General features: G+C 66.0%; 424 protein-coding genes, 8 tRNA genes, 4 pseudogenes and 1 riboswitch (1 of these 437 cut by a window edge). Of the genes and pseudogenes, 231 read left to right on the top strand and 205 right to left on the bottom strand.

Annotation, left to right across the window (positions count from 1 at the left end; all coding sequences use genetic code 11):
• From RCH21_RS09370 to RCH21_RS09345, 6 genes are all read left to right on the top strand, one after another.
• Positions 1-736, top strand: partial view of a flavin monoamine oxidase family protein gene (locus RCH21_RS09370; protein ID WP_326964129.1) — the 3' portion only. 659 nt of this gene lie to the left of the window's left edge; 736 of the gene's 1,395 nt are visible here — the last part of the coding sequence; its start codon lies beyond the left edge, outside the window; the stop codon is at positions 734-736.
• A 114-nt stretch (positions 737-850) separates the two neighbouring features.
• Positions 851-2,401 (top strand): APC family permease, encoded by a 1,551-nt coding sequence (locus RCH21_RS09365; RefSeq protein ID WP_326964128.1) that lies wholly within the window; start codon positions 851-853, stop codon positions 2,399-2,401.
• Positions 2,402-2,657: 256 nt separating this feature from the next.
• Positions 2,658-3,767 carry an agmatine deiminase family protein gene (locus RCH21_RS09360; RefSeq protein ID WP_442784688.1) on the top strand — a complete coding sequence of 370 codons (1,110 nt, stop codon included), beginning with the start codon at positions 2,658-2,660 and terminating at the stop codon, positions 3,765-3,767.
• Positions 3,767-5,521 (top strand): amidase, encoded by a 1,755-nt coding sequence (locus RCH21_RS09355; RefSeq protein WP_326964127.1) that lies wholly within the window; start codon positions 3,767-3,769, stop codon positions 5,519-5,521. The genes RCH21_RS09360 and RCH21_RS09355 overlap by 1 nt, the downstream gene beginning before the upstream one ends.
• 455 nt (positions 5,522-5,976) lie before the next feature.
• Complete coding sequence (locus tag RCH21_RS09350; protein ID WP_326964126.1) at positions 5,977-6,390, top strand: VOC family protein; 414 nt, start codon at positions 5,977-5,979, stop codon at positions 6,388-6,390.
• A gap of 161 nt (positions 6,391-6,551) precedes the next feature.
• Positions 6,552-7,241 carry a Type 1 glutamine amidotransferase-like domain-containing protein gene (locus RCH21_RS09345; RefSeq protein WP_326964125.1) on the top strand — a complete coding sequence of 230 codons (690 nt, stop codon included), beginning with the start codon at positions 6,552-6,554 and terminating at the stop codon, positions 7,239-7,241.
• 95 nt (positions 7,242-7,336) lie between these two features.
• Here RCH21_RS09345 and RCH21_RS09340 read toward each other — a convergent pair whose 3' ends face one another.
• The 3 genes from RCH21_RS09340 to RCH21_RS09330 form a co-directional block, all read right to left on the bottom strand.
• Positions 7,337-7,756, bottom strand: a complete 420-nt coding sequence (locus RCH21_RS09340; protein WP_326964124.1) for a toxin-antitoxin system YwqK family antitoxin — start codon at positions 7,754-7,756, stop codon at positions 7,337-7,339.
• Positions 7,757-8,206: 450 nt separating this feature from the next.
• On the bottom strand, positions 8,207-8,767 hold the full coding sequence (locus RCH21_RS09335) for a dihydrofolate reductase family protein (protein ID WP_326964123.1): 561 nt from the start codon (positions 8,765-8,767) through the stop codon (positions 8,207-8,209).
• A 141-nt stretch (positions 8,768-8,908) separates the two neighbouring features.
• Positions 8,909-9,205 (bottom strand): DUF1349 domain-containing protein, encoded by a 297-nt coding sequence (locus tag RCH21_RS09330; protein ID WP_326964122.1) that lies wholly within the window; start codon positions 9,203-9,205, stop codon positions 8,909-8,911.
• A 459-nt stretch (positions 9,206-9,664) separates the two neighbouring features.
• Here RCH21_RS09330 and RCH21_RS09325 point away from each other — a divergent pair, with 459 nt between their 5' ends.
• The 3 genes from RCH21_RS09325 (at position 9,665) to RCH21_RS09315 (ending at position 12,016) form a co-directional block, all read left to right on the top strand.
• Positions 9,665-9,979 (top strand): hypothetical protein, encoded by a 315-nt coding sequence (locus RCH21_RS09325; RefSeq protein ID WP_326964121.1) that lies wholly within the window; start codon positions 9,665-9,667, stop codon positions 9,977-9,979.
• A gap of 105 nt (positions 9,980-10,084) precedes the next feature.
• Positions 10,085-10,795, top strand: a complete 711-nt coding sequence (gene sigK, locus RCH21_RS09320) for an ECF RNA polymerase sigma factor SigK (protein WP_326964120.1) — start codon at positions 10,085-10,087, stop codon at positions 10,793-10,795.
• Positions 10,796-11,107: 312 nt separating this feature from the next.
• Complete coding sequence (locus RCH21_RS09315) at positions 11,108-12,016, top strand: DNA/RNA non-specific endonuclease (protein ID WP_326964119.1); 909 nt, start codon at positions 11,108-11,110, stop codon at positions 12,014-12,016.
• Positions 12,017-12,173: 157 nt separating this feature from the next.
• Here the strand turns inward: RCH21_RS09315 and RCH21_RS09310 are convergent, their stop codons facing one another.
• The 3 genes from RCH21_RS09310 to RCH21_RS09300 all read right to left on the bottom strand — a co-directional run bounded on the left by RCH21_RS09310 (position 12,174) and on the right by RCH21_RS09300 (position 14,367).
• On the bottom strand, positions 12,174-12,461 hold the full coding sequence (locus RCH21_RS09310; protein ID WP_326964118.1) for a winged helix-turn-helix transcriptional regulator: 288 nt from the start codon (positions 12,459-12,461) through the stop codon (positions 12,174-12,176).
• A complete protein-coding gene (locus tag RCH21_RS09305; protein WP_326964117.1) occupies positions 12,458-12,862 on the bottom strand; it encodes a VOC family protein in 405 nt (134 codons plus the stop codon). Before RCH21_RS09305 ends, RCH21_RS09310 begins: the two co-directional genes overlap by 4 nt.
• A gap of 542 nt (positions 12,863-13,404) precedes the next feature.
• Positions 13,405-14,367: a 1-phosphofructokinase family hexose kinase gene (locus RCH21_RS09300; RefSeq protein WP_326964116.1), complete on the bottom strand. Its 963-nt coding sequence runs from the start codon at positions 14,365-14,367 to the stop codon at positions 13,405-13,407.
• A gap of 191 nt (positions 14,368-14,558) precedes the next feature.
• Here RCH21_RS09300 and RCH21_RS09295 point away from each other — a divergent pair, with 191 nt between their 5' ends.
• The 5 genes from RCH21_RS09295 to RCH21_RS09275 all read left to right on the top strand — a co-directional run bounded on the left by RCH21_RS09295 (position 14,559) and on the right by RCH21_RS09275 (position 23,348).
• Entirely contained in the window at positions 14,559-17,279 is a 2,721-nt protein-coding gene (locus RCH21_RS09295) for a cation-translocating P-type ATPase (protein WP_326964115.1), read from the top strand.
• 451 nt (positions 17,280-17,730) lie between these two features.
• Positions 17,731-18,786: a zinc-dependent alcohol dehydrogenase family protein gene (locus RCH21_RS09290; protein ID WP_326964114.1), complete on the top strand. Its 1,056-nt coding sequence runs from the start codon at positions 17,731-17,733 to the stop codon at positions 18,784-18,786.
• Positions 18,787-19,292: 506 nt separating this feature from the next.
• On the top strand, positions 19,293-20,234 hold the full coding sequence (locus tag RCH21_RS09285; RefSeq protein ID WP_326964113.1) for an ABC transporter ATP-binding protein: 942 nt from the start codon (positions 19,293-19,295) through the stop codon (positions 20,232-20,234).
• A gap of 7 nt (positions 20,235-20,241) precedes the next feature.
• On the top strand, positions 20,242-21,483 hold the full coding sequence (locus RCH21_RS09280) for an ABC transporter permease (protein WP_326964112.1): 1,242 nt from the start codon (positions 20,242-20,244) through the stop codon (positions 21,481-21,483).
• Between the two features lie 350 nt (positions 21,484-21,833).
• A complete protein-coding gene (locus RCH21_RS09275; RefSeq protein WP_326964111.1) occupies positions 21,834-23,348 on the top strand; it encodes an alpha/beta fold hydrolase in 1,515 nt (504 codons plus the stop codon).
• A 452-nt stretch (positions 23,349-23,800) separates the two neighbouring features.
• Here RCH21_RS09275 and RCH21_RS09270 read toward each other — a convergent pair whose 3' ends face one another.
• From RCH21_RS09270 to RCH21_RS09255, 4 genes are all read right to left on the bottom strand, one after another.
• Complete coding sequence (locus tag RCH21_RS09270) at positions 23,801-24,979, bottom strand: hypothetical protein (RefSeq protein ID WP_326964110.1); 1,179 nt, start codon at positions 24,977-24,979, stop codon at positions 23,801-23,803.
• Positions 24,980-25,350: 371 nt separating this feature from the next.
• A complete protein-coding gene (locus RCH21_RS09265; RefSeq protein ID WP_326964109.1) occupies positions 25,351-26,487 on the bottom strand; it encodes a lycopene cyclase family protein in 1,137 nt (378 codons plus the stop codon).
• 374 nt (positions 26,488-26,861) lie between these two features.
• The gene (locus RCH21_RS09260) at positions 26,862-27,653 is read right to left on the bottom strand and encodes a GAF domain-containing protein (protein ID WP_326964108.1); all 792 of its coding nucleotides are present in this window, start codon (positions 27,651-27,653) and stop codon (positions 26,862-26,864) included.
• Between the two features lie 176 nt (positions 27,654-27,829).
• The gene (locus RCH21_RS09255; RefSeq protein WP_326964107.1) at positions 27,830-28,228 is read right to left on the bottom strand and encodes a DUF7793 family protein; all 399 of its coding nucleotides are present in this window, start codon (positions 28,226-28,228) and stop codon (positions 27,830-27,832) included.
• A 311-nt stretch (positions 28,229-28,539) separates the two neighbouring features.
• Between RCH21_RS09255 and RCH21_RS09250 the strand changes: the two genes are divergently transcribed.
• From RCH21_RS09250 to RCH21_RS09180, 14 genes and pseudogenes are all read left to right on the top strand, one after another.
• Entirely contained in the window at positions 28,540-29,070 is a 531-nt protein-coding gene (locus RCH21_RS09250) for a TetR/AcrR family transcriptional regulator (protein WP_326964162.1), read from the top strand.
• Positions 29,071-29,311: 241 nt separating this feature from the next.
• A complete protein-coding gene (locus tag RCH21_RS09245; protein ID WP_326964106.1) occupies positions 29,312-29,539 on the top strand; it encodes an ANTAR domain-containing protein in 228 nt (75 codons plus the stop codon).
• Between the two features lie 36 nt (positions 29,540-29,575).
• Positions 29,576-29,932, top strand: coding sequence for a hypothetical protein (locus tag RCH21_RS09240; RefSeq protein ID WP_326964105.1), 357 nt, complete (start codon positions 29,576-29,578; stop codon positions 29,930-29,932).
• Between the two features lie 578 nt (positions 29,933-30,510).
• Positions 30,511-30,882, top strand: a complete 372-nt coding sequence (locus RCH21_RS09235) for a VOC family protein (protein ID WP_326964104.1) — start codon at positions 30,511-30,513, stop codon at positions 30,880-30,882.
• Positions 30,883-31,014: 132 nt separating this feature from the next.
• Positions 31,015-31,200 (top strand): annotated as a pseudogene (locus RCH21_RS09230) (VOC family protein); the annotation flags it as partial.
• A gap of 556 nt (positions 31,201-31,756) precedes the next feature.
• Complete coding sequence (locus tag RCH21_RS09225) at positions 31,757-32,167, top strand: SRPBCC domain-containing protein (RefSeq protein ID WP_326964103.1); 411 nt, start codon at positions 31,757-31,759, stop codon at positions 32,165-32,167.
• 262 nt (positions 32,168-32,429) lie between these two features.
• A complete protein-coding gene (locus RCH21_RS09220) occupies positions 32,430-32,588 on the top strand; it encodes a hypothetical protein (RefSeq protein ID WP_326964102.1) in 159 nt (52 codons plus the stop codon).
• A gap of 156 nt (positions 32,589-32,744) precedes the next feature.
• Positions 32,745-33,305, top strand: coding sequence for a mycothiol transferase (locus tag RCH21_RS09215; protein ID WP_326964101.1), 561 nt, complete (start codon positions 32,745-32,747; stop codon positions 33,303-33,305).
• A 484-nt stretch (positions 33,306-33,789) separates the two neighbouring features.
• A complete protein-coding gene (locus tag RCH21_RS09205; RefSeq protein WP_326964100.1) occupies positions 33,790-33,969 on the top strand; it encodes a hypothetical protein in 180 nt (59 codons plus the stop codon).
• A gap of 344 nt (positions 33,970-34,313) precedes the next feature.
• On the top strand, positions 34,314-35,573 hold the full coding sequence (locus tag RCH21_RS09200) for a LamG domain-containing protein (protein WP_326964099.1): 1,260 nt from the start codon (positions 34,314-34,316) through the stop codon (positions 35,571-35,573).
• A gap of 218 nt (positions 35,574-35,791) precedes the next feature.
• Positions 35,792-36,253 (top strand): MerR family transcriptional regulator, encoded by a 462-nt coding sequence (locus tag RCH21_RS09195; RefSeq protein ID WP_326964098.1) that lies wholly within the window; start codon positions 35,792-35,794, stop codon positions 36,251-36,253.
• 70 nt (positions 36,254-36,323) lie between these two features.
• Entirely contained in the window at positions 36,324-36,737 is a 414-nt protein-coding gene (locus RCH21_RS09190; RefSeq protein WP_326964097.1) for a (R)-mandelonitrile lyase, read from the top strand.
• A 22-nt stretch (positions 36,738-36,759) separates the two neighbouring features.
• Positions 36,760-37,806, top strand: coding sequence for an NAD(P)-dependent alcohol dehydrogenase (locus tag RCH21_RS09185; protein WP_326964096.1), 1,047 nt, complete (start codon positions 36,760-36,762; stop codon positions 37,804-37,806).
• Between the two features lie 304 nt (positions 37,807-38,110).
• Positions 38,111-38,713 carry a sugar O-acetyltransferase gene (locus RCH21_RS09180; protein ID WP_326964095.1) on the top strand — a complete coding sequence of 201 codons (603 nt, stop codon included), beginning with the start codon at positions 38,111-38,113 and terminating at the stop codon, positions 38,711-38,713.
• Between the two features lie 194 nt (positions 38,714-38,907).
• On the opposite strand, the gene RCH21_RS09175 is transcribed toward RCH21_RS09180, so the two are convergent.
• Complete coding sequence (locus RCH21_RS09175; RefSeq protein ID WP_326964094.1) at positions 38,908-39,249, bottom strand: hypothetical protein; 342 nt, start codon at positions 39,247-39,249, stop codon at positions 38,908-38,910.
• A 336-nt stretch (positions 39,250-39,585) separates the two neighbouring features.
• Positions 39,586-39,960: pseudogene (locus tag RCH21_RS09170) on the bottom strand (SOS response-associated peptidase family protein); the annotation flags it as partial.
• Between the two features lie 75 nt (positions 39,961-40,035).
• Here RCH21_RS09170 and RCH21_RS09165 point away from each other — a divergent pair.
• Both RCH21_RS09165 and RCH21_RS09160 read left to right on the top strand, forming a co-directional pair.
• Positions 40,036-40,713, top strand: coding sequence for a hypothetical protein (locus RCH21_RS09165; RefSeq protein ID WP_326964093.1), 678 nt, complete (start codon positions 40,036-40,038; stop codon positions 40,711-40,713).
• The gene (locus RCH21_RS09160; RefSeq protein ID WP_326964092.1) at positions 40,710-43,058 is read left to right on the top strand and encodes a multicopper oxidase domain-containing protein; all 2,349 of its coding nucleotides are present in this window, start codon (positions 40,710-40,712) and stop codon (positions 43,056-43,058) included. Before RCH21_RS09165 ends, RCH21_RS09160 begins: the two co-directional genes overlap by 4 nt.
• Before the next feature lie 73 nt (positions 43,059-43,131).
• Here RCH21_RS09160 and RCH21_RS17160 read toward each other — a convergent pair.
• The 3 genes and pseudogenes from RCH21_RS17160 to RCH21_RS09150 all read right to left on the bottom strand — a co-directional run.
• A pseudogene (locus RCH21_RS17160) lies at positions 43,132-43,280 on the bottom strand (ISL3 family transposase); the annotation flags it as partial.
• Positions 43,281-43,388: 108 nt separating this feature from the next.
• A complete protein-coding gene (locus RCH21_RS09155; protein ID WP_326964091.1) occupies positions 43,389-43,760 on the bottom strand; it encodes a VOC family protein in 372 nt (123 codons plus the stop codon).
• Positions 43,761-44,901: 1,141 nt separating this feature from the next.
• The gene (locus tag RCH21_RS09150) at positions 44,902-45,768 is read right to left on the bottom strand and encodes an AraC family transcriptional regulator (RefSeq protein WP_326964090.1); all 867 of its coding nucleotides are present in this window, start codon (positions 45,766-45,768) and stop codon (positions 44,902-44,904) included.
• Positions 45,769-46,275: 507 nt separating this feature from the next.
• On the opposite strand from RCH21_RS09150, the gene RCH21_RS09145 reads away from it, so the two are divergent.
• Entirely contained in the window at positions 46,276-47,556 is a 1,281-nt protein-coding gene (locus RCH21_RS09145; protein WP_326964089.1) for a glycosyltransferase, read from the top strand.
• Between the two features lie 295 nt (positions 47,557-47,851).
• On the opposite strand, the gene RCH21_RS09140 is transcribed toward RCH21_RS09145, so the two are convergent.
• Positions 47,852-48,469: a DinB family protein gene (locus RCH21_RS09140; RefSeq protein ID WP_326964088.1), complete on the bottom strand. Its 618-nt coding sequence runs from the start codon at positions 48,467-48,469 to the stop codon at positions 47,852-47,854.
• 1,105 nt (positions 48,470-49,574) lie between these two features.
• On the opposite strand from RCH21_RS09140, the gene RCH21_RS09135 reads away from it, so the two are divergent.
• The 6 genes from RCH21_RS09135 to RCH21_RS09110 all read left to right on the top strand — a co-directional run bounded on the left by RCH21_RS09135 (position 49,575) and on the right by RCH21_RS09110 (position 55,557).
• Positions 49,575-50,609, top strand: a complete 1,035-nt coding sequence (locus RCH21_RS09135) for a hypothetical protein (RefSeq protein ID WP_326964087.1) — start codon at positions 49,575-49,577, stop codon at positions 50,607-50,609.
• 521 nt (positions 50,610-51,130) lie between these two features.
• Positions 51,131-52,003, top strand: a complete 873-nt coding sequence (locus RCH21_RS09130) for a pentapeptide repeat-containing protein (RefSeq protein WP_326964086.1) — start codon at positions 51,131-51,133, stop codon at positions 52,001-52,003.
• 496 nt (positions 52,004-52,499) lie between these two features.
• Positions 52,500-54,026: a DUF2254 family protein gene (locus RCH21_RS09125; protein WP_326964085.1), complete on the top strand. Its 1,527-nt coding sequence runs from the start codon at positions 52,500-52,502 to the stop codon at positions 54,024-54,026.
• A gap of 518 nt (positions 54,027-54,544) precedes the next feature.
• Positions 54,545-54,883, top strand: coding sequence for a hypothetical protein (locus tag RCH21_RS09120; protein WP_326964084.1), 339 nt, complete (start codon positions 54,545-54,547; stop codon positions 54,881-54,883).
• A complete protein-coding gene (locus RCH21_RS09115) occupies positions 54,880-55,050 on the top strand; it encodes a hypothetical protein (protein ID WP_326964083.1) in 171 nt (56 codons plus the stop codon). Before RCH21_RS09120 ends, RCH21_RS09115 begins: the two co-directional genes overlap by 4 nt.
• A 45-nt stretch (positions 55,051-55,095) precedes the next feature.
• Positions 55,096-55,557, top strand: coding sequence for a hypothetical protein (locus RCH21_RS09110; protein ID WP_326964082.1), 462 nt, complete (start codon positions 55,096-55,098; stop codon positions 55,555-55,557).
• 370 nt (positions 55,558-55,927) lie between these two features.
• Here RCH21_RS09110 and RCH21_RS09105 read toward each other — a convergent pair whose 3' ends face one another.
• The gene (locus RCH21_RS09105) at positions 55,928-57,112 is read right to left on the bottom strand and encodes a M14 family zinc carboxypeptidase (RefSeq protein ID WP_326964161.1); all 1,185 of its coding nucleotides are present in this window, start codon (positions 57,110-57,112) and stop codon (positions 55,928-55,930) included.
• 556 nt (positions 57,113-57,668) lie between these two features.
• Here RCH21_RS09105 and RCH21_RS09100 point away from each other — a divergent pair.
• Positions 57,669-57,911, top strand: coding sequence for a hypothetical protein (locus tag RCH21_RS09100; protein ID WP_326964081.1), 243 nt, complete (start codon positions 57,669-57,671; stop codon positions 57,909-57,911).
• Between the two features lie 175 nt (positions 57,912-58,086).
• Here RCH21_RS09100 and map read toward each other — a convergent pair whose 3' ends face one another.
• The gene (map, locus tag RCH21_RS09095) at positions 58,087-58,869 is read right to left on the bottom strand and encodes a type I methionyl aminopeptidase (protein WP_326964080.1); all 783 of its coding nucleotides are present in this window, start codon (positions 58,867-58,869) and stop codon (positions 58,087-58,089) included.
• A 67-nt stretch (positions 58,870-58,936) separates the two neighbouring features.
• On the opposite strand from map, the gene RCH21_RS09090 reads away from it, so the two are divergent.
• Positions 58,937-59,239 carry a helix-turn-helix domain-containing protein gene (locus tag RCH21_RS09090; RefSeq protein WP_326964079.1) on the top strand — a complete coding sequence of 101 codons (303 nt, stop codon included), beginning with the start codon at positions 58,937-58,939 and terminating at the stop codon, positions 59,237-59,239.
• Between the two features lie 51 nt (positions 59,240-59,290).
• Here the strand turns inward: RCH21_RS09090 and RCH21_RS09085 are convergent, their stop codons facing one another.
• Positions 59,291-60,643 carry an MATE family efflux transporter gene (locus RCH21_RS09085; protein WP_326964078.1) on the bottom strand — a complete coding sequence of 451 codons (1,353 nt, stop codon included), beginning with the start codon at positions 60,641-60,643 and terminating at the stop codon, positions 59,291-59,293.
• 80 nt (positions 60,644-60,723) lie between these two features.
• On the opposite strand from RCH21_RS09085, the gene RCH21_RS09080 reads away from it, so the two are divergent.
• Both RCH21_RS09080 and RCH21_RS09075 read left to right on the top strand, forming a co-directional pair.
• Positions 60,724-61,080 (top strand): hypothetical protein, encoded by a 357-nt coding sequence (locus RCH21_RS09080; protein ID WP_326964077.1) that lies wholly within the window; start codon positions 60,724-60,726, stop codon positions 61,078-61,080.
• 184 nt (positions 61,081-61,264) lie between these two features.
• Positions 61,265-62,365, top strand: a complete 1,101-nt coding sequence (locus tag RCH21_RS09075; RefSeq protein WP_326964076.1) for a S1C family serine protease — start codon at positions 61,265-61,267, stop codon at positions 62,363-62,365.
• 18 nt (positions 62,366-62,383) lie between these two features.
• On the opposite strand, the gene RCH21_RS09070 is transcribed toward RCH21_RS09075, so the two are convergent.
• From RCH21_RS09070 to RCH21_RS09055, 4 genes are all read right to left on the bottom strand, one after another.
• Positions 62,384-63,040 (bottom strand): peroxiredoxin-like family protein, encoded by a 657-nt coding sequence (locus RCH21_RS09070; RefSeq protein ID WP_326964075.1) that lies wholly within the window; start codon positions 63,038-63,040, stop codon positions 62,384-62,386.
• Positions 63,041-63,165: 125 nt separating this feature from the next.
• Positions 63,166-63,918, bottom strand: coding sequence for a GAF and ANTAR domain-containing protein (locus RCH21_RS09065; protein ID WP_235830778.1), 753 nt, complete (start codon positions 63,916-63,918; stop codon positions 63,166-63,168).
• A 391-nt stretch (positions 63,919-64,309) separates the two neighbouring features.
• Entirely contained in the window at positions 64,310-65,107 is a 798-nt protein-coding gene (locus RCH21_RS09060) for a metallophosphoesterase family protein (protein WP_326964074.1), read from the bottom strand.
• An 82-nt stretch (positions 65,108-65,189) separates the two neighbouring features.
• On the bottom strand, positions 65,190-67,295 hold the full coding sequence (locus tag RCH21_RS09055; RefSeq protein WP_326964073.1) for a putative bifunctional diguanylate cyclase/phosphodiesterase: 2,106 nt from the start codon (positions 67,293-67,295) through the stop codon (positions 65,190-65,192).
• A gap of 285 nt (positions 67,296-67,580) precedes the next feature.
• Here RCH21_RS09055 and RCH21_RS09050 point away from each other — a divergent pair, with 285 nt between their 5' ends.
• The 5 genes from RCH21_RS09050 (at position 67,581) to RCH21_RS09030 (ending at position 70,878) form a co-directional block, all read left to right on the top strand.
• Complete coding sequence (locus tag RCH21_RS09050; protein ID WP_326964072.1) at positions 67,581-68,252, top strand: GAF and ANTAR domain-containing protein; 672 nt, start codon at positions 67,581-67,583, stop codon at positions 68,250-68,252.
• A 59-nt stretch (positions 68,253-68,311) separates the two neighbouring features.
• On the top strand, positions 68,312-69,043 hold the full coding sequence (locus RCH21_RS09045; RefSeq protein WP_326964071.1) for a GAF and ANTAR domain-containing protein: 732 nt from the start codon (positions 68,312-68,314) through the stop codon (positions 69,041-69,043).
• The gene (locus RCH21_RS09040; RefSeq protein WP_120149806.1) at positions 69,040-69,315 is read left to right on the top strand and encodes a hypothetical protein; all 276 of its coding nucleotides are present in this window, start codon (positions 69,040-69,042) and stop codon (positions 69,313-69,315) included. The genes RCH21_RS09045 and RCH21_RS09040 overlap by 4 nt, the downstream gene beginning before the upstream one ends.
• A gap of 182 nt (positions 69,316-69,497) precedes the next feature.
• Positions 69,498-70,157 carry an ANTAR domain-containing protein gene (locus RCH21_RS09035; RefSeq protein ID WP_326964070.1) on the top strand — a complete coding sequence of 220 codons (660 nt, stop codon included), beginning with the start codon at positions 69,498-69,500 and terminating at the stop codon, positions 70,155-70,157.
• A 127-nt stretch (positions 70,158-70,284) separates the two neighbouring features.
• The gene (locus RCH21_RS09030; RefSeq protein ID WP_326964069.1) at positions 70,285-70,878 is read left to right on the top strand and encodes a hypothetical protein; all 594 of its coding nucleotides are present in this window, start codon (positions 70,285-70,287) and stop codon (positions 70,876-70,878) included.
• A gap of 85 nt (positions 70,879-70,963) precedes the next feature.
• Here the strand turns inward: RCH21_RS09030 and RCH21_RS09025 are convergent, their stop codons facing one another.
• From RCH21_RS09025 to RCH21_RS09005, 5 genes are all read right to left on the bottom strand, one after another.
• On the bottom strand, positions 70,964-71,620 hold the full coding sequence (locus tag RCH21_RS09025; RefSeq protein ID WP_326964068.1) for a hypothetical protein: 657 nt from the start codon (positions 71,618-71,620) through the stop codon (positions 70,964-70,966).
• A 196-nt stretch (positions 71,621-71,816) separates the two neighbouring features.
• Positions 71,817-72,848 carry an NAD(P)-dependent oxidoreductase gene (locus RCH21_RS09020; RefSeq protein WP_326964067.1) on the bottom strand — a complete coding sequence of 344 codons (1,032 nt, stop codon included), beginning with the start codon at positions 72,846-72,848 and terminating at the stop codon, positions 71,817-71,819.
• A gap of 29 nt (positions 72,849-72,877) precedes the next feature.
• Positions 72,878-73,519 carry a hypothetical protein gene (locus RCH21_RS09015; RefSeq protein WP_326964066.1) on the bottom strand — a complete coding sequence of 214 codons (642 nt, stop codon included), beginning with the start codon at positions 73,517-73,519 and terminating at the stop codon, positions 72,878-72,880.
• Positions 73,520-73,714: 195 nt separating this feature from the next.
• Positions 73,715-74,596: a DUF4031 domain-containing protein gene (locus tag RCH21_RS09010; RefSeq protein WP_326964065.1), complete on the bottom strand. Its 882-nt coding sequence runs from the start codon at positions 74,594-74,596 to the stop codon at positions 73,715-73,717.
• A gap of 10 nt (positions 74,597-74,606) precedes the next feature.
• Positions 74,607-75,161 (bottom strand): dihydrofolate reductase family protein, encoded by a 555-nt coding sequence (locus RCH21_RS09005; protein WP_326964064.1) that lies wholly within the window; start codon positions 75,159-75,161, stop codon positions 74,607-74,609.
• A 132-nt stretch (positions 75,162-75,293) separates the two neighbouring features.
• On the opposite strand from RCH21_RS09005, the gene RCH21_RS09000 reads away from it, so the two are divergent.
• Both RCH21_RS09000 and RCH21_RS08995 read left to right on the top strand, forming a co-directional pair.
• A complete protein-coding gene (locus RCH21_RS09000) occupies positions 75,294-76,343 on the top strand; it encodes a sigma-70 family RNA polymerase sigma factor (protein WP_326964063.1) in 1,050 nt (349 codons plus the stop codon).
• A gap of 50 nt (positions 76,344-76,393) precedes the next feature.
• On the top strand, positions 76,394-76,726 hold the full coding sequence (locus RCH21_RS08995) for a histone-like nucleoid-structuring protein Lsr2 (protein WP_326964062.1): 333 nt from the start codon (positions 76,394-76,396) through the stop codon (positions 76,724-76,726).
• 17 nt (positions 76,727-76,743) lie between these two features.
• On the opposite strand, the gene RCH21_RS08990 is transcribed toward RCH21_RS08995, so the two are convergent.
• Complete coding sequence (locus RCH21_RS08990; RefSeq protein ID WP_326964061.1) at positions 76,744-77,094, bottom strand: hypothetical protein; 351 nt, start codon at positions 77,092-77,094, stop codon at positions 76,744-76,746.
• Between the two features lie 327 nt (positions 77,095-77,421).
• On the opposite strand from RCH21_RS08990, the gene RCH21_RS08985 reads away from it, so the two are divergent.
• The 3 genes from RCH21_RS08985 (at position 77,422) to RCH21_RS08975 (ending at position 80,290) form a co-directional block, all read left to right on the top strand.
• On the top strand, positions 77,422-78,516 hold the full coding sequence (locus RCH21_RS08985; protein WP_326964060.1) for a WD40/YVTN/BNR-like repeat-containing protein: 1,095 nt from the start codon (positions 77,422-77,424) through the stop codon (positions 78,514-78,516).
• Positions 78,517-78,544: 28 nt separating this feature from the next.
• On the top strand, positions 78,545-78,832 hold the full coding sequence (locus tag RCH21_RS08980; protein WP_326964059.1) for a MoaD/ThiS family protein: 288 nt from the start codon (positions 78,545-78,547) through the stop codon (positions 78,830-78,832).
• 171 nt (positions 78,833-79,003) lie between these two features.
• Entirely contained in the window at positions 79,004-80,290 is a 1,287-nt protein-coding gene (locus RCH21_RS08975) for an ammonium transporter (protein WP_120149819.1), read from the top strand.
• Between the two features lie 213 nt (positions 80,291-80,503).
• Here RCH21_RS08975 and RCH21_RS08970 read toward each other — a convergent pair whose 3' ends face one another.
• The 7 genes from RCH21_RS08970 to RCH21_RS08940 all read right to left on the bottom strand — a co-directional run bounded on the left by RCH21_RS08970 (position 80,504) and on the right by RCH21_RS08940 (position 86,382).
• Positions 80,504-80,878 carry a GNAT family N-acetyltransferase gene (locus RCH21_RS08970; protein ID WP_326964058.1) on the bottom strand — a complete coding sequence of 125 codons (375 nt, stop codon included), beginning with the start codon at positions 80,876-80,878 and terminating at the stop codon, positions 80,504-80,506.
• A gap of 129 nt (positions 80,879-81,007) precedes the next feature.
• Positions 81,008-82,609 carry a 5-oxoprolinase/urea amidolyase family protein gene (locus RCH21_RS08965; protein ID WP_326964057.1) on the bottom strand — a complete coding sequence of 534 codons (1,602 nt, stop codon included), beginning with the start codon at positions 82,607-82,609 and terminating at the stop codon, positions 81,008-81,010.
• Positions 82,610-82,637: 28 nt separating this feature from the next.
• A complete protein-coding gene (locus RCH21_RS08960) occupies positions 82,638-83,393 on the bottom strand; it encodes a LamB/YcsF family protein (RefSeq protein WP_442784687.1) in 756 nt (251 codons plus the stop codon).
• A gap of 101 nt (positions 83,394-83,494) precedes the next feature.
• On the bottom strand, positions 83,495-83,740 hold the full coding sequence (locus RCH21_RS08955; protein WP_326964056.1) for a CDGSH iron-sulfur domain-containing protein: 246 nt from the start codon (positions 83,738-83,740) through the stop codon (positions 83,495-83,497).
• Positions 83,741-83,748: 8 nt separating this feature from the next.
• Positions 83,749-84,783 (bottom strand): iron-containing redox enzyme family protein, encoded by a 1,035-nt coding sequence (locus RCH21_RS08950; RefSeq protein ID WP_326964055.1) that lies wholly within the window; start codon positions 84,781-84,783, stop codon positions 83,749-83,751.
• 228 nt (positions 84,784-85,011) lie between these two features.
• Complete coding sequence (locus tag RCH21_RS08945) at positions 85,012-85,467, bottom strand: DUF4383 domain-containing protein (RefSeq protein ID WP_326964054.1); 456 nt, start codon at positions 85,465-85,467, stop codon at positions 85,012-85,014.
• 33 nt (positions 85,468-85,500) lie between these two features.
• A complete protein-coding gene (locus RCH21_RS08940; RefSeq protein ID WP_120149825.1) occupies positions 85,501-86,382 on the bottom strand; it encodes a manganese catalase family protein in 882 nt (293 codons plus the stop codon).
• 284 nt (positions 86,383-86,666) lie between these two features.
• Between RCH21_RS08940 and RCH21_RS08935 the strand changes: the two genes are divergently transcribed.
• The 3 genes from RCH21_RS08935 to RCH21_RS08925 are packed head-to-tail and all read left to right on the top strand — an operon-like array spanning position 86,667 to position 88,719.
• On the top strand, positions 86,667-87,554 hold the full coding sequence (locus RCH21_RS08935; RefSeq protein ID WP_326964053.1) for a hypothetical protein: 888 nt from the start codon (positions 86,667-86,669) through the stop codon (positions 87,552-87,554).
• A complete protein-coding gene (locus RCH21_RS08930) occupies positions 87,554-88,006 on the top strand; it encodes a phage holin family protein (protein ID WP_120149827.1) in 453 nt (150 codons plus the stop codon). Before RCH21_RS08935 ends, RCH21_RS08930 begins: the two co-directional genes overlap by 1 nt.
• Positions 88,003-88,719, top strand: a complete 717-nt coding sequence (locus RCH21_RS08925) for a DUF3618 domain-containing protein (protein ID WP_120149828.1) — start codon at positions 88,003-88,005, stop codon at positions 88,717-88,719. Before RCH21_RS08930 ends, RCH21_RS08925 begins: the two co-directional genes overlap by 4 nt.
• Before the next feature lie 155 nt (positions 88,720-88,874).
• Here the strand turns inward: RCH21_RS08925 and RCH21_RS08920 are convergent, their stop codons facing one another.
• Positions 88,875-89,465 carry a cysteine hydrolase family protein gene (locus tag RCH21_RS08920; RefSeq protein WP_326964052.1) on the bottom strand — a complete coding sequence of 197 codons (591 nt, stop codon included), beginning with the start codon at positions 89,463-89,465 and terminating at the stop codon, positions 88,875-88,877.
• Between the two features lie 486 nt (positions 89,466-89,951).
• On the opposite strand from RCH21_RS08920, the gene RCH21_RS08915 reads away from it, so the two are divergent.
• Both RCH21_RS08915 and RCH21_RS08910 read left to right on the top strand, forming a co-directional pair.
• Entirely contained in the window at positions 89,952-90,875 is a 924-nt protein-coding gene (locus tag RCH21_RS08915; RefSeq protein ID WP_326964051.1) for a PRC and DUF2382 domain-containing protein, read from the top strand.
• Between the two features lie 228 nt (positions 90,876-91,103).
• Entirely contained in the window at positions 91,104-91,526 is a 423-nt protein-coding gene (locus RCH21_RS08910) for a MarR family winged helix-turn-helix transcriptional regulator (RefSeq protein ID WP_182977029.1), read from the top strand.
• Here RCH21_RS08910 and dnaB read toward each other — a convergent pair.
• The 6 genes from dnaB to RCH21_RS08880 form a co-directional block, all read right to left on the bottom strand.
• Positions 91,523-92,899 carry a replicative DNA helicase gene (gene dnaB / locus RCH21_RS08905; RefSeq protein WP_120149833.1) on the bottom strand — a complete coding sequence of 459 codons (1,377 nt, stop codon included), beginning with the start codon at positions 92,897-92,899 and terminating at the stop codon, positions 91,523-91,525. The two genes, RCH21_RS08910 and dnaB, sit on opposite strands and share 4 nt — an antisense overlap.
• A gap of 685 nt (positions 92,900-93,584) precedes the next feature.
• Entirely contained in the window at positions 93,585-94,034 is a 450-nt protein-coding gene (rplI, locus tag RCH21_RS08900; RefSeq protein ID WP_120149834.1) for a 50S ribosomal protein L9, read from the bottom strand.
• A gap of 15 nt (positions 94,035-94,049) precedes the next feature.
• Entirely contained in the window at positions 94,050-94,289 is a 240-nt protein-coding gene (gene rpsR / locus RCH21_RS08895; protein WP_005273147.1) for a 30S ribosomal protein S18, read from the bottom strand.
• 113 nt (positions 94,290-94,402) lie between these two features.
• Positions 94,403-94,969 (bottom strand): single-stranded DNA-binding protein, encoded by a 567-nt coding sequence (locus tag RCH21_RS08890; RefSeq protein ID WP_120149835.1) that lies wholly within the window; start codon positions 94,967-94,969, stop codon positions 94,403-94,405.
• Positions 94,970-95,029: 60 nt separating this feature from the next.
• A complete protein-coding gene (gene rpsF / locus RCH21_RS08885; protein ID WP_043442549.1) occupies positions 95,030-95,335 on the bottom strand; it encodes a 30S ribosomal protein S6 in 306 nt (101 codons plus the stop codon).
• Between the two features lie 167 nt (positions 95,336-95,502).
• A complete protein-coding gene (locus tag RCH21_RS08880; RefSeq protein ID WP_326964050.1) occupies positions 95,503-96,783 on the bottom strand; it encodes a M18 family aminopeptidase in 1,281 nt (426 codons plus the stop codon).
• Positions 96,784-97,039: 256 nt separating this feature from the next.
• Here RCH21_RS08880 and RCH21_RS08875 point away from each other — a divergent pair, with 256 nt between their 5' ends.
• Positions 97,040-99,031: a chromosome segregation ATPase gene (locus RCH21_RS08875; protein WP_326964049.1), complete on the top strand. Its 1,992-nt coding sequence runs from the start codon at positions 97,040-97,042 to the stop codon at positions 99,029-99,031.
• A 276-nt stretch (positions 99,032-99,307) separates the two neighbouring features.
• Here the strand turns inward: RCH21_RS08875 and RCH21_RS08870 are convergent, their stop codons facing one another.
• The 10 genes from RCH21_RS08870 to RCH21_RS08825 all read right to left on the bottom strand — a co-directional run bounded on the left by RCH21_RS08870 (position 99,308) and on the right by RCH21_RS08825 (position 110,260).
• Positions 99,308-100,009 carry a response regulator gene (locus RCH21_RS08870; protein ID WP_120149838.1) on the bottom strand — a complete coding sequence of 234 codons (702 nt, stop codon included), beginning with the start codon at positions 100,007-100,009 and terminating at the stop codon, positions 99,308-99,310.
• A complete protein-coding gene (locus tag RCH21_RS08865) occupies positions 99,957-101,279 on the bottom strand; it encodes a sensor histidine kinase (protein ID WP_326964048.1) in 1,323 nt (440 codons plus the stop codon). The genes RCH21_RS08870 and RCH21_RS08865 overlap by 53 nt, the downstream gene beginning before the upstream one ends.
• Before the next feature lie 36 nt (positions 101,280-101,315).
• A complete protein-coding gene (locus RCH21_RS08860; protein WP_326964047.1) occupies positions 101,316-102,203 on the bottom strand; it encodes an ABC transporter permease in 888 nt (295 codons plus the stop codon).
• Positions 102,204-102,205: 2 nt separating this feature from the next.
• Entirely contained in the window at positions 102,206-103,153 is a 948-nt protein-coding gene (locus RCH21_RS08855; protein ID WP_120149841.1) for an ABC transporter ATP-binding protein, read from the bottom strand.
• Positions 103,154-103,303: 150 nt separating this feature from the next.
• Entirely contained in the window at positions 103,304-104,089 is a 786-nt protein-coding gene (locus tag RCH21_RS08850) for an ABC transporter permease (protein ID WP_326964159.1), read from the bottom strand.
• Between the two features lie 89 nt (positions 104,090-104,178).
• Positions 104,179-105,168, bottom strand: coding sequence for an ATP-binding cassette domain-containing protein (locus tag RCH21_RS08845; protein WP_326964046.1), 990 nt, complete (start codon positions 105,166-105,168; stop codon positions 104,179-104,181).
• 32 nt (positions 105,169-105,200) lie between these two features.
• Entirely contained in the window at positions 105,201-106,391 is a 1,191-nt protein-coding gene (locus tag RCH21_RS08840) for an MFS transporter (protein WP_326964158.1), read from the bottom strand.
• Between the two features lie 20 nt (positions 106,392-106,411).
• Positions 106,412-107,536 (bottom strand): hypothetical protein, encoded by a 1,125-nt coding sequence (locus RCH21_RS08835; RefSeq protein WP_326964045.1) that lies wholly within the window; start codon positions 107,534-107,536, stop codon positions 106,412-106,414.
• Positions 107,537-107,733: 197 nt separating this feature from the next.
• The gene (locus tag RCH21_RS08830) at positions 107,734-109,416 is read right to left on the bottom strand and encodes an ABC-F family ATP-binding cassette domain-containing protein (protein ID WP_326964044.1); all 1,683 of its coding nucleotides are present in this window, start codon (positions 109,414-109,416) and stop codon (positions 107,734-107,736) included.
• A 49-nt stretch (positions 109,417-109,465) separates the two neighbouring features.
• Positions 109,466-110,260, bottom strand: a complete 795-nt coding sequence (locus RCH21_RS08825) for a response regulator transcription factor (RefSeq protein ID WP_326964043.1) — start codon at positions 110,258-110,260, stop codon at positions 109,466-109,468.
• Positions 110,261-110,354: 94 nt separating this feature from the next.
• Between RCH21_RS08825 and RCH21_RS08820 the strand changes: the two genes are divergently transcribed.
• The 5 genes from RCH21_RS08820 to RCH21_RS08800 all read left to right on the top strand — a co-directional run bounded on the left by RCH21_RS08820 (position 110,355) and on the right by RCH21_RS08800 (position 113,910).
• Positions 110,355-111,188, top strand: coding sequence for an alpha/beta fold hydrolase (locus tag RCH21_RS08820; protein WP_326964042.1), 834 nt, complete (start codon positions 110,355-110,357; stop codon positions 111,186-111,188).
• Between the two features lie 119 nt (positions 111,189-111,307).
• The gene (locus tag RCH21_RS08815; protein ID WP_120149849.1) at positions 111,308-111,751 is read left to right on the top strand and encodes a MarR family winged helix-turn-helix transcriptional regulator; all 444 of its coding nucleotides are present in this window, start codon (positions 111,308-111,310) and stop codon (positions 111,749-111,751) included.
• 157 nt (positions 111,752-111,908) lie between these two features.
• On the top strand, positions 111,909-112,865 hold the full coding sequence (locus tag RCH21_RS08810; RefSeq protein WP_326964041.1) for an aminotransferase class I/II-fold pyridoxal phosphate-dependent enzyme: 957 nt from the start codon (positions 111,909-111,911) through the stop codon (positions 112,863-112,865).
• Positions 112,866-112,890: 25 nt separating this feature from the next.
• Positions 112,891-113,127, top strand: coding sequence for a hypothetical protein (locus RCH21_RS08805; protein ID WP_326964040.1), 237 nt, complete (start codon positions 112,891-112,893; stop codon positions 113,125-113,127).
• Between the two features lie 51 nt (positions 113,128-113,178).
• On the top strand, positions 113,179-113,910 hold the full coding sequence (locus tag RCH21_RS08800) for a GAF and ANTAR domain-containing protein (RefSeq protein WP_120149850.1): 732 nt from the start codon (positions 113,179-113,181) through the stop codon (positions 113,908-113,910).
• 153 nt (positions 113,911-114,063) lie between these two features.
• On the opposite strand, the gene RCH21_RS08795 is transcribed toward RCH21_RS08800, so the two are convergent.
• Positions 114,064-116,289 (bottom strand): M1 family aminopeptidase, encoded by a 2,226-nt coding sequence (locus RCH21_RS08795; RefSeq protein WP_326964039.1) that lies wholly within the window; start codon positions 116,287-116,289, stop codon positions 114,064-114,066.
• A gap of 384 nt (positions 116,290-116,673) precedes the next feature.
• Between RCH21_RS08795 and RCH21_RS08790 the strand changes: the two genes are divergently transcribed.
• Positions 116,674-117,465: an AfsR/SARP family transcriptional regulator gene (locus tag RCH21_RS08790; protein WP_326964038.1), complete on the top strand. Its 792-nt coding sequence runs from the start codon at positions 116,674-116,676 to the stop codon at positions 117,463-117,465.
• Positions 117,466-117,524: 59 nt separating this feature from the next.
• Here the strand turns inward: RCH21_RS08790 and RCH21_RS08785 are convergent, their stop codons facing one another.
• From RCH21_RS08785 to gcvP, 4 genes are read right to left on the bottom strand one after another with little or no spacing between them, the layout of a single operon-like run.
• Positions 117,525-118,331 carry a methylenetetrahydrofolate reductase gene (locus RCH21_RS08785; protein ID WP_120149852.1) on the bottom strand — a complete coding sequence of 269 codons (807 nt, stop codon included), beginning with the start codon at positions 118,329-118,331 and terminating at the stop codon, positions 117,525-117,527.
• Between the two features lie 6 nt (positions 118,332-118,337).
• Positions 118,338-119,711: an L-serine ammonia-lyase gene (locus tag RCH21_RS08780; RefSeq protein ID WP_326964037.1), complete on the bottom strand. Its 1,374-nt coding sequence runs from the start codon at positions 119,709-119,711 to the stop codon at positions 118,338-118,340.
• Positions 119,708-120,841, bottom strand: a complete 1,134-nt coding sequence (gcvT, locus tag RCH21_RS08775; RefSeq protein WP_326964036.1) for a glycine cleavage system aminomethyltransferase GcvT — start codon at positions 120,839-120,841, stop codon at positions 119,708-119,710. The genes RCH21_RS08780 and gcvT overlap by 4 nt, the downstream gene beginning before the upstream one ends.
• 13 nt (positions 120,842-120,854) lie before the next feature.
• Positions 120,855-123,737: an aminomethyl-transferring glycine dehydrogenase gene (gene gcvP / locus RCH21_RS08770; RefSeq protein ID WP_326964035.1), complete on the bottom strand. Its 2,883-nt coding sequence runs from the start codon at positions 123,735-123,737 to the stop codon at positions 120,855-120,857.
• A 156-nt stretch (positions 123,738-123,893) separates the two neighbouring features.
• Positions 123,894-123,995: riboswitch (glycine riboswitch) on the bottom strand.
• 186 nt (positions 123,996-124,181) lie between these two features.
• On the opposite strand from gcvP, the gene RCH21_RS08765 reads away from it, so the two are divergent.
• The 7 genes from RCH21_RS08765 (at position 124,182) to RCH21_RS08735 (ending at position 131,490) form a co-directional block, all read left to right on the top strand.
• Complete coding sequence (locus RCH21_RS08765) at positions 124,182-125,225, top strand: SGNH/GDSL hydrolase family protein (protein ID WP_326964034.1); 1,044 nt, start codon at positions 124,182-124,184, stop codon at positions 125,223-125,225.
• 77 nt (positions 125,226-125,302) lie between these two features.
• Positions 125,303-125,533: a DUF2798 domain-containing protein gene (locus RCH21_RS08760; protein ID WP_326964033.1), complete on the top strand. Its 231-nt coding sequence runs from the start codon at positions 125,303-125,305 to the stop codon at positions 125,531-125,533.
• A gap of 67 nt (positions 125,534-125,600) precedes the next feature.
• Entirely contained in the window at positions 125,601-126,026 is a 426-nt protein-coding gene (locus RCH21_RS08755; protein ID WP_326964032.1) for a YybH family protein, read from the top strand.
• Between the two features lie 163 nt (positions 126,027-126,189).
• Positions 126,190-127,080: a diacylglycerol/lipid kinase family protein gene (locus RCH21_RS08750; protein WP_326964031.1), complete on the top strand. Its 891-nt coding sequence runs from the start codon at positions 126,190-126,192 to the stop codon at positions 127,078-127,080.
• 146 nt (positions 127,081-127,226) lie between these two features.
• Entirely contained in the window at positions 127,227-128,348 is a 1,122-nt protein-coding gene (locus RCH21_RS08745; protein WP_326964030.1) for a fatty acid desaturase family protein, read from the top strand.
• Between the two features lie 51 nt (positions 128,349-128,399).
• Positions 128,400-130,253 carry an alpha/beta fold hydrolase gene (locus tag RCH21_RS08740; RefSeq protein WP_326964029.1) on the top strand — a complete coding sequence of 618 codons (1,854 nt, stop codon included), beginning with the start codon at positions 128,400-128,402 and terminating at the stop codon, positions 130,251-130,253.
• Positions 130,254-130,458: 205 nt separating this feature from the next.
• The gene (locus tag RCH21_RS08735; protein ID WP_326964028.1) at positions 130,459-131,490 is read left to right on the top strand and encodes an LLM class flavin-dependent oxidoreductase; all 1,032 of its coding nucleotides are present in this window, start codon (positions 130,459-130,461) and stop codon (positions 131,488-131,490) included.
• Positions 131,491-131,663: 173 nt separating this feature from the next.
• Here RCH21_RS08735 and RCH21_RS08730 read toward each other — a convergent pair whose 3' ends face one another.
• Both RCH21_RS08730 and RCH21_RS08725 read right to left on the bottom strand, forming a co-directional pair.
• Positions 131,664-132,464, bottom strand: a complete 801-nt coding sequence (locus RCH21_RS08730; RefSeq protein WP_326964027.1) for a response regulator transcription factor — start codon at positions 132,462-132,464, stop codon at positions 131,664-131,666.
• A gap of 108 nt (positions 132,465-132,572) precedes the next feature.
• Positions 132,573-134,057, bottom strand: coding sequence for an MFS transporter (locus RCH21_RS08725; RefSeq protein ID WP_326964026.1), 1,485 nt, complete (start codon positions 134,055-134,057; stop codon positions 132,573-132,575).
• Between the two features lie 89 nt (positions 134,058-134,146).
• On the opposite strand from RCH21_RS08725, the gene RCH21_RS08720 reads away from it, so the two are divergent.
• Positions 134,147-134,707: a TetR family transcriptional regulator gene (locus RCH21_RS08720; RefSeq protein ID WP_326964025.1), complete on the top strand. Its 561-nt coding sequence runs from the start codon at positions 134,147-134,149 to the stop codon at positions 134,705-134,707.
• A 79-nt stretch (positions 134,708-134,786) separates the two neighbouring features.
• Here RCH21_RS08720 and efeB read toward each other — a convergent pair whose 3' ends face one another.
• The 6 genes from efeB to RCH21_RS08690 form a co-directional block, all read right to left on the bottom strand.
• Positions 134,787-136,061, bottom strand: a complete 1,275-nt coding sequence (gene efeB / locus RCH21_RS08715; protein ID WP_326964024.1) for an iron uptake transporter deferrochelatase/peroxidase subunit — start codon at positions 136,059-136,061, stop codon at positions 134,787-134,789.
• Between the two features lie 5 nt (positions 136,062-136,066).
• Positions 136,067-137,263, bottom strand: a complete 1,197-nt coding sequence (gene efeO / locus RCH21_RS08710) for an iron uptake system protein EfeO (protein WP_442784693.1) — start codon at positions 137,261-137,263, stop codon at positions 136,067-136,069.
• 2 nt (positions 137,264-137,265) lie between these two features.
• The gene (efeU, locus tag RCH21_RS08705; RefSeq protein ID WP_326964022.1) at positions 137,266-138,117 is read right to left on the bottom strand and encodes an iron uptake transporter permease EfeU; all 852 of its coding nucleotides are present in this window, start codon (positions 138,115-138,117) and stop codon (positions 137,266-137,268) included.
• A gap of 209 nt (positions 138,118-138,326) precedes the next feature.
• On the bottom strand, positions 138,327-139,766 hold the full coding sequence (locus RCH21_RS08700; RefSeq protein WP_326964021.1) for a phytoene desaturase family protein: 1,440 nt from the start codon (positions 139,764-139,766) through the stop codon (positions 138,327-138,329).
• Positions 139,767-139,809: 43 nt separating this feature from the next.
• On the bottom strand, positions 139,810-140,913 hold the full coding sequence (locus RCH21_RS08695) for a lipid II:glycine glycyltransferase FemX (RefSeq protein WP_326964020.1): 1,104 nt from the start codon (positions 140,911-140,913) through the stop codon (positions 139,810-139,812).
• 140 nt (positions 140,914-141,053) lie between these two features.
• The gene (locus tag RCH21_RS08690) at positions 141,054-142,523 is read right to left on the bottom strand and encodes a glycosyltransferase family 87 protein (RefSeq protein WP_326964019.1); all 1,470 of its coding nucleotides are present in this window, start codon (positions 142,521-142,523) and stop codon (positions 141,054-141,056) included.
• 190 nt (positions 142,524-142,713) lie between these two features.
• Between RCH21_RS08690 and RCH21_RS08685 the strand changes: the two genes are divergently transcribed.
• Positions 142,714-143,799 (top strand): inositol-3-phosphate synthase, encoded by a 1,086-nt coding sequence (locus RCH21_RS08685; RefSeq protein WP_120148904.1) that lies wholly within the window; start codon positions 142,714-142,716, stop codon positions 143,797-143,799.
• 135 nt (positions 143,800-143,934) lie between these two features.
• Here RCH21_RS08685 and RCH21_RS08680 read toward each other — a convergent pair whose 3' ends face one another.
• The 6 genes from RCH21_RS08680 to RCH21_RS08655 all read right to left on the bottom strand — a co-directional run bounded on the left by RCH21_RS08680 (position 143,935) and on the right by RCH21_RS08655 (position 150,746).
• Positions 143,935-145,602 (bottom strand): formate--tetrahydrofolate ligase, encoded by a 1,668-nt coding sequence (locus RCH21_RS08680; RefSeq protein WP_326964018.1) that lies wholly within the window; start codon positions 145,600-145,602, stop codon positions 143,935-143,937.
• A gap of 26 nt (positions 145,603-145,628) precedes the next feature.
• On the bottom strand, positions 145,629-146,408 hold the full coding sequence (locus RCH21_RS08675) for a phosphatase (RefSeq protein ID WP_442784686.1): 780 nt from the start codon (positions 146,406-146,408) through the stop codon (positions 145,629-145,631).
• A 24-nt stretch (positions 146,409-146,432) separates the two neighbouring features.
• Positions 146,433-147,680 (bottom strand): D-inositol-3-phosphate glycosyltransferase, encoded by a 1,248-nt coding sequence (mshA, locus tag RCH21_RS08670; protein ID WP_326964016.1) that lies wholly within the window; start codon positions 147,678-147,680, stop codon positions 146,433-146,435.
• A 185-nt stretch (positions 147,681-147,865) separates the two neighbouring features.
• Positions 147,866-147,988 carry a hypothetical protein gene (locus tag RCH21_RS08665; RefSeq protein WP_326964015.1) on the bottom strand — a complete coding sequence of 41 codons (123 nt, stop codon included), beginning with the start codon at positions 147,986-147,988 and terminating at the stop codon, positions 147,866-147,868.
• Positions 147,989-148,653: 665 nt separating this feature from the next.
• A complete protein-coding gene (locus tag RCH21_RS08660; protein ID WP_326964014.1) occupies positions 148,654-149,304 on the bottom strand; it encodes a histidine phosphatase family protein in 651 nt (216 codons plus the stop codon).
• On the bottom strand, positions 149,301-150,746 hold the full coding sequence (locus tag RCH21_RS08655; RefSeq protein ID WP_326964013.1) for a CCA tRNA nucleotidyltransferase: 1,446 nt from the start codon (positions 150,744-150,746) through the stop codon (positions 149,301-149,303). The genes RCH21_RS08660 and RCH21_RS08655 overlap by 4 nt, the downstream gene beginning before the upstream one ends.
• Before the next feature lie 192 nt (positions 150,747-150,938).
• Between RCH21_RS08655 and RCH21_RS08650 the strand changes: the two genes are divergently transcribed.
• From RCH21_RS08650 to trxA, 5 genes are all read left to right on the top strand, one after another.
• Positions 150,939-151,418 carry an NUDIX hydrolase gene (locus tag RCH21_RS08650; protein WP_235830673.1) on the top strand — a complete coding sequence of 160 codons (480 nt, stop codon included), beginning with the start codon at positions 150,939-150,941 and terminating at the stop codon, positions 151,416-151,418.
• A 70-nt stretch (positions 151,419-151,488) separates the two neighbouring features.
• The gene (gene murJ / locus RCH21_RS08645; protein WP_326964012.1) at positions 151,489-153,216 is read left to right on the top strand and encodes a murein biosynthesis integral membrane protein MurJ; all 1,728 of its coding nucleotides are present in this window, start codon (positions 151,489-151,491) and stop codon (positions 153,214-153,216) included.
• 73 nt (positions 153,217-153,289) lie between these two features.
• The gene (locus RCH21_RS08640) at positions 153,290-154,855 is read left to right on the top strand and encodes an ABC transporter substrate-binding protein (protein ID WP_326964011.1); all 1,566 of its coding nucleotides are present in this window, start codon (positions 153,290-153,292) and stop codon (positions 154,853-154,855) included.
• Positions 154,856-155,044: 189 nt separating this feature from the next.
• Complete coding sequence (trxB, locus tag RCH21_RS08635) at positions 155,045-156,082, top strand: thioredoxin-disulfide reductase (RefSeq protein ID WP_326964157.1); 1,038 nt, start codon at positions 155,045-155,047, stop codon at positions 156,080-156,082.
• A 22-nt stretch (positions 156,083-156,104) separates the two neighbouring features.
• Entirely contained in the window at positions 156,105-156,431 is a 327-nt protein-coding gene (trxA, locus tag RCH21_RS08630) for a thioredoxin (RefSeq protein ID WP_120148894.1), read from the top strand.
• 2,623 nt (positions 156,432-159,054) lie between these two features.
• Here trxA and RCH21_RS08625 read toward each other — a convergent pair.
• The 8 genes from RCH21_RS08625 to rpmH form a co-directional block, all read right to left on the bottom strand.
• The gene (locus RCH21_RS08625; RefSeq protein ID WP_326964010.1) at positions 159,055-160,473 is read right to left on the bottom strand and encodes a ParB/RepB/Spo0J family partition protein; all 1,419 of its coding nucleotides are present in this window, start codon (positions 160,471-160,473) and stop codon (positions 159,055-159,057) included.
• 77 nt (positions 160,474-160,550) lie between these two features.
• The gene (locus tag RCH21_RS08620; protein ID WP_147394331.1) at positions 160,551-161,429 is read right to left on the bottom strand and encodes a ParA family protein; all 879 of its coding nucleotides are present in this window, start codon (positions 161,427-161,429) and stop codon (positions 160,551-160,553) included.
• 332 nt (positions 161,430-161,761) lie between these two features.
• Positions 161,762-162,433, bottom strand: a complete 672-nt coding sequence (gene rsmG, locus RCH21_RS08615) for a 16S rRNA (guanine(527)-N(7))-methyltransferase RsmG (protein WP_326964008.1) — start codon at positions 162,431-162,433, stop codon at positions 161,762-161,764.
• Positions 162,426-162,986, bottom strand: a complete 561-nt coding sequence (locus RCH21_RS08610; RefSeq protein WP_326964007.1) for a Jag family protein — start codon at positions 162,984-162,986, stop codon at positions 162,426-162,428. Before RCH21_RS08610 ends, rsmG begins: the two co-directional genes overlap by 8 nt.
• Positions 162,983-163,945, bottom strand: coding sequence for a membrane protein insertase YidC (yidC, locus tag RCH21_RS08605; protein WP_120148890.1), 963 nt, complete (start codon positions 163,943-163,945; stop codon positions 162,983-162,985). Before yidC ends, RCH21_RS08610 begins: the two co-directional genes overlap by 4 nt.
• 14 nt (positions 163,946-163,959) lie before the next feature.
• On the bottom strand, positions 163,960-164,310 hold the full coding sequence (yidD, locus tag RCH21_RS08600) for a membrane protein insertion efficiency factor YidD (protein WP_407923730.1): 351 nt from the start codon (positions 164,308-164,310) through the stop codon (positions 163,960-163,962).
• Complete coding sequence (gene rnpA / locus RCH21_RS08595) at positions 164,307-164,666, bottom strand: ribonuclease P protein component (RefSeq protein WP_326964156.1); 360 nt, start codon at positions 164,664-164,666, stop codon at positions 164,307-164,309. The genes yidD and rnpA overlap by 4 nt, the downstream gene beginning before the upstream one ends.
• Before the next feature lie 103 nt (positions 164,667-164,769).
• Complete coding sequence (rpmH, locus tag RCH21_RS08590; RefSeq protein ID WP_022892375.1) at positions 164,770-164,907, bottom strand: 50S ribosomal protein L34; 138 nt, start codon at positions 164,905-164,907, stop codon at positions 164,770-164,772.
• Positions 164,908-165,372: 465 nt separating this feature from the next.
• Between rpmH and dnaA the strand changes: the two genes are divergently transcribed.
• The 12 genes from dnaA (at position 165,373) to RCH21_RS08530 (ending at position 178,337) form a co-directional block, all read left to right on the top strand.
• Entirely contained in the window at positions 165,373-166,788 is a 1,416-nt protein-coding gene (dnaA, locus tag RCH21_RS08585; RefSeq protein WP_120148960.1) for a chromosomal replication initiator protein DnaA, read from the top strand.
• A gap of 484 nt (positions 166,789-167,272) precedes the next feature.
• Positions 167,273-168,397 (top strand): DNA polymerase III subunit beta, encoded by a 1,125-nt coding sequence (gene dnaN, locus RCH21_RS08580; RefSeq protein WP_120148887.1) that lies wholly within the window; start codon positions 167,273-167,275, stop codon positions 168,395-168,397.
• A gap of 64 nt (positions 168,398-168,461) precedes the next feature.
• Positions 168,462-169,358 carry a phosphogluconate dehydrogenase (NAD(+)-dependent, decarboxylating) gene (gene gnd / locus RCH21_RS08575; RefSeq protein WP_326964006.1) on the top strand — a complete coding sequence of 299 codons (897 nt, stop codon included), beginning with the start codon at positions 168,462-168,464 and terminating at the stop codon, positions 169,356-169,358.
• 10 nt (positions 169,359-169,368) lie between these two features.
• Complete coding sequence (recF, locus tag RCH21_RS08570; protein ID WP_326964005.1) at positions 169,369-170,649, top strand: DNA replication/repair protein RecF; 1,281 nt, start codon at positions 169,369-169,371, stop codon at positions 170,647-170,649.
• Positions 170,642-171,268, top strand: coding sequence for a DUF721 domain-containing protein (locus tag RCH21_RS08565; protein ID WP_326964004.1), 627 nt, complete (start codon positions 170,642-170,644; stop codon positions 171,266-171,268). The genes recF and RCH21_RS08565 overlap by 8 nt, the downstream gene beginning before the upstream one ends.
• A 273-nt stretch (positions 171,269-171,541) precedes the next feature.
• Entirely contained in the window at positions 171,542-173,554 is a 2,013-nt protein-coding gene (gene gyrB / locus RCH21_RS08560) for a DNA topoisomerase (ATP-hydrolyzing) subunit B (RefSeq protein WP_326964155.1), read from the top strand.
• Positions 173,555-173,686: 132 nt separating this feature from the next.
• On the top strand, positions 173,687-176,362 hold the full coding sequence (gyrA, locus tag RCH21_RS08555) for a DNA gyrase subunit A (protein WP_326964003.1): 2,676 nt from the start codon (positions 173,687-173,689) through the stop codon (positions 176,360-176,362).
• Positions 176,359-176,895: a DUF3566 domain-containing protein gene (locus RCH21_RS08550; RefSeq protein WP_326964002.1), complete on the top strand. Its 537-nt coding sequence runs from the start codon at positions 176,359-176,361 to the stop codon at positions 176,893-176,895. The genes gyrA and RCH21_RS08550 overlap by 4 nt, the downstream gene beginning before the upstream one ends.
• 87 nt (positions 176,896-176,982) lie before the next feature.
• Positions 176,983-177,056: transfer RNA gene (locus RCH21_RS08545), tRNA-Ile, on the top strand.
• Positions 177,057-177,094: 38 nt separating this feature from the next.
• Positions 177,095-177,211 (top strand): DLW-39 family protein, encoded by a 117-nt coding sequence (locus RCH21_RS08540; RefSeq protein WP_220725914.1) that lies wholly within the window; start codon positions 177,095-177,097, stop codon positions 177,209-177,211.
• A 44-nt stretch (positions 177,212-177,255) separates the two neighbouring features.
• Positions 177,256-177,328, top strand: a tRNA-Ala gene (locus RCH21_RS08535).
• Positions 177,329-177,416: 88 nt separating this feature from the next.
• A complete protein-coding gene (locus tag RCH21_RS08530) occupies positions 177,417-178,337 on the top strand; it encodes a DMT family transporter (protein WP_326964001.1) in 921 nt (306 codons plus the stop codon).
• Positions 178,338-178,437: 100 nt separating this feature from the next.
• On the opposite strand, the gene RCH21_RS08525 is transcribed toward RCH21_RS08530, so the two are convergent.
• Positions 178,438-179,403: a hypothetical protein gene (locus RCH21_RS08525; protein WP_326964000.1), complete on the bottom strand. Its 966-nt coding sequence runs from the start codon at positions 179,401-179,403 to the stop codon at positions 178,438-178,440.
• A 130-nt stretch (positions 179,404-179,533) separates the two neighbouring features.
• Between RCH21_RS08525 and RCH21_RS08520 the strand changes: the two genes are divergently transcribed.
• Positions 179,534-180,076, top strand: coding sequence for a peptidylprolyl isomerase (locus RCH21_RS08520; RefSeq protein ID WP_326963999.1), 543 nt, complete (start codon positions 179,534-179,536; stop codon positions 180,074-180,076).
• 4 nt (positions 180,077-180,080) lie between these two features.
• On the top strand, positions 180,081-180,953 hold the full coding sequence (locus RCH21_RS08515) for a rhomboid family intramembrane serine protease (RefSeq protein WP_326963998.1): 873 nt from the start codon (positions 180,081-180,083) through the stop codon (positions 180,951-180,953).
• 210 nt (positions 180,954-181,163) lie between these two features.
• On the opposite strand, the gene RCH21_RS08510 is transcribed toward RCH21_RS08515, so the two are convergent.
• From RCH21_RS08510 to RCH21_RS08500, 3 genes are all read right to left on the bottom strand, one after another.
• Positions 181,164-181,850 (bottom strand): SGNH hydrolase domain-containing protein, encoded by a 687-nt coding sequence (locus RCH21_RS08510; protein WP_326963997.1) that lies wholly within the window; start codon positions 181,848-181,850, stop codon positions 181,164-181,166.
• 837 nt (positions 181,851-182,687) lie between these two features.
• Entirely contained in the window at positions 182,688-183,209 is a 522-nt protein-coding gene (locus RCH21_RS08505) for an acyltransferase family protein (protein ID WP_326963996.1), read from the bottom strand.
• Positions 183,210-183,605: 396 nt separating this feature from the next.
• Positions 183,606-183,854 carry a cell division protein CrgA gene (locus RCH21_RS08500; RefSeq protein ID WP_120148877.1) on the bottom strand — a complete coding sequence of 83 codons (249 nt, stop codon included), beginning with the start codon at positions 183,852-183,854 and terminating at the stop codon, positions 183,606-183,608.
• Positions 183,855-184,033: 179 nt separating this feature from the next.
• Between RCH21_RS08500 and RCH21_RS08495 the strand changes: the two genes are divergently transcribed.
• Together RCH21_RS08495 and RCH21_RS08490 are read left to right on the top strand one after the other, a co-directional pair.
• The gene (locus tag RCH21_RS08495; RefSeq protein WP_442784685.1) at positions 184,034-184,852 is read left to right on the top strand and encodes a class E sortase; all 819 of its coding nucleotides are present in this window, start codon (positions 184,034-184,036) and stop codon (positions 184,850-184,852) included.
• 170 nt (positions 184,853-185,022) lie between these two features.
• A complete protein-coding gene (locus RCH21_RS08490) occupies positions 185,023-185,667 on the top strand; it encodes an aminodeoxychorismate/anthranilate synthase component II (RefSeq protein ID WP_326963995.1) in 645 nt (214 codons plus the stop codon).
• A gap of 57 nt (positions 185,668-185,724) precedes the next feature.
• On the opposite strand, the gene pknB is transcribed toward RCH21_RS08490, so the two are convergent.
• Genes pknB through RCH21_RS08455 form a run of 7 tightly spaced genes read right to left on the bottom strand, consistent with a single transcriptional unit; the run spans position 185,725 to position 195,220 of the window.
• Complete coding sequence (gene pknB / locus RCH21_RS08485) at positions 185,725-187,701, bottom strand: Stk1 family PASTA domain-containing Ser/Thr kinase (RefSeq protein ID WP_326963994.1); 1,977 nt, start codon at positions 187,699-187,701, stop codon at positions 185,725-185,727.
• Positions 187,702-187,738: 37 nt separating this feature from the next.
• Positions 187,739-189,538: a protein kinase domain-containing protein gene (locus tag RCH21_RS08480; RefSeq protein ID WP_326963993.1), complete on the bottom strand. Its 1,800-nt coding sequence runs from the start codon at positions 189,536-189,538 to the stop codon at positions 187,739-187,741.
• Positions 189,535-190,977, bottom strand: coding sequence for a peptidoglycan D,D-transpeptidase FtsI family protein (locus tag RCH21_RS08475; protein ID WP_326963992.1), 1,443 nt, complete (start codon positions 190,975-190,977; stop codon positions 189,535-189,537). Before RCH21_RS08475 ends, RCH21_RS08480 begins: the two co-directional genes overlap by 4 nt.
• Complete coding sequence (locus tag RCH21_RS08470) at positions 190,974-192,398, bottom strand: FtsW/RodA/SpoVE family cell cycle protein (RefSeq protein ID WP_326963991.1); 1,425 nt, start codon at positions 192,396-192,398, stop codon at positions 190,974-190,976. The genes RCH21_RS08475 and RCH21_RS08470 overlap by 4 nt, the downstream gene beginning before the upstream one ends.
• Complete coding sequence (locus tag RCH21_RS08465; protein ID WP_442784692.1) at positions 192,391-193,953, bottom strand: PP2C family protein-serine/threonine phosphatase; 1,563 nt, start codon at positions 193,951-193,953, stop codon at positions 192,391-192,393. Before RCH21_RS08465 ends, RCH21_RS08470 begins: the two co-directional genes overlap by 8 nt.
• Before the next feature lie 44 nt (positions 193,954-193,997).
• Positions 193,998-194,486, bottom strand: a complete 489-nt coding sequence (locus RCH21_RS08460; protein WP_120148871.1) for an FHA domain-containing protein FhaB/FipA — start codon at positions 194,484-194,486, stop codon at positions 193,998-194,000.
• Positions 194,483-195,220 (bottom strand): FhaA domain-containing protein, encoded by a 738-nt coding sequence (locus tag RCH21_RS08455; RefSeq protein WP_120148870.1) that lies wholly within the window; start codon positions 195,218-195,220, stop codon positions 194,483-194,485. The genes RCH21_RS08460 and RCH21_RS08455 overlap by 4 nt, the downstream gene beginning before the upstream one ends.
• A 321-nt stretch (positions 195,221-195,541) precedes the next feature.
• Between RCH21_RS08455 and RCH21_RS08450 the strand changes: the two genes are divergently transcribed.
• Together RCH21_RS08450 and RCH21_RS08445 are read left to right on the top strand one after the other, a co-directional pair.
• Positions 195,542-195,624, top strand: a tRNA-Leu gene (locus RCH21_RS08450).
• A gap of 153 nt (positions 195,625-195,777) precedes the next feature.
• Complete coding sequence (locus RCH21_RS08445) at positions 195,778-196,815, top strand: M14 family zinc carboxypeptidase (protein WP_326963989.1); 1,038 nt, start codon at positions 195,778-195,780, stop codon at positions 196,813-196,815.
• A 39-nt stretch (positions 196,816-196,854) separates the two neighbouring features.
• Here the strand turns inward: RCH21_RS08445 and RCH21_RS08440 are convergent, their stop codons facing one another.
• The 4 genes from RCH21_RS08440 to RCH21_RS08425 all read right to left on the bottom strand — a co-directional run bounded on the left by RCH21_RS08440 (position 196,855) and on the right by RCH21_RS08425 (position 203,292).
• A complete protein-coding gene (locus tag RCH21_RS08440; protein WP_326963988.1) occupies positions 196,855-200,277 on the bottom strand; it encodes an error-prone DNA polymerase in 3,423 nt (1,140 codons plus the stop codon).
• Between the two features lie 65 nt (positions 200,278-200,342).
• On the bottom strand, positions 200,343-201,959 hold the full coding sequence (locus tag RCH21_RS08435; protein WP_326963987.1) for a DNA polymerase Y family protein: 1,617 nt from the start codon (positions 201,957-201,959) through the stop codon (positions 200,343-200,345).
• Positions 201,956-202,759 (bottom strand): hypothetical protein, encoded by an 804-nt coding sequence (locus RCH21_RS08430; RefSeq protein WP_326963986.1) that lies wholly within the window; start codon positions 202,757-202,759, stop codon positions 201,956-201,958. Before RCH21_RS08430 ends, RCH21_RS08435 begins: the two co-directional genes overlap by 4 nt.
• A gap of 146 nt (positions 202,760-202,905) precedes the next feature.
• Positions 202,906-203,292, bottom strand: coding sequence for a DUF5997 family protein (locus tag RCH21_RS08425; RefSeq protein WP_326963985.1), 387 nt, complete (start codon positions 203,290-203,292; stop codon positions 202,906-202,908).
• 41 nt (positions 203,293-203,333) lie between these two features.
• Between RCH21_RS08425 and RCH21_RS08420 the strand changes: the two genes are divergently transcribed.
• Entirely contained in the window at positions 203,334-204,068 is a 735-nt protein-coding gene (locus tag RCH21_RS08420) for a LysR family transcriptional regulator substrate-binding protein (RefSeq protein WP_326963984.1), read from the top strand.
• Between the two features lie 81 nt (positions 204,069-204,149).
• On the opposite strand, the gene RCH21_RS08415 is transcribed toward RCH21_RS08420, so the two are convergent.
• The 8 genes from RCH21_RS08415 to RCH21_RS08380 all read right to left on the bottom strand — a co-directional run bounded on the left by RCH21_RS08415 (position 204,150) and on the right by RCH21_RS08380 (position 213,242).
• Entirely contained in the window at positions 204,150-205,247 is a 1,098-nt protein-coding gene (locus tag RCH21_RS08415; RefSeq protein ID WP_326963983.1) for a phosphatase PAP2 family protein, read from the bottom strand.
• Between the two features lie 158 nt (positions 205,248-205,405).
• Positions 205,406-206,101 carry a FadR/GntR family transcriptional regulator gene (locus RCH21_RS08410; protein ID WP_326963982.1) on the bottom strand — a complete coding sequence of 232 codons (696 nt, stop codon included), beginning with the start codon at positions 206,099-206,101 and terminating at the stop codon, positions 205,406-205,408.
• On the bottom strand, positions 206,098-207,279 hold the full coding sequence (locus RCH21_RS08405) for an L-talarate/galactarate dehydratase (protein ID WP_326963981.1): 1,182 nt from the start codon (positions 207,277-207,279) through the stop codon (positions 206,098-206,100). The genes RCH21_RS08410 and RCH21_RS08405 overlap by 4 nt, the downstream gene beginning before the upstream one ends.
• A gap of 71 nt (positions 207,280-207,350) precedes the next feature.
• Entirely contained in the window at positions 207,351-208,271 is a 921-nt protein-coding gene (locus RCH21_RS08400) for an AEC family transporter (RefSeq protein ID WP_326963980.1), read from the bottom strand.
• Positions 208,272-208,362: 91 nt separating this feature from the next.
• Positions 208,363-209,631, bottom strand: coding sequence for an enolase C-terminal domain-like protein (locus RCH21_RS08395; RefSeq protein WP_326964153.1), 1,269 nt, complete (start codon positions 209,629-209,631; stop codon positions 208,363-208,365).
• A gap of 59 nt (positions 209,632-209,690) precedes the next feature.
• Complete coding sequence (locus RCH21_RS08390; RefSeq protein ID WP_326963979.1) at positions 209,691-211,301, bottom strand: aldehyde dehydrogenase (NADP(+)); 1,611 nt, start codon at positions 211,299-211,301, stop codon at positions 209,691-209,693.
• Positions 211,302-211,311: 10 nt separating this feature from the next.
• Positions 211,312-212,226 carry a 5-dehydro-4-deoxyglucarate dehydratase gene (kdgD, locus tag RCH21_RS08385; protein ID WP_120148858.1) on the bottom strand — a complete coding sequence of 305 codons (915 nt, stop codon included), beginning with the start codon at positions 212,224-212,226 and terminating at the stop codon, positions 211,312-211,314.
• 131 nt (positions 212,227-212,357) lie between these two features.
• Positions 212,358-213,242, bottom strand: coding sequence for a LysR family transcriptional regulator (locus RCH21_RS08380; protein WP_326963978.1), 885 nt, complete (start codon positions 213,240-213,242; stop codon positions 212,358-212,360).
• 136 nt (positions 213,243-213,378) lie between these two features.
• Here RCH21_RS08380 and RCH21_RS08375 point away from each other — a divergent pair, with 136 nt between their 5' ends.
• The 4 genes from RCH21_RS08375 to RCH21_RS08360 are packed head-to-tail and all read left to right on the top strand — an operon-like array spanning position 213,379 to position 216,928.
• Positions 213,379-214,392 carry a Bug family tripartite tricarboxylate transporter substrate binding protein gene (locus RCH21_RS08375; RefSeq protein WP_326963977.1) on the top strand — a complete coding sequence of 338 codons (1,014 nt, stop codon included), beginning with the start codon at positions 213,379-213,381 and terminating at the stop codon, positions 214,390-214,392.
• Complete coding sequence (locus tag RCH21_RS08370) at positions 214,392-214,985, top strand: tripartite tricarboxylate transporter TctB family protein (protein WP_326963976.1); 594 nt, start codon at positions 214,392-214,394, stop codon at positions 214,983-214,985. The genes RCH21_RS08375 and RCH21_RS08370 overlap by 1 nt, the downstream gene beginning before the upstream one ends.
• 9 nt (positions 214,986-214,994) lie before the next feature.
• Positions 214,995-216,521, top strand: coding sequence for a tripartite tricarboxylate transporter permease (locus RCH21_RS08365; RefSeq protein WP_120148854.1), 1,527 nt, complete (start codon positions 214,995-214,997; stop codon positions 216,519-216,521).
• Positions 216,518-216,928: a universal stress protein gene (locus RCH21_RS08360; protein ID WP_120148853.1), complete on the top strand. Its 411-nt coding sequence runs from the start codon at positions 216,518-216,520 to the stop codon at positions 216,926-216,928. The genes RCH21_RS08365 and RCH21_RS08360 overlap by 4 nt, the downstream gene beginning before the upstream one ends.
• Positions 216,929-217,190: 262 nt before the next feature.
• On the opposite strand, the gene RCH21_RS08355 is transcribed toward RCH21_RS08360, so the two are convergent.
• Complete coding sequence (locus RCH21_RS08355) at positions 217,191-217,685, bottom strand: Dps family protein (protein WP_120148852.1); 495 nt, start codon at positions 217,683-217,685, stop codon at positions 217,191-217,193.
• A gap of 216 nt (positions 217,686-217,901) precedes the next feature.
• Here RCH21_RS08355 and RCH21_RS08350 point away from each other — a divergent pair, with 216 nt between their 5' ends.
• Complete coding sequence (locus RCH21_RS08350; protein ID WP_326964152.1) at positions 217,902-218,438, top strand: SRPBCC family protein; 537 nt, start codon at positions 217,902-217,904, stop codon at positions 218,436-218,438.
• 54 nt (positions 218,439-218,492) lie between these two features.
• On the opposite strand, the gene pstS is transcribed toward RCH21_RS08350, so the two are convergent.
• The 5 genes from pstS to RCH21_RS08325 all read right to left on the bottom strand — a co-directional run bounded on the left by pstS (position 218,493) and on the right by RCH21_RS08325 (position 221,678).
• Complete coding sequence (pstS, locus tag RCH21_RS08345; RefSeq protein WP_326963975.1) at positions 218,493-219,599, bottom strand: phosphate ABC transporter substrate-binding protein PstS; 1,107 nt, start codon at positions 219,597-219,599, stop codon at positions 218,493-218,495.
• A gap of 78 nt (positions 219,600-219,677) precedes the next feature.
• Positions 219,678-219,893, bottom strand: coding sequence for a hypothetical protein (locus tag RCH21_RS08340; RefSeq protein ID WP_326963974.1), 216 nt, complete (start codon positions 219,891-219,893; stop codon positions 219,678-219,680).
• A 103-nt stretch (positions 219,894-219,996) separates the two neighbouring features.
• Complete coding sequence (locus RCH21_RS08335; protein ID WP_326963973.1) at positions 219,997-220,794, bottom strand: SDR family oxidoreductase; 798 nt, start codon at positions 220,792-220,794, stop codon at positions 219,997-219,999.
• 134 nt (positions 220,795-220,928) lie between these two features.
• Positions 220,929-221,390 (bottom strand): Hsp20/alpha crystallin family protein, encoded by a 462-nt coding sequence (locus RCH21_RS08330; protein ID WP_326964151.1) that lies wholly within the window; start codon positions 221,388-221,390, stop codon positions 220,929-220,931.
• Between the two features lie 214 nt (positions 221,391-221,604).
• Positions 221,605-221,678: transfer RNA gene (locus tag RCH21_RS08325), tRNA-Val, on the bottom strand.
• Positions 221,679-221,855: 177 nt separating this feature from the next.
• Between RCH21_RS08325 and RCH21_RS08320 the strand changes: the two genes are divergently transcribed.
• From RCH21_RS08320 to nhaA, 3 genes are all read left to right on the top strand, one after another.
• Entirely contained in the window at positions 221,856-222,107 is a 252-nt protein-coding gene (locus RCH21_RS08320; protein ID WP_120148847.1) for a DUF2630 family protein, read from the top strand.
• Positions 222,107-222,838 (top strand): haloacid dehalogenase type II, encoded by a 732-nt coding sequence (locus RCH21_RS08315; protein WP_326963972.1) that lies wholly within the window; start codon positions 222,107-222,109, stop codon positions 222,836-222,838. Before RCH21_RS08320 ends, RCH21_RS08315 begins: the two co-directional genes overlap by 1 nt.
• Before the next feature lie 69 nt (positions 222,839-222,907).
• Complete coding sequence (gene nhaA / locus RCH21_RS08310; protein ID WP_326963971.1) at positions 222,908-224,323, top strand: Na+/H+ antiporter NhaA; 1,416 nt, start codon at positions 222,908-222,910, stop codon at positions 224,321-224,323.
• A gap of 16 nt (positions 224,324-224,339) precedes the next feature.
• Here nhaA and RCH21_RS08305 read toward each other — a convergent pair whose 3' ends face one another.
• Both RCH21_RS08305 and ku read right to left on the bottom strand, forming a co-directional pair.
• Positions 224,340-224,591, bottom strand: a complete 252-nt coding sequence (locus RCH21_RS08305; protein WP_147394329.1) for a hypothetical protein — start codon at positions 224,589-224,591, stop codon at positions 224,340-224,342.
• The gene (gene ku, locus RCH21_RS08300; RefSeq protein WP_326963970.1) at positions 224,588-225,427 is read right to left on the bottom strand and encodes a non-homologous end joining protein Ku; all 840 of its coding nucleotides are present in this window, start codon (positions 225,425-225,427) and stop codon (positions 224,588-224,590) included. The genes RCH21_RS08305 and ku overlap by 4 nt, the downstream gene beginning before the upstream one ends.
• Before the next feature lie 69 nt (positions 225,428-225,496).
• On the opposite strand from ku, the gene RCH21_RS08295 reads away from it, so the two are divergent.
• The 3 genes from RCH21_RS08295 to RCH21_RS08285 all read left to right on the top strand — a co-directional run bounded on the left by RCH21_RS08295 (position 225,497) and on the right by RCH21_RS08285 (position 229,268).
• Positions 225,497-225,991, top strand: coding sequence for an SRPBCC domain-containing protein (locus tag RCH21_RS08295; protein ID WP_120148842.1), 495 nt, complete (start codon positions 225,497-225,499; stop codon positions 225,989-225,991).
• A 77-nt stretch (positions 225,992-226,068) separates the two neighbouring features.
• A complete protein-coding gene (locus RCH21_RS08290; RefSeq protein WP_326963969.1) occupies positions 226,069-228,663 on the top strand; it encodes an ATP-dependent DNA ligase in 2,595 nt (864 codons plus the stop codon).
• A gap of 140 nt (positions 228,664-228,803) precedes the next feature.
• Positions 228,804-229,268 carry an SRPBCC family protein gene (locus tag RCH21_RS08285; protein WP_120148840.1) on the top strand — a complete coding sequence of 155 codons (465 nt, stop codon included), beginning with the start codon at positions 228,804-228,806 and terminating at the stop codon, positions 229,266-229,268.
• Positions 229,269-229,379: 111 nt separating this feature from the next.
• Here RCH21_RS08285 and RCH21_RS08280 read toward each other — a convergent pair whose 3' ends face one another.
• Positions 229,380-230,081, bottom strand: coding sequence for a FadR/GntR family transcriptional regulator (locus tag RCH21_RS08280; protein ID WP_326963968.1), 702 nt, complete (start codon positions 230,079-230,081; stop codon positions 229,380-229,382).
• A 136-nt stretch (positions 230,082-230,217) separates the two neighbouring features.
• Here RCH21_RS08280 and RCH21_RS08275 point away from each other — a divergent pair, with 136 nt between their 5' ends.
• From RCH21_RS08275 to RCH21_RS08265, 3 genes are read left to right on the top strand one after another with little or no spacing between them, the layout of a single operon-like run.
• Positions 230,218-231,585 carry an SLC13 family permease gene (locus tag RCH21_RS08275; RefSeq protein ID WP_326963967.1) on the top strand — a complete coding sequence of 456 codons (1,368 nt, stop codon included), beginning with the start codon at positions 230,218-230,220 and terminating at the stop codon, positions 231,583-231,585.
• Between the two features lie 44 nt (positions 231,586-231,629).
• Positions 231,630-232,862 (top strand): CaiB/BaiF CoA transferase family protein, encoded by a 1,233-nt coding sequence (locus RCH21_RS08270; protein ID WP_326963966.1) that lies wholly within the window; start codon positions 231,630-231,632, stop codon positions 232,860-232,862.
• Complete coding sequence (locus RCH21_RS08265) at positions 232,859-234,370, top strand: carboxyl transferase domain-containing protein (RefSeq protein WP_326963965.1); 1,512 nt, start codon at positions 232,859-232,861, stop codon at positions 234,368-234,370. Before RCH21_RS08270 ends, RCH21_RS08265 begins: the two co-directional genes overlap by 4 nt.
• A gap of 101 nt (positions 234,371-234,471) precedes the next feature.
• Here RCH21_RS08265 and RCH21_RS08260 read toward each other — a convergent pair whose 3' ends face one another.
• Both RCH21_RS08260 and RCH21_RS08255 read right to left on the bottom strand, forming a co-directional pair.
• On the bottom strand, positions 234,472-235,704 hold the full coding sequence (locus RCH21_RS08260; RefSeq protein WP_326963964.1) for a saccharopine dehydrogenase family protein: 1,233 nt from the start codon (positions 235,702-235,704) through the stop codon (positions 234,472-234,474).
• A 55-nt stretch (positions 235,705-235,759) separates the two neighbouring features.
• Positions 235,760-236,872: a GTP pyrophosphokinase gene (locus RCH21_RS08255; RefSeq protein ID WP_326963963.1), complete on the bottom strand. Its 1,113-nt coding sequence runs from the start codon at positions 236,870-236,872 to the stop codon at positions 235,760-235,762.
• A gap of 64 nt (positions 236,873-236,936) precedes the next feature.
• On the opposite strand from RCH21_RS08255, the gene RCH21_RS08250 reads away from it, so the two are divergent.
• Entirely contained in the window at positions 236,937-237,833 is an 897-nt protein-coding gene (locus RCH21_RS08250) for an alpha/beta hydrolase family protein (RefSeq protein ID WP_442784684.1), read from the top strand.
• Positions 237,834-237,857: 24 nt separating this feature from the next.
• Here RCH21_RS08250 and RCH21_RS08245 read toward each other — a convergent pair whose 3' ends face one another.
• Genes RCH21_RS08245 through RCH21_RS08235 form a run of 3 tightly spaced genes read right to left on the bottom strand, consistent with a single transcriptional unit; the run spans position 237,858 to position 240,278 of the window.
• Entirely contained in the window at positions 237,858-238,655 is a 798-nt protein-coding gene (locus tag RCH21_RS08245) for an isocitrate lyase/PEP mutase family protein (protein WP_326963962.1), read from the bottom strand.
• The gene (locus RCH21_RS08240) at positions 238,652-239,290 is read right to left on the bottom strand and encodes an alpha/beta hydrolase (protein ID WP_326963961.1); all 639 of its coding nucleotides are present in this window, start codon (positions 239,288-239,290) and stop codon (positions 238,652-238,654) included. Before RCH21_RS08240 ends, RCH21_RS08245 begins: the two co-directional genes overlap by 4 nt.
• A 10-nt stretch (positions 239,291-239,300) precedes the next feature.
• Positions 239,301-240,278: a ring-cleaving dioxygenase gene (locus RCH21_RS08235; protein ID WP_326963960.1), complete on the bottom strand. Its 978-nt coding sequence runs from the start codon at positions 240,276-240,278 to the stop codon at positions 239,301-239,303.
• Between the two features lie 161 nt (positions 240,279-240,439).
• Here RCH21_RS08235 and RCH21_RS08230 point away from each other — a divergent pair, with 161 nt between their 5' ends.
• The 5 genes from RCH21_RS08230 (at position 240,440) to RCH21_RS08210 (ending at position 244,274) form a co-directional block, all read left to right on the top strand.
• The gene (locus tag RCH21_RS08230; RefSeq protein ID WP_326963959.1) at positions 240,440-240,922 is read left to right on the top strand and encodes a PGPGW domain-containing protein; all 483 of its coding nucleotides are present in this window, start codon (positions 240,440-240,442) and stop codon (positions 240,920-240,922) included.
• A 145-nt stretch (positions 240,923-241,067) separates the two neighbouring features.
• On the top strand, positions 241,068-241,988 hold the full coding sequence (locus tag RCH21_RS08225; RefSeq protein ID WP_326963958.1) for a carbohydrate kinase family protein: 921 nt from the start codon (positions 241,068-241,070) through the stop codon (positions 241,986-241,988).
• A 70-nt stretch (positions 241,989-242,058) separates the two neighbouring features.
• A complete protein-coding gene (locus RCH21_RS08220; RefSeq protein WP_326963957.1) occupies positions 242,059-242,586 on the top strand; it encodes a YbhB/YbcL family Raf kinase inhibitor-like protein in 528 nt (175 codons plus the stop codon).
• Positions 242,587-242,653: 67 nt separating this feature from the next.
• Positions 242,654-243,463, top strand: coding sequence for an HAD family hydrolase (locus tag RCH21_RS08215; RefSeq protein ID WP_120148828.1), 810 nt, complete (start codon positions 242,654-242,656; stop codon positions 243,461-243,463).
• A complete protein-coding gene (locus RCH21_RS08210) occupies positions 243,441-244,274 on the top strand; it encodes a glycerophosphodiester phosphodiesterase family protein (protein ID WP_326963956.1) in 834 nt (277 codons plus the stop codon). Before RCH21_RS08215 ends, RCH21_RS08210 begins: the two co-directional genes overlap by 23 nt.
• Before the next feature lie 175 nt (positions 244,275-244,449).
• On the opposite strand, the gene RCH21_RS08205 is transcribed toward RCH21_RS08210, so the two are convergent.
• The 3 genes from RCH21_RS08205 to RCH21_RS08195 all read right to left on the bottom strand — a co-directional run bounded on the left by RCH21_RS08205 (position 244,450) and on the right by RCH21_RS08195 (position 248,419).
• The gene (locus tag RCH21_RS08205; protein WP_326963955.1) at positions 244,450-245,913 is read right to left on the bottom strand and encodes a glycoside hydrolase family 43 protein; all 1,464 of its coding nucleotides are present in this window, start codon (positions 245,911-245,913) and stop codon (positions 244,450-244,452) included.
• Positions 245,914-246,032: 119 nt separating this feature from the next.
• Positions 246,033-247,034: a hypothetical protein gene (locus RCH21_RS08200; protein WP_326963954.1), complete on the bottom strand. Its 1,002-nt coding sequence runs from the start codon at positions 247,032-247,034 to the stop codon at positions 246,033-246,035.
• Between the two features lie 56 nt (positions 247,035-247,090).
• Positions 247,091-248,419 (bottom strand): uracil-xanthine permease family protein, encoded by a 1,329-nt coding sequence (locus tag RCH21_RS08195; RefSeq protein ID WP_326963953.1) that lies wholly within the window; start codon positions 248,417-248,419, stop codon positions 247,091-247,093.
• A gap of 100 nt (positions 248,420-248,519) precedes the next feature.
• Here RCH21_RS08195 and RCH21_RS08190 point away from each other — a divergent pair, with 100 nt between their 5' ends.
• Both RCH21_RS08190 and RCH21_RS08185 read left to right on the top strand, forming a co-directional pair.
• Positions 248,520-249,368, top strand: a complete 849-nt coding sequence (locus RCH21_RS08190) for an SDR family NAD(P)-dependent oxidoreductase (RefSeq protein ID WP_326963952.1) — start codon at positions 248,520-248,522, stop codon at positions 249,366-249,368.
• Positions 249,368-250,735, top strand: coding sequence for an aldehyde dehydrogenase family protein (locus RCH21_RS08185; RefSeq protein ID WP_326963951.1), 1,368 nt, complete (start codon positions 249,368-249,370; stop codon positions 250,733-250,735). Before RCH21_RS08190 ends, RCH21_RS08185 begins: the two co-directional genes overlap by 1 nt.
• A 6-nt stretch (positions 250,736-250,741) precedes the next feature.
• Here the strand turns inward: RCH21_RS08185 and pgm are convergent, their stop codons facing one another.
• The gene (gene pgm / locus RCH21_RS08180; protein WP_120148821.1) at positions 250,742-252,373 is read right to left on the bottom strand and encodes a phosphoglucomutase (alpha-D-glucose-1,6-bisphosphate-dependent); all 1,632 of its coding nucleotides are present in this window, start codon (positions 252,371-252,373) and stop codon (positions 250,742-250,744) included.
• A gap of 131 nt (positions 252,374-252,504) precedes the next feature.
• On the opposite strand from pgm, the gene RCH21_RS08175 reads away from it, so the two are divergent.
• On the top strand, positions 252,505-252,672 hold the full coding sequence (locus RCH21_RS08175) for a hypothetical protein (protein ID WP_326963950.1): 168 nt from the start codon (positions 252,505-252,507) through the stop codon (positions 252,670-252,672).
• 52 nt (positions 252,673-252,724) lie between these two features.
• Positions 252,725-253,921, top strand: coding sequence for a glycerate kinase (locus RCH21_RS08170; RefSeq protein ID WP_326963949.1), 1,197 nt, complete (start codon positions 252,725-252,727; stop codon positions 253,919-253,921).
• Here the strand turns inward: RCH21_RS08170 and RCH21_RS08165 are convergent.
• Positions 253,918-255,441, bottom strand: coding sequence for a long-chain-fatty-acid--CoA ligase (locus tag RCH21_RS08165; RefSeq protein ID WP_326963948.1), 1,524 nt, complete (start codon positions 255,439-255,441; stop codon positions 253,918-253,920). The genes RCH21_RS08170 and RCH21_RS08165 overlap by 4 nt on opposite strands.
• Positions 255,442-255,560: 119 nt before the next feature.
• A complete protein-coding gene (locus RCH21_RS08160) occupies positions 255,561-256,952 on the bottom strand; it encodes an amidase (RefSeq protein WP_326963947.1) in 1,392 nt (463 codons plus the stop codon).
• A 166-nt stretch (positions 256,953-257,118) separates the two neighbouring features.
• On the opposite strand from RCH21_RS08160, the gene RCH21_RS08155 reads away from it, so the two are divergent.
• The 4 genes from RCH21_RS08155 (at position 257,119) to RCH21_RS08140 (ending at position 259,891) form a co-directional block, all read left to right on the top strand.
• Entirely contained in the window at positions 257,119-257,445 is a 327-nt protein-coding gene (locus tag RCH21_RS08155; RefSeq protein WP_120148817.1) for a rhodanese-like domain-containing protein, read from the top strand.
• Positions 257,442-258,380 carry a prephenate dehydratase gene (gene pheA, locus RCH21_RS08150; RefSeq protein WP_326963946.1) on the top strand — a complete coding sequence of 313 codons (939 nt, stop codon included), beginning with the start codon at positions 257,442-257,444 and terminating at the stop codon, positions 258,378-258,380. The genes RCH21_RS08155 and pheA overlap by 4 nt, the downstream gene beginning before the upstream one ends.
• Before the next feature lie 79 nt (positions 258,381-258,459).
• The gene (locus tag RCH21_RS08145; RefSeq protein ID WP_326963945.1) at positions 258,460-259,434 is read left to right on the top strand and encodes a DNA topoisomerase IB; all 975 of its coding nucleotides are present in this window, start codon (positions 258,460-258,462) and stop codon (positions 259,432-259,434) included.
• Between the two features lie 109 nt (positions 259,435-259,543).
• Positions 259,544-259,891: a hypothetical protein gene (locus RCH21_RS08140; protein WP_326963944.1), complete on the top strand. Its 348-nt coding sequence runs from the start codon at positions 259,544-259,546 to the stop codon at positions 259,889-259,891.
• On the opposite strand, the gene RCH21_RS08135 is transcribed toward RCH21_RS08140, so the two are convergent.
• Positions 259,888-261,021 (bottom strand): diacylglycerol/lipid kinase family protein, encoded by a 1,134-nt coding sequence (locus RCH21_RS08135; RefSeq protein WP_326963943.1) that lies wholly within the window; start codon positions 261,019-261,021, stop codon positions 259,888-259,890. The genes RCH21_RS08140 and RCH21_RS08135 overlap by 4 nt on opposite strands.
• A 92-nt stretch (positions 261,022-261,113) precedes the next feature.
• Between RCH21_RS08135 and serS the strand changes: the two genes are divergently transcribed.
• Positions 261,114-262,394, top strand: coding sequence for a serine--tRNA ligase (serS, locus tag RCH21_RS08130; RefSeq protein WP_326963942.1), 1,281 nt, complete (start codon positions 261,114-261,116; stop codon positions 262,392-262,394).
• A gap of 44 nt (positions 262,395-262,438) precedes the next feature.
• Entirely contained in the window at positions 262,439-263,275 is an 837-nt protein-coding gene (locus tag RCH21_RS08125; protein ID WP_326963941.1) for an HAD family hydrolase, read from the top strand.
• 12 nt (positions 263,276-263,287) lie between these two features.
• On the opposite strand, the gene RCH21_RS08120 is transcribed toward RCH21_RS08125, so the two are convergent.
• Together RCH21_RS08120 and RCH21_RS08115 are read right to left on the bottom strand one after the other, a co-directional pair.
• On the bottom strand, positions 263,288-263,917 hold the full coding sequence (locus tag RCH21_RS08120; protein WP_326963940.1) for a hypothetical protein: 630 nt from the start codon (positions 263,915-263,917) through the stop codon (positions 263,288-263,290).
• A 121-nt stretch (positions 263,918-264,038) separates the two neighbouring features.
• Positions 264,039-264,605, bottom strand: coding sequence for an inorganic diphosphatase (locus RCH21_RS08115; RefSeq protein ID WP_120148809.1), 567 nt, complete (start codon positions 264,603-264,605; stop codon positions 264,039-264,041).
• Between the two features lie 137 nt (positions 264,606-264,742).
• On the opposite strand from RCH21_RS08115, the gene dacB reads away from it, so the two are divergent.
• The 24 genes from dacB (at position 264,743) to dhaM (ending at position 289,323) form a co-directional block, all read left to right on the top strand.
• Positions 264,743-266,236 (top strand): D-alanyl-D-alanine carboxypeptidase/D-alanyl-D-alanine endopeptidase, encoded by a 1,494-nt coding sequence (gene dacB / locus RCH21_RS08110; protein WP_326963939.1) that lies wholly within the window; start codon positions 264,743-264,745, stop codon positions 266,234-266,236.
• Positions 266,237-266,315: 79 nt separating this feature from the next.
• Positions 266,316-267,455 (top strand): zinc-dependent metalloprotease, encoded by a 1,140-nt coding sequence (locus tag RCH21_RS08105; RefSeq protein WP_326963938.1) that lies wholly within the window; start codon positions 266,316-266,318, stop codon positions 267,453-267,455.
• Positions 267,448-268,632, top strand: a complete 1,185-nt coding sequence (gene tilS / locus RCH21_RS08100; RefSeq protein WP_326963937.1) for a tRNA lysidine(34) synthetase TilS — start codon at positions 267,448-267,450, stop codon at positions 268,630-268,632. The genes RCH21_RS08105 and tilS overlap by 8 nt, the downstream gene beginning before the upstream one ends.
• A gap of 3 nt (positions 268,633-268,635) precedes the next feature.
• Positions 268,636-269,187, top strand: coding sequence for a hypoxanthine phosphoribosyltransferase (gene hpt / locus RCH21_RS08095; RefSeq protein WP_120148805.1), 552 nt, complete (start codon positions 268,636-268,638; stop codon positions 269,185-269,187).
• Between the two features lie 178 nt (positions 269,188-269,365).
• Complete coding sequence (gene ftsH, locus RCH21_RS08090; protein WP_326963936.1) at positions 269,366-271,423, top strand: ATP-dependent zinc metalloprotease FtsH; 2,058 nt, start codon at positions 269,366-269,368, stop codon at positions 271,421-271,423.
• A gap of 66 nt (positions 271,424-271,489) precedes the next feature.
• On the top strand, positions 271,490-272,107 hold the full coding sequence (folE, locus tag RCH21_RS08085; RefSeq protein ID WP_120148952.1) for a GTP cyclohydrolase I FolE: 618 nt from the start codon (positions 271,490-271,492) through the stop codon (positions 272,105-272,107).
• Between the two features lie 12 nt (positions 272,108-272,119).
• Positions 272,120-273,031, top strand: coding sequence for a dihydropteroate synthase (folP, locus tag RCH21_RS08080; RefSeq protein ID WP_326963935.1), 912 nt, complete (start codon positions 272,120-272,122; stop codon positions 273,029-273,031).
• Positions 273,028-273,495, top strand: a complete 468-nt coding sequence (folB, locus tag RCH21_RS08075; protein WP_326963934.1) for a dihydroneopterin aldolase — start codon at positions 273,028-273,030, stop codon at positions 273,493-273,495. The genes folP and folB overlap by 4 nt, the downstream gene beginning before the upstream one ends.
• Positions 273,492-273,986, top strand: coding sequence for a 2-amino-4-hydroxy-6-hydroxymethyldihydropteridine diphosphokinase (folK, locus tag RCH21_RS08070; protein WP_326963933.1), 495 nt, complete (start codon positions 273,492-273,494; stop codon positions 273,984-273,986). Before folB ends, folK begins: the two co-directional genes overlap by 4 nt.
• A 6-nt stretch (positions 273,987-273,992) precedes the next feature.
• Positions 273,993-274,478 carry a DUF3180 domain-containing protein gene (locus tag RCH21_RS08065; protein ID WP_326963932.1) on the top strand — a complete coding sequence of 162 codons (486 nt, stop codon included), beginning with the start codon at positions 273,993-273,995 and terminating at the stop codon, positions 274,476-274,478.
• Positions 274,471-274,986, top strand: coding sequence for a PH domain-containing protein (locus RCH21_RS08060; protein WP_326963931.1), 516 nt, complete (start codon positions 274,471-274,473; stop codon positions 274,984-274,986). Before RCH21_RS08065 ends, RCH21_RS08060 begins: the two co-directional genes overlap by 8 nt.
• Positions 274,983-276,956, top strand: coding sequence for a PH domain-containing protein (locus tag RCH21_RS08055; protein WP_326963930.1), 1,974 nt, complete (start codon positions 274,983-274,985; stop codon positions 276,954-276,956). The genes RCH21_RS08060 and RCH21_RS08055 overlap by 4 nt, the downstream gene beginning before the upstream one ends.
• Complete coding sequence (locus RCH21_RS08050) at positions 276,943-277,872, top strand: Rossmann-like and DUF2520 domain-containing protein (RefSeq protein ID WP_326963929.1); 930 nt, start codon at positions 276,943-276,945, stop codon at positions 277,870-277,872. Before RCH21_RS08055 ends, RCH21_RS08050 begins: the two co-directional genes overlap by 14 nt.
• 93 nt (positions 277,873-277,965) lie before the next feature.
• The gene (gene panC / locus RCH21_RS08045) at positions 277,966-278,892 is read left to right on the top strand and encodes a pantoate--beta-alanine ligase (protein ID WP_326963928.1); all 927 of its coding nucleotides are present in this window, start codon (positions 277,966-277,968) and stop codon (positions 278,890-278,892) included.
• 83 nt (positions 278,893-278,975) lie between these two features.
• Positions 278,976-280,433: a lysine--tRNA ligase gene (lysS, locus tag RCH21_RS08040; protein ID WP_442784691.1), complete on the top strand. Its 1,458-nt coding sequence runs from the start codon at positions 278,976-278,978 to the stop codon at positions 280,431-280,433.
• Between the two features lie 38 nt (positions 280,434-280,471).
• Positions 280,472-280,633 (top strand): hypothetical protein, encoded by a 162-nt coding sequence (locus tag RCH21_RS08035; RefSeq protein WP_326963926.1) that lies wholly within the window; start codon positions 280,472-280,474, stop codon positions 280,631-280,633.
• 83 nt (positions 280,634-280,716) lie between these two features.
• The gene (locus RCH21_RS08030) at positions 280,717-281,046 is read left to right on the top strand and encodes a histone-like nucleoid-structuring protein Lsr2 (RefSeq protein ID WP_120148781.1); all 330 of its coding nucleotides are present in this window, start codon (positions 280,717-280,719) and stop codon (positions 281,044-281,046) included.
• A gap of 123 nt (positions 281,047-281,169) precedes the next feature.
• The gene (locus RCH21_RS08025; protein WP_326963925.1) at positions 281,170-283,677 is read left to right on the top strand and encodes an ATP-dependent Clp protease ATP-binding subunit; all 2,508 of its coding nucleotides are present in this window, start codon (positions 281,170-281,172) and stop codon (positions 283,675-283,677) included.
• 157 nt (positions 283,678-283,834) lie between these two features.
• Entirely contained in the window at positions 283,835-285,859 is a 2,025-nt protein-coding gene (locus RCH21_RS08020; protein ID WP_326963924.1) for a S9 family peptidase, read from the top strand.
• A gap of 37 nt (positions 285,860-285,896) precedes the next feature.
• On the top strand, positions 285,897-286,406 hold the full coding sequence (locus tag RCH21_RS08015; protein WP_120148775.1) for an amino-acid N-acetyltransferase: 510 nt from the start codon (positions 285,897-285,899) through the stop codon (positions 286,404-286,406).
• Between the two features lie 130 nt (positions 286,407-286,536).
• Positions 286,537-286,713 carry a CsbD family protein gene (locus RCH21_RS08010; protein ID WP_120148773.1) on the top strand — a complete coding sequence of 59 codons (177 nt, stop codon included), beginning with the start codon at positions 286,537-286,539 and terminating at the stop codon, positions 286,711-286,713.
• A gap of 218 nt (positions 286,714-286,931) precedes the next feature.
• Complete coding sequence (gene dhaK / locus RCH21_RS08005) at positions 286,932-287,933, top strand: dihydroxyacetone kinase subunit DhaK (protein WP_326963923.1); 1,002 nt, start codon at positions 286,932-286,934, stop codon at positions 287,931-287,933.
• 2 nt (positions 287,934-287,935) lie between these two features.
• Complete coding sequence (gene dhaL / locus RCH21_RS08000) at positions 287,936-288,586, top strand: dihydroxyacetone kinase subunit DhaL (protein WP_326964149.1); 651 nt, start codon at positions 287,936-287,938, stop codon at positions 288,584-288,586.
• Positions 288,583-289,323, top strand: coding sequence for a dihydroxyacetone kinase phosphoryl donor subunit DhaM (gene dhaM, locus RCH21_RS07995; RefSeq protein ID WP_326963922.1), 741 nt, complete (start codon positions 288,583-288,585; stop codon positions 289,321-289,323). Before dhaL ends, dhaM begins: the two co-directional genes overlap by 4 nt.
• Positions 289,324-289,330: 7 nt before the next feature.
• Here the strand turns inward: dhaM and RCH21_RS07990 are convergent, their stop codons facing one another.
• Positions 289,331-290,362 (bottom strand): A/G-specific adenine glycosylase, encoded by a 1,032-nt coding sequence (locus tag RCH21_RS07990; RefSeq protein WP_326963921.1) that lies wholly within the window; start codon positions 290,360-290,362, stop codon positions 289,331-289,333.
• A gap of 86 nt (positions 290,363-290,448) precedes the next feature.
• On the opposite strand from RCH21_RS07990, the gene RCH21_RS07985 reads away from it, so the two are divergent.
• Positions 290,449-291,162, top strand: coding sequence for a hypothetical protein (locus RCH21_RS07985; RefSeq protein ID WP_326963920.1), 714 nt, complete (start codon positions 290,449-290,451; stop codon positions 291,160-291,162).
• Between the two features lie 105 nt (positions 291,163-291,267).
• Here the strand turns inward: RCH21_RS07985 and disA are convergent, their stop codons facing one another.
• The 3 genes from disA to RCH21_RS07970 form a co-directional block, all read right to left on the bottom strand.
• Complete coding sequence (gene disA / locus RCH21_RS07980) at positions 291,268-292,344, bottom strand: DNA integrity scanning diadenylate cyclase DisA (RefSeq protein WP_120148761.1); 1,077 nt, start codon at positions 292,342-292,344, stop codon at positions 291,268-291,270.
• Positions 292,345-292,527: 183 nt separating this feature from the next.
• Positions 292,528-293,913 carry a DNA repair protein RadA gene (gene radA / locus RCH21_RS07975; protein WP_326963919.1) on the bottom strand — a complete coding sequence of 462 codons (1,386 nt, stop codon included), beginning with the start codon at positions 293,911-293,913 and terminating at the stop codon, positions 292,528-292,530.
• Between the two features lie 58 nt (positions 293,914-293,971).
• Positions 293,972-295,099 carry an FUSC family protein gene (locus RCH21_RS07970; protein WP_120148756.1) on the bottom strand — a complete coding sequence of 376 codons (1,128 nt, stop codon included), beginning with the start codon at positions 295,097-295,099 and terminating at the stop codon, positions 293,972-293,974.
• A 224-nt stretch (positions 295,100-295,323) separates the two neighbouring features.
• Between RCH21_RS07970 and RCH21_RS07965 the strand changes: the two genes are divergently transcribed.
• The 4 genes from RCH21_RS07965 to pstB all read left to right on the top strand — a co-directional run bounded on the left by RCH21_RS07965 (position 295,324) and on the right by pstB (position 299,430).
• A complete protein-coding gene (locus tag RCH21_RS07965) occupies positions 295,324-296,442 on the top strand; it encodes a phosphate ABC transporter substrate-binding protein PstS (protein WP_326963918.1) in 1,119 nt (372 codons plus the stop codon).
• 138 nt (positions 296,443-296,580) lie between these two features.
• The gene (gene pstC, locus RCH21_RS07960) at positions 296,581-297,513 is read left to right on the top strand and encodes a phosphate ABC transporter permease subunit PstC (protein WP_120148950.1); all 933 of its coding nucleotides are present in this window, start codon (positions 296,581-296,583) and stop codon (positions 297,511-297,513) included.
• Positions 297,514-298,620 (top strand): phosphate ABC transporter permease PstA, encoded by a 1,107-nt coding sequence (gene pstA / locus RCH21_RS07955; RefSeq protein ID WP_120148753.1) that lies wholly within the window; start codon positions 297,514-297,516, stop codon positions 298,618-298,620. It begins immediately after the preceding gene.
• A 30-nt stretch (positions 298,621-298,650) separates the two neighbouring features.
• The gene (gene pstB, locus RCH21_RS07950; protein ID WP_120148751.1) at positions 298,651-299,430 is read left to right on the top strand and encodes a phosphate ABC transporter ATP-binding protein PstB; all 780 of its coding nucleotides are present in this window, start codon (positions 298,651-298,653) and stop codon (positions 299,428-299,430) included.
• Positions 299,431-299,550: 120 nt separating this feature from the next.
• Here the strand turns inward: pstB and RCH21_RS07945 are convergent, their stop codons facing one another.
• From RCH21_RS07945 to RCH21_RS07935, 3 genes are all read right to left on the bottom strand, one after another.
• Positions 299,551-300,561, bottom strand: coding sequence for an inorganic phosphate transporter (locus RCH21_RS07945; protein ID WP_120148749.1), 1,011 nt, complete (start codon positions 300,559-300,561; stop codon positions 299,551-299,553).
• The gene (locus RCH21_RS07940; protein WP_326963917.1) at positions 300,562-301,179 is read right to left on the bottom strand and encodes a DUF47 domain-containing protein; all 618 of its coding nucleotides are present in this window, start codon (positions 301,177-301,179) and stop codon (positions 300,562-300,564) included. It lies immediately after the preceding gene.
• 215 nt (positions 301,180-301,394) lie between these two features.
• Positions 301,395-302,042 (bottom strand): hypothetical protein, encoded by a 648-nt coding sequence (locus tag RCH21_RS07935; protein ID WP_120148747.1) that lies wholly within the window; start codon positions 302,040-302,042, stop codon positions 301,395-301,397.
• Between the two features lie 139 nt (positions 302,043-302,181).
• Here RCH21_RS07935 and RCH21_RS07930 point away from each other — a divergent pair.
• Positions 302,182-302,255: transfer RNA gene (locus tag RCH21_RS07930), tRNA-Lys, on the top strand.
• Positions 302,256-302,317: 62 nt separating this feature from the next.
• Here the strand turns inward: RCH21_RS07930 and RCH21_RS07925 are convergent.
• Positions 302,318-303,073, bottom strand: coding sequence for a ZIP family metal transporter (locus RCH21_RS07925; protein ID WP_326963916.1), 756 nt, complete (start codon positions 303,071-303,073; stop codon positions 302,318-302,320).
• Positions 303,074-303,335: 262 nt separating this feature from the next.
• Between RCH21_RS07925 and RCH21_RS07920 the strand changes: the two genes are divergently transcribed.
• The 4 genes from RCH21_RS07920 to RCH21_RS07905 all read left to right on the top strand — a co-directional run bounded on the left by RCH21_RS07920 (position 303,336) and on the right by RCH21_RS07905 (position 306,676).
• Positions 303,336-304,604, top strand: coding sequence for an endonuclease/exonuclease/phosphatase family protein (locus tag RCH21_RS07920; protein ID WP_326963915.1), 1,269 nt, complete (start codon positions 303,336-303,338; stop codon positions 304,602-304,604).
• Positions 304,605-304,831: 227 nt separating this feature from the next.
• The gene (locus RCH21_RS07915; protein WP_326963914.1) at positions 304,832-305,074 is read left to right on the top strand and encodes a hypothetical protein; all 243 of its coding nucleotides are present in this window, start codon (positions 304,832-304,834) and stop codon (positions 305,072-305,074) included.
• 145 nt (positions 305,075-305,219) lie between these two features.
• Positions 305,220-305,957 (top strand): hypothetical protein, encoded by a 738-nt coding sequence (locus RCH21_RS07910; RefSeq protein ID WP_326963913.1) that lies wholly within the window; start codon positions 305,220-305,222, stop codon positions 305,955-305,957.
• Positions 305,954-306,676 (top strand): hypothetical protein, encoded by a 723-nt coding sequence (locus RCH21_RS07905; protein WP_326963912.1) that lies wholly within the window; start codon positions 305,954-305,956, stop codon positions 306,674-306,676. The genes RCH21_RS07910 and RCH21_RS07905 overlap by 4 nt, the downstream gene beginning before the upstream one ends.
• A 273-nt stretch (positions 306,677-306,949) precedes the next feature.
• On the opposite strand, the gene RCH21_RS07900 is transcribed toward RCH21_RS07905, so the two are convergent.
• The 5 genes from RCH21_RS07900 to RCH21_RS07880 form a co-directional block, all read right to left on the bottom strand.
• Positions 306,950-307,228 carry an HPr family phosphocarrier protein gene (locus RCH21_RS07900; protein ID WP_120148737.1) on the bottom strand — a complete coding sequence of 93 codons (279 nt, stop codon included), beginning with the start codon at positions 307,226-307,228 and terminating at the stop codon, positions 306,950-306,952.
• A 51-nt stretch (positions 307,229-307,279) separates the two neighbouring features.
• Entirely contained in the window at positions 307,280-309,415 is a 2,136-nt protein-coding gene (locus RCH21_RS07895) for a PTS fructose transporter subunit IIABC (protein ID WP_326963911.1), read from the bottom strand.
• Positions 309,415-310,437 (bottom strand): 1-phosphofructokinase family hexose kinase, encoded by a 1,023-nt coding sequence (locus RCH21_RS07890; RefSeq protein ID WP_326963910.1) that lies wholly within the window; start codon positions 310,435-310,437, stop codon positions 309,415-309,417. The genes RCH21_RS07895 and RCH21_RS07890 overlap by 1 nt, the downstream gene beginning before the upstream one ends.
• Positions 310,434-311,201 (bottom strand): DeoR/GlpR family DNA-binding transcription regulator, encoded by a 768-nt coding sequence (locus tag RCH21_RS07885; protein WP_120148733.1) that lies wholly within the window; start codon positions 311,199-311,201, stop codon positions 310,434-310,436. Before RCH21_RS07885 ends, RCH21_RS07890 begins: the two co-directional genes overlap by 4 nt.
• Before the next feature lie 176 nt (positions 311,202-311,377).
• A complete protein-coding gene (locus tag RCH21_RS07880) occupies positions 311,378-311,632 on the bottom strand; it encodes a DUF6458 family protein (RefSeq protein WP_326963909.1) in 255 nt (84 codons plus the stop codon).
• Between the two features lie 347 nt (positions 311,633-311,979).
• Between RCH21_RS07880 and RCH21_RS07875 the strand changes: the two genes are divergently transcribed.
• Together RCH21_RS07875 and RCH21_RS07870 are read left to right on the top strand one after the other, a co-directional pair.
• Positions 311,980-312,249 (top strand): GlsB/YeaQ/YmgE family stress response membrane protein, encoded by a 270-nt coding sequence (locus RCH21_RS07875; protein ID WP_120148729.1) that lies wholly within the window; start codon positions 311,980-311,982, stop codon positions 312,247-312,249.
• Between the two features lie 215 nt (positions 312,250-312,464).
• The gene (locus tag RCH21_RS07870) at positions 312,465-313,220 is read left to right on the top strand and encodes a hypothetical protein (protein WP_235830655.1); all 756 of its coding nucleotides are present in this window, start codon (positions 312,465-312,467) and stop codon (positions 313,218-313,220) included.
• On the opposite strand, the gene RCH21_RS07865 is transcribed toward RCH21_RS07870, so the two are convergent.
• A complete protein-coding gene (locus tag RCH21_RS07865; RefSeq protein ID WP_120148726.1) occupies positions 313,217-314,464 on the bottom strand; it encodes a DUF445 domain-containing protein in 1,248 nt (415 codons plus the stop codon). The two genes, RCH21_RS07870 and RCH21_RS07865, sit on opposite strands and share 4 nt — an antisense overlap.
• A 131-nt stretch (positions 314,465-314,595) precedes the next feature.
• Here RCH21_RS07865 and RCH21_RS07860 point away from each other — a divergent pair, with 131 nt between their 5' ends.
• Together RCH21_RS07860 and RCH21_RS07855 are read left to right on the top strand one after the other, a co-directional pair.
• A complete protein-coding gene (locus RCH21_RS07860) occupies positions 314,596-315,462 on the top strand; it encodes a glycerophosphodiester phosphodiesterase (RefSeq protein WP_326963908.1) in 867 nt (288 codons plus the stop codon).
• 38 nt (positions 315,463-315,500) lie between these two features.
• Positions 315,501-317,315 carry a glycoside hydrolase family 15 protein gene (locus RCH21_RS07855; RefSeq protein WP_326963907.1) on the top strand — a complete coding sequence of 605 codons (1,815 nt, stop codon included), beginning with the start codon at positions 315,501-315,503 and terminating at the stop codon, positions 317,313-317,315.
• A gap of 120 nt (positions 317,316-317,435) precedes the next feature.
• Here the strand turns inward: RCH21_RS07855 and RCH21_RS07850 are convergent, their stop codons facing one another.
• Positions 317,436-318,626, bottom strand: a complete 1,191-nt coding sequence (locus RCH21_RS07850) for a zinc-dependent alcohol dehydrogenase (protein ID WP_120148722.1) — start codon at positions 318,624-318,626, stop codon at positions 317,436-317,438.
• A 99-nt stretch (positions 318,627-318,725) separates the two neighbouring features.
• Between RCH21_RS07850 and RCH21_RS07845 the strand changes: the two genes are divergently transcribed.
• Both RCH21_RS07845 and RCH21_RS07840 read left to right on the top strand, forming a co-directional pair.
• A complete protein-coding gene (locus RCH21_RS07845) occupies positions 318,726-319,466 on the top strand; it encodes an AzlC family ABC transporter permease (RefSeq protein WP_326963906.1) in 741 nt (246 codons plus the stop codon).
• Positions 319,463-319,774, top strand: a complete 312-nt coding sequence (locus RCH21_RS07840; RefSeq protein WP_326963905.1) for an AzlD domain-containing protein — start codon at positions 319,463-319,465, stop codon at positions 319,772-319,774. Before RCH21_RS07845 ends, RCH21_RS07840 begins: the two co-directional genes overlap by 4 nt.
• Positions 319,775-319,796: 22 nt before the next feature.
• On the opposite strand, the pseudogene RCH21_RS07835 reads toward RCH21_RS07840, so the two are convergent.
• From RCH21_RS07835 to pta, 3 genes and pseudogenes are all read right to left on the bottom strand, one after another.
• Positions 319,797-320,134, bottom strand: a pseudogene (locus RCH21_RS07835) (YnfA family protein).
• Between the two features lie 36 nt (positions 320,135-320,170).
• Positions 320,171-321,286 (bottom strand): acetate kinase, encoded by a 1,116-nt coding sequence (locus tag RCH21_RS07830; protein ID WP_326963904.1) that lies wholly within the window; start codon positions 321,284-321,286, stop codon positions 320,171-320,173.
• A 37-nt stretch (positions 321,287-321,323) separates the two neighbouring features.
• A complete protein-coding gene (gene pta, locus RCH21_RS07825) occupies positions 321,324-323,405 on the bottom strand; it encodes a phosphate acetyltransferase (RefSeq protein ID WP_326963903.1) in 2,082 nt (693 codons plus the stop codon).
• Positions 323,406-323,598: 193 nt separating this feature from the next.
• Here pta and RCH21_RS07820 point away from each other — a divergent pair, with 193 nt between their 5' ends.
• Both RCH21_RS07820 and RCH21_RS07815 read left to right on the top strand, forming a co-directional pair.
• Positions 323,599-323,946: an ArsR/SmtB family transcription factor gene (locus tag RCH21_RS07820; RefSeq protein ID WP_326963902.1), complete on the top strand. Its 348-nt coding sequence runs from the start codon at positions 323,599-323,601 to the stop codon at positions 323,944-323,946.
• Positions 323,947-323,958: 12 nt separating this feature from the next.
• The gene (locus RCH21_RS07815; RefSeq protein WP_326963901.1) at positions 323,959-324,456 is read left to right on the top strand and encodes an SRPBCC family protein; all 498 of its coding nucleotides are present in this window, start codon (positions 323,959-323,961) and stop codon (positions 324,454-324,456) included.
• Positions 324,457-324,516: 60 nt separating this feature from the next.
• Here RCH21_RS07815 and RCH21_RS07810 read toward each other — a convergent pair whose 3' ends face one another.
• Together RCH21_RS07810 and RCH21_RS07805 are read right to left on the bottom strand one after the other, a co-directional pair.
• The gene (locus RCH21_RS07810) at positions 324,517-325,662 is read right to left on the bottom strand and encodes a fatty acid desaturase family protein (protein WP_326963900.1); all 1,146 of its coding nucleotides are present in this window, start codon (positions 325,660-325,662) and stop codon (positions 324,517-324,519) included.
• Between the two features lie 21 nt (positions 325,663-325,683).
• Positions 325,684-326,796 carry a ferredoxin reductase gene (locus RCH21_RS07805; protein WP_326963899.1) on the bottom strand — a complete coding sequence of 371 codons (1,113 nt, stop codon included), beginning with the start codon at positions 326,794-326,796 and terminating at the stop codon, positions 325,684-325,686.
• A gap of 97 nt (positions 326,797-326,893) precedes the next feature.
• Here RCH21_RS07805 and RCH21_RS07800 point away from each other — a divergent pair, with 97 nt between their 5' ends.
• A complete protein-coding gene (locus RCH21_RS07800; RefSeq protein WP_326963898.1) occupies positions 326,894-328,093 on the top strand; it encodes a PucR family transcriptional regulator in 1,200 nt (399 codons plus the stop codon).
• Here RCH21_RS07800 and RCH21_RS07795 read toward each other — a convergent pair.
• Both RCH21_RS07795 and RCH21_RS07790 read right to left on the bottom strand, forming a co-directional pair.
• Complete coding sequence (locus RCH21_RS07795) at positions 328,090-328,953, bottom strand: DNA-3-methyladenine glycosylase family protein (protein WP_326963897.1); 864 nt, start codon at positions 328,951-328,953, stop codon at positions 328,090-328,092. The genes RCH21_RS07800 and RCH21_RS07795 overlap by 4 nt on opposite strands.
• On the bottom strand, positions 328,950-329,744 hold the full coding sequence (locus RCH21_RS07790) for an SDR family NAD(P)-dependent oxidoreductase (RefSeq protein WP_120148946.1): 795 nt from the start codon (positions 329,742-329,744) through the stop codon (positions 328,950-328,952). The genes RCH21_RS07795 and RCH21_RS07790 overlap by 4 nt, the downstream gene beginning before the upstream one ends.
• A 253-nt stretch (positions 329,745-329,997) precedes the next feature.
• On the opposite strand from RCH21_RS07790, the gene RCH21_RS07785 reads away from it, so the two are divergent.
• The 4 genes from RCH21_RS07785 (at position 329,998) to RCH21_RS07770 (ending at position 333,012) form a co-directional block, all read left to right on the top strand.
• The gene (locus RCH21_RS07785) at positions 329,998-330,303 is read left to right on the top strand and encodes a DUF4193 domain-containing protein (protein WP_120148709.1); all 306 of its coding nucleotides are present in this window, start codon (positions 329,998-330,000) and stop codon (positions 330,301-330,303) included.
• A 121-nt stretch (positions 330,304-330,424) separates the two neighbouring features.
• A complete protein-coding gene (locus tag RCH21_RS07780) occupies positions 330,425-331,066 on the top strand; it encodes an alpha/beta hydrolase (RefSeq protein ID WP_326963896.1) in 642 nt (213 codons plus the stop codon).
• 76 nt (positions 331,067-331,142) lie between these two features.
• The gene (locus RCH21_RS07775; protein WP_326963895.1) at positions 331,143-332,069 is read left to right on the top strand and encodes an AEC family transporter; all 927 of its coding nucleotides are present in this window, start codon (positions 331,143-331,145) and stop codon (positions 332,067-332,069) included.
• A gap of 130 nt (positions 332,070-332,199) precedes the next feature.
• Positions 332,200-333,012 (top strand): YsnF/AvaK domain-containing protein, encoded by an 813-nt coding sequence (locus RCH21_RS07770; RefSeq protein WP_326963894.1) that lies wholly within the window; start codon positions 332,200-332,202, stop codon positions 333,010-333,012.
• Positions 333,013-333,037: 25 nt separating this feature from the next.
• Here RCH21_RS07770 and RCH21_RS07765 read toward each other — a convergent pair whose 3' ends face one another.
• Entirely contained in the window at positions 333,038-333,436 is a 399-nt protein-coding gene (locus RCH21_RS07765) for a VOC family protein (protein ID WP_326963893.1), read from the bottom strand.
• Between the two features lie 212 nt (positions 333,437-333,648).
• Between RCH21_RS07765 and RCH21_RS07760 the strand changes: the two genes are divergently transcribed.
• A complete protein-coding gene (locus tag RCH21_RS07760; protein ID WP_326963892.1) occupies positions 333,649-334,290 on the top strand; it encodes an HAD family phosphatase in 642 nt (213 codons plus the stop codon).
• 65 nt (positions 334,291-334,355) lie between these two features.
• On the opposite strand, the gene RCH21_RS07755 is transcribed toward RCH21_RS07760, so the two are convergent.
• From RCH21_RS07755 to RCH21_RS07730, 6 genes are all read right to left on the bottom strand, one after another.
• The gene (locus RCH21_RS07755) at positions 334,356-335,348 is read right to left on the bottom strand and encodes a Gfo/Idh/MocA family protein (protein WP_326963891.1); all 993 of its coding nucleotides are present in this window, start codon (positions 335,346-335,348) and stop codon (positions 334,356-334,358) included.
• A 668-nt stretch (positions 335,349-336,016) separates the two neighbouring features.
• Positions 336,017-337,897, bottom strand: coding sequence for an allophanate hydrolase (atzF, locus tag RCH21_RS07750; RefSeq protein ID WP_326963890.1), 1,881 nt, complete (start codon positions 337,895-337,897; stop codon positions 336,017-336,019).
• Positions 337,894-341,643 (bottom strand): urea carboxylase, encoded by a 3,750-nt coding sequence (gene uca, locus RCH21_RS07745; protein WP_326963889.1) that lies wholly within the window; start codon positions 341,641-341,643, stop codon positions 337,894-337,896. The genes atzF and uca overlap by 4 nt, the downstream gene beginning before the upstream one ends.
• The gene (locus RCH21_RS07740) at positions 341,640-342,305 is read right to left on the bottom strand and encodes an urea amidolyase associated protein UAAP2 (RefSeq protein WP_326963888.1); all 666 of its coding nucleotides are present in this window, start codon (positions 342,303-342,305) and stop codon (positions 341,640-341,642) included. Before RCH21_RS07740 ends, uca begins: the two co-directional genes overlap by 4 nt.
• A complete protein-coding gene (locus tag RCH21_RS07735; protein WP_326963887.1) occupies positions 342,302-343,177 on the bottom strand; it encodes an urea amidolyase associated protein UAAP1 in 876 nt (291 codons plus the stop codon). The genes RCH21_RS07740 and RCH21_RS07735 overlap by 4 nt, the downstream gene beginning before the upstream one ends.
• A 46-nt stretch (positions 343,178-343,223) precedes the next feature.
• Positions 343,224-344,723 (bottom strand): amino acid permease, encoded by a 1,500-nt coding sequence (locus RCH21_RS07730; RefSeq protein ID WP_326963886.1) that lies wholly within the window; start codon positions 344,721-344,723, stop codon positions 343,224-343,226.
• A 216-nt stretch (positions 344,724-344,939) separates the two neighbouring features.
• Here RCH21_RS07730 and RCH21_RS07725 point away from each other — a divergent pair, with 216 nt between their 5' ends.
• Positions 344,940-345,656: a TetR/AcrR family transcriptional regulator gene (locus tag RCH21_RS07725; protein WP_326963885.1), complete on the top strand. Its 717-nt coding sequence runs from the start codon at positions 344,940-344,942 to the stop codon at positions 345,654-345,656.
• 31 nt (positions 345,657-345,687) lie between these two features.
• Here the strand turns inward: RCH21_RS07725 and RCH21_RS07720 are convergent, their stop codons facing one another.
• From RCH21_RS07720 to RCH21_RS07705, 4 genes are all read right to left on the bottom strand, one after another.
• A complete protein-coding gene (locus RCH21_RS07720; RefSeq protein WP_326963884.1) occupies positions 345,688-346,035 on the bottom strand; it encodes a hypothetical protein in 348 nt (115 codons plus the stop codon).
• Positions 346,036-346,182: 147 nt separating this feature from the next.
• A complete protein-coding gene (locus RCH21_RS07715; protein ID WP_326963883.1) occupies positions 346,183-347,112 on the bottom strand; it encodes an NmrA family NAD(P)-binding protein in 930 nt (309 codons plus the stop codon).
• A gap of 214 nt (positions 347,113-347,326) precedes the next feature.
• Complete coding sequence (locus tag RCH21_RS07710) at positions 347,327-349,717, bottom strand: Ig-like domain-containing protein (RefSeq protein ID WP_326963882.1); 2,391 nt, start codon at positions 349,715-349,717, stop codon at positions 347,327-347,329.
• A 99-nt stretch (positions 349,718-349,816) separates the two neighbouring features.
• Positions 349,817-350,425: a hypothetical protein gene (locus tag RCH21_RS07705; RefSeq protein WP_326963881.1), complete on the bottom strand. Its 609-nt coding sequence runs from the start codon at positions 350,423-350,425 to the stop codon at positions 349,817-349,819.
• Between the two features lie 228 nt (positions 350,426-350,653).
• On the opposite strand from RCH21_RS07705, the gene RCH21_RS07700 reads away from it, so the two are divergent.
• The gene (locus tag RCH21_RS07700; protein ID WP_326963880.1) at positions 350,654-351,721 is read left to right on the top strand and encodes a hypothetical protein; all 1,068 of its coding nucleotides are present in this window, start codon (positions 350,654-350,656) and stop codon (positions 351,719-351,721) included.
• Positions 351,722-351,833: 112 nt separating this feature from the next.
• Here RCH21_RS07700 and RCH21_RS07695 read toward each other — a convergent pair whose 3' ends face one another.
• Positions 351,834-352,742, bottom strand: a complete 909-nt coding sequence (locus RCH21_RS07695; RefSeq protein ID WP_326963879.1) for a LysR family transcriptional regulator — start codon at positions 352,740-352,742, stop codon at positions 351,834-351,836.
• A 74-nt stretch (positions 352,743-352,816) separates the two neighbouring features.
• On the opposite strand from RCH21_RS07695, the gene RCH21_RS07690 reads away from it, so the two are divergent.
• Entirely contained in the window at positions 352,817-353,749 is a 933-nt protein-coding gene (locus RCH21_RS07690) for an EamA family transporter (protein WP_326963878.1), read from the top strand.
• A gap of 337 nt (positions 353,750-354,086) precedes the next feature.
• Here RCH21_RS07690 and RCH21_RS07685 read toward each other — a convergent pair whose 3' ends face one another.
• Positions 354,087-354,851, bottom strand: a complete 765-nt coding sequence (locus RCH21_RS07685; protein ID WP_326963877.1) for a metallophosphoesterase family protein — start codon at positions 354,849-354,851, stop codon at positions 354,087-354,089.
• Between the two features lie 119 nt (positions 354,852-354,970).
• Between RCH21_RS07685 and RCH21_RS07680 the strand changes: the two genes are divergently transcribed.
• Positions 354,971-355,432: a BLUF domain-containing protein gene (locus RCH21_RS07680; RefSeq protein ID WP_235830651.1), complete on the top strand. Its 462-nt coding sequence runs from the start codon at positions 354,971-354,973 to the stop codon at positions 355,430-355,432.
• 229 nt (positions 355,433-355,661) lie between these two features.
• Positions 355,662-355,928 (top strand): hypothetical protein, encoded by a 267-nt coding sequence (locus RCH21_RS07675; protein ID WP_147394326.1) that lies wholly within the window; start codon positions 355,662-355,664, stop codon positions 355,926-355,928.
• A gap of 369 nt (positions 355,929-356,297) precedes the next feature.
• On the opposite strand, the gene RCH21_RS07670 is transcribed toward RCH21_RS07675, so the two are convergent.
• The 4 genes from RCH21_RS07670 to RCH21_RS07655 all read right to left on the bottom strand — a co-directional run bounded on the left by RCH21_RS07670 (position 356,298) and on the right by RCH21_RS07655 (position 359,636).
• Positions 356,298-356,411 (bottom strand): hypothetical protein, encoded by a 114-nt coding sequence (locus RCH21_RS07670; RefSeq protein ID WP_326964148.1) that lies wholly within the window; start codon positions 356,409-356,411, stop codon positions 356,298-356,300.
• Positions 356,412-356,709: 298 nt separating this feature from the next.
• Positions 356,710-357,594 (bottom strand): SDR family oxidoreductase, encoded by an 885-nt coding sequence (locus RCH21_RS07665; RefSeq protein WP_326963876.1) that lies wholly within the window; start codon positions 357,592-357,594, stop codon positions 356,710-356,712.
• Between the two features lie 187 nt (positions 357,595-357,781).
• Positions 357,782-358,621: a helix-turn-helix transcriptional regulator gene (locus RCH21_RS07660; protein WP_326963875.1), complete on the bottom strand. Its 840-nt coding sequence runs from the start codon at positions 358,619-358,621 to the stop codon at positions 357,782-357,784.
• 391 nt (positions 358,622-359,012) lie between these two features.
• Positions 359,013-359,636 (bottom strand): maleylpyruvate isomerase family mycothiol-dependent enzyme, encoded by a 624-nt coding sequence (locus tag RCH21_RS07655; RefSeq protein ID WP_326963874.1) that lies wholly within the window; start codon positions 359,634-359,636, stop codon positions 359,013-359,015.
• A 632-nt stretch (positions 359,637-360,268) separates the two neighbouring features.
• Between RCH21_RS07655 and RCH21_RS07650 the strand changes: the two genes are divergently transcribed.
• Positions 360,269-361,348, top strand: a complete 1,080-nt coding sequence (locus tag RCH21_RS07650; protein WP_326964147.1) for a TerC family protein — start codon at positions 360,269-360,271, stop codon at positions 361,346-361,348.
• 60 nt (positions 361,349-361,408) lie between these two features.
• Here the strand turns inward: RCH21_RS07650 and RCH21_RS07645 are convergent, their stop codons facing one another.
• The 4 genes from RCH21_RS07645 to RCH21_RS07630 all read right to left on the bottom strand — a co-directional run bounded on the left by RCH21_RS07645 (position 361,409) and on the right by RCH21_RS07630 (position 364,740).
• Positions 361,409-362,176 (bottom strand): SCO1664 family protein, encoded by a 768-nt coding sequence (locus tag RCH21_RS07645; RefSeq protein ID WP_326963873.1) that lies wholly within the window; start codon positions 362,174-362,176, stop codon positions 361,409-361,411.
• Positions 362,176-362,742, bottom strand: a complete 567-nt coding sequence (locus tag RCH21_RS07640; RefSeq protein ID WP_326963872.1) for a DUF3090 domain-containing protein — start codon at positions 362,740-362,742, stop codon at positions 362,176-362,178. Before RCH21_RS07640 ends, RCH21_RS07645 begins: the two co-directional genes overlap by 1 nt.
• Before the next feature lie 15 nt (positions 362,743-362,757).
• Entirely contained in the window at positions 362,758-363,459 is a 702-nt protein-coding gene (locus tag RCH21_RS07635; protein ID WP_120148686.1) for a histidine phosphatase family protein, read from the bottom strand.
• 141 nt (positions 363,460-363,600) lie between these two features.
• Positions 363,601-364,740, bottom strand: a complete 1,140-nt coding sequence (locus tag RCH21_RS07630; protein WP_326963871.1) for an ROK family transcriptional regulator — start codon at positions 364,738-364,740, stop codon at positions 363,601-363,603.
• 227 nt (positions 364,741-364,967) lie between these two features.
• Between RCH21_RS07630 and RCH21_RS07625 the strand changes: the two genes are divergently transcribed.
• Genes RCH21_RS07625 through RCH21_RS07605 form a run of 5 tightly spaced genes read left to right on the top strand, consistent with a single transcriptional unit; the run spans position 364,968 to position 369,345 of the window.
• Complete coding sequence (locus RCH21_RS07625) at positions 364,968-365,975, top strand: substrate-binding domain-containing protein (protein WP_120148684.1); 1,008 nt, start codon at positions 364,968-364,970, stop codon at positions 365,973-365,975.
• 31 nt (positions 365,976-366,006) lie between these two features.
• Complete coding sequence (locus tag RCH21_RS07620; RefSeq protein WP_326963870.1) at positions 366,007-367,044, top strand: ABC transporter permease; 1,038 nt, start codon at positions 366,007-366,009, stop codon at positions 367,042-367,044.
• Positions 367,041-367,799 (top strand): ATP-binding cassette domain-containing protein, encoded by a 759-nt coding sequence (locus RCH21_RS07615; RefSeq protein ID WP_120148682.1) that lies wholly within the window; start codon positions 367,041-367,043, stop codon positions 367,797-367,799. Before RCH21_RS07620 ends, RCH21_RS07615 begins: the two co-directional genes overlap by 4 nt.
• 20 nt (positions 367,800-367,819) lie before the next feature.
• The gene (locus RCH21_RS07610; RefSeq protein ID WP_326963869.1) at positions 367,820-368,695 is read left to right on the top strand and encodes a sugar phosphate isomerase/epimerase family protein; all 876 of its coding nucleotides are present in this window, start codon (positions 367,820-367,822) and stop codon (positions 368,693-368,695) included.
• Positions 368,692-369,345, top strand: a complete 654-nt coding sequence (locus RCH21_RS07605) for a nucleoside/nucleotide kinase family protein (RefSeq protein ID WP_326963868.1) — start codon at positions 368,692-368,694, stop codon at positions 369,343-369,345. The genes RCH21_RS07610 and RCH21_RS07605 overlap by 4 nt, the downstream gene beginning before the upstream one ends.
• Positions 369,346-369,427: 82 nt before the next feature.
• Here RCH21_RS07605 and RCH21_RS07600 read toward each other — a convergent pair whose 3' ends face one another.
• Positions 369,428-370,891, bottom strand: coding sequence for a protein adenylyltransferase SelO (locus RCH21_RS07600; protein ID WP_326963867.1), 1,464 nt, complete (start codon positions 370,889-370,891; stop codon positions 369,428-369,430).
• A gap of 70 nt (positions 370,892-370,961) precedes the next feature.
• Positions 370,962-371,876 (bottom strand): LysR family transcriptional regulator, encoded by a 915-nt coding sequence (locus tag RCH21_RS07595; RefSeq protein ID WP_326963866.1) that lies wholly within the window; start codon positions 371,874-371,876, stop codon positions 370,962-370,964.
• Between the two features lie 71 nt (positions 371,877-371,947).
• Between RCH21_RS07595 and hisD the strand changes: the two genes are divergently transcribed.
• The 6 genes from hisD to RCH21_RS07565 all read left to right on the top strand — a co-directional run bounded on the left by hisD (position 371,948) and on the right by RCH21_RS07565 (position 376,677).
• Entirely contained in the window at positions 371,948-373,294 is a 1,347-nt protein-coding gene (hisD, locus tag RCH21_RS07590) for a histidinol dehydrogenase (RefSeq protein WP_326963865.1), read from the top strand.
• Positions 373,291-374,100: an ABC transporter substrate-binding protein gene (locus RCH21_RS07585; protein ID WP_326963864.1), complete on the top strand. Its 810-nt coding sequence runs from the start codon at positions 373,291-373,293 to the stop codon at positions 374,098-374,100. Before hisD ends, RCH21_RS07585 begins: the two co-directional genes overlap by 4 nt.
• 40 nt (positions 374,101-374,140) lie before the next feature.
• Entirely contained in the window at positions 374,141-374,794 is a 654-nt protein-coding gene (locus tag RCH21_RS07580; RefSeq protein WP_326964146.1) for an amino acid ABC transporter permease, read from the top strand.
• Positions 374,787-375,638, top strand: a complete 852-nt coding sequence (locus RCH21_RS07575; RefSeq protein ID WP_326963863.1) for an amino acid ABC transporter ATP-binding protein — start codon at positions 374,787-374,789, stop codon at positions 375,636-375,638. The genes RCH21_RS07580 and RCH21_RS07575 overlap by 8 nt, the downstream gene beginning before the upstream one ends.
• An 85-nt stretch (positions 375,639-375,723) precedes the next feature.
• A complete protein-coding gene (locus RCH21_RS07570) occupies positions 375,724-375,918 on the top strand; it encodes a hypothetical protein (RefSeq protein ID WP_326963862.1) in 195 nt (64 codons plus the stop codon).
• 63 nt (positions 375,919-375,981) lie between these two features.
• Positions 375,982-376,677: a DsbA family oxidoreductase gene (locus RCH21_RS07565; RefSeq protein ID WP_326963861.1), complete on the top strand. Its 696-nt coding sequence runs from the start codon at positions 375,982-375,984 to the stop codon at positions 376,675-376,677.
• On the opposite strand, the gene RCH21_RS07560 is transcribed toward RCH21_RS07565, so the two are convergent.
• Positions 376,674-376,937: a hypothetical protein gene (locus RCH21_RS07560; protein WP_326963860.1), complete on the bottom strand. Its 264-nt coding sequence runs from the start codon at positions 376,935-376,937 to the stop codon at positions 376,674-376,676. The two genes, RCH21_RS07565 and RCH21_RS07560, sit on opposite strands and share 4 nt — an antisense overlap.
• A gap of 73 nt (positions 376,938-377,010) precedes the next feature.
• Entirely contained in the window at positions 377,011-377,856 is an 846-nt protein-coding gene (locus tag RCH21_RS07555) for a metal-dependent hydrolase (RefSeq protein WP_326963859.1), read from the bottom strand.
• 216 nt (positions 377,857-378,072) lie between these two features.
• Here RCH21_RS07555 and RCH21_RS07550 point away from each other — a divergent pair, with 216 nt between their 5' ends.
• Positions 378,073-379,041 (top strand): MsnO8 family LLM class oxidoreductase, encoded by a 969-nt coding sequence (locus tag RCH21_RS07550; protein WP_326963858.1) that lies wholly within the window; start codon positions 378,073-378,075, stop codon positions 379,039-379,041.
• 55 nt (positions 379,042-379,096) lie between these two features.
• Here the strand turns inward: RCH21_RS07550 and RCH21_RS07545 are convergent, their stop codons facing one another.
• Both RCH21_RS07545 and RCH21_RS07540 read right to left on the bottom strand, forming a co-directional pair.
• The gene (locus RCH21_RS07545) at positions 379,097-379,339 is read right to left on the bottom strand and encodes a hypothetical protein (RefSeq protein WP_326963857.1); all 243 of its coding nucleotides are present in this window, start codon (positions 379,337-379,339) and stop codon (positions 379,097-379,099) included.
• A 103-nt stretch (positions 379,340-379,442) separates the two neighbouring features.
• The gene (locus tag RCH21_RS07540; RefSeq protein WP_326963856.1) at positions 379,443-379,907 is read right to left on the bottom strand and encodes a Fur family transcriptional regulator; all 465 of its coding nucleotides are present in this window, start codon (positions 379,905-379,907) and stop codon (positions 379,443-379,445) included.
• Between the two features lie 282 nt (positions 379,908-380,189).
• Between RCH21_RS07540 and RCH21_RS07535 the strand changes: the two genes are divergently transcribed.
• The 3 genes from RCH21_RS07535 (at position 380,190) to RCH21_RS07525 (ending at position 384,477) form a co-directional block, all read left to right on the top strand.
• A complete protein-coding gene (locus RCH21_RS07535; RefSeq protein ID WP_326963855.1) occupies positions 380,190-381,260 on the top strand; it encodes a PRC and DUF2382 domain-containing protein in 1,071 nt (356 codons plus the stop codon).
• 38 nt (positions 381,261-381,298) lie between these two features.
• Positions 381,299-382,435, top strand: a complete 1,137-nt coding sequence (locus RCH21_RS07530) for an aminotransferase class V-fold PLP-dependent enzyme (protein ID WP_326963854.1) — start codon at positions 381,299-381,301, stop codon at positions 382,433-382,435.
• Between the two features lie 206 nt (positions 382,436-382,641).
• Positions 382,642-384,477 (top strand): immune inhibitor A domain-containing protein, encoded by a 1,836-nt coding sequence (locus tag RCH21_RS07525; protein WP_326963853.1) that lies wholly within the window; start codon positions 382,642-382,644, stop codon positions 384,475-384,477.
• Between the two features lie 62 nt (positions 384,478-384,539).
• Here RCH21_RS07525 and RCH21_RS07520 read toward each other — a convergent pair whose 3' ends face one another.
• Entirely contained in the window at positions 384,540-384,887 is a 348-nt protein-coding gene (locus RCH21_RS07520; RefSeq protein ID WP_326963852.1) for a hypothetical protein, read from the bottom strand.
• Positions 384,888-385,708: 821 nt separating this feature from the next.
• On the opposite strand from RCH21_RS07520, the gene RCH21_RS07515 reads away from it, so the two are divergent.
• Complete coding sequence (locus tag RCH21_RS07515; protein WP_326963851.1) at positions 385,709-386,560, top strand: alpha/beta fold hydrolase; 852 nt, start codon at positions 385,709-385,711, stop codon at positions 386,558-386,560.
• A gap of 127 nt (positions 386,561-386,687) precedes the next feature.
• On the opposite strand, the gene RCH21_RS07510 is transcribed toward RCH21_RS07515, so the two are convergent.
• Genes RCH21_RS07510 through RCH21_RS07500 form a run of 3 tightly spaced genes read right to left on the bottom strand, consistent with a single transcriptional unit; the run spans position 386,688 to position 388,563 of the window.
• Positions 386,688-387,209, bottom strand: a complete 522-nt coding sequence (locus RCH21_RS07510; protein ID WP_326963850.1) for a flavin reductase family protein — start codon at positions 387,207-387,209, stop codon at positions 386,688-386,690.
• Positions 387,210-387,255: 46 nt separating this feature from the next.
• Entirely contained in the window at positions 387,256-387,696 is a 441-nt protein-coding gene (gene soxR, locus RCH21_RS07505) for a redox-sensitive transcriptional activator SoxR (RefSeq protein ID WP_326963849.1), read from the bottom strand.
• 9 nt (positions 387,697-387,705) lie between these two features.
• Positions 387,706-388,563, bottom strand: coding sequence for an SDR family oxidoreductase (locus RCH21_RS07500; protein ID WP_326963848.1), 858 nt, complete (start codon positions 388,561-388,563; stop codon positions 387,706-387,708).
• A gap of 209 nt (positions 388,564-388,772) precedes the next feature.
• Between RCH21_RS07500 and RCH21_RS07495 the strand changes: the two genes are divergently transcribed.
• From RCH21_RS07495 to RCH21_RS07470, 6 genes are all read left to right on the top strand, one after another.
• Entirely contained in the window at positions 388,773-389,861 is a 1,089-nt protein-coding gene (locus tag RCH21_RS07495; protein WP_326963847.1) for a Gfo/Idh/MocA family protein, read from the top strand.
• Complete coding sequence (locus RCH21_RS07490) at positions 389,861-390,622, top strand: ThuA domain-containing protein (RefSeq protein ID WP_326963846.1); 762 nt, start codon at positions 389,861-389,863, stop codon at positions 390,620-390,622. Before RCH21_RS07495 ends, RCH21_RS07490 begins: the two co-directional genes overlap by 1 nt.
• 171 nt (positions 390,623-390,793) lie before the next feature.
• On the top strand, positions 390,794-391,423 hold the full coding sequence (locus RCH21_RS07485) for an SGNH/GDSL hydrolase family protein (RefSeq protein WP_326963845.1): 630 nt from the start codon (positions 390,794-390,796) through the stop codon (positions 391,421-391,423).
• 102 nt (positions 391,424-391,525) lie between these two features.
• The gene (locus tag RCH21_RS07480; RefSeq protein WP_326963844.1) at positions 391,526-394,009 is read left to right on the top strand and encodes a sensor domain-containing protein; all 2,484 of its coding nucleotides are present in this window, start codon (positions 391,526-391,528) and stop codon (positions 394,007-394,009) included.
• Positions 394,010-394,050: 41 nt separating this feature from the next.
• A complete protein-coding gene (locus RCH21_RS07475; RefSeq protein ID WP_326963843.1) occupies positions 394,051-395,304 on the top strand; it encodes an amidohydrolase in 1,254 nt (417 codons plus the stop codon).
• A gap of 45 nt (positions 395,305-395,349) precedes the next feature.
• Complete coding sequence (locus tag RCH21_RS07470) at positions 395,350-395,664, top strand: MmcQ/YjbR family DNA-binding protein (RefSeq protein WP_326963842.1); 315 nt, start codon at positions 395,350-395,352, stop codon at positions 395,662-395,664.
• Between the two features lie 35 nt (positions 395,665-395,699).
• Here RCH21_RS07470 and RCH21_RS07465 read toward each other — a convergent pair whose 3' ends face one another.
• The 7 genes from RCH21_RS07465 to RCH21_RS07435 all read right to left on the bottom strand — a co-directional run bounded on the left by RCH21_RS07465 (position 395,700) and on the right by RCH21_RS07435 (position 403,889).
• The gene (locus RCH21_RS07465; RefSeq protein WP_326963841.1) at positions 395,700-396,701 is read right to left on the bottom strand and encodes an acyl-CoA thioesterase; all 1,002 of its coding nucleotides are present in this window, start codon (positions 396,699-396,701) and stop codon (positions 395,700-395,702) included.
• 44 nt (positions 396,702-396,745) lie between these two features.
• On the bottom strand, positions 396,746-397,789 hold the full coding sequence (locus RCH21_RS07460) for an alcohol dehydrogenase catalytic domain-containing protein (RefSeq protein WP_326963840.1): 1,044 nt from the start codon (positions 397,787-397,789) through the stop codon (positions 396,746-396,748).
• Positions 397,790-397,841: 52 nt separating this feature from the next.
• Positions 397,842-399,467: a BCCT family transporter gene (locus RCH21_RS07455; protein ID WP_326963839.1), complete on the bottom strand. Its 1,626-nt coding sequence runs from the start codon at positions 399,465-399,467 to the stop codon at positions 397,842-397,844.
• Between the two features lie 326 nt (positions 399,468-399,793).
• Positions 399,794-401,017 (bottom strand): MFS transporter, encoded by a 1,224-nt coding sequence (locus tag RCH21_RS07450; protein ID WP_326963838.1) that lies wholly within the window; start codon positions 401,015-401,017, stop codon positions 399,794-399,796.
• A 150-nt stretch (positions 401,018-401,167) separates the two neighbouring features.
• On the bottom strand, positions 401,168-402,454 hold the full coding sequence (locus RCH21_RS07445) for an ATP-binding protein (protein WP_326963837.1): 1,287 nt from the start codon (positions 402,452-402,454) through the stop codon (positions 401,168-401,170).
• A 24-nt stretch (positions 402,455-402,478) separates the two neighbouring features.
• A complete protein-coding gene (locus tag RCH21_RS07440) occupies positions 402,479-402,823 on the bottom strand; it encodes a hypothetical protein (protein ID WP_326963836.1) in 345 nt (114 codons plus the stop codon).
• A 145-nt stretch (positions 402,824-402,968) separates the two neighbouring features.
• Positions 402,969-403,889 carry an AEC family transporter gene (locus RCH21_RS07435; RefSeq protein WP_326963835.1) on the bottom strand — a complete coding sequence of 307 codons (921 nt, stop codon included), beginning with the start codon at positions 403,887-403,889 and terminating at the stop codon, positions 402,969-402,971.
• A 398-nt stretch (positions 403,890-404,287) separates the two neighbouring features.
• Here RCH21_RS07435 and RCH21_RS07430 point away from each other — a divergent pair, with 398 nt between their 5' ends.
• The 5 genes from RCH21_RS07430 to RCH21_RS07410 all read left to right on the top strand — a co-directional run bounded on the left by RCH21_RS07430 (position 404,288) and on the right by RCH21_RS07410 (position 413,180).
• A complete protein-coding gene (locus tag RCH21_RS07430; RefSeq protein ID WP_326963834.1) occupies positions 404,288-409,318 on the top strand; it encodes a rhamnogalacturonan lyase family protein in 5,031 nt (1,676 codons plus the stop codon).
• A gap of 160 nt (positions 409,319-409,478) precedes the next feature.
• Positions 409,479-409,820 carry a thiamine-binding protein gene (locus tag RCH21_RS07425; protein ID WP_120148646.1) on the top strand — a complete coding sequence of 114 codons (342 nt, stop codon included), beginning with the start codon at positions 409,479-409,481 and terminating at the stop codon, positions 409,818-409,820.
• A 46-nt stretch (positions 409,821-409,866) separates the two neighbouring features.
• Positions 409,867-410,427, top strand: coding sequence for a GNAT family N-acetyltransferase (locus RCH21_RS07420; RefSeq protein ID WP_326963833.1), 561 nt, complete (start codon positions 409,867-409,869; stop codon positions 410,425-410,427).
• Positions 410,428-410,484: 57 nt separating this feature from the next.
• A complete protein-coding gene (locus RCH21_RS07415) occupies positions 410,485-411,297 on the top strand; it encodes a spermidine synthase (protein WP_326963832.1) in 813 nt (270 codons plus the stop codon).
• A 152-nt stretch (positions 411,298-411,449) separates the two neighbouring features.
• Complete coding sequence (locus RCH21_RS07410; RefSeq protein WP_120148644.1) at positions 411,450-413,180, top strand: cation:proton antiporter; 1,731 nt, start codon at positions 411,450-411,452, stop codon at positions 413,178-413,180.
• A gap of 111 nt (positions 413,181-413,291) precedes the next feature.
• Here RCH21_RS07410 and RCH21_RS07405 read toward each other — a convergent pair whose 3' ends face one another.
• Entirely contained in the window at positions 413,292-414,206 is a 915-nt protein-coding gene (locus RCH21_RS07405) for a LysR family transcriptional regulator (RefSeq protein WP_326963831.1), read from the bottom strand.
• 115 nt (positions 414,207-414,321) lie between these two features.
• Here RCH21_RS07405 and RCH21_RS07400 point away from each other — a divergent pair, with 115 nt between their 5' ends.
• The gene (locus RCH21_RS07400; RefSeq protein WP_326963830.1) at positions 414,322-415,131 is read left to right on the top strand and encodes a 3-hydroxybutyrate dehydrogenase; all 810 of its coding nucleotides are present in this window, start codon (positions 414,322-414,324) and stop codon (positions 415,129-415,131) included.
• A 68-nt stretch (positions 415,132-415,199) separates the two neighbouring features.
• Here the strand turns inward: RCH21_RS07400 and RCH21_RS07395 are convergent, their stop codons facing one another.
• Positions 415,200-416,651 (bottom strand): NCS2 family permease, encoded by a 1,452-nt coding sequence (locus RCH21_RS07395; protein WP_326963829.1) that lies wholly within the window; start codon positions 416,649-416,651, stop codon positions 415,200-415,202.
• Between the two features lie 154 nt (positions 416,652-416,805).
• Between RCH21_RS07395 and RCH21_RS07390 the strand changes: the two genes are divergently transcribed.
• Positions 416,806-417,432 (top strand): copper resistance CopC family protein, encoded by a 627-nt coding sequence (locus tag RCH21_RS07390; RefSeq protein WP_326963828.1) that lies wholly within the window; start codon positions 416,806-416,808, stop codon positions 417,430-417,432.
• A gap of 23 nt (positions 417,433-417,455) precedes the next feature.
• Here RCH21_RS07390 and RCH21_RS07385 read toward each other — a convergent pair whose 3' ends face one another.
• Entirely contained in the window at positions 417,456-418,109 is a 654-nt protein-coding gene (locus RCH21_RS07385; protein ID WP_326963827.1) for an FAD-dependent monooxygenase, read from the bottom strand.
• A gap of 251 nt (positions 418,110-418,360) precedes the next feature.
• Here RCH21_RS07385 and RCH21_RS07380 point away from each other — a divergent pair, with 251 nt between their 5' ends.
• Positions 418,361-419,392 (top strand): universal stress protein, encoded by a 1,032-nt coding sequence (locus tag RCH21_RS07380; RefSeq protein ID WP_326963826.1) that lies wholly within the window; start codon positions 418,361-418,363, stop codon positions 419,390-419,392.
• A 19-nt stretch (positions 419,393-419,411) separates the two neighbouring features.
• On the opposite strand, the gene RCH21_RS07375 is transcribed toward RCH21_RS07380, so the two are convergent.
• Together RCH21_RS07375 and RCH21_RS07370 are read right to left on the bottom strand one after the other, a co-directional pair.
• On the bottom strand, positions 419,412-420,953 hold the full coding sequence (locus tag RCH21_RS07375; RefSeq protein ID WP_326963825.1) for a C40 family peptidase: 1,542 nt from the start codon (positions 420,951-420,953) through the stop codon (positions 419,412-419,414).
• A 179-nt stretch (positions 420,954-421,132) separates the two neighbouring features.
• The gene (locus RCH21_RS07370; protein WP_326963824.1) at positions 421,133-421,504 is read right to left on the bottom strand and encodes a metallopeptidase family protein; all 372 of its coding nucleotides are present in this window, start codon (positions 421,502-421,504) and stop codon (positions 421,133-421,135) included.
• A 195-nt stretch (positions 421,505-421,699) separates the two neighbouring features.
• Between RCH21_RS07370 and RCH21_RS07365 the strand changes: the two genes are divergently transcribed.
• From RCH21_RS07365 to RCH21_RS07305, 13 genes are all read left to right on the top strand, one after another.
• Positions 421,700-421,772, top strand: a tRNA-Glu gene (locus RCH21_RS07365).
• 88 nt (positions 421,773-421,860) lie between these two features.
• Positions 421,861-421,934: transfer RNA gene (locus RCH21_RS07360), tRNA-Asp, on the top strand.
• Between the two features lie 70 nt (positions 421,935-422,004).
• Positions 422,005-422,077, top strand: a tRNA-Phe gene (locus RCH21_RS07355).
• A gap of 525 nt (positions 422,078-422,602) precedes the next feature.
• Complete coding sequence (locus RCH21_RS07350; RefSeq protein WP_326963823.1) at positions 422,603-422,851, top strand: hypothetical protein; 249 nt, start codon at positions 422,603-422,605, stop codon at positions 422,849-422,851.
• Positions 422,852-422,969: 118 nt separating this feature from the next.
• Entirely contained in the window at positions 422,970-423,428 is a 459-nt protein-coding gene (locus RCH21_RS07345; RefSeq protein WP_326963822.1) for an Asp23/Gls24 family envelope stress response protein, read from the top strand.
• 8 nt (positions 423,429-423,436) lie between these two features.
• Positions 423,437-423,628 (top strand): DUF2273 domain-containing protein, encoded by a 192-nt coding sequence (locus tag RCH21_RS07340; protein WP_326963821.1) that lies wholly within the window; start codon positions 423,437-423,439, stop codon positions 423,626-423,628.
• A gap of 89 nt (positions 423,629-423,717) precedes the next feature.
• A complete protein-coding gene (locus RCH21_RS07335; RefSeq protein ID WP_326964145.1) occupies positions 423,718-424,077 on the top strand; it encodes a hypothetical protein in 360 nt (119 codons plus the stop codon).
• A complete protein-coding gene (locus RCH21_RS07330) occupies positions 424,074-424,676 on the top strand; it encodes a DUF6286 domain-containing protein (protein WP_326963820.1) in 603 nt (200 codons plus the stop codon). The genes RCH21_RS07335 and RCH21_RS07330 overlap by 4 nt, the downstream gene beginning before the upstream one ends.
• Positions 424,673-425,383, top strand: coding sequence for a hypothetical protein (locus RCH21_RS07325; protein ID WP_326963819.1), 711 nt, complete (start codon positions 424,673-424,675; stop codon positions 425,381-425,383). The genes RCH21_RS07330 and RCH21_RS07325 overlap by 4 nt, the downstream gene beginning before the upstream one ends.
• A gap of 181 nt (positions 425,384-425,564) precedes the next feature.
• Positions 425,565-426,914, top strand: a complete 1,350-nt coding sequence (locus RCH21_RS07320) for an ABC transporter substrate-binding protein (RefSeq protein WP_326963818.1) — start codon at positions 425,565-425,567, stop codon at positions 426,912-426,914.
• A gap of 142 nt (positions 426,915-427,056) precedes the next feature.
• On the top strand, positions 427,057-428,022 hold the full coding sequence (locus tag RCH21_RS07315; RefSeq protein WP_120148630.1) for a carbohydrate ABC transporter permease: 966 nt from the start codon (positions 427,057-427,059) through the stop codon (positions 428,020-428,022).
• Positions 428,019-428,981 carry a carbohydrate ABC transporter permease gene (locus tag RCH21_RS07310; protein ID WP_120148629.1) on the top strand — a complete coding sequence of 321 codons (963 nt, stop codon included), beginning with the start codon at positions 428,019-428,021 and terminating at the stop codon, positions 428,979-428,981. The genes RCH21_RS07315 and RCH21_RS07310 overlap by 4 nt, the downstream gene beginning before the upstream one ends.
• Positions 428,982-428,984: 3 nt before the next feature.
• Positions 428,985-429,995, top strand: coding sequence for a LacI family DNA-binding transcriptional regulator (locus tag RCH21_RS07305; protein WP_120148628.1), 1,011 nt, complete (start codon positions 428,985-428,987; stop codon positions 429,993-429,995).
• A gap of 127 nt (positions 429,996-430,122) precedes the next feature.
• Here RCH21_RS07305 and RCH21_RS07300 read toward each other — a convergent pair whose 3' ends face one another.
• The 6 genes from RCH21_RS07300 to RCH21_RS07275 form a co-directional block, all read right to left on the bottom strand.
• Positions 430,123-430,962 carry a hypothetical protein gene (locus RCH21_RS07300; RefSeq protein ID WP_120148627.1) on the bottom strand — a complete coding sequence of 280 codons (840 nt, stop codon included), beginning with the start codon at positions 430,960-430,962 and terminating at the stop codon, positions 430,123-430,125.
• A gap of 5 nt (positions 430,963-430,967) precedes the next feature.
• Positions 430,968-431,777, bottom strand: a complete 810-nt coding sequence (locus RCH21_RS07295; protein WP_120148935.1) for an exodeoxyribonuclease III — start codon at positions 431,775-431,777, stop codon at positions 430,968-430,970.
• A 26-nt stretch (positions 431,778-431,803) separates the two neighbouring features.
• Entirely contained in the window at positions 431,804-432,628 is an 825-nt protein-coding gene (gene nadE / locus RCH21_RS07290) for an ammonia-dependent NAD(+) synthetase (protein ID WP_326963817.1), read from the bottom strand.
• A 122-nt stretch (positions 432,629-432,750) separates the two neighbouring features.
• Positions 432,751-433,749, bottom strand: a complete 999-nt coding sequence (locus tag RCH21_RS07285; RefSeq protein WP_120148626.1) for a sugar phosphate isomerase/epimerase family protein — start codon at positions 433,747-433,749, stop codon at positions 432,751-432,753.
• Positions 433,750-433,845: 96 nt separating this feature from the next.
• Positions 433,846-435,018 (bottom strand): Gfo/Idh/MocA family protein, encoded by a 1,173-nt coding sequence (locus tag RCH21_RS07280; protein WP_326963816.1) that lies wholly within the window; start codon positions 435,016-435,018, stop codon positions 433,846-433,848.
• A gap of 89 nt (positions 435,019-435,107) precedes the next feature.
• On the bottom strand, positions 435,108-436,151 hold the full coding sequence (locus tag RCH21_RS07275) for a substrate-binding domain-containing protein (RefSeq protein WP_120148625.1): 1,044 nt from the start codon (positions 436,149-436,151) through the stop codon (positions 435,108-435,110).
• A 154-nt stretch (positions 436,152-436,305) separates the two neighbouring features.
• On the opposite strand from RCH21_RS07275, the gene RCH21_RS07270 reads away from it, so the two are divergent.
• From RCH21_RS07270 to RCH21_RS07260, 3 genes are all read left to right on the top strand, one after another.
• Entirely contained in the window at positions 436,306-437,826 is a 1,521-nt protein-coding gene (locus RCH21_RS07270; RefSeq protein WP_326963815.1) for a sugar ABC transporter ATP-binding protein, read from the top strand.
• Positions 437,823-438,875, top strand: a complete 1,053-nt coding sequence (locus RCH21_RS07265) for an ABC transporter permease (RefSeq protein WP_120148624.1) — start codon at positions 437,823-437,825, stop codon at positions 438,873-438,875. Before RCH21_RS07270 ends, RCH21_RS07265 begins: the two co-directional genes overlap by 4 nt.
• A 615-nt stretch (positions 438,876-439,490) precedes the next feature.
• Entirely contained in the window at positions 439,491-440,780 is a 1,290-nt protein-coding gene (locus tag RCH21_RS07260) for an ROK family transcriptional regulator (protein ID WP_326963814.1), read from the top strand.
• 104 nt (positions 440,781-440,884) lie between these two features.
• On the opposite strand, the gene RCH21_RS07255 is transcribed toward RCH21_RS07260, so the two are convergent.
• The 7 genes from RCH21_RS07255 to RCH21_RS07225 form a co-directional block, all read right to left on the bottom strand.
• Positions 440,885-442,969 (bottom strand): PQQ-dependent sugar dehydrogenase, encoded by a 2,085-nt coding sequence (locus tag RCH21_RS07255; protein WP_326963813.1) that lies wholly within the window; start codon positions 442,967-442,969, stop codon positions 440,885-440,887.
• Between the two features lie 387 nt (positions 442,970-443,356).
• Complete coding sequence (locus tag RCH21_RS07250; RefSeq protein WP_326963812.1) at positions 443,357-444,757, bottom strand: alkaline phosphatase family protein; 1,401 nt, start codon at positions 444,755-444,757, stop codon at positions 443,357-443,359.
• A gap of 37 nt (positions 444,758-444,794) precedes the next feature.
• Positions 444,795-445,928 carry a metabolite traffic protein EboE gene (gene eboE / locus RCH21_RS07245; protein ID WP_326963811.1) on the bottom strand — a complete coding sequence of 378 codons (1,134 nt, stop codon included), beginning with the start codon at positions 445,926-445,928 and terminating at the stop codon, positions 444,795-444,797.
• Positions 445,928-446,806 (bottom strand): TatD family hydrolase, encoded by an 879-nt coding sequence (locus RCH21_RS07240; protein ID WP_326963810.1) that lies wholly within the window; start codon positions 446,804-446,806, stop codon positions 445,928-445,930. The genes eboE and RCH21_RS07240 overlap by 1 nt, the downstream gene beginning before the upstream one ends.
• Before the next feature lie 12 nt (positions 446,807-446,818).
• Positions 446,819-448,327: an EboA domain-containing protein gene (locus RCH21_RS07235; protein WP_326963809.1), complete on the bottom strand. Its 1,509-nt coding sequence runs from the start codon at positions 448,325-448,327 to the stop codon at positions 446,819-446,821.
• Entirely contained in the window at positions 448,324-449,205 is an 882-nt protein-coding gene (locus RCH21_RS07230; protein WP_326963808.1) for an SCO3242 family prenyltransferase, read from the bottom strand. Before RCH21_RS07230 ends, RCH21_RS07235 begins: the two co-directional genes overlap by 4 nt.
• Positions 449,202-450,452: an inositol-3-phosphate synthase gene (locus tag RCH21_RS07225; RefSeq protein WP_326963807.1), complete on the bottom strand. Its 1,251-nt coding sequence runs from the start codon at positions 450,450-450,452 to the stop codon at positions 449,202-449,204. Before RCH21_RS07225 ends, RCH21_RS07230 begins: the two co-directional genes overlap by 4 nt.
• 731 nt (positions 450,453-451,183) lie before the next feature.
• Between RCH21_RS07225 and RCH21_RS07220 the strand changes: the two genes are divergently transcribed.
• From RCH21_RS07220 to RCH21_RS07205, 4 genes are all read left to right on the top strand, one after another.
• Positions 451,184-452,368, top strand: a complete 1,185-nt coding sequence (locus RCH21_RS07220; RefSeq protein WP_442784690.1) for an ROK family protein — start codon at positions 451,184-451,186, stop codon at positions 452,366-452,368.
• A gap of 369 nt (positions 452,369-452,737) precedes the next feature.
• Positions 452,738-453,760, top strand: coding sequence for a sugar phosphate isomerase/epimerase family protein (locus RCH21_RS07215; protein WP_326963805.1), 1,023 nt, complete (start codon positions 452,738-452,740; stop codon positions 453,758-453,760).
• 133 nt (positions 453,761-453,893) lie between these two features.
• Entirely contained in the window at positions 453,894-454,469 is a 576-nt protein-coding gene (gene pyrE, locus RCH21_RS07210) for an orotate phosphoribosyltransferase (protein WP_120148616.1), read from the top strand.
• A gap of 38 nt (positions 454,470-454,507) precedes the next feature.
• On the top strand, positions 454,508-455,509 hold the full coding sequence (locus RCH21_RS07205; RefSeq protein ID WP_326963804.1) for a thioesterase domain-containing protein: 1,002 nt from the start codon (positions 454,508-454,510) through the stop codon (positions 455,507-455,509).
• Positions 455,510-455,525: 16 nt separating this feature from the next.
• On the opposite strand, the gene RCH21_RS07200 is transcribed toward RCH21_RS07205, so the two are convergent.
• Positions 455,526-456,305, bottom strand: a complete 780-nt coding sequence (locus tag RCH21_RS07200) for an HAD-IIA family hydrolase (protein ID WP_326963803.1) — start codon at positions 456,303-456,305, stop codon at positions 455,526-455,528.
• A 74-nt stretch (positions 456,306-456,379) separates the two neighbouring features.
• On the opposite strand from RCH21_RS07200, the gene RCH21_RS07195 reads away from it, so the two are divergent.
• On the top strand, positions 456,380-457,048 hold the full coding sequence (locus RCH21_RS07195) for a TrmH family RNA methyltransferase (RefSeq protein ID WP_442784683.1): 669 nt from the start codon (positions 456,380-456,382) through the stop codon (positions 457,046-457,048).
• Positions 457,049-457,273: the final 225 nt, after the last annotated feature.

The raw sequence follows: 457,273 nt of genomic DNA, 5'->3' as shown, positions 1-457,273 counted from the left end.
CATGGCCGCAGACCTCGGCGACTCCGTCGTCCTGAACAGTCCCGTCCGCACGCTGCGCCACTCCTTGAACGACAACGGCATCACCAGGGTCGAAGCGATCACCGACGACGTCACCGTCAACGCCCGCTACGCCGTCGTCGCCGTCCCGCCGAACCTCTACTCGCGCATCAGCTACGAGCCGGCCCTTCCCCGCAGGCAACACCAGATGCACCAGCACCAGTCCCTGGGCCTGGTCATCAAGGTCCATGCCGTCTACGCCACCCCGTTCTGGCGCGACCACGGGCTCAACGGCACGGGCTTCAGTGCCGGCTCCATCGTCCAGGAGGTGTACGACAACACCAACCACGACGACCCACGCGGAACACTCGTCGGTTTCATATCCGACGAGAAAGCCGACGCCATGTTAGACCTCGAACCGGCGACACGACGCCGGCGCATCCTAGAATCCATTGCGGAGTTCTTCGGCCCCGCAGCGCTCGACCCTGAGGTGTACTACGAGTCCGACTGGGCCTCCGAGGAATGGACCCGAGGCGCTTACGCCGCCAGCTACGACCTCGGCGGACTGCACCGCTACGCCCGCCACCAGCTCACCCCCGTCGGTCCGATCTACTGGGCCAGCTCCGACCTCGCCGCAGAGGGCTACCAGCACGTCGACGGCGCCATTCGCATGGGCCAGCTCACTGCTGGACGGATCGCCGAAGCACTCTCCTCCCAAACAGTCGGCACACACGCCTGACTGAACGATCCTGCTGATGGCGGAGCACAACCGTGCCCGTCATCGAGACACCAGGTCATCACAATCCATGCACGGGTCAACGACGACCCCCAGCCCAGTCAGAAAAGGCGCACCATGAACAGATCAGTCAGCGGAGCGACCAGCACCATACGCACACCCCAGGACACGCCATCCCTGTCACCGAAGGGGCTGGCACGGGGACAGCTCGGTCTGCTCGCCATCGTCGTCATCGGTATCAGCACGATCGCCCCCGCCTACGTCCTCACCAGTACCCTGGGCCTCACAGTGGCAGAGATCGGCGTCTACCTCCCCGCGATCTTCATCGTCGGGTTCATCCCCATGTTCCTGGTCGCGCTCGCCTACAAAGAGCTCAACGCCGACTCCCCGGACAGCGGCACCACCTTCACCTGGGTTACCAAGGCTTTCGGACCGTTCATCGGCTGGATGGGGGGCTGGGGCCTGCTCGCAGCCAACATCATCGTGCTCTCCAACCTCGCCGGCGTCGCCGTCGATTTCTTCTACCTGTTCCTGGCACAACTCACCGGCAACGACTCCCTCGCCGACCTGACGACGAACAAGGCCATCAACATCGTCACGTGCCTAACCTTCATGGCCCTCGCCGTCTGGGTGTCCTGCCGTGGCATCCGCACCACCAAGTCCGTGCAGTACGTCCTCGTCGGATTTCAGCTCCTCGTCCTGGCCTGGTACACCATCCAGGCCTTCAGCCGCATCGCGGCCGGCAACGCCTCCGGCCTGGCCTTCAGCTGGGAATGGTTCAACCCGCTCGGCATCGAGAGCTTCTCGGCCTTCGCCGCCGGACTGTCCCTGTCGATCTTCGCGTTCTGGGGGTGGGACGTCTGCCTGACCGTGAGCGAGGAAGCCAAGAACGGCCGCCGCACCTCAGGTCTCGCAGCGACGATAGCCGCGGCAGTCATCCTCGCGATCTACCTGATCGGCTCCATCGCCACGATCATGTTCGCCGGCACCGGGGACACAGGCATCGGCCTGAACAACCCGGACAACTCGGAGAACATCTTCACTTCCCTCGCAACACCCGTCATGGGTCCGTTCGCGATCCTCCTGTCGCTGGCCGTTCTCTCGAGCTGCGGCGCGTCCCTGCAGTCAACCTTCGTCTCCCCCGCGCGCACCCTGCTCGCCATGGGCTACTACAAGGCCCTACCGGCCAGGTTCGGATCCGTGAACCCGAACACCAACTCCCCCGTCTACGCCACAATTTTCGCCGGCGTCCTGTCGGGCGGCTTCTACGTCCTGATGCGCATCATCAGCGAGAATGTCCTCAATGACACGATCCAGGCCCTCGGACTGATGATCTGCTTCTACTACGGACTGACCGCGCTGGCCTGCGTCTGGTACTTCAGAGCATCCCTGTTCAGCAGCGTCCGCAACATCCTCTTCCGGTTCGTGGCACCCCTCCTCGGCGGCCTGGGCCTGATCGTCGTCTTCCTGCAGACCGCCATCGACAGTTGGGACCCCGCCTTCGGCAGCGGCTCGGAACTCTTCGGCGTAGGCCTCGTTTTCGTCATCGGGATCGGGATTCTCGTAGCCGGCGCCGTCATCATGCTGATCATCCGGGCCCGCAACCCCGAGTTCTTCAAGGGACAGACGCTCACCGAAGAGTCCTCCGCACTCGTCATCCCCGAGTGACCGCGCTCCGAAGTCACGACCGATAACCGCTGACCGCTGACCGCTCGTGCCCGTATGAAAGGGGAACGCCCCGATGATCTCGACCCGCCACCAGACACTCCCACCACTCACTCCCGCCACGACCAGGGATCACAATGCTCACGTAGATCCTTTATGCACACCCCGGTGCGAATACTGCTCAGGACCGGAAACGGACTAAGGGCCTGCAGGGAATCCTCCCCGCCTCGAGCGCACACCACGACGAAAAGAAGATCCCATGAACCCTTCAGAAACCGCTGTGCCCGGCACAGCGACGGACCCGGCAACAGACCGGCCTGGTGCACTGGGCGTGACGACGATGCCCGCCGAGTGGGCACCTCACGAACGCACCTGGATGGCCTTCCCGCCCTCCAATGACACCTTCGGGCTCCCTGGAAGTGACACGCTCGCCCGCGCCCGCACAGCCTGGGTCCGCGTCGCCAACACCATCGCACGCTACGAACCCGTCACGGTCATAGCCGACCCGGCAGACCTCGATACCGCCCGAACCATGCTCGGACCGGGCATCACGGTTCACCCCGTGCTGCTCGATGACGCCTGGCTCCGCGACTCAGGACCGTCCTTCATACACAGTGAGGACGGGTCGGTCGAGGCTGTCGACTGGATCTTCAACGGATGGGGCGCCCAGTCCTGGGCCGCGTGGGGCAAGGACGAACAGGTCGGCCGGAAAGTCACCGACCTGGCCGGCGTCTCGGCGACCAGCAGCCCTCTCGTCAACGAAGGCGGCGGCTTCCACATCGACGGCTGCGGTTCCGTCCTGCTCACCGAGACAGTGCAGCTCGACCCCGGACGAAATCCCACCGCCACCAAAGCATCCGTGGAAGCCGAAATACACGCTCGACTCGGAACACATCACGCGATCTGGCTTCCGCGAGGCCTCAGTCGTGACTACGAGGAATTCGGGACGCGCGGACACGTCGACATCGTCGCCAGCTTCACAGCGCTCGGCACTGTTCTCCTGCACCGCCAGGACAACCCTGACCACCCCGACCACACCGTCACCCGGCTCCTGCGCTCGACCCTCGAGGCAGCTGTCAACGCGGAGGGACAACCACTGACGATCGTCGACGTGCCGGCCCCCACCGTCATCAGGGAAGAGGGCGAATTCGTCGACTGGTCCTACATCAACCACTACATCGCCAACGGCGTCGTCGTCCTCTGTGCCTTCGACGACCCCAATGATGCCGTGGCCCAACGGATCCTGCAGGAGGCCTACCCCGACCGCATGGTTGAACTGGTCGACGCCCGCGACATCTTCGCCTTCGGTGGGGGTATTCACTGCATCACCCAGCAGCAGCCCGCTCCACGCGCGAGTACGGTGTCCTGATGTTCGACGTCGTCGAAGCGACCATCGTCGATCTCCGGAACGCGCTCAACACCGGCAGGACGACGAGTGAGGAACTTGTCACCGCCTACCTCCGCCGGATCGAGGCATACGACCACAGTGGCATCGGGCTGAACTCCCTTGTCGTCATGAACCCCCAGGCCCTGAACGACGCACGTGCTTCCGATAAGCGCAGGACACGCAACGAAACCCTCTGCCCGCTCGACGGTATTCCCTACACCGCGAAGGACAGCTACAAGGTCACAGGACTCACCGTCGCCGCCGGCTCCCCCGCGTTCAAGGACCTGGTGGCACAGCAGGACGCCTTCACCATCGAACGGCTCCGCGCCGGCGGAGCCGTACTCATCGGACTGACGAACATGCCACCCATGGCCAACGGCGGCATGCAACGCGGCGTCTACGGACGCGCCGAAAGCCCCTACAACGCCGACTACCTCACTGCCGCGTTCGCCTCCGGATCCTCCAACGGATCCGGAACTGCCACCGCCGCAAGCTTCGCCGCTTTCGGACTGGCCGAAGAGACCTGGTCCTCCGGGCGCGCCCCCGCGTCGAACAACGGGCTGTGCGCCTACACCCCGTCCCGTGGCGTCATCTCCGTGCGCGGCAACTGGCCCCTGGTGCCGACCATGGACGTCGTCGTCCCCCACACCCGCACCATGGCGGACATGCTCGAAGTCCTCGACATCATCGTCGCCGACGACCCCCAAACGCGTGGCGACTTCTGGCGTGCGCAGCCCTGGATTCCCATACCTCCCTCATCCGAGCTACGCCCCGACAGCTACACCGAGCTCAGCACAGGAACACCGGACCAGGCACGGCAGGTCCTCGCCGGCAAACGACTCGGCGTCCCTCGCATGTACATCAACGCCGACCCCGAAGCCGGCACCGGGCCCTCCCCCGGCCTCGGAGGACCGACGGGCCGACGTATCGAGACACGGGAGTCGATCATCCAGCTGTGGAAGCAGGCCCGAGCCGACCTCGAGCAAGCAGGCGCCGACGTCGTCGAGGTCGACTTCCCCGTCGTGTCCGACTACGAAGGCGACCGGCCCGGCGCTTCGACGATCAGCACGAGAGGGCTCGTCAGCCCCGATTACCTGCACAGCGAAATCGTCGACCTCTCGGCGTGGGCCTGGCACGACTTCCTGCAGGCCAACGGTGACCCGCACCTCTCATCACTGGCCGACGTCGACGGAAGCCAGATCTTCCCCGTGCCCGACGGCATTCTTCATGACCGCTACACAGGCTTCGACGACGATATAGCTGAGTACCCCGACTTCATTCGCCGGAACGCAACGGTTGTCCTGACCGACATCCCTTACCTCGAGGAAGGACTGCACGGTCTCGAGCAGACGAGGCGCACCGACCTCGAACAATGGATGCACCGGCTTGGCCTCGACGCCGTCGTCTTCCCGGCAGCTGCCGACATCGGACCCTCGGACAGCGACTCAAATCCCGCGTCTGCAGACATCGCCTGGCGTAACGGCGTATGGGTCTCCAACGGGAACCTCGTACCCCGACACCTCGGCATACCAACCGTCACCGTGCCCATGGGCATCGCTGCGGACCTGCAGATGCCGGTAGGACTCACCTTCGCCGGTCCGGCCTATAGCGACACCGAACTGCTGCGCATCAGCGCAGCCTTCGAAGCTACGAGCGAGCCGCGACGTACCGCCCCTCCCCGCACCCCGCGCTTGGCCACCCGACCAGTCAGCGAGAAGCAGGACACCATCCGATAGTTGATTTCTGTCAGCCTATGTTGATGAACGCTGCATGTACGACCCGCTGGCCATGCCCTCATCACTTCGAGCATGATGGCGGATCACACTGGCGGTTCGACTCTCGGCTTTCGGCCCTTTGGTGGAGTCACCTGATCGCGCTTGAGAGTTCGATAGATGGTGGTCCTGCTGACTCCGAGGACGTGGCCGATCTGTCCAACGGTCATGTCCTGCTGCTCCTCCATGCGCCGTGGGGCAGTGACCTCGTGAGGACCGAGCCGTGGGCGCCCTCCCGTGCGACCTCGAGCACGGGCTGCTGCAGGCAACGATGGTGTTCGAGAGCCTTGCATAGAGCGCTCTAGCTCATCCCTTAGCGGGAGACCCGCTGAGGGATCATTTCTCGACGACTCCAGCTAGCCTCCTGGCGGTGCGGCAGACGCTAGCCAGGGAATCTTGATCATCGTTAGTCTCGGCCCATGAATGGATACCCTCAAATACTTCACACGGTTCTCGACACTACTGATGTGCGAGGACTGGCGGAGTTCTACCGCCAACTGCTCGGACTCCAGTACCGGCCAGGAGACGAGCCTGCGAGTGAGGGCATGCCCGACGACGTCGATTGGCTCGTTCTCACTGATGCACAGAGCAACCGCAGACTCGCTTTTCAGCGGGTTGATCACCTGAAACGGACCACATGGCCCTTGCCTGATGTGCCGATGCAAATGCACCTCGATCTGACCGTTCCCGACCGGGAAACACTCGAGCATCACCATTCCCGGGCGCTGGCATTAGGGGCAGAGCTCCGATCCGATCGTACGGACGACCTGAACGAGCCGTTGTACGTCTACGCCGATCCGGCCGGTCACCCGTTCTGCATCTTCGTCGCCTGAAGCGCGTGACGTCCGCTATCCGTTGAGGGATCCCCTCATGATGTTTCATTCCATGGGAGCGGACTCGCGGACGAGGGATGAAAATGGCACTGTCGCTGCGTCTGCCACGTGGACCAATTAGGCGAGGGGAACAACGCGCTCGGACAGGAAAGGATTCGACAATGAGGCTGCTGCTGACATCTGGAGGCGTCACCAACGCGACGATCCGCGGGATGTTGGTGGAAATGCTCGGAAAGCCCGTTGAAGAGTGCGATGCCCTTTTCATCCCGACCGCACAATGGGGACAGCCCATGTGTTCCCCGCAGACGGTATGGACCTCGACAGCTGGCCGGGGGCCGAACCAGCAAGGTCTCGTCGACCTGGGCTGGAAGTCGATCGGCGTTCTGGAGCTGACGGTACTGCCGAGCATTGCGCCGAACCGCTGGCTGCCCTGGGTGCGAGAGGCCGACGTTCTCCTCGTAGATGGTGGGGAGGCGATGTACCTCGCGCATTGGATGCGACAGTCGGGCCTGGCAGATCTACTGCCATCGCTCACGGACATCGTCTGGGTCGGCGTGAGCGCCGGCAGCATGGTGATGACCCCTCGAATAGGCCGGCAATTCCTGGAATGGAACCCCCATGGGAGCGACGACGCGATGGGTGTGGTTAATTTTTCCATTTTCCCTCACTTGGACTATCCGGGCTGGTCCTCCAACACGTCCGAGAGCGCGCGTCGGTGGGCCACGGATATTGGTGGACCCGCCTATGCGATCGACGATCAGACGGCGATTACCGTAGTAGACGGCACCGTGAGAATTGTCTCGGAAGGGAACTGGCACCGGTTCAATCACGAGACCGAGCGAAAGCCGTGAGGACTGCGCTGCAGTTCTGACACCCTTCCACAGGCCCCGGTTGCTGCCTCAGGTCGGAGGCCATGTGCCCGTAGCTCGATGCTCTTCCGAGCTTCCTAAGTTGCTGGACCGCGGTGCACCGTCGTGCGCTTTACTGTTCCGTCCGGGTTGAAGTAGGTCCACTGGCCGGTCTTGCTGCCATGGTCGAAGTCACCCTCGTCCATGGTCGCTCCTGCTGCGTTCCACCGCTGCCAGAACCCGTGCTTTTCTCCGTCGATGAAGCCACCTCTTTGCAACAGCCCACCGGTCGCGCGATACCAGGTCGCTGGTCCGGTGAGGCTTCCCGCGGCGTAGTTGCTCACTGGCCGCAGTCGCCCGTCTCCGAAGTAATGCATCCATTCGCCGGTTCGCTTGCCTTCGAGGTAGGTGCCGACGACTGTACCGCCGTGAGGATCCCTCTCCGCCCAGCGACCGGCGCGGCGCCCCGAGGCATCCTTTTCATTCGGTACCTCTTCGTTTGGCGCTTCGTTGCTCACATCATGCTCCCAAGCTGAATGAGATCACTACACGCGGTATCGAAGGTTTGCTGGCGTACTGATATCACTCGGTACTCAGTGGGTCCCATTGACCGAGGGTAAGGCCCCTCTCTGCCTGGACCAGGCTGTCCCGGTGTTGGAGCGGCTTGCGCACGGGGTGGTGGCCTTGGGGTGGATTGCTTGGCTGATCCGGCGCAATGACCAAATCACCGTGATGTGGCACATCGATGCTGCAATCGTCGGCGCCGACCCAAACCCTTCCTTGCCTAAATCGACAACACGAATCTGCACAACTTCCTGTGGGGGCTGGGGGTACCCAGCTACTACGGAGGCTCCACCCAGATGCACCTGGGAGCGGGACGCACCTCTACGAAGTGCACCAACTCCCGCTCCGCGCCGCACTCCTCGACGGCGGGACTGTTGAGGCGACAGGACAATCACCTCTCCTCGTTACTGAGTGGGCCGGTATCGCAGGGCTACTGCCCCCGACCGGAACTCGTGGCGGTTCACGAGCTCGAGCTGGACGCGTTCGCGCAGACCGGCCAGCAACGTCGGCCCGTGTCCAGCAAGAACCGGCTGCACAAGAAACTCGTACTCGTCGACCAGCCCCAGATCTACCAACGCCAGAGGGAGCGTCACGCCACCCACCCACAGGTTCTCACCTGGCGCCTGCTTGAGCCGCTCTACCTCCGGCCCCAAGTCGCCTCGCACCAGCTCGGCATTCCAATCGACCCCGCTCAGCGTGCTCGACACGACGTGCTTCCTCGCCCCATCGATGGCCTCGGCGAACGGAATCTCCCACTCATCCATCCACTCAGGCCACGTGCCCGTGGCCGGCCGCCGCCACGCCGCCTCCATCATCTCGTAGGTCACCCGACCGAATAACAGAGCGTCGGCTCGCTCCATCTCAGCGGTCCAGTAACGCATCGACTCCACATCAGGAGGGAGCCCTGCCTCATGATGACAGCAGCCATCCAGCGTGACGTTGATCGAGTACCGAAGCTGCATCATCTCGTTGCCCTCCCTGGAAGCGCGCAGCGCGTTTCACCGGACAGTACTCAAACCACAGTCAGCGATCAATCCTCACCCTGAGGAATAGCCTTTGCGGGCAGATGCCCACCTGATCTCTATGGGTTGGGTCTCGGGTGCGGGCTAGCGTCGGGCGGGGTGGTCGCCAAGAGGTGAAGTGGACTGTGAGGTCAGCGCTGGTGGAGGGTGACAGCAGAAGGATCCTGCTGTGACTGTTGCATCCGCGTCGAGGAGGGCGACGCGGACGAGCCGCCAGGGTTCGTCGTCGACGTGGGCGTGCTCGGTGAGTGCGTTGCCGGACCGGCTGCCGCGGATGGTCATGAGTCGTCCTCTCCAGCCAGACACCGGGGATAGGGACCAGTCCGAGGTGCCACGTGTCACGACAGCTCCGAGGCTTTCTTCGCCGTCGATGAGCTCCATGCCTGCGCCGATCTATGTTTGATCACCGTGCACGTACTTCACAGACGACGAGGATGCACTGTGATGGCTGCGCATGATGCACGATTGGCTCTGCCAGGATCCCGTCGACCACGCACTGAGCCTGACCATGGACCTCGATCGGTTTAGGCCCCGTCTTCGCTAGCGACAGGTTGCTACCACGCACCTGACAACCCTCTCGACTACACGGGCGGGTGCTGCCTTTCGCATGCAATGACGTAGGCCAGGTCGAGGAGTGCAGAGATGGATCGAGACGACGAATGCCGGTGCGTATACGGGTCTTGGCGGGCACGTACACACCGCCTTCCTCAACGTTTTGAGCTACTTTCCTGCTGATTACACTTAGCTAAGCTCCCTAGCTTTACAGCTCTCTACCTTTCGCTTATGGTTCGACGAGCGGCCCTTCAGCGGGCCTCAGGACTTCTTTCGAAGGGACCCGTCATGTCAGTTCTCCCGCTCTCCGTTCTCGCCGTCCAAGCCCCTGTATCTGCCTCTGCAACTACCGGGACCACTGCGGCCGTTCTCGTTGATCTTGATGTCTTCACCGGCGGGACTGAGCATGACTCGCTCATCCCTTCGGACCTGTCCTCGGTGTCGACGCGCGAGCTCAGGGTGTTGTGCACCGAGTTGTACCGTGCGCTGGATGAGGACTTTCCGCCCTATGGTGCGCGGGAGCATTACGCCGCCGTGGTGAGCCGGCTCGAAGAGCGGGAACTGTGGGCACACCGCCAGCCTGAACCCCACCACGACCGATAATCCGCACGTATCCAACTCTTCACAATCAGATGGTTACGGCGAACCGCGTCGGGAGCATGTGATTGAACGCAGTAACAATCCGCCGGTCTCAAAGGTCTCAACCACATGCGCACAGCTCAGCTACCCATCCCCTCCCCTACTACACGGCCGTGCTCGGCGGATACGGGCGCAGCGCCTGCCAACCCCCACACCAAACCCAGTACCGGTGTCGATGCCGGAACGCATGCCGGCCCTGGCACCGGCATTGGACTTCACCCGGTCCGGCAGGTGTGTGAGGTAGGGACATTGCTGATGCGTGTGGCTGAGGGCGATGCGCCGGCGTTCGAGGATCTGTACGAGCGCACCGCGCACCGCGTGTTCGGGCTTGTGCGCAAGGTCCTCGTGGACGCGGAGATGAGTGCCGAAACGACGCAGGACGTGTTCCTTGCCCTCTGGGTTGATGGTGCGGCCCGCTTCGATCCCGCCCAGGGCACGGGGATGTCGTGGATGATGACAATTGCGCACCGTCGGGCCGTGGACAAGGTCCGCGCCGAACAATCCCACCGCGTCAGGGACCTGCGGTGGGGAATCAAGAACCATGACATCGACTACGACCAAACAGCGGACACCGTCATCCAGCGAGCCGAAACTGAAGCGATCAGAATCTCCCTGGGATCACTCTCGAATGTGCAGCGTGAGGCCATTGAGCTCGCCTACTACGCCGGCATGACCTACACCCAGGTCGCCGACCACCTTGGCATCCCCGTGCCGACCGCGAAAACTCGCATCCGTGACGGCATCAAACGCCTCAGCTCCTCCTTACAGGGCCACCAGTGACCGGGTCAGGTCGGCAAGGGCGATAGTTGGGTGAGCACCGAGGGGTGATTCCGTCGCTGGGCGCCCTACTCGCGGTGGTGATGTTCTGGGTCGTAGGGCGACCTCAAGCAGAAACGGGCGCAGATACGGCAGTCTGCCCTCAACATCGGCGGGGACCGACAGCCCGGGCTCGTGGCCAGCTTAGCCACAGCCAGGGCCGCCATGTCGGTCCTGTTGCTGGCCAACGGCCCAGTGATTATCGCAGCCGGCCTGATCACGCTCTAGGCCGGAACCGTTCATCCCCATGTCGCCTGCCGCTGGTAGCTTCGCCGAATGGACGTCACACTGCCTGCACCTCAGACCGCGCACACTGCCACGGCTGCCAGCTTCGCTAACCGTGAGGGCTTCGACGAGGACTTCCTCGGCGTCATGGTGCCCATCCCAACTCTTGACGGCATCGAGACGATCCTGCTCCCGTACATGCACTTCTCGGTGTTGCTGCGCCCGGACAAGCGTTTGGCGGCCGTCACGGCCCTTGAGATCGATGGCGCGAAGCTCATGGACCTTGACCGGTCCGGGATCCAGTGGCGGCTGGATCCGCGGATCGGTGAGGACCTGCAGACCGGAGAACGGGTCTACGCCCGCAATGACATCGACCGCGGGCACCTGGTCCGCCGCGCCTCCGCCGTTTGGGGTGACACCCGGACCGAAGCAGCCACCGCGAACGAGGACACATTCCACTACACGAACGCCGCCCCACAGGCGGCCAAGTTCAACCAAGGCCTCGAGCTCTGGCTGGGACTGGAGTCCTACCTCCTGGAGAACGCCGCCGACAACGGCCGGCGCCTGATCGTGTTCACCGGCCCGATTTTCAGCGACCTGGACCCCGTGTACCGGGGCGTGGAAATCCCGCTGCGCTACTTCAAGATCGCCGTGTTCCTGCAAGAGGGATCACTTGCAGCCACCGGGTACGTCGTCGACCAAACCCCGCAACTCGCCGACCTCGACGACGTCCCAAAGCCAGGCACTGTCGGCGACGACGCACCCCCGCTGGGCCCGTTCCGCACCTTTCAGGTACCGATCCGCGACCTCGCCGCACTGACCGGGTTGAACCTGGCACAGCTGATCGCCGTCGACCGGATGCCGATCGCAGCAGCACTGCCAAGCGCACGGATCACCTCGACCTGGCGTGAGCTCTCCAGCCCCGAGTGCCTCGATCTGGACTTCGACCTCCCGTGCTGATCCTGAGCCCGGAGCGCATCCCGCACTCGGAAAGGCCTCGGAACAACGCTCGTTCCTCAAGCGCCGGCTGGGGCGGCGCGTGCTTGAATCGACAGTGCACTGAGCCAGCCCATGCCGAGGGTGACTGTAAGTCGTTGGGGGAGTCCGCCGTATCGCACTACACCTCTGCCTTCTTGGCGCCCCAACGTCCGAGGGCGACGATTGCCTCGCGCAGGGCAAGCCCGCGATCGGTCAGCGCGTAAGCCCGGGTGTTGTGTCGGAGGGGCAGGCGGGACAGTACGCCGGCCGCTTCGAGTTCGCGCAGCCGGGTCGCGAGGATGTTCGTCGGCACTCCGAGGTTGCGCTGTAGATCGCCGTAACGCTGCGGCCCGTCGAGCAACCGCTCCACGATGAGCAGGGCCCACCGTGCGCCGACGACGTCGAGGGCAGCGGCGAGGTCGCTCACGCGGTCGGATCGGCGTCCGGCTTCATCCAGAACGGCGAGTAGTGGTAGCCGTCGGGGTCGTCGAACTGGCGCTGGTACATGAAGGGGTAGTCGTCGGTGTCACCGATCCGCCCGCCGGCGGCGCCAGCTCGGTCAACGAGCTCATCGACCGCCTCGCGGCTGCCGAGGTCGAACGAGACCGTGACCTTCGAGGGCGTGTGGGGTCCACCGACCACCTCCTCGACGCCGCCGACGCTCGCGTACATCTCCCGGCTGCCGAGCATGACGTACTGCTCGGGCGCGATCGCGAAGCACGACACGTTGTGATCCGACATCTCGGTGTTGAGGGTCCAGCCGAGGGCTGTATAGAAGGCGGTTGCCCGCTCGACGCTTTCGACCGGGCAAGTGATGAAGAGGCTCATGCGTCAACACTTGCAAAATGCAAGTAGACTGTCAAGGCCTAACTGCGCGCTCCGGCTCGGCGTGTTCATCGAGAGCTCTTGTTTCCGGCTAGATCGGTGTGAACGGTGGTTTCGGTCATCCCGTCGCACGTCCGACCCGCCCGAGGTCGGCCAGTAGGGTGCGCACGGCAGGGGCGATATCTCGTCGATGAGCTCATTGGCGGCTTGGGCGATGAGGTCGCACTCGAGTGGGGGTAGGAGGATCAGCCCGTTGAGGTATGCGTCGATCTTGGATCTTCGGAACCACAAGCAACAGGAAAAACCACCAACACGACGCTCAGGCGCTGCGTAGCGTCGCCCTGAGGCCCAACAAACTTTTCCAGGGCGGGCCAGCTCCAGCCAGAACACGACCAACCTCGTCCCCCACGTGGACCCCCGACGGACGACGCGGCTGGCCGTCATTGCGTGACATCCAGACCTCACGGGCTTATGTTGCGGAAGCCGTGCTGGGACCCACATACCGCTCATCGGACCGTCCGGGCTGATGTTGCTCGCCATCGTCTTCAGAGCACTGTGGCCGAAAGTTCGGCTTCCAAACGTTCGACGTCGCCCCGGTGGCATAGTTCGGTTGCCGGGGTCATCGCGGTCGCGCTGCCGGCGGCGACTGCGGCCCGGAATGCACCTTTGATCGGGTGGCCCTGTGCGAGCCGTAGTACGAAGGCGCCAAGGAAACTGTCTCCGGCTCCGACGGTACTGAGTACCTGCACCGATGGCACCGACAGACGCATGATGCCTGACTTCGCGGCGAGGATCGCTCCCGCTTCGCCAAGGGTGAGGGCTACGTATTCAGTGGACCCGTCCGCGATCAGTGAAGAGGCCGCTTCCATCAGGCTCTGCTCACTATCGAGCGACGCGTTGAAATGCGCACCGAGTTCACGACGACTGGGTTTGACCAGGAAGACGCCCTCCGCCAGCGCTTGGGCGAGGGCAGGCCCGGAGGCATCCACAATGCAGTGTGCGCCACCCTCGCGCGCCAGGCGGGCTACCCGCGCATAGAAATCATCCGGAACCCCTGGAGGCAGACTGCCACTGGCAACGACATAGCCGCCCGTCGGAATCGCTCCGGCGACAGCGGACAGGCATGCGCGCCATTCCGTCTCACTGAACTCCGGGCCTTCGAGTACAAAGCGAAATTGCTCACCCGTCGTCGTCTCATCGACGGTGAAGTTCTGGCGGGTACTCCCAGAGATCGGTACCACCAATGTAGGGACCTGCTCAGCTTCAATGAGTTGTCGATAGGCCTCCCCGGTAGGACCTCCTGCTGTGTGCACCGCCAGAGTCTGCCCCCCGAGCCGCTGAACGACCCTCGACACGTTCACGCCTCCCCCACCTGGGTCGAGGCGGCTCGTGCCGCACCGCATCTTATGGAGGCTGACAACCTTCTCGGTCGAGGTGCTCACGTCCAGAGCCGGGTTTACCGTCAGGGTAAGAATCGGGCTCATGCTCGTCAGCTGGGGGGCTTTCATACGCCCCAGCATAGGAGAACCGATCGGCGCTGATGCGGGCATGGGTGGGGTCACTGCCCGCTTCACCGCCTGATGAATGCACGTGAGGATCTTCCTTTTCATTACGCGGCGGGAAGCGGGTGGTCGGTGGACCGATAGCCTGAGGTCAGGGCAATCATTCCGGTATTGCTAAGTGCAAAGGAGGATGTCCGATGGTTTCCGGCGTCACCCAAAAGGCATGGCATACCAGGTCAGCTGCTGAATCCGCAGCTGTTTTGGGCGTGGATCCCTCAGCGGGACTTACGACCGCCGAGGTGAACGCGCGGCGTGCCCGACACGGTTCGAATGTGCTCGAGGACGAGGCAGCAGTACCCGTCTGGAGAAAAATCCTGCGCTTGCTCGCCGACAGGATGACTCTGGTGCTCGTCGTCGCCGCAGTCGTGAGCGCCATCGTGTCCCGGGAATGGGAAACCCCCATTGTCATCCTCGCCGTGATCGTGCTCAATACGGTCCTGAACTATGTCCAGGAAAGCCGCGCGGAGAACAGTCTTGCGGCGCTGCGGACCATGTCGGTGGATACTTCGCGGGTGCGCAGGGACGGCCGCGCAGAGGAGGTGTCCAATGAGGAACTGGTGCCCGGGGATATCGTGCTGCTTGAAGCAGGCGAAACGATTCCCGCCGACGGACGGCTCCTTGAGTCCGCGCGGCTGCAGGTTGCGGAAGCGGCACTGACCGGCGAATCCCAGCCGACGGAAAAGGCGGCCGCCATCCTCGAGGATCCCGCACTGCCCCTCGCAGACCGCACGAACATGCTTTTCATGAACACGGACGTCACCCGTGGGCGGGCCGTTATGGTGGTCACCGGCACCGGCATGGACACCCAGATTGGCGGCATTGCCACCCTGCTCAAAGGCGCCGGTCAGGGAAAGACTCCCTTGCAACGAAGAATCGACCAGCTCGCCCAACTGTTGACCGTCGTCGCACTATCCGTCGTCACCGTCGTTTTTGTCCTCGGAATTCTCCGCGGACAATCCTGGTCAGATCTCCTCATCACCGCTGTATCCCTCGCTGTGGCTACGATCCCGGAAGGACTCACCGCGGTAGTCGCCTTCACCCTCGCCATGGGGGCCTCCCGCATGGCGTCGCGCGGAGCGATCATCAAGCAACTCTCCGCCGTGGAGACGTTGGGCAGCACCACCCACATCGCCACTGACAAGACCGGCACCCTTACCCTCAATGAGATGACGGCAAGGCGCCTGCATACAATGGGGCGCTCCTTCCGTGTCACGGGTGAGGGGTACTCCTCGGACGGAAGGATCCTCACCGGTGACGCCGAGCCGCTGCCGCCCATGTCCGATGCTCTTATGGCAATGGCGCTCTGCAATGATGCGGGAATCCAAGCCGGCAAACTCGTGGGTGATCCCACGGAAGGCGCCCTGGTGGCGCTGGCCGCGAAGGGCGGGATCGACGTCGAAGCCGTCCGCGGTAACCACCCCCGGGTGGCAGAAGTGCCGTTCGATTCGGACTACAAGTTCATGGCCACCTTCCATGAACAGAATTTCACTGAAGGAGACCATACCGCCGCCAGGTTCCGGTGCTTCGTCAAGGGAGCACCAGGTGCCCTCCTGGAGCGGGCCGATTCCGTCCTCACCACGGAAGGCATTGTCCCGCTGACGGACATGGACCGGCAGAAAGTCGAAAAAGATGTTCAGGCGATGGCGGCCGAGGGCCTACGCACACTGATGATCGCTGGCCGTCGGCTGGACGGCCAGCTGCCAATCGACGACGACGAACTGCGTGCCGCCGCGAAACACCTGACCGTGTACGCCGTCGTCGGTATCGTTGATCCGCCCCGGGCGGAGGCTGCAGGCGCCATCGCCACTGCCCGCGCCGCCGGAATCGCTGTGCACATGATCACCGGAGATCACCTGACCACGGCCTCCTCCATTGCAGAACAATTAGGCATACCCGGCGAAGCCGCCTCCGGCACGGAGCTCGATGGCCTGAACGACGACGAACTGAACCGGCGAGCCTCCGGATTCGGAGTGCTTGCCCGTGTGGCGCCCGAGCACAAAATCCGCATGATCAAAGCCCTGCAGCAGGACGGAAACGTTGTAGCCATGACCGGCGACGGCGTGAACGACGCACCGGCGCTGAAGCAGGCGGATATCGGCATCGCCATGGGCATTACCGGCACAGACGTCTCCAAGAGCGCAGCGAAGATGATCCTGACCGACGACAACTTCGCCACCATCATCTCCGCCATCGAGGAAGGCCGCGGAATCTATGCAAACATCATCAAGTTCGTGAAGTTCCAGCTGACCACCGCGTGGGGATTCGTGCTGATCTTTCTCACCGCCGGAGTCCTCGGCCTGGCCGGCGGAGCACCGTTCACCGCTTTGCAGATCCTGTGGGTCAACATCATCATGGATGGTCCGCCCGCCCTTGCCCTGGGCGTGGATCCGGCTGAACCGGACATCATGAAACAGAAACCCCGCCCAGCCGACGAGCCGTTGTTGACCCGCGACCGGCTGCTGCGGATCCTGGGACTCGGCCTCGTCATGGCGGCAGGCACCATCGCCGTTCTCGCCCTGGCGCCGACCCTGTTCCCGGAAGCTTCCAGCAATCCACTGCTCGGGACCACCCTTGCGTTCACCACGTTCGTCTTCTTCCAGGTATTCAACCTGCTCAACGTACGCTCGGAATCCGGTTCCGTGTTCTCGCTGCAGACGTTCACCAACCGCAGCATCTGGGTGTCCCTGCTGGCCGTCGTTACACTGCAGGTCCTGGTAGTCAATCTCGACATGCTGCAGGCATTCTTCGAAACCACCGCCCTCAGCCCCGGACAATGGGGCCTGACCGTGCTCGTCGGGTCATCCGTACTCTGGGTCGAGGAAATCCGCAAAGCGATCGTACGGTTCCGGCATCACTAGCCGGACGTCACCGGACTCGTTCACCAGCGCTACTCGGACCCGATAGAGACCCGACCGGTCCTCATAAGCACCGCCATCGAAGGGCCGTGAAAGCCCACCCGGTCCCCCTGTCCTTCGAACGACGGCGGGACTCGACTACGAGCTGTTCCTGTTCACGCGGTCTCCCGAGAGTTGCGTGGAAAAAGCCCTACTGGTGCCCATCCTCGCAGCCATGTAGACCCAACACATTCACGCCCTGCAGCGGGGTCGTTGCGGTGGGAAAGCAACAGGACCTGTGCGATGAAGAAGGGCGACGGAATAGAGCCACTAATTCTTGCCGCCCCTGAACTGCGGCTGCGCACTGGAATAGCCCAAGTTACTGGGGTATACGCTGAGCGCTACTCCTGGAAACAGGAACGCCGCCGAACGCAGCTCTCAAGCGAAAGCGCCTCGGCCAGTCGAAGGAATATCGATGAAAGCGCTTGTTTACCACGGTCCTGGACAGAAGGCATGGGAAGACGTCGCGAATCCCACCATTCAGAAGCCGACCGACGTCATCGTAAGAATCGAAACCACCACCATCTGCGGTACCGACCTGCACATCCTCAAAGGTGACGTCCCGGCAGTCGAAGACGGGCGCATCCTCGGGCACGAGGGCGTCGGAACAATCACTGAGATCGGATCCGCCGTCACCAGCCTCACCATCGGCGACCGCGTGATCATCTCGTGTATCTCCGCGTGCGGACATTGCGAGTACTGCAAACAGGGAATCTTCTCCCATTGCCTCGGCGAAGAGGGCACCTCCGGAATCGGCTGGATCCTGGGGCACCTCATCGACGGGACGCAGGCCGAATTCGTCCGAGTCCCCTACGCAGAAACGTCCGTCTACAAAATTCCGGACAGCGTCAGCCCTCAGGAAGGGACATTGCTCTCCGACATCCTGCCAACAGGCCATGAGATCGGCATCCGATACGGCGCAGTCAAGCCCGGTGATGTCGTCGCCGTTATCGGTGCCGGTCCCGTCGGGCTCGCCGCTATCACCACCGCACAGCTATACGGCCCCGCACGAATCATCGCGATCGACATCGACCGGAACCGGGTGGAACAGGCAAAATTGTTCGGTGCCACCGACAGCATCGTATCGACGGATGACAACTGGAAAGACCAGGTAATGGCTCTCACAGACGGTCTCGGCGTTGACGTCGCCATCGAAGCAGTGGGGATACCGGAGACGTTCGCCATGGTTCTGGATATCGTCAGGCCCGCCGGTCACGTTGCCAACGCGGGGGTACACGGCAAAGGCGTGAACCTGCCGCTGGACAAGCTCTGGATCTCGAACATCACCATCACCACAGGCCTGGTGAACACCAACACCACCGGCACACTTCTCAAGCTCGTTGCGCAAGGAACACTGCCCGTCGACCAGTTCGTCAGTCACTCCTTCAACCTCCAGGACATCGAAAAGGCCTACGACACGTTCTCGCGGGCCGCAGAAACCAACGCGCTCAAGGTGATGCTCAACGCTTGAGCATCATCCGATCCGTGCGAACACAAAGCACGGCGAATCCGTAGCGCTCGATACCTGGGTAGATGGCCCGAGACTGCTGCCGGAACATACATTCAAAAAGGCCATCGGCCTAAGAACGCCAAAACCGTCGAAGTCCCTCACCTCGCGGCCACTGGTCGAGGCGCGGTCGCCGGCGTCGGTGTCGGCGTCGGCGTCGGAGCGGCCTAAGCCAGTACCGCAGTTCGCGCTCGGTACTGGGGTTCCCAATCGCCATCCATGTTCCGCTCATGGTTTTCGCCGCAGTGGCGTCATCGGCAACCCAAGACGGGAGCTGGGGACCAGTCAGACCAGCTAGCATCGGGACTTTTGACCCTAGGTCGGTGGGCGGCGGGCGACGAGGCTTGGGCTCATGGTCACTCTTCGCACACTCGGCAGTGTCGCCCTAAGACAGGCTGGCAGTAACTGGTTCCGCAGGTCTGCAGGGGTGCAGGGTGGATGAGGCGTTAGTTCGTGTCGAGCATTTTCGGATGGATTTCGGGCAGGCGACGGTCGTGGAGGATCTCTCGTTCGAGGTCCGAGCCGGGGAGACGTTCGGATTCTTGGGCAGCAACGGATCCGGAAAGACCACGACCATCCGTGCGCTGCTGGGAATCTATCAGCCGACCTCGGGGATCCTGCACATCAAGGGTCGGCCTTTCCGTCCCGAGGACGGCGGCCGGCTCGGCTACCTGCCCGAGGAGCGGGGCCTGTATAAGAAGGAAAAGGTTATTGACACGATGACCTACTTCGGCCGGCTGAAGGGCCTTAGTCGGGATCAGGCCCGCACCTGGTCGATGGGTTACCTGGAGCGGGTCGCCCTGGCCGACAAGGCATCATCCCGGTTGGACAAACTCTCCGGCGGCCAGCAGCAGAAAGTCCAGTTGGGGGTGACAATCATGAATTCCCCCGAACTGCTGATCCTGGATGAGCCCACGAAGGGTTTTGATCCAGTGAACCGGCGCCTGCTCATGGACATCATCGAGGAACAGAGACTTCAGGGGGCGACCGTGGTCATGGTCACCCACCAGATGGAGGAAGTCGAGCGGCTCTGTGACCGGGTGATCCTGCTCAAGAACGGGCGCGCCGAGGCATACGGCACCATCGACGCAGTGCAGAACCAGTACGGGGGCCGGACTGTCCGCCTGACATATACGGGCACCATCCCGGCCTCGGACCTGTATGAGCCGATACGGGTGGGCCACAACGACGCCGAACTGTCCCTGGCCGATGACCAGGACGAAGCCGACGTCCTGCGCCAGCTCGTCCAGGCCGGAGTCAGGGTCCGCAGTTTCACCACCGCGAAAACCTCCCTGGAGGATATCTTCCTGCAGGTCTACGGGGACCAGAACGAGCATGCCGGCACTGGTTCCGCACATGAGTCCAGTACTTCCGCTGGCGCGTCCGCGGCCCTGCAACCGACAGGAGCGTGACCCTCTGATGGCCCGCCACAACCTCTCCACCGTCGTCTCGTTCGAGTTCTTCCGTACCATCACCAAGTCCCGGTTCTGGATCGGAACCCTGTCCGTGCCGGTCGTCATGGGCATCGTCATAGCCCTGATCTATCTGTCCAATTCCTCCACCAGCGCCGCCACCGATGCCCAGGGCGACGCGCAGTTCAGCATCTCCTACTCGGACGCCTCCGGGCTGATCACCCCCGAGCAGGCCGCCGCATTCGGCGCCGAACCAGCACCCGCCCAAGAGCAGGCGATCACCGCAGTGAGGAACGAGTCCCTGGACGCGTACTTCGTCTTTCCCGTTAACCCGGTCACCCAACCGATCCGGGTGTATGGGGTGGATGAGGGAATTTTCGAGAACGGGAAGTACTCCGCCGTCGCCCAAGCGATGCTCGACACCGCGGTCCAGGCCCGCATCGAGGACCCGGCCGTGGTGGCCCTGACCCAGGCCGAGCCCGCGGTGGAGGTCATCACCTACGCCGACGGTGCCGAAGCCGGTGGTATCAACGCGATCATCCCGCCGATGTTCTACATCGTGATCTTCTACGCCCTGATCGTCCTCCTCGCCGGGCAGATGCTCGCCTCCACCCTCGAGGAGAAGGAGAACAGGGTCACCGAGATGATCCTGACCACCCTGAACCCCACCACCCTCATCAGCGGCAAAGTCATTTCCCTGTTTCTGCTCGGAGCCCTGCAGATCATCCTGTTCTCCGCACCGATGATCATCGGGTACCTGTTCTTCCGCGAACAGATCAACATTCCCGACGTCGATCTCTCGACCCTGATCTTCGACCCGCAGACCATAACCGTCGGATTCCTCCTCATGGTCGGAGGTTTCAGTCTTTTCACCACCACTCTCGTGGCCCTGGGGACGATCATGCCCACAGCCAAGGAAGCCGGGAACTTCATGGGCATCATGATCGCCCTGCTCTTCGTGCCCGCCTACGCGGTGCCCCTGATCGTCTCCAACCCCCAGGCCCTCATCGTGCAGCTCTTCACCTACTTCCCCTACTCCGCACCGGTGACCGCGATGCTGCGCAACGGATTCGGGTCCCTGGACCTCCTTCAAGCCGGAATCGTCATCTCGATCCTGTTCATCGGATCCGCGATCATGCTCCGCCTGGCCGTGAAACTCTTCCAATACGGCTCCATTTCCTACACCGCCAGAATCAGCCTCACGAAAGCCCTCTCCCCCAAACGCCGTCGGGCGCCAGCGCACACCTGATCTGGAACACACGCCACTTGGCGCTTCAACCACCGCGTATTTGCCCGGTCGCGGCACCTGCAGCCGGGTGCCCGTCATGCGAGGGTTCCCTCCCCGCCGGACTCCGGGTCTTTCGGCCCTGACTTCCGCGTTCGTCGCTGGCTACCGTGGAGAGCAAGGCTTTCCAGAGCCGCACGAACCACTCAACTGTGTAACAGCGAATCAGCACCGAGGCAGGCGCACCACAACCGCATCATCCGTTCAGGATGAATCTTGGGACGCACCTGTCGCGTGTATCCAAGCCTTTCAGGAACGACGAAGACGGGCGTGGCGGGGCGGTCGCCTCGCCATCGTCCAGGACGCGAGTCGACATGCAATTGGTTCAAGAACACACCGTCCCCTCTCCCCTATCGAAGAATCTTCCCCCTCGCCTGCTGGTTGGCGTGCTGGTGGTCCTGCTCGCGGGGCTCATGGCGGGATGGCTCCTGCCGCGCGGGCCGGTGACAACTGCGGCCGCGGTCCTTACCCTGGCAGTGGCCCTGATGGCGGGACTGGGGGCGGGCTGGCTCGCCCGGACCGCGTGGATCCTGCTGATCGCCCCGGTCACGTTCATGGGTGTCTTCGAGCTGGCGCGCATCCGCGTCGACGGTCCGACGGTGGACGGCATCGACCTCAGCGGGACCTACGGCATCATCGCGCTGGTCGGCGGCCGGGGAATCGACGCGCTCCTGATGCTCCTGCCATTGATCGTCGGCTGTGGCTGGGGTCTCGTTCTGGCGCGGCGGTACGGCCGTCCCGTGCGATCCGGCGTCCGCGGGCGCCCTCTGGTCCGCTCCGGTGTGCTGGCCATCGCGACGGCCGCTGTGATCGTGCTCGCCGCGGGTCTCATCCGCCCTGCGTCCACCCCGGCGATCATCGGAGCTGATGGGCCAGTGGCGGGGAGCATCGCCGAGATCGTCGACGTGCCGGTCGGCGGCCATGACCAAGCCATTCTGCTCCGCGGTGCCTCTACCGAAGCCCCCGTCCTGCTGTATTTGGAGGGAGGACCCGGAGGCACCGGTATCGGTCGGATCCGCAACTCCGGCCAGGACCTGGAGCAGGACTTCGTCGTCGCCACCTGGGACCAGAGAGGCACGGGAAAGTCCTATGACGCGCTGGAGCCGACGTCCACCCTGACCGTCGAGCAGATGGTGAAGGACACGCTCGAAGTCACTGAGTACCTCCGGAGCCGATTCGGTGAGCAGAAGATCTATCTGGTCGGCAGCTCCTGGGGAACAATACTGGGGACCCTGGCGGTCCAACGCTCCCCCGGGTTGTTCCACGCTTATGTCGGCACCGGCCAGATGGTCGATCCGTTCGAGACCGACCAGTTGATGTATGCCGAAAGCCTGAAAGACGCCCAGGCCCGTGGCGACGACGACACGGTGACGGCATTGCAGGACCTCGGCGAGCCACCCTACGAGAACACCCTGGACTACCCCGTGGCCATCGCCTCGAACCCGAAGCTGATGAACTTCCAGCATGGATCCGACTTCAGTGCGTCATCGGGATACCCCTTCAGTTTCTTCGTCGGCGAATACACTCTCCTGGAGCAGCTGCGCGGAATGGCTGCGATCGCGGAGACCTTCGACGTCCTGTACCCGCAGCTGAGCCGCACGGACTTCCGCACCGACGTCCCCACGCTCGACGTCCCCGTCTATATCGTCGAGGGCCGATACGAAGCAGCCGGACGGGAAACACTGGCGCGGGAGTGGTATGACCTCCTTGCCGCCCCCACCAAGGACTACATCCGGTTCCCCGACTCGGGGCACACACCACCGTTCGACGAACCCGGACAATTCGCGAAACTCATGTCCGACATCCTCACAGCAACGAAGGCCCCGTGACCGGACTTCCAAGGGAGCGACCCTTCCCGCGCACGGATGATCTTGGTGCGGAAGTGCCATTGTGCGCGGCTCGAGGATGCCGCAGCCGCTTTTCCTGACGTGCTCCGGGTTCCGCCGCGAGTGCGCGATGCAGCGTCAGTTGGCCCGGGACCTGGAACATCACGTGGAGTACGCCCGCCGCAAGACAGGGCGAACGAGGCGATGAAGAAGGTGATCAGCGAACGGACCGGCATCCCGATCGGTCTCGACGCTGCGGTGCTGTGCTGGTCTCCCGGTTGTGCTGGCCATGACTACACCGTCTTCTGAATGCGGCCACCTCCCGAAGCTGGTGGGGCCGTCCTACACGTCGAGCTTCGTTGGGCTTCGGGCCTTCAGCCGCGGCAATGGGATGTCTGGAACATCTGAATTGCGCAGGACGGTGTCGCACGCGCTGCGACGGGCTGCCGGTCCGATCAGGCCTGTGTTTGGGCGAGGTCCTTGACCGTGGTCGACGTCACCGCGGGCGAGGGTGGTGTGGTGACTCCTTCGCTCCGGGTGCGGTGCCATGGCCGCTGGCTGTGAATCGCCAGAAGCTGTGCTCCAAGGCCGATCAACACCATGGCGGCCCATACCGCGACGTTCAGCCACGGAATGTGCAGCGCGACAATGAGGATGGCACCACCGACGAGAGCCTTCACGACGGGAGGTTGGTTGCCCCGGAACAGGAGCCGCCCGATGTAGTACGCGCCGTAGACGAATGTTGCGAGTGTGAGGGTGAGCCACACCAATAGGCCCGCAAGCGCGAGGGGTGCCCCGATGATCGTCACCAGGATGACCAGCAACGCAATGGGGACGGTGATGGAGGCCACGAGCCCGACGAGTAGCGCTTTCCAAGGCGCCGGAACGAGGTGATCGGTCACCCGGTGCAACAAGCGCGGAAGGAGCAGTCCCGTAAGGGCCGTAATGACGCTCAACGCGACCAGCGCATAAAGCAACCCGAGGAACCAGCTGCCGAACAGGGCCCAGGGCGAGACTTCGACGGTGGGTGATTGCGACGACTCGACTCGCTCCACAGTGCCACTGACTGCGCCTTCGGCGATGCGCGCGTCGATGTCGCTGTTGTAGGTGACGTTGCCCCCGACTGATCCGTCGATGGTGAGGTTTTCGGTACTGACCAGCACATCCCGCCCCACCGGCCCGGCGATTGTTATCTCTTGTGCGGCACCCACTACATCGTCACCGAACGAGCCTGTATCGCTGACATTCACGGTCGCCGCGAAAATGGTTCCGCTGCGCGAGATGTCACCGTTGATCGTCACGTTGTCCCCGGCAAGACGGACGTTGCCGTCAACGTTCCCAGTGATGGTGATGCTCTGGGCTGCCGCGATCACGTCACCCGTAATGTCGCCGGTGATGGTAACGCTCTGGCCGGCCGCATACACGTCCCCATCAACATCGTTCGTGATGTTCACGGCCGAGGCACTGAAAAGCTGTGGGCCTTCACCGTCATTCACCACGAAAGGCGCGGTCGGCGCGGAAAGCGAGCTCGACGTCGAGGAAGCGGCGGCTGAGCCCGGCCCCATAGTGAGAACCAGAATCCCCGTCGCGAGAATCGTGGCGACGGCCCTCCTGGTATGTGACAGAAGTTCCATTTCAATGCCTCTCTCGTGCCTGGGCAGCCCGTACTCGAATTCGCCCTATCGGATGCCGCGGGCGGTTGTGTCCGGTGAATTGCAAGTCTCGTGGGCTGCACACGCCGCCACGGCGATTAGGACCAGTTTTCCAGCGAGATTTCCTCTGCGGCAGGGTCGAAGGTCCCGACACTGCGATCACCTGATTCACTGCACAAGAGGCGTAGCACATGGGCCATGAATGCCTGGTCGTACGTCGGGCGGCGGAAGCACACAGCACCAGGAACGAGAACGGCGGTGCTCACCGCGATACCGAAGGGTGGGGATTTCACTACTCACATCGGGGTGATCCTCCTGACCTCTGTAGCAATCTCTTGTTCTGGTTACCCGATTCAGATCCACAGGCGTGGCTGCAGGAGCATCGTGACCGGCATGGACCCAAGCAGCCGCTGCTCCTCTGCGAAAGTGGTGCGCTCATCAAGGAAATCAAGGACGAGATCAGCGTCTCCAGAGGTGAACGCGGCCTTCATGAACTGCACCGCCTGTTCGGGATCGTGCTTCCACATCCTGAGGACAGGCTTGTCGTACCAACGGAAACGTGGGGACGGCCGGGGAACATCAGCTGATCCCGTGGTCGCAAGGGAGGAGGCGATGTGTTGGGTTTGACGCAGGATCCGGGTGAAGCCGTATCCCGTGGTGGCCTTGACAGCTCCGGAGGGCGTTCCGATACGCACATGGCGGCCGCGGGAAGGACTCGAGCGAATACCCAAGGGGATGCACCCCCGCTCCACGGACAAGGTGGAAAACTCGCTCACGCCCCAGACCTCGCGGAGGTAGGCCGACGTCGCCTGTTCGAACGGAAATTCCGGGCCCGGTCTCCTACCTGGCATGATCCGGGTGACCTCGATGAAGGCTTCTCGGTCTGATACCGGCAGGACACAGTGGAAATGCACGGGGTTGTGGTTCCCGGATCGGAAGTCGATAAACGTGGCAATGGATGGGTCGAAGGACTCGTGCGGAGTCCTTATTCGTCGGACCTCCCCCGACATGAGCAGTGGTGCCTTGATCCCGGGCGGGGGCACGGTGCTGTCGAAGCAGTAGGACGCCTTGAGAAGCCGACCATCGGAGAGGGCCACCTCCACAGAGCCCCTATGGGCTCGTACTCGTGAAATCTGAGCGTCAAGACGCGTGACGTGAGGGTTGGCATCGATGACGTCGTCGAGGCATCGGAAAACGGTCCGCGAGGAGGTGAGGCACAGGCGGTGGCGCGTGAGCGGCAGAACCCGCTGAGCAGATCCTGCATCGACTGCGAGGCTCGTGAACGTGGCTACGGGTACCAGGGGCAACGGGAGTGCCTTGTCGTGCCAGTAGATCAGGGAACGGTGCGCGTAGTGATCTCCGGCGTCGTCGATGATGAGGATCCGGGTCCCGGTCAGCGCTGGTTCCCGGCTCAGGAAACAAGCGAGGCTACGCCCGGCAAGTCCACCCCCGGCGATAATGACGTCGTACTCCTGCGCTCGGTGGGTCATCAGTAGGAGGTTCCCTTTCAGATGTGGGCATCTCTGCGGCCGCTTCCAGAGACCATCAGCGAGTCCTGGGGTCGATTGTCCTGACCGGACGAGCGACGGTAGCTGGAGCATGCCGTGCACCAACAGGGTACAAAGTACCGACCCGGCCGGCGGATCCTTGCGAGGGGTGCCGTTGGGCCCATTTCTCACAGGCTGCCGATCGGTGACAAAGCGGCCAAGAGCATCGGGACCCGCGGAACCGGTACCGACGGCGCGGTCGCCAGCTACACCGCGACTCGCTCGTGCGCCAGAGGATTGCCTCTCGCCCTAGTTTCACAAACAACCAGATCCTGAACGGCGACACCCGATGAGATTTGAACCAGTCGCGGTTGAACCTACATCTGCATCTGTACCTGCGCGGCCAGATACCGGAGTGCTTGCGCGTCATTCTCGGTGAAGGTTCGTGATCGGTCATCCATGAGGCAGAGGGCGCCGATGCGCCAGCCGGCCGCGGTGCAGACAGGGTGCCCGGCGTAGAAGCGGACCCCGGGGCTGCCAGCGACGAGGGGATGATCTCGCCACTCCGGGTCGGTGCTGGCATCAGCGATGACAAGGGTACGGTCCTGCTCGATGGTCCTCGCGCGCAGGGAGAGGTTCCGGGGAAGGTCCTGACCCAGAGGCCCGACGACCAATTTGATGACCTGCAGATCCTCCGTGATCAGGGTGAACGACGCCGAACTAACCCCGAAATGATCCCGGGCCTGCCGGGTGATCCGGTCGAAGCGTTCCTCCGCCCCGGACTCGAGCAACCGTGATTCGTACAACGCGTGCAGGCGCCGGAACTCGACATCGTCCAGATGAAGATCACACCCAGACGGATCCGTGGCGGCGGCACTAAAGGCAACGGTTCCGTAGCTGGCGCTGTGATCCCCAACGGGTGAGGCACTGAAGTTGTACCGGTCAGGGGAAAGAGTCAGGGGGCGAAGGTAATCGCTGTACCCGGAAAGGGACGGCGCGTACTGGTCACTGTAATGTGCACCATCGGCAGTGGATCCGGTGCTGTCGAGCAGCTCATTCATCGCCTGAGCCAGTAGGTCTCGCTGCGGTGCCGGGAGCATCATGATGCCGGAAAAGTACCCTTCGACCTCCAACTCATCAGCATCCCCAGCAAGAGCCAAGAACGTCATGAAGATATCCTCAAGGCCCAGGCCGGCTGCACATACTCATCCAGCACTTCTCGTCCTCCGCCGACTTCGTCCGTACGTTCCTGGGCGTCCCTTTGTCTCCCGGGGACGCCCCTCTGCTTCCGGGTGCCGGTCAGAAGTAGGATCTCCTGTTCTTGGTGCGTTCGGCAGCAGCGTCTTCATGCTCGCAGTGCCAGGTGCGCTATTGGTTGTTGGTGCAACCAGGCAAGGGCCTCGTCCCGGTCCTCGAAATACTCGATGAGGTAGGAGGGTCTATGAACTGCCTGGAAGTGCGTGATGAGCACCTTCTCCACAGGGGAACGGCCAACTGCTGCGACTATCGGTACGTCCCTCAGCCCGGCGAGCAGGTTAAAAGCCTGCCGGGTCAGGGTGACCATGCTGTTGAGATCGACCAGCATCAGGGAGCAATCACGAGCGCTCAGTGGTTGCATGGAGTCCACAAGCGCCCAGACGTCCTCGACGGTTACGTGGGAGGATTCCGCCCATCGCAGCGTCAGCACACCCTCCTCGGCGCGCTCGAGCCGAAACTTCCCAGCGGTGATCGGTGATGCCGCCATTGACCGCTCCTCACTTACCAGTTCGGAATCGAGCTCTTGCATCCCGTTCAGGAAGGCGCCGGTGCCGGCGCCGCATCTCTGCACCACCGGCACCGCGCGGATCGGGTGTTATGCCTCTCCAACCCCGACTGTTTGGGGGGAACAGCGGGATGCCCCAGCATATCGGAAGGACAGACCAGTCTGTCTACTTGGCCGTCTACTCTACTATTGAGGAACCGGCCAAGTATCGAAGGACGCTCCTGATGACAGCGGTAACACAAGCATCGACGACTGCCAGGGAGCGGATCCTGGCGACGTCCTAAGACCTCTTCCTGCAGCAGGGCGTCCGCGCCGTCGGCGTGAACGAGATCATCGCTACGGCCGGCGTCGCCAAAGCAACCTTCTATCACCACTTCCCGTCCAAGGACGATCTCGTCATGGCGTTCTTCGAACGCCGCCAGCAGCTCTTCACCGTCGGCTACCTCGCCGCTGAGTGCGAGCGCCGCTCCGACACTCCCCGGGGACAATTGCTGGCGATCTTCGACATCTTCGACGAGTGGTTCCACGCGCCGGACTTCGCAGGCTGCCCCTACACCCGCGCCCTGTTGGAGACCGGACCGCGCCATGCCATCGGAGCTGCCGCTCTCCTCTACCTGGACGACATCCGCTCCAGCGTGGAAAAAGCCGCCGCGGCAATGGGACTGACGAACCCGGAGGACTTCTCCTACTGTTGGCTGGTACTCATGCAGGGCGCCGTCGTTTCCGGTGTCGGCATCGACCCGGGCAGCAGTTCAAGAATCAAAAGACTGGGCGAGCACCTCATTGGCCTTCACACACCTGCTGATGACCAAACGATTAGCTGAACCGCGCTGAACCCGGGTGTAGCTGCCGAACATCAGCCCAGTGTGTTGCTAGGAGCCCTCGAGTCGATTCCGCACCGGAATACCTCCTGCGGCGCGCGGCGCGTGTTGGCCTAGTGTCCTCGGCTCTGGGCAGCAGAGGTCCAGCACAACCACCCCGACAACCGGTCTTTCCCAGTCCTTCCCGGGCCTTGCCTCATGACCGTGACATGTGTAATGCGAGCAGCCGTGTATCCAAGGGCCGTTGGACCGTACGGCGGTCGGCGTCATCATGACCCAGAACCAGTTCAGCCAGGAACAAGCTTTCGCGATCCTCGCCCGGGCTGCCAGCACCCGCACCATCAAACTCCGGGACCCCGCCGCCAGCATCATCGAATCGGTAGGCCAGACCCTGCGCCAAGGGATCACCGGAAGCTGCGAAGGACTACCACCCAAACCCTTACCTGACCTCACTTATCTCCCTGCACCATAGAATCAGTACTCAAAAACAGGTGAAGGAGTTTATGTCGTGCCTTACCGCAGCAAGAAGCTCCTCCAGCAGTGGGTCCGCGAGTTCATCGCGACCAGAGATGACTCACCCAGTGGTATTGAAGTCCTCCGTCACGACGGCGGAGCAGGAGCTGACACCGGGCTGGTGGTGATGCGGATGACCGATTTGCCTTCGGACGTCTACCTTTACCCGGCCGGACCGGGTGACCCGAACTGGGAAGTTAACTTCGGGCCGCGTGAACGGGACCTCACCATGAGCGCAGCCAAACTCCGGAACCTCGCGAAGGAACTCACCCGGGCGGCGGCGTTGTGCGAGTTCCTCGAAGCCAAATCAGCACATCACACCCCGGGGTCAGGACACATGACGGCTCCGTAAGTGTGGGCGTAGGCAACGCTTCTTACGATCCCGTCCTACCGGTGGGCTTTCACCTCCTGGAGAAGGAGGCAAGTGAAACGGATTACCTGCCGGGATGCAACCTCTTACTGGTGGTTGCACCCGGTTGGCAGCAGCAATTAGCCTTTTTCCCATCGAATTGTCGAGGGGCGACCGGGCCCTGGGAGGAGGAGCGCATCACCACCGACCAATACCGAGAACAAATTGTCCCAATCCCTGGAAAGCCCCTCACGAGGGGCTTTCCTTTCGCGTCGGACACCGCAAGCCTTCGCTGGTAACAAAGCACGGTGACAACTGGTGCCTTGTTGCTCGGCGAAGAAGTAGGCCGTGAAGAGTTCGACCCTCGTAGTAACCCACCACCGACCCCTTACCCTGCACCTCCGAAGGTCCAGTAGCGCGTGGACAACCCGCTGCCAATCACCCTTCGCCGGGCGGTTCGAGACAACCACTGTGGATGGAATGCATCGGCCCGCGTACACCGTGCACCGGGCACCCCACTTAAGGTGAGCGATCTGCCTGTGGGGCTGGCAGCGGTTGAATTGCAGTGGAACACTGGGCGCATGATTGATGCAGCGAAGGCATTCAGCGGTTTCTCCGTGCGGCAGATCCCGGAAGCGAAGGCGTTCTACGAGGGCGTACTGGGGCTGCCTGTCACGGAAGAGCACGGAATGCTATGGATCAATGTGGGCGCCGATCACCGCGTCCTCCTCTATGCCAAGGGCGCCACACATGAACCGGCATCGTTCACGGTCTTGAACTTCCCGGTGGCCGATGTTGACACCGCGGTCGATGAACTCAAAGCGAAGGGCGTGGAGTTCCTCCACTACGACGGAATGACAGACAGTAAGGGCGTGAACCGGCACGGTGGGCCGCTCATTGCCTGGTTCACCGACCCATCAGGCAATGTCCTAAGCGTCCTGGCCACGCCCTGATACCAAGGACACGGTTCAGCGGGGACTTGTACCCGCTGAACCGTGTCGACAGCCGGTCGGTGAACTGATTCAACGCGCCTGGCGGACGGACGCATTCGCTGCGCATCCCCTTCGATGGCGCGGCTAGATGTAGAAGGCCTCAAGCTCTCGCTGCTGGGAACCGCTGAACCCGCGGTCCCCCATGAGTGGTTCGACAAGCTCTCAGCCGGCGGAGCGGTGATCGATCCTCTCGCTCCCAAACCATGGGGCGCTTCCGACGGTCAGGTCATCGATCGTCACGGTCTTCACTGGCTCATCGGATACGAAGCTCACGCGTGAAAGACGTACACGCTCGGCCGCACAACGTCCTAGGAGCAATTCCGTAGGGACTCTGCGATGCAGAGCACCGGGATGAGACACCGCGGATGCATGTCGAGGTCTGGAGCCGACCACACCGATATTCAGGGAGCGGTACACCGTCGCCCGACTGGCACCATTGATCTTCCCAAAATCTGCTGGTGCGAGTCCTTGTGCTTTCAGGTCCCGAGCACGTCAGACCTTCGCATCATCGGCGGTGACTTCCCGCCGGCCGGCTTTCCGCCCATGTTCCTTGGCCGCTGCCACCTCCGTGTTCCCCACACTCTTCAAAGGCCTGTTTCTCCTATCCTGGCCGCCGAATTCCCCGCTGATGCTGAACTTCGCTGGTCCATCCCTCGACCACCTCGTGCGTCCAGTCAAAGGATCCTTCGCTGAGAAGAAACGCACGACGTTTGGCAGGGGGTAAGGGGTTAAGCCTGGGGGCGGTTTTTGGGCGGCGTAGCCTCATGGTGAGTGGTGCGATCGCCAGTTGACCACCAGAGGAGAGGGAAGACAGATGCGTGCAGGATATGTCGCCATGTCGACGATCTCGATCGAGGCACCGACAAGCCGCGTGTGGACGGTACTGACCGATCGTGATGCGATCAAGGAATTCATGTTCGGCACGGACGTCGCTACCGAGTGGGAAATCGGCGGCCCGATCTCCTGGCACGGCGTGTGGAAAGGCGCAGCGTATGAGGACAGGGGCATCGTTCTCGAGTGTGACCCCGGACGGCGGCTGGTAGAAACCCATTTCAGTCCGCTGAGCGGCCGGAAGGATGAGCCTGAGAACTACCACACGCTCGCATGGACTCTGGAAAGCGCAACCGGCACGACGCAGCTGACCCTTTCGCAGGACAACAATGCAAGCGTCGAGGAAGCCCAACACGCGGAGGGCATGTGGGACGCCCTCGTGATGAGCGTGAAGACAATCGCCGAACGAGAATGAATGATGATCACGGGCCGAGATCCCGACCTGAGTGAGAGATTGACGCACGGGCCCGGGGCGTGATCACTGGGTGGGCTGACAGCAGCCGACAGCATCACGCACCCTGAGGGCTTCGTTGGTGAACAAGCTCTTCAAGCCGGCGCTGGGGGTGCAGCAGTACAGTACGCGGTAGATGCTGCGCGAGCGAGGTCTACCGCGGTTGAGCCGACAGTCTCCTACCAGCAGGGGTGACACCCCTGCGCTGGATAGCTGAAGGCTTACCGTGAACACCACTCCCTCCGATCCATCGCCCGATTCCTCACCTCCTCGCGAACTCCTGGCGATCTTCGGCCGCAGCAACGGGTACCTCCTCCCCGAGCAGACCGCCGACGACGCTATCGACGGGCTCGAGAAATCGCCCGGACATCATCACCACCGTTGAGGGCGCCGACGTAAGCATCATCGACACGGACGGCCCCCGCACCACCGCGGTCGAGAGGCTGCTGCAAGAATCAACGTGATCATAGAAGTAGTGAGGATCAGCTGCCGGACAAATTGCGATCTCCCTACACAGGCGCCGAGGAAAGAATGCCAGATTATGGGCGACAGACCCGCACGGTGGACCGAGGCCACCGTCTATCCCGACATGTGGGCTGACCCTGACCGCGACCCCCGCAACAGCGAGGGGGTGAGCCCGGACGGGGAACTACCCACGCTGAAGCAGTACCTCACCGATCACCGTCTGACGATCCTCATGAAGTGCGAGACCCTCACGCCGGATCAGTTGGCGCGCCGCTCGGTACCGCCATCTACGATGTCGTTACTCGGCTTGATACGACATCTGGCCGAGGTGGAACGAGACTGGCGAAACTGGCTCAGTACGGATGCCCCGTTTCCAACGCTTTACGGCAGACGTGACGCGGACTTCGACGGCGCGACGGCGGATGAAGCGGTGGTCGATGAGGCGCGCACTGATCTCGCTCGTGAACAGGAACTGACTGACGCCGCTCTAGCCCTCCATTCAGACCTAGGGCAACGCGTCGGGCGAGACGGTATCGCGATTCGCGAGCTCATGGTGCACAGGGTCGAAGAGTACGCCCGCCACTGCGGGCACGCCGACCTACTACGAGAATGCATCGACGGCAGAGTCGGGCAGTAAGAAAACCAACTGCGGTTCTTCACGAGTCCGAGCCCCTCGCCGGACTTCTGCGCAAGTGCCTGTTGCTCGAGGCGGAAACTGGCTCTGAATCCCAACAGTGGGCCCGATCCGAGCTCAACGGTGTTCGAGGCTTTCTCAGCGGGAACTTCGCCGGGTAGTGTTCGGCGTATCCGGCCGGTGTCGCGAAGTGGTCAGCAGGGTCCCTGCCGGCTGAAGTCGACGTCTCAGGCACCGCCCGTCAGGCTGACCGACCACAATAGGCTTCAATGCCCCTACCTCGTCACCCAGTCCCTTGACCTCACCGGCGGCGGCAGAGCCGGCTGGGTGATCAGGTGGAAGCCGGCCCTGAACGCGCTCGTTTTCCTCTTCACAGGCCGGTTCGGAAGAACCACTCACTGATGAAAATTGCCACACCTACACACCGTTTATCGGACGGTCCCGCCGAGAATCGACACCACGGGCGATGCAGAGGAAATCCGAAGTCATGAAAGATTGGAAGATGAAGACATTAGTACCAGCACTTATTGTCGTGCTCGGCTTTGCGCTCATGATCGCGCAGATCCGTGCAGAGAGTGAACCCGGCGCGATCCCGCTTTCGCTGATCGTCATTGGTGCCAGTTGGTTCTTCATTTCGCGGGCTCGAAAGCGGCGGCACCGCGCGTAGCTGCAGTCGGCGCTGTCCGACCACCTAAACCGTCCGTTGCGATGGAGGACAGAGAACCTGCGTTGAACTTTCTTTGGCTTTGCCTCAGGCGTATCCTCTGAGCCAGCGACCAGTCCTTCACGATGGCACTGGTAGTGGTCCCCCCGGAATCCTAATCTTCACGATGACAAGAGACCATCATGGGCAGCAGGGAAATCACCGCCGACCCGGGGATCAGCCCGGCCTCGCGAGCGTCTGGTAGCCGCCGATCGCAAACCATCGCGGTAATCCTCACCGGCATCCTGACAGCAACGCTCAGCGCTTGCACCCCTGATGAGGATCTAGGTGCTGCGAATGTCTGGTCCTTGACAGGTCCCGACGCCTCGGCCGGTGATGTAGCACTGTCTGCCGAGGACGGAGCCCGATGGACGGACGAGGGCTTGCAGCTCAGCGGCACAAACTATGCCAGCACCTCCGCACCGGGCCCCATCGTGACGGATTCTAGTTTCACCGTCAGCGCCTGGGCCCGTCCAACGGGGCAGCCAGCGGAATACACCAGTGTCCTCACTCAGGCAGGGGACGTAGCCGGAGCGTTCTTTCTGGGTGTCGCCGAAGGGTTCTGGTCGTTCTCGGTCAAGCCCGAAGACGGCAATGGTGGCGACTTCGTGACCAACAGGGATCGAGCAACACAGGTGGAGGTGGAACCGGACGCATGGGTTCACCTCGCAGGGGTCTACGACGCCGATGGCGGTCGGGCCCGATTCTTCCTCAACGGTTACCCGGTGAGCGACCAGGGCACCGCCACGGACAGTGTGTACGCGGCGGACGGTTCACTCCTGATCGGTCGCGGCCAGACACGGCGACAACCGTCCAACTTTTTCGGCGGCACCATCACGGACGTGCGTACCTGGCCACGGGCCCTTAGCGAGAACGAGGTGGCCGCTGCCGCTCAGGCCGCGACCCCCGAGGGCGCGTCCCTGGATGAGCCGGAAAAGTCCGCCCCATTCGTCTGTCCTGAGCCGGGCGGGGGTATCTGCCTGGGCACCCTTGCTGCGGGTACCTACGAGACGACGTCCTTCGAGCCAGCCCTCACGTACACGGTGCCCGAGGGCTGGACCAATCGCGAGGACCTGCCGGGCAATATGCTGCTGAGCAGGATCGACGATCCGGAGGAGGGCACCTGGGGCGGCAGCTACATCGGCGTGTACCAAAATGTCCGTGCACCGGCGCCCTGCGGTGAGAAACCCCAACCCGGAATCGGTACGAGCGCCGCAGAACTCGCAACCTGGTACCGCACGGTACCGGGCCTCCAGGTTATGCGGGACGTCCCCGTGACGGTGGGCGGCTTACCCGGTGTAGTGCTCGACCTGACACTCGATAGTGAGTGGAGGACCCCCTGTCCGCCCGGTGCTCTCAATGCTGTTCCCATCCTTATCGGCGGCGGGGTCTCTGATCTCCATCACGTCATCGGAGCGCCCCTGGAGATGCGTCTGTTCCTCCTTGACTGGGATGGAGGAAATGTCGCGATCGAGGTGACCGCCCTGCTCGAGCAGCACAGCCTCACCAACTACCTCGAGGAAGCCGGCGCTGACGCAGTCGTGAACTCTTTCGACTTTGCGTCCTGACTCTTCCCTCAGCCCTCCACCCCTTTCTGCCCCGCGCCGTCCTACCGGGGACACCTACCCCTGTCACGTCAATTCTCCGCCGATGCGTGCAGTCCGTCCGATCAAGGGATCCTTCGGCGAGACCGGCAGTGCTGGGCGCGGACTGTCACGTCGTGCAAGTTTCCTCGCTGCCGAGGGCGGCTTGTCTTCAAGTACTTGAAGTTCCTATCGTTGATGGTGTGAGCGCACCGACCGTCCGAAAGACCTACACCATCAAGGAAGCGGCGGCCCTGACGGGATTGCCGGCGAGCACGTTGCGCTATTACGAGTCGATCGGTGTGATCACTCCGATCTCCCGCGGTGCGAGCAGCAAGCACCGGGTCTACACGCCAGAGGATCTGGATCTGTTGACCTGGGTCTCCTGCCTGAGCGCAACGGGAATGTCCGTGAGTGACATGCGCCGCTACATCGGGAACGGAGCGCTTGGGGCGGCTGCTGCCCCGGAGCAGATCGAGCTTTTGAAGGCCCAGCAGGAACAGCTGGCCGTCGAAGCGAAATCCATCGCCCTGCGCAAACGCTACGTCGCACTGAAGATCGACTACTGGCAGGCCATCCAGGACGGGGACGAGTCCAGGGCCGCACAGCTGTCGGACGAAGCACGCTCCCTAGCCGACGACCTCAAGAAGACCAAGAAGCAATAGGCACAATGCGCCCCGGGCGGAGCCAACGGTCCGCCCGTCGGGCGCGCCCTCAGGAAGGAAGGCACCGCCAATGAAGTACACCCCGAACGGCGGCCAGAGTGCGGTGGGACCGGAGGCCTGGTTCTCGGGCACCGTCCACATCGATGGCGTACGCAACCCCGACGAGCAGTCGGCGGTCGGCTGCGCCCACGTGCGGTTCAGCCCGGGCGCCCGCACCGCCTGGCACACACACCCCAAGGGCCAGACCCTCTATGTCACCGACGGCATCGGCTACGTCGCCCGCCGCGGCGGAGCCGTGCAGGAAATCCGCCCGGGCGACGTGGTCTACATCGAACCTTACGAAGAGCACTGGCACGGTGCCACCACCGACCGCTTCATGGCCCACATGGCCATCCAGGAAGCGGACGGCCAGGGCCAGGTCGTGACGTGGGGCGAGCACGTCACCGACCAGGACTATGGCCGGCTGGCCGCAACCAGCAACTGACCACCCCTAGAAGGAGAAACCCATGACCACCACCATTCACGCCTACGCCTCACCCTCCGCCGACAGGGACCTCGCCCCCACGACCATCGAACGCCGCGACGTCGGTCCCCATGACGTCCTGATCGAGATCAAGTACGCCGGAATCTGCCACTCCGACATCCACACCGTGCGCGGGGACTGGGGGCCGCAGCCCTACCCCCTGGTACCCGGACATGAGATCGCGGGCATCGTCGCGGAGGTCGGTTCCGAGGTGACCCGGCACGCCGTCGGTGATCGGGTCGGCGTCGGCTGCATGGTGAACTCCTGCGGGGAGTGCAAGAACTGCAGGGTGGGCGACGAGCAGTACTGCGTCAACGGGATGGTGGGCACCTACGGCGCCACCGACCGGGACGGTACCGTCACGCAGGGCGGCTACTCCACCCACGTCGTCGTCACCGAGGACTTCGTGCTGGGGATCCCCGAGGGCGTCGAGCTCGACGTCGCCGCCCCCCTGCTCTGCGCCGGCATCACCACCTACTCACCCCTGCACCGCTGGGGCGCCGGCCCCGGCAAGAAGATCGCCGTGATCGGCCTCGGCGGCCTCGGTCACATGGCCGTCAAGATCGCGCACGCCATGGGCGCCGAAGTCACCGTCCTCTCACAATCCCTCAAGAAGCAGGAAGACGGCCTCCGCCTGGGCGCGGACCACTACTACGCCACCAGCGACGAAACCACGTTCACCGACCTGGCCAGTTCATTCGACCTCATCATCAACACCGTCAGCGCCCGGATCGACATCAGCGCCTTCCTTGGACTCCTGACGGTCGACGGCGCCCTGGTCAACGTCGGCGCGCCCGCCGAGCCACTGCCGGTGAACGCGATGGCGCTCATCGGCGGTCGCCGCTCATTCGCCGGCTCCATGATCGGCGGCATCGCCGAAACACAGGAAATGCTCGACTTCTGCGCCCAGAATGGCATCGGTGCCGAGATCGAGGTCATCCCTGCCGAGAAGATCAACGACGCCTACGAGCGGGTCCTCGCCTCGGACGTCCGATACCGCTTCGTCATCGACGCCTCCACCTTCGCCTAGCCAATACCCGGACCGGAACATGGCGTAACCCCTACCACCGCGCCGAATTTTGACTGGAGCGTGGTGGTAGGGACGCTCCGGCCCGGCTCCCCAGGGTCCGCTGCTTGTCCCGCCCCAGGTGCACAGCAGGAACCAAGAGTCCCGCTGCACACACCCACGGTTTCGCCGCACAAGACTAACGAGCACAAGATAGCGACGAAGAACCTGCCACGACCACCACCTGGGGTGGGCACATCACCGAGGACGAGTACAACGGCTACTGAAACCGGTTCGTCGGCTCCCTCTTTCACCTAAGGACAACACGATGGACAACCACGAACGGATGCTCACCGGCCGGGTCTACGACCCCAATGAGGCTCGCATTCTGGCGGAGCAGGCCCAAGCGCTGGAGCTCTTGTACGACTACAACTCCACCCGCCCGTCACAGCAGGACGAACGAGCACGCTTGCTGCCCCTGATGTTCGGGGCCCTTGGCAAGACCTGCTATTTCGAGCCTCCGCTGCACGCGAACTGGGGTGGCCGTCACGTGTTCGTCGGCGACAGTGTGTACGCGAACTTCAACCTCACCCTCGTCGATGACGGAGACATCTACATAGGCAGCAATACGATGTTCGGGCCCAACGTCGTTGTCGCGACAGCCGGCCATCCAATCTTGCCTGAGTTGCGCGCCCGAGGTTTGCAGTACAACCTGCCCGTGCACATTGGATCCAACGTATGGATCGGAGGAGGCGCACAGATCATGCCCGGCCTCACCATCGGCGATGACACGGTCATCGGTGCCGGAAGCGTCGTAACCCGTGACCTCCCCTCAGGGGTAGTCGCCGTCGGCGTTCCCTGCCGAGTCCTTCGACAAATCAGCGACCACGACAGCGAGTTCTACTGGCAGAACCGCCGCCTCGACGACTGAGTTGCGATCGTACAACTCCTGCCCGGTCCCGGTACTTCAGCGCCGACCAAAGGGAAGTGCACTGGAAGCTACTGGTGCTGTGGCTTCATCGGTGGGCAAAAGAGTCGACGACGAGTGCCCAGCGCACCATTCTCTTGCATGCGTCCGCCGTTGAGCAGGGCGTACCCATACGTAACGCTCCCTGTCGTCACAAGTTATTTCCGCTTCATGGGGCCATCACTGATGGCCACGCTCTCCTCGGATGACAACACTTCATACCAATCCGGTTGCTCGATCGGTGACAGCTCGACTTTGCCGTCTAGCTCCTCGGTAAGGAAGCGCAGGGCTGCAAACAAGGGTTTCCAAACACCACGCTCGGCAATGTGCGCTTCATAGGCGTCCTTCCGATCTTCGTGTTTGTGTCTCCCTGTTGGCTCGGGTAGCGATGTTGTCCGTGCCCAGACTGGGTACGAAGACGCGATGTGAGCAACTCCCCCAGGGCCCGGGTCAAAGAAGCTTCGATTGTCCTCCGCAGCTGTGACGATCACCTGATGCATCACGCGATCCCTCGCATACCTGAGGCCGGGCAAGGAACACCCGTCGCTATGAGAGTCGCGGCGATCCCTATACGCAGGATCTTCTGCATTCAGCTGTTCATCTAGCGAACAGGCCCAGTTGATAGCCTCAGTCGCGGCAATCGCACAGGACAGCAGACGCTTCCTGCGGGCAGCGTCAAGCGCCCTCCATGCTGCGCCAGTCATGCCTTGGTGAGCGAGCGACATGGCTTCTGGGCGGTCTGTCAACCCCATCAAACGACCTCTCGTACAAGCTGCGGCCCGTTGTTCCGCACTGATCCGGCCTCTTTCCCGACCACGCGTGGAACAAGGTTGGGTTCAGGGATGGTGTCGATGAAATGCTGCACCTGGTCCCGCTCCATCATGGTCGGATCCAGCCACTGATCCTGCAACTCCCCCGGGATTCATGACCGGCACCCGGTCATGAATGTGCCCGAGCGCGTCGTGTGCGGCCCGGGTGAGGATCGTCGCTGCGACCAACCACGTGTCGTCGGCGTCCTCTGCCTTGGTGGGATCGGGCCAGAACTCGTACAGGCCGGCGAAGCCCAGCAGCTGGTCCTCGTCCTCTGCGTGGAGGTAGTGCGGGGTCCTCGTCCCGTCCTCGTTCTTCTGCCACTCGTAGTAGCCCTTGGCCGGCACCAGGGCCCACCGCTTGGCGGCCGCGGTACGAAACGACGGCTTCTCCGTCACGGTCTCGCTGCGGGCGCAAGGTTTTCATAGGCTGCGTCGCCCACGATAGCTGCACCCCGACACGCCATTGGAGTCGCCATGCCTCGTCCTGCCCCTACGTTCTTCAGCAAGCAATTGAACCGCCGCCAATTCGGCATGGCGGCCAGTGGAGGAGTTGTCCTCCTCATAGCCGGCGGCACCTACGGCGTCGTCGCGCACAGTGGCAGCGCCACCAGAACCAGCGTGCGTACCACCTTCGGAGAAGTCTCGATCATTCGCGGCAGCCGCTTCGCCCGCCTCGACGCGCAGGGCCATACTGCGACGAACAACCTTTTGACAGCTCGCGCGCACTTCGCAGGCCGGGGCACGCCGGACTCGCGTCGGGCCGTGGCCGCCTTCGCGGGGGCGATCACCAGCGGCCTCCACCAGGGCCACGACGGCCCCACCCAGGACCACTCGTGGCCACAACCCGTGAATCTGACGTGGGGGGACGTGCTGGTGCTTGAAGCGGAGGTCCACAACGCAGGGCGGACTCCGGTGTTGTTCAGTCCCGCTCAGCTGCGCCTCAAACTCGCGCAGGCCGGAACGACGATCACCCACCAGGACACGGACCGGCCGCCAGGTCCCCTGGGTGCTGCAGCCCGGGAGCGTATCCTCATCAGCTACCTCGCACCCCACTCGCTCGCGGACCTCGAACTCGAGTTCTCGGACCTGGTACTGGACATACCCCTGCGGCTCGCCCTGCCGCCCCTGACCATGAGCGGAGCATTCTCATGAGCCCGCTGAACATCTACATCAATGAGGGGTACCTGCCCATGGTGGACGGGTCACTCGTCTACCACCGGGGATTCGGCGACAGGGCAACACGGATCGACGATGCGAATCCGGCGCTGAAGCTCAGCCCGCAGGTGTTCACTGCCGCGGGTCCGGTGGTCCCGAGCCGCACCTATCCCCTAAACTCACCCGTACCGCCCTCCGGTAGGCCCGCTCCTTCGGGTCCGGACCCGGCCTACCAGCGGAACTTTCTCCCGAGGCGCTCGTATTGGGCAAGCTCCTTTCCTGAGCGCACGCTGATCGCGGAGACGGGAAGCACTATCAGCATCCTGCTGCAGAACACCCTGTCCCAGCCCCACCAGTTGCGCTTCCACGGCGCGGGTCCGGCAGGCGCGGACGTCACCAGCGGCCTGGTGGAGCCGGGGCAGACCCGACTCGTGGAACTCCCCGCGCCAGCGCCCGGAACCTACCTGTTCTCCGATCCAGGCAACGAGCCCGTGGAGAGGACCTTGGGTCTGTACGGAGGCCTCGTGGTCATCGACCCTGCCGATGCCTGGCGGCTCAACACCGGCGGGCCCGAGTTCGAACGCCAGTGGCTGTGGATATGCCATGACGTGGAGCCGACCTGGGCTCGTATCGCGTCACAGGGGCAGACGGTCAACCCTCTGACCACCCCGGCCGTGCCACGGTATTTCACGCTGAACGGGTACTCCGGCTTCCAGGCCCTGGCCTTGACCACGGATGAGGAGTTCAACAAGCGCCGGGAAGAGGACACGTTGCCGTCGGGATATCCGCGGGAGACCGACGTGCGCAATTTCAGCGCGTCACCTGCCTCGGGTGCAGTCCGCACCGGTCAGCTCATGCGGATGCTCAACGCCGGCATCGTCACCCACCAGCTGCATTACCACGGGAATCACGTGTGGACGGTGCGGGCCAACGGCAACGACTTCCCTCGATCGAACGGCAGGGTGAGTCCGGCCGGCGATGTGGTCCTTCAGCAGTGGGAAGACACGGTCCAACTTCAGCCGAGAGAACGCAAAGAGGCGATGCTTCCGGTCCGACGTCCGCCGGAGTCGATCGACGCAGTGTGGAACGCGAGGGACGAGGACTGGAAATATCCCATGCACTGCCATGCCGAGCCGTCGCAGACCGCAGCGGGAGGGCTTTACCCAGGGGGCTTGATGGCCGACTGGGTACTCGCCGTCGGTCCTGTACGCGAACCGGGTCTGCCGGGCACCGTCGAGGACGACGCGCACCACACGTTCCGGAGCCAGGTGGACTTCGCCTCGAACCAGCCGCACGAGGGCAGCCCCGAGACAGAATTCCCTCTCCGTCCGAACGTGTCGGTGGAACTGGACTTCTTCGGCAAGGATCTGAGATTTCCGGACGGATCCGAACACGAGGTGTGGAGCTTCGAGAACGACAAGTCAGGTCGGCAGTTGCCCGGCCCGATCGTCAGGATGGCCGAGGGGGACATCTTCCAGGCGACAGTCAAACCGAAGAAGAACGTCCACACGATCCACTGGCACGGAATCGAACCGGATCCACGGAACGACGGCGTGGGCCACACTTCCTTCGAAGTGAACGGTGACTACACCTACCAATGGCGGCCGGAACACCCAGAGGCCGGCAACCCGAACAGGGGCTCCGCAGGGACCTACTTCTACCATTGCCATGTGAACACGCCCCTGCACGTTCAGATGGGCATGTTCGGAGCACTCGTGGTGGACCCCAGGACCGATCCCGCTCGCCCAACGCCGGCGGGATCCCGCCGCCACTCCTCCGAGGGCCCCCTATACGACATCGCGACGGAGACATTCCTCGCTCCCTACTCGATCGATCCCCGGTGGCACGAACTGAACCACGCGGCGGGTCTGTCGGGTGACGACGCAGGCCTCAACCGCTTCGAGGCAAAGCACTTCTTCATCCTGGGCGGGACGATTCCCGCGCGGCCCAAGGGCGACCGGGTGTGGGCGATGTCCGCCATGAAGGCCAATGTGACGGGCGGCAGCAAGCAACCGACGCTGGTGCGCATGGTGAACGTAGACTACTTCCCCACGCGCACACGATTCCTGGACGCAGCCGGGAGACCAGTGCAGATGGCCGAACTCATCGGGCACGACGGGCGCCCGTTCTGGACGACTCCCAGTCCGACGGGGCCGGCTGTGCACCCGTCGACGGCAGGACAGCCGCTTCTCACCAGCATCATCAGGTCAGGCGCAGCCGAGAAGTTCGACTTCCTGCTGCGGCCGCCGGCGCCAGGGCAGTACACGATCGCGGTCGACTTCATCCACTGGCTCACGGGCCGGGTCCAGGCGACGCGGACCGTGGCGGTGACCGCTGCCTGAGTCTCTTGGTGGTGGTGTGGGTGGTTGACGGGCTCTCCGTGGTTGGTGGTCGATTCCACTGCTGAGGAGATGATCAGCGTGCCTTTCTGACGATGCTTCTCAAGAGGATGCGGGTTCTGCAGTCAGCGCTGTTCACGAAGCCGCGTCCGGTACGTCTGATGTTCTTGATGGCGTGTTATTTGCCTCGACTTTCGCCGTGGTGGCTCCGGTGACGATGAGGACCGTTCGCCGGCAAGGAGGTCCTCGCGGAGTTCGAGCGGGAACTGGTCTCCGGGCGCACCGTCGCCGGTCACCGACAAACGGGACGGGACTCTTCAAGGGTCCGTCCGCTCACCGCCGAGAGTCAGCTTCTCCCGTAGTTGGAGCACCAAGGATTACCAGGTTCCCGTTTGGGTCTCGAGTTCGAGCCACTCGCTCGCCCCAGGGCTGGTCTTCGGGCCCGGCGATCACTGGCGCACCCAAGGTTTGTAAATCTACGAGGGTTGAATCGACGTCCTCGACATAGACCCATAGGCCGAACGGGTCCTCATCGCTACTGCCAGTCCCCAGACCAATACTCGAGCCCTCACGCTCCATCGTCACAAATCCCGGCTCGCCGTCCGGCGGAAATTGGTATGTCTGAGAGAATCCAAGTCGTTCATAGAAAACCCGTGAGGCGCGAAGATCCTGAACGCTGATGATGGGAAATGCTCCGGTGCTCATGCTGGGAGTATCCCAAAGCATTAGTGACCACACCAGGTCCTCCAGCGATGATACTGAACACCGCAGGCACAATCGGTTGCGCGACCCGTAGCCCGCGCCCGGCCAGGCGCAACATCACTCGCACAGTGGCGCGAGCGGGCGTGGCCTGGCCCCCTTGAGGCTGCGCCAAAGGGAGCATCTTGCATCAGCTACACGTCCCTCTCACATGACAACCTTCTGCGGGGCAGTATGCCGGCTTAGCCAGTTGCCCGATTCTTGCCCACGGTGAGCAACTCCTGGTCGCCCCACCACTCTCCCTCAGAGGGTAGGACCCAATGCGCCGATTTGAGCGATCAGCGATCGATCTAGGGGCCAATCCCGGACACATGCCCAACCACCGGTTGCGCAGGGTGCGTGGTGGGGTGACGTGGCCACTGCGGCCAACTGCTGCCGCTTCGCCACAGTTCCTCTATGACCCACTCTCGGATCTGGTCCGCTAGATCAGCAAGTCTTCCCGCCGAGTTATGGTCCCGGAACACCGCCACTCCTTTATCGGACTCGTCGGACGACCATGATCTGGCCGATGCGCGTCTCGTACTTTCGTCCCATGTGCCTCATCTTCGACGCGGGGCATCGGCGCACCAGTAGCAGCGACGTCGACGAGGATAGGCGCGAGAGTATCGCGGAGAACCGGATCCATCGATTTATCGTTCTCCCAACCCAACGGAGGTTAGCCTCCGTCGTGTGAATCAACCGCACCAAGCCCGGGGAATTGGACCTTCCTGACGCTGCCTCGACCATCGAGCCGCCTATAGCTGCTCAGGGACAACGTCCTTGAAGTGTCTGGATCGCAGCCGTGAACAACGTTGTTGTGCCAGTTCTAACCGGCACCCCGACAGGCTGTACACCGATGGTCCTGCGGGGCTGCGCAATCGGCGATTGAACGTTGCGAACAACGCGCCCTTTACCCACTACGGCTCACAGCATCATCGTCCCTGCTCCAATCAAGGACCACAGCGTGCGTGCATTTTCCGCCTTGGTCCTATGCCTACCTCGGAAATCACCGCCCGGCCAGCACGACAACGGGTGTCGTGCTGGCGCTTCCAAGACAAATCCTAGAGATGGCAGCAGTGGTCCGGCTCAAGGACTGCTGGCGACCTGATCAGCCGTGTTCGACAGGGAGCCACAGCTCGCAGGTGGCCGTGCTGAAATCATCGGCACGGTCGAGGATCGCGACGATCGACGGGCCCGGGCGCAGACGCCACGGATTGGAGGGAAACCACTCCGTGGCAGTCGCCGCCCAGAAGGATTGCAGAGTAGACGGGTACTCGCCCTCGGTACGGAACACCGCCCAGGTACCGGCGGGAACCTCGATCGCGTGGAGATCCTCCGGTAGCCCGGCTGTCGCGTTGATCGCGACACCGTGCAGGTAGGTCAGCTCACTGCCTTCGGCGTAGTCGGGATCGACGTCGGCACTCACCTGCAGCAGACCGGCCGGCTCGGTGTTGCCCAGCCCTTTGAGTCGGTCGTGCTCCTCGGCCGGCAAGGACGCGATGTGCGCCTGGATATGTGGATTGATGCCCTGGTGAATGAGTGGTACTCGGGCTGCGTGGCCGACGAGACGGAACGCCGGGCGTTCTGAGATGCGGGTGTCCATGGTGGTATTCCCTTCTACGGTCAGGCGGAACCTGAGCTGTGGTTGTGTGCGAAGGGGTCCGCCGTCCCGGCGTACATCCCCAGGCGTGACGCCGTGCACGGAGCGAAACGCCCTACTGAAGGCTTCAGTCGACCCGTAGCCGTAGCGCACCGGGATGCTCAGCAGGTCACCATCGCCCAGCACGTCCGCCGCGGCCAGTGTCATTCGGCGGCGCCGGATGTACTCCGACAGCGGCATACCGGCCAGCGACGAGAACATCCGCCGGAGGTTATACTCCGTCGTCCCGAGTTCCGTCGCCACGACGGGCACGTGCAGATTCTCGGTCAGACTGTCCTCGACCAGTTCAATGAGTCTGTTCAGCTCTGCTATCACGGCTCTCCCTTCACCATGCAGCCTCCCGGGTTCCTATGAGCGGCACCCGATAATCGCCGTCCGATGCGATCACCTCACCGGCCAGGTACCGGCGAGGAGTTCACGTGACAATTCGCGAGTGCTTTCTGGTGCTGTCAACGCGCTGTCATCCCCGAGGTGTCCCTTGTGCGGGGCCGACCTGATCCTCAGCGTGACCCTGTTGACGTTCGATCCCTATCGCTGTTCTTGGCCGAAGGAGTACGCATCATGAAAGCCTTCATTCGGCACGGCGAAGGCTGCATGTCGAGCCAGGCCAGGAAAGCCGCCCACCCGGGTCCGGCGGAAGGTGTCGCAGGACATGGACCGAGTCATACAGCCTGTGACGGCCGGGCCGTATGCCCCTGCAACAAGTCCGGGTTCATCACAGTGGAAAGGTGTAGCATCCCCAATGGGTGTGCTGGGAGGCCTGGTCGGCGGCGTGCCGCCCGCCTTCGGGCGGCCATGGATTCCCGTCTGGAGGAGCCCGCCATGCATGTGCTGGTCATATCGATTGGGACACGCGGCGATATTCAGCCCTTTGCCGCACTTGCAGGTGCGCTTGCCCGCGCGGGACACGACGTCACCCTCGCTGTCCCTGGTGGGTTTGCTGATCTGGTGCCACAAGCCGGTCCCGGAACTATCACGCACCATCCCACGGGCTCCACGATGCTGCGCCTTCTTCAGGAGCTGATGCCCGAGCTGAGCGGTCCCTCGGATGCGCTGCGAAAACTGGGGATGATGACCGCCGCGATGCGAGAGCTGAACGCGGAGTGCTGGGATGCGGCGCAGGCGGCGCACCCGGACGTCGTCGTGTACCACCCCAAGTGTCTTGCCGGGCCGCACATCGCAGAGGCGCTGAGGGTTCCTGGTGTGCTTTCCCTCCCGTTGCCGTTCTATACCCCGACGCGCGCGTACGCCATGCCCATCTTCGGCGGCGCCTCCTTCGGGGCGTGGGGAAATCGTGCGTCCTACGAAGTCCGCCGGATGAGTGGGGCCATCTATGGCGGCATGATCAACGACTTCCGACGCGAGGTGGGCCTGGGTCATACCCGCCGTCTCGCCGATCCGCTCAAGAATCCGGACGGTAGTCCGGTCCACGTCCTCTATCCGTACAGCAGGCACGTCGTACCCGTCCCCGAGGACTACCCGCCTTCGGCCCACGTCACCGGATACTGGTTTCTGGATCACAGCGACGACGGCGATTGGGATCCGCCCGCGCAACTGGTGGACTTCCTCGCGGTGGGCGAGCCTCCGGTCTACGTCGGGTTCGGCTCCATGGGCTTCGGTAAGGAAGCGAACCAGCGCCGGGACGCCGTCCTGGCCGCGCTGCGGGTTCATGGCTTACGCGGAGTCGTGGCAACCGGGTGGGGCGGCATCGCTCCTGGTGAGGCCCGGACCGACGACGTCCTGGTCCTGGAGGGTGCGCCCCACGAATGGCTCTTCCCGCGTGTCGCGGCGGTCGTGCACCACGGCGGTGCGGGTTCGACTGCGGCCGGTATACGGGCGGGTCGGCCGACACTGGTCGTGCCGTTCCTTGGCGATCAGCCATTCTGGGGCGCGCGGGTCCATGCGCTCGGCGTCGGACCTGCGCCGCTACCGGCCAAGCGTCTGGGCGCAACCCTGACCGACCGTCTCGGCGACCTCGTGCACACCGGCTCTTACGCCTCTCGTGCCGAAGAGCTGGGCGCCGCAGTCCGCGCCGATAACGGTCTCGCCGCCGGCGTGTATGCCCTGGAGCACATCATGGGGGTTCCTGCCGTGGACGAATAGATCAGCCGATAACAGTCACCTGTCTGGTGGGCGATCACGGCCGGTCCACCATCACTAGACGAGCTGGTGACGGCAACGGCTTCAGCAGGACACCACTGGGCACCGCGGGCGAATCCACCACACCGTCCACCGTCATGAACTCTGTCCACACCAGTTCCCGGGACATTAGATGCCTCCATTGCTCCATCCAGTGGCTTACTCGTACAAAGGAGACGCCGAACGCAGCAGAAAGTCAGCGACGCGTGGGTGAGCTGTTCCGCCATCGAACAAGCAAGCACCAAGAATCCGCCACCTTTTATTGAGCGTGGTGAACGTAGAGATCACGGAGCAGTGCGATCTCGGCTCCGTGGTGCAGGATCTCCTGGTTCACCCACCACACGATCGACGGAAACGTCTCCTCGGCATCGCTGCCATACGGGTAGCTGCTGAGCCCGGTCCGGTCATAGTCGGACTCGTCGACATCGAGTAGTGCCCGGCGCCAGTCGGCTGCGGCCTGACGGAACCTCTCGATGGCGCCGGCTGCATCGGGTCGGGATTCGTAGGTCGCTCGACTGAACGTGCGGTCGCCCCCGAGGTGGTTGGATCGGCCTATCAGTGTCTCGGAGATGTGATCGAGCCGCCAGGCGATCGTCGTGAATGGCGGAGGCCACGGACTTTCGGGGGCACCGTCCCGCCCCCACTCACCCGCGCCGATCAGTTTCATGGCGCCCGGTCCTGGCCCGTCGGCGCGCCTTCGTACCGACCAGCACGCGTCGACCGGTTCCCAGAGGTACTCGGCGTCTGTCAGCACCGGTACGGCGACGTCGTTGTCATCACCTGAGTTGGTGGTAGGCCCGGTGAGGCGAGTGAGGAGTCGCTCCGTCGCCCAGTCGTACTGCTCGAGCAGCGGCTCGAGGCGCTGGTTGGTCATCATGGCCTAGAGCCTAGACTCCACGAGACGCCGTGAGATGCCTACGTGTAGTTAATGCGCAACGACCTCCTTGCCTCGAGATACCGAAGCTGGCTCAGGAATCAGGTACCGGCGACGGGTTGAACTTCAAAGGGTGTTCAAAGCGGCGGCAGAAGGACCGTTCCCCCACCGCTGTACTCAAGGGTGACTTCCTGTGAGCTGTCGATCTCTGCAGGTGTCCTGAACATGTGCGTGCGCGGTGCCATGTCAGCTGAGCAAACCTCCGCTTCCCGCCTGGCAATACCAATCTTCAGGCGATGAGCATCGACGACCTCAATCGAGGACGGGAACGCTGGACAGCTTGAGCTGCCGGCGAGCACGATCGCGAACTTCGCTCCGCCCTCAAGCCACCCGGCTTCAGGGAAGGGATAGGCCTGCTCTTGCGGCGGCGAAGTCTGCTCCGCGGTGATGGCCTCCGCCGGAAGCCCGCCCTGAGCTTCTGAGTCGGCTACCGATCCCGGCATGACGGACTGGGGCCCAGCAGTCGGCTCAGAAGGGGCAGGGTCTGAACTGTTCGAACATCCGGCTAACCAGAAGGCTATTCCGATCAATCCAACCAAAGCAGCTCTCCCCATTGCATGAGAATCCCAGCTGACAGACGAGCTGTCCACGGCTGGAGGTGACTCCGGTGATCCACGGCTCGGAATGAAAGCCGTCAGACCGCTCCCAAGCAGCGGTAGCAGTGGGTGACCCAGAAGAACTGTCCCCGGTAGCGGGCAGCGGCACGGATACATGCAGCCTCAAGAATTGACAGCTATAGGAGCGTCCTGCGGGCGGGTAGAGCCCGAAAGGTGAAGCTCAAAGCCGTACATCTGTGGGCGAACCGTAGGCGCAGGCCCTTTAAAAGCAACTGTGACAGCCCCGGCTGCCCGACACCGCACCTGCCTGGAGGCCCTCTACTACTCGAACCCCTTCATAATTATCGAGCGCCGTTGACAACCGGGCCTGGCATGAGAAATATCAAAGGTACCGGTGCGCATGGCTGTCCTTCGGGGGCTACCTGCGGTCCGGGCTCTCGAAGGGTTACCGGATGCAGTCAGCACCTTTTCGTCGCAGATCCTTCCGGATTGTGGCCACTTCTGCCGCAGCCCTTCTGGTGCTCTCCCTCGCGGGTTGCACCCCCACTCCGGTGCCGCCTGACCAGCCGTCGCCGACTACCCAAGCCCCCTCAGCGACCGCTCCGGCGAGTTCGCCGCCGTCCGCTACCGATTCCGAGCCCGCTGCGGGTGCTGTTCAGATCGCCGCTGTCGGTGACATGAACGGTCCCAAGACCTCCAAGCGCAGTAGCCCATCCGGTCGCAACGGTGCCGCAATCACCCAGCTCGTGCAGGACGACGAGATCGACGCGTTCCTCGGACTCGGCGACTTCCAATACGACACCGCGTACTGCGCCGACTACGTCAAATACTGGACAAAACTCTGGGGCGGCACCATGCCCAAGCTGTACTGGGTGTCCGCTCCCAACCACGACTGGGAACCTGACCGCAACGAAGACCTCGACAACTTCATGAACGGCCAATGCCCGGGATCCACGGCGAAGGCTGCGATCAACGACCAGCGCGGATTCCTCGCCAACGGCAAGCCCTACTCGAAGGACTTCGGAAACTGGCACTTCGCGTTCCTCTCATCCGCGCACTGGCGATACGACCCCCAGGCAGCCCAGGCCTCGACGAAGTGGCTGGACAAGGACCTCGCCGCCGCCCAGGCGGCAGGTAAGCACCTGGCTGTCGTCTACCACAAGCCCTACTTCACCTCGAACACGGACAGCCACGAACGGGCCGCGGACCACAAGCCGTGGATCGACGTCATGTGGAAACACCGCGTCCGCCTGACCCTGTCAGCATCACAACACAACTACGAACGCTCATGCCCGATCAGCAACACCGACAAATGCGTCAAAGACGGCATGACAGCGTTCCAGGTGTCCACCGGAGGCATCGGTCTCCGCTCCTTCACCAGCAAACCCTCCTACATCAAGAAGCGATTCAGTGACACCCACGGGTTCCTCCGGATGACACTGCACGACGACGGCTCATTCGACTGGAAATTCATTCCGACATCCGGGACGAGCACGGACGCAGGCACGCGGTCCGCACCCCTATGAGGTGGTGTCCTAACCGGCAAGCCCCGGGCTCAGCTATGAGCCACCACGCGGCAACCTCGCCTAACTAGGATGTGCAAGTAGTGGTGGACTCACTGGCTGAGACCACCAGAACTTTCCAAGACACCCAAGCAGGTCGAGCACCGCGCAACCACTCCCCCGGAATCACGGGCCTTCTTCTGTCTCGGAAACTTGTTCCACCGTGTTTCGTCTGAAAACTATTCACCGTGGGCTTTTATGAGTCAGAACGACGAGATGAGGCATCTCGGGTATGTCGGTTCTCACGGTCGCCTGCGCAAATGCTCAAGGTCGCCTGCAGGAGCTTGAATCGACTCTTGGACGGGTCGGGCGCCATGCTATTTTGGCCGCAGTGACATTCTTACTTTCTCTGTGACCCAGAGTCGATCCAGCGGTTCCCGCTCGCTTCCCTTGGAAGCGATGATTCCGTGTGCCCTCGAAGGGAACTCCTTCACGAGTTCCCCTGGCACCCGGTCCTTCACCGAACTCATCCAGAGAAGATTCCCATGCCCTTCACCTCGAACGACTCCACCGCGTCCTCCTCACCATCCCTCGACCGGGGATCCTTGCGCCCTGATTGCGGTAACTGCTTTGCGCTCTGCTGCACCGCCCTGGGATTCTCCCGCAGCACGGACTTCGCCGTCGACAAACCAGCAGGGACTCCCTGCCAGAACCTCGACTCCGACTTCTTCTGCACCATCCACGACAGCCTTCGACCACGAGGCTTCCGTGGTTGCACCGTCTTCGACTGCTTTGGGGCCGGCCAGCACGTCTCCCAGAACCTCTTTCAAGGCATCAGCTGGAGATCGGATCCGGGAGCAGCGAAGAACATGTTCCCGGCGTTCAAGGTAGTCCGCCAACTCCACGAGATGCTCTGGTACCTGGCAGAAGCCACCAAAAGGACCTTCGACCCGGATACCTCGCACCAAGTCAAGGAATTCAGAAAGGCTATCGAGAATGCGATGAGCGACACGCAGCAGGTGCTGGCCCTTGACCTAGACGATCTGCATTCCAGAGTTCGGTCCGTCCTGATGAACGTCAGCGAAGAAGTCCGATCCTCATACCTCGCTACCGGTGATGATCACCTCGATGCTGCACTTATCCCGGGAGCGGACCTCATGGGCAAGAAGATGAGGTCCAGATCGCTGTGTGGTGCGGATCTTCGAGGCGCGTATTTCATCGCCGCGGACCTGCGAGGCTGCGACCTATCCGGCGCTGACCTGCTCGGCGCTGACCTCCGAGACGCCCGACTCGAAGGGGCCGACCTTTCCAAAGCTTTCTATCTGACACAGGCCCAACTCAACGCCGCTCAAGGCGACGCGCGCACACTCTTACCCGCCGATCTAGACCGTCCTAGGCAATGGCTCAACAACGGCTAAGGACAGCGCCATGGGTCCCGCTCACAGGCCGATGCAAACGAGTTCGAGCAAGTAGATGCCTACACTCGTCTGCGCAAACGCCAGAGCGGCGCAGCGTGTGAAAACCTCGAGAAACGACAGGATTTTTACCGCGGGCCGGGAGGTCAGAAGGTGCCCCGATGAAGGACCGGCTTGCCGAAACGAACTGATCCTGGTCGTGCGAGGGCATGATCAGCAGGGACTACTACAAGGTCTGCCCATACCCACCCACCACCTGACCAGTACTGGGCAGCTCACCGCAAGACAGGCGGTGTACATGGCAGGGTCACCCTGACGCTGTACCGCCGGATTCGGGCCTGAGTGAAAAGCACCGATAGTGGCAAGAGACACGGGCGCTCGTCGACACCCGGACGCTACCAGCAGCACCTTGGCTCCGAGCCTTCGGCGCCACCCGACCGGGCCGGGCAACCGCAATATTTCCGCCCGCCTCCGGTAGCCCTGGTGGTAGACCGTATGGATGGCCTTCAAATCTTCGGGCGCACGCCATGACCCGCTCCGCAGTTCGGGCGGCCTCCATGAAGCTAACCGGTTCCAGCGCGGGGTAGTGGAATTCCTTCGCCTACCGCTGATCCTGACCGCCGTCTTCTGCCTGGTCGCTGTGGGGGTTTCACTCTTGGACCGCCTCACCCCTGACGATGCCGGTTTCCGTACCCTCGTGAGCTCGGTCGTCTCCGAGGAGGGCGCCGTCGACTTCCTCTCCGCCGTGGCCACGAGCCTGCTGACGGTCACCTCGATCACCTTCTCGGTCCTGCTGCTCGCGGTACAGCAGACAGCGAGCTCGCTCACCCCCGTGGTCTTCGACCAGTTCCTCCGCAGGACCGCGAACCAGGTGTACTTCGGGTTCTTCATCGGGGCCACCACCTTCTCCTTTCTCGTCCTCGGCCTGGCTCACAAACAGCCCGCCCCGCTCTATAGCGCGGCCCTCACACTCGTCCTGGTGGTGGCGTCCCTCGTGGTCCTGCTCATGCTCATACACTCGACGATCGACCAGATGCGCCCCGAGTCGGTAGTGCGGTCCATCCATGAACTCGCGCTGCAAGCCCGCGAGGTGGAGCTGAAGATGCTGGGCCGGACCCGCATGGCACGGCACTCCGACCCGGATCGGCCAGAGCGCGAGATCCACGTTATGGATACAGGATTCGTCGTCACGGTCGACACGGAGAAGCTCGGAGCGATTGCCTCCTCGGCCGGGGACGACGTCGAAGTGATCGTCGAGGGCAGACTGGGCGAGTACATGGTGTTCGACGATCTCCTCGTGCGGCTCGTCAATATCGATCCGGAGGATTCCAGCTACGACGACGTTATTGATGCTTTCGGCATCGACGACATCCGCGACGTGAATGTCGAATCCGGCTACGCACTGGACCAGCTGGAGAACATCGCATGGGAAACGGGCACCAGTGCGTCCCAAAGCCCACAGACAGCGTCGACCGCGATCCGCACCCTCAGCGACCTCCTAGGCCGGTGGCTGATGGCTGGTGAGCGCGACCGCTCCGAGCGCAGCACCAGGCAGGACGAGCTTCCCGTTGTCTACACCGACGGAGCTGTCGAGCGGGGACTGACTGCCCTGTCCACCCTCCTGGTCGGTTCCTCGGAATCCCGACAGGCCCAGACGACAGCCAAGATCCTGCACTCCTTCGCCCGACTCATACCACGTCTGCAGGACAAGGACCGCGCCGCCTTCGACGACGCCTTGGACTCGGCCCTTCCCGCGGTCATCCAGCAGGCAGAGATCCCACCGCTGCGGGACGCACTCGCGGAACTCGAGAAGGTCATGAACGAGCACGGGCACGACGCCGAGCGCGTCCGGCTCGTGAGAAACCTGCTGACCGAGGCCACAAGCCAAATGATGCCTAAACCATCCGATGAACCCGAGGCCGCTCACCCGCGTAGGGAGGGCGACCGCGAAGAAGGCGTTAGGAGTTCCGCAAACGAAACCGGGACATCACGGAGAAGTGAGACAAGAGTTGGTGATTTCAATTGACGGACGCATTGGACGCACCGGACCTGGAGTTTCGCGAATGATCGATGACAACGGCCGGTCGCGATGGTCGCTGTGTAGACGCTCTAGATCCTCAACGAGACACTGCCGTGCCGTAGATATTGAGAGCCTATTCATCACCTGCGGGCTTGTTCACACCGCACTGGGAGCGACATGGAGTTCAGCGCCCTGCAACTGCAGCGACCGGCCGCCCGGCCGCACGCCGATCATCCGCCCCTCTATCGTCGTCCTGTCATCGTCGCCCTGCCATTGTCGTCCTCGCCCTTCAGATCGCGGGCCTTCGCATGCTCGTCACCTTCCGTGGACCCGCTCGCTGATGATGGCCGCGCGTCTTTCTCCTTGAGGATCGCTTTAGGGTCGATGTTGAAGCCCTGGTAGGGGAACGTGACATCTGGTGCTTCGGGTGAATAAACCTCGAAATGTAGATGTGTAGGAATACGCCGAGGCCGGCCTTGTCGCCCCGCTGCGGAGGCTCCTACATCCTCGAATGAGGAGTCTTCGTGAGCGACATCCAGCTACTATCCGTACTGGCAACGGAGCCTGCCGGCGACATGTTGATGTGGCTTCACGAGAACAGTGACAAGCAACGCGCTACGCATGTTTTTGACGACGAGGATGTGTTCGAGGCGACTAGTTTTTCCTCACACATGAACTGCTCGATGAAGAACGACCCGTGTCGATCCGTGGTTGTTGACGGCTCGGGGACGTCGACTCGCACAGCGGCCCCTCGAACACCTAGCGATTTCATGCGGAACGGAGGCACGACCATCTTTGATAACAGCAAGAACCTGACAAAAAGAACGGGTGCTAGTCAATCCAAGCTGGGAAATGATGTTTGAGCGACGTTCTCCCATATTCACCTCGCAACCTATGGGTTGCAGCACGGGCGCAGGAGGACGCGAAGAAGGTGTACGGGTACATGACGCAGGACGCGCAGCGGAAGCTCGATGAGGCTAAGCTCAAGTTCGAGCGCGCCCTTCCCGGTCACTTCGACGCGTCCGACTAGACCGAGAACGGCGAGCTTGAGGGGCAGGCTGACGCCCTCACCGAGTTGACCGAGATCGAGACCGACAAACTGGAGGCACCGAAGATGGACCCCGAGACTGACACCGAGTTCGACAACGCCCTCGCGCCGGAGACTGATGCCGAGTTCAAGGATGCCGACGGACCGGACGTGCCGAACCTGGCAAAAGCCGATGAAGCCCCCAAGGCCAATGCCCCGGCAGATGACAAGGCCGACACGGCCGAGTTCAAGGATGCCGACGGACCGGACGTGCCGAACCTGGCAAAAGCCGATGAAGCCCCCAAGGCCAATGCCCCGGCAGATGACAAGGCCGACACGGCCGAGTTCAAGGATGCCGACGGACCGGACGTGCCGAACCTGGCAAAAGCCGATGAAGCCCCCAAGGCCAATGCCACAGCTGACGACAAGGCCGACACTGCCGAGTTCAAGGATGCCGACGGACCGGACGTGCCGAACCTGGCAAAAGCCGATGAAGCCCCCAAGGCTTGACATCGGGGCCAGGGTTACCGACACCCGGGCCAAGGCACCTGCCGCTAACCGTGCGCGCGGTGGAGCAGTGACGCCTCGCAAGTAGTTTCACCAAGTTCACCAAGTTTCACCCCGCCCCGCTTGCCGTGATGTAGACGGCGTGAGTTCATGACTCAGGCGGGGCAACTTCATGACACTAACCGACCGAGCAAGGGGGTTCACCATGGCAAAGCCGGAAGAGTACAGACATTCCAGGCTCTACCGCACCCCCGGTGAACGCTTGAAAGCGTTCTGACGGGCTAATAACCTCAGTCCTCGGGGGCCATCTGAACTACCGAGGCCCCCGATGCCGTCACCTTCAGGTGCGATTCACGGGCAGATGCTGTATCGCTCAGTCCTGCGGTGAGTCCCACCCATAGTCGGGATAGTCGAAGAAGGCGTCTCCGTCGAGGGCATCCACTTCGCCGGTGGCCATGGAGTCGATGAGGGATTCGAGGCCGGTCTGGACGCTCTGCACGAGCATGCCCTTCATCTTCTGGCCGAAATCATCCGATTGTCCTCTGACTTCGAACAGGACAGTGGCCGAACCGTTAAGAGCGAAGGCTGAACGTCCCTGTCCTGCATATTCGCGCTCGTCAGGATGGAAGTAGCGGCCGGCGGCGGCCAGCGGCGACTGGGTACCATAGCTGTCCTTGATGCCGTCAGCGACCGCTAGTGCATAGCGCCGGGACTTGTCCTGGTCCAGGAGCGGCCAGTCCTCTTTGTATGCAGCACCGTCGTTGATGCCCAGGGGCGGGTAGTCGAGCGCCACCGAGATGTGCCTGCCGTCCTGTTCGCCTCCGGTCTGCTGATCACACGGGCCCATGTGGTGCAGGTCCACGACGGCGTCGACGTTGCCGAATTCATCCTGGAGGCTCACATAGACATCCCTGATGGTTTGTGATTCCGGTGAGAGGTAGAAACCTGCGTCTTTTGGATCTCCGGGCAGGTCACCTGGCTGCGGGACGTAGTCGAGGTCGGCGTTGAAATCGCGATTCAGATCGAAGCCCGGTAGATCGATGCCGTCCCCGGTCAATTGGTGGTACCACGCGCGGTTCGAGCCTTCCAGCTGGGGGTGTCGGCGTTCTACCTCGTCCCAGGAAATGACGTTCATACGGCGGTTGAGCTCCCCACCATCGGGATTGGCCATGGGCATAGCGACAAGTGTGACGTTCTCCAGCACACGCTGGGTCACCGGGTCATCACTGGAACCAAGCTTCTTCAGTATGCCCAGCAGCGCCTCGGTCCCGGTCCGCTCGTTGCCATGGATGGCGCTCTGGACGAGCAGTACACGCTCCCCCGTGCCGACCCGGGCGGTGTAGAGATCGCGGCCCAACTCGGATTGACCGACGACGTCAACCTGCACCCGGCCCTTACTGTTGTTCTCGATATTCTCCAGCTCTGAACCGAGCTGTTCGTAGCTGGTCCAGCCGCTGAATTGCGGTTCGTCGGAGGTCTTGCAGGTTCCCTGCCCAGGGGCAGTTGCATCACCGGGAGCGGCGCTGGCCGGTGTCGCGACAATCAATGCACCAAGCATCACCCCTGCTCCGACAGCGCCAAATATTCTACGTGAATTACGGCGGACATGGTTCACAGTTAACTCCAATATCGAGTGATTGGGACAAGCGCATCGTTCCAATCCGATGGCCTGTCTGCAAGAGAATCACCAAAAACCAAAGCATAAAACACTGCCCCTCTGGCTATTTTCCATCATCGAGGCTAAGTTACTGGCAGCTAGGGATAAAGGCGTCAACATTTAATATCATATCCGTGGATATGGCTCTTGAATGTAGACGTTATTCTGGGCGGATATATCGAACCGCGGCGAGTGTATGCGTGGATTTCGACCCCCTCAGGAGCCATCCGTATCTAGTCGTACGACCTCGAGGATCATCATGAAAGCTGCTGCAGCCGCCGCCCTTCTTGCCTCGGCCCTCGTCCTGAGCGCCTGCGACTCCGATCCCGGACCTGATGCTGGCGGGCCGGAAATGACAGCCGCTTCAGGCGGATCGGCCTCACTCTCGCCGAAAGCAAGCGCGACCTGCAAGAGCCTCTACAAAGGCGGCGATGTAAGTCCCCTGAACGGAGCCAGAATGCTGATCGACGAGGCCGCGGCTGATGATGGTCAGGTCTCCGGCGGCCAGGCCAAGAGAGCGTCCGTGATCTCGGCAGCCCTGGTCACCATCGCTGAAGACGCAGACGATGACCTCACCTCGTTGATCGATGGGATCCGGATTCCCATCCAGGCTGTTGCGGATGGACGGGCAAGCGACTTTACGGACGCCTCGTCACTTGCGGACAAGCTGGAGGCAGCCTGCGCCCGGTTCGAGCCCTAGGCTGCTCGCCCCGCTTCGCCCTCCCTATCGCCTACGCCTACTGGTCGCGTTCATGGCGAAGGCGTTGAGGATCATCCCCGATGGCCTGATCCCCTGCATCGGGGCAACGCTCCACGAACGTTTGACCTCGTGCTGAAACGTCTGGCGCTGAAGCACCCCGGGCGGCGATTGTTCCCTACTGGGTCGCGGACGTCGGCAGGGTAAGGATCTCCGCGCCCGAGTCGGTGATGGCGATCGTGTGTTCGCTGTGCGCTGTCCGGCTACCCGTCACGCTGCGGAGTGTCCAGCCGTCGGGATCCGTCACGAGCTCGGCGGTATCCGCCATGACCCACGGCTCCAGGGCGAGCAGCAGCCCGGGGCGCAGCGCGTAACCGCGACCCGGGCGCCCGTTATTGGTGATGTGGGGTTCCTGGTGCATCGTCGACCCGATCCCGTGTCCGCCGAATTCGGTGTTGATCGGATAGCCGGCCGCGCTGAGTACCGCTCCGATGGCGTAGGAGATGTCGCCGGTGCGGGCCCCGGGACGTGCCACGGCGATCCCCGCGGCGAGGGCACGCTCCGTCGTGGCGATCATGGCGGCGTCCTCCGCGCGCCCCGATGGACCGACGACAAAACTGATCGCTGCATCGGCGGCGATTCCTCCCTTCAGGACGGCGAGGTCGAGCGTCAGGAGGTCGCCGTCAGCGAGCGCGTAATCGTGCGGCAGTCCGTGCAGGACCGCATCGTTGACGGCGGTGCAGATGTAGTGGCCGAAAGGCCCGCGGCCGAAGGAGGGCGCGTAGTCGACGTAGCAGGACTGGGCGCCGGCCCCGATGATCATCTCCCAGGCCCAGCGGTCGATCTCCAGCAGGTTTGTTCCGACGATGCTGCGCTTCCTCAGGGCCTGCAGGATATCCGCGACCAGGGCTCCCGTTACCCGTGCGCGGGCCAGTTCGGAGGTACTCAGGATCTCGATCATGCGGGTGCCTTTCAGACTCCACCAATAACTATCCCGGTAATACTATCCCGGTACTATCATCGGAACCATGGTCAGACTGCCGCTCACTCCCGCCGACGTCGAACGTGGACAGCGCCTCGGCGCCCTGCTGCGACACGCCAGGGGTGAGCGTTCGATGCTCGAGACGGCCCTGGACGCCGGCGTCTCCCCGGAGACCCTACGGAAGATCGAGTCGGGGCGCGTCGCAACCCCCGCCTTCCCGACCATCGCAGCCATCGCCGTCGTCGTCGGGCTCTCCCTCGATGCCGTATGGGCCGAGATCAACCGGTCGGACCGGGAGGCCGGGCCGTCAACGGCACAGCTGGCGACGCGCGAGCAGCTGGCCTCGTAGCGACGAGGCGGGACGAGGCACGACGAGCGGTGGGTCATGACGAACAGTGGGTCATGAGGCCCGGCCCCGGGTAGCGCCCGTCACCATCCACCGGTCATCGCGGACCCGCCACCCGAGGGTTGCGGCCCGAGCCACCATGTAGCCGACGCCGAAGGCGAGCCACAACCAGGCGATTCCCTCCCCGCCCGTCAGGTCCGCGCGGCCCACGAGGACCAGCAGCGGGAGGTACACCACCAGATTCACGACGCCGGCGATCGCGAGGTAGCGGGCGTCCCCCGCGCCGATGAGGACGCCGTCGAGCACGAAGACGAATCCGCACACCGGCTGCGATGCGGCGAGGACCCACAGCCCGGCGGCGAAGGCGGCCTGCACGGCAGGATCCGTGGTGAAGATCCAGCCGACGAACGGCGCGGCGGCAGCGAGGAGGCCGCCGGTGAGAACGCCGAAGCCGACGCCCCAGACGATCATCCTCCGGGTCAGGGCCCGGGCCAGCGGCCTGTTCCCGGACCCCAACTCCTTGCCGATCAATGCCTGCGCCGCGATGGCCAGGGCGTCGAGTGCGAAGGCGAGGAAGGTGAAGACCGTCATGACCAGCTGATGGGACGCGAGGCTCAGCGGGCCCTGCGACGTCGCGACGAACACCGTGGCGAGGATCGCCACGCGCAGGGAGAGGGTCCGTAGCATGAGCCATGATCCGACGCTCGCCGTGCCCCTGATGCCGCGCAGGGTCGGCCGGAGAGACACCTGCTCCCGCCTGGATGCGCGGACGATCATCACCAGGTACACGGCCGCCATGCCCCACTGCGCGAGGCTCGTGCCGAGCGCCGACCCGGCCACCGACATCCCCGCGCCGTAGACGAGCAGGTAGTTGAGGACGATGTTGACGCCGAATCCGGCACCGGCCACCAGCAGCGGCGTGCGCGTGTCCTGCAGGCCGCGTAGCACACCCGTGGCAGCAAGCACCACGAGCATCGCGGTCAGCCCGGGCATGGACCAACGAAGGTAGTCGACGGCGAACGCGTGGACGGCTCCCTCCGCACCGAGGACCGAGGCCAGGTGCGGCGCCGAGGCCCATCCGGCGACGGACAGGACCACCCCGAGGACGACGGCGAGGCCCACGCCGTCGCGCCCCGCCGCGAGCGCATCCGGCAGGCGGCCGGCACCGAGGAGGCGGGCAACGGCGGGGGTGGTCGAGTACGCGAGGAAAACCATGAGTCCGACGGCCGTCTGCATCACCGTGGAGGCGAGGCCCACTCCCGCGAGCTCGTCGACACCGAGGTGCCCGACGATCGCCGAGTCGGCCAGGAGGAACAGCGGCTCGGCGATGAGGGCACCCAGTGCCGGCACGGCGAGCCGGAGGATGCTGCGGCTGAGCCGGCGGTTGCTGGGCAGGGTGTCATGCACGTGACCAGCGTAGGGTGTCCGGGGCAGCGCCTAAGCTGGACCAAGGACCTGCACCACACGCGACGACGCCCAGGGGAGTCATGAAGCTCGGCATCCGGCAGTACCTGGCAGGACTCGTCCTGCTGTTCGTCAGCACCCTCTTCGTTCCTCAGGCCGTGTCCGACTTCGCGCGGGCGGACTCCACGGGCACGCCGGCGCCGGCCGAGGCCCCTCTGCTCCTGGCCATCGGACTCGTCATCATCCTCGCGGCCGCCGCCTGCATCGCCCGGGGGTACTGGCTCACCCACCGCACGAACGCACCACGGAAGGTGAATCCGGAGGACGACCCGGACGAGCCGCTGCTGCGGCCCGGGTACGGACCCGGCACGCCCGACAACGAATCGTGGCGTGAACATCCCCTCCGCCGGCCGGACCCGGGAGCAGACGGACGCCCCTAGCGCGGTGCTCGTCGCGGGCACGGAATCCTGATCGTGCTACCTGTCCAGCCCTGGTCACTCCCCTTTTCCCGCTTGTCGCTCGGCGGGCACCCTTCGTACGGTCATAGGTAGCGGCCGGCGGCGCCTTCGGGCAGCGCCGGCGCCGGTGTCGACCGGCACACGACCATCGGAGGAGGAACACCCCATGACGTCCAGGACCCGCCGCCCCAGGTGCGCGGTGACTGTGGGCCTCGCGCTCCTCTTCGCCGTTTCCGGATGCACCCTCACGGACAGCGCGGACTCCGCCCCGAGCGCACCCGCGCAGGTGCAGGGGGAGTCCGGCAGCCCGTCGGCTCCTGCGCCATCCTCCGGATCCACCGGTTCCGCCGACGCAGAACAGGGCGATATGAGCATCCCCGACATCGTGGAGGCCGTGGAGCCGTCCGTGGTCACCATCTTCACCGAGAACGGCCTCGGCAGCGGCGTCATCTATACGGAGGACGGGCTCATCCTCACGAACGAGCACGTCATCCGGGGCAACGACGAGGTCGAGGTCGCCTTCGCCGACGGACAACGCGTGTCCGGCACGGTCGAGTCCGCCGATGCGGTCTCCGACCTCGCGCTGGTACGCGCCGATCGCACGGATCTCCCCGCAGCCACGTTCCAGTCCAACCTTCCGCGCATCGGCGAACTCGCCGTCGTCATCGGATCTCCCCTCGGTTTCGAGAACACCGCGACCTCGGGCATCATCTCGGGCCTGCACCGTGAGATCCCGGGGTCGGCCTCCACCAGCCAGTCTCTCGTGGACCTCATCCAGACCGATGCCGCCATCAGCCCGGGCAATTCAGGCGGCGCCGTGGTGAACGGCCGCGGCGAGATCATCGGTATCAGCGAGGCGTACATCCCTCCGGCCCAGGGGGCCGTCGCCCTCGGCTTCGCCATCCCCGCTCCCACCGCCACCGAGGTGGCCGAGGAACTGCGCGAGGACGGCACGGCCGAGCACGCCTACATGGGGCTGGCGCCGGGCGCCATCACACCTCAGATCGCAGAGCGGCTGAACCTGCAGGACGCCTCAGGCGTAGTGGTGCTGTCCGTCTCCGAGGGAGGGCCAGCCGACGACGCCGGGATCCGCCCGGGCGACATCATCACGAAGATCGGCGATGATGAGTTATCGGCACCCGAGGGCCTGCTGTCGGCGCTGCGCCAGCGTGAGCCGGGAGACTCGGTCACCGTCGAGACCCGCCGGGGGTCCGAGACGCAGACCGTCGAGGTTCGACTCTCCGACCGGCCCGCCGCCGAAGGTTGAGTCACGGAAGCTTCATACTCAGATGTTGCGGAGGGCCGCGATGATCTGGGCGACCTCCGTGCGCTTCGTGTAGTCGGTGTGGACATCGACGAACCGCACGGTCCCCGCGGCGTCGACGATGAGGACAGCCGGGTAGGGAATGGCAGCCGTCCCGTCAGCATTGCTGTCCGATACCTCGAACCCCAATCGGGTGTGGGCGAGCCGTGCATCCGCACTCGGCTCCGTGACGATCCCCAGCGCGCGTGCGAGCACGTTTGCCGGGTCCGAGAGCACATCGAACCCAAGTTCTGCGCCCTGCGCCGTCGCCTCACTACCCTCGGAATGCTGGGGGCTGACCGCCAGAAGCTTGATCCCCTGCTCCAGGAGTGTTGGCAGGAGTTCCCGCTGGTACGCCCTCAGGGTGATGTTGCAGTAGGGGCACCAGCCGCCACGGTAGAAGACGATGACGGCCGGACCGCCCGCCCGGACCGCCGACAGCTGGATAGCGTCACCCGCTGCAGTCAACAGCTTCGCATCGGGGAGGACATCACCCACGGAGACCACCGCTGCGGGAGCGCCCGCAGAGCGCAGGTCCGCCTGCTCGCGGGCGAAGGTGCCAGCGAGGTCGGGGCCTATCTGCGCCTCGAAACCCTCGTTGAATCGCGCTACCTCTGATGCAATGCTGGCATGGGTCATGGCAATCTCCTCGACGTGTCACTGGTTGGTATTGAGACCCGGGGGCCGTCGCTCAGACACTAGGGGTGTTACCTGTCGGCGATTCACAAGGACGTCATATGCGGACATAGAACCCGCCCTGGGCCCTAGTCGAAGTGCGTCGTCGCGGGACCCTGACCCAGTGACTGCAGGACGGACGCGGCCACGTCCCTCAACTTGATGTTCCGGGAGCTGGAGGCCGTCTTGAGGATGGTCATGGCAGCATCCTGGGAGCAGCGGTTCTGCCCCATGATCACGCCGACGGCGAGGTCGATGGTGGTGCGGCTCTCCATAGCGGCCCGCATGTTGGCACCGGACTCGGTCAGCTTGGCGATGCGCACGGCGAGTCGGAGCGACGCGGAGACCTCCGCGGCAAAACGCTCGGCCGCCTCTATGGCGTCCCCGCTGAAGGCATCGACCAGGGGTGAGTAGAAGTTCAGGGCAGCCGTCGCCTCGCCCTCGAGCCGGATGGGCACTCCCAGGGCGGACCTGATCCCGTGGCCGGCAATCGCCCGGCTGTATTCGGGGAAGCGCTCCTCGGACTCGAAGTCACTGACATAGTGGACGAAGCCTTCGCGTGCGGCCCGCAGGCACGGGCCGTCGTCGTACTCGTACTGGACTTCGTCCATCTTCTGGGCGTCCGGGCCGTTGCTCGCGACCGTCGTCCTCGTCCGTTCCCTGAGGAGCGTGACGCCGCAGAGAACTTCGTCGTCCTTGGCGGACAGGGTGTGACCGGCGATGGTGACCAGTTTCGTCAGGAATTCCCCGACGTCGCCGCTGTCGAGGACCAGGTCCTGGGCCAGGACCGAGACCGCCGGGGCCCTGTCATCGTGGCCGTCGGCGCTGTGGTGATCAGACAAGAAGTGAACCTTCGGAACTACCCCCCTGCCGTTCGCGCGTGATGCTGGGCAAGGAGAAGGTGAGGGGGCCGCCTGCTGCTAAGCGACCCTGAGAATTCTACCCATCGAAGACGGTGCCGGCGCTCACTCCGTGCCTGGCACGAAACGCCAGGACGCGCCCGTCCACCTGGTGCGGAATACCAGCCCGCGCCCTTCTGGCCCCGACTCCGGGTAGCCACGGCCCGGCCGGTAACAGCCCCGACTGTCAAGCAGGTGGTGGTGGCGCAGGCCACTGCACATGTCGGGGAGCACGGCGCACACTGGGCATACGCAGCAAATGGCCCGGACCTGTCCGTGGACTGACGTTGAATACATCGATGTGCTTGCACGGACATGGGGCGCCAGCCGGAGGTCAAGCAGCCGGCCCTTGGCTGGCTGCTCGCCCGACCCCCCTGCCGAGCAGTCCGAGTTGCTCATGCTGGCCGCGATAGATGGCCGTCCTCAGTTCGATGGCGTACGCCTCGAGGGCCGGCATGGCGAGTTCCGCGGCGACAGCAATTTCCGCCTCGACATCGTAGGACACCCGCACGAACTGGACACCGAAAGGGTCCGTGCGGTCGCCGTCGCGCTCCCCTTCGAGGATCACGTAGGAGGCCTGTGGTTCGTCCAGGGGATTGCCGACGCTGCCGACGTTGATGAGCGACCTGCTCCGATAGGTCGAGATGAAGGCGTCATGGATGTCGCCGTAGCAGACCACGTCCGGCAGGGGTCCGCCACCCGTCAGTTCCGTCACCCGGAACATACCTTCGAAGTCCTCATCGGTGTGGCGGGCGTGCACACGGTGGTAGACGCTCTTCGCGGACGCATGGAACATCCGGATGCGACGCCCGCTGAGCATGATGTCGTGGGACAGGGGAAGCGCCTGCAGCCACTGCCTGTCCTCCGGCGTCAACTCGTTGTGCCACCACCAACCGGCGTCGTCACGCCACTCGGGCGTCTCGCTCGGCAGGAAGTCGTCCCAGTTGCCCCGCACCGTCACGGCGCAGTGCAGGCGGCTCAGCCGGACACATTCGGAGCCCCGAGGTCCCTTTCCTGCGACATCGCCCAGGTTGTAGACGGTGGTAATTCCCCGGCGTCCGAGATCGTCGAGGACCGCGGCGAAGGCGGTGGCATTCCCGTGCAGGTCGGAGATCACCGCTACGCGTTCCATCACGTCAGGCTATCCCAGTCCCCCGGTCCGTTCCCCGCAACGGCCGTCCCTTGTCCGTCGTCGTCCGGTGCGGGCAGTTCTCCTACCGGGACTCGAGGTGGGCTTCCTGCTGGGAGTTCTGCGGCCCAGGTGCGTGGATCTGTTCTGTGAGCCATTGGATGAGGTACTGGCTGGAGGCGGGGTGCATCTGTTGTGCTGAGTGTTGCAGTGTATGCCATGGCTCGGCCTCGCTTGTCGTACCGATCGACCTCACGAATCGTGTGAGCGGGCAGTGCTCGAGCTCCAGGGGGTGCGGGGCGGCCAACCGCGCGAACTGCCAGTGGTAGGCGAGGGCACCTAACGGTGTTCGTATCGAAGACCGATGCAGATTCGGGTCGAACGAGTCCGCCCACCGTCCACAGTCTTCCAGGTCCATCGGCTTTGCGAAGTAGTAGCCCTGGCCCAGTGGGGCGCCGAGGATGGTCGCGGCCTCGGTCAGACTTTCATCCTCGAGCCCCTCGATCACGACGGTCATCTCCAGGTCCCTGCCCATCTGGATAAGGGTCGCCATGACGCTCAGCGTCTCCAGAGGCCTGTCGTACACATGCATGAACAGGCCACGATCGAGTTTGATGGCGCTGAAGGGGAACGACGACAGTCGTTGCAGGCTGCTGTATCCGGACCCGAGGTCGTCCATGGCGAGACGGACGCCGAGGCCGGCGAGCTCCTGCAGCGCTGCCCGCTGTGTCTCAAGGACCATTGTCTGAGATTCCAGGAGTTCCAGCCCGAGCCTGCCCGGCTCGATGCCATGGGTATGGAGCATGCGCCCGACCAGTGCGGGTAGTGTGCGGTCGTGCAGGATTTCAGGGGGCAGATTCACTGCCGCATTGGGACGCACGCCTGCCCGGTCCCAACCGGCTATGAGGCCCAATGCCCGATCGAGAACATGATCGAAGAGGACGCGCAGGTTCTCGGTGCTGAGATGGGACAGGAACTCGTCCGGGAAGGCGATGCGCCCCCCGGGTAGCTCCAGACGCGCCAGGGCCTCGAACAGTGCGATCGACCCGTCGCGTAGATCCACGATGGGCTGGAAGTGGACCAGGATATTCCCGCTCCTCAGGGCGCTCCGGTACATCCCCGCATCACGACTTCCAACGGCGTCTGCCGTGGTGCTGTCCAGGAGGGATTGGGATTGGGCGTAGGCGGCGGTCTCCCACCAGGACACGCCGTCGTTCCGCCGTCCCTTCGCCAGGTACAGCGCTTCGTCAGTGCTGCGAAGGATCGATCGGCTGTCCGTGCCGTCCTCGGGCACGAGGGCGATCCCCATGCTCATACCGATGCGAACCTGTCGACCGTCCACCGTGAAGGGCTCCTCCACGGTCTCATGCAGACGGTTCAGGATTCCCGGGAGATCCTCATTTGACGTAGCCCGGGCGATGTTGCCCAGGATCAGGAGGAACTCGTCCCCTCCCATCCGGGCCAGCACATCCCCTTCCCGCAGGCGCGCCAGGACACGGGTTGCCCACTGCTGCAGCACCACATCACCCGCTGCATGACCCAGCGTGTTGTTCACGATGCGGAAGTCATCGAGATCGATCAGACCGACCGCGACCGTCAGATCCGTCTCCGGCGAGCGTTGCACGGCTTCCTCCACCGCACGCTCGGCCGCGATCCGGTTCGGAAGCCCGGTTACATGGTCGTGGACGGCCTGGGCCTCCAACTGCTTCAGCAACGCAACCCTGTTGCTGATGTCACGTTGGACGCTCACATAATGGGTGACCTCGAGGCTGTCCCCGACCCGCATCGGAACGATCTTCAGCGCGGCCCAGAAGGCGGAGCCGTCCTTGCGATAATTGAGGATCTCCCCCTCGAACACCTCACCTGCGGCCAGGACCTCCCTCATCTGATGTGGCGTGCCGGCATTGGTACCAGGCCCCTGCAGGAGACGACAATTGCGGCCCACCATGTCCGCCGGCTCATACCCCGTCATCGCCGTGAAGGACGACGATACGAACGTCACCGCCTGATCAGCATCGGTGATCAACGCGATATCAGCGATTGCCGTCCGGGCCTCCGCAAGCACCGCAGGCCATTCCCCTCGACCATCGATCTCGCCACGCCGGCCGTCGCGGTCTTCCACCAGCATGCTGGTCGCGCCCCCTCCTGCATGACCGACAGGAGGGTGTTGCAGCGGGTCCGGACCAGTCATGTGCTCGTTCCTTCGGTGCCGTCAGTGTTGTTCGGGAGTTCGAGTCGAGTTCGTCACGACCACCCACGAATATTCTTCCCGACGAAAACCAAGGAACCGTTAGCATTCGGCGAGGAGAAACCAAGGATTGGGGTAGTCCCTTCAACCATGCAGAACAGGTGGTCCGGGTGCGGCTGGATCGGTGTCCTGCTGATTTTGGAGGGTCTGTGGCGGTTTGTTATCCTCATGTCTTGGATTTCCGGTCAAGTAGCTGGCCTGGGTCGAGTTCGTCGGACGGTTACTGGCATGTCTCTGCCTTCTGCATCATCAACGCCCTCGGTGGACACCACTGGCGTTCACGCGAGTATCGAATCCTTCATCGACTGCCCCACGGGCACCGTCGAGCACTACTTCGACTCCCCGGTGTTCCACTGGTCCGATGAGCTGTACCGCATCCACGGGTACGCGCGGGGCGACGTCGTTCCGACCCTCGACCTGGGTTTCTCCCATATCGAACCCGAGGACCGGGATGCCGCGAAGGCTTTCTGGGAGGCCCTGACATCGACAGGCGGCCCCCTCTCGATCTATCTATCCCTGCGCGACGCTGATGGTGGCACGCGCAAGGTCCTGATCTCCGGGGATTTCATTCGACCGAATGAGGACCCGGTCGGCGTGTGGGCGCTGGTCGTGGACCTCACTCGCTCCATCCATGTGGACACCCGTGCGATCGCCAACCAGGCCGTCGCCGCGTCAGCGTTGAGCCGCGCCGTGATCGAGCAGGCAAAAGGCATTCTCATGGGTCGCGCCGGCCTCGACGCGACGGAAGCCTTCGAACGGATCAGCCAGCGCAGCCAGACCACCAACCGGAAGGTCGTCGTCGTCTCCCAGGAAATCATCGACCGCGCCCGCCAGCTCACCGAGGACAGCGACCGTTCGCACCGCACCCGCGCCCTGCTGGAACTCTTCGACAATTCCTGACCGGCACGAACATCCAGCCCCCTTCAACTACTCACCGACGAACCTCACGAAAGATCCTCATGGACGACTCTTCCCCCCTGAATGAACTAGCGCCCCTCATCGGGCGTGCCAAAGGACTCTTCCTCACGGAACAAACCGCCCAGCAGGCTGTATCTGCCCTGGCGGCTGCAGCCAAGGAAGCAATCCCCCATGCCCTCGGTGCCGGCGTGAGCCTCATCAAGGGCAACCAACCGACCAGCGTCGGTGCGACGGACAACTTCGTCCTTCGCGCCGATGACCTTCAGTACGAGCTGGGCAATGGGCCGTGCCTGTCCGCGTGGTCCGAAGGCAGGGCCACCTATGTCGAGGACACCGAATCCGACCAGCATTGGCCGCGCTGGAGCTCGGAAGCAGCAAGAACCGGAGTGCGCTCCTGCTTCAGCGTTCCGCTCGAGAACGGGGCGCACGGAATCGGCGCAATGAAGATCTACGCTGCAGCCCCTCACGCCTTCACCGCCCAGGATCAGAAGGTGCTGGCTCACCTCGCCCTGTCGGCTGCGGTCCTGCTAGGACATATCCAGGCCAGCGACACCCCCCAGCGCATCAGCGAAACGGCGAAGGAAACCCTGCGAATACGAGACGTGGTTGCTGCCGCCCGCGGCATCATCATGGAACGGCACGACCTTCCCCAGGAAGAAGCCCTGAGCCATCTCCTCAACGAAGCCGGCAACAAGGGCGTGACCCTTCACGAGCACGCACAATCCGTGCTCCGACGCGACACCCGCCCGGACACCCTCACCGCAGCACCGTGAATCACCGGGACTCAACCGCATCGATCGAGGACGCCCAGCGCCGCCAGATCGGGCGTGCGATGACACGAGCGGGCTTGAGCCTGCCGGACGTGTGGCTGCGGTACTTCTCCATCACCGGCATCGGCGACGAATACGACATCGACGCCTACCTCCACCAGATGTTCGACCTACCTGCCATCGAATGCGACAAGCTTGCTCACGCCATCAACGAACTGATCGACGAGATCCCGCCGGCAACTCGGGCACCCTACCGCCGCGACCTCCACACCTGAACCGAACGCGCACGAACACCAGGACGACGGCCGCAAGGAGGGTTGCATGCGAGCATCGATCCATGCGCGCAGGCAACCTCTCGGGAATTTTCGGTGCACACGCATGCGGGTCGTTGCTAGTGTCTGAGTGGGACGACGTTATGACGCCAGCGCAGTCCGACATGTCCCGATCGGAATTTACCGTGCATCATCCTGACGACACTTCAGCAGTAGCCGGCCTTGACACCGTCCCCGGCACCGACGGATTCGGGAACTGCCCGACCGGGAGCTTCCGCTTCTACCTGTCCACCTGTGAGCTGCACTGGTCCGACGACATCTACCAGATCCATAGCTACCGGCGTGGTGGCAGCGACCCGACCTCCGAACCCCTCCGAGGCTCCGTCCTTCCCGGACGACGCAACGAAGGACATGCATTTCGGGAAGACGTCATGACCCTCGGCGGACCACTGTCCGTCCACCTCACCCTCCGCAGCACCGACGGCTCCCTCCGCCAGGTTCTCATCACCGGTGACACCATCGAGGAGAACGACACCGTGGTCGGGGTCTCCGGAGTCCTCTTCGATCTGACCGCCTTCCTCGACGGGGATTTCCACAGGCTCACGCGCGAGGCCGTTGCCGGGCCCGCGAAGGAGCGCGGCGTCATTGAACAGGCCAAGGGCATTCTCATGGGACAGACCGGCATCAACGCTGATGACGCCTTCCGCCTCATCAGCCAGCGCAGTCAGAAAACGCACCGCAAAGTGAATGAGGTAGCCCAGGCGATCGTCGACCAGGCTTCCCACACGAACGTGCAGGACACGCATTCCCTCTTTGCCGCACGCACCATTCTCGATTCCTTCTAGGAGCGACCCGACGGTTCGGCACCTGCCCGCACCGCGATCGACGCGCTGCGAGGTTCCCACCGGCCGGGTTCGGGAGGAGAGTTGCCCCGGACGGCGGAGCGCCGTGTCGAACGAAGACAGGATGGCTATGGAACTGGCATACGGCGTCGAACGCTTCACGGTGGCGCAGAAGATCACGATGATGGTGAACCGCTACGAGATCAGGGCAGTGAACGACGACGGCACTCCCGGTGAGCTGCTGGCTTTCGCGCAGCAGAAGCGCGCCGCCTTCCGGGAGCAGGTCACGTTCTACCGTGACGAGTCGCGGGGGACGGCGCTGTTCTCCTTCAAGGCCCGGCAAAGGCTCGACGTCGGTGCTACCTACGATGTGATGGACGCGACGGGGCAGCCCATCGGCAGCTTCCGCAAGGATTTCAGAGCCTCGATCCTACGATCGACGTGGCACCTCGAGGCTGCAGGGATCCAGGCGAGAGGAAGCGAAAGAAGTGCCGGAGTAGCCGTCGCACGGCGGATCTGGGAGATGCTGCCCGTCCTGGAAGCCATTCCTTCACCGTTCCTTTTCCACTTCGACTTCACTGACCAGGCCGGACAGACGGTGATGACGTCTGAACGCGGACGATCGCTCCGGGACAGGTACGTGGTCACTGTCCCCGGCGCACGACTCGACGGACGGGTTGCAGCGGCGATGGCCGTTGCGCTCGACGCCCTGCAGTCCCGGTAGGGCTGTCAGGCGTGACTCGCCCGGCTACGTTCGCCGGCGCGGGCTGAAAGCGCACCGAGGACCTCGGCGTGCCATGGCCTGCCGCTCAGGCTGACCTCAGGGCGGACAGCACGACGACGACGTCGGGGCCGTACTCGGCGTCCATGCGGGCCTGGAAGGAACCGTCGTCGTACACGACCGTGACCGTGACGAACCCTCTTCGCACACCCGAAGCGACCAGGTGTTCGCCGACACCGATCTGCTGCAGGATCCGGTCGAGGTCCTGCCGGCCTGTGCTCCCCTGCCGGCCGGCGAGCGGATCCTCGAGGGGCACGGTGTCGTAGAGGGCTAAGGGAATCGGCACCCCGGTCCGTGTGAACTCCGTGCCGTTCCAGGTACCGGTGACCGCGTACGCACCCCAGGTCACATCCGAGGCTGTCTCCGACTGCTGCGCCTGCGCCCAGTCCCAGTCCGCGATCTCGGGTCCCGTGCACTGCGGTGGATATGATTCCGCGATGCCGCCGAGGCAGAACTGGGGTGCCGCCTTGCCTACTTGAAGGACGGTGCCCTGACCGATCACCACACCGTCGGCAGCGGGAGCAGAGGACCCCCCGGCAGGAGCTTCGGGTGGCTGGGTAGGGCTGGCGGCGGGTAGCACACCCGGTGTCGCGTCCGGTTCGCCGCCGGGATTGCCCGGAGTCGCGCAGGCGGTCAGGAGTACTGCGGTAAGGGCCACGATGCCTACGCGTGTCAACCATGTCATGCCTCCATGATCGGCTGCCTGCGGTCGGGTAGCCATGGCACGACCCGGAACAACCCTCAACCGTGATCACGGGCGCGTCGCCCGCCTCGTCCAACCGCCTGCCATGGGACGCCGGAAGGGCTCCGACGTCGCCCGCCAACTCCTGGAACCTCCGCAGCTGGGAACCTTAAGCTGACTGTTCTTCCTGCTGACGGCGTCAGGTCACCGGCTTGTTCCGGTAGCGACCAACCAGTTCAGGTGCTGCTGCCTGCAGGCGCACCGGTGCAAGCCCCCGAGCCATAAGGGTCAGGTCATCGACCACCATGTCGCCGATCGACTCAAAGGCCTGGGTGATACCTCCCGCACGGTGCGGGGAGAGGACCGTGTTCTCAAGAGTCCTAAAGGGGCTGTCTTCGGGCACTGGTTCTACCGGCCAGACATCGATCGCTGCCAGGAACCGGCCTGCGGTGAGCCGCTCGAGGAGCGCGTCGTAATCAACGACCGCAGCCCGGCTCACCAGGATCAGCCGTGCACCCTGAGGCAGCAGGTCCAGGGCAGGGCCGTCGAGGAGATGCGTGCTGTCCGCGGTAGCGGTTGCGAAAACGTAGACGAACTGGCTGGAGGACAGGGTCTCCTCCAGGCTGGAGGCGATTCCTCCGGTGTCTTCGATCACTGCGGCCGGCAACCAGGGATCGTAGATGCGGACGGTGTTGTGGAAGGGCTGCAGCAGGCGGTGCAGACTTCGTCCCAGGTTCCCGTACCCGAGGATCCCGACACTCGCCCGATGCAGGAGTACCGCATCAGTATTCGACTCGCTGACGTACTTCTCGGACCCGGCGCGCATCGCCCCATCCTGATGACTGATGCCCCGGGCGAGGTCGATGGCGAGTCCCAAAGAGTACTCGGCCACTGCCTGGGAGTAGGCCGATCCGCACCCGAGCACCCGAACGCCTTGGGCGAAAGCAGCTGCGTAGTCGACATTCGGGAAGAAGTTCCCTTCCACGTTGATCAGCGCCTTCAATCGATTTGCCCGGGACAACCGCTCCGCGTCGAGATCCGGCTGGCCGATGATGGCGAAAGCATCCGGCAGGTATTTGTCGAAGACCTCATCATTGGAGGCGTCGTCCAGATCGATGACGGTGAAGACGTCGTTCAGTGCGCTCAACGCGGCGGGAGTGAAGATGCGATCGCGCTTTTGGGGTGCGGGCCGAAGCAGCACCACGGGCTTCGTCGAAGGGGTGGTCATCATGGTCCTTGATCTGGTTCGGTCGGTGAATTCTAGAGGTGGGTTCTGAGGTCTGCCTCGAGTGTGGCCCGCGGGTTGTGGGAGTGCCGCACGCTGACGGTGAAAGCTCCCAGTTCCCTGCCGAGGGACAGGTAGGCGTCGCTGTCTTCCAGAACAACACACGGAGGGACGCACAAACCACGGAAGAGTGCTTCCTTGTCGCGGCCCGGTGTTCTTCGTGCGACCTCCACAAATGATCCAAGGTTCCAGGTGTCGAGCAGGGCTGCTATCAGGTCCGGATCACCGTTGGATACGACGACCTGCTCGGATGCGACCGACGCAAGCGCAGGCATCAGGGTGGCGGCCAGCCAGGACGGTTGGAGGGTACCCAGAGCCAGTTGCGCGACGACCTCACCTCGTTCCCGGTGCAGCGCCGGTATGTCATCCAGTGCGGCCGGGAACCCTTCGGCGATGAGTCGTTCCCAGATCCACTGCTCCGTATGCCCGACCAAAGCATCGAAGAAGTTGACCTCGAAAGGGTATTCCCGCCGCTGGCCCAGTTCCCTGTAGCTGGCTTCGTGCAATGGCTCCGTGTGACCGACCACTCCATCGAAGTCCCAGATGACCTGCGCCCCCGCTGCTTCGCGAACCAATCGTCGGGTCAGGCCTGCCGCGTCTTCCTCGTCATCGAGCATGGTCAGCCTTTCGTGGTGTCAGAACCACACCGCCCTCATGGTCGGTTCCAGGCCATCCTAGGGCGCATCGAGCCGTCATCGGCACCAGATCGGGTGGCTTCGCTGCCGGCATCGGGCCATGGAGCACGACATCGACACGTGGAGGAGCGGGAGCGGGCCTGCCCGCTCTTGGGGTCGGTCCCTTGTGCACCGGCCTCAGCCGAGCGCTTCGAGCTCGCGTGCGAGGTTGTCGAGTGCCCGTCCGGTCCAGCGGTCCTGCGCTGCCGCGGTACGGAAGAGGGGATCGAGCGTCAGGAGGTGATGCAGCACTGCGCGTCGGCCCGCGATGAATGCAACATCAGGAATATGGGCGTATTCCTCGCGGATGGCAGCGGTGTAGCGCCCGTACTCGGCCTCGCTGCCGGCGAGCACGGAGAGATCCGCGTCGCACAGGAGCTGCCCGGCACGGTCGTCCCCAGCAGGATCATGTCCCGCCGTGAGTAGCACCAGCCGCTCGACCTCGCGCACCGCCGACCCGGACAACCGGCCGTTCAGCCGATCGGCGGCGAGGGCGGCAGATGCGCTTTCATCCTCTCCCGCCGTACCTTCGTAGACGGCGTCGTGGAACCACGCGGCGAGGATCACAGCCTGCCGCAGTGGCGCGTCCGCCGGTACCAGCAGGAGGTCGAGGGCCTCCAGGACCGCGAGGAGGTGCGTCTGCGCGTGATAGCGCCGGTGCGGCTCGCTCCACCGGTCCAGGAGCTCCGCGCCGAGCTGCGGATGCTCCGGGAGGACGGAGTCCCAGCGCGATGCCAGTACCGCGCGCAGCTTCGGACCCCGCCGTCGTGCCGGGACCCGCAGTCCGCTCGCGATCAGGGACCGGACGAGCTCGCTACCACTGACCTCCTCGGCCCCCCGCTCCACCAGTTCCCGGTAGCGCCGCGCCGGCACGTCATAGTGGTCCTCGTCGAAGGCACGGCGCGGGATGCCTGCGGCCTCGGCGAACATGTGCAACTCCGCGAGTGACGACGTCGACACCAGATGCGAGAAGACCGTTCCGTGCGCGGGCCAGGACGGGGGATCGATCAGGACTGCCATGACCAGAAGTCTAGGCGCGGCTCCGGAGACCGTAGGAAGCAAGGACATTCCCCTTGCTCGTGGTGGTGACCTCCTGCAAGTGCAGCTTGGTGACGGGATCGGCGGGTTCGAAGAGGTGACGTCCCGCGCCGGCGACCACCGGGTGGATCATGAGCATCAGCGAGTCGAGCAGGTCCGCGAACAGGAGCTGGCGGACCAGGGAGATGCTGGCGCAGATCGCGATATCCCCGCCCTCCGTCTGCTTGAGCGTCCGTACGAACTCCTCGAGGGGTGCGTCCATGAGGGATGCATTGGTCCAGCCGAGCTCACCGCTCAGGGTGCGCGATGCAACGAACTTCCGGACGGGGTTGATGAAGCCACCGAACGGGTCGGAGGCGTCGGCGGCAGGCCAGGACTCTGCCCAATCCTCATATCCGCGCCGACCCAGGAGAACCGTATCCACCCGGCTGATCATGGCGCCCATGCCCGCGCCGAGTTCGGCGTCGAAGCTGTCGAACTGCCACAGATGGGGTGACTCGACCACTCCATCCACGGAAGAGAAGAGGCCTGCTGTGAGTCTGCGCATAGAGTTCTCCAGGTGTTCATCGATCGCTGTTGTCCCCAGTAGACGGCACGGACGCCCTGAAATCATCGATCCTCGGCAAAGTTTCTGGGCGGACTCCTCCCGCACTGCTTCCGGCCTCGCTACGCTCGAGGCATGCAGCCCGCCAGCGCCACGACTCGCGAGAAGACACCGCCTGGATCCGATCATGACCAGATGCCGGACACGGCACCGTTCGAGCAGCTCCTGGAAGCCTCCCGACGCGAACTGACCGGCTACTGCTACAGGATGCTCGGGGCGGCGTCGGAGGCCGAGGACGCCGTCCAGGAAACCATGATCAAGGCGTGGTCGGCACGGGAGACTTTTGCCGGGCAGTCCTCACTCCGCACCTGGCTGTTCCGCATAGCGCACAACGTGTGCGTGGATATGCTCCGCAGCCCGCAGCGTCGTGCCCGGCCCATGGACCTCGGGCCCTCGACCCGGACGGCGGACGCCGTGTTGGGCGCCCCGCTCACGGAGGCCGCCTTCGTGCAGCCCATCCCCGATGACCGGGTCATCGACACCTCGGGCGATCCCGCCGTCGTCGCCGAGGCCCGTGACACTATTCGCCTGGCCTTCATCGCTGCCCTGCAGTACCTGCCGCCGTTGCAGCGAAGCGCCCTGATCCTCTGCGAAGTGCTGCGCTGGTCCGCGGCGGAGGTCGCCACCCTGCTCGAGGTGACGACGGCTTCGATCAACAGCGCCCTGCAGCGGGCACGCAGGACGATGGCAGGCCACCAGCCCAGTGCCCACATGCCCCTCGAGGATCCTGCCCACAAGGACCTGCTGGCCCGGTACCTGCGGGCTTTCGAGGCCTATGACATGGAGGTCCTCGTTTCGCTGCTGCGCGACGACGTCGTCCTCTCCATGCCGCCCTTCGACCTCTGGCTCAGCGGCCCGGCCGATGTGCGCGCCTGGTTCGTCGGCGAGGGCAGCGTGTGCGAGGGTGGGCGGCTCATACCCATCGACGTCAACGGTTCCGGCGGCTTCGCGAACTACCATCTCGTCGAGCCCGGCTTGTGGAAGCCCTTCGCCCTCCAGGTCATCGAGACCGACGGCGAGCATATCGTCGGCCACCACAACTTCCTGTACCCCGACATATTCGAGGCGTTCGGGCTGCCAATCGTCATCGACGAGCGAGGGACCATCGACGCCTCCGCGGGTTAGGTTCTGTTCGCGGTAATGATTGCCCCATCCGAACACCACAGGAGAACGTGATGGCCCAGCGTGTACAGGTACAACTGGTGGACGACCTCGACGGCGAAGAAGCCACGGAGACCGTGAGGTTCTCGCTCGACGGCACGGACTACGAGATCGACCTCACGCAGAAGAATGCGGACTCGTTGCGGCGCGCCCTGGCCGAATACGTGGACAAGAGTCGAAAGGGCGGGTCCGGGCAACCGTCCGCGAACCCGAAGGCCCCGTCGTCCCGCTCCAAGCGCGAGGACACCCAGCAGATCCGCCAGTGGGCCCAGGACAACGGCCGCAACCCGAGCTCCCGCGGCCGGATCACCCAGTCCATCATCGATGCCTACAACGAAAGCCGCTGAGACCTCCCGCGGTTCGCTCAGTAGGTGGGCAACCGAGGTACTGCCGGGCGATGATCGTCGACGGCCTTGTCCCGCGCCCATGCCTCAGCGGCCACGGGGCTCTCGAAATAGCGTGTCTCGGACAGCGCCTGGTCCAGGAAGGCGGCAATCACCTGGTCGACAGGGCCCTTGCCGACGAACGCGACGCGGGATGACAGGAAAGAGTCGAGGATGACGGACCGCGCGTCCGCTGCGATGCCCACCATGCCCTGCAGGTGGGTCACGAGCGGAAGCAGGTATCCCTCCGAGACATCCCGGATCACGGCGTAGGCAGCCATCACGTCGGCCAGATCGAGGAGCGAGCCCGGTGCCCACCAGAGCACGAGCAAGCCGGGACGGGTCTGGATACAGTACTTCCCGGCGCAGTGCGAACACGCAGAGGGTGCGGCGAATGGTGGACGTAGTGACGTGGGACAGAGCCGCGGCGGCGCCGCGTTTCCAAGGACGATCTGACTCACACGGTGCCTCCAGGTGTGGTGGATCCGCGCTCCAGCAACCGGATGATTCAACTCTCACACAGCGAAACCGCCGGCTGGGCGAATACGGACAGAAGCGGGTAGTCGGGCCTGTACAAAACGAGTGGCGAGTGGCATCGTCCCAAGTGACCGCATCGTAGTAACGGCTCGCCGGCCGCTCCGGCACCAACGGGGGCAGTCATGTCAGCAGCAGGTACAACACTTCTCGCCATCGGGACCAAGAAGGGACTGTGGCTCGCCTCGAGCACGGACCGTGAGACCTGGACGGTGTCCGAACCGATGTTCCTAATGGAGGAGATCCCGAGTGTCGGCATCGACACCCGGGGCGGGCGCACGCGTCTCTTCGCGGGACGCATGTCGTGGCACTTCGGGCCCTGCATAGCCCACTCGGACGATCTCGGCGAGACCTGGACGGAGCCTCAGGAGGGCAGCATCCGTTTCGGTGCAGATGACGGCGCCACCCTCGAGCGCATCTGGCAGATCCACCCCGACTCCGAGAACCGTCCAGGCGTCGTCTGGGCCGGGTGCCAGCCCATCTCGGTCTGGAAGTCCACGGACCACGGGGAGACGTTCGAACTCAACCGCGGCCTCTGGGACCACCCCCACCGGAGCGAATGGGGCGCAGGCTTCGGCGGCGCAGCCGCGCACACCGTCCTTCCCAGTCCGGCGGACGACACCCTCCATGTCGCCATGAGCACAGGTGGGGTGTACCGGTCCGACGACGGGGGCACCTCCTGGCAGCCCCGTAACAGTGGCATCAGCGCTTACTTTATGCCCGACCCGAACCCGGAGTTCGGCCAGTGTGTGCACAAGGTGGCCCGGGACGCCGTCGACCCCGACCGCCTCTTCGCCCAGAACCACCACGGTGTCTACGCGACCACGGACAGGGGTGACTCCTGGCAGTCCATCGCAGAGGGCCTTCCGGCGGACTTCGGCTTCGTGATGCTTTCCCACCCGCACCGCAGTGGCACAGCTTGGGTCATCCCGCTCAAGGCCGACGGCGAGCGCATTCCACCGGATGGTCACCTGATGGTGCATCGCACGGACGACGGCGGAGCCACCTGGCAGGCAAGCAACGCCGGCCTGCCGCAGGCCGACTACAACGCGGTGCTGCGCGACGCAGCGTGCGTGGATTCCGCCGAGACCCCGGGCGTCTACTTCGGGACCCGAGGCGGTAGCGTCTACGCCAGTGCGGACGAGGGCCGCACGTTCCGGGAGGTCGCGAGCCACCTGCCCGACGTCCTGTCGGTCCGTGCCGCGGTCGTCCCCGCCTGAATGGCCGTCCGCGATGATCGAAGCAACCATGAGGACCGTGACCGTTCTGATCCCTACGCTCCTTCGCCCGTACGTCGACGGTCGTAGCGAGGTCAGCATGACCGTGCCTGATCATGGCGACGTGGCAGCGCTGCTGGACGGCCTCGGTGCCGGACGGCCCCTCCTGGATCAGCGGATCCGCGAGGAGACCGGAGCCCTGCGCCGGTACGTGAATATTTACGTGGACGGCGAGGACGTGCGCCGCCTCGAGGGGCTTGCAACAGCGGTGCCTGCGGGAGCCACCGTCATGATCATCCAGTCTGTTGCCGGCGGCTAGGGTCCGAACAAGGCGTAACACAAAGTTAACGACACCCGCCGGATGCGGAAACGTGCCGCTGTCTACCATTGCTCAGCGCTGCGTGCCCTCCCGGTTCCTTACACATCCCCGTTCGAGTCCGGGCCCAGCCCCCTCCGGCACGCGGAAGCGCCATCACGGAAATGGACTCCCATGGATTCTGGAAACGTCGCTTGGATTCTTGCCAGCGCCGCGCTCGTCTGTCTGATGATCCCGGCTCTGGCCCTGTTCTACGGAGGAATGGTCGGCTCGCGCCGCATCCTCAACATGATGATGATGTGCTTCGGCGGCGCCAGCCTCGTCGCGGTGCTGTGGGCCCTGTTCGGATACTCGATGGCCTTCGGCAACTCGGTGGGCGGTCTCGGGCTGGTGGGTAACGTCGCCGAGTACGCGGGCCTGGGACAGTTGCTCGCCGAGGACCCTACCGCCTCTATCCCTCCCATCCTGTTCGCCGCCTTCCAGCTGTTCTTCGCCTGCGTCACGACGGCGCTGGTGGCAGGCGCCGCCGCCGGGCGCATGAAGTTCGGTGCCTGGATGATCTTCGCCGGTGTCTGGGCCACCCTGGTGTACTTCCCGATCGCCCACTGGGTCTTCGCGTTCAGCTCTGAAGATGGGAGCGTGGTGGGTGGCTGGATTGCCAATAACCTCGGTGCGATCGACTACGCCGGCGGGCTCGCCGTCCACATGAACGCAGGCATCGCAGCGCTTGCTCTGTCCCTCGTCCTCGGCCGCAGCCACGGTTGGCCGAAGGTCGATCATGCCAAGCCGCACAGCAGGCCCCTCGTCCTCGTCGGTGCCGGGCTCCTGTGGGTCGGCTGGTTCGGCTTCAACGCAGGGTCCGCCCTCTCCGCAGGACAGTCCGCGTCGGTGGTCTTCCTCAACACTGCCATCGCAGCTTCGGCGGGCCTGCTCGCTTGGGCCCTGGTGGAGCGGGTCCGCAACGGGGCCGCGACGAGCATGGGTGCTGCCTCCGGCCTGATCTCCGCTCTCGTCGCGATCACTCCTGCGTGTGGAGCCGTCAGTCCGATGGGCGCCCTCGCTATCGGCGCGATCGCCGGAGCCGTCTGCTCCCTCGCTATCGAGCTCAAGTTCAGGTTGGGATTCGACGACTCGCTCGACGTCGTCGGCGTCCACCTGATCGGCGGCATCCTGGGCACGCTGCTCATCGGCTTCTTCGCCACCGAGGACGCCCCCAACGGCGTCTCGGGCCTGTTCTACGGCGGGGGCTTCGAGCTGCTGGGCATCCAGGCACTGGCAACCATCGCGGTGCTGGTTTACTCCTTCGTGGTCACCTGGGTGATTGCTCAGGCCATCCAGCGCACCGTCGGCCTCAGGATCGAGCAGGAGGACGAGCTGCGCGGCATAGACATCGCCACCCACTCCGAGTTCGCGTACCTGACGGACGAAGATCCTGTGGACCTCGGCGCGCCGCGCAAGTAGGAAGCGCGCACGTAGGACCGCGAAGATACAAGGGAACGGGCGTCACCAATCGTGGTGGCGCCCGTTCCCTTGTACGTGCTCACCTGTTGGTGGTCGGGAGGTACCCGTGGATGGGACAGGGCGCGTTGTCGGCGTGTGCCGGGAGCGCACTATCGGCGGGTGGGGCGGAGAAAAACCGTCCGCCTACGCGCTGCAGGGCCGTCGAGGGGCCGGTCAGAGCCGCAGGGCATCGAGTTCGGCGAGGGCGCCGTCGGGGCCGACCGTCGCGATGCCGTGCACACGCGCCCATGAGGTCAGCTCCTCGGTGATGGCCGTGGAAACGCCTGACCACCTCGCGTAGGGCAGCACGTAGATGTAGTCGAGGTCTGCCCGTCCGGGATCCAGCAGTCGGAGGCCTCCGCACCCCACCGGCTGTCCCGTCGCCAACTCATAGGCGATAAGGAAGACGGCTATGCCGGATCCATCATCGTCCGTCATGGTGAGGGCGGCCGGTGCCCGGCCCCGGTCGGTCTCGGCGCGCAGCGCTTCCCGCAGCCCCATGGCTACGGGATTGGTCCAGGGGACCTGTCTGACTCTCAATGTCTGCACGGCAGCCTCCTGTGGACAGGGTGTGCTTCCCTACGCTACGGAGCTGCGGTTTCGGCAGCATTTCCGTGCGCGAAAATCCGTGTACACGAGTTCCCACCGTGGCGTCGGCCTCGACTACTACCCGACTACTCAGGCGCCGGCGACCGGCCGCCGGGAGATAATCTGGAACCGCACTGATGACCCCGGGGCGAGCTGCGCCGCCCGGTCGAGATCCGCCGAGACGACGACCGCGATGACCGGGTACCCGCCCGTCACCGGGTGGTCGGCGAGGAACAGCAGGGGAAGGCCCGATGGCGGAACCTGCAGGGCTCCCCGCACGGTGCCTTCGCTCGGGAGCTCTCCCTTCCTCGTCCGCACCAGCGCCGGCCCCTCGAGCCGCAGACCGATCCTGTTCGACTGTGGTGTCACCCACCATGGTGTGGCGCATAGGCGGTCGAGTGCCTCGTCGTCGAACCAGTCGTCCCGTGGCCCCGGAACCACGCGGAGCACTTCCGGGGCCAGCACCGGTCGCGGCACCTCGGGATAACCGACCGTCGAGCCCGGCACCGGATCCCCGACGGCGAGCTGCAAACCCCTGGCGAGTGCGGGTGGCCCGAGCCCGGACATCGAATCGGTGGAGCGGCTCCCCAGCACTTCCTCGACCACGATGCCTCCCCGGACCGACGTATAGGTTCGGAGGCCTGATGCCGGCGGCGACTGCAACAGCACTTCTCCATTCCGCAGCAGGAAGGGTGAACACAGGGCGGGCTCGCGCTCACGCCCGTCGGGCATGACGATGGTCAGGCCGACGTCGGCACCGGTCACGGCCAGCACCTGGTCCTCCCTGGCCTCGACTGCCAATCCCCCATTGAGGCTCTCGATGGCCGCCGAATCCGGTCCATTGCCTACCAGCCTGTTCGCCTGTCGCAGCGCGGCCCGGTCCAGTCCGCCCGCCCCGGCGACCCCGAGGGCCATCAGACCGGTCCTGCCGAGGTCCTGGGTCGTGCTGTAGAGGCCGGGGTCGACGACGGTGAGACCCGCTGCGCCGGGACCGGCCGACACACCGGATCCATCGGTGACGACGGCTTCGCCCGGAAGCGCTGCCGGGCCCTCGGTTCCTGGCGACGGATGAAGCTCGACGAGCTCGCGTACGGCCGTGAACTGCACGCGATTGCCGGGCTTGATGAGGGCGGGCTCCTTCCGGTGCGTGTCCCACAGGACGGCATTCGTCCTGCCGATCAGCTGCCAGCCTCCAGGTGAATCTCTCGGATACACCGCAGAGAACGTCCCGGCGAGCGCTACCGATCCGGCAGGCACGACGGTCCGTGGTGAATCGCGTCGAGATACCTGAAGCCGCGGATCACCCCCGGTGAGGTAGGCGAAGCCGGGCGCGAAGCCTCCGAAGGCAGCAACCCAGGGGGTCGAGGTATGGGCCGCGACGACGGCCGCCTCGCTCAGGCCGGTCCGGGCAGCGACATCGGTGAGATCGGCGCCGTCGTACTGAACCCCGATGGTGACCAGGGTGTCGTCCCGGTCGGCCGGGACGGACGGGTCGATCAGCCGGAGCCGTGCCGCGAGGGCGCCGACCTGGTGTGCTCCCTCCAGCAGGACGAGGAGGGTGCACGCGGCGGCGACCACGTCCACCTGGCCCTCGACGGGGTGCGCGAGCAGGTGCGCCTGGACACTGAGCACCTCGGGCAGGCCGGGCAACTCGATGAGCAGCCCGCGATCGCCTGCAGGCCGAAGGGTCATGCCTGCGTGGTCTGTGCGGCCAAAGCCGTCAGGCGAAGGCATCGATGTCCACGCCCGCGGCGGTCAGGGCCTTGCGCACTGCTGCGGCCATTGCAACTGCACCGGGAGTGTCACCATGCACGCAGATGCTCTCGGCGTTGATTCCGATGCGTGACCCGTCGATCGCGAGGACCTCACCGTCGGTCGCTATTCGCAGGACATGATCGACGACGTCGGACTCGCTGTGCAGTACAGACCCCGCTTCGCGCCGGGAGACGAGGGCGCCGTCGGGCCGGTACGCGCGATCCGCGAAGGCCTCGACGACCGTGCGCAACCCGGCCGAACGCGCCTCGGCTTCGATCACGGTGTTCGGCAGCACCAGCAGCGGAAGTGCGTCATCGATTTCACGGACAGCCTGAACCACCGCACGGGCCTGGAGTTCGTGGACGGCGATGGTGTTGTAGAGGGCGCCGTGGGGCTTGACGTACCTGACCGTTGTCCCGGCCGCGCGGGCGAGCGCCTGCAGGGCCCCGATCTGGTAGACGACGTCATTGGTCAGTTCTGCAGGCTCGACGTCGATGAACCGCCGCCCGAACCCGGCGAGGTCCCGGTATCCGGGGTGCGCGCCGACGCTGACACCGGCGGCTGCGGCCGCTGCACAGGTGGCACGGATGCCGGTAGCATCGCCGGCGTGGAAGCCGCAGGCCACGTTCGCACTCGACACGGACTCGATGATGCACGCGTCATCACCGAACGTCCAGTTGCCGAAGGATTCCCCGACGTCGCTGTTCAGGTCGATTGCCACTGGCAGCCTTCGTCTCGGGTTCCAGTCATGGTCAAGTCAAGCATGCCCTCGTGCAGCGCCAGGAGAAGGCTCCCACCCGGACCCTCGTGGAAACACGGGCTTCAGGGCTCGGACCGGAAACCGGTCAGCTTGTGCGAGCCGTCGCAGTAGGGCTTCAGCACGGACGCTCCGCACCGGCAGAGTGCTACGGTCCGGCGGGTCCGGGGCAGTTCCTTGCCGTCTGCGCCGACCAGTTCGAAATCGCCGCGGATGAGCAGTGGCCCATCGGGACAGGCGACGATGGACACCGGGGCGTTGCCGGAATTCAGTGACCGCTCGGGCACGGGAACCGGTGCCTTCGGCGTCATGTCCGCAGTCACGACGCCATCGCAGCCGAGGGGCGCAAGGACGAGCGTCCGCTCTCCCAGGCCTCCATGATGTGGATCGTCATCCGGGTGTCGATGGCGAGTCCGGCGGCAGCGCCGAACAGCACGTCCTGCAGGAGGCCCGGATCCGACTCGACCAGGCCGCCCGCCATGTCCCGGCCGGCGATCTGCTCATGCACGGCATCCGCTTCGACGTGCTCGTCGAAGTACTCCGTCGCGCCCTCCCCGTACCCGTGGCGCTTGAATCCGCGCGAGTACAGGCGATTGGGCTGGGAAGAGGTCATCTCATAGGCAGCGAGATGCCCGACCGCCGCTCCCCGCAGCCTCCGGTTGAGCCCGAAGAGTGACATCACATTGTTCGTGGCCAGCGTGATCGCCGGCGCGGCGTCCAGATAGGCGCCGTACGCGTCATCCATACCGAGCTCTCGCATGGTGCGGGCAAAAAGGGCGGAGTGCATGCGGGCCGGAAGACCGTTGCCGTACTCGTCCGCCTGGATCTCCACCAACGCCGCCTTCGCACGGCCGGACAACCTCGGGATGGCGAACGTGTGCGGGTCCGCCTCCTTGAGCTGGAAGATGGACTTGTGCACGGCGAACTCGTGCAACTGGTCATCCGTGGCGGACTTCGCCACGAAGCGGGACATGCTGGGCCCCGAATCCGCGCCCGTCATGCGGAAGAGCTCCGCACACACGGCCTCACTCGTGGTGCCGGGCAGGTCTCCGAGGATCACCTCGTCGCGGACCCTGCGCTCGAATGCCTTCTCGATCTGCTGTCGCACGCGCAGTAGATCCGGATTCCATTCCCAGTCGTCGCCGGCTTCATCGATGCCGCTGTAGTGCAGCTCGTACAGACAGAAGAGCGCGAGCTGCAGGTCGTCGTCATACAAAATGTCCGGTACAGCGGCCACGGCTTCCTCGACGAGCGTGGCCAACCGGGCGAGGGCGTCCTGTCCGGCGACGACCGTTCCGGTGATGGTGTTCAGGACAAGGGCGCTGATCTCTCCGCGCGGGGAGGGCTGCTTCATTAAAGGCCTCTTCTGTCGACGTGCGTACGCGCTGGGTGCGGCAGTAATGCTAAGCGTACTTTGCTTCTCTCGGTGGGAAGTGCTCCTCGCTCGTGCACCCGGCACCTCGGGGCCAGGTTGCACCACGGCCCGGCTGGACACGACGACGCCGGACCGTCCGGCTCCCGGGGGAACCTGCCGATCCGGCGTCGTTTCCAGTGTTCTTCGCTGGGCCGGGAACGCTTTGTACTAGGCCCGGCGCGCGGTGTCCCGCTTGCGGCTCAGGGCCAGCGCTAGAGCGATCATGGCCACAGCAAGGAAGAGGTGAAGCCAGTTGTCCGCACTGTTCACAGGCACGAAGTTGGCCGCGGAGTCCTGGCCGATGACGAGCCCGTAGATCCACAGGATGGCATAGATGATGCCGCCACCGAGGAGGTAGTTGCGGGCCCCCGATACCGTCTTCGCCATCGCGAGACCCGCGACACCGAAGAGGAGGTGCACGATGTTGTGGAGGATCGAGACCTGGAAGATGCCGAGCAGCATCGCCTGCGACTCGTGGCCGGCGAACATCATCGTGTTGTAGTTGGAGGTGATCCCCGGGATGAATCCGAGGATTCCGACCAGCAGGAAGACGGCGCCCATTGCCTGCGCAGCCCGCTGCAGGGTGGTCCGGCCGTTATCCGTGCGGTTATTCGTACTTGTCATGACGATCTCCTTCTCTTCGGATAGTGCGAACAGTTATTCGCGGTTGAGTTTGTCCTGGACGGTGCCGGCCATCTTCTCCACGGTGTTCGGGATCTCGGTGGTGCCGTAGAAGCGCGCATCGGGGTGGGTGGGCGGAGGCATGGGGGCCGACGTCGTCGGACCCTCGTGGTAGGTGAACTCACCCTTGCCGTCCGGCGTCGGACCCGAGGCCCAGCTGCCCTCGGACGCCGTCTTGCCATCCGAGAAGTTCAGGTATTGGTAGGACACCTCACGGGCTTCCTTCTTGATCGGGAAGTTGCTGGGCACCGGAAGCTCCTCCATCTTGGATTCCTGCAGCTCCCTGGCAGCGGCGATCCACTGGTTCTGGTGCATGGTGTCGCGCGCCAGGAGGAAGGAGAGCATATCCCTCACGCCATGATCGTCCGTCATGTGGTACAGGCGAGCTACCTGGAGCCGCCCCTGCATCTCCGCGTTGGCATTTGCGGTGAAGTCCGCGAGCAGGTTTCCGCTCGCCGTGATGTAGCTTCCCTGCCAGGGGTTGCCATTGCTGTCCGCGGCACGTGCCCCCGCTCCAGCCACGATGGCCTGCTGCATATCGGTTCCCCCGATGACCGCTGCGACCGCTGGATCGGCCTGGATGGAGTCCTCCGTTATACCCAGGGGTGCCTTCTCGAGGAGCTGCGCGATCATCGTCGCAAGCATCTCGACGTGGCCCATCTCCTCCGCACCGATGCCGAAAAGCAGGTCACGGTACTTGCCGGGGATGTGGGCGTTCCAGGCTTGGAAGCTGTACTGCAGCGCCACGGTGATCTCGCCGTACTGGCCGCCGAGCACCTCCTGGAGCTTACGAGCGTAGACGGCGTCGGGCTTGTCCGGGTTGGCCTTGTACTGGAGTTCCTGTTTGTGGAAAAACACGGGGTGGTTTCCTCCCAACGTCAGGTCCCCTAGGGGTTGGTCCGCCCCTTCTGGAAGCGGCCGCGGAGGGGTCCTCTTGATTCCACGCTAGCCATGCAACTAGGATTTTCGGTAGATAGTAAGCGTACTTATTTAGAAGTTGCGGTTTCTCGACAAAGAGCTTGCATGGTTGATGGTAAGCATGCTTAGCTTCAGTGACACGTCCAGCACGAGATGCCGGACCATCGCATCGAGAACACGATGGAGCGTCCGCTTTAACGGCAATATCAACGTAAGGAATCACCATGACTACGCAGAATTGGCCGCAGGATCCCCTGGTTCCCTCCACGACCGGCAACGAGGCATCCACCTCTGACCTCGGAGCCCACCAGCTCGGCACCTCGGATCTCACCCGCGGCACTACCGGCTCGGGCACTACCGGCTCGAACGACTCGAAGACCTCCGTCGCGAAGGACCAGGCCAAGCAGGTAGGCCAGGACGGCAAGGAAGCAGCGAAGAACGTGGCCGGCACCGCCGCGTCCGAGGCGAAGAACGTGGCCGGCACAGCCGCATCCGAGGCGAAGAACGTCGCCGCCGAGGCGGGTTCGCAGGCCAAGAATCTCCTGGGCACGGTCACCTCCGAGGTCAAGAACCAGGCAGGCACGCAGCAGCAGAAGATCACCGAAGGTATTCGCGGCATCTCCGACGAACTCAAGTCGATGGCCGAGAAGTCGGACAATCACATGGTGTCCAACATCGTTCAGCAGGCATCGCAGCGCACCGGCTCCGCGGCCAGCTGGCTCGAAGGCCGCGACGCCGCCGACATCCTTGAGGACGTCAAGGCTTTCGCCCGGCGCAAGCCCGGCGCGTTCCTCGCAATCGCAGCCGGTTCCGGGCTCGTCGTCGGACGTCTGACCCGTGGAATGACGGGCAACCGCGACTCGAACACGACGTCGAGCGGCCAGAACGCCGCGTCTACCGGCACCAGCACTGCAGGCACGTATGGCGGCTACACCGAGGTCGGCTCCGACAGCTACAGCGGAGTTCCCGCCACGGGCGGTTTCGGTGAGACCCGCGGTCAGCACGTGGCCGGCTCGAATCCGGCCTTCGTCGACCCCACGGATGACTACCCGACCATCCCGCCGGGCACCCCTCCCGTAGGGACCCTTCCGAATGACGGGAGCCTGCGCTGATGAGTGAGGCATACACCAGCGGCGCGCATCAGGCCGCAGCCCCCCTGCCGACCGAGGCCGAGCAGCGCTCCGCCGACGCCACGGTCGGCGAACTGCTCGGGGAGGTGACGAAGAACCTCTCGAAGCTGATGCGGCAGGAAGTCGCGTTGGCGAAAGCCGAAGCCACGGAGTCCGCGAAGGTAGCCGGAAAGGGTGCCGGCATGTTCGCCGGAGCTGCGATCGGTGGTCACTTCGTCCTCCTGTTCCTCTCCCTCGCCCTCATGTGGGGACTCGACGCACTCATGCCGATCGGCTGGGCCGCCGTCATCGTCGCCGTCATCTGGGGCATCATCGCCGCAGTGCTGGCAGCCAAGGGCAAGAAGGAAATGCAGCAGGTCAAGGGCCTCCCCCAAACCGCGGAGACCGTCAAAGAGATCCCACCGACACTGAAACCAGGTGAGCAGACACGATGAGCCAGACGCCAGAAGAAATCCGCGCAGATATCGAACGTACCCGCATGGAGTTGGGCACCGACGTCGACGCAGTGGCAGACAAGGTCAACCCTGCCAACATCGCGCACCGACAGACCGAGAAGGTCAAGAACAGCTTCAGTAACGTCAGGGAGACCGTCATGGGCAAGGCCGAGGACGTCAAGGATTCCGTACTCGGCAAGGCCGAGGATGTGAAGGACACGGTTGCGGACAAGGCTGGGCATGCCAAGGGCAAGGCCGGAAGCGGCCTGGGCAATGCCCACTCAGCCACCGGAACCGCGAAGGACAAGCTGCACAGCGCCGGCCAGGCCGCCCAGGGCGCGCCTCATCAGCTCAGCAGCAAGGCCGCGGGCAACCCTCTCGCTGCCGGCCTGATCGCCTTCGGCGCCGGCCTTCTCGTCGCCAGCATCATCCCGGCGACTCAGAAGGAGCAACAGGCCGCTTCGCAGCTCAAGGAGCAGGTCGCTCCCTTGAAGGAAAAGGTCACCGAGGCAGCCAAGCAGGTCGTCGCGGAGGTCAAGGAGCCTGCCCAGGAGGCCGTGCAGTCCGTCAAGGAGTCGGCCACCGATTCTGTCCAGACGGTGAAGGGCGAGGGGCAGCACGCCGCTGGTCAGGTCAAGGACCAGGGCCAGCAGGCTGCAAGTGATGTCAAGGGCAGCGCCCAGGGCGCGAAGTCCAGCGTCCAGCAGAGCTGATATACGTTCCAAAGCTCACGAGGGAGGCCGTCGGATTCGTCCGGCGACCTCCCTCGGCTTTTTGTCCTGAATCCCACCGAACATTCCACCGAGAATCCCACCGAGGCGTCCGTAGACGCTGACGCTGTCTCCGGTGCGCCTGCATCAAGGCACCCTCAGCTGAGCATCGCCCCTGCCTCCGCCAGACCGACAATGGCTTGCCGATACTCAACGGAGAGAATCTCGAGCATTGCCTCGGCGTACTGCTCATTGGTGCTGCCGATGGCGTCCCGCACGTAGGTCACCCGGAAGTTACCTGCGAACGCGTCCGCACCGGTATGCGCCACACAGTTGTGCGTCGAGACACCGGCGAGTACGAGATGTTCGACCCCAAGGCTTCGCAGCCGCTCTGCCAGGTCGGTACCGAAGAAGGCGCTGTCCCGGGTCTTCGTCACCGTCTCCAGCCCGTCCACGCGAAGCCCCGGCACGGGGTCGGCCTGCTGGGATCCGCGGAAGATGAAGCCCTGGTCGTCGTCGAGCATCGACAGCGTCCACGAGGAACGATTCCTCAGGTGCTCCGTGCGTGCCACGAGAACCGGGGCACCGCTCCGGACCGCCGCGTCGATGAGTGAGTTGCAGGCCGTCACCAGGGCGGACCGGGACCGTGCAAGCAACTCGTCCTCGAAGAAAGCGTTCTGCATGTCGATGACCAGCAGGGCCGTCCTGTTACGGGTGGTGGCTGCCGAGGACGCGTCAGATGGCGGCATGCTATTCACAGCGGCGACGGAGCGGGTGCTGGACGAGCGCCTGCCGCCTTTCAACCCGCCCCACTGTCGCGGAAGCCGGCGCGAAGTACGTTGATCCATCGGCCAGAGCCTGACGGATGATCCGCACCAAGGCCCCACCGGGTCCGTCGCGCTCGAACTCGACCTCCTCGACGGAAGGAAGACGTACTGCTGACACCATGGCCTTTCCGCAGTTCCACGTTCCGCCGCATCCGACCCAAGGAGTGGGTCGATCCGGTGGTTGGACCTTTCGGCCATTCTACGAAACAGGATGAGCGGCGGGAAGCGCCGCCTATACGTGGTGAGGGGCCTGGACACTACTGGAGCCGAGGGGAAGCTAAGCAGGCTTTTCATCGAGTACTAAGTGTGCTTACTCTAGAGGTCGGTGGTTCGTCAGGGACTTCGGTCCCTGCGGAACCTCAACCGAGAATTCCAAACCCCCGTGAGATCACTCAGAAGGAGAAGGAAATGATTACCCAGAACCACATCGATACCCTGCTCGGCAACGGCGGCAACGTGGTTGGATCCGACGGAGAGAAGATCGGCTCGATCGGCCAGGTCTACCTCGATGATCAGACGGGCGAGCCCAGCTGGGTCACGGCGAAGACTGGCCTGTTCGGTACATCGGAATCTTTCGTTCCGCTTCAGGGCGCCGACGTCGAAGGACACGACGTCCGCGTGCCCTACAGCAAGCACCAGGTGAAGGACGCACCCCGCGTCGAGTCCGACGGCAACCTGAGCCCGGAGGAAGAGGATCGCCTCTACCGCCACTACGAGATCGGCGGCGGCACCAGCGGCTACTCCGACACGACGACGACCAGCGGTACCAGCGGCTACTCCGACACGACGACGACCAGCGGCACCGTCGGCCAGGGTGATCGCGATGTCGACATCGACACGACGTCGGGCCGTCACTCCGGCCGCACCGACACGGACGCGAGCACCCGCTCGAACACGACCGACACGCGTGGCGCGGTCGGTCACGACACCTCCGGTCCCACCACCGATGAGGCAATGACACGCTCGGAAGAGCAGCTCCGCGTCGGCACGGAACGCCGCGAAGTCGGCAGCGCCCGCCTGCGCAAGTACGTCGTCACCGAGAACGTCACCCAGACCGTCCCCGTGAGCCGCGAGGAGGTCCGCGTAGAGCGCGAGCCCATCACGGACGCCAACCGCGACAATGCCTACGACGGTCCCGCCATCAGCGAGGAGGAGCACGAGGTGACCCTCCACGCGGAGCGACCGGTCGTCGACAAGGAAGCCGTTCCGGTCGAGCGCGTGCGTCTCGACAAGGAGACCGTGACGAGCAACGAAACGGTCAGCGGCGAAGTCCGCAAGGAAGAGATTGAAGTCGAAGGCGCGGATGACACTCGCCGGGGCAACAACCTCTAGCAGATACATGTGACACAGGAGGGCCCGGGGCCGTGCCCCGGGCCCTCCTGTCGTCGCTCCGCGCTGCCGGCATCACCGCAATTACGCTGCGTCCAGATCCGACCAGCCATAGTGCCTGCTGTGCAGAAGGATAATAAGCCTGCTGTCTATTTCGGGTGAAGTTGTCTAGAGTAAGTAGCAGGAACAAGCGAATTCACTGCGTAGGACCGAGGGGAAGGACACGCCATCGTGCCGGAGTTGAACGATTGGTCGACCAGCCGCCTGCTTACGACCGCAGCCCGTATCGTCGAGCACTCATGGAACGAGAAGCTCCTCGGAATCGGCATCACCCATGCTGGTCTCACCACGCTCGGCGTCCTGGAACGCGAGGGGACCCTCACGGGTGTGCGCCTCGCCCAGCTCGTCCACGTACAGGCCCAGACCGTGGGACGCACCCTGGACCGCCTTGAGAAGCGGGGGCTCGTGACCAGGCTTCGCAACACGGCCGACCGCCGCAGCCAGCGCATCACCATCACCTCAGCCGGACTCAAGGCCCTGGAGCGTGCCAAGAACATAGAGCACGAGTTGATGGCGGAGGACGGTCTCGCCTCGCAGGATCTGCGCGACCGCCTGAAGACTGTCATCAACGAGCTAGGGCCCAAGAAGGACTAGTAGCCCCCGCCGTCCGCAGCCATGTTGTTGAAGCGCGAGTAATGTCCCTGGAAGCCCACGACGATCGTTTTCGTGGGGCCGTTGCGGTGCTTGGCGACGATGACGTCAGCCTCACCGGCTCGCGCTGACTCCTTGTCGTAGACATCGTCGCGATGCAGGAGGATCACCATATCGGCATCCTGCTCGATGGAGCCGGACTCACGGAGGTCCGACACCTGGGGTCGCTTGTCCGTTCGCTGCTCGGACCCACGGTTGAGCTGGGACAGCGCGACGACGGGGACGTTCAATTCCTTCGCCAGCAACTTGAGCGCTCGCGAGAACTCCGAAACCTCCTGCTGGCGGGATTCGACGCGCTTGCCCGAGGACATGAGCTGGAGGTAGTCGAGCACCACAAGCTTTAGGTCATGACGCTGCTTCAGCCGCCTGCACTTGGCGCGGATCTCCATCAACGACATGTTCGGGCTGTCATCGATGAAAAGGGGGGCATCGTTCATACGGCCCATGGTCGTCGCGATCTTCCCCCACTGCTCGTCCTTGATGGTGCCCTTCCGGAGATCCTGCAAGCCGATCGTCGCCTCGGCGGACAGCAGGCGCATCGCAATCTCGTTCCGGCCCATCTCGAGCGAGAAGAAGACAGTGGTCATGTTGTGCTTGATGGCCGCTGATCTCGCCCAGTCCAGCGCGAAGGTCGACTTACCCATGGCAGGGCGGGCCGCCACGACGATCATCTGGCCGCCATGGAGGCCCTGCGTCAGCTCATCCAGTTCGTAGAAGCCCGTTGGCACTCCGGTCATGCCTTCGCCCTTGTGCCCGGCAGACTCGATCTCGTCGACCGTGCCCTCGATGATGTCCTTCAGGGCCACGTAGTCCTCGGCCGTCCGGCGTTCGGCCACCGCGTAGACCTCCGCCTGGGCAGCGTTCACGAGGTCGTCGACCTCGCCGTCGTTGGAGTACCCGAGCTGCACGATCTTCGTGCCGGCATCGACGAGCCGTCGCAGCACAGCCCGCTCGCGGACGATCTCCGCGTAGAAGCCGGCATTGGCGGCCGTCGGGACGGACTGGATCAGGGTGTGGAGATACGCGGGGCCGCCGATGCGCGAGATCTCGCCACGTTTCGTGAGCTCATCGGATACCGTGACGGCGTCGGCGGGCTCACCGCGCCCGTAGAGGTCGATGATGGCCTCGTAGATGCTCTCGTGAGCGGGCCGGTAGAAGTCGATTCCGCGGAGAACCTCCACGCAGTCGGCGATGGCGTCCTTCGAGAGCATCATGCCGCCCAGCACGGACTGCTCCGCGACGAGGTCCTGAGGGGGTGTACGGGCGAATTCCGGAGAACGAGTGTCCGTTGTTGAGTCTGCATGTGCCAGGGACACTGAGGGGCCTTTCTCCTACTGTCGAAGCGGCTGCCGTAGGAACGGCTACCGGATACCCGGGCCGGGTCCGACAGGACAGGCCTATCACCCGACACCCTCACTATTGGGAATCTTCCGCAACGGTAGCCCCCTCTCCAGGAGCCGCAAAGCGCCCAACCAACAGGGGGTGTGGGTAAGTGTGAATAAGCTGTGGATTACGCGGCATATCTTGTGCACAGGATGGGGAGAACCCTGTGGATAGAAAAATACTTCCGGGGCTGAGAGGCCTGTGACCTGCGGAAACGTTGTCCCTAGCCTGTGTACGAAAGAAATATTTCCTGCTGCTCCATCCACAGGTGCGCTGTTGACAACATCGGCCGAACCACTTCGGGAGTGTCTTCCGTGGCCTATATCACCACGGGCCACAGCCGGCACATCGGTGTCCCGAGGGGCACTCGGACCGCACGTGGGAGTATGCCTCGACGCGTACGTTCGAGCATGCCCGAGTCCGGTTCCATCACCGGGACGGGATACATGCTGGGTGGGAGCGCGCCCGCCCGGCGATGGTACCGACGGGTCTCTGAAGCGTCCCGAGATGGTGAAGCGATAGTGGAGGATCTACGGGTTAAATGCAGGAAGCCCCCGCCTGGGCGAGAGCTTCCTGACCGACCTGGTCCTACTGCAACGTCATCTGCTGGCGAGGCTGCTAGCTCGCAACAACGTCCAGATCGATAACTGCTGCGACATCCTCATGGAGACGAACGTTGGCCTGGTACGAACCGACCGACTTGATGTGAGCCGGAAGTTCGACCTTGCGCTTGTCGATCTTGCCGAGGCCGGCGGCCTCGACGGCCTTGGCGACGTCGTCGGCCTTGACCGTGCCGAACAGGCGGCCGGAGCCACCCGCCTTGACGGTGAGGGTGACGGGCTTGGCCGACAGTGCGGCGGCCTGGCGCTGAGCGTCCTCGAGTGATGCGTGCTCGCGGGCGGAGCGGGCAGCCTTGATCGAATCGACCTGCTTCTCGCCACCCTTGCTCCACGTCAGGGCGAACCCGCGGGGCAGAAGGAAGTTACGTGCGTAACCGTTCTTCACCTCGACGACATCGCCTGCTGCACCGAGTCCGGTGACTTCCTGGGTCAGAATGAGCTTCGACATAGTGTGTCCCCTTCCCTAGCCGCGACCGGCGCCGGAGTACGGCAGGAGGGCGACTTCGCGGGCGTTCTTGATGGCCTGAGCGATCTTGCGCTGCTCCTGCACGGTCACGCCGGTAACGCGACGGGCACGGATCTTTCCGCGATCGGAAATGAACTTACGCAGCAGTGCTACGTCCTTGTAGTCGATGACGGTGACGTCAGCGGCCTTCAAGGGATTGGACTTTGGTTTGGGCTTACGAAGTTCAGCCTTAGCCATCGTGGTGCTCCTTTTTTGCTTGGAGCCCGCAGAACGATTCTGCGGGATGGGACATGCCAGTCACGTGAGTGACTGCGGCAGGAGCCCCGGGGACGGGACTCTGCCTGGAGTTCCTAGAAAGGCGGCTCGGAGTCGGGGCCGTTGCCCCAGCCCTGCGAGTTCCCGCCTGCAGGGGCGCCCCATGGGTCCTCCGCGGGCTGCTGGGCCTGCTGGCCGCCGCCCCAGCCCGAACCGGAGTTCGAGCCGCCGGAGTTCCCACCGGAGTTGCCGCCACCTGAATTGCCGCCGAAGCCCCCGCCGTTCCCGCCGCCGGAGCGCTGGGTGCGGCTGACCTTCGCCGACGCATAGCGCAGGGATGGACCGATCTCGTCCACCTCCAGCTCCATGACGGTGCGCTTCTCGCCCTCTTTGGTGTCGTACGAACGTGACTTGAGTCGGCCCTGGGCAACCACACGGGTTCCCTTGGTCAGGGTCTCGGCGACATTCTCCGCAGCCTCACGCCATACCGAAGCCCGGAGGAACAGCGTTTCGCCGTCCTTCCAGTCATTGGTTTGGCGATCGAACGTACGGGGAGTGGACGCGATGGTGAAGTTGGCAACCGCTGATCCCGACGGCGTGAACCGAAGCTCGGGGTCGTTGGTGAGGTTGCCGATCACCGTGATGACTGTCTCGCCTGCCATGGTGCCTCCTGGAGTCACTACCCGCCGGAGCGGGATGGATGGGTGAGGGATCTGCCGAAACTACTCGGCGGAAACCTTCTGCTCCTCAGGACGGATGATCTTGGTGCGCATGATCGTCTCGTTGAGGCTCAGCTGGCGGTCGAGCTCGGAAGCCACGGCCGGGGTCGCGGTGAAGTTGACGACGGCGTAGATGCCCTCGGTCTTCTTCTGGATCTCGTACGCAAGGCGCCGGCGTCCCCAGATATCCACTTTGTCCACGGTGCCGCCGCCATTGCGGACGACATTCAGGAACTTCTCGAGTGTTGGGTCGATGGAGCGTTCCTCGACGTCGGGGTCGATGATTACCATCAATTCATATGCACGCATGTGTGAACCCACCTCCTCTGGGCTGAACGGTCGCGGTCTTTCCGCAACAGGAGGTTCTTTAGCGTTGGTCCGGCCGCCGTCAGCGGTATCTTCCGCTGCCCGGCTGTGGCACAGACGTATCAATGTTACCGGACGAAGCGGTGGGGACGAACTCCTGTGGAGAAGTCCTACCGGTCGCCGCGGAAGAACGCCGTCGTCGCCACGGTGAGGTGACCCGGGTCGTCGACCCCGCACAGTTCACGTGCCGAGTGCATCGAGAGCAGCGGCGTACCGACGTCGACCGTTCGGATCCCGAGCCGCGTGGCCGTCAGCGGACCGATGGTCGACCCGCAGGGCATCACGTTGTTGGAGACGAACTCCTGGTAGGGCACTCCGCTCGAACGGCACAGTGAGGCCCAGTAGGCGGCGCCGGGTGCGTCCGTGGTGTATCGCTGGTTCGCGTTGATCTTCAGGAGCGGCCCGCGGTTGAGGACGGGGAGGTTCACGGGGTCGTGCCGCTCGGCGTAGTTGGGGTGCACGGCATGACCGGCATCTGCAGACACACAGAACGACGACGCAAGGGCGCGCAGCCGCTCCTCCGCGCCGGACCCGAGGCCGAGCGAGATGCGCAGGAGCATGTCCTCGAGGAAGGGACCGCTGGCGCCGGACCGGGACCCACTGCCCACCTCCTCGTGGTCGAACGCGGCAAGGACCGCGATCGGCCCGTCTACGGGGCCACCCGACGAGGCGGCGATGATCGCCGTGAGGCCGGCGTGTACCGACGAGAGGTTGTCGAGGCGGCTGGAGGCGAGGAACTCGTCGTGCGCCCCGAAGACGCGCGGCTCCTGTGTGTCGGCGACGACGACGTCGAACCCGCCGACGTCGAAGGGGTCCACCCCCGCACCCGCGGCAAGGAGACCGAGGAGGTCGGCGTTCCCGGGGTCACCGAGTCCCCACACCGGATTCATGTGGCGCTGCTCGTCGAGCGCCAGGCCATCGTTCACTGCTCGGTCGAGGTGGATCGCGAGCTGCGGGAAACGGAGCAGGGGGCCCGTGGCCACGAGGTGTTCGGTGCCGTCATGCAGTGTCAGCCGGCCGGCGAGCGCCAGTTCGCGGTCGAGCCAGGAATTGAGGAGCGGCCCGCCGTAGACCTCGACGCCGGCCTGCAGCCACCCGTACTTCCCGGTGGTGGGCTTGGGCTTCAACTTGAACGAGGGAGAGTCCGTGTGGGCGCCGAGGATATGGAACCCCGTTGTCGGCCCGGCGGCCTTCGGTACGGTCCACGCAATCAGCGCGCCGTCACGGATGACGTAGAAGCCACCTGCACCGCCCTCCCAGGCGTCCTGCTCCGCCAGCTCGCGGAATCCTGCTGCGGCAAGCCGCCGCCCGGCCTCCGCCACAGCATGAAAACTGGACGGGGACGCAACGACATAGGCGCCGAGGTCCTGGATGTGCGCTGAAATGCTCATCCCCCGATTCAACCAGACCCTGATGAAGGCACCCCGGCGGATCCCAGTGCCGGCTCGCAACTGCAGTGCCGGCTCGCAACTGCGGTCGGTCCTCTATTCCCCGATTGCACCAGATTGTGCGGGCAGGTAGTTAAAGCGTGAAAAACGAGTACAGAGGCGAAAAGTTGCGTACCCGGTACTGTGTCTCCACGCAACTAATACCCGTACGTTCTGGAGGTCACCCTCAACGTTCCCTTTAGGTCTCCCAGGAGTTGCCTTGCGCAAAATCAATGCGAAATCCGTCCTTGTCCGCCGCGTTGCAAGCGCTGTCATCCTGCCCGGAGTCCTGACCAGCATGCTGGTTTTCGCCCCTCAGGCTTCAGCCACGACGAGCCCGACCACGGGCATCTGCAACGGTGTGACGAACCAGCTCGCGCACCGCGGGATGGTGCAGCCGAACCTGCTCAAGGCCGCAGCGCGTCAGAACTCCGCGCAGATCGCGACGCTGACCACCGAGCGGACCGCGCTGGTCACCACGCAGAACACCCTGACGACGCAGATCACCGCGGCTGAGAAGGAAATCGCCGCACTGGACGGCGAGCTCGCCACGCTGGTCGGTCAGATCGACACCGTCACGATGTCGCTGACCAAGCTCGAGTCCGACAAGGCGACCGTGACCGCCGCGATCGCGGCTGCGAACACCGAGCTCACGACGCTGCAGGGGCAGAAGACCACGCTGGAAGGCAAGATCACCCCGTTGCAGACCCAGCTGACCGCCGCGCAGAGCGAGCTGGCCGGGTTGACCACCCAGAAGGCCGGCGTCGTGGCGAGCCTCGCCACCAAGGAGGCCGAGCTGGCCGCCGCGAAGCTCAAGCTGGACAACCTGACCGCGACCGCGACGACTGCTCAGAACGCTGTGAACGCCCAGCTCAATGCGATCGACGCAGCAAGGGCGGAGCTGGCCGCAGTCGTCGCTCAGGGCGACGCCGCGCAAGCGGTTGTGGACGCTGCCGAGAAGAAGGTGGCGGACGCCCGCACCGAGCTGGTGAGGCTTGAGGGTGTCGCCAAGACCGCGGACACCAACGCCGCCGCAGCGACCGCTGCGGTCGTCACGGCGGAGGAGAACCTCCGCCTGGCCCAGCAGAGCGTGACCACCTTGACGCAGCAGATCGGCGCGATCGACGCCAGGCTCCCGGGGCTACAGACAGAAATCGCGGGTCTGCAGGGTGACATCACCACCAAGGACGCCGAGATCGCCGCGAAGCAGAAGGAGATCGCTGCCGCCACTGCGACGCCGGTCGCCGACGCAGCCGCGCTGCGGATCCAGCTCGCCGCCCTTGAGCTCGAGCTCAAGGAGCTGAAGGGCAACTCGGACAAGAAGAAGCAGGAGCTGAACGCCGCGATCACCGCCAAGAAGGCCGAGATCGCCGCCGCCGAGCTGGCAGCTGCCAACAAGACCGCGCTGATCAACGCTCTGAACGGTGACCTGACCAAGCTGCAGGGCCAGCTCGCGACGCTGAACTTGCAGCTGTCGGGCAAGCAGCAGGAGTCCAGCAACCTGCAGCAGCAGCTTCCTGGGCTGCAGACCAGCCTTGCCGGCGCCAACCAGCAGCTCACCAGCGCCACCACGGACCTGGCCGACGCCAAGACGGCGCAGACCGCCGCGAACACCGCGCTGACCAACGCCAACACCGCGGTGACCGCGCAGAAGGCCGAGATCAAGAGTCTGGAGGACCTGCTGGCGGCTGGAGAGGGCGATCTCGATGCGATCAAGGCGGACATCCTCCGCGAGCAGGGCGAGCTCAAGGCTCTTGAGGACGCTTTGCCGGGGCTGCAGGCCACACTCACTGCGGCGAACAACGCAGTGACCGCGCAGACCACCGAGGTCACCAGGGTCGACGGTGAGGTCAACAAGCTGGTCGCCAGCCTCGGAACGGTCAACACCGCGATCACCGCGGCGGAGAACACCATCCTGTCCCTGCAGAACCAGCTCACCCCGCTGCAGACCTCGCTGAACACGATCAACAAGACGATCAGCGACACGGAGGCGGCGCTCACCACCGCCAAGGCTGACCTGAGCGCTCTCGACGCCAAGATCGTCACCGAGTCCGCGACGCTGCGGACCCTGGAGAGCGCCAAGAAGGTCAACCGCGACGCCGTCGCCGCCCAGAAGGTCGTCCTCTCCGGTCTGCAGTCCCAGTACAAGACGGTCCTGGACCGCATCGCCGTCATCGACGGGACGATTGCCCTGGGCGGTTGCCTCGTCTGATTGATCGCAACACCCCGAAGCGCCCCAGGAGCCGACTCTCCTGGGGCGCTTCGCTGTCTGCCTGCGATGCACCACGGACCAGGCGCGCTCACGCGCCACGAGCTCTTGCACGACCTGCCCGAGGAACCGCAGCGTCAGCCCTGGCCCCTCTCGTGCGCCTAATAGCGCGTTGTAGCGTTCGGTGACCTCTCAAAGGCCGCAGGGTGCCGTCCTGGACGACCTGCAGTACAGGCCTCTACCGGGGCTCTCTCTATCCGGTCACAGGTCCTAGGAGTGTCAGTGTGCCGGCCCCGGCACCACGATGCCGTTCTCGTAGGCATACACCACGGCCTGGACGCGGTCCCGCAGATCGAGCTTCGTGAGGATGCGCCGCACGTGGGTTTTGATCGTCGCCTCCGACAGGAAGAACCGGCCGGCGAGCTCGGCGTTCGACAGTCCCTCCGCTATGGCCTCCAAGACCTCGCGCTCCCGCGGCGTCAACTCCACGAGCCGACGATCCGGCACCCTCGTCGAATGCGCGGACGGCAGGGAGCGGACGTAGGTCTCGAGCAGCCGCTGCGTGACGCGGGGTGCGACGACGGCGTCCCCGCTGGCCACCACCCTCACGGCATGGACCAACTCCTCGGGGGCCACATCCTTGAGCAGGAAGGCGGAAGCGCCCGCCTGGAGCCCCGCGAAGGCATATTCGTCGAGGTCGAACGTGGTGAGGATGATGATGCGGGCGCTCGAGCCTGAAGCGGTGATTTGGCGGGTGGCCTCGATACCGTCGCCCTGCGGCATCCTCACGTCCATCAGCACTACATCCGGCGCCAGCTCGGCGGCCAGCCGCACGGCCTCGCTGCCGGTCGATGCCTCTCCGGTGATCTCGAGGTCCGGCTCGCCCTCGAGGATGAGCCTGAAGCCCATCCTCAGGAGGGGCTGGTCGTCAGCGAGCAGAACCCTGATGGGTGTGCCCACCGTGCTGTGCTGCGTGGTCATCCTTCTCATTCCCCCGTTGGTTCCCCGCTCCGCCGTCGGCATCGGGGACTGTCAGTTGCACCTCGACGATCCAGCCACCCGAAGGGCGGACGCCGCACTCGACCTCGCCACCGTAGATGGCGGCCCGCTCACGCATGCCGGCGATGCCCTGACCGGATCCGAGCGACACCACCGGACCCATGACGCCCCGGCCGTCGTCGGCGACCCGCAGGGACACGGCGTGGCCTGCCCTGGCGATCGAGATGTCCACCAGCGTAACCCCCTTGCCGTACCTCAGGACGTTGGTGAGCGACTCCTGCAGGATCCGGTACACGGTCAGCTGGAAGGCTGGATCGTCCGGCAGCCTCGGGCCGCTCGTGGTCACTCTCAGAGGCAGTCCCGCCGCGCGGAAGCCGTCGAGGAGCTGGGTCAGCGAGCTCGACGCCGGTAATGGTTCGAGTGACCCGCCGGCGGCCTCCGCCCGGAGGACCCCGAGGACACGCCGCATGTCCGCGATGGCGGCGCGGCCCGTCCTGGAGAGTTCGCCGAGGACGGCGGAGGCGCGGTCCGGGTCGCGTTTCATGACGACGGCAGCGCCGTCGGAGAGCGCGACCATCACCGTCAGGGAGTGCGCGACGACGTCGTGCATCTCCCGCGCGATCCGGTTCCGTTCCCCCGCCGAGGCGAGCTCGGCGTTGCGGGCGGCCCACTCGCGCATCTCGCTTTCGTGCTCGCGGTCGCGGCGGACCGTCACCCCGACGCCGACTGCGACGGCCAGGAACATGACCACGAATCCGCTGAGCAGCCAGATCACCCCCGGCGTCTCCTCGTATGCCTCTGGTGGAATGAGGAACAGCGAGGCGACGGAGAGTGTCGACGCCGCAGCGGCCGCGAAGAGCGCCGTGCGCAGCGGGTAGGTCACGGCTACGGCGTAGAGCGCGAACATCGTCGCGATGCCGCTGCTGCCCGTGCCCTCCGTCAGGATGCTCATGGGGATGTCGAGGACGGCGACGACGGCCAGGACGAGGAGCGGATGGTCCCGGCGGAAGACGAGCGCCGTCGCGGAGATGACCACCCCTGTGAGGCCGAGCCATTTCCCCTGCTCCACGATGAGGATCACTGCGCTGGGTATGGCCAGGAACAGGAACGCGAGGATCACGACGATGTCCATTGCCCTCGGATGCCTACGGAAGAACCGCCGGATGGGGCCGAGCCGGCGGGCATTGAGCTCGGTGAAGGATACCGCGGCCGTTCTTTCCGCGGTGTCCTTCACCGAGGGCCTGTCAATCATCGGCCGGAGCAAGGAGCGTCGTCAGTGGCTTCGTCGCTACACGTCCCGCTTCTTCGCCGTGACGAGCGCTACCACCAGCAGGACGAGGGCCCATGCTCCCATCACCAGGCCACCCTCCCACTGGGTCAGCGCCTCATCTGCAGTCGTGACGGCGACCATCTGCGTTCCCGCGTCCGCGGGAAGGAAGCGTGCGGCGTCGGGGATCCAGTCGGCAAGACCCGAGATGAGCTGCACGATGATCGGCAGGACGAAGAAGATACCTACTGCGGTGACCACACCTCCGGCCGTATTGCGGAGCAGGATGCCGATGGACATCGAGATCACCGCTACGAGCGCGAGGAAGGTCCCGGTGTTGATGACGCTGGCGAAGACGCCGTCCTCGGTGAGCGCGAAATCGAGATTCTCGCTCTGCAGGATCAGCTGGGCGATCAGGTAGGACAGGAACGCACTCGCGAATCCGACGAGGAAGGCAACCACTGCGACGATGACGGCCTTCGCCAGGAGGGCCGGGGTGCGTTTCGGTACCGCGACCATCGTGGACTGGATCATCCCTGTGGCCCATTCGGAGGCGATCAGGACCACGGCGAGCGATGCGATGAGCAACTGTCCGAACACCAGCCCCGATGACGGCGTCGTCAACGCCTGGAAGGCGGCACTCCCCGGTCCTTCGGTGGGGGCCTGGAACTCGGCTGGCACGCTCGGGTCATTGATGGACTGCGCCATGATGGTCAGTGACCAGGCGAAGAGGGCCGCGAGCCCCACCATCACGACGACGGTGGAGGCGATCAGGATGACGGTCGAGGGGACGGTGGTGACCTTGATCCATTCGGACCTCAGGACACGTCCGAAGGTGACGCCGGAGCCGGTAGTGCTGGGCTGCCGCGGCCTCTGCTGGGCCGGGGCTGGTGAGATCGACGTGGCCATGGTCAGCGTCCTTCCACTGGTGCCGTGGTCTGGCCGACGGCAGGCAGGTCATGTGAGTGGTATTCGACTTCGGTCTGGGTGAGCTGCATGTAGGCATCCTCGAGGGAGACCTGGAGCGGCGTCAGTTCGTACACGAGGACGCGCTCGCGCAGGGCGACCTCCGCGATGCGGCGGGCATCGACACCGGTGATCTCGATCAGTTCCGGTTCCAGCACCTGTGAGGTGACTCCTTCTCCCGCGAGACTCCCGAGCAGATCCTGGGGGCGGTCGGCTCTTACCCTCACACGCGCCCTGCCCTGGCCGTCGATGATCGATTGGATGGGGGCGTCTGCGATGATCCGACCGCGGCCGATGACGATGAGGTGATCAGCCGTCAGCGCCATCTCCGACATGAGGTGCGAGGACAGGAAGACGGTACGACCCTCGGAGGCGAGTCCCCTGGCGAGGTGCCTCACCCACTGCACGCCCTCAGGATCAAGGCCGTTGACCGGCTCGTCGAGGATGACGGTGTGTGGATCGCCGAGGAGGGCTGCCGCGATGCCGAGTCGCTGACCCATTCCGAGCGAGAACCCACCGACCCTCTTCTTCGCGACGGGGCCGAGACCGGTGAGTTCGATGACCTCCTTGACGCGGCTGTTGGGGATGCCGTGCGTCGCCGCCATGGCCCGGAGGTGGTTGTAGGCGGAGCGCTTGGTATGCACGGCCTTGGCGTCCAGCAGCGCTCCCACCTCGCGGAGGGGCGCCCGGTGCTGCGCGTAGGGCCGACCATTGACCGTCACACGGCCGCCACTCGGAAGGTCGAGGCCCACGATCATGCGCATCGTGGTGGACTTGCCGGCTCCATTGGGGCCGAGGAACCCGGTCACCTTGCCCGGATGCACGGTGAAGGAGACGGCGTCGACGGCGGCCTTCGCGCCGTACCGCTTCGATAGGGCCTGTGCCTCGATCATGGGTGCTTCCTTCGACTGGTGGTGACACGGATCCCGCGTGCGCGGAGTCCCGGTACAACCCACAGTAGGCCTGGGGCCGGTGACGGGTCACCGGCCCCAGGGATGATCACGGACGGGAGGGGCGTACCTCTTTCGGACGACCACCCCGCATCACCGGGAGCTGATCGACGCGAACTTGCGCACGCAGAGGGGCACGAAGACGACCAGCATGAGGGCGGCGCCGATCAGGACCGTCAGGAGTGCGTTCTGCATCGGCCAGGCGTCAGGAACGGGAACCGTCCCCGTGTTCCCGAACAACTCCCTCACGGCCTGAACCAGTGCGGAGACCGGATTCCAGTTGGCGAACGTCTCCAGCGGACCCGGCAGATTCTGCGCCTGCACGAAGGCATTCGAGATGAACGTGAACGGGAACAGGATCATGAAGGACGCGTTGTTGATGACCTCCGGGGACTTCACCGACATCCCGAGCAGCGCCATCACCCAGCTGAACGAGTAGGAGAAGAGCAGCAGGAGGCCGATCCCCGCGAGTGCGCTGCCGACAGAGGTGTTGACTCGCCAGCCGACGAGAAGGCCGGTGCCCATCATGATGATCACCGAGAGCGTGTTGAGCACGAGGTCGCTGTTGGTTCGACCGACCAGGACAGCTGACGAACTCATGGGAAGCGTCCGGAAGCGGTCGATGATGCCGTCCTTGAGGTCCTGGGCCATCGCCGAACCCGAGAACGTCGATCCGAAGATCACGGTCTGGGCGAAGATTCCGGCCATCAGGTACTGCGTGTAGTTGCTGCCTTCCACCTGGATGGACCCGCCGTAGATCTGGCTGAAGAGCAGCACGAACATGATGGGCTGGAGGATCGCGAAGACCAGCATGTCCGGCGAGCGCTTGAGCTTGGTGAGGTTCCGCTTGGTGACGGTCCAGCCGTCGGAGAACCACATGGCGAGATCCGTCGGCGGTTCCAGCGGTGCCGGGCGGTGGGACCGGGGCTGCTGGTTCTCGGGCTGCCTACCCTCGGGTGCGATGACACTCATGCTGCCGCCTCCTTCTGGTGTGCTGTTTCGTCGGTGTCCTCGGTTCGGCGGCCCGTCAGCGTGAGGAAGACATCGTCGAGGCTGGGGCGCCGCATGCCGGCGTCGTGCAGGTCGATGCCGCTCTCGCCGAGGTCGGACAGGATGTACTGGAGTGCCCGCGGGCCGTCGATGACCGCGACCTCGATGCTGCGGCCGTCGTCCCCGATGACGGGTTCGCCGTCGCCGTGTCGGCCGAGGATCTGCCGCGCGGCAGGTGCGTCGGAGGCATCGACGAGGGACACCACCGCCCGGTGTCCACCGATCTGGGCCTTGAGCTGGTCCGCAGTCCCCTCGGCGATGGTCCTGCCGCCGTCGATCACCGCGATGTCGTCGGAGAGCTGGTCCGCTTCCTCGAGGTACTGCGTGGTGAGCAGCAGCGTGGTGCCGTCCCTCACAAGGTCCTTGATGATGCCCCACAGGGACAGCCGGCTCCGCGGATCCAATCCGGTGGTCGGCTCGTCCAGAAACAGGATCTTCGGGTGGTTGACGAGGGCTCCGGCTAGGTCGATCCGCCGCCGCATGCCGCCGGAGAAGCCCTTGACCGGCCGGTTGCCGGCTTCGGTCAGCTCGAACTGGTCGATGAGCTCCTGTGCACGGCGCTTCGATTCACGCGCGCCCAGGTGGTAGAGCCGCCCCACCATCTCGAGGTTCTCGAACCCCGTCAGGTTCTCGTCCACGGCCGAGTACTGCCCGGAGACGCCGATGATGCGGCGTGCGGCCTTCGGGTCCCGCAGGACGTCGATGCCGTTGATGTGCGCCGTGCCGGCCGTCGGCTGGATGAGGGTGGTCAGGATCTTGACCACGGTGGTCTTTCCAGCACCATTCGGCCCGAGCAGAGCCTTCACCGTTCCCTGGGGAACGGAGAGGTCCATGCCGTCCAGCGCGTGGACCGGCCCACTCTTCGATGGATATGTCTTCTTCAGACCTTCTGCCTCGATAATCGCCATGCCGAAAGGCTAGGACCGCAGGCAGGGCTTTCCTAGTGCCGTTGGTCAGAAGCTGTCCGCAATGGTGTGGCGGGAAGAGCGGCCCGCTCGCGAGCTGCCGGAGCCACCAGAAAGGACGCGAGGACCGCGATCCCGACGGCGAGCAACGCATTCCGGATACCGACGACATCGCCGAGGAAACCGATGAGGGGTGGACCTGCGAGGAATGCCGTGTAGCCGATGGTGGAGACGACGGAGACGCGCGCTGCCGCTCGCTCGGGCTCATCAGCGGCCGCCGACATCCCCATGGGGAAACCGAGGGCAGCACCCGCACCCCAGAGGATCGCTCCGAAGGCGGCGAGGGGCACGCCCGGCGCGGCCACGAACACCACGAGCCCCACGAGGGAGGTACCGAGGCTTGCCTGCAGCACCCGCACGCGACCGAAGCGGTCGATCAGTCCTCCGCCCACGAAGCGCAGCGCCGTCATCGCCGCGACGAACACGGCGAACATGATCGCGCCCGTGCTCTCGCTGGTGCCCAGTCCGTCGACGCTGGCCTTGGCGACCCAGTCGTTCGCAGCCCCCTCGGTCAGGGCGGCCCCGAGCACCACGAGGCCGATCAGCAGCGTGCGCGGCTCGCCCCACGCCCCGAACCCCCTGCCGCGGGCGCCGTCGTGCGCCGTCCCTGATCCGGCCGACGTCGCCTCGGGCAGGAAGTGGCGGGGCGTCCAGAAGGAGACGGTGAGGCTGAGGACGGCAACGGCGACGAGGTGCACCGAGAGACCCACACCCAGCGCGGACAGACCCGCCCCGACCAGCGCCCCCACGAAAGCCCCTCCGCTGAACGCGGCATGGAATCGCGGCATGATGGTCCGGCCGACCAGGCGCTCGACGTCGGCCCCCTCGATGTTCTGGCCCACGTCCCAGAGCGCTACCCCGCACCCGAACAGGAACAGGCCCACGGCCACCAGGGGCACCGACACGGCGGCCAGGCCCATCGCCACGGCACCTGCCGCAATGGCAGCAGCGGCCCCACCGATGCGGACGGTGCCGGCGGTGCCGAACCTCGCGGCGAGGATGCCGGCGAGGGGAAGGGACAGGACCGAACCGATGGCGCCCACGAGCAGGAGCGCGCCCGTCTGGCCCGAGCCCAGGCCGAGGGTGTTCGAGGCGGCGGGGATCCGTGCGGCCCAGCTCGCGAAAACGAGACCGTTCAGCCCGAAGATGGCGTAGGTGGCGAACATTGCGGCTCGGACGGCTGGCTTCACCTAAGCAACCGTAGGCGGACACGCCGCGGGCCACAAACGGGACGCTTCCACGGAACGCCCTGGTCCAGCTCCACCTGCAGCTCCTCGCCGGCCACCGTCACCGTCGCACTGATCAGCAGGGTCTGCGTATCCTCCGCGCGCTCCCACCGCGGCGGCTTGGTGCGGTCGAACTCCGTGTTGCGCTCGTACGAGAACGTGGCCTCGGCGTCAACGGACCTGAGACCGTACACGCCGGGCTCGTAGGACTCCTCGAACACGAAGGTGGGCTCCCTGTCGAGTGTCCAGCGAGGGCCCCTGACGTCCTCCGGATCGCCGAACATGAAGGACCGGTTGGGGCATCCTCCCGGGGCCGGCTCCGTGCTGGCTACGCATGCGGCCAGCCTCTCGGTGACCCTGGCGATCGCCTCGGACTCGGCTGCCGGCGTCGCTTCGGCCCGGAACAGGACGCCGCTCGGGGCGGAGTCGGCGTCCACCGACACCGTGATCCGCTGCTCGTCGCCGTAGGACTGGTAGGTGGACGGCGCGGGCGGCGAGACGACATAGTCCCCGGGAAGCGCCGGCAGGGCGACCGACCTCAGGCCGGCGTAGGGCCCGGTTCCGCCCGAGGGCAGTGCCACCTCCGCACCGTTCACGGTGACGGCCTGAAGGTCCTCGGCAACCACCATGCTGATGTCCCGGACTGGCTCGGGGCCGTCCAGTCGCCACTCGTCGAAGAGCAGCGCCGCCCTTCCGGTGCGCGTGAGGGTGAAGTCGACGCTCGTGGTCAACCCTCCCTGCACCACATCGGCCGTCACAGTGGCCGTGCCGTCGGTGGTGGAGACGTCCTGCACCTCGTAGCCGGAGAGGCGCCCCCCTGCCTCACCGTAGACGGCGTCGGACAGGAGTGCGTCCTCGTCCTCACCCACACCGCTGCTGATGAGGGTGCGGGACAGGTCGGCGTCCCCCGCCACAAGGGCATCGAGGTAGGCCTCGACCGGCCGGTGGGGCCCGAACGCAGAGGTATTGACGACGTTGACGGTGACGAATCCCGCGATCAGGACGATGAGGACACCGGCGCCACCGAGGGCGGTCGCCCTGACACGCCGGGCCTTCGAGGGAACCCTGAGTACATCCGCTGACACCGGTGCATCAGCTGATAGCCCTGTCGCGCCCGTCTCCATCGATCCCCCGTTCCGGTCGGCTCCGGCATCCGTCGACGCCGCCGTTCACTGTACAAGGACGCACTGCGCACAGCGGAAGGCGCGGCGCGTGGTAATTCCCGTCGAACTTATCCACCGATTGTGGATAACCCTGTGGGTAGCGTGTGGACGAGCGCAGTTCAGCGCGCCCGGGCCACCCTGCTCTCGTCCCAGACGGGTTCCTTCGTCTCATAGACCTTGCCGTCTGCGCCGAAGACGAGGAACCGGTCGAAGCTCCGTGCGAACCAGCGGTCGTGCGTCACGGCTATGACCGTTCCCTCGAACGCGTCGATGGCGTGCTCCAGTGCCTCCGCCGAGTGCAGGTCCAGGTTGTCCGTCGGCTCGTCGAGCAGCAGGAGCGTGGCGCCGGAGAGTTCCAGCAGCAGGATCTGCAGGCGGGCCTGCTGGCCCCCGGACAGCGAATCGTAGGATTGCTCGGCCTGCGGTGCCAGCCCGTAGCGGTCGAGTACGGCGGAGGCGGCCTCACGGCCCAGCCCCGACCGGTGCTCGTCACCGCGGTGGAGGATGTCGATGAGCGTGCGCCCGAGGAGGTCGGCGCGCGAGTGCGTCTGCGCAAAGAAGCCCGGCCGGATCCGCGCACCCAGCTTCACGGAGCCCTCGTGCGGAACCGGCGCGATATCGACGTCGGACACCGGCATGTGCTCCTTGTCCGGATCCGAGCCGCCACTGGCCAGCAACCGCAGGAAGTGGGACTTGCCGGAGCCGTTGGAGCCGAGCACCCCGACACGGTCCCCGAACCAGACCTCCGTGCTGAACGGCTTCATGAGGCCGGTCAGCTCGAGCTTCTGGGCCACGACGGCGCGCTTGGCGGTTCGTCCGCCCTGCAGCCGCATGGAGACGTTCTGCTCGAGGGGGATCGCTTCGGGCGGCCCTGCCTCGAGGAATTTCGCGAGCCGCGTCTGCGCGGCATGATACCTGTTGGCCATGTCGGAGCGGAACGCAGCCTTGTTCTTGTACATGTTGACGAGTTCCTTGAGCTTGAGGTGCTCCTCGTCCCAGCGCTTGCGCAGTTCCTCGAATCGCGCGTTCCGGTCCTCCCGCGCCTTCAGGTAGGTCTTGAACCCACCGCCGTGCGTCCACGACGACGCTCCGAGGGCCCCGGGCTCGAGGGTGACGATGCGCGTTGCCGCGTTGGCGAGGAGCTCGCGGTCGTGGCTGACGAAGAGCACGGATTTCTTCGAGTCGCGGAGCTTCGCCTCCAACCATCGCTTGCCGGGGACGTCGAGGTAGTTGTCCGGCTCGTCAAGGAGGAGGAGTTGGTCCGGACCGGAGAACAGGGCCTCCAGCACCAGCCGCTTCTGCTCACCGCCGGAGAGCGACGACGCTGCCCGGTACTGGGCCCGGTCGAAGGGGACGCCGAGCGCCGCCATGGTGACCTCGTCCCAGGTGGTCTCCAGCTCGTAGCCGCCTGCATCGCCCCAGTCGGCGATCGCCTGCGCGTATGCCATCTGCGTGGGCTCGTCGTCGGCTTCCATCATGGCCAGTTCTGCGGCATCGATCCTTGCCGCCGCCGCGGACAGGATCGGCGGGGCTGCGGTGACGAGCAGGTCGCGGACCGTGGTGTCATCGCGCACCTGTCCGACGAACTGCCGCATGATGCCCATGGTGCCGGAGTGGCTGACTGAGCCCTCGTCGGGCACCAGGTCACCGGAGACGATACGCAGGAGCGTGGTCTTGCCGGTGCCGTTCGGGCCGATCAGCGCCGTCTTGTGTCCGTCACCGACCTTGAAGGACACGCCGTTGAGCAGTTGCCTGCCGTCGGAAAGGAAGTAGTCGATGCCGGAGATGTCGAGGTGTGCCACCCCTCCAGTCTTCCATCCAGGAACGAGCCGGCTGCACGCGCGCCCGCACTCAGCGCTGGGCGTCGACCGGCATCATCCGGTAACCGACTCCACGCACGGTGCGGATGAACCGGGGGGCGGTCCGGTCCTCTCCGAGTTTCTTCCGCAGGTTCCGGATGTGGACCTCGACGAGGTGGTGGTCCTGGCTCCAGCCGTCTCCCCACACCCGGCTGAGCAGTGCTTCCCTCGTCCAGACGCGCTGGGAACCGGTCATGAGGGTCTCGAGGAGGTCGAACTCGATACGGGTCAGCGCGAGCTCCCGGCCGTCCAGGGTGACGACGCGTCCCTCGACGTCCATCAGGAGGCCGTCGTGGCGGAGCATCTCGTTGCCTGCGAATCGGCTCCCGACCTCGGGCACCGCCGTCGTACCTGCGGTCGGCTGTCCGCCCGTCATCGTGCCCGACGCCGCCGCCATCGCCGCGCCCGTGCGGGGACGGCGGAACATCGCCGACACCCGCGCCGAGAGCTCCCGTGGGCTGAAGGGCTTGCCAAGGAAGTCGTCCGCTCCGGTTTCGAGGCCGACCAGCCGGTCGATCTCGTCCTGCCGGGCGGTCACCATGACGATGTAGGCATCGCTCACCGCCCGGCACTGACGACACACCTCGACGCCGTCGAGGTCCGGAAGGTTGAGGTCGAGCGTGATCAGGTCGGGCTGGTGCTCCCGCACGGCCAGCAGGCCTTCGTGTCCGGAGGACGCCTCGACGATGGTGAAGCCGTTCATGCGCAGCGTGGTGCAGAGCAGTTCACGGATATCCGGATCGTCCTCGACGATCAGCGCCGTGCGCTGCTGCGGGGTAACGGACATGATCCAAGAATTTCATACATCGGTCCCGGGCAGGGCCAGGCGCGATACTTTTCCGGCTTCTCCAGAGGCCTGCCCGGCACCGTAGAATTCCCGGATGTCCTCCGCCAGCCTCTCCACCGCGCAGGTGAACGGGTTCACGGTCCGCGTGCACTCCACGCCGGGACCGGAGGACTCGTCGCCGCCCCGGGGTCCTTACGTCCTCGTCCACGGCCTCGGCATGACCCACCGCTATCTCGACCGGCTTCGCGGCGCACTGGCGGCTGACGCCGTCGTGCACTCCTTGGACCTGCCCGGCTTCGGTCGGGACCCGCAACCGCGCGTGCACCTCGGCGTGGAGGACCACGCAGCACTGATCATCGGGACGCTCGGCGTATTGGGCATCAGCTCCTGCACCCTGGTGGGGCACTCGATGGGTGTGCAATTCGTCACAGCTACCGCCCTTCAGGCACCCGCCGTCGTGGAGCGGATCGTTCTCATCGGGCCGGTCGTCGATCGGCTTCGACGCACCGTGATGCAGCAGGCGGTGTCGCTCGGGCAGGACACGTTTCGCGAGAGTGCATCCGCCAACCTGATCGTGTACACGGACTACGTGCGGACGGGACTCCGCTGGTACATGCGCCAGCTGGTACCCATGATGGAATACCCGCTGGAGCGTGCCGTCGAGCGCGTGGGCTGTCCGGTGCTGATCATCCGAGGCGGACGGGATCCGGTAGCGCGACGGCGGTGGTGCCGGGAACTCGCGGACCGTGCCCAGGACGGTGCCCTGGTCGAGATCGGGGGCCAGCCACACGTCGTGCAGCACTCTGCCGCGGGCGCTGTCGCGGCGGAGATCGCGGCCTTCAGCCGGCGGTCCACGAGGACCGGAGCGCGCCCCTTGACCCAAGCTTCGGACGGGTCGGCGGTAGAACTTGAAGATTGGGGCGCATAGTAGACGTACAACAGTTGGTTCCGTCCGTTGTTTCACCGATCAGCTGCAACGACACGACACCCGGCCGAGCTGGTAAGCAGTACCGGCCGGGTGTTCCAAGTCCTCTGGAGGAACATCGCATGTCCGAATTGGAAGAGTGGTCAACCAGCCGCCTGCTCACTACTGCCGCACGTCTCGTCGACCACGCGTGGAACGAGAGGCTGCTGAACATCGGAATCACTCACGCCGGTTACACGACGCTCGGTGTCCTCTCCCGCGAGGGCACGATGACGGGAGCAAAACTCGCTCTCGCGGTGCACGTCCAGGCGCAGACCATCGGCAAGACCATCGAGAAGCTCGAACGCCAGGGCTTCATCTCCCGCATCCGTGACAGCATCGATCGCCGGAGCCAGCGGATCACCATCAGCCCTGCCGGTACCCACGCCCTCGCTCAGGCCGAGGACATCGAGCGCACCCTGATGGTCGGAGAAGGCCTCGAGTCCTTCGAGCTGCGCAGCCTTCTGCACGGCATCGTCGGTGAACTCGCTCCGCAGCGGCAGAAGCCGACAGCCGCCATCGTCTGATCGACGGCCCCTGATCTTTCCGAACCACCGAGAACGGCGGTCCTTCTGGACGGCCGTTCTTATGTCACCCGACCCGCCCTACACAGAGGGGCTGCCAGCGGTGCGCCAATTCCTCCTTGACGTGCCCTGACCTGCTTGACAGGTTTGATCGATCAGTATGCTTAGTAGTCGATCGAGGGAACCTGGCGAGCAGACCTTCAAGTCCGACGTCCTCGCCAGTTCGGGGCTCGATGACAGGACGACGTCCCACGGCTACCTCCAGCGGGCCCAGGACCTCATGGCGGACGCGGTCGGAGTGGATATGACGTTCTTCTCCACCTGCGGCAGCTCGCTGGCCGTGAAGTCGGCCATCCTTGCCGTCACCCATGGCGAAGGCGAGATCCTGATCGGCCGCGATGCCCACAAGTCCATGGTGTCAGCGCTCGTGCTCGGCGGTCTGCAGCCCCGGTGGATCCGCCCGAGCTGGGACAACGAGCTGAAGCTCGCCCATCCGCCCACTCCCCGAGAGGTTGAGGCGATGTGGGAGAAATACCCTGATGCGTCAGCTGCGCTCATCGTGAGCCCGACGCCCTATGGGACCTGCGCCGACATCGAGGCGATCGCCAAAATCTGTCACGACCGCGGCAAGCCGCTGATCATCGACGAGGCGTGGGGGGCTCAGCTTCCTTTTCATTCCGACACCCCCACCTGGGCGATGTCCGCCGGTGCGGATGTCTGCGTCGTGAGCGTCCACAAGATGGGCACAGGCTTCGAGCAGGGCTCCGTCTTCCACTTCCAGGGAGATCTCGTGGACCCAATCCGGCTCGCGCACTGCGCGGACTTCCTCGCGACCACGAGCGCGAGCACCCTGATCTATGCGGCGATGGACGGCTGGCGACGCCAGATGGTCCAGGACGGGCACGACATGATCGACCGCGCCCTGGCCCTCACGCGCCGTGTCCGGGAACAGATCGAGGAACTGCCCGGCCTGCACGTGCTCGAGGAGGAGCTCACCTCCCACGAGGCCTCGAAGGATCTCGACATCATGCACATCCTGGTCGACGTGTCCGGCCTGCGGATCACCGGTTACCAGGCCCACGACTGGCTGCGGGAGAACTGCCGGCATTCCCGATGAGGGCGAACTGGATCTGGAGACCGTCATGCTGCCGCGCGATGCCTTCTTCGGACCGGTCGAGGATATCCCCGTGGAGGATTCGGTCGGCCGGATCGTCGCGGAACTCGCGACGCCGTATCCCCCGGGTGTCCCCGTCTTCCTGCCCGGCGAGCGCATCAACGAGGCCGCGGTGAGGTACCTGCGAAGCGGCGTCGAGGCCGGGATGGTGCTCCCCGACCCGGGCGACGCCTCCCTGAGGACCATCCGCGTGGTGAAGGAGTAGGCCGGGCGGGTCTTTGCTAGACAGTCTAACTAGGTGCCGTAAAATGTCCGGGTGAACGACGAACAGAACGAAGCTACGGCGATCGCTCGACTGCAGGACCTCATGCTCAGCAACGAGAGCGTGGACCAGTTCCTCGATGACCTCGCCAGCCTCTCCTCCCGGGTCCTGGGTGACTCGGTCGAGGTCCAGTGCGGGGTCACCTACCGCCACCGGAACCTGGCGACGACAGTGGCCTGCAGTAGCGACGAGGCGCGTGTTCTGGACGAGATCCAGTACGGCTTCGGCGACGGCCCCTGCCTGCACGCCATCAGCACGGGCAGCACCGTGGTTGTCGACGACGTCCGTACCGATGGCCGCTGGCCGGACTACTTCGAGGTGGTGGCCGGCCACGAGTTCTTCGCCATGATGGGCGTTCCCCTGGTCCTCGGACCCGATGGCGGGGCGGCGCTCAACTTCTATGCCGCGAAGCCACAGACCTTCACGAGCAGTGCCCAGGTACTCGCGGAAGGCTTCGCCCTACAGGCGGCCAAGGCGCTCCAGATGGTGCTCCGTGTGTCCAGGCACGCCAACACCTCGTCGAACCTGAAGGCGGCCATGGAGTCGAGGACGACCATCGACATCGCGATCGGCATCGTGATGGGCCAGAACCGCTGCACCCAGGCCGAGGCGTACACCATCCTCAACCGCGCCTCGAACGCCCAGAACGTGAAGGTGCGGGATATCGCCCAGCGGATCGTCGCCGGTATCTCCGCGGAACCGGCCCGGACGCATTTCTCCACCTGACCGGGAGGGCCCGCATCTTGATGGCTGGTGAAGCGGTTGGGGGACGTGGGGCGATCAGGGTGGGTATGAGCGCGGTGGGCTCCCTGAACCAGGAACCGCAGGTAACGCCCTTCCGCGAGGGCGTTACCTGCGCACTGGAGTTGTGCCGCTGGGTCAGCGGCTCTTGCCGTCGCCGGTCCTGCGTTCGAGGCTCCGGACGGCCGGTGGCACATCGCTGACGCCGGGTGCCGCACTGGTGCCGGGTGCCGCGCTGCGCGCCTCCGCCGCCACCAGACCGGCCGGCTTTTCGCCGCTGAACAGCCATTCGTCGAAGAGCGGGCTCAGTTCCTCGCCCGAGATTTCCTCGGCGAGGGTTATGAACTCGTCCGTGGACACGTTGCCGCCGGCGTTGAGTTGCGCCCACTCGCGCAGGATACGGAAGAAATCCTTCTCGCCGACCGCTTGCTGCAGCGCGTGCATGGTCATGGCGCCCCGGGCGTAGACCGCGTAGTCGAAGAGTGCGTCGGCCCCAGGATCGCCGATCCTGACGCTCCAGAACGGACTGTCAGCAGGAATCGAGGCAAAGGAATCAAAGATCTCCTGTACGGTTCCCAGGCCTTCGCGTTCACTCCACAGCCATTCGGTGAAAGTGGTGCTTCCCTCGTTGAGCCAGATATGCCGCCAGTCCTCAACGGAGACACTGTTGCCCACCCACTGGTGCGCCAGCTCGTGCACCACCACGGAATCGCCCAGTTGCTGGTTGGTGAAGAAATCCCTGGCGTAGATGGGCCGCGTCTGGTTCTCCAGAGCGAAGCCCAGCCCCCGGAAGTCGTCCACGATCCCGCCGGCGTCCCCGAACGGATACCGGCCGAAGTAGCCTTCGAGGAACTCGATGATCTCCGGCTGTCTGGCGAAGGAGGCCCGCACGTTCTCACCGATGCCCGGGGGAGAATCGGCCGTTACGATCCAGTCGTTCTCGTTGCCCGGGCTACCCGCAGGCGGACCGGGTACGGTCCACCCGTCCAGGGTATTGTCGTCGTCCTCGAAGGAGGTGCTGCCCTCGCCCGAGGAGACCACCACATCGTCGACGAACACGCCGGGGCGCGGAGTGATACCCACGTAGCTGATGGACACTTCGACGTTCTTGCCTGCGAAGCCGGCCAGGTCGACCGACCACTGTTCCCAGCCGTCGCTGGCACCGCTGGCAGCCCGCCATGCGCCGGAACTGCCCGCCGCCGTGCAACCGCCTGTACCGTTGTCCGTCTGATAATGCGTCAGGAACGGATGGAGTTCGTGCCACGCGGGGCAGACCGCGCCTGTCTCCTCAGAAGTGTGCCCGTTGGCATCGGGCAGGGTCGTCCAGTCGTCGGCACCGGCCGTACGGGCCTCCACGAAGACGAAGTCCCAGTTGGACTCGGTGTCACGGGTCAGCCAGAAGGACAGTTGCGCCCCGCCGGCCGGGACGGTGATGGTTCGGGTGAGCCGTTTGTAGGAATTGTCCGCTGCCTGGGACCAGGCGAAATCGGTGCCGGTCCGCGGTTCCGCCACCGGGTCGAAGAGGTCGGGGTCCAGCGCGTCGAGGTAGTTGATCCCCTCCACCTCGTACTGATCGAAGTCCCACTCCCCGACACTGGCCGTGGCGAGGTAGGACGCCATCGGTTCGCGCGCCTCCCAGGTCCAGGTCGTGAGGCCGTCCCGGGTCCGTTCGTCCCGCAGGCGCCCGTTGGCCACGACTTCGAGCCCTTCGGGAACGGTGATCCGGAAGGTGTAGGAGGCCTTGTCCAGCGGATGGTCATTGACCGGGAACCAGGTCGCTGCCACGTGCGGCTGCCCGATGACCAGGGAGCCGTCGTCGGTGTGGAAGAATCCGGATTGCCCGAACTGGTCGGTGAGGGGTTCCGGAACGCCGTCGTAGCGTACCTCGGTGATGAATCGACTGCCGTCCCTGATACCTCGTGGCGGAGTAACGGTGAGTTCGCCGGCGTCGTGCGTAAATTCGGCCGAACGGTCCTTGACCGTCACCTCGCGGACGGTCAGGCCCTCCAGGTCCAGGTTGAAGGCCGAGAGATCCTGTGTGGCTTCGGCGGTGATGGTCGCCGTCCCGCCCAGCACGTCGGTCAGCGGATCGTAGCTCAGATCCAACTCGTACTGTTCGACGTCGTAGCCGCCGTTGCCGTCGAGCGGAAAATAGGAATCACCCAGCCCGGGTGTCCCGGGCTGGAAATCATTGCCGCCCTGGGAGGACTCCTCCTGGGCCGATCCCGGGGATACTTCGGTGGCTGCGGCGGCGGGGGCCGGAAGTGCGGCCACGCACAACAGCAGCGCCGTTAGCGTTGCCGTGCGACGGCGCCCGCCGGCGGTATGGGGGACGGGTCCGGCGGCCGGGGGTTGAGGTGACATCGACAATTCCTGCTTTCCCAGGTGGAAGGTGCTGCCGCCCACGACCATGGAGCAGCTGTATCTCGCAGCTACCTTGGCGGCGGGCCCGGACGACCGAGGCGGGCGCCGAGGTTCCATTGCACCGCCGGTAGCGTTACCGCGGCGTTACTGCGCCGTTACCACCCGCATCTCCCACGACGAGGCGGCGAGCGGTCGCAGCCGGTCGCCGGGCGGTCGCCATCGCTGCGGACGGCAGCCGAGTCGATTCGAGCTGATACAGAGGTTGAAGGAGTCCAGGGAAATGAGCGGGGCGAAATAGTGCGAGGTCCCGTTGACACCGTCCAGCGGGGTGAGGATCGTAGTTCCTGCACACCCCATCGTTCCGACGAACCGGAATCAGGTTCCATGGGCAACTCCGACTATGGAGAATTCAGACTCCACCTTCTGCGGACCTGGATGCTCTACAGGCATGGAGTGATCGTTCACGTCGCTACACGCCAGCAGCGTCTTGTCGCTGCGCTCGCCGTGAAGGGCCCAAGCCTTCGAAGTCACCTCGTCGGTCTGCTGTGGCCGGAGTACCCCGACGCAAAGGCCCTGGAAAGTTTACGGGTCAGCATGCACCTGGTTTCCCGTCAGCTTCCGGGCCTGATCGTGAATGACGGCCCGATGCTGTCCCTGAGCGACCGGGTCGACGTGGATCTGCACACTGTCCGAGCGCGTCTTCGAGATTTCAGGAGCGTGACCTCAGAGGTATGTGCAGCCGCACTGTTGGGTGATCTGCGCGATGCAAGGCTATTACCCGGTTGGTATGACGACTGGGTCGTGTTCGAACAGGGCCGGTTACAGCAAGAGCGTCTTCGCGCCTTCACCGTCATCGCCAGGCAGTCCCTCGACCAAGGACACTGCGAAACCGCAGGCGCGGCCGCCGAGGCGGCTTTGGAGATCGAACCTCTGTATGAGGCGGCTGTCCGAATACTCATCGAGGGTCAGTTGCAGCACGGCAATCCTGCCGCAGCGCTTCGGAATTACCAGCGCTACCAGGAAAAACTTGAGGAAGACATGGGACTCCGACCTTCCGATTCACTCACTGAACTCGTCACTGGTGTCCTAGCCGGGCAAGCGCATGCAGCGAAGGAACGCCCAGCTCGAGCCAACACGTCCCGGCTCCGCGGAAAGCCACTGTTGAACCACACGTAGCACTCCCGTGGCACCGCCTGAGCGGTCGTCCTACCCAGCAGGACACTGCGTACAGGGATCTATGCGGGCGCCCCGGTCAGGCCTGACGCAGCCAGCTCCGCGAGGTCGTTGAAGCTGTAGACATGCAAACCCTCGTAGCCGGCGCCGTCCAGCGCGTCGACCAACGGCGCCGGATCGTAGGACGCAGACGAGAGCAGTTGCCGGACCACGGACCCGGTATTGGCACCTCCGGCGGAACGCTTGACGAAACCGAGGGACTGGCCCACCCCGATGTTCCCGGCCAGGCGCAGCAGTCGGCTCATGCGGACGGGGCCGGGAATTCCGGCCCATACGGGCAGGGTGACGCCGTCGCGCCGCAAGCGTGCGGGATAGGCCCTCAGTGTCTGCTGCGAAAAACAGAGCTGCGTGACGCACCAGGAGGCGAGCTCCTGCTTGGCACGGAGCGCCGTCGCCAACTCCTCGTCCCCGGTGGCCGGATGACCCTCCGGGTAGACGGCGATCCCCATGCCCAGCGCACCGGCGGACAGTTCCGCGATGTCCTCCATCAGCGCCCCGCTCCAGGCGTAGGGGCCCGCAGCCTCCGCAGCGTCGCCGCCGATGACGAAGACGTCGCTGATGCCGGCGTCCAGGCACTGGGCCACGTAGCGGCCCACGTCGGCACGGTTCCCTATCGAGCGCGCGGCCAGGTGCGGAATGACGGTGTACCCCGCATCGGCCAACTGCACCGCCACCTCGACGGCCTCGCGCGGCCCATGATGCGGCAGACACGTGACGGTGACGACGGCGGGAGCCGCAAGGTGGGTGCGCAGACGCTCGACGAGGTCCTTCCCGGGGATGACCTCGACCCGAACAGGCACGTCAATCACGGAGCGTCAGCACTCCACGACGTTCAGGGCCAGCCCACCCCGGGCGGTCTCCTTGTACTTGTCCATCATGTCCGCACCCGTATCACGCATCGTCTTGATGGCGACGTCGAGTGAGACGTGGTGCTGACCATCACCGCGGACGGCCATGCGAGCGGCGGTGATCGCCTTCATCGCACCGACTGCATTCCGCTCGATGCATGGGATCTGCACGAGTCCGCCCACGGGATCGCACGTCAGCCCGAGGTTGTGCTCGATCCCGATCTCCGCGGCGTTCTCGACCTGCTCGGGAGTGCCGCCTAGGACCTCGGCCAGCGCCCCTGCCGCCATGGCGCAGGCCGAGCCGACCTCACCCTGACAGCCGACCTCCGCACCGGAGATGGAGGCGTTCTTCTTGAACAACGAACCGATCGCCGTGGCCGCCAGGAGGAATCGCACGACGCCGTCGTCGTCGGCTCCCGGCACGAAGTCCACGTAGTACTTCAGGACTGCGGGGATGATGCCGGCGGCGCCGTTGGTCGGCGCGGTCACCACGCGTCCACCCGCAGCGTTCTCCTCATTGACTGCCAGTGCGAAGAGCGTCACCCACTCCATGGTGCCGAGACGGTCGTTCGGATCGTCGGCCTTCTCGAGCAGCTGCCGTTGGCGTTCGGCCCGGCGGCGCACGCTGAGGCCCCCGGGCAGGATTCCGCCGGTGGTGGTTCCCCTGCGGATGGTGTCCTGCATGACGGACCAGATGTCCAGCAGGCCCGCCCGCACCTCCTCCTCCGTGCGCCAGGACAATTCGTTGGCGAGGACGACGTCGGAGAAGGACCAGCCGGTGGTCCGGCAGACGTCGAGCAGCTGATCCGCCGTGTCGAAGGGGTGGGACACCGGTACGGGCTTCAGGATCGCCGTCTCCGCACCGATCTGGTCCTCATCCAGCACGAAACCTCCGCCGACCGAGAAATATTCTCTGCTCCGCATGAGTTCACCTGTGGCTGTATATGCCGAGAAGCGCATGCCATTGGTGTGGTAGTCGAGGCGCTGCCGGCGGTGCAGCAGCACGTCCTTTTCGGGGTCGAGAGTGATGCGGTGCTCCGCAGCGAGGTTGAGGGAGCGGCTCTCGCCGATATGAGCCACCCGGGCATCGGCCGAGGTCGGATCGATAAGGTGCGGCTGGTCCCCCTCCAGACCGAGCAGCACAGCCTTCACCGTCCCGTGGCCGTGTCCGGTTACTCCGAGCGAACCGAAGAGGTCCACCTGGACGCGATGCACGTCGGCCAGCAGGCCGCCGGCCCGGAGCACCTCCGTGAAGAGGTAGGCCGCAGTCATCGGTCCGCCGGTGTGCGAGCTCGAGGGACCGATCCCGATCTTGAAGAGGTCGAACGCGCTGATCGTCACTTCGCGGGCCCGGCAAGCGTCTCGCGCCGGTAGAACGGCGTGGGGATCACCGTGAAGGGCTCGGGCCGGCCGCGGAGGTCCACGAGCACCTCGGTGCCGAGTGCGGCATGGGCGGACTCGACGTAGGCAAGAGCTACCGGGTAACCCAGCGTGGGGCTGGGGAGGCCCGACGTCACGGTGCCCACGGGCACGCCGTCCACGACGACGTCGTACCCGGCGCGCGCCGAGCGGCGGCCGACGGCGCGAAGGCCGACGAGTCGCCGCGTGGGCTCTACCGCCTTCAGCGGCTCGAGCACCGAGCGCCCGACGAAGTCGTCGGTCTTCTTGGTGCTGACCACGGGACCGAGGCCCGCCTCGAAGGGATTCGTCTCGAGGCCGAGTTCGTGCCCGTAGAGGGGCATACCGGCCTCCAGCCGGAGGGAATCGCGGGCCGCGAGGCCACACGGCAGGAGCCCGTGGACCTCGCCGGCCTGCAGGGCCGCATCCCACAGGCGCCCAGCGACGTCGCTGCCGAGAAAGACCTCGAAACCGTCCTCGCCCGTGTAGCCCGTGCGGGCCAGCAGCACGGGGAGTCCGGAAAGTTCCACCCGCACCGCGGCGTAGTACTTCAGTTCTCGGATGGTTCCAGCGTCTTCCGGACGCGCGAGGTCGAGGAGTACGGCCTCCGCGGCAGGCCCCTGCACGGCGACCAGCGCCGTGGCCTCGGACTGGTCCTCCACGACGGTGTCGAATCCGGCGGCCCGGACGCGCAGTTCCTCCGCGACCACGGGGGCGTTCGAGGCGTTGGGAACCACGAGGAAGGAGTCCTCGGCGAGCCGGTAGGTGATGAGGTCGTCGATCACCCCGCCCTCGGCGTTGCAGATCAGCGAATACTTGGCCTTGCCGACGGGGATGACCGCGAGGTTGCTCACCAGCGCGTAGTTGAGGAACGCCGCGGCCTCGGGACCGGAGACGAGGACCTCTCCCATGTGCGAGAGGTCGAAGAGGCCGGCGGCTTTCCGCACGGTGTGGTGTTCCTCCAGCTCGCTGCGGTACTTCAGGGGCATCTGCCAGCCGCCGAAGTCGGTGAAGGCCGCACCGTGCGCCTTGTGCCGGGTGTACAGGGAGGTGTGCTTGCTCTCTTCGCTCATGAAGGGCGTGATCCTAGTCTTCGAAGGCTTCGATGGGCGGGCAGGAGCAGACGAGGTTACGGTCGCCGTGGGCGCCGTCGATCCTGCGCACCGGAGGGAAATACTTGTCGTGGCGGAGCGAGCGCAGCGGGTAGGCGGCCAACTCGCGCGGGTAGGCCTGCGTCCACTCGTCACCAACGAGGAGTTGCGCGGTGTGCGGGGCCTGCCGCAGCGGGCTCTCCTCAATGGTGAAGTCGCCCGCGGCCACGCGGTCGATCTCACCCTTGATCGCGATCATCGCGGTGACGAAACGGTCCAGCTCCGCGAGGTCCTCCGACTCCGTGGGCTCCACCATGAGGGTTCCCGCGACGGGGAAGGACAGCGTGGGCGCATGGAAGCCGTAGTCGATGAGGCGCTTGGCCACGTCCTCGGCCGTGACGCCCGTGGCCGCGGTCAGAGGGCGCAGGTCGAGGATGCACTCGTGGGCTACCAGCCCCTGCACTCCCGTGTAGAGCACCGGGAAATGCTCGGTCAGGCGCGCGGCCACGTAATTGGCGGCGAGCAGGGCATGCGCCGTCGCGCTCGTGAGTCCCTCGGATCCCATGAGCGCGATGTACGCCCAGGAGATCGGCAGGACGCCGGCCGAGCCGTACATCGACCCGGAGACGGGTGTACCGCCCTCGGCCTCGGGTCCGCCGTCCGTGGCGACGTCGCGATTCGCGTCGCCCGGCAGGAACGGCGCCAGGTGCGCGGCGACGGCGACCGGGCCGACACCGGGTCCGCCGCCACCGTGCGGGATGCAGAACGTCTTGTGCAGGTTCAGGTGCGAGACGTCGCCACCGAACTCGCCGGGCTGGGCGAGACCCACGAGGGCGTTGAGGTTGGCGCCATCGATGTAGACCTGCCCGCCCGCCTCGTGGACCTTCTCACAGACCCAGCGCACGTCCTCCTCGAACACGCCATGGGTGGAAGGGTAGGTGATCATGATCGCCGAGAGATTCCCGGCGTGCTGCTCGATCTTGGCAAGCAGGTCGTCATGGTCGATGTTGCCGTTGGCTGCCGTGCCGACCACCACGACCTTCATGCCGGCGAGCACGGCCGAAGCCGCATTGGTGCCGTGCGCAGAGGACGGGATGAGGCAGACGGTGCGGTTCTCGTCACCGCGCGAGCGGTGGTATCCGCGGATGGCGAGGAGGCCCGCTAGCTCACCCTGGGACCCGGCGTTGGGCTGCAGGGACACGCGGTCGTAACCGGTGATCTCCGCCAGCCGTTCCTCGAGGTCGGTGATCAGCTCGCGCCAGCCCTCGGTCTGGCTCTCCGGCGCGTAGGGATGGATCGAGGCGAACTCGGGCCAGGAGATGGATTCCATCTCGACGGTGGCGTTGAGCTTCATGGTGCACGAGCCGAGCGGGATCATGGTGCGGTCCAGGGCGAGGTCCCTGTCGGAGAGCCTGCGAAGGTAGCGGAGCATCGCGGTCTCGGAGCGGTGCAGCGAGAAGACGGGGTGGGTCATGAATCCGGAGGTGCGGCGCAGTTGCTCCGGGATGTGCCCGCCGGGGGAGGCTGAGCCGTCGACCGTGCCTCCGAACACGGCGGCGACGGCCGCGACGTGGTCCGGCGTCGTCGTCTCGTCGCAGGAGATGCCGAGGTGGTCGGCGTCGATGCGGCGGAGGTTGTAGCCGGCGGCCTCGGCGGCGTCGGCGTAGTCCGCCGCCCTGCCGGGCACGCGGACCAGGAGGGTGTCGAAGAACGCGCCGTGCACAACGGTGGCCTTCGAGCCCTCGAGGGCGGCGGCGAGCTCGACGGCGCGCTGGTGGGTGGTGCGGGCGATCGCCTTCAGCCCCTCCGGCCCGTGGTAGACGCCGTACATCGAGGCGACGATGGCCAGCAGCGCCTGTGCGGTGCAGATATTGCTCGTGGCCTTCTCGCGGCGGATGTGCTGCTCGCGGGTCTGCAGGGCGAGGCGGTAGGCGGGGGCACCGTCGGCGTCTTTCGAGACCCCGACGAGGCGGCCGGGGAGCATGCGCTCGAGTCCCTTGCGCACGGCCATGTAGGCGGCGTGCGGACCACCGAAGAAGAGGGGCACGCCGAAGCGCTGGGCGGAGCCGACGGCGATGTCCGCGCCCTGCTCGCCCGGCGCGGTGATCAGCGTCAGGGCCAGGAGATCGGCTGCGACCGTGACGAGGGCGCCGCGCTCCTTGGCGGCGCTGATGACGGAGGCGTGGTCGCGCAACACTCCCGACGCGCCGGGCTGCTGCAGGACGACACCGTTGATGTCGCCGTCGGGCAGGCCCGCAGAGAGGTCCGCGACCTCGACGTCGAAGCCGAGGGCCTCGGCGCGGCCACGAACGACGGCGACGGTCTGCGGAAGCGCGTCGGCGTCGATGACGGTGCGGCCCTTGTTCTTGCCGGACCGGCGCATGAGGAGGACGGCCTCGGCGACGGCGGAAGCCTCGTCGAGCAGTGAGGCGTTGGCGATATCGAGGGCAGTGAGGTCCTGCACCATCGTCTGGAAGTTCAGGAGGGCCTCGAGGCGGCCCTGGGAGATCTCCGGCTGGTAGGGGGTGTAGGCCGTGTACCAGGCGGGCGACTCCAGGACGTTGCGACGGATGACCGGCGGTGTGACGGTGTCGAAGTAGCCCTGGCCGATCATCTGCACGGCGGTCCGGTTACGGCCGGCGATCCGGCGGAGCTGCGCCAGGACCTCGGTCTCGCTGAGGGCTCCGGGCAGGTTGAGCGCGCGGTCCAGGCGGATGCCGGCGGGGATGGCCATGTCCACGAGCTTGTCGAGGCTCGGGTAGCCGAGGACCTCCAGCATGTGCCCTGCATCCGATGACCGCGGGCCGATGTGGCGGTCGGCGAATGTCGATGCGGGGGCGGGTACTGTGCCGGATGCCGTGTCGGGTGAGGCGGTCATGGGAACTCCGTACGTCAGAAGGGGGCGCGGGCGCGCGCGTGCCTGGTCGGGTTCCTCCCCGCTCTGTAGGGAACCTGAGAGTTTCCGCAGGGCTCGTCGCCTGCTTGCACCGTCGGTGAGCGCCGGAGAAGTCTCGGGGCTGCTTTCCAGAGTTGCCTAGCCGCAGCGGTACTGGGCCTGAGAGATTCCTGGGGAGGATTTGCTCCTACGGCGCCTGCCGGTGTGTGAGTCAACGGCAAACTCTCCCGCTGCAGATCAAGGGCGTATTCAGTTGGGGGTTCAACGGCGTGAGCCGTCCCACAGCTTACCGCGCGGCGCGGAGGAGAGGCAAAGAGCGGGCCGCGATCTGCCGGGGGGTTCGTACCGAAAGGGGGCGTGCCGCTCTGCGCCCCGCACCGTCGCGGCGCTAGCGTAGGCGTGTACCCACCGAGCACCTGGAGCCCGATGTCGATGTTGCGTTACCGTCCGGTCGTCGCGGCCCTGGTCCTGCTGGCCGCCGTCGTGCTTCCTGCTCCGCCGGCCACCGCTGCGGGCGCCTCCTATGTAGCCCTCGGCGATTCCTACTCCTCGGGCACAGGGACGCGGGCCTACCTGGCCGACGGGACGAGCTGCCAGCGATCCGCCTACGCCTACCCGTCGCTGATCGCGAGCGCGAAGGGGTACGCGCTGAACCTGCGCGCGTGCTCGGGCGCCACCACCGCCGACGTCGTCGCGACCCAGCTCGAGGCGCTGACACCGACGACGTCGTATGTCTCCCTGAGCGTCGGCGGAAACGACGCATCGTTCGTCGCGGTGCTGACCGAGTGCGCGAAGCCGGCGTGGATGAGCGATTGCAACGCGGCGATCGATCGCGCCCAGGCCGTCATATCGGCCCAGCTGCCGGGAACCCTCGCGTCGCTGTACGCGCAGATCAGGACGCGCGCACCGCTGGCGTCCGTGACGGTCGCGGGCTACCCCCGGATCTTCAACGGGGAGGACTGCAACGCGGGCACGTGGTTCTCGCCCGGGGAGGAGGCCCGGCTGAACGCGACGGCCGACCTCCTCAACCGGACGGCTGCGGCCGCTGCCGCCACTGCGGGATTCACGTTCCGGACTCCGACGACGGCCTTCGCCGGCCACGCCGTGTGCGACGACGTCGAATGGCTGAATGGCCTTTCGCGGCCCGTCGCCGATTCCTACCACCCGAACCGGGCAGGACATGCCTCGGGGTATGTTCCGCTGATCGGTGCTTCCCTGACCGGGAGCCGGGTCAGCGTCACGCAGGAAACGCTGAGGTCCGCCGAGGACGCGGCGCCGGCCCTCGCCGAGCAGCAGGCGGAGCATGCAGCCCAGGACGCCCGGATCACCCCGAAGGAGTTCGCACTGCCGGATCTGAAGAGCCCTGCCGCATGGAAGGCCGCGTTGCGTGCCGGCGTGGACCTGGCGGACCCTGCGAGCATCGACAGGGCGGACCGGGCAGCCGAGACACGACAAAGAAGCACGCAGTAGGCAAGGCGCGGTCCTGGACTGCAAAAAGAAAGCACGCAGTAGGCAAGGCGCGGTCCCGGACTGCAAGGATGGGGGCCATGCGCGCCTTCCTCGGAACACTCCTGGAGTCTTTCGTGACGTCCGTCCTCATCTCGACTCCCCTCTCGTTCGTGCTCACCGCCTACAACGTGGGCATCACCGGGTCCTTCTGGAGCGCCTACATCCCGAACACGCTGATCGCGATCACGGTCGGCACCGTCCTGACCCCGATGATGGTGCGGGTCGCCCAGCGCATCACGCGCCGCGACCGGGGTCGAGCCCAGCGATGATTCCCGGCTCCGCGCCTCGTCCCATAGGCATCGGCCATCATCCGGCACAACGATCAAAGGGAGCATCATGACCGGGCAGACCAGCTTCGACCACGTCCTCGCGGCCTACACCGCAGCCGTCCTCGACCAGGACGCCGAGGCCCTCCTGGCCCTGTACGACGACGACGTCCGGGTTTTCGACCTGTGGTCCGAGTGGACCTACGAGGGCAAGGAATCCTGGCGGGGCGCGATCGGAGAGTGGTTCGGCTCGCTCGGGGAGCAGAAGGTCGGCGTCGGCTTCGACGACGTCCGCTCCTCCATGGCCGACGACCTCGCGAGCGTGCACGCCATCATCACCTACAGGGAGCTCGATGCTGCCGGAAACGAGGTGGGATCCATGCAGAACCGGTTGACCTGGGTCCTGCAGCGCCGGGGAGACGGATGGCTCATCGTGCACGAGCACACCTCGGCGCCGATCGACGGGGAGACGTCGAAGGTGATCCTCCGACGCTGAGTCTCCAGGAACCGGCACGAGCACGACCGGCGAGGCTCCGGACGTCAACGTCTCCCATGGTACGGCTCGGCCATGCAGGCAATACTGCAAAGGGCGCTTACTATACGAGGAGGCAGGTGTTGCCGTTCCATTGCCAAGGGCAATGATCAGGAGAGGTTGGGCGATGGATTCGCCGCGTAGGTTCGACACGATCAGGATCATCTTCAATCCGAACAGCACCGGGGACGCCCCGAAGCTTGCTGAGGAGCTCCACCATGAGCTGACAGCAGCACTTCCGGCCACGGATGTAACGCTGCGGCCCACGGAGCATGCCGGGCATGCGGTGGATCTGGCTCGCGAGGCGGCATCCGCCGGCAATGCGCTGATCGTCTCCGTCAGTGGGGATGGTGGGTACAACGAGGTCGTCAACGGCGTCATGGACAGCGGCAGCGAGGACGCCGTGTGTGCGGTCCTTGCTGCAGGCAATGCCAATGACCACAGCCGCGTCGTCGGGCGCAAACCCCTGGCCGAAGCCATCACCGAGGGCCACGTACGCCGGATCGACCTGCTGCGCATCAGCATGGGCCAACCGGATGCGACGGCGGTCTATGCGCACTCCTACATCGGCTTCGGCCTGACGCCGGTCATGGCGATCGATCTCGAAAAGGGCAGCAAGGGTGCGATCAAGGAGATGTTCTCCGTCGCGCGAACCTTCCGGAAGTTCAAACCCTTCGAGATCCGCCAGAGCGACGGAAAGCACCGCACCTTCGACAGCCTGGTGTTCGCGAACATCTCACAGATGGCGAAGTACGCGACCCTGAGCGAGGCCGGGGACCACCCCGCGGACGGGAAGTTCGAGGTCATCACGTTCCCCCATATGGCCAAGTGGCGGGTCCTGCTCACAGCCCTGCGCGCCACGACCAAGGGACTGGGTGACCAGCCGAGCTACGCGCAGTACCGGTTCTCGACGGTCAAACCCATGCCTTACCAGATCGACGGCGAAGTGAAATCCGTGGAAGCGAAGACGGATATCACGATCGACAGCGTGCCCCGGGTCCTGTCCATCATCGGCTGAACACCCATCGGGGAACGCCCCCACAACGAAGTACCAACCTCAATGACGCCTGGGCCTCACTGGCCATCAGCCGTTTCAGGACCTGAAGGGGACATTCCGCCGTGCACCGGCCGGCGTGATCGTTCCCTCCCCCACGAAGGACGATCATGACCGACACCGCGACCACTGGTGCACTGCCCGCCAGCCCGGACTCCCCCGCAGCTGCGCGTACCGTCCGTATTTCCAGGCCGAACGACGTCGTCGCCTCCTACTCGGTGCTGCTGAAGCAGGTCCGCAAGGAAGGCCTCCTGAACCGGCGCCGGCGCTTCTACATCGGCGTGTTCGCCCTCCTGGCCCTGACCATGGGCGCGGCGTGGACCGGCTTCGCCCTCCTGGGCGACACCTGGTACCAACTCCTCGTCGCAGCCGTCCTCGGCATCGCCCTCACCCAGGTCGCGTTCCTCGCCCACGAAGCCTCCCACCGCCAGATCTTCCACACCCGCACCGCCAACGACTGGTCCGGACGCGTCCTCGCCGCCGGCATCGTCGGCATCAGCTACGCCTGGTGGATGGACAAACACACCCGCCACCACAACGACCCCAACACCCGCGGCAAAGACCCCGACATCGAACTCGACACCATCAGCTTCCTCGAAGAAGACGCCGCCAAAGCCCGCGGCCTCCACGCCTGGATCACCCGCCGCCAGGGCTACCTCTTCTTCCCCCTGCTCACCCTCGAAGGCATCAACCTCCACGCCCGCTCCATCAGCACCCTCTTCGCCCGCCGCACCATCAAAGGACGCTGGATCGAACTCGCCCTCCTGGGCGCACGCTTCGGCGCCTATTTGGGCATCCTGTTCTGGTTCCTGCCCGTCGGCCTGGCGTTCGCGTTCCTCGGCGTGCAGCTGGCCGTGTTCGGGGTATACATGGGCGCCAGCTTCGCCCCCAACCACAAAGGCATGCCCCTGATCCCCAAGGACAGCACCCTGGACTTCTTCCAGAAACAGGTCCTCACCTCCCGCAACATCCGCGGCGGCACGTTCATCAACAACGCCTTCGGCGGCCTGAACTTCCAGATCGAACACCACCTCTTCCCCGACATGCCCCGCCCACACCTACGCCGGGCCGCGATCATCGTCCGCGAACACTGCGAACGCCTCCGCGTCCCCTACACCGAAGTCGGCGTCAAAGCCTCCTACAGCGCCGTCATCACCTACCTCAACCGCGTCGGACTCGCCGCACGCGACCCCTTCGACTGCCCCATCATCAACCAATACCGCCGACGCTAGACATACCGACACCGTCCGCTTCGCTTCCCCACTCGAGAGTGACCTGCACCCATGGCTTCCATACGTCTGAGCGGGTTCCTGCCTTTCCTCCTTCAGCGACGCACCAACCAGCCTGCCGACGATCCGACGAGCGCAGAACCCGTGCCCGTGTCCTATCGCGCCTCGACCACTGTCCGGACGACTCTTCGTCCAGGCAGCGGAGATCACCTCGACGTGTCGTATCGCCTGCATTCCTCACGCAGGGCGACCGACGGTGGACAACGACAGGTCTTCGTCCTGGTGCACGGCATCGGGATGTCGCACCGCTACTTCGCCCGCCTGCAGGCAGAGCTGCTCCCCTATGGCGACACCATCGTCCTTGACCTGCCCGGATTCGGGGGAACCCCCACACCGGCCAGGCAACTCGGCGTCGCGGACTACGCGGCTGTCATCGCAGGGGCGCTGGAGGACGCACGGCTCTCCTCGTGCGTCGTGATCGGGCACTCGATGGGCGCCCAGTTCGTCACCGAACTCGCGATCCAGCATCCCGAGCTCGTCTCGGCCGTGGTGCTCATAGGCCCGGTCACGGATACGTCCCATCCGTCCGCTGCCCGGAACGCCGGCGTCCTGGCACTGGACACCCTGCTGGAACGGCCGGTCACGAACCTCCTGGTCGGCGGGGCCTACCTGCGGTGCGGTATCCGCTGGTACCTGCAGGAGTTGCCCGTGATGCTGGGGTATCGACTGGATGAACGGATAACCCAGGTCACCCGGCCGGTGCTGATCCTGCGCGGCTCGCTGGATCCGATCGCCACCCGGACATGGTGCCGCAAGCTGGCCGGGGCGGCCCGGGACGGGAGTGTGGTAGAGGTGCGAGGCCAACCCCACGCCGCGCACCGCGCCGGCGCCCGCGACGTCACTGACGCCATCCTGCACCTGGTCGGCAGCCTCCCGGTCCGCCCATCCGTCACCGCCGGCGTCGACGGACATGCCCGGGCGGACCACGAGGAGCATCCCTCCCGCCGCACCCTCGCCGCTTCCTCATCGACGTCGACGGTCTCTGCCGAAGGATCGACGACGACACCGCGTCTCCCACGCTCGGGATCACCCTCGGACTGGCGGAGCATCACCGTCGGTGACCGCGAGTGCCGCGCGTACGTCATGAATGACCGGATCAGGGACCACGAAGCCCGGGGTGGAGGTCGCCCGTCGACGGACCGGATCCCGGTGTTCGTGCTGGTCCATGGGATCGGCATGTCCCACCGCTACTTCCTTCGATTAGGGCGGCAGCTTTCCCGTTATGGGACGGTCCTCGTGATCGACCTGCCCGGTTACGGTTGGACCGGTCGACCCGCCCACAGGGTCACCAACCCCGCAAGTGCCGAGCTCCTCGCTACTCTGCTCGACCATCTGGGCGTCTCCTCGAGCATCGTCGTCGGCCATTCCATGGGTGTCCAGACGGCAACGGAACTTGCTGTCCAGCGGCCGGACCTCGCATCCCGGCTCGTCCTCATCGGAGCGGCCGTCGACGTTCGACGACGAACCGTGCCCGAGCAGGCGCTCACGCTGGGGTTGAACTCGATCCTCGAGAAACCACTGCTGAACACGGTGCAGTTCCTCGATGTCCTGCGGTGCGGGCCCCGCTGGTACTTCGCGGAACTGGCGGTTGCCATGAGCTATCCCCTGGAGGAACGCCTACCCCTCGCAACCCAACCGGTTCTCGTGCTGCGCGGGTCCCGCGACCTGGTCGCAGGAGACCGTTGGTCGCGGAGCCTTGCGGATTCGTCACGCGACGGCACGCTCGTCGTCGTCGAAGGAGCTCCGCATGCCGTCCACCACAGTTCGGCCGCCGTCGTCGCGCGCCACATCATCGCGTTCATCACGAAGGCCGAGACCCGCATGCCGGCCGAGGTGTCGTCGCACTGATTCACCCGGTCCTGGTGGGGTTGTGCCGGTGTCGGTGCGGGTGGATCGAAGCCCTCCGTACCGTGCCCGACACTGCCGATCGCGTAGCGTCTCCCCTTCGATCGTCGGTCCATTTGCATGCGTATGCATGGAATAAGCCGGAGACGCGACCCGTTCTATCTGCAGGTCCGCAGTGGGCCTGATCGGCAAACACGGGAGTTGCACCATGGCGCGCGAACTGGAATTCGGACTGGACACCTTCGGGGACGTCACACGCGGCGAGGACGGTCGGCCCGTCTCCTATCCGCAGGTCATCCGGAACGTGATCGCCGAAGCCGTCCTCGCGGACGAGGTAGGCGTCGACTTCATCGGCGTGGGCGAACACCACCGGGACGACTTCTCCATTTCGGCTCCCGAGATCGTCCTCGCCGCCATCGCCGGACAGACGAAGCGCATTCGCATCGGCTCGGCCGTCACGGTGCTCAGTTCCGACGATCCGGTTCGCGTCTACCAGCGCTTCGCCACGCTCGACGCCGCCTCGAACGGCCGCGCCGAGGTGATCCTCGGCCGCGGATCCTTCACCGAGTCCTTCCCCCTCTTCGGTTACGAGCTCTCCGACTACGAGCGGCTCTTCGAAGAGAAACTCGACCTGTTCTCCGAGCTGATCAAGGAGGGTCCCGTGACGTGGTCCGGCAGCACGCGACCCGGACTGGAGCAGCACGAGGTCTACCCGAAGACAGACGGCGGACGCCTGAAGACATGGATCGGTGTCGGTGGAAGCCCTGAATCGGTGGTGCGTGCGGCACGCTACGGGATGCCCCTCATGCTCGCCATCATCGGTGGTGACCCCGCGCGCTTCGCGCCCTACGTCGACCTGTACCACCGGGCGCTGACGCAGCTCGGCCGGCCCACGCTTCCCATCGGTGTGCACTCCCCGGGGTACATCGCGGATTCGGACGAGCAGGCCCGTGAGGAGCTGTGGCCGGACAATCGCATCATGCGTGATCGTATCGGCCGCGAGCGCGGGTGGGGCCCCACGACAAGGGACGAGTTCGACCAGGAGGCCGACGCCGGCTCGCTGTACGTCGGTTCCCCGGAAACCGTCGCGAAGAAGATCGCGACGACAGTGCAGACCCTCGGTATCGACCGCTTCGACATGAAGTACAGCGCCGGCCCGCTGCCACATGAGAAGTTGATGCACAGCATCGAGCTCTACGGCACGAAGGTCATCCCGATGGTCCGGGAGATCCTCGCCTAGGTTCGGCTACGTCCCCGACCCGCCTTCGCCCTTTCTTCGGTTTTCTTTCGGCGTTCAGGCAGGGCCCCCTTGAAGGGTGTCGACCAGAGTGGACGTAAGGAGTCCACCGCTCCTTTTTTCTTCCCCGCCGGTTCCGGTCCGTCCACCGCAACCGGCGGGGAGCCTGGAGAAGTTCAGTCGAGGCTTGACGGCATCATCCGGTAGCCCACCCCGCGAACCGTGCGGATGAAGCGCGGGGCCTTCGTGTCCTCGCCAAGCTTCTTCCGCAGGTTCCGGATATGAACCTCGACGAGGTGCTGGTCGTTGACCCAGCCGTCCCCCCAAATACGCGAGAGCAGTGTCTCCCGCTGCCAGACCCGCCGCGGTACCGAGACGAGCGTGGCCAGGAGATCGAACTCGATCCGCGTCAGCGGCAGCTCGGTCCCGTCAAGCGTGGCGATCCGGCCCTCGGTGTCGATGGTGATGGTGCCGTGGACCAGGAGACCCTCTACCTGCTCCGCAATCGCGGGCGCCGCGGTCGCGGTGACGACCGACGCCGGGGACGCCTCGTCCGGGTCTGCGCCGAGCAGGGGCTGGGACACGTTGCGGACGGTACTCCTCGGGCGACGGAACATCGCGTTGACCCGCGCACCGACCTCCCGCGGACTGAAGGGCTTGACCACGAAGTCGTCCGCGCCGATCTCCAGGCCGATGAGGCGGTCGATCTCGTCCTTCCGGGCGGTGATCATGATGACGTAGGCGTCCGTCAGCGGCCGGATCTGGCGGCACACCTCCACACCGTCGATATCGGGGAGGTTGAGGTCCAGGGTCACGAGATCGGGCTGGTGTTCCCGCACGAGTGCAACTCCCTGCCGCCCGGTCTCCGCCTCGATGGTGGTGAACCCGTTCATGCCGAGGGTCATAACCAGAAGTTGCCGCACGTCGGCGTCGTCTTCGATGATGAGTGCAACACGCGCGTCGGGGTCGGAGGTCATAACTGACACACTGCCAGAAGATCGAACCGCGACCGAGCGCATCGGAGTCGTTCCTCCGATTTTTCGGTCGGCACCCCCGTCGAGGGCACCACGCGAGAGCCAGATGGCCTAGCCAAGGTGTGCGGACTTGCCCGACTGCGAGAACTCCTCCCTCGCGACCCTGATCATGAACCAGGAGATCGGCGAGGCGAGGGCGAGGGCCACGGCTGCGGCCAAGAACACGACGGAGTAGCCGTCCACGAGTGGCTGCAGTCCACCGGCGCTCCCTTCCACCGTGCCGGTACCCGCACCTACGGCGTAGAGGGCGGTGAAGACCGCGGTGCCGATGGATCCGCCGATCTGCTGCGTCGCCGTCACGGCGGCGCTGGCCACTCCCGAGTCCCGGGGTTCGATCCCGAGGAGGGCGACGTTCTGGAGGGGGACGAAGATGAACGCGAGGCCCACGCCCAGCAGGATCTGCCCGGGCAGCACCTCGAGCACGTAGGACCCGCCCACGGTGATGCGGCTGAGCAGCAGAAGTCCGGTCGCGGCGATCAACGGACCGACGGTCATGAGGACGCGGGGACCGACCCTGGGCAGGAGGCGCGACACCACGCCGGCACAGATGATGATGGCCGCCGTCATGGGTAGCGAAGCGAGTCCGGAGTGCAGCGGGCTCAGGCCGAGGACGATCTGGAAGTAGAGCGTCAGGTAGAGCAGTGCCCCGAGCAGTGCGGCGCCCACCGCGATCGACGAGAGGTAGGCGCCGGCCCGGGCCCGGTCCGTGATGATGCGCAGCGGTAGCAGTGGATGTGCCGCACGCGATTCCACGAGGATGAAGAGGGCCAGCAGGAGGACGCCGAGGGCCAGGAAGCCCAAGGTGTCCAGGCGGCTCCAGCCGGCCTCGGCACGCGAGAAGCCGTAGACCACGGAGGCGAGCCCGAGGCTCACGAGGACGGCACCCGGTATGTCGTAGCGGGTGCTACCCTCGGCCCGGCTCTCGCGGAGCAGGGGGATGCCGGCAGCAATGGCCACCACGGCGATGGGGACGTTCACGAGCAGGCACCAGTGCCAGCTGAAGTACTCCGTCAGGACTCCACCGAGCAGGAGGCCGACCGCTGCTCCACCACCGGCGATCGTTCCGTAGACCGCGAAGGCTCGTACCCGGTCGCGGCCTCCGGGGAACGTCACCGAGAGGATGGCGAGCGCTGCCGGAGCCAGCAGTGCGGCGAAGGCACCCTGAAGTCCGCGGGCGAGCAGGAGCAGTTCACCCGAGGTCGCGATGCCGCCCATGGCCGAGGCGAGGGCGAAGCCGCCCATGCCGACGAGGAAGGAGCGCTTCCTTCCCCAGAAGTCGGCGATCCGACCACCGAGGAGCAGGAGGGCGCCGAAGGTCAGGGCGTAGAGCGTGACGACCCAGCTGCGGTCGCTGTCGGACATTGCGAGCTCCAGCTGGGCCTGGGGCAGGGCGATGTTCACGATGGTTCCGTCGAGGACGACGGTGAGCTGCGCGAGCGCGACGATGGCGAGTACGAGCCATCGGTTGGCGGGCGCCTTGTCCTTGGCGGTGTCCAGAATGGACGGGTTGGCGGAACCCGAGGGTGGGGTGGTCATGGATCTCCTCAGAAGTGGTGTCGGATCGAGGGTATGGTCCACGTCGGGCGGAAGTCAAACGAACTAGTTCGTTTGGGTATACTCGAGGGATGCACTCGACGACGGACGTAAGGTCACGCATCCTTTCGGCTGCCCGGACCGAGTTCGCGTCCTCCGGGCTGGCGGGTGCGAGGATCGATCGCATCGCGAAGGCGGCGAGCGCCAGCAAGGAACGCCTCTACGCGCACTTCACCGACAAGTCGGCGCTCTTCCAGGCCGTCCTCGATGTCAATGCAGCCGAGTTCCACCAGGCCGTCGTACTCGATCCAGGAGATGTGCCCGCTTTCGTTGGTGCGGCCTTCGACCACACGCACGATCATCCCGACATCCTTCGGATGCTGACGTGGGCGCGGCTCGAGGGCGTCCAGTACGACCTGCCATCGGGGTCCGCGCCAGACAGCAAGCTTTCGGCGCTGAGGGAAGCACAGGAACGCGGACTCGTGGACACGTCGTGGGCCCCCGAAGAGCTCCTGCCCCTGCTGTTCGGAGTCGCGCAGGCGTGGGTCCAGGCTCCCCTGGTGGCACGCTGGAATGCACCCGGGACTCCTCTTGCCGCACACCGCGCCTCCGCGGTGGAGGCGGCACGCCGGATCATCCGATCCGAACCCTGACCCGAGGTCGCCCTGCCCATTGCACTCGACGTGGAGTCGACCGGGGTCCCGGCAACCGCAGGATGGTCCGACCCGGGCCTCAGGACTCGAAGAGCCGGGCCCCTACATAGCTACCCTCGGACACTCCGCCGGGCACCGCGAAGATCGCCGACCCTACGTGCCGGAGGTATTCGTTGAGAAGATCGGATCCCGCGAGGCGCGTCTGCACCGGGATGAAGGACCGCTCGGGATCCCGCTGGAAGCAGATGAAGAACAGGCCGGCGTCGAGACGCCCGAGGTCGTCGTTACCGTCCACGAAGTTGTAGCCGCGGCGCAGCATCCGGGCTCCGCCATTGCTGTCGGGATGCGCCAGCCGGACGTGCGAGTGCTCTGCGATGATCGGTTGGCCGCCGCTGCCCGGCATCGAGAAGTCGGGGGCCGTGAATTCGTCGCCGCCCGAGAGGGGCGCCCCCGCACCCTTGGTCCGGCCGATCGAGCGCTCCTGCTCGGAGAGGCGCGTGCGGTCCCAGGGCTCGACGTTCATGCGGACCTTACGCGAGACGAGGTAGGAGCCGGCCACCATCCACGCCTGGTCGTCCTTCTCGTCCACCCAGACGTGCTCGTCGGCGGCAGCCGGATCCTCGGCCTTCACATTGGCGGTGCCGTCCTTGAAGCCGAAAAGGTTGCGGGGCGTCACCTGGGAAGTGCTGGTACTGGACGTACGGCCGAATCCGAGCTGCGAGTACCGAAGGGATGCGCGCCCGAAGGCGATGCGTGAGAGGTTGCGGATGGCATGGACGGCCACCTGCGGATCGTCTGCGCATGCCTGGATGCAGAGGTCTCCGCCGCTGATGCGCTCCTCCAGCATGTCGCCGGAGAACCTGGGCAGCTCGACGAGGGCGCGGGGCCGCTTTCCGGCGAGGCGGAAGCGGTCGGTGCCGTCGGCCGACATGAAGAGCGTGGGACCGAACCCGAAAGTGACGGTGAGGCCGGTCGGGCCGAGGTCCATGGCTTCCCCTGTATCCTCCGGCGGTGCCTCGTACGGACCGGCATCGGGGGCGAACTCGCCCGCACTCCCGCCCTGGCTCATGCGGGCGGCAGCGACGGTCCAGTCCTGCAGGAGGCTGATGAGCTCCTCGCGGGACACGTCGTCGACGTCGAACACGGCGAAGTGCAGGCGATCCTGTGCCGGTGTGGTGATACCGGCCTGGTGCTCACCGTAGAACGGGTACTTCAGCGCGGCGGGGTCGGTAGGGCTCGTCGTCGCCTCCGGGGCGGCCCGTTCCGCCGCCACGCCCGCGCCCACCCCCGCCGCGGCGCTGACCCCGGCAAGGGACAGCGCTCTGCGGCGCGAGATCCGGAAGGTGCGCGCCATGATCCCTAGCCCAGCAACGCCGCGGTGATACGCGACAGGGGTTCACTGAGGGCGTTGACGCGGTCCGACAGCGCCTTCACATCATCCTGGGACAGATCGCCGTAGGAGACGTAGGCGATGTCGCGCTGCGCTGCGCCGGGTGCGCTCGTGCGGTGCTCGTCCAACTCTGCCGAGAGGGCGGTGAAGTCCTCCTCGAGTGTCGTGACGAGCTCGGGATCCTTCGCCTCCAGCAGGTCGCGCAGACCGTCGACGAGCACGCGGGCGCCCTCGACGTTGCCTTGGAAGTCCCAGAGATCGGTCCCCGACCAGATCTCCTCCTCACCGGTGACCTTCCCGTTGGCTACCTCGTCCATGAGGGCGATCGCCCCGTTCGCCAGCTGGTCCAAGGAGAGCTCGATACCCTGGATGCTCGAGTGCAGGGTGGTCGTGTCCTCGGCGAGCTGCGCCGCGACGGCGTCGCGCTCGGCTTGGGTCAGTGGGGTGTAGGGCGCATCCGCCGGGGGCCAGAGGTCCTTCTCGATGCGGTGCCAGCCGGTCCACTCCTCGCCCTCGGCGAGGTCGGCTTCACGATTGTCCAGCTTCGGGTCGAGGTCGCCGAAGCTCTCCGCGACGGGTTCCACGCGCTCGAAATGCATGCGGGTGGTCGGGTACAGGCGGCGGGCCTCGTCGTCGTTCCCTGCCACGTAGGCCGCTGCGAAGTCCTCAGTGCCCGTGAGCAGCTGGTCCACCTGGTCCTTGACATAGGCCATGTAGTTGGTGACGGCCGCGTCCATCTGCGCCTGCTCGTCACCGGAGGGCTCGACGGCGGTACCGGAGTCCGTCACGGTGAACGCCGCACGCCCTACGCCATCACCGACCATGCCGGGCTTGCACACCGTGTAGTAGGAGCCGGGCTTGGCATTGACCACGAGGTTGCGGCTGATGCCCGGGCCGATGTTCTCGACCTCCGACACGATCCGCAGGCCGTCCTCGGCGAGCAGGTAGAACTCCGCCACCTCGCTCCCGGCGTTGCTGATGGCGAAGGTGAGGGGGCCGCTCTCCGCGGTAGTGGCGGAGACCGCGCACTCCTCGGCGGTACTCGTGACGGTCAGTCCATCCGACGCGCCGTCGGGCGTCTCCGCCGAACTGTTCGGGGTGCAGGCGGTGGCAAAGAGGATGCCGCAGGCGGCTGCGGCGGCAGCGGGCTTCGACAGTCGGGCGATGGTCACTTGACTCCTTGGGGAACGGGGGACTGCACGAGGGCGGGAGCGGGCGTGCGACGCACGCTCTGCCGGATGAAGAGGGTCATGGTGGGGATGGTGTACAGCAGCCACGCGACGCCTTCCAGCCAGGTGGTTGCGGGCGAGAAGTTGACCGTCCCCTTGAGCAGCGTGCCGTACCAGCTCGACGGCGGGACAGCGGCGCTGACGTCGAACAGGAGGGCGTTCAGGCCCGGCAGGATGCCCGCTTCCTGGAGGTCGTGGATGCCGTAGGAGAGCACGCCGGCCGCCACGATGATCAGCATGCCGCCGGTCCATGTGAAGAATGCGGAGAGGTTGATGCGCAGCATCCCCCGGTAGAACATCCAGCCGAGCACGACGGCGGAGGCGAGTCCCAGCGAGGCGCCGAGAATGGGTTGCGTCGTCTGGCCCGTGGCCTGGACCGCCGACCAGATGAAGAGCGCGGTCTCGAGGCCTTCACGCCCGACGGCGAGGAACGCGACGACGACGAGGCCCTTTCCCCCGGCGGCGAGGTGTCGGTCCACCTGGCCGTGGAGTTGGCCCCGCATGTCCTTCGCGGTCCGCGCCATCCAGAACACCATCCAGGTGACCAGGCCGACGGCGATGATGGACAGCGAGCCGCCGATGGCCTCCTGCGCCTCGAAGGTCAGCCCGTGGGTACCGTACGTGAGCAGTGCGCCGAAACCGAGCGAGAGCCCCGCCGCGAGCGACACCCCGAGCCAGATACCCGGCAGCAGGTCCTTCCGCTGCATCTTGACGAGGTACGCAACGAGGATGACCACCACGAGGGCGGCCTCGAGCCCCTCGCGCAGGCCGATCAGGTAGTTGGCGAACATGGTTGGCTCTCTTGCCGGGAATGGACCCTGCCAGCAGGGTAAGGCAAGCATAACCTAACAGAACTCGCTGATCAGGGGCAGCGATCTCCGCTAGGGCCGCAGCATCAGCGACGTGATGGGCTTCGCCGCAGCTCGAGGCGTTCACGGAGACGCAGTGGGTAACGATGCAGGGGGAGATCGCGCCGTACCCGTTCTGACCGACGGGCTCCTCAGAGGCCGAGCGCCGGGACGGACAGGCCGAACTCGCGCCTGAGGGCGAGCTTCGCCGCGTTGAGCCCGGCCATGCCGTGCACTCCTGGCCCGGGCGGTGTCGATTGCGAGCACAGGTACACCCCCTTGATGGGAGTCGCCCAGGGCTGCAGCGAGGGCACCGGCCGCGCGACGATCTGCCGCAGGTTCACCGCCCCGCTACTGAAATCCCCGCCCACATAGTTCGCGTTGTACACCTCGAGCTCGCTCGCCGTCGTCGTGTGGCTGCGGACGACGACGTCGCGGAACCCGGGCGCGAACCGCTCGACCTGCGCGGTGACGGCCTCTGCCATGTCCCGCGTGGAACCGCGCGGTACGTGGCAGTAGGTCCATAACGTGTGCCGGCCGTCCGGCGCGCGCGTCGGATCGAACGACGACGGCTGGGACAGGAGCACGTACGGGCTGTCCGGATGCTCGCCCTGGTTGACCTGCTTCTCGCCGGCGGCGATCTCCTCGCGGGTCCCCCCGAGGTGAGCCGTCCCGGCCCTGTGGAGTTCGGGGTGTGTCCATGGCACCGGACCTGACAGGATGAAGTCCACCTTGCAGGCCGCGTTGCCGTACGTGAATGCCGAAAGGGCCTTCTCGTACGCCGAGGGCAGACGCCCGCGGGACATCGCCTGGAACGTCTTGGGCGCTACGTCGAGGAGAACCACGCGCGCGTCCGACACCTCGGCCAGGGTCTCGATCCTGCTGTTGGTGATGATCTCGCCGCGGTGCCGCCGGATGTCCAGGGCGAGGGCCTCCGCGATGGACTGCGATCCGCCTACCGGGATGGGCCAGCCCACGGTGTGCGCCAGGAGGTTGAGCACCAGTCCCGCCCCAGCCCCCGTCAGGGAGGGTAGCGTTCCCACCGGGTGGGCCATGACGCCTGTCACGAGGGCCTTGGCCTCATCGGTGCGGAAGCGACGGTTCCAGGTCGGCAGTCCCTGGTCGAGGACCGCCAGCCCGAAGCGGAGCGCGGCCTCCGGCCGCCTCGGGATGCGGATGACATGGTTGAGCGTGAACGCGAGGATCCCCTCCTCGCGATCACTCAGTGGCTGCAGCAGTCGGCGATAAGCCTCGCCGTCAGCACCGAGCCCGGCCACCGTCTGCTCCATGCTCCGGTAGGCCACTCCGGCCCGGCCGCCGTCGAGCGGGTGGGCGAAGGACACCTCGGGGACGGCGAATCCGATGCGGCGGCTCAGCTGGAAGGCGCGGAAGAAAGGGGACGCCAGTGCCATCGGGTGGACTGCGGAGCAGAAATCATGGAGGTGGTCGCGATCCATGAGCTCGATGGATCGCGAGCCGCCACCGATGGTGGGAGCAGCCTCGTGCACCCTGACGGACAATCCGGCTCGTGCCATGACGACGCCGGCCGCGAGTCCGTTCGGCCCGGAACCGACGATCTCCACATCGACCATGGGATTTCCTCTCCTGAAGCAGCGGGGTGTCTCCCCACCCGGACTACATTTCTGCGGCGGTCGGGCTGACGCGTCCGCTTCCTGATCTCCGTACCAGACCGGACGCGCGCCGGACGATACCTCCTGCAGCGGCAGGAGCTGCCCGCCGTGCGGCCAGCAGGGCCGAGACTGCGCGATAGCGGACAGGACTCAGCGGGATGTCATAGGTGGTGGGCACCACCACGACATTTTTCGAGAAGTTCCGCTTGAAGGTGGTGACGTTCGCGAGCGACGGGTAGTTCGCGCTCTCGATGCCCGTCAGGCCACAGGCGGTGTTGCCCGCGGCCTTCAACGTCCGGAACGCCTCCCACAGCAACAGGTACGGGGCGAAGGTGCTGCGGGCCGCGTGGGTGCTGCCCGCGAAATAGTAGACCGCGTAGCCGCGGTATTCCGTGGTGATGAGCCAGCTCAGGGGAATGCCGTCGCGATAGGCGACGAGAAGGCGCAGGTGGTCACCCAGCACGGCCAGCAGCGTCTCGTAGTAGGACGAGTCGAACGACTGGAAGCCGTCGCGCTCCGCGGTCTCCTGCATGATGGGGAACAACTCGCGCGCGAAGACGTTCTTCCATTCCTCTCGAGGAATGTGTTCGATGGTGACTCCGTTGCGCTGCGCCCTGCGGATGCTGTTGCGTGCATTGGGGCGAAAACTCTTGAGGAGTCCGGCTTCCGACGGCGTGAGGTCGACCACGATCTCACGCTCGTACCAGCCGTGCTCGATCGGACCCGTAGCCGGAGCCTGGAGTGTTGCGACCTGCATCCTCACGTACAGCGGATGCGCGGTCGGATGGTTGCGGAACTGCTCTCGCACCGTCTCCATCAGCACGCGCTCGGCAGCCGGCGTCCGCTGGGCGAACCACACGGGTCCGTTGACGACGACGACGGATTCCCTGGAGCGGCGCACGACGTGGACGTAACTGGCAGTCGCTACGAGTGCCCCTGCCACGTCCCTGTATTCCCAGATCCCGAGCGGCGAGCGGCCCAGTGCGCGCTCGAACTCCACCCAGTCGGGCGTCTGTTCGAGGGGTATCACGACGTCGGGATGTGTGGCGGCGATCGCGTCGAAAGCGCTCCTGTCGAGCGTGCTGGCGGTCAGGGATGGTGCAGTCACTGAGGTCTTCCGGTGGAGGTTCATCTGGGGCCTGGTCGACGGGCGCCCTGGTGGCCGGCCATTCGTACCCAGGGGTACTGGCTCGGCCGGGCGATCCGCGCGGTCCGGCCAGCCTATCGGAGCAGAACGGCGACGTCCGGTCACCGCTCGCCGAGGGGTCCTGCTCGCACGGCCTTGCGCGGACGGAGGCGGGAGTGCAGTGTGAATCGGTCCGGTGCGTCATCGAACGGTCCGCTGTGCGGATCATCGATGCCGATGCGCCGCACCAGGTCCTGCCGCGGAGCCAAGATCTCCGAGACTACGACGGCCATGATGTATGCCGTTCCTAGAATATGTGCTACGACCGCCCAGGCATATACGCCCAGCCCGAGGTTGTGCTCCGGGGCTCCTCCACTCGTCATACCGCCCAGGTACAGCCAGACCGCCCACCAGTGGAGTACCTCGCCGAGTTGCCATACGAACACCACCCGCCATCGGGGCACAGCCAGGGCCACCAGGGGTACGAGCCATAGGGCGTACTGCGGAGAATAGACCTTGTTGCACAGGATGAACGCCCCCACGATCAGCAGGGCGAGCTGTGCAAAGCGCGGCCGACGCTCCGCACGCAGGGTGAGGACCGCGACGCCGGCACATGCGAGCCCGAAGATCCCGACGGCGCCGATGTTGACCGCGGCGGGCGACAGCGCCGCGACGTCGGCCTGGCGTGCCAGTGCGTTGTAGACATACCACCCCGAGGAAAAACCCGCGTCGCGCGTTTTCGAGAACGTGAGGAAGTAGCCCCAGCCCTCGGGGTCCCGCAGGAGGAACGGCACATTGACCACGAGCCAGGCGCCCGCGGTGCCCGCGAGCGCCGCGAGGAACGGCCGGTACCGCCCCGAGCGGAGGGAGAGGACCAGCACCGCTCCCAGGAGCAGCACCGGATAGAGCTTCACCGCCGTGCCCAGACCCCAGAGAATGCCCGCAAGGACCGGGCGGTCGCGGGCGAAAGCCAGCATCCCAGCCGTCGCGAGGAGCACGGCCCACAGGTCCCAGTTGATGCTCCCGGACAGGATGATCACCGGGGCCGTCGCGACGATGGCCGCGTCCCAGGGCCTGCGACTTGCGAGGCGCAGGGTCACCAGCACGGTCAGAAGCCAGACCCCGGCGACGAGCACCATGTTCAGGTCGAAGAAGAGCAGCGCTTTGGATTGGATCTCTGCACCACCGGCGACGGCGTCGACGATGAACGCGGTGGCGGACGCCAGCAGGCCGAGCAGCACGGGGTACTCGAAGAGCGCACCGGGTGTGATGAACGGCAGGACGCCCTCACCGAGCCCCCGGCTCTGGTAGAGCTCCGGCCAGTCGGAGTAGCACGCGCGGTAGAAGTGGTCCGGCGAGGACCACCCGCCGACCCTGCAGGGGTTCTTGGCGACGGCGGCGAGCACCGCCGAGCAGACGGTGAAAAGGATCAGGACGCGCTGCAGGGTGAACCAGCGCGCGGAGACGCGTCCCGGGTCCGCATGGCGCCCGAGGGGGCCGCCGATCCCCTCCACCAGGGGCCGGAGGAAGGCGTCGGACCGACTCGGGATGCTGATGCGGTAGGGCCCGCGCCCGCCCGTCCCGGAAGTCATGCACCGAGCCTAGCGGCCCGGCCGCGGCGTACTTCCGCTGCTGACCCGGTTGACGGGCGGAACCGGAGGAAGGCAAGGAATGGGGGTGCATACTCCGGCGTTATGAAGTGAACGTAGACTGGCAGTTCCTGCCGACCGCGCCCTGCGCGATGACGGCGGGGGCATATTCAACGGGCTTTCGAGGAGAACTGTGGGACAGAACCCCATTCGCGTGGCAATCATTGGAGTCGGCAACTGTGCCGCGTCGCTTGTACAGGGCGTGCACTACTACCGTGACGCGGACGCATCGGGGGTCATCCCCGGCCTCATGCATGTCGAATTCGGCAAATACCACGTGGGGGACGTGCAGTTTGTGGCGGCGTTCGACGTCGACGGCAAGAAAGTCGGCCACGATCTCGCCGAAGCCATCGGTGCGAGCGAGAACAACACCATCAAGATCGCCGACGTGCCCCCTACCGGAGTGATCGTGCAGCGCGGCCACACCCTGGATGGCCTGGGCAAGTACTACCGCGAGACCATCGTCGAGTCCGACGAGGAACCCGTCGACATCGTCGCGCAGCTCAAGGCCTCGAAGGCCGACGTCCTGGTCTGCTACCTGCCCGTCGGATCCGAGCACGCAGCGAAGTACTACGCGCAGTGCGCCATCGACGCCGGCGTGGCCTTCGTCAATGCCCTTCCCGTGTTCATCGCCGGGACCAAGGAATGGGCGGACAAGTTCACCGAGGCCGGCATCCCGATCGTGGGCGACGACATCAAGAGCCAGATCGGCGCCACGATCACGCACCGGGTCATGGCGAAGCTGTTCGAGGACCGAGGCGTCACCCTGGACCGCACCTATCAGCTGAACGTCGGCGGCAATATGGACTTCAAGAACATGCTCGAGCGCGATCGCCTCGAGTCGAAGAAGATCTCCAAGACCCAGGCCGTCACGTCGAACGTGAAGGCCGAGCTGCGCCCCAATGACGTACACATCGGCCCGTCCGACTACGTGGCATGGCTCGATGACCGCAAATGGGCATTCGTGCGCCTCGAAGGCCGCAACTTCGGTGACGCTCCGGTCTCCCTCGAGTACAAGCTGGAGGTCTGGGACTCCCCGAACTCGGCCGGAGTCATCATCGACGCCATCCGCGCCGCGAAGATCGCCCTGGACCGCGGTATCGGGGGGCCCCTGCTCTCCGCTTCCAGTTACTTCATGAAGTCCCCACCGGAGCAGTATGCGGACGACATAGCCCACGAGAAGGTCGAAGCGTTCATCCGCGGCGATATCGAGCGCTAGAACTGCAGGTGGATGAGGAGGGCCGGACACGTCGTGTCCCGCCCTCCTCATCTCTAACCGGGCCGCGTCACTTCGGCGCGTGTCGGCACCTGACCTGGAGCGGCCCGCGCCGGACAGGAGGGCCGGAGAGGGCTGCTAGAACAGTCCGACGGCGTTGCCCTCGGCGTCGACGTCCATCCGGAGGGCGGCAGGCTCTTTCGGCAGTCCCGGCATCGTCATCACGGATCCCGTCAGGGCGACGATGAAGCCCGCCCCTGTCTTCGGGATCAGGTCACGGACGTGGACAGTGAACCCCTTCGGCGCGCCGAGCACGCTCGGGTCATCGGAGAACGAGTACTGCGTCTTGGCCATGCAGACGGGCAAGCGCGACCAGCCGTTCGCCTCGATCTCCTTGAGTCGTCGCAGGGCGGGCACCGAGAAGTCGACCCCGTCGGCCCCGTAGATCTCCTGGACGATCGTGCGAATCTTGTCCTCGACGGAGAGGTCGAGGGAGTAGAGATGGGAAAAGGTGACGGGCCGCTCGAGGGCGGCGAGCACCTTCGCCGCGAGCTCGTCCCCGCCGGGTCCACCACCGCCCTGGCCCCACACATCGGCGACGGCGGCGTCGATGCCTTCGCCTGCGCACCAGGAGATGAGCCAGTCGAGCTCCTCATCCGTGTCCGTCCCGAACCTGTTGACGGCGACAACGGGTGCGATGCCGAACCTCTCGATGTTCCGCACATGGCGGAGCAGGTTGGCGCTCCCGTGCCGGAGGGCTTCGACATCGGGTTGCGAAAGATCGGCCTTCGCGACGCCGCCGTGCATCTTCAGGGCACGGATGGTCGCGACGATGACGACGGCGTCGGGCGCGACATCCGCGACGCGGGCCTTGATGTCCATGTACTTCTCGGCCCCGAGGTCCGCTCCGAACCCTGCCTCAGTCACCACGATATCGGCGAGGCTCCGGGCCGTCCGCGTGGCGATCACCGAATTGCAACCATGGGCGATGTTCGCGAAGGGTCCGCCGTGCACAAGGGCCGGTGTGCCGGCAATGGTCTGCACGAGGTTCGGCTTGATGGCATCCCTGAGCAGCAGCGCCAGGGCACCCTCGACGCCCAGGTCGCCGACGGTCAGCGGCGTGCGGTCGAAGGTGTAACCGAAGGTGATGGCAGCGAGGCGCGCCTTGAGGTCGTCGAGGTCGCGGGCCAGGCAGAAGACCGCCATGATCTCCGAGGCGACGGTGATGTCGAAGCCGTCCTGCCGCGGTGTGCCCTGAGCCGGTCCGCCGAGCCCGATGACGACCTCGCGGAGGGCCCTGTCGTTGACGTCGAGGACACGTTTGAACGTGATCCGGCGCGGATCAACCCCGAGCTCGTTCCCTTGGTGGATGTGGTTGTCGATCAGGGCTGCCAATGCGTTGTTCGCCGAGGTGATGGCGTGGAAGTCACCCGTGAAATGCAGGTTTATCTCGTCCATGGGTAGCACCTGCGAGAGCCCGCCGCCCGTCGCACCTCCTTTCATGCCCAGCACCGGACCAAGGGACGGCTCGCGGAGCGCGATCATCACGCGCCGGCCGGCCCTGGAGAGCGAGTCGGCGAGGCCGACGGTGCAGGTGGACTTACCCTCCCCCGCCGGAGTCGGGCTCATGGCGCTGACCAGGACCACCTTGCCGGGCACCCGGCCGTTGTCAGGGAGCAGTCGTGGGTCGATCTTCGCCTTGAAGTGACCGTGGAGCTCGAGCGCCTCGCGCGGTATGCCCGCCGCGTCGGCTATGTCCCCGATGGGCCTGACCGCGGCGGCGCGGGCAATCTCAAGATCGCTCATGCAGCAAACCTATCAGCGCCTTCGTGTCATGCCGGAGGCAACCCGGCGCGATCGAGGACGTAGGCGATCAGCGGATCGTAGAGCCCCGGACAGACGTTGTCGTCGAGCGGGACGGCTACCTCGATCTGCCCCTGCGCCTCGGAGACGAAGAGTCCCGGATCGTTGCAGTCGGCGAATCCGATGGTCGGCAGGCCTGCGCTGGCTGCCTGTCCTGCCCACCCGTGATCAGCAACGACAAGGTCGGGCATATCGAGACCCTCGTCGGCGAGGGTTTCCAGGCTCAACCGCATGGGTTCCGGCAGGTGCGTGTGCATCAGGCCGCCGTGCTGGTGCCATACCAGCACCCCGAAGATCTGGCGGATGTCGCCCGCACCGAAGCGGCGTCCCTCGGACACCTGCACCACGGTGGCACCGGCGGCCGCGGCGCCCCGTGCCAAAGCTGCGTGGACGGGCAGCAAGCCTGCCGGATGCCCGGTCGCGAAGAGGATCCGATCCCCCCGATGGGCGGAGGTACCCAGGCGGTCGGCGAAACGGTCGAGTGCGGCGACGCAGAGGGCCGCGTCGATGGTGTCATCGCCCCCGAGATGACCGCGGTCGGGGCTGGTTCCCACGCGCTCGTGCATGAGGTCGAAGACGTCGTCATACGTCCAGTCCCGCGTCAGCCGGACGCCGAACTCGAGGTTCTCGTTCCCCTCGAGGAACAGGCGCATGTGCTTGAGGTTGTCCTGTCGCGAGGTCGCCACCTTGCCGGTGATGCGGACGGAATCGAGGTACGCAGCGAGCTCGGAGGGAATCACGCCTCCCATCCTAGGCGGCGTCGATGGCGTGCTTCAGCCCGCGGTCGCGGGTGAGAAACGCTCCACCGCGGTGCGGTAGCTCTGTGCGGTCAGCAGGGCGGTGCGCTGCCAGCCGAAGGCGAGTGCGTGTGTGGCGGCCCCTCGCCCAAGCGACTCCCGCAGGCGCATGTCGTCGTACAACCGCTCGAGGGCATCGGCCCAGCCGCTCGCGGAATGCCCGTCCACGAGAAGTCCGCTCCGCCCGTCACTGATGGCCTGCGGCAGTCCGCCGACGTTCGCGGCGATGACCGGGGTACCGCAGGCCTGTGCCTCGAGCGCCACGAGGCCGAAGGACTCGCTGAACGACGGCATGACGACGGCGTCGGCCGACCGGAACCACTGCGCGAGGTTCGTGGCGGTGACGGGTGGATAGAGCCGGATGTCCTCGGTCAGCTCGGCGTCGTCGATCAAAGGCTGCAGGGCGAGTGCCTCCGATCCGCTGCCGGAACCGAGGATGCTCACGGTGAAGGGGATGTCGGGCCGACGACGGCGGAGCTCCTCGGCCGCGGCAACAAGCACCTGGGGGCCCTTCAGCTTCTGGATCCGACCGGCGAAGACCACGTGGAACTGCTGTAGCGGGAAGCCGAGAGCGGCCCTTGCGGCACGTCGATCGCCGGGATGGAAGGTCGAGAGGTCCACGCCGGGAGCCACGACGTCGATGCGGTCCGCTGAGGCGCCGTAGAGCGAGACGAGTTCGGCAGCCTCGGTGCTCGTATTCGCGATGAGCCGCGCCGCGCCGGTGACGATGTCCTGCTCGCCGGCGATCCTCTCGGCCGGCTCTGGTGTGCCGAGCGACTTCATCCGCAGGTCCTTAACCTTCGCCATGGTGTGCATCGAGTGCACGAGGGGCAGGTTCATCTGCCTGCTGAGCATGAGGCCCACCGTCCCGGACACCCAGTAGTGGGAGTGCAGGACATCGAAATGACCGTCTGCAAGGAGGTGCGCGGCGTCAGTGATCGCGTCTGCGAAGGTTCCCGTGAGTCCTGGGAGGGATTCCTTGGGGATGCGCTTGCGGGGTCCTGCCTCGAGATGGTGGACCACGACGCCGTCGCCCAGCACCTCACGGCTCGGACGCCCCTCGCCCGCCGCTCGCGTGAAGATCTCGACGTCGATCCCCACGCGTGCGAGTTCGAGGGCCGTGCTCCGGACGTAGACGTTCATGCCGCCCGCGTCTCCCCGGCCGGGTTGCTCGAGGGGTGAGGTGTGCAGGGACAGCATGGCTACGCGCCGGACGCCTGACACACCTTCTCCCTTCCGACCGGCGTGGGGAAAGAGCCGGTCGAGTGACCCTCACGACCCTATAACGCGCTGTTAGTGCACCGAATTCCGGCCCGGATATACCGGGCATACGAACACCGACCTTCAAGGCGGAAGCCCGCGCCAGGAAGCGCGGGCTTCGCATATTGTCGGGATGATCTTCGGGTCCGTCACTTGATGTAGAGCCTGTGGCTCGGTTGCTCGAACCGTTGTGAATCGTCCCAGGGGCCGCGGGACTGGCTGGACAGGATCCGTCCCCAGAGGGAGAAGCCGTTCCTCCATCGCCCGAGCATGCGCTGCACATCCTTCCTATGGTGGAAACCGGGCATGGAAACCGATGGCACACCCGACAGGTCCTGTACGGGACCGGCGCCGGGCGGGAGCGGTGTCAGTGATCCGCTCATGATGAATTCACCGCCGGCTGCAGATTCCAGCGCAACGGGTGGAGGTGGCAGGGCACGTCCTTCGGCCACCGTCCCGGAGGGAGGAGCCGCTGATGGTGCGGCCTGATCGACGAATTGGATATGGTTGGGCTGGGAATTGTGCATTATCGACTTTCAATAGGTGCATTCAGGCGCAGAAATGCCGTGAATTGGCATTGCTGAAACGAAAAGGAAGGAAGCCGCACACGGGTGCGAGGGTGGTAGAGCGATCAACCGGCTGACGCCGGTGCGCGAACTTCCTAGTGCGAACGAATGACGAAGGCAGGATTGGCGCCGCGGGCAAGGGCACCGCCGGACATAGTATTCACAATCTCCACCTCCAATTCGTTGATAGCACCTACGGTCGTGCGGCCAGGGCGTTCCCCGAACTTCAAGTTGGGAAGGCCCAATGGCACGTACATAAAGCTACCGTATGAATTACCTTCCGGCATAGCCTTGTACGGATATTCATTCAGCCAATTTCGTGGGAAGTACTTTCTGCCGGCGGGCGTGGGGCACGCCCGCCCGATAAGGTCCTAAAGGTTCCAGTGCACGATAGCCGGCGTGTGCTTGTCCCAGCCGAGCGCGCAGACAGCAGCCGTGCCGAGGACGAAGTGACGACCCTCGATGGCGTCGAGCTGCAGCCATCTCGCCGCGACGATCCGCAGGAAGTGCCCGTGTGCCACGAGGAGCGCATTCTGCACGGGCTTCGCATCGGGATCCCTGTCCGCAGCAGTACCACAGCCTGCCTGTACCCGTGAGATGACGCGGTCCACACGCCCCGAGACCTGGTTCAGCGTCTCGCCGTTGGGAACCCCGTCCTTCCAGATCAGGTAGCCCGGATTTTCCTTGCGGACGACTGCACTGTCACGGCCCTCGTTGTCGCCGTAGTCCCACTCGTGAGCGAAGGGAAGGATCTCCGCGTCGGGAAAGCCCGCTAGTTCTGCCGTGCGGACAGCGCGCTGCAGCGGTGAGGTGACCACGAGATCGAAGTCGATGCCTGCGAAGTGCTCACGCGCAGCCAGCGCCTGCTCCTCTCCATGCCCGGTCAGCGGCAGATCCGTCAGCCCCGTGTAGCGACCATCCCTGGACCACTCCGTCTCGCCGTGCCGCAGGAGCCAAAGCTTCGGGAGGGGAGTTCCGGCGGAGGTGGGGTCCGCTGCTGCTGCGCCTGTCATCGGCTTCATGGTGTGCTCTCCTGGGATTCGGGCTGCTCGCTCCACCACTGGCGGAGCTTGGTCTCGGCGTCGGCCGGGTTCTGCGGACCGTGCTCCATGCGTTCCTCGAGGAGGAAGCGGTATGCACGCCCCACCACGGGGCCGGGACGGATTCCGAGAAGCCCCATGATCTGCCCGCCGTCGAGGTCGGGGCGGATCGAGTCCAGTTCCTCTTGGTCGGCGAGCGCGGCGATGCGAGCCTCGAGATCGTCGTATGCGAAGGCAAGCCGTTCGGCCTTGCGCCGGTTCCGGGTGGTGACGTCGGAACGTGTCAGTCGGTGGAGTCGCTCGAGGAGGGGTCCGGCGTCGCTCACGTACCGCCGCACTGCCGAGTCACTCCAGCCGGCCTCGCCATAGCCGTAGAACCGCATATGGAGTTCGACCAGCCGGGCGACGGCCTTGATGGTGTCGTTGTCGAACCGGAGCGAACGCAGCCGTTTGGCTGCCAGCTTGGCGCCGACGGCGTCGTGGTGACGGAAGCTGACCGCTCCTCCGGGCTCGAATTTCCGGGTGGCGGGCTTGCCGATGTCGTGCAGGAGCGCTGCGAGACGCAGGACGACGTCGGGCGTGGGGACCGGTCCGTCGTCGCGCGTCTCGAGTTCGCACGCCTGGCGCAGGACAGTGAGCGAGTGCTGGTAGACGTCCTTGTGACGGTGGTGCTCATCCGATTCGAGACGGAGGGCAGAGACTTCCGGGAGGACATGTTCGGCCAGTCCGGTGTCCACCATGATGTTGATGCCGGCGTCCGGTGCCGCGCCCTGGATCAGCTTCACCAGCTCATCCCGCACGCGTTCCGCTGAGATGATCGAGATGCGGTCGGCCATCCTGGTCATCGCTTCGGACACCTCCGGAGCCACCGTGACGCCCAACTGGGAGACGAAGCGCGCTGCTCGCATCATGCGCAGCGGGTCGTCGGAGAACGACGACGTCGGCGTGCCGGGGGTGTGCAGAATCCCCGCGTGGAGGTCCCGGACCCCGCCGAACAGATCGACGAGTTCGAGGGAGGGCAGCCGGAGGGCCATCGCGTTGATGGTGAAGTCACGGCGCACGAGGTCCTCTTCCAGGCTCGTACCGAAGGCGACGATCGGCTTGCGCGAGGACGGATCATAGGCCTCCGCTCGATACGTCGTGATCTCGATCTGGTAGCCGTCCTTCCGGAGGCCGATGGTGCCGAACGCCCGACCGATCTCCCAGTATGCGTCCGCCCAGCGCCGGACGACGGCGAGTGTCTGGTCCGGATCGGCGTCGGTAGTGAAGTCGAGATCCGGCGACACCCTGCCGAGGAAGAGGTCACGCACCGGTCCGCCCACCAGGGAGAGCTCGTAGCCCGCGTCCTCGAAGAGCTCGCCGACCTCGAGGACAACGGGAGGGAGGTGTGCGGTGAGGGTCGAAGTGTCCAGCAGGTGCGCCATAGTCCCTTAAGGGTGCCAGATCGAGACCCGTTTCCCACACCGCGTCCGGGTCCGCACCGACCCCTGACGGTGCCCTTCACCCCGGCTCGTGCCGGGTCGCGCCGTCATCGTCCTCTGTTAAAGATCGATAGAGTGGTCTGCATGGACCGACCCGTTCCAAGTGCTCCGAAGCGCACCCCTTTGACCGTGTCAATGGGAACCACGGGTATGCCTGCCGTACAGCACCAGTTGCCCACGGTGGAGGAGGTCTCGGCCGGCGGAATCGTCGTCGATGCCTCGAAGGAGACGCTCGACGTCGCCATCATCGCCCGGTTGAATCGCGGTGGACGCCTCGAATGGTGCCTGCCGAAGGGCCACCCCGAAGGTGTCGAGGACAACGAAGAGGCGGCGGTCCGGGAGATCGCCGAGGAGACCGGTATAGAGGGCAGGATCGTCTCCGCCCTCGGCAGTATCGACTACTGGTTCACCGTCAGCGGCCACCGCGTGCACAAGACCGTCCACCATTTCCTGCTGATCGCGACCGGCGGCTACCTGACCATCGACAACGACCCCGACCACGAAGCCGTCGACGTCGCCTGGGTACCCCTGCAGGAGCTTGGACGCAGGTTGTCCTTCCCCAACGAGCGGCGCATCGCGGACCTCGCCCGAGAGGTCCTGCCCGAGCACCTCTGAGCTCGCCGCACCTCTTCCCGTGAACGCCGTCGCACGCCGTCGTGCCCACAGGGGTGAGACGATGGGAACGATGTCTGAAACGAACACAGCCTCGATCCCCCTGCAGGATGCGGGCCGGCCCGTCCGCGAGGACCGGTCCGCCCCCCGCAATGGTTCCACTGCCCGCTCGAGTGCGATCATGGCCGCCGGCACCCTCGTCTCGCGGCTCCTCGGCCTGGTGCGCGTTGCGCTCCTGGCCACGGCGATCGGGGCAACCGGGCAGGTCTCGGACCTTTTCACCTCGGCCAACAATCTTCCGAACTTCATCTACCTCATGCTCGCGGGAGGGGTCTTCAACGCGGTCCTGGTGCCGCAGATCATCCGCGCTAGCAGGCAACCCGACCGGGGAGCGGACTACGTCAGCCGGCTTCTCACCCTCGCGGCGGCGGGCCTGCTCGTGTTGGCCGTGCTGGCGACGCTCGCCGCACCGGTCATCGTCGGCCTGACGACGAGCTTCACGGGAGCAAACCTCGCCCTCACCACCGCCTTCGCCTTCTGGTGCCTGCCGCAGATCTTCTTCTACGGCTTGTATGCGGTGGCCGGCCAGATCCTCAACGCCAACGGATCCTTCGGCCCCTACATGTGGGCGCCCGTCGTCAACAACGTCGTGTCGATCTGCTTCCTGGTGGCCTTCATCGTGCTCATGGGCGGCGAACAGGTCGAACGGCACACCCCGGAGACATGGACGATGACGCAGACAGTCCTGCTGGCGGGCGGGACCACGCTCGGCATCATCATCCAGGCCCTCGTGCTGTTCATCCCGCTGAAACGACTGAACCTGGGCCTGAGGCCGAAATTCGGCATCCGCGGAACAGGACTCGGACGAACCGGGAAGCTGGCGTCCGTCACTATCGTGACGATGCTGATCGGCAACGGTCTCTACCTCGTCAACCAGCGCGTCGCCACCATCGCCTCCGATGCCCGGCAGGGGCTCCTCGCACAGGATCCTCCTGTACAGATCGCGGGCTCGACGAACCTCGAGTTCGGCGCCATGGTCTACCAGTTGCCGCACGCGGTCATCGCCCTGTCGCTGGCCACAGTCATGTTCAACCAGCTCTCGTCCGCGCACGCCAACGGTGACCTGCCGGCCGTACGGGCCACCCTCTCGCAGGGACTCCGCATCATCGGTGTCGCAACGGTCTTCGGCGCAGCCGCCCTTCTCACCTTCGCCGGCCCTTTGGGGATCCTGTTCAGCGAATCACCGGAGAGCGCGGCTATCAACGGAGTGATCATCGCGATCCTCGCGGTGGGTGCTCCGTTCCTCAGCGCCAATTTCTTCCTCAACCGCGTGTTCTATGCCAGCGAGGACGTCAAGACGCCGCTGAAGATCCAGCTGATCCTCTCGGTCGTCGGAGTCGCCTTTGCCCTTGCCGCCGGTATGTTCGATCCCCGGCTCATCGTTCCTATGCTCGCCGTCGCCTACTCGCTCGGCAACGTGATCGCCGTCGTCGTGAGCCATGTCTTCCTGACCCGCGCGATCGGGTCCTACGGCGCAGGGCACGTCTTCGACGTACACGTCCGACTGACCATCGCCGGCCTCATCGCCGCCGTTGCCGGCACCACCCTGTGTTGGGCGTTCGGCGGATACGACCCCGCAGGGTTCGTCTGGCAGTCGAAACTCAATGCCGTTCTCGTGCTGGTACTCGGCGGGGTAGTGATGTTCGCCGCTTACCTGGCCATGCTGAAACTGCTGCGCGTCACCGAACTCAGCGAGTTCGCAGACCCCGTCCTCGCGCGATTCCGGCGCGGCGGCGCCTGAGGTGCCAGCCCGGGAATAAGCTGACCGACCGGTAGCATGGGTAAAAATCAGCCAGCTTTGCCGGGAGGAACACGTGCCAGAAGCAGTAGACGTCGGTTCAGTGCTGGGCGGTCGCTACAAGGTGACCGCCTACGTGCTGGCATCTGCTGAGAAGGATCTCGTGCTCGACGGCGTGGATCAGGTCCTCAACCGGCCCGTCAGTATCCTCGTGGCATCGGCAGGAAACGCGGCACAGATCGCCACCAGCGCCCGCGAACTGGCGACAGGCGACAGGAACGAGGACATCCAGGTCCTGGACCTCGGCATCACGGAGTCAGGCACCTACCTCGTCACCAACCGCGCGGCCGCGGCGGACATGCTGGACCTGATCGTGCAGCAGGATGCACCGGTTCAGGATCAGCCCTATACAGAGCCGTTCTTCACCGACACCCTCGGCTCGGAAATCTTCGGCGGGCCGAGGTCAACGGAACCCGAGACCTACGACGACGACGAGGACCACTACGAGGAGTACGACCGCCGGCACCAACGGAAATCACGCCTGTCCGGCCTCCGGGAGCGCTTCGGGCGGCACGGTGACGAGGAACCGCAGCAGGACCACACCCCTGATCAACCTCCTGTCGCGGCCGAGCCGGTTCCAGAGCGCCGTCCGTCCTCGCACCTCGTACCACCGCCCCCTCGCCAGCGCCCGAGCGCAGCTTCGCCCACGGCCTACGTCGACGAACCACACGAGCAGGATGACGACTCCAGCCGGCGTCGCTCGGGTGCGTCCGGGGCCGTCGGCGCAGGGGTTGCAGGAGTCGCGGCCGGAGCGGCAGCAGCCTCGGCCTCGCAGCCGTCAGCGCGGGCTGCATCACGTTTCCCGCTGTCCGGCGGCCGCGACCATGGGAACGCGTCTGACGGGGCCGACGGCCCTGACGACGTGAATGACGACGACCGCTTCGACGATGACACTGATGACAACGACAGCGGCGGCCGCGCGTTCACACGCATCCTCGTCGGCGTCGTGCTCACCGTCGTCCTGGTGGTCGCCGTCGTGATCGCGGCAACACAGCTCGGGTCCCTCTTCAGTGAAAGTCCGATCGCGGCAAGTGACCCGGAGCAGAGCACCAGTGCACCGGTGACGGAGGGTCCGACGACGCCGGCCACTCCGTCTGCCGAACCCACCCCAGAAGCCGTCAGCCCTGTGGTTTCCGGCATAACCCGTGTCGTACCGGACAACCAGGGGCTCGACGCCGCCAACGATCTCAATCTGCCCCTGATCATCGACGACAACCCCGCGACATTCTGGGGAAACCAGGTCTATGCCAGTGAGACCTTCGGTGGCTTGGCGACCAGCCTTGCGCTGGTTGTGCAGCTCGAACAGGATGCCACGATCACCCAGGTGGCCATCGATCAGCTGAACGGCTCGGGCGGAAGTTTCTCCGTCCTGGTCAATGACCAGCCCACGCTCAGTGGAGCCCAGCAGATTGCCCAGGGCGGATTCACGGCGCCTACGGTGACTCTTCCCATCCCGGCTGGTTCCGACGGTCCCCGGACCGGTCGCTACGTCATCGTCAACTTCACTCAATTGCCGAGGCTGTCCAACATCCAGGCGCAGTACCCCTTCGGCCTCCGTATCGCGGGAATCCGCGTCAGCTGAGCCCCAGGCGGCCCGACAACGCGCTCTACCGGCCCCTTTTCCAAGGCGCCAGCTCGGAGTCCGCGACGGAATAACCAGATGTGTGGTTCCGTTGAAAGAGGTGTCCGCTGGTAGTCCCGACAGGCCATATCAGCGATCGAAATGACAGAAAGGTCTTCCGAGAACGTGACAACGCACACTGAGGTCCAGATGGACACGCCCACATCAGCAGGCCCCGACGGCGAGCAGAAGGTCCACGACGTCATCATCGTCGGATCCGGACCGTCCGGGTACACGGCGGCCGTCTACACGGCGCGGGCGAACCTGAAGCCGGTGATGATTGCGAGTTCCGTCAAGGCGGGCGGTGAACTCATGAATACCACCGACGTCGAGAATTTCCCTGGCTTCGCCGATGGCGTGATGGGGCCCGATCTCATGGAGCAATTCGAGAAGCAGGCACGCCGCTTCGGTACCGAGATCCTGTACGAGGACGTCGTCTCAGCGGACCTGTCCGGCGAGATCAAGAAGCTCACTATCGCCACAGGTGAGGAATTCCTAGCTCGCGCAGTCATCATCTCCACCGGTTCGGAGTACCGCGAAATCGGACTGGACGACGAGAAGCGACTCTCCGGACACGGCGTCAGCTGGTGTGCAACGTGCGACGGTTTCTTCTTCCGCGATCAGGACATTGCTGTTGTCGGTGGCGGGGACTCCGCCATGGAGGAGGCCCTCTTCCTGACGAAGTTCGCACGCTCGGTTACGGTCATCCACCGGCGTGACAGCCTTCGTGCCTCGAAGATCATGCAGGACCGCGCATTCGCCCACGAGAAGATTTCCTTTCTCTGGAATTCGGAGGTGGTAGGCATCCACGGCGCTGACAAGGTCACGGGGCTCAAGGTGTCCAGCACGGTCGATGGCACCACCACCGACATCAACGTGACCGGTGTTTTCGTTGCTATCGGTAACGATCCGCGGGTGGACCTCGTGAAGGGTCAGCTCGAGCTGACGACAGAGGGCACCATCGCTGTCCAGGGTCGGACATCGAAAACATCGCTGGCCGGTGTGTTCGCTGCAGGAGATGTTATCGACCCGACCTACCGTCAGGCCATTACTGCCTCCGGTAGTGGATGTGTCGCAGCCCTGGACGTCGAGCACTACCTTGCTGACACGGTCAGCGCGTCCCTCACTGCTGCGCGTGTGCCGACCCCGCCGGCTGAAGCAGTTTCTGAAACCGCATCCCTCTCGTAGATCAACCATAAGGAGTTTGCAAATGAGCAACGCAAAGGATGTGACGGACGCGTCTTTCGACGCCGACGTCCTGCAGTCAACCAAGCCGGTCATCGTAGATTTCTGGGCAGAATGGTGCGGCCCTTGCCGCATGCTGTCACCGATCCTCGATGCAATCGCGGCTGAGCACGCCGAGAAGGTCGACGTCGTCAAGGTGAATGTCGACGACAATCCGGCCATCGCCGCAAAGTACGGCATCACGTCGATCCCGGCCGTATACGTCTTCCAGGGTGGAGAGGTGGCCGCTACGTCCATCGGCGCCAAGCCCAAGCAGGTCCTTGAACAGGAATTCGCAGCTTTCATCAACTGATTCATGCTCAGTGAAGAAGGGCCCGCCATCGGCGGGCCCTTTTTCTCTTGAGTGGCGACATCAGTCCTCGCGAGACCCCCTCCAGGATATGGCGCCGGGATAGATCTGCCGAGCAGGACCCAATTGCTCGCAGCTGTCACCAGTGTCTCGGTGTCGACGACGTCAGCAGCGACGAGAGTGCGCGCCTACCTGGTTTCGACGCGGTCCGGGAGCGTGGAAGGGGTGAGGAGGACGACAGTTCATACCGCCCTCAAATTGACCTGGGCCCCTGAGAGTGTCGGAGGGGCGAGGGGAACGAGAGTTCGTACCGCCCTCAAATTGACCTGGGCCCCTGAGATTGTCGACCAGACGCCTTAACGAACGTACCTCCCTAGGGCTCATCACCGAGATGCTGGAGCACTGACAGCGATGGGGATCTCGGACTCACCACCTTCGGTCGCTCGAGCAGGTCACCGGGAAGCATCGGCCCGACCCAAACCCCGAACACTTCCTTCGTTTCACGTGAAACCACCATCGCCGTGTCCTGGTACGCATCGATATGTCCTGCGAAGCGGCGTGCCAGATCAACTAATTACCATTGATGGGCAGGATTTTCGGGATCAGAGCGGAGCGAGGGTGAGGCAGCGGGGTTGCTCGTCTCTTGGTGTGTGCAGGGCGTACAGCCTTGAACCCTAATGAAGGCTTCCACGGGAAATCACCATCTTGCGAGAGAATGGTTGGATTGTGGCCTCAGCCCTTTTCATGGAACAATCTGCCGCCCCGTGAGTCAGCACCAGATACAAGCACGTCCATCTCACTCAACGAGCGACATTGCAAAGCCGACTCTCGCCAGGTCCACGTTTCACGTGAAACGAGAGCTACCTCTCGCTGTTGTTCGGACACAGCGGCTCCCACGGATCACGGCGGCCGCACGAAGTACTGCAAATCGGTAGACCCGCAACTACGTGGGTTCTACCCAGCCTGTAGCCCCGACCCACGAGCGGGGAGGGGGTCGATCGCAGCGCGCGCTGCACCAGGCTGCCCAGCACCAGGTTACCGCTCACAGTCCCGCTCGCAGCCTCTAAACATCGTGCTCCCCGATGAGATCCCAGGGCGGGCCCTCTCCGGCCTTCTCCTGCTGAGCCTCCGAAGAATGGAGCAACCTTCCCTCCCGCGATACAGAGCGAGAATCGTCTAGGAAAGTGGGAGACCCGAGGATGCCATAATCTGACCGGCCGCGTTCGCCGTGTACATCGGACGGACGTGAGTGCTCCAGTGGAAATGCAGTAGGGTGCCGCAGTAGGGATGCTCACGACCCGCTCCTCGGTGCATGCGACCAGGAAGCCACTTTCATGCCCCTGGTGGCTTCGTCATTCCTCGATGTCCTCGTCAGCTCGCGGGGTGCACATCCCGGAAAGATTGTCACCTGGGCTGGCGAGACCTTAGTAAGGTAAGGGGGTTCGAACACATATTCCGCTCACAAGGCGATAGCCACCGCTGACACTGCTATAGGCCGTATGCTTAGCCGCTCTATTCACACCCACATCAATATCCATCGCTCCTTCTCTGGCCGCACTAAAGCACCTCCAGCTCGGCCCCGTGCTCCGGTTTTCAGTCCAGTCCCAGAACGCCGCTCTGAATATTCTCACTCTCCTGCACATCACAAGAACATGGACTGATCAGATGCGTGCTAGCGAAATCTGAAAAGCAGGAGCGAAACCAAGGAGCAAGGCACTTTGAGCAAGGAGCAAGGATCCACAGGAGACTAAACACGAGAGACTCGCAACAGCTACCGATCATCAGTGGGAACGATCGGCCAAAGACACCAGACAAGGCAATAACTATCGAGTCGTCAGCATCAGCCGCTGGACACGGGCTTCGGATCTCCAGTAGTGACTGCTAGCGATCCTAGAGGAATCACGAACGTCGGCGGGTGCCTCTCGCTAGCCGAGGGGTAGCTCTTGCCTGTTTCACGTGAAACATGCGCCGGCCTTGCTCGTCGGACTGTCCGCAAAAGCGGACCGCACCCGAATCTATAGAAACAGTCCACGGAGTGAAAACAAAGCCGACAGGAGCTCGGCGCTGCGCTTATCTCAGAACTGAGCCCGAGCGGATTTAGGTCGCTACTTCTGGTCTTCCGGCCGCGCACGCCGGTCGCTCGAGTCCATGTAACGCTCTCTTCTAACTGCACAGCCACCACGAGCACGGCCCTTTTTCCAACCCGCTCGCGTATGCTGCGACCGTGCCGTGCTGGCGCGAGACCCACCCGCATCCATTCCCACTAGAGTGCGCCCCTGGTCAACAGACAGTGGGACAACGCGAATCACAGCCCGGCGCGGCCATCTCGTGTTGGAATATGCGATTTGAGGGACGAAGAACGCGGGCATGTTTCACGTGAAACAGTTGGGATCATTTCGAGGAGCATGCTAACGAGTTGTCTGTGTAGACCTGGACGGCACGAATACCGAGGTCGGCGTGGCTCGTAGTAGCGTCATAGCACTAAACCTGAAACTCCAGCCGCGGGTGCAGACGGCGCGCACGTGCCGTTGCAGATCACGTTTCACGTGAAACTTCACTGATGGACCAGAGTAGCCGCTGTCGACAACGCTTAAGCTAGTCCATCTACTCCGGAGAACTAGTCCATCTACTCCGGAGAAGGAGAAAGGACGCCAATAATTCGATTGAGGTCGTCGACGCTCGCGAACTCAATACTGACGCGGCCCTTCTTCGCCCCCAGTGTGATCTTCACACTGGTATCCAAACGGTCCGACAGCGACGTAGCAAGGTAGTCCAACCGCTCGTGGCGCGCTCCATCTTTCTGTGACGCGGGCTTACTAGCCCTGCGGAGCCCACCGCTCAAGGCGACAATCTCCTCCGTTGACCGCACAGACAAGCCCTCAGCGACGATACGCTGAGCAAGCTTCTCCATCTCTGCACCGTCTGCCAGTCCGAGGAGGGCGCGCGCGTGACCTGCTGACAAGATCCCGGCTGCAACCCTCCGCTGAACCATCGGTGGCAGCTTCATCAAACGTAGGGTGTTGGAGATTTGTGGACGCGACCGACCGAGACGCCCTGCGAGTTCGTCATGTGAGCAGCCGAAGTCCTCGAGGAGCTGTTGGTAGGCAGCTGCCTCCTCAAGGGGGTTTAGTGCGCTCCGGTGCAGATTCTCGAGCAATGCATCCCGCAGCAGATCATCGTCAAGGGTAGATCTGATGATGGCCGGAATCGTCTCCAGCCCTGCTTCACGTGAAGCGCGCCAGCGACGTTCGCCCATCACCAGCTCGAACTCGGTCTCGTCGTTCTCCTGGGAGGGCCTGACGACAACCGGCTGCAGGACACCGACTTCACGAATGGAGTGAACGAGTTCGGCGAGCTCGTCCTCGTTGAACTCGACTCGGGGTTGCTTGCGATTGGGGTGGATGCTGCCGATGGGCAGCTCGGCGAAGGTAGCTCCTGGCACGGCAACAAGCCCGCTGTCCGCCTCCCCGGCCGCACTCGTAGCGGCCGGCGTGTCAACAGCGCCGGTGTTAGTTGAACCCGCCGAAGGAACTGTCGTTTCACGTGAAACATCCTCGGTGACTGACCCAACTCTGTCTGTCGTGTCCCGGTCCGGCGCTGTCTTCTCTACCTGCCCGCGGTTCGCTCCCTCAGTCGTAGGCGATGACACGAGCCCCGTCTCGTCCTTTTTAAGGGAAGGAGAAACGTCCACTTTGGACACCGGCGCATTGGCGTTTGAGGCTTGCTTTTGATTTACAGGATCTTGCTTTGACGACCGTGCAGCTCGTTTTGATTGCGCATCGAGGACATTCTTGTTGATGCCGCTTCGAAGCGCCGACGAGTAGGAACGCCGCTGCTCGGCCACGTCTTCCGCGGTAACACGCTCGAAGAACAGGTCGGCAGGACGTCCGGACTGCTTTCTGGAGGCAGCGTCGTCCGATTCCGTTATCGAATCCTCCGGATGAACACGAGGAACGGGTTGCGTCTGCTCCCGAACCTCTTCCTCAGGTGCACTGGGGATGAGTGCTCCCAGCCCCCTGCCAAGACCGCGCCGCTTTTCCGCCATGTCATTCCTTCCAAGGTGTGGAGACTTCATCCACAGCTACACTTCGTCGGCTCACGAGGAACCGGTATTCAACACTGCTAAGAGCGGGAGGCAATCTCCGCTGCCGCTTCCTGGTAGGAGAGCGCGCCGCTCGACGAGGGGTCATAGGTCATGACGGTCTGCTGGTAACTAGGGGCTTCGGAGATCCGAACCGACCTCGGTACAACAGCTTTCAAGACCTGCTGAGGGAAGTGTTCGCGCACCTCTGCGGCGACCTGGGCTGCGAGATTGGTGCGGCCGTCGTACATGGTCAGGAGAATCGTCGATACAACGAGATCCGCGTTCAGATGCTTCTGAATCATCTCGATGTTCTTGAGCAGCTGGCTCAATCCCTCGAGTGCGTAGTACTCACACTGGATCGGAATCAACACTTCCTGCGCCGCAACGAAGGCGTTGACCGTCAGAAGCCCCAGGCTTGGCGGACAATCGATGAAGACGAAGTCGAGCCGGGGTTCCCCCTTCGATTCCCGTTCCCGCGCGTAGACATCGATGGCCCTTCGCAGCCGCTGCTCCCTTGCAACGAGGGATACGAGTTCGATCTCCGCGCCGGCGAGGTGGATCGTAGCCGGTGCACAGATCAGGTTCGGCACATCCGGGCAACGTGCAACGACATCGCCCAAAGGAACATCATCGATCAGGACGTCGTAGATCGAATCGACATCCGCGTGGTGATCGATGTTCAGGGCTGTAGAGGCGTTACCTTGCGGATCGATGTCTATGACAAGAACCTGGAGACCAGCTGTGGCCAGAGCGGCGGCGATGTTCACCGTCGTCGTCGTCTTGCCGACTCCGCCCTTCTGGTTGCTGATGGTCATGATACGAGTGCTGCTCGGTTTTGGCAGCTCCTTGCCCGAGAGCTTCTCGCGACGCTTGGCCTCGCTCGCTAGTTCCCGTCCGAGCGGGGAAGAATCGTCCATCGTTTCCAACACGTTTTTGCCCTTTCCCGGCTTCTTTGCCGCCGGAGCTTCAATCGCCACCGGGGCTTCAGTCGCCGCGGGCAGCGGGACGCTGGTTTCACGTGAAACTACTCCGGTGTTCGCAGGATCACCAAACACTCCGGTTTGTATTTCCCGTAGGCCCATCGCGAGTGAGGACCCTGTCAGCAGCCGGGGCTCGGGCTTTTTCATGGGGGCGTCCTTGATGGTCACTCAGTAGCTCACTCTCACATGCCAGACGTCGTTATCTACAAGGGTAGCCGGAAGATCACGGCTCTTCGGGACCAGCACTTCGCGGATCACGCGGGGTCCGGTCAGGCTGGACGAACCGGTATCCGGACCACGGTGGTCGGCTCTTCGAGGACGTCCGCGCCGACCGTGACGATCTCGGGAGTTCCTCCGCCCAATTTGCGGATCACCTTCCTGGCCTTCTCAATCTCTTCTGCAGCACTTCGCCCCTTGATGGCCAGCACCGCTCCACCCGGCTTCGACAGTGGAATCGTCCATCCGGCGAGCGTGGTGAGTGCAGAGACTGCCCGGGCAGTTACATAGTCACCGGCGATATCCCCGATCACCTGCTCGGCGCGGGCTCTGTGCACCGTCACGTTGGTCAGGGACAGGTCATCGATGACCTCGGCGAGCCACGTGACGCGCCGCTCGAGCGGTTCGACGAGATGGAGGTGGAGGTCTGGCCTGGCAATGGCGATGGCCAGGCCAGGAAGCCCTGCGCCACTACCTACGTCTACAACGGTGGAATCGCTACTCATCAGATTGGCAACCACGGCGCAGTTCAGCACATGCCGTCCCCACAGCCTGGGGACTTCCCGCGGACCGAGAAGCCCACGTTCGATGCCGGAGGAGGACAGGTGCCCGACGAAAGCGCGAGCGGAGTCCACATGCTGTCCGAATACAGATCGGGCGGCGGCCAGCTCCGCCGGACTCGGCTCGGGAGCGGCACCTGAAGGCTGGCCGGCGACCTCAGTCATCACTGGGCGATACGACGATGTGTCGTGCTTGGCCCTCGCCCTCGGACTCACTGACCAGACCGAGGTCTGCGACGACGTCGTGAACGATCTTGCGCTCGTACGCTGACATCGGGGCTAGCGCCAGGTCCTGGCTGCTCTCCTTGACCTTGTCAACGGCCTCCCGGGCAATCTTCGTCAGTTCGCGGCCGCGGCGGTCCCGGTAGCCGTCGACGTCCAGCACGAGACGCGATCGCGCATCGGTCGCGGTCAACACGCTCAGCCGCGTGAGCTCCTGCAGCGCCTCGAGCACCTCGCCGTCGGCTCCGACAAGTGCACCCAATCCGGTATCTTCGGTTCCTTCGGAGACGATTGAGATGTAGGTTCGACCGCTCCGCACCTCGATATCGATGTCCCCATCGATGTCGGCGATGTCCAGCAGCTCCTCCAGGTAGTCCGCTGCCACATCGCCCTCTTCATCGAGGCGCGAGGACTTGGTCCCATCCGATGCACCGGCGTCCTCCGGGGACTCCGCCTCGTTGAGCTCTGGCGTCTGCTCTTCGTTGTCCACGGTCATCGCTTCTTCCTCTTCTTACGCTGGGGCTGAACGCGCTGCACACGGGCCTCAGGAACGGCTTCGATGGCCGGCTCGGTCTTGCGCTCACCGAGCAGCGGAACCATGGGCAGGCCCTTCTTGGCACGGCGCTCGGCGAGCGCCTTCGCCGCGGGAGAACCAGGCGTCGGCATCCTCCGGATCACGTAGAACTGCTGCACCATGGTCCAGATGTTCGTGGTGGTCCAGTAGACCAGGACGCCGATGGGGAAGTTGATGCCACCGATGCCGAAGACCAGCGGGAGGATGTAGAGCATGATCTTCTGCTGACGCATGAAGGGGCTCTGCATGGCCTCTTCGGACATGTTCTTCGCCATGATTTGCTTCTGCGTGATGAACTGCGACGCCGTCATGGCGATGATCATGACGACGGACAGGAGGATCACGCTGAGGTTCCCGTCGGCACCGAAGCTGCCGAGGAAAGTGGAGGAGAGGGGGGCACCGACGATTGTGGCGTTGTCGAACTGCCGGACGGACTCGGCCGACAGGGCCCCGATGGTCTCGCCCTCTTCGCTCGCACGGGAGATGCCGTTGAGCACAGTGAAGAGTGCGAAGAAGAAAGGCATCTGGATGATGATCGGCAGACAGGCAGCGAACGGGTTGGTCCCGTGCTTCTTGTACAGCGCCATCTGTTCCTGCGTCATCGCCTGGCGCGAGAGCTGGTCCGTCTTGCCCTTGTACTTCTGTTGCAGCTTGCGGAGATCGGGTTGCAGCGCCTGCATGCCCCGCTGGGCCTTGATCTGCTTGACGAAGACCGGGATCAGGGCGGCACGGATGACGACGACGAGCCCGACGATCGACAGCACCCAGGTCCACCCGGATGCGGGGTCCATTCCGAGGAACGAGAAGCCCTCGTGGAACATGAACATGATCCACGACACGAGCCACCTGAACGGCGCCAGGATCGTCTCAAAAAAACCCATAATCTGTTAGCTCCTCAAGCCGCGGGGCGGCTTTCGTCATCGACCGGGATCACCGGGTGGTTCAACACAACAATCGGGGGGATCTTCCCTGGCGGGAAGATCCTGGAACCTTCGGGCACGTGGTCCACGCCGCCGTCGTTCCAGGGGTGGCAGCGGGCCACCCGTCGGGAGGCAAGCCAGCTTCCCTTCACGAAACCGTGTACGGTGACCGCCTCGAGTGCGTACGCCGAACAGCTCGGGTAGAAACGGCACACCTGTCCATACAGCGGAGAGACGACCTTCCGGTACGCGATCAGCACAGCGATCGCAGCCAGGCGGGGCAAGCCGATGAGGAAGGCCAACACACTGACGGCGACCCTGCTCACGATACTCCGCCTTCCATCTCCGACTTCTCCCGGCGCTCCAGCTTGCGGGCCATCGCGGTCGAGCAGGCTGTGAAATCATCCTGCAGAGTGCCCCAGTCAGCCTCTGCTGCCGCCGGAAGTGCGCGGACAACGACGTCGAACCCAGAAGGGTGCAGGGTGACCCACTCCGCCGAAGCATGGCGCAGCCTCCGTTTAACGACATTGCGAGTGACGGCGTTCCCCACGTTCTTACCGACGATGAAGCCGACTCTCGAGGGCGAGGACTCCGACGTCCTGGAGCCGTATAGCACGACGTTCCGGCGCCCTGACCGGGCACCGGAACGTACGGTACGTGCAAAATCCGCTGCCGTTCGCACTCGGTGGATCACTGGAAGCACGTGGACCTCCTGCTCCTTGCTGGAGGAGGAGACCCTGTGCCGTTGCGATCACCCGAGGGTTGCATGGCGAGGGAGGAACCGCTTATGCCGAGAGTTCGGTACGGCCCTTGCCACGGCGCGCCGACAGGATGGCACGACCAGCGCGGGTGCGCATGCGAAGACGGAAACCGTGCTTCTTGGCACGACGGCGGTTATTCGGCTGAAAAGTCCGCTTGCTCACTGTGATTACTCCAGAACGATCTTGAGATGCGTCCGGCCCATTGCAACAAGGGGGAAGAACAGACTGACGCGATGAAGGTGTACATCCGACATTCGCTGGAGGAGCTGTCACATCCCGAGGCCTCTTAGTACCCGGGAACACCTGTGATGGCATGCGAAATGCAGACATGTTGGACTACATCACGTTAGGGGACGCGGCTGTTGGGCGTCAAACTCGCCGTCGTCGGGCTGTGGGCTGGTTTCATCTACAGCCTGTGGACAACTAGCGCTCGAACCACACTACACGCATCGTCAGGAGCACCGGGTGAGCCCCTCCTCACCACCCCCGCAGCCGCTCCAGTCCGCTATCTTCTGCACTTTTGATCCCTTAGTCTTGGCTCTGGTCCGTTTATCCACGACATGTGTACAACTCTGTGGATGACGGACCTTTTCGAGCGTGGACAGCACAGCCAAGAGGGGTTTTTTCGTGGGTACTGATGAGGTAAATGACGTCGGGAGTTCCTGGCGTAAAGTCATCCGGACCCTCGAACAGGACGATCGCGTGACGCCGCGGCAACGCGGTTTCATGGTCCTTGCGCAGGCACAGGGACTCATCGGATCGACCATGCTGATCGCCGTTCCGAATGAACTGACTCGGGAAGTCCTGCAGACACAACTCAAAGGAGCCCTCGACGACGCCCTCCGTGATGTCTTCCGGGAGGACATCCAGTGCGCTTTCGTCATCGATCCCGAGCTGACTCCCGCGGTGGAAGAGGTTCCCGACCAGGAACCTGTCGAGCAGAGCTTTCCCGAGCCGAAGGGTGATGCGAAACCGTCTCCGACCCCGCCCAGCAACTCCCACGAGTTCGGGCGTCTCAACCCCAAGTACATCTTCGATACGTTCGTCATCGGCTCGTCGAACCGCTTCGCGCATGCCGCTGCCGTAGCTGTCGCCGAGGCTCCGGCAAAGGCTTACAACCCCCTTTTCATCTATGGGGACTCGGGTCTCGGCAAGACCCACCTGCTGCATGCCATCGGCCATTACGCCCGCCACTTGTACACCGGCATCCGCGTCAGGTATGTGAACTCCGAGGAGTTCACCAACGACTTCATCAACTCCATCCGCGACGACGAGGGTTCGAGCTTCAAGCAGACCTACCGCAACGTGGACATCCTGCTGATCGACGACATCCAGTTCCTGTCCGGCAAGGACCGGACCATGGAGGAGTTCTTCCACACGTTCAACGCGCTTCACAACCACAACAAGCAGGTCGTCATCACCTCCGATCTGCCACCCAAGCAGCTCATCGGATTCGAGGAGCGCATGCGATCTCGTTTCGAGTGGGGCCTCCTGACCGACATCCAGCCACCCGAACTCGAGACGCGCATCGCGATCCTCCGCAAGAAGGCGATCAGCGACAGCCTCAGTGCACCCGATGACGTCCTCGAATACATCGCCTCCAAGATCGCCACGAACATTCGCGAGCTGGAGGGGGCCCTCATCCGGGTGACGGCGTTCGCCAGCTTGAACCGCCAGCAGGTGGACGTCAACCTGGCGGAGGTGGTCCTGAAGGACCTGATTTCCGACGACGGTGCACGCGAAATAACGTCGGCGGTGATCATGGCGCAGACTGCGGACTACTTCCAGATCAGCATGGAGGAACTGTGCAGCAAGTCGCGGACGAGGACCCTCGTCACCGCGAGGCAGATCGCCATGTACCTGTGCAGGGAACTGACTGATATGTCGCTGCCGAAGATCGGGGCGGAGCTCGGTGGGCGAGACCACACCACCGTCATCCACGCTGACCGCAAGATCCGCGAGCTGATGGCGGAACGACGCGCGATCTTCAATCAGGTCACGGAGCTGACGAACAGGATCAAGCACAAGCAGCGTGAGGCCTGACCGTTCCTGACCGGGCTCGTCAGCCACGACTGTAATTAACAGGTGTGGATACGGCTGTGGATAACTAGGGGATCAACCGCTGTCATCCTGAGGACAACTCCCTGTCTCCCTGTGGATCCGCAGAACTACAAGGATTCAGCCCACAGGCGCCCACTGCAGGCAGTCCTGTGGACCCACACCTTGTCCACAGGGCAGATCGGCATCAGCTCCCGGAGGAGAGCACTTATCCACAGAATCCACAGCAGTTATTAACACTACGAACCTTAAACTTCAAAAGTTCTTCAAATAACATTCCACGTACCGATCACACCTCGCCCCCGGGCTCCGGACCCTGCTGGGATCGCCTGCTATCGGGCTAAGCTTTCACCCAGTAGGGTTGTAGTTCCCCGTGCCCGGGCACTCCGTGGACGACGTTCGACCCCATTGCCCGCCGGCATCTCGCTGGTGGCTGTTTTTTTGATCTGGCGAAAGGCGGCACTGCTCCGTGAAATTCAGAGTTGAGCGGGATGTATTGGCAGAGGCTGTCTCCTGGACCGCACGCTCGCTTTCGCCACGTCCGCCGGTGCCCGTGCTCGCAGGTCTGCTCATCAAAGCCGAGGCCGGCACCCTGAGCCTCGCGAGTTTCGACTACGAGATCTCGGCACGTCTGGAGATCGCTGCCGACGTCTTGGAAGAAGGCACGATCCTGGTCTCGGGCCGGCTCCTGGCGGACATCTGCAGAAGCCTCCCCTCCGCACCCGTCGAGGTCTCGACCGAGGGCTCGAAAGTCACTCTCACCTGTCGTAACAGCCGCTTCAACCTGGCAACGATGCCCGAAGCGGAGTATCCGGAACTGCCGAAGCTGCCGGACGTCAGCGGCGTCGTCGACGGCGAGGCTTTCTCTCAGGCTGTCTCCCAGGTGATCATCGCCGCGAGCCGCGACGATACCCTTCCCATCCTCACCGGGGTCCGCATGGAGATCGAGGATGACCTGATCACCCTCCTCGCCACCGATCGTTACCGCCTGGCACTCCGCGAAGTCTCATGGAAGCCCACAACTCCGGGGATCTCGACCAGCGCACTGGTCAAGGCAAAGACCCTCAATGAGGTCGCAAAAACTTTGGGTGGTGCAGGCGATCTCAACATCGCTTTCTCCGAGGACTCGGAGCTCATCGGGTTTCAATCCGGGGGGCGCCGCACCACCTCACTCCTCGTAGACGGCGACTATCCGAAGATCAGGTCCCTGTTCCCGGAGAAAACGCCGATCCACGCTACTGTCCAGACGAGCATGCTGGTCGAGGCAGTTCGCCGTGTATCGCTCGTGGCCGAGAGAAATACGCCCGTCCGGCTCGCGTTCGCCGAGGGTCAGGTGACACTTGACGCCGGCACCGGAGAGGATGCGCAGGCATCGGAAGTCATTGAAGCCACCCTTGACGGCGATGACATCACCGTGGCATTCAACCCCCACTACCTGAGTGAGGGACTCGGTGCGTTCAGCAGCCCCTACGTCCGCTTCTCCTTCACCTCACCTCCCAAGCCCGCAGTGATGTCGGCTCAGGATGATTCGACGGGTGAGGACAGGGAAGACTACAGGTACCTCCTGATGCCTGTGCGGCTGCCGAACCAGTAGCCGTACAGCACGCTCACCAGTCGTCCGGACCGTCGTCGGATTCGTCTCGCAGAAAGAGAAACTCATGCACATCGGCCTCATTGGACTCGGAAAAATGGGCTTCAACATGAGGGAGCGATTGCGTGGGCAGGGTATCGACGTCGTCGGCTTCGATCGAAACCCCGAGCTCACCGATGTAGCGGACCTCCAGGAACTGGTCGCCGCACTCCCCGCTCCCCGAATCGTCTGGGTCATGGTGCCGGCGGGCGAGATCACCCATGGCGTGGTCAAGGACCTGTCCGAAGCCCTGTCAGCGGGTGACATGGTCATCGACGGCGGCAACTCGAAGTTCACGGATGACCAGATTCACGCGACGCTGCTTGCTCAGAAGGGCATCAGGTTCCTGGATTGCGGCGTCTCCGGTGGTGTCTGGGGCCTGGAGAACGGCTACGGACTGATGGCCGGTGGCAGTCAGGAGGATGTCGAACTCGCGATGCCCATCTTCGATGCCCTTCGCCCTGACGGGGATCGGGCAGAGAGTTTCGTGCACGTGGGCGATGTCGGGGCCGGCCACTACGCCAAGATGGTCCACAACGGCATCGAGTACGGGCTGATGCAGTCGTACGCCGAGGGCTACGAACTCCTCGAGGCCAAGGACATCGTCAAGGATGTCCATGGCACCTTCGCCGCCTGGCAGAAAGGAACCGTCGTCAGGTCCTGGCTCCTGGATCTTCTCGTCAAGGCATTGCAGGAGGATCCGGGTCTGTCGAAGATCGCCGGCTTCGTCGAGGACTCCGGCGAGGGTCGATGGACCGTCGAGGAGGCCATTGCCAATTCCGTTCCTGCTCCCGCCATCACGGCAGCCCTTTTCGCTCGTTTCACCTCGCGCCAGGAGGACTCACCGTCCATGAAGATGGTGTCCGCGCTCCGCAACCAGTTCGGCGGTCACGCCGTGAAGCCCGCCCAGCCGAAAGTCGAGTAAGTGATGTCCGGTGTACGTTGAGCACCTCTCGCTCACCGGGTTCCGGAGCTATGCGCAGCTCGATATCGCGATAGAACCCGGCATCACGGTGTTCGTCGGACCGAATGGTGTGGGTAAGACGAACATCGTCGAAGCAATCGGCTACCTCGCCACGCTTTCGTCCCACCGGGTTAGCACCGACAGACCGCTCATCGCTCTCGACGCTGATCGGGCGATCGTTCGCGGACGGTTCGTGCGTGGTGAGCAGCGTACGAGCGTCGAGGTGGAGATCAACGCCGAGACGGCGAACCGAGCAAGAATCAACAGGGCGAACCCGGTGAGGGCACGGGATGCCGCGGGCATCCTCAAGACGGTCCTCTTCGCACCCGAAGACCTGTCCCTGGTCAAGGGTGATCCGTCGGCCAGACGGCGTTACCTGGACGACGTCATGGTGTCCCTGCTTCCGCACCAGTCCGCGCTGCGCGCCGACTACGAGCGAGTGCTCAAGCAGCGGAACGCCCTGCTGAAATCGGCCCGTGCCGCCGGAAGGTTCTCGACGGCACACGACGCAACGCTCGATGTGTGGGACCAGCACCTCGCCGAAGCAGGGGCACGGTTGTTGTCCGCCCGCCTCGTACTCGTGGACCAGCTTCGCCCGCACGTGCAGCGCGCCTACGAAGAGCTGACCGATGGCTCGAAGGAAGTGGACACCCTGTATGCGTCGAGTATCTCGTCCTCGGACGTTGATATGGTCGCCGCGATCGATGACGACGGCGGTGCCATTGCTCGGGGCGACGCGGCGCGAGCCCTGCGGGAGCTTCCCCTTCCGGACCTCACCGAACTGTTCGTCGCGAGTCTGCTGCGACATCGGAAAAAGGAATTGGAACGGGGCATCTCGCTCGTCGGGCCTCACCGGGATGACCTCACGCTCCAGCTCGGGCAGGTGCAGGCGAAGGGATATGCATCGCACGGGGAGACCTGGTCGATGGCCCTCGCGCTGCGCCTCGCCACCCACTACCTGCTGCTGGAGGATCGCACCCCCGGAGGCGACCCCGTCCTGATTCTCGACGATGTTTTTGCGGAGCTCGACACACAGCGGCGTAACCGCCTGGCCGCCATCGTGGCCCCGGCCGAACAGGTGCTCGTCACGGCTGCGGTAGGAGACGACATTCCGCAGGCGCTCCTCGGCCGACAGATCCGGGTGGTACCCGGCGGTATCGCAGATGGGGGGACATCTCCAGACAGCGGTTCAGGACACGAACCGGGGCCGCAGGCCTCTGAAGGCGGGGATCGCGGTGATTCGAGTGTCTGAGCAGCGCCCGCCGGAGGATTCCGCGAAGGGTGACGCAGGAACACCGCCCGCACCGGACCGCCGCCGCACCAGCACTGATGACGGGGAGGAACCGGACGTCGCCCCGGCAGAAGCCCAGGGATTCCCGGAGCAGGATGCTCCACAGGCGCTCCTCAACAGATTGCGCAACGCCTCGCAGTCCAGGGGTACGCCGCGTGAGGCCGGAACGAAGCGGACGGCGAAGTCCGGCCGCCGGCGCTACTCGCCCGAGCCGGTGTACGGCGGGCGGGACCCGGAGGGTGTCGGGAACGTCTTCTCCCGCATGCTGGCCGAACGCGGCTGGAAGGCCCCTGTCGCCGTCGGATCAGTGCTCTCGCGCTGGAGTGAGATCGTGGGAGCCGACATCGCAGCGCACTGCGTGCCGGAAAGCTTTGACGCCGACACCGTGCTGGTGCGGTGCGACTCGACCGCCTGGGCCACCCAGCTACGCCTCATCACTCCGCAGGTGCTGAAGAGGTTTGAAGCCGAGCTGGGAGCCGGCGTCGTCACCCGGCTCTCCGTCGTCGGACCGGCCGCTCCGAGTTGGCGCAAGGGTGGGCGCACTGTGAAGGGGCGCGGCCCGCGCGACACCTACGGATGAGGTGGAACGGGGGGAGGTACGGACGATCGCTGAGTGGCCTGTAGGGCAATTGTGGATGTGCCCGGCGTATCCGTCCTCATGGACGGACGGGCGTCGGCTCTGAAGCCTCTTCAGCGGCCAATGAGGGCCTGTTGGTGCGGGATTGCCGCCCTCCGCAGGGTAGAATAGGACGAGATTGTTTTGGTCCACCCAGTTGAGGAGCCGTCTGCGCCTGTGGCACAAGAAAACGAGTTGAACGCGAGTGATGTGTTGATCGGCGAGGGTGAGTCCCCGATTCTGGAGGCGGCGACGGAGCACGCTTACGGAGCCAACGAGATCACCGTCCTCGAAGGACTGGAGGCGGTTCGCAAGCGCCCCGGTATGTACATCGGATCCACCGGACCTCGCGGGCTGCATCATCTGGTCTACGAGGTCGTCGACAACTCGGTCGATGAAGCCCTTGCAGGATACTGCGACCACATCAAGATCAACCTGCAGGTCGACGGTGGTGTCAAGGTCGTCGATAACGGCCGCGGCATCCCCGTGGACATGCATCCCACTGAAGGTCGGCCGACCGTGGAGGTCGTCATGACCATCCTCCACGCCGGCGGCAAGTTCGGCGGTGGCGGTTACGCCGTCTCGGGCGGCCTGCACGGGGTCGGCATCTCGGTCGTCAACGCACTCTCGAAGCGTGTGGAAACCGAGGTCCGGCGCCAGGGCCATGTCTGGCACCAGTCGTTCGCGGATGGTGGAAAGCCCGTGGGTGAGCTGAGGATGGGTGAGGAGACCACGGAGACGGGTACCACCCAGACCTTCTACCCTGATGATTCGATCTTCGAGAGCACCGAGTTCGACTTCGAGACGCTCCGGGCGCGGTTCCAGCAAATGGCCTTCCTCAACAAGGGCCTGCGCATCACCCTCACCGACGAGCGCGTGCAAGCGATCGAAACGGATGAGGTCGTCGAGATTGCTGACGCGCAGAAATCCGATGAAGGGCCCAAGAACCGGGGCGTGGAGTACCTGTACGAGAACGGGCTCCTCGACTACGTCCGCTACCTCAATTCGGCCAAACGCGTGGATGTCATCCATGAGGATGTCATCGCTTTCGAAACCGAGAACCCGGACCGGAAGATGGCCGTCGAGGTTGCCCTGCAGTGGACCTCCGCCTATTCGGAGAGTGTCCACACGTACGCCAACACGATCAACACTCACGAGGGCGGCACCCACGAAGAAGGTTTTCGTGCGGCCATGACGACCCTGATCAACAAGTACGCGCGCGAGAAGAACATCATCAAGGAGAAGGACGACAACCTGACCGGTGATGACATCCGCGAGGGTCTGACTGCTGTCATCTCGGTGAAGCTGTCCGAACCGCAGTTCGAAGGCCAGACCAAGACAAAGCTCGGCAATTCCGAGGTGAAGGGCTTCGTGCAGCGCGTGGTCACCGACCAGCTGGGCGACTGGCTGGAGCGCAATCCCGGCCCGGCCCGTGATGTGATCCGCAAATCGATCCAGGCGTCACAGGCACGCATGGCTGCCCGCAAGGCGAGGGAGTCCACCCGACGCAAGGGACTGCTCGAGTCCGGCGGCATGCCGGGCAAGCTCAAGGACTGCCAGTCCAAGGACCCAGCTCGTTCGGAGATCTACATCGTCGAGGGTGACTCGGCCGGAGGTTCGGCCGTCCGCGGACGCAACCCAGAGACGCAGGCAATCCTCCCGCTGCGCGGCAAGATCCTCAACGTGGAGCGGGCCCGCCTCGATCGCGCCCTCGGCAACAGCGAGGTCCAGGCGATGATCACTGCGTTCGGAGCCGGCATCGGCGAGGACTTCGATGTGGCCAAGGCCAGATACCACAAGATCGTGCTCATGGCGGATGCCGATGTCGACGGCCAGCACATCACCACGCTGCTGCTCACCCTCCTGTTCCGCTACATGCGGCCGCTGATCGAGAACGGCTTCGTGTACCTCGCGCAGCCGCCTCTCTATCGCATCAAGTGGTCCAACGCGAAGCACGACTACGTGTTCAGTGACCGCGAGCGTGACGAGGTCATCAAGATGGGACTGGCCAAGAACCAGCGACTGCCGAAGGACAACGGGATCCAGCGCTACAAGGGCCTCGGCGAGATGGACTATACGGAGCTGTGGGACACCACCATGGACCCCGACCACCGCACACTGCTCCAGGTGACCATGGATGACGCCGCTGCGGCGGATCAGGTCTTCTCGGTGCTCATGGGTGAGGACGTGGAGTCCCGGCGCAACTTCATCCAGCAGAACGCTAAGGACGTGCGTTTCCTCGACATCTAAGTGCCAATACACGACATCTCGCCGGCGCGAAGAATCATGCTCGCTCCTCGCAATGTCGAAGCGCCCACACGCTATGCCGGGCAGCGACCGCGTCTTTTGTGGTTGAGAACCTTTCACGAACGGAATTGATTCATGAGTGACGTCACCACCGGAAACGGCAATGGACCGGACGAGCCCCTCGAGGGTGAGGTCCTGACCGACCGCGTCGAGCAGGTCGACCTGCAGACCGAGATGCAGCGGTCCTACCTGGACTACGCCATGGCGGTCATCGTCGGACGTGCGCTGCCGGACGTGCGCGACGGACTGAAGCCTGTTCATCGCCGTGTCCTGTATGCGATGTTCGACGGCGGCTACCGGCCTGACCGATCGTTCAACAAGTGCGCCCGTGTTGTCGGCGAGGTCATGGGGCAGTATCACCCGCACGGTGATTCGGCGATCTACGACGCCCTCGTGCGCCTGATCCAGGACTGGACCATGCGCTATCCGCTGGCGCTCGGGCAGGGTAACTTCGGCTCACCCGGCAATGACGGCGCTGCGGCTCCGCGGTACACCGAGACGAAGATGGCCCCGCTCGCCATGGAGATGGTGCGGGACATCGATGAGGAAACCGTCGACTTCCAGGACAACTACGACGGCAAGAACCAGGAACCGACGATCCTCCCGTCGCGCTTCCCGAATCTGCTCGTCAATGGGTCATCCGGCATTGCCGTCGGTATGGCCACCAATATCCCGCCGCACAACCTCCGTGAAGTCGCGGATGGCGTGCAGTGGTACCTCGAGAATCCCGAGGCCTCGAAGGAAGAGCTGCTCGAAGCGCTGATCACCCGCATCAAGGGCCCGGACTTCCCGACCGGCGCCCAGATCCTGGGGCACAAGGGCATCGAGGACGCCTACCGGACCGGTCGTGGCTCGATCACGATGCGCGCGGTCGTCAACGTCGAGGAGATTCAGAACCGGACCTGCCTCGTCGTCACCGAACTGCCCTACCAGGCGAACCCCGACAACCTGGCGATCAAGATCGCCGAACTGGTCAAGGACGGCAAGGTCAGCGGCATCGCCGACCTGCGGGACGAGACATCGGGCCGCACCGGCCAGCGCCTGGTGATCGTGCTCAAGCGCGACGCCGTCGCGAAGGTCGTGCTCAACAACCTGTACAAGCACACCCAGCTGCAGGACAATTTCAGCGCGAACATGCTGGCGATCGTTGATGACGTTCCCCGGACGCTCAGCCTCGATGCCTTCGTGCGGCACTGGGTCACCCACCAACTCGAAGTGATCGTCCGGCGCACGCGGTACAGGCTGCGGAAGGCGGAGGAGGAGGCACACATCCTCCGCGGCCTCCTGAAGGCGCTCGACGCACTGGATGAGGTCATCGCCCTGATCCGGGCCTCCTCCACGACGGAAGAAGCGCGCGACGGGCTGATGGGGCTGCTGTCCATCGACGAACTCCAGGCGACAGCCATTCTGAACATGCAACTCCGCCGCCTCGCGGCGCTGGAGCGGCAGAAGATCCAGGACCGCCACGCAGAACTCGAGACGATGATCACCGAGTTCAACAGGATCCTCGCTTCCGAGGATGTCCAGCGCGGAATCGTCAGCACCGAGCTGTCGGACATCGTCGCGAAATTCGGTGACGATCGACGCACGGAGATCCTCATGGGCTACGACGGCGACATGAGCATGGAAGACCTGATTCCCGAAGAGGAGATGGTCGTCACCATCACGCGCGGCGGGTACGTGAAGCGCACGCGCAGTGACAATTACCGTCAGCAGGCCCGCGGTGGCAAGGGCATCAAGGGGGCCCAGTTGCGCGGCGACGACGTCGTCGAGCACTTCTTCGTGACCACCACCCACCACTGGCTCCTGTTCTTCACGAACCTGGGCAGGGTCTACCGTGCGAAGGCCTACGAGCTCGTGGAAGCGGCACGGGACGCCAAGGGGCAGCACGTAGCGAATCTCCTGGCCTTCCAGCCGGACGAGACGATCGCCCAGGTCCTAGATCTGCGGGACTATCAGCAGTCGCCCTATCTTGTCCTCGCCACCAAGCGTGGACTGGTCAAGAAGACACGCCTCGAGGACTACGACACCAATCGGACCGCCGGTGTCATCGCTATCAACCTCCGCGACAACGACGAGCTCGTCTCGGCGCAGCTCGTGTCCGGAAGTGACGACATCATGCTCGTCTCGCGCAAGGGACAGTCCCTGCGGTTCACGGCCGACGACGACGCTCTGCGACCCATGGGGCGCGCCACCTCCGGCGTGACCGGCATGAAGTTCCGAGAGGATGACGAGCTCCTGGCGGCCAATGTCGTCACTGACGACTCCTTCGTCTTCATCGTCACCGAGGGGGGCTTCGCCAAGAGGACCCGCGTCGACGACTACCGCGTCCAGGGACGAGGTGGGCTCGGCATCAAGGTCGCGAAGCTCGCCGAGGAGCGAGGTGACCTCATCGGTGCCCTCGTGGTGCAGGAAGAGGATGAGGTGCTGGTCGTCATGGGCGGCGGGAAGGTCGTCCGTTCGGCTGTCACCGGTGTTCCCGCGAAGGGACGCGACACCATGGGCGTCATCTTCGCCAAGCCGGACAAGACCGACCGAATCATCGCCATCGCCCGCAACAGCGAGCGGAGCGTAGGCGTGGAGGAGGGCCTCATCGAGGATCCGTCCGAAGCGAGCCCGGACGTCGAGGTCATCGACACCGTGACGCCGGAGGAGGAACCTGCAGAGTTCACAGCCGATGAAGTACGGTTGTCGACAGAGGAAACGGCTGAGCCTGACGCTGAGTCGCCGGAACACGGAGGTAACGAGTGAGCTCGGCCAACACCAACCCGCGGACTACCAGTGGACAAGTGCGATCGCCTGGTGCTTCGCCGCGCGTGAATGCTCCGGCTCGTCCAGCGCAGCGTCCTGCCTCGGCAGGCAATCAGGCTGGACGCCCGACCCAGCGACCGGGGCTGGTCAAGCCGGCTCCGAAGGCGAAGGCCCGCAAGGCACGCCTGCTCGTCAGCAAGGTGGACCCCTGGTCAGTACTCAAGATGTCCTTCCTGCTCTCGGTCGCCCTTGGCATCGTCACCGTCGTGGCATCGTTCGTGATCTGGACCGTGCTCGATCTGACGGGCATCTTCGATGGTGTCAACGAGTTGCTGCGTGAGATCGCCGGGTCCGAGAGCGGGGGCTTCGATCTTCGCCAGTTCGCTTCACTGCCGCAGGTACTGTCCTTCGCGACCATCATCGCCGTGGTCAATGTGGTCCTCCTGACCGCCCTCGCCATGCTCTCGGCGGTGCTCTACAACATCTCCTCCACCCTGGTCGGCGGCATCGGCGTGACGCTCACCGATGATTGAGATACCGGCCTCCTCGGTTCTTCCGTGACGATTTGAAGATTCCCGAGACACTACTGTAAAGTCGTATCTCGGCCCGAAGAGGTATCGGGGCGTATAGCTCAGGCGGTTAGAGCGCTTCGCTGATAACGAAGAGGTCCCAGGTTCAAGTCCTGGTACGCCCACGGATCCACCACTCGCAGGTAACTGCTAGGAGACTGTCGTGAAGAAGTTGCTCATTGCAGTAGCGGCTGCGGCCGGTGTTCTGGCCTACAAGCGGTGGCAGGATTCAGAAAAGAGCAAGAACGTCTGGAGCAGTGCGACGGACGACGTAGCGTAAGCAACGGACTGTGTGAACCTTCACGGTGAATGCAGTCCGATTCGGGGGGCATGGCGCAATTGGTAGCGCACCTGCTTTGCAAGCAGGGGGTTCGGGGTTCGAGTCCCCGTGCCTCCACCGAAGAGAAGGCCCCGGTCATGGACCGGGGCCTTCTGCGTTGGCAGCCTGCCGCACACGGGTCCAAGCAGTGCCATAGTGTTGCCGGGTGATCATCTTCCTCTCTGTCCTGGGCGTGATTGGCGTGTCCGCATCCGGGCCGATCATGGCAGCAACGGCAGCTCCGGTCCTCGCAATCGCTTTCTGGCGAAATCTGCTCGGGGCGATCCTCATGGGAGGGCCTGCGGCAGTATCCAAGCGGGCCGAGTTCGCGTCGCTGCGGTGGTCGGACTATCGGCGGCTCGCGATCGCTGCGGTGTCGCTTGCGCTCCACTTCGTCTGCTTCATCACCGCACTCAAACTGACGTCCGTCGCTGCGGCTACCGCGCTCGTCTGTCTCCAGGTGGCATGGATCGCACTGTTCAACGCGCTGCTCGGATCACGTCCGCACAGTGCAGTGGTGGGGGGCTTGGGCGTTGCGTTCGTGGGGGTCGTGATCATTACCGGATTCGACCTGTCACTGTCCCGGGATGCAGTGCTGGGGGATGTCCTGGCCCTTCTCGGCGGGGCGCTGGCAGGTATTTACCAGATGGCCGGTGCAGCAGCGCGACGGACGATGTCGACGGGAACCTATACGACCCTTTGCTACGGAGCCTGTGCGGTGATCCTGCTGATCCTGTGCGCTGCTACCGCACAACCAGTCGTCGGCTTCACTCCGGCTGCCTGGGCGGGCATCCTCGCCGTGACACTCATGGCGCAGATCATGGGACACTCGGTCTTCAATCATCTTCTCGCCGTGATGAGTCCGCTCGTTGTCTCCATGATCATCCTGTTGGAAATTCCGGGTGCGGCGGTCCTCGCAGCTATATTCCTCGATGAGAAACTACCGACAGGAACCTACGGCGGACTGGTGCTGATCCTTGTTGGGCTCGCGATAGTCATCCGTGGTCAGCAACGGAGGAACGGACGGCGACAATCCCCGAAGATGGCAGCAGCATCGGCTCCTCCGCCGGCCCTCGGCGGAGACTGACTATTCGCACCATCGAACATTCCGTAAAGTGCATATTTATAGCCGCCATGAAAAAGCCCCCCGACGTAGCCGGGGGGCTTCTTCGTCCGACCGTACGGTCTCAGGCCTTGGGCTCTTCCGGAGAATTGGCCGAGTGCTTGGCCGAATCGGTGACATCCTTCGCCTTATCGGCAACGGTCTGGGCCGCGTCGGCGGCCTTGTTCTTGCTGTCGGCGTTCTTGCTGCCGTCCGACGCATCGCTGGACGAGGCTGCGGCGCGGTCGGCTGCCTCCTTCATGCTGGCGATGACCTCCTTTGCCTCCTGCGACTTCTGGCTCGACACGGGGGCGGGGGTTGCCTTGATAGGAGCCGGGGTCTTCCAGGGATCCTCGACAGGCTTCGAGGCCCGCCATGCAGCCACCCCGGCGATGATGCCGGCCGCGATGATACCGAAGATCAGCCAGCCCTGACCGGACTTGCGGGCCTGGCTCCTCTTCAGGTCCTTGGACGCCTGCATTGCTGCAGCGGCGAGGCGCTTCTGGGCATTCTTCACGGCGTTCTTGTCACCAGTCGCCTTGATGACGGCCTTCTCGACGACGGGGGGAAGGGTCGCTGCAGCGAGTGACCGGGAAGCGCTGTCAGCGGCTTCTCCGAGCTTCGCGGAGAACGCGGGCAGATAGTCGTCGACAACCTTGCCCTTGGCCGAGTTCAACGCGGGCGAGGCCTTGTCCAGCGTTCCCTGAATCCTGGGGGTTGTCTCGTCGATGAGCTGGGCGATGGCCGGACCCACCCTGTCGATGCTGTCCTGGATCCTGGGGGTCACCACGGAGATGCCTCCGGAGATGCCCTCGGTCACCTTACGGACGGTGTCCTGAAGGGCCGGACCGGCCGTTTCGATGCCCTTCTCCCAACGGGGCTTGGCCCAACCGTAGGCCGTGGCCACGTGTGGTGTCGCCCAGGTCTGTGCTGCGGTGACATTCGTCGCCAGGCCAGCGGCAAGTCCGGCAGCGAAGCCTTCCTCGAGTTCGCGGGTGGCGCGTGCGTTCTTCTTCACAAAAACCTCCAGGGGGTGGCTGATCGTTTTCACCAGCCTACTTCGCATGGGCAGGGGGTGCCATCCATGCCACCTGAGGGTGCTAGGTCGGCGACTCGTTCCACTCTGCGCGGAATACGACCGGTCACCTTTATTGTCAGGACCCGCGTGAAAGAATGGCGCTATGACTGCTATACCGACAGCAAAAGCGACCATCCATACCAACCAGGGCGACATCGAGGTGAATCTCTTCGGGAACCACGCTCCGAAGACGGTCAAGAACTTCATCGGCCTCGCCACCGGCGAGATCGCCTGGACCCACCCGCAGACCGGTGAGGAGAGCAACGCCCCCCTGTACAGCGGCACCATCTTCCACCGGATCATCAAGGACTTCATGATCCAGGGCGGAGATCCCCTGGGCCAGGGCATCGGCGGACCCGGTTATAAGTTCGACGACGAGATCAACCCCGATCTGACATTCGCCGAGCCCTACAAGCTGGCTATGGCGAACGCCGGCCTTCAGGGCGGTCGGGGAACCAACGGTTCGCAGTTCTTCATCACGTCGGTGCCTACGACCTGGCTCCAGGGCAAGCACACGATCTTCGGCGATGTCACGGACGAGGAGTCCCGCAAGGTCGTGGACAAGCTGAACTCGATTCCGACCGACAGGAGGGACAAGCCCTCGGAGGACGTCGTCATCGAGAGCATCACTGTGGAACAGCTCTAACCGCATGTCCTATGGTCTCCCCGCGCCTGACGCCGAAAGCCAGCAGGCGCCCGTCTGCCCGCGGCACCCTGATCGCATCAGCTATGTGAGGTGTCAGAGGTGCGGCCGTCCGGCGTGCGCGGAGTGCCAGCGGCCCGCAGCCGTCGGTTTTCAATGCGTGGATTGCGTGCGTGAGCAGGCTGCCCGCGCACCGGTCCGCAAGACGGCTTTCGGTGGCGTCGCGCGCGGGGGGGCACCCGTTGTCACGTATACCCTCATCGGCGTGTGCGTGGTGGTGTTCCTGCTGCAGCTCGTGGTGCCGGGACTCACCAGGGCTTTCTCCTATGCCCCCATCTATACGGCGGGCGCGGGCGGAGTGATTCCGGCGGAGCCCTGGCGGATGCTCACGGCGGCTTTCCTCCACTCGCCGAGCTCGTTCCTTCATGTGGCGTTCAACATGTACGCGCTGTACATCCTGGGCAAGGTCCTCGAACCCGCCATGGGCAGGGCGAGGTTCCTGGCGCTCTACCTCATCTCGGCGATCGCCGGCTCCGTCGGGGTCCTGCTCCTGAGTAATTTCCAGCAGTCGGTCGTCGGTGCATCGGGGGCCGTGTTCGGACTGTTCGGGGCCCTGTTCATCATCCAGCGCAAGCGTGGGGGCGATGTCCGCCAGATCGTCGTTCTGATCGCCATCAACGCCGTCCTCGGTTTCGTCGTCCAGGGCATCGCCTGGCAGGCGCATCTCGGTGGGCTTCTCGCAGGCGCCGCTTGTGCCGCCGTCGTCGCTTACGCTCCGAGAGGCTCGCGCCAGGCGCGGCTCCAGTGGGCTGGGCTAGCGGTGGTCGTCCTGCTGTTGGGTGTTCTGACGTTCGTCGGGGTCTCGCTTCTCCCTGTGTGAGGTATCAAGTGAGGGAGGGGTCGGTGTGCGAACACCGACCCCTCCCTCACTTGTCCACACCCTTTATCCACACGGGGGATAACTTACACACATGTAATTCCACACCTGTGGATAAGCAGGGCCCGGAGTTTCGCGGGATTCGGTGAACGATCAACAATCCTGTGCACACCTGTGGATAACTTCATGCACATGGTGTGTACAGACGCTGATCTAGTAGCCGAACACTGAGCGACGTATTGGTTTGGCGAGAGTTTGTGCGAATGAGTCCGTGATGTGGTTGTCCCGGTACACGAGAACGTTCCCAACCACGTACGGGCATGCATCGTCTCTGCAGAAGTAGGGCGACAAATCCACCAGTGTCACGCCGTCCATCCCCTGAGCAGCCTCGATCATGGGGTCGTCCGCTGTTTCACCGTCGGTCCGATCAACACAGTCGACGGCTACGGCATCACTCATCTCCACGCATTCAGGAGCCGGAGTCTTTGGAAGAGGTGAGTCGGTGATCACACGGACGTCGATTCCGGCATCCACGAGAGGTCGCCACAGTGAGCGATACCCCTCGACCGTTTCTCTCCTGGAGGACCAGGACCACGACAGCTCGCGCTCATACCCGGAAGGTCGCAGGTTGCTGGTCAGAACCATATCCGGCGGATCGGCCAACAGGGTCTCGAGAGTCAGGCGGTTCTGCTTGATGCAGTCACTGAAGACGGCCGCACCACTTCCGAGAGGCGCTGCGTTGAATGGGCATCCATTACGTACGAGTACGTCGAGAATGAAGGCCTCCTGCTTGAATACTGCATCGAGCGGCGAGAGGTACTGGCCTGCATGAGAGTCTCCGACCAGTACGGCCCGCTCTTGCCCCTCGGGAGTTCCATACTGGCAGGCATCTGTACTCATCTCGGTCGGGTCCCATAACAGGCAACCATTACCGGCCAAGACATTCTGATCATCAGCCGCAACTGCTGGGTCAGGGCGTATCGGTGCTATCGGCCCCGCTGCTTGATCCCAAGCAGCGGCTCCAGGATATAGAACGGGATCGAGCGAACCTTCTAGTCCTTGACTGCCCTTGATGGCGACGAGACTCGCTGGAAGGGCAGCGGCAGCTAGAGACAAAAGAAGTAACCCCGAACCGAGGACATAGGAGTACCGCTTTATCTCGCGCCCAGCGTTGTGAGGGCCTCTCACCCGACGTGCCGTAGTGGGAGCCCGATTGAGGGGTAGTTCGATGAAGCGTGTGCTGGCCCACGCTAGTACGCCGGCGAGAATCAGGATGACTATGCCGTCCACGAGAGCCGCAGGTCGTCCGAGAAGGAAGAGGTATAGAACGATCAGTGGCCAATGCCAGAGGTACAAAGAGTAAGAGATGTTGCCCAGGAATACGGAAGGCCTGACGGACAGCACATGAACGAATCCCGGCGAGTCATGACGCGAATATCCCGCGCAGAGGACGAGGAGTGTGCCGACGACTGGCACTCCCGCAATCCATCCTGGGAACGGGAGTGCAGTGGCGAACATCGCGGCACTGTACCCGATGAGAGCGGCTCCAACGACAAAGGCGACGTCCGCTGACCGATGACCGAGTTTAGGAGCGCAGATCGCAAGTATCCCGCCGGCGAGAAGTTCCCACAGCCGAGTAGTCGTCGCAAAGTAGGCAACGCCCGGATTTGTTGTCGACCATACGACGGAATGGACCAATGACAGCGCCAGAAGGAGCGACAAGGAGGTAAGTATCAATCATCTGCGTCGAGCGCCTGCCTCTCCGCGAATCCTACGAGCGACTAGCAGGATGAACAGTGGAACCACCAGGTAGAACTGTTCCTCGACCGCGAGGGACCAGAAGTGTTGGAAGATGGAGACGGGCCCTCCAGCTTGCTCGTAACTGGTCGAGCCGAAGGCGAGATTCCAATTCTGGACCTGCAGGCCAGAAGCGATGACATCCTTCGACAACAGGGTCCAACGGCTCGTTGGAAGGATGAGGAGTGCCGCGAGGGTTGTGGCGCTGAGTACCAGCGTTGCGGCGGGCATGAGACGACGGATGCGCCGGCGGTAGAACGCCGCCAAGTCAATACGGCCTGTTGTCGCTGCCTCTCGCGCCAAGGACCCGATGATGAGATATCCCGAGATCACAAAGAAGACGTCGACACCCACGAATCCTCCCGGAAGCGCGTCAGGCATCAGGTGGTACACCACCACCAGAAGAACCGCGACGGCGCGAAGTCCTTGGATATCGGGACGGCGGTTCCTCGGTTCACTCACAGTACGAGAGTCGTGAGCGTTCCCAGCCAATAGGTGCTCGATGCCGCGGATAGCGAGGTCAGAGGGCGCCCAAGTTCCATATGTTTCAGCGAATAGTCAACAGGGGTACGGAATAAGTAGTTCACCTTGACATTGTGACCCATGAGAGTGGTGGGTACCGGAAGCTACGCGTGGAGTCTTGTAAGGCGCTGGTCCTTCGTCCTGGCTCGTCCTTTCCAATTCGCGTTCAGACCCCACGCTGCAGAATCGGAGCAGCTCGCCAAATCTAAGAATCGTCGCCTGCTTCTCGTCGATTCCTGAACAGAGCCAGAAATGCACCATCACCGCGGGCCGAGGCCCGCGGCGATGGTGTTGGTGCTCGTCGGAAAGCGAAAAGCTTCGTATTTCCGAATGCGGCTAACGCCACCGCGTCGTCATCAGGAAGCCGATGATCGCGATGCCGAAGCCCGCGAGGATGTTCCACGAACCCCAGGCTGCAACGGGCAGGGTGGACATCGAGATGTAGAACGTGATGATCCACAGCAGGCCGACGATCATCAGACCGAACATGACGTACTTGTACCAGGCGGGATTCGGCTTGGGCTGTGAGGATTTCGCGGCGGGCGCAGCGGAGCTGGCTCTCTTGCGGGGCTTGGACTCGGGCACGGCTTCTCCTCGACGGGGTGCAGCTGCTGGTCAGCTGCACCGATGTTCCTGCTGGCCGCTCAGAAGTGTCCCGACCTGCAGGTTATCCTGAAGGAGAATCGACACCCGGCGGTCCGGTTCTTGCACGATTCTAGCCAAGAACCGCAGGATACCGGTGCATCCCGAGCTCAGGAGTGGCAGTGGCCAGATCAACGCTCGACGCCGCCGTCGAAAGCCGACCTCAACGCACCAGGCCCACGCGCCGTCGTCGGACGCCCTTCCAGGTGGTCGCGCAGATCCTGGGCGAACTGCTCATCACCGCCGGAATCGTCCTGCTGCTGTTCGTGGGGTGGGAGCTCTGGTGGACGAACATCGACTCGGGGATCAAGCAGGATCAGGCGCTGGAGCAGTTCTTCTCGGATGTGCCCCTTGCACCTGAGCCTCCAGCGCCCTCGACCGACGGCGGTGAAGACGCACCTGCCGTCGAGGACTTCGGGGAACCGGCAGTCCTTGCGCAGAGTGCACTCACCGGTACCTTCGGAGTGGTGTACGTCCCCCGCTTCGGCGAGAACTATTCACGGCCCATCACGGCCGGCGTAGGAACCGATGTGCTGGACAACCTCGGACTCGGCCACTACCCCGGCACCGCTGCACCCGGGGCGGTAGGGAATATAGCGCTGGCAGGCCACCGGCAGACGCACGGCCAGGTGCTCGACCAGATTCATACCCTGGTTCCCGGTGACCGCATCTACCTCCAGACGCGCGACGGCTACTACACCTATGTCTTCCGCAACACGGAGATCGTGCTGCCGGATCGTGTGGATGTCATCGCTCCCGTCCCCACGGATCCCGCTGCTGAACCCCTGGACCGCATTCTCACGCTGACCAGCTGCAATCCTCGCTTCGGCGCCCAGGAGCGTATTATTGCGTACTCGGTGATGGAGTCCTGGCGTCCCTTGGATGCCGGGCCGCCGCCGGAGATCGCGGAGCAGGTCGCCCGCGCTGCAGGACAGGCATAGACACGATGTACGGATCCATTTTCCGCGCTCTTCCCGGTCCCCTGTGGATGCGCATCGTCCTGTCCGTGGTCCTGGTGCTGGCAGCCGTCGCGGTACTCCTGGTCTTCGTGTTTCCCTGGATATCCCAGTTCAGCCCGCTCACAGATTCAACGATTGGTTCCCCGTAACTCATGGCTCACTCCACCCGAATCCTCGTCGTCGACAACTACGACAGTTTCGTCTACACCCTGGTCGGCTACCTGCAGGAACTCGGCGCCGAGACCACCGTGGTCCGGAACGACGACGTCACGCTAGCGGAAGCGCAGGACATGGCGGCATCGCGGAACGGTGTCCTCATCTCTCCGGGTCCGGGAACACCGGCCGACGCCGGCGTCTGTGTCGATCTGATCCGTTGGTGCGGTGAGCAGGCCAAGCCCATGCTCGGGGTCTGCCTGGGTCATCAGGCGCTCGCCGAGGCATACGGGGGTACGGTCACGCACGCACCTGAACTCATGCACGGCAAGACGTCGCTCGTCGAACACGACGGGACGAGTGTTTTCGCGGGACTTCCGTCACCGGTTACCGCAACGCGGTACCACTCTCTCGCAGCCGTCAGCGACAGCGTACCGGCAGAGCTCACCGTCACGGCCCGCACCGCCAGCGGCATCATCATGGGCCTCGAGCACAGGACGGCACCCCTCTGCGGCGTACAGTTCCATCCCGAGTCCGTCCTCACGGAGGGCGGCTACCAGATGCTGGGTACCTGGCTCGAATCACTCGGTCTCGAGGGCGCGGCAACCAGGGCCGCGGGCCTCAGCCCGCTCATCGCGCGCTAGGTACCGCCTGAAGGGGAAGGACCAGGCCCGTCGACGAGCTGACCTGCCGGTCGTCGCCTAGTTACCGTCCTCGGTGGGACGGGTGTTGGATCCGTCACCCGTGCCTTCGGTCGGCCGGTTACCCGGTTCCTCCGACGGGGACTGTGTGGGTTCGGGGGACTGCGTGGGCTCGGCCGGCTCCGCAGGTTCGGGGACAGGTGCCCTCGCGACGGTCAGGACGATCTGCGTACCCTGATCAACCTCGGATCGAGCCTGCGCGGATTGTGCCGTGATGATGCCCGGGGCGACGACGCTGTTCTCCACCTCGCGAACGGTGAAGGGCAATTGCACCGCGGGGTCCGCCAGGAGTGCCTCGGCCTGCTGGATGGTCAGATCGGTGAGCAGGGGCACGGTGACCTTGCCGTTGGACAGCACCAGATCGACCGAACTGCCGACCGGCACAGTCTGGCCGGCCTGGGGGTTGGTGGTGATGACCCTGCCGTCGGGGACCTCGGCGCTGGTCTCCTCCGTGATGGCGCCACCCCGCAGACCGAGTTCCTCGAGTTGGTCACGAGCCGAGGATTCGGTGAGACCGGCGAGCGAGTCGGGCAGCAGCACGTTGGCGGGGCCCTGCGAGACGGTGATGTTGACGCGCGATTCCGGCTCCACGGAGGCACCCGCGGACGGATCCGACGAGATGACACTGCCGGCATCCACCGTTGCGTTGTACTCCTTGTCGGTAGAGGGGATGAGTCCCACGTCGACGATGGCATCGGTTGCGTCCGCCTCCGTCATCCCGACGAGTTCGGGAACGACGACGGTCGTCACTTCAGGCTGGTCCTGATTGCCCAGCAGGGTGCTGAGCACGAAGTAGCCGGCAGCAAGGACCAGGAGGACCGCCACGAAGAAGACGGTGATCCAGGCAGTACGGGCGGAATTCCGCCTCCGGTCCGGTTGCTGCCCGGCACCCCCCGAACGCAGGACGTCGGACCGGTCATCCTCTTCGATCCGATCGGAGGCCTGGAGGCGGCCGTCCGTCATCGCACGTTCGGCGGAGACCCGATCCATGGCGCGCGTGTGGGGACCCGACAATGCGGCTGCGGCGGACCCGGGAAGCGCCGCCGCGCCGACTCCTTGCGCACGCGTCTGCGGGGCGGTGATATTCATCGCTTCCGTCGGTGCTACGACGGCGCCGGGCAGGATGATGCCTCGGCCGGCGTCCAGCAGTGCCTTGCGGAAGCCCGCTGCATCCTGGAAGCGGTCCTCGCGGTCTTTCTCAAGGGCCCTGGCCAGCACGGAATCCAAGGCGGGCGTCACATCGGTATTGAGACTGCTCGCCGTCGGAGGTTCCTCCCGGACGTGCTGGTAGGCGACGGATACCGGGCTGTCCCCGACGAACGGTGGCCGGCCGGTGAGCAGTTCGAACAGCAGACACCCGGCGGAGTACAGATCGCTGCGTGCATCGACCTTCTCACCCCGTGCCTGCTCGGGCGAGAGGTACTGTGCCGTGCCGAGGACGGCCTGCGTCTGCGTCATGGTGGCCTGCGAATCGGCCATCGCGCGGGCTATGCCGAAGTCCATCACCTTGACGGCGCCGTCGAGCGTGATCATCACGTTGGCCGGCTTGATGTCCCTGTGGACGATGCCGGCCTTGTGACTGTACTCCAGCGCGTCGAGGACACCCGCAAGGTAGGTGACGCTGTCCTTGGGCGTCAGGTCACCGGCCTTGACATGGTCGCGGAGGGTTCGGCCGGCTACGTACTCCATGACGATGAAGGGGACACGGACCTCGTGCTGCGGTCGGTCGGGAATCTCCTCCTCGCCCGTGTCGTACACCGAGACGATGTTCGGGTTGTTCAGCCCCGCAACAGCCTGTGCCTCCCGCCTGAAGCGCGACTGGAACAGCGGATCCCGAGCCAGGTCCTGGCGCAGGAGCTTGATCGCGACCGAGCGCCCGAGCCGCAGGTCTTTGCCGAGGTGGACGTCGGCCATCCCCCCGCGCCCGATCAGTTCGAGTACCTCGTATCGTCCGTTCAGGACCCGCTGGGTGTTCACCGGCTTCCGTTCCCCGGCCATTGGCGCTCCGGAGGGATCATGGGCTGGAGGTCGCTGTCGCTGTCGGCGCCGGCGTCGGGGTCGGCGTCACCGGGGCCACCGGGGCCTCGGTCTCAGGCGGACCGGACGACACGACGTAGTCGACCTGTGTTCCCGCGGGCAGTACGGCTCCCGCCCCCGGATTGAGTCGGAGGACGGTCCCGGCGGGCTGCGGGGACTGCTCTTCACCGACGTTGACCGGCCTGAGCCCGAGGTCCACGAGGATCCCCTCGACGTCGGCCGCGGAACGGCCCTGCAGTCCTCCCGGGACGGTGACCTGCTCGACCGGCTCCGGGCCCTGGGACACGGTGAGCGTGATGGTTGTGCCTGGTGCCTGTGCGCCGCTGGGATTGATGGCAAGCACCGTCCCGGCTTCCTGGTCCGCGAACTGCGGCTCGACGTCGACGCCGAAACCAAGGGCGATCAGTCGCTGGGTGGCTTCCTGCTGAGACAGTCCGAGGTACTCGCTCGGCGAGATGATGACGTCGTCGCTCGCCTCGGTGGTGCTCGGGGCAGGTGACGACGACGGTGTGGTCGGGGTGACAGAAGGGGACCGGGATGGAGTGCTCGACGACGACTCGGCGCTCGCAGAAGAACTGGTCGTCCCGGCGGGTACGTTGTCGGAAGTATCGCCCGTCAGCAGTGGCTGGAGGACCAGAAACGCGATGGCGGCCAGGGCCAGCAGCAGGAGCACGATGAGCGGGATCAGCCAGGGGCTCCGGCGGTCCTCGTCCTCACGGTCGGCCGGGGCGTGCTCGGGTACGTCGGGATCCTCCTCGGACCAGTCCCGTGATGCTGCGATACCGGCAGCTGCACCGGCCGCGGCGGGAGCGGCGACGGTGGGCAGGGCCGACGTGGTCGGTGCGGGGACCGCCGTCGTCGCCTGGGTGTCCTGGCGCGGCACCGCGGCGGTCGGCACGTCCGCACCGGCGGCAGCGAAGGCCAGCATCCCCGGCACGGCCGCCTCGGCGGCGCGGACGTCACCGGAACGGATGGCCGCTACGGCGCGTGCAAGCGATTCGGCGTCGCGCGGCCGGCCGGCCGGATCCTTCGCGAGCATCGATCCGATCAGGGCGCGCACGGGGCGCGGGATGGACTCGGGCAGCGGCGGCGGAGCATCGTTCACCTGGGCGAGGGCGATCGCGATCTGGGACTCACCCGAGAACGGACGCCGCCCGGCCAGCAACTCGTAGCCGATCACGCCGAGCGCATAGATGTCGGAGGAGCCCGTGGCCGGCTGGCCGGTGGCCTGTTCGGGAGCGAGGTACTGCGCGGTGCCCATCACCTGGCCCGTGGCCGTCAAGGGAACCTGATCGGCCAGCCGGGCGATACCGAAGTCGGTGATCTTGACCCGGCCGTCGGGCATGACGAGGATGTTGCCCGGCTTCACGTCCCGGTGCACGAGGCCCTGACGGTGCGCGACGGCGAGGGCCGTGGCGGTCTGCCCCACGATGGAGAGCGTGCGGTCCGGTGAGAGGACCTGCTCCTTCTCGATGACGGCGGACAGGGGTTGTCCCGGGACGAGTTCCATGACGAGGTAGGCGGAGCCGCCCTCCTCGCCGTAATCGAAGACGTTGGCGATGCCCTCGTGGTTCAACAGCGCCGTGTGGCGCGCTTCGGCCCGGAAGCGGTTGAGGAACGCGGGATCGCCCGAGTACTCCTCCTTGAGGATCTTGATCGCGACGACCCGGCCGAGGATCTGGTCCCGGGCCTTCCAGACCTCGCCCATACCGCCGATGGCGACGCGCTCGGTCAGTTCGAACCTGCCGCCCAGGGTGATTCCTGACGTGGGCCTCATCTGTTCAACACCGCCTCTATGAGTCTCTTGGCACTGGGTGAGGTCAATTGCTGACCGGTGGGGATGTCCACGTTCTCCATCACGATCGATATGGCTACCTGCGGGTCATCCGCGGGCGCAAAGCCGGTGAACCACGCGTTGTCACCTGTTTCGGAGAACTCGGCGGTCCCTGTCTTGCCGGCTACCGCGACACCGGGGACCTGAGCCCCCGTCGCCGTTCCGTTGTCCACCACGTTGACCATCCAATCGGTGAGCTGGTTCGCAGTCTCCTGGCTGACGGACTGCCGGAGTACCTCCGGCTGGGGAGACTCGATGAGCTCGAGATCGGCGGCGCGGACGGATTTGATGAGCTGCGGCTTCATCTGCTCGCCGTCGTTCGCGATGGCTGCGGAAACCATGGCCATCTGAAGGGGCGTCACCAGGGTGTCGAACTGCCCGACTGCGGACTGCGCCAGCTCCGGCTCCGTCAGATCCGACGGGAACGTGCTGGCGATGACCCGCGTGGGTATGGCCAATTCCTCGCCGAAGCCGAACTTCGCGGCCTGCTCCTGGATGGCGGCCTCGCCGAGGTCCAGTGCGATGTTCGCGAAAGCCGTGTTGCAGGACTGCTCGAGGGCGAACTCGAGGTCCGCCGTCGTCCTGCTCGCGCAGCCGCCCGTCACGAAGTTCGGCAGCGTGTACTGGATGCCCGGGAATTCGAGCGCCGGTGGATTGGGAATCTCCGATTCGGCGTCATAGCGGCCGGACTCGACTGCCGCAGCGGCATCGATGAGTTTGAACACGGACCCGGGTGACACGAGCGACTCGGTGGCAGGATTCGTGTAGATCGACAGTCCGGGCTGTTCGGAGAGCGCGGCGGCGTTCTCGGCGATCACGGCTGTGTCGTGACCCGCGAGCAGGTTCGGGTCATAGGTGGGCTTCGACACCATGGCGAGGATGTTGCCGGTGGAGGGTTCCATGACCACGATCGAGCCCCGCTGGCCGTCCGGGATGAGGTCGTAGGCGAGTTGCTGGATCTCCGGGTCGATCGTCAGTTCGACGTTGGCGCCCTGTGCGTCGACGCCGGAGAACAGCCGCACCACGCGGTCGTAGAACAAGGAGCTGTCCGTGCCGGAGAGGATCTCCGATTCAGCATCCTCGAGTTGTGTGGACCCGAGCGACAGGGAGTAGTAGCCCGTGAGGTGCGCGTACAGTTCGGGCTCCTCGTAGACGCGCTGGTAATTGAACTGATCGTTCGACGGGACGGATTCGGCGACGGCGCGACCGTCCACGAGGATGGCTCCTCGTTGCCGCCCGAACTCCTGGTACAACTGGCGGCTGTTCCACGGGTTCTCCGTGAGCTCCTCCGCCTGGAAGAACTGCACGAAGGTCAACGATCCGAGCACGAGGGCGAACATGCCCATGGCTACGACCCATGCGCTGCGAATGGCCTGGTTCATCGGGAAACCTCCTTCGTGGACTTCTTCTTGACGGGCTTTCCGTTGACGCCGAGTGGCTCGAGGAACGAGTCCTTCATCGGGGTGGTGGGAGCCGGCCGACGGGCCGTCTCCGAGATGAGCAGGATCAGCGCCACGATGAGCCAGTTCGCGAGCAGCGATGATCCTCCTGCGGACATGAAGGGCGTGGTGAGTCCGGTGAGAGGGATCAGACGCGTGATCCCGCCGATGACCACGAAGCACTGGAGGGCAATGGTGAAGGACAGTCCGCAGGCGAGCAGCTTTCCGAAGCCGTCCTTCGTGCCGAGGGCTGCCCTGATGCCCCGGGAGACCAGGAGGACGTACAGCATCACGATGGCGACGACACCGATGAGTCCGAGTTCCTCACCGAGCGCAGCGATGATCATGTCGCTGTTGGAATACGTAACCAGATCGGGTCTTCCCGCTCCCAGGCCTGTCCCCATCAGGCCGCCGTTCGCCAGCCCGAACAGACCCTGCACCACCTGGGCACTGCCGCCTGGTGCGCGGTCGTAGACCTCGGGGGCGAAGGCATTGATCCACGAATCGAAGCGGAGCGCCACATGGCTGAACAGTTCGAGGGCGACGAAGACGCCGACGGCGATCATGGCCAGGCCGATGAGGACCCAGCTGACTCGGCTTGTGGCGATATAGATCATCACCATGAAGAGGCCGAAGAAGAGGATCGAGGAGCCGAGGTCGCGCTGGAAGATGAGGACGCCGATGCTCACGAGCCAGGCAGCACCCATCGGGGCGAGATCCCGGAAACGAGGGAGCTGGAGCGGACCTATCTTCTTGCCGGCAAGAAGGATGAGATCGCGGTTGGTGGAGAGATATCCGGCAAAGAATACTGCGAGCGTGATCTTCGCGATCTCACCAGGCTGGAAGGTGCCGAAGCCTACCGATATCCAGATTCGGGCTCCGTTGATCTCGAGGCCGAGCGGAGTCAGGGGCAACAGGAGGAGGATCGCGCTGACGATCAGCGAGATGTACGTGAAACGACGTAGGATCCTATGGTCCCGCAGCAGGATCAGGAGGACCGCGGCCGCACCGATGGCCACTGCCGTCCAGAGCACCTGTTGGGGCGCCACCGGAGTGAACTCGGGATTGATCTGCGCCGCTGAGAGATCGAGGCGGTGGATCATCGCCAGGCCGATCCCGTTGAGTGCGACGACGATGGGAAGAATCACCGGGTCGGCATATTTCGCCCTGAACCGCAGGATCAGGTGGATGAGCAAGCTCATCGCACTAAGGGTGATCGCCTGTGACCAGAAATAGTCGCCGAGCGCCTCTTCGCGTCCGATGCCCGCGAGGTAGTTCGCGCAGACAGCGACGGCGAGGGCCAGCAGGAGCAGGAAGAACTCGACAGTGCGACGGGATCGTGGAGCGGTCAGGACATCACTCATTTGCTGCACCTCCGCAGTCGACGGGGGACGGCGCCGCGTCCGAGGTAGCACCGGTTGAAGCGTTGGACGTCGGCCTCGCCGAACTACTCGGCTCCGGCGTAGGGCTTCCGCCGGCGGTGCGTGCCGCTGTGGGTTCCGCTGACGGGGACGGCGACGGGGATGCGGTCGATGGTGAGGGCGACGCTGGAGATGTCGGTGCCGCACTCGGCCCGGCAGGCTCACAGGACACGGCCCGTAGTTCACCCCGAAGATCCCCGACGATGCGCTGTGCCTCCTCGAGACTGCCCGCCGGCAACGTGTTAGACACCTGCGACCGCTGGTACTCGGGCAGGTTCGCCACGGGAATATCAGTCATCTCGTAAACCTCGCTGAGGCCGATGGGACCGATCCGCTGAGGGACACCCGTGTAGATTGCCACCCGGTTCTCTGCCTCTGCGACGTAGTACCGCGTCTGCGTCCAGGTGTAGCCGAGTCCCAGGACCGCCATCAGGATCAGGGTCATCAGCGAGAGGAAGGCCGGGACAAGCCAGCGCCTCGTGCGGGTCGGTTGCTCGTCCTCGCCGTCCTCGCCATCCTCGGTGGCATCGGTCCCGGCTCTGTGCGTCAGCATCATGGCTGCACGGCGTTCTGTGGATCGCTGTGTGACTATCGGGATCTGGCCGGTCTCGGTGGCAAGGGCGGCGGAACCGACCAGCACGTGCGGCCTGGTCAGGAGATCCTGGCGGATGACGTCCGCGCGAATGGCGGCTCCGGAGAGCTCTGCCGTTGAACCGGTTTCCTGTGACGCCGCGGCGGAACCATCGACAGGTTCATCGCGCTCACCCGCTGCCTGGCGTGCCGGGGGGATGCTCGCGGGTGGCGTGACGTCGTCCCGGGCTTCGGCTACCTCGACGACGCCGATCGTGATGTTGTCCGGTGATCCTCCGGCGAGGGTCAGTTCGACGAGCGTGTTCACGCAGTCGCGGATGTCTCTCGTCTCACGCATGACCTGCTCGACCACGCGGTCGTTGAGGACGGCGTTCAGCCCGTCGGAGCAGAGCAGCCAACGCTCTCCCGGCTCGGCATCGAAGGAGTCGAGATCGAGCTCGGGGCTCGCGTCCACATCTCCGAGAACCCGCATCAGCACGTTCTTGTGCGGGTGGACGTCCACGTCCTCGGGTTTCAGGCGGCCTTCCTCGACCAGGCGCTGCACGAAGGTATGGTCCGTGGTGATCTGCTCGAAGACGCCGTTCTTGAGGCGATAGGCCCTGGAGTCGCCGATGTGGGCCAGATGCAGGGTCTGGTCCTCGAGGAGGATGGCGGTCACGGTGGTGCCCATGCCCGCGAGTTGCGGGTTCGTGGCCACCAGTTCGGAGAGCAGTGAGTTCGCCGTCTGGATCTCATCGGCGAGGTGCGTTCCGGCATCGCCGTCGTGCCGGTCGTGATCGAGATGAACGAGGTCGAGGACCGTGGAGGCGGAGGCGACATTACCGCCCGCATGGCCGCCCATACCGTCGGCCACGACGGCGAGATATCGGCCTGCGTAGGCGGAGTCGTCATTCTTCGCGCGCACCATGCCCACGTGGGAGCGGGCGGCGAACCTCAGGGCAAGCCGCACTCCTACGGCCTCAATTCGATGACCGTCTTACCGATCCGGACGGGAACGCCCGGTTCGACGGGCAGCGCACGCGTCAGTTGGGCGCCGGCAAGATAGGTCCCATTGGTCGAACCGAGGTCCTCGATGAACCATCGGCTGCCCTGCGGGAACAGGCGCGCGTGGCGCCCGGACGCGTAATCGTCCTCGAGGACGAGAGTGGCTTCCTGGGCGCGTCCGAGGAGGATGGGACTCGCTGCGAGTTCCACGCTGGTCCCGGTGAGGGGCCCCTCCGTGACGACCAGTCTCCGGACAGGTGTCCGGACAGGAGCCGGTTCCTCGACCAGGTTCGGGTTCTTGCGGATCTCCCGGGCGGTCGGCGTACCCACCTTGTTGCGACGTCCCACCACGAGGTCACGGCGCAGGGCGCCGACAGTACTGAGCACCAGGACCCACAGGAGGATCAGGAACCCGAAACGCAACAGCGTGACGGTGAGTTCGCCGGCCTCGCTCATCGCCCGCCTCCGTCCTGCGTCGGCACGAGGCGGAACGTCAGGCGCGAACGCCCCATGGTGATCGTGGAACCATCCGTGAGCTCAGCCTGGCCATTGACACGCTGACCATTGACGTAGCTGCCGTTGGTGGAGCCCAGGTCGACGGCGTAGGTCCGGCCTTCCTGCAAGCGGATCTCCAGGTGCCTCCGGGACACACCGGTGTCATCGACGAGGATGTCCGCCTCGGAGGAGCGTCCGAGCACGATCGAACCGGAATTGATCGAGTAGCGCTGGCCATCGATCTCGAGAACCGGTTGGTAGCGGGTGGGCTGACGCCGGGGTGCTGCCGGGGCTGCCGGCCCGGCGGGGCGACGCGCGGCCGCCTGCTTCTCGATCGACGAATCGATCTCGAAGATTCCCGCCTTGAGGTCGGGGTCGTGCTCGAAGGAAACACGCACGGGCCCCTGAAGGGTGTACTGCTGGCTGTCGACGTGGGCGATGACGACGTCGCACAGTTCTTCGGCGAGGGCGGATCCCCACTGCTGGGCGCGCTCGAAGTCCGCATCCGACAAGCGGGCGGTGAAGACATTGGGGGCCAGGGTGCGACCCTGCGCGAGGACGAGTGACCTGTTGTCCAGTTCCTTGCGGAGGGCACTCGCGATCTCCAGGGGCTGTACCTGGGACCGGGAGCTTGTGGTGAAGGCGCCACGAACCAGTTTTTCGAGGCCGCGCTCCACTCTGTCGAGAATCCCCATCGTCTGCCTCCTCCCCCTGTCGCACTGTGGTTTCAGGCCCTGGCAGCAGAGTGCTGCCGGGCTTCACCCGGTCTTCCTGACGGCAGTGTCCAGCCGGGCATGTTCCATCCGATACTACTGGGAGCCTCTGGCAATGGGCTCCAAGCAGGTGTCCGGGCGATTGCTTTGTCCTAACGATCACCGGCCACCGTCCATCGGAGGCTCTCCTCGGGTGGGCTCGATCGCGGGCCTGTTTAGGTAATTGCGGTTGCGCTCCGCTATGCTTATTTCTGCTGTTCACAACCCCCTGCGCATGGCGCAGAGAGTTGGAATCTCGAAATTGCGCGAGTGGCGGAACGGCAGACGCGCTGGCTTCAGGTGCCAGTATCCGAAAGGGTGTGGGGGTTCAAATCCCCCCTCGCGCACAATGATCGACAGGTACAGGGCTCCCGCTCAGCGGGGGCCCTTCTTGCGTCTCCGGCCCCTTTCATCGGCGGAATTCCCGATCGGTTGGTTGACAGAAGCAACGGTCAGCGGTTCACTGTGAGCACCGCACCCCCCTCCCGAGGAGACCGAGTATGAAGACATCCAGGACTATCGCCGCACTGTCCCTTGCAGCGCTCATGGCATCAGGCACGGTTGCCGCTCCCGCCGTCGCCGTCGGGGAAGGCCCGAACTACGGTGGGAACGAGACGATCAACACCTCGATCCTGCGCACCTACGACGAGATGGTCACCGAACTCCAGAAGCAGGATGCCCGGCAGCCTGCGATGGAACTCGAGGTGATCGGGCAGTCCGTCAAGGGCCGCGACCTCTACCTCGCGAAATACATCACCAACCCCGATAACCCGACGATCCTCTACGTGACACAGCAGCACGGCAACGAGCAGCTGACCACGGAGGGTGCACTGGAATTCATCAAGCACCTCGGCACCGGTAAGACGACGGGCGTGCTCGGCGGAGTCAACATCCTGATCGTCCCGATGCTCAATCCCGATGGTGCGATGGGCGACGTCGATTTCCCACTCGACGGCTACATCGCCGACGGTGGCAGGAACCTGACCCGAGCCAATGCGACGGGGACGGACCTGAACCGCGATCATGTGGCCAAGATCCAGCCGGAGACCCAGGCTCTGCACGAGAACGTGATGCGGGCCTACGACATCGACTACATGATCGATCTGCACCACCAGGGCACGCGGAGTGAGCGCGACGGCGAGCTCGTCTCGGGTTCGATCCTCTACCCCACGACGCCGAACGCCGACCCGGCCGTGGTCGAAGGGTCGAAGCGGCTTGGCGCCGTCGTGTTCGACGCCGTGGACTCGACCGGCTGGGGCCACCTCGGCCGGTATGTGGGGGGATCGGCCGAGACGATCAGCCGCAACGGGATAGCCGTCGAGTACGGCATCTCCACGCTGCTCTTCGAGATGCGCGGCATGTCCGACAACACTTCTGAATCCGCTGTGCTCGGTCAGAAGAGCAACGGCTACCTCATCAAGCAGACGGTGACCACGCTCGATGCCACCACGAGGGCTATCGCGGACGGATCGATCGATTCGGTCGATACCTCCTTCTGGGACACGCTGCCGGAGCAGACGACGCGCGTCACCGAGTAAGGAGTCCGTCCCGGCTTCCGCCGGCGGGTCCCGTGCCCGTCAGCGGAAGTCGCGCGACTTGGTGGTGGCCTTCAGCTGCAGCACCTCGATGCGGTCCGCGACGATGTTGACGATCCCCTCGGACGACCTTTCGAGCAGGCCGCGCACGATCACGCTGCTGGCTTCCCGCGCCACCCGGCGGTGGCGCTGCCAGACGCCCACGGAGCAGATGACGTTGACCAGTCCCGTCTCGTCCTCGAGGTTCATGAACGTGATGCCACTCGCCGTCGCCGGCCTCTGCCGGTGGGTGACGACTCCCGCCACCTCTACGCGCCGTCCCGATTCCGCCGTCTTCAGCTCGACGGCGGTGAGGGCGCCGCGGCGCATCAACCGGCTCCTGGCATGACGCACGGGATGATCGTCCGGTGTGATGCCGGTGGACCAGAGATCCGACCCCACCTTGTCGATGTCCGAGAGTTCCGGCATCAGTGGGGGCTGGATATAGACGGCCGTGCCCTTGATCTGGCCCTCGCGCTCCGTGGAGGCGGGCCCCGCGTTCCATAGGGCCTCGCGGCGGCTCAGGCCCATCGAGTCGAAGGCACCCGACGCAGCGAGGGCCTCGAGTTGGCCCGCGTTGACCCCTGTCCGTCGTGCGAGGTCCGGCATGTCCTCGTAGGCTCCGTTGCGTTCCCGCTCGGCGACGATCTTCTCGGCCAGCTTCAGGCCGAGTGTTTCGACGCTGGCGAGCCCCAGCCGGACCGCGTAGTTGCCGTCGCGGCGGTGTGGTGTCGAATCGAACGGTGTGTCCCGGTCGAAATAGCCGACCGGAGGCTGCTCGTCCTCCGTGCAGCAGTCCATGCCGGTGCTCCGCCCGCGGGGATCGTCCGATGGTTCATACCCCTCGAGCGGTTCGAGGTCGGCGTGTACCCCCGAGTGCAGGATGTCGGGGCGCAGCACGACGGCGCCGTGTCGCCGGGCGTCCGCCACGAGTGTCTGCGGTGAATAGAACCCCATGGGTTGGGCACGCAGGAGTGCGGCGAGGAACGCCCCGGGATAGTGGAGGCGCAGCCAGGCACTGACGTAGACCAGCAGCGCAAAGCTGATCGAATGACTCTCTGCGAACCCGAAGTTCGCGAAGGCATGGATCTTGTTGTAGATGGTGTCCGCGATGTCCCCGGTGATCCCGTTGGACTCCATGCCCTCGTACAGCTTCGCCTTGAGGGAGTCGATCCGCTCCTCACCCCGCTTGGAGCCCATGGCCCGGCGCAGGAGGTCCGCATCAGCTCCTGAACAACCGCCCACCACCATCGCCATCTGCATGAGTTGTTCCTGGAAGAGCGGTACGCCGAGTGTCCGTTCGAGGACCGGCTTGAGGCCGGGGTGGATGTACCGGACCTCCTCCTCGCCCATCTTCCGCTTGATGTACGGGTGGACGGCTCCGCCCTGGATGGGGCCCGGCCGTACAAGGGCCACCTCGATCACGAGATCGTAGAACTGGCGCGGCAGCAGGCGTGGAAGCATGCCCATCTGTGCGCGGCTCTCCACCTGGAAGACCCCCACGGAATCAGCGAAGCACAGCATGTCGTAGACGCCCTGCTCCTCCTTGGGGATGGTGTGCAGCTCCCACTTCTCCCCGAAGTGCCGCTCCACGAGGTCGAAGTTGTACTGGATGGCGGCGAGGATGCCGAGGCCCAGTAGGTCGAACTTCACCAGTCCCATCCAGGCGCAGTCGTCCTTGTCCCACTGCAGGACCGTCCGACCCTCCATCCGTCCATGCTCGATAGGGCATACTTCTCCCACCGGCCGGTCGGTCAGAACCATGCCGCCGGAGTGGATGCCCATGTGGCGCGGGAACTTCAGGATCTCCTGTGCGAGGCTGACCACCGACTCCGGGATGTCGTGGTCGCTGCTCGAGACGAGACCTCCCCACCGCTCGATCTGCTTGGACCACGCATCCTGCTGGCCCGGGCTGTGGCCCAGGGCCTTCGCCATGTCCCGAACGGCGAACTTGGGACGGTAGGTGATGACATTGGCCACCTGCGCTGCATTGAAGCGTCCGTACTTCCGGTAGACGTACTGGATGACCTCCTCGCGGCGGTCCGAGTCGAAATCGACGTCGATGTCCGGTTCCTCGTCACGCATGCTCGAGAGGAAACGCTCGAAGGGGAGCTGGTACTTGATGGAGTCCACGGCCGTGATCTCCAGCAGGTAGCAGACTGCCGAGTTGGCCGCCGATCCCCGTCCCTGGCAGAGGATGCCGTTGCGGCGCGCATAGTGCACGAGGTCGTGGACGATCAGGAAATACCCCGGGAAGTTCTTGTCCTCGATGACCTCCAGCTCGCGTTCGATCCGTTCGCGGACATCCGCCCGGTTCGCATAGAGCTTGTCCGCCCCCTGCCAGACGAGCTCACGCAGGTAGCTCATCTGCGTGTGGCCCTCCGGCAGGTCGATGTTCGGCAGGCCGGGCCTGACGCTGCGGAGCGTGAAGGAGAGGTCGGCGGCGATGTCCACGGTACGCTCCACCGCTCCGGGGTAGTTCCTGAAACTCCGCGCCATCTCCGCCCCGCTGCGCAGGTGGGCGGCACCGGCGGCAGGAAGCCAGCCATCCATCTGGTCGAGGCTCCGCCGGGCCCGGACCGCGGCCAGTGCGGAGGCGAGGCGGTGCTGCTTGGGAGTGGCGTAGTGCACGTTGTTGGTGGCGACGGTGGGGAGCGCCAGGCGGGCCGCGACGGCGGCCAGGGCATCATTGTGGGCGGTGTCGAGAGGATTGCCCTGGTTGATGAGCTCGACGGCGACAGACTCGCGGCCGAACAGGTCGACGAGCTTCCGGAGTTCGGTCTCGGCCGCGGATTCTCCGCCAACGACGAGTGCCGAGCGGACAGTGCCCTTCCGGCACCCTGTGAGCACCATCCACTGGCCGGCAGCATGCCCTGCCAGGCTCTCGAGGTCGTAGCGTGGCTTTCCTTTCTCGGCATCGGTGTTGAGCTGGGCCTCCGTGATGGCGGTGGACAGGCGGTGGTAGCCGGCAGATCCTCGGGCGAGGACCACGAGGTGCTGCCCCTCGGGATCGGCCTCCCCGTTCTGCGGCTTGGACAGATCAAGGGACAATTCCGTGCCATACATGGTCGAGAAGCCGGGGTACTTCTCCGCGGCTTCGGCGAAGTGGACGGCGCCGTACAGCCCGTCATGGTCGGTGAGGGCCATACCGGCGAGGCCGAGCCGCTGGGCCTCCTCGGCGAGGTGCTCGGGGCTCGATGCGCCGTCGAGGAAGCTGAAGTTGGAGTGGACGTGCAGTTCCGCGTACGGCACCACGGGACCGTCGGGAACAGGGACCTCTGCGGGAGCGGTGTAGGGCTGGCGCTTCCGGGACCAGGCGGGGCTGTCGCCGCCGTCGGCCCCGAGGGGTGGCGCGCCGGGCCGAGTGGTGTCGGAGAGGTTCCGCTCGAAGTCCGACCAGGGAATAGGTGGGTTGTTCCAGCCCATGGCGTCCCTCCCTGTCCTGGATGTGTTGCGGTGCTTCGGTTGTCCGAGAAGTGCTGGGTGAGTAGTCAGTCGTAGCTGGCTTCGACCCACCACGCGTGGTCCTCGAGCAGCAGCAGCCAGGCTGAGCCCGACTGGTCCACCAGCTGGAAACGGTTGAGCACCCGGCCCTTCGGGTCCCACCAGCGCTCGTTGATGGGCCAGGGACCGGCCCAGGAGTGGACCGGCCGCCGTCCGCCGTCCGGTCCTGCGCTGAAGAAGGCGGGATCAGCGCTCAGGAGTCCGCGGAGGTCGACGTCCACCGGGTTGCCGCGGGAATCGATGACGGCGGCGGGAACGGGCTCGGCGAACACGGTGGCGGGAACCGGGCCGGGCAGGCGTCCGGGCCAGGGCTGGTCGCGGTCCTTCACCGGGGTTTTCGCGGACTGCTGTGGGTTGACCGCGGCGTCGCCCCACGGGATGAAGACGCGGCGGTCCGCCAGGAGCCGCCCGCCCGCGATGATCGCGGTGAGCACGGCCCCGTGGCCCAGCATGCTCTGTACGCGGGCCAGGCCATGGTGGATGCCTTCGTCCGGTCCCGTGCCCCAGAGACCGTCCGCGTGGTCGCTGAGGTTCTCGACGATATCGGGCACGATCTGGACGCGGGTGATGCCCGAGGTGAGTCCGTGGTCGGATGCGTTGGTGCCCTGGAGCTGCCAGCGCACCCGGTCCACGACGTCGTCGGCGTCGAACCAGCGCGGGTGCTGCCAGCGGCGCTCGGATACCTCTCCGGATTCGGTGTGCAGCGAGACGTGCAGTGCCGTGCAGACGAGTCCTGCCTCGCGCAGGGTGTCGACGAACTCGCCGGCCCTGGTCCGAAAGGCGAAGGCGAGTTGGTCGATGCGGGCGAGGGGCGGCTCGAAATCGGCGATGGTGTCCAGATGGGGCGGCGGTTTCCGGGCGACGACGGTCCGGTGGTCGAGCCCGCTGGCCTGGCGATGCGCGAGGGCGCCCTCGATGCCGAAGCGGTTGCGGACATCGGAGGCCTGGAGCGCCGCGAAGTCGCCAAGGGAGCGGACGCCGAGGCGCTTGAGCAGCACGGTGAGCTTCGGTTGCTCGAGGACCTCCAGGGGGTAGCTGCCGAGGAACCAGGCCGAGCCGCCCTCGGGGATGACGACCAGCTGCTCGACGTCGACGTCCAGCTGATCGGTGGCCTTGGCCGCCTGCTCGGCAGCGAACGGGCCGTCGGCGATCCCGATCCGCACATCGGTGAGACCGATGGCTGCAAGGGTCTGGAAGACCACCTCCGCGGCCTTGGCCTCGCTCCCGTAGTAGCGCGAGGGCCCTTTGACCCTGATGGCGCACAGCCCCGGACGGATGACCTGGACGCCGGGCATGATGGTCTCCACGGCGGCGATCACGGGCTCGAAGGTGCGTTCATCGAGCGACGGATCGTAGGGAAGCGAGACGAGCCCCGTGCTGCGCGCCTGGGCCTCCCTGATGCGCAGGCCCCGCTTCACTCCGTCCTGCCGTGCCGTGGGAGAACACGCGAAGACCTCGCCGCGGTCCACGAGGGCGAGTGCGGTATCGGTGGGCAGGGAGTGCTCGCGCAGGGCCGCCGTGATGGGCCAGTCGGGACACCAGAACGTCATGATCCGGGTGGCAGGAGCCGTGCCGGCGGGGACTGGGGACAGGGTGGCCGTCATGAGGACCTCACCAGCTGGGGCTCGAAGAGGGCGTCTGTCCCGGCGGCGACCTGTGGTGTCAGGGCGTCCGGAAGCACCTGTCCGTCCGGTGTGGTGCCCTGCAGATCCGCCAGTCCCACATAGGCATGGCGAAGACGTCCCGAAGGCTGGGTCGCGGTGATCTTCATGCGGCGCGTCCTCAGGTGTCCGGTCCCCGAGCCGAGGCCTTCCCAGGCGCTCTCGGCCACGCCGAGCGTGGAGTCGCTCTGCTGCCAGGGGCCGAGTGTGATCAGTGCTGCGCCGCGCTGGCGGAGCCGCGCCTTCAACCGGGCGCCTTCAGTGGGGGCGAGGTGCTCCGGAGCCCGGGTCAGGACGATCGAGACGACATCCACGAGGGCGGCCGTGACGGTGAGCCACTGGGATCCGGGGTCCGGGACCAGGATGAGGCGTTCGAGGTTGATGCCGAAGCCCTGGGCCGCCTCGATGCTGAAGTCCGGTATGCCGATGACGCTGCACCAGGCGCCCGTCGCGGAGGGGCCGGCCAGCAGGGCCATGGCGAGGGTCGTGGAGTTGCGGACGGCGTAGGAGCCGCCGGACTGAAGGCCTCCGCCGGGCAGGATCCGCGCGAGGGCGGGCACCGTGGGCAGCCGCCGGGAGTCGAGCTTGCCGGCCTGCATGCTGTTGATGCGGGCCTGGAGTCCGAGTACGACGTCGACTGCCGGGCTTCCCGAGAGGCCTCTGGGCTCCGTACGTGACGGTCCCTCGAAGTCGGGGGAGGGCTCATCCCATTCAAGGGCATGGCCGGCAGCTGGAGGCGTCACTCCCTAATATTCGAATACGTGTTCGATTAAGTCAATCGGCGCGCCTCCGCAGGAATGCGCTCCTTGTGTGGTACGGGCGCGCTTCTATTCCATGCCGGTCCGGCTCGCAAAAACCCGGCAGTTCGGTGGAACACGATGATCGGGAGTCAGGAGGCCTTGCCCTCGGCGTCGCGCTCCTTGACCCGCGCGGCCTCTGCGCGCACGGCTGCCTGCGTGGACCGCTCCGAGACCAGCCATGCCGGCGGTTCCTGGAGGAGGGCGGTGATCTGCTCGCTCGTCAGGGGATCGGTGATCCCGCCACGGGCCAGCCCGCTGATCGATATGCCGAGCTTCTGCGCAACGACGGGACGAGGGTGCGGGCCGGTGCGGCGCAGTTCGGCGAGCCATTCCGGCGGCGTCTGCTGCAGTTCGTTGAACTCCGCGCGCGTCAGTTCCGTCTCCTGGAAGTCCTGGGGGGCGGCGGGCAGGTAGATTCCCAGTTTCTTGGCCGCGGTGGCGGGCTTCAGCGTCTGGGGGGTTTTAGCGGGAGTCATGGACCCAGCTTAACGGTCAGGGCAGGCGCTACTGTGATCAGGTGCCCACCGACCAGCCCAGAAGCATTTCCGTCGGCTTCGTGCCGGGTGTGACACCTGGCAAGTGGGTGGCCCGGTGGCGCGAACGGCATCCGGATGTGCCCGTCGAATTGCACCAGCACGACGACGCCCTGCCGGCGCTCAAGGACGGTTCCGACGATGTCGTCTTCGTGCGCCTGCCCGTCGAGCGCGAGGGGATCCACCTGATCCCCCTCTACGAGGAGCAGGCCGTCGTCGTGATGTCGCCCGAGAACGAGCTGTCGCTCTACGACGACGTGCCGGCAGAAGAGCTCGACGGGGAGGCACTGCTCGACGTCGCGGAGTGCGGCGGCCCGAGGACGGCCGTGGAGGTCGCGGCCTCCGGCGCCGGCGTCGTCATCCTGCCGATGTCCCTCGCCCGGCTGCATGCGCGGAAGGATGCGGTGCACCGGCCGGTCCCGGGACTGCCCACCACCACCATCGGCATCGCCTGGCGTGTGGAGGACGAGTCCGACGACGTCGAGGAGTTCATCGGCATCGTCCGCGGGAGGACCGCACAGAGCTCACGGCAGCCGTCCCAGCGTGAGGCGCCGAAGAAGACGGCGTCACAGAAGGCTGCCGCGAAGAAGGCGGCTGCCGGGGGTGCCGGTGAGCACAAGGGCAAGGATCAGAAGGGTGGCACAGGCCAGAAGGGTGGCAGGAAGCCTCCGCCGAAGAAGCCGTCCCGTCCCTCCGCCTCCCGGGGGAAGCGCCGCTGACCTCGCAATGACACCGGTGTCGGGTGGATCCGCCGTCGTGCCCGCGCTGTAACCGTTCGAACCCTCGTGGGTGGAGATTCGCTACGTGGCCCGTTCCTGTGCTGGTGTCCCGCGGGACACCAGTGGTCCCCTGATGCGGAGACCTTCGTCCCCCAGCAGGGTGGAACGTCGGTTGGTCGGCTGCGTCGCGCGTGCTGCCAGCCACGTCGCGAATGCACCGAGGGCAACGCCGGCAACAACATCGACGAGGTAGTGCCACCCGAAGTAGACGGTGGCAAGGGCCGTGAGCAGGACGTAGATCCAGAGCATCGCCCGGAGGACCACCGGTAGGCGGATCAGGTGTGCTACCAGGGCGGCGGTGAAGGTCACGGACACGTGGAGGGATACGAATGCCGCGATACCGTGCACGGATTCGGTGGCATACGGATCGGAGAGTACTCGTACCCGGTTGCGGTACAGGGACTCGCCGAGGTTGGTGACAGCAGTGTCGGGCAGGTCCGTGAAGTGGGCAGGCTCAACGAAGATCGGACCCAGGGAGGGCAAGACGTAGTAGCTCGCCGCACCGAGGATCCAGTTGAAAGCCAGTGCACTGACGTACCAGGCGCCCTGGGAAAGCTGCCGCGACCAGACGAGGGCCGCGGCGACGGACAGGGGAACGAAGATCAGGTAGGAAAGGTAGACGGTGGACAGGACATGGGCACTCACTCCCGTACCCAGAATCTGCTGGAGTGCGTCCCCCGGATGGACGCCCCCCGTGAGCCATCGGTCACTTTCCTGCAGGAGGGGATCCACCACCCGGTCACGGACGAACGGCAGAAAACTCTTCATATTGCGGTACGACACGTATGCGAGATAGAAGGTCAGCAGGCCCACCGAGGTGGTCACCAGTCGTTCTACGGGCCAGCGACGGCGGAATTCGGCCGCCACCAGATGGTGCGCGTTCCGCATGGGGGGCCGCTCGAGAAGCGTCCGCGGAACAACGTCGACGAAGATCATCGCCATCAGGATCAGTGGCAGGCGGACGTAGCTGGGACCGAGGAAACCGTCCGGGTCACGTAGCGGAAGGCCGTACACCAATGCCGTCAATGCTGTGAGCACGGTGAAGGACACCGCCACCGCAAACGGGATATGAAAAAGCCCATGGGAGAACCGCCTGGGCGGTAGGGCTTGTAACTTCATCAGATATTTCTAACCCATAATGATCGGTTTAGGTGAATGGGCTCGCTGTTGCGATGCCCCAAGTCGCGTGGATGCGCTTCAGCCAGCGCTCCTTCGTTACCGAAACCCCAGTGCTTTTCATGATATCCGCCATCGGCATCGCTGACAGGAGCACACCGTCAGCCGCGGGTGGTCACCAGAGCCAGGCGTGCTCGAGTTCGGGAGAGGTGCGTGCGCATCGCAGCCGCGCTGCCTTGTGGATCCTGTCGTTCGATGGCGTCATGAATCGCCTGGTGTTCATCGACGACGCGACGGAAATGCGTGGCTTGTGCTTCTTGATCCGCCTGCAGGAGTCGTGTTTGCGGCATGGAGATCATCGTCGGTCCAAGGGATTGGAGCAGGTCGAGATAGAGCCGGTTGTTCGCGGCAACGGCAATGGAGCGGTGGAAGTCGAAGTCGGTGGTCACGGCTGCTGATGGCTTGTGGTTCGCATGCTCGAAAGCGTCCAGGGCCGTACGGATGGCGGTTAGTTGCGTGGTGCTTCGTCGTTGCGCGGCCAGTCCCGCGGTTTCGACTTCGATACCGATGCGGAAGTCGAGCAGGTCGAGTCGATCCTGGTGGCTCTGGTTCTCCTGCAGTGGCGCCGAGAATGAGTGATCAGTGGGTCGGGTGAGGACGTAGGTACCTTTGCCGCGGTACTTTTCTACGAGGCCTGCGGTCTGCAGGCGGGACAGCGCTTCGCGAATGACCGTGCGACTGACCTTGAACTCGTTTTCGAGTGCGCTTTCGGCGGGCAGTTTGTCTCCGGGGCACAACTGCCCCTGGATGATCTGCTGCCGGATGGTCTCGACGACGGCGGTGCTGAGGTTGCTCATTTCCTCCCGAACTCTACGGTGTCCGTCACCCATGCGTGTGCCTGGTCGCTGAGGGTGAAGCCGAGTCCGGGGCGGTTGGGGACGATCATTCGCCCTTGATGGGTTTCGAGTCGCTCGTTGAAGAGTGGGTTGAGCCATTCGAAGTGTTCCACCCATGGTTCCCGCGGGTAGCTTGCCGCCAGATGTAGATGAATCTCCATGGCGAAGTGCGGGGCCAGCTGAAGTCCTGCCTGGTCGGCGAGGGCGGCGAGGCGCAGGAACGGTGTGATGCCTCCGATGCGGGGGGCATCGGGTTGGATGATGTCGACGGACCGGTTGGTGATGAGGTTGATGTGTTCGCTGACGCTGGAGAGCATCTCGCCGGTCGCGATAGACGTGTCGAGGGCTTGTGCGAGTTGGGCGTGTCCTTCGGCGTCGTAGGCGTCGAGTGGTTCTTCGATCCAGACGAGGTCGAACTGCTCGAGGGCCCGTCCCATGCGCATGGCTGTCGGCCGGTCCCATTGCTGGTTCGCGTCGACCATGAGGGGAACATCTGCCCCGAGGTGTTCGCGGATCGCTGTGACCCGGGAGATATCGACCCTGGAGTCGGGGTGGCCGACCTTGATCTTGATGCCTCCGATGCCCTCGGCCAAGGACTGTGTGGCGCGTTCCTTCACTTCCTCGATGGGAGCCTGGAGGAAGCCGCCCGAGGTGTTGTAGGTCTGGACCGAGTCGCGGTAGGCGCCCAGGAGTTTGGCCAGGGGCAGGTCGGCGCGCTTGGCTTTCAGGTCGTACAGGGCGATGTCGAGGGCGGCGATGGCCTGGGTTGCCACTCCGCTGCGGCCCACCGAGGCGCCGGCCCACAGCAGCTTCTGGTAGAGCCTGCCGATGTCGCTGGGATCCTCCCCGAGCAGGTTGTCCGCGATTTCCTTCGCGTGGGCGTACTGTGCCGGCCCGCCTGCGCGTTTGGAGTAGCTGAAGCCGATGCCTCGGTGGTTGTTCTCGGTAGTGATTTCCGCGAAGAGGAACACGATCTCCGTCATGGGCTTCTGCCGCCCGGTCAGCACCTTCGCATCACTGATGGGGGTCGGAAGGGGAAGTGTCAGGGTTGAGAGCTTGACATGCCGGATCCGGTCCGTCGTCGCTACCCCTCCCGACAGTACGGAGAGGGGGGTGGGGAATCTGGTTTCGGTCGTCATCGGTCGTCCTTCATCGGCGGGTCACGTCATACATATAGTACATGTCTGCAAGTTGTATGACAGCTGCGAGTTCAGGCGAGGAGGGCAGCGGCCAGGAGAAGAACGGGGACCGCACCGGCAGAGGACAGGAGCACGACGTCCCTGGCGGTCGCCGTCGCCTTGTCGTAGCGGCTGGCGAACATGAAGACGTTCTGCGCAGTAGGTAGGGATGCCATGAGGACGGCGCCGAAGACGAGCTGATCGTCGAGTTGGAAGACAAGGGCAGCGAAGACGAAGGCGATGGCCGGCATGACGACCGATTTCAGGACCGTCGCGGTAATGACGTCCACCCGGTTCACCCGCTCCGACAGGGGTGAGTTCCCGTGGAGCGACATGCCGAAGGCCAGCAGGACCAGGGGCACCGCGGCTCCACCCAGCAGGAGCAGAGGCTCCCACAGGACGGCAGGGAGTGTCAGGCCGCTCCAGGACAGGGCCACACCGACGAAACTGGCGATGATCATGGGGTTCCTGACGGGCTGGCTGATGATGCGCCGCACGGATGGCGGATGACCCGAGGTCAGGTCGAGGAGTGCCAGGTAGGTAGGGGCGAGAACCAGCAACTGCAGGAGCAGGACCGGCACGACGGGCGTCGCGTTGCCGAGAGCGTAGACGGCGATGGGGATACCGATGTTGTTGGCGTTGACATAGGAACTCGACATCGCCCCGATGGCGGTTTCTGCCGCTGGACGCCGGAAGAAGAGCCTGCTCGCCAGGATGTACAGAGCTGCCGTTCCGAGCGCTGAGATGACGGCGACAGGAACGTAGGCGGAGAAGATGTCCGTCATGTCCGCTTCGGCCACGACGGTCAGTAGCAGTGCGGGGTTGGTCAGGAAGAATGCGGTTCCGGTAAGCGCCTGCGGTGCCGTCGGGCCGCCGATCTGCAGGCGGCCGGCGATGTAACCGACGAGGATGACGATGCCGATGACGGTGAATCCGGCGAGTACCCCGATCACGGCCGTCTGTTTCCAGCAGGAGTAACCTCCCCGGCCCCGCGGACAGTGCGGAGCCGGGGAGGTACGGATGACCGTTTCCTGGTGGGTGCGATCAACGGACGAGGCAGGGTTTCTTCGGGTCGAACTGCCAATCCGGTACGAGGTACTGCATGGCGGCGGCATCGTTGCGGGAGCCCAGGCCATGCTCGAGGTAAAGCTCATGTGCTGCCTGAAGGGCGTCCCGGTCCAGCTCGACGCCCAGGCCAGGTCGCCTGGGAACGGTGATGAAGCCGTTCTCGATGGTAAGAGGCTCCTTGGTGAGGGGCTGGCCATCCTGCCAGATCCAGTGCGTGTCCAGGGCTGTGATCTTCCCGGGCGCTGCGGCGCCTGCATGGGTGAACATGGCCAGGGAGATGTCGAAGTGGTTGTTCGAGTGCGATCCCCAGGTGAGGCCGAAGTCGTTGCACAGCTGCGCGACGCGGACGGAGCCCTGCATGGTCCAGAAGTGGGGATCGGCGAGAGGGATGTCGACAGCGTTCGAACGGATGGCATGCGCCATCTGGCGCCAGTCCGTGGCTACCATGTTGGTTGCTGTCGGCAATCCTGTCGCTCGCTTGAATTCCGCCATGGTCTCGCGTCCGGAGAACCCGCCTTCCGCTCCGACGGGGTCCTCGGCGTAGGCAAGGACCCCGTGAAGGTCGGAGCACAGCTCGAGGGCGTCCTTGAGCAGCCACCCACCGTTGGGGTCCAGCGTGATGCGGGCATCCGGGAAGCGGGCAGCCAGGGCCCTGACCGCTTCCACCTCCTCCGCACCGGAGAGCACGCCGCCTTTGAGCTTGAAGTCCTGGAATCCGTACCGGTCCTGGGCGGCTTCGGCGAGGGCAACGATTGCTTCCGGCGTCATCGCTTCCTCGCGCCGCAGCCGACCCCAGGCATCGGAGGTGTCGTCCCCGCTGAGATAGGACAGGTCCGTCTTGTTGCGATCGGCGATGTAGAAGAGGTAGCCGAGCATCTGGACGCGGTCGCGCTGCTGACCTTCACCGAGCAATTCGGCAACCGGAACCTCGAGGTGCTGACCCATGAGGTCCAGGAGCGCGGACTCAACGGCGGTCACGGCGTGAATGGTGGTACGCAGGTCGAAGGTCTGGGCACCCCTGCCTCCGGCGTCGCGATCCGCGAACCGTTCCGACACCTGGCGGAGCAGTTGCCGGTAGAGCGCGATCGGCTTCCCGACGAGCAGCTCACCGGCCTCCTCGATGGTTGAGCGGATTGCTTCCCCACCGGGGACCTCTCCGAGTCCGGTGTGGCCGGAAGTGTCGGTGATGATGGTGATGTTGCGGGTGAAGTACGGGCCGTGCGCACCGCTGAGGTTCAGCAGCATGCTGTCGTGCCCGGCAACGGGGACGACCTCGATGGAGACAATGGTCGGTGTGGAGGATGTCACTGGGACTCCTCCACGCTGACGACATTGCCGTCGATGCGGCGGTTCAGCTTCCAGGGGTTTGCTTCCTGCAGCGGTGCCGGCAGCAGCTCGTCGGGGATGTTCTGGTAGCTGACGGGGCGCTGGAACCGCATGATGGCCAGCGAGCCGACGGACGTGGAGCGGGAGTCCGATGTTGCCGGGAACGGTCCACCATGGACCATGGCGTGCCCTACCTCGACACCGGTGGGCCAGCTGTTGAACAGGATCCGGCCTACCCGGCGCTCCAGGACCGGCAGCAGGGGTGCGATCGCGGTATTGTCCGACGACGTCGCATGAATCGTTGCCGTGAGCTGACCCTCGAGCGCTTCGGCGGACGCGAGGAGCTCGTCTTCACTGCTGTAGCGGATGAAGATCCCGGCGGCACCGAAGACTTCCTCCTGAAGGCCCAGGTTGTCCCTGAAGGTGTCCGTCGTGGTGGAGAAGAGCACCGCGCCCGGCGCATTCTCCGTGGGGCCCGGCCGGCCCTCGGCGACGACGGTGACGTCGGCTTCGTTCCGAAGCTTGGACACCCCTGCGGCGCATGCGTCGGCGATGCCCCGGGTGAGCATGGTGGAACCCTGCGTGGCGCGCAGTGCCGTGGAAGCTGCGGCGACGAGCCGGTCTCCCTGCGTTCCGGTGGGAACGAAGACAAGGCCCGGGTTGGTGCAGAACTGTCCTGCACCCATGGTCAGCGATCCGACGAGGCCGGACGCGAGGGTCTCGACGTCATCCAGGATGGCGCCGGGGAAGACGAAGACCGGGTTGATCGAGGACATTTCCGCGTACACCGGGATGGGTTCGGGGCGCGCCGCGGCGGTCGCCATGATGGCGGTGCCGCCTCCGCGGGATCCGGTGAAGCCGACAGCCTTGATGTGCGGGTCGGCGACGAGTGCCTGGCCCACGGATGTGCCGGCCCCGAAGATGAGGGAGAAGACTCCTGCCGGGAGCCCGGAATCTTCGACAGCCCGGGTGATCGCATGACCTACGAGTTCAGCGGTACCGGGGTGTGCGTTGTGCGCTTTGACGATGACGGGGCAGCCGGCCGCCAGGGCCGAGGCCGTGTCGCCTCCGCCCGTCGAGAAGGCGAGCGGGAAGTTGCTTGCCCCGAAGACGGCGACCGGACCGAGTCCGATGTGGCGCTGCCGGATGTCCAGCCGGGGCAGGGGTGCGCGGTCGGGCAGGGCTGGGTCGATGCGTGCCTGCACGTGGTCGCCCTGGCGAACGACAGCGGCGAAAAGGCGCATCTGTCCCACGGTGCGGGCACGCTCACCCTCGATGCGGCCGGCGGGAAGACCGGTTTCGAGGACAGCCCGTTCGGTAAGTTCCGAGCCGAGGGCATCGATGTTGTCGGCAATGCGCTCGAGGAATGCAGCCCGCTCGACGGGGGTTGTAGCGCGGTACGTATCGAAGGCGGCGGCTGCGGCGGCCGTCGCCTCGGCGAGCTCGGATCCGTCGATCAGGGTGATGAGTGGTTCCAGTTGCTCATTGGTGGCCGGGTTGATGGCCCGCGCGGTGCCCGCGGATCCCCTGACCGGGCGGCCCGCGATGAGGGACTGACCCGTGATGGTCGGGCTGAAGGTGGTGGTCATGACGGAGCTCCTAGCTGATCTTCTTGATCAGGGTGGACAGTTCGAACTGGTCGGCGTCGGTGAGGTTCTGCAGGGGCGGACGTACGAGGCCACCGTTGCGGCCTACGGCGTCGAGCCCGCCCTTGATGATGCTCACGCCGTATCCCTTCACCCGGTCACGGATGTCCAGGTAGGGGATGACGAAGTCGTTGAGCTTCTCGTAGACGGCAGTCCTGTTCTGCGCGATGACGTCCTGGTAGAAGGCGAGGGCGAACTCCGGAACGAAGTTGAACATCGCTGACGAGTAGGTGCTCACCCCGAGCTGCAGCAGGGGCAGCGCGAAGGTCTCGGCGGTGGGAAGTCCTCCGATGTAGGTGAGGCGCTCACCGACCCGGGCGTAGATGCGGGTCATCTGTTCGATGTTGCCGATGCCGTCCTTGAACCCGATGAGGTTTGCGTTGCGGTCGGCGAGGATCGCGACAGAGCGGTCGTTGAGGACCGCATTTGCGCGGCTGTAGACGATGACACCCAGCGAGGTTGCTGCACAGACAGCGCTCACGTGTTCGATCAGCCCTTCCTGATCGGCCTCGGTCAGGTACGGCGGCATGAGCAGGATTCCGTCGGCTCCTGCGTCTTCGGCGGAGCGGACATGTTCGATCGCCGAGAACGTACCACCGGTGGCTGATGCGATGACGGGCACCTTGCCGCCGATCTCATCGACGGCAACGCGGACGACACGGTCCATCTCTGCGGTCGTGAGTGAGAAGCCTTCACCGGTGCCGCCAGCAGCGAAAAGCCCAGCGACGTCGAAGTCCGACTGCCATGCCAGGTGCTCCCGGTAGCGGGCTTCGTCGAACTGGAGTTGCTGGTCGAAGTGCGTGACGGGGAACGAGAGGAGACCCGACTTGATGCGTTGCGCCAGCTCGGAGGGATTCAGGTGAGCCACGGGGAGACCCTTCGGTAGAGGTGGCGCGACCGTCGGGCGCCAGGAGGTTTGATAGGACCCAGCGTATGAACGACACCGATACGTGTCTAAGACTGTTTTAGAATGAAGCGATACCTTCCGGGTATCACGGGTTAGTCGATTCGTTCGGCCATCGCGTCGAGGACCCGGTGTAGAGCAGGGTTCTTGGATGCCTTCAGCCAGATGGCGAAGAGCTCGACGGCGTCGGACCCGAATCCGTCGAGGTCGCAGTACTGCACTCCGTCGATCCCGAGAGCCGTGGTGGAATGCGGCACCAGCGCGATACCCCGGTGGGCTGCGACGAGGGAAACCATGGTCAGGATCTGCGCCACGGTGTGGACGTAGTGGAGCTGGCCGGACGGAGCCAGTCGGACGATGAGGTCGTAGAAATACTTCGCCTGGGTGGGAGAGTGCATGATCAGCGCTTCGCTCTTCAGGTCCTCGATGGTGAGAGGCCGACCCATGGCGGCAAGGTGGTGACCTTCAGGCACCGCTGCGACGAGCGGTTCGCGATACAGCAGGCGGGAACCGAAGACTTCCTGATCGAAGGGAGGGCGGGCGAGCCCGAGGTCGATATCGCCGTCCCGTAACGCGTCGATCTGTTCGCGGGTCACCATCTCCCGCAGCTCGATGTCGACTTCGGGCAGCTCGCTGGAGATCTCGTTGAGCAGGGCGCCCAGGATCCCGAAGGTGGACGCCGCCGTGAAGCCGATCCTGATCGATCCAGCCGATCCCTTGGAGATGCGCCGGGCCAGGTCCGGGGCGCTTTCGGCCAGTGCCAGGAGGCGCTGCGCTTCGCCGAGGAACGCACTGCCGGCAGCTGTGAGGGTGACGCCACGACTGTCCCGCTCGAAGAGCTGCACGGCGATGGCCTTCTCCAGCTTCTGGATCTGGCGGCTCAGCGGGGGCTGCGTCATGCGCAACCGCTCGGCCGCCCTGCCGAAGTGCAGTTCTTCGGCGACGGCGACGAATCCACGTAGCTGATCGAGGGAATACATGATGCACAGAGGGTATCAGTTCATACTTTATTGGGCTTAGACATGCATGATGCTGCTTTCTAAGCTTCTTCTATCAGGCTCTGCGTGACTGCCATCACAGGTAGGTACTCCCGGGTCTTCATCAAAGGAGATTGCAATGATCCATTCGAAGTTCGCCCGTCGTTCCACCTCGGCCCTTGGCGTAGCGGCTGTTCTGGCACTGACTCTCTCGGCCTGCGGTGGCAATGTCGCCAACTCCGGCGCAAGCGAGGAGGGAACCGAGTTCCCCTCCGGCCCGGTGACACTGACCATCGGACAGGATCCCGGTGGGAGCACCGACCTCATCGGTCGTGCCATCGCCGAGAATGCCTCGGAGGCCCTTGGAGCTCCGATGCCCGTCGTGAACAAGCCCGGTGCCAACGGCGCCCTTGCAACCCAGGAAGTGGCCAACGCGACGCCGGACGGGCAGACGCTCATCCTTCTCAATGCCTCCCTGATCGCCATCACACCCCTGGCCGTGAGCGAGGACGAAGCGGTAACCCTCGACGATCTCGAAGTGATCAGCGGCATCTCACAGGACGACTACGTCCTCGTTGCAAACGCTGAATCCGAGTACGAGACCGTGGAAGACATCGTCGCCGCGGGCAAGGCATTCAACTTCGCGACCACCGGTGTCGGCACAGGTAGCCAGCTCGCCCAGGCACTGCTGTTCAAGCAGGCCGGGGTCGAAGGCACCGACGTTCCCTTCGACGGCGGATCCCCGGCCATGACGGCGATCCTCGGCAACCAGGTCGACTTCGCCACCATCCAGCTCGGGGAGGCGATGCCCCAGATCGAGGCCGGTACCCTGAGGCCGATCGTGACGTTCTCGGACGAGCGCAACCAGTACCTCCCGGACGTCCCGACCGCCCTCGAGGCAGGCTATGACGTCCCGGTGTCGCAGTACCGTGCGATCGCAGCCCCCAAGGGCACCCCGGAACCAGCGCTCGAGAAGCTGCGCGAAGCGGTCTCGGCCGCATTCGAGAGCGAAGAGTACAAGACCTTCAACGAGGAGAACCTCTTCACCCCTCACGAGATCGACGGCGAGCAGGTCACCGAGGAATGGACGGCCAACGCCGCCAAGTACAAGGAATTGGTGGAGAAGTACGACATCGACCTCGGCGGCGAGTAGTGACTTCATCACCTGACGCGAGCCGCCGGGCAACCGGCGGTTCGCACCCCCTCCACCCTGAGCCCACACACCAGGCTCCCGACCACGGGCACCACCTCGTCGACGACCTGACGCCGGAAGACCTCGCTGCCCAGTGGGAGCAGGAAAAACCCCCTGCAGCCGGACCGGGTGCGAACATCGCCTCCGCGATCGTCGTCACCGCCATCGGGATCGCCGGCACCGTTGGTTCACTCGGGCTTGGCCTGGGCTCGCCGGCGGATCCCGAACCGGGTCTGTGGCCGTTCCTGATCAGCGTCCTGCTGATCGTCCTCGGCATCGCCCTTGCCCTGTTCGGACGAAGCGTTCTTGATGCGGAGAAGTTCTCGCGCTCCAGCCTCCAGGTCGCGGCGGGGCTGGGCAGCCTCGTCGTCTTCACGCTCCTCATCGGCCGGATCGGCTTCGAGATTCCCGCCCTGCTCCTGAACGTGATCTGGCTCCGCTTCCTGGGCAAGGAAACCTGGCGAATGACAGCACTGCTGAGCGTGGGAATCACTGCCGCGTTCTATCTGCTCTTCGTCCTCGCCCTCAATGTGCCCATCCCGCATCTGTTCTAGGGAAACCCCATGGAATTTTTTGAACCGGTACTGAACGGTTTCGGCGTCGTCCTCGAGCCGACGAACCTCCTGTACTGCCTGCTCGGCGTCGTCATCGGCATGCTGATCGGCGTCCTGCCCGGCCTCGGTCCTGCGGCGACCATCGCAATCCTGCTGCCCCTGACGTACGGCATCGAACCCGTCACCGCCATCATCATGCTCTCGGGTATCTTCTACGGCGCACAGTACGGCGGTACGATCACCTCGGTCCTGCTCCGGCTACCCGGAGAAGCCTCTTCTGTCGTCACCGTCTTCGACGGATACGCTCTCACCAAACAGGGCAGGGCAGGCACCGCGCTCGGTGTCGCCGCCATCGGATCCTTCGTCGGCGGCACGGTAGCCATCATCGGCCTCACCTTCCTCGCACCGCTCGTCGCCGGCTTCGCCCTCGACTTCGGTCCACCCGAGTACACGGCACTGGCTCTGCTCGGCATCCTCCTGGTCGCCACCGTCAGCAACGGCGGACGCCTCAAGTCGTTGATCGCAGCTGCCATCGGGCTCCTGCTCGCTACTGTCGGCAGGGACGGATTCACGGGTGAATCACGCTTCACGCTCGGTAGCCTGTCCCTCGCGGACGGACTCGACTTCGTGCCCATCGCCATGGGAATCTTCGGTCTCGGCGAGATCCTGTACAACCTGGAAGAGCGCCACAACAAGGTGCAGGCGCCCGCGAAGGTCGCCAACGTGTGGCCTTCACGCAAGGACCTCAAGCAAGCTTCCGGTGCCATCGGCCGCGGTTCCGTCCTGGGCTTCTTCCTCGGCATCCTCCCTGGCGGAGGCGCGACCCTGTCGTCGCTGGCCGCCTACGCCATGGAGAAGAAGCGCGCGAAGGACCCCTCCCGGTTCGGTCGAGGCGCGATCGAAGGGGTTGCAGGACCGGAAACCGCGAACAACGCGGCAGCAACTTCCTCGTTCATCCCACTGCTCACACTCGGCATCCCCGCCAATGCGACCATGGCCATCATCTTCGGCGCACTCCTGATCCAGGGTGTGACCCCGGGCCCGCAGCTCGTACAGAACGACCCCGAACTGTTCTGGGGCGTCGTGAACTCGATGTACATCGGCAACATCCTGCTCCTGATCATGAGCATCCCCCTCGTCGGGATCTTCGTACGGATCCTCCGCGTTCGCCCTGCGATCCTCGCCCCGGTGACAGTGCTCATCACCCTGATCGGCGTCTACACGATCAACAACAGCGTCTTCGACATCTGGCTGGTCATCTTCTTCGGAATCATCGGCTACCTCATGAAGAAGTTCGGGTTCGAACCCGGCCCCCTCGTCCTCGCCTTCGTCCTCGGAGCGCTGCTCGAGGAAAGCCTCCGCCGCTCGCTCCTGCTCTTCGGCGGCGATGCGACACAATTCGCCGGCCGGCCCATCACCGCCGTGCTCCTCTTCGTGTTCATCGTCGTCATCATCCTGCCCTTCATCCAGAAGGCTCTGAAGCAGCGCACGACCAGGAACTCGACCGTCACCAACGACCACAAGGAATCAGTATGAGCATCCTCATCGGCTACGTCCCGACACCCGAAGGGGAAGCGGCCCTCGAGGCGGGCCTCAAAGAGGCTCGGCTGCGCGACACGAACGTCGTCATCCTCAACTCACCCCGCAAAGGTGCCCCCGTGGACGCCGCCCTCATCCCCGAGGAACAGGTCACGGAGCTCATCAGGCGGGCCAGGGCTCTCGGAGTCGATGCCGTCGTCCGACAGCCAGGACACGACAACGACCTCACCGAAGAATTCATCGACCTGGCCGAGGAAGTGGACGCATCGCTCATCGTCATCGGGCTACGGAAGCGCAGCCAGGTCGGCAAGTTCATTCTCGGCAGCCACGCCCAACGCATCCTGCTGCAGGTCGACCGACCCGTCCTCGCCGTCAAGGCGAGTGACGAATTCAGCTCCCGCTGAGGATTCGTGCCGGCGATAGCCGGCACGTCACAGTTCCGGGGCCATCCTGAAAACCGTAGCGCGGCAGGGTGGCCCCGGTCACGTTCCAGCCTTCTTCCCTCGTCCTTCAACAGGCAGACAGCGGTGAAGAGCGTGAACTCGTGAGGAACTCCTCGACACCGTCGGTGTCGAGGAGTTCTGGCGGTGGTCTACAGGAGGCCGCCTGGACGCAGGAAGGGGGCGCCGATGGGCGCCCCCTTCCCGGCTGGACGGGTACTGCGAGTCAGACCGTCGCGTGATCCGTGCCGGCCGGCGTGACGACCTCGGCGGTCGGCTCCATGTTCTCGGCATCGACCATCCATGCGTACTGCTCGAGCTTGGCGATGAATCCGTGCAGGAGGTCCGCGGTGGTGGGGTCCTCCTCGTCGATCTGGTCATGCACATCGCGCATGGTCTTCACCGAGGCATTGAGCATGCGGACCACGAGGCCCACGGTGTCCTTCGTCGAGACGAGACCGGCCGGGAACGGGTCGATCTTCGTGCCCTCGGCGACGGCAACGCTGCGGCCGTCGGGAACGGCGTGCAGTGCCCGCATGCGCTCCGCCATCTCGTCCGCGAAGAGGCGTGCGTCGTCGATGATTTCGTCCAACTGCAGGTGGAGGTCGCGGAAGTTCTTGCCGACTACATTCCAGTGCGCCTGCTTGCCCTGCAGGTGCAGTTCGATGAGGTCGACCAGGACGGCCTGCATGTTGTCCGTGAGGGTGGGTGAAGCCTTCATGAATCCTCCAGTGCTAGAGAAATTTCCTTCACCCGGCAGGGCGCGAACGCGCCGTTCAACGCCGGGTGGACTCCTTTCACCCTAGCCTTGGGCGTTGGCCAAATCCAACCGATCTGCATACGCTAAGGGAACTTACGGTTTTGCCGTGCCGGATGTCCCGAAAGGGAGTATGGGCGGTGCCGACATCCCTACGAAGGAGGAACCGTCTTGGCTTCAGTGCAGGAATCTATCGACGTAGCAGTACCGGTCAGCACGGCCTACAACCAGTGGACCCAGTTCGAGAGCTTCCCCCAGTTCATGGGCGGCGTGGACTCGATCACGCAGACCTCGGACACCCACACCCACTGGGTGACGAGCATCGGCGGCGTGAAGCGCGAGTTCGACGCCGAGATCACCGAGCAGCACCCCGATGAGCGTGTCGCCTGGAAGAGCACGGATGGCGAATCGCATGCCGGAGTAGTCACGTTCCACCGCCTCGACGAGAACACCACGCGCCTCATGGTGCAGATCGACTGGCACCCGGAGACCTTCATCGAGAAGGTCGGTGCCGTCGTCAATGCCGACACCACTCAGGTGAAGGGAGACCTCAAGAGGTTCAAGGCGTTCATCGAGAAGAGCGGCGGAGAGACCGGCGCCTGGCGCGGGAATGTCGACGCGCCGCCGACCGGCGGTTCGGACGCCACTCCGGCGAACAGCACCCTGCCGGACACGTCCACGAACGATCCGGACTCGGGCGGGCCGCGCGTCGGCTGACACAGGGGAAGCAGGCAGGCGGATCCCGTCGGGGCTTCGCCTGCGATCCCTTGACTAGGGGATGTCGCCGACTTCGATCGAGGCGAGGGCGTCGGTGGCCTGCTGGGACAGCTCCTCGGAGATGGGAGAGCTCTTCGCGGCTTCGGCGGCTTCCGCCTGGCCGTCGGCGCTGACCGCGTAGGTACCGAAGGCGCGGACGACGGCGGCCGTGGCCTCGTTCTCGTACCGTGCGCAGTACACGTGGTAGGACACCAGGACGAGCGGGTAGACGCGTGCGTCGTCAGTCGTGCGGTCGAGGTCCAGCGCTATGTCGTAGTCCTGGCGTCCTTCCACGCGCGTGGCGAGGTCGACAGCAGCCGCAGCCGCGTCCGAACTGACCGGAACGTAGGCCTCGCCGACTTTCAGGGCTACGCGGCCGAGGGGGTCGCCGACGGCGGAGTCGTCCGCATAGGTCACGGCACCCACCGTGCTCGCAACCGTACTGACCACGCCGGCGTTTCCCTTGGCGTTCTCGTTCTCCAGCTCCGCGGGCCAGGTGCCGTCTGCCTCCTCGGTCCAGACCTCGGGCACGACGGCATGCAGGTAGTCGGTGAAGTTCTCCGTTGTCCCGGAGTCGTCGGACCGGCTGACGGCCGAGATCGGCAGGGCCGGGAGATCGACGTCGTTCTGGGCCGCGATCACGGGATCGTTCCACGTGGTGATCTCGCCACGGAAGATGCGCGCGACCGTTGCGGCATCGAGCTTCAGTTCCGTGATGCCGGGCAGGTTGAAGGCGACGCTGATCGGGGAGACGTAGGCGGGGATGTTGAACGCGCCGCCCGGCCCGCACGCGTCCGTCGACTCGGCGAGCTCCTCATCGCTGAGGTAGGCATCCGAGCCGGCGAACCCGACGGCGCCCGCGAGCAGGGCACCGCGTCCGGCTCCCGAGCCGTCGGGGGAGTACTGCACCTGTGCCCGCGGGTACAGGGTCGCGAAGCCGGAGCGCCAGGCATCCATGGCCGGTCCCTGCGCGGAGGACCCGGCGGCGGTGACGGCACCCTGCAGGCTCGTGTCCCCACGCTGCGCTGCTGCTTCCTGCTCATCGCCCAACGGATAGTCGGAGCCGCACGCGGTCAGCACGACGACGGCGAGGGACAGGGACAGGGTGGCTCGGATTCTCACCGGAGCAACGTTACAGGTGGCTAATCGGTGAACCCAAGGTGAACAGCGGGTGGACGGGCCGCTCGGGTGAGGGTCGGGTCAGCCCCGACGAAGGCGGTACCCATCCGCCCGGTGTACGAGCCGTCGGCCGGCACCGTCCCTCAGCTGGATCCACACCACAGAGGCGTCGTCGGTCCTCATGTCCAGGACGCCGTGGAGCTGGGTCCCGGCCGGATGCTGGAGGGTGACGTGCTCGCCGCACAGGAAGCCGGACCAGTCCTGGACATCGGGATCGTCGGAGGGGGAGGTGTCCACGGTGGGCCTTTCGAGAGGTTCAGGAGACTCCCACGCTAGCCAGGGCCCCTGAACACCGGATGAACGCGCGCTGAAGGTTGCCACACGCGCTCATCGGTCCGGGTCAGAGCGTGCGCCATTCCCCGCTGGTGAGGTGGGAGCCGGCCTGTGGACCCATGAGCAGCATGCCGCCGTCCACCACGAAGGAGGCGCCGTTGACGTAGCTGGAGGCGCCGGAGGCGAGGAAGACGACGACGTCGGCGATCTCCTCCGGCGCACCGGGCCGGCCCAGGGGGATACCCGGGCGGTCCATGGTGTGGGGATCCTGTTCCTCGGAATCGTTCATCGGGGTATTAATCTCACCGGGCAGGACAGCGTTGGCGGTGATGCCGCGGTCGGCGAGTTCCAGTGCGATGGTCCTGATGAGACCGCCGAGCCCGTGCTTGGAGGCGTCGTAGGCGGCCGATCCCACGCGCGGCTGCTCCTGGTGCACGCTGGTGACCGCGATGATGCGCCCGCCCCTGCCGCCGTCGATCATGTGCCGCGCCGCACGCTGGAGGCAGACGAAGGCCCCGTCCAGGTTGGCGCCCATGGTGCCTCGCCAGGTATCCCAGTCCGTCTCCATGAACATGGTGCCGCCGTTGACGCCGGCATTGTTCACGAAGACGTCGAGGCCGCCGAGCTCCTTCGCCAGTTGGTCGACGACGTCACCGCAGGCAGGGGCATCGGTGGTGTCGAGCTGTGCGACGGCGGCCTTGACACCCTTCTCCCGGACGAGGCGCGCGGTTTCCTCGGCGCCCTCCTGATCCGAATGCCAGGTGATGCCGACGTCGCATCCCGCAGCTGCGAGGGCTATGGCGGTGGCCCGGCCGATGCCGGAGTCGGAGCCGGTGACGATTGCTTTGCTCGGTGTGAAGTCCATACGGCCATCCTTCGTGCCGGGGGCAGTACCGGGCAAGGGAAATCTGGACTACGAAACCGGGCCGGTCGTAACGGGTGCTGTGGCGTTAAATGAAGTACCCCCGGGCGCGGGCCCGGGGGTACTTCAGGGAAGGATCACGCCTCCACGGCGCCCTGTCCTTCGGAGCCGGACTGGACCGCCGTCGACTCGACCGGAGTGGAGGACTCCCCGCTCACGATCTCGATCTTGCGGGGCTTTGCACGCTGGCTGACGGGGATGGTCACACTGAGCACCCCGTTCTCGTAGCGGGCCGCGATTCCCTCGGTGTCGACACCCTGACCGAGGTTCAGCTGCCGCAGAAACGAGCCGCTCTCGCGCTCGCGGGTCAGCCATTTGACTCCCTCGGCGCCGCGCAGGGTGCGTTCCGCGCGGATCGTCAGGAGCTGACCATCGACATCGATGTCGACCGACCCGGGATCGATACCCGGAAGGTCGGCGGAGAGGATGTAGTGGTCCTTGTCGCGGTACAGGTCCATCGGCATGACACGGAGCCCGGGACGGTTCTCCAGCAGGGCGCCGGCAACGCGGTCGAGCTCGCGGAACGGATCAAACTTCATGGCCACTGGAAACAACTCCTTCGCATGTGCCACCGGCAGGTGGTGTATTGATCAGGTTGAGCGTCCTTCGCTCAACTACGAAAAATGTTAGCACTCGACCTCGTTGAGTGCTAACCCCTTTCTGTTCGCCCAGAACGAACATTCCTGACATGGAAAAGGCCCGTATCGACTTACCGATACAGGCCTTTCCTTCGCTGTCACCAGCCGATCCTCGTGCCTGCGCGGGGCCTCGATCCCCGGGCCTTCCGCGTGTGAAGCGGGTGCTCTACCAGACTGAGCTACACAGGCAATTGGTTCTCACATAGCTTAGGGCATCCCGGCGGCGCGCCAAATTCCCCTGGCCCGTCAAAGGTGGGATCACCGTCGCTGGTCTTCACTCCGCAGCCTCAGTAGCCTGAAGGAAAGCCGCCTGAGTATCTTGCAGCCACTCCGCTCATGCCGGCACGACGACGAAGGGAACGCATCATGGACGACCAGGAAATCCTGCAGCGCATCCAGGCACTCGTGCAGGAAGAACACGAGCTCCGCGACCAGCCCCAGGACGCCGGCGACGGCGAGGCCCACCAGGAGCACGCCGCGCGACTCAGGAAGGTCCAGGAAGACCTCGACCAGAGCTGGGACCTCCTCCGCCAGCGTCGCGCGAAGGCCGACGCGGGTGAGAACCCCGCCGACGCCGATGCACGGCCGATCAGCCAGGTTGAGGGGTACCGCCAGTAATGACGCTGCCGCTGGTGCTGTTCGATGTCAACGAGACCCTCTCGGACATGGGCCGCATGACCCAGCACTTCGAGGAGATCGGGGCTCCTCCGCAGCTCGCCGGGCTGTGGTTCGCCTCCGTGCTCCGGGATGGTTTCGCGCTGACCGCGGCCGGGCAGAACCCCTCCTTCCGTGATATCGCCGCGGGTGCATTGAGGGTGGTCCTGGCCGACCAGGTGCTGAACAGGGACGGCGATGCGGCCGCGGAGCACGTGCTCACGGCGCTGCAGAACCTCCCGGCACACCCCGACGTGCACGACGGCGTCCATGACCTGTCCGGTGCTGGTTTCGACATCGCTGCGCTGACCAACGGTGCAGCGACGACGGCAGTGGGCCTCCTCGAGCGCACCGGTCTCCGCAGTTCCTTCACCGCGGTCCTCTCGGTGGAGGATGCCCCGCGATGGAAGCCCTCCCCGGAGGCGTACGCCTATGCCCTGTCCGCACTGGGCCGGGAAGCGGGCGATGTCGTGCTCGTCGCCGTCCACCCGTGGGACATCGACGGGGCCGCACGGGCCGGGCTCCGTACGGCCTGGCTGAACCGGAGCGGTGTGCCCTACCCTCCCGTCATGATGCGCCCCGATCACGAGGTGTCGACGATCGCCGGCCTGCCGGGCGTCCTGTTGGGGGAGAGCGCAGCTCGTCAGCTCCCTGATCCAGGTCCCGGGGAGACGGACCGAGGCCCTGCACGCTAGGCTGGGAGTTCTGGTGAGCCGGGAAGTCTGGTCGGCGCTCCCATGAGCGTGCCCGATAGAAGGACCCCGATGAACACCCAGCCATCATCCCCGCAGCCCCCGTCACCGCCCGGCAGCCACGTCTTCTCCCGCAGCAGCTATCCCGAGCACCTGCGCATCACGACCATCCTGCGCAAGGAGACGGTGGGTGGGGCACTCCTGCTCCTGGCCACGGTCCTCGCCCTGATCCTCGCGAACTCGCCGGCCGCTGACACCTACTTCGCCCTGCGGGACTTCCGGTTCGGCTACGAACCCTGGCATCTGGAACTCAGTGTCGGTGCCTGGGCCGCGGACGGACTGCTCGCCATCTTCTTCTTCCTGGCAGGGCTCGAACTCAAGCGCGAGTTCGTCGCGGGGGACCTCCGGAAGTTCGACCGCGCCGTCGTCCCCGTCGCCGCGGCCATCGGCGGTGTGATCGTGCCCGCGCTGGTCTACGTCGCCATCACCGCGACCGCCGGACCGGAAGCGCTGCGTGGCTGGGCCATCCCGACCGCGACCGACATCGCCTTCGCCGTCGCGGTCCTCGCGGTCGTCGGTTCCTCGCTGCCGAGCGCGCTGCGGATCTTCCTCCTCACGCTCGCCGTCGTCGACGACCTCCTGGCCATCAGCATCATCGCCTTCTTCTACTCGGAAGACATCCAGGCTCCTCCATTGCTCATCGCGATCATCCCGCTGGCCCTCTACGCCTTCCTCGCACAGCGCTTCCCCACCTTCTTCCAGCGCCGCGCCTGGGCCCCCTGGGTGATCCTGCTGCCCATCGGCTTCGTGGTGTGGGCGCTCGTCCACGAGTCAGGGGTCCACGCCACAGTGGCCGGCGTGCTCCTCGGCTTCGCCATCCCGGTGCTGCCGAAGGGCACGAAGGCGGGCGGGGGCGACGTCGACGTCCGGCGCATCGACGTCGAGGACGAGGACGGGCCCACGCAGGCGCACGACGTCACGCCCGACGGACTGGCGGACACGCTCGAGCACCGCATCCGCCCCCTATCCGCCGGTTTCGCCGTGCCGGTCTTCGCGTTCTTCTCCGCGGGGGTGGCCATCGGCGGTCTCGAGGGGCTGATCAGTGCAGTCACCGATCCCATCGCCGTCGGGATCATGGTGGCGCTCGTCATCGGCAAGCCTGTCGGGATCCTGCTGGCTACCGCGGTGGTCACGAAGACCACGAAGGCGAGCCTCGATCCTGATATCGCCTGGGTGGACATCGTCGGTGTCGCGATCCTGGCAGGCGTGGGTTTCACGGTCTCGCTGCTCATCAGCGAGCTTGGCTTCGGGCAGGGGACGCCCGAGGACGATCACGCCAAGGTGGCCATCCTGGCCGGCTCCCTCATCGCCGCGCTAGCCGCGGCGGTACTCCTGCGGCGACGGAACGCGCGGTACCGCGAGATCGAGGAGCAGGAGAAGGTCGACGCCGACGCCGACGGCATCCCGGACGTGTTCGAGGGCCGCTAGCCGCCGAGGGGCGAAGTCAGACCTTCCGCCAGAGCCAGGACAGGGTCAGGGCGCCCGCGCTTCGGCGGAAGCCGCTTTGCCCGGTGACGACTTCCAGGGCCGCCCAGACGGCGAGGCATACGGAACTCGCGAGGCGCAGGCGCTCGCGGTTCTTCTCCTCGAGCGCCAGGAACGACGCCGCGCCCAGCAGTGCCCAGCCCAGGATCGGTGCGTTCGGCTTCTGCGCCACCGTCTGGCGGCCGAGGTCGTCCGTGAAGAAGCCCATCATGCTCCCTTCTGCTTCGAGGTGGCGGCGGCCTTCTTGGCCCCGGCCTTCTTCTCGCGGTTCTTCTCGACGCTGCGGCGAAGGGCCTCCATGAGGTCGAGCACGTTGTCGCCGTTGTCCTCGTCCTTGTCCACACCGAAGGTTTCTTCGGTATCGAGGGTGTCGCCCTTCTCGATCTTCGCGTCGATCAGGGTGCGCAGCTGGACCTGGTAGTCGTCGGTGAAGTTTTCCGGGTCGAAGTCGGTCGAGAAGGATTCGACGAGCGCAGCCGACATCTGCTTCTCCTTCGCCGAGATCCGCACCTTCTCCTCGAGAGCGGGGAATGCGGCCTCCCGCACCTCGTCATCCCACAGCAGCGTCTGCAGCATGAGCACGTCCCCGCGAACCCGCAGCGCGGCCAGGCGGCTCTTCTGCCGCAGGGAGAACTGCACGATCGCCGTGCGGTCCGTCTCCTCGAGGGTGCGCCGCAGCAGGACGTATGCCTTGGTCGAGGTGCTGTCCGGCTCCAGGTAGTAGGCGCGGTCGAACATGATGGGATCGATCTGGTCGCTCGGGACGAACTCCACGACCTCGATCTCCCGGCTCCGCTCGACCGGCAGGGAGGAAAGGTCCTCGTCGGTCAGCACCACGGTGTGTTCGCCGTCGTCGTACGCCTTGTCGATGTGCTTGAAATCGACCACCTCGCTGCAGACCTCGCAGCGGCGCTGGTAGCGGATCCGGCCGCCGTCCTTGTCGTGCACCTGGTGCAGGGAGATGTCGTGGTCTTCGGTTGCGCTGTAGACCTTCACCGGCACGTTGACCAGGCCGAACGCGACCGCACCCTTCCAGATGGCTCTCATGGACCAAGTGAACACCAAGCAGGCTTACCGGGCCAGTGGAGGCGGGGCTGCCACCCCTAGACTTGGGGGGTGACTTCCGAGACTATAGAGCCCATCGTCAGCAAGACCACCACCGACGACGGCGGCACCGTACTGCGCCTGGAGTTCCAGTTCGCGTCTCCTCCGACCGTGCTGTGGAAGCACTTGACTGACGCCGACAAGCTGAAGTACTGGTTCCCCTGCGAGATGGAGTTCGAGCCGCGGAAGGACGAGGAGATCCTGTTCCGGTACGCGGACCAGAAGCCCCTGCGCGGCACTGTTCTGGAGGCGGAGCGGCCCTCGGTGCTCGCCTACACCTGGGAGACCGACACACTCCGGTGGGAACTGACCCGGACCGGTGACAACGGTGCGCAGCTCGTGCTGTTCCTGACTCCGGGTAGCCCCAGGCACTCGGCGACCATGGCGGCCGGCTGGCATCTCACCATCGCCGGGCTCGACGACTTCCTGAACAAGCGCAACCTCGGGCAGAACCCTGCGCTCTGGGACGTCTACGTGGATCGGTACCGCAAGCAGTTCGCCGACTAGGGATTTCGCCGCGCTTCCACGCGCAGGGACGCTGATTGGTACTGGAATCCCGGGAACATCCGGTCAAGACTGGGTGAATGGCTCCTTCCCGCACTGCACGGCAGCAGACCGTCACCGTGGAAGGTCGCACGCTCCGCCTCTCCAGCCTGGACAAGGTGCTGTATCCCGCCACCGGGACCACCAAGGCCGACGTCCTCGCCTACTACGCCGGCGTCGCCCCCCACGTCATCCTCCATGCGGGCCACCGTCCGGTCACGCGGAAGCGCTGGGTCCACGGAGTGGGGACGGCCGAGGAGCCAGGGCAGGTGTTCTTCCAGAAGAACATCGATGACAACGCTCCGGCCTGGGTGCCGCGCAACGCAATCCAGCACAAGGACCACACCAACGTCTATCCGATGGTCGACGACCTCGCGACCCTGACCTGGCTGGGGCAGATCGCCGCGATCGAGATCCATGTGCCGCAGTGGCGCTTCGGGCCGGACGGCGCGAAGGGGAACCCGGACCGCATGGTCCTCGACCTCGATCCGGGTCCGGGAGCCGGTCTCGCCGACTGCGCCGCGGTGGCCCTGCTGGCGCGGCCCATCCTGCAGGACATGGGGCTCGAGCCGTTCCCCGTCACCAGCGGGTCCAAGGGCATCCATCTCTACTGCGCGCTCGACGGCAGGCAGACCTCCGAGCAGGTATCCGCCGTGGCGCACGAACTGGCACGGGCGCTCGAGGCGGATCACCCGGACCTCGCCGTCAGCGACATGAAGAAAGCACTGCGCTCCGGCAGGGTCCTGGTGGACTGGAGCCAGAACAACGCGAACAAGACGACGGTGAGCCCCTACTCCCTGCGGGGGCGCTTCGAGCCGACAGTGGCCGCGCCCCGTACCTGGGAGGAGATCGAGGCCGAGGATCTCGCGCATCTGGGCTACCGGGAGGTCCTGCAGCGGGTCGAAACCCTCGGCGACATCCTGGCACCGGCGACGCCGCCGCTTCCGGCCGGCGACGGCGCACCCGCATCGGCGTCGGACCGGCTGTCGACCTACCGGGCCATGCGGGACGCGTCGAAGACTCCGGAGCCGGTCCCCGACGGCGTCGGCCCTACAGGAGGCAACAGCTTCGTCATCCAGGAGCACCACGCGCGGCGCCTCCACTACGATTTCCGGCTAGAGCGCGAGGGCGTGCTGGTGTCGTGGGCCATCCCCAAGGGACCGCCCCTGACGCCGAGCAAGAACCACCTCGCTGTGCAGACCGAGGATCATCCGCTCGACTACGGCGCCTTCGAAGGAACTATTCCAAAGGGAGAATATGGTGGGGGAGAGGTGACCATCTGGGACGCAGGCACCTTCGAGCTCGAGAAGTGGCGCGACGGCAAGGAAGTCATCTGCACACTGCATGGCAAGCCCGACGGCGGCCTGGCCCTGGGCGGCACGGCGATCCGGCGCTACGCCCTGATCAATACCGGCGGCCGCTCGAACGGCAAGAGCAACTGGCTGATCCACCTCATGAAGGAGCAGCCGGCGGAGGCGCACCTCCCGCCGGCCGGCGCTGACGGGCTTGATAACCCGCAGGCAGAGGACCCAGCGAGGCATCCGGTCGTGTTCGGGGACGACCCCGAGAGTGCATCCGCAAGCCGGGACGCGGACGTGATCGAGGACGCGCGCTCGGTGTCCGCAGAGTCGCCTGGACAGGCCGCGACCGCATCCGGCAGATGGGTCGGTGCGGGAAGTGCCCGACCGATGCTCGCGACGCTCAGCTCCGAACAGGGAATTGCCGATCCCGATCAGTGGGCCTACGAGATGAAGTGGGACGGCGTTCGCTGCATCGCGGTGGTGAAGGACGGGATGGTGACCCTGGCGAGCCGCAACGGCATCGACACCACGCCGACCTACCCGGAGTTCGCTGACCTGGGGAATCTCCTCAGTGCCGGGAGCGCGGTGCTCGACGGCGAGATCGTAGCCCTCAACGCCAAGGGTCGCCCGGATTTCGGCCTGCTGCAGACCCGCATGAAGCTCACCCACCGGGCCGAGATCGACGCCGCACGGAAAAAGACACCCGTGGTGCTCATGCTGTTCGATCTTCTCGAGCTCGACGGCAACGACCTCACCGGGCTCGAGTACTGCCAGCGGCGGGAGCTGCTCGAGAAAGCCGTCGACGAAGCGGAGGACCGCCACATCCAGGTTCCCCCGACCCTCGACGCGACACTCGAGGAAGCGGTGGAGGCAAGCCGGCACCTGGGCCTCGAGGGCATCATGGCCAAACGCCTGACGAGCGACTACCAGCCCGGGGCGCGGTCGGCGTCGTGGGTGAAGATCAAGCACCTGCACACGCAGGAGGTCGTGGTGGTGGGCTGGAGGCCGGGCAGGGGCAATCGCGCCTCGAAGGTCGGTTCGCTCCTCGTCGCCGTGCCCGACGGCGTGGACCTGCGCTACGTGGGACGTGTGGGTTCGGGACTGACCGAGCGCGATCTCGCAGAGGTCGGCTCGCGACTGAAGAAGCTGGCCCGGAAGACGGCTCCGCTCGACGGCGTTCCCAGCGCTGATGCGTCGGACGCCCACTGGGTCCGGCCTTCCCTGGTCGGAGAGGTCCAGTACAGCGAGCACACCGGTACGGGACGGTTGCGCCATCCGGTATGGCGGGGCTGGCGACCCGACAAGACGCCGTCGGACGTCGTCGTCGAGCTGTGACTCGAGGGGTCCTGCGCCGATCACCGGCGGAACAACCACGGGAACCTGCGCGTTCGGGGCTATAGGGGGGAAGGCACGACGACCGCGTGCCGACCCTCGCAAGCGACGCATGTCGACCACCACCTGAAGGAGAACGCCGTATGAGTGAGACAAGAATTTCCGCGACACGGACCATCGATGCTCCGGCGGGAGCAATCTTCGCCTTCCTGTCCAACCCCGCGCACCACGCGGCGCTGGACGGATCAGGCATGGTGCAATCGGACAGCAAGTCCGATCGCATCACCGCCGCCGGCCAGGTGTTCACCATGAACCAGAACTGGGACAAGATGGGCGGTGACTACCAGACGGACAACCACGTGGTGGGCTACGACGAGAACAAGCTGCTCGCGTGGAAGACCGCACCGGCCGGCGAGGAGCCCCCGGGATGGGAGTGGGTCTGGCGCTTCGAGGCCAGCGGCCCCGATTCGACCGACGTCTCGGTCACCTACGACTGGTCCGCCGTGACGGACAAGGACCTCCTGAAGACGATCAGCTTTCCTGCCGTGCCGCAGGAGGCACTGGACACGACGCTGGCGAACCTCGCGGCGCAGGTGTCCGAGGACTGATCCCCGCAGTACCCGATGATCGAAGGCGGCCGGCTCCCCAGGGGGTCGGCCGTCGTCGTTCCCGGTGGTTCGTGTGCCGGCCGGGTGCGCGGTCTTCCGCACCCGGTGACGCTACTTGAGCAGCGCGACGTCCGATACGAGCTCGATGTGCCGCTGCATCGCCTCCGCGGCGGCAGCGGCATCCTGTGACCGGATGGCGCCGGCGATACCGCGGTGCGAGACCAGGGACTGCTCCGGCCGGCCCGGCTGGGCGAGGGACTCCAGCCGGGTCTCGAGGACCATCTCGCCGATGAAGGCCATCAGCTGCGCCATCACGGGGGAGTGCGCCGCTGCCGTCACAGCCTGGTGGAACAGTTCGTCGCCGTGCGCTCCGCGGTCGCCGTCGTCGATCTCCGCCTGCATCGCCGCGAGGGCGTGATCGATCGCTACGAGATCCTCCTCGGTTCGCCGTTCCGCGGCGAGGGCTGCGAGTCTCACCTCGAGTGTGCTGCGGGCCTCGACGATGTCGGGAAGGCGGCTCTGGTGTTCACGCAGCCCCTTGATGACGCTGGCCACGCTCGCGCGGTGACGGAGGACTGCGCCGGTGCCGTGCTGGACGTCGATCACGCCGAGGACTTCGAGGGCCACGAGCGCCTGGGCGAGGGTGGCCCTCGAGACGCCGAGCCGTTCGGCGAGGTCGCGTTCTGCGGGTAGCAGGTCCCCTGGGCGCAACTTGGCGGACTCGATATAGCCCAGGAGCTGCTCGACGAGCTGCTCGTACAGCCGGGGGCGGGCAAGGCGCCCCAGCGGTTGCGGACTCGCGGCGTCACTCATTCTGGCTCTCCCCGATAGTGGTGGGCTCATGCTACCGGTCCATTATTGACAGGGACACCCACTCTCCTACAGGCTAGTCCAGTGGTCCTGTGCTTCAGGTCACATCACCCTGTCCGTCGCCCGCTGGAGGATAACGATGTCCGCTCCACTCCTATCGATCATCATCCTCGCGGCGATGTTCCTGATAGCCACCCTGCTGCCCATCAACATGGGCGCACTCGCGTTCGTGGGGGCGTTCCTCCTCGGCGCGGTCTTCCTCGGCATGGAGACCGACGACATCATCGCCGAGTTCCCGGGCGGGCTCTTCCTCACCCTCGTGGGGGTGACCTACCTCTTCGCCATCGCCCAGAACAACGGCACCATCGACCTTCTCGTCCGGGGCGCGGTGAAACTCGTCCGCAACCGCGTGGCCCTCATCCCGTGGGTCATGTTCCTGATCACCGCCGTCATCACCGCGGTCGGCGCCCTCGGCCCCGCCGCTGTCGCCATCATGGCTCCGGTGGCGCTCGGTTTCGCGGCCCGCCACAAGATCTCCCCGCTCCTCATGGGCATGATGGTGGTCCACGGCGCACAGGCCGGCGGGTTCTCACCCATCGCGGTCTACGGCGTGATCGTCAATGACATCGTCGGCGGATCCGGCTTCGATTCGAGCCCCCTCGCCCTCTTCCTCGCCAGCTTCATCTTCAACCTGCTCATCGCCGTCGTGCTCTTCGTCGTCCTCGGCGGGCGGACGCTCATGTCCTCGCGGATGACCCACTTCGTCGAGGAGGCGGCCGAAGCCCGGCTCAATGCGAGTCCTGGGGCGCGCCGCGCGGACGTCGCCTACAAGGGCACCGGCAGCGGCACCTACGGTCCTCGTGACCCGGCGGGCGACGGCGGTGTCGCCACCGCGACGACACGCGAGGACCGCATCTCGCAGGTCGCCACCATCATCGGCCTGATCGCGCTCGCCGTCATCGCGCTCGGCTTCAAGGTCGATGTCGGATTCGTCGCCATCACGGTCGCCGTCATTCTCGCGCTGATCTCGCCGAAGGCCCAGAGCGGTGCCGTCAACAAGATCGCCTGGTCCACCGTGCTGCTCATCTGCGGCATGCTCACGTTCGTGGGTGTCCTGGAGGCCGCCGGGACGATCGAGTACGTATCCGATGGCGTCGCAGGCCTCGGTATGCCGCTGCTCGCGGCGCTGCTCATCTGCTACATCGGCGCCGTGGTCTCCGCCTTCGCCTCGTCGACGGCGATCCTCGCGGCCCTGATCCCCCTCGCCATCCCGTTCCTCGAGACCGGTGCCGTGGGCGCGGTCGGCGTGGTGTGCGCCCTGGCGGTGTCCTCCACCATCGTCGACGTCTCGCCCTTCTCCACCAACGGTGCCCTCGTGCTCGCCAATGCACCGGAGGGGACGGACAAGGAGCGCTTCTACAAGCAGATCCTCGGCTACGGCGCGATCGTCGTGGTCGCCGGTCCGGTCATCGCGTGGCTCGTCCTCGTGGTGCCGGGCTGGCTGTAAGCCGTCCGTCCGCACGCCACCGCACGAGCAACTCCGGAGGAAGAATGAACGCCGAGACATCCGAAGCCACCATCGACGGGAGCGGTGGACGCGGGGGCCCGCTCGCCGGGCGCCTCGTCGTCGACCTCAGCCGGGCGCTCGCAGGCCCGCACGCCGGGATGATGCTCGGGGACCTCGGTGCGCGCGTGATCAAGGTCGAGACCCCCGGGACCGGTGACGATACCCGAGGGTGGGGGCCGCCCTTCGTGGGTCCGGAGGATGATCGGCAGTCCACCTACTTCCTGTCCTGCAACAGGAACAAGGAGTCGATCGCGCTGGACCTCAAGAGCGACGACGGCAGATCCGTGCTCACGGAACTGCTGCGCCGTGCCGACGTCGTGATCGAGAACTTCCGGACCGGTGTCCTCGATCGGCTCGGCTTCTCGACGGACGCGATGCTCGAACTCAACCCCGGCCTGGTCATCCTCTCCATCACGGGCTTCGGCCATGACGGGCCCGAGGCGAAGCGCAGCGGGTACGACCAGATCGTCCAGGGTGAGGCAGGACTCATGTCGATCACCGGGCCGGACCCTGACAATCCGCAGCGCGTGGGCGTCCCCATCGCGGACCTCCTGTCCGGGATGTACGGAGCGTACGGCGCCGTCGCCGCCCTGCTGGAGCGCGAGCAGACGGGCCGGGGACAGGTGGTGCGTACCTCGCTGCTGGCGGCCATCATCGGAGTCCACGCCTTCCAGGGGACACGGACCACCGTGGCCGGCGAGGTGCCGCAGGCGCAGGGCAACCACCACCCGTCGATCGCGCCGTACGGCCTGTTCAGCTGCCGCGGTGGCAAGGTGCAGATCAGCGTGGGCAGCGAGAAGCTGTGGGCCACCTTCACGGCGGCCTTCGGGATCGACGCCGCCAGGCCGGAGTTCGCCACCAACGCGGACCGCGTGCGGAACCGGGACCTGCTGATCGGCGTCATCGAGGATGCCTTCTCCGCCTACCAGGCCGAGCCGCTGCTCACCAGACTCAATGAGGCGGGCATACCCGCCGGCAAGGTGCGCACCCTCGATGAGGTGTACGCCTGGGAGCAGGTGCACTCGCAGGGGCTGCTCATGACCGTGCAGCATCCGGTCCTCGGCGACATCGCCCTGCCCGGACCGCCACTGCGCTTCTTCGACGGCACCTCCGAGACCACGACCACCAGCCATACGGCCCCGCCACTGCTCGACGGCGACGGTGCGGCAATCCGCGCCTGGCTCGCGCAACCCGCGCCCGGCGGTGCCGGCGCGTGAGCTCCGATGCTCCGGCCAGGCACCTGACGGCCCTCGAGCTCATCGACGCGGTGCTCGACACGGGGTCCTTCGCCTCGTGGGACAGTGCCGTGCCCACGCCGTACCCCGGCGCCACCGCGTCCTATGAGGAGGAGCTACGGCGGGCTCGGGAGAAGAGCGGTGCCGACGAATCCGTCCTGACGGGTGAGGGGCTCATCCACGGCCGACGCGTGGCCGTCATCGTCTCGGAGTTCACGTTCCTCGCAGGCTCGATCGGGAGTGCTGCCGCGCACCGGATCACCGCGGCGATCCTCCGGGCCACGGCGGAGCGGTTACCCCTGCTCGCCGGGCCGGCCTCGGGCGGTACGCGCATGCAGGAGGGAACACCGGCGTTCCTGTCCATGGTGGACATCACCGGGGCCGTCCGGGCCCATCGGCAGGCCGGACTGCCGTACCTCGTCTACCTCAGGCATCCGACGACCGGCGGCGTCATGGCATCCTGGGGTTCCCTCGGCCACGTCACGGTAGCGGAACCGGGGGCGCTGCTCGGGTTCCTGGGTCCCCGCGTCTACGAGGCGCTGTACGGGAAGCCGTTCCCGCCCGGAGTCCAGACCGCCGAGAACCTCTTCGACAAGGGCCTCATCGACGCCGTCGTCCCGCCCGAGCACCTGGCGGGGATCGTCGAAAAGGCCCTGACCGTGCTGCTCGCGAAGCCGTCCGCCATACCCGAGCCTCCGCCGACGGCATCCGTCCGCCCGGGGACCGGTGACGCGTGGGCCTCGATCCTCATCTCCCGCAATCGCCGGAGGCCCGACCTCCGGCGCCTGCTCGCCTACGGTGCCCGGGACGTCCTGCCCCTGAACGGTACGGGCCAGGGGGAGAAGGACCCGGGACTCCTGCTCGCCCTGGCACGCTTCGGTGAGCAGCCGTGCATCGTGCTCGGGCACCAGCGGCCCCGCCAGCCGGGTGACTCCGTGATGGGGCCGGCGTCGCTGCGCGAAGCCCGCCGCGGCATGAAGCTCGCCGAGGAACTCGGCCTGCCCCTGCTCACGGTCATCGACACCGCAGGCGCGGACCTGTCGAAGGAGGCCGAGGAGGGCGGGCTCGCCGGTGAGATCGCCCGTTCCCTGCACGACCTCATCGGGATCGCATCGCCGTCGGTGTCCGTGCTGCTGGGACAGGGTGCGGGTGGAGGGGCGCTCGCGCTGCTACCCGCCGACAGCACCATCGCCGCCGAGCATGCCTGGCTCTCGCCGTTACCCCCGGAGGGTGCGAGCGCGATCGTGCACCGGACGGTGGATCGGGCTCCGGAGATGGCTGAGGCGCAGGGGGTGAAGGTCGCTGCGCTGGTCGAGCGGGGCGTCGTGGACCACGTGGTGGACGAACGGCCCGACGCCGCCGACGAAGGGCGGGCGTTCTGCGAGCGGATGGCCGTCGCCATCGAGTACGAGCTGGCCCGGGTCAAGGGCCTTTCCTCAGCAGACCGGCTGGTGCGTCGCGCAGGAAAGTACCGGGCCGGAACTCGCTGACCCTGGACATGATCGACCCACGCACGCTCACCGTGACCCGCGATATCAGAGGGTGGCCACAGGTACGGTGCACCACGTATGACCAGTGCAGCCTTCCTGCGTCAGGTGAGGGACGTGACCTCGTAGGTGTGGCCCGCCGCGCGCAGCCGCTGCACCAGGACGTCGCCGAGTGCGGTCGCCGGGGTCAGCGATCCTGCGGTGGGCGGCAGGCGGTCGCCGTCGAGGGCCAGGGAGAGCGCAGTCTCACCGGCCATCACGGCGGTGGCGGCGTATCCCGGGTCACCCGGCCCGGCTGCGACGGCCCGGTACCGCCGGCCGCCCTCCGTGGAAGCAGTGACCTGGGACCGGAACCAGCCCGAGCGCCGCACGGCTTCGCTCGGGCCCGCACCGGGCGACGGAAGGACGCGGTCCATCAATTGCCTCGTGGGGGGCAGGGCCAGTGCGGCTCCGAACACCCGGAGGCCGAGCGCCGTCGCTTCGGCGGTGACGGCGCCGACGGGCCCCCGCCCGATACCCATCACCTCGCCGTAGCGCAGGGACCGACCGTAGGCCCAACCCTGCAGGGCGTTGCTGCGACGCACGATCCGCGTATTCGCCGATGCCATGATGAAGGGTGCGGTCCACAGGCCGTCCTCCGAACGGCCGACCCACCCCAGGTCTGACGGCTGCCGGGTCGAGGGCTCCGCCGTCCGGTCCGGACTGAGGGAGTAGGGATCCCCCGCGAGCGATCGCAGCACAGGGTCCGCCCGCATGCCGTCGAGCTGCCCGCGCATCGACTCGATGGTGCCGCCGCTGAAGCCACCCTTCGCCCTGGCGACGAGCTGCACCTCGGTCAGTCCGCCTGCGCCGTCGGCCTCCACGGCCTGGTGCAGGAGGAGCACCGCGAGGTCCGACGGGACGGAGTCGTAGCCGCACGCATGGACGATCCGTGCACCGGTGGTCCTTGCCAGGGCGTCGCAGCGATCGATGGCTTCACGGACGAAGGACACCTCGCCCGTCAGGTCCCCGTAGTGGGTGCCGGCGCGGGCACACGCCTCGACGACGGGCAGCCCGTACTTCGCGTAGGGACCCACCGTGGTGAAGAGAACCCTGGTGCCCGCGGCCAGCGCAGCGAGTGAGTCAGGGTGCTCCGAGTCGGCCTCGATGAGGGCCCAGTCGTGTGCGGCGACGGGCAGCCTGGAGTGTACCGCCTCGAGCTTCACCCTCGACCTTCCGGCGAGCCCGATGCGCAGGTCCGGTGGAGCGTGGTCCGCAAGGTATCCGGCGATCAGTTCACCGACGAAGCCGGTGGCACCGAAGAGGACGAGGTCGTGATCGCGCGCTGGGGCCTTCATGCCAGCAGTCTTCCACGGCAGCGGCCGGACCGACACGAGGAACCGCCCACGCAGGTCAGCCCTCGCCGGGGTGCAGCGCCCTGTACATCTCCATCTGTCGGCGCCTCCGCTCGAGGCTGTCGCGGCGGGGTGTGCTGTCGGCGTCGGGCGCTTCCGCGGTGAGGTCTATGTGGCGCTCGCCGTAGTGCCAGAGCAGCATGTCGTCCAGTAGCCGGTCGGGACCGGGTGAATACCGGTGGTCGAGCGCCTTCCGCACCGTGGTGATGGTGTCGGACTGCAGGAGGGACACCAGTTCGAGCGTGGTCTTCAGCCCATGGGCGGCGAGCAGTTCGGCGGCCCAGCCCCAGTTGTCGTCCGACTTCCGGTCCACGTGGGGGAGCAGTGTCTGCCACACGTCGCGGATGCGGTTGGGCGTGAGGGGCGCACTGCCCTCCCCGTCCTCGTCCCAGAACCCGGTGACCGTCTCGTACCGCTCGTGCAGTTCGGCGAAGACCGACTCCACGGTCTCGAGCATGGCTGCCGTTCCGGTGAACTGCCGGTCGAAGTAGGGGCTCCAGGCCTTCGGGTTGGATGCCTTGAACCGGATGTCGTGCTCGATCTCGGACCAGGCGTGGGCCAGCACCGTGCGCACCTGCACCTCGAACAGGTAACTGCCGGCGGCTTTGGTCTCGGGGTCCACGGCCTGCCAGAAGGCGCGGACGACCTCGTTGTGGATAGTGCGCATGATGAGGTGGCGGCTCGAGTAGCCGTACGTGCCGGATTCGATGGAGCCGATGTCCTTCTCCCGGTCGCCGCGGCAGTCGAACTCGTGGCGCTGGCGCTTGAGCTGGTTCGCCGCCAGGTCCACCTCGTGCGGGAGCGTGGTGATGATGCGGAGGCCCACCAGGTCGGTGAGGTTGCGCATGGGTTCCGGGAACACGAGGACCGGCGGCAGGCCGGGGTCCGGGGACGGCAGGGTGCGTGAAGCCTTGTCGCGGAAGGACTCCACCGTCTTGGTGCGCCCGGTGACGAACAGGGGCTTGAGGTCGGTCCCGTCGAAGATTGCGGCGATGCTGTCCCGCATCGCGGCGGTGACGCGGTCCAGGGCCGGCCGTACGCGCTCGTACTCGCGCGTATGCGCCTCGACGCCGGGCCGCAGCCGCTCGTCGAGATCATCCCATGCGCCCATGCACCAAGCCTTTCCGAGGAGAGCCTTCATCGTAGCCAACCCTGGTGACGGATACGCTGTCCCCGTGAATCCTGTGGGTCGACGCTCCGTCCTTACCCTCGCGGCCGCCGTCGGTGCAGCCGTCCTCGCAGCCTGCGGCATCAAGGCGGATGCGCAGGCACCCTCCGTGGCACCGCAGCGCTACGCCTACGGCGAGGACGCGAGCCAGTTCGCGGACCTCTACCTGCCCACCGGGGAGGTGCTCGGCGTCGTCGTCATCATCCACGGCGGCTACTGGCGCTCCACCTACGGCGCCGAGCTCGGCAAGCCACTCGCCGAGGACCTCGTGGCGCGCGGCTATGCCTGCTGGAACCTGGAGTACCGGAGGGCGGGCGGCGGTGGCGGGTGGCCTGCCACCTTCGACGACGTCGCGGCCGGTATCGACCACCTCGCCACCGCAGCGGCGGAGCACGGGCTGGACCTCCGCTCGACGACGGCGCTCGGGCACTCGGCGGGCGGGCACCTCGCCGTGTGGGCCGCCGGCCGCCCGGGAATGCCTGCAGGCGCGCCGGGTCCCCGCATTCCGGCAGTGAAGCTCACCGGCGTCGTCAGCCAGGCCGGAGTCCTCAACCTGCGGGAGGCACGGGACCTGGGCCTCAGCGACGACGCTGTCGTGAACCTGATGGGTGTTCCGGAGGCGGACGATCCGGAGCGCTATCGCCTCGCGGATCCCATCACCGCCGTCCCGCTGGACGTTCCCGTCTACGCGGTGCACGGGAAGAAGGACACCACGGTGCCGCTCAGCCAGTCGGAGAGCTACGTCCGGGCGGCGACGGCGGCGGGCGCGAGGGCGGAACTCGTCGTCGTTCCGGGCGACCATTTCGCCATCATCACCCCTGGCTCCAAGGCGTGGGACACCGTCGTCGAGCTCCTGGCGGCGGCCGTGGATGCAGCGGACCCCGGCCTGCCCGCTGCGGGCTGACCGGGGTCCTGACACCTGCGGGTCCTAATTGAGGGGGAGGGTACCCTCGGGCAGGGCTCCGCCGGCCAGCAGCTCGCGAGCCGAGTTCGCCAGCGCGGTCAGGGCCACACGCTGCGTCCACGGCCCGTAGGAGATGCGGGCGACGCCGAGTTCCTGCAGGCGGGACGGTGCGAGGCTCCCGGGTACGTTGATGACGCTGAGGCGCTGCGGGCCGAAGGCCTGGACGAGCGTGGTCACGGCGCGCTCGTCGAGCAGTCCCGGCACGAAGACGTTCGTGGCGCCGATTGCAAGGTACGCCTTGCCGCGCTCGACGGCGTCGGCCAGCACCTCCTCGGGGTCACGGTCGCCGGCCTTGACGAAGGCGTCGGTGCGGGCGTTGAGCACGAAATCGATGCCCTCTGCCTGGCCTGCCTTGAGCACGGCTTCCATCTGCGCCACTGCCTCGGGGAGCGGACGCATCTGGTCCTCGATGTTCGCTCCGACGATTCCGACGCCGATCGCCCGGCGCACGGTGTCCTCCGGATCGCCGTAGCCCGACTCGAGATCGGCGGAGACGGGCAGGTCCGTTGCTGCGGCGATGCGGCCGACGGCCGCGATCATCTCCGCGACGGGAATGTTCTCGCCGTCGTCGTAGCCGAGCGACGCCGCAATGGAGTGGCTCGCCGTGGCGAGGGCCTTCGTACCGGGGATATCGGCGATGGTTCTCGCGCTGATGACGTCCCACACGTTGACGACCTGCAGGATCTCGGGAGCGGAGTGGAGTCGAGCGAGCGCGGTCGCCTTGAGGGCGAGACCGTTGTGGTCGGTTGTTGCTTCGGTCATTGCGTGACCTTCCGGGTGTGCGAGGCGATCCAGGCGGCTGCGCCGTCTACCTCGGTGGGATGGATACCGTGGCCGCCCTCACGGACGTACCGGCTTACTTCGGCGCCGCGGCTCTCGAGGATCGAACCGACGCGGACCACACTGTCGGTGGGGGCCATGGGATCGGCCTTCCCGTTGAACAGGGCGATCGAGGATCCGGACAGGTCTGCCTCGATGCTCCGCCCGTCCAGCGGATACATCCCGGAGAAGGCGACGGCGGTCGCGACGGTGTCCGGGTGCAGCAACACGGCGCCCAGCGCGATGTTCGCACCGTTGGAGAAGCCGACGGCGACGAGCGGACGGTCGGCGATCCCGTAGTGCGTCCGGGCCCACTCGATGAAACCGGCGAGCTCGCCGGCGCGAAGGACGACGTCGTCGACGTCGAACAGGCCTTCCCCGAAGCGGCGGAACCAGCGGTTCATGCCGTGTTCCTGCACCGGACCCCGCGGTGCGAGATACCCGGCGCCGGGAGCGAGCCGCTCCGCGAGCGGCAGGAGGTCCTGCTCGGTGCCGCCCGTGCCGTGCAGGAGCAGCAGCACGGGTGTGCCTGGTGCTCCTGCGCTGAACAGGTGGGGCCACTCATGCGTGGTGTTCATGTCCGCACTCCTACTTGAAGAAGGCCTGGACGGCCGGGTTGTTCTCCGGGGGCAGCTCGATCTTCGCGACCGCGTGGGAGATGGCCTCGCGGTTCGGCTCGAGCCACGGCGGCAGCTTCAGGGAGCGGCCGAGTTCCAGCAGGGGCTCGTCGATGTCGAAGCCCGGCGTGTCGGTGGCGATCTCCAGCAGTGTTCCACCGGGCTCACGGAAGTAGATCGAGGTGAAGTACTGGCGGTCGAGGATCGCCGTCACGCCGTAGCCGCGCTCGGCCAGCTCCTGGCGCCACAGTTCCTGCGTCTGCTGGTCGGGCACGCGGAAGGCGATGTGGTGCACGGTGCCGCCGGCCACGAGGCCGCGCTCACCGCGCGGGTCCGTGACGACGTCGACGACGGTGCCGGGTTCGCCGTTGTGCGTACTGAGGCGGTAGCGGCCGTCCTTCTCCGCGAGGACGTTCATTCCGAGGTCGCGCGTGAGGGTCTCGAGGGTTCGGGTGGGGTCCTGGACCGTCAGGACGGACGAGTGCTGGCCGCGCACGGCGTACTCGGCGGGAATGGACGCGGAGTCCCACGGGTTGCGGGGGTCCGAGACGGACGAGGCCACGAGGTCGATCTGCAGGCCATCGGGATCGCGCAGCGAGAGGCGTTCCTCCTCCGACGAGGCGCGGGAGATGGCCGACTCGACGCCGATCGCCCTGAAGTGCTCCTGCCACCAGCCGAGAGTGCCCTGTGGGACCGAGAAGGCCGTGGTGGTCGACTGCCCGCTGCCCACGCGTCCGCTGCGGATCCCCTGCCAGGGAAAGAAGGTCAGCAGCGAGCCGGGGCGGCCGGACTCGTCGCCGTAGTACAGGTGGTAGGTGCCGGGATCATCGAAGTTCACGGTCCTCTTGACCAGGCGCAGCCCCAGTCCCCTGATGTAGAAGTCGATGTTCTTCTGGGGGTCACCGGCGATCGCGGTGACGTGGTGGAGACCTTCGGTCTGAGCAGTCACGCTGTCCTCCTTCGTTGGATCCGGTACACCCGTACCGGTATGTTCATGCAAACGCATGTATCTCGCCTATTGTTCCCCAACCGTTCGCCTTCTCGGGGTGGTAGGCACCGGACAGCTGCTGAGCGTCGTACCTGCCCAGCTTCCTGTGTCATCCTGAGTTCATGGCAGCGAAAGAGCGGGTCCATGGCTGGGTCCGCCGCACCGTGATCGAGGTGGTCGGTTGGACCCTCGTGGTGCTCGGCGTCGCTGCCCTCGTCTTGCCTGGACCCGGGCTGCTGCTCTGCGCAGCAGGTCTCGCCGTCCTGTCCCAGCAGTACCACTGGGCACGTCGCTACCTGAAGCCGCTGAAGGCGAACGCCTATCGTGCAGCCGCGATCGGGGTCAGGACCATCCCCCGGATCGCCATCAGCTGCGCGAGTGCCCTCCTGATCATGAGCTTCGGCCTCGTCTGGATCCTGCAGCCGCAGGTGCCGTCCTGGTGGTTCCTCGAGGACCGATGGTGGCTCTTCGGCGGAGCAGGAACGGGCATCAGCCTGATCGCCTCCTCGGTCATCGCCCTCGTCCTGATCGCCTACAGTGTCCGGCGGTTCCGCGGCCGGCCCATCCCCGAGACGCGACCGGTGCTCAGGGCGGACGCCGACTAGGGCCCGGTGCGGTGCAGGAGGATGACGCGGGACGGGTGCGGACAGGAGTGCCCGGTGCGGGATGATCCTGGTCGACGCCGACCAGGATCCGGGGGCAAGGGAAAAGTCCGAGTGACCGATGACCGTCGGCTGGTACGTTGAAAGCGTGCTTACCGTTATCGGGGAAACCCTCATCGACGAAGTCGTCAGCGACACCGCCTCCATGCGCGCGCACGTGGGTGGCAGCCCGATGAACGTCGCTGTCGGGCTCGCACGGCTCGGTCATCCCGCGCAGTTCGTCGGCCGGTACGGCGACGACGAGTACGGCCGCATGGTCCGGCAGCACCTCCGCGACAACTCGGTCCCGTTCCCGGTCGAGCCTGACGGCTCGCCCACCAGCGTCGCCACCGCACGCCTGGACCCGGCGGGAGGCGCGTCCTACGACTTCCAGCTCGTCTGGGAGCTACCGGCGCTCGCTGAGCAGAAGGACAGCCTCCTCGACGGATCCACGCTGCTGCACACCGGCTCGATCGCCACGATGCTGTCGCCGGGAGCGGACGAGGTCCTGTCGCTCGTCATCGCGGCCCACCCGCTGGTGACGGTCAGCTACGATCCCAACTGCAGGCCGTCCATCATCCGGAACCCCGAATACGCCAGGGAACAGGCCGAGAAATTCGTGGCGCTCGCCGATGTGGTCAAGGCCTCCGACGAGGATCTCGCATGGCTGTACCCGGACCGGACCCCCGAGCAGTCCGCGCGCGCCTGGCTGGAAGCAGGTGCCGCCGTTGTCGTCGTGACGCGTGGTTCGAAGGGTCCGTGGGGTGTTTGCCGTGCGGGCGAGGTGTCCGTACCCGCGCCTTCGACCAGCGTCGTCGACACGGTGGGTGCGGGTGACTCGTTCATGGCCGCGCTCCTCGCGGCCCTCGTGGATCTGGAACTCGATGGCGCCCATCGTCGGGACGAGCTGCGCCGAATGAACCTCGGGCAGCTCGCCGGAATGCTGCAGTACGCGGCCCGGGCAGCGGCCATCACGGTCTCCCGTGCGGGCGCGAATCCGCCCTCACGGAGCGAGATGGCGCATACCTGACGCTCCGCCGCGTTCCATAGGCCCGAAGGCAGTTCGAAGACCACCCGATGATCCCCAGAGGAGCACAGCGATGACCCGCGATCCGTACGCAGACCTTCCGCAGGTACCCGAGTTCGAGCTGACCAGCGAGAGCATCACCCACAATGAGCCGCTCGACGCCGCACAGGCGTCCGGCGTGATGGGCGCAGGCGGCGAGGACCAGTCCCCGCAGCTCAGCTGGAGCGGTTTCCCCGAGGGCACGAAGAGCTTCGCGGTGACCGTCTACGACCCCGACGCGCCGACCGCGAGTGGTTTCTGGCACTGGGCCGTGTTCAACCTGCCCGCGACCACCACCGCGCTGCCCGCCGGCGCGGGTACGGACGGCTCGGACCTCCTGCCGAAGGGAGCCGTCCAGCTGCGGAACGACGGCGGCTTCGCCGGTTTCGTGGGCGCCGCACCTCCTGCCGGCCACGGCCCGCACCACTATCACGTGGTGGTGCACGCGGTGGACGTCGAGTTCCTCGACATCCCGGCCGAAGCCACGCCGGCCTACCTCGGGTTCAACCTGTTCTCGCACTCGATCGGGCGGGCCCGGCTGGTCGGCACGTTCGAGCAGTAAGGCACCCATCCCGGCGGCCGGTGCGGCCGCCGGTAGGGTGGAAGTCCAGAACCTGAAGGAGTCAGCGATGCGCCTCGTGGCGAGCGACATGGACGGGACCGTCGTGGGACACGACGGCAGGATGAGCGAGCGCACCATCCGCGCGTTCCGGGCGTGTACGAAGGCAGGGGTCGACGTCGTCTTCGTCACGGGCAGGCCGCCACGCTGGCTGCAGCCGTTGCGGGAGCAGCTCGGGCACACCGGGATCGTCATCTGCTCGAACGGCGCCCTCACCTACGACCTCGAGGGCGAGCGAGTCCTCGACGCGAAGCTGCTGGGAGCCGAGGACGTCTATGCCGCTCGCGATATCATCCGCGGTCTTTTCCCGGCGGCGACCTTCGCCGCGGAGACGGTCTCGGGCTTCAAGGTGGAGTCGGGTTTCGCGGACCCGGCCACCTCCGAGCTCCTCGGCGGTATCACGGCGCAGCCCTTCGAGCATTCGCTGCCGGGGGAGCAGGTCGTGAAGTTCCTGGCCAGGGAGAAGAACATCTCGCCGGACGAGTTCCTCGCGGCCGTCAGGCCCGCTGTCGGGCACCTTGTCTCGACGACGCACTCCGCGCCCACCATGGCGCTCCTCGAGATGGCCGTCCCGGACATCAACAAGTCGGTCACGCTTGCCCGGTACGCGGCGGAACGCGGGATCGACGCCGCCGACGTCGTCGCCTTCGGTGACATGCCGAACGACGTGCAGATGCTCGACTGGGCGGGCTTCGGCTACGCCATGGCATCCGGCCACGCGGATGCGCTGGCCGCCGCGAACCTCGTCGCACCGCCCTTCGACGAGGATGGCGTGGCGCAGGTACTGGAGGAACGGCTTGCCCGGCTCCGCACGATCTGAGCGCGGCCGCTACCCCTACCTGGACTCCCCGGCCGGCCCGTCCGGCCGGCCCCAGCCCCTCGCGTTCTCGCATCGCGGCTTCGCGCCCGAGGGCGGCGAGAACACCCTGGCGTCCTTCGGGCGCGCCGTGGATCTCGGCTTCGGGTACCTCGAGATCGATGTCCGTGCGTCGCGGGACGGGGTGGTGATGGTCTTCCACGACGAGGAGCTGCACCGCGTGACCGGCACGCCCGGGCTGGTTTCCGCACGGACTGCGGAGGAACTGGGCGGACTGCAGGTCGGCGGGGGCGGCGGAATCCCGACGCTCGAGGATGTCCTGCGCCGCTGGCCCGGCCTGCGGCTGAACATCGACGTCAAGAGCGACGATTGCGTGCAGCCCTTCGCTGATCTCGTCAACCGCATGGCCGTGCACGACCGGGTGCTCCTGGCCTCCTTCTCGGACAGGCGCCGCAGGCGGGTGCTGCGCCTGCTCGATGCTCCGACGGCGTCCTCTGCGGGAATGGCCGTGAACGCACTCCTGAAGCTCCTCGCCCCCTCGGGCCTAGCCGCCCCGCTTGCCCGGATCGCCGGAGTGCAGGCGCTTCAGGTCCCCGAGACGTACCGCGGCGTGCGCGTCGTCACGGGACGATTCGTGGAGGCCTGCCACGCTGCAGGTCTCCAGGTCCATGTGTGGACCATCAACGACCGTGAGGACATGGACCGGTTGCTCGATCTCGGCGTCGATGGCCTCGTCTCCGATGCCGCCGACGTGCTGGCCGCCTGCATGACCGCACGGTCCGCATGGCCCCAGGGCAGTTCCCTCGACCGGTAGGCGAGGTCGGGTCGGGGCGGGACCAGCCGGAGCGGGCTTCCTGAATGCGGAAACCCGGTTGCGGCCACTCCCGCAACCGGGTCCCCTGGTGTCGATGGATCATCGGGGTATCGCGCCCACCGCTGACCCATCGAGCCTGATGACTGCGGCGCCCTGGTGATGGACGCCGCAGGGTCTACATGCGGCCCTTGCCGGGTTTCGCGTTCACGGTCAGCTCCACGGGGTCCGTGGTCACCGTGCCGTGGGGATTGGAGAAGGTTGCCCGGAACAGCCGCCCGTCCTGGGTGGCCAGGGCCTTCTTGACCTCGACCGCCGACGTGTAGGTGCCGTCGTCGTTCCGCTCCGCACGCTGTGTGACATCGGCAGGCTGCCAGGTGGCGCCGTCGTCGTCCGAGCTCTCCCAGACCGCGACGGGTTCAGGGGTGCCGGTGGCGCTCGCCGTGAAGTGCGCCTTGTGTCCGTCCCGGACAGTCGCTGCCGCGGGAGCCGACACGAGCTCGGGCAGCTCGACGGTCTGGTCGACCGTGGGCCAGCCGTCCTCCCAGCCCATCTTCTGCAGGCCGAGGGTCGGGATGTACGGGGCCGCTGTGTTGGTGCGGTCGTAGTAGTGGAACGCGAGGTAGTCGCCGAAGACGGACTGGCCGCCGACGCCGTTCATCGCGCCGTGGGATTCGAGGAGGATCGATCCGCCGCCGCCAAACATGTCGCGGCCCTCCTTGTCCAGGTAGGGGCCGGTGATGGATTCCGAGCGGCCCACGGCGATCTTGTAGGTGGAGTCCGCGCCGCGGCAGCAGAAGTCGAACGAGGTGAACAGGTAGTAGTAGCCGTCGCGGTGGATGATGTAGGGCGCCTCGATGGGGTTGCCCGGGACGAAGCGGTCCGCGATATTGACGGTCTGCGACTGCCAGTCCTCCACCGGCTTGCCGCTGGGCCATTCGAGGGGCACCAGGAAGATCCCGTACCAGAAGGAACCGATGGACATGTAGGGCTTGCCGTCGGCGTCCTCGATGATCCCGGCGTCGATGGCGTTGAAGGTCTTGTCGGGATTGCCCGGATCGAGGCCCATGACCGGGGACTCGACGACGAGACCCTGATCCACCCACTCGTAGTCGGGGTCCTCGGGGTTCAGTGTCGTGTTCGTGGCTAGAGCCGTGATGGAGTTGTCGGTGCCGAAGCGCGAGGCCGAATAGTAGAGGTAGTAGGTGCCGTCGTTCTCGTAGATCTCCGGCGCCCAGAGGTTCTCGGGGAGCACCCCGTCCGCGTAGCGCTCGTCGATCCAGGCGGGGATCTCGTCCCACACCGTACCCGTGTACTCCCAGGTGGTGCCTTCGTCGCGCGAGGACCACATCTGGATGGTGCCGCCGTTCTCCCGGGCGAGCAGGCCCGTGGAGTAGACGTACCAGGTGCCGGCGTCATCGATGATGAGCGCCGGATCGTGGATGGGGCTGGTCGCTCCGACCACGGACTTGCCGCCCACCAGGTCATCGAGGCTGCCGGCGGCGGACTGCTGCGTGAGGGCGGTGGGTGCTGCCGGGGTCTTCGGGTCCGCCGACGCCGGCATAGCCGCACCTGCCAGCGCAAGGGTCAGCACGGCGACGATACTCGCCGGGCGCGACCAGAATCTGTGACGTGACGTCATTATCACGTGGTCCTTTCGATGGGGGAGTGGGCAGGCGACGACCTCGCTCGGCCCGTTTACATCGTTGTCTACATCGTTGTAGAACACTCGCACGCGCAGGGAGGGCAGTCAAGGGGTCATCAGTTTTCGAGGACAGGATCCGAAAGGGTCCGCAGGTGCGCGAGCGCCGCCGGGGCGTAGGCGCGCATCGACTCGTCGTCCGCATAGACCAGCAGGCGCAGCCACGATCCGTACCGGTGCACTGCCGCAAGCCTCAGGGCGGGCTCGACAGCAGCTCGAAGTTCCGGCAGCGGGGCATAGGACGTCCAGCGCTCGAGGTAGGCGTCGACGACGGCCTGGATCCGGGGATCGTCCGCCGTCGTGTTCCACTGCGCCCGCATCTGCGTGATGGGTACCAGCAGGGCGCTGAACGGGTGCGCCCAGTAGGAATCGGCGAAGTCGAAGAACCGCAGCGGATCGGTGCTCCCACCGGGGAGGAAACAGTTCCGCGCGTGCAGATCGTTGTGATCGAGCGAGAGTGGCACGGCGACGCCGCGCAGCACCTCCACCGCGTCGGAAATGGCCGGCAGGCGGCGCACGACGTCGTCCGCCTCCTCCGCGGACAGGTACAGCGGGTGCTCCGCCGGCAGGCCCGTGTGCAGCAGCAGCTGGTTCTCGACGAAGTTGGCGGCCACCTCCGGGTTCATGAGAACGAGCCCGGCCCGGGACAGCCGCTCGCCATGAGGCGCCACGGCTTGCTGCAGGTCGGCGAAGTCGCCGGTGATGCGCGCCCAGAGCGAGGCGTCGTCCACGTCCAGGGTATCCAGCGTGGCGCCGTGGTCCGCTGTCAGCAGCCAGCCCCGCGAGGGCTCGATGGCGAGGGGAGCCGCGACATGGTCCGGTGCGAGTTCGCCGAGGAGCGACATGATCGAGGCTTCAGCGAACTGCCCGAGGTTGTTCTCCTTGAACCACAGCGTCCCGTGGTCCGTGGGCACGGTCAGTTGCGTGGACCAGAAACGGATCCGCTGCTGTTCGATCGGTCCCAGGCGCGTCACACCGAAGGACTCCAGGACGAGGTCGATCCACGGCACCGCCTGCTGACGCCACTCCGGAGAGGCCCAGGCCTCCCGGGAATTGTTCATCGGGGACGAGGCGCGGGTCGGCGGGGCATGCCGTCCATTCTTCCATCGGACACGGGTCAGCCGAGCTTCGAGGGCCTGCTGCCGTGGTCGCTCGATTCGAGTTCCTCCGGCCCGGCGACGTGCTCGCTGCCGCGGACGCGGGCGATCGCCGTCATCCCGTGGAAGATGATCAATGCCGCGGCCGTGCCGAGGGCGATGCCCGCGAAGCTCAGGTCTCCGACGGTCCACGTGAAGTCCGCGATGCCGATCACGAGCGCCACACCCGCCGTGGAGAGGTTGATCGGATTGGAGAAGTTGACCTGGTTCTGGACCCAGATACGGACACCGAGGATGCCGATCATGCCGTACAGGACCACTCCCGCGCCGCCGAGCACCCCGGGCGGGACGGTGGCGATGAGCGCGCCGAACTTCGGGAAGAGGCTGAGCAGGATGGCGACGATACCCGCCACCCAGTAGGCCGCCGTCGAGTAGACGCGTGATGCGGCCATCACGCCGATGTTCTCGGCATACGTGGTGGTTCCGGATCCACCGCCGGCACCCGCGATCATGGTCGCGAGCCCGTCGGCCATCAGGGCCCGGCCCGTCATGGGATCGAGGTCCCGGTTGGTCATCGCGGCCACGGACTTCACGTGCCCGATGTTCTCCGCGACGAGGACGAGGACCACGGGGATGAAGAGTCCCACCACGGACAGGTGGAACTCGGGTGCCGCGAAGTCGGGCAGCCCTATCCACGCGGCGTCGCCGATCGCCGCGAAGTCCACCTCGCCGCGGAACATCGCGACGACGTAGCCCGCCAGCACTCCGACGAGGATGGAGAGCCGCCCGAGGATACCTTTGAACAGGACCGTGACGAGCAGGATCGCGATCACCGTGACAAGGGCTGTGAGGGGTGCCTGCTCGAAGCTGGCCTTGGCGGTCGGCGCGAGGTTGAGGCCGATCAGCGCCACGATGGAACCCGTGACGATCGGCGGCATGGCCACCTGGATCCAGCGTGCCCCGGCCCTGTGCACGATCAGCCCGATGATCGCGAGCGCGGCCCCGGCCATGATGATGCCGCCCAGGGCTCCGGCCGCTCCGTGCTGGGACTGCGCCGCAGCGATCGGCGCGATGAATGCGAAGCTCGAACCGAGGTAGCTCGGCACCTTCCCGGCAGTGATGATGAGGAACAGGAGGGTTCCGATCCCCGAGAACAGCAGCGTGGTCGACGGCGGGAACCCGGTGATGAGCGGGACGAGGAACGTGGCGCCGAACATCGCGACCACGTGCTGCGCACCGATGCCGATGGTCCGGGGCCAGGAAAGCCGCTCGTCGGGAGCGACGAAGCCGCCCGGGCGGACGTTCTTGCCGTCCCCGTGCAGTGTCCACGTGATGCTCCGTGCGCTCATAGGTGTGCCTTCCGAAGATGGTCGAGGGGTTTCCGGAAATCCTATCCGCAGCACGTGACCGGGATGTTACGTTGCTTGTCAGCGAGCGGAGGAGCAGGCGATGGCATTCACGGTTCTGGGACGCACCGTGCTGGTGACCGGTGCGGGGATGGGGATGGGCAGGTTGTACGCCGAGCGTGCTGCACGCGAGGGGGCTGCCGCCGTCGTGCTCTGGGACATCGATGGCCGGGCCCTCGACGAGGTGGTGGCGAGCCTCGGTTCCAGCGGCGCCTCCCTTCACAGCTACGTCGTCGACGTGGCCTCGATCGAATCCGTCCGGGCGGCGGCGGGCGCCGTCCTGAACGACGTCGGCGTGCCGGACGTGCTGGTGAACAACGCCGGGATCGTGCGCGGCAAGTACTTCTGGGAGCACGACCACCTCGACGACATAGACCTCACCCTCCGCATCAACACCGGTGGTCCGATGCACATCACGCGGGCGTTCCTTCCGGCCATGATCGAACGCGCGACCGACGCCCGGATCCTGAACGTGGCGTCCGCCTCGGGGACTCTCGCGGTTCCGCGCATGAGCGTCTATGCAGCCTCCAAGTGGGCGGTGATCGGCTGGAGCGATTCCCTCCGCCTCGAACTGGTCGCGGCCGGTCACCCCATCGCCGTCACCACGCTCATCCCGAGCTACATCAGGACCGGCATGTTCGAGGGTGCCCGCGGCCCGCTGATGACTCCACTCATGGAACCGGAGTACGTGGTCGACAAGGCCTGGCGCGCCACTCTCGCGGGGAGGGCGCGTGTCCAGCTGCCCTGGACCGTCCAGCTCGCGGGCACGCTCCGCAACCTGCTGCCGCAACCCGTGTGGGACGTCGTCGCCGGGCGCGTGTTCAAGGTGTACAGCTCCATGGACCACTTCACCGGGCGCCCCGGCGTTCCTGCCGAACGGAAGGGCAACTAATGAGCGCCGTGGAACTCCTGGCCGACCTGCGCCGAACCTTTCAGGCGGGAACCACCCGGCCCGCCGGCTGGAGGCGCGCCCAGCTCGAAGCACTGCGCCGCCTGCTCACCGAGCGCGAGGACGAACTTACCGGCGCCCTTGAGGAGGACCTCGGCAAGAGCCGGACGGAGGGGTTCCTCTCGGAGGTCGCCGCCGTCCGGGCCGAGATCGACTACGCGCTGAAGCACCTCGACCGCTGGATGGCGCGGGAGAGGATCGCGGTGCCCGGGGGGCTGCGTCCCGCCCGCGCATGGGCCCAGGCCCGGCCCCTCGGCGTCGTCCTGATCATCGGACCCTGGAACTACCCGTTGAATCTCGTGCTGGCGCCGCTCGTCGGAGCGCTGGCCGCGGGAAACGCCGCGGTGCTCAAGCCCAGCGAACTCGCAGCCTCGACCTCCCGGGTGCTCGCACGCCTCGTGCCGCAGTATCTGGATCGGGATGCCGTCGCGGTCGTCGAAGGGGGCGTCGAGGTCAGCACCGACCTGCTGGCGCAGCCGTTCGACCACGTGTTCTACACGGGCGGTGAGCGCGTGGGGAAGATCGTGATGAAGGCCGCGGCCGAGCACCTCACGCCGGTGACGCTCGAGCTGGGCGGCAAGTCACCGGCCGTCGTCGTCGGCGGGGACCTGCGTGCCGCGGCCCGCCGCATCGCCTACGGCAAGTTCATGAACGCAGCCCAGACGTGCGTGGCGCCCGACTACGTCCTGACCACGCCGGCCGCCGCGCCCGTCCTCGCCGACGCGCTCGCGGCTGCGGTCCGGGACTTCTACGGCAGCGACCCGAGGACCTCGGGCGACTACGGGCGCATCATCAACGAGCACCACTTCGACCGGGTCGTGGGCCTGATGGACGGTGGCACCGTCGTCTCCGGTGGCCGGCATGATCGCGCCGACCGCTACATCGAGCCGACCGTCCTGAGGGAGGTGGACCCGACGTCCGCGCTCATGCAGGAGGAGATTTTCGGTCCGCTGCTGCCCATCCTCGAGGTGGAGGACCTGGACGCGGCGATCCGCTTCATCGCAGCGCGGCCGCATCCGCTCGCCGCCTACCTCTTCAGCGACCGCGACGAGCACCTGGAAGCCTTCACGGAGCAGGTGCAGGCCGGCGGCCTGGCCCACAACGTGTGCACCATCCAGCTCGCGGTCCCCGGCCTGCCCTTCGGTGGAGTGGGTGCGAGCGGGACGGGCAGCTACCACGGGCGGCAATCCTTCAGGACGTTCAGCCACATACAGCCGGTATTCTCCAAGCCGACCGGGGTGGACACGCTGCGCCTCGCGTATCCACCCTTCGGTCCGATCAAGAGGAAGCTGCTGCGCAAGCTCCTCTGAGCGGGATCAGCTGATGACGCTGTCCACGAGGGCCTTCGCCTCGGCCTGCACCTGCTTCAGGTGTTCCTCGCCCCGGAAGGACTCGGCGTAGATCTTGTAGACGTCCTCCGTGCCGGAGGGACGCGCGGCGAACCAGGCATTCTCGGTCGTGACCTTGAGTCCGCCCACGGGCGCACCGTTGCCGGGTGCCTCGGTGAGGCGGGCCGTGATCTCCTCGCCCGCGAGGGTCGTGGCGGTGACGTCCGAGGGCGAGAGCTTCCCGAGGGCCGCCTTCTGCTCGCGCGTCGCTGCTGCATCGATCCGTGCGTACACGGGCGCGCCGAAGCGATCCGTCAGGCCCGTGTAGTGCTGGGACGGCGTCTTCCCCGTGACGGCCGTGATCTCCGAGGCCAGCAGCGCCAGGAGGATGCCGTCCTTGTCCGTGCTCCACGGCTTCCCGTCGAGGCGGAGGAAGGACGCTCCGGCAGACTCCTCGCCGCCGAACGCCAGTTCGCCGCTGAGCAACCCTGGCACGAACCACTTGAAGCCCACGGGGACTTCCTGCAGCACGCGTCCGAGGTCTGTGGCGACACGATCGATGATCGACGACGACACGAGGGTCTTGCCTATCACGGCGTCCGCACGCCAGTTCGGCCGGTTCGCGTAGAGGTACTGGATGGCGACGGCGAGGTAATGGTTCGGGTTCATCAGCCCGGCGTCGGGCGTGACGATGCCGTGGCGGTCGGCGTCGGCGTCATTGCCCGTCGCGATGTCGAACTGGCCGGCCTGCTTGATCAGCGACGCCATGGCGTACTGCGATGAGCAGTCCATCCGGATCTTCTCGTCCCAGTCGAGCGTCATGAACGCCCACTGCGGATCGACGGTCGGGTTGACCACGGTGAGGTTCAGGTTGTGGCGCTCGCCGATCGCACCCCAGTAGTCCACGGCCGCGCCACCCATGGGGTCTGCGCCGATATGCACGTTCGCCGAGCGGATGGCATCGAGGTTCAGGACCGACGGGAGGTCGTCGACGTAGTGCTGGAGGAAGTCGTAGCTGCTGATGCCCTCGGCCGTCCGCGCCTGCGAGATCGGCATGCGCTGCACACCCCGCAGCCCGGACTCGAGGAGGTCGTTGGCGCGATTCGCGATCCAGGTGGTGGCATCCGAGTCGGCGGGCCCTCCGTGCGGCGGGTTGTACTTGAAGCCGCCATCACCCGGGGGGTTGTGCGACGGGGTGATGACGATGCCGTCCGCCTGCTCCGTTCGTGTCGCGTTGTACGTGAGGATGGCGTGCGAGACGGCAGGGGTGGGCGTGTAGGCGCCGCGGGCGTCGATGAGGACGCTCACGTGGTTGGCGGCCAGGACCTCGAGGGCCGTGTTCTGCGCCGGCTCGGACAGCGCATGGGTGTCCTTGCCCATGAAGAGCGGGCCGGTGATGCCCTGCCCCGCACGGTATTCGACGATCGCCTGGGTGATCGCCACGATGTGACCCTCGTTGAACGAGGACTTCAGCGACGACCCGCGGTGGCCCGAGGTGCCGAAGGCGACGCGCTGCGCGGGATCCCCGAGATCGGGCTCGACGTCGAAATACGCGTCGAGCAGTTTGGTCACGTCGACGAGGTCGGTGGGGAGGGCTACAGTGCCCGCTCGATTAGCCATGGCCCCAGCATGCCAAAGAACGCGGCCGATTACACCCGTCGCGCCCTTCTGCAGGTTGCCGGGCCCCCGATGATCAGTAAGCTGAGTATCAGCACCCAGCCAGGGGCAGACGGATCACGGAAGGCAGCATCATGAGCGAGAATTCCAGCGACACCCCGACCGGCGATCCCGAGGAACAGGGCGCGGACGAGGCCGGCAAGCTCGAGGAGCAGGCGGCGGGCGGCTACGGCGGACCCGGCCCCGAGGATGAGGTGGCCCCCGATTTCGAGGCGGACAACGGCGGCGGGTCCGGCGGCTGACACCCTCCGTTCCGGCCCCGAACGGGGCTGGACGTAGGGCTAGGGTTGTCGGGTGACCACGCCTGCGCATCAGCGCCCGCTCAAGATCGTCCTTGCTCCCGACTCCCTCAAGGGCAGCCTTCCCGCAGCGGAGGCTGCCCTTGCCATGTCGAGGGGGGTTGTCGCGGCCGCCGTCCGTCTCGGCCACCCCGTGCCCGACGTCGTCCTGGCGCCGCTGGCCGACGGCGGGGAGGGGACGCTCGACGCGCTGCTGGCAGCCTGGGGGGCCGAGCCGCGGACCGCGCGGTGCCACGACGCCGCCGGCCGGGCGCGCACCGCGCGATACGGCATCTCGACGACTCCTTCGGAGCACGGACCCGACGCGCGAGGCGTCCTCGAGGCGGCGGAAGCCAACGGTCTGCCCCTGGTGGCGGACCTTCCCCTCGACGCCCTCACGGCCACCAGTTACGGCGTGGGGGAGATCGCCCGTCGGCTCCTCGACGACGGCGCCGGGGAGATCCTGCTCTGCATCGGCGGGTCAGCGACCACCGACGGCGGCACGGGGCTCCTGTCCGCCCTGGGCGCCCGCTTCCTCGACGCCGACGGCGATCCCCTTCCGCCCGGCGGCGGCTCCCTCGCGGCCCTCGCATCGATCGACACCTCCGACATTCACCCGCGCGCCCGGGAGGCACGCTGGCGCATCGCGGTGGACGTCGACAACCCGCTCTGTGGCCCGCGGGGCGCCGCCGTGGTCTTCGGCCCGCAGAAGGGCGCGACGCCCGATGACGTCGTCGTCCTCGATCACGGGCTCGCCCACCTCGCCGGCATCCTCGAGGAGCTGACGGGTGTCGCCGTCCTGGACCTGCCGGGCGCGGGTGCCGCCGGCGGACTGCCCGCCGTGCTCGTGGCCTTCCTCGACGCGGAGATCGTCCCCGGCTCGGCCCTGGTCGCAGACGCCGTCGGACTGGCCGGTGCGCTCACCGATGCCGACCTCGTCCTGACGGGTGAAGGCTCCTTCGACTCGCAGTCCCTCGGCGGCAAGGTGGTGCAGGCCGTCGTAGAGAATGCCCCTGCCACCTGCGCGGTCGTGGCAATCGCCGGTCGTGTGCAGCTCACTGCGGCCGAGGTACAGGACGCAGGACTCGCGGCGGCCTTCTCCATCGCGACCGGACCGATGGAGCTCGACCTGCTGATCAGGGATGCCGGGGCGCTGATGGAGGAGGCCGCCGCGCATGTCTACGGCCTCTTCAGCGCAGTCCGTCGGAGTTAGACCTTGATCTCACGCTTGAGGATCTTGCCTGTGGGGCCCTTGGGCAACGCGTCGACGAGCACCACGCGGCGCGGGTACTTGTAGGCCGCCATCCGCTCCTTGGCGAACTCGACGATCTCCGTCGCGAGCGCATCCCGGGCGGCATCGTCGGCGGGCGCGTGCTCGGCCTTGATCCCGACGACCGCCACGATCTCCTCGCCGTGGAGGTCGTCCGGCACCCCGATGACGGCGGCTTCAGCTACAGCCGGGTGTTCGTACAGGACTTCCTCGACCTCGCGCGGGTAGACGTTGTAGCCGCCGCGCAGGATGACGTCCTTCTTGCGGTCCACGATGAACAGCAGCCCGTCCTCATCGACCCGGGCGAGGTCGCCCGTGCGGAACCAGCCGTCCGGGATGGCTGCCGCAGTGGCCTCCGGGTTCTCCCAGTAGCCCTTCATGACGCAGTGTCCGCGCACGGCGAGCTCGCCCACCTCGCCCTGGGCCACCTCGACGCCCTCGGGATCGAGCATGCGCACCTCGACGCCGTCGATCGGGGTGCCGATGGAACCGGGCTTCCGGAGCTGCCCCACCCGGTTGAAGCTCACGATCGGCGAGGTCTCCGACAGGCCGTACCCCTCCAGGAGGTCCGCCTCGAAGACGCGCTCGAACTCGTGCAGCACCTCCACGGGGAGTGCGGAGCCGCCGGAGACCGCGACGCGGACGGAGGAGAGATCCGTGGTCGTCACGCCCGGGTGGCGCAGCATCGCGATGTACATCGTGGGGACGCCCTCGAAGATGGTCACGTGATCCCGGGCGATGATCTCGAGAGCCTTGCCCGGCTCGAAGCGGGGCAGGAGGGTCACCGTGGCCCCGGTGAGGACTGCGGCGTTGAGGGCGCAGGTCTGCCCGAAGATGTGGAAGAAGGGCAGGCCGCCGAACAGGACCTCACCCTCCGTGGTCCCCATGAGGTCGCGGGACGTCTCCGTGTTGCGGGCGAGGTTCGTGTGCGAGAGCGTGGCGCCCTTGGGCCTGCCGGTGGTGCCGGAGGTGTAGAGCACGACGGCGGTGTCCTCCCCGTCGAGCTCGACGACGCCCGGAGTGGGCTCCGCGGCGGACACGCGCTGCATGAATGCGCCGCTGTCCACGGTGATCACGCCGACCTCACTGCCCACGTCGGAGCCGGAAGCCTCGGCTCCCGCCTCGGCCTCGGCGATGATCCCCTCCCAGGCGAAGACGAGCCGCGCCCCCGAGTTCGTGAGGTGGTAGGCGATCTCCCGCCCCTTGAGCAGGGGGTTGAGGGGGACGACGACGGCGCCCGCGCGCAGGACTCCGTAATAGACGAATGCCATTTGGGGAATATTCGGCATGATCAGGGCGACGCGGTCCCCCTGCCGGACGCCGTGCTCCGCGAGGATGGTCGCGACCTTCTGGCTTAGCACCTCGAGAGCGCCGAAGGTCACCTCGACGTCGTCGAGCTTGATGGCCACCGCCGAGGGACTCCTCGTTGCGGTGGCCACGAGGTTGTTGGCGAGGTTCGGCACGCGATCTCCTTTGATCCTTCGATGACTTCCGGCCCGCCGGTACAGAAGTTACCGGTGAGTAGAAGTCTGTGGGATCGGAGGCGGCCGCGCAACAGGATCTGGCCGGAAGCGGCGCGGTCCTATCCCAGCGCCTCGATCTGTGCCGTCACCGCGAGGAGCTGCGCCTCCTCACCGGGGCGTCCGATGAGCTGCACGCCCATCGACAGGCCATCCGGCAGGCGCAGCGTGGGGACGGTCACGGCCGGCAACCCGCAGACGTTCACCATCGAGGTGTACGGCGAGTACCGGCACTGCCGCACGTAGTCGGTGTCGCCGTCGGCGTCGGAGTACCAGCCGATGGGACGGGGCGTCATCGCCACCGCCGGCGTCAGGATCATGTCGTAGCGGGAATACTGCTGGATCGTGTCCTGCTCGAACTGCCGCAGGACGTCGACGGCGCCCGCGAGTTCCGCCGCAGTCCTGCCCATCGCCCTGCGGCGCAGCACCCGGGTGATGTCGGTCAGCCTGCTCTCGCGCTCGTCCGGGATGGGCGCGGTGGCGAGACCGGCGGTCCAGACCAGCTGGAAGGCGTCGTGGTAGCGGCGGTCGTAGGTCAGGTCGGTGTCGACGACGTCGTGCCCGGCCCGCTGCAGCACCTGGATCCCGGAGTGCAGGGCGTCCGTCGCAGCGCTGTCCAGGCTGATGTCCATCGCTCCCGAGAAGGGCGAGGCCGTGCTGACGCCGATCCGGAAGCGGCCCTCCGCCCGCAGGGCCGCTTCCAGGAAGGAGCCGGGATAGCGTGATGCTGCGCTCGTCGGGCGGTAGTTCGGCTCCTGCACCAGGGCGTCGAGGAGCAGACCGGCGTCGGCGGCGGAGTGGGCCAGCGGACCGGCGACGACGAGTTGCCCGAGGTCCGCCTGTCCCGAGCCCGAGGGCACGCGGCCGCGGTTCGGCTTGAGGCCCACCAGGCCTGTTGCCGCAGCGGGGATGCGGATGGAGCCGCCGCCGTCCGTCCCCGGCGCGAAGGGGATCATCCGGGCGGCCACCGCTGCGGCACTGCCGCCCGAGGAGCCGGCCGGGCTGAGACGCCGGTCGAGCGGGTTGCGGGCGGGGGGCGCGATGCTGTTCTCGCTGTAGCAGCTCAACCCGAACTCCGGGACCTGGGTCTTGCCGAGGCTGATGGCTCCGGATCGTCGCAGGATCGAGGCCAGGGGGGCGTCCTTCTCGGCGACGGCGTGATCGAGGGCGGCCGTTCCGAGGGTGGTCCGCACGCCCGCGACGTCGGTGAGGTCCTTGTGGGCGAGGGGCACACCGTGCAGCGGACCGAGGGCGACGCCGGAGGAGTGCAGGCGGTCGGCATGGTCCGCGGCGCGGAGGGCGTGGTCGTGCGTGATGGTGATGAAGGAGCCGAGATCCGGATTGAGGACATCGATCCGCCGGAGGAAGTGGTCCGTGACTTCACGGGCACTGACGTCCCCGCGCACCAGCGCATCCCGGAGGGTGAGGGCTGGGAGTTCGTGCAGTTCGCTCATGGGGGCTCCAGTGGGAGGCGGGGCGGTGACGGAACCCGAGGGTCCCCGGTGTCGACGGGGACAGGTCGATCGACAAGCACAACTATAGGAGCCGGACGGCAGTGGGCCCGGCCGTGACCGCCCGTAGCAATAGCGGTGCTGCGCCGGAGCGTGAAAAGGTAGGAGTATGAGCGAACTCCACGACGTACCGGTGACGGCAGTGCCCGACGACGCGCGCATCCTCGATGTGCGCGAGGACTACGAGTGGGAGGCCGGCCATGTCGACGGCGCCGTGCACATCCCGCTCGACCAGCTCCCCGCACGATTCGGCGAGCTCGATCCCGACGAGGACCTCCATGTCATCTGCCGCAGCGGTGGCCGGTCCCAGCGTGCGGCCGAATGGCTCGAGGGCAACGGCTACACCGCGATCAACGTGACAGGCGGGATGGGCGCCTGGCTCGAGGCAGGCAAGCCGATGGTGTCCGAGACGGGCAGTGAGCCAACCGTCCTGTGACGCCGTCCGAGACATCCTCCTACACCTACCTGGGGCCGGAGGGAACCTTCACGGAGGCCGCCCTGCTGCAGGTGCCCGGCGCCGGGGCCGCCCGCCGCGTCCCTGCGTCGACCGTCGGGGCTGCGCTCGACGCCGTCCGGTCGGGAGCCGTCGATGCCGCCATGGTGCCCATCGAGAATTCCGTGGAAGGCGGTGTCAGCGCGACCCTGGATGCGATAGCTGTCGGCGAGCCCCTGCGGATCCTGCGCGAGGAGCTCGTCCCGATCACCTTCGTGCTCGCCGCCCGGCATGGCACCGCGCTCGACGCCGTCCGTCGCATCGCGACGCACGGCCATGCCTGGGCGCAATGCCGGAACTGGGTGGACGCACATGTCCTGGCTGCTGAGTACTTTCCTGCGTCATCGACCGCCGCCGCCGCTTACGGCCTTGCCGATGGTGATGGCAGCTACGACGCCGCCATCTGCTCGCCGCTCGTGGCGGAGCGCCTGCAGCTTTCCGTCCTGGCGATGGACATCGGGGACATCACCGATGCCGTCACCCGCTTCGTGCTCGTGGGGCGACCGGATGTGCTTCCGCCGCGCACCGGGGCGGACAAGACGACGCTCGTCATCCCCCTGCCCGAGGATCATCCCGGCGCCCTGATGCAGATCCTGGATCAGTTCGCAGCACGCGGCGTGAACCTCAGTCGTATCGAGTCGAGGCCCACGGGCCAGTTCCTCGGCGATTACTTCTTCAGTGTCGACGCCGACGGGCATGTCGGGGACGCCCGGGTGGCGGATGCCCTCAAGGGGCTGCACCGCATCAGTCCGGGGCTCCGATTCCTCGGCTCCTATGCCCGTGCGGACCGCCGCTCGCCCGAGGTCGAGCGACACACCTCCGACGACGCCTTCGGCGCAGCGGACGCCTGGCTCGGCGGGATCCTCGGTAACCGCTAGATATCGCAGTGCTGGGAGTACCGAAGCACAGTAGGCTTACTATCGAAGGTCCTCCTCCCACTCGAAGGCTGGTTCTACGATGGCTCGATTGCGCCGCAGCAACACGCGCAGGCCCGGTATCTCCCGCCGACGCCATGGCAAGGGCTTCAGCTACCGTGCGCCGAATGGCGAGCTGCTGCAGGATCGCGACGAGATCGAGCGCATCAGGGACCTCGTGATCCCACCCGCCTGGAAGGACGTGTGGATCGCGCCGTACCCCAATGGCCATGTCCAGGCCATCGGCACGGACGACGCCGGCCGGCGCCAGTACATGTACCACCCGGCCTGGCGCGAGCAGAAGGACCGCGAGAAGTTCGACCGCGCCCTCGACTTCGGGGCCAAACTTCCGAGCGCCCGCCGCGTCATCACCCAGCACCTGCGCAGCGACGGAGTCTCACGCGAGCGCGCCTTCGCCGCCGCGCTCCGGATCGTGGATGCCGGCGCCCTCCGGATCGGCTCCACGCAGTACGCCGAGGCGAACGGCTCCTTCGGAGTCACCACTCTGCTCGTGGAGCACTGCACCATCGAGGGTGACCTCGTCATCTTCGACTTCCCCGGCAAGAGCGGCCAGCAATGGGACACCCGCCTCGAGGACGCGGACCTCGCCGCCGCCCTGCGCCCCATGATGGAGCGCCAGGACGCTGACACCGTCCTCGCCTATCAGACCGACGACCGGGTCTGGCACCACGTCGACGGCTCGCAGCTCAACGAGTTCCTCCGGCAGGTCACGGGCGGACCGTTCACCGCGAAGGACTTCAGGACCTGGCAGGCCACCGTGGTCGCCGCCATGGCACTGGCCAAGGAGGACCTCAAGGCGACGAGCCGCACCGCGCGCCAGAAGGCCGTCAGCGCCACCATGAAAGCTGTCGCGGACCACCTCGGCAATACCCCGACCGTCGCCCGCAGCTCGTACGTCGACCCCCGGCTCGTCGACAGGTTCATGAGCGGCGAGGTCATCCCCATCACCACCTACTCGGCCTCCGAGAAGGCCGTCCAGGAACTGCTGCGCGACTGACCGGAATCGGCCGGCCACAGCATTCCCGCATATCCAAACCATCCCGATCGTCAGTACGCTGGCAACGGGCGCCCAACGAGGAGCGCATCCTTCGACGAAAGGCAGCATCATGACCGAGAACGCTCATGGAGGACACATCGTCAACCCCAACGAGGGTGACGGCTCGACGTCGGATCCGAACTGGCACGGCGACATCGGGGACCAGGGCAACGACCTGCGTTTCGCCGAGGAGCAGGCCCTCATCAAGGAGCAGGCCGACCGCGCCGACCGCGACCCCTCGGAGGCCGCCGCGGCTGCCGAGCAGGAGGGTCATTACACCAGCTCCGCACCCGCCGAAGGATCGGGCGGCTACACCTCCGCGCAGGAGCCCGAGAAGGAGGGCGAGTACACCGACAAGGACAGGCCCCTCGTCGACGACCCCGAGACCGAGGGCGAGTACACGGACCGCGACCGCTAGGAGCGGCGCAGGAGCCGCTGCCACCTTCTCTGGAGGTCCGACGGCAGCACCGAGGTGGACCCTGATGGTCCGGGAGCCGACGCCGGCACCCGGACCATCAGTGCGCCCGGGTCCACCCGCGCCGTCAACGACGTCGTCGAGCCGGAAGCGTCGCCGTCGAGTTGGGTGTCGATCGGGTCGCCGGACCAGACGGTGACCTCCCGAGCCCGGTAGTAGCTGATGACCGGGATCACGCCACTGTGCCGGAGCAGGATCTTCGCCGCCATCCAGGTCCACCCGACCAGGCTCCGGGGGCTGAGCACCACCACGTCGAGGTAGCCGTCGTCGATCATGGCGTTCGGCACGAAATCGACGCCCGCCGGCAGCTTCCCGCAATTCGCCACCAGCAGGCTGCGGACCTTCCGGCTCTGCGGCGGCTGACCGTCCAGGCTGATGGAGATGCGTCGTCGCCGGCCCGGCAGGTGGCGCACGCCCGCCTCACTGTAGGCGAGCCACCCGAACTTGTCCTTCAGGTCCTGCTTGGCATCGGCCACCACGCTCGCATCGAAGCCGACCCCTCCCATGACGAGGAACGGCTGCTCCGAACTGGTGTGGGTGCTGTCGTTGCGGAGGGTGATGCGCGCCATGTCGATGCGTCGCTCGTACCCGTGCAGGGCGAGGCGAAGGCACCCGGCGATGTCGTTGTAGGGAAGGCCCAAATTCCTCACCAGAAGGTTCCCGGTGCCGAGCGGCAGGAGCCCGAGGGCCGCCGGCCGGTGCGCGAGGGCCTGTGCCACGGCGCGGACCGTGCCGTCGCCCCCGGCGGCGATGACGACGTCGACGCCTGCGTCCAGGGCTCGCTCCGCCTGGCCGGTGCCCGGGTCCCCGATGGTGGTCTCGAGGACGAGGGGCGGCTCCCAGCCGGCATCGGAGCAGGCCTGCTCCACGAGTGCGCGGGTTATATCGGCCTGCAGCTTCGAGGGGTTGAGCACGAGGGCGACGCGCTGATGCCCTCCGGCAACCGGCATCGGTTCGTGGACGGAAGCCGTCGGTGTACGGGTCTGCTGCAACCGCCGGACCGACCAGTAGCTCTGGAGGGACGCGACAGCGGCGGAGGCCGCGGCGGTTCCAGCGAGTAGTTTGCGGCGCATGGTCACCCACAATAGCGGCGCGCCACCCCCCGCACCTCCCCGGCGCTTCCCCTGCGCCGTGGCCGTGCAGGGCGTTGGGTAGTCTTGACCGTGTGATTGACGTCAACGACCTCCGCCTGAATCCAGAGCAGTTCCGAGCATCGCAGCGCGCCCGCAGGGCGGACGAATCCCTCGTCGATGCCATCCTCTCGGCGGACGCGACGCGGCGGGAGTCCGTCACCAGGTACGAGACGCTCCGAGCGGAGCAGAACGCGTTCGGTAAGCGGGTCGCCCAGGCCAAGGGCGAGGAGAAGCAGGCGCTCCTGGCAGAGGTCAAGGAGCTGGCGGCGTCCGTGAAGGCGGCGGCCGCCACCGCGGAGGAAGCCAAGGCCGAGCAGGAGGTCCTCGTGCGCAAGCTGCCGAACCTCGTGCAGGAGGGTGTACCCGAGGGCGGGGAGGACGACTACGTGGTCCTCCGGAAGGTAGGAACTCCCCGGGACTTCGCCGCGGACGGCTTCGAACCCCGGGACCACCTCGAGATCGGTGAACTGATCGGGGCGATCGACATGGAGCGGGGCGCCAAGGTCTCCGGCTCACGCTTCTACTTCCTCAAGGGTGTCGGTGCAAGGCTCGAGATCGCCCTGCTGCAGATGGCCCTCGACCAGGCGATCAAGGCGGGCTTCACGCCCATGATCACGCCCACGCTCGTCCGCCCGGAAACTATGCAGGGCACCGGCTTCGACATAGCCCACGACGCCGAGATCTACCGCCTCGAGGAGGACAACCTCTACCTCGTCGGAACCTCCGAGGTGGCGCTCGCCGGATACCACTCGGACGAGATCATCGACCTGACCGCCGGACCCGTGCGCTACGCCGGCTGGTCCTCCTGCTACCGGCGCGAGGCCGGTTCGCACGGCAAGGACACCCGCGGCATCATGCGCGTGCATCAGTTCAACAAGGTGGAGATGTTCACCTACACCTCCGTCGAGGACGCCGCCGCAGAGCACGAGCGCCTCCTCGCCTGGGAGGAGGAGATGCTTGCGAAGGTCGAGCTGCCCTACCGCGTCATCGACACCGCCGCGGGTGACCTCGGAATGTCCGCCGCACGCAAGTTCGACTGCGAGGCGTGGGTTCCCACCCAGGCCGATTACCGGGAGCTGACCTCGACGTCCAACTGCACCACCTTCCAGGCCCGTCGCCTGAACATCCGCGAACGCCAGGAGGGCGAGGGACAGAAGGGCACGCGCGCCGTCGCCACCCTGAACGGCACGCTCGCGACGACGCGCTGGATCGTCGCAATCCTCGAGCATCACCAGAACGCTGACGGCTCGGTCACCGTCCCCGTTGCGCTGCGTCCGTATATTAACGGACTGGAAACGCTTCCGGTACTATGAGCGCGGCTCTATCGGTGCGTCAGTGGGGTCTGGTTCACTGAACCATGAGCACCTTCATCAATGTCGGCATCGATGACCGACAGAAGAACCGAACACACCATCTGATCGCCCTCGACGTCGACGGCACCCTCGTGGATCACGAGGGCTCCATGACGGAAGAAGTGCGCGACGCCGCGCAGGCCGTCATCGAAGCCGGGCACGACGTCATCATCGCCACGGGCAGGTCCCTCGGAGCCACGGTGCCCGTCATCCGGCTCCTCGGGATCACGAGCGGCTACGCCGTCTGCTCCAACGGGGGTGTCACGCTGAAGATCGATGCCGCAGCCCCCGGAGGGTTCGAGGTCCTCGAACGGGTGACGTTTGATCCCCGGCCGGCCCTGACGGCTCTTCGGGAGCGCCTGCCCTCCGCCAAGTACGCCCTCGAGGACGATCGCGGCAGGTTCCTCTCCACCGAGAGCTTCCAGGACGCCAGCTTCGGTTCGGAGGCGGAGAGCGTCGACTTCGAGGAGATGCTGGAGAGCCGCGCCGTACGCGTGGTGGTGTTCAGCACGGACAGTTCCGCAGAGGAGTTCGGCGAAGCCGTGGCGTCGATCGGGCTGCACGGCGTCACCTACTCGGTGGGCTGGACCGCGTGGCTGGACATCGCTGCCTCGGGTGTGACGAAGGCCAGCGCTCTCGAGGTGCTGCGGCAGCGCCTCGGGACGGACCCCCGTCTCACGGTGGCCGTCGGGGACGGACGGAACGACATCGAGATGCTGCAGTGGGCCGGGCGCGGGGTCGCCATGGGACAGGCGCCGGAGGAAGTGCGGTCCGCTGCGTCCGAGGTCACGGGAAGCGTGTACGACGACGGCGCCGCGAAGGTACTGCGCTCGCTGGTCTGACCGCGGAACCCCTCAGTACGCGAGGGATGCCTCGGGGAGGGACGCCGGACCGTGCGTCAGGTCCAGCAGGCGGGCGGCGGCCGGCCGGGTGGCCCACTCCTCCATCCAGTGCGAGCGGACGACGGCGCGGCTGACGGCCTGCGCGGTGATGCCCAGCTCCTGCGCCACGTACTTCTGCTGTCCGCGGGCGCCCGGCGTCATCAGATCGAGGACGGTCCATTCCGCATCGGTGCGCGTGTAGACGATCTGCCCGAGCAGCCGGAGGACGGCTTCCGCCTCCGCCGCGATCTCGCCGTCGGGGCCTTCCACGGCGAGCGGGATCCGTTCGCCGGTCTTCCGGGCCCGGTTCACGGCTCGACGTGCGTACACCAGTCCGTAGCCCTCGGCGTCGACGATACGATCGGGCACGGGGGGAGTGAGGCCGCCGACGCCGATGCCCACGTGCCAGCGCCGGTACCGGATGGCCCGCAGCGCCGCGTCCACGGCGGTGGACGCGGAGTCCACGACGCCCTGCACCTCGTCGCCCACCGAGCGCTGGAAGGGGACGACGGCCGGGAGGTAGCGCAGGGCCTTCAGGAGTTCCCCCACGAGGTCTCCGACGTCGCGTGAATCACGCTGGTTGATCGTGAGGACATAGTGCATGGCATCAGTATGGACGTAGGCGGCGGAAATCAACCGGATGACGTTGCTTATCCGAGCCATTCGATGCACGGAGCTCCCGCAGCACGATGCGCTGCGGGAGCTCCGTCGAACGGGGAAGGCGCTAGCGGCCCTCGGGTGTCTCCGTCGTGTTCCGCGCGGCGACGTCGACATCGCGGCCCTGCGGCTCGTCGTGCGCGCTGCCTTCGCCGATCTGCCTGAAACGTTCGAGTGAGGCTTCGATCTCGGCTTCGGCTTCCTCGCGGCCTGCCCAGTCAGCGGCCTCGACCCACTTGCCGGGCTCCAGGTCCTTGTATTTCGTGAAGAAGTGCTTGATCTCGTCCAGCAGGAAGTCCGACACGTCGGACAGTTCCTTGATGTGGTCGAACCGGGGATCGACGGGAACACAGAGGACCTTCGCGTCTCCGCCGCCGTCGTCCGTCATGTTGAACACCCCGATGGGTCGCGACTCCACGAGTACGCCCGGGATCAGGTCGAAGTCCTGCAGCATGACGAGGGCATCGAGCGGATCGCCGTCCTCCCCGAGCGTGTTCTCGAAGTAGCCGTAGTGCGTGGGGTACTGCATCGCGGTGAAGAGGACGCGGTCCAGGCGCAGTCGGTGTGTCTCGTGGTCGATCTCGTACTTGACGCGCGAGCCCTTGGGGATCTCGATGGTGACGTCGAGCTTCATGGCAACTCCTGTGGGTGTAGGTCGGTGGTGCTGTGGCGGCCGCGGTCGCGCCTTCCGGGGAAGGGGCACGCAGTCGGTCTACTGTTTATCGTCAGCCCTAACATATCGGTCGGGCGCCGCTACCAAAGTATTTCCCCGTGGACTGGGCGCTGCTCCGCGGCGCCCTGCTGGACAGCTTGCGAAAGGACACCATGATGCGACCGCTCCGCCTGCTGGCCGTGCTGGTGCTGGTCCTGGTCATGGTGGCGATCGCGGTGCCCCTCGCCACCCACCTCACTCCCGTCGTGCTGGCCGCCGTCGATCCGCCGCCGCCCGTCGCTCCTCCCGTCATTCCGGCGCTGCAGGTCCCGCCCACGTCCGTCGCGGTGCCCGACGTCGTCACCCCGCTCTCGCTGTCCGCGCCGGCCCCGGATCCGACGGTGCTGGGTGCTGAGCTCGACGCCGCCCTGGGTATTCCGGGCCCAGGCTCCTTCGCGGGGACGGTGGTCGACTCCACGGACGGCACGGTCCTGTACGCGAGGGACGCCGCGCGGCTTCAGCCCCCTGCGTCCAACATCAAACTGTTCACCGCCGTCGCGTCCATGACGTTCGGACAACCGGACCGCACCCTGACGACGTCGGTCCTCACATCCCTGTCCGCCCCTGGCACGCTGTTCCTCCGCGGGGGCGGTGACGTGCTCCTCGGTTCCGGGCCGTCCGCTCCGGACGCCGTCGTCGGGCACGCCGGCCTCGGGACGCTCGCGGCTGACACCGCCGCCGCCCTCCCCGTGGGCTCGGGGCCCTACTCCGTCCTCCTCGATGACTCCCTCTTCGTCGGCGCCGGACTGAATCCCACCTGGGCCCAAGGGGACATCGACGCCGGTGAGATTGCACCGCTGCATGCCCTCGCCGTCAACTCGGCGTGGATCGAGGAGGGGCGCGCAGGTGGACCCCGCTCCCAGGACGCAGGCCTCGATGCCGCCCGAACCTTCACGGCAGCGCTGGCGGTTGCCGCCGGGGACCGTGGCATCACCATCGAGACGGACGTCCAGCGACGGGCCACGCCTGAGGACGCTGCGGAGGTCGCAGCCGTGGAATCCGCCCCGCTCGAGGCACAGGTGCGCCGCATGCTGGAAATCTCCGACAACTACCTCGCCGAAGCCCTCGCGCGCACCGCCGCCCGCGACAGCGGCCGCCCCGCCTCCTTCGGCGGGGCGGCCGAGGCGCTGGCCTCCGCCGCGGGACGGTTGGGGGTTCCGGAGGAGGGCCTCCTGATCGGGGACGCCGCGGGGCTCTCCGTCCGGAATGCCGTCTCGCCGGCCCAGCTCGCTTCCCTCGTGCGCGGCACCACCGCCTCGAAGGATCCCGGTCTCGCCGCCGTCGCGCAGTCCCTTCCGATCGCGGGCCTGACGGGAACCCTGTCCACCCGATTCACGGCCGAGGACCCGGCTGCCGCTGCCGGTGCGGGGACCGTGCGGGCGAAGACGGGCACCCTCAACGCGGTCACCGGCCTCACCGGGCACGTCGTGACCGCGGACGGCCGCCTCCTGGTGTTCTCCTTCCTCGCCGACGGCCTCGACGGCAACACGCTCGAGGCGAGAACCGCCGCGGATCATGCCGCGGCGCTCCTGGCGGCCTGCGGCTGCCGCTGACCCGTTCGCCGACAGACGAACCAGCCCCACCGTCGGCTCTGCGGAGCCCTCCGCCGGCGGGATGTGATCGAATAGGCGCATGTTCAGGAACGAGTCCGCAGCACCCCGCCCGCAGCTGGTCAACTGGGACGTCGCGGCTTCGACCGCGGCATCCCTGACTCCCGCCGGACCCACGATGAAGCCGGCGGAGATTGCCCGCGCGGTGCAGAACATGCGCGAACTGGCGGATGTGTCCGTGGGTCACGTGCACTCCATCTCGCGGCTCGACGCCGCCCGTGACCTCCGGGATTCGGAGCTGCTCATCGTCGACCGCGCGTCCTGGGCGAAGGCGAACTCGCAGAGCTTCCGCACGCTCATGGAGCCGGCGCTCGACCAGCTCGCGACGACACGGCCGGAGGTACTGAAGTCCGCGTCCCTGACCCTCGGCGGGAACCTGACGGGCGCGCAGCTCGGCGCGATCCTGGCCTTCCTCTCGAGCAAGGTGCTCGGGCAGTACGACCCGTTCGTGCCCTCGCGCAACGGCCAGGGCGGCCGTCTCATGCTGGTGGCCCCGAACATCATCTCCGTCGAGCGGGAACTGAACGTCGATCCGTCCGACTTCCGGCTCTGGGTCTGCCTCCACGAGCAGACGCACCGCGTGCAGTTCGCCGCCGCGCCCTGGCTCAAGGACCACATGACCGGGCACATCGGCGAGCTGACATCGGGCCTCATGGACAAGGCGGACTCACTCTCCGAGCGGCTGGGTACGGCCGTGAAGAACATCACCACGGCGAAGTCGCGGGCGCTCAGGGATTCCCCTGCCGCGGACGGTGTGCCGGCGCAGGACATCGGGGTGCTGTCGATCCTTCAGGACCCCGATGACAAAGCGCGCCTGTCCCACCTGACCGCGGTCATGAGCCTGCTCGAGGGCCACGCCAACGTCGTCATGGATGGGGTGGACGGCAGTATCGTCCCGTCGGTCAAGACCATCCGCCGTCGCTTCAACGCCCGGGGGAAGTCACGCGGGCCGCTCGAGAAGGTCATCCGCCAGCTGATGGGGCTGGACGCCAAGATGCGCCAGTACAGCGACGGCGCGAAGTTCGTGCGGCGGGTCGTGAGCCAGACGGGCATGGACGGCTTCAACGCCGTTTGGCAGTCGGCCGAGCACCTGCCCACCGAGCGGGAGATCCACGCGGCGGACGAGTGGATCGACAGGATGAGCCTGCGGCGTCATGGCTAGGCGCCCGCGGCTGCTTCCCGCCGTCGGTACGGCACGCAACCTGCTGGAGGCGAGTCTCGAGGGACTCCTGGCGGACACGGCGCCGCGTCAGGGACGGAGGTCGAGGGATGCGGACGAATCGTCGACCGCCACCGCGCCGGCCCAGGATCCCTCCACGGCGGATGCCCCGGGGGCAGGCCTGCCGCTCGTCCTCGTCGCGTGCAGCGGCGGTCCCGATTCGCTGGCACTCGCGGCGGTCGCCGGGCACTTCGCGCACACGGGCCGTTGCCGGGTCGGCGCCGTCGTCGTCGACCACGCACTCCAGCCGGGCAGTGCGGCGACGGCCGAGAAGGCCGCGGGAGCGGCACGGGATCTCGGGCTGCAGCCGGTCGAGGTGCACCGCGTCAGGGTCGACCGTGACCGCATGGGTCCCGAGGCCGCCGCCCGCAGCGCCCGCTACGCCGCGCTCGACGAAGCCGCGGCCGGGCTGGGTGCATCCGCGGTCCTGCTCGGCCACACGCTCGACGACCAGGCGGAGCAGGTGCTGCTGGGGCTCGCCCGCGGATCCGGTACACGCTCGCTCGCCGGGATGCCCGCACGTCGAGGCCTCTACGTGCGTCCATTCCTCGACCTCCGACGCGCCGATACCGAGGCCATCTGCGCGTTCTACGGGCTCGACCCCTGGCACGACCCCACGAACCTCGACCCGAGCTTCGCCCGGTCCCGTGTGCGCGGTGACGTGCTGCCGTTCCTCGAGGACCAGCTCGGCCCGGGCATCGCCCAGGCGCTGGCCCGCACCGCCCGCATCCTCGGACAGGACGCCGACCACCTGGAGCAGCTGAGCGCCAGGGAGTACGCATCATTGAGGGTTCTGGGGGACGACGGGACCCTGCTCCTCCCGGAGGACGGCCTGCGGGCCCTGCCTCCGGCGCTGAGGCAACGCGTCCTCGCCCTCGCGGCCCTCGAACTGGGGGCGTTCCAGCCCAGCTTCGAGCGACTCCGGGCCGCGGAGTCCCTGCTGGACCGCAGGGGGTCGGCCGGACCGGTGCAGCTCGGGGGGAAGGTGAGTGTCCATCGCCAGGTACGCGGGCGGGCGGTTCTTCGCGGAGAACCAAGCTATGGCAATCTTGTCCTCAGTAACAATGGCAGCAACAACGGCCCCGGTGTGAAGCAGTCGCACCGTCCAACCCAGGAGTAATCGGTGGATTCCAACGACGTCCAGTCAGATCTCAAGCACGTCCTCTATACCAGGGAAGAGATCCAGCAGCGGATCAACGAGCTGGCGCAGCAGATCGACGCGGACTACGCGGGACGGGACATCCTCCTCGTCGGCGTCCTCAAGGGGGCCGTGATGGTCATGGCGGACCTCGCGCGGGCCCTCCACTCCCACATCACCATGGACTGGATGGCGGTCTCGTCCTACGGCTCGGGAACGCAGTCCTCCGGCGTCGTCCGCATCCTCAAGGACCTCGAGACCGACCTCATGGGCAAGCATGTCCTGATCGCGGAGGACATCATCGACTCGGGGCTGACACTGTCCTGGCTCAAGGCGAACCTCCTTTCGCGCGGTCCGGCCTCGGTCGAGATCTGCACGCTGCTGCGGAAACCCGACGCCGCGAAGGTCGACATCGACGTCAAGTACGTGGGCTACGACATCCCCAATGAATTCGTCGTCGGCTACGGCCTCGACTTCGCGGAAAAATACCGCAACCTCGATTTCATCGGCACCCTGGCGCCCCACGTTTACGAATAGATCCCTTTCGGGCTGCATTTCCGCCGCTACGCCAAGAGGGAACTATTGGTGCAATCCGCGCGTGGACAATCTCGGACGGTGTATAGGTTGAGGTGCTCAAAGGGCACCCATACGGTAGAGCGCCCGCACAAATTCACTTGCATCAGCAGGAGGGACAGGGCTTGCTGCCCTGAGACGAATGAAATTCAAGAACATCTTCAAGGGGCCGATCTTCTGGATCGTCCTGGCGGTCGTGGCGCTCCTGCTGGTGCTTCCGGGCCTCTTCGGCACGGGCAGCTCCCGTGTCGACACCAACGTCGGCCTTCAGTTCCTCAGCGAGGACAAGGTGGAGCAGGCCAAGATCTACGACGGCGAGCAGCGTGTGGACCTGACGCTGCGGGAGGATTACCAGGACAAGGGCAAGAACGTCCAGTTCTACTACAGCCTGGCGCGTGCCGAGAGCGTGGTCGACGCCATCAACACCTCGGACACGGACGGCTTCACGGACCAGCCGGCGGAGAGCAACTGGCTCCTCAGCCTCGCCGGACTGATCTTCCCCATCCTGATCCTCGGTGTCATTTTCTGGTTCCTCCTCAGCCGGATGCAGGGCGGCGGCTCCAAGGTCATGCAGTTCGGCAAGTCGAAGGCCAAGCTCATCACCAAGGACATGCCGCAGGTGACGTTCGACGACGTCGCCGGCGCTGACGAGGCGGTCGAGGAGCTGTTGGAGATCAAGGAGTTCCTGCAGGAGCCGGCCAAGTTCCAGGCCCTCGGCGCGAAGATACCGAAGGGCGTCCTCCTGTACGGTCCTCCCGGTACCGGCAAGACACTCTTGGCCCGCGCCGTCGCAGGTGAGGCCGGCGTACCCTTCTACTCGATCTCCGGCTCGGACTTCGTCGAGATGTTCGTCGGTGTCGGTGCGTCCCGCGTGAGGGACCTCTTCGAGCAGGCGAAGAACAATTCGCCCGCCATCATCTTCGTCGACGAGATCGACGCCGTCGGACGCCACCGTGGTGCCGGCATCGGCGGCGGCAATGACGAGCGTGAGCAGACCCTGAACCAGCTCCTGGTCGAGATGGACGGGTTCGATGCCACCACCAACGTGATCCTCATCGCCGCGACCAACCGTCCCGACGTCCTTGATCCCGCGCTCCTGCGCCCAGGCCGCTTCGACCGCCAGATCGGCGTCGAGGCCCCGGACATGAAGGGTCGCGAGCACATCCTGTCCGTGCACTCCAAGGGCAAGCCGATGGCGTCGGGCGTGGACCTCAAGGGTGTCGCGAAGAAGACGCCCGGGTTCACCGGCGCAGACCTGGCGAACGTACTCAACGAGGCCGCGCTGCTCACCGCGCGCTCGAACGCGCAGCTCATCGACGACCGCGCCCTCGACGAGGCGATCGACCGCGTCATCGCCGGACCGCAGAAGCGCAGCCGCGTGATGAAGGAACTGGAGCGGAAGATCACCGCCTACCACGAGGGCGGCCACGCCCTGGTGGCTGCGGCCCTCCGCAACACCGACCCGGTGACCAAGGTGACCATCCTGCCGCGCGGTCGCGCACTGGGCTACACCATGGTCATGCCGAGCGACGACAAGTACTCCATCACGAGGAACGAGCTGCTGGATCAGCTGGCGTACGCGATGGGCGGCCGCGTCGCCGAGGAGATCGTCTTCCACGACCCGTCGACGGGTGCCTCGAACGACATCGAGAAGGCTACCGGTACCGCTCGAAAGATGGTCACCCAGTACGGTATGAGCGAGCGCATCGGCGCCGTGAAGCTCGGCCAGGGTGCCGGTGAGCCCTTCCTGGGCCGCGACATGGGGAGTGACCGGGACTACTCCGACCAGATCGCCCTGGTGGTGGACGAGGAGGTGCGCCGCCTGATCGACAATGCGCATGACGAGGCCTACCAGATCCTGACCGAGAACCGCGATGTCCTCGACCAGCTGGCACTCGAACTGTTGGAGCGGGAGACCCTGAACCAGGCGGAGATCGCCGAGGTCTTCACCTCGGTGCGGAAGCGCGACCTGCGCGAGGTGTGGCTGTCGAAGCAGACGCGTCCCGTGCACTCCCTGCCCCCGGTCGTCTCGAAGAAGGAGCGTGCGGAGGCGCTCGAGAGCGGACAGCCCGCTCCCGAGTCGGTCGCTCCTCAGGACCAGATCGCCGACGCGAACATCCCCAGCGACTTCGACGTCGCCGGCTCGGATCTTCCGTCGCCCGAATCGGGCACCGGCCCCGGGGACAGCCGGGACAGCTAGTCCTGCAGCGGTACGCCGCCGGTCATCGGGCCGGTGGTGAGCAGTGCCCGATGAAGGGAGATGTCCATGACAGATTTCGACGACCAGGTGGTGGACGCTGCCCTGATCGCTACCGGATCCCCAGTGGACCAGCCCCGCATCGCACGGGCGGTCAGGGAGATCCTTGCAGCGATCGGCGAGGATCCCGATCGGGACGGTCTGCTCGAGACCCCGACGCGTGTGGCCCGGGCCTACGCGGAGATGTTCGCCGGGCTCCACCAGGATGCCGCCGAGGTCCTCTCGACGTCCTTCGACCTGGAGCACCAGGAACTCGTGTTGGTGAAGGACATCCCGTTCTACTCGACGTGTGAGCACCACCTGGTGCCCTTCCACGGGACCGCGCACATCGGGTACATCCCGTCCGAGGACGGCCGGGTCACCGGGCTCAGCAAGCTCGCGCGACTCGTGGAGGTGTACGCCCGCCGACCGCAGGTGCAGGAGCGGCTGACGACCCAGATCGTCGATGCGATGATGGAACACCTGAAGCCCAAGGGTGCGATCGTCGTCATCGAGTGCGAGCACATGTGCATGTCCATGCGCGGGGTGCGGAAGCCCGGCGCGAAGACCGTCACATCTGCGGTGCGCGGCCAGATCCGCGAGACTGCGACGCGTGCCGAGGCCATGAGCCTCATTCTCGGAAAGTAGGAACCCGACTCCATGGATTCACTCGCCGCAGCGCCCGGAACAGGGCCGTCGACGTCGCCGCTGCCCGTCATCCGGCCAGCCCGTGCAGCCAGGACCGTCAGCGATCTGCCGACGGACCGTGCCGTCGTGATGGGCATCCTCAACGTCACTCCGGACTCGTTCAGCGACGGCGGCAAGTATGCGTCCACCGATGACGCCATCAGCCACGGGCTGCGCATGCACTACGGCGGATCGGACATCATCGATGTCGGTGGTGAGTCCACGCGGCCGAACGCCCGTGAGGTGTCGGTCGAGGAGGAGTTGGACCGCGTCCTGCCCGTGGTCAGGGCGCTCGTGAAAGCGGGAGCGCTCGTGAGTATCGACACGATGCACGCGGAGACCGCCCGGCAGGCCCTCGATGCCGGGGCTGCGATCGTCAACGACATCTCGGGCGCCGAGTTCGATCCGGCCATGCCCGGGCTCGTGGCTGATCGTCAGGTGCCCTACATCCTCACGCACCGCAGGGGCACCACGACGACGATGGACAGCTTCGCGGAGTACCGGGACGTCGTCGCCGAGGTGGCTGCTGAGCTGACCGGGCTGCGGGACCGCTTCGTCGCGGCCGGAGTGGCGGCGGAGCAGATCATCCTCGATCCCGGGTTGGGCTTCGCCAAGACGGACGAGCACAACTGGGCCATCCTCCGGAACCTCGACGCCTTCACCGGACTGGGCCATCGCGTGCTCGTCGGGGCCTCCCGCAAGCGGTTCCTCGGAACGCTGCTGACGTCCGCCGGGAAGGCTGCGGCGCCGGTAGAGCGTGACCACGCCTCGCTCGCCGTCGCCACCCTGGCGGCTTCGACCGGTGCATGGGGCGTCCGCGTCCATGACCCGGCCGCCACCCTCGACGCCGTCAAGGTCGCCGCCGCCGTGGGTCCACGCCCATGACCACGGACGGGACCGTCGGCAGGGCTGCGAGCGTCCCCCGCGGGCAGGCGCCGAAGTCCGCCACCGCCCCCGCCCCGGGCCGTCCCGGTTCGCCCTCCGGCCTCCTCGACACCGTGGTGCTCAGGGGCATCACGGCCAAGGGGTACCACGGCGTCTTCGATCACGAGCGCCGTGACGGGCAGCCCTTCGTGGTGGACATCGTGCTGCATCTCGACCTGCAACCGGCCGGCACCAGCGACGATCTGGCCCGGACGGCGCACTACGGGGACCTCGCCGACCTGGTGCACGGCATCATCGGGGGGGATCCGTTCGATCTCATCGAAGCCCTTGCGGAAACCATCGCCTCGGCGGTCCTCGCCTCCTTCCCGGTCGCCGCCGTCGACGTCACGGTCCATAAGCCGAAGGCTCCGATCGAGGTACCGTTCGGCGACGTCGCCGTGACCCTCCGCAGGAGCCGACCGTGACCAGCACCGTCCGGTCCGTCCTCGCCCTCGGCAGTAACCTCGGAGCCAGCAATGACACCCTGGTCCTCGCCGTCGCCGACCTCGTGGAGCCGCATCGCGTGCGCCTCCATGCCGTTTCGCCCGTGGTCCGCACCAAGCCGGTCGGTGGTCCCGAGCAGCCGGACTACCTCAACATGGTCATCGAGGTGGAGACGGACCTCGGCCCGTACGAGCTCCTGGCGCTCTGTCAGGCCGTCGAGGAGAAGTATCATCGCAAGCGCACTGTCCGGTGGGGTCCGCGAACCCTCGATGTCGACATCATCACGTACGGATCCTGGACCTCCGACGATGTGACCCTGACGATTCCGCACCCGCGGGCGGCGGTCCGCGCGTTCGTCCTGCAACCCTGGGCATGGATGGACTCCGGTGCCCGGCTCGACGGGCGGCCGGTCGCAGAGCTGGCCGCGGAGGCAGAGGACCTTGCGGGCCTGGTGCCCTTCGAGGGAGTCTAGGACGCTGTGACTACCCTCCGGTTCCGCTGGCTGGTCCTGATAGGGCTGCTGGCCGGGCTCGCAGGCTGGCTGACCAACCTGCTCGCCACCCGCAACGGATACGGCACGCCGACCCTGCCCCTGACCTCGCTCGTCACCACGGCGCTGATCATCGCCATCACGCTGGTGTTCGGGCTCCGCGTGCTCCGCTGGCGCAACGGCAATCGGGACCGCGCCCTCGACCCCATCCTTGCGATGCGGACGCTGGTGCTCGCGCAGGCCTGCGCCTACGCCGGCGCCCTGAACCTCGGCTGGCATGCGGGCATCTTCGTCGATCAGCTCGCCCTCCTCTCCGTCCGCTCGGCCAGCGGTCCGCTCTGGGGATCCGTGGCCCTCATGGCGGGCGGAATCGTCATGACTGTGGTGGGATTGGTTGTCGAGAGCTTCTGCAGGCTTCCGCCCGACGACGACGGCACAGGCGCTCCTGGCTACAGCGAAGGGGAATATGCGTAGGGAACCGATCGATCCGTCCGGACTCGAGTGGTCGAGGGTGTCTCCGAAGTACCTGCGCGTGAGGCTCCTCGGATGGCTCCTCGGATCGCTGGTCTGGCTCGTAGTCACGAGTATCCCCCTGGTGCTGCGCCTCACCGGTGTGTGGGATTCGTTCCCGCCCCTTCCGGTCGCCTGGGCCCTTCCCGCGATCGCCCTCACCAGCGCTGTCTGGCGCGGGCTCCTTCTCCCACGCCAGGTGCGGGCGATCGGATACGCCGAGCGCGACGACGACCTCCTGGTCCGCCAGGGTGTGTTCTTCCAGCGCACCATGGTGGTGCCCTACGGCCGCATGCAGTATGTGGACGTCGCCGTCGGGCCGCTCGAGCGGGCCTTCGGCATCTGCACCCTGAAACTCCACACGGCCTCCCCAGCAACGAACGCCTTCATCCCCGGCCTGCCCACGGAGGAGGGCACGAGGCTGCGTGAGCAGCTGTCCGCGCGGGGAGAAGCCAGGCTGGCCGGGCTGTGACAGCCGCGCCAGGACCGTCCGCAGGCGCACCCGAGGGCGACCAGGAGCGCAAGCAGTCAGCCGGAGCCCCGACCGCCGTCACGTCCACGCCCGGGTCCGCCGCTGCCTTCGATGCGGCGCACGCCTCCGAGGGGCGACCGACCACCGACGAGTGGCGCCGCGTCCACTTCATCTCACCGCTCGTGCGCGGCTGGATCGCGCTCGTCGCCATCCTCTACTTCGTCGGTAGGGACTGGTTCGAGGGCCTCTTCGACTCCGGGGCGAGGGGCCGGGGACCCCTGCCCGAGGGCGTAGGGCTCCTGATCGCCGCCGGGGTCGTGCTCGGCGTCGTGGTGATCATCGCGGCCGCCTTCCTCGTCTCCTGGTACTTCACCCGCTATCAGGTCACGGCCGAACATGTACGCGTGCACTCCGGCGTGGTCTTCCGGCAGCAGCGCCAGGCGAGGCTGGACAGGGTCCAGGCCATCGACATCGTCCAGCCGTTCCTCGCCCGGATCTTCGGTCTCGCGGAGCTCAAGTTCGAGGTGGCCGACGCGGGGGAGTCCGCCGTGCGTCTGGCCTTCCTGAAGCTCGACGACGCCAGGAAACTGCGTGCCACCATCCTGGCCCGCGCAGCAGGCGTGGATACGGACCCGGAGCACCCGGAGGAGATCGTCGAAGCGCCCGAGCGCGAAGTGGTGGCGATCCCGCCGGGCCGGGTGATCGGCGCGGCGCTCCTGTCCGGTACGACGATCGCCCTGGTGGTGGCCGCCGCCGTCATCATCACGCTCGGCGTAACCCTGGATACCCCGATCATCGCCACCTCCTTCATCCCGGTCGTCATCGGCGTCGTCGGTGTTTACTGGTCTGCGCTGAGCACCGGCTACAACTTCCGGGCGGCGACCTCACCGGACGGCATCCGCGTCCGCTACGGCCTGCTCGATACCCGGGCACAGACGATCCCACCCGGACGTGTGCAGGCGCTCAGCATCGTCCAGTCGCCGCTGTGGCGGCTCAAGGGCTGGTACCGCGTGACCGTCAATGTCGCGGGCTACGGTGCATCGGCATCGAACGAGGGGCAGGCCCGCGCGAGTCTCCTGCCCGTCGGGACACGGGACGAGGTGCTGCAGATCCTCGCCCTCGTGCTGCCCGATCCGGGGACCACACGCCCCGTCGAGGTCTTCGGAGCCGGGATGGTGGGCCGCGACGGGGGCGAGGGTTTCGTCACGACTCCGCGGCGCGCGAAGTGGCTGGCTCCCCTTGCCTGGCGCCGGAACGGATTCGCGGTCACCGACACCGCGCTGCTGATGCGCTCGGGTGTCCTCTGGCGTCAGCTCGTCGTCGTCCCGCACGAGAGGACGCAGTCGCTGTCCCTCGAGCAAGGGCCCGTCGATCGCCGGTTCGACGTGGCCAACCTGCAGTTCCAGACGACTCCCGGACCCGTGGGCCCCCGCGTGCTCCTCGCGGACTCCGCCACCGCCTGGGACCTTTTCCACGGCCAGGCTGTGCGGGCCGCGGAAGCCCGGCGCCGGAGCGCGCCGGAGCACTGGATGAAGCCCGTTCCGATCGCGGCCAGGACCATGGCGCAGGGAAGCGAAGCGATGATGACCGCGGCGGTGGCGGAAGACGTCGACGCGTCAGGTGCCCGCGACGGAACCGGGGACGAGCTGCGCCGGATCCCGGCTGCCTCGCCGGACAGCACGGAACCGGCATCGGCGCACCCGGGTGCAGCAGGCGATCCGGCCAACCGGACCGCTGACCAGCGTGCCGGCCTGCCCGCCGGCCGGCAGGGCGACCAGCGTGCCGGCCTGCCTGACGGTCGGCACGGCGACCAGCCGGACAGCCGGGCCGAGGACGGGCCCGACGGTCCATCCGCCGGTCGGTCGCCGGATCGGGAACCGGTCGTGACAGGGGAGTCCGTCATGCCAGAGCTGCCGCGCTATGTTCCCGCACCTCCCCGGGATGAGGAGCCACTCGATGGCCGGCACTGATCCGTCCCGCCGTCCGGGCAGGCTCGGCGTCGGAATCGTGGGGGCCGGCAGGGTCGGCGCGGTGCTGGGAGCAGCACTGCGTTCCGCGGGACACGCCGTCGTCGGGGTATCCGCCATGTCCGAGGCCAGCCGCGAGCGCGCGGAGAACCTCCTGCCCGGTGTGCCCATCCTCGAGGTTCCGGACGTCATCGAGCGGGCCGAGCTGGTGCTCCTGACCGTGCCCGACGACGCCCTGCCGACGCTTGTCGAAGGCCTGGCCCAGCTCAAGGCCTGGCAGGCAGGACAGCTCGTGGTGCATACCTCGGGGCGCTACGGCACCTCCGTGCTCGGGCCCGCCCGCGCGGCCGGTGCCATCCCGCTGGCCCTCCATCCCGCCATGACCTTCACGGGGCTCAGCCTCGACCTCGGCCGCCTGCCGGACTGCATGTTCGGTATCACGGCGCCCTCGGCGGTGCTGCCGATCGCGCAGGCACTCGTGGTCGAGATGGGAGCGGAGCCCGTGGTCATCGAGGAGGAATCCCGTGTGCTGTACCACGCCGCCCTCGCGCATGCATCGAACCACCTCGTCACCATCGCCGCGCAATCCGCGCAGCTCCTCGCCGACCTCGGCGTCCAGCACCCGGACCGCATGCTCGGGCCGCTCATGAAGGCTTCCCTCGAGAACGCGCTGTCCTCGGGCGAGGGTGCCCTCACGGGACCGGTGGCACGCGGCGACGCCGGAACGGTGCGCGCCCACCGCGCGGCTCTCGAGGCGCACGATGCCCCGGACACGCGCCAGGCCTACCTCGGTATGGCCCGTGCCACTGCCCTGCGTGCACTCGAGCGGGGCATCCTCACTCCGGTGCAGGGGGAGGCGATCCTCGCCGCCCTGGCCGACGTGCCCGGACCGCCGGGTGCGGCGCCGGACGAGCTGTAGGCCTGCCCTGTCCTCTCCTGCCGTGCGTTGCCGCGGCCGGCACCTCCTCCGACTCCCCGAAGGACCCTTCGTGACCTCGACCGGCACCGACGCGTGACCACCACCCCTCTTCTCGTCTCCACGCCCGCCGACCTGCGTTCGACGACGGCTCGCCTCCTCGATGGAGCCCGATCGCGAGCCGCCGTGGGGCACGGGCCCTCGCTCGGGCTCGTCCCCACGATGGGCGGGCTGCACGAGGGCCATGCCTCCCTTGCCCGCACGGCGCGCGGTGACAACGACGTCGTCGTCGCCTCCATCTTCGTGAACCCCCTGCAGTTCGGGGACCCGGCTGATCTGGAGCGTTACCCCCGCACACTCGACGACGACGTCCGCCTCCTCGGCTCGTGCGGCGTCGACGTCGTGTTCGCTCCGTCCGTCGGGGATATGTATCCGGGCGGGGAACCGCTGGTGCGTGTTGGTGCGGGACGTATGGGCGCGATCCTCGAGGGGGCGTCGCGGCCCGGTCACTTCGACGGGATGCTGACCGTCGTCTCGAAGCTCCTCAACCTCGCGATGCCGGGTGCCGCGACGGAGTATCGCGCGTACTTCGGGCAGAAGGACGCGCAGCAGCTCGCCCTCATCCGCCGTATGGTGCTCGACCTCGATGTCCCGGTCCGCATCGAGGGCGTCCCGATCGTGCGCGACGACGACGGCCTCGCCCTCTCGAGCCGGAACCGCTTCCTCGGCGCGGAGGACCATCGGGCTGCGCTCGTACTGTCGAGGGTCCTGCGGTCGGTGCGGGAAAGGGCCGAGCACGGCCGGCCCCTCGACCTGGATGCGGCCCGTGCCGAGATCGCCGCGGAGGAGCGTGTGGACCTCGACTACCTCGAGGCCGTCGATCCGTCATCGTTCACGCCGCTCACGGGGGATGCCCTGCCCGTCGTCGGGCCGGCCCTCGTCGTCGTCGCCGCCCGGGTAGGTGCCGTCCGACTGATCGACAACACCGTCATCCAGGCTGGATCGGCCCGCCCCACCCACTGACACGGGGTGTCCGGCCGAGAGCCGTAAACTTGTCTTCCGTGACCCACGACGACACCCTCCCCGCTGACGACCTCAACGAGCAGATGCGCTTCCGGCTGCAGAAGCGTGCAGGACTGCTCGACGCCGGGATGGAGCCCTACCCGGTGAAGCCCGAGCGGACGCACGCGCTCATCGAGATCCGTGATCGGTTCGCGGACCTCGGGGCGGGGGAATCGAGCGGACTGGAGGTCGCCGTCGTCGGGCGCGTCGTCTTCATCCGGAACTCGGGCAAGCTGTGCTTCGCGACCCTGCAGGAGGGGAACGGCACGAGGCTCCAGGTCATGCTGAGCCTCGCCGAGGTCGGCGCCGACGGTCTCGCCGAATGGAAATCCCTGGTGGATCTCGGCGACCACGTGCAGGTGCACGGTGAGGTGATCAGCTCGCGTCGCGGTGAACTGTCCGTCATGGCGGACTCGTGGACCATGGCATCCAAGGCCCTGCGCCCACTGCCCACCCTGCATGTCGGCGTCAACGAGGAAACGCGCGTGCGCCAGCGCTACGTCGATCTGATGGTGCGCGAGGAAGCACGCCAGATGGTCCGGACGCGTGCTGCCATCACCCGGACGCTCCGGGATACGCTCCACGGGCACGACTACATCGAGGTGGAGACCCCCATCCTCCAGCTCGTGCACGGTGGTGCGACGGCTCGCCCCTTCGACACCCACCTCAACGCCTTCGATCAGAAGATGACTCTTCGCATCGCCCTCGAGCTCTACCTGAAGCGCGCAGTGGTCGGTGGGATCGACCGCGTCTACGAGATCGGCCGGATCTTCCGGAACGAGGGCGTCGACTCCACCCACAGTCCCGAATTCACGATGCTCGAGTGCTACGAGGCCTACGCCGACCAGTTCGTCATGGCGGATCGCATGAAGGAGATGATCCTCGCCTGCGCCGACCTGCTGGGCTCGCGGACCATCGAGACGGCACAGGGCAGCATCGACTTGGACGGCGACTGGGCCTGGCTGGGCGTCTACCCGGGGCTGTCGTCGGCGGTGGGCCAGGAGGTCACCCCGGACACGGGACTGGAGGACCTCCGATCGATCGCGGAGCGCCACGAGGTGTCCCTCGATCCGTCGTGGGGCGTCGAGAAAGTGGTGCTCGAGCTGTTCTCCGAGATCGTCGAGCCGACGCTCATCCAGCCGACCTTCGTCTACGACTACCCGCCCTCGGCTCAGCCCCTCGCCCGTCCGCACCGCGACGACCCGCGGCTGATCGAAGCCTGGGACCTGATCATCGGCGGGATGGAGCGGGGCACCGCGTTCTCCGAGCTCGTCGATCCCGTGATCCAGCGTGAGCGTCTGACCGAGCAGTCCCGGCAGGCCGCTGCGGGTGACGACGAAGCCATGCAACTCGACGAGGATTTCCTCAGGGCGCTCGAATACGGCGCCCCTCCCATGGGCGGGATCGGACTCGGGATCGACCGGTTGGTGATGCTTTTCACCGATGTGGGAATTCGCGAGTCGATCCTCTTCCCCATTCTCAGGCCCGAGGGTGGGCAGTAGTCATGGAATATGTGGCGGTCCTCCTACCATCAGCCTGCTTGGCAGTCCTTTTCTACTTCGTGATCAAGGCCATATTCAATGCGGACCGAGCCGAGCGCGAGGCCATGGCGCGGGCGGAGGAATTGCAGGATGCCGAGGATGCGCGCGCGGCCGAACCCGGGTCGGATAAGAATGACGGTCAGGAAATCGATCCCCGATAGAAACTCCTTCTTTGACCTTGATTGAAGAGTGGCCCATACTCATTTATGGGGCTTTGATATCGAGAAACCAATAGGAGAGCATAGTGGCGCAGAAGGTAAAGATCATCCTCATTGATGACATTGACGGCGGAGAGGCCGACGAAACGGTTCGATTCGGTCTCGATGGCGTGCAATACGAGATCGATCTCTCCGAGAGCCACGCCTCGGAGCTCCGTTCGGCCCTCGCCGACTACGTCGGCGCAGCCCGTCGCGGCAATCAGTCGAAGCAACAGCGCTCGAGCGCCCCGTCGACCTCGCGCAACCAGGAAGCGGCCCAGATCCGTGAATGGGCCAAGGAGAACGGCTACAACGTGTCGTCGCGTGGCCGCGTGAACAGTGAAATCGTCGAGGCGTACCGCGCGGCACAGCGCTGACCACCACCACCTAGCCCTGAAGCGGAAGACTTTCGGCGTTATCTCGCCCGTGGCGAACACGCACCCAAAGCACACCCCGTACCCGTAGCATCGAAATACGCGTTAGCTAGGAGTGTGTGTCTGATGTTCGAGAGATTTACAGATCGTGCCCGTCGAGTTGTTGTGCTGGCCCAAGAAGAGGCCCGCATGCTCAACCACAATTACATCGGCACCGAGCACATCCTGCTTGGCCTGATCCATGAGGGTGAGGGTGTCGCCGCCAAGGCTCTTGAGTCGCTCAGCATCTCTCTGGGTGCCGTAAGGGAACAGGTGCAGGAGATCATCGGCCAGGGCCAGCAGGCCCCGTCCGGTCACATCCCCTTCACCCCCCGGGCCAAGAAGGTGCTGGAGCTCTCCCTGCGGGAGGCACTGCAGCTCGGCCACAACTACATCGGTACCGAGCACATCCTGCTCGGTCTCATCCGCGAGGGTGAGGGCGTCGCAGCGCAGGTCCTGGTGAAGCTCGGAGCCGACCTCAATCGTGTCCGCCAGCAGGTCATCCAGCTGCTGTCCGGCTACCAGGGCAAGGAGCCGGCTGCTGCAGGCGGCCCCCAGCAGGAGGGAACTCCTGCCGGATCGGTGGTGCTGGACCAGTTCGGCCGCAACCTCACGCAGGCTGCACGCGAGTCCAAGCTCGATCCCGTCATCGGGCGTGAGCAGGAGATGGAACGCGTCATGCAGGTGCTCTCCCGCCGTACCAAGAACAATCCGGTGCTGATCGGCGAGCCCGGCGTCGGCAAGACCGCCGTCGTGGAGGGCCTCGCCCAGGCGATCGTGCGGGGTGACGTGCCCGAGACCATCAAGGACAAGCAGCTCTACACGCTCGACCTCGGGTCCTTGGTAGCCGGTTCGCGCTATCGCGGTGACTTCGAGGAGCGACTGAAGAAGGTCCTCAAGGAGATCCGCACGCGTGGCGACATCATCCTGTTCATCGACGAGATCCACACCCTCGTCGGCGCAGGTGCAGCAGAGGGTGCCATCGACGCCGCGTCGATCCTGAAGCCCATGCTTGCGCGCGGCGAGCTGCAGACCATCGGTGCCACCACCCTCGACGAGTACCGCAAGCACATCGAGAAGGACGCAGCGCTCGAGCGCCGTTTCCAGCCGATCCAGGTCGCCGAGCCATCCGTGGCGCACGCGATCGAGATCCTCAAGGGCCTGCGCGACCGTTACGAGGCACACCACCGCGTATCGATCACGGACGGTGCCCTGACCAGTGCGGCCACGCTCGCCGAGCGCTACATCTCGGATCGTTTCCTCCCGGACAAGGCGATCGACCTCATCGACGAGGCGGGAGCGCGCCTGCGCATCCGCCGGATGACGGCCCCGCCGGAGCTCAAGGAGATCGACGAGCGCATCGCGGACGTGAAGCGGGAGAAGGAGTCGGCCATCGACTCCCAGGACTTCGAGGGTGCCGCTGCGCTGCGTGACAAGGAGCAGAAGCTCCAGGACGAGCGCATTGACAAGGAGCGCCGCTGGAAGTCCGGCGGCCTGGACGACATCGCCGAGGTGGATGAGGAACTCATCGCCGAGGTGCTGGCGAACTCCACCGGCATCCCCGTGTTCAAGCTGACCGAGGCCGAGTCCTCGCGACTGCTCAACATGGAGGCAGAGCTGCACAAGCGGGTCATCGGGCAGAACGAGGCCATCAAGGCCATCTCGCAGGCTATCCGCCGTACGCGGGCCGGTCTCAAGGATCCGAAGCGTCCTGGTGGTTCCTTCATCTTCGCCGGCCCTACGGGTGTCGGTAAGACGGAGCTCGCCAAGGCCCTCGCGGAATTCCTGTTCGGTGAAGAGGACGCCCTCATCACGCTGGATATGTCCGAGTACTCCGAGAAGCACACCGTCTCGCGGCTCTTCGGTGCCCCTCCGGGCTATGTGGGCTACGAGGAGGGCGGCCAGCTGACCGAGAAGGTCCGCCGCAAGCCGTTCTCCGTGGTTCTCTTCGACGAGGTGGAGAAGGCGCACGCCGATCTCTTCAACTCGCTCCTGCAGATCCTCGAGGACGGCCGGCTGACCGACAGCCAGGGCCGCATGGTGGACTTCAAGAACACGGTGATCATCATGACCACCAACCTCGGTACCCGCGACATCTCGAAGGGCGTCATGACGGGCTTCCAGTCCGGCACCGACACCACCACGAGCTACAACCGGATGAAGGCGAAGGTGCAGGAAGAGCTCAAGCAGCACTTCCGCCCGGAGTTCCTGAACCGTGTCGATGACACCGTGGTGTTCCCGCAGCTCACCCAGGACGAGATCGTCGAGATCGTGGACCTGTTCCTCGAGCGCCTGAGCGGCCGCATGGCCGACAAGGGCATGACGATGGAACTGACTCCCGCGGCGAAGGTACTCCTCGCGACCCGGGGCTACGATCCCGCGATGGGTGCGCGGCCGCTACGCCGCACGATCCAGCGTGAGATCGAGGACCAGCTCTCGGAAAAGATCCTCTTCGGCGAGATCAAGTCGGGCGAGCGCATCGACGTGGATGTCGAGGGGGAGGGCGTGGATGCGCGCTTCACCTTCGTCGGACACGGCGCCCCGAAGGCGCTCGAGGACGCACCGGCAGCGCTGGAAGCGACCGTTCCGGAGTAGTACCGGCACACAGCACGAATCGACGGAACCCGCCCTGGTGATCAGGGCGGGTTCTGTCGTATCCGGGCAGCGCACGATATTGGGTGCCCATGGCAACGGAATTCATCCGTCAGTGAACCTGTGTGACCGCGCCCACAGAGGGTGGTAGAGATGACGCATGACCACCCCCTTCTCGTCCCTTGATGACTTCGTCGCACTGCCGCGCCTGAGCGGGCTCGTCCTGAACAGGGAAGGCACTCGTCTCGTGACATCCGTGGCAACCCTGAACCCGAAGAAGACCGCGTACCAGACCGCCCTGTGGGAGGTCGACCCGACCGGCAGCCGGCCCGCCCATCGTCTGACGCGCAGTTCCGCCGGTGAGTCGGGTGCCGCTTTCCTCGCAAGCGGTGACCTGCTGTTCACTTCCTCCCGGCCGGATCCGGACGACGACGGCGGGGAGAAACGCCCGGCACTCTGGCGCCTTCCCGCGAAGGGCGGGGAAGCCTTGCTGCTCCTGACGCGGGAGGGCGGAGTGTCCGGGGTTCTGACGGCCGAGGCGGCGGACGTCGTCATGGCCACTGCCGACTCCCTCGCCGGTTCGGCAAACGAGGAGGATGACGCCGAGCGCCACAAGGCCCGGAAGGAGGCCGGTGTAGCCGCCATCCTGCACTCCGGATATCCCGTGCGCTACTGGGACGCCGACCTCGGCCCGGACGAGCCGCGATACTTCGCACTGACGGACCTCCAAACGGACGACGGACCTACCCTCGATGACCTGATCCCGTCCGCCCGCGGTGGCCTGCGGGACGCCCACGCCGTATTCAGCCCGGACGGATCCGCGCTCTTCACCTCCCTCACCGTCCCCGAGGAACGCGGGTCCCAGCGCACGGTGCTCGTCCGCGTCGACGTCGCTACCAAGGAGCAGACCGTCCTTTTGGACGACCGGGAGAACGACTACTCCCCGGGCCCGGTCAGCCCCGATGGCCGCTACCTCGCGGTCACCCGGGACCGGAGGACCACGGCCGAGCTCGCGCCGCAAACAAGTCTGCTGCTGCTTCCCCTCGACGGCGGCGAGCCGACCCACCTGGCCGCCGACTGGGACAGGTGGCCGTCGCCTGCCGCCTGGCTTCCGGACGGCTCCGCGATCGTGGGCACGGCGGACGACGACGGTGGCGCGCCCGTCGTCGTCATCGACATCGCGACGGGGGCGGTGCGGAGGGTGACGCAGGATGCGGCGGCGTACTCCGAGGTCCAGCTCTCGCCGGATGGCACGACGGCGTTCGCCCTCCGGAGCTCCTACCTCTTCCCGGCCGAGGTCGTCCGGATCGACCTGTCCACCGGCGTCACCGAGCGGCTCCGGAATCCGTCCGAGCGCCCCGAACTGCCGGGATCGCTCGAGCGCGTGGAGTCCGTCGGGGAGGACGGACATCCCGTGAAGTCGTGGCTGGTGCTGCCTGAGGGCGCTTCAGCGGACGCTCCCGTCCCGGCGCTGCTCTGGATCCATGGCGGTCCGATCGGTTCCTGGAATGCCTGGACCTGGCGCTGGTCACCCTGGATCATGGCGGCTCGCGGCTATGCCGTCCTGCTGCCCGATCCCGCGCTGTCGACCGGCTACGGCCAGCGCATGGTGGACCGCGGATGGGGCTCCTGGGGCAGCGCGCCGTACACCGACCTGATGGCCGCTACCGATGATCTCGTGGCCCGGGATGACATCGATCAGACGCGCGTGGCGGCCATGGGTGGCAGCTTCGGTGGATACATGGCCAACTGGGTGGCCGGTCACACGGACCGGTTCGCCGCGATCGTGACCCACGCCAGCCTGTGGGCCCTCGACCAGTTCGGCGGTACCACCGACGCTGCCTACTACTGGGCCAGGGAGATGACACCCGAGGCGATGCGTGAGAACTCACCGCACGCACACGTGGAGAACATCAGGACGCCCATGCTGGTCATCCACGGGGACAAGGACTACAGGGTCCCCATCGGCGAGGGCCTGCGGCTCTGGTACGACCTCCTGTCCGCGTCGCAGCTACCCGCCGACGACGACGGCCATACGCCGCACCGCTTCCTGTACTTCCCGGATGAGAACCACTGGATCCTGAAGCCGCAGCATGCGCGCATCTGGTACGGGGTGGTGGAGGCCTTCCTGGCGGCGAACGTCCTCGGCGAGGAGCGCGAGCTGCCTCCGGAGCTGGGACTCTAGGGGCACAGGCGGGTGATCGGTTTGTAGAGTGGACTGAATGACCATGCCCTTCACCATCCGCCCCGCCCGCACCTCGGACGTCCCCGCCATCAAGTCCCTCGTCGAGCCGCTCGCCGAGGAGCGGATCCTGATGGCGAAGGAGACGGTCGCGTACTACGAGGGCCTGCCCGAGTTCCGTATCGCGGAGTCCGACGGCGGGGAGGTGCTCGGCTGCGGCGCGCTCCACATCATGTGGGAGGACCTCGCCGAGGTGCGCACCCTGGCCACGTCGCCGGCTGCTCGCGGGCACGGCGTCGGCCGTGCCCTGGTCGAGGAACTGCTCTCGGAGGCCCGGAGCTTCGGGGTGAGCCGCGTATTCTGCCTCACCTTCGAAGTCGGCTTCTTCCAGCGGCACGGATTCGAGGTCATGGCGGACCAGTCCGCCGTCGATCCCCGGATCTACTCGGAGCTCCTGCGTTCCCACGACGAAGGCATCGCTGAGTTCCTGGACCTCGCCCGGGTCAAGCCGAACACCCTCGGCAATACGCGGATGATCCGGCAGCTCTGAGCCGGGGGAGACCGCCGGGCTGGTCTCGAGGGTCCCGCAGGGATAAGGTAAGACTACTTAGCATTCCTTCGGGAATGCTGACATGCCACCGGAACCGGTGGCTGTACACCGACTGAAGGAGGTCCGAATCATGGGACTGGATGACAAGATCGGGAACAAGGGCGAAGGCCTGGGCGGAAAAGTGAAGGAAGGCCTCGGCAAGGCGTCCGGGAACGAGAACATGGAGGCCGAGGGCCATAAGGACCAGGCGAGCTCGAAGCTCAAGGATGCGGGCGAGAACGTCAAGGACGCGTTCAAGCGCGACTGATTGATTCCTGGCTGCACCCGTCATCGGGTGGCCTGCAGACCTGAGGGAGGGCGCCCGGCTCCGGGCTCCTCCCTCAGCCAGTTAATCGGGGTGCGGCGGGGACGTCGGCCTATAGGCAGGCGCCGGAACGGGCGGTAACGTGTCCCATGGCCGGCGTGGTCCATGTGAGGCGGGCTGCTGGCTGTCAGAATGTCCGCTACAGCCAAGGAGCAGCCGCTGTGAAGAAGCTCATCAATGACCCCAGGGCCGTGGTCAACGAGTCTGTCGAAGGATTCGGCATCGCGCATGCCGACCTCGTGACCGTCCACCCGGATCCCCTGTTCATCACCCGCAAGGACGCGCCGGTGCAGGGCAAGGTCGGGCTCGTCTCCGGCGGTGGAAGCGGTCACGAACCGCTGCACGCGGGTTTCGTGGGCCGCGGCATGCTCGACGCCGCCGTACCGGGAGCTGTCTTCACCTCGCCTACACCCGACCAGATCATCCCCGCCACCACCGCCGTGAACGGTGGTGCGGGCGTCCTGCACATCGTGAAGAACTACACGGGCGACGTCCTCAACTTCGAGACGGCCGCAGAGATGGCGGAGGCCGACGGCGTCGCCGTGCGCTCCGTTCTCGTCAACGACGACGTCGCCGTCGAGGATTCGCTCTACACCGCCGGCAGGCGAGGGGTCGGGGGGACGGTCTTCGTCGAGAGGATCGCCGGCGCGGCAGCGGAGCGGGGTGATGACCTCGACGGCGTCACGGCAGTCGCCCAGCGCGTGGTGGACAGCGTTCGCTCCATGGGGGTCGCCCTCGCTGCCTGCACCGTGCCGCATGCCGGGGTGCCGAGCTTCGACCTCGCCGAGGACGAGATCGAGATCGGCATCGGCATCCACGGAGAGCCCGGGCGCCACCGCATAGCCATGGAGGATGCCGACGGCATCACCCAGCGGCTGCTCGACCCCATCATCGCGGATCTCTCGCTCACCTCGGGAGACCGGACGATCGTCATGGTCAACGGGATGGGCGGAACGCCCGCCAGTGAGCTCTACATCATGTTCCGCAAGGTCTCGCAGCTGCTCGACGGACTCGGCGTGACGATCGAGCGTTCCCTCGTCGGCAACTACATCACGGCTCTCGAGATGCAGGGCGCGTCCCTGACGATCCTGCGGGTCGATCAAGAGATGCTCGAGCTGTGGGACAGCCCCGTCCACACGGCCGCCCTTCGTTGGGGGGCATGAGCATGGCCGACGCCCTCGATACCGAGTGGGCGGTCCGCTGGATGCGCGAGACAGCTCGCGTCGTCGCCGAGAACCGGGTACTCCTGATCAACCTCGACCGCGTCATCGGTGACGCCGACCACGGGGAGAACCTCGACCGGGGCTTCTCGGCCGTCGTCGCGAAGCTCGATTCGAGCGAGGCGCCGGAGACCCCTGCCGCCGTCCTCAAGCTGGTGGCCATGACCCTCATGTCCACCGTGGGCGGAGCCGCCGGTCCGCTCTACGGAACGGCCTTCCTGCGCGCGGCGACCTCGCTGGGGGACGCGGCCGAGATCGATCCGAATGCTGCTGCCGCGATGATCAGGGCCGCACGGGACGGGATCGTGGCGCGAGGGAAGGCGGAGATCGGGGACAAGACGATGGTGGATGCCTGGACCCCTGCCACCGAGTCCGCCGAGACCGCCGCGCAGGCCGGGGCGACAGCCCCCGAGGTGCTCACCGCAGCAGCCAACGCCGCCCATGCGGGCGCCGTCGCGACCGAGCCGCTGATCGCCCGCAAGGGCAGGGCGAGCTACCTCGGTGAACGGAGCGCCGGCCACCAGGATCCGGGAGCCGTATCGACGGCTTTCATTCTCCAGGCTGCCGCCGAGACCGCAGGGGAACGGTTCGCATGAGCGTCGGCCTGGTCATCGTCTCGCACAGCCAGAAGATTGCAGAGGGCGTCGTCGAGCTCGCAGCGCAGATGGCGCCCGACGTGGTGCTCGCCGCCGCCGGGGGAGCGGGGGATGGCGACGGCCCCTTACGGATCGGCACGAGCTTCGAGCGCGTGCAGGCGGGGATCGAGCAGGCGTCGGGCGGTGACGGGGTGGTGATCCTGACCGACCTCGGCTCGGCCGTGATGACCGCGGAGATGGTGCTCGAGTTCCTCGAGCCGGAGGTGCGGTCCGCCGTCCGGCTCGCGGAAGCGGCCCTTGTGGAGGGTGCCGTGGCCGCCGCCGTCCAGGCGCAGGGCGGCGCCACGCTCGACGACGTACTCCGGGCTGCCGAGGGTGCCGTCGTCTCCATCCGCGCCGAGGAGCTGGAACCGTTCGTCACCCATGCCGCAGCCGCTCCGGGTCAGGCCGGCGCCGCCCCGGCACAGGAGGCCGGACCGGTGGTCAGCGGCTCGTGGGTCCTTCCGAACCAGATGGGGCTCCACGCCCGGCCCGCTGCGGCACTGGCCACGGGCCTGACCGATCTCGACGCGGAGGTGACCGTGAACGGGGTCGACGGCAAGTCCGTGATGCTGCTGATGACCCTCGGCCTCGGCCAGGGTAGGACGGTCACTGTCGAGGCGACGGGGCCCGATGCCCAGGCCGCTGTGGACTTCGTCGGACAGGCGGTCGAGTCGGGATTCGGCGAGCCTTCCTGACGGACCGTCAGGTGGGAAGGCGGATGCCGTCGTCGTGCTCCTCGGCGAGGCCGTCCGCCAGAAGACCGGTGAGGGCGCGCTCGAGCTGCTCGGTCGGAGCCTGCAGCCCGTGCAGGACACCCAGTGCACCTGGCCGGGCTGCACCGCCGGACGGCAGGGAAAGCGTGGTCGGCGGTCCCTGCATGCTGAGGTCCACGGGCGCCTCCATGAGCAGTGAGCGCGGCACGGCATGGTCGGCGTCCCGCAGGACGGCGACGATCGCGCCGCGCACCTGCCGGTCCGTGCCCGCCCACGACTGGCCCTTGGGGACGTAGTCGGGAGCAGGGCGTCCGGCAGCCACCCAGGCACAGGCGTCGATGACAGGGCAGGCGTCGCACTTCGGGGCCCTGGCTGTGCAGATGACCGCGCCGAGTTCCATCACGGCGGCATTCCATCGCACGGACAGGTCGGCGTCGCCGGGCATGAGCGCCACCGCCCGCTTCATCTCCGCGGACGTCAGGGCGGGAGCGGGCAGGGCGCTGCCGCCCATGAGCCGGGCATGGACGCGACGTATGTTGGTGTCGACGACGGTCTCGCGCCTGCCGAAGGCGAAGGCGGCCACCGCGGCAGCGGTGTAGGCACCGACGCCGGGCAGGGTGAGGAGCTCATCGCGGGTGGTCGGGATCTCTCCGTCGTGATCCGCCACGATCGCCAGTGCGGCGGCGTGCAGACGAAGTGCCCGGCGGGGATAGCCGAGCCGGCCCCAGTGCCGTACGGCCGCTCCGGACGGTTCCGACGCGAGGTGGGCCGGGGTGGGCCAGCGCTGGAGCCATTCGAGCCAGACCGGCAGTACCCGGACCACGGGGGTCTGCTGCAGCATGATCTCGCTGACGAGGATGCCCCAGGGCGAGCATGTAGGATCCCGCCAGGGCAGCTCACGGGCAGCATCCTCGAACCAGTCCGTCACCCGGGTATGGAGGTCATCGAGGAGTGGTCCGGACGGTTCCGGAACTCCGGTGGTGCGCACGGTTGCCGCGGGTGTTCCGCTACCGGGGTTCATAGGTGCTCCTGGTTTCTTGTCGTGAATACTCTATCCACCGGCGTGGTGCCCGGAAGAAAGCTCGGGCCCCTCCCTAGCCTTGTTGGATGGAATCAACGGGCGACCACGGCGGCGACCACGGCAGGGGCAGGCGGGGCGGAGGCAGGCGGCTGAGCCCGGCCATCTACCGGAGGCGGCGCCTGGCGGTGATGATCCTCACGCTCCTCGTGGTCGCAGGGCTCGCCATCGGCGGCGTTGTTCTTGCAGCGGCCTTCGGACGGGGTGCGGATGCGACAGCCGGTGCCACCCCGACCCCTGGCGCAACCGCCGAAACCGAGGCCCCTGCCGCCGGGGACAGCACGGCTCCCTCCAGCACGGGGGCGCCGGCGCCGACGCGCACGACTGCTCCTGCGGAACGCTCGCCCACGTCGTCGGACGGCTGCGACGCATCGAAGGTGGTCGTCGAGGCCGAAACCGACAAGGAGTCCTACGGGACGGACGAGAATCCTGTCCTGACCCTCGTGGTCCGCAACGAGGGAACCACGCCCTGCGACGTCAACGTCGGAACGTCACAGATGCAGTTCGAGGTGACCTCCGGGGACGAGAGGGTGTTCTCCTCCACCGACTGCCAGCAGGCCTCCCAGGATCTCGAGCGCGCGATCGCGCCGGGTGGGGAGGAACGCGCAACGTTCGAATGGTCCCGGAACCGCACCGTGCCGGGCTGCACCACGGTCGATGAAGAACCCGCTTCCGGCAGTTACACCGTCACCACGCGGCTCGGAGCCAGAAGCAGCACTCCGGTGGAGTTCACCCTCCAGTAACCCGACAGACCACGCGGCTCCAGTAACCCGATAGACCACGCGGGTGATGCGCTGCACGATCATTGCCGTCGCTACAGGGCACCTGCGCGGGTGCGGCATGGTCCGCTACATGAAGCGGTCGAGCAGGCTCGTCTCGGCGATCCGCGACAGGCCCTCGCGCACTGTTCGCGCTCGCTGCTCGCCGATTCCGTCCACCGCCATGAGGTCGTCGATGTTCGCGGCCATGAGGTTCTGGAGACCGTCGAAGTGGTCGACGAGGCGGTTCGCGACAGCCGGAGGGACGGCCTTGATGCCGGACAGCAGACGGTAGCCCTTCGGCTGGATGACCGCCTCCAGTGAATCGATGGACGGGTTGAACCCCAGCACGCTCGCGATGGTGCCGAGGTCGATCAGGTCCGTCGAGCTGAAACCCTGCAGGGTCGCGACGCGCTCTTCGACCGGCGCGGAACTGGTGCGGAGATCCATGTAGTCGCGCAGCACCATCTCACTGCCCGGTCCGAGGCCTGTGGTGAGCTCCTCGACCTGGAGCGACAGCAGACGGCCGTCGACGCCCAGTTCCAGGACGTACTGCGAGATCTCCTCGGAGATCCGGCGGACCATCTCCTGGCGCTGCAGGGTGACGGCGACGTCCCGTACAGTGACCATCGCCTCGATCTCCAGGGCGGAGAGAGCGTTCGTGACCTGGTCCAGCCGTGCCCGATAACGCTCGAGCGTAGCCAGGGCCTGGTTCGCGCGGGCCAGCACCGGCTCCGAACCCTCGAGCACGTGGCGCAGGCCGTCGATATAGAGGGCGATGATCTGCATGGACTGGCTGACGCTGATGACCGGGAGGCCGGTCTGCTTGGCGACCCGCTCGGCGGTGCGGTGGCGTGTGCCCGATTCCTGCGTCTCGATGGTGTGATCGGGTACGAGCTGGACCGCTGCGCGGAGGATCTTGCTCGCGTCCTTGTCGCAGACGATGGCACCGTCCATCTTGGCGAGTTCGCGGAGCCGGGTCGGCGAGAACTCGATGCCGATGTCGAATCCGCCGGAGCAGATCGAGTCCACGGTGCGATCGAAGCCGAGAACGATCAGCGCTCCTGTGCGTCCCCTCAGGATTCGCTCAAGACCGTCGCGCAACTGGGTTCCCGGGGCTACTCTGGCGAGGGTGGCTTTGAGCGAGTCCTCTGGACTTCGAACCATGGGCCTATCCTTTCGCCGCCGCACTGTTGGAAGCCCGGCACGGTCGGGCGACCGCCATCGAGCTTCGGACGGCGGGCAAAGCCCACGGATGTGCCCGCGCAGCCGAGGATAATACTACGTGCGCGCGCAAATTCCTCTGTATCGGCCCCGGTCGCAGATCGGTAACACTGCCGGGGCGCCCGCCTAGAACAGCAGTGCCAGCGCTTCGGCCAGGGTCGAGACCTCCCGCACCGAAAACCCCTTGGGGACGGGGCCTGTCCCGCCGGGAGACGCGGGGACGATGGCGTGGGTGAAGCCGAGACGCTCCGCTTCCTGGATGCGTCGACCGATGCCGGGAACGGGACGGACCTCGCCCGCCAGTCCCACTTCGCCGAACGCGATGAGCCGCGCGGGCAGGGGGTGGTCCGTCTTGGCGGATGCGATGGCAAGGGCGACGGCGAGGTCCGTCGCCGGTTCGGTCAGCCGGACACCGCCCACAGTCGCCACGTAGCTGTCGTCCTTGTGGAGGCTGACGGACGCACGGCTCTGCAACACGGCCAGCAGCATCGCGACGCGTGAGCTGTCGAGACCGCTCGTGGCCCGCCGCGGCTGCGCATTCGGGGATTCGGCGAGCAGGGCCTGCACCTCGGCGAGAAGCGGACGGCGTCCCTCGAGCGTCACGGTGATGCACGTGCCGGACACCGGGTCCTTGGTCCGTGACACGAAAAGGCCGCTGGGATCAGCCAGTCCCTCGATGCCACCGTCGGTCAGATCGAAGCAGCCCACCTCGTCCGTCGGCCCGTACCTGTTCTTGACGGCCCGCAGGAGCCGGAGGCGGGAGTGGCGCTCGCCCTCGAACTGGCAGACGACGTCGACGAGGTGCTCGAGCAGCCTCGGTCCGGCGATGGAACCGTCCTTCGTGACATGACCGACGAGGAGCGTGGTCATGCCGCGGGCCTTCGCCACCCCGATGATCGACGCCGCGACCTCCCGCACCTGCGTGACGCCACCGGCGCTGCCGTCCACGGCAGCGCTGCTGAGGGTCTGCACGGAATCGACGATGAGCAGTGCCGGCTCGATCTTCTCGACCTGGCCGAGCGCCTGGCCGAGGTCCGTCTCGGCGCTGAGGTACAGGGAGTCGGCCACGGCATCGATGCGGTCCGCCCGGAGTTTGACCTGGGCTGCGGACTCCTCGCCGGTGACATACAGGACGTTCTTGCCGAGCCGGGCCACCCTCGCGGCGACGTCGAGCAGCAGGGTCGACTTCCCCACCCCCGGTTCACCGGCGAGGAGGATCACGGCACCCGGTACGAGCCCGCCTCCCAGCACACGGTCCAGTTCATCGATCTTGGTCGGCTGGAAGCCGGACAGCGTCGCGTCCACGTCGGCGATACGCCGGGCCGGCGTGGTGACCGCCGTCGCCGCCGTCGTACGGGCGACCACCTGGCCCGTTTCCTCGACGGTCCCCCAGGCCTGGCATTCGCCGCAGCGGCCCACCCACTTCGCCGTCGTGTATCCACACTCCGCGCAGCGGAAGTTCGGGGTGTTGCTGCGGCCGGCGCGTGCGGCGGTCGATGTCTTCGTGGCCATGGAATCAGGCTACCGGCGGCCACCGACAGAGCCGCCCACGCCGCCCGTATGTGTGTGCTCAGAGTCGGGGGAGGTACTCGGCGGCGTCCTCGTGGGAAAGCCCGGTCGCCTCGAGCAAATCGACGACGAGCGGGCGCAGGAGCAGCACGAGGCCCTCGCCCTCGAGGCGGCTGATCCCGAGCGTTTGCGGATGCAGGTCCGTGGCAACGGCCGCCAGTTCATTGCGCGCCTGCCGCTGGTTCAGACGGCGCTCGGCGGAGTCCCGCGCGGACAGGGAGCGGCTGAGGACGTCGACGGCGTCGGCCGTGTCCTCCAGCGACTGGCTGAGGCTCTCGATCGCCTCGTCCGTCAGGGCCGCGTGGTTGATGGCCGATGTCAGGCGGCGCGAGAAGACGCGGCTGTTGCGGATGGCGAGGTCGATGGACTCGACCGCGCTGCGCAACGACCCGAGTTCGTCCCGGTGGCGCCGATAGGCGGGGGAGATCTTTGCGACCTCCTGCGCCGCCCGCATGCTTCCGGTGAGGCTGTCGAGCTGCGACTGGCAGTTCCTGGCACGCACCAGCGCGTGCCAGGCGAGGGTCGAGTCGCTCTGGCGAAGGGCGGAAGCACTGTCCCTGAGGACGCCGGACAACTCGCCGAGCAGTCCCCGCACGTTCGTCTTCGGCTCACGGCGGGGGTCCCGGGGCAGCAGCATGGTGATGACGAGCGCGAACAGGCCACCGACGAGTGCGTCGACGCTGCGTGTGAAGGGTCCACCTTCGGGAGCCGGAAGCAGCACGACCAGCAGGGACTGCAGGCCGAGCTGTGTGGTGAAGATGGTGCCGCTGTCGAGGAAGCGTGCCAGCAGGATCGAGATGAACAGGACCACGGCAGCTTGCCACAGGCCGGTGCCGAAGAGGGTGAGCAGGAGATCGCCGACCGAGATGCCGAGGGTGCAGCCGATGCCCACCTCCAGCACGCGTCGCAAGCGCGGGTCACGGGAGAAACCGAGGGAGATCATGGACGACGTCGCTGCGAAGAGCGGTCCGTTGTGGCCGAGGACCTCCTCGGCGAAGGCGTACGCACCCACCGCGCACACCGTCATCTGCAGTGCCGTGAGTACCGAGTTCGAGCTGCGCTTGACCCCTATCCGCGAGCGCTTGCGCAGGAAGGCGAGGGCTGAGGTGAGTCCCTGGCGCGGCGGCATGCCCTCAGTCTAGGAGGTGCGTTGGAGCGAGACGTTCGTCTCATTCGGCGGTGCGAACGGGCTGGACTAATGGAATAGCCCCGCGCTGTTCACTTTCCGTTCATGTCGCTTGGTCAGTCTCGTTACCTGCGCTCCCTAGCTTGAAGGATGTACAAGAACGCGTACATCTCTACCGAGTGCCACTCGTGCACCGATGAATACATCCCTGGAAGGGGCAAAATCTAGTGAAGGCTCTTCGCTTTGGCCGCGCTGCGGCAGTTATCTCCGTAGCCGCGCTGGCGCTGACCGCTTGTGGTTCCGACAACGCCACCAACGAGCCCGCCGCGGAGGGACCCGCGTCCTCCGCCGCAGGCACTGCCGTGTCCGGGACCCTGACCGGCATCGGCGCCTCGTCGCAAAACTCTGCGATGGAGGCCTGGAAGGCCGGATTCGAGGCCGCCAACCAGGGCGCCATGGTGCAGTACTCCCCGGATGGGTCCGGCGCAGGGCGCAAGGCCTTCGTGAGCGGCGGCGCCCAGTTCGCCGGCTCGGATGCCTTCCTCAAGGACGAAGAGATGGCCCAGTCCGTGGAGGTCTGCGGCCCGGACGGTGCGCTGAACGTCCCCGCGTACATCTCCCCCATCGCGATCGCCTTCAACCTCGGTGACGTCACCGAGCTGAACCTCGACGCCCCCACCATCGCGAAGATCTTCAAGAAGGAGATCAGCACCTGGAACAATCCGGCGATCGCGGCCCAGAACGAGGGCGTCGAACTGCCCGACACCCCGATCACCGTCGTGCACCGCTCGGACGAGTCGGGCACCACCGAGAACTTCGTCGACTACCTCGCCGCTGCGGCTCCTGAGGACTGGACCTACGAGGTCGGGGGTGCATGGCCCGCCGAACTGCAGTCCGAGAACGCCAAGGGCACCTCCGGCGTCGTCCAGACCGTGACTTCGACCGACGGCGCCATCACGTACGCCGATGCATCCGCTGTGGGGGACCTCGGTACGGCCAAGGTGAAGGTCGGCGAGGAGTACGCCGAGATCAGCTCCGATGCGGCCGCGAAGGCCGTCGAGGTCGCAACCCCGGTCGAGGGCCGCGCCGAGCTCGACATGTCCCTCCAGCTCGAGCGTGACACCACCGAGTCCGGCACCTACCCCGTCGTGCTCGTGAGCTACCACGTCTACTGCACCACCTATGACAGCCAGGAGACCGTCGACCTCGTGAAGGCATTCGGCTCCTATGTCGTCAGCGAGGACGGCCAGACCGAGGCCGCAGGCTCCGCCGGCAACGCCCCTCTGTCGGAATCTCTTCGCGAGAAGGCCCTGCTGGCGATCGACTCCATCAAGGTCGCCTCCTAGCGAAGGACCCTTCGGTCCCGTCTGGTCTAATGGAGACCGGACGGGACCGTCCGCCGTTCACGGCTGGAACCAGCAGTGACCGGCCCGGCACCCGGGCAGGTCACTGCACCTGAAATCGACCGCCTGGAAGGCAAGAACGTGTCAACCAACTCGCTGAAAGCGTCGACAGATCGAGGCCGTGCAGGCGACAAGATCTTCTCCGGAATCTCCCTCGCCGCCGGCGTGCTGATCCTGGCAGTGCTCTTCAGCGTCGCAGTGTTCCTGCTCGTACAGGCAGCACCGACCTTCGTCGCCGATCCGGCCGAAGTGACCGGCGGTAACGGCTTCACCGCCTACATCCTGCCGATCGTCATCGGTACGGTCGTCGCGGCCACGATCGCGCTGCTGATCGCGACGCCCGTCGGTATCGCAGTGGCGCTGTTCATCTCGCACTACGCACCCCGGCGGTTCTCCCGCGCCTTCGGCTACGTCATTGACCTGCTGGCAGCCATCCCGTCGGTCATCTACGGCGCCTGGGGCTACATCGTCCTCGCCCCTCAGCTGGCCAAGGTCTACACCTGGCTCGCCGAGAACCTGGGGTGGATACCGTTCTTCACCGGGCCGGCCAGCCAGACCGGAAAGACCATGCTCACCGCGGGTATCGTCCTCGCCGTCATGGTCATCCCCATCATCACCTCGCTCAGCAGGGAGATCTTCCTGCAGACCCCGAACCTCCACGAGGAGGCGGCGCTCGCGATGGGTGCCACGCGCTGGGAAATGGTCCGCATGGCCGTCCTGCCCTTCGCCCGCCCCGGCATCATCAGCGCCACGATGCTCGGACTCGGCCGCGCCCTCGGGGAGACCATGGCGGTTGCCCTGGTCCTCTCGCCCGGAGCGCTCGTCGCGAGCCTCGTGAAGTCCGGCAACCAGACCATCGCGGCCGAGATCGCCCTCAACTTCCCCGAGGCCTTCGGACTGCGGCTCAATGAACTGATCGCGGCGGGCCTCGTACTCTTCGTCATCACGCTGATCGTCAACATGATCGCGCGCTTCATCATCACGCGGCACCAAGAATTCTCGGGAGCTAACTAAATGGCAGCGAACCAGACGCTCCAGCGTCGCCAGTCCCACCTGACGCGCGGACACCTCCCTTCGTATGCCGTGTGGGTGGTCCTGGCGGCCTCCGTCGTCCTTGGGGCAGCCCTCGCCACCCTGATCGGCTTCTCCGTCGTCGGCTGGGCCGTCATCACGGCCATCGTCTTCGTCATCACGGCCACGATCGTCACCGCCGTCGCCGAGGGTGAGCGCAAGGCGAAGGACAGGCTCGTCACGTTCCTCGTGTACGGGGCCTTCCTGATCGCCCTGCTGCCGCTCGTCTCGGTGCTCTGGACCGTCCTGGAGCGGGGCGTACCAGGGCTCAACTACAACTTCCTCTTCACCTCGATGAACGGCGTGACCGGCGCTGTGGACAATCAGGCGCTCGAGAACGGGACGCCGGTGCTGGGCGGCGCCTATCACGCGGTGGTGGGCACGTTGCAGATCACGCTCTGGGCGACGCTGATCTCCGTGCCCATCGGTCTGCTGACCGCCGTCTACCTCGTCGAGTACGGGGCCGGCAGGGGCCTCACCAAGGCCATCACGTTCTTCGTCGACGTCATGACGGGCATCCCGTCGATCGTCGCCGGCCTGTTCGCCGCCGCCCTGTTCTCGCTCCTCTTCGGTCCGGGTACGCGCACCGGTTTCGTGGCCGCCGTCGCCCTTTCCGTCCTCATGATCCCCGTCGTGGTCCGGTCCACGGAGGAGATGCTGAAGATCGTGCCGAACGAACTCCGCGAAGCCTCCTATGCACTGGGAGTGCGCAAATGGCGCACGATCACCAAGGTGGTCATCCCGACGGCGATCTCCGGTATCGCCTCTGGCGTAACCCTCTCGATCGCCCGCGTCATCGGCGAGACCGCGCCTATCCTTGTGACGGCGGGATTCGCGAGTTCCATCAACATGAACGTCTTCAGCGGCTGGATGAGCACGCTGCCGACCTTCATCTACTACCAGATCCTCACCCCGACCTCCCCGACGTCCCCGGATCCGAGTACCCAGCGCGCCTGGGCCGCAGCGCTCCTGCTGATCCTCATGGTGATGCTGCTGAACCTGGTCGCCCGTTTCGTCGCCCGCATGTTCGCCCCCAAGACCAGCCGCTGACCACCCGCGGTATCTACCGATAAGGAAGCAATGTCCAAGCGAATCGACGTCAAGGACCTGAACGTCTACTACAGCAAGTTCCTTGCCGTGGAGGACGTCAACATCAACATCGAGGCCCGTTCGGTGACGGCGTTCATTGGTCCGTCGGGTTGCGGCAAGTCCACTTTCCTCCGCACGCTCAACCGGATGCACGAGGTCATCCCGGGTGCACGGGTGGAGGGAGAAGTCCTGCTCGACGGCGACAACCTGTATGACTCCGCCGTCGATCCCGTGTCCGTGCGCGGCCAGATCGGCATGGTCTTCCAGCGGCCCAACCCGTTCCCCACCATGTCGATCCGTGACAACGTGCTGGCCGGCGTGAAACTCAACAACAGGCGCATCAGCAAGTCCGACGCCGACTCCCTCGTCGAGAAGTCCCTGCAGGGCGCGAACCTGTGGAATGAGGTCAAGGACCGCCTGGGCCGCCCCGGATCGGGACTCTCCGGCGGCCAGCAGCAGCGCCTCTGCATTGCACGCGCGATCGCCGTGTCTCCTCAGGTGATCCTGATGGACGAGCCGTGCTCCGCACTCGACCCCATCTCCACCCTGGCCATCGAGGACCTCATCAACGAGCTCAAATCCGAGTACACCGTGGTGATCGTGACCCACAACATGCAGCAGGCGGCGCGGGTCTCCGACAAGACGGCCTTCTTCAACATCGCAGGCACGGGCAAGCCGGGCAAGCTCATCGAGTACGGCGACACCACCACCATCTTCAACAAGCCGGCCGTGCAGGCTACCGAGGATTACGTCTCCGGCCGCTTCGGATAGACCTGGGAGGCGGGAACGACGGCGGCTCCCTCCCAAGGGGGTCGCCGTCGTCGTTCGCGCGGCCTGTCCCGGTCTACGGCCTGCAGCAGCCGTGGGTCTGTCTCCAGGGCGGCCTGCTTGTTACAGGAGTGGATTCAATGCCAGGAAGAACACGGCGCCCATGATCGCGGTGGCAGGTGCGGTCCCGAGCCAGATCAGGAGGATTCGGGCCACCCGCGGTCGCTGGACGGACGCGAACCGCTGATTCGCACCGGCGCCGACGATCGCCGAGGTCATGGTGTGCGTGCTCGAGAGCGGGAAGTGCAGGGAGATTGCGCCGATGAACAGCATGGCCGAACTCACCCCCTGGGCTGTCATGCCACGCAGTGGGTCGATATCCACCAGCCGTTTGCCGAGCGTGTGGGTGATGCGCCAGCCGCCGAAGAGGGACCCCGTCGCGAGCAGCACGGCGGCGAACAGTTGCACCCAGAGAGGGATGTCGGAGCCCGTCGCGTAACCCGAGCCGACCAGGGCCAACAGGATCACCGCCATGGTCCGCTGGCCGTCCTGCAGGCCGTGCCCCAGGGCGAAGACCCCGGCCAGCACGGACTGGGCCATGCGGTTCCCGCGGTTCACCTTCGCCGGTGAGCCGTGACGCAGCAGCCACGTCGCCGGGAACACCGCTGCGTAGGCCAGGAGATAGGCGACCACCGGCGAGAGCACCAGAGGCAGGATGATCTGGAGCAGAAGCGTCTCCCCGGCGCCGCTCATCGCCGGACCGTTGGTGAGCTGCGAGGCGCCGCCCGCGCCGATGACGCCGCCGAGCAGCGCGTGGGTGGACGACGACGGCTTGCCGCGGTACCAGGTGATGACGCCCCAGATGCAGGCAGCGAGCAGCGCCGCCATCAGGATGCCGAGCCCGGTGGCGCCCTCGGGGAGGCCGAGGGCGGCGTCAGTGAAGAACAGGGCCAGGGACGTGCTCAGCAGGGCGCCGATGAGGTTGAAGAGTGCCGCGAGCAGGACGGCGACCGTCGGGGTGAGCGCCCTGGTCCGCACGGCAGTCGCGACGGAGTTCGAGACATCGTGGAAGCCGTTGAGGAAGGCGAAGCCGCCTGCGGCGACGATCACCGCACCGAGGAGGAGGGGCTCCACCTACGATTCCTTGACGAGGATGCTGCCCACCTGGGTTGCGACCCGCCGGATGTCCTTGGTGACGTCCACCAGTTGGTTGGCGACATCACGGTGCCGCGCGTATACGAGGGGCTTGTGATCGTTGAGGAGCTCCGCGCACCAGCTGCGGTGCGTCCGTTCGGCACGCCGCGCCAGGCGCAGGATCTCGATCCAGTACTCCTCGAGATCCTCCATCGAGTTCAGCCGCTGCATGGCGACGGCGGTCAGCTCCGCCTGCCGGTTGATGACCTCCAGCTGGTCGGCGGCACGCTGGCTCAGCTTGCTCAGCTTGTAGAGCGCGATGAGTTCCCCGGCGCCGTCGAGTTTCTCGATGGCTTCGTTCAAAAGGCGGGAGAGGACGTAGAGGTCCTCCCGTGGCAGCGGATTGATGAACGAGGTCCGCATGGAGGTCAGGAGGGCGAAGTGCAGATCCGTGGACGCCGACTCGTGCTGGTGCAGTTCCTCGGAAAGGTGGTCGTATTCTTCTGTGGAGGCGCCGAGAATGGCAGACATCGTCCCTACGCCGAGCACCAGTTGGCGCGCCATCCGCGAGAGCAGTTCGAGCCCAGCATTCTCCTGGGGGAAGAGGCGTAGTTTCACGGAGTCTTCCTCGAAGGATCGGATGGTGTCAGCGTTGCAGCTGCCGTCGCACCGGGTCCCGGTGAACAAAGTAGTGGCGTCGAACCGGGAGCGCCTCTCGGCGGAAGGCCGCTCGGAGCGGCTGAGTGTTGAAGCCCGGGGGTTCCACGGTTCGACGCCGTGTTAAGTCTTGCCCTACCGGGAGCCGCTGTCAACAGCAGCCCCGGTAGGGCGGTTCAGTCGAGCTCCCCGCGCCGCCAGGACGCGGCAGCATGCTCCAGGTCCTCCGCGGTCTTGATCAGCTGATGCGAATTGCGCGTCAGTCGGGAGGCATGCGAGCCGTTCGCGAGCTCGGCGCCGTCGGCGTGGTGCGCCTGGCCCAGCGCGACGACGCGGCAGAACGCCGCAAAGCGTTCGAGGGCGACGTCGAAGTCGCCCTCGAAGGCGCCGGACAGGATCGTGTCTGCCATCGCTGTCATCTCGGCGGCTCCTGGAGGTTCGGCGACACCGGCGACAACCTTCGACACCTGCGCGTCCTCCTTGCCGGATGCGAAGTAGGCGGCGATACGATCCGGGTTCTGCTGGGTGGCTGCGCGCAATGCGTACAGTCTCCACAGAGCTCCCGGCAGCGAACGAGCGGGGCTTTCGGCCCACATCTCGGCGATGGCTTCGAGGCCCTGCTGGTCGGCTAGTTCGACGAGGCGGCGGGTCACATCGGGATCGTCGGCATCACGCCCGTGATGCACGAGGGCGTGCGCTGCCATGTGGGCGGCCTCGGAGACCCGTGAGGGATCTACTCCCCCCGCGAAGACCTCGAAGTCTGCGGGAGCGAATGGCTTCGGCTTGTGGGGCCGTGGGCTGTTGTTCGTGTAGTCGCCGTCCATGGAACGAGGATACTCCTGCCTGATTCCCGGCCATGGGACGGGGTGCCCGCCGCAGTCCTCGGGGCCAGGGCGATTGCGATAAAGTTAGCGGGTCGACGCTGCACGACGTCGGATCCTCGGTCCGGTGCAGCGTGATGTGGGGCCCTTAGCTCAGTTGGCTAGAGCAACGGACTTTTAATCCGTGGGTCGAGGGTTCGAGCCCCTCAGGGCCCACCCGTTCGAAGAAGGACCGCGGAGTAGTCCGCGGTCCTTCTTCGTATCCGCGGTCGGTGAGCCTAGCCGGATACCTCATGGACCACGAAGGCGGTGAGGAATCCGAGCGCGGCGATGAGTCCTGTGAACATGTGCTGGCGTTCGAACGCCTCGGGAATCATCGTGTCGGCCACCATGGCGAGGATGGCTCCGGCGGCGATTGCCGTGATGAACGCGACCGTCACGCCCGACGCCCCGGCCAGGAGCGAGTACCCGGCAAGGGCGGCCAGGCCGGAGATGAGCGCTATGCCGCCCCACAGGCCGAACACGTATCGGGAACCGCGCCCGGCGGTCTTCATGCCCGCAGTACTCGACAGTCCCTCCGGGACGTTGGAGATGAAGATCGCTATCAGCACGGCCGGATTGACTGCTCCTCCAGCCACGAGTCCGAGGCCGAGGACGACTGATTCGGGAATGCCGTCGAGCAACGCCCCGAGCGCGATCGCGTTGCCACTGCCGCCACTGTCCGCCTCCGACGGCTGTTGATTGCCGGATCGTTTGCGGTGCTGGGCGCCCTTGCGTGCCAGCACGGCATTGGCCCCGACGTAGGTGACGGCTCCGACGAGAAAGCCGGACGCCGTGGGAACGAGTCCGCCGACGTCCTCCGCCTCGCCGACCAGCTCGAAGGCGAGCGCGGAGATCAGCACCCCGGCGCCGAAGGCCATCACGAAGGAAACGGTGCGCGGCGGCACCTTCCATTTCCACGCGATCGCCGCCCCGATGACCAGGGCACCTCCCGCGATCGCACCCCACGCGAAGGCCTGTAGCCACAGAGGCATGGAGCCTCCCTTCCGGTGCCCTACGGCACGACGACGAAAACCTGGCCCAGCCTGACACAGGAGGACGGGAGGTTGCAGGGCGACAAACCGGAGCGCGGACGATTGACGTCGCGGACGTCTCCCGGATGACGACTTTGAATCGTTATCAGCCGGCCCGTTTCGCCGGGTCCTCGCCAGCTAGGCTCGGGGTACCGGGGTGAACCACCGTCGGTGCCGCCTGCCCGATCGGGCATCGGCGGTCCGACGACCTGAGGAGGGGTACATGCGGGTCCTGGCGCTGTGCTCGGCCGGTGTGCTGGCTGTTTCCCTCCTCGTAGCAGGTGTTCCCGCCGCAGGTGCAGTCCCGGCGGATGACTCGCGCTCTGTAACACAGAACGGCCAACCGATCAGGCAGGACGTCCGGTTCGCGACCTACAACGCGAGTCTCAACCGGTCTGCCACAGGTGAGCTTGTCAGGGACCTCAGCACTCCCGGCAATGCGCAGGCCAGTGCAATCGCGGAAGTCCTGCAGATCAATCGCCCCGACGTCGTTCTCCTCAACGAGTTCGACTACGTACCGGGCAACAGGGCCGCCGACCTCTTCAGCAGGAACTACCTGGGCGTCAGCCAGAACGGCAAAGCGCCCCTCGAATATCCCTACGTCTACACAGCGCCGTCCAACACCGGCGTCCCCAGCGGTTACGACCTCAACAATGACGGGCGGATCGGTGGAGCTGACGATGCCCTCGGCTTCGGGATGTTCGAGGGCCAGTACGGCATGGTCATCTACTCGAAGTACCCGATCCAGACGGAGTCCGTCCGCACCTTCCGGAACTTCCTCTGGAAGGACATGCCCGGCGCGCTCCTGCCCGACAATCCGGCAACGGAGGCGCAGGGGGACTGGTACTCGGCGGGCGAGCTCGGTGACTTGCCCCTGTCCAGCAAATCGCACTGGGACGTGCCGGTGAGTATCGCAGGCAGGACCGTCCACGTCCTCGCGAGTCATCCGACTCCCCCCGTCTTCGACGGGCAGGAGGACCGCAACGGCAGGCGCAACAGCGACGAGATCCGCTTCTGGTCCGATTACGTCACCGGCGGCGGAGATGCCTCCTACATCTACGACGACGACGGCGCGGCCGGCGGCCTCAAGCGCGGTGAACGCTTCGTCGTCCTGGGTGACCAGAACAGCGACTCCCTTGATGGGGACTCGCTCGACGGCTCGATCGACCAGCTGCTCGGCAACAAGCTGGTCCAGGACCCGCTGCCGTCCTCCAACGGTGCCACCGAGGCGTCGGCCCTGCAGGGGAGTGCCAACGCCGGTCATCGAAGTGATGCCCAGTTCGACACGGCGGACTTCGAGGATCAGAGCGCCGGTAACATCCGGGCCGACTACGTGCTGCCGTCCCGCACATTGAGGGTCACGGCGTCGGGCGTGTTCTGGCCACGCGCAGGTATGCCCGGTGCGGAACTGACCGGGATCTACCCGTTCCCCACCAGTGACCACAGGCTGGTCTTCGTGGACCTCACGCTGACCGGCGGACGGCAACGCTAGGCCCTTGTCCGAGCGCTGGAGCCGGGTGTACGGTCGGGAACATGAGGACAATTCCGTTTCAGTAGGCGATCCGGCTTCGCCCGCGATCCGCGCCATGTGTCGATGACACCCCTTCCGCAGGCGCCCGCTGAACCTGTCCGACTCCCCGGCACTCCCGCAGGTATCCCTGCCGTTGTGCTGTCGTGTTCCGACGCATTGCACGGGCGCACACCTCAGAGAGGAACACCATGACCAGCACGCCCCAGAACGAACAATCCCCGACCGGCACCGAGAGCGCACCGAGTACCAGTGAGGTCTCCGCGTCGATGGGCTCCCAGCCGCGGAGACTGCAGGATGATCCAAGAGCAAAGCTGGCGCTGGCGAAGAAGAGCCAGGCCGCCAACCCGACAGCTTCAACGGGAGCCGGCCATGTGAAAGCCGCCAATGAAAGCAGCAAGCAGGGCAAGAAGGAGAAGAAAGTCCGCTGGTGAAAGGCTAGGAAACCGACTCATCGTGTGATGCCCGACGGGTTAAATGGAGCTGGCTCCGAGTTCTGCGTATGGGGGAATCGCAGAAGTCGGAGCCAGCGATCTCAGTATACTTCGACACGACACCGTAAAGTCCAATCGAAAGGTGATGATGGCCGTCACAGCCAAGGCGTTCCAGCTGTGGCGTTCCCGGATCGCACCCCAGGACACTGTGTCCGATGTCTGCAGGGTCGCGGGGATCAAGAGGTCCACGCTCGCGCAGCAGCTCGTGCGCGGCAAGGTGTCGGTGTTGACCATCGTCTCCATCGCGCGGGGCTACAGTCTTCCTCCCGTAGAGGCGCTCGCCGTTTTCGAAGGCTTCGGGGACGTGCCCGCCGGTGTCCGCCCGCCGACGGACGATGAACTCGTCAGTCAGGTGAGCCACGTCGACATCCTCAGGCTCCTCGTGGCGCGCAGCGAGGACAAGGAGTATACGGGGAGCGATCTCCAGCTGAATCTCGCCCCGTTCCCCCATCGGAATTCGGTGCGCGCATGGATCGAGGCCATCGACCCGGGGGACCTCCGCCAGCAGCTCGCCGAGAGTACCGGCGTCGCCCGACAGAACCTGTCGGCCCAGCTCACAGCGGGTCGCCTCGCCCCCGAGATCGCGGTGCAGGCAGCGCGGATCGCCGGCGTCTCACTCACCAGCGGGCTGGTGGTCACCGGACTCCTCACTCCGGAGGAGGGAGGGTGGCCGCAGGATGGCCGGGCCCGCGCCCTCTGTGCGTTGCCTGACCTCGACCTGGTCCTCCTTGCCCGGGATCGACTCGACGTCCTCGGCAAGCAGATCCGCAGGGCAGAACTCGAGGATGGCAAGGACCGTGCGATGTGGGAGAACCTGGGATGAATAATCTCGCTATCCAGTGGATCGTCCTGGCGGTGTGCGCGCTTGGCGCGTTCGTCCGCCTCCCTGGTGTCCTTCACGGGCGCGGAAGGGTGGTTTTCACTGCCCTGGTCCTGCTGACGATTGCCGTCGCACTGTCCCTCGACGCCATCTACCTGGCCGTGGATGCCCTGATGGGCGGCGTCAATCTGGCAAACCTGCTCATCCGGTTCTTCCTGTACGCGGTGTTCCTGCTGATCGGTGTCAGGATGGCCGCTGCCTTCGATTCCGCTGGTGCCCGACGCATGATTGCGGGGCCCTTCGGGATCGCCGTCCTGATCATCACTATCTCCGCGACCGTGTACTTCTTCCTCGCGAGCGAGTTGCAGGGCAGTTCGACGGGATTGCGTGACTTCGGGTCCCAGGACACCGTCCTGCAGTACGCAGCCGTTGGCCGGCTGTATCCCGCCTACGTCGCGGCGTGCCTGGTGGTGCCGGGGTTCCGGGCGGCGTTCGACAGGGGCTCCCGCCCCCTGCACCGGGTTGCCAGTGGGCTGCTGGCCTGCGGATTCGCCATCGTGGTCGCCTATGGCGTGTTGCGGCTCATGCCCATCGAGCTTCACCAATGGGACATCATCCTGCCGTTCCTGGCCATCCTCCTGACCGTTCTGGGACTGTGCCTGATCTGGCTCAGCCATATCGTCAGCAGGCGGAGCCACAGGCAGGCGAACAAACTCGCCTAGCCGCTTCGTCCGGCACGATAACGACGAAGGAGCACGCGACGGGAAAGTGACGCAATCGTGTCCCTTAGCTATTCACGTTTTCATGATCGTGTGGAAATATAATGATTATGTAACTGCCGCTGCCCGTGGGGGGGCAGCGGATTGTTATCCGGTAGGTAGGTGGGCCCATGAGAACGGGTGGACCCAGCTACCTGTCCAACAGTGTTGGGGACGCACAAAGGGCACCATCCGCCATGTATCGACAGCGGATGGTGCCCTGTGTTGTTGGGGTTGCTACTCGGCGTCGTGGTCCGTCTCGATGATGCGGGCCAGGCTCTCGAGCGCGTCCTCGGCGCCGTCACCCTCGGCGCGGAGGACGATCACGTCGCCGTGCGACGCCCCCAGGCTCATGAGCGAGAGGATGCTCGAGGCGTCCATCGCCTCATCCGCCGGCTCGCCGTCCATGGCGATCGTGACCTCGATGGGGAGCTCACCCGCGGCCTCCGCGAAGATGGATGCCGGACGGGCGTGCAGACCTACGCGACTCGCCACTGTTGCTCTGCGTTCTGCCATGATGCGCTCCTTCGATGGGTGGGTTCCCAGTACAGCCAACCGGACTGCGGGTCAGGCTGCAACCGGCTCGGCGACCGGGGCGTCCTTCTTGCTGGTGGCATAGCGCTTCAGGGCGATCACGGCGAGGGCGGAGATGACCGTACCGACGAGGATGGCGATGATGAACATCGCGACGTTCCCGATGGCGAAGAAGACGAAGATGCCTCCGTGGGGTGCCTGCGAGGTGACGCCCGTACCCATGACGATCGCTCCGGTCACAGCGGAACCGAGGAGCGATGCGGGGATCACGCGCAGCGGATCGGCAGCGGCGAACGGGATGGCGCCCTCGGAGATGAAGGCTGCCCCGAGCAGCCAGGCAGCCTTGCCGTTCTCGCGCTCGGCGACGGTGAAGCGGCGGCGGTCGATCGTCGTCGCGAGAGCCATGGCGAGGGGTGGCACCATGCCGGCGGCCATGACCGCTGCCATGATCTGCCATGGTGCCTGGTTGTCTATCGATCCGGCGCTGAGGCCGGCGACGGCGAAGGAGTAGGCCACCTTGTTGACGGGGCCCCCGAGATCCAGGGCCATCATGAGGCCCAGGATGAGCCCGAGGCCGACGGCGGCGGTGCCGGTGAGACCCGAGAGCCAGGAATTGAGGCCCGTGGTGATCGCGGCGATCGGCCCGCCCAGCACGAGGAACATGAGGCCCGAGGCCACGATGGACGCCACCAGCGGGATGATGACGACGGGCATCAGGCTGCGGAGCCAGCGGGGTACCGAGAGGCGCCCGATCATCATCGCCACATAGCCGGCCAACAGGCCGCCGACGATACCGCCGAGGAATCCTGCGCCCATGAATCCGGCGACCGCGCCGGCGACGAAGCCCGGAGCGATGCCGGGCCGGTCCGCCAGCGCGTAGGCGATGTACCCGGCCAGGGCCGGTACGAGGAATCCGAGGGACAGTTGGCCGATCTTGAAGGCGACGGCGCCGAGGTAGGTACTCAACCCGCCGTCGGGCAGGTTCGCGAAGCTGTTCTCGAGGACGACCGCGTCGGCAGTCTCCGTGATCAGGTATCCGCCGAGCAGGAAGCCCAGGGCGATCAGGAGTCCGCCGCCGGCGACGAAGGGGATCATGTAGCTGACACCCGTGAGCAGCGCGCGCTTCAGCGTACTGCCGATGCTGTCCCGACCGCCGTCGTCGTCGGCCTGCTCATCACCGCCCGCGGTGCCGGCGACCCGGCGCGCATTCGGATTGCCGGCGGCTGCGACGGCTTCGTCGACCATTTCCCCGGGCTCATCGATGCCGCGCTTCACCGGAGCGCTGATGACCGGCAGCCCGGCGAAGCGGTGCTTGTCGCGGACGTCGACGTCGACGGCGAAGATCACGGCGTCGGCGGCTGCGATGACTGCGGGATCCAGGGGAGTGGCGCCGGAGGAACCCTGCGTCTCGACCTGCAGGTCGATGCCCCTCTCCTGGGCGGCGGCGACCAGTGAATCAGCGGCCATGTAGGTGTGCGCGATGCCGGTGGGGCAGGCGGTGACCGCGACGAGGCGACGCGCTTTCGTCGTGGTGGACGGCTCGGGATCGACGGCGGGCCCCGTGGTGTCGGTGCCGGCCGGTGATGTTCCCAGCGTTTCGGCCGCTTCACGCGACCGGGCTTCCGAGGCGGATCCCGCTGATTCTGCAGGCCCTGCAGGTGCTGCGGATCCGGCAGCGTGTGCGCCGGCCCCCGCCGTCGCTGCGGCGCCGGCGTCACCGATCCCCAGGGCGCCGTTCACGAGCACGACGACGTCGGCTGGTGTCCTGGCGGCGCGCAGTGACGCGTTGAAGTCCTTCTTGATCAATGACCGCGCGAGCTTGGACAGGAGTTTCAGGTGCTCCTGGTCAGCCCCGTCGGGTGCAGCGATGAAGAACACGAGGTCGGCGGGGCCGTCCTTTGCCCCGAAGTCGACGGGCGGAGACAGGCGCGCCATGGCGAGCGTGGCCTCCGTGACCGCCTTCGACCGGCAGTGCGGGATGGCGATGCCGCCGGGAACACCGGTCGAGGTCTTCTCCTCCCGGGCCAGGGCATCGGCGTACAGGCCATCGACCTCGGTGGAGCGGCCCTGCGCGGCGACCTGTTCCGCGAGGAAGCGGATCACCGAGGCTCGCTCGGTCCCCAGGTCCTTGTCCAGAGTGACGAGCTCCGGAGTGATGAGATTCGACATCAGAAATCCTCCTGTGCTTCCGGTCCGGCTATGGACTCGGGGGTGCTTGGTTCGATCACTGGCAGCGTGACCATGAGGGGGGTGACCGCGACGGCGGCCGGCGTTGTCTGGTGGAGCGATGGAACGGTGGAACCGGGAAGGGCGGCAGCTGCCGACCCGTGGGCAACCGCCTGGCGCAGGCAGTTCTCCGGGAGTTCGCCTGCGCTGTGCGCCAGCAGGTAGCCGGCCAGCGCGGAGTCTCCCGCGCCGACCGTGGAACGCGCCGTGACGGGGGGATGCACGGCGTGCCATGCTCCCGTGTCCGTCACGAGCAGGGCGCCCTTGGAGCCAAGGGTCGCCAGCACCGCACCTACCCCCGCGGCGACGAGCACCGCGCAGGCCTTCGCGGCCAATTCATGATCCTGCTCCAGCTCGTCGCCGGTACCGATACCCGTCAGCTCACTGAGTTCCTCGGCGTTGGGCTTGAGCAGGTCGGGGGCAGGGACACCTGCGGCGGCCTTCATGAGGGGCATCCCGGAGGAATCGATTGCCACGAGGGGCGATGATAACCCGTACGCTTCGCGCACTGCGGCCGTGACCTTCGTGTAGAAGGTCGGCGGGACGCCCGGGGGGAGTGATCCGGCCAGGACCAACCAGTCCGCGCCGTTGCTCTCGGCGACGACGACGGCGAGGAGTTCGTCGAGGAGCGCGCCCGAGAGTTCGGGGCCCGGCTCGTTGATCTTCGTCGTCGTACCGTCCGGTTCGGTGATCGCCGTGTTGGTGCGAAGTCCTGTACCGATGGGCAGGTTGCGGAAGGGGACGGCGATGCTCCGCAGCCCGGCGAGGACGGGGTCGTCGTCGTCCCCCGGGAGGACCGCGAGCGTGGGCGTTCCGGACATCACGAGAGCACGGCTGACGTTGACGCCCTTACCGCCGGCCTCCTGGACGACATGCGTGGCGCGCTGCACGGCACCGCGGGTGAGGGGACCGGTGAGCTCGACGGTGCGGTCGATGCTGGGGTTCGCCGTAAGAGTGAGGATCACGCGACGGTCACCTCCACATCGGCGTCGGCGAGTGCTTCGGCAAGGGGGCCCCGCGGTGCACGATCGGTGATGAGTACATCGATATCCTCCAGGTTGGCGAAGCTGATGAGGGTCTCTTCGTCGAACTTCGATGAGTCCGCCAGGAGCACCACGCGCCGGGCGGAGTGGACGATCGCGGTTTTCACGGCGGCCTCGTCGATGTCGGGAGTGCTGAGGCCGAAGCCGGCAGCGATGCCGTTGGTGCCGATGAACGCGACGTCGGCCCGCAGGCGGGAGAAGTGGGCCACCGCGCTGCTGCCGACTGCCGCGCTGGTGAGGGCGCGGACGCGGCCTCCCACCAGTTCCACGCTCAGACCGGCCCCGGAGATGAGCGCCGCGACAGGGACTGAATGGGTGACGACGGCAAGTGCAGGGCGGGCCTCGCTGACGAGGAGGTCCGCGAGGGCGCCGGTAGTGCTGCCTGCATCGACGATGACAGCGCCGGCCAGGGGAGCGAGCGAGAGGGCGGCCTGGGCGATGCGCTTCTTCTCCGGTGAGCGCTGGGAGGACCGGCTGGTGAGGCTCGGTTCGTTCGTCGTAGCCCCGGTACCCGCGATCGCTCCACCGTGGACTCGACGCAGGACGCCGTCCGTCTCGAGGAGTGCGAGATCCCTGCGGACCGTCTCCTTGGTGATGCCGAAACGGGATGAGAGACCCGCTACAGTGACGCGACCGTCGGCAGAGACCAGCGTGCTGATCTGGCGATAGCGCTCTTCCGCGAACATGAGGACTCCGTTGTCTCCTACTACCGGGGCTACTCGGCAGCATGTGGCTTTATCTTCGTTTGAGAGACTTTAGTTCCGGTTTTTACGATACGTCAAGCACTTTTCGGCGATTACCAAGCCCGAACACACAAAAGCAGGGCTGGAGCAATGCTCCAGCCCTGCTCTTGACTCGTTGGCTACAGTCCCGTGTCGCGGGACTCCCGCCTGGTGATCGTCTCGCCCGTATTCGGGTCGACGACGGACCGCGACTCTGACACACGGGCCTGGCGACGAGGAGCGGCCAGGATCAGGGATGCGATGAGGCCGATCACGCCGACCGCCATCAGGATGTAGCCGACGAGAGTGATGTCGACGAAGCTCACCTGAGCCTGGACAGCGAAGGCAAGGATTGCACCGAGTGCAATAAGGAAAATAGAGGAACCGATTCGCATGAGTATTACTCCTTCGGATTGACTTCATTGGCAGTTTCGAGAGAATTCCCCAGCCGTTTCACTGACTCTGCCGCTCTCTCCCAGCGCGGCCCGCCTGGTGCCAGCATACGGGCAGATTCGCTGGAATCCGGGTGCTCACGTGGCGTGGTGGCGATTCGAAGACCCCGCAACGGTTCGGCAAAGTTCTCCGTCCAGGTCTTGATAAGCAGGATTAGCATGATGCTAGGATTGCACCCTAAGCATGCTGATGAAGTACAGTTGGAACAAGTTGCACTGCGGTGCATCACGCTATTGGCCAGTAGCCCGTCCAGCGGACGGGTTGCCCAAAATCACTCAAGGAGCACCTCATGAGTTTCATCGGTTTTCTTATCCTCGGCCTCCTCGCCGGCGCTCTCGCCAAGCTGATCCTCCCCGGCAAGCAGGGTGGCGGAATCTTCATCACGATGCTTCTCGGCGTCATCGGCGCGTTCCTCGGTGGCTTCATCGGTGGCAGCATCCTCGGCGTCAACCTCGGTAGCACCTTCTCGCTGATGTCGATCCTCTTCGCAGTCATCGGCGCCCTGATCGTGCTCGCCATCTACGGTGCCATCACGGGCCGCAAGCGCTCACGCGTCTAGTCAGGAGTTCCGGCTGAACCCTGGGGGAACAGCTGCCGAAGGGCGTCACCGGATCGTCGGTGGCGCCCTTCCCTTGTTCAGGGGACGCATCAGCAGAGCCGGCGTCGGCAACAGAACCCAGGGCCGGCCGAGTGCATGCGCACCTACACTCGATCAGGGCACGTCACAGCACCGGAAGGACCATCATGTTTGGCCGTAACAAGGAGAACCCAGCCATGAAGGCTGCCAGCGGGACGCTGTTCGACAAGGACGGCAACCCGAAGCCCGCGATCCTCCGCGGGATCGAGCGGGCGCTGGATGTCCAGCGCCCCCTGATCCTCTCCAATCTGAACCGGCTCCGCCGTCGCCACCCGGACGCATCACCCGCGGAACTGGCACGTTTCCTCGAGCGCGACTACCTTCGTGCGACGACGGCGGCAGGCGCAGCGGTCGGTGCCACTGCTGCGGTACCGGCCGTGGGAACCATTGCGTCCCTCGGTCTCTCGGCCGCCGCGACCGTCGGATTCCTCGAAGCCACCGCCCTCTATGCGGAATCGATCGCCGAGTTGCACGGAGTCAAGACGGTGGACCCCGAGCGGTCGCGGGTCATGGTGATGGCCATCCTCATGGGCGAGGAGGGCATGGCGCTTGTCCGCTCCATCCTTGGTGCCTCGGCCGGCCAGGGTGCTCCCCAGTACTGGGGCCAACTCGTGAACAAATCAGCGCCGACTTCGATGGTCAAGACCATCACCGGCTCCATCCAGCGCCGCTTCCTCAAGAAGTTCCTCGCAAAGCAGGGTGGCTTCATGCTCGGCCGGGCGTTGCCCTTCGGCGCCGGTGCAGTGATCGGCGGGACCGGCAACCACCTGATGGGCAAGGCAGTCATCAAGACCACGCGCGAGGCGTTCGGGCCCCTGCCGCAGACCATTCCCGGCGAACTGGCCGAGGTCCTGCAGCTGCCCGGATCAGGTTCCGAGCAGAAGCGGACCTAGCCGAAGATCGCGTCAGCGATGGCGAAGATCGCCAGCCCTGCCAGCGAACCGACCACCGTGCCGTTGATGCGGATGAACTGCAGGTCCTTGCCGACCTGCAGTTCGATTTTCCGGGATGTCTCCTCTGCGTCCCACCGACCCACTGTCTCCGAGATGACTCCGGCTATCTCGCTTCGATAGGTCCGCACCGCGTAGGAGGCGCCATCGGCGATCCAGCGGTTCACCTTCCCGGCCAGTTCCGCATCCGTGGTCAGGCGGGAACCGAAGTCCCGCACCGCCGCCTTGAACTTCGTCGTCAGTTCGCTCCCGGGGTCATTGACCGCTTCGAGGAGGGCGTTCTTGATCGTCGACCACGTGCGCGCGGTCAGGTCCCTGACGCGCGGGTCGTCGAGGAGTTGTCCCTTGATTTCCTCGGCCTTGGCGATCGTCTCGGGCTTGTGCTGCAGGTCCTGCGCTAGCTCGCGGAGGTACTTGTCGATGGAGATGCGGACATCGTGCTGTGGATCGTCCTGCACCGCGCGGATGAACTTCGAGAGTTCGGCGTGCACGCGATCGCCGACGACGCCGTCGACGAGTCGCGGTACCCAGGTGGGGGAGCGCTGCGCGACGACCCTCGTGACAACGGCGTAGTTCGCGTCCACCCAGTCGCCTGCCCGATCCACCAGCAGGTCCACCAGCCGGTGATGGTGCCCCTCGGCGAAGATGCGCTCGGCAATGCTGCCGACCGGCGGCCCCCAGGGCGGGTCGAGCAGGTGCTTCCTGACCATGGACTCGATGACGCCCTGTACGGCGTCGTCGTTCAGGACCGTGAACATCCCGCGAATCAGGGCCGCACCCTCAACGGCGACCCGGTCGGCGCTGTCCGGCTTCTCCAGCCACGCACCGGCCTTCTGCGCGATCCGCGCGGAATCGAGCTTGGCGCGGACCACGTCCTCCGAGAGGAAGTTCTCCTCGACGAACTGGCCGAGCGATTCGCCGATCTGGTCCTTCTTGCGGGGGATGATCGCGGTGTGCGGGATCTTTAGTCCCATCGGGTGCTTGAAGAGGGCCGTCACGGCGAACCAGTCCGCGAGGGCCCCGACCATGCCACCCTCCGCTGCGGCGCGGACGTACTCGAGCCACGGATAGGTATCCTGCAGGGCGAAAGCCACCACGAAGATGGCCGCCATGACCACCAGTAGTCCCGTAGCCAGCATCTTCATGCGGCGCAGGGCGGCCGCCCGCTCCGTATCGGTGGCGGTCATCAGATCATTCACCCTCCCGAGTCTATCGAGGGAGCACGCTGGTCCGGTTGCGGTTGGGGGCCGATGGTGTCCCGATTGCGGGGTCACGTACCGTATGAGGGATATCACCGACGCGACTGAAGGGATGCCCCGTGCCCCCCGTGATCTTCGCCCACCGCGGCAGCAGCGGAACCTATGCCGAGCACACCCGTGCTGCATACCTGCAAGCGCTCGCGGACGGCGCCGAAGGCGTGGAGTGCGACGTGCACCTGACACGCGACGGTCAGCTCGTGTGCATCCATGACACCACGCTGGAACGGACCACCGACGGGTCCGGTGACGTGGCGGACCGCACACTGGCCGAACTGCGGATGCTCGACGTGTGCTCGTGGAAGGGCGTCGGCATTCCTGCGGAGTATGGCGATGCTGCACACCAGCTCCTCGCCCTGTCCGACCTGCTGGTCCTGCTCCGCGAGTCCGGCCGGCCCATCAAGCTGGCGATCGAACTGAAGCATCCGAGCCCCTTCGGACTGAGGTTGGAGGAGGCGCTGATCGCGTTCCTGATGGACGAGGGGTGGGACCCGGAGTCATCGATGCTGGGCCTGGTCGAGGTGAGCTTCATGAGCTTCAACCCCGACTCCATGCTGCAGCTCGCCGAGTCGGTTCCGCACCATGTGCTGTGCCAGCTCGTAGCGGATGTCAGCCCGCAGGAGGTGCGCGACGCCCTCAGCTTCGGGTCCATCGCCGAGGGTGCCCTCATCGCCATCATGCAGAGGGCCTTGAAGGAGGGAGAGGAACTGATCGACCGGCAGGAGATCGGTATCGCGGGGCCCAGCCTGCAGTATGTGCGGGACCACCCGGAAAGAATCCAGCGGTGGATCCACGACGGCGTGCGCGTGCGGGCCTGGACGGTCAATACCGAGGAGGACGCCCGGTTCCTCGCCGGACTCGGTGTCCAGGAGTTCACCACGGATTACCCGGCCCGGATCCGGCTGGCCTTCGAGGGCAACCTGAAGTAGCCGTCCAGCAGCCGGTTCCGTTGTGGTTGAGTTGGAAAATGCAATCACCGATCGAGGAATACGCACTCGTTTCCGACCTCCACACCGGTGCGCTCATCTCCCGGAACGGCAGCGTGGACTGGTTGTGCTTTCCGCGATTCGACTCCGATTCGGTCTTCGCCGCCCTGCTGGGCACTCCGGAGCACGGCCGCTGGCTGGTCGCACCGGACTCGGCTACGGCCGAGGTGGTGAGCCGGAGCTATATCCATTCCACCTTCGTGCTCCAGACGCACTGGAGGACCACCGAGGGTGAAGTGCTGGTAACCGATTTCATGCCGGTGACCGACCGCAGGGCGAACGTGGTACGGCGCATCCAGGGACTGGCGGGCACGGTCAGCGTACGGCAGGAACTGGAGATCCGCTTCGGCTACGGCGAGATCCTCCCATGGGTCAGCCAGGGCACGGACGACGGCGTCCCCGTGCTGCTGGCGATCGCCGGACCGGATGCGCTGTTGCTCCGCGGGCCCCGGCTGAGGGCAAAAGGTCACCGTCACGAGGGCATTTTCGAGGTGACTCCGGGCGACGTCGTCGACCTCGAACTCGTCTGGTACCCCTCGCACCGGGAGACCCCGCCTCCGCTCGACGTCGACGAGCAGCTCGATTCCGCCATCAGCTACTGGAAGGCCTGGGGCGCCAGTTGCGTGGACGACGGCGAGTACTCGGAGGCGGTGCGGCGCTCGCTCCTCGTGCTGCGGGCGCTGACGCACGAGGACACCGGCGGCATCGTCGCAGCTCCCACGACCTCCCTGCCGGAGCAGTTCGGCGGTGCACGCAACTGGGACTACCGCTTCTGTTGGCTCCGAGACGCCGCCCTGACACTCGAAGCCATGATGACGCACGGATTCGCCGAGGAAGCACTCGAGTGGCGCAACTGGCTCCTGAGGGCCGTCGCCGGGGATCCCGAGGACTTGCAGATCATGTATGGGCTGGCGGGGGAACGCCAGCTGCCGGAACGCGAACTGGACAACCTGCCGGGGTACGCGGGTTCCACCCCCGTGCGTGTCGGCAACGGTGCCGTGGATCAGTACCAGGCCGACGTCGTCGGGGAAGTCATGGTGGCACTCGAGAAACTGCGCGGCCACGGAGTCACGGAGGACAACTTCTCGTGGCCCCTGCAGCGCGCACTGCTGGGCTTCGCGGAGAACCACCTCGACGACCGTGACCACGGCATTTGGGAGATGCGTGGCCAGCTGCAGTACTTCACCCACTCCCGCGTGATGATGTGGGCGGCCTTCGACTGCGCCGTCCGCGCCGTGCGGGACCACGGCCTGACAGGGCCCGAGGAACACTGGACGGAACTGAGGGACGGACTGCGCGCCGAGATACTGGAGCGCGGTTTCAACCGCGAGCTCAACACATTCACCCAGGTCTACGACGGCACGGAGGTGGATGCATCCCTGCTGCAGCTCCCGCAGGTGGGCTTCCTCGACTATGACGATCCGATGATCCTGGGCACGGTCGAGCGGATCGAGCAGCACCTGCTGGATCCCGAGGGGCTACTCCTCAGGTATCGCACCGGCGAGTCCGACGACGGCCTCGAGCCGGGCGAACACCCCTTCCTCGCCTGCTCCTTCTGGTTGGTGGAGCAATATGCGCACAGTGGTCGGCTCGACGATGCCAAGCGGCTCATGGACCAGCTTGTGGGCTACTGCAACGAGCTCGGCCTGCTGTCGGAGGAGTACGACGCCGAGAACGGGCGCATGGCGGGCAACTTCCCGCAGGCCTTCTCGCACCTCGGGCTCGTGCGGGCGGCTGATGCGCTGCACGTGGCCCGCGGCGAGGCCGGTTCCCACGACGCGATGGCCCGTGAGTAGTGCCGAGGCATGCGACGGCGGGAGCCCGACCCGAGGGCCGGGCTCCCGCCGTCACGTCTGTCCTCGTCGCGCCCGGGGTGGCGCGCTAGGGGTTACGCCCGGGTGGTGCCCTGGGGGGCGCTAGACCGTGATGCCCTGCGGCTTGAGGACCACCTTGATCGTGCCGTCCGTCTTCTTCTGGAAGTTCTTGTAGGCGGCCGGGGCCTCGTCGATCGAGACCTCGTGGGTCATGAGGTCCGTGACGCCCAGGGGATCCGAGGGCTCCTCCACGATCGGCAGGAGCTCGTCCGTCCAGCGGCGCACGTTGCACTGGCCCATGCGGAATTGAAGCTGCTTGTCGAACATGTTGAGCATCGGCATGGGGGTCGCTGCGCCACCGTAGACGCCGCTGAGGGACAGGGTACCGCCGCGGCGGACGGCGTCGATCGCGGAGTGGAGGACGGTCACGCGATCACTGCCGCCGGTCTCCATCACCTTCTGCGCTAGCTTGTCCGGGAGGATGCCGACGGCGTTCTGGGCGAAGGCGCCGATGGGGGAGCCGTGTGCTTCCATCCCGACGGCGTCGACGATGGCGTCCGGTCCGCGGCCGTTGGTCATGCTGCGCAGTTCCTCGGCGGTGTTCTTCGTGAAGTCGATGGTCTCGATGCCGTGGCGCTTCGCCATTTCACGGCGTTCCGCGACGGGCTCGACCCCGATCACCCGGTGGCCGAGGTACTTGCCGATGCGTGCGGCGAACTGGCCGACGGGTCCGAGGCCGTAGACAGCGAGCACGCCGTCCTTCGGGACGTCCGCGTACTGCACGCCCTGCCAGGCGGTGGGGAGGATGTCGGAGAGGTACAGGTAGCGCTCGTCAGGTAGATCGTGCCCGACCTTCACGGGTCCGTAGTCGGCAAAGGGGACACGCAGGTACTCGGCCTGCCCGCCGGGAACGGAGCCGTACAGCTCCGAGAAGCCGAACAGCGCAGCACCCGACCCTGCCGCATGGACCTGTGTGGTCTCGCACTGCGACTGCAGTCCCCGCTTGCACATGAAGCAGTACCCGCAGGAGATGTTGAACGGGATGACCACGCGGTCGCCCACCTTCAGGTTGGTGACCCCCGCGCCCACTTCCTCGACGACGCCCATCGGCTCGTGCCCGAGGATGTCACCCTTGTGCATGTAGGGGCCGAGCACCTCGTAGAGGTGCAGGTCCGAGCCGCAGATCGCCGTCGACGTGACGCGGATGATGGCGTCGGTCGGCTCCTGGATGGTGGGATCAGGGACATTCTCGACGCTGACGTTGCGCTTGCCCTGCCATGTCACTGCCTTCATGTGGCGCTCCTCCGGTTAGTAAGTAGGCTTTCCATTTCCACTATCTACCTCTTCGACACGGATGGGAAGCCGAAGCCCCTCATCCCCTAGCCTTGTCGGGTGGTGCTCCTACAATCCCCGGCAGTCCGTGTCGCCCTTTCGGTGGCCATCGCCACAGGGTTGTACGGACTGTCCTTCGGCGCGCTGTCCGTCGCCGCGGGCCTCGATCTCCTCCAGACGATGGCACTGAGCCTGCTGTTGTTCAGCGGCGGCTCGCAGTTCGCATTCATCGGTGTCATCGCCGGTGGTGGGTCCGGCATCTCCGCACTGTCGGCCGCGACCCTGCTCGGTATCCGCAACGGCGTCTACGGGATGCAGATCAACGTCCTGCTGCGTCCCACGCGCTGGCGGAAACTCGCGATGGCGCACCTGACCATCGACGAATCGGTGGCGACGGCGACGGGGCAGAGCGATCCGGACGAGCAGCGGCGGGGATTCTGGGCGGCCGGAGCCGGCGTCTTCGTCCTCTGGAACCTCTTCACGCTGGTGGGCGCGCTCGCAGGCAACGCCATGGGCGACCCGGCGCGGTGGGGACTCGACGGCGCGGCGGTCGCGGCATTCCTCGGGCTGCTCTGGCCGCGGATCAGGGCGAAGGAACCCGCGGCCATCGCCGTCGTCTGCGCAGTGGTCACATTGATCGCCGTGCCGCTCGTGCCACCCGGCGTGCCCATCCTGATCGCGGCCGTCGTGGCCGCGGTCCTCGGGCTTTCCGGCCTCGGGCCGGCGACAGAGGGCCTGGAGCCCGACGTCGAGCCGTACCCCCTGGGGTCCGCCGCTCATGGGGCCAAGGGGGACGCATGAGCCTTTGGGGCTGGATCCTGCTGGCGTGCGTGATCTCGATCGCCACGAAATATCTGGGCTTCCTGGTGCCCGCAAAACTGCTCGACAACCCGCGGATGCTTCGTGTCGCCGGTTCGCTGACCATCGGACTGCTGGCCGCGCTGACCGCCGTCAACACGTTCGCCTCGGGTCAGACGCTCGTGCTCGACGCGCGGGTCGCGGCGCTGGTTGCTGCCGCCGTCGCGCTCTGGCTGCGGGCGCCGTTCCTGGTGGTGGTGGCCGTCGGTGCGCTCGCCGCCGGGCTGGCACGGCTGCTGGGGGCGGCGTAGGGCGAGGACAAGGGCCGGAGGGTCACGCCGTCGAACGTGGCATGGCCATGATCAGCACGACGCCGACCAGGCAGACGCCGAACCGATCACGTCCCAGCGATCGGGGCGGAAACCGTCGACGAGTACCCCCCACGCCAGCGAGCCGGCCATGAAGACCCCACCGTACGCCGCGAGTATGCGCCCGAAATTCGGATCGGGCTGCAGGGTCGCCACGAAGCCGTAGGCTCCCAGGGCCATGATGCCGAGACCGGCCCACCACCAAGGCCTACCCTCACGGACGGCTTGCCAGATGAGCCAGGCGCCGCCGATCTCCGCCCCCGCGGCCAGGACGAACAGCAGGGCCATGCGCAGGATCGTCATGGACCTAGTGTGCCCGAGTCCTCGCTCCCGAACGCCCTACGAGCCGCTGACGACGGCGGCCGTCGCCTCCGCGATGGCCGCCTCCTCATTCGTCGGCACGACGAGGACGGGGAAGGCCGAGGCCGGTGTGCTGATCACGCGCGCCTGCTTGCTTCGCTCGCCGTTCTTCTCCTCGTCGAGCTCGAGACCGAGGGCGCCGAGCTTGGAGACCACCGCGGTGCGGAAGTTGGGCGCATTCTCGCCGATACCGGCGGTGAAGACGAGGGCCTGGGCTCCGCCGACCGCGACGTGATAGCCGCCGACATACTTCGCCAGCCGGTACGACGCCACCTCGATTGCCAGCTTCGCCCGATATTCACCGGCATCGGCGGCTTCCGCCACCGAACGCATGTCATTCGTGCCCGCCAGACCCTTGAGTCCGCTGTTCCGATTGAGGAGGGTATCGAGGTCCTTCTCGCTGTACCCCTCACGCAGGAGGAAGAGCAGGATGGACGGGTCGATGTCCCCGGACCGCGTACCCATCACGAGGCCCTCCAGCGGAGTGAAGCCCATGGACGTGTCGATGCTCTCGCCGTCGCGCACGGCCGTGATGGACGCACCGTTGCCGAGGTGCGCGATGACGCCGGTGAAGGAGCCCGCGCCGAGCAGCTCCGCGGCCCCGCGCGCTACGTAGGAGTGCGAGGTGCCATGGAAGCCGTAGCGCCGGATGCCGAACTTCCGGTACAGCTCGTCCGGCACGGCGTAGCGCCAGGCGTGCTCGGGCAGGGTGCGGTGGAAGGCGGTGTCGAAGACGGCCACCTGAGGCATGTTCGGCCACTTCTCGGTGATGGCCCGGATACCGGTGACGGCTGCGGGATTGTGCAGGGGCGCCAGTGGATTGAGCCGTTCGATGGCCCGGGTGATCTCGTTGTCGATCAGCACCGGTTCGCTGAAGCGCTCACCGCCGTGCACCACGCGGTGCCCGACGGCGTCGATCCCGCGTCCGTCCAGTGCGGCGGCCACTTCGCCGTCCACGCGGTCGAGCGCCGCTGCGTGGTCCGGCACCTCGGCTTCGCCGATGCGTTCCACCAGGCCTTCCGCCAGGACGTCGTCGCCCTCGCGGACCTGGTACTTGAGCGAGGACGAGCCTGAATTGATGACGAGGATGATCATGGGGTCCTGTCCTGGCGAGCGGGCGGAGGGCTGGGGGTTAGGAAGCGGCGGGCTGCTGGGCCTGCACCGCGGTGATGGCGACCGTGTTGACGATGTCCTCGACGGTGCAGCCCCGCGAGAGGTCGTTGACCGGCTTGCGGAGGCCCTGGAGGATGGGTCCGACGGCGACGGCGCCGGCCGATTGCTGCACGGCCTTGTACGTGTTGTTGCCGGTGTTGAGGTCCGGGAAGATGAACACCGTCGCCTGCCCGGCCACCGAGGATCCGGGAAGCTTGGACGCTGCGACGGAGGCATCCACGGCGGCGTCGTACTGGATGGGCCCCTCCACCGCGAGGTCGGGCCGCTGTTGCCGCACGAGTTCCGTGGCACGCCGCACCTCGTCCACTGCGCCGCCGCTGCCGGACTCGCCGGTGGAGTAGGAGAGCATCGCCACGCGGGGCTCCACGCCGAACTGGGCCGCGGTCTCGGCCGAGGCGATCGCGATGTCCGCGAGCTGCTCATCGTTGGGATCCGGGTTCACGGCGCAGTCGCCGTAGACGAGCACGCGGTCCTGAAGGAGCATGAGGAACACCGAGGAGACGATCTTCACGCCGTCCTTCGTCTTCACGAATTCGAGGGCGGGCCGGATGGTGTTCGCGGTGGTGTGGGCGGCGCCGGACACCATGCCATCCACCTTCCCGAGCTGGACCATCATCGTCCCGAAGTATGCGCCTTCGAGCATGCGTTCCCGGGCCTGCTCCAGCGAGACGTTCTTGTGCGCGCGGAGCCGGGCGTACTCGACGGCGAACTCCTCACGCAGCTCCGACGTCGAGGGATCCACCAGGGTGAGCCCGGTGAGGTCTATGCCCTGCCCCGTGGCGAGCTCGCGCACCTTCGCCTCGGGCCCGAGGATGGTCAGGTCGCAGACGTCCCGCCGGTGCAGGATCTCCGCGGCCTTCAGGACGCGGAGGTCCTCGCCCTCGGGGAGCACGATGTGCCGACGCTCGGCCCGGGCCCGCTGGATCAGCTCGTGCAGGAAGCGCAGCGGCGTCATGTTGACCGGTCGGGGGAGCTCGAGGCGTTCGAGCAGTTCCTTCTCGTCCACCCGACGCGACCAGGCGCCGAGGGCTGCCGCTGCCTTCCGGCGCAGTCCGCTCGCGATCTCCCCGCGAACCTCGCTGACGCGGCGGGCTGCCGTATAGGTGTCGTCGTCGAGCGCGAAGACGGGGAACGGAGCCTGCGCGAGCAGGGCGAGGATGTTGGGATCCGGCGCGAGCCCGCCGGTCAGGATCATGCCCGAGGGCACGGGGAACTCTGGGGAGAACGACGACGCGAGGGTCGCCACGAGGACGTCCGCGCGGTCGCCGGGGACGATCACGAGGGCTCCGTCCGTCAGCAGGTGCAGGAAGTTCCCGACATTCATCGCTGCGACACGGACGCTGACGACGTCGCGCTCGAGGTTGGAGTTGCCGGCGATCTGCCGGGCACCGAGTGCCGCGGACACCTCGGAGACGGTGGGCTGGGAGATCTCGGTCAGCTCCGGGATCACGTAGACGGGGCGCCCGGAGCGTCCGGGGCGCACGTGCTCGCTGATGGCGGTGACGGCGTCGTCCGCCGCCCGATTCACCATCATGGCGAGCAGCGAGACCTTCGCAGCGTCGAGCTCCCGGCGGGCCACGTCGACGGCGTCCGCGGCTTCGTCGACGGACATGTCCTTGGCGCTGACGACGGCGAGGACCATGGCGCCGAGATTGTTGGCGAGGCGGGCGTTGAGATCGAACTCGACGGCGGCATCATTGCCGGAGAGATCCGTTCCCTCGACGATGACGACGTCGCACTCCGCGGCGATCCCGCTGTAGATGGCGACGCAGCGCGCGTCGATCTCGGCCCGGTCGCCCGTGACGAGCAGGGCGCGGGCCTCGGCGCGGGTGAGCCCGCCGCGGGCCCGGCTGTCCGGGAGCTTGAAGGCACGCTGCATGAGGCCCACCATCGGATCAGCGGCGGGGTCGTCGCCCTCGACGATGGGCCGGAAGAATCCCACGCGGTCGGCGTGCCGGTGCAGCATGTCGGCCAGCCCCAGGGAGATGAGGGATTTGCCGGAGCCGTTGGTCATGGCGCTCACATAGATTCCGCGGGTCATGGGGCCAGTCTCGCAGGGTCCCCGGACCCTCGCCATAATCGGTGTCACGTCCCCGCACATCCTCAGCGCAGGGGCACGTGCGTAGTACACGCCGGCGAATCGTTCGAACGGGTAGGCGCCCGCCGTCCTTCCTGCCACGTCGGCAATACCGAACCGTTGACGGCGGCACCACCCGGGAGTAACGTACAACCATATGGTTGTAAATGCGTTGAGCGAGGACGAGGTGGACCGCCTGTTCCAGGCCCTTGCCGATGCGACACGGAGGGACATCGTGGCGCGCGTCCTCATCGCCGAATATTCGGTATCCGGCCTGGCCGAGCAGTACGACATGAGTTTCGCCGCTGTACAGAAACACGTGGCCGTCCTCGAGCGGGCCTCACTCGTCACCAAGGAGAGACGCGGACGGGAGCAGATCGTGCGGGGACAGGTCGACGGCGTGCAGAAGGCCCGCCGCCTGCTCGACGAGTACGAGGAAATCTGGCGGCAGCGAGTCGACAGGATCACGGACATCCTTGCAGCCGATGCGCAGGATGAGGACTAGGAAGGCAGCATCATGGCGGTCATCAGTACGGAGAAGGACATCGAAGCACTGAGCTTCAGGCTGGTCGCGGAATTCGACGCCGGCGTCGAGCGCGTCTGGCGGATCTGGGCCGATCCGAAGCAGCTCGAGCGGTGGTGGGGCCCACCGACATGGCCCGCGACCTTCGATGCCTACGAGTTCGAGCAGGGAGGGCGCGCGGCCTACTACATGACGGGCCCCGACGGCGAGAAGGCACGGGGCTGGTGGCGCATCACCGCAGTGGAGCCGCCTCACCGCCTGGCGTTCGACGACGGTTTCGCGGACGAGAACGGTGACCCCGTGGCCGACCTCGGCGAGACGCACGCGACGGTGACCCTGGAAGACATGGGCGGCCGGACCCGCATGACCATGGTGACGGCGTTCGAGTCCCTCGAGCAACTCAACCAGATGGTCGAGATGGGCATGGAGGAGGGGCTGAAGCTCGCCCTCGGGCAGGTGGACGCACTCCTCGCGGAGGACGCCTCGGTCTGAGGCGGGCACATGAAGGCGCCGCCGCCCCGGATGCACCCGGGACGACGGCGCCGGCCGTGCTTACGCCGTAGCAGTCTTCGGTGTGCGGTTGGGCAGGGCGAGCTTGAAGATCTTCGCCCAGGTGGACCCGACCTGCTTGGGCAGGGGGCCCGTGGTGTAGGGCAGCTTGTAGCGCGTGCAGATCTCGCGGACCTTCACGGCGACCTCGGCATACCGGTTGGACGGCAGGTCGGGGAAGCAGTGGTGCTCGATCTGGTGGGACAGGTTGCCGGTCATGAGATGCATGAACTTGGAGCCGGAGATGTTCGCTGAGCCGATCATCTGGCGGACATACCAGTCACCGCGGGTCTCGCCCTCGACCTCCTCCTCGGTGAACGTGTCCGTGCCCTCGGGGAAGTGGCCGCAGAAGATGACGGCGTGCGCCCAGAAGTTACGGATGGCGTTCGCGGCAAGGGTGCCGTACAGGGCCTGCTTGCCGGACCCGGTGAGCATCGCGACCGCGGGGGTAGCGGCGTAGTCCTTGCTGAACTGCTTGACGACCTTGACGCCCACCGCCTTGAGATCGCGGTTCATGGCCTCCTTCGTCTTGAGGCCCTCCTTGTACTCGGGGATCTCGAGGTCGTACAGCGCGATGCCCCATTCGAAGACCGGCGCCAGGATGGCGTTGTACAGCGGGTTGCCCAGGTTGAAAGGGCGCCACGGCTGGTCGGGGTCCATGCGGAGCAGGTTGTATCCGACGTCCCTGTCCTTGCCGATGACGTTCGTCCAGCGGTGGTGCAGGTCGTTGTGCGTGTGCTGCCAGGAGCGCGCAGGCGTGACGAAGTCCCATTCCCACGTGGTGGAGTGGATGTCAGGATCGCGCATCCAGTCCCACTGGCCGTGCAGGACGTTGTGCCCGATCTCCATGTTCTCGAGGATCTTGGCGACGCTCAGCATGGCCGTCCCGGCGAACCAGGCGGGCTTGTACTTGCTGAACAGGAGGGTGCCACGGCCCGCGAACTCGAGGCTGCGCTGCACCTTGATGACGCGGCGGATGTAGGCGGCGTCGGCGGCCCCCCGCTTGGCGAGGATCTCGTCGCGTACGGCGTCGAGTTCACGGCCGAGCTCCTCGACCTGCTCGTCGGTCAGGTGCTTGGCGGCATCGGGGCGGACCAGGGGGTGGCCCGACGCCGCAAGGGCGCCCGGGCGGGTCAGCGTGGTGGTCATGGGGACTCCTCTGGTGGGGGATTAAAGATCGAGGTTCACGGGTCCGGCGGCAGCCGAGACGCAGGTCTGGATGAGCTGTCCGGGATTGTTGTGCAGTTCGCCGGTGCGGAGGTCCCGCACCTGTCCGGCGCGCAGCGGGATGAGGCAGCTGTGGCAGATGCCCATGCGGCAACCGCTGGGCATGAGGACGCCGGCGTCCTCGCCGATGTCCAGAAGGGGGGTGTCGCCATCGGCCTGCACCTCACGGTCGGACTGTTCGAAGGTGACGAGGCCGCCGTCGTGCCCGGCGCCCGCCAGCAGGTCCGTGCTGAACCGCTCGATGGTCAGTGTGCCCGTGGTGGCCGCCTGCGTTCCGGCGCCGGACGAGATACCGGGCATGGTGCTCGCGGTCTCGAGGGCGGCCTCACGCTGCCACAGTTCCTCGGCGTTGTTCAGGAAGCCTTCGGGGCCGCAGGCGTAGGCGGCGCGTGAGCGCCAGTCCGGGCACAGGTCCGCGATGGTCTTCGCCGTGAATTCGAGCCGTCCGCGGGCGCTGGTGAACCAGTGGCGCACCGTGAGGTTGGAGAACTGGTCTGCAAGCTCGTCCAGCTCCTCGCGGAAGAGGCTCTTCTCCGGCGTGCTGTTGGAGTTGATGAGTACCACGTTCGCGTCGGGGCGACGGGGGATCAGCGTGCGGATCATCGACATGACGGGCGTGATGCCGCTGCCTGCGGTGAGCATGAGCAGGGAGCGCGGGTGCTCGGGAAGCACGAAATCACCCTGGGGCGGTGCGAGGAACAGGATGTCGCCCGGCTTCGTGTCGCGGACGAGGACGTGGGAGACGGCTCCGGCATCCTTGACGGTGATCGCCGGGTCATGCCCGGCGGCGGTGCTCAGGGAGTAGGAACGCCAGTGGCGGACACCGTCCAGTTCCACGCCGATGCGCGCCCACTGCCCGGCCTTGTGGGCATGCCAGCCGTGGCCGGGGTGGAAGTAGATGGTGGCGGAGTCCTCGGTCTCATGCACCACGCGGGAAACGACCCCGCGGAGCTGGCGTGAGGAATACACCGGGTTGAACAGGGCCAGGAAGTCTTCCGGTGTGAGCGGTGTCGTAAGCGCGGAAGCTGCACGCGCCAGCTTTTTGAGCCGGATCATTCGGTTAACGATATAGCCTCTCCCGCTAAAACTCTTCACTCATGACATACAGTTGACGGAGAAGAATTGTCTTGACGAATTAGATGAGGTAGCTGGCGTGGGTCCTGACGAGGTAGGTGTGGCCCCACCCGAGCCGCCATGGCTGGCTCTTCCCGCGGACGTGAGCGAGAGATTGAGGCCGCTTACCCCGGACCTCGTCGACGCCATCATCCAGGCGGTTCCCCAGCTGGTCCCGGCCTACGCCCGGCCCATCGAGGGTGATTTCGGCAGGGGCCTCCGCATGGGTGTCGCGGCCGCCCTGGAGCGGTTTCTCGAATTGCCGGGCACGAGCCTGCCCGCCCTCTCCGACCAGAGCCGCCAACTGGTGGCGGGCCTCGGCCGCGGCGAATTCCGTCAGGGGCGCAGTATGGATTCGTTGCTCGGCGCCTACCGGATGGGGGCTCGCGTGACATTCAGGGAGATGTCGCGCCGTTCCATGGAGGCCGGGCTCGGCTCGGCCGTGGTGGTGGATCTCGGGGAGTCGATCATGGCGTACATCGATGAGCTCTCCGCGGTGAGCGCCGAGGCTTACGCGTTCGCGCAGTCCGAGCGCGCCGGCGCCGTGGACCGCCGTCGTGCCGAGTTGCTGGAACTGCTCCTCCTCGGGGAGTCCGACGAGACGGTACTGCGCCAGGCCGCCTCGCTCGCCGACTGGGCCGTGCCCGCGCAACTCGCCGTCGTGACCCTTCCGCTCGAGCGGGCCCAGGGGCTCCGCCAGAGGTTGACGCCGGGCGCCATCGTGATCGAGCGGGAGACCGACGCCGTCGCCCTGGTGCCCGAACGCGGACCGGCGTGGCGTGCCGACCTCCACCGGACCCTCACGGGGAGGAGCGCGGCCATCGGGCCCGCAGGCGAGCTGGAACAGGTGGCCGAGTCGCTGCGGCTGGCGGTCCTCGCCGCGTCCATGCTGCCGCCTCGCGAGGGCGATGACGAGCCGCCCGTGTGGGCGGACGAGCACCTCATCGAGGTGGTGCTGGCGGCGGAGCCCTCGGCCATCGGGGAGCTCGCCCGGCGTCGGCTCGCACCGCTGGCCGCTCTGCCCCGGAACCAGCGGCAGAAGCTCGAGGAGACCCTGCTGGCATGGCTGCGGCACTGGGGTCAGCGGACGCCCATCGCCGACGAGCTCGGGATCCACGCGCAGACCGTCGGCTACCGCGTCCTGCAACTGCGGGAACTCTTCGGCGACGACCTCAAGGACCCGAAGGTCCGCTTCGAGCTGGAACTGGCGCTGCGCAGCGGACGGAAGGTCCCGGCCTAGTCCCCGCTGTAGGTCGCGGACGTCCAGAGGTGGAACAGGGCGTAGGCGCGGTAGGGGCGCCACTCTTCGGACAGGCGTTCGGCGTCCCTGATGCTCGGGTTACCCATGGCGCGCCGGGCCACGAGGTCGCCCGGCGTGAAAGCGTCCGGGTCGCGGAGCACGCGCACGGCGAGGTAGTCCGCCGACCACGGACCGATGCCGGGGATCGCGAGAAGCTCCCGTCGCAGCTGTGCCTGGTCGGCCGAGGCATCGAGGAACAACCCGTCGACGACGGCGCGTGCCACGTTCTGCACCGTCGTCGCCCGCGTGCGGGTCACGCCGACGGCTGCGCGCAGCTCCTCGTGCGGTGCGTCGGCGATGACCTGCGGAGTGGGGAACAGTGTGAGGCCCGACGGCGACGCCGACCCGTAGGCGGCGGCGAGCCGACCGCCGAACGTGCCACCGGCCGCCACGGACACCTGCTGCCCGAGGACCGTCATGATGGCGGCCTCGAAAGCGTCGGGATAGCCGACCGCCCTCAGGCCGGGCCGGTCGCGTACCAGTGGGCCGAGAAGCGGGTCGCCCTCGAAAGCACGGGCGACGGCGCCGGTGTCCGTGTCGAGGTCCAGCCATGCCCGGGTGCTGTCGATGAGGTGCTCGAACTCGCCGTCGTCGTCCGTATCCGCTGTCAGTCCGACGTCGTCCGGCCGGATGGTGACGGTGACGCGGCGCGGGCCGGCCGGCGTCCCGAGCATGCGTGTGTGCGTGCGGTCCGCGCGGTCCGCAACCTCACAGCCGGGGATGGCGTGGTTCGCGAGGATCGCTGCCATGGGCCCGGGTTCGAGTACGCCGTTCGGGATGAGGACCGCGCTCCGGCTCACGGGAGGATGGCGTCCACGTATCCGCCGTCCACGCGCACCGCTGCGCCCGTGGTCGCCGACGCGAGCGGGGACGCCAGGTAGGTGACCATGTTGGCGATCTCCTGAGGCTCGATCAGGCGCTCCAGCAGTGACTGGGGCCGGTGGTCCTTCATGAACTGCCGCTGCGCGTCCTCCCAGTCGAGGTCCTTGTCCACCAACTGGTACACGAAGTCCTCGACCCCGCCGGTGTGGGTGGGGCCGGCGATGATCGAGTTCACGGTGACGCCCGTGCCCCTGGCCTCCTTCGCGAAGCCGCGCGAGACGCCGAGCAGCGCCGTCTTCGAGACGCCGTAGTGGATCATCTCTGCGGGGATGACGACGGCGGAATCGCTGGCGATGTACTGGACGCGGCCCCAGCCGGCCGTCATCATCCCGGGCAGGTAGGCGCGCGTGAGCCGGATGGCGGTGAGCACGTTGACCTCGAAGTAGCGGCGCCACTCGGCGTCATCGATCTCCAGGGCCGGCCGTGCACCGAAGATGCCGAGGTTGTTGATGAGGATGTCGACGGCGGGCAGGACGGCCAGAGCTCCTGCGAGTCCTTCGTCCGTGGTGACGTCCGCCGCCACGGCTACCAGATCGGCGTCGGGCACGTCCTTGCGGATGACCTCCATGGCGCGGGAGACGCTACGGTTGCTGCGGCCGTTCACTCCCACGCGGGCGCCTGCGGAGGCGAGCGTGGCGGCGATGGCCAGTCCGATGCCCTGTGTGGATCCTGTCACGAGGGCCGTCTTGCCGCCGAGGTCGAGTGCCAATGCCATGAGGAGCTCCTGGGATGATGGGGATTGGCTTCAACCCTACGACGGCGCGTGCGGGCATTCGCCCCGTCTACCATGCCGGGGCTGTTCCGTCACATTGCGGTACGGATTGACGTGAGCAGACCTGTTGGAGAAAAAGTCCAGCCGTAGCGGGTATATTGCTCCCGGTATATGGAATACTTCCGCCTCTTCCGAGGTTGAGAGTGGCATCTGGGCGACATTCCCGCCCCATAGAAGGAGATCTACCCCCATGGCAACCGACTACGACGAGCCACGCGTTCGCCCGGAAGACCAGCCGGCCAACGAGTCCCTCGAGGCAATCCAGGCACAGCGCAGCGCGACCACGCAGACTGCGTTGATCGATGTCGAGGACGGCGAAACCGCTGAAGGGATCGACCTCCCCGGGGCCGATCTCTCGCACGAGGAACTCCTCATCCAGGTCATCCCCCAGCAGGAGGACGAATTCACCTGCATGTCCTGTTTCCTGGTGCACCACCGCAGCCAGCTTGCGCGCGAGAAGAACGGCGACAAGTTCTGCATGGAGTGCGAGGGCTGACAGCTTCCCGCAGTGCATGAAAGCCCCTGGCCCCACCGGCCAGGGGCTTTCATTGTGAGGGGCACCGATCGATGCGTGAAGAGGGTCCCACCGACATTCCCAGCCGCAGTACGGTGGTGGGATGAATTCCTCGCACGTCATCGTCCTGCCCGGCGGCGGCTACGGCATGCTGTCGGACAATGAGCGGGAGATCGTCGCCGACCGGCTGCGCTCCCTCGGACTGTCGGCCAGTATCTTCGACTATCCCGTCCAGGCACGGCACCCGGCCCCGCTCGACGCCGTCCGGGCCGAGATCCGGAGGGTGCGTTCGGCCGGAGCCGAGCGGGTGGCGCTCCTCGGCTTCTCCGCCGGAGGGCACCTCGCGGGCCACGCCGCGCTGACAGCCGGCAATGAAGCCGAGGAGCGTGTCGACGCCGCTGTCCTCTGCTATCCCGTGGTCTCGATGGAACTCGCGACGCATCGCGGCTCCCAGGACGAACTGCTCGGGCCCGACGCCGGTGGGGAGTTCCGCGCGGCGACGTCGCTGGACCGACTGGTAACGGCCGACGCCCCGCCGTTCTTCGTCTGGCACACCGCGGCGGACGAAGCCGTGCCGGTACAGCACGCCTACCTCCTGGCGCAGGCGCTCGCAGCCCACTTGGTCCCGCACGCCCTGCACGTCTTCACCGAGGGCGAGCACGGCCTGGGACTGGCCGAGGGACAGGGCGCCGCCGAACAGTGGATCCGGCTGGCCGCCGAGTGGCTCCAGGCGCGGGGCTGGTGATCGGGGCCGTCCTGACCGCAGCCCTGACACGAGCCCGGCGTCGCGCGTCGACTGCTCATCCAGCCTGCGCCACCCCATGATCCTGCAGACCCTGGTGGCGCTCGGTCCGGTGATCGGGCTGATCGCGCTCGGTTACGGCATCAGGGCACGCAGCTTCCTCTCGCCGTCGTTCTGGCCGCCGGCCGAGCGGCTCTGCTACTTCATCCTCCTGCCGGCCCTGTTCATCAACGGCACCGCGACGGCGGATCTCGCGGGCCTGCCGATCGGACTCATGGCGCCGATCCTCGCCGGACCCGTCATCGTCACGGCGCTCGGTCTCGTGATCGCGCAACGCTGGCTGGACCTCGATGGACCGGCCTTCACCTCGGTCATGCAGGGCAGCATCCGGTTCAACAACTATCTCGGCCTGTCGATCGCCCTGGCCCTCTTCGGGTCCGACGGCGTCGCGCTCGCTGCCATCGCCAATACCGTCCTCGTTCCACTCGTGAACGTCCTCTGCACGCTCGCGTTCGCTCGCTACGGCTCGGAGCGACTCACCATCGGCGGAACGGTTCGGAGCATCATCACCAACCCGTTGATCCTCGGCTGCGTGATGGGCATCCTGCTCAACGTGACCGGCGTCGGCCTGCCGCCGGGCATCGCCGAATTCGTGCGGACCCTCGGCACGGCGTCACTGCCGCTCGGCCTGCTGTGCGTGGGGGCGGCGCTCGAGCTGCGCAGCATGGGCCGCAACCTCGGCGCGGTGCTGATGGCGACTGCGGTCAAGTTCGCGGTTCTGCCGGGCCTCGGGATCGCGGGCTGCCTGCTCTTCGGGCTGACCGGGGAGCCTGCAGCCACGGTGATCCTCTTCCTTTCCCTCCCGACGGCGTCGTCGGCCTACGTCATGGCGAGGGCGCTGGGCGGTGATTCGCGCCTCATGGCGTCCACCATCACGCTTCAGACCGTGGCGGGAGTGCTGTACCTGCCCATGGTGTTTCTCGTGATCGGGGTCCTCACGGGCTGAGGGTGCGCGGACAGCGGCAGCCGCCGGCCTGGAATGGACGACAAACCGGGAATTGGGTAGTAAGCATGCTTGCTATCGGAGGTGACGCGACCTACGGTGATGAAAAGTCAATCTCCTCGAAAGGGCCATCATGATCACGCTCGAACAGATGAAGAACTCGATGAACGCCGGCGCCAACGTGCTGAGCGAGGACGGAGCAGTTCTCGGTCCCATGGGCCAGCTCTACGTCGACGACGCCACCGGGGAACCCAGCTGGGTGACCGTGACCACGCACACGATGGGGAAACCGGAATCGTTCGCCCCGCTGCACGGCGCAACCCTCGACGGCCGCAACGTCCGCCTGCCCTACACCCATGCGAAGGTGTACGACTCCCCGAAGATGTCGCTGGACGGCCACCTCAGCCCGGAGGAGGAGCAGCACCTCCTGCGCTACTACGGGCTCATGGCGGCAAAGGACGACGACGTCACTGCGGACCAGGCAGCTCCCGACACCGGCCGCACCCGCAGCCAGTCCTCCCGCCCCGAGGGCGACTACGCGATGACGCGCTCCGAGGAGCAACTCCGGGTAGGAACCGAACTCCGCGAGACGGAGCGCGTACGCCTCGTCAAGCGCGTGGTCACCGAGGACGTCACCATGACCGTGCAGATCCGGCGTGAGGAGCTCGTTGTGGAGCGCGTGCCGGTCAAGGACGGAGCGCCCCTCTACGACGACGGTGCGGGCACCTTCAGCAAGGCCGAGCGCGACCGGCTCTACGCGGCCGTCGAGACCGCCTTCAACGGCGACGTCGTCGAAATGGTCCTGTACGAGGAGAAGCCACGCGTCGAGATCGACGTGGTCCCCATCGAACGCGTGCGCATCAGCCGCGAGGCGCGCACGCACGACGAAACGGTCACGGGGCAGGTGCGCAAGGAAGTGATCGAGACAGAGCGCATCGAGCTGTAGGAACCGGCGTCGGACTGCCGCGCGCCTAGTCCTCCCGCGAGGACAGCACGCAGAATTCGTTGCCGTCGGGGTCGGCGAGAACGTCCCAGCTCACGTCCGGGCCCTGCCCAACGTCGGCCCTTGCGGCGCCGAGCGCCAGGAGCCGCGCGATCTCCTCGTCGCGGTCGTCGCCGGTGTGCGGCGCAAAATCCAGGTGCAGGCGGTTCTTGCCCTCCTTACGGTGCTCGACGGGAACGAACACGAGGCCGGGCGGGACCTGCTCGAAGCGGAGCCTCGGCGCAAGCTCGCGTGCCCACGGCGGCACGAGTACTGCCTCGTCGGGGTCCTCGAACATGATGTCCCAGCCGAGGGCCTCGGCCCACCACCGGGCGAGGGCTCGATGGTCCGTGGATTCGATGACGGTGGAGTACCAGCGCAGGGTCATGCCCCGATTGTGCTCCGACCACCGGCGTGGCGCACCGTCATCCGGACAGGCACCGTCCGCGAGGTCTCAAGCGGAATCTGTTCGCGTTCTCGTCCGGCGCGCCGTACTCATCCAGCGCGGTAGGTGTCGCCGTCGCCGTAACGCTACAGCGAACGGGCTACGCTTCGGGTCGTGGGTGACGGCACGTGTCACCCACAGAGAGGTCGAGACGGATGGTTGATTGGGGTCGGGACTCGGACGAGCTCATCTCCGCGATGATCACCCAGGGAACGGGTGCCCGGGTGATCTGGGACTTCGACGGCGTGGTGGCGCACACGGAACCCCTGCACGAAGACAGCTTTCGTGAGTTGGCACGCCGCCGGGGCTATCGCTTCGCTGATGACTTCTTCGCCGACCTCATAGGGAACACCGAGCACTGGATCTGGTGCCGCCTGATCGAACGCGGCTTCCCCGCCGAGACGGGTCAGATCCAGGGCCTCTATTCTGAGCGCGCCGTCGTCGTTGCTGAAGCAGCGAAGCGGAGCCTCGAACCGTCGTGGGTAGCCTCACGGTTGATGCCGGCGCTGTCAGGAGTAGCTGCGCAGCAAACCGTCGTATCGAACGGGAATCCTGACCTGATCGAAGAACTCCTGCAATCGTGGAATCTGGCCAGATACGTCGATGTTGCTCGACGTGGACCTACCGAGGACAAGGAAGTTGTTTTTCGAGCCCATTGCCTGCTCCCCTGCGTGGTCCTGGAGGACAGCGACCATTACCTCGGCATCGGCCGGGAACTTGGAGCCTTCACTGTGGGCGTGCGGCATTCACATAACCCACGAGCCACGCTGAATGCCGACGTGACCACTGCGCTGTAGGAATTCACCGCGAGAGCAGCCCTCATGCGCACTGCCTACCGCTGCGATACGTTCCGGATCGTGGTTCAGGCGCCGTCTTGTGATCGCGCTGCACTGTCGAGCGCTTCCAGCACCCGCGCGTTGTTCGCGGCGTCTGCCAGATTGTACCGAAGCGGCACGCCGTTCAGAACGCTGTCGGCGAAATGTTCACCCATCCGTACGAAGTGGTTCCCGCCCTTGATCCTGTGGTGAATGCTGTCCTGCCCGAAGTGATGCTCCTCCAGAACGGAGTCCTCTTCCAGAAGGCCGAAAGGATTGTCGAGGTAGAGCCGGCCCTCGGTGCCCGTGAGCTCCAGGAAGTTGCGGCGCTCGAGGTTGACCCCGGTATCGAAGAGGGCGGTGGCGCTTCCGGGAAAGCGCAGCATGCCCGCGAAGCTCGTATCGATCCGGCCTGTGTCGCTGGCGTCACGGTAGTTGCCGAAGGCTGCGACGTGGACCGGCTCCTGGCCCGTGACCATCCGGCTCACGTTGACGCAGTAGCCTCCGGCGTCGAAGAGTGCACCACCGCCGAGACCGGTATACCAGCGAATGTTGTCATCTCCGCCGGCGTCGAAAGTGTGTCCGACGTGGAGAAAGGTCAAGGTACCCACTGCACCGGACGCGAGTAGCTCCTGCAGCTTCTCGAAGCGCGGGTGGAAACGGTACATGAAGCCTTCCAGGACCCGGAGTCCGGTCTCCTCGGCTTTGCGCGTGATCTCCTCGACCTCCGCAGCGCTCATCGCCAGGGGTTTCTCACACAGGACGTGCTTGCCTGCGTCCAACGACTTCAGAACCCACTCACGATGCAGTGCGTTCGGCAGCGAAATGTAGACAGCGTCGATGTCCGGCGAGGCAAGCAGCGCCTCGTAGGAGCTGAACGCCTGCGGTACGCCATGCTTGTCGGCGTACTCCCTGGCCCTTTCCTCCGTACGGGAGGCGATACCTATGACCTCACCGTTCCGTGTCTGCTGCAACGCCGGGATCGTCTTGCGGATGATGCGGGCGGTGCCCAGTACGCCCCAACGCAATGTCTTGCTCACGCTATTCTCCTTTTCAACCACCCCGGCTGAGCCAGGATGGAGTCGCAAATCCACGGATCGATCGCTACCGGTACCGGTTGTTGCTGCATCCTACGACGTGAAAGCGTTCAGGTCGTTGAGCTCCGTCACGGTGGTGACACGCGCGTGATGGGCGGGTTTCCGATGCCTGTGTGGAGCGGCTTCTACCGGGGGGAGCGGGCGCGCCTGGCGCGTGGCTCGAGCCGTTGCTCCGAGCGATAGTGCTGTCCCCTCACGCAGCCGGCTTCTTGACCGTGCGAGGGGAACCCACCGCCACGAAATCGTTCCGGCAATGTCTCCGACTGAATCTCACATACCGCGTCCGGTGACAGCCAAGTTCCTTCAGTGTGCGCCCTGCTCCACAGAATTGCAGCATCAATCGCAACTTCAGTCCCAGTATCAATCGAGGCAGGGGCGGTCGGCGGTGCCTACACGACATCCCCGGGCAGTAGCCACGCGTATCGCCCCTGCCCGTCGGACGAGATGCCCGAGGGTTCTCCCGTCCCCGACTGGTCCTGTGCGGCGTGGAACATCTTCCGCCACCAGGACATCCCGGATTGCCCGTCGCTGTCGCAACGCGGGTCAGCTTCGCCTGCACGTGTCGCGGGTGCGGCAGAAGTTTCCCGGAAGCTTCCCGCGGGCCGTCGCATCTACCCTTGCCTGGAACCGGTGTAGGAACCGCGTGAGAGTGCCGTCACGAGGAAGTCGCGTACGGCGCCGTGGGATCGGCGCCCTACGGTTTCCCGCCCTGAACCCGCCGGCGTGGCGGGTGTTGCTGCAGTCGCGAGGAGCCAGTCCCCGTGATGGGTGATGTCCTCGCCGGTTGCCGCGGCTACGGCATCACAGGCGAATCCGACGGCTGTGGTGCCGTCGCTCAGGTGTACGGACCCGAGGAGCATGGGTTCGGGCAGCACGGCCAGGAACCGGCCGAGAGCCGCTTCGGAGAGGATCCACTGTTCTCCGACGAGTTCTGCGCCGTCGTCCGAGCGGTACACGCCGGGTTTCGGCGGCTGAGTATCCAGCGCCACCATGCGGTAGCGGGCGGCCGTGCGCACCGGACCGGCCCAAAAGCCGCCGAGTGCCTCGAGGTCGGCAGCGAGGACCTGACCGCGGCGGTGCGCGCCGACGACGACGAGCGGGACGCCCGACGCTCCGGCCGCCAATGGCCAGGGCCGGACCGCGGCGGCAGGTCGGCGCTCCTCACCACCGGTACTGCCGGCGGTGCCGGCGGCGAAGAGGGCGGGAGGAGCGGGCGTGACCTCGATTCGGCGGGCGATGTCCGCGATGACGGCGTCGTCGAACGTGCGCCCCACCACAGTCACCCCGAACTGCGAGCCCTCCACTTCGCCGGCGGGCACTGCCACCGCGCACATGTCGAACAGGTTGCAGAAGTTCGTGTACGTTCCCATGCGCGAGTTCACGCCCACGGGGTCGGCCGCGACCTCCGCGAGGAGCGGATGCAGGGGAGCCGTTGGCACCAGGAGGGCGTCGAAGCCGCTGAGCAGCGCGAGCGCCTCCCGCTTCAGGTCGGCGAGCCGGGCGGTGTCCGCCACGTAGGCGCTGGCGGCCAGCGTGCCGGCGGGGCTGATGATGCCGGCGACCGTGGGATCAAGGAGGGCCGCGCCGTCGTCACCGGCAGCGCTGTCGACGAACGCACCGACGGCGGCATGGCGCTCCGCCACGAGTGCGCCGTCGTAGAGAAGGCGGGCGGCCTGCAGGAACAGGTCGATCGGAATGGGGTGGACGTCGGCACCGGATGCCTCGAGCCGGGCGACCTGGCGCCCGAATGCCGCAGCCCAGGCGGGTGTGAGCTCGGGCAACTCTGCCGGAACGGCGACACGGGGCCTGGTGGGGGCAGCCAGGCGTATGTCGGCCGGCCATGCACGCGCGCCGCCGGCCATCACACCCATGGCACGTTCCGCCGTCGACAGGTCCCGGGCCAGGATGGTGACCGCGTCCCAGGAACGGCAGGCCGGCACCACACCGTCCGTCGAGACGACATGCAGGGTCGGTTTGATGCCCACGATCCCCTGGAGGGCTGCGGGGATGCGGCCGGAACCGGCGGTGTCGGTGCCGATGGCGATGTCGGCCAGCCCGAGGGCAACGGCGACGGCGGACCCGGAACTGGACCCGCCGGAGATGTACTCGGGACGACGCGAGTCACGGACAGCCCCGTGAGGGCTGCGCGTGCCCACAAGCCCTGTCGCAAACTGATCGAGGTTGGTTGCACCCAGCACCACTGCGCCCGCGGCGCGCAGGCGGCGCACCGCTTCCGCGTCCTCCTCCGGGAGGTAGGCGAAGCCCGGGCAGGCCGCGGTGGTGGGGATCCCCGCCACGTCCACGTTGTTCTTCACGGCGAGCACGAGGCCTGCCAGGGGCAGCTCCTCACCCCGGCCGGCCCGGGCGTCGATGTCGGCGGCCTCGGCGAGCAGGTCCTCCGTGCTGCGGATGGTCAACCAGATCTCGGGCCGGTCGACGGCGTCGATGGCGGCCAGTGCCGCGCGTACACGGTCGGTTGCCAGGGTGTTCATGCTGCTACCTCTTCTGTTGCGCGTGCCTCGGGTTCCTGCTGTCGGGGTGCCTGTCCCGGATCGGGCGACGTGTCCGGGGATGAGCCCAGGACCACCAGTGCCTCGCCGGCCACGACCTGCGACCCTGCGAGGGGCAGGACCTGCAGCACCAGGCCGTCGCAGGGAGCGCTGAGGACGGTCTCCATCTTCATGGCTTCGAGCGAGACGAGGGGTTGTCCCTTCAGCACCGTGTCGCCCGGCGCAACGTCCACCTTCCAGACGCTGGCGGCGAACGGCGCGGAGACGAGGGAGGCGCCGTCGGGCACCACCAGCTCCTCCGGCTCGGGAATGATGGCCGCTGCGGCGTCGGCGCGGTCGAACTCGCCGGCGTCGGCCCATGCCTTGCGTTCGACGGCGAAGGCGGCGGACTGCTGCACCCGGAACTCCGCAATGGATTCGCTGTTGTCCGCCAGGAAGCGCTCGTGCTCGGCGAGGGAGAAGGTGCCCTCCTCGATCTCGACTCCGCGACCCCGGCCGGCGGCCATGTCGGCGCGCAGGTCCAGCAGTTCCTCCGGGCTGATCGGGTACCAGGAGATGCGGTCGAAGAACCGCAGCAGCCACGGGGAGCCCGGTTCGAAGGGTGCGGAATCGGCGTAGCGCGACCAGACCTGGGTGGTGCGGCCCACGAACTGGTAGCCGCCGGGTCCTTCCATCCCGTAGATGCACATGTAGGCACCGCCGATCCCGACCGCGTTCTCCGGCGTCCAGGTCCTTGCGGGGTTGTACTTGGTGGTGACGAGGCGGTGCCGCGGATCCAGCGGTGTTGCGACGGGCGCCCCGAGGTACACGTCGCCCAGACCGAGCACCAGGTATTCGGCGTCGAACACGGTGTCGAAGACGTCGTTGACCGAGTCCAGCCCGTTGACGCGCCGGATGAACTCGATGTTCCACGGGCACCACGGGGCGTCGTCACGCACGCCGGCCATGTACCGCTCGATCGCCTCACGGGTCGCCGGGTCGTCCCAGGACAGGGGCAGGCGCACCGTACGGCTGGGCACCACGAGTTCGGAACTGGCCGGCAGGGAGCTTTCGATGTCCTGCACCACCTGCAGCATGCGGCGGGTGGACAGGACGGTCGGATCCACCCTGATCTGCAGGCTGCGGATCCCTGGCGTCAGGTCCACGACGCCGGTGAGCCGCATCTGCTCGATGGACTGGTGAAGGGCATGCACCCGGGCCCGGAGGCCGAGGTCGAGCACCATGTCGCCGTACTCGACGAGCAGGTTGTCGTCGCCGGATCGGCGGTAGGTCACTGCCGGCCGGCCGGGTTCCTCCGCGACCCGGGCGAGCACGCCGTCGTCGAGGTCTCCGCCCCTGAGGAGGTGCCTGCGCAGGGGGGAGGGACCGGCGCCCGGCTCCGGGGTGTCCGGCAGGATCAGCTGCCGGCCCGGACCGAGGTCCCGCAGCGAAGGTGCCTGCGCGGCCTTGACCGGGACGAAGCGTACGGTGTCGCCTGGGCGGAGCTGTCCGAGCTTCCAGCGGTCGGCCGTCACGACGGTCACAGGGCACACGAAGCCGCCGAGGCTGGGGCCGTCCGGTCCGAGGAGGATGGGGGTGTCACCGGTGAAGTCCAGGGCACCGACCGAGTACGGGGTGTCGTGGATGTTGGACGGGTGGAGGCCGGCCTCGCCGCCGTCGTTCCGTGCCCAGCGGGGTTTCGGCCCGATGAGCCGGACGCCGGTCCGAGCGGAGTTGAAGTGAACCTCGTAGTCCGTTGCGAGGAGCTCGTCGATGTCTTCGCGCTGGAAGAACTCCGGTGCACCGTGCGGGCCTTCGAGGACAGTGAGCTCCCAGTGGGAGGTCAGGACAGGCCGGGCGTCGAGCGGCACGCGTGATTCCCGCACGCGGGATGCCGTCACGGGCACGTCCGCCTGCACGGTCCTCAGCACGTCACCGGTCCGTAGGACGCGCCCCGCGTGCCCGCCGAACTGGCCGAGGGTGAAGGTGGACGCGCTGCCGAGGTGCAGGGGGATGTCGAGGCCGCCAGCGAACAGGACGTAGCCGCGCAGGCCCGCTCCCTCCGCCGTGCCGACGTCGAGCGTTCCGCCGGCCGGCACCGTGATTTGTTCCCAGGCCGGCACCTCCGCGCCGTCGACCGTGACGCTTACCGCCGCACCCGTCACGCACACGGTGGTGTCGTGCGAGAAGGTCAGGGCGGGTCCGGTCATGGTGAATTCGAGGCCGGGGGCACCCTCCGGGTTGCCGAGGGCCTGGTTGCCGAGGCGGAAGGAGAGGTCATCCATGGGACCGCTCGGGGGGACGCCCACCTGCCACAGACCGGTGCGGCCCGGCCAGTCCTGCACGCTGGTCTGCAGGCCGGGGCGCTCCACGGTGATGCGCGGTTCGGGGTCGCCCACGGCGTCGAGCGTGCTGGTCGAATGGGCTGCCGCCCGGACGACGTCGAGGGTGCTGACGGCGCGGAGCATGCCGAGGTTGGTCTCGATGCCGTCGATCCGCGTGCCGGTCAGGGCGACGGCCAGCCGGTCGAAGGCCTCGTCGCGGCTGCTGCCGGAGGTGATGATCTTGGCCAGCAGGGGATCGTAGTTGGTGGAGACCTCGCTGCCGGTCTCGGCCCAGGTGTCCACGCGGACGTGGTCCGCCTCGGGGTAGGCGGCGTTGGTGATGGTGCCAGCACTGGGCTGGAATCCCCGGGCGGGATCTTCCGCGTAGACCCGCGCCTCGACGGCGTGGCCGGACACCGGGACGCTGTCGGGGACGCCGGCGAGGACGGCCTCGGCGTCGGGCCCGCCCTGCGCGAGGCGGAGCATCCACTCGACGAGGTCGACGCCGGTCACCGATTCCGTCACGGGGTGTTCGACCTGCAGGCGTGCATTCACCTCGAGGAAGGATGCCTCCCGGCGGACGGGGTCGTAGACGAATTCCACGGTCCCGGCCGAGCGGTAGCCGAGTGAGGCGCAGAGCGCGCGTGAGCTGCGGTGCAGTTCTTCGCGTAGCTCGTCCGGCAGGTCGGGGGCGGGGGCCTCCTCGAGGACCTTCTGGTGTCGTCGCTGCAGGGAGCAGTCGCGGTCACCGAGGCTGACGACCCGGCCCTCTCCGTCGCCGAAGACCTGCACCTCCACATGGCGGGCATTCTCCACGTAGCGCTCCGCGAACACGCCCGCGGTGCCGAAGCTTGCTCCGGCGAGGCGGGCCACCCTTGGGAAGCTGTCCGCGAGCTCCTCCTCCGTGTGGCACACCGTCATACCGATGCCGCCTCCACCGCCGGTCGCCTTGAGCATCAGTGGGTAACCGATCGATGCCCCGGCAGCAAGGGCCTCCTCCACGCCGTCGAGCAGGCCGGACCCGGCGATCATGGGGACGCCTGCGGCGGAGGCGGCGTCACGCGCCGTGTGCTTCGTGCCGAAGATGCGGAGCTGATCCGGTGTGGGGCCCACGAAGACGAGTCCGGCCGCCTCGACGGCCTCCGCGAAGCCGGCATCCTCGGACAGGAACCCGTAGCCGGGGTGGATCGCGCCGGCGCCGGTGGACGCGGCAGCGCTTAGCAGGGCGTCGATCCGCAGGTAGGATTCCTTGGCGGGGGCCGGCCCGAGGAGGACGGCCTCGTCGGCCAGCCGGACGTGGCGTGCACCGCGGTCCGCCTCGGAGAACACGGCGACCGTGCGCAGCCCGAGTTTCCGGGCGGATTCGATGATGCGGCAGGCGATCTCCCCGCGATTGGCCACGAGCAGGGTGTCGAAGCGGTTCATGCGGCATCCTCCGGGTGGGTGACGATCATGCGGACGGGAGTGGGGTCGAAGCCGTTGCACGGGTTGTTGATCTGCGGGCAGTTCGAGACGAGCACGAGGGTGTCCACCTCGGCCCGAAGTGCCACCCGCTTGCCGGGAGCGGAGAGGCCGTCGACTATCCCGAGGGCGCCGTCGGGGTCCACCGGCACATTCATGAACCAGTTGATGTTGGGGACGAGGTCCCGCTTGCCGAGTCCCCAGCGGGACCCTTCGATGAGGAAGTTCTCCACGCACGCATGCTGCTCGCGCGTGTGCTGGCCGTACCGGAGGGTGTTCGATTCCTGGGAGCAGGCGCCGCCGATGGTGTCGTGCACGCCTACCTCGTCAGCGACGACGGTCATGAGGGGGAGACCCGTCTCGGCGCGGAGCACGGAACCGGTGGTGAGGACGATGGAGCGCTGCTGGGCGATGGTGACGGCGGCGGAGTACCGGACGGTGGTGTCGCCGGCGGCGTAGAGCAGGCAGTCGACGGCCTGGTTCCCGTCGAGGTCCACGATGGTGAGGACATCGCCGGCGACGACGACTGCGGACCAGGGCCCGCGTGCTTCGACGTACTCGTCGAGGACGACGGCGCCGGGCACGAGCGCCGTGCTGCTCGCCGGCTGCGAGAGGATCGTGGTCATCGGGTGCTCCTTGCGGCGAGATCATGTTCGGTGTTGTTCAGTGCCTGCAGGTGTTCGGGAGCCAGTGGTCCCACCAGGCTTCCGTCCGCCAGCGCGGTGAGGTCCTCAGGGGCACGCCAGGCGGCGATCTCGACGGCGGTGCCGGTGAAGTCGGTCCGCGGGTCCAGGGGGTGGGCGGTGTTGGCCAGGACGACGACGGTGTCCAGTTGCAGCAGCAGGTCCACATGGGTTTCCGTGCCGGTGCCTCCCGCATACCGGATGCTGCCGTCGTCGTGCACCCGAATGCCCTTGAAGAGGGTCAGTGACGGCGCGACGTCCCGCGGCCCGAGGCCGTTCTTCAGCGCCCCGAGGGTCAGTAGTTCGCGTGCGGCGGGCGAGGCGCTGTGGGCCGCGCCTGCTCCGTATTTGGCCGTGTTCCCGGCCAGGGTGGTGGCGCCGGTGAGGGCGTCGTGGTGGCCCGAGGTGTCCTCGACGATCGTTGCGAGGACGCGTCCGGCGTCGGACAGGAGGGGGTGCCCTGTCCCGGGGTAGGCCTGCCACGGCACCTTGACGGTGTCGGCGGCATTGAAGCGTTCGTAAAGTGCGCCGGCCCGGTACAGGAGGGTGTGCACGCAGGCGTCGCCCGTGTCGGTGAGCCGGAGGCGGGTGCCCCGGGCGAGATGCATGGTCGTGTAGCGGCCGAAGGCCAGCGTCTCGGACCAGACCAGGCGGTCGGCGGCGCCGTCGGGGAGTGTGCCCGTGATCCGGGAGGGCGCTGTGGCCACCGGGACGTGGCGCATGGTGTCCGCCGTGCGGCTGTGCTGGTCACGGGCGTGGGCCCGGGCTCCGGCCGTGGTGGCCGTGCCCGCCGGGGTGTCGGTGGTCTGGGTCATGTTCTTCCTATCAGGGCTGGGGGAGCAGGTGATGCTTGCAAGCGGATTACGAGGAGGCCCTGGCTGCGATGCTCCGGCGGATCCAGAGTCCCAGGAGCAGCACGATGGTAACCATGAGCGGAGCGGAGTAGAGGAGGATCCCGTTCTCGCCGGCGGGGTCGTACACCTCAGGACGTGGCCAGGCGAGGTTGATGACCATGACGGCGCCGTAGAGGACGGCGAGCACATTCACGGGCAGGCCCCAGCGGCCGAGGGAGAAGAGGCCGGACGGCATGGTCTGTCCCACGCGGTCCCAGTCGCCGCGCAGCCGGTTGACCAGTTGCGGAACGGTGACCAGCAGGTAGGCGATGTACACCATGACGATGCAGACACTCGTCAGCGTGGTGAAGAGCGCGGCGTTTCCGACGTTGATCGCCAGAACGCCGACCGCGAGGGCCCCGATGACGATGGACGGCCACATCGGGGTGCCGCGGCGGGGGTGGACGGTGGAGAGCAGTGCCGAGGCCGGCAACTTCCCGTCGCGTGCCATCGAGAAGACCAGGCGCGAGCCGGCGGTCTGGATGGCGAGGGTGCAGACGAAGATGGCGATGGCGACGTCGACCAGCAGGACCTTGCCCCAGAACGTACCGAGGACGGCGGTCAGGACGTAGGGGAGGCCCTCGGTGGCGAGCCGGCCGTCGTCGAGGCTCGGCGCTGCCATCAGGGCGGTGATGATCATGAGGGCCCCGCCGATGCCGGAGATCACGAGCGCGGAGATGATGGTGCGGGGTGCCGTGCGCCGCGGGTCCCTGGTTTCTTCTGACAGTTCGCCGGCGGAGTTGAAGCCGACCATGACGTACGCCGCCATGAGGCCCGAGACGAGGAATGCTCCCACGGCACCGAGATCCGAGCCCTGCAGCACCGTGGTGTCCATCACGACGTCGGGCCCGCGCTGCGCTGCGGTGATGAGTGCGAGGACGACGGCGACGACGCCGACGATCTCGCAGGTCACGCCGATGGAGTTGACGTGGCTCATGAGCCGCACGCCCATCACGTTGATCACGGTGGTGGCGACGAGGAGGATGGCACCGAGGACGACGGCGTTCGCAGCACCGGTGACGGTGTTGAGGGCGGGATCACCCCCGACCACCTGGAACCCGCTCCACAGCTGCGGCAGGACGACCTGGAGTGCGATGGCCGCCGCAGCCGCGGTGACCACCTGCGCCACTGCCATGAACCACCCGGCGAACCAGCCCACCGTCTCGCCGCCCACGCGCCGCGCCCACTGGTAGACGGCCCCGGAGAGCGGATACCGTGCGGCCAGTTCGGCGAAGTTGAGGGCCACGAGGAGCTGGCCGACGAGGACGATGGGCCAGGTCCAGAAGAACGCCGGGCCGGCGAACGAATACCCGAAGGCGAAGAGCTGGAAGATGGTCGTCAGGATCGAGACGAAGGAGAAACCGGCTGCGAAGGATGCATAGCGGCCCAGCTTGCGGTGCAGGGAGGGCTCATACCCGAGGGCGGTGAGGTCGGCGTCGTCCGTGGTGGTCGAGGTGGAAATCGTCATCGGGGGCTCCGTGCTTCGAACGGGGATGGGGCGGGGAGGGGAAGGCGTCGGAAGCCCTCGGTAATACCGGTCAAGTGATAGTTTTCCAACCCGGCATCCCACGCGGGTTTCACCGCCGTAAAAAGCGTGTGAGGAGCTTGTTTCCGCGATGTTTCGTGATTTCCCTGCAAGGGGGCATCGCTGTCCGGCCGTTTTCCCGGATGCAAGAATGAAGCCGTGACACTAGCCGGACCTGGACGTCCCCGAGCGCGACAATCCACCCGCCCCGGAGCCACCGCCCGCGAGGAGATCCTCGACGCGGCAGCGGAGCTCTTCACCACGCAGGGCTACGCCACCACCTCCACGCGCGCCATCGCCGAAGCCGTGGGCGTCCGCCAGTCCTCCCTTTATCACCACTTCGCCACGAAGGACGACATCCTCGAGGAGGTCCTGGCCGGGACGGTCGCGGAGGGGCTGGCCTTCGCGCGGGCAGTGGCCGTTGACACGGGGAAGGCCGACGATGCCGTGTCTCCTGCGGCTCGGCTCCATGCCGTGGCGCTGTTCGACGGGACGCACCTGTGCAGCGGCCGATGGAACATCGGTATCCTCTACCACCTGCCTGAAGCGAGGGATGAGCGGTTCCGTGGTTTCCTCGCGGACCGCGAGGAGCTGCGGGGCCTGTACCGAATTCTCGGGTGCGCGGTGGTTCCTGCTCCGCTGTGGCCCGGAGATCCCCAGCACCACGGGGAGCTGGCCTTCCGTCTCGTCGAATCCCTGGTGAGCCTCCGGGCGGACGGCCAGGTGACCCCGGACTCGCCGCTGCAGGTGGCCGACGCGGCCATGGTGCTCTGTGGTGCAGGCACCCTGCTCGAGGCCATTCGGGCGCAGAGCCGTGCGCTCATCGCGGGTCTCGGGCGCGAGATGCCGGACCTCTCGGTGGTCGGCGCGCGCTAGAGCTCCACGCGCCTTGATCGGCTCAGCGCAATCAGCGGCCGAGCCTGCCGTCATCGGGAACCTTCAGTTCGATGATCGTGCCGTAGTCCTGCTCCCACCCGTAGTCCACGCTCTTCACGCGGAGGCGCTCGGGACTGGCTTCGACGATCTGCACGTTGATCGGGTCGTCGCGGTCCTCGAGGGTGAGCAACCAGGTGTCGGCAAGATAGCCTAGGCCGACGTTCTCGAGGACCTGGCCGGCATCGTCCTCATCGGCCGCAGCCGCGAGCCCGTAGCCGAACACGGTGACGGGCAGGTACTGCTCCGCCTCGGGCACGAGGTAACCGAGGAGCTCACCGTCGCCCTGCCGGTAGTGCGGCAGCCAGTGCGCAGGGATCATCGATCCAGCCTAGGTAGGCCCCGGCCCGATGACGACGGGGCGCTCGCTGTTGCGGATGCCCCGTCGTCGTGCTGCGGGGAACGCTACCGGGTGAGGTCCACCCGGTAGGTGCTGGTCGCCGAACCGTCCTCGCTCGAACCAAGCCGTCTACTTGGAATCGACCGTCGTGCTTTGCAGGTGCGCCTGAAGCACGTCACGCACCGATGTCCAGTTGTGCGGACCGTAGCGTTCGTTGTCGACATGGTGCAGTTCGGCCTCGCCGCTGAACATGCTGACGAAGTACTGCATGCCCTGCCAAGCCGGGAACGTCGCGTTCTTGTCCTTTGACAAGAATCGCCCGATCTTGCTCATCGCGGACAGGGTCCCCGTGGTGCCGGCCCACTGTGTGGTGAAGGGTGTACCCGTGAGTTCGCTCAGGGTCCGGGTAATGTCGCGGGCGGTGACGCGGTCACCTGCAACCTCGACGACGCGGGGAGCATCCGCATCGAGGGCCACGAGCGCGACGACACGTGCGACGTCGTCCTTCGTGGTGAAGTCGAGGACCTGGTCTGGGGAGGACCAGAACAGGACATGGTGCCGCGCGAACAGGATCATGGGGGCCTGTCCCGTGAGCATGTCGGTGAAGGCACCGTTGAGGACGGACGTCACGCGGAGTGGCGCGGCGTCGAGATCGGCGGCGAACTCGCGCCGGAGCTCGAAGTTGCGGTTGCTGCCGGGAGTCACCCGGCGGTAGTCCGCCGAGTAGTCCGACGGGATGAAGCGCTTTACGCCGGCGTCCACAGCGGCCGCGAGCAGGACCCGCTGAGCGTCAAGAATGACGGTGCTCGCACCGCTGACAGCCGAAATGACGGTGTCCACGCCTGACAACGCGGTCGTGAGGGTGGACTGATCCGTGTACGCCGCCTCGTGGATTTCCACCCGATCCTCCCTGGCATACATGCCCTGGGCCGTCCCGCTGCCGGGGCGTGTCAGAACCCGGACGAGGGTGGCCGGGTGTGAGTTGTCGCCGAGCAGCTCGCGAACGATGCGGGCGCCGAGGTCGCCCGTGGCGCCTGCGACGAGAACGGTGCTGGTCATTGTGGTGGGCCCTTTTTCTCTGCAGTTGTCGGCTCGGCGACAGCTGGACGATTGGTGGATTCAGAGGAGGTTCGCGCAGTGGCTGCTCGAGGATGGGTACAGGCTCTGTAGGACGCTCATAGGTTGGTGCGGTCTGACAGGCGGGAGCCTCCGGGGGAAGCGTTGCGGACTCCTCCGTGCCACCGGATGTGGAGGCAGGGCTGACGTACGGGGGTCAGAAGTCTCTGTCGAAGGGGCCCGTTTCGGTGACCGGGGCGTTGGAACTGGGGGTGCCGGTGGTGCTGGCGACTGCGGTGGTGGGGTTCCAGATCATGGTTGATGGGGTGATCGTGGTGCGGAGATTGCCAGGTCCGTTGGAGGCGGCGCCGAGTGCCACCGTGATGACCGTTCGTGGAACTCCGTTGGTAGTCACAGTGGTGGCTGTCATCGTCGCGATGAAGGTGGCAGTCTTACGGTTCCTGACGTAGTTCTGCATGAGATTGACCGTGCCGAGGTTGACGGTGGTGCCGGAACGCTGGATGTCGACGGTGTCCCCGATGTTGCCGAGACCGAGCAGGTTCCCGTCCCGCAAGCGAACGGTCACGGGCAGCGCGGCTCCGGTCCATCCGGAGACAACAGTGGCGGTGTTGACCTGCTGGCTGTAGGTGAACGTCATGGAGTCGCCGGCTCCCAGTGCTCCTGGTGTCCCGGGACCATTGGTTGTCTGGATGTCGGCACCGCGTAGCGGACTGTTGTCTACCCTGCGGGCGCTGACGGTCGCCGACAGGGTCTCCCGTCCGGTGTTGTCCGTGAGGACCGCGCGCAGGTCATAGAGACCGTCGGGGACGCTCTTGGTGTCCCAGTCACAGCTGTACGGGGTGACGGTGGGGATGCAGCGCGTGGTCCAGGCGGTGGTTCCCGTGGGCGCGGATTGGATACGCACCTGCCGGATTCCGGCGGTGGAGTTCGCCGATGCCGTAAGTCTTGCTATTCCGGTCAGGTAGGCGCCGGGGTCTTCTACCGACACGGAGGCAATGGTGTTGTCCACCGTTCGATTCGACACGACGGCTGAGGTTGTACTGGTACCTGCAGCGTCGGTGGCGATAGCACGGAAATTGTAGGCGCCGGCGGTCAGGGTCGTCGTGTCGAACCGGCACGAGAACGGCGCCGTATCGATGGTGCACATGGTTGTCCAGGTGGGTGTGCCTGTTCGGTTGTACTGCATCTGGACCTGGGCGATACCGGAATGAGCATCGGTCGCGGTTGCTGTGAAAGTTCTGGTTCCACTCAAGGGCGTACCGGGGTCGCTCAGGGTGACGACGGGCGCCAGATTGTCGACCAGGACATCAGTGATGGTTTCCGAGTAGGTCGTCGTGCTTCCCGATACGGCGACGGCGCGCAAGTCGTAGTAGTCGTTGGCAAGACCGCCAGTGTTCCAGGCGCAGTTATAGGGTGCGGCGACGGTCGTGCACAGAGCGCTCCACCGGTTGCTTCCGGCCAGGGAGTATTCCGTGCGTACCGAGTAGCTGCGTGAGCCTGAGCCGGAGAGGGTCGCGGCTAGAACGACTGTGCCGCGCTGGATATCGCCGGGGTCTGCAAGGGTGACCATGAAGGTGTTGGATACCGTGGTGTGCACCTCGGCGGAGGTGGCGCTGAGGCCGATGGTGCTGGTGGCGGTGGCGCGCAGACTATACGAGCCGTCCGGCACGCTTCGGGTGTTCCAATCGCAAGCGTAGGGAGCGGTGGTCACCGTGCACACGGCTGTCCACGTGGTGCCTCCGTCTGCCTGGTACTCGATTGTGATGTTGCTGATGGCGGTTTCGGTGTCGGAAGCTTCAGCGGCGAGGGCCGTGGTGGCCTGCACTGATGGGCCGGGGCTGACCATGGTGACGGACGGCGGGGTCCAGTCAGCAGCAGCACCGAACGTATTCGGGGAATTTACGGTGGTGGCTGTGAAGGCGGCGGTCGATGACATGATCCCACTGGCGACGACGAGGGCCAGTATTACTGCAGTCATTCCTGCGGCCGCACCAACCCTGACCGTGAAGCCCGCGACGCCGGATGGAGCAACTCCGTCACTGCCTGCAGGATCCTCCTCATCAGCATCTTTATCGTGGGGATCACTGCGCGGACCGCCGAAGAGGGCCATGACGATGGCGAGGAGAGTCAACGCGGACCACCATGCAAGCGACGAATAGTCCCTGATGTTCAGCCACAATCCGGGCAGACCGATCATCGGAACCAGAAGCCGTGCCTGTCCCGTGATCTGCTCGAGGGTCAGCGGCGTGCTGTCCACGTCGGCGTTCGCATCGCCGGCGGTGACGAAGGTGCCATCCGTATTTTCGGCGACGATTCTATGGAGCCGGGTTTTGTCCACTCCACTGGGCTCCGCGAAGGCAGGACTGGTGTACTCCACCACTCCGCCGACGGGGGCGGGCGTTCGGGGTTCCAAGGGAGCGGCGAGAACGACGTCGCCCGCACTGATGTGTGGTTCCATCGACCCGCTTTGGACAACCGTGCCGTGCCAATTCAGCGACGGCAGCAGAAGGGGCAGGATCGCGATCAGGGCAAGGCTGAGCACCACACCCAGATATAGGCGCGACAGGGCGAACGCCACGAAAGACACCCACCCGTCAGCGGAAAACACCAAGCCGAACCGGGAGGACACCGGGACGTGCCCGGGTTCCTCCCGGTTCACAAAGTCACTGTCTCCTGGATGCCCGCGTTACGGGGCAGTTGGGGAGTCGTCTGACTGGAGCTCCCAGACGAGATCGATGCCGGTCCGCGCGCCCTGCAGGGCGTTGATCGCGTCCTGGCTCATGTCGCCGGTTTCAAAGCGCCAGGTGGCCCGGTAACTCTGAGTCTCTCCGGGGATGCCGGCGGTCTGCCAGGCGGAACCGCCCGTCGCGAAGTCACTGTTGACCGTTGCAAGGGTCGACAGCGGTAGCTCCGGTACGGTGTTCTCGGCCGCTGGGATGAAGTCGGTGCAGTCGGCGAAGGAGCCGCCGGTGCCCTGCTCCAGGTCGATGAAGATCCTGTCCTCCATGCCGCGCGAGGGGATCAGGTTCTGGGTATAGGCCCGCACTTCCCCGGCGACGTTCGACTGGGAGGTGACCACAATGCACTTCTCGCCGGACTGCCCTGGAACGATGTTCTCTACGGTGAACGCGGCAGCTCCGAGGTCATCATCGTTCAGGACGACGTTTCCGGTGCTCCACGAGTTACCGGCATTGCGCGTAGAAGCGGTGAATGCAGCCTGCGAGCCCTGCCAGACCATCCCCCCGGCAACGAGCACAGCAAGAGGAGCGGCACCGAGCATAGCGATTTTGCGCATGCGCGCTGAAGGATTTTTCATGGTGTGAGACCTTTGGTTGAGACCGTGTCGAACTGAACAGTGTCAGCTGGAACTTGCCGGACGAGTGCCCCTCGTGTATAAGTCGACGCCCAGCACCGACATCGTCAGCGTACAGGCAAGGAACGCTGCTGCCTACGGAGGCCGTCCCGCTGGGGCGCGTTGATACGCACTCTTGACCCCGGTCGAAGGTGGGAGCAAAATTCGGGCATGCAAGGCCCCCTGCAGGATGAAGTTGCTCCCGATCAGCCAGGAGCCACGATAACCGTGGCCCGGCGCGACTACGACGACCTGCTGATTACCTACAGCTTCTTGCGGTGGATGATGATTGGGCTTCCCTTCCTGCTGTTTTTAGTTACCGCCTGGTATGCGCGGGAGACTGGGGGATTCGAGAGTTCGATCAGCGCCTACTACGGCGGCCCGATGAGAGACGTCTTCGTCGCGGTAATCATCGCTACCGCCGCGTGTATGGTGACCTACCGCGGGTGGTTCGCAGTGGAGGATTTCGCACTGAACTCGGCGGGCTTTTTCGCCGTCTTCGTGGCGTTGGTACCAGCCGAGTTGGACACCATCATGCGTGACTTGCGCAATCGTGAAGCGGCCCTTGCCGTTGCCTTGAGAAGCGATGGTGACCTTCCGGACGAATTGCCCACTGCGCTCAGGGACGCAGAGCCGGCGTTGACCGCGGAGGGGTACGGCTTGTCTCTGCGGATCACACTGACCGTCGTCCTCTTGTTCTGCGCCGTGTTGCTGATCAGAGAGTTGATCAGGTCCCGCCGCACTGTTAACCTCCTCGTCAGGGGCGGACGGGGTAAGCGCGTAATAGTTCTCTGCACAGCAGCGGCAGTAATCTTCTTCGTCACCTTGGCATACTCACAATTGTTGTCCGTCGCAGTTGACAGGGTGACGCTGCCGGGGCTTTCCTTGAATTCATATCGGTTCGATGTGCACACTATCGCAGCAATTTTCATGATCGCCTCGTTGATAGTGGTGGTGTTCAGCCATGGGTGGCCGAATATTGCAGCAGAAGGCGACCCAGAGCGCACTGTGCAGGCAGCGGATCGTACACTGCGCCACTTCTACAAAATCTTGGCAGGGCTCATGTCGGTTGGCTCTATAGCCGTATTTTTCCTAGCGTCGAAATACGACGCCGAGCACAGAGTGTTGATTCTGGAGTGGTACGAGATTGTGCTTTTTTGCTGTTTCTGGTCTCTGGAAACGATTAGATGGATCAAATACCTTCGTGGGGCTGAATCGACCACGCCGACCACGACGTAGCGCTTACCTCTATATTCCGGTGGTAAGCCACTGTCAAAAGTACCGCGCGACCGCGAGATAAGGCGGCCCATCGCGGCACGTGCCCATCGCGGTGAGTGCAGCGCGGTTGGGTTCAACCAACCGTCTGCAGTGTGATCTCGCGCAGGAGCCCTACTACATGTCCGATGCCTGGGCTTTGAGCCATTGTCCTGCGGTGCACCAGCCCTACCTGGCGTGCCGGTACGGGGTTGATCATCGGTATCGCGATCACGTCGGCGGGCAAGGGGGAACGGCCAAGGCGAGGCATGAGCGCGACGAGTGCTCCTTGTTCGACCATCGCTACGTGGGTTGCGAAGTCAGGGTCGTACACCTTGATCTGCGGAATGCGTCCCAGATCGGCGAAGATCCGCAGGAGAGCCTCGTTGCAGATGGCGCCGTGCGGGGTGCTGATCCAGTGCTCGTTGATCAGTTGGGACGGTTCAACCTCCTCATACCCGGCAAGAGGATGGTCGCGGTGGACTAGCAGGTCCGCTACATCCTCACACAGCCATTCGAGTAGTAGATGGTCGGGCACCTCTAGTGGCACTGAGTTCCAGTTGTGGACGATGCCCAGATCGGCTGTGCCGTCAGCGACATGGGCTACCGCTTCGCGTGGGTCTTCCGCGACCACCGTGACATCCAGATCAACTCCGGAGGTACTGATTCTTCCCAGCATCGGTCCCACCAGACCCCGGCATGCGGTGGAGAAGGACACAACCCGCAGCCGGCCATGCGGTGCAGTTGGATCAGCTAACAGTGTGGACTGGAGTTCTTCCAGTTCCGCGAGAATACGGCGCCCGTACGAGGCAAGGGCATGGCCACGTTCGGTGAGCAGCACTCCGCGTCCGTGCCGCTCCAACACCGAAAAGCCGGTTTGTTTCTCCAGTTTCTTGATCTGCTGGGATACGGCTGACGGACTGAAACCCATCATCTGCGCGGCAGCAACAACGGACCCGTGCTGCTCGACAGCTGCTAGGGCTTGCAGTGCCCCAATATCCACCATGAAGCAAACATACACGGTACTGGCTGGTAATCAACGCTGGTGCTTCATCCCTCTAGTACGACAGGATGAGGAACGTGAATCTTCGTCATTCTCTTCTTGCTGCCCTCGTCGCCGTCCTATGGGGGCTCAATTTCGTGGCCATCGAGCTAGGTCTTCATGCCAACGGCCGCGACGTCCCGCCATTATTGTTCGTAGTGATGAGGTTCGCTCTGGTGGTATTTCCCTGGATCTTCTTCGTGCGGAAGCCTGACGTGAGCTGGGCGGCAATACTCGGCGTGGGACTCTTCATGAGTGCCGGGCAATTCGGGCTGCTGTATCTGGCCCTGGCGCTAGGCATGCCGGCGGGTCTGGCCTCTCTGGTACTCCAGGCACAGGTACTGCTGACCGTGCTGCTGGCCGCCGCGTTCCTCGGTGAACGTCCCAGCCGGCGCCAGATCGCCGGTGTCATCCTAGGTGTTGCTGGTCTGGCCGTCGTAGCCCTTGGTCGCAGCGCGGTAGCGCCACTGCTTCCGTTGATCATCGTGCTTGGAGCAGCCCTCTCCTGGGCTGCTGGCAACGTGATCGCACGCAAAGCCAAAGCCGCATCCGGACTCGGGTTGGTGGTCTGGTCCGGCGCCGTCGTGCCGCTGCCCCTGGCTGGGCTCTCTCTCGTCATCGACGGTCCGGAAGCTGTTGCAGCAACGGTCACCGATCTGCAGACCGCCACTGTCCTGAGCGCCCTCTACACAGCGATTTTCGCTTCCCTGATCGGCTACGGGATCTGGAACCACCTCTTGGCCAGATACCCGTCATCCGCGGTGGTGCCGTTCACCTTGCTCGTCCCCGTCGTCGGAATGAGTACCGCCTGGCTGATCCTGCAGGAACAGCCAACCATCACCGAGATAGTCGGCGGACTGCTTCTCCTAGGCGGAGTAGCCACAGCAGTGCTTACAGGCGGCCGGAACCGCACCGAACAACCACCCCCGACCCCATCACCCGCTCTAGCAACCACAACCGCCAAGCAGTAGGTGAACGAATGTGATGTTAAGCAACTCGGGGGGCAGCCCCTCTCCAAGCCATGTCTGAAGAGGATCCGGGCCGAAGTCTTCGTGGTCCTCGATGGAGCCGTCGACTGCACTACCGCGACGACACTGGTGAATACGTAGAACGACTCACTCCAGGGCGCATCTATTACGCCAACCAGGAGACGAGCACGTCGCCTACCCAGCCCCCGAAGCCCGCCTCCTCGTGATCGAACGACAAGGCAGCATCTGATGAAGAGCCCTGTCCGATAAAAAGCCATGACGGTGTCTACATAGGTGTATTTGGTCAGCTGAGCACGGCATTCTCAGAAGACATACTCCTTCACTGGGACGGGCGGCCATCTCTGGGTCCGAAGGCTTTGATGGCGTCCGTATCAGTTGCAGGATGGCGCACTGCATCCTCCAACCAATCGGTGACTTGCGGAAAAGTTGACGTCGACCCGACGGCCTCGATGAGTTGATTACTGTCGAGGATTGTTCGAGCGAACGTGACAGCACCGTCGCCAAGCAGCGCCCAGTGCGCACCGGCCCTACCGTAGGGAAGCCCGACGCTGCCGGGATTGATCACCAAACGGTTCGCGGCGAGTCTCATGAACGGCATGTGTGTATGCCCGCAGACAATCGTCTGCACCTCCGTCGGCATCTCCTGCAGGACTTGCTCCCAACGTTCGCGTCGGCTGTCGACGAGGACAACTTCCTCATCGTCACGAGGGGTGGCATGACAGAACAGGACGAAACCGAAGCCCTGCACATCCAGGATGAGTTGCTCGGGCATGTCGGCCAGGAGCTCGAGATGAGCAGGCGACAACTGGGCTGCACCCCACACCGTGAGGGGGTCATCCTTGAGGCCGACATCCATGCCTTGAGCCATCTGCAGGAGCTCTCGGTCGGCGTTACCGCGGATCAGAACTGCGCGATCACCTAGTCCGATGAGTCGATCCAGCACTTCAGCAGGTTGCGGGCCCCACGTGTGGTCGCCGGTTACGACTATCAGCTCAGCGGCTTGCACAGCTGGTTCCGCGAGTACCTGGTCCAGAGCCGGAAGCATCCCATGAATGTCGGAGAGTACCGCGATGGTGGTCGTCATGCTCTCAGCGTGCCCGAGCTCGGCCTCTTCAGCTAGTCGACTGATCCCATCGATTCAGTACGCATTTGTTGAGAAGTGGAAGCTTAAGTTGCTGCCGTACCTCGGCTAGGCTCGCTGCCATGATGCTCCAGGAGGATCAGTTGCTATCGATTGTCTATACCAGTACCGCCGTGGACCTCTTCACGGAGGCGGATCTGATCGCATTGTTGACGACAAGCCGACGCAACAACGCTGAAACGCTGGTGACAGGCATGTTGTTGTACCGGGAAGGCCGTTTTCTTCAAGTTCTCGAAGGCCCGGCGATGTCTGTGCGTGAGCGAATGAGCGCCATCATCGAGGACACCCGTCATAGAGCGATCCGCATCCTGGTCGAGGACACCGCGGAACAACGACAATTCCCGGACTGGACCATGGCCTACGAGTCCATCAGTCCCATCATGTCTCACGAGCTATCCGATGAGGTGCCTGGCTACGAGCGGACGTTCGCCGATGCTGACTCGGACCCGGACCCCGCCAGGACAATCCGCACCCTTCAAAAGCTGATCCGCTGGTTCCAGGAACGTGCGATCCCACTACGGTGACTCCAGCAGCTAACGCTTGCTGTCCACGTGTGCGTACGTGAGAGTACCCTCATGATGTCCCGACTCCATGTCGCGGACTCCGCCGGATACCGACGAGCCTGTTGGACAGCCGGGTTTGGTGGCACAACCATGTGCTGAGCCGGTGTGTTGAATCCACATTGTGACCCAGTCGAGACGTGTCCTCGCCCGCTCTGTGATCGACGGGTCGGACACTTGGAGCATGGCGCTCATGGGGATTGAAGCAGGACGAAAAGTGCAGTGGCTCAGGGACAACAAATCGGCCCTGCCGTCGATGGCGGTGCTGCTCGCCGTGACAGTGTTTTGGGTTGTTGGAGCAGTGGGCGGTATCGGTTTCCTGACCGAGGCGAGTTCGCCCATGTCGATGCTGGTCGGACTTTACGTCATGCTCGCAGGCGTCGCCGTGTCGATCATCGTCGCCACGCTTGCGCTCAACGATCTCGTGAGCCGATACTCCCGGCCGCGCACCCGCCGCTAGAACAGCGCGCCATCAGGGCTGCTCGTCGCCCAGTGTAGCGAGTTGCTCAAGTGGCCAGCCATCTTCCACTCAGTGCCCGATCAACTCGCCCATGCCAATTTGATTCTTCGGTTGCCCAGAAACCGTCTTGAAACCAACGCACCAGCCATAAATCAGCGCGTCTGCTCAGGAGGCAGGGTAGCAAAACATAGTAGAAGCAGTGACGGCGGGGGAGTGGATGTGTTTCGTCAAAGTGTGGTGCAGCTCAACGGTTACAAGATGATGCTGCGGAAATCGTGAGAGCTGGGGTAGGGCCGTAAGCCTCAAAAAATCAGTGCCGTGGACGGTCCGATCGACGCTCGGCTCCATCTATCCGAGAGCAAAAGGCCCTCAACTGTCTGTCCGGTGAGGTGCGAAGTGATGAGTAAGTCGTCCAGTCCCCGGAGAGGGCTGTCGTCGGGTAAGGGGTTCGCTCTCGCGCACGTCCAGCGCGGCACCGGCGATCGTGCCGTCGAGCAGTGCTTGGGCCAGGGCCTGTGCGCACTACAGCCCAAGCAAAGAGGCAATGTCGGAGTGCGCTTGTACCTTCAGCGCTACCCAGCGCACGGGTGACCTCTGCTTGGCGAAAGCTCTCCAGTCCCGAATCCCTCGACCTCGATTTTGATGTGAATGGCTAGCGGGGAAGGGAGCCCGCCGACGAAACCTCGCCGGTTCGCCTTGAGCGGCCGTGGCAGGCGAGTCCTAGGATGGATCCTCCTGGTCAGCGGGCTGTTCTCAGATTGATGAGCTGTTCGGAGGCTTCCTAGATACGGTGTGCGTCGTCCATGTTCTGCATGGGTGCCCAGTGTTCCTGGGCGGTGGGTGGACCGCCTGCGGTGCGTTTGGGTCCGAAGAACTGGTCACCGCTGTCGGGGGTTGTGGCTGCCATGAGCGCGGGTAACGCTGCGTTCTGTGGGGTTCCGGCCAGGCCGATGAGGGAGAGTGCCCCGATGACACGGCGCTCCGGGGGTACACGGTCGCGTCCCATTCCGGGTTGCGCGGCGAGCAGGTTCGTGGGGGAAATGCCGGGGTGTGAGAGGTTGCTGCTGATGCCCCACCCGTTGACGCGGCTTCTAGCGTCGAGTTCTCGGGCGAACAGGCCGACGGCGATCTTGGAGCTGATGTAGGCCTTCATTACGTTGTAGTTCTGATCGTAATTCAGGTCTGCCCAGTCCACGGTGCCTTTCCGTGCAGCGACGCTGGTCTGGTGGGTGACACGGGCGTGGCCTTCCCTGAGGAGCGGCATCAAGCCCAGGGTGAGGGCGAAGTGGCCGAGGTGATTCGTGCCCAATTGCAGTTCGAACCCGTCTTGGGTGACCTGCCGTGCGGGTGGGCGCATGACGCCGGCGTTGTTGACCAGGATGTTGATGGGTCGTCCCTCGGCGGAAAGGGTGGTGACGAGATCGGTGACGGAGGTCAGGGAGGACAGGTCCAGGAGTCGGGTGCTGACTTCCGCGCCGTCGACGCCGGTGCGGATCCCTTCCACTACGGCGGCGCCTTTGTCCTGGTTGCGGACGGGCATGATGACTTCCGCGCCGGCTTGTGCGAGACGAGTGGCGATGACGGTGCCGATGCCGTCGCTGGCGCCGGTGACGACGGCGACCTGTCCGGTCAGGTCAGGGATGGGGAGGTCGTAGCTTCGTGGCATCTCAGGGTCCTTCGGTCGAGTGTTCGGTGATCACCGGGATCGGTGCCTGAGTTCATGCTGTACCGGCTGCCGCACCACATCTAGGACCTGTCGATCCACGGATAACGAAGCAGCGGATGATTGTCGCTGCTGGGACACCACAGGCTCCGACGCCACATGCTTCGCGACCAGATGCTGTGGGGCAAGGTCAGGGGCTGATGACGTGCGTGCCGACGACGGTCAGCAGTTGCAGTTTCTCGTAGCTGTCGCTGCCCGGCACGGCCGTGTAGACGAGTAGGCGGTGGGACTGGTCCGGGTCGAGGAGGGTCTGGCAGTTCAGATCCACTCGGCCGACGGTGGGGTGGAGGAATCGTTTGACCTCGGGCGGCTGCACGCCGACTTCCTGGGTGTCCCAGACCCGGCGGAAGTCTTCATTGTCCTGTAGGAGCGCGGCGAGTTCGGCGGCACGTGAGCCTGGTCCGCGGAGTGCGACAAGTTGGCGGAGTCCTGAGGCGTAGAGACGGCACAGTTGGTCACGTTCCTCGGGTGGGTACGCTTCCCTGACTGTCGGGTCGGTGAACCACCGGTACCCGATACTGCGCCCTGGGCCTGTGCGCAGTGAAGCGTCACCGAGCAGGGCCAGGCCGAGAGGTGTCTGCCGCAGAGTGTCTCCTACCTCGGTGATGATCTCCGCCGGCGTATCGGTCAGCCGGTCGAGGATCCTCAGCAGCCCGGGACTGACGAACTCGCTGCGGACGCCACGGGAAGGAGGTGTATGTCCGGCGAGGCGAAAGAGATGATCCCGTTCCCCGAGAGCCAGATGCAGCCCTTGAGCGATCGAGGTGATCATTTGCTCCGAAGGGTGCGGTCCGGTGCCGCGCTCCAACCGGGCGTAGTAGTCGGTCGACATGTGACACAGCCCGGCTACTTCCTCACGGCGCAGGCCACTGGTCCTCCTTCGCTGGCCCCGCATCAGCCCTACATCCTCGGGCTGCAGCGCCTCACGGCGATGCCGCAGAAACGAGCCCAAACCTTCACGATCAATCATGCCGACCATCCCTTCGTAGCAGGCCTTCTGTCTAGCGCGTTGACGCTCAGCTATCCACGGTCTCTCAGACCACCCTTAGATGAAGGCTAGGGCCCGGAGTCGTAAGGGCTGATGACCTGAAGTGGCTCCCATACGAGACCCTGCTGTTCTTCGGCCTTGTCGAGGGGTCGTGGTCGGCCGCGGAAACCCTGCGCGAAGCCGAGTCCGGTGTTCGACTGGCTGTGGCTGTCCTGACATGGTCAAGCAGCCGCCGTCAGGGCAGCCCCGTCCCAGATTCCTCATCGGTCGAAGTGGGTGACAGTCTTTGGTCGGACACGGACCGGACCCTGATATCTGACACGGACACTGTGTCTTGTGCAGAGCACGGAGGTCATGGCTGGTCTCATCCCGCTCAGGCGTTCAGGCGTTCCTGCAGAAGCGAGAGGCCGGGTCCCTGGAGATTTTCTAGGGCTGCCGGACGTCCGGACGCCACGAGAAGAAGCGACAACGCTGGTCCCAGGACGACCTGCCCCGAACCGATCGTGAATCCTTCATCAGTCGCGGTGAGTTCCAAGCCAGCAAGCCGTCTCCTCCCGCCGGATAAGCGGTCACCCGAGAGGTAAATCAACGCTTCCTCCAACGTCAGGTTGAGGACTGGGCGCTCGATACCGAGAGGTCGCCTGATGTCCTCACCGTGCACGACGATCTCGATGAGTCTGGTGATGAACGGCCCGGGAGGCCTGGTGGTGCTGGTCATCGACGCCCTATATTTTCGAAGCGTTTCTGCAGGAGTAGCGGCTCGTTCGGCTGCTACTTCCCGCGCGTTCGCTCGGTCGAAGTCAAAGCCCGCCCGAGCGAGGGACACCCAAAAGCCGCGTCGAGTGGTTCCAGCTGACCCGATCAGGTGAGCAACAACATCGTGAACATCCCAGGCTACGCACGAAGAGGCAACGGACCACTGCGCGTCGGTCAGCGATGCGAGATCTTCAGCCAGGGCTTGGCGTTCCTGATGCACGAGCTGCCAATCATTCTTCATGTTCGCCCTTCGTCCTTGAGTGCTTATAAAAGCAGTAGACGCAACTGAACCTCAGAAATCATCGGCAGGAACAGAAAGCGGAAGCACCGGATTCAGAACTCCGGCGTTGCACCTGAATTCATCAGCACCCGGCCCCTACCGCTCGAGGGTTTTTCCCTTGGCGCTTGCGCTGAAGCTGTCGGTGGGGCATCGGCTGACCCTGCTTACTGGGAGTGGTACAGAATCGACGGCACTCTGAAGAGGTCCGGGTATTTCGAGATGGGTGAGCCGGTCGACGAATGGACCACATATGACCGGGACGGCATGCCTTACAAAGTGACTGATCGGGGTCGTGGCCCAGCAAAGCATGAGTGAACCTTCATCGTCCCGCTGAGGGATCGACTATCGGCTTTTTTGGCGGCGGGTTCGAGCTGGCACATGATCAGGGAAGTCTTCCCCGGTCCCTCCTCGACAAAGGAACTAGCACCCGACCCGATGCGTTAGCATCGATGTATCAAGGGGAGTACTCCCGACTGCGATGGACCCGTCACTACGGATGCACTGATGCATCCCGGGCCATCGGTACCGGCTCAGGCCGGGCGGAGGAGACCTTGGCGCCTATGTCCGACGCCTACCCCTCTGGAGTACACCTCATGCAGGTCACCCCCACGATCTGGTTGATCACCATTGCCGTGACGATCCTCTTCTTCGTCTACGAGTTCTTCGCGCACGTGCGCACACCCCACGAACCGACCATCGGTGAATCCGCACGCTGGTCCGCCTTCTACATCGGCCTGGCCCTGCTGTTCGGCGTCGGTATCGGCACCGTCTCCGGCTGGACGTTCGGCGGCGAGTACTTCGCCGGATACCTCACCGAGAAGGCCCTCTCGATCGACAATCTCTTCGTCTTCCTCATCGTGATGACGGGCTTCGCGGTACCCAAGAAGTACCAGCAGAAGGTGCTGATGATCGGCATCATCATCGCCCTGATCCTCCGCGGCGCGTTCATCGCCATCGGCGCCGGCTTGATCGAAAACTTTTCCTGGATCTTCTACATCTTCGGCGCGCTGCTGCTCTTCCTCGCTTACAAGCAGGCCTTCGGTAGCCACGACTCCAACCCGGCTGATGGCAAGTTCATGCAGCTCGTCCGCCGCGTGCTCCCCGTCACCGACGAGTACCACGAGGACAAGCTCACCGTGAAGAAGGGTGGCACGCGCTACGTCACGCCGATGCTGCTGACCATCATCGCGATCGGCTTCGTGGACCTGATCTTCGCCGTCGACTCCATCCCCGCGATTTACGGCCTCACCAACGAGGCGTACATCGTCTTCACCGCCAACGCCTTCGCCCTCATGGGCCTGCGTCAGCTGTTCTTCCTCATCGGCGGACTCCTCGAGCGCCTGGTCTACCTGGCGCAGGGCCTCGCCGTGATCCTCGCGTTCATCGGCGTGAAGCTCGTCTTCCACGCCCTGCACGTCAACGAGCTGTCCTTCATCAACGGCGGCGAACCGCTCCTCTGGGTGCCCGAGATCCCGATCTGGCTCTCGCTGCTCTTCATCGGCGCCACGATCGCCGTCGCCACCGTCGCCAGCCTCCTGAAGACCCGGGGCGACGGCGCGAAGAAGGATCGCGATCAGGTCGAGGGCGAGCCCGTCGTCACGGCCGATGCCGAGGGTACGGACATCGAGTCCGGGCTCGACGACGACAAGAGCACCGCGACCAGCCGGAAGTAACCCGCTCGACGACGAACGTCCCGGTCTCCTGCTACAAGAGGCCGGGACGTTGTGCGTCCGTCAGAACAGCGGCCAGGGCACGGCCGGCATTTCGCCACGGGGAACCGGAAATCGGCCGGCCGATCGCAACCGGGCGCAGCGCGCGGCGAGCGTAGCGATTTCCTCGGCGGTGAGCAGGTCCGCCAGGTCCCGGCCCAACTCACCGTTCAGCCCGTCGCTGACACGATCGATGCCGTCGAGCTCCTCGGCGGTGAGCGGGTCTCCCAGCCACCCCCACAGCACCGTGCGGAGCTTGTGATCACTGTTGAAGGTAAGTCCATGGTCCACGCCGTGTCGGTGTCCGTCCTCCATGGCGAGGACGTGGTCGCCTTTGCGATCGGCGTTGTCGACGACGACGTCGAAGACGGCCATGCGTCGCAGAGGCTGCGAGTCTTCGTGAATAAGGGCGACTCGTCGGTTGTTCTCGTCCCGACCCTCGAGAACCTGCTTCCATCCGGTCTCCGGTACATCGTCGGCCGCGACCAGATCAACCGCCGTCTGGTCGGGGTCAGTCTCCTGCCAGAGTTGCACCATTCCCTCGCCGAACGGACCATCGCGCAGCCACGTGCGCGGCACGATGTTCCAGCCGAGAACCTCGGAGACAAGGTAGGCGGCAACCTCCCGGTGCGCCAGGAACCCGTCGGGAAAGTCCCACAACGGCTTCTCGCCTTTGATCGGCTTGTAGACGACAGCCGCCTCGCCGATACTGCCCAGGAAGGTAGCGTTCGACGCCGTCGTGATGCGGCCGGTGAGCGTCAGCTCGGCGGTCACCAGGTCGGGCGCCGGCATCAGACCTCGGGAACGGTGCAGACATGCCCGTCGGCGTCTATGGGGTAACCGCAGAGCACGCAGATCGGACGCCCGGCGCCCACGACCTCACGGGTGCGCTTGGCGAAGGCACGGGCGGTGCCGACCGGCATGCGGACCAGCAGCATTTCCGGCGCGTCGGTGCCGTCTTCATCGAGCGATTCCTCGATGGCATCAGCATCAGCATCAGCATCGACATCGATGAGTGGGTAGGCCTCGATGACGACTTGCGCCGTCGTCGGGTCCCACCCCAGGCTCATGGTGCCGGTCCGGAACTGTTCCTCGACGGCCTCGAGCTGGTCATTGTCGACAAGTTCGACGGGAGTGCTCGTGGGAATGCTGAAGGGATTGCCCTCAAGCTTGATGAGCTGGTCGAGGATCTCGTCGATCTTCTCGGCGAGCAGGGCAGACTGCTGTTTCTCCAGGGCGATACTGACGATCTGCTTTCCGGTGCGCACCTGCAGGTAGAACGTGCGTTCCCCCGGAACGCCGATGGTGCCGACGATGACCCGATCGGGCCAGGCAAACTCGTGAACAATTGTGGGCATGGAACTATTTTAGGCTCATGAGGTTCGTGGCGCCGTGTGCCCTGCGCCACCGCCTACCGGCGCATCGTCGGACTGGCCGCTGTTCGACAACCACGACAGATCTCCGGCGTCGGTGTTGGTTGCGAAGACGCTCGGCCGACTGGTGCCGTACCGCACGATCGATACGGAGGCGGGGCCCACGTTGATTCGCTGGAACAGGTCGAGGTGCATGCCGAGCGCGTCGGCGAGGATCGACTTGATGATGTCCCCGTGGCTCACTGCCACCCACACGGCCCCTGGTCCGTGCTCCGCCTCGAAGGCAGCGTCGTGGCGTCGAATTGCTGCCACCGACCTGGCCTGCATCGCGGCCATGGATTCGCCACCGGGAAAGGTCACGGCGGACGGTTGCGACTGCACGACCGACCACAGATCCTCGGTCGCGAGCTCGGTGAGCGTGCGGCCCTGCCACTGGCCGTAATCGCACTCGGTGAGGTCGGGATCGAGAGGCGCGTGCGGGGTGCCGGTCTGGCGATCGAGGATGAACCGGGCGGTTTGCTGACAGCGCTCGAGGGGGCTCGACACCACTCCGACGACGGGAACGGCCGCGATCCGGTCCCCGGTCAGGGCCGCCTGGTCGCGCCCGATCTCGTCCAGGCTGACGCCGACGGATCGACCGGCCAGCAGTCCGGTGGCATTCGCTGTGGTGCGGCCGTGCCGCACGAGGATAACTGTGGCCATCCATCCACCCTAACCACCCGCTCGACGACGGTGTTACCGGGTGTTCTGAGCAGGGGAGGACCCAACCGTTCTGAGGAATCACCAGGACTGCTGCCTCGGGCCCAGCCGGTGTGCGGCAGGGGTGTCCTATGCGCAATTCTCCTAGCTAGCGACCCTATCGGCGGTTGTGGGCCGCAGCATGGGCAACGGGAGGTGAGAAAAGACGGATTGAGCGACGAGCAGCGCGAGGCCGATGATGCCGGCCTGCTTTCCCTGCGTGGCGCCCACGATCTGGATCCTGCGCGTGGCGAGTGGCAGGGACCGGCGGTACACGGCGCTCTTGATGCCGGCGAACAGGTAGTCGTCCGCCGCGGCCAGCTGCCCGCCGATGACGACAACTTGCGGATTGAAGAGATTCACAGTGACCGCGATGGCCTCGCCGAGGAGCTGGCTCGCGTTGCGCGCCAGCCGAACGGCATCCCGATTGCCACTGCGCAGCAACCTGACGGCATCGTCCACCGAATCTGCATCGACGCCGAGGGCCTGGAGGTCGCGGAGGATCGCCCAACCACCCGCATAAGCTTCCAGGCATCCGATGTTGCCGCATCGGCACTCCGGTTCGTCCCGCACGTATGCGGGCTTCGAGACGTAGTTGTGGCCAATATCCCCCGCGGCCCCGTCCGCTCCCCGATGTAGCCGGCCATCTGAGATCAAGCCGGATCCGACGCCGGTGCCCACCTTCACCATGAGGAGGTGCCTGACCTCGGGGTGCGATACCTGCTGTTCCCCGAATGCCATCGCGTTTGCGTCCTTGTCGACGATGACGGGGCAGTCGTAACCGCGGCTGAACCAGCCGGGAATGTCGTACTGGTCCCAGCCCGTCATGATCGGCGGGTGCACCACCTGCCCGGACGCCGTGTCCACCGGACCGGGCACGCTGATGCCGATGCCCACCACGGAGTCGGGCAGGGCGGCGGCGCCCTCGAGCAGGCGCACGAACTCATCCCCTACGAGACCAAGGACGATGTCGGGGCCCTCGGTGACCGGGATGGTGAGTTCCACTTCAGCCAGGATGGTTCCGGAAAGATCGCACAGCCCTACGCGCATTCCGGTTGCGCCGATATCAGCGACCAGCAAATGCCCACCCGTGCGGTTGAAGGCAAAAGACTCCGCTGGGCGGCCCTTCGTGGACTCCGCTCCGGAGGGGGTTACGAGACGCGTATCGAGGAGTGAGTCGATGCGCTGGTTGATGGTCGAGCGGGACAGACCTGTCCGCGCAGCAACCTCTGTTTTTGTGAGCACGAGTCCTGATCGAAAGAGTTGCAGGATTTCCACGGTGCCACCTGTTGCACCACCTGTGGGCGGTGGTGTGTACGGACTGTCGCCCACTCTCACCCCTTCGTTGCGGACCCTGCTTGTCATATTAACCCGATCAGAGCTGGTAGTTGCGTACGTCACAACCTGTAGTTATGCTAACACCCAACGTTACTTCGACGTACATATGGTTTTCAAAGTCAGAAGGGGCAACGATGCCACAGCTACGGAACACCTTGATCGTTATCGCCGCCACCACTGTGGGAGTTGTCTCCCTCGCGGGGTGCAGCACCACCGCCACCACGCCCGCTGCGTCCGGGGGCGGAGAAGCAAAGACCGCCGCCGTCATCAAGGGCCTCGACAACCCGTTCTTCCAGTCCATGGAAGAGGGCATCAAGGCAGCTGATGACTCCATCACGGTCCAGGCCGCCCAGGACATCACCGACACGAGCGGCCAAGCGGACCGGCTCTCCTCGCTGGCCGGCCAGGACTTCAGTTGCTTCATCATCAACCCCATCAGCGGCAACAACCTGCTGCAGGGCGTGGCGCAACTCAAGGCCAGCGGCAAGACCGTCGTGAACATCGACAGCCCGGTCGATCCGGACGCTGCAGCGTCCGCGAACGCGACGCCCGACACTTACATCGGCACGGACAATGTCTCCGCGGGCAATCTGGCCGGCGAGCACATGGCGAGCCTCGTCGACGACGGCGCGAAGGTCGCCGTGATCGGCGGCATCGCCGGTGACGTCACCAGCGGCGACAGGGTCACGGGGTTCACGGAGGGACTCGGTGGAAAGGGCCAGGTCCTGGAGACCGTCTCGGCGGACTGGGATCGCCAGGTCGCCCTGACCAAGGCCGGGGACCTGCTGCGCGCAAACCCGGATATCGCGGGCTTCTTCGTGGCCAACGACATCATGGGCCTGGGTGTCGCCCGCGCCGTCGCGGATGCCGGCCTCACCGGAACAGTGTCCATCATCAGCGTCGACGGCGTCCCCGAGGGCCTGTCGGGCGTGGAATCCGGCGAGCTGACGGCGACCGTGGCCCAGTACCCCTACGCCATCGGCGAGATGGGGGCCCAGGCTTGCGCAGCAGCGGCTGCCGGCGACGAGCTCCCCGAGAACGTCGAGGCACCGGTGGCCCTGGTCACCAAGGACAACGTCTCCGACGCCCTTGCCGCCGCACCCGCACCCTTCGAAGACTTCGACAATCCATTCGCTCAGTAGCATTCAGGACCGACCAAGGAAGCCAGGCGCCATGTCCTCCGTTCCGCATACATCCACGCCTCCGGTAGGGAAGACACCGCCGGCAACCAGTACCCGACAGCCCCCGTCTCCGAGTGCGCCGCACGGCGACCGCTGGTATTCGAACCTGCGGCGCATCGGATTCTGGGCCGACCACGCCGCCATCATCGGCCTGGTGTTGCTCGTCATCGTGTTCACCGCCCTGAATCCGGTCTTCCTGACTCTCGGGAACGTCCAATCGATCCTCGTCGCGTCGTCGATCCTGATGGTCCTCACAGTGGGTCAGGCCTTCGTGATCCTCAGTGACGGCATCGACCTGTCCGTCGCATCGACCATGACCCTCGGGGTGATCGCCTTCGGTATCGCCTTCTCCCAGGGCGCAGGCCTGCTGATCAGCATGATTTCCGCCGTCGTGGCAAGCGCGCTGATCGGCTTCCTGAACGGCATTCTCGTGGCCAAGGGCAAGATCACCGACTTCATCGTGACCCTCGGATCACTCTCCGTGGCATCCGGCCTCGCCCTGGTGCTTTCGGACGGAAAGCCGATCTCGGTCTTCAGTGTGGACCTGATCAATTTCTCCACGCATGGCCTGCTGATCTTCGGCTTTCCTTTCATCGTCGCTGCGGTGATCGCCGTTCTGGCTCACGTGCTGCTCTTCAGGACTCGCTTCGGAACGCACCTGTTCGCGACCGGCGGGTCGAAGGAAGCAGCCCAGGCTACCGGCATCAACACGGCCCGCATCAAGATCGCGGTCTACACGATCTCCGGTGTCCTCGCCGGTATCGCTGCCATCATGCTCATCGCACGGGTAGGCGCCTCCGAACCGGCAGCGAACACGACGTTCCTGCTCAACTCGGTCGCCGCCGTCGTCCTGGGAGGTATCAGCCTCGCCGGTGGAAAGGGGAACATCTTCGGACCCATCGTGGGTGCACTGCTTCTGACGGTGCTCACCAACGGACTCACCTTGATGAACGTGTCGCAGTTCTACCAGCCCCTGGCCGTCGGCGTCGTCGTCATCCTCGCCGCCCTACTTTCGAGGTTCCAGAAATGACCACCACCACGACCCAACCGATCGTCGACGTGCAGGATGTTTCCCTGTCCTTCGGCAACGTCAAGGCCCTCCAGAACGTGAGTCTCACGCTCGCCCCCGGTGAGATCACCGCGATCGTCGGAGACAACGGCGCCGGGAAGTCGACACTGGTCCGCTGCATCTCAGGTATCCACCGTGCGCAGTCAGGCTCCATCCGGTTCGACGGCGAGGAGACACACTTCCGCAACCCGGAGGACGCCCGGGAAAAGGGCATCGAGACCGTGCATCAGAACCTGGCGCTGGTCGATGACCTCACCGTTTGGCAGAACCTCTTCCTGAACCGCGAACTCACCCGCGGCCTTGGACCGATTCGCTTCCTTGATCGGAAGGCGATGCGCCAGGAGGCCGAACGCATGGTGTCCACCCTCGCCGTGAACGTGCCGGCCGTGAAGTCCAAGGTCCGCCGACTGTCCGGCGGGCAGCGGCAAGCCGTGTCCATCTGCCGGGCTGCGGGCTTCAGTTCCCGGCTCGTCATCATGGACGAACCCACTGCCGCGCTCGGTGTCCAGGAAACGGCGAAAGTCGAGCAACTGATCCTCAGATTGCGCGACGACGGACACCCGGTGCTCCTCATCAGCCACAATTTCAGCCAGGTCATGCGACTCAGCGATCAGGTCTGGGTCATGCGCGCCGGCCGATGCGTCGCAGGCAGGCGCACCAGCGAAACCACCGGCGACGAGATCGTCGCCCTCATCACCGGCTCCCGCGAGCAGTAGAGACGAAGGAACGAATTCCCATGACCATCCAGAACAAGCTCGGTGTCCACGCTCTCGTGTGGGCAGGCGACACCTCCCGCGACTCCGTCGAGACCGTCATCACCCGTACAGCCGCCGCAGGCTATGACCTGGTCGAGTTCTCCCTCCACGACTCGCTGAACCTCGACGTCGAGCACGCCAGGAAACTCCTCGTGGAGAACAATCTCGGAGTGGTCTGCTCCCGCGGGCTGGCCTTCGACGCCGATGTCTCCAGCGATGATGCGGCGACGGTCGACCGCGGCGCGAAGCTGCTCCAGGACTCGCTGCAGATCACGCACGAACTCGGTGGTACCCATTTCACCGGGGCCCTGTTCAGCGCCCTCGGCAAGTACGGCGCCCCCATGACGGCCGCAGGCAGGGACAACGTGGTGGGTGTCCTCAAAGAACTCGCCGCCGAGGCGAAGTCACGCTCGATGACCCTCGGACTGGAGATCTGCAACAGATACGAGACGAACGTCATCAACACCGCGCACGACGCGCTGCGCCTGGCCGATGACATCGGCGAGGACAACGTGCTGATCCACCTCGACACGTACCACATGAACATCGAGGAAAACGATCTCGTGACCCCGGTGTACGAGGTGGGGGAGCGGTTGGGCTACGTGCACATCGGTGAGAACCACCGTGGCTACCTCGGCTCGGGACACCTCGACTTCACGTCGTTCTTCCACGCCCTCGCCGGCATCAACTACTCCGGTCCCATCACCTTCGAGAGCTTCTCGTCCGCCGTCGTCGCCCGTGGCCTGTCCAACGACCTCGCCGTCTGGCGGAACCTGTGGACCGACAGCGAGGACCTCGCGGTCCACGCACGTACCTTCATGGAGAACCACCTGCACGCGAACCAGGCCACGCGGTGACCCTGGAGGAACTCCTTCAGCGGATCGCGCAACTCAAGACACAGGCCGACTCCGTGATCATCGGGGTCGTCGGTGCTCCCGGGGCAGGCAAGACGACGCTCGTCGAACAACTCATGATGCGGCTCAACGCCGGGCAGGAGTCACCGGAGCTCCAGCGCCATGCGCATGTGCCGATGGACGGATACCACCTCGCCGACGTCGAACTCACCCGCCTGGGTAGGCTCGACCGAAAGGGGGCACCCGACACCTTCGATGCGTACGGGTATGCAGCGCTCCTCAAACGGCTGAGAGAACGGCACGACGACGTGGTCTACGCGCCGGGATTCGAACGGACGCTCGAACAACCGATCGCCGGTGCGATCCCGGTCTTTCCCGCAGCCACCACCATCCTCACCGAAGGCAACTACCTCCTCCTCGATACGCCTGGCTGGCATGAAGTGCGGGAGCAGTGCACCGAGATCTGGTACTGCGAGCAGGACGACGACGTCAGGATCCAACGCCTGATCGACCGCCACGTACGGTTCGGGAAGAGCCCAGCCGCTGCCGCCGAGTGGGTGACGAAGGTCGACGAGCCGAATGCGCACTTGATCCGCAGCACCCGGGACCGAGCGGATCTCGTCGTCAGGTTGGAAGAAGTCGCCGCTGCCTGATGCCACTGCGGCGTTCTGCCACACCGGTCTTGGCTTGATCACGGCACGACAATCCAGCAGTGTGACAGCTTCCTGCCGGTTCTCAGGTGCCGCAGTAGGTCGTGTATTCACCGAAGTTGTCCGGGGCTCCGGAGGCAAAGCGCTCCAGGCCGGGGCGCTCCTCGAAGGGCCGTCGGACGGCATCGACGAGCTGGTCCAGTGGTTCCAGGTCTCCCGCGGTCGCGGCCCCGAGAGCCTCTTCGACAAGGTGGTTCCTCGGGATGTAGACCGAATTCACGCGGTCCATTGCGTCGGCGTCCGGCCCGAGGGCCAGCCATCGCTCGGCCCAGGCGTCGAAGGCGGCGACGTCGAGCACCTTGTCGCGCGGGGGCCGGGCGTCACCGCGCACCACCGAGCTGAGGCCCCGGAAGAAGGACGTGTAGTCGACGTGGTTGTCCTGCAGGAGGGTGAGGACCTGATCGGCGAGCGGTGATGCGTCCTCGTCCGCGACGTCGTCGGGCAGTCCCAGCTTCGCCTTCATCCCGGAGAGCCATGCCGCGCTGTACTGGGGGCGGAACTGCTCAAGGGTCGCGACGGCGGTCTTCACCGCCTGCTCCTGGTCCTCGCCGATCAGCGGCAGCAGTGCCTCCGCGAGGCGCGCAAGATTCCATTCCGCGATGAGCGGCTGGTTGGCGTAGGCGTAGCGGCCGGAGTGGTCGATGGAGCTGTAGACGGTGGCGTAGTCGAAGACGTCCATGAACGCGCAGGGCCCGTAGTCGATGGTCTCACCCGAGATGGTCATGTTGTCCGTGTTCATCACGCCGTGGATGAAGCCCGCGAGCATCCACTGCGCCACGAGCGAGGCCTGTGCCGTGACGACGGACTCGAAGAGCGCCAGATGCGGATTCTCGGCCTGGGCCGCGGAGGGGTAGTGGCGGTCGATGGCGTGGTCGGCGAGGCGCCGGAGGAGGTCCTGGTCACCCGTCGCCGCGGCGTACTGGAAGCTGCCGACACGCAGGTGACTACTGGCGACGCGCGTGAGGAGGGCACCGGGCAGCATCGTTTCGCGGCGCACCGCACGTCCGGTGGCGACGACGGCGAGGGAACGCGTGGTGGGAATCCCGAGTGCGTGCATGGCTTCGCTGATGATGTACTCGCGCAGCATGGGGCCGACGGCGGCGAGCCCGTCACCGCCGCGGGCGAAGGGCGTGCGGCCCGAACCCTTGAGATGGACGTCCCGCAGGTTCCCTTCGGCGTCGGTGATCTCGCCCAGCAGCAGGGCGCGGCCGTCGCCGAGGCGCGGGTTGAAGCTCCCGAACTGATGTCCGGAGTACGCCTGGGCCACCGGCACCACTCCGACGGGCACCGATGCCCCCGTCAGGAAACCGAGGCCGTCGGGGGAGCGGAGGAACTCGACGTCGAAGCCGAGCTCGGCCGCGAGACCTTCGTTCAGGGCGAGGATCCGGGGTTCAGGGGCTTCGTCGGCCTGCCAGGCGACCGCCATCTCGGGCAGGTCCCGCGCGAAGCGACCGTCGAAGGTGACTTGGGACTGTGTAGGCGAGCTCATCCTTAAACGGTACGCCGCGGCCCAGGGCTCTGACACGGGCACAGAGGGGTTGCATGGCGGTGGAACGCCCTCATACCAAGCTCGTCAGCCCCTCCTGCGCGGCGACGGCGTGCTGGGCCAGGGCGGAGAACCGCCTGGTTGCGGGAGAGAGGTACCCGTGTTTCCGTTGGACGAGTGCGATCGTGTCGTACAGCGGTTCGGCGAAGGGGAAGCTCCGGACCTGGTCCTCGGATCGGAGTGACGCCAGGATGCCCCGTGCCATGAAGGACTCACCGGCACCGGCAGCCACGAGGTCGTAGGCCGTCTCGGCGTGCTCCACCTCCATCTGGCCCTCGATGGACAGCCCCGCAAGGCTCGCGCGCGCCTGGAGCTGCCGCCGGGTGGGGTCCATCCAGCCGGCGTTGGCGTCGTAGAGGACGAGTTTCGCTTCGGCCAGCTCCTCGATGGTGACGGGTCCGGCGTCGGGATCGCGGGTCGAGGAGATGAAGCGGACCTCGTCCCTCGCCAGCTGCCGGACCTCGAGGTCCTGGGCGTCGACGGGAAGGACGACGAGCCCGCATTCGATCTCCCCGCTGGCGACGGATGCGGCGACGACATGCGAGTTGAGGCCGATCATGCGTACCCGGACATCCGGGTACTTGCGGTGGAACTGCACGACGAGGTCCGCGAGGTCGTAGTTCGCGGCGTACCTGAGAACGCCGAAGGTCGAGACACCGCCGGTCAGTGTGTGCAGCGCCTGCACGGCCTCCACGCCGCGGCGGGCCGAATTCACGCAGTCGAGTGCGTGCGGGTGGAGCTCTTCGGCCGCAGGCGCAGGGGAGAGCCCCTTCGAGGTGCGCGTGAAGAGGGAGGAGCCCAGCTCCTGTTCGAGCCGGGAGATCAGTTCGGACGCGGATGCCTGGCTGATGCCCAGCTCCTTCGCCGCCGCGCTCAGCGACCCGAGGGCATGTACAGCGAGGAACGCACGCAGCTGGTTCAACGTCATAGGGAAAACCTATATCTTCTACTGGTAAAAGGTGGGTTCCCCTATGCTCCTGCCGGACCTACGCTTCCCGCATGGAACTGAATGCCCATCACGCCTCGTTCATCAGCGGATCCTACGAGTGCCTGAAGAGTGCGGCGATCGGCGGGGTGCCTGCGCAGCGGTTGCCGAAGGTCGTGGAGACCGTATCGGAGATGCTGTCGGTCATCGAGAATGGCGGGCGCGACGCCGTCCTGGAGTATTCACGCACCCTCGACGGGTGGGGAGGCGGCGACCTCGAGATGAGTGCGGACTCCCTCCGGCGCACCGGGGACGCCCTCGAGCCCGCATTGCGCACAGCACTCGAGGCCGGGGCGGAACGCACCAGGAACTTCGCCGGGCTCCAGCTCCAACATCTCCAGGACTTCGAGGCCGAGGTGATGCCGGGAGTGGTGGTGGGCCACCGGTACATCCCCGTCCAGCGCGTCGGCGCCTACCTCCCGGCCGGTCGCTTCCCCATCCTTGCCAGCGCCTTCATGACGGTCGGCGTCGCCAAGACAGCGGGCGTGCCCACCGTCGTCGCCTGTTCGCCGCCCACCTCCGCGACCGCCGGCAACCCTGCGGTGTTCTACTCCGCCTATTTGTCCGGCGTGGACCGGGCGTTCGTCGTCGGTGGTGTCCAGGCGCTCGCCGCCATGGCCTTCGGGCTGCTCGGGGAACAGCCCATGGACATGCTGGTCGGTGCAGGCAACGCCTTCGTCACCGAGGCCAAACGGCAACTCTTCGGGAGGGTGGGGATGGACCTGCTCGCCGGCCCGTCCGAGGTGGCCGTCATCGCCGATGACACCGCGGACCCCGTCATCGTCGCCGCAGACCTGCTCGGCCAGGCGGAACACGGCCCGCAGTCTCCCGCGGCTCTCGTCACCACCTCCCGCGAACTCGCCGTCGCGGTTCTCGCCGAGGTTGACCGCCAGCTGGAGGACCTGTCCACGCGGGACATCGCAGGAGCGGCGTGGCGCGACTACGGGACGGTGTACGTAGCGGATGACCGCGCCACCGCCGTCGAGCTCATGGACGTGCTCGCCCCCGAGCACCTGGAAGTCATCACGGCCGATGACGCCTACTACCAGACGAACCTCACCAACTACGGCTCGCTCTTCCTCGGTCCCTGGTCGACGGTTGCCTACTCCGACAAGGGCATCACCGGCACCAATCACGTCCTGCCCACCGGGGGTGGCGCGCGCTCCTCCGCCGGGTTGTCGGTCTCACGTTTCCTGAAGCCGCTGACCTTCCAGCGCATCGACCGTTCGGCCACGATGAACCTCGCTCCGCTGGTCTCCGAGATCTCCGCATACGAGGGCATGGAAGCCCACCAGCGCACCGCCGACTACCGGATCGCCCGATTCGGGAACCACGCAGCACCGACCAAGGAGCAACCATGAACAGCAGGCGAGCAGCAACCTCGATCGCAGCCGGGGCACTGGGAATCGCCCTGACCCTCACCGCGTGCGGGGGCGGCGATTCCGGCGGCAGTGAGGCTGGAGGAGGGGGCGACGGCGAGATCACGACGATCACCATCGCCACCTCCAACGACGCGCCCTTCTCCTTCACCGACGAAGCCGGTGACCTGCAGGGCATCGACGGCGAGATGATGAACTGGATTGCCGAGAAGAAGGGCTGGGAGGTGGAGGTCTTCGTGTCCGAGTTCGCCACCCTGATCCCCGCTATCAAGGCCGGGAAGGCGGACACAGTCGTGGATGCCATGTACATCACGGACGTGCGCAAGGAAGAAGTGAACTTCACGGACACCTGGTACCAGCAGGGCGAGGGCATGGTGGTGCCCGGCGACTCGACCATGACCAACCGCGACGACGCCAAGGGCAGCGTCATCGGTGTCCAGACCGGCACCACCTTCATCGAACTGGCCGAGTCCCTCGAGCCGAAGGAGATCAAGTACTTCGACTCGCAGGCGGCACTCCTCACCGCGGTGGAGAACAAGCAGGTCGACGTCGTCTTCACCGACGCGGCCGTCGTCGCCTACAGCCTCGTCCAGAACCCGAATGACGCCATCAAGATCGTCGACCCCTACGAGCCCTTCTTCCCCGGCCTGATCGGAGCTGCAGTCCCCAAGGAGAACACGCAGCTGCTCGAGGAATTGAATTCCGGCCTCGCCGAGCTGAAGGCCTCACCCGAGTACATGGAGATCCTCACGAAGTACGGACTGACCGAGAGCAACGCCGTCGACTGACCGTACCCTCCCGTTCCACCGAGGTCGAAAGGACGTCGTCATCGAATTCATCCAGAGCACCCTCAGCTACTTCCCGCGCCTGCTCGCCGCTGCGCCGATCGTCATCCAGCTCGCGCTGGGAGCAATGGTGCTGGCCCTTGTCCTGGGACTGCTCCTGGCCCTGGCGCGGATCTCGAAGTCGAGGATCCTCCGGGGGATCGCCCTGGTCTACGTAGAGGTCATGCGGGGGACGCCGCTCCTGGTCCAGCTCGTGTACATCTTCTTCGTGCTGCCGGCGATCGGGGTCAACATCGACCCGGTGCCGGCGGGAATCCTCGGGCTCGGGCTGAACTACGCGGCCTACCTGTCCGAAGTGTTCCGCTCGGCCATCCTGTCCGTCGAAGCCGGGCAGACGGAGGCCGCGCTGTCCCTCGGCTACACGCCGGGCAAGGCCCTGTGGAAGGTGGTGCTGCCGCAGTCGTTCATCGTCTCGCTCGGACCGATCGGCAACTACTTCATCGCCATGGTGAAGGACACGGCGCTGACCTCGGTGATCGCTGTGACCGAGATCCTGAAGACCGCGAACGTCATCAACGCGCAGACGTTCGAGACCACCCAGGTCTACACGGCAGCTGCTCTGCTGTACCTGCTGATCAGCCTTCCGTTGTCACGCATCGTGAGCGCGCTGGAGAGAAGGGCGAGGGTCCATGTCTGACGAAGTGATCGTGAGTGCCCGGGACGTCCACAAGACGTTCACGGTGACGAAGACCCCGGGGATCCTCAGGAGGCTCCGGGGGGCGCGGACCGAGATCAACCGGATCGAGGTGCTGAAGGGCGTCGATCTCGACGTCCACAAGGGAGAGACCGTGGTGATCCTCGGATCCAGCGGGTCGGGCAAGAGCACGCTGCTGCGCTGCATGAACAAGCTCGAGACCATCGACAGTGGCCGGATCCTCGTCAACGGGCACTTGGTGGGCTACGAGGAGCGCGACGGGAAGCTCGTGGACGAGAAGGCGTCTGTCACGGCACAGAAGCGGACCGATCTCGGCATGGTCTTCCAGCAGTTCAACCTGTTCCTCAACAAGACGGCGCTGGGCAATGTCATGGCGCCGCTGCAGGACGTGAAGAAGATGCCGCGGGAGGCGGCGGAGGAGCTCGCCCTCCAGAACCTCAAGCGTGTCGGGCTGCTGGACCGCAAGGACAACTACCCGTCCAAGCTGTCCGGCGGCCAGAAGCAGCGCGTGGCCATCGCCCGTGCGCTGGCCATGGACCCGAGCGTGATGCTGTTCGACGAGCCGACATCGGCCCTGGACCCGGAGTTGGTGGAGGAGGTGCTCGCCGTCATCAAGGCCATCGCCGCGCAGGGAACCACGATGGTGATCGTCACCCACGAGATGCAGTTCGCACGCGATATCGCGGACGTGATCGTGGTGATGGACCACGGCATCATCGTCGAGAAGGGAACGCCGGACGAGGTGTTCTTCAGGCCGAAGAACGCGAAGACCTATGCGCTGCTCAAGCGGTCCGGACTGGCGGTGGAACCCCCGACCGCCTCGTGATTCCTGTATCTCGCAGGCTTTTCCGCGTAAACTCATCAGCCACCTGATGTTTCAGGTGACGAGGCGGACGATCGAAGGAGATCCAATGGGTATCAGCAACATGGTCAAGAATGCTGCCGGACGCTACCTCGGCAGGAGTGGCACCGGAACGACGACGGGACGGCCCGCGGGTGGAGCCGGTAGGGGTGGCGTCGGTGGCGTCGGTCGCGGCCGAAGCGGCAGCCCCGTTCCTTCGGGCAAGGTCGGCGGAATCCTGCGCAACCTGCTCAACCGCCGCTAGGGAAGACTGCTCGGGCCCGTTCCGCGGGGAATAGGGCCCGAGCACCCCGCGGTTGAACAGAGTATGCAGATAGAGATTTGGTCAGATGTGAAGTGCCCGTGGTGTTTCGTGGGTAAGCGCCGTTTCGAGAAGGCCCTGGCGGACTTCCCCCACCGTGATGGCGTCGAGGTGACGTGGAAGAGCTACCAGCTGGACCCGAGCCTTCCCGATCACTACGCGGGTACCGAGCAGCAGTACCTCGCGGAGCGCAAGGGGATCGACCCCGACCAGGTCCGTCAGATGTGGCAACACCTCGCTGAGCAGGCCTCGGGTGAGGGGCTCGATTTCGACTTCGACCGCATTGTCGTCGGCAACAGTTTCACGGCCCACCGCTTCCTGCACCTCGCGAAGTCGCACGATCTGGGTGACGCCGCCAAGGAAGCGATCATGTCGGCCCATTTCGAGCAGGGCCTGGATACCTCTGACGTCGACACCCTCGTCTCCCTGGGCACCGGGATCGGTCTCCGCGAGGACGAAATCCGTGAAACCGTGACCGGCGACCGTTTCGCCGACGATGTGCGTCGCGACATCGAGGAGGCGCAGACCCTCGGGGTCCAGGGCGTGCCATTCTTCGTCATCGACCGTAAGTACGGCATTTCCGGAGCCCAGCCTGCCGAACTGTTCCGGCAGGCACTCGACCAGGCGTGGCAGGAAGCGCATCCGCTGGTGTCACTGACGCAGTCCGCCGATGGTCCGGCGTGCGGACCTGACGGCTGCTAGCGGGCCGTTCCCGTGACGGGACGACGGCGGGGTGGCACCCCGCTCGTGGGGGGACACTGTGCCATCTTCTTCAGATCGTCCTGGACCCGGGCCAGTTCGCGTTGTCGCTGGGCCTTGAGTTCCTGGGCGTCCGGCCGGTGGTGCCGCCTCGGCTCGGAGGCGGCAGCGGATGACGCCTCCCCGTCATCCTCCGGAGCGCCGTCCTCGTGCACGGTCTTCTCGTCATTCAAGGGATCGAAGAACAATCCGTCGCGATGCATCAGCTCTCCTCCAGCGTCCGGTATCTTCCTCCGAGGTTAGCCTTCCCGTGTTTCCGGCTGTTTTCGTGCACGGTCAGCCGAGACCTGAGGCGTGCGCGACGACAGTGCCGCCGTCGTTGATCCGTGACACGGCCCAGCCGATACCGCCGATCGCGTAGAGCGAGACGGGCACCAGGAGGCACCACTCACGGACGGACCCGGCGTTGCCGAGGACGGGCACCGCGATGTTCCCGTTGGGACGCCAGACCTGCGCGACCACCGGCAGCTTCGCAAGATTGCGCGGACGCCGGAGGCGGAAGGGATAGACGGGATTGCACCCGCCGGTGGTCAGCATGTCGCCGAGGATGTGGACGACGACGCCGATGCCCACCGCGAGCGGGAACCAGAACTGCTCCTCCGGCGCGAAGGCTGTGACGAAGGCTCCTGCTGTGAGCCCGACAGCCCACGGAGAGCGGCGCATGCCATCGGGGATGATCTTCAGCGCCTTCGCCGCAAAGGAGACCAGCAACACGGTCAGCACCCCCGCACCCGGGTATACCGTCCCGAAATCGACGGTGTCCACGGTCCACAGTCCGGCGATGAAGGCGACGGCGACGAAGCAGGCGACGCCGAGCAGCGAATGCGTGCCGCGTCGGTGGCCGCCGGAGATGGTGCCGATCCCGGCGCACAGCAGGTTGGACAGCGGTGGCAGGGAATGCGCGATCGTGGCGTTGTGGTGGTCGGCGTCCGGCAGCAGGGCTGCGCCCGCCGTGACGAGGGCCCCGGTGACGACGCCGACCGGGCTGACGTCGAGCATTCCGAGGCCGAGGGTCACGGACTCCGGAAGACCGGGGATCAGCAGTGCCGGATGCACCTCGATCCGGGTGGTCGCTGCGACCCAGGCGGCGGCGCCGCAGGCAGCATGGTGGGCGCCCATCATGGCGGGATGTCCTCTCGGTGAGACCGGGCCGGACTGCAGGATCGCAACCGGCGGAAGGGTCCCATCCTGTCGTGTGCCACCGTCATTTCCCGGGATGACCGACGAGGTCGGACACGCGGCACCGGTCTCCGCTTGGTGCCGGCCCAGAATTCCGGCCGCCGGAATGACTTCCGCACATCAGGGGTTTCCGGAGGTATGCCCCTTCGCTTTCCCGCCGTGTCCATCCTCGATCGTGCGCGGTCCCGTTCCGGGTCCTCCGAGGAGGCCACACTGCAGCAGGTCATCAGGCGCGCACGGCGTGCGGAGCGGCTCGGCTACCGGAGGTTCTGGGTTGCGGAACATCATGGGGTGCCGGGTATCGCGGGATCAGCCCCCGCCGTCCTGGCCGCAGCGGTGGCGTCGGCCACGACGACGATCCGCGTGGGCACGGGTGGGATCATGCTCCCCAACCATCAGCCGCTGGTCGTTGCCGAGCAGGCGGCCACCCTGCGCGCGCTGTCCGCGGGACGGTTCGACCTGGGTGTGGGCCGTTCGCTCGGCTTCACGCAGGCTGTACGTGCGGCACTGCGGGCGGACAAGAAGGACTCGGAACGCTTCGGAGCGGACATCGCAGAGCTGCTCGCGTTCCTCGGCGGCTCCTCGGCCGTCACCGCGCGGCCGCAGGACGGCGGGCGGACACCCGTGTTCGTACTCGCCACCGGGCAGGGAGTGGACATCGCGGCGCAGGCCGGTCTCGCCGTCGTGCTGGGCGGTCCTGCCCTTTTCCGGGACCGCGCCAGCGTGCTGGAACGCTACCGGGACTCGTTCCGGCCCTCACCCTGGTGGGACCGGCCGTACATCGTCGCCTCACTCAATGTGGCGGTCGCCGAAACGACGGCGGACGCCCGCCACCTGCTCCTGCCGGAGGCCCGGGCGCTCGCCGTCTCACGGACGAAAGGCTTCTTCCCTGCGTTGGAGGCGGTGACCGGCCATCAGCTGAACGCAAGGGAGACCGGGCTCGTGGAGGAGTCACTCGGCTCCGCGATCTACGGAACGCCTGCTGAAGTGACGCGGCAGCTCGCCGATCTCCACGCGCGGACCGGCGCGGACGAGTTCCTCGTCAGCGGCGGAGCGTTCGATCTGGAAGCCCTGGAGCGCTCGGACGAGATGCTGGTGGGGCTGGTCGCAGCTCAGGCCCGGCCGTGACGGGCAGTCGCGGCTCGGGCCCAGGCATGACGGGGTGGTTGTCCCCAGCAGGCGGTCAGCTGGAGTAGGTGTAGCTGCCGCCGCGCAGGTCCTTCGGCATCGAGGTCGTGACGTAGGTGCCGCGCCCGATCGAGGAGGTCTGCGTGGAGCGGGTCACGTACTGGCCTTGAGTAGCCGGCTGGGGCGTGGTGCTGGTCACGTACCTGCCACCCTCACGTACTGGCGAGGTGGATTCGACGACCGGCGAGGAGGTTACGGTGGGGCGGCGGGTGAGGTTCGGGCGCTCGATGAGAGTCATGGCTGGTTCCTTCGGTCGGTGCGGTCGCGTGAAGCGCCGGCGGCTTGTTGTGGGCGTGCTTGATCGCGGGTGGTCGGTCAGGACCACGAGGGGAGATGCGGTGTCAGTCGATGTGCTCTGGAGTGGAAGAGTCCTGGCACTCCCGGCACAGGCCGTTGAACGTGACTTCTGCTGCGAAAACAGCGAAGCCGGACGCATCGGATGGAGTGAGGCAAGGCGCCGCTCCGATGACGCAATCGACGTCCTTGATCGCTCCGCAGCGGATACACACCAGATGATGGTGGTTGTCCCCGACACGGCATTCGAACAGGGCAGGTGAACCCGCCGGGTCGAAACGACGAACGAGTCCCGCTCCCGTGAAGGCTGCCAGGATTCCGTAGACGGCCTGGCTCGACGTGCCCTTCAGTACGGGACGAACCTTGTCCGTGACCTTCTCCGCACTCGAGTGCGGATTGTCCTGCAGTGCCTCGAGGACGGCGACGCGTGGGACGGTCACCCGTAACCCGGCAGCGCGGATGGACCGCCGGAGCGTGTCCGTCCGGGAGCCGGATTCAGGTGATTGCGTCATGCGTCAAGCCTACGTCTTGTTTTGAATGACTCAAAATAAGGAGGCTGTCAGATGCATCACAGGCAGTGCCCCGGACGTCCTTCTCCCCTTCGCTCACGACGGCGATGTCTGCAGCAGGGGATTGTCGCGGCGCTCGCCCTCGTGGATCGGGACCGGACGCGGATCGATCGTCCTGTCCAGCCGGATCAAAACAGTAAGCATGCTTGTTTTTTCGCCTCCGGTCGTTCTACTCTGACGATCGCCGCCCGATTCCCGGCGGCCGGATCCGATGACAGGAATGCCATGCTCTCCATGAAAGATCTCTCGCCCCTTCTCGGCCGTCGCAGCGCCGTCGTCACCGAGCAGGGCGACAAGGTGGGATCGCTGGGGGAGGTGTACCTCAGCGATGTCACCGAGGACCCCACCTGGATCACGGTCCACACGGGCCTGTTCGGCACAAAGGAATCCTTCGTCCCACTTCACGGTGCCACGGTGCAGGGCGGCCACGTCGTCGTGGCCTACCCGCGGGACCTGATCAGGCGCGCCCCCTCCACGGAGCGCGACGGACAGCTGGGTCCGGGCGATGAGAACGGGCTGTACCAGCACTACGACCTGGTGGACCCGGCTGCGCCGGCTCAGCAGGATGCCTCCACCGGCGGACAGGCATCGATCAGGCAGAATGCGCCGGCCGGGCAGGTTGCGGCGGTCTCGTCGGCTCAGCCGGAGGTGCCGGTCGGTCACGACGAGTCGATCACCGCGGACGTACCGGTCAGCCCGGACGTTCCGGCCAGGAGCGACGAACCCGTGGCTCGCGACGAGACCCTCGGTGGGCTGGTGGCTGATGGGGCTGACTCCGGCAAACGGTGGATGATCCGCTCGGAGGAACGGCTCCGGGTGGGCACGGAGCAGTATGAGGCCGCTCGCGTCCGCCTGAGGAAGTACGTCGTCACCGAGGAAGAGACGAAAGCGGTGCCGCTGCGCAGGGACGAACTTCGGGTCGAGCGGGAACCGATCGGCCCGGGAACCCTCGACTTCGTGCCCGACGATTCGCTGTTCCAGGAGGACTCCGTGGAGATGGTCGGGCACGAGGAAGTTGCCGTGGTGCGGAAGGAGACCGTGGCCGTCGAACGCGTCCGGCTGAACAAGGCAACGGTCACCGGGAGGACGACGGTCAGGGAGCAGGTTCGGAAAGAGCGCATTGAGAGCAGCGTCGAGGGTGAAGCCGCAGGTGGCACCCGGAAGGGACGTCGCTCGTCCGCAACCGGACGAGCCTCCGGGAAGACCTCCGCAGGCCACGATGACGTGGACCGGTCCTCGAGGGTCGCGACGAACAGCCCCAATGCGCTGATCAAGGGGAAGAAGAAGCGGCGCTGACCAGGAGGCAGGAAGCACGGGAAAGTATCGTGGGCCTGATGGCACCCACCGAGAACGACGATGCCGAAGCGTTTGCGTCCTACCAGTCCGCCTTCTCCGAGGAACCCGGCTACCTGAATTTCGCGAGCTACGGCCCGCCGTCGAGCAATGTCCGCGACCGCGTGGCCCATCTCCTGGACACGGCCGGCAACGGCGAAGTCGGCGGTATGGACCACCTCCACGGTGAGGATCTTCGCGCGCGGTCGGCGTTCTCCCGGCTGACGGGCTTCCCCCTGGACCAGGTCGGCCTGACCGCCAGCACGTCGCTGGGGTTGTTCCAGGTGGCGTTCGGCCTCGCCGGTGGAACCGTGCTGGTTAGCGCCGGCGAGTTCCCGGCCAATACCTACCCGTGGCTGCGGACGAGCGGTGCAGGCCGGGCCCGCGTGGAACTGATCGGCGGCCCCGGCACCCACGTGACGCCCGACGTCGTCGCCCGTGGACTCACCGACGATACCGTCGCGGTCAGCGTGAGCGCGGTCGACTTCCGCACGGGCTACCGCGCGGACCTCGCCGGTATCCGGGAGGTGATCGGACCGGACCGTCTTCTCGTGGTGGACGGCATCCAGGGGTTCGGCGTCGTCGACAACGAGTGGACGCTGGCCGACGTGCTGGTCGCAGGTGCCCAGAAGTGGGTGCGCGGTTCCTGGGGCGTGGCCGCTATCGCGGTATCGCCGCAGGGCGTCGAGCGGATCGAGCCGCTGCTCACCGGGTGGACCGGCGTCACCGACTCCAAACGGTACGACGGCGACGAGCATCCGCCCCTGCCGGGGGCAGAGCGCTTCTCGATCTCGAACCTTTCGCCCTACGCGACGGGTGCGTTCGCCGAGGCCCTCGAGCTGATCGAGTCGGTGGGAGTGCCGGCCATCGAGGGCATCATCGCCACTCACGCACAGGCTCTCGTCGAAAGGCTCGACGATGCCGGCGTGCCGGTCCTCTCACCGCGTGACCGCGGCGAACGGGCGGGCATCGTGGCCGTGGGTCTTCCCGGACGGGCGGCCGAGGCGCAGCTGGCCCTCGCGGGAGCAGGCATCTCCACCACGCAGCACGGGGAGGACCGCATCCGGCTCTCCGTCCACGCCACAACCCGTTCCGAGGTGTTCGAGGAGGCAGCAAGGGTGCTGTCGGCGTTCGCCTGAGTGGCGCACTATAGACGGCAGCCCGCCCCTGCGCCAGAGCTCGTGCTGTTGTCGCCCGGCGGATCAAGGATCATCTCCACAATGTCCGAGCGCAGTGCTAGCGTCCCGTCCAGAACGTGTGACCTAGGCAACATGTTCGTAACCTCAGGCACTTACCCTGAGCGTGGTCTACATCGGCTGGGACATTGCCACAAGAAGGAGAACCCTTGAATTCCACTACTCGTACCCGGGGGCTACGGTGCGCGATGGCGCTCGCCGTGACCACCGCCGTCGTGCTCGCTCCCGTGAGCGCGCAGGCCACCACCGGCACCGCGGCGGATGCGCCGACAGCGTCGTCGTTCACGGCCTCACCCGGGGCTGACGGCCCCGCTGGTGCGGCGGAGAAGCTCGACGACCGCTCCGATCCCGCGGCGGACGAACGCCGCGACCTCAACCAGCAGGCCGTGGAGATGGTGATCTCCGGCGAAGCGAAGGTCGAGAACCGCGGCGGCTCGAAGTCGGTGAAGGTTGCTCCGGGTCAGTGGGCGCAGTACGGACTGGAGGACAGCGACCAGATCCTGTCCTTCCTCGTCGACTTCGGCGATGCGACGGATCCGCGGTACCCCACAGCCGCTCCGGGCCCCATCCGCAACACCATCAAGGAACCGGACCGGGTCGTGGACAATTCCACGTACTGGTCCGGCACCTTCGACCGCGAGCACTACCTCGACATGTTCTTCAGCGAGGAGGGCGAATCGCTGAAGGGCGTCTACGAGGAGATGTCGAGCGGCCGTTATACGGTCGACGGTGACGTCAGCGACTGGGTGACCGTGCCCAACTCCTCCGCCAGCTACGGCGAGACGGAAAGCCAGGCGGACATGACCCGCTTCGTGCAGGACACCGCCGATGCCTGGTACGAATCGCAGGTCGCCGCCGGAAAGACGGCTCCAGAGATCGACGCGTACCTCGCGACGTTCGACCAGTGGGACCGCTACGACTTCGACAAGGACGGCGACTTCGACGAGGCCGACGGCTACATCGACCACTTCCAGGCGATCCACGCCGGGGAGGGTGAGGAGGCGGGTGCTGCCTCGTCCGCCATCTGGTCGCACCGCTGGTCCGTCGGCCAGGCAGGACGCGGTACCTCCGGGCCGGCAGCCAACCCCTTCGGCGGCATCAAGATCGGCAATTCGGACGTCTGGATCCGCGACTACACCACGGAACCCGAGAACGGTGGCCTCGGTGTGTTCGCCCACGAATACGGACACGACCTCGGACTGCCGGATCTCTATGACACGAGTGGTGGCGAGAACGGCACAGGCTTCTGGACCCTTATGAGTTCCGGATCCTGGCTCGGCCATGGTGACGGCTCCATCGGCACCACGCCCAACCACATGGGTGCCTGGGAAAAGCTGCAGCTCGGCTGGCTGGATTACGACGTCGCCACTGCCGGCGTGAAGTCGACGCACGAGATCGGCCCTTCGTTCCACGCCACGAAGGCGCCGGAGGCCGTCGTCGTGAACCTGCCGAAGGACGCCGCGGGCAACAACCGCTTCTACATCGCCGAGAACCGCGTGTACGCGGGGTACGACGCGACGCTCGCCTCGGGTCCGTACAACTTCGGCTGGGGCGTCACGGCGCCTGACACCGTGGAGCACTACGCGTACCAGGACGGCCTGAGCATCACGTACTGGAACACGGCGCAGCGCAACAACAACACGCGCCAGCACCCGGGCTCCGGCTTGGCCCTGCCAGTGGACGCACACCCGAAGGCCCTCACCTGGTCCGACGGCACGATCGTCCGCAACCGCATCCAGAGTTTCGACGCGACATTCGGCAAGCAGGCCACCGACGCACTGAGCCTGCACCGCGAGGTTCCCTCGGGCATGACCACGCTGACGGCGCCGTCGCAGCCCGGCGTCGCCGTGTTCGACGACACCAACCCGAACGCCTACTACGACGCCGCGAACCCGCAGGGCTCGGTCGTGGTCGCAGGCACTGGAACGAAGATCGAGGTCGTCCAGTCCAACGCGACCGGGAAGCTGACCCTACAGGTCCGCTGACGCTCGAGATGTGCACGCCGAAGGAGCCGGGAGGTGACTCCCGGCTCCTTCTGTGCCCGGCCCTAGTGGGTGCGTCGCGTACGCCGCGGTTGCGACACGACGGCGACGCCGAGGGCAAGGGCGACGGCCACGATACTGAGGATCCCGGCGGCCACGTAGCGCAGCGGTGGTCCGGTTTCCACCTGGGCCGCCGGCGCCGCGAAGGCCTCGTCGGCCGGCGGCTGCGCCGCGGTGGAATCGGCCGGTGCGGTCTGGACGGACCCCGAGGGGTTCGAGGAAGGGACTGCTGGAGCTGGAACCTCGGCACCTCCCACACCGACGGCGTTATTGGCCGGCCGAGGGAGAGCCGGCGCAGCGGAGGCCGACGCCGGAGCGTCGGGAGGCGCCGCAACCGATGCGGATGGGGACATCGAGGGGGATGGTGATGTCGACACTGTGGGGGCGGCAGACGAGGATACCGACGGAGCCGGGGCCGGCTCGGGCACGACGCCGGGCGAAGCGCTGGGATCCGGCGTATCGGCCGCAGGCCCGGACGGGATCGCGCTCGGCGGCGTCGAGGGAGGAGCATCGGACGGCTCGACGGGTGGACTTGCCGGTGCGGGACTTGGCGGTGGTCCTGGCGACCGAGTGGGAGGGCCCGGGGCATCCGTCGGCGGAGCGATGACCTCCTCCATCGGGGGCGAGGGCACCACCGGGCCCACCTGCCCTGCGATCGTCGGGTGCGCGACGGAGACGCCGGGAACGGCCAGCAGGAATCCGCTAGTGAGCACGAGGGTTGCAAGGGCGCGGGAGAAGCGCATGGCGGGGTCTTTCGGGGGACGGGACCGGATTCTTCTGATCCGAAGCATGCTGAGAGCTCACAGAATTCTACGCCGAAACCACGCCTGGACCCACTCCTGCGGGCCGCACGTCCGGTGCTTGACGCGGTCATCCAAGCAGTGCTGGGGAGACGCGACCGCTCCACCACGGGTGCCTGCATTGTTCCTCGACGATGATGCGCCGGCCCCTGTCCTGATTGCCGGGAGGAGGTGCGGCACCGCCGTGAGGGGCTCCGGCGGCCCACCAGCTTCGACTGTTGACGGGTACTTCCGGGCGGCGGAAGCTGGAGGCAGCCCACCGGACCGTCCCTGCCGCTCGTCCATCCGGCAGCTCGGCCACTCCGAAGACAAAGGGTTATCAACGCACCACAGCGGACCGGATCCGGTCCGCTCCTGAGCGTGAAAGGTACAGCATGCCCTTCCTCACCATCCCAGCAGCGCATTCGACCACCCCGGTGGACCTCCACTACGAGGACTATGGCGTCGGGAAGCCGATCGTCCTGATCCATGGCTGGCCCCTCAGCGGCCGTTCCTGGGAGGGGCAGGTCCCCGCCCTCGTGGCGGCCGGCTATCGCGTCATCACCTATGACCGCCGTGGCTTCGGCCAGTCGTCGCAGCCGTGGTCAGGCTACGACTACGACACGTTCGCCGCAGACCTCGAAGCGTTGCTCGACGGACTGGACCTGCGCGACGTCGTCCTCGTCGGCTTCTCCATGGGCGGTGGCGAACTCGCCCGGTATGTCGGCACCTACGGGGAGGAGCGCGTCGCGAAGCTCGTCTTCGCCAGTGCGGTGACGCCGTACCTGTGGAAGTCGGAGGACAATCCTGACGGCGGCGTGGACCAGGACCTGGCTGACTGGTTCTCGACCGGGATCACCGGTGACCGGGCGGCCTTCCTCCACGAGTTCCTGAACATGTTTTTCACGGCAGGCAAGCCCACGCTGCTGAACCGGCCGATGGTGAGCGACGAGCAGATCGCCTACAACCTGTCGATCGCGCTCGCAGCCTCGCCGAAGGGCACCCTCGATGCCACTGCGGCCTTCGCGACGACGGATTTCAGGAGTGATCTGGACAAGGTGACGGTGCCCACCCTCGTGATCCACGGTGATTCGGACACGATCGTGCCCTTCGAGGTCAGCGGCAAGAGGACGGCGGCGGCCATTGCCGGCAGCGAGACCGTCCTGATCGAGGGCGCCCCGCACGGGCTGACGGTGTCCCACCGTGACGAGTGGAACCGGCACCTGCTCGCTTTCCTCGCCGAGTAGTTCATCCGCCAAGGGCCACCCATCGTCCCGGAGGCTGGGTGGCACTTCGGCTGCCGCCGTCCACGGGCAGTGGTCCGACGTCGACGGTAGTCCGACGTCGACGACGGTGGCGTGGTGCCTGCAGTGGTCAGCCCAGCAGAGAGTGGTCGCCCAGCCGATGGTAGGAGCGGTTGTGGTAGACGAGCGGCGCGACGTCGTCGTTCCCGCCCTGCTCGATGGAGAGGACCTCTGCGGCGAGGATCATCGATCCCCCGACCGCCAGGCGGTGCAGGAGGCGGCACCGCAGGGCCCAGGGCGCCTCGGTCAGAAGCGGCTCGCCCGAAGGAAGTGCGCGCCACTGGGTTGCTTCGCCGAAGCGATCGGCCCCGCGGGTCGCGAAGAGGCGGGCGATGTCGAGCTGGTCCGCTCCGAGGAGATGCACGATCAGCGTGTCAGCCTGCACCAGGACGGCGGCAGACGACGACGCCGTCGAGACCGAGAAGGCGAGGACGGGCGGTTCCGCTGAGACCGAGGACACCGACGACGCCGTCAGGCCGACCGGACCGGCCGGCCCCTGCGCCGTGATGACCGCGATGCCCGCGGGATGGGCGCGGAAAGCGTCCTTGAAAAGATCGGTGGTGGGGATGGCACACTCCATCGGGGCAGTCATGGGTTAAACGCTAGAACCTCAACAGAGGTTGAGGTCAAATCGGGGATCACGGTTCGAGGAGGGTGGACGGGATGCCGCGGCGGCCCGCATCGTCGTTCGGGTTGACGAAGCCGCACGAGGCCAGCGAGAGGCAGCCGCAACCGATGCAACCGCCCAACCGATCCCTCAAGTGCTCCAACTGGGCGATGCGCTGCTCGATCTCCTGCCGCCACACACCCGATAACCGTTGCCAGTCCTCCTGGTCCGGCACCCCGTCCTGCGGCAGCGCGTCGAAGGCGGTGGCGACGGTGGCGAGCGGGATGCCCGCTCGCTGCGCCGCGCGGATGACTGCGACCCGGCGGAGGATCGAGCGGTCATACCGGCGCTGGTTGCCCGAGGTACGGCGGCTCCTGATGAGGCCCTGCCGCTCGTAGAAGTGCAGGGCCGAGACGCTCATGCCGCTACGCGCGGCAAGTTGTCCTACCGACAGGTCCTGGTCGTTCCGCACGCCGCGTCCCTACCCGCCCAGGAGCTCACCGACGTACTGCTTCAGCGGCGTCGTCGGGCGGCCGATGATCCGCGACAGGGTGCCGTCGCTCTCTGCGAGGAGCCCGTCGGCGATATTGGCGTCGACGGCGGCGACGAAGCCGGCCGTGCCGTCGTCGAGCCCGAAGCCCTGCAGCGCGGCGACGTGCTCGTCCGTGGAGACCTGGTCGACCGTGACCTCATGGCCTGCGACCTCGGCCACGGCCGAAGCGAGCTCGTCGACGTTCCAGGGCTCGTCGCCACCGAGTTCGAGAATTTCGCCCGCGTAGTCCTCCGACAGCAGGACGACGGCGGCTGCTTCCGCGAAGTCACGACGGGTGGCGCTGGCGACCCTGCCGGTGCCCGCGCTGGTCAGGATGGTCCCGGTCGAGGCGGCCTGACGGATGGTGTCGTCATAGTTCTCCGTGTACCAGTTGTTGCGTAGCACCGTGTAGGTGAGTCCGGAGCCTTCGAGCAGTCCCTCGGTGGCCTTGTGTTCGGGTGCGAGGACGAGGGCCGAGGTGGAGGCCTTCGGGGCGCTCGTGTAGACGAGTGTGGCGTCGACCCTGCGGGCGGCATCGATGACGGCCTTGTGCTGCACCGAGCGCTTGCCCACCTCGTTGCCCGAGATGAGCAGGATCCGGTCGGCCCCCACGAAGGCGTCGTCGAGCGTGGAGGGGTCGGAGTAGTCGATACGGGCGGTGCGGACGCCGCGCTCGGCGAGTTCGGCCAGCGCGTCCTCGTTGCGGCCGCCGGCGACGACGGTCGACGGGTCGACGCCGCGCGCCAGCAGCTGCTCGACGACCTGGTGGCCGAGGTGGCCGGTGGCTCCGGTGATGACGATGGTCATGGATGTCCTCCTGCTCAGGCACCCGTGCGGTGCGACTACAGGCAATAACCGGGTTCGGCCGAAAAGGCTTCCCGAAAGAACGTGCTTATAGCTGGTGTCGCTGATCGACGGGAACCAGGAGGCCGTGGACACCGGGCCCGGCGAGCCGGTAGGACTGCTGGAGGGACGCGTACCGAACCCGCCCGATCCGACGGCGAAGGACGACATTCTTGGACGAGCACGCATTGCACGGGCAACGCCGCCTCAGGGTAGGGGTGGTGGGGATCGGCTGGGCCGGCCGCCAGCACCTCGAGGCGTACGCGAACAGCGACGACGTCGAGATCATCGGCCTGGCCGGCATGGAGCCGGACCTCCTCGCGGAACTTCAGGCCCGGTACGGCATCCCGCACGCCGTCGAGCGGTGGGAGGACCTCATCGCCCTGGAGGGGCTCGACGCCGTCAGCGTCGCCGTCCCCACCTTTCTGCACGCGCCCATCACCGTCGCAGCCCTGGAGCACGGACTCCATGTGCTGAGCGAGAAGCCCATCGCCCGGAACGGCGACGAGGGCCAGCTCATGGTCGACGCCGCCCGAAGGGCCGGCCGCGTCCTCGAGGTCGCATTCAACCACCGCCGCCGCGGCGACATCGCCGCCCTTAAACGCGTGCTCGACGACGGCGTCCTCGGCCGCCCCTACTACGCCAAGGCCTCGTGGCTGCGCCGGTCCGGCATCCCGTCGCTCGGCAGCTGGTTCACGAACCGGGAGATGGCCGGCGGCGGACCGCTGGCGGACATCGGCGTGCACATTATCGATTACGCCCTGCACCTGCTCGGCGAACCGAAGGTCCTCTCGGTCTCGGCGTCGACCTACTCCGAACTCGGTCCGAAGGGCCGCGGCGGGGGTGTGTACGGCGCACAGGCCGCCGGCTCGGCCTTCGAGGTCGAGGACTTCGCGTCCGCGTTCATCCGGCTCGACGGCGGGGCGACCCTGCTGGTCGAGGCCGGCTGGGCGGCCTACCGCGACGAGGACGACGTGATGGACTTCCGCGTCTACGGCACCGACGGCGGAGCCGAGATGAGGAGGGTCGGCACGGCGAACAGTGCCGTCGAGAGCCTCCACGTCTACACGGAGGAGGGCGACTTCGACCCGGAGGTGGGTCCGTCACCAGGCCACCAGGGCGTCGTCGACGACTTCCTCGCGGCCGTCCGCGCGGGGGAGGCGCAGTGGACCCGGCACGACGGCGGCGTCGCCCTGCACCGCGCCCGCATCGTCGACGCCTGCTACGCATCCGCAGCCCAGCACCGGGAGGTACAGCTCTGATGGGAGCCGACACATTCTCGACCGAGCCCACCGTCCTCGTCTGGAACGAGGGCGTCCACGAGGCCCGCAATCAACCGGCGACCATCGGGACAACCTACCCGCGGGGCATCCACGGTGCCATCGCGGAGTTCCTCGCCGGGTACTTCCCCGGATCGGACATCACGACGGCGACCCTCGCGGACCCCGAGCACGGCCTGACGGAGGAGCGCCTGGCTGGAACCGACGTGCTGGTGTGGTGGGGGCACATCGCGCACGGCGAGGTGTCCGACGACGTCGTGGACCGGGTGCACCGCCACGTGCTGGCAGGCATGGGTCTCGTGGTGCTGCACTCCGGCCACCTCTCGAAGATCCTCACCCGTCTGCTCGGCACCACCTGCTCGCTGAAGTGGCGGAACGACGGCGAACGCGAACTGGTCTGGACGGTCAAGCCGTCCCACCCGATCGCAGCTGGTATCGAGAGCCCGATCGTCATTCCCGAGCAGGAGATGTACGGCGAACTGTTCGACATCCCCGAGCCGGACGACCTCATCTTCATCAGCTCCTTCGAGGGCGGCGAGGTGTTCCGCTCGGGCGTGACCTTCTCGCGCGGAAAGGGCCGGATCTTCTACTTCAGCCCCGGTGACCAGGAGTACCCCGTCTACCACCACCCGCAGATCCAGCGGGTGCTCGCGAACGGCGTCGACTGGGTGGCGCGGCCCGGCTCCGTACGCTCCGCCCCCGGGGTGGAGAACCCGGCGCGGGACTGGTTCCTGGGCGACTAGCGGAGTTCAGCGGGCTGCCGGACATCCTCCACGGCACCTCCTCCCGGATCGGGCTGGTCACCGGTGTGCATCTCTTGTACCCCGGACGGAACCGGGACGCCAGTGCTGCGCGTACTGGTGGCCACGGGCGCCAGCGGTTCACCATGGGGGATCGACGATCCAGGAGGAAGCATGGGGCATGTGGTGCTGCTCGGAGATTCGATCTTCGACAATGGGCGGTACGTGGACGGTGGCCCCGACGTCGTCGCGCAGGTCCGCGACGCCCTGCCGGAGGATTGGAGAGCCACCCTGCTGGCCGTCGACGGCGATGTCATCGGTGGCGTCGCCCGGCAACTGCGGTCCGTGCCGCCCGGCGCCACCCACCTCGTGGTCAGCGTCGGAGGGAACGACGCCCTGGGATACCGCCACCTGTTGCAACGGCCGGTGGACAGCGTGCCCGAGGCGCTCCTCGCCTTCCACGACGTCCAGCGCGACGTCGGCCGCGCCTACGGATCGATGCTCGACGGTGTCACCGCGCGGGGTCTGCCCGTCGCCGTCTGCACCATCTACGACACCCCCGCCTCGGAACCGGGCTACGCCGTGGTCCGCACGGCGCTCGCCTTCTTCAATGACTGCATCACGCGGGCTGCGTTCGCGCGCGACGTGTCCGTCGTCGACCTGCGCCTCGTGTGTGATGACGACGGAGACTACGCCAACCCCATCGAGCCCTCCGTGCAAGGCGGCAGGAAGATCGCGGCAGCCATCTCCGCGTTCCTCCTTCCCGGTCCGCCCGGGAGTCGACCGGTGGTCCTGGCACGCTGATGGGGAAGAAGTGGTTCCCCCAGCAGGCTCCGCAGGGTTAGCGTTCGGCTATGGGGACGGAAGTCCAGCAGCGCACCGTCCACCGAGCTTCGGAGTAGCAGCATGGTCGATACCGGCACGAACGGCACAGCCATCACTCCGCAGGAGTTGAGTGACGGCGTAGTCCTCGACAGGCACGCCCTCTTCGAGTCCGTCGTCACCCATGCCGGTGACGTCGTCCTCGTGACGGAGGCAGAACCGATCGACGCGGCGTCCGGCGGACCGAAGGTCGTGTACGTCAACCCGGCCTTCACCCGCATGACCGGGTACGAAGCCCACGAGATCCTCGGCCGGACGCCCCGGATCATGCAGTCCCCGGCGACGGACCGCCGGGAGCTCGACCGGCTGCGGGCCGCGTTGCTGGCCTGGCGACCCATCGAGGTCGAGCTCCTCAACGTGCGCAAGGACGGTAGCGAGTTCTGGGCGCAGATCAGCATCACGCCGGTCGCGGACCGGGCGGGGCACTTCACCCACTGGATCGCCATCCAGCGGGAGATCACCGAGCGTAAGCGCCGCGAACTGGGTATCAAGACCATGCTGGACAGCACCTCCGACCTCCTCCTCGTACTCGACGACGGCCGCGTCTCCGCAGCCAGCACCGCGTCCCGGGCGATCCTCGGGTTCGAGCCCGAGCAGGTGCAGGGCCGGTCTTTCGAGGAGCTCGTCCATCCTGGCGACGTGGCGCCCGCCCGGTCGATCCTGGCGGGGGCCGCCGTCCCGCCCCTCGGCACCCGGGCACCCGCGACCGTGCGCGTGAAGCACCGGGACGGGACCTGGCGTTGGCTCGAGCTGCAGGCCTCGCAGCTGACGAAGGACGAGGACGGACTCACCGGCGTCGTCGTGGCCTGCACCGATGTCACGGACCGGGTGCGGGTCGAGGAGGAACTCGAGGTCACCAACGGGCGCTTCCGCAGCGCCTTCGACGACGCCCCCATCGGGATGGCCATCACGTCGCTGACCGGGCAGTTCCTCCAGGTCAACAACGCACTGTGTGATCTGCTCGGACGCAGCCCGTCGATGATGCTGGCGCACTCCGTGCAGGATGTGACCCACCCGGATGACGTCCTGCACTCCGAGCGCCAGCGAAGGGCGCTCACGCGCGGTGCGCAGGACACCCATCAGCACGAGACGCGCTTCCTTCATTCGGACGGGACCGTCGTCGGAATCCTGCATTCCTCATCGGTGGTGCGTGATGCGCAGGGCGTGCCCACTCTGCTGATCGACCACGTCGAGGACATCACGGACCGCCAGAACCTCGAAGCCAGGCTCCAGCACCAAGCCCTTCACGACACCCTGACGGGCCTGCCGAACCGTGCACTGTTCATGGACCGCCTCGAGCGAGCGCTCGCATCGGAGGACGGGAGCGGTTCGGCCCGGGTCGCCGTGCTGTTCTGCGACATCGACAGGTTCAAGACCATCAACGACACGTTCGGCCACCACGTCGGCGACCTCGTCCTGACGTCGATCGCCCAGCGCATCCAGTCGGTGCTCCGTCCCACGGACACGGCAGCCCGGCTCGGCGGGGACGAACTCACTGTCCTCTGCACATCCTCGAGTGCGGCGAAGGCGCAGGACACTGCGGACCGTATCCGCGCAGCGCTTGCCGAGCCGGTCACGATCAACGAGGCGCAGATCCCGGTGACCCTGTCCATGGGGATCGCCCTGTCCGCGCCGGGGAGGAGTACTGCGGAACAACTGCTGCGTGACAGCGACGATGCGATGTACGCGGCGAAGGGCTCTGGACGGAACCGGTACACCCTGCACGACGAGGCGCACAGCGAGAGCATCCGGCGCCGCCTCCAGCTCAAGGCCGCATTGCCGGACGCCATCCTCAAGGGCGAGCTGAGCCTGCACTACCAGCCGCAGATCGACCTCAACACGGAGGAGCAGGTGGGCAGCGAGGCACTGGTGCGGTGGCACCACCCGACGCTGGGCATACTCATGCCGGGCGAGTTCATCGAGCTCGCGGAGGAAGCCGGGTTGATGCGCCATCTGGGCCGCTGGGTGCTCGGCGAGGTCATGCGCAGGGTGGCACTGAAGGGACGCCGGGGCGTCGGCGCTCCCGGTGTCATCTGGATGAATACCTCCGCCTCCGAGCTGGACGATCCCGACTTCGCGGTCGGTGTCGAGAAGGCACTGTCACAGCACGGCGTCCCCGGGAGTGTCCTCGGTTTCGAGATCACTGAGAGTGTCCTCATGACCAACCTCGGCCGGGCACGGGGTAATCTCGCCCTGCTGCGGTCGCTCGGTGTTCAGCTCGCCATCGACGATTTCGGGACCGGGTATTCGTCCCTGTCCTACATCGGACAGTTCCCGGTGGACACCATAAAGATCAACAGCTCGTTCATCGCGGGCCTCGACAGCCCTGCCCGCCGCAGGGAGTCCTTCGCCGTCATCACGGCCGTGATCAGTCTCGCGCACTCGCTGGGGCTGACCGTGGTGGCCGAGGGCATCGAAACGCAGACGCAGTCGATGATCCTTCACGGACTCGGGTGCGACCAGGGTCAGGGCTACTTCTTCGGGAAGCCGCGCGCCTCCGGCACCTGAGCCGATGGCATCAGCGTGCGGGCGGTGCGTAGGGTCGGAGGATGCAGCCCGACAGGATCATCGCCCTCCGCCGCCAGTTCCACGCCCACGCCGAGCCGGGCTTCCTCGAGTACCGGACAGCATCCGTGATCCTCGCAGAGCTCCGCTCGCGCGACATCCCGGTGACCACCGGTGCCGGTGCGATCGACGTCGCCCGCATCGCACTGCCACCCACGCAGGCCGAGCAGGACGAGTGGGGGCGCCGTGCCGTCGAGGCGGGTACACCGGCCGACGACGTCGCCTACTTCCGACAGCACGGGACGGCGATCATCGCCGAGCTGCAGGGGAACAGGCCGGGGCCTACCTGGGGCCTCCGCGTCGACATCGACGCCCTTCCCGTCGAGGAGGAGTCGGCGGACGACCACGCCCCTGCCGCGGGCGGCTACCGCTCCGTCACCCCTTACATGCACGCCTGCGGACACGACGGGCACGCCGCGATCGGCCTCGCGCTCGCCGACCGGCTGCACGACGGCGACTTCCCGGGCCGGGTCCGCATCCTGTTCCAGCCCGCCGAGGAGGGTGTTCGTGGCGCCCAGCCGATGATCGACGCCGGGGTGACGCGCGGGGTGGATCGCATGCTCGCGGTGCACCTCGGGGGGAACCTGCCGACGGGGAGCGTGGTCGGCGGCGTCACGGACGCGATGGCCACCACCAAGTGGACGGCGCGGTTCGAAGGAGAGGCGTCCCACGCCGCAGCAGCTCCCGAGCTGGGGCGCCACGCACTCGCCGCGGCCGCGCAGGCGACACTCGCGATCCTCGGGCTCACCCGGTTCGCGGCGGCGGACACGAGGGTCAATGTCGGTACGTTCCACGCCGACGGCAGCGCCAACATCATCCCCGCCGTCGCAACGATCACCTACGAAACGCGCTCCACCTCCAACGACGTCCTGGACGACCTGAACCGGCGCGCCGAGGCGGTCGTGCAGGGCGCCGCGCAGATGTACGGGGTGACGGTGATATCGAAGACCTACGGCAGCGCCGCGGTGTCGCAGCCCGACGACGACCTGCTCGAGGGCCTCGCCCGGGCGGCCGATAATGTCCCCGCCGTCACCACCTTCACACCGAAGGGAGCCTCCGGAGGCGGCAGCGATGACGCGCACCTGCTCATCCGCGCCGTGCAGGAGGCAGGCGGACTCGGCACCTACGTCTTCGTCGGCGCATCCAACCCGGCACCGCACCACCACCGCCGGTTCGATGTCGACGAAAATGCCATCGTCATCGCCGTCGACCTGCTCGAGAACCTCTTCAGGAGCTGAAAGAAACCGCTGGACCCCTCAGAGGTCCGGTGCCATCGTTGGTGCATGGTCGGTGAAGACGACGTACGGTCCCTGTGCCTGGCCCTGCCCGGGGCATCCGAGCGGTTGAGCTGGAACCGGCCCGCGTGGTTCGCCAGGACCCTCTTCGCCCGCATGTGGGACGACACCGTGCTGACCGTCAAGACGAACGAGCGCGACGCCCTGCTCGCCACGCAGCCCGGAGCGTTCTTCGTCCACCCGCACCATGAGGAGTACAGGACCCTGGTGCTCGTGCGGCTCGGCCGGGTCGACGCCGAGGAACTGGCGGAGCTCATCGACGAGTCCTACCGGATCGCCAATGCCGTGCGCTCCCGTACCTGAGCGGTATCGCTGCTGCGGGCCGGGTGCGGCGGGTCCTACCCGTTCCCGCCGGAGCCCGGGCGCAGGTGGGTGGGCAGCACGCTCCCCGGCGCACGGCTGCGGATGAGCAGGAGGTTCCGCGCGTGCTCGTGGAGCCGGCGGTCCTCTTCCGACTGCGGCGCCCAGGGCGGCACGGGGACAGCCGTACCCTCGTCGTCGCGCGCCACCATGACGGTGAGGCAGGTGGTGGTCAGGTCCATCTCGCGTGACCTCGGGCTGCCGGACCGCACATGCACGGCGACGTGCATGCCCTTGTGTCCGGTGTAGACGAGGCGCGCCTCCACCTCGACGACGTCGCCGATCCGCAGCGGCTTGAGGAACCGGACGCCACCCGAGAAGACAGCCACGGTATCAAGACCGCAATACCGGGCGGAGCAGACGTACGCGGCTTCATCGATCCAGTCCATGACCGTCCCGCCGTGCACCTTCCCGCCCCAGTTGACGTCGGTGGGGGCAGCGAGGAAGCGCAGCACCGTGCGCTCAGCGGTGCCTGCGTCGGTGTACTCCTGGCGGCGCATCTCCTCGACGATGTCCTTGCGGACCGCGATGCGCGCCACCGCGTGGTCACTGTCCAGCCGTTCGGCGTCCGTGCGTGGCTCGAACGCGGGGACGGGGACGGGCTTGCCGTCAGGACCGACGGCCACGAAGATCACGAGGCATTCGCTGCGCTTCCCGCCGTCGTCCCCTGAGACCGAGCCGGAGGAGACCACCGTCCGGATGTGCATGGAGGACGTGCCCGTGTGGACGATCGTCGCCTCGACCTCCACGAGATCGCCCACCACCACCGGATCCGCGAAATGGATGTTTCCCACATAGGCCGTCACGCAGTAGGTCTTGGCCCAGCCCACGGCTGCGGCATAGGCGGCCTTGTCCACCCACTCCAGCACGGTCCCGGCGTCCACGGAGCCGCTGTGACCGAGGTCGGTCGGCGACGCGAGGAAGCGGAGGGTGACGGAATTCTCGAGGGGAGTGTCGACGGCGGACGAGGGTGCGGTCATGCACCAGTATCACCACGGCGCGGGGGGAACCGGTAGCCGGGGCGTCAGGGCCCGAGATCGATGACGGTCACTCCGCCGGTGGATCGGTCACCGGCCATCGCCACGAGCGCATCGGGGACCTCCTCGAGGGTGATCCTGCGCTCGATGAGGTCCTGGGGGCGCAACCGGTTCTCGGCGACGAGGGCCAGCAGCCCGGGGTAGTCCTGCGCGGGCATGCCGTGGCTCCCGAGGACGGAGAGTTCCCTGCCGATGACTGCTCCCATGGGCAGAACCGGATCGGAGGGGAAAAGGCCGATCTGCACGTGCCGGCCACGGGGACGGAGCGAGAGGATGCCGACGGAGGCGGTCTCCTCCCGACCGAGCGCGTCGACGGACACATCGATACCGTTCGGCACGGCTGCGCGCACGGCCGCAAGCACCTCCTCCCGCGACAGTCCACGCGAGTTGATGGTGACTGCGGCGCCGAAGCGGCCGGCCCGGGCCAGCGCGTCGTCGTCGATGTCGACGGCGACGACCCGCGCACCCAGCGCCGTACCGATCATTACGGCGCTGAGTCCTACGCCGCCACAACCGACCACCACGAGTGACTCGCCGCCCTCGAGGCGGGCCTGGTGGACGAGGCCGCGGTAGGACGTCGCGAAGCGGCACCCGAGGAGGGCGGCAGCACCGGCGTCGAGCGTGGCAGGCACCGCGATGAGGTTCGTGTCGGCGTCGTGGAGTGCCACGAGTTCCGCGAAGGAGCCCCAGTGGGTGAAGCCGGGCTGGGTCTGGTTCCGGCACACCTGGCCGTTGCCGGAGGCGCACTCGGGGCAGTGGCCGCAGGCGCAGACGAAGGGCGTCGTGACGCGGTCGCCGACAGCGAAGCGGTGAACGTCGTCACCGACTTCCTCGATCGTCCCCACCAGTTCGTGGCCGGGGACGTGCGGGAGTGTGATGCCGTCGTCGTGCCCCAACCAGCCGTGCACGTCGCTGCGGCACAGACCGGTGGCTTGGACGCGGACGACGACGCCGCGAGCCGAGGGGGCGGGTTCCGGGACATCCCGGAGGACAGGGCGGGCGGAGAACCCGTCGAAGCAGACAGCGCGCATCGCACCATTCTGCCCCGCGCGTTCCCCGCCCGGTGCATCGCCCTGATGGAGGTCAGGACGCCTGCTGTGTCACCTTCCGGGCCGCGCGGGCACCGGTCCTGCGTGCAGCAAGGATCATCGGATCCTTGCGGAGGTCCATCATGAGGGCCACGCACAGCCCGATCATGACGAGCAGGAACGGTGCGGCCGCGATGATCGTCAGCGTCTGCAGTGCCCCCAGGCTTCCCACGGAGAGCAGGACGGCGGCCACTCCACCGGTGAGCGCGCCCCACATGATGGTCAGCCACTTCCGAGGCACCGCAGCGCCGAAGGAGGACAGCGAGCCGAGCACGATCGACGAGGCGTCGGCTCCGGAGATGAAGAAGATGGCTACGAGGATGACCACGAGGATCGAGGTCACGGAAGCCAGCGGGTACTCGGCGAGGAGGGCGAACATCGCCGACTCCTGGCTCTCGGCGTTGGCCGCCGCGATGTCCACGCCGTTGTCCTGCAGGTTCAGCGCGGAGCCGCCCCACACGCCGAACCAGAGGACGCTGATGACGCTCGGCACGGCGACGACGCCGATGACGAACTCACGGATGGTGCGTCCCCGCGAGATCTTGGCGAGGAAGGAGCCGACGAAGGGCGTCCACGAGACCCACCAGGCCCAGTAGAAGATGGTCCATGCGGCCAGCCACTCGTGGCCACCGAAGGCACCCGTGCGCGACGACATCTGCGGCAGGCTGACGAGGTAGTTGCCGGCCGAGGCCGGGATGAGTTCGAGGATGAACACGGTGGGGCCCACGACGAACAGGAAGAACAGCAGGGCAAGGGCCAGAATCATGTTGCCGTTGGACAGCCACTTGATGCCACGGCTGACTCCGCTGACGGCGGAGATGACGAAGCAGACGGTCAGCACTGCGATCAGGGTGATCTGCAGGGGCAGGCTGCTGCCTACGCCGAATACCTCGGTCAGGCCGCCGTTGATCTGCAGGACGCCGAGGCCCAGGGATGTGGCGGAACCGAAGAGGGTAGCGAAGATCGCGAAGACGTCGATGGCGCGCATCGACTTCGGGATGGAGCGGCCGCGGAAGAGGGGCGAGAAGGCGGCGCTGAAGCCGGTGCCCCGGCCCTTGCGGAAGCCGGAGTAGGCGAGGGCGAGGCCGACGACGGCGTAGATCGCCCAGGGGTGGATGGCCCAGTGGAAGAGGGTGTAGTTCATGGCCTCACGGGCCGCTTCGGCGCTACCGGGCTCAATGCCCTCGACGGGCGGCGTGAGGTAGTGGGAGATGGGCTCGGTGACCCCGTAGAACATGAGTCCGATGCCCATGCCCGCGCTGAACATCATCGCGATCCAGGAGACCCTCGAGAACTCGGGCTTCTCGCCGTCCTTGCCGAGGGGGATCCGGCCGTACTTGCTGAACGCGAGAAACAGCGCGAAGATGACGAATCCGCTGGCCGTGAGCACGAAGGCCCACCCGAAGTTCGAGACGAGGCCGTTGAGCACCGAGGTGGTGACCGCAGAGAACTGGGTGGGGAAGACGACCGCTGCCAGCATGAGCAGGATGACGATCGAGAGGGAGACGAAAAGCACCGGTCGGTCCAGCGCAGCCTTCGCGGGGGTCTCTCCGGGAGGGGCCTCGAAAGGCGTGGCCTCACTGGGCGGTGATCCTTGGATGGGCTCGGTGGAATTAGACATGCGCCTTACGTTACGCCGTGATGATGGCCTGGTCCCAGTGTGCGAAGGGTGAAATAACGCTTGCTGGGCACTTTTCCCGTGCTCCCGACGTCGTCCGCTTCCTGCCGTTCCACGCCGTCAACCTGCTCACCGCAGGCCTCTCGCTTCCCAGCGTGCGCCCCGGATAGAGTCGAATCGACGCGCACGCCGTGCGGCGCATCGGGTGACCGCCTGCAGGAGCGCCGACGCGCCCGCCCGCCGGCCGGATCGGTATTCTATCCGATCACCGATTGTGACCAAGCACCCATCCAGAGGCCTGTTCTACGTGCGAATATGCCCCCGCGAGGTCATTCCTGCCGGAGCCGACGCCGTTCCCGCCGGTCCTTGGCGGTGTCGGTCGCAAGGCTCAGGCCGAGTCCTGTCGCGACAAGGAGGATCATCACGAACGGCAGGACCTCGAGTCCGATGCCGTCGAGCAGGAGCCCGCCGAGGAGCGCTCCGCCGCCGATGCCCACGTTGAACGCCGTCGTCTGAAGGGCCGCGGACAGGTCGCGCGTGCGGAAGGATGCTGTCCGCAGCATGCGGGTCTGCAGCATCGCGGGGATGCCGCCGAAGGCCGCACCCCAGACGATGACCGCGATCAGCACCAGCACGGTGTTCGTGGTCACGAGGGCCAGCGTGAGCACGGCGGCCATGACGACCAGGACGACACTGGCGAACGCCTTCTTCGGGAAGCGGTCGGCGGCATAGCCTGCACCGATGAGGCCGATGATCCCTGCGCCGCCGTAGAGGAACAGGACCAGGGCGATGGACCCGGGCTCGAAGGATGAGACGTCCGTCAACCAGGGGGCGATATAGGTGTAGAAGGTGTTCTGGCCGGTCAGGATGATCAGGATGACGATGCACAGCAGGATCACGGCGCGGAAGCTGGGGTCGCGCGTGAGGGGTACACGCTCCTCGCCGGCCTTTCGCGCCACGTGGTGGTTGACGGGTGGGAGGAACTTCACGATCACGAGGGCCAGGATCGCGACGACCACTCCGATGATGGTGAAGGCCGCGCGCCAGCCGAGCGCGTTGCCGATCGCCGTTCCCACCGGGACGCCGAGGACAAAGGCGGCCGTTCCGCCGCCGGCGGTGATGGCGACCGCCTTGCCGAGCTGGTGGGCAGGAACGAGGTGGGCCGCGTAGGCAGCCACCACGGCCCAGAAGAGGCCGTGCGCCAGTCCGCCCATGATGCGCGCGGCGACCAGCACGCCGTAGGTCGGCGCGACGGCCGCGAGGACGTTCGCAACGGCGATCACCAGAAGCACGACGACGATCAGCGACTTGCGCGAGAACCGCTGGGTCACGGCGGCGAGTGGGGTGGTCGCGACGACGACGGTGCCCGCGAAGATCGTCACGAGGTAGCCGGCCGTCGAGATGCCGACGCCGAGGTCGCGTGCCATGGCGGGTAGGAGGCCCGTGGGCAGGAATTCGCTGGTCACGGAGACGAAGATGGCACCGGCGAGGGACAGGAGACCCACGTAGGGAAAGGGCGCGGTGGCCGTCACGGGCGGGGAGGAAACAGACAAGGGACACCAATCATGGGAACTTCCGGTGGGCTTTGCCTCGGCTGCACCGTTGAAGGCCGAAGGGCATGCTGAAGTCAAGGCTAGCTACGACCCCGACCCTTGGCCTAACACCGGGAAGGAGGATGACATTCCGTCCCTGCCACGATGCGCCTAGAGACGGGCGATCGACTCTATGTCCTCCAGGAACGCCTCAGCGACTTCGCGTGACACGGTTGCCCGCGTTTCAGCGATCGCAGCGAGGTAGTCCTCTGTTCGGGGTCCGGTGGGAGCATCCGCCTGGTCCTCCGAGTAGAGGGCCTTCTCGAGGGCGCCCTGGGATGCCTTCTGGGCGGCGTACTCGATGTCAGCAGGAGAGAATCCGTCCGTCTCCATGACGAGGGCCGGGACATCGACACTGGCGAGGACCTGTCCGGGGATGTATTTGGACCAGATGGACCGTCGCGCCTCGTCGTCCGGCAGCCCGATCGGGATCACGTAGTCGAAGCGGCCGTGCCGGAGGAACGCGGAGTCGAGCGAGCGGATGAAGTTGGTCGCGCAGACCAGGAGGCGGTTCGGCTGATCCCGGAAGGTGGGGATGATCTTGAGGAGCTCATTGGTCACCCCCTGCATGGCCGACGGCGGCTCTCCGCCGCGCTGCACCGCAATCTCCTCCACCTCGTCGATGAAGACCACTGCATGCTCCAGGTCGGCGATCTTGACGAACGTCTCCCGAAGGGCGCCCGCCAAGCCGGCGGGATCCGAAGCGAGCCGGGACGGGAACACCTCGACGAAGGACCATTCCAGGCGCGACGCGATGGCGCGTGCGAAGGTCGTCTTCCCGGTCCCGGGAGGGCCGAACAGCACCACCGCGCTGGGAGCTACGACACCGAACTGCTCAGCCAGGTCGGCTTTGGCCAGTGGCATCACCAGGCGACGCTCGAGCAGTTCCTTCTCCCGCTGCATTCCGCCGATCGAGTCCCACAGCCCGCGGGGAAGCAGCCGGCCCCCTAGTTCGGTGAGGGCACTGAGCTCGTTGCGCTGGATCGGGATCTGGCGCTCGAAGTAGCGGAGGTTCTTCTTCGCCGTGAAACCCTGCTCGGCGAATGCGTCTATGCGAAGACCCGTCTCGGGCAGGAGGACAGAGAGCTTGGACAGGCCCAGCGGCGCCATCCGCTTCTCCAGGGCGGCGAGCATGCGGCCTCCGATGCCCTGGCGCCGATGGCTCGATGCGGTCGACAGGAAGACGATCCAACCCTGCGCGTGTGCGGCACGGCCAACGGCCGCGCCGACGATGACATCATCCTGGACGGCGACGACGGCATAGTCCTGCTGGCTGGAGGCAAGGACCTCCGACAGCCCGTAGACGGGCTCCACCTGCGTCGTCCGCATCTCCTCCCAGAGATGAAGGATTCCGTCCAGGTCCTCGGGGTGGAAATCGCGGATACGAGGCTGTGTCATCGAATACTCCTACTGCCGGGTTCTCTACTGACGCCCGGTGTCCGACCGCAACCGGCCGTGCGCGCCGCCGGCTTGTCCGCCGGAGGCCTCGACGATGTCCTCGCGCTCCCCGACGGCGTAGCCGCTCGCCATTCCGCCGTCGTCCTCCTGCTGCGGAACGAGGCTGAGGCGGGGGCCGGCCTCGCGACCGTCGAGTTCCTCGTCGAGCTCGTCCTTGCGGAAAGCTGTCTCGGCGTCGACCTCGCCTTCGGTCGCGAACTCGTGCTCGATCTCCCGGTGCACCTTGCTGTTGAGGACTTCGACGTCCTGGTCCCTGAGCCGCTCGAGGTTCGCGGGGAACGGCTCTTCCGGGGAGATCCTGCTCTTCATGCCCATCCCATCTGCAGGCCGTGAAGCGCACGGCGACCGCTTGAATGCTAAGGGCCGCCGGGGGTGGCGACAAGCAGACTGCTTCGCATCCTCGCACAACGGCCCGCCCGACGCCGATGGCCCGTGCCGGTGCGTGGAACCGAACTCACGCGAGAAGGGTGGCGACGACGATCAGCGCAGGGATGGCCAGCACGGAGGACAGCAGGACGGTGTCCCGAGCCAGGGGGATGCCGCGGTCGTAGCGGGCGGCGAACATGAAGACGTTCTGGGCGGTGGGCAGCGCGGAGACGACGACGGCGCCGAGCAGTCTCTCGCCGTCGAGCCCGAAGAGATGATGAGCCACGAGATAGGCGGCCACCGGCATCAACGCGCTCTTGAAAAGGGTGGCCGTCAGGACCTGCAGGCGGTCCGGACCCGCCCTGAGCGGGCGGCTTCCCGGAAGGGACATCCCGAACGAGATCAGGACCATGGGAACGGCTGCGCCGCCGATCAGGGCAAGCGAATCCCACACCGGAGCCGGCGGCCCGTACCCGGTGGCGGAGACCGCGACGCCCAGGAGAGAGGCGATGATCATCGGGTTGCGGAACGGCTGGGTCAGGACGGCCCGGACGGAGGGCCTCCTGCTCGATGTCAGGTCGAGGATCGTCAGGTAGAGCGGTGCCAGCAGCAGGAGTTGGACCAGCAGGACCGGCGCGATCAGGGTGGCGTCACCGAGGGCATAGACGGTGATGGGGATGCCGATGTTGTTCGCGTTGACGTACGAGCTCGCCATGGCGCCGATCGCCGTCTCGGCAGCGGCCCGTCGGAAAAGGAACCTGCTGACCAGCACGTAGAGGGCCGCAATGGCCAGCGATGAGAGGAGGGCGATCGGCAGGTATTCGGAGAACACCGATCGGAGGTCCGCATCCGCCAGCACGGTGAACAGCAGTGCCGGGTTGGTCACGAAGAACGCCACCTGGTTGAGCGCGAAGCCCGCCTGCGTGCCACCGATGACGAGCCGCCCGGCGACGTAGCCCACGAGGATCACGGCACCGACGACGGCGAATCCTCCCAGCACTCCCAGCATGTTTCCTCCTCCCGGACGGCCCTCCACGGGCGCCCCCTAGAAACCTAGTGCGTCCTCCGCCGGGCGGAGGACGCGCCAGGACCGTGGAGAGCACGGTGCTACGGAATGCTGCGCGGCTCCGGATCCTGCTCGGCGTCAGCCGGGGCGAGGACCCTGCGGCGATCGTCCTGCCCCCGCACCTGGTGGCGCGCCTCCACCGGTGGAGCGATGGTCTCCGCCCGACCCGAGCGCTATTCGGAAAGCCTTTTCCCAAAACCCTTGATCGGCGTCCGTGCCGCCGTTAGGCTGACGGCACGTCTTCCGCTGAACCGCTCCAGGATGCCGCCGTACCCGGCTTCCTGGAAGGGCGATCGACGCCGCACACCGTTTTCAATGACGAAACGAGAAGGTACCTCTCCATGCCACCCACCGGTCTCAACCGCGCCCTCCTGCGCTCTCCGCTCCTTGCCGGGGCAACAGTCCTCGGCGTCTGCCTCGCCGGGGCTCCGGCGCTCGCCGTCGATGCCCCATCCGTCACAGCCGATCCTCCATCCATCGCAGCGGAGGCGACGTCGTCGCTCCCCGCACCGCTCAACGTGCGTCTGGCGCGCGTCACCGCAACCGCCGTCATGCTCCGCTGGAACGAGGTGCCGGGCGCAACCGGCTACGTCGTGACCCGTGCGGACACCGTCGACGGCGAGTACGTCCAGGTCGCGGAAACCGCGGGCGACGTCTTCGCGACGGATGGGTCCGTGGATACGTCCTCGCCGCGCTTCTACCGCGTCCAGGCTCGCGGCGCGGACGGCATCACCGCACCCTCGCCCGCTACGGCGTCGAGCGTCTTCGCCAACCCACCGGCACTGCCCGACGGCGTCCTCACCTTCGATCTCGGTCCGGGTGCCGCAGCGCCCGGCGCGACGGCCATCAGCGCCACGACGGCCTACGGTGCGGGAACGCGAGCCGGCTTCATCGACCCGTCGAAGGTCACGGCGACCGATCGCAGCACGCCGGACGCCACCCGGTCCGACTTCGTGACCATCGGCGACACGGAGCTCGTGGTGGACCTGCCGAACGGCGACTACACCATCGGCCTCATCGCCGGTGATGCCGCGGGCCCCACCGACCTCGCACTCATCGCCGAGCAGATGACCAAGGTACAGCCCACCACCCGGGCGGCGGGCCAGTACCTGGAGATGTCCTTCGACATCGCCGTCGTCGACGGGCAGCTCAACCTCGACGTCGCGGGAACCGCCGCCAACCTGAACGGCCTGACCATCACCCGGCAGGCCGACCGGGCGCAGGCTTCCGAGCCGACGGTCTGGCTCACAGGTGACTCGACCGTCCAGACGTACCGCTCCGACGTGGCACCGCAGGCGGGGTGGGGGCAGATGATCGACCGCTTCCTGTCCGACGACATCGCGGTGGACAACAGGGCGATCGGTGGGCGGAGCTCCAAAAACTTCATCAGCCAGGGGCGCCTCGACGAGGTGCTCCGCGGCATCAAGCCCGGCGACTACCTCTTCGTGCAGTTCGGCCACAACGACAACAGCTACGGCGTGGATGATCGCTTCGCTGCTCCCGCCGACTACTACGAGTACCTCCGGACGTATGTGGACGGCGCGAAACAGCGCGGCGCGACGCCGGTGCTCGTGACCCCGGTCTCCCGGCGGGCCTTCGGGGCCGACGGCAAGGCCGTGGTGTCCTTCCCCGCCTACGTCGAGGCCGTACAGAAGCTGGCTGCAGAGACCGGCACGCCGGTCGTCGACCTCGCGGCATCGAGTCGTGCCCACCTCGACGAGATCGGCGCTGAGGCCGCGAAGTCGGTCTACCTCCACGTGCCTGCCGGGGTCTACCCGAGCCGCCCCGCCGGCACCGTGGACGACACCCATTTCCAGGAGTACGGCGCAATCCAGATGGCCCGGCTCGTGGCCGAGGATGTCGCGGGCCTCGACATCCCGCTGGCCGGCGAGGTCGAGGAGGCCGAGCCACCGGCAGCAGTGCCGGCGGCTCCGACGGGTGTCGTCGTCGCCAGCGTCTCCAACTCGACCGCGCAGCTCACCTGGGGCGCAGTCGAGGGCGCGGACATCTACCGCGTGTTCCAGAAGGACGCCGGCGCGGGCGAGGACGCCTACGCCCTCGTGGCCACCTCCACCCTCCCGCAGTCCGCTGTCCCGGGCCTCGCGGAGGGCCGGGAGTACGATGTCCGCGTCGTCGCCGTCAACGGTCGCGGAGAATCCGCACCTTCCAGCGCCGTGCGGATCGCCACGAAATCGCCCCTGTACCGCTTCGACGTCCAGCAGGCCGGATCGCCGGTCATGCCGGGCTACACGGAGGTGAACCAGACGAGCGCCTACTCGGCGCAACGCGGCTGGGGCTTCCTGAACACTGCGGGCCTGGCCGGGCGTGACCGCGGCATCGCCTTCACGCCGCCGCCCACGGACCTCGAGCGTGACTTCCTGCTGCCGACACCGAGCCACGACTTCGCCGTCGACGTGCCGAACGGCTCCTACGCCGTCAAGACGTACAGCGGTGACTGGATCGGCACGAGCCGCTCCAATGTGCAGCTCGAGGGCAAGGACTTCGGTTCGGCCAACGCCGGCCGTGCCGCCGTCGCGCAGAAGACCAGCGAGCCCGTGCTCGTCACCGACGGCCAGCTCAACCTGGTGATGACCGGGACGTCGTCGCGCCTCAACGGTATCGAGATCACGCCGCTGCAGCTGGCGCCGTCGGGCCTCGCACTGAAGGACCTCAGCATCGATGGGGCAGGCGTTGCCGTGTCCCTCACCTGGCAGGCACCCGAGGGAGCCGCGGGCTACCGCGTGTACCGGACGGCTGCCGGTTCGACCGAGCGTGCCGCGATCGGGGACACGAAGGATGCCGCGTTCACCGATACCACCGCCGACGTCGGACTCGAATACACCTATACGGTCGTGGCGCTCACCGCGGGCGGCACCGAATCCGTCGCGTCGAACGCACTGGTCCTCACCACGGTGGATCCTGACGTACCCACCGCAGCAGTGCCGACCGGACTCACCCTCGGCGCCGTCAACAAGAACGACGTGACGATCAGCTGGACGCCGTCGGACGGCGCCCTCTTCTACCAGGTGTACCGGGCGGAGCCGAAGGCGGATGGATCACTCAGCGACCCCGAGCTGGTCGGGCGGGCGGACAGCGCATCCTTCACCGACACGGAGGTCCTGACGACCATCGAGTACACCTACGCGGTCACGGCGGTGAACGCGGGCGGCGCGTCCGAGCGTTCGTCGACGATCACCTCACCGGCCGCCACCACCCTCCAACGGCAGGCCGAGCGCCTGGACCGCGCTCCGGTCGCGGTGCAGCGCGAGGGCGGCACCTATATCGGTTGGCGCATGCTCGGACTGGATGACGACGGCATCGCCTTCCACGTCTACCGCGACGGCGAGCGCATCACCGACGAACCCGTCACCACGAGCACCAACCTGCTCGACGCCGACGGCGCGGCGGAGTCCGTGTACCGCGTGAGTTCCGTGGTCGACGGCGTCGAGCGCTGGGTCACCGAGGACTTCACCGTCTGGGACCAGCAGTTCCTCGACGTCCCGATCGAGAAGCCCGCCGACGCCGTCACCAAGGACGGCCAGCCGTACTCCTACAAGGCGGGCGACTCCTCGGTGGGCGACGTCGACGGTGACGGCGAGTACGAGGTGATCCTCAAATGGGACCCGACGAACAGCCGCGACAACTCACAGGCCGGCTACACGGGGACCGTCTACATCGACGCCTACAAGCTGGACGGCACCCGCCTGTGGCGGATCGACCTCGGGAAGAACATCCGGGCCGGCGCGCACTACACCCAGTTCCAGGTCTTCGACCTCGACGGGAACGGCACGGCGGAGGTGACACTGAAGACCGCCGACGGCACCGTGGACGGCGCGGGCACCGTGATCGGTGATGCCGCGGCCGACTACCGGAACTCTTCCGGCTACGTCCTGAGCGGTCCCGAATACCTCACAGTGTTCGACGGTGCGACGGGCGCGGCCATCGACACGATCGACTACGTGCCGGCCCGCGGGGACGTAGGAGCCTGGGGCGATACCTACGGCAATCGCGTGGACCGCTTCCTGGCCGGTGTGGCCTACCTCGACGGCGAGAAGCCGAGTGTCATCTTCAGCCGTGGCTACTACACGCGCGCGGTGGTCGCCGCCTTCGATTTCGACGGCACCCACCTCACCTCACGCTGGACGTTCGACTCCGACGAGTCGGGCAGCCAGTACCGGAGCCAGGGCAACCACGAGTTCTCCGTCGCTGATGTCGACGGCGACCAGAAGGACGAGATCGTCTTCGGCTCCATGACCATCGACGACGACGGCGAGGCGCTCTACACCACGGGCCTCGGCCACGGCGACGCCCTGCACGTCTCGGACTTCGATCCGACCAATCCCGGCCTCGAGGTCTTCGCGGCGCACGAGGACATGGGAGCATCCAGCAGTCGCGGGGCCACCTATCGTGACGCTGCGACGGGAGAGATCATCTGGTCGATTCCGGCGGCACGTGACACCGGACGGGCAGCCATGGCGGACATCGACCCGAACCACGCCGGCGCTGAGGGCTGGGCCATCGGTGGGGATGCAGCCTACAACTCGCCGGTCGGGCAGCTCCGCTCCTCTGCAGGCGAACTCCTGTCGGAGAAGATCCCGGCTGCGAACTTCGTCACCTGGTGGGATGGAGACCTGCTCCGCGAGATCACGGACAACGACTACGACGCGGTAGTGGCTGCAGGCGTTCCGACCATCTCGAAGTGGAACCCGGAGACGCAGGCGGCCGAGGAGCTGTACCGGGCCGGCGGGACCCTGAGCAACAACACCACCAAGGCGAACCCCGCCCTGCAGGCCGACCTGTTCGGCGACTGGCGCGAGGAGATCGTGACCCGGACGGAGGACTCGTCCGCGCTGCGCATCGCGACGACCGTCGACGTCACCGACCACCGGCTGCGGACGCTGCAGTCGGACCCCGTGTACCGGCTCGGCGTCGCGTGGCAGAACACCGCCTACAACCAGCCCCCGCACACCTCGTATTTCCTGGGTGCGGACATGCAGGCCCCGGCGGCACCGAGCATCACCTATACGGGAGAGGACAGCGGACCGGGCGAGCTGGTCAACCCTGAGCCGTCCTTCACCCCGGGTCCTGCCAGGGCCAGGGAGCTCAGGGAGTCCACGCGCGTGGATCTCGGCCTCGCGGGGGAGAAGTTCGGCCATGGCTCCAGTGAGGTGACGCTGGAGAACCTCGAGGCCGAGGACTGGTTCTACGTCTACCTCAACGGCACCGGCCTCGGCTGGCGGCAGGCGTCCGACGACGGCGAGGTCAGCGTGACCACGCCGTCCGGCACCCGGCCCGGTGACAACAAGGTGGTCGTCTTCACCGGCGACGGCACGCTTCTCGGGTGGGAGGCGCTCAGGGTCACCGGCCCCTGACGCTGCTGACGGACGGAGGCCCGGACGATCATCGTCCGGGCCTCCGCTCCGTCACCGGGGGAACCATCGTCGTCGTGCCGGGGGTCTGCGCAACCGACCTCGTCACCATCAGTGGCGGCCGACCCTCCCGCGGACAGTGACCGCGTGCCAGACTGGGACCATGCTCGTAGCCTTCAGCGTCGCCCCGTCCGGATCCTCCGATCTCTCCCGGGAGAACCCCGACGGGTCGGTGCACGACGCCGTCGCCGCCGCGGTCGCCGTCGTGCGTGAATCCGGCCTGCCCAACCACACCGACTCCATGTTCACCACGATCGAGGGTGAGTGGGACGAGGTGATGGCCGTGGTCAAGCACGCCACCGAGGCCGTCGGGCGCTACGGCACCCGCGTCTCGCTCGTGCTGAAGGCGGACATCCGTCCGGGCCACACGGGCGAGTTGACGGGCAAGCTCGACCGGCTCGAGGCGGCGCTCGCGGAGCAGGAGCAGTTCGAGGGCCACTCCTGACACATCCGGTCACCACTCGGTAGCCCCAGGACACTAAACTGAGGGGGTGACACAGCATCTATCGACGCTGCCCTACGTGATCCGGTCGGCCACAATCGATGACGCCGAGGCGTACGCCCGCACCCACGTCGCCGGGCTGCACGAGACGTACGAGCACATCATGCCGCCGGAGTACCACGCCTACTACGACGCCCAGCTGCCCGCGATCATCGAACGGCGGCGCGCGGCTTTCGAGGAGGCTTCGCGGACCCCCGGTAGTGCGCGGAGCTGGCTGGCGTTCGACGACGGCGAGCCGGTCGCGATCGCCACGTCCGGTCCGGGGCGCGACGACGACCGCCCCGACTTCGAACTGCACCACATCTACACGCTGCGGAGCACACATGGAACCGGTCTCGGGCAGCGCCTGCTCGACATCGCGATCGGGACCAGGGCCGCCTACCTGTGGATCCTGAATGGCAACCCGCGGGCCGAGCGCTTCTACGTCCGCAACGGCTTCGAGCCGGACGGTACCTCCATGCTCTGCGGCCCTACCTGGCATCACAGGCCGATGTTCCGGATGCACCGCCCCGACCGGGGCCCGGCGGGGACGGCGCCGGCCCGCGGCTAGCATGGGAGCCATGCCCTTCTCCGTCTGTCCGGACGTCCCCCGGACGAGCCGACCCTGATGGCGAAACCCACCGGGCCGCGCCCCGAGATCGGCGAGTTCCCCATCGACACGGGGACGTGTGAGCTCGAACCCGATCCGTACAACGCCGACGGCTGGGTCCTGCGCATCAACGGCGTGCCCAGTTCGCATATCGACCTGGCCGATCCGCTGCACCTCGACTTCGAGTACATGCGCTGGATCGCCTCGCTCGTGGACTCGCGCTGGACGTCGACGGAGAGGCTTCGCGCATTGCACCTCGGAGGGGGTGCCTGCTCGCTCGCCCGCCGCTTCGCCGCCTCGCATCCGCAGGCCCGTCAGGTCGTCGTCGAGCTCGACGGCCGACTGGCCGACCTGGTGCGCGAATGGTTCGACCTGCCGCGCGCGCCGCTCGTGAGGATCCGTGTCGGCGAGGCAAGGGCTGTGACGGAGTCGCTGAGCGAGAACAGCCGAGATCTCGTGATCCGCGACGTCTTCGCCGGAGCCGTGACGCCTGAGCCTCTGATCACGCGCGAGTTCACGCGGGCGGCGAAGCGCGTCCTCGCGGCCGACGGGGTGTACATGGTCAATTGCGGCGACAGTCCGAACCTCGCGATGGCCAAGCGCGAGGCCGCGACCATAGGGGCGGAGTTCGAGCACACGGTGATCATCGCCGATCCCGCGATGCTCAAGGGGCGGCGCTACGGCAATGTGATCATCGCGGGCAGCGATGCGCCGCTCGGCGGGGATCCGGGGTTGGTGCGCGGGCTGCTCGGCGGGGGAGTGCCGGCGCACCTCTGGCAGGACGCCCGCGTCCGCGCTTTCGCGGCCGGAGCGCAGGTCCTCGCGGACTGAGAGCGCAAGTCCTCGCGGACTGGGACGGTAGGACGCCGCACTTTAACGGGGGGCGCATCGCCCCGCCATAGCGTGTACGTCGGCCCGCGTGAAGGGTCGCGGCGTCGGTCACCCACCGGAACCCGAAAAGCGTGCCGCACTAGGCTGGCAGGGTGGAACTGGGACTGCTGGGCATCATCGTCATCGCCGTCCTCGTGGCGGTCGCGGTCCTCTCGAAACGCGTGGGCGTCGCAGCACCGCTGCTCCTGGTCGTCGTCGGTATCGGTCTGTCCTTCGTTCCCGGTGTGCCGAGCTTCAGCATCCCGGACGAGTGGATCCTCACCGGAATCCTGCCACCCCTGCTCTATGCGGCCGCGATCAAGACGCCCGTGATGGACTTCCGGCGGAACCTCACACCCATCGCGAGCCTGTCCGTGGCGCTTGTCGTCGTCTCCTCGTTCGTCACCGGACTCCTCCTCCACGCGCTGCTCCCTGATCTCGGTCTGGCGGCGGCTATCGCGCTCGGCGCCGTCATCAGCCCGCCCGACGCCGTCGCGGCCACGTCGATCGGCCGCCGGCTGGGCCTGCCGCCCCGGCTCCTGACCGTGCTCGAGGGTGAGGGGCTGGTCAATGACGCCACGGCCCTCGTGCTCCTGCGCAGTGCCATCGCGGCATCGGCCGGAGCGCTGAGCGGGTTCGGGGCCGCCGTCGCAGACTTCGCGTTCGCCGTCGTCGTCGCCGTGATCGTCGGGTATGCGGTCGGGGTGGTGACCGTTTTCATCCGCTCCACGCTCGATGACCCGGTGCTGGACACCGCCCTCTCCTTCGCGGTCCCCTTCATCGCCTTCATCCCCGCCGAGGAGCTCGGGGCGTCGGGAGTGCTGGCCGTCGTCGTCGCCGGTGTGTATACGGGCCACCGGAGTGCCAGCCACCTCGACGCCCGCGCACGCATCAGCGACAACGTGAACTGGCGGACGGTGCAGTTCCTGCTCGAGAACGGAGTCTTCCTGCTGATCGGCCTCGAGGTCCGGGGCCTGCTGCAGAACATCGACGAGTCATTGTTGACGGTGGGGGAGACGGTGCTGATCGGCCTCGTCGCGACGCTCGCGCTGATCGTGCTGCGCTTCCTGTGGGTGTTCCCCCTCGTCCTGCTCATGCGGAGGCTGCCGAGCAGGGCCGCGCGCCGTTCCATCCAGCTGCGACGTGGGCTCGGCCGGCTCAAGAAACTGCCCACCCTCGATCCGAGGCAGGAGCGGCGGAAGAGGGCGCTCACGCGCATGTTCGAGCGGCGGCAGGCGGACCTCGAGCTCGAGCGGCGTGAGGGCTTCGGCTGGAAGGGTGCCACCGTGCTCGGCTGGTCGGGGATGCGCGGAGTGGTGACGCTCGCGGCGGCACAGTCCCTGCCGGAAGCCTTCGCCTACCGGGAACAGCTCGTCCTGATCGCGTTCACGGTCGCCGTCACCACCCTCCTGGTGCAGGGCAGCACGCTGCCGGCGCTCATCCGGGTGCTGAAGGTCCAGGGGGTCGACGCCGACACCGACCGGGAGGAATCGGCGACCCTCTTCGACGAGTTGCGCGTCGAGGGCCTTCGGGTCCTCGACGATCCGCAGGTGGTCATCGGCGAAGGTATCGAGGTGGACGAGGACGTGCTGGACCGCGTGCGCCTCGACACGGGCATGCGGAGCGAGTTCGAATGGGAGAAGGCGCGGCTGCCCGATCAGAAGCTGGTGCGCTCGCCGCACCGCCAGTACCGTGACCTCCGGCTGGCAGTCCTCGAGGCCGAGCGGCAGGCACTGCTGGCAGCCCGTGCCCGCGGAACCTATTCCTCACGCGTCCTCGCCAGGGCGCAGCGCATCCTCGATGTGGAGGAGACCCGGCTGCGTCCACGCGGCAGCTCATCCTGAGGGACATCGTCGGGTGAGCAGGTTCGTCCGGGGCGCAGGTCAGAAGGACGGACGCTCCCGGCCGCGGACGTCGCAGGGGCGGTGCATCCCTCCATGGGTACGCGTCTGGTCCTACGGTCCCGTCCGACCGGCGCGGTCCCGCCCGAGGAGTTCCGACTCGAGCGCGAGCGTTCCTTCGCGCAGGGCCTGGACGACCGCGGCGACGGCAGGTTGCCGCAGCGAGTCGGGCCGCACCACGAGCCAGTAGTCCAGTTTCTCGGCGACGAGATCGGGAAGGATGCGGACGAGGTCCGCGTGGCGATCTGCCATGAAGCACGGCAGGAGGCCGAGGCCTGCGCCGGCACGCGTCGCCTCGACGTGCACGAAGACATTGGTGGAGCTCAGGGCATCCCTCATCGCCGGCAGCAGCCGCCGTGGTGCGTCGAGGCTGTCCACCTGCAGCATCGAGTCGATGAAGTAGACGAGCGGATGCGTGACCACTTCGGCCAGGTCCGACGGCGTGCCGGCCGACGTGAGGTAGTCCCGCGAGGCGTACAACCCGAGGACGTAGGCGCCGAGGCGCGTCGCTTCGGCGCGATGCACCTGGGGTTCCCCGACCACCACCTCGAAATCGAGCCCGGTGCGGGTCTGGGACGCGCGACGCGTCGCCGCCACGATCTCGATACTGAGCCGCGGGTTCTCGTTCCGGAGCCGGGCGAATGCCGGAGCGGCGATGAAGGCGCTGAAGCCGTCCGTCGCACTCATGCGCACGACGCCGGCGAGGGCACCGCCGTCGTCGTCACGCAGGTGCGCGACGGCGGCCGCGACACTCGCTGCGGCGTCGGCGGCCCTCCTGCCGAGGTCTGTCAGTTCCCACCCACCGGCACTGCGGGACAGGACGTGACCGCCGAGGGCCTTCTCCAAGGCGGTGATCCGGCGCGACACCGTGGTGTGGTTGAGGCCCAGGGTCTCGGCGGCCGTGGTGAACCGGCCGGTCTGCGCGACCGCCCGGAGCACAAGCAGGTCCTGTGCATTGGGAGTGGGCATCTCTGCAGTATCGCAGAGTAGGCGTGCCGAAGTGGTCATTGGTCCCGCCGTACGCTGCAGGAATACTCAGGGGAGTGCGGGGGCTCGCCCCGCTCCCCAGCGCGGAAGGACAGCCATGAGCCTCGATGAAGCGGCGGCGCACTCCGGTCGGACCGGTCCCGGCCCGGCCCGTCAGGGGGAAGGAGTCCTCAGCGGGCGACGAGCCGTCATCACGGGCGGCGCCAGTGGTATCGGCGCGGCCTGCGCGCACGCCCTCGCAGCACTCGGCGCGGATGTCGTCGTCGCCGATCGTGACGGGGACGGTGCAACCGCACTCGCGGGCGAGTTGGGCGGGGAAGCGTGGGCCGTCGACCTGCTCGACACCCGGGCTCTGGAGGAGCTTACACTCGAGACGGACATCCTCGTGAACAATGCCGGGATCCAGGTGGTCAGCCCCATCGAGCAGTTCAGCCCGGACGACTTTCGCCGGATCCAGAAGCTCATGGTCGAGGCGCCTTTCCTCCTCATCCGAGCAGCATTGCCGGGCATGTACGCGCGCGGCTTCGGCCGGATCATCAACATCTCCTCGGTGCACGGACTGCGCGCGTCACCGTTCAAGTCGGCCTACGTCACGGCGAAGCACGGGCTCGAGGGACTGTCCAAGGTGACGGCCCTGGAGGGCGGCGAGCACGGAGTCACGAGCAACTGCGTGAACCCGGGCTACGTACGGACGCCCCTCGTCGAGAACCAGCTCACCGATCAGGCCCGCCTCCACGGCATCACCGAGGACGAAGTGCTCTCGAAGATCATGCTCACCGAGTCCGCCATCAAGCGCCTCGTCGAGCCGGGGGAGGTCGCCTCCCTCATCGCGTGGCTCGCGGGCGACGACGCCGGGATGGTCACCGGCTCGTCCTACGTCATGGACGGCGGCTGGTCCGCCCGCTGACCCCGGGTCTGCCCCACAAAGCCGGCGACGACGGCGGTCCCCCATCCGCCGTCGTCGCTTTTCCTCGGTCAGATACCGAGCAGCTCCTCGATGGGGCCGATGCCGAAGAACACCACGAAGGCGGCGGCCACGGCCCACATCAGGGGGTGCACCTCACGGCCCCGACCCTGGATCGCGCGGATCAGCACGAAGGCGATGAAGCCTGCGCCGAGCCCGTTCGCGATCGAATAGGTGAACGGCATGAGGGTGAAGGTGAGGAAGGCCGGGATGGCGATGCCCCAGTCGTCGAAGTCGATGCGGCCCACCTGCGCCACCATCATGAAGCCGACCACCACGAGCGCGGGGGCCACGGCCTCGAACGGCACGAGGCTGATGAGCGGTGTGAAGAACATCGCGAGCAGGAACAGCAGGCCGGTCACGACGTTCGCGAGGCCTGTCCGGGCGCCCTCGCCGATACCGGCGCCGGACTCGACGTAGATCTGGTTCGAGGACACCGAACCGACACCGCCTGCCACCGCACCGAGGGCGTCGATCACGAGGACGCGGTCGACGCCGGGGATGTTGCCCTTCTCGTCGACGAGCTTGGCCTCGTTCGCGAGCCCCACCATGGTGCCCATGGCGTCGAAGAAGATGCTGAGGAGAATGGTGAAGGTCAGCAGGAGCGCAGCTGTTCCGCCGAGATGACCGAACGCGCCGAACAGGCTCACGTTACCCACCAGGCTGAGATCGGGGATTCCCACCCAGGCGCCGCTGGGCAGTTCGGGCACCACGAGCGACCAACCCGCGGGGTTCGGGTCCTGGCCGGGGATGAAACTGGGACCCACGTTCACGATGGCCTCGACCACGACGGCGAGCACTGTCGCGGCGAGGACGCCGATGAGGATGGCGCCGCGCACTCTACGCACCACGAGGGCGATGGTCAGGATGAGGCCGAAGACGAAGATCAGTGTGGGCCAGCCGATCAGCACGCCGCCGAAGCCGAGACCCACGGGGACGGTGGTGTTGGCGACGTCGGGCACGCGGCGTACGAAACCGGCGTTGACCAGGCCGATCAGGGCGATGAACAGGCCGATCCCGACTACGATCGCCGTCTTGAGGCTCTCGGGCACCGCATTGAAGACCGCCGTCCGGAAGCCTGTCAGCACCAGGACGAGCATCGTCAGGCCCGCGAGCATGACGAGCCCCATGATGTCCGGCCAGGTGAGCCCGGGGTTGGTCGCCACGGTGATGGCCACGAACGCGTTGACGCCGAGGCCGGTGGCCAGGGCGAAGGGGTACTTCGCCCAGGCGCCCATGACGATCGTCAGGATGCCCGCTACCAGTGCGGTCACGGCCGCGACGCGCTCGAAGCCGAGCTCGGTGCCCGACGAATCGGCGCCGGCGAGGATGAGGGGATTGAGGACCACGATGTAGCTCATGGCGAAGAACGTGGCGAGGCCGCCACGGATCTCGCGGGAGAACGTCGACCCCCGCTGCGTGATGTCGAAGTAGCGATCCAGCACGGAACCAGTTTTGAGCAAGAGGGGATCCTAGGGCGGAAGGGTCGGGGAGCAATCGCGAAGATTCTATCCCGGCGTACCGCCGGCATGAGGTTCATGACGACCCTCCGGGGGCCAGGCATCACCCCCGAACGCATCCCAGCACCCCGTCAGGCACTCCGCGTAGGGTTGAACCATGGCTGCCATTCCACTCCCGTCCACTCTGCTTCCGGCGACTCGACTGCGCGGACGCCGTCGTCGCGCGCTGTCCTTCGGCGCCCTTGTTCCCGCCGTCCTCCTCGCTCTCGCCCTACTCCTTGGCGCGGGTGGCCCGGCCGGCGCGCATGACGAGCTGACCGGGACCAATCCGGCCGAGGGTGCCACTGTCGACGTGTTGCCTCCGAGCCTCGAACTGGGCTTCTCGAACGTGCCGTCAGGGATCGGGGCGCAGGTGCAGGTCCTCGATGAGGCGGGAGCGGACTGGGCTGACGGCCCCGTGTCGATCGTCGACCGCACCGCTACGCAGCCGCTACGCTCAGGGGCCCCTGCGGGGGAGTACACCGTCAACTGGCGCGTGGCGAGCTCGGACTCGCACCCCATCGAGGGCACGTTCGCCTTCACCACGCTTCAGGGCTCGTCGACGGTGCCGGATTCGGTGACGACGCCCGGTCCTGTCGAGACGCAGGATGCCCCGGCCAATGAGACGCAGACAGCCGGGGTGAGCGATTTCCCGTGGAGCATCGTGCTGATGATCGCAGCACTGGTGGCCATCGCCGTCGCGCTCGCGTTCACGGCGCGGAAGAAGCTCGGAGCCGACAGGTAGGAGCCGGGTCCGATCAGGCCGTGTCAGGCGCCGAGCGGTGAGATCGCTGCGCGGGGCGGTGCCAGTCGATTGAGCGCCGCGGGCCCCTGGGACTGGATGATGTCGCTGACGAGCTTGGCCTGGCGCACGATCTCCCGCGTGGTGGGCGTCAGCAGTTCGCCGACCCCGACGAGATGCAGTCCGATTGCCCGCAGTGCGGCCTTGAAGTCCCGGCCGATCGCGATGCCCATCGAGCGCAGGAACTTGCGCAGCTCGTTCTGGGGGTACTTCGTAAGGACCACATGGTCGGCGAGGAGGACGCCGTCGGCTGTCTGGACCGCCCACTTCTTGGGCCCTACGGAAGCGGTGATGAGCTTGGGGTGACCGATGATGCTGAGATGCTCCGCCACCGTGCTCTGCCGGACGTCGAGCTGGTGGGCGGCAGCGTAGCCGCGGAGGAGTCGCATCAGTTCGGTGCGCTCGGATAAGGACACGGAGTCCGTCATGACGGTGCGCATGGCGCCGGAGTCGAAGCATTCGAGGCTCTCGACGACGATGGAGTCGATTCCGCGGCGGCTCAGTTCACTGGCGACGGCCAGACCCGAGAGCCCCGAACCGATGACCACGGTGCTCGTATGCTCTGCCGATGAGGGAACCGCGGACGCAGAGCGGACCGGATCAAGCGGCAAGGAATCCAATGAGTTACCTCCACACGAAGCATTGGTCCCGTACGGCCCGGCGCCTCTTCCGGGCCGTACGGGACTCTTGGTTGCGAACGGGTCATCCAAGAGCATTACGCAGGGAGGCCGCCCAGGAGGGAGCCCCCGCAACGGGTCATCGAAGACTATATAACTTTTCAGACCGTGAATAGACCGATCCCCCACAGTGCGCTACAAATGGTGGACCGGCCGCTTTTGGCGGCGGGACATGCGACCGAGGGAGGCCTGCCGTGGGCAGCGAGCACGCAGAGGGTTTGTCGCAGGGGTTGGAGCAACACGGGATCGTCGTAGGTGTCGACGGCTCGGACCAGAGCACGTGCGCCCTTCTCTGGGCAGCGCAGGAGGCCGAGCGCCGAAAGGCCCCGCTCTACGTGGTGACGGCCTACACCGTGCCGGTCTTCGCGGCATCGAGCATGGACGCCGGTTATGCCACCGTGGACGACGACGTCATCCGTGAGAGCGCGCAGGCCGTCCTGCAGGAGTCCCTCACACACCTCGAGGGACTACGGGTGGACGTGCATCCCAGGATCGAGACGGGCGACGCCGCAGGGGTGCTCCTCGATCTCTCCGAGGAAGCCGAACTCATGGTCGTCGGCTCCCGCGGCCGCGGCGGCTTCGTAGGCCGCCTGCTCGGTTCCGTCAGCAGCGCCCTGCCGGCCCATGCCAAGTGCCCGACGGCGATCATCCCCGTCTGCACGGGGGCACGGCTGGGGCACCCGGAACTCGGGCGCAAGCAGGGCAGGGACAAGGACAAGGACAGGGACAAGCCGGCGGCTGTCGTCGAACCCGTCGTGGTGGTCGGCGTGGACGGTTCGGAGCAGGCCCGGATGGCGTCGCTCGCCGCTGCGGAGGAGGCTCGCACGAGGGGACTCGCACTCCGGGTCATCTGCTCGGTCGCACCGTTCAACGGCTCGCTGGCGTGGGTCCCGGCACCTGTCGACCGGGAGGCCCTGCACGCCGACCTCGCTGTCCAGCTGGCGGCCGGGCGTGACTGGCTGCAGAGCCACTACCCCGACCTGGACATCACCGTCGACCTCGTCGACGGACCGCCTGCGGAGGTGCTCATCGCAGCGTCAGCGACGTCGGAGTTGCTGGTCGTGGGAACGCGGGGTCGCGGCGGATTCGCCGGCATGCTGATGGGATCAACGAGCCAGGGCGTCCTGCACCATGCGCGAGGGCCGGTGCTGGTGGTTCCGGACAGGGCAGACCCGCGGCTCGAGGACCGGCGTTCGTTCGGACCGATGATCGCTCCGGGCCGCTAGTCCGGATACTTCTGCTGGTTCAGGCGCGTCCGGCCGAGGGGTTCAGCGGGCCCATGCCGCCCATGGCTGCGAGATCGGTGATGACGATGCCGTCGGTGGGGTTCAGGGCGTTCACGACCTGATTGCCGCCGATATAGATGGCAACGTGCCAGATGTCGCCGCCGCTGCCCCAGAAGACCAGATCGCCCGGCTGCATCTGTGACAGCGGAACGTGCTGCACCGCGAAGAACTGCTGGGCAGCGGTCCTCGGCAGTGACACCCCGGCCGAGGCGAATGCCTGTTGGGTGAGGCCTGAGCAGTCGTAGCCGAGGGGTCCGTTGCCGCCCCAGGCGTAGTAGTAGGGATTACCCCTCTTGGACATCGCGTAGCTCATGGCTACGGCTCCGGCGCCACTACTCGACGGCGGTGTGGGTGCAGGCTGGACGGGGGCGGGTCGTACGGGTGCCGGCTGGACAGGAGCAGGTTGTACGGGCGCCGGCTGCACCGGAGCAGGTTGTACGGGCGCCGGCTGCACCGGAGCAGGTTGTACGGGCGCCGGCTGCACCGGAGCAGGTTGTACGGGCGCCGGTTGGGCAGGGGCAGCGGTAGGTACGGGTGCAGGTGCCGCCGTCGGTCCGGGCGCCGGCGCAGCTGCGGGCGCAGGCGCGCCCTGAACCGGAGCAGCGACCGGCGGGACCTGTGCCTCTGTCCTGATGAGCGCAGGATCGCGCAGTGGCGGTGTGCTTGCAACGAACCGACCCTGCTCTGGTGCGACGGGTGCTGCGGCTGCTGCCGACTCCGCGATGATGCGGGCGAGGTCGCGCTCACGCTGGGCCTGCTCGAGGCCGGCGATGCGCTTGTCCTCGAGTTCGGCGGTCGTATGACGGAGGGTGGCGAGCTGCCCCACCAGGGTGGTCCGCTCCTCCTCCTTCTCGGTCACGAGGCGTTGCGCGCCGGCCGCCGCAGTCCGGGCCTCCTCGCCCGCGTCCTCTGCGGCATCGGCGGCCGCCTGGGCCGCCTTGCGTGCCTCCGCGGCATCTTCGGTCAGGGAGATCCACGCCTCGGTCGCCGCCTTGGCGTCATCCAGCGTGCGCGTGCTGCTGCTCGACAGCCCGTAGAGGGTGGAGGCCCGGTACATGACGTCGTCGAGGTCGCTCCCGTCGAGGATGCTCTCGATACCTGGGTTCATACCGCCGGACCTGTAGAGGTCGCCTGCGAGCTCTCCGACCTGCACCTCGGCAGCGGTGTGTGTGCGTGCCGCCTCCGCCGCGCGGTGATCCGCCTGGTCCGATGCAGCACGGCGCTCCTGCAGGACGGCCAGGGCGGTCGTGTAGGTGTCCTGCATCTTGAAGGCGTCGAGTTGAGCCTCCTGTAGCTGCGTCCCGGCGGTCGCGATGATGCCCTCGATGTCCGTCACGAGCCCGGCCGTTGCTGCAGCGTCATTCTGCGCACGCCTGATGTCGGCCGGCGAGGGGAGCTCGGTAACTCGCGGGGCGATGACCTGGGAGGCTGCCAGCGCTGGTGAGACTGCGGAGCACCCGATGAGGACAGTGGCAGCGAGGGTGGCAACACTGCGGCGCACGGAGTCCCTTGTTCTACATATTGACTGCACGTTGTGCCGCTCTCTCGCCCGAAACTGCCGTTGGTGGATCACGCAACAGTCCCGACCATAGGTGCCAATAACCACATTGGCAACATGAGTAACTTCAGTATCGTAAACAACAACGGTGTCATTTACGAGGATTCACGCGGCGTGTCGCGTCAGCTCCAGCCGAGCTCGTGGAGCCGATCGTCGTCGATCCCGAAGTGGTGGGCGATTTCGTGGACGACGGTCACGAGGATCTCCTCCACGAGCTCCTCCTGGGACTCGCACAGGCGCATGAGTGGCCCACGGAAGATGCTGATGCGATCAGGCAGGGAGCCTGCTTCCCACCAGGAGTCCCGCTCGGTGAGCGGGGTTCCCTCGTACAGACCCAGCAGCTCGGTGTCGGACGGCTCGCCTGGTAACGGCTCGTACTCTTCGACCACGATGATCGCGACATTGTTCATGGCGCGGGCGAGGTCATCGGGAATGCGGTCGATGGCGTCATCGACGGCTTCCTCGAACTCTTCCCGGGAGATCTCGAATGGCACGCCCCGATCGTACAGACCGTCCGCCTGCCTCCATGCCTCGGCAGCGAAGGCCACGAGTGCGAGCTCTCTGGCGCAGACCAGGGATTTTGTGTAATCGACGACGTGCCCCTATAGTTTTATAGGTCCACGACAGGGAAAGATCCGCCGGAAATGCTTGCCTTCCGGAAGGTTGCAGGAACCCGATCCGTGGTCCAGGCCCCCATCGTCTAGCGGCCTAGGACACCGCCCTTTCACGGCGGCGGCACGGGTTCGAATCCCGTTGGGGGTACGCAGGGGCAGCTCTCACGGGCGGTCAACCGGAATGAAAAGTGCTGGTAAGCTGGAGCTCTTGCAAAAATTGCAAGTGAAGTTAGTAAGGCCCTGTAGCGCAGTTGGTTAGCGCGCCGCCCTGTCACGGCGGAGGTCGCGGGTTCAAGTCCCGTCAGGGTCGCTCAGGCGGCTGGATCCCCTCGGGGAGCCAGGCCGGGCTGGATACGGTGATCATCGGAAGATGGTCGCATGGCTCTGTAGCTCAGTTGGTAGAGCGTTCGACTGAAAATCGAGAGGTCACCGGATCGACGCCGGTCGGAGCCACTGCTGAAAACCCCGCAGTTCCCCACGGAACGCGGGGTTTTTCTTATGTCCGAAAGCGGCTCACCACGTTCTTCACCGACAGTGCCCTCGGTGCTCCCAGCCAACACGGGGGTTCGCGCCGTAGCATCACCGGGTGCGGCCCCGCAGGTCCCCAGGCGTGAGTCCTCGACCCCGAGCAGGCGTCCAGTCGGTTGCCTGGGGGAACCGCCTGGGATAGTAGTGGAGGTTTCACGCGTTGAACCCCCGGCATGAACCGAGACGAAAGGGCACCCCGTGAGATTCCTGCATTCCGCAGTCGGACTCTGTGCCCTTACCGTTGGCCTGACCGGGTGCAGCTTCGAAGCGCCCTCACCTGCCGAGACGATGCTCACCATGCCCGCGAGCCCTCCAGCAGTGCCGAGCACACGTGCGTCGCCGGACCCATCCCCGTCCGCACGTCCGGACGGCGCATCTCCCGACTCGGAGCAACCGGACGTCCAGTCCGGCGAGGATCCCTCGAAGCACTGTGTGATCGTCGCTGCCGGCATGACCACAGCCATGCTCGCCCCGCTGAGTCTTCGCTCCTCCACAGATCCGCACGACCTCGTGGTGCTCGAGCAGCAGATCCTCGACCTTCGCGCGAAGGTGCCCGCCGATCTGCAGGACGATTTCACCATGCTGGCATCTTCCGTGGAGGCGCCGCCCGAGGGTTCGGGCACCTTCGACGAGAAGGCCTTCCGTCGTGCAATGGTGCCGGTGCAGGATTGGCTCGGTCAGCATTGCACTACCTCCTGACGCCCTCCACCCTGTTCCACTCCGCCCTTGTCCCCGACGCCTTCCGCGAATAGCCCCGGACGGCCACCGTGCGGCAGTACCGTGGCTTAGGCTGGGCACACATGAAAGGGAGTCCTCGATGATCGAGCAAGCCATGGGGCGGCCCCTGCCCGTCCTTCAGGGCACACCAGCCGGACGAACCGTGATCGGAGACCCGGCTGCCGTCAAGATCGCTGCCATTGCGGCCCGGGCCGTCCCTGGTGTGCATTCCCTCGGGCCGGGTGCCGGGCGTGCGCTCGGAGCCATTCGTGACGCCGTCGGCGCCAGCGACCTCTCGCAAGGCGTGAAGGTCGAGGTCGGTCAGACCCAGCTCGCGGTCGATATCAGCCTCGTCGCGGACTATGGCTTCGCTCTCAACGCCCTCGCGGACGCCGTCCGCATCGCGGTCTACGAGGCTCTCACGGAACTTGTGGGGCTCGAGGTGATCGAGGTCAACGTCGAGATCCTCGACGTACACCTCCCGCCGCCGGCGGAGCCGAAGATTGTCGAGCGCGTTGGTGCCACCGGTGCGACCCAGCTCAAGCAGCCGGTGGAATGAGCCCCGCGATGACTCCCACCACAATCGGCATGGCCGCCGGCGCGGTCCTTGCCCTCGCGGCCCTGATCTTCGGCTTCTGGGGATTCCTCCTGACCCTGGTCCTGGTGCTCTGTGGTGCCGTCGTCGGGCGCATCGTCGAGGGGAAGCTCGACCTCCGAGGCGTCATCGACGCCCTGGCCGGCCGACGCTCGTCCTCGTGACCGGCGAGCCCGGTCCCGAGCTCGACCCCGATCGCCCCCGGACCGTGACGAACTCCGTGACGACCCTCGTGAGCACCGAAGCGGTATCCATGGGCGTGGCTGCCCTCGCTGGGCACAACCGCATTACCACGCAGGCGTTGACCAGTACTGCGCGGGCAGCTGCAGCGGAGGTGCTCGGTGTCGCGCCGGCGCAGGTGAAGGCGTCCTTCTCCGATGACAAGGGTCTCCTTGCCCTCCTCCTCGCCCTGCCTCTGCCCGTGCCGGCCCTGACCCGCGTGGCGGATGATCCCAGCATCGTCGACTCCTTCGGGGGTCCCCTGTGGTCCCGCGCAGCCGCCGCCCGGACACCGATCCTCGACCGCGTGCAGCAGCTGACCGGCGCGCGGCTGAGCCGAGTCGACATCCGTATCATCGGCAGCACCGTCACCAAGGGGGCGAGGGTATTGTGAGTCCGACCCCGCTCGACCGCTCCGCGCCGGCGTCGACCGCCCGTCTCGTGCGCCGGGAACTGCACGCTTCGCGTGCCGTCCCCTCGGTCCTGACCGCGATCCTCCTGATCATCGTCTGCCTCGTCCTGCTGTTCGAGGCCGCGCTCAAGGCGTTGGGGGACAACCCGTTCCTCGTCGACGTCGAGGCGGTTGCCGCATGGATCGGGGCGTTGCCGAGTGGGGTGCCTGCATCGTTGCTCGGCACAAGCTCCTTCCTTCTGCTCGTCCTCGGTGTGCTCCTGCTCCTCCTCGCACTCCTTCCCGGACGCCGCGCCCGCTACACGATTCCGAATGAGCGGGCCGCCGTCGTGGTCGACGCCGAGGTCGTGGCGTCCTCGCTCGCCCGTCGGGCACGCGCGGAGGCGGGAGTTGCGCCCGAGCAGGTGCTCGTCACCGTCGGCCGCTCGTCGGTCACGGTCCAGATCCGGCCCACGTCCGGGATTCCCGTCGACGCGGAGGCCGTCCGCGCAGCCGTTGCCGATGACCTCCGGCGCTCGAGCGTGGAGCCCGAGCCCCGCATCACCGTCGTCGTGGCGGAATCGGGGGTCATCGGACAATGAACACCACGCCGCGCTTACTCAACCGGATCGTGCTCGCCGTCGTGGGGATACTCCTGCTCGCGACCGGTGCCGCCGGGCTCGTCCTCCTGACACTGCCCGCGGTTGCCGTCTGGTGGGGCGGCGCTGCGCCGCGGGTGGCCCAGGCGATCGGTGACGTCCGCACCGCCACCACGCTCGAAGGGCAGGCCGATACCTGGCTCTGGATTGCACTCGCGGCGGTGCTGCTCGTCCTGATCGTGCTGCTCGTGCTCTGGATCGCGGCGCAGGGGAGGGGCCGAACAGGGCTCTTCGCGTCCGTAGATGCCCGGTATCCCGCACCGCACGGCCGGCACGTGGGGCCGCCGGCCGGAGGATCAGCCGGTGGTCGGTCCTCCGGAACGGGGTCGAGGGGCGTGCAGTCGGAGGATGAAGGGACGCCTGGGTCGGTGACCATTACGGCCGCGGCCGCGGAGCAGGCCCTGAAGGCTGCGCTGCTGGAACGCTCCGAGCTGGTCGGCGCTTCGGTCAGCACGTGGCAGGTCCGGGGCGTGCCGGGCCTATGGGTGAGGGTCTTCCCTCGCAAGGGTGCGGCGCCCTATGCCGTCGCCGCCGAGGTCTCCAGACTCGTCGAGGCGCTGGACCGAGTCACGGGATACCGTACTCCGGTGCTGATCAGTATCAGCTCGGGCACCCGTGTCCGTTGGACGCGCGCAGACCGCGTCAGCTGAATCCTGATTCCAGTTACGATTCGGTATCAGCAGGGTGATGCTGCTCCGCCGGGTTGTCACTCGGGGATGTAAGCGCTTACTCTTGCGATATCAATCAGGAAGGCGGCGCATTCCTGGGCTGGGCGGCAGCGACGCCGCGAGCCTGACGAACACGGGCCGCAAGACAAAGGAGTCTGTTTCAATGGCGAATATTCGCTCACGGAAATTAACGCTGCCCGTTGCAGCACTCAGCGTTTCCCTCCTGGCTCTCGCCGGGTGCGGGTCGGAGGGATCCGACGGTGCAGGAGGTTCCGGAGACGTGGACTGTGCCGCCTACGAGTCCTACGGGACGTTCGACGGCGCCGAGGTCAGCGTCTACTCATCCATCGTCGATCTCGAAGCGGAATACCTTGAGAACTCCTGGGCCGATTTCTCGGAGTGCACCGGTATCGAGGTGGCGTTCGAGGGCTCCAAGGAATTCGAGACCCAGGTCGGCGTCCGCGCCCAGGGTGGGACTGCTCCCGACCTCGCCATCTTCCCCCAGCCGGGCCTGCTCGCCGCCCAGGCGGGCAACCTGAAGCCGGCTCCGCAGGCGGTTTCGGACCTCGTCGATGAGGGCTGGAGCCCTGACTGGAAGAAGTACGGCACCGTTGACGGCACTTTCTACGGGGCTCCGATGCTCGCGAATATCAAGGGCTACGTCTGGTACGTCCCCGCGACTTTCGAAGAGAAGGGCTGGGAAGTTCCCACCACCTGGGACGAGATGACCGAGCTGACGGAGAAGATCGCCGGCGAGGAAGAAGAAATCAAGCCCTGGTGTGCAGGTTTCGAATCCGGCGAAGCAACCGGCTGGCCCGGAACCGACTGGATCGAGGACGCCGTGCTCCGCGAGCACGGCCCCGACGTCTACGACCAGTGGGTAGCCCACGAGATCCCGTTCGACGACCCGCGGATCGTCGAGTCCTTCGACCGCGTCGGTGACATCCTCAAGAACGACGACTTCGTCAATGGAGGGTTCGGCGACTCGCGTTCGATTCTCTCGACCGCCTTCGCGGAAGCCGGCCAGCCCGTCCTCGACGGACAGTGCGCCATGCACCACCAGGCATCCTTCCAGGCTGCCAACTGGCCCGAAGGGACCAACGTCGCCGAAGACGGCGATGTATGGGCCTTCATGACTCCTCCCGTCGATCCTGCCGCTGGAACGGCGATCACCGGTGGCGGCGAGATGGTCGGCGCCTACGCCGACCGTCCCGAGGTCGTTGCACTGCAGACGTACATGGCCACGGCTGAATTCGCCAACGCCCGCGTATCCCAGGGTGGTGCGATCAGCGCCAACAAGGGACTGGATCCGGAGCTCGCCGGATCGGACCTCGACCGTCAGTCGATCGAGTTGCTGCAGGATCCCAACACCGTGTTCCGCTTCGATGGTTCCGACCTGATGCCGGGTGCGGTCGGTTCCAACTCCTTCTGGAGTGGCATCGTGAACTGGATCAACGGCTCCTCCACCGAGGAAGTAACGAAGTCGGTCGAGGACAGCTGGCCCTCGTCCTAGGCCACTAGCAGCAGGGCGCCCCACCGAATGGTCGGGGCGCCCTGCTGTACCCGGCAGGGCAGGGCGGATTGCACAGTGGAATTCGCCCTACCCTGCCGCCCCTCCCAATTCTTTTCATAACGCACACCAAGGAGGCTGGGCTGTGGAAGATATTGCAGACAAAGGTTTACAGGTGGTGGTGGGCCTTGCTGTGTTCGCAGCCGTCATCGGCCTCATCATGCTCATCGTGGACCGGGCGCCGAAGTCGGCGCGAGACAAGGTCCAGATTGCGGGATTCCTGGCTCCGGCACTGGTCCTGCTTGCAGTAGGGCTGGTGTTTCCCGCTCTGCAGACGTCCTACCTGTCCTTCACGGACCGCAACGGAGCGTTCGTAGGACTCGATAATTTCGTCTGGATGTTCACGCAGCCGGAGGCACTCATCACCCTGAGGAACACCCTCATCTGGGTGGTCCTCGTTCCACTGCTCGCCACGTCCGTCGGACTCGCCTACGCCGTGTTCATCGATCGCGCCCGTGGCGAGAAGGCACTGAAGGCGCTGGTGTTCATGCCCATGGCCATCTCCTTCGTCGGAGCCGGTGTCATCTGGCGCTTCGTCTACGCCTACAAGGGCGCCGAGCAGGACCAGATCGGACTGCTGAACCAACTGCTGGTCTGGTTCGGGCAGGAGCCGAAGCAATTCCTGCTCGATGCCCCCGAGAACACGTTCTTCCTGATCGCGGTGATGATCTGGATCCAGACGGGATTCGCGATGGTGGTTCTCTCCGCGGCGATCAAGGGCATCCCCACCGAGATCGTCGAAGCGGCAAGACTCGACGGTGCCGGCGCCTGGCAGCAATTCCAGAATGTCACCATCCCGACCATTCGCGGCTCCCTCATCGTGGTGGTCACGACCATCACGATCGGGACTCTCAAGGTCTTCGACATCGTCCGTACGATGACCGCGGGACAGTACGAGACCTCTGTGGTCGCCAACGAGATGTACACCCAGGCCTTCAGGGCGGGTGAGCCCGGACGGGGCGCCGCCCTGGCCCTGATCCTGTTCCTGATGGTGCTGCCGGTCGTCATCTACAACGCCAGGCTGCTCCGCAAGCAGAAGGAAATCCGATGAGCACTGTCCCCCTCGAGAACAAGAAGGATCTCCTGCCGGAGGTCGACGACGCCTCCCGGGACCGCTCCACCATGCAGAAGCGCGTGAGACAGCGGCTGACCTCGCGCCGGGCCACAGCGGCGGCGATCATCATTGCCGTGATCTGGACGATCCCCACCCTCGGCCTGCTCATCTCGTCGTTCCGGCCGGAAGCCAACATCAAGGGCAACGGCTGGTGGAACGTCTTCACGGACCGGCAGCTGACACTCGAGAACTACGCCGATGTGCTGAGCCCGGGTGGCAGCCAGTCGCCCAACCTGCTGTCCTATTTCGTGAACTCGCTCGCGATCGTGATACCGGGAACCATCTTCACGCTGGTCCTCGGCGCGATGGCCGCCTACATGTTCGCGTGGGGGCGGTTCAAGGGCAAGGACAGCCTGTTCATCTTCGTCTTCGCGCTCCAGATCGTCCCGCTGCAGATGGCACTCATCCCGCTCCTGCAGCTGTTCACGCAGGTCCTGAAGATCGGTGAGTTCCAGCTGCTGCCGAGCGGGACGTACGCCCAGTTGTGGGTGGCCCACACCATCTTCGGACTTCCGCTGGCGATCTTCCTGCTGCACAACTTCATCGCGGAGATCCCGGGAGAGGTCATCGAGGCAGCCCGCGTCGACGGCGCCGGACACAGCACGATCTTCTGGCGCATCGTCGTCCCCCTCGCCACTCCAGCCCTCGCCTCCTTCGGAATCTTCCAGTTCCTCTGGCTGTGGAACGACCTTTTGGTGGCCCTCGTGTTCTCGGGCGGAGGGGCCGACGTCGCCCCGATCACCCAGCGCCTCGCGGAAATCCAAGGGTCGCGCGGTGGTGAGTGGCAACGCCTGACGGCCGGCGCCTTCGTGTCCATAATCGTTCCGCTCGCGGTGTTCTTCGGGCTTCAGCGCTACTTCGTGCGAGGCTTGCTGGCCGGTGGCCTGAAGGGTTAGGGCATGACCAGTATCGACGACGTCGCGGCCTCCCTCGGGGTGTCGACGGCGACGGTGTCCCGCGCACTGCGCGGGCTGCCGGGCGTAGCCGAGGAGACACGCGCAAGGGTCACCGCGACCGCGAACAAACTCGGCTACGTGCCGTCGTCGTCGGCGTCCGGTCTTGCTTCCGGCCGCACCATGGCCATGGGTGTCCTCGTCCCGGTGATCGATCGCTGGTACTTCTCCGCCGTACTCGAAGGAGTGGACCGCCAGTTGCGTGCTGCCGGCTACGATCTCATCGTGTTCAGCCTCGGCGGCGACGGCGTGAACCGGGACCGCGTATTCCATCGCTCCATCCTCCGCAAGCGCATCGATGCGCTACTGGTGATGTGCATGCATCTGACGGAGGAGGAGCGGACAGCGGTCCAGGAGCTCGAGTACCCGAACATCGTGATCGGTGGTGCCGTCGAGGGTGTACGCCACGTCGGGATCGATGATGCAAGGGCGGCCCGTGATGCTGTGGAGTACCTGATCGGGCTCGGCCATACTCAGATCGCCCACATGCGCGGGGGCGGGTCCTTCGACATCGACTTCGAGGTGCCGCGCCTCCGCGAGCAGGCGTTCCGGCAGACAATGGCAGACCACGGCCTTCCCGTGCGTGAGGACTGGTCGGCCTTCGGTGACTTCAGGTTCTCGACGTCCCGGTCCTCTGCGCTGAAGCTGCTCGCCGATCCGCTGCATCGTCCGACGGCGGTGTTCTGCTCCTCGGACGAGATGGCATTCGGCGTCCTCAAAGCCGCCGCGGAACTCGGGATCGCGGTTCCAGGCCAGCTGTCGGTCATCGGCATCGACGACCACGAGTTCGCCGAGCCGATGGGTCTGACGACCATCCGCCAGGATCCCGCGGATCAGGGCGCATTCGCAGCGGACCTCCTCCTGGGTGAGCTATTGCGCCATGAGCCGTCCGAATATCCTCCGTCGCGGCCACACCTTCTGGTCGAGCGGCAGTCGACGGGACCGGTCGGAGCCTGAGCGCCGGGCGTCGCCTACGTGCGGCTCCGCAGGTTGCACCGACGGATCGTTTGTGTGGTGGCCGGGCTCGGCTCTCACCACGCCGTCCTCGTTCCTGGGCGCGCTACGGTTTCCGCAACCGGTCTGTTCAGGATGCGCGCGCAAGCTGTCGGATAGGAATCCATCGCGAGGCGAGGCGCCGGTAGGACGCCGCCGCACCCATCATGTCCGCCTCCGCGAGGCTCTCGATCCCCAGGCGGACATCCATGGGGGAGTCATCGGGGAAGACGCGATCTGCCACCGGGCCGTAGTCCACTTCCACCACGGCATCACGACGGAAGATCTCGAGCCATTCCACGATCTCCGTGAGTTCGTCGAGGAGGTCCATCTCAGGAGCGCCGATGGCGAGCTGGGCGACGCAGCGCCTGCCGCGGTCGATGCAGTCTCCGATCCTCGCGGTGACGCGCACGGTGGTGACCCGGCCGTCATCCTCGACGACCTCCGTGAGGTCGTCCTCATGGATCAGCGCGAACCAGGCGAACGGCACACCCCAGGTGGCGGACCGCGTGTGCAACTTGGCGACGGAGTCGGCGAAGGTGTCCGGATCGAGCCTCGCTTGGTGGGCCTCACGAGCGACGTCGGGCACGAGGACGTCGATCAGTGGCCCACGGAGGCTGTGGTCGAGGGATTCCGCAGCAAGTGTCGTCCTGACGGCGAGCTGGTTCGGGCAGTAGTAGGGCGCCGTCCTTCCGCTGGCGGTGGGGAACTGCGTCACCCGCACGAGGTCCGGCTCGTGGTGCGGGAACGGATCGGAGACGGAGCGCAGCACGCGCCGCAGGGACTGGTCGTGCTCGATCGACTCGGTCAGCTCCCGCTCACGCGCACGCTGCTCCAGAATAGCCAGTTGCTGGGCGTCCGAGAAGGCGTCGAGGGGCTCGTAGACGCGGAGGTAGGAGACGTAGGGGAACGGCCGGGTCGGGTCGCCCATCCGGCTCACGGCCCGCTGAGTTCCACGATGACGGGAGCGTGGTCAGAGGCACCTTTGCCCTTGCGCTCCTCGCGGTCCACGAAGGCGTTGGTCGCGCGCCTGGCCAGGGCGGGTGAGCCGAGGACGAAGTCGATGCGCATGCCCTCCTTCTTGGGGAATCGCAGCTGCTTGTAGTCCCAGTAGGTGTAGAGGCCGGGGCCCGGCGTGTACGGGCGTGCCATGTCCGTGAAGCCGGAATCGAGGAAGGACTGGAAGGCGGCGCGCTCGGGCGGGCTTACATGGGTGTATCCGCCGTCGACGAAGAGGTCGATATCCCACACGTCCTCGTCCTGGGGCGCGATGTTCCAGTCACCCATCAGGGCAATCTGCGCCTCGGGGTCCTCGGTAATCCACTGCTGGGCGTGGCCGCGGAGGGTATCGAGCCAATCGATCTTGTAGGGCATGTGCGGGTCGTCCAGGGCGCGCCCGTTCGGGACATACAGGCTCCAGACCCTGACACCCCCGCACGTTGCGGCGATGGCACGGGCCTCCTGAACGGGCTCTGTTCCAGGCTTGCCGAAGGTGGGCTGGTCAGGAAAGGTGCGCTCGACGTCGTCGAGCCCTACCCGGGACGCGATGGCGACACCGTTCCACTGACCGAGGCCGAAGTGCGCCACCTCGAAGCCGCTGTTCTCGAACAGGTCCCAAGGAAAGTTGTCGTCCTTGCACTTCGTTTCCTGGATGGCCAGGACGTCGACGTCGGAGCGGTTGAGCCAGGCTTCGACGCGGTCGGCGCGGGCACGGAGGGAATTGACGTTCCAGGTGGCGATCTTCACGGTCTCTACGTTACCAACGGCGGTGTTCAGCCCCGCCACCATGAATCGAAGATCGTCACGGGCACCGTCCGCTTGTGCCGTGTGATCCAGTAGCGGTGTTCGATGGCTTTCGCGGCGTCGGCATCGACTTCGCGTCCCTCGAGGTAGTCATCGATCTGCTCGTAGGTGAGACCGAGCTCGTGCTCGTCGGCCCGGCCCGGCAGATCGTCCAGCAGGTCCGCCGTCGGGATCTTGTCGAACAGGGAGGCAGGGGCGCCGAGCTCCTGGAGCAGCGCGCGGTTCTGGCGCTTGTTGAGGCCGAAGAGGGGGAGGATGTCCGCTCCGCCATCGCCGAACTTGGTGAAGAAGCCCGTGACGGATTCGGCGCCGTGGTCCGTACCGACGACGAGGAGGTTGTGCTGTCCGGCCATTGCGTACTGGGCGACCATGCGGGCCCGGGCCTTGGTGTTGCCCTTGGTGAAGTCGGAGATGTGCTCGCCCGTGGTGCGCGCGTACTCCTGCTGGATGCCATCGACGGCGGGCGCCACGTTGAACACCTTCGAGGTGCGGGGCTGGATGAAGGCGAGGGCCGCCTGGGCGTCCTCCTCGTCCTTCTGCACCTTGTAGGGAAGCCGCACCGCGATGAAGTCGGCGTCCACCCCCTCGGCGCGAAGCTCGTCGACGGCGAGTTGGGCGAGCTTCCCGGCAAGGGTGGAGTCGAGCCCTCCGCTGATGCCGAGGACGAAGCCACGAGTGCCTGTGGACCGCACATAGTCCTTCAGGAATCCCACGCGGCTGCGCACCTCTGCAGCAGGTTCGATGGTGGGCTTGACGCCCATCTCCTCAATGATCCGGGCCTGAAGTTCGCGCATGAACACAGGCTACTCCGCTTCGATTTCTACGACGTTACGAACGACGAGCGAGCAGAGGGAGCGGGGCCGCCGCGCCGGGGCGTGCCGCGACGGCCCGGGGCGGCGACCTGCTGGTCGAGGAGCTACTGGTTGAAGGCGGCGTCGAACGACGTCTCCGACGGGGCGAAGTCGAATCCCTTCAGGAAGGCGAGGGCCTCGGGTGCACCCTGCAGGCGGTCCATGCCGGCGTCCTCCCATTCCACGGAGATGGGGCCGGAGTAGCCGATAGCTGTCAGGGCCCGGAAGCTGTCCTCCCAGGGAACGTCGCCGCGACCGGTGGAGACGAAGTCCCACCCTCGGCGGGGATCCCCCCAGGGCAGGTGCGAGGACATGATGCCGTTGCGGCCGCCACCCATGCGCATCTTCGTGTCCTTGCAGTCCACGTGGTAGATCCGGTCCTGGAAGTCCGAGATGAACGCCACGGGGTCGATCTGCTGCCACATGAAGTGGCTCGGATCCCAGTTGAGGCCGAACGCGGGGCGGTGACCGATGGCCTCGAGCGTGCGCTGCGTGGACCAGTAGTCGTAGGCGATCTCGGAGGGGTGCACCTCGTGTGCGAAGCGGACACCGCACTCGTCGAAGACGTCGAGGATGGGGTTCCAGCGGTCGGCGAAGTCCTGGTATCCGGCATCGATGACCGACGCCGGGACGGGCGGGAACATGGCCACGTACTGCCAGATGGAGGATCCGGTGAAGCCGACGACGGTGTCCACGCCTAGCTTCTTCGCGAGCCTCGCGGTCAGTTTCATCTCCTCCGCCGCACGCTGCCTCACGCCTTCGGGGTCGCCGTCACCCCAGACCTTCGGCCCGACGATCGCCTGGTGGCGGAAGTCGATCGGGCTGTCGCAGACGGCCTGGCCCTTCAGGTGGTTCGAGATCGTCCATACCTTGAGGCCGTTGCGTTCCAGGATGTCGAGCCGGTCCTGGATGTAGGCGTCGTCGTCCCATCGCCACGCGTCGAGATGGTCGCCGGACACGGCGATCTCCAGTCCGTCGTAGCCCCACTGGCCGGCGAGTTCGGCCACCTTCTCGAAGGGGAGATCGGCCCACTGGCCGGTGAACAGGGTGAAGTTGCGTGGCATTCGAGTGCTCCTTGCGGGGTAGTCAGTGCTGAGCTGGAGGCGTTCGGTCTGTGGCGACAGCCCGACGGAGGAGGCGCGAGCCTGAGGGGGTCGGACCTAGATCGTCTTGGTCCAGACGCTGTCTGCGGCGGCGCTGCGCTCGACGCCGTCAAGTACCTTCTGTACCTGCAGACCGTCGGCAAAGGAGGGCTCAGGCTGGCGCTGCTCCATGACAGCCTCGACGAAGTCCTTCGCCTGGTGCACGAAACCGTGTTCGTAGCCCAGGGCGTGGCCGGTCGGCCACCATGCCGACATGTAGGGGTGCGCGGGCTCCGTGACCATGATGTTGGTGAACCCCTGGCGCGTATCCGGCGCTGTCGTGTCGTAGAAACCGAGGGAGTTGAGGTTCTCCAGGTCGAAGGAGATCGCTCCGGTGGAGCCTGCCACCTCGAGCCGGAAAGCGTTCTTGCGGCCGGTGGACATGCGTGTCGCCTCGAAGGATCCGACGGCGCCGCCGTCGAACCGGCCACTGAACAGTGCGAGATCATCCACGGTGACAGAACCTCGCTCAGAGACCGCAGTACCAGCCAACCCTGATGCCTCTCCCAGCAGGGGGCGTTCATGAACGAAGGTGTTGAGGATGCCGCTCACGCCGATCACCCTCTGGCCGGTGACGAACTGCGCGAGGTCGACGGCGTGGGCGCCCAGGTCGCCGAGCGCGCCCGATCCGGCGTGGTCCTTCTGAAGGCGCCAGGTCAGCGGGGCGTCGGGATCGACGAGCCAGTCCTGCAGGTAATTGGCCCGGACCTGCCGTACCTCCCCGATGGCTCCGGACTGGACCAGGTCGCGGGCGAAAGCGGTCGCAGGGACCCGACGATAGGTGAAGCCGACCATGGCGAAGACATTCGTGCCGGCGCGCTCTGCCGCCTCCGCCATCGCTTCGGCCTCCTCGAGGGTATTCGCGAGCGGCTTCTCGCACAGCACATGCTTTCCCGCCTCCAGCGCAGCAATGGCGATCTCGGCGTGCGAACCACCGGGAGTGACGATATCGACGACGTCGATGTCGTCACGGGCAATGGCTTCCCGCCAGTCCGTGGCAGTTTCCTCCCACCCCCATTTCCTGGCTGCGGCTTTCACGCCCTGGGCATTGCGTCCGACGAGCAGTGTCATTTCCGGTCGGGCTGGAAGGTCATAGAAGCGTGGAGCAACCCGCCAGCCCTGTGAATGGGCGGCGCCCATGAATCCGTGTCCGATCAGGGCAACCCTCAGGGGTGGTACGTCGTTCAGCATGTTTCCTCTTATCCGGCGGCGGTTGTAGTAGCTGTTGGATCGAAGCGGGGAGCCCTTGCCAGTGACAGGGCTCCCCGCCGTTCATGCTTCTACGACTCGAAGGCGGTCGGCAGGTACTGATCCACGTTGTCGCTCGTTACGACCGGTGCATTCAACACGACGCGCTTCGGGACCTCTACTTCCACGAGGTCGCTCATCGCCTTGTTCTGGACGATGAGGCGAGCGAGGCGGATGCCGTCCGCCGCCTGGGTGGAGGGGTAGATGACCGTGGCCTGCAGGACGCTCTCGCCCGACTCGATCTCGCGCATGGCGTTGGCAGAACCGGCGCCGCCGACCATGAAGAACTCATCGCGGCCCGCATTGTCGATGGCGGCCAGGACGCCGACGCCCTGGTCATCGTCGTGGTTCCAGATGGCGTCGATCTTCGGCGCAGCTGACAGCAGTTGCGACGTCGTCGCCTCGCCTCCCTGGACCGTGAAGTCCGCGGCGACACGGTTGTCGACGTCGAGACCGCAGGATTCCAGTGCGTCCGCGAACCCCTTGCTGCGGTCCTGTGTCAGGGGCAGCGAATCGATGCCGGCTATCTCGGCGACGACAGCCTCATCGTTGCCTTCCAGCTGCTCGCAGACATAGGTGCCGGCGCTGACTCCCATTCCGTAGTTGTCGCCCAGCACGGTTGTACGTGCTGCGAAGGGGCTCGAGAACTCACGGTCGACGTTGATGACGGGGATGCCGGCCTCCATGGCCTGGATGGCGACCGGTGTCAGGGCAGCACCGTCGGTCGGCAGCAGCACGATGGCGTCGACGCCGTCGTTGATAAATTGCTCGACTTGGCTGATCTGCAGGTTGGCGTCGTTGGTTCCCTCGGCCACGCGCAGATCGACGTCCGGGTACTCCTCGGCCGCTGCAGTTGCAGCGCTGTTGATTGCACCCAGCCAGCCGTGGTCCGCGGCTGGTCCGGAGAACCCGATGACCACCTGGTCACCCTCGGCCTGGTTGCCTTCGACCGAAGCGTTGGTCGGCTGCGTGTTGGTGTCTTCCGAGCCCGCCGTGCACCCGCTGACCAGGGCGCCGACAGCCAGGAAGGCACCGGTGGTGACGAGCATTTTCCGGCTGGTACGAACTGCAAGCATCTGTATCTCCTCGATGAGTTAGGTGCGTCATCGCAAGGAGGCGGTGGGTGGATCCATGGCTGCGGCCTTACGTGACTGGAATCACAATAACAGAAGAACGAGGGAAATCGACGACTTTGGGCCGATAGTCGACATAATGTGTTAGCTTAGTCACATGTTCGAAGATGATCAGCCGCGGCCGTTGCTCGAAGTTCGGGGAATCACCAAGCAATTTGCTGGTGTCCAGGCACTGAAAGGCGTAGACCTGCAGGTTCTTCCGGGGGAAGTCCATTGCGTCATGGGGCAGAACGGCGCAGGAAAATCCACCCTTATCAAGACCCTCTCCGGCGTCCATCAGCCCGATAGCGGGGAGATCCGCTGGGAAGGCAAGGAGATATCCCTCGCCGGTCCAACCTCGGCGCTCGATCTTGGCATCGCCACCATGTACCAGGAGCTCGACGTCGTCGACGGGCTGTCCGTCGCCGAGAACATCTTCCTGGGGCACGAACGCTCCAGCGGTGGAGTGCTGCAGGTCAAGAAGACGAATTCCCTGGCCCGCGCGCTGCTGAAACGGCTCGGACATGGCGACCTTCCGCCCTCCACCGAGGTCGGTACGCTGTCGGCGGCGAACAAGCAGATCGTGAGCATGGCCCGTGCCCTGTCGCGTGACACGAAGATGATCATCATGGACGAACCGAGCGCCATCCTGGACTCCGGGGAAGTCGCGAACCTCTTCCGTGTGGTCCGTGAGCTCACGGCGCAGGGGATCGCCGTGGTCTACATCTCGCACAGGCTCGAGGAGATCCGGCAAATCGGGGACCGCATCTCCGTGATCAAGGACGGCCGCAGCACGGCAAACGGGCTCAGCGTGACGGATACGCCCAGGGAGCAGCTCATTCGGCTGATGACGGGCAGGGACGTCGAGAACGTCTTCCCGGTACGCACCCCCATCCCGGTGGACGCACCCGTCGTCCTCGAGGTCGAGGACCTGGAGCTCGACGGACACTTCGAGAGGGTGAATTTCACCGTCCGGGCGGGAGAGATCCTCGGCTTCGCCGGACTCGTGGGCTCCAAGAGGTCCGAGATCCTCGAGACCATCTACGGAGCCCGCAAGGCGTCCGCCGGAAGGGTCCGGGTCAACGGCAAGCCCCTCCGGGCGGGTTCGGTGAATTCAGCAGTCAACGCAGGAATCGGCCTCTCGCCGGAAGAGCGCAAGAGCCAGGGACTCATCCTCGACGAACCGATCTTCAAGAACGTCACGCTGTCGACGTTCGAACGCTTCGCCCGTGGCGGCTATCTCAACGAGCGTGCGGAGCGCGATGCAGCACGGGGGCAGATCACAGCACTGGAGCTGCGCCCGGCTGATCCTGACCGGCCGGCCCGAACGCTGTCCGGCGGCAACCAGCAGAAGATCCTCCTCGCCCGCTGGCTCGTCCACGGGACACCAGTGCTTCTGCTGGACGAACCCACCCGCGGGGTCGACGTCGGCGCGCGGGCTGAAATCTACGCGCTCATCCGGAAGCTCGCCGCGGATGGTACAGCCATCATCGTGGTCTCGAGCGAGATCGAGGAAGTACTCGGCCTTGCCGACAAGGTACTGGTCATCGACGACGGCAAGGTCCTCACCCAAACCAACGCAAGCGATATCGACGAGCACGGCGTGCTCGACCTCGTCATGAAGGGAAGTGCCGCGTGAGCGAGCAGAAAACCAAGGCGGCTGAACCGCGTACCGACGCGACGGACGAGCCCAGCAGCCACAAGTCCAACCCCGTCCGAAGCGCCCTGAGGGGCTCTTCGGGGCGGAACCTGGGCTTGATCATCGCACTCGCACTGCTCATCGTGGTAGGTGGGGTCACCAGCGGAGACCGTTTCCTCAACGTCGAGAACATGCTGACCATCCTGCGCTACGCATCGATCATCGGCGTGGTGAGCATCGGCGTCACCTTCGTCATCACGGCCGGCGGCATCGATCTATCCGTGGGCTCGGTCATCGGCCTGACGACAGTGGTCGCCAGCCTCACGAGCGTGCAACTGGCAGCAACCCAGTCGTCCTGGATCCTCATGGTCATCGTGGCGCTCGCCGTCGGCGCAGGTGCTGGACTGATCAATGGAGTGTTGATCGCGTACGGCAACGTCGTCGCGTTCATCGCCACATTGGCAATGCTCGTGGGAGCACGAGGTCTCGCGGAGCTGATCTCCGGCCGCAGCACCCAGATCGTCTCCAACAGGGACTTCCTGCAGGTCATGCGCTCCGAGCTCCTGGGCATCCCCATCCTCATCTGGATCTTCGTGATCGTCGCAGCCGCAGGTTGGTTCCTCCTGAACCGCACCACGTTCGGGCGCCGTACCATCGCCATCGGTGGAAACCTCGAAGCATCGCGCCTGGCGGGCATCAAGGTGAAGCGCCACCTGGTCTACCTGTACGTCCTCGCAGGCCTCACCTCCGGCATCGGCGGCGTCATGTTCCTCGGCCGCACCACGGCCGGTACGTCCACCCATGGCCTGCTCCTCGAACTCGACGTGATCGCTGCCGTCGTGGTCGGTGGGACGCTGCTCATCGGTGGGCGCGGCACGATCATGGGCACCGTCCTCGGCGTGCTGATCTTCAGCACCCTGGTCAACGTCTTCACCCAGAACAACCTGGATACCTCCATCCAGGCGCTGGCCAGGGGCCTGATCCTCGTCGGCGCCGTTCTGCTGCAGCAGCGCTTCGCAGCCCGCGGTCCGCGCCGAATGAAGAGCTAGGTCAAGTTACAGGCCGCCGCCGGGACGGCTGCCAGAAATTCCCGAGGAAGGGACGACGACGCGGGTGGCGGGGACTTGAACTCCAACGGCTTGCACCAGGAGCTGAGCGGCGCTACGGACTTCGACCTGGTCGATGGTGCTCTTCGACAGTTCTTCACGAACGCGAAACTGCGCGCTGTCTCAGTACGTGTGTTCACGCCAATCCCCTCGCTGATCGCATTCGCGGACATGATGCGCCCGGATACGGGACTTATCCGATCATGCTGGTCCTGCGGCTCCTCCTCCTCGGCCATGACGACGGTCGAGGAGGAGGCCCGTCCCGCAGTAAGGCCCCTGCAGGCTGACGTAATGCCTGAGGTCCTGCATGCGAGCCCCGCACGAATGCGGCTCTGTCCCGAAACAGTCCAACATCAGTCGCACCCGGTTGATCCCCGACATCTTTTGGCGCCTCCTCTGCCGTTATCATGAAGGAACTGATCCTGCTCCAAGGCAATCTGCTCGGAAGGATCTGAACCCGGGTAGAAGGGAAGACGTGATGCCTGCGGCCACATCCTCCCTCAGCGCTTCGGCCTCAGGGCGAAGTAGCGAATCTGCTGCACGTGAGGGTTCTGCGAGATGACATCCTTACCGCCCGAGCGCAGTCGGCGAATTCTTACGGGTACGAACCTCGGCAATAATCGGGATTCCACCCGCCAGCACAATCTCTCCACCGTTCTCGGGCTCGTACATTCCTTATCGGGAGTGTCCCGCTCGCAACTCACCCGGGCGACCGGGCTCAACCGCTCGACGATCGCAGCGCTCGTTGCGGAGCTCGTTCAGCTGGGTCTCGTTGTAGAAAGCGACCTGGACCAGGCGCAGCAGTACGGCCGCCCGAGCATAATGATCCAGCCGAGTCCCGGCGCGTTGGCCTTGGCCGTGAACCCCGATGTCGATGTGGTCACGGTCGCCCTTGTCTCGCTCGGCGGGCATATCGTCAACGCCGTTCGCTTTCACACCGTGCGCGCTCCGTCGGCCGCTGAGGTGGTGAATATCGTGTCCGCAATCTACGCGGGCATGCGGACCTCGCTTCCCGCACATCAACGGGTTGTCGGAGTCGGTCTTGCGATCCCTGGCTTGGTGGATCCCGTCGGCGGAACCGTCATCGATGCACCGCACCTGGGCTGGCGAGACGAGCCTCTTGCGGCCAGGCTCAGTGAGGCGCTGAAGCTTCCCGTGCTTGCAGCGAATGACGCCGTAGCGGGCGCACGAGCGCAGGCAACCTTCGGCGCCGGTTGCGGTGTGTCCGATCTTATCTATCTCTACGGCGGCGCCAGCGGCATCGGCGGTGGAGTGATCAGTGGCGGGCGCCTCATCCACGGTTCCACCGGTTTCGCTGGGCAGTTGGGCCACACGCACGTCCGTACGGGAGGGGTGCGGTGTACCTGCGGATCCAATGGATGCCTCGAAGCCGAGATCACCCGCGAAGAGCTGATCGCCGCAGTGGATCTTCCTCACGGCGAGACGGAGAACCTCGAAGAAGTCATCATGGAGCGCCTCCAGGATCAGGTTCAGTCCTCTGATCTGCGGGAAGTCATCGACCGGCAGGTCCAGGTGTTGGCTGTCGGGCTGAAGAGTGTGGTCAACCTCCTCAATCCCTCGATGGTCGTCCTGGGTGGTTTTCTGAGGATTCTCGTCCGGGCCGCCCCTGGTGCCCTCAGCGAGGCGTTGAGCACGACGGCGACCCGGGGGCCGCGCGAGAATGTGTCCATCGAGCTCGCGCCCCTAGGGGATGATTCGATTCTGGTCGGCGCTGCCGAATTGGCCTTCGAGCCGCTCATCCGTGACCCTGCCGGATTCCTGCGCCTGCGTACCGCCGTCGTAGAAGCCGTCCATAACGAGATTCCAGTGCCGGCGCAGACGGCCTGAGAGCACGAAGCAGGCCCTGCTTCAGCCTGAGCTGAAGCAGGGCCTGCTATTTTCCCCTGGGCGGAGGATCTTCAGGGCCTAGTCACCCTGCTGATCGTCGCGCATCAGTTGGTCGCCGTGAGTACCACCTCAGCGGTTCCGGTCAACGGAGCTGATGCCTGATCGCCCGCGTCGGTGTAGGTTGCGCTGAAGACGGCGGAGAGATCATCGACAGCGGGGTCGTGGCCCTCGGGCACGGTGGTGGTGATGGTACCCGTGCAACCACTGGTTGTGGTTTGCGGATGGCCGTGGGTGTGGTGACCCAGGATGTAGGTCACCTGGACCTTCGAGCAGTCAACAGGCTGGTCATCCGTCACTCGGACATCGAAGGTGACGGTATCGCCGAATTCGAAGCCCTGGCTCGCGACGGGACTGATGAACTCGACGACCGGGGCCTGGTTTCCCACTTCGATCGGCACCTCGACGGAGGAGTGGCGACCGCGGTGCTTGCCACCGAGATCGGTGACCTTCAGGCTCGCCGTGGAGGTTCCGTTCTCCTCGTACGTCCAGGTGGGGTTGGCTTCCTCGGAGTCCACGACGCCATCGGAGTTGAAATCCCACTCGTAGCGGAGCTTGTCGCCGTCCGCGTCGGTGGTGCCTTCGCTCGAGAACTGGACGGTAAGCGGTGAAGCTCCCACAGTCGGTGTGCCGGAGGCTGCAGCCACGGGGCTGTGGTTCCCATTCACGCCGATGTGGTCGATGCGGGACAGCTGCGCATCGGGGTTCTCTCCGAAGTAGCCGTCACCGTATTCAAGGACGTAGAGGGCGCCGTTGGGCCCGAATTCCATATCGATGGGATTATCGACGACCAAGGAGCGGGCCACGTTCTCGATCGAGGCGAGGTCGCCGTTGTCGACGGTCATGGCCTTGATGTAGTCGCGGGTCCACTCGTACAGGAAGGATTTACCGTCGTAGTAGGCAGGCCAGGCGACGGGTGCCTGACCACTCGTTGCCTTCGTGTCGAATTCGTAGGCTGGGCCGGCCATGGGGCCGATTCCGCCGGTTTCGAGCTGAGGGAATTCGGACGAGGCGCCGTAGCTGTACCAGACTTCTGGTTGGGCTACCGGAGGCAGCTCGCGAAGCCCGGTGTTGTTCGGCGACTCATTCACGGGTGCCGCGCAGTCGAAGGCCTTACCGGAGGTGGAGGTGGCGAAGTCGTAGTCGTTGTACGGCAGTTCTGCGGTAGCGCAGTAGGGCCAGCCATAGTTGGACGGTTCGGTGACAACAGCCCATTTTCCTGTGCCGGAGGGTCCACGGAGGGGATCCGCCGTCCTGGCATCGGGTGAGTAGTCAGCAATGAAGAGTTCGCCCGTGCTCTTGCTCAGTTCGATGCGGAATGGATTGCGCAAACCCATCACGTAGATCTCAGGTCGGGTCTGCGCTGTACCCGGCTCGAAGAGATTGCCCTCGGGGACGGTGTAGCCGCCACCGTCCTTCGGGGTGATGCGTAGCACCTTGCCGCGCAAGTCATTGGTATTGCTGGAGGTTCGCTGGGCATCGAATGCCGGGTTGCTGTTCGGACGTTCATCAAGGGGCGTGAAACCGCCCGACGAGAACGGATTGGTGTCATCACCGGTCGAGAGGTAGAGATCGCCCTGGGCGTCGAAGACGATGTCACCGCCGACATGGCAGCAGATGCCCCGGTCCACGGGAACCTCGAGGATCTCCTGCTCGCTGGCGAGGTCGATGGTGGTGCCGTCGAACTTGAAGCGGGAAAGAGTGAGGGAACCCTTGAACTTCTCGAAGTCCGCCGCCGTGCCCGTGGTAGGTGCATCACCCTCGTTGACCCCTGTGGTCGAGGGGTCATCGACCGGAGTGTCCTGTGGCGGTGAGTAGTACAGGTAGACCCAATTGTTGCCCTTGGTCCCGAATTCGGGGTCGAGCGCGACGCTCTGCAGGCCCTCTTCGTCATGCTGATAGACATCGAGTGTTGCGGCAAGGCTATTGAGTCCGGTCTTTGCATCGTTGAGCCAGACCTCGCCACCACGTGTGGTGTGCAGAACATTCTCGTTGGGAAGTACCGCGAGATCCACAGGCTCGCCCGGACCGTCGTTGAGTGTTACTTTCTGGAAGCTCGTGTCCGCCGGCGCGGCTTCCGCCGGGGCGCTGGGCTCGGCCACCGCCGGGGTGACGGCAAAGGACGTTGCCATGAGTGCTGCCATCGCCAGCCCGGCGCCTACTCGGACTGAGCGTCTCTCTGAAAAGCTGGTGGCTCTGCTGCGGCGCACCGGAGCTTTCGCTACCTCGTGTCGATTGACTGTCATCATCCACTCTTTTCTCGTCATTGAGGACCCGGACCAGCCGGACTCGAGTCACCTGAAACGCTAGTAGAAGGTCACTTAATTAGCTAGTGGTCTGACAAAACAAAGTGCTTCAATTACGCCTCAGATATTTGGGCAGCAGGAAACGACCCCCGGCTTTAAAGGGCCTAGTCCCCTTTGCACTGCCACAGACTTTTGTTGCGCGATTATCTAAAACACACGAGGAGGGGTGGGTCCGCCGTACTCATCAATCCGATGCACGGTCGAATGTTCGCGCTATACCTCAAATCCCTGTGTCTGGAGCACAAGGCCCTTCACAGCGGCGGCAGGGACCTGCCGACCGCTGCCGAGGAGGGCCTCCACCAGAGGGGGGACTCGATGATCCGAACCGATGATCAGTGGCCTGCCGTCCGGGGACTCAGGTAGTCGTCCGTGAGTTCCGCGTACACATGTCGGATCAAGGGGGACCGTGCTCATGGCGTATCGCAGGCCCATTTTTTTCTTGGCCAGATTCATTCCTGCTTTTGCCTTCGCCAACCTGTCCGCTGGATTGAAGAACAACTCAGCGGGGTCGTAGCCGGGCTTGCGGTGGATATCAACGCCTCGCGCGTATTCCGGCGCACGATCATCGTCGAGCCAGAAGTAGTAGGTGAACCAGGCGCCGGGCTCGGCGATGACGATGAGTTCCCCGGACCTTTCATGATCGAGGCCGTGGCGTGCCTGTGCCTCCCGGTCGAGGACCTCGTCCACGCCGTCGATGCCGCGAAGAATAGCGGCGACCCGCTTGAGGTGAGCTGGATCCGACACATAGACGTGGGCTACCTGGTGGTCGGCGACAGCAAAGGCGCGGGAGGTCCACGGATCGAGTTGTTCCCTGCCGCCCTGGACGTAGACCTCGAGCAACCCCTCCCGCCGCAGAACACGATTGATGTCCACCGGGGTGTGTGCTTCTTCGATCCCGTACTCGGCCACCGCGATCACCGTGTGGTTCTGCGCCTCGGCGTCGTCCAGCAGGGGTGCGAGCGCGCTGTCGAGCTCGGCAGCTGCATGGGCAGCCTGCGGCGAGTCGGGCCCGAACCGTTGCAGGTCGTAGTCCAGGTGCGGCAGGTAGGCCATCAGTAGCTCTGGTGCCTGTGTGCGCATGACGTGCCTGGTGGAGTTGACGATCCATTGACTCGACGCGATGGACGCCGTAGGACCCCAGTACTGGAAGAGCGGGAAGTCGCCGTAGTGGGCCACCAGCTCGTCGTGCAGTTCCGCCGGGCGCACGTAGGCATCGGGAGACTTGCGGCCGTCCGCATGATAGATGGGTCGGGGTGTCACCGTCAGATCGGTGGACATTCCCATGGCGTACCACCAACAGATGTTTCCAGCACGGTATGTCGGATCCTGCCGGCGGGCGGTCTCCCAGATCTTCTCACCGCTGAGGAGCCTGTTGTGCTGACGCCAGAAGGAAATATCCCCGAGTTCCCTGAAGTACCACCCGTTTCCCACGATCCCGTGCTGCGCCGGGGCCAGGCCGGTCAGCATCGTGGACTGGACGGTGCAGGTCACGGCAGGCAGCACGGTGGCCAGTTCCGAGGACCATCCCTGTGCGGCCAGCCGGGAGAGACGAGGCATCCGGCTCAGTGCCTTGGCAGTCAGGCCGACGACGTTCAACAGCAGTACGGGTTTCACGGTTTTCCTTGCATCGGGCTGTCAGTGGTGCGCGGCATCAACAGTTCTGGAGTGACGGCTGGGTAGGAGACAGGTTCGACCCTGCCCACGCGATCTCAGCTGCAATCCCGTCAGCGATACCCACCGACGCGCCGGGCAGCACGCTCCAGGTATAGGTCTCGATGTCAAGGTGTACCTCAGGCCCATAGGGCAACTGGCCGACCTCGGCCACGGTCCGCACCAGCACGTCCACGGTGGTTCTCAGTGGGGCGGACGGCACGTGGTGGAGTGGGACATGGAAGTGGACCCGCCACGCATTCTCCCCCGGCAGGTCGGTGAGTGCTTCCGGGAGATCGTCGGCAGCCAGGACACCGGTGGGCTGCAGCTCCCGCACCTGGTGGAGATAACGCGGCTCGACGAATCCCTCCAGAGCCTCCCGGGCTGCCGGATCGGAGGGGTCGGTGACGTGCAGGGCGGCTGAGGCCTGCACCTTCACTACCCGCAGGCCTGCCGCGTCGATCTCCTTCACGGCGTCGGCAGGGTCTGCGAAGGAGACGGCGAGGTGGCAGGTGTCCACGCACAGCCCTATGAATTCGGGATCGATACCCCGGTGGATTCGATCTCCCAGCCACCCGACGACGTCAGCGACCGTGTCCAGGACACACCCCGGCTCCGGTTCGACGGCGACGCGGACAGTTCTCCCCGTGCGCTCGCGGAGATCCCGCAATCGAGAGCTGAGCTCGGCGAATGCGGCAGTGGCGTCATCGTCGTCCTGCCGCGTCCAGGGCTCACGCCACGCAAGAGGCAGGGTGGAGATCGAACCGGCGGTGTCCTCCGGCAGCAACGCCGCGAGCACCTCGGCGCAGTCCAGGGTGTAGTCCAGCCGCTCGCGCTCCGCCCAGGTGGGTTTATAGACCTCGAGTTTGACCACCTCGTTGTGGAAGCCGCCGAAGGGGAATGCGTTGATGGTGTGTAGCTGCAGGCCTTCAGCGCTGAGGACATCGTGGAGAGCGGCCCGGTCCTCGGCGCTGCCGGCCAGCTGGGCGGCCAGTTCGGCAGGTAGCCACAGTCCGACGCCGAGAGTGTCCAGGCCTGCGGTGCGGCGGATCGGCCCCGAGTACTCGTGGAGTTGCCGGATCACGCCGTCGAGGTCCTCGGCTGGATGGACGTTGGTGCAGTAGGAGAGCAGCATCAGGCGCGAGCACCCCTGAGAATCGAATTGCCCTCGAAACCCGCCGTAGCGTCCAGCGGCCCAGCCTCATCGAACCCCGGAATCGGACCGAGGATCAGCTGTCCGCTTTGTCCATAGAACTCCACAGGGTTGCGCCACAGGACCTGGTCGACGTCGTCGCTCGTGAAGCCGGCCGCGAGCATGGCATTGGCGGTACTGAAGGTCTTCAGCGGGTCGGACCTGCCCCAGTCAGCAGCGGAGTTGACCAGCACCCTTTCGGTCCCGTACCGGGCGAGGATGGCAACCATGCGCTGCTCGTCCATCTTCGTGTCCGGGTAGATGGAAAATCCCATCCAGGCTCCCGCGTTCTTCACCAGTTCCACATTCGTCTCGTTCAGGTGGTCGACGACGACCATCCCGGGAGCGACTCCCGACTCGCGCACGACGTCGAGGGTGCGGTAGGTGCCGGCGAGCTTCTCCCTGTGCGGGGTGTGCACCATCACCGGCAGTGAGAACTCGAGAGCGAGTTCCAACTGCCGGCTGAATGCCTCGTCCTCGGCGGCAGTCATGGAGTCGTAGCCGATCTCACCAACGGCAACGACGCCTTCCTTGATGAGGTAGCGGGGCAACTCTTCCAGAATGGGAACGCACCTGGGATCGTTCGCCTCCTTGGGGTTGAGGGCGATCGTGGCGTGATGCCGAATACCGAACTGGGCGGCACGAAACCTCTCCCAACCCAGTAGTGAGTCGAAGTAGTCGATGAAGGAACCCACGTTGGTGCGGGGCTGCCCCGACCAGAAAGCAGGCTCCACAAGGGCACGCACCCCACTGGCGTACATGGCTGCGTAGTCATCGGTGGTGCGGCTTGTCATGTGGATGTGCGGGTCGAAGAGGCGCATAGGTGGCTTCCCTTAGGACGAAGTCGAGTAGCTGGAGGAGGCTTGCAGGATCAGCTGGACGTCATCCGGGACAGGTCTCCCTGCGGCGGTGCGTTCGGCGGCGAAGTCGCTCGCCATCCGGGCGAGTTCGTCGTCGGCCCGTTCCGTAAGATGGGCGACGGCCTGGAGACTGATTCCCATGAAGACCAGCTTCAGAACGGCATGGCGCCAGCTGTGCTGGTCCAGATAGGTGGCCGCGAACGGACCGACGGCAGCAGCAACGACACCGCTTTCATTGGTCCGTAGGGCCTCGTTCGTCAGGCGCAGGCCTACGGACACGACGGCGTCGGGAAGTTCCTGCGAGCCTGTGGACAACGCTCCTAATCCCCTGAGTACCCCACGGCGTTCCGCTGAGTCGCCGTCGCCATAGAGCGTCAGCAAGGCCTGAGCCAGTTCATCTAGCGGGAGGACATCCCCCAGTCGACCGATCAACTGGCCCCTCAGGTGGTCACATGCGGTGCCGAAGAGAACACCGGTCGGATCGTTATCCGGACGTATCGGACCGCGGCCGACGTGGCGACGGGCCAAGGTGAAAATCGTGGAAAGGGTGCCGGTTCCTGTGGCGATCGCCGTCGCGCTCTCCTGCAGCCACCGTCCGTTCTCCCCGATCCTCCCTGCGTCGTGCCAGCCGGCGCGAAGGGCATGAATGCTCCGTGCCGCCAGTCCCGGAGCGTCGTACGAGTGTCGAGGTAGCTCTACAGCGGCCACGCCGCGGTAGTCCAATTCGGCCAGGGTAGCGAGTGCCAGGGGCAGGTCCACATCTCCTTCGCCGAACGGGAGGTGTTCGTGGGCATGGGGCCGCATATCGTCCAGTTGCACGTTGGCCAGTAGAGGGCCTGCCAAGAGAAGGGCGCCACGCACACCGTCCGGCTCGACCACGACACAGTGCCCGATGTCCACCGTCACCCGCAGGTTGCGAGGATTCCCCAGTTCCGCCCGAAGACGCAGCACGTCGGAAACCGTTTCCACCACCATGCCTGGTTCAGGTTCGACGGCGAGGAGAACCTCCTTGTCGCGGGCGTATTCGACGATCTCCGCGACGCGTGAGGTGAGCCGCTGCCACCCCACTTCCGCGGTGGTTCCCTCCGGCAGAACGCCGGAGAAGAAGGACACGCATTCTGCCTGCAGGGCTGCTGCGATGTCGATAGCACGGCGGAGGAATACCACGCGGGTTGTTGCCTCGTCATCCACCAGTGCAGGCCGGTGCTTGTGGCGGGGATCGAGCAGGAATCGAGTGCCTGTCTCGATCACGACACGAAGCCCCAGTTCGTCGAGCAGGCGTCGTAATGACTGCAACTGGTCGCCCAGGTCCTCGGCGTAAGGGTCCAGGTGTGGGTGGCCCAGAGTCAGTGCCACGGCGTCGTATCCCTGCTCGGCTATCAGTCCAAGCGCCACAGGCAGGGGATGGTCGGCGAATCCGTTGGTGCCGTACCCAAGGCTGAAGGGCATCGTCGACGTCGAGGTGAGGGCTGATACCGTCATGACTCGCTTATCCTTGAGCCTCTGGGACGGGACCGCAGAATCTTACCGACCAGATCGATGGAGGCAATCACTACTCCAGCGGCAACATTCCCATGGCGAAGCGTGAGTGCTGCCTGCAGGGGGACCATCGCCCGAATTCCTGCCTTCGTTGCCTCGAGTGCGTTGCCAGCCACCGGTTCTCGTGCAGCGCGGGCCTGGGCCGGCATGCACCGCGCCGCGTAGGTGGCCGCCGCCGCAAGTACGGCAAGCGTTCGACTGCGGGGTCCGAGGGTGCCGGCTACGACTGCTCCGGCAAGGAGCCCGGTGCTGGCAGCGGCGCTGGAAGCTATGACCGTCGTTGTTCCTTCGACTTCACCGCGCGACAGGAGGGTGACGGCAATCGTGTGTCCTCCCATGATGCCTGCGGCGGCGAGTGCGGGGCGTAGGTGCCCGAAGCCGGCGCCCATGAGGACGTCGAGGGCGCGGCACGTCCCCATAGTGATCGCGCCGGGCACTGCGTAGTTCTTCGCCAGGAGGTCGTAGGTCCAGATCGAGGTGGCGAGAGGGATTGCCAGTGCGAACGCCCGCCTGCCTCCACCGGTGGCGCTGAGAGCGAGCCCGGCAAGGGTGAGGGTCGAGGCCGCACAGAGGGCGGCACGGGCGCTGATCCTCCCGGACGGAATCGGCCGTTCCGGGCGCTCGTCCGCATCGGTGCCGCGGTCGGAGTAGTCGTTCAGCGCCATGCCGCCCGCATAGAGGCAGGCACTCGCAAGAGGGAGTGCGATCCGGCGACCGCTGAGCATGTGCCCGGCCGCGGACCCACCCGCGAGGGTGTCGCCGAAGACGGTGAGAATGGCCGGGGCCCGGACCAGTTCAAGATAATCGTTGACGTGGCTCATTGCTGATCGACGATTCCCGTGCCGGCTGCCGTCGATGAGCTCATGGTCTGCGCCCATTCCACGAGGATGTCGGTCTGGCGGGAGAAGGAGTGCTCATTACTTCCCCACGGATCCTTGAAGAAGAACCCGAGAGCGCTTACATGGCCCTTCTCGCCGGAGACGTGGGCGAGGGCCATCAGCCGCGAGAGGTCGAGCACCATAGGAGCGGCGAGCATCGAGTCGAAGGCTGTCCAGGTTGTCTGGAGGGTGAGACGGGAACCGAGGAAACCTTCGATGTTGATGTGGTCCCACGCGACTTTCGTCTCGCCCAGATCCTGGACGTTGTCGATGTGCAGTGGGGTGGCGGCACCTCCGGTCAACTCCCGTAGTCCGCGGTTCTTGGACTGAAGTTTCCCCGAAACTGCTCGCGGGTCCGCGAGGGTGGCGCCATCACCACCGCCGAGCAGGTTGGTTCCCGCCCAGGACAGGACGCGGAGCCCGCGCGCGGATAGGGCCGGTGCCACGACGGAACGCAGCCAGGTTTGTCCCGTCTTGCCGTCCTGCCCCGCGGTCGGAACTCCTGAGCCGACGGCAAGTTCGTACAGTGCAGGCACATTAAGAGCGGTGGAGGGAGTGAAACAGACGTAGGGCGAGCCGGCCAGGACGGCGGCGTAGGCGCTGATGGAGCTAGGAGGCAGAACAGAGCGTGACGGGTCTTCCAACGCGGCCAGGAGCATATCGATGTCCGTGAATTCAGGGAGGGTTTCCACGGGCGCTTCGGTGGAGGCCACATCGAGGACGATGACACGGTTCAGGCCGTGGGAGATTCTGAAGTCGGAGATGTCCGAGGCGAGGCGACGCGCTGCCTCAGCTTGTGATTCTGATTCCTGCCGAGGATCGTAACCGGGCCGAACGCGCTGGTCGGCTTCCACGAGCTGGGATCGGACGGACTCGAAGAGGTGTAGGGGTAGCATGCCCGATTCGACGAGTGCCTCGGCGCGCTTCGCCATCGAGACATCACTGATGTCATGGCCGCCCACCACGAAGTCGGCGAACCGAGGAAGATCGACCCCGTCGAACACCGCCTGTTCCGTGACGCATCCGGTGGCGTCAGCGAAGCCGGCTGATATAGCAGCGAGTCCCATCGTGGCCGTCGTCGCCACGGAGCCCCGTGCGCCGATGAGCCAGATACCCGTCTTGCCGTAGTCGTGGGAGGTCGGACCTGCGCTCATGGTTGCGCTTCGTACCGCTTTGGCTGCTGTAGCCACGTCAGTTTCCTTTCAATGTGCTGTGGAGCTTGGCGCACGAGTGTTCGAGACATGGTCGGGAGCATTGGGATGGGTCCTCCGGCTGGCGTAGAGGACATCGGTTGGCACGTGGGCGGCTCCCGAGGGCTGAACGGTCGGGAGGTGCAGGTCAGGGAGCTGGAGCTGTCCTCGACGGATGCGGAGGTGGTGAGGGGCGCACTCCTGATCCACCGCGAAATGCTGCTCGGAGCCGTGCGGTCCGAAGGATCGGTGTCCAGTCGACTTCACCTTCGCCGACATCAGTCCGGATCACGCGCGGGTCACCCTCGAGGAACCCTGATGTGAAATGCAGGAGCTCGACCCCTTCGCGCGAACAAAGGGTGCAAGTGTGAGACCTCGATCAAAACTTCCTCCTTGAAGTGATGCCGCGTCTCTGGCGGGCTGATCGCCTGAGCTGGTGAAGAACACCATGGTCACCCGTGAGACGCCGATCACAACGAACCTAACACGGCTAATAGCGACGAACAACGGATGTCCGCATCCGGACCGCCATATCTAGGGATCGGCGATGAGCAGTTCAGTCGACACTTGAAGGGCTTATGTGAAGTCCGCACCGCTCTTACTTCGAAGCGCCCCCGCCATCGCGAGTGAGGCAATTAGCACGAGATCCCGCGAAGTTCGCTCCCGCTGTTGACTGTGAAAACTGTCGTCGGTTTCGTCGATCCATATGCTCTAATTGCACGGTGACTGACATAAGTAGCTTCGACGGTCTTGCCTCTTCTGGAGCAAGCGAGTTGTTCCAGATCCTCAGAGACGGCCGGCCCCGGACCAGATCCGAACTCGCCGAGCAGATGGGGCTCGCACGGTCGACGGTCACCCTTCGCATCGAGGCGCTCATGGAACTGGGACTCGTGGGCTTCGTCAATGACGCCGTGTCCACCGGCGGCCGTCCTTCTTCTCGGATCGCGCTCAAGGCTGGAAGCAAGGTAGTTCTCGGTGTCGACATCGGCGCATCCCATTTGCAGGTAGCGGTCACCGACCTCACGGGGCATATTCTTCAACAGAGTGCGCGCTCCATCGAGATCACTCAGGGTCCGGATGTAGTGCTTCAAGCCGTTGTCGAACTCGGCAGCAAGCTCCTCATAGACTCCGGTCGAGTTCTGACTGACCTCTTGGCTATCGGGATAGGGGTGCCCGGCCCGGTGGAACACCGTACCGGCAGGCCGATCAACCCGCCCATCATGCCCGGCTGGAACGGCTACGACGTTCCAGGGTACCTACAGCGCCATTTTCACGTTCCGGTACTGGTGGACAATGACGTCAACATCATGGCGCTCGGCGAGCGCAATGTCGCCTGGCCGAAGGTCGACAACCTCGTCTTCGTGAAGGTTGCCACGGGAATCGGCGCGGGCATCGTCTCCAGCGGCATGTTGCAGCGGGGAGCGGACGGCGTAGCCGGCGATATAGGGCACATCCGCGTGCATGGCGGCACCGGGGTCCCCTGTCACTGCGGGAACCAGGACTGCCTTGAAGCAGTTGCCTCGGGGCCGGCTGTGGCGTCCAAGCTACGTGGTCTGGGACTGGAGGCGAGCACCGGTGAGGACGTTGTCCGGTTGGTGGGGGAAGGCAGCACAGGAGCCATCCACGCGGTGCGCCAGGCGGGGAGGGACGTAGGCGAGGTGCTGTCCGCCTGTGTCAGTCTCATCAACCCTTCCGTCATCGTCATCGGCGGCTCCATGGCGCTGACCGGGGAGCAGTTCATCGCGGGTATCCGGGAAATGGTCTACTCACGGACCATTCCGCTGGCGACTCAGCATCTCCAGATCGTCCAATCCAGTTCAGGGCCGAATGCGGGGGTACTCGGCGCGAGCATGCTTGCTATTCATCACGCGATGTCCCCGCATCGCATTGATGCCATGGTCCTCGGTCTCTCCTGATGGATAGCAGATTCTCCGGAGCTTTTTGCGGCCAACTGGCTACTTTTGCTTGACAGACAGCAAAAGCCCGCCCTAGCCTCGAGACACGGATCTGGTCTCGCCCAATACTGAAAAAACGCGGGGTTGCCGCGGAGGACGTAGAAGGTAGGGGCGGGCGGCACGCTGGGGCCCGCTCGCAGTGCAACCAAGCCGTATGCCAATGTCCATTCGTGCAACAAGAAACGCAACACCGCGCTATAGACACCCCGTCTTGTCGGCTCAGGGTCGATCAACCGCGATACCGACGACGAAGCTGTCGTTGACCATCGCGCACGATCGTCGAGGATGGCCGAAGCAGGTCTCCACAGCTTGAGTCGTACGTATTCCCTCATGACCGCTGCGTTGCAGCTCCACATGCTGTCCGGGACCAACGACGGTCCCGACAGTATTCTCGCCAGAAAGGCAAAACACATGTGCTTCGGATTCGATGCCAAAGGTGCCCTCCGCCAATCACTCGAGCAGAAGGGATTCGATCGGCGTAACTTCCTCCGGGGAGCCGTCGCGGCAGGCGTAGGTGCTGGGCTCGCCGGTGTCGGCGGAACCGCTGCCATGGCGGCCCCGGTCGGCAAGGCTGCCGGGCAGCGGGTTCCGCCCGGCCTCATCAGCATCCAGCTCTATACGCTGCGCTCGATCATGTCCGGTGCGGGGGTGGACAGCACGTTCCAGAAGCTTGCCGACTACGGCTACACGAAGGTCGAGCTCGCCGGTTTGTACGGTCGCACCGCCGAGTCGATGCGGTCCACCCTCGACTCGTTGGGTATCACCCCCTCGTCCAGCCACGACGGGATCAGCGCCACCCCGGCGGCCCTGCAAACCAAGATCGCCAACGCGGCCGTCCTGGGCCAGACCTACATGAACGTGCCCTACCTCGCCTCGACCAAGGGCGACGACTGGCGCCTCTGGGCCGACCAGATGAATGTGGAGGCCGCTGCTGCGAGCGATGCCGGCCTGAAGTACGGCTACCACAACCACGCCCACGAGTTCACCACGGTCCTCGAGGACGGTCTCACGCCATGGGAGATCTTCACGACCCGGCTCGACCCGACGCTCGTCCACCTCGAGGTGGACCTCTACTGGGCGGTGACCGGCGGTGTCGGCGTCGGCGCGGCGGATCCGATCCAGTTCGCCATCGACACCATCCAGCAGGCGCCGCAGAAGGTCCTGCAGTACCACGTGAAGGACCGTGACACTGCCGGCGGTTTCGCGGATCTCGGTACCGGAAAGATCGACTTCGGCCGAATCTTCGAAGCGCACAAGCCGAAGGAGTACATCGTCGAGAACGATCAGCCGGACGTGACGCCCCTGCAGACCGCGGAAGTGGGCTACAACTACCTGCGGGCCCTGCGCTACTAGCCGGAGGAAATCCACAGCGTGAGGAGAGCCGGGCCCGCACTTGTGTGTGGGCCCGGCTCTTGCCACGAACAGGCCTGATCAGCTCCAGCCCTGTGGGATCGGGCATCCCTGCCGCCCCTACTAAGCTGGTCGCATGACCGCCGAGACCTCCGCGCAGACCACCGACCGCTCCCGGCTCCTCGAGCTCATCAAGGAACTCGCCGTGGTGCACGAGCGCGTCACGCTCTCCAGCGGCGTAGAGGCGGACTACTACATCGACCTCCGCCGCATCACGCTCCACCACGAGGCCTCCGTGCTCGTGGGACGCGTCATGCTGCAACTGCTCGACGACGCCGGTATCGCCTTCGAGGCGGCCGGCGGTCTGACGATGGGTGCCGACCCCGTCGGGACCGCGGTCATGCATGCGGCGTCCGGGGCTGGACGCCCCATCGACGCCTTCGTGGTCCGCAAGACGCAGAAAACCCATGGGATGGGCCGCCAGGTCGAGGGGCCGGACGTCTCGGGACGCCCCGTCGTCGTGCTCGAGGACACCTCGACCACGGGTGGCTCCGCGCTGACCGCAGTCGAGGGCGTGCGCCGCGCAGGCGGCGATGTCCAGGCCGTCGCGGTCATCGTCGACCGCAGCACCGGGTCGAAGGAGCGCATCGAGTCCGAAGCCGGGGTGCCGTACCTCTTCGCCTTCGGCAAGGATGAGCTGGGCCTCGACTGACGGGCACGCAGCGCAGGGCAGGCAGGACGAAACGACGCGTGGCGAACGATGACGCCCGAACACTGCAGCGGGCGCTGGAGTTCCGCGAATCCTCCCGCCGGTCCTTCCTGATCGGCTCGGCGGCTGCGGCAGTGGTGACCACGGACCTCGCTTTCACGCGCGTCATCCAGTCACAGCGCGAGCAGACGCGGATCCTGCCGCTCGATGACGACGACGCCCGCGCCCGGTTCCCCAACGACCGCTGGGTGCTCTTTCCCGGGTACAAGACCAGTTGGGAGGAGGGGCTATGGATTCTCAACTCGCTGCGTCCGGCTCTGTCGAAGCGTGCGCAGATGGCCGTCATGGGCTACTCGAACCGTGGCCTCGACATCAACAACGTCGTCGCCACGATGAACCGCTACGTGGACAACTTCCGGCTCGAGAAGCTGTACTTCTACGGCCACAGCTTCGGCGGCATGGTCGCGGTCGAGGTGGCTGCCCGCCTCCGTGACCGCGGCATCCCCGTGGAGCTGGTCCTGCTCGACTCGTCCCCGTCCAGCCGTTACGACGTGCTGGACCAGCGGATGTTCGATGGCGTCGTGCTGCTGTACGAGGCCGGCGTGCGCGTGCCGATCAGCGTTCGCGGCACCTACGAACTCGGTGAACGGATAGTCCACAAGAACGAGCGGACGTGGAGCCAGGTCGTCGATCAGACGCTCGAGCAACTCTCGCCGTTGGCGCCGAGCAGCGAACTCATCCAGTCGGAATCCTCGTACATCTACCACTTCGACGTCACCCGCTTCCGGCTGTCGCTCGGCGATACGAGGGTGGTCTTCGCCGGGAACGCGAACGACGGCGTCGTCGACTATGCGAGGGCGCGTTCCGGCTGGGCGCGGGAACTGCCCGACAACATGGTCCCCGTCGACTACGTGACGGACGGTGCGTTGCCTGCCCATGCGAGTCCGCAGTGGAATCCGGGGATATATCAGGACGTCGTGGCGACGGTCCAGCGCGAGTTCGTCCCGGTACCGCGGGGCGGCGGCTGGAAACGCTACTTCTAGGCCCGGACCGGTCGGCTCACACCTGATCGATCAGGTCCGCCACCGAGTTGCAGATCTGCGCCGGGCGGAACGGGTAGGCATCGATGTCCTCCGCCTGGGTGATGCCGCTGAGCACCAGGACCGTGTGCAATCCGGCCTCCATGCCCGCGATGATGTCGGTGTCCATGCGGTCGCCGATCATGGCTGTGGTCTCCGAATGCGCGTCGATCTGGTTCATCGCCGAGCGGAACATCATGGGGTTGGGTTTGCCGACGATGTAGGGGTCACGGCTCGTCGCCGCAGTGATCATGGCGGCGATCGCCCCCGTCGCGGGAAGGGGGCCCTCCTTCGAGGGGCCGGTGACGTCCGGGTTGGTCGCGATGAAGCGCGCTCCTTCGAGGATCAGGCGGACAGCCTTGGTGATCGCCTCGAACGAGTAGGTGCGGGTCTCGCCCAGCACCACGTAGTCGGGATTCGTGTCCGTGAGGACGAAGCCGGCCTCGTGCAGCGCCGTCGTGAGCCCTGCCTCGCCGATGACGTAGGCGCGGCCTCCCGGCAGCTGGTCACGGAGGAACTGCGCCGTGGCCAGCGCCGATGTCCACAGGTTCTCCTCCGGGATCTCCAGCCCGGACGCCTTCAGGCGCGCGGCGAGGTCTCGCGGCGTGTAGATCGAATTGTTGGTCAGGACGAGGAATCGCTTCGACGTGGCCACCCACCGTTCGATCAGCTCGGCTGCGCCCGGAATGGCCTGATTCTCGTGCACCAGCACGCCGTCCATGTCGGTGAGCCAGCACTCGATGTGTTCGTTCTCGCGCATGGATGTCCTTTCAGAGGGTGGAGCTGACCTACGTGGGCCAGTCTTGCATCTTTGCCGCCGACTACGCTGGGACCGTGAGAGAAACACTGTCGGAACCCGTCGACGCCGCAGCGCCGGACGAGGCGCCCGGGACACCCGCCGTCGGCGTCGGACCCTGGGAGGGTGAGTGGCCCGACGGCGATCACTGGGACCGGGGCTTGCTGGCCTCCGGTGACACCCGGAACGTCGTCGATGCCTACCGCTACTGGACGCACGAGGCGATCGTCGCGGACCTCGACGAACGGCGCCACGGTTTCCACGTGGCCATCGAGAACTGGCAGCACGACCTCAATATCGGCTCCGTGGTGCGGACGGCGAACGCCTTCCTGGCGAGGGAGGTCCACATCATCGGGCGACGGCGGTGGAACCGGCGCGGCGCCATGGTCACCGACCGCTACCAGCACGTGCGTCACCACCCCACCGTCGCCGACTTCACCGCCTGGGCCGCAGCTGAGGGCCTGGCCGTGATCGGGATCGACAACTTCCCCGATTCCGTACCCCTCGAGACCTTCGAGCTGCCCGAGAAGTGCGTGCTGGTGTTCGGGCAGGAGGGACCCGGCCTCACGCCCGAGGTGCACGAGGCGGCCGAGGCGACCCTCTCGATCGCTCAGTTCGGCTCGACGCGCTCCATCAACGCCTCGGCTGCCGCTGCCATCGCGATGCACGGCTGGGTGCGGCGGCACGTGTTCGGCCAGCACGCCTGATCGAAGGCCGTCGGCGCCTGATCGAAGACCGCCGGCGTGCGCCGTCGTCATGAGCACCGACGTCCCCTGCGTCCGGGAGGTCCGCTCGCTAGGATGAGGAGCAAAGCACTCACCACCACTAAGGAGTCCCCAGTATGCCTATTGCCAGCCCTGATGTTTATGCCGAGATGATTGATCGTGCGAAGGCGGGCGGTTTTGCGTTTCCTGCGGTGAATGTGACGTCGT

The organism is Arthrobacter sp. PL16 (genome assembly GCF_035985055.1).
In the GTDB taxonomy this organism is placed as follows: domain Bacteria; phylum Actinomycetota; class Actinomycetes; order Actinomycetales; family Micrococcaceae; genus Arthrobacter_D; species Arthrobacter_D cheniae.
The sequence above is the reverse complement of the archived record's forward strand: the minus strand, read 5'-3'. Positions and strand labels throughout refer to the sequence as shown.

What these genes read in the sequence shown, in the direction of transcription:
- RCH21_RS09365 (WP_326964128.1), top strand. Translation starts at nt 851, where the DNA reads ATGAACAGATCAGTCAGCGGAGCGACCAGCACCATACGCACACCCCAG.
- RCH21_RS09360 (WP_442784688.1), top strand. Translation starts at nt 2,658, where the DNA reads ATGAACCCTTCAGAAACCGCTGTGCCCGGCACAGCGACGGACCCGGCA.
- RCH21_RS09355 (WP_326964127.1), top strand. Translation starts at nt 3,767, where the DNA reads ATGTTCGACGTCGTCGAAGCGACCATCGTCGATCTCCGGAACGCGCTC.
- RCH21_RS09350 (WP_326964126.1), top strand. Translation starts at nt 5,977, where the DNA reads ATGAATGGATACCCTCAAATACTTCACACGGTTCTCGACACTACTGAT.
- RCH21_RS09345 (WP_326964125.1), top strand. Translation starts at nt 6,552, where the DNA reads ATGAGGCTGCTGCTGACATCTGGAGGCGTCACCAACGCGACGATCCGC.
- RCH21_RS09335 (WP_326964123.1), bottom strand. Translation starts at nt 8,767, where the DNA reads ATGATGCAGCTTCGGTACTCGATCAACGTCACGCTGGATGGCTGCTGT.
- RCH21_RS09330 (WP_326964122.1), bottom strand. Translation starts at nt 9,205, where the DNA reads ATGGAGCTCATCGACGGCGAAGAAAGCCTCGGAGCTGTCGTGACACGT.
- RCH21_RS09325 (WP_326964121.1), top strand. Translation starts at nt 9,665, where the DNA reads ATGTCAGTTCTCCCGCTCTCCGTTCTCGCCGTCCAAGCCCCTGTATCT.
- sigK (WP_326964120.1), top strand. Translation starts at nt 10,085, where the DNA reads ATGCGCACAGCTCAGCTACCCATCCCCTCCCCTACTACACGGCCGTGC.
- RCH21_RS09315 (WP_326964119.1), top strand. Translation starts at nt 11,108, where the DNA reads ATGGACGTCACACTGCCTGCACCTCAGACCGCGCACACTGCCACGGCT.
- RCH21_RS09305 (WP_326964117.1), bottom strand. Translation starts at nt 12,862, where the DNA reads ATGAGCCTCTTCATCACTTGCCCGGTCGAAAGCGTCGAGCGGGCAACC.
- RCH21_RS09300 (WP_326964116.1), bottom strand. Translation starts at nt 14,367, where the DNA reads ATGAAAGCCCCCCAGCTGACGAGCATGAGCCCGATTCTTACCCTGACG.
- RCH21_RS09295 (WP_326964115.1), top strand. Translation starts at nt 14,559, where the DNA reads ATGGTTTCCGGCGTCACCCAAAAGGCATGGCATACCAGGTCAGCTGCT.
- RCH21_RS09290 (WP_326964114.1), top strand. Translation starts at nt 17,731, where the DNA reads ATGAAAGCGCTTGTTTACCACGGTCCTGGACAGAAGGCATGGGAAGAC.
- RCH21_RS09285 (WP_326964113.1), top strand. Translation starts at nt 19,293, where the DNA reads ATGGATTTCGGGCAGGCGACGGTCGTGGAGGATCTCTCGTTCGAGGTC.
- RCH21_RS09280 (WP_326964112.1), top strand. Translation starts at nt 20,242, where the DNA reads ATGGCCCGCCACAACCTCTCCACCGTCGTCTCGTTCGAGTTCTTCCGT.
- RCH21_RS09275 (WP_326964111.1), top strand. Translation starts at nt 21,834, where the DNA reads ATGCAATTGGTTCAAGAACACACCGTCCCCTCTCCCCTATCGAAGAAT.
- RCH21_RS09270 (WP_326964110.1), bottom strand. Translation starts at nt 24,979, where the DNA reads ATGGAACTTCTGTCACATACCAGGAGGGCCGTCGCCACGATTCTCGCG.
- RCH21_RS09265 (WP_326964109.1), bottom strand. Translation starts at nt 26,487, where the DNA reads ATGACCCACCGAGCGCAGGAGTACGACGTCATTATCGCCGGGGGTGGA.
- RCH21_RS09260 (WP_326964108.1), bottom strand. Translation starts at nt 27,653, where the DNA reads ATGACGTTCTTGGCTCTTGCTGGGGATGCTGATGAGTTGGAGGTCGAA.
- RCH21_RS09255 (WP_326964107.1), bottom strand. Translation starts at nt 28,228, where the DNA reads ATGGCGGCATCACCGATCACCGCTGGGAAGTTTCGGCTCGAGCGCGCC.
- RCH21_RS09235 (WP_326964104.1), top strand. Translation starts at nt 30,511, where the DNA reads ATGATTGATGCAGCGAAGGCATTCAGCGGTTTCTCCGTGCGGCAGATC.
- RCH21_RS09225 (WP_326964103.1), top strand. Translation starts at nt 31,757, where the DNA reads ATGTCGACGATCTCGATCGAGGCACCGACAAGCCGCGTGTGGACGGTA.
- RCH21_RS09215 (WP_326964101.1), top strand. Translation starts at nt 32,745, where the DNA reads ATGGGCGACAGACCCGCACGGTGGACCGAGGCCACCGTCTATCCCGAC.
- RCH21_RS09205 (WP_326964100.1), top strand. Translation starts at nt 33,790, where the DNA reads ATGAAAGATTGGAAGATGAAGACATTAGTACCAGCACTTATTGTCGTG.
- RCH21_RS09190 (WP_326964097.1), top strand. Translation starts at nt 36,324, where the DNA reads ATGAAGTACACCCCGAACGGCGGCCAGAGTGCGGTGGGACCGGAGGCC.
- RCH21_RS09185 (WP_326964096.1), top strand. Translation starts at nt 36,760, where the DNA reads ATGACCACCACCATTCACGCCTACGCCTCACCCTCCGCCGACAGGGAC.
- RCH21_RS09180 (WP_326964095.1), top strand. Translation starts at nt 38,111, where the DNA reads ATGGACAACCACGAACGGATGCTCACCGGCCGGGTCTACGACCCCAAT.
- RCH21_RS09175 (WP_326964094.1), bottom strand. Translation starts at nt 39,249, where the DNA reads ATGCATCAGGTGATCGTCACAGCTGCGGAGGACAATCGAAGCTTCTTT.
- RCH21_RS09165 (WP_326964093.1), top strand. Translation starts at nt 40,036, where the DNA reads ATGCCTCGTCCTGCCCCTACGTTCTTCAGCAAGCAATTGAACCGCCGC.
- RCH21_RS09160 (WP_326964092.1), top strand. Translation starts at nt 40,710, where the DNA reads ATGAGCCCGCTGAACATCTACATCAATGAGGGGTACCTGCCCATGGTG.
- RCH21_RS09155 (WP_326964091.1), bottom strand. Translation starts at nt 43,760, where the DNA reads ATGAGCACCGGAGCATTTCCCATCATCAGCGTTCAGGATCTTCGCGCC.
- RCH21_RS09145 (WP_326964089.1), top strand. Translation starts at nt 46,276, where the DNA reads ATGCATGTGCTGGTCATATCGATTGGGACACGCGGCGATATTCAGCCC.
- RCH21_RS09140 (WP_326964088.1), bottom strand. Translation starts at nt 48,469, where the DNA reads ATGATGACCAACCAGCGCCTCGAGCCGCTGCTCGAGCAGTACGACTGG.
- RCH21_RS09130 (WP_326964086.1), top strand. Translation starts at nt 51,131, where the DNA reads ATGCCCTTCACCTCGAACGACTCCACCGCGTCCTCCTCACCATCCCTC.
- RCH21_RS09125 (WP_326964085.1), top strand. Translation starts at nt 52,500, where the DNA reads ATGGCCTTCAAATCTTCGGGCGCACGCCATGACCCGCTCCGCAGTTCG.
- RCH21_RS09105 (WP_326964161.1), bottom strand. Translation starts at nt 57,112, where the DNA reads ATGCTTGGTGCATTGATTGTCGCGACACCGGCCAGCGCCGCTCCCGGT.
- RCH21_RS09100 (WP_326964081.1), top strand. Translation starts at nt 57,669, where the DNA reads ATGCTGATCGACGAGGCCGCGGCTGATGATGGTCAGGTCTCCGGCGGC.
- map (WP_326964080.1), bottom strand. Translation starts at nt 58,869, where the DNA reads ATGATCGAGATCCTGAGTACCTCCGAACTGGCCCGCGCACGGGTAACG.
- RCH21_RS09090 (WP_326964079.1), top strand. Translation starts at nt 58,937, where the DNA reads ATGGTCAGACTGCCGCTCACTCCCGCCGACGTCGAACGTGGACAGCGC.
- RCH21_RS09080 (WP_326964077.1), top strand. Translation starts at nt 60,724, where the DNA reads ATGAAGCTCGGCATCCGGCAGTACCTGGCAGGACTCGTCCTGCTGTTC.
- RCH21_RS09075 (WP_326964076.1), top strand. Translation starts at nt 61,265, where the DNA reads ATGACGTCCAGGACCCGCCGCCCCAGGTGCGCGGTGACTGTGGGCCTC.
- RCH21_RS09070 (WP_326964075.1), bottom strand. Translation starts at nt 63,040, where the DNA reads ATGACCCATGCCAGCATTGCATCAGAGGTAGCGCGATTCAACGAGGGT.
- RCH21_RS09060 (WP_326964074.1), bottom strand. Translation starts at nt 65,107, where the DNA reads ATGGAACGCGTAGCGGTGATCTCCGACCTGCACGGGAATGCCACCGCC.
- RCH21_RS09055 (WP_326964073.1), bottom strand. Translation starts at nt 67,295, where the DNA reads ATGACTGGTCCGGACCCGCTGCAACACCCTCCTGTCGGTCATGCAGGA.
- RCH21_RS09050 (WP_326964072.1), top strand. Translation starts at nt 67,581, where the DNA reads ATGTCTCTGCCTTCTGCATCATCAACGCCCTCGGTGGACACCACTGGC.
- RCH21_RS09045 (WP_326964071.1), top strand. Translation starts at nt 68,312, where the DNA reads ATGGACGACTCTTCCCCCCTGAATGAACTAGCGCCCCTCATCGGGCGT.
- RCH21_RS09030 (WP_326964069.1), top strand. Translation starts at nt 70,285, where the DNA reads ATGGAACTGGCATACGGCGTCGAACGCTTCACGGTGGCGCAGAAGATC.
- RCH21_RS09025 (WP_326964068.1), bottom strand. Translation starts at nt 71,620, where the DNA reads ATGACATGGTTGACACGCGTAGGCATCGTGGCCCTTACCGCAGTACTC.
- RCH21_RS09020 (WP_326964067.1), bottom strand. Translation starts at nt 72,848, where the DNA reads ATGATGACCACCCCTTCGACGAAGCCCGTGGTGCTGCTTCGGCCCGCA.
- RCH21_RS09015 (WP_326964066.1), bottom strand. Translation starts at nt 73,519, where the DNA reads ATGCTCGATGACGAGGAAGACGCGGCAGGCCTGACCCGACGATTGGTT.
- RCH21_RS09010 (WP_326964065.1), bottom strand. Translation starts at nt 74,596, where the DNA reads ATGGCAGTCCTGATCGATCCCCCGTCCTGGCCCGCGCACGGAACGGTC.
- RCH21_RS09005 (WP_326964064.1), bottom strand. Translation starts at nt 75,161, where the DNA reads ATGCGCAGACTCACAGCAGGCCTCTTCTCTTCCGTGGATGGAGTGGTC.
- RCH21_RS09000 (WP_326964063.1), top strand. Translation starts at nt 75,294, where the DNA reads ATGCAGCCCGCCAGCGCCACGACTCGCGAGAAGACACCGCCTGGATCC.
- RCH21_RS08995 (WP_326964062.1), top strand. Translation starts at nt 76,394, where the DNA reads ATGGCCCAGCGTGTACAGGTACAACTGGTGGACGACCTCGACGGCGAA.
- RCH21_RS08985 (WP_326964060.1), top strand. Translation starts at nt 77,422, where the DNA reads ATGTCAGCAGCAGGTACAACACTTCTCGCCATCGGGACCAAGAAGGGA.
- RCH21_RS08980 (WP_326964059.1), top strand. Translation starts at nt 78,545, where the DNA reads ATGAGGACCGTGACCGTTCTGATCCCTACGCTCCTTCGCCCGTACGTC.
- RCH21_RS08975 (WP_120149819.1), top strand. Translation starts at nt 79,004, where the DNA reads ATGGATTCTGGAAACGTCGCTTGGATTCTTGCCAGCGCCGCGCTCGTC.
- RCH21_RS08965 (WP_326964057.1), bottom strand. Translation starts at nt 82,609, where the DNA reads ATGACCCTTCGGCCTGCAGGCGATCGCGGGCTGCTCATCGAGTTGCCC.
- RCH21_RS08955 (WP_326964056.1), bottom strand. Translation starts at nt 83,740, where the DNA reads ATGACGCCGAAGGCACCGGTTCCCGTGCCCGAGCGGTCACTGAATTCC.
- RCH21_RS08950 (WP_326964055.1), bottom strand. Translation starts at nt 84,783, where the DNA reads ATGAAGCAGCCCTCCCCGCGCGGAGAGATCAGCGCCCTTGTCCTGAAC.
- RCH21_RS08945 (WP_326964054.1), bottom strand. Translation starts at nt 85,467, where the DNA reads ATGACAAGTACGAATAACCGCACGGATAACGGCCGGACCACCCTGCAG.
- RCH21_RS08935 (WP_326964053.1), top strand. Translation starts at nt 86,667, where the DNA reads ATGACTACGCAGAATTGGCCGCAGGATCCCCTGGTTCCCTCCACGACC.
- RCH21_RS08930 (WP_120149827.1), top strand. Translation starts at nt 87,554, where the DNA reads ATGAGTGAGGCATACACCAGCGGCGCGCATCAGGCCGCAGCCCCCCTG.
- RCH21_RS08925 (WP_120149828.1), top strand. Translation starts at nt 88,003, where the DNA reads ATGAGCCAGACGCCAGAAGAAATCCGCGCAGATATCGAACGTACCCGC.
- RCH21_RS08920 (WP_326964052.1), bottom strand. Translation starts at nt 89,465, where the DNA reads ATGCCGCCATCTGACGCGTCCTCGGCAGCCACCACCCGTAACAGGACG.
- RCH21_RS08915 (WP_326964051.1), top strand. Translation starts at nt 89,952, where the DNA reads ATGATTACCCAGAACCACATCGATACCCTGCTCGGCAACGGCGGCAAC.
- rplI (WP_120149834.1), bottom strand. Translation starts at nt 94,034, where the DNA reads ATGTCGAAGCTCATTCTGACCCAGGAAGTCACCGGACTCGGTGCAGCA.
- rpsR (WP_005273147.1), bottom strand. Translation starts at nt 94,289, where the DNA reads ATGGCTAAGGCTGAACTTCGTAAGCCCAAACCAAAGTCCAATCCCTTG.
- RCH21_RS08890 (WP_120149835.1), bottom strand. Translation starts at nt 94,969, where the DNA reads ATGGCAGGCGAGACAGTCATCACGGTGATCGGCAACCTCACCAACGAC.
- rpsF (WP_043442549.1), bottom strand. Translation starts at nt 95,335, where the DNA reads ATGCGTGCATATGAATTGATGGTAATCATCGACCCCGACGTCGAGGAA.
- RCH21_RS08880 (WP_326964050.1), bottom strand. Translation starts at nt 96,783, where the DNA reads ATGAGCATTTCAGCGCACATCCAGGACCTCGGCGCCTATGTCGTTGCG.
- RCH21_RS08870 (WP_120149838.1), bottom strand. Translation starts at nt 100,009, where the DNA reads ATGACCACGCAGCACAGCACGGTGGGCACACCCATCAGGGTTCTGCTC.
- RCH21_RS08865 (WP_326964048.1), bottom strand. Translation starts at nt 101,279, where the DNA reads ATGATTGACAGGCCCTCGGTGAAGGACACCGCGGAAAGAACGGCCGCG.
- RCH21_RS08860 (WP_326964047.1), bottom strand. Translation starts at nt 102,203, where the DNA reads ATGGCCACGTCGATCTCACCAGCCCCGGCCCAGCAGAGGCCGCGGCAG.
- RCH21_RS08855 (WP_120149841.1), bottom strand. Translation starts at nt 103,153, where the DNA reads ATGATCGAGGCACAGGCCCTATCGAAGCGGTACGGCGCGAAGGCCGCC.
- RCH21_RS08850 (WP_326964159.1), bottom strand. Translation starts at nt 104,089, where the DNA reads ATGTGGTTCTCCGACGGCTGGACCGTCACCAAGCGGAACCTCACCAAG.
- RCH21_RS08845 (WP_326964046.1), bottom strand. Translation starts at nt 105,168, where the DNA reads ATGGCGATTATCGAGGCAGAAGGTCTGAAGAAGACATATCCATCGAAG.
- RCH21_RS08840 (WP_326964158.1), bottom strand. Translation starts at nt 106,391, where the DNA reads ATGTTCGCCACCTACGCCATCTTCGGGCTGAACGGTCTCGTTTTCGCG.
- RCH21_RS08825 (WP_326964043.1), bottom strand. Translation starts at nt 110,260, where the DNA reads ATGTCCGTTACCCCGCAGCAGCGCACGGCGCTGATCGTCGAGGACGAT.
- RCH21_RS08820 (WP_326964042.1), top strand. Translation starts at nt 110,355, where the DNA reads ATGTCCTCCGCCAGCCTCTCCACCGCGCAGGTGAACGGGTTCACGGTC.
- RCH21_RS08815 (WP_120149849.1), top strand. Translation starts at nt 111,308, where the DNA reads ATGTCCGAATTGGAAGAGTGGTCAACCAGCCGCCTGCTCACTACTGCC.
- RCH21_RS08810 (WP_326964041.1), top strand. Translation starts at nt 111,909, where the DNA reads ATGCTTAGTAGTCGATCGAGGGAACCTGGCGAGCAGACCTTCAAGTCC.
- RCH21_RS08805 (WP_326964040.1), top strand. Translation starts at nt 112,891, where the DNA reads ATGCTGCCGCGCGATGCCTTCTTCGGACCGGTCGAGGATATCCCCGTG.
- RCH21_RS08795 (WP_326964039.1), bottom strand. Translation starts at nt 116,289, where the DNA reads ATGTCACCTCAACCCCCGGCCGCCGGACCCGTCCCCCATACCGCCGGC.
- RCH21_RS08790 (WP_326964038.1), top strand. Translation starts at nt 116,674, where the DNA reads ATGGGCAACTCCGACTATGGAGAATTCAGACTCCACCTTCTGCGGACC.
- gcvT (WP_326964036.1), bottom strand. Translation starts at nt 120,841, where the DNA reads ATGAGCGAAGAGAGCAAGCACACCTCCCTGTACACCCGGCACAAGGCG.
- gcvP (WP_326964035.1), bottom strand. Translation starts at nt 123,737, where the DNA reads ATGACCGCCTCACCCGACACGGCATCCGGCACAGTACCCGCCCCCGCA.
- RCH21_RS08765 (WP_326964034.1), top strand. Translation starts at nt 124,182, where the DNA reads ATGTCGATGTTGCGTTACCGTCCGGTCGTCGCGGCCCTGGTCCTGCTG.
- RCH21_RS08760 (WP_326964033.1), top strand. Translation starts at nt 125,303, where the DNA reads ATGCGCGCCTTCCTCGGAACACTCCTGGAGTCTTTCGTGACGTCCGTC.
- RCH21_RS08755 (WP_326964032.1), top strand. Translation starts at nt 125,601, where the DNA reads ATGACCGGGCAGACCAGCTTCGACCACGTCCTCGCGGCCTACACCGCA.
- RCH21_RS08750 (WP_326964031.1), top strand. Translation starts at nt 126,190, where the DNA reads ATGGATTCGCCGCGTAGGTTCGACACGATCAGGATCATCTTCAATCCG.
- RCH21_RS08745 (WP_326964030.1), top strand. Translation starts at nt 127,227, where the DNA reads ATGACCGACACCGCGACCACTGGTGCACTGCCCGCCAGCCCGGACTCC.
- RCH21_RS08740 (WP_326964029.1), top strand. Translation starts at nt 128,400, where the DNA reads ATGGCTTCCATACGTCTGAGCGGGTTCCTGCCTTTCCTCCTTCAGCGA.
- RCH21_RS08735 (WP_326964028.1), top strand. Translation starts at nt 130,459, where the DNA reads ATGGCGCGCGAACTGGAATTCGGACTGGACACCTTCGGGGACGTCACA.
- RCH21_RS08730 (WP_326964027.1), bottom strand. Translation starts at nt 132,464, where the DNA reads ATGACCTCCGACCCCGACGCGCGTGTTGCACTCATCATCGAAGACGAC.
- RCH21_RS08725 (WP_326964026.1), bottom strand. Translation starts at nt 134,057, where the DNA reads ATGACCACCCCACCCTCGGGTTCCGCCAACCCGTCCATTCTGGACACC.
- RCH21_RS08720 (WP_326964025.1), top strand. Translation starts at nt 134,147, where the DNA reads ATGCACTCGACGACGGACGTAAGGTCACGCATCCTTTCGGCTGCCCGG.
- efeB (WP_326964024.1), bottom strand. Translation starts at nt 136,061, where the DNA reads ATGGCGCGCACCTTCCGGATCTCGCGCCGCAGAGCGCTGTCCCTTGCC.
- efeU (WP_326964022.1), bottom strand. Translation starts at nt 138,117, where the DNA reads ATGTTCGCCAACTACCTGATCGGCCTGCGCGAGGGGCTCGAGGCCGCC.
- RCH21_RS08700 (WP_326964021.1), bottom strand. Translation starts at nt 139,766, where the DNA reads ATGGTCGATGTGGAGATCGTCGGTTCCGGGCCGAACGGACTCGCGGCC.
- RCH21_RS08690 (WP_326964019.1), bottom strand. Translation starts at nt 142,523, where the DNA reads ATGACTTCCGGGACGGGCGGGCGCGGGCCCTACCGCATCAGCATCCCG.
- RCH21_RS08680 (WP_326964018.1), bottom strand. Translation starts at nt 145,602, where the DNA reads ATGAGCGATCTTGAGATTGCCCGCGCCGCCGCGGTCAGGCCCATCGGG.
- RCH21_RS08675 (WP_442784686.1), bottom strand. Translation starts at nt 146,408, where the DNA reads ATGGGAGGCGTGATTCCCTCCGAGCTCGCTGCGTACCTCGATTCCGTC.
- RCH21_RS08665 (WP_326964015.1), bottom strand. Translation starts at nt 147,988, where the DNA reads ATGCTCGGGCGATGGAGGAACGGCTTCTCCCTCTGGGGACGGATCCTG.
- RCH21_RS08660 (WP_326964014.1), bottom strand. Translation starts at nt 149,304, where the DNA reads ATGAAGCCGATGACAGGCGCAGCAGCAGCGGACCCCACCTCCGCCGGA.
- RCH21_RS08655 (WP_326964013.1), bottom strand. Translation starts at nt 150,746, where the DNA reads ATGGCGCACCTGCTGGACACTTCGACCCTCACCGCACACCTCCCTCCC.
- RCH21_RS08650 (WP_235830673.1), top strand. Translation starts at nt 150,939, where the DNA reads ATGGGAACCACGGGTATGCCTGCCGTACAGCACCAGTTGCCCACGGTG.
- murJ (WP_326964012.1), top strand. Translation starts at nt 151,489, where the DNA reads ATGTCTGAAACGAACACAGCCTCGATCCCCCTGCAGGATGCGGGCCGG.
- trxB (WP_326964157.1), top strand. Translation starts at nt 155,045, where the DNA reads ATGGACACGCCCACATCAGCAGGCCCCGACGGCGAGCAGAAGGTCCAC.
- trxA (WP_120148894.1), top strand. Translation starts at nt 156,105, where the DNA reads ATGAGCAACGCAAAGGATGTGACGGACGCGTCTTTCGACGCCGACGTC.
- RCH21_RS08625 (WP_326964010.1), bottom strand. Translation starts at nt 160,473, where the DNA reads ATGGCGGAAAAGCGGCGCGGTCTTGGCAGGGGGCTGGGAGCACTCATC.
- RCH21_RS08620 (WP_147394331.1), bottom strand. Translation starts at nt 161,429, where the DNA reads ATGGACGATTCTTCCCCGCTCGGACGGGAACTAGCGAGCGAGGCCAAG.
- rsmG (WP_326964008.1), bottom strand. Translation starts at nt 162,433, where the DNA reads ATGACTGAGGTCGCCGGCCAGCCTTCAGGTGCCGCTCCCGAGCCGAGT.
- RCH21_RS08610 (WP_326964007.1), bottom strand. Translation starts at nt 162,986, where the DNA reads ATGACCGTGGACAACGAAGAGCAGACGCCAGAGCTCAACGAGGCGGAG.
- yidC (WP_120148890.1), bottom strand. Translation starts at nt 163,945, where the DNA reads ATGGGTTTTTTTGAGACGATCCTGGCGCCGTTCAGGTGGCTCGTGTCG.
- gnd (WP_326964006.1), top strand. Translation starts at nt 168,462, where the DNA reads ATGCACATCGGCCTCATTGGACTCGGAAAAATGGGCTTCAACATGAGG.
- gyrA (WP_326964003.1), top strand. Translation starts at nt 173,687, where the DNA reads ATGAGTGACGTCACCACCGGAAACGGCAATGGACCGGACGAGCCCCTC.
- RCH21_RS08520 (WP_326963999.1), top strand. Translation starts at nt 179,534, where the DNA reads ATGACTGCTATACCGACAGCAAAAGCGACCATCCATACCAACCAGGGC.
- RCH21_RS08515 (WP_326963998.1), top strand. Translation starts at nt 180,081, where the DNA reads ATGTCCTATGGTCTCCCCGCGCCTGACGCCGAAAGCCAGCAGGCGCCC.
- RCH21_RS08510 (WP_326963997.1), bottom strand. Translation starts at nt 181,850, where the DNA reads ATGAGTACAGATGCCTGCCAGTATGGAACTCCCGAGGGGCAAGAGCGG.
- RCH21_RS08490 (WP_326963995.1), top strand. Translation starts at nt 185,023, where the DNA reads ATGGCTCACTCCACCCGAATCCTCGTCGTCGACAACTACGACAGTTTC.
- RCH21_RS08480 (WP_326963993.1), bottom strand. Translation starts at nt 189,538, where the DNA reads ATGAGGCCCACGTCAGGAATCACCCTGGGCGGCAGGTTCGAACTGACC.
- RCH21_RS08475 (WP_326963992.1), bottom strand. Translation starts at nt 190,977, where the DNA reads ATGAACCAGGCCATTCGCAGCGCATGGGTCGTAGCCATGGGCATGTTC.
- RCH21_RS08470 (WP_326963991.1), bottom strand. Translation starts at nt 192,398, where the DNA reads ATGAGTGATGTCCTGACCGCTCCACGATCCCGTCGCACTGTCGAGTTC.
- RCH21_RS08465 (WP_442784692.1), bottom strand. Translation starts at nt 193,953, where the DNA reads ATGGTGCGCGCGAAGAATGACGACTCCGCCTACGCAGGCCGATATCTC.
- RCH21_RS08460 (WP_120148871.1), bottom strand. Translation starts at nt 194,486, where the DNA reads ATGAGCGAGGCCGGCGAACTCACCGTCACGCTGTTGCGTTTCGGGTTC.
- RCH21_RS08455 (WP_120148870.1), bottom strand. Translation starts at nt 195,220, where the DNA reads ATGGGGATTCTCGACAGAGTGGAGCGCGGCCTCGAAAAACTGGTTCGT.
- RCH21_RS08445 (WP_326963989.1), top strand. Translation starts at nt 195,778, where the DNA reads ATGAAGACATCCAGGACTATCGCCGCACTGTCCCTTGCAGCGCTCATG.
- RCH21_RS08440 (WP_326963988.1), bottom strand. Translation starts at nt 200,277, where the DNA reads ATGGGCTGGAACAACCCACCTATTCCCTGGTCGGACTTCGAGCGGAAC.
- RCH21_RS08435 (WP_326963987.1), bottom strand. Translation starts at nt 201,959, where the DNA reads ATGACGGCCACCCTGTCCCCAGTCCCCGCCGGCACGGCTCCTGCCACC.
- RCH21_RS08425 (WP_326963985.1), bottom strand. Translation starts at nt 203,292, where the DNA reads ATGACTCCCGCTAAAACCCCCCAGACGCTGAAGCCCGCCACCGCGGCC.
- RCH21_RS08415 (WP_326963983.1), bottom strand. Translation starts at nt 205,247, where the DNA reads ATGAAGTTACAAGCCCTACCGCCCAGGCGGTTCTCCCATGGGCTTTTT.
- RCH21_RS08410 (WP_326963982.1), bottom strand. Translation starts at nt 206,101, where the DNA reads ATGAGCAACCTCAGCACCGCCGTCGTCGAGACCATCCGGCAGCAGATC.
- RCH21_RS08405 (WP_326963981.1), bottom strand. Translation starts at nt 207,279, where the DNA reads ATGACGACCGAAACCAGATTCCCCACCCCCCTCTCCGTACTGTCGGGA.
- RCH21_RS08395 (WP_326964153.1), bottom strand. Translation starts at nt 209,631, where the DNA reads ATGCTGCTGAACCTCAGCGGTGCGCACGGCCCGTACTTCACCCGCAAC.
- RCH21_RS08390 (WP_326963979.1), bottom strand. Translation starts at nt 211,301, where the DNA reads ATGACCACCACCTTCAGCCCGACCATCACGGGTCAGTCCCTCATCGCG.
- RCH21_RS08380 (WP_326963978.1), bottom strand. Translation starts at nt 213,242, where the DNA reads ATGTATTCCCTCGATCAGCTACGTGGATTCGTCGCCGTCGCCGAAGAA.
- RCH21_RS08375 (WP_326963977.1), top strand. Translation starts at nt 213,379, where the DNA reads ATGATCCATTCGAAGTTCGCCCGTCGTTCCACCTCGGCCCTTGGCGTA.
- RCH21_RS08365 (WP_120148854.1), top strand. Translation starts at nt 214,995, where the DNA reads ATGGAATTTTTTGAACCGGTACTGAACGGTTTCGGCGTCGTCCTCGAG.
- RCH21_RS08360 (WP_120148853.1), top strand. Translation starts at nt 216,518, where the DNA reads ATGAGCATCCTCATCGGCTACGTCCCGACACCCGAAGGGGAAGCGGCC.
- RCH21_RS08355 (WP_120148852.1), bottom strand. Translation starts at nt 217,685, where the DNA reads ATGAAGGCTTCACCCACCCTCACGGACAACATGCAGGCCGTCCTGGTC.
- RCH21_RS08335 (WP_326963973.1), bottom strand. Translation starts at nt 220,794, where the DNA reads ATGGACTTCACACCGAGCAAAGCAATCGTCACCGGCTCCGACTCCGGC.
- RCH21_RS08330 (WP_326964151.1), bottom strand. Translation starts at nt 221,390, where the DNA reads ATGAAGTTTGATCCGTTCCGCGAGCTCGACCGCGTTGCCGGCGCCCTG.
- RCH21_RS08320 (WP_120148847.1), top strand. Translation starts at nt 221,856, where the DNA reads ATGGACGACCAGGAAATCCTGCAGCGCATCCAGGCACTCGTGCAGGAA.
- RCH21_RS08315 (WP_326963972.1), top strand. Translation starts at nt 222,107, where the DNA reads ATGACGCTGCCGCTGGTGCTGTTCGATGTCAACGAGACCCTCTCGGAC.
- nhaA (WP_326963971.1), top strand. Translation starts at nt 222,908, where the DNA reads ATGAACACCCAGCCATCATCCCCGCAGCCCCCGTCACCGCCCGGCAGC.
- RCH21_RS08305 (WP_147394329.1), bottom strand. Translation starts at nt 224,591, where the DNA reads ATGATGGGCTTCTTCACGGACGACCTCGGCCGCCAGACGGTGGCGCAG.
- ku (WP_326963970.1), bottom strand. Translation starts at nt 225,427, where the DNA reads ATGAGAGCCATCTGGAAGGGTGCGGTCGCGTTCGGCCTGGTCAACGTG.
- RCH21_RS08290 (WP_326963969.1), top strand. Translation starts at nt 226,069, where the DNA reads ATGGCTCCTTCCCGCACTGCACGGCAGCAGACCGTCACCGTGGAAGGT.
- RCH21_RS08285 (WP_120148840.1), top strand. Translation starts at nt 228,804, where the DNA reads ATGAGTGAGACAAGAATTTCCGCGACACGGACCATCGATGCTCCGGCG.
- RCH21_RS08280 (WP_326963968.1), bottom strand. Translation starts at nt 230,081, where the DNA reads ATGAGTGACGCCGCGAGTCCGCAACCGCTGGGGCGCCTTGCCCGCCCC.
- RCH21_RS08275 (WP_326963967.1), top strand. Translation starts at nt 230,218, where the DNA reads ATGTCCGCTCCACTCCTATCGATCATCATCCTCGCGGCGATGTTCCTG.
- RCH21_RS08270 (WP_326963966.1), top strand. Translation starts at nt 231,630, where the DNA reads ATGAACGCCGAGACATCCGAAGCCACCATCGACGGGAGCGGTGGACGC.
- RCH21_RS08260 (WP_326963964.1), bottom strand. Translation starts at nt 235,704, where the DNA reads ATGAAGGCCCCAGCGCGCGATCACGACCTCGTCCTCTTCGGTGCCACC.
- RCH21_RS08255 (WP_326963963.1), bottom strand. Translation starts at nt 236,872, where the DNA reads ATGGGCGCATGGGATGATCTCGACGAGCGGCTGCGGCCCGGCGTCGAG.
- RCH21_RS08245 (WP_326963962.1), bottom strand. Translation starts at nt 238,655, where the DNA reads ATGACCGAAGCAACAACCGACCACAACGGTCTCGCCCTCAAGGCGACC.
- RCH21_RS08240 (WP_326963961.1), bottom strand. Translation starts at nt 239,290, where the DNA reads ATGAACACCACGCATGAGTGGCCCCACCTGTTCAGCGCAGGAGCACCA.
- RCH21_RS08230 (WP_326963959.1), top strand. Translation starts at nt 240,440, where the DNA reads ATGGCAGCGAAAGAGCGGGTCCATGGCTGGGTCCGCCGCACCGTGATC.
- RCH21_RS08220 (WP_326963957.1), top strand. Translation starts at nt 242,059, where the DNA reads ATGACCCGCGATCCGTACGCAGACCTTCCGCAGGTACCCGAGTTCGAG.
- RCH21_RS08215 (WP_120148828.1), top strand. Translation starts at nt 242,654, where the DNA reads ATGCGCCTCGTGGCGAGCGACATGGACGGGACCGTCGTGGGACACGAC.
- RCH21_RS08205 (WP_326963955.1), bottom strand. Translation starts at nt 245,913, where the DNA reads ATGACGTCACGTCACAGATTCTGGTCGCGCCCGGCGAGTATCGTCGCC.
- RCH21_RS08200 (WP_326963954.1), bottom strand. Translation starts at nt 247,034, where the DNA reads ATGAACAATTCCCGGGAGGCCTGGGCCTCTCCGGAGTGGCGTCAGCAG.
- RCH21_RS08195 (WP_326963953.1), bottom strand. Translation starts at nt 248,419, where the DNA reads ATGAGCGCACGGAGCATCACGTGGACACTGCACGGGGACGGCAAGAAC.
- RCH21_RS08190 (WP_326963952.1), top strand. Translation starts at nt 248,520, where the DNA reads ATGGCATTCACGGTTCTGGGACGCACCGTGCTGGTGACCGGTGCGGGG.
- RCH21_RS08185 (WP_326963951.1), top strand. Translation starts at nt 249,368, where the DNA reads ATGAGCGCCGTGGAACTCCTGGCCGACCTGCGCCGAACCTTTCAGGCG.
- pgm (WP_120148821.1), bottom strand. Translation starts at nt 252,373, where the DNA reads ATGGCTAATCGAGCGGGCACTGTAGCCCTCCCCACCGACCTCGTCGAC.
- RCH21_RS08175 (WP_326963950.1), top strand. Translation starts at nt 252,505, where the DNA reads ATGAGCGAGAATTCCAGCGACACCCCGACCGGCGATCCCGAGGAACAG.
- RCH21_RS08160 (WP_326963947.1), bottom strand. Translation starts at nt 256,952, where the DNA reads ATGAGCGAACTGCACGAACTCCCAGCCCTCACCCTCCGGGATGCGCTG.
- RCH21_RS08155 (WP_120148817.1), top strand. Translation starts at nt 257,119, where the DNA reads ATGAGCGAACTCCACGACGTACCGGTGACGGCAGTGCCCGACGACGCG.
- RCH21_RS08145 (WP_326963945.1), top strand. Translation starts at nt 258,460, where the DNA reads ATGGCTCGATTGCGCCGCAGCAACACGCGCAGGCCCGGTATCTCCCGC.
- RCH21_RS08140 (WP_326963944.1), top strand. Translation starts at nt 259,544, where the DNA reads ATGACCGAGAACGCTCATGGAGGACACATCGTCAACCCCAACGAGGGT.
- RCH21_RS08135 (WP_326963943.1), bottom strand. Translation starts at nt 261,021, where the DNA reads ATGCGCCGCAAACTACTCGCTGGAACCGCCGCGGCCTCCGCCGCTGTC.
- RCH21_RS08125 (WP_326963941.1), top strand. Translation starts at nt 262,439, where the DNA reads ATGAGCACCTTCATCAATGTCGGCATCGATGACCGACAGAAGAACCGA.
- RCH21_RS08120 (WP_326963940.1), bottom strand. Translation starts at nt 263,917, where the DNA reads ATGCACTATGTCCTCACGATCAACCAGCGTGATTCACGCGACGTCGGA.
- RCH21_RS08115 (WP_120148809.1), bottom strand. Translation starts at nt 264,605, where the DNA reads ATGAAGCTCGACGTCACCATCGAGATCCCCAAGGGCTCGCGCGTCAAG.
- RCH21_RS08105 (WP_326963938.1), top strand. Translation starts at nt 266,316, where the DNA reads ATGTTCAGGAACGAGTCCGCAGCACCCCGCCCGCAGCTGGTCAACTGG.
- tilS (WP_326963937.1), top strand. Translation starts at nt 267,448, where the DNA reads ATGGCTAGGCGCCCGCGGCTGCTTCCCGCCGTCGGTACGGCACGCAAC.
- ftsH (WP_326963936.1), top strand. Translation starts at nt 269,366, where the DNA reads ATGAAATTCAAGAACATCTTCAAGGGGCCGATCTTCTGGATCGTCCTG.
- folE (WP_120148952.1), top strand. Translation starts at nt 271,490, where the DNA reads ATGACAGATTTCGACGACCAGGTGGTGGACGCTGCCCTGATCGCTACC.
- folP (WP_326963935.1), top strand. Translation starts at nt 272,120, where the DNA reads ATGGATTCACTCGCCGCAGCGCCCGGAACAGGGCCGTCGACGTCGCCG.
- folB (WP_326963934.1), top strand. Translation starts at nt 273,028, where the DNA reads ATGACCACGGACGGGACCGTCGGCAGGGCTGCGAGCGTCCCCCGCGGG.
- RCH21_RS08060 (WP_326963931.1), top strand. Translation starts at nt 274,471, where the DNA reads ATGCGTAGGGAACCGATCGATCCGTCCGGACTCGAGTGGTCGAGGGTG.
- RCH21_RS08050 (WP_326963929.1), top strand. Translation starts at nt 276,943, where the DNA reads ATGGCCGGCACTGATCCGTCCCGCCGTCCGGGCAGGCTCGGCGTCGGA.
- lysS (WP_442784691.1), top strand. Translation starts at nt 278,976, where the DNA reads ATGCGCTTCCGGCTGCAGAAGCGTGCAGGACTGCTCGACGCCGGGATG.
- RCH21_RS08025 (WP_326963925.1), top strand. Translation starts at nt 281,170, where the DNA reads ATGTTCGAGAGATTTACAGATCGTGCCCGTCGAGTTGTTGTGCTGGCC.
- RCH21_RS08020 (WP_326963924.1), top strand. Translation starts at nt 283,835, where the DNA reads ATGACCACCCCCTTCTCGTCCCTTGATGACTTCGTCGCACTGCCGCGC.
- RCH21_RS08015 (WP_120148775.1), top strand. Translation starts at nt 285,897, where the DNA reads ATGACCATGCCCTTCACCATCCGCCCCGCCCGCACCTCGGACGTCCCC.
- RCH21_RS08010 (WP_120148773.1), top strand. Translation starts at nt 286,537, where the DNA reads ATGGGACTGGATGACAAGATCGGGAACAAGGGCGAAGGCCTGGGCGGA.
- dhaL (WP_326964149.1), top strand. Translation starts at nt 287,936, where the DNA reads ATGGCCGACGCCCTCGATACCGAGTGGGCGGTCCGCTGGATGCGCGAG.
- dhaM (WP_326963922.1), top strand. Translation starts at nt 288,583, where the DNA reads ATGAGCGTCGGCCTGGTCATCGTCTCGCACAGCCAGAAGATTGCAGAG.
- RCH21_RS07990 (WP_326963921.1), bottom strand. Translation starts at nt 290,362, where the DNA reads ATGAACCCCGGTAGCGGAACACCCGCGGCAACCGTGCGCACCACCGGA.
- RCH21_RS07985 (WP_326963920.1), top strand. Translation starts at nt 290,449, where the DNA reads ATGGAATCAACGGGCGACCACGGCGGCGACCACGGCAGGGGCAGGCGG.
- disA (WP_120148761.1), bottom strand. Translation starts at nt 292,344, where the DNA reads ATGGTTCGAAGTCCAGAGGACTCGCTCAAAGCCACCCTCGCCAGAGTA.
- radA (WP_326963919.1), bottom strand. Translation starts at nt 293,913, where the DNA reads ATGGCCACGAAGACATCGACCGCCGCACGCGCCGGCCGCAGCAACACC.
- RCH21_RS07970 (WP_120148756.1), bottom strand. Translation starts at nt 295,099, where the DNA reads ATGCCGCCGCGCCAGGGACTCACCTCAGCCCTCGCCTTCCTGCGCAAG.
- pstA (WP_120148753.1), top strand. Translation starts at nt 297,514, where the DNA reads ATGGCAGCGAACCAGACGCTCCAGCGTCGCCAGTCCCACCTGACGCGC.
- pstB (WP_120148751.1), top strand. Translation starts at nt 298,651, where the DNA reads ATGTCCAAGCGAATCGACGTCAAGGACCTGAACGTCTACTACAGCAAG.
- RCH21_RS07935 (WP_120148747.1), bottom strand. Translation starts at nt 302,042, where the DNA reads ATGGACGGCGACTACACGAACAACAGCCCACGGCCCCACAAGCCGAAG.
- RCH21_RS07925 (WP_326963916.1), bottom strand. Translation starts at nt 303,073, where the DNA reads ATGCCTCTGTGGCTACAGGCCTTCGCGTGGGGTGCGATCGCGGGAGGT.
- RCH21_RS07920 (WP_326963915.1), top strand. Translation starts at nt 303,336, where the DNA reads ATGCGGGTCCTGGCGCTGTGCTCGGCCGGTGTGCTGGCTGTTTCCCTC.
- RCH21_RS07915 (WP_326963914.1), top strand. Translation starts at nt 304,832, where the DNA reads ATGACCAGCACGCCCCAGAACGAACAATCCCCGACCGGCACCGAGAGC.
- RCH21_RS07910 (WP_326963913.1), top strand. Translation starts at nt 305,220, where the DNA reads ATGATGGCCGTCACAGCCAAGGCGTTCCAGCTGTGGCGTTCCCGGATC.
- RCH21_RS07905 (WP_326963912.1), top strand. Translation starts at nt 305,954, where the DNA reads ATGAATAATCTCGCTATCCAGTGGATCGTCCTGGCGGTGTGCGCGCTT.
- RCH21_RS07900 (WP_120148737.1), bottom strand. Translation starts at nt 307,228, where the DNA reads ATGGCAGAACGCAGAGCAACAGTGGCGAGTCGCGTAGGTCTGCACGCC.
- RCH21_RS07895 (WP_326963911.1), bottom strand. Translation starts at nt 309,415, where the DNA reads ATGTCGAATCTCATCACTCCGGAGCTCGTCACTCTGGACAAGGACCTG.
- RCH21_RS07885 (WP_120148733.1), bottom strand. Translation starts at nt 311,201, where the DNA reads ATGTTCGCGGAAGAGCGCTATCGCCAGATCAGCACGCTGGTCTCTGCC.
- RCH21_RS07880 (WP_326963909.1), bottom strand. Translation starts at nt 311,632, where the DNA reads ATGCGAATCGGTTCCTCTATTTTCCTTATTGCACTCGGTGCAATCCTT.
- RCH21_RS07875 (WP_120148729.1), top strand. Translation starts at nt 311,980, where the DNA reads ATGAGTTTCATCGGTTTTCTTATCCTCGGCCTCCTCGCCGGCGCTCTC.
- RCH21_RS07870 (WP_235830655.1), top strand. Translation starts at nt 312,465, where the DNA reads ATGAAGGCTGCCAGCGGGACGCTGTTCGACAAGGACGGCAACCCGAAG.
- RCH21_RS07865 (WP_120148726.1), bottom strand. Translation starts at nt 314,464, where the DNA reads ATGACCGCCACCGATACGGAGCGGGCGGCCGCCCTGCGCCGCATGAAG.
- RCH21_RS07855 (WP_326963907.1), top strand. Translation starts at nt 315,501, where the DNA reads ATGCAATCACCGATCGAGGAATACGCACTCGTTTCCGACCTCCACACC.
- RCH21_RS07850 (WP_120148722.1), bottom strand. Translation starts at nt 318,626, where the DNA reads ATGAAGGCAGTGACATGGCAGGGCAAGCGCAACGTCAGCGTCGAGAAT.
- RCH21_RS07840 (WP_326963905.1), top strand. Translation starts at nt 319,463, where the DNA reads ATGAGCCTTTGGGGCTGGATCCTGCTGGCGTGCGTGATCTCGATCGCC.
- RCH21_RS07830 (WP_326963904.1), bottom strand. Translation starts at nt 321,286, where the DNA reads ATGATCATCCTCGTCATCAATTCAGGCTCGTCCTCGCTCAAGTACCAG.
- pta (WP_326963903.1), bottom strand. Translation starts at nt 323,405, where the DNA reads ATGACCCGCGGAATCTATGTGAGCGCCATGACCAACGGCTCCGGCAAA.
- RCH21_RS07820 (WP_326963902.1), top strand. Translation starts at nt 323,599, where the DNA reads ATGGTTGTAAATGCGTTGAGCGAGGACGAGGTGGACCGCCTGTTCCAG.
- RCH21_RS07815 (WP_326963901.1), top strand. Translation starts at nt 323,959, where the DNA reads ATGGCGGTCATCAGTACGGAGAAGGACATCGAAGCACTGAGCTTCAGG.
- RCH21_RS07810 (WP_326963900.1), bottom strand. Translation starts at nt 325,662, where the DNA reads ATGACCACCACGCTGACCCGCCCGGGCGCCCTTGCGGCGTCGGGCCAC.
- RCH21_RS07805 (WP_326963899.1), bottom strand. Translation starts at nt 326,796, where the DNA reads ATGATCCGGCTCAAAAAGCTGGCGCGTGCAGCTTCCGCGCTTACGACA.
- RCH21_RS07785 (WP_120148709.1), top strand. Translation starts at nt 329,998, where the DNA reads ATGGCAACCGACTACGACGAGCCACGCGTTCGCCCGGAAGACCAGCCG.
- RCH21_RS07780 (WP_326963896.1), top strand. Translation starts at nt 330,425, where the DNA reads ATGAATTCCTCGCACGTCATCGTCCTGCCCGGCGGCGGCTACGGCATG.
- RCH21_RS07775 (WP_326963895.1), top strand. Translation starts at nt 331,143, where the DNA reads ATGATCCTGCAGACCCTGGTGGCGCTCGGTCCGGTGATCGGGCTGATC.
- RCH21_RS07770 (WP_326963894.1), top strand. Translation starts at nt 332,200, where the DNA reads ATGATCACGCTCGAACAGATGAAGAACTCGATGAACGCCGGCGCCAAC.
- RCH21_RS07765 (WP_326963893.1), bottom strand. Translation starts at nt 333,436, where the DNA reads ATGACCCTGCGCTGGTACTCCACCGTCATCGAATCCACGGACCATCGA.
- RCH21_RS07760 (WP_326963892.1), top strand. Translation starts at nt 333,649, where the DNA reads ATGGTTGATTGGGGTCGGGACTCGGACGAGCTCATCTCCGCGATGATC.
- atzF (WP_326963890.1), bottom strand. Translation starts at nt 337,897, where the DNA reads ATGAACACCCTGGCAACCGACCGTGTACGCGCGGCACTGGCCGCCATC.
- uca (WP_326963889.1), bottom strand. Translation starts at nt 341,643, where the DNA reads ATGAACCGCTTCGACACCCTGCTCGTGGCCAATCGCGGGGAGATCGCC.
- RCH21_RS07740 (WP_326963888.1), bottom strand. Translation starts at nt 342,305, where the DNA reads ATGACCACGATCCTCTCGCAGCCGGCGAGCAGCACGGCGCTCGTGCCC.
- RCH21_RS07735 (WP_326963887.1), bottom strand. Translation starts at nt 343,177, where the DNA reads ATGACCCAGACCACCGACACCCCGGCGGGCACGGCCACCACGGCCGGA.
- RCH21_RS07730 (WP_326963886.1), bottom strand. Translation starts at nt 344,723, where the DNA reads ATGACGATTTCCACCTCGACCACCACGGACGACGCCGACCTCACCGCC.
- RCH21_RS07720 (WP_326963884.1), bottom strand. Translation starts at nt 346,035, where the DNA reads ATGATCCCTGCGCACTGGCTGCCGCACTACCGGCAGGGCGACGGTGAG.
- RCH21_RS07715 (WP_326963883.1), bottom strand. Translation starts at nt 347,112, where the DNA reads ATGACCAGCACCGTTCTCGTCGCAGGCGCCACGGGCGACCTCGGCGCC.
- RCH21_RS07705 (WP_326963881.1), bottom strand. Translation starts at nt 350,425, where the DNA reads ATGCGCAAAATCGCTATGCTCGGTGCCGCTCCTCTTGCTGTGCTCGTT.
- RCH21_RS07700 (WP_326963880.1), top strand. Translation starts at nt 350,654, where the DNA reads ATGCAAGGCCCCCTGCAGGATGAAGTTGCTCCCGATCAGCCAGGAGCC.
- RCH21_RS07695 (WP_326963879.1), bottom strand. Translation starts at nt 352,742, where the DNA reads ATGGTGGATATTGGGGCACTGCAAGCCCTAGCAGCTGTCGAGCAGCAC.
- RCH21_RS07685 (WP_326963877.1), bottom strand. Translation starts at nt 354,851, where the DNA reads ATGACGACCACCATCGCGGTACTCTCCGACATTCATGGGATGCTTCCG.
- RCH21_RS07680 (WP_235830651.1), top strand. Translation starts at nt 354,971, where the DNA reads ATGATGCTCCAGGAGGATCAGTTGCTATCGATTGTCTATACCAGTACC.
- RCH21_RS07675 (WP_147394326.1), top strand. Translation starts at nt 355,662, where the DNA reads ATGGGGATTGAAGCAGGACGAAAAGTGCAGTGGCTCAGGGACAACAAA.
- RCH21_RS07665 (WP_326963876.1), bottom strand. Translation starts at nt 357,594, where the DNA reads ATGCCACGAAGCTACGACCTCCCCATCCCTGACCTGACCGGACAGGTC.
- RCH21_RS07660 (WP_326963875.1), bottom strand. Translation starts at nt 358,621, where the DNA reads ATGATTGATCGTGAAGGTTTGGGCTCGTTTCTGCGGCATCGCCGTGAG.
- RCH21_RS07655 (WP_326963874.1), bottom strand. Translation starts at nt 359,636, where the DNA reads ATGAAGAATGATTGGCAGCTCGTGCATCAGGAACGCCAAGCCCTGGCT.
- RCH21_RS07650 (WP_326964147.1), top strand. Translation starts at nt 360,269, where the DNA reads ATGCAGGTCACCCCCACGATCTGGTTGATCACCATTGCCGTGACGATC.
- RCH21_RS07645 (WP_326963873.1), bottom strand. Translation starts at nt 362,176, where the DNA reads ATGCCGGCGCCCGACCTGGTGACCGCCGAGCTGACGCTCACCGGCCGC.
- RCH21_RS07640 (WP_326963872.1), bottom strand. Translation starts at nt 362,742, where the DNA reads ATGCCCACAATTGTTCACGAGTTTGCCTGGCCCGATCGGGTCATCGTC.
- RCH21_RS07635 (WP_120148686.1), bottom strand. Translation starts at nt 363,459, where the DNA reads ATGGCCACAGTTATCCTCGTGCGGCACGGCCGCACCACAGCGAATGCC.
- RCH21_RS07625 (WP_120148684.1), top strand. Translation starts at nt 364,968, where the DNA reads ATGCCACAGCTACGGAACACCTTGATCGTTATCGCCGCCACCACTGTG.
- RCH21_RS07620 (WP_326963870.1), top strand. Translation starts at nt 366,007, where the DNA reads ATGTCCTCCGTTCCGCATACATCCACGCCTCCGGTAGGGAAGACACCG.
- RCH21_RS07615 (WP_120148682.1), top strand. Translation starts at nt 367,041, where the DNA reads ATGACCACCACCACGACCCAACCGATCGTCGACGTGCAGGATGTTTCC.
- RCH21_RS07610 (WP_326963869.1), top strand. Translation starts at nt 367,820, where the DNA reads ATGACCATCCAGAACAAGCTCGGTGTCCACGCTCTCGTGTGGGCAGGC.
- RCH21_RS07600 (WP_326963867.1), bottom strand. Translation starts at nt 370,891, where the DNA reads ATGAGCTCGCCTACACAGTCCCAAGTCACCTTCGACGGTCGCTTCGCG.
- RCH21_RS07595 (WP_326963866.1), bottom strand. Translation starts at nt 371,876, where the DNA reads ATGACGTTGAACCAGCTGCGTGCGTTCCTCGCTGTACATGCCCTCGGG.
- hisD (WP_326963865.1), top strand. Translation starts at nt 371,948, where the DNA reads ATGGAACTGAATGCCCATCACGCCTCGTTCATCAGCGGATCCTACGAG.
- RCH21_RS07585 (WP_326963864.1), top strand. Translation starts at nt 373,291, where the DNA reads ATGAACAGCAGGCGAGCAGCAACCTCGATCGCAGCCGGGGCACTGGGA.
- RCH21_RS07575 (WP_326963863.1), top strand. Translation starts at nt 374,787, where the DNA reads ATGTCTGACGAAGTGATCGTGAGTGCCCGGGACGTCCACAAGACGTTC.
- RCH21_RS07570 (WP_326963862.1), top strand. Translation starts at nt 375,724, where the DNA reads ATGGGTATCAGCAACATGGTCAAGAATGCTGCCGGACGCTACCTCGGC.
- RCH21_RS07565 (WP_326963861.1), top strand. Translation starts at nt 375,982, where the DNA reads ATGCAGATAGAGATTTGGTCAGATGTGAAGTGCCCGTGGTGTTTCGTG.
- RCH21_RS07560 (WP_326963860.1), bottom strand. Translation starts at nt 376,937, where the DNA reads ATGCATCGCGACGGATTGTTCTTCGATCCCTTGAATGACGAGAAGACC.
- RCH21_RS07555 (WP_326963859.1), bottom strand. Translation starts at nt 377,856, where the DNA reads ATGATGGGCGCCCACCATGCTGCCTGCGGCGCCGCCGCCTGGGTCGCA.
- RCH21_RS07545 (WP_326963857.1), bottom strand. Translation starts at nt 379,339, where the DNA reads ATGACTCTCATCGAGCGCCCGAACCTCACCCGCCGCCCCACCGTAACC.
- RCH21_RS07540 (WP_326963856.1), bottom strand. Translation starts at nt 379,907, where the DNA reads ATGACGCAATCACCTGAATCCGGCTCCCGGACGGACACGCTCCGGCGG.
- RCH21_RS07535 (WP_326963855.1), top strand. Translation starts at nt 380,190, where the DNA reads ATGCTCTCCATGAAAGATCTCTCGCCCCTTCTCGGCCGTCGCAGCGCC.
- RCH21_RS07530 (WP_326963854.1), top strand. Translation starts at nt 381,299, where the DNA reads ATGGCACCCACCGAGAACGACGATGCCGAAGCGTTTGCGTCCTACCAG.
- RCH21_RS07520 (WP_326963852.1), bottom strand. Translation starts at nt 384,887, where the DNA reads ATGTCCCCATCCGCATCGGTTGCGGCGCCTCCCGACGCTCCGGCGTCG.
- RCH21_RS07515 (WP_326963851.1), top strand. Translation starts at nt 385,709, where the DNA reads ATGCCCTTCCTCACCATCCCAGCAGCGCATTCGACCACCCCGGTGGAC.
- RCH21_RS07510 (WP_326963850.1), bottom strand. Translation starts at nt 387,209, where the DNA reads ATGACTGCCCCGATGGAGTGTGCCATCCCCACCACCGATCTTTTCAAG.
- RCH21_RS07500 (WP_326963848.1), bottom strand. Translation starts at nt 388,563, where the DNA reads ATGACCATCGTCATCACCGGAGCCACCGGCCACCTCGGCCACCAGGTC.
- RCH21_RS07490 (WP_326963846.1), top strand. Translation starts at nt 389,861, where the DNA reads ATGGGAGCCGACACATTCTCGACCGAGCCCACCGTCCTCGTCTGGAAC.
- RCH21_RS07485 (WP_326963845.1), top strand. Translation starts at nt 390,794, where the DNA reads ATGGGGCATGTGGTGCTGCTCGGAGATTCGATCTTCGACAATGGGCGG.
- RCH21_RS07480 (WP_326963844.1), top strand. Translation starts at nt 391,526, where the DNA reads ATGGTCGATACCGGCACGAACGGCACAGCCATCACTCCGCAGGAGTTG.
- RCH21_RS07475 (WP_326963843.1), top strand. Translation starts at nt 394,051, where the DNA reads ATGCAGCCCGACAGGATCATCGCCCTCCGCCGCCAGTTCCACGCCCAC.
- RCH21_RS07470 (WP_326963842.1), top strand. Translation starts at nt 395,350, where the DNA reads ATGGTCGGTGAAGACGACGTACGGTCCCTGTGCCTGGCCCTGCCCGGG.
- RCH21_RS07465 (WP_326963841.1), bottom strand. Translation starts at nt 396,701, where the DNA reads ATGACCGCACCCTCGTCCGCCGTCGACACTCCCCTCGAGAATTCCGTC.
- RCH21_RS07460 (WP_326963840.1), bottom strand. Translation starts at nt 397,789, where the DNA reads ATGCGCGCTGTCTGCTTCGACGGGTTCTCCGCCCGCCCTGTCCTCCGG.
- RCH21_RS07455 (WP_326963839.1), bottom strand. Translation starts at nt 399,467, where the DNA reads ATGTCTAATTCCACCGAGCCCATCCAAGGATCACCGCCCAGTGAGGCC.
- RCH21_RS07445 (WP_326963837.1), bottom strand. Translation starts at nt 402,454, where the DNA reads ATGACACAGCCTCGTATCCGCGATTTCCACCCCGAGGACCTGGACGGA.
- RCH21_RS07440 (WP_326963836.1), bottom strand. Translation starts at nt 402,823, where the DNA reads ATGAAGAGCAGGATCTCCCCGGAAGAGCCGTTCCCCGCGAACCTCGAG.
- RCH21_RS07435 (WP_326963835.1), bottom strand. Translation starts at nt 403,889, where the DNA reads ATGCTGGGAGTGCTGGGAGGATTCGCCGTCGTCGGTGCCGTGATCCTC.
- RCH21_RS07430 (WP_326963834.1), top strand. Translation starts at nt 404,288, where the DNA reads ATGCCACCCACCGGTCTCAACCGCGCCCTCCTGCGCTCTCCGCTCCTT.
- RCH21_RS07425 (WP_120148646.1), top strand. Translation starts at nt 409,479, where the DNA reads ATGCTCGTAGCCTTCAGCGTCGCCCCGTCCGGATCCTCCGATCTCTCC.
- RCH21_RS07415 (WP_326963832.1), top strand. Translation starts at nt 410,485, where the DNA reads ATGGCGAAACCCACCGGGCCGCGCCCCGAGATCGGCGAGTTCCCCATC.
- RCH21_RS07405 (WP_326963831.1), bottom strand. Translation starts at nt 414,206, where the DNA reads ATGCCCACTCCCAATGCACAGGACCTGCTTGTGCTCCGGGCGGTCGCG.
- RCH21_RS07400 (WP_326963830.1), top strand. Translation starts at nt 414,322, where the DNA reads ATGAGCCTCGATGAAGCGGCGGCGCACTCCGGTCGGACCGGTCCCGGC.
- RCH21_RS07390 (WP_326963828.1), top strand. Translation starts at nt 416,806, where the DNA reads ATGGCTGCCATTCCACTCCCGTCCACTCTGCTTCCGGCGACTCGACTG.
- RCH21_RS07350 (WP_326963823.1), top strand. Translation starts at nt 422,603, where the DNA reads ATGACCACAGCCATGCTCGCCCCGCTGAGTCTTCGCTCCTCCACAGAT.
- RCH21_RS07345 (WP_326963822.1), top strand. Translation starts at nt 422,970, where the DNA reads ATGATCGAGCAAGCCATGGGGCGGCCCCTGCCCGTCCTTCAGGGCACA.
- RCH21_RS07340 (WP_326963821.1), top strand. Translation starts at nt 423,437, where the DNA reads ATGACTCCCACCACAATCGGCATGGCCGCCGGCGCGGTCCTTGCCCTC.
- RCH21_RS07335 (WP_326964145.1), top strand. Translation starts at nt 423,718, where the DNA reads ATGGGCGTGGCTGCCCTCGCTGGGCACAACCGCATTACCACGCAGGCG.
- RCH21_RS07325 (WP_326963819.1), top strand. Translation starts at nt 424,673, where the DNA reads ATGAACACCACGCCGCGCTTACTCAACCGGATCGTGCTCGCCGTCGTG.
- RCH21_RS07320 (WP_326963818.1), top strand. Translation starts at nt 425,565, where the DNA reads ATGGCGAATATTCGCTCACGGAAATTAACGCTGCCCGTTGCAGCACTC.
- RCH21_RS07310 (WP_120148629.1), top strand. Translation starts at nt 428,019, where the DNA reads ATGAGCACTGTCCCCCTCGAGAACAAGAAGGATCTCCTGCCGGAGGTC.
- RCH21_RS07305 (WP_120148628.1), top strand. Translation starts at nt 428,985, where the DNA reads ATGACCAGTATCGACGACGTCGCGGCCTCCCTCGGGGTGTCGACGGCG.
- RCH21_RS07300 (WP_120148627.1), bottom strand. Translation starts at nt 430,962, where the DNA reads ATGGGCGACCCGACCCGGCCGTTCCCCTACGTCTCCTACCTCCGCGTC.
- nadE (WP_326963817.1), bottom strand. Translation starts at nt 432,628, where the DNA reads ATGCGCGAACTTCAGGCCCGGATCATTGAGGAGATGGGCGTCAAGCCC.
- RCH21_RS07285 (WP_120148626.1), bottom strand. Translation starts at nt 433,749, where the DNA reads ATGCCACGCAACTTCACCCTGTTCACCGGCCAGTGGGCCGATCTCCCC.
- RCH21_RS07280 (WP_326963816.1), bottom strand. Translation starts at nt 435,018, where the DNA reads ATGCTGAACGACGTACCACCCCTGAGGGTTGCCCTGATCGGACACGGA.
- RCH21_RS07275 (WP_120148625.1), bottom strand. Translation starts at nt 436,151, where the DNA reads ATGCTTGCAGTTCGTACCAGCCGGAAAATGCTCGTCACCACCGGTGCC.
- RCH21_RS07270 (WP_326963815.1), top strand. Translation starts at nt 436,306, where the DNA reads ATGTTCGAAGATGATCAGCCGCGGCCGTTGCTCGAAGTTCGGGGAATC.
- RCH21_RS07260 (WP_326963814.1), top strand. Translation starts at nt 439,491, where the DNA reads ATGACATCCTTACCGCCCGAGCGCAGTCGGCGAATTCTTACGGGTACG.
- RCH21_RS07255 (WP_326963813.1), bottom strand. Translation starts at nt 442,969, where the DNA reads ATGGCAACGTCCTTTGCCGTCACCCCGGCGGTGGCCGAGCCCAGCGCC.
- eboE (WP_326963811.1), bottom strand. Translation starts at nt 445,928, where the DNA reads ATGCTGCTCTCCTACTGCACCAACGTCCATCCAGCCGAGGACCTCGAC.
- RCH21_RS07240 (WP_326963810.1), bottom strand. Translation starts at nt 446,806, where the DNA reads ATGCGCCTCTTCGACCCGCACATCCACATGACAAGCCGCACCACCGAT.
- RCH21_RS07235 (WP_326963809.1), bottom strand. Translation starts at nt 448,327, where the DNA reads ATGACGGTATCAGCCCTCACCTCGACGTCGACGATGCCCTTCAGCCTT.
- RCH21_RS07230 (WP_326963808.1), bottom strand. Translation starts at nt 449,205, where the DNA reads ATGAGCCACGTCAACGATTATCTTGAACTGGTCCGGGCCCCGGCCATT.
- RCH21_RS07215 (WP_326963805.1), top strand. Translation starts at nt 452,738, where the DNA reads ATGACCGCTGCGTTGCAGCTCCACATGCTGTCCGGGACCAACGACGGT.
- pyrE (WP_120148616.1), top strand. Translation starts at nt 453,894, where the DNA reads ATGACCGCCGAGACCTCCGCGCAGACCACCGACCGCTCCCGGCTCCTC.
- RCH21_RS07200 (WP_326963803.1), bottom strand. Translation starts at nt 456,305, where the DNA reads ATGCGCGAGAACGAACACATCGAGTGCTGGCTCACCGACATGGACGGC.